At 41.2% G+C, this 461,373-nt stretch carries 435 protein-coding genes, 5 tRNA genes, 1 other RNA gene, 5 pseudogenes, 2 riboswitches and 1 other annotated feature (2 of these 449 only partly in view); of the genes and pseudogenes, 314 read left to right on the top strand and 132 right to left on the bottom strand.

The genetic code is table 11. From position 1 onward, the window contains the following. The 6 genes and pseudogenes from WMO31_RS01065 to WMO31_RS01090 all read left to right on the top strand — a co-directional run. Nucleotides 1-222 carry the 3' portion of a hypothetical protein gene (locus WMO31_RS01065; RefSeq protein ID WP_195231089.1) on the top strand. Its footprint begins 66 nt before the window's first position, so 222 of the gene's 288 nt are visible here — the last part of the coding sequence; its start codon lies off the left edge, out of view; it ends in the stop codon at nucleotides 220-222. A gap of 14 nt (nucleotides 223-236) precedes the next feature. Continuing rightward, entirely contained in the window at nucleotides 237-512 is a 276-nt protein-coding gene (locus tag WMO31_RS01070; RefSeq protein WP_195231087.1) for a DUF5344 family protein, read from the top strand. Nucleotides 513-526: 14 nt separating this feature from the next. Further along, nucleotides 527-2,014 (top strand): hypothetical protein, encoded by a 1,488-nt coding sequence (locus tag WMO31_RS01075; protein WP_367999060.1) that lies wholly within the window; start codon nucleotides 527-529, stop codon nucleotides 2,012-2,014. 37 nt (nucleotides 2,015-2,051) lie between these two features. Beyond that, entirely contained in the window at nucleotides 2,052-2,333 is a 282-nt protein-coding gene (locus WMO31_RS01080) for a DUF4176 domain-containing protein (RefSeq protein ID WP_195231076.1), read from the top strand. Nucleotides 2,334-2,539: 206 nt separating this feature from the next. Next, complete coding sequence (locus WMO31_RS01085) at nucleotides 2,540-3,736, top strand: ISL3 family transposase (RefSeq protein WP_367999061.1); 1,197 nt, start codon at nucleotides 2,540-2,542, stop codon at nucleotides 3,734-3,736. 61 nt (nucleotides 3,737-3,797) lie between these two features. Continuing rightward, nucleotides 3,798-5,022 (top strand): annotated as a pseudogene (locus WMO31_RS01090) (IS256 family transposase). 622 nt (nucleotides 5,023-5,644) lie between these two features. Here WMO31_RS01090 and WMO31_RS01095 read toward each other — a convergent pair. Then, on the bottom strand, nucleotides 5,645-6,199 hold the full coding sequence (locus WMO31_RS01095) for a hypothetical protein (RefSeq protein ID WP_367999062.1): 555 nt from the start codon (nucleotides 6,197-6,199) through the stop codon (nucleotides 5,645-5,647). 688 nt (nucleotides 6,200-6,887) lie between these two features. Here WMO31_RS01095 and WMO31_RS01100 point away from each other — a divergent pair. Genes WMO31_RS01100 through WMO31_RS01200 form a run of 21 tightly spaced genes read left to right on the top strand, consistent with a single transcriptional unit; the run spans nucleotide 6,888 to nucleotide 26,091 of the window. Continuing rightward, nucleotides 6,888-8,078, top strand: a complete 1,191-nt coding sequence (locus WMO31_RS01100; RefSeq protein WP_367999063.1) for a DegT/DnrJ/EryC1/StrS family aminotransferase — start codon at nucleotides 6,888-6,890, stop codon at nucleotides 8,076-8,078. Nucleotides 8,079-8,099: 21 nt separating this feature from the next. Beyond that, nucleotides 8,100-8,768: a sugar transferase gene (locus tag WMO31_RS01105; RefSeq protein WP_367999064.1), complete on the top strand. Its 669-nt coding sequence runs from the start codon at nucleotides 8,100-8,102 to the stop codon at nucleotides 8,766-8,768. After that, the gene (locus WMO31_RS01110) at nucleotides 8,765-9,736 is read left to right on the top strand and encodes an ATP-grasp domain-containing protein (RefSeq protein WP_367999065.1); all 972 of its coding nucleotides are present in this window, start codon (nucleotides 8,765-8,767) and stop codon (nucleotides 9,734-9,736) included. Before WMO31_RS01105 ends, WMO31_RS01110 begins: the two co-directional genes overlap by 4 nt. 5 nt (nucleotides 9,737-9,741) lie before the next feature. Then, nucleotides 9,742-10,833, top strand: a complete 1,092-nt coding sequence (locus WMO31_RS01115) for a glycosyltransferase family 4 protein (protein ID WP_298181578.1) — start codon at nucleotides 9,742-9,744, stop codon at nucleotides 10,831-10,833. 16 nt (nucleotides 10,834-10,849) lie between these two features. Continuing rightward, nucleotides 10,850-11,992, top strand: a complete 1,143-nt coding sequence (locus WMO31_RS01120) for an EpsG family protein (RefSeq protein ID WP_195231040.1) — start codon at nucleotides 10,850-10,852, stop codon at nucleotides 11,990-11,992. A 16-nt stretch (nucleotides 11,993-12,008) separates the two neighbouring features. Beyond that, on the top strand, nucleotides 12,009-13,094 hold the full coding sequence (locus tag WMO31_RS01125; RefSeq protein ID WP_367999066.1) for a glycosyltransferase family 1 protein: 1,086 nt from the start codon (nucleotides 12,009-12,011) through the stop codon (nucleotides 13,092-13,094). A gap of 5 nt (nucleotides 13,095-13,099) precedes the next feature. Beyond that, a complete protein-coding gene (locus tag WMO31_RS01130) occupies nucleotides 13,100-14,002 on the top strand; it encodes a glycosyltransferase family 2 protein (RefSeq protein WP_367999067.1) in 903 nt (300 codons plus the stop codon). A gap of 17 nt (nucleotides 14,003-14,019) precedes the next feature. Then, nucleotides 14,020-14,562 (top strand): serine O-acetyltransferase, encoded by a 543-nt coding sequence (locus tag WMO31_RS01135; protein ID WP_117522642.1) that lies wholly within the window; start codon nucleotides 14,020-14,022, stop codon nucleotides 14,560-14,562. A gap of 16 nt (nucleotides 14,563-14,578) precedes the next feature. Beyond that, nucleotides 14,579-15,691, top strand: coding sequence for a glycosyltransferase (locus WMO31_RS01140; protein WP_367999068.1), 1,113 nt, complete (start codon nucleotides 14,579-14,581; stop codon nucleotides 15,689-15,691). Continuing rightward, nucleotides 15,688-16,686: a glycosyltransferase gene (locus tag WMO31_RS01145; protein WP_367999069.1), complete on the top strand. Its 999-nt coding sequence runs from the start codon at nucleotides 15,688-15,690 to the stop codon at nucleotides 16,684-16,686. The genes WMO31_RS01140 and WMO31_RS01145 overlap by 4 nt, the downstream gene beginning before the upstream one ends. Before the next feature lie 12 nt (nucleotides 16,687-16,698). Then, nucleotides 16,699-17,673 carry a glycosyltransferase family 2 protein gene (locus tag WMO31_RS01150; RefSeq protein WP_367999070.1) on the top strand — a complete coding sequence of 325 codons (975 nt, stop codon included), beginning with the start codon at nucleotides 16,699-16,701 and terminating at the stop codon, nucleotides 17,671-17,673. Nucleotides 17,674-17,683: 10 nt separating this feature from the next. Then, nucleotides 17,684-18,838: a polysaccharide pyruvyl transferase family protein gene (locus WMO31_RS01155; RefSeq protein ID WP_367999071.1), complete on the top strand. Its 1,155-nt coding sequence runs from the start codon at nucleotides 17,684-17,686 to the stop codon at nucleotides 18,836-18,838. A 54-nt stretch (nucleotides 18,839-18,892) separates the two neighbouring features. After that, entirely contained in the window at nucleotides 18,893-20,065 is a 1,173-nt protein-coding gene (locus WMO31_RS01160; protein ID WP_117978993.1) for a Coenzyme F420 hydrogenase/dehydrogenase, beta subunit C-terminal domain, read from the top strand. Further along, a complete protein-coding gene (locus WMO31_RS01165) occupies nucleotides 20,056-21,636 on the top strand; it encodes an oligosaccharide flippase family protein (protein ID WP_367999072.1) in 1,581 nt (526 codons plus the stop codon). The genes WMO31_RS01160 and WMO31_RS01165 overlap by 10 nt, the downstream gene beginning before the upstream one ends. Nucleotide 21,637: 1 nt before the next feature. Next, nucleotides 21,638-21,775 (top strand): hypothetical protein, encoded by a 138-nt coding sequence (locus WMO31_RS01170; RefSeq protein ID WP_367999235.1) that lies wholly within the window; start codon nucleotides 21,638-21,640, stop codon nucleotides 21,773-21,775. Beyond that, nucleotides 21,712-22,140 carry an acyltransferase family protein gene (locus tag WMO31_RS01175; protein WP_367999228.1) on the top strand — a complete coding sequence of 143 codons (429 nt, stop codon included), beginning with the start codon at nucleotides 21,712-21,714 and terminating at the stop codon, nucleotides 22,138-22,140. The genes WMO31_RS01170 and WMO31_RS01175 overlap by 64 nt, the downstream gene beginning before the upstream one ends. Before the next feature lie 2 nt (nucleotides 22,141-22,142). Then, the gene (locus WMO31_RS01180) at nucleotides 22,143-22,718 is read left to right on the top strand and encodes an acyltransferase family protein (protein ID WP_367999073.1); all 576 of its coding nucleotides are present in this window, start codon (nucleotides 22,143-22,145) and stop codon (nucleotides 22,716-22,718) included. Nucleotides 22,719-22,733: 15 nt separating this feature from the next. Further along, nucleotides 22,734-23,678, top strand: coding sequence for a glycosyltransferase family 2 protein (locus tag WMO31_RS01185; protein ID WP_306527348.1), 945 nt, complete (start codon nucleotides 22,734-22,736; stop codon nucleotides 23,676-23,678). A 7-nt stretch (nucleotides 23,679-23,685) separates the two neighbouring features. Further along, entirely contained in the window at nucleotides 23,686-24,279 is a 594-nt protein-coding gene (locus tag WMO31_RS01190) for a DUF1919 domain-containing protein (protein WP_195230998.1), read from the top strand. Nucleotides 24,280-24,281: 2 nt separating this feature from the next. Then, nucleotides 24,282-25,205 (top strand): glycosyltransferase family 2 protein, encoded by a 924-nt coding sequence (locus WMO31_RS01195; protein ID WP_367999229.1) that lies wholly within the window; start codon nucleotides 24,282-24,284, stop codon nucleotides 25,203-25,205. A 25-nt stretch (nucleotides 25,206-25,230) separates the two neighbouring features. Then, the gene (locus tag WMO31_RS01200) at nucleotides 25,231-26,091 is read left to right on the top strand and encodes a LicD family protein (RefSeq protein WP_367999074.1); all 861 of its coding nucleotides are present in this window, start codon (nucleotides 25,231-25,233) and stop codon (nucleotides 26,089-26,091) included. Between the two features lie 186 nt (nucleotides 26,092-26,277). Here WMO31_RS01200 and WMO31_RS01205 read toward each other — a convergent pair whose 3' ends face one another. Next, nucleotides 26,278-26,883, bottom strand: coding sequence for a manganese catalase family protein (locus tag WMO31_RS01205; RefSeq protein ID WP_337367829.1), 606 nt, complete (start codon nucleotides 26,881-26,883; stop codon nucleotides 26,278-26,280). Then, on the bottom strand, nucleotides 26,837-28,039 hold the full coding sequence (locus WMO31_RS01210; RefSeq protein WP_146135586.1) for a recombinase family protein: 1,203 nt from the start codon (nucleotides 28,037-28,039) through the stop codon (nucleotides 26,837-26,839). The genes WMO31_RS01205 and WMO31_RS01210 overlap by 47 nt, the downstream gene beginning before the upstream one ends. Nucleotides 28,040-28,228: 189 nt before the next feature. Between WMO31_RS01210 and WMO31_RS01215 the strand changes: the two genes are divergently transcribed. The 4 genes from WMO31_RS01215 to WMO31_RS01230 all read left to right on the top strand — a co-directional run bounded on the left by WMO31_RS01215 (nucleotide 28,229) and on the right by WMO31_RS01230 (nucleotide 31,205). After that, entirely contained in the window at nucleotides 28,229-29,041 is an 813-nt protein-coding gene (locus tag WMO31_RS01215; RefSeq protein ID WP_015523564.1) for a transporter substrate-binding domain-containing protein, read from the top strand. 142 nt (nucleotides 29,042-29,183) lie between these two features. Next, nucleotides 29,184-29,834, top strand: coding sequence for an amino acid ABC transporter permease (locus tag WMO31_RS01220; protein ID WP_021883421.1), 651 nt, complete (start codon nucleotides 29,184-29,186; stop codon nucleotides 29,832-29,834). A 12-nt stretch (nucleotides 29,835-29,846) separates the two neighbouring features. Further along, entirely contained in the window at nucleotides 29,847-30,644 is a 798-nt protein-coding gene (locus WMO31_RS01225; RefSeq protein ID WP_367999075.1) for an amino acid ABC transporter ATP-binding protein, read from the top strand. 171 nt (nucleotides 30,645-30,815) lie between these two features. After that, nucleotides 30,816-31,205 (top strand): hypothetical protein, encoded by a 390-nt coding sequence (locus tag WMO31_RS01230; RefSeq protein WP_119252284.1) that lies wholly within the window; start codon nucleotides 30,816-30,818, stop codon nucleotides 31,203-31,205. A 112-nt stretch (nucleotides 31,206-31,317) separates the two neighbouring features. Here the strand turns inward: WMO31_RS01230 and WMO31_RS01235 are convergent, their stop codons facing one another. Further along, nucleotides 31,318-32,601: a GTP-binding protein gene (locus tag WMO31_RS01235; RefSeq protein ID WP_117520994.1), complete on the bottom strand. Its 1,284-nt coding sequence runs from the start codon at nucleotides 32,599-32,601 to the stop codon at nucleotides 31,318-31,320. Nucleotides 32,602-32,818: 217 nt separating this feature from the next. Between WMO31_RS01235 and WMO31_RS01240 the strand changes: the two genes are divergently transcribed. Genes WMO31_RS01240 through WMO31_RS01250 form a run of 3 tightly spaced genes read left to right on the top strand, consistent with a single transcriptional unit; the run spans nucleotide 32,819 to nucleotide 34,602 of the window. Then, nucleotides 32,819-33,382 (top strand): Maf family protein, encoded by a 564-nt coding sequence (locus WMO31_RS01240; RefSeq protein ID WP_117886168.1) that lies wholly within the window; start codon nucleotides 32,819-32,821, stop codon nucleotides 33,380-33,382. Beyond that, the gene (epsC, locus tag WMO31_RS01245; RefSeq protein WP_015523570.1) at nucleotides 33,375-34,304 is read left to right on the top strand and encodes a serine O-acetyltransferase EpsC; all 930 of its coding nucleotides are present in this window, start codon (nucleotides 33,375-33,377) and stop codon (nucleotides 34,302-34,304) included. The genes WMO31_RS01240 and epsC overlap by 8 nt, the downstream gene beginning before the upstream one ends. Nucleotides 34,305-34,317: 13 nt before the next feature. Then, the gene (locus WMO31_RS01250) at nucleotides 34,318-34,602 is read left to right on the top strand and encodes a GNAT family N-acetyltransferase (protein ID WP_367999076.1); all 285 of its coding nucleotides are present in this window, start codon (nucleotides 34,318-34,320) and stop codon (nucleotides 34,600-34,602) included. 61 nt (nucleotides 34,603-34,663) lie between these two features. Here WMO31_RS01250 and WMO31_RS01255 read toward each other — a convergent pair whose 3' ends face one another. Further along, on the bottom strand, nucleotides 34,664-35,998 hold the full coding sequence (locus WMO31_RS01255) for a sodium-dependent transporter (RefSeq protein ID WP_195230934.1): 1,335 nt from the start codon (nucleotides 35,996-35,998) through the stop codon (nucleotides 34,664-34,666). Nucleotides 35,999-36,176: 178 nt separating this feature from the next. Here WMO31_RS01255 and WMO31_RS01260 point away from each other — a divergent pair, with 178 nt between their 5' ends. Continuing rightward, nucleotides 36,177-37,064 (top strand): LysR family transcriptional regulator, encoded by an 888-nt coding sequence (locus WMO31_RS01260; RefSeq protein ID WP_303807587.1) that lies wholly within the window; start codon nucleotides 36,177-36,179, stop codon nucleotides 37,062-37,064. A 24-nt stretch (nucleotides 37,065-37,088) separates the two neighbouring features. Here WMO31_RS01260 and WMO31_RS01265 read toward each other — a convergent pair. The 4 genes and pseudogenes from WMO31_RS01265 to thiT all read right to left on the bottom strand — a co-directional run. Beyond that, nucleotides 37,089-37,181 (bottom strand): annotated as a pseudogene (locus WMO31_RS01265) (manganese catalase family protein); the annotation flags it as partial. Next, nucleotides 37,181-37,435 (bottom strand): spore coat protein CotJB, encoded by a 255-nt coding sequence (locus WMO31_RS01270; protein ID WP_046432184.1) that lies wholly within the window; start codon nucleotides 37,433-37,435, stop codon nucleotides 37,181-37,183. The gene WMO31_RS01270 and the pseudogene WMO31_RS01265, both read right to left, overlap by 1 nt. Then, entirely contained in the window at nucleotides 37,428-37,628 is a 201-nt protein-coding gene (locus tag WMO31_RS01275) for a spore coat associated protein CotJA (RefSeq protein ID WP_021883412.1), read from the bottom strand. Before WMO31_RS01275 ends, WMO31_RS01270 begins: the two co-directional genes overlap by 8 nt. 153 nt (nucleotides 37,629-37,781) lie before the next feature. Beyond that, nucleotides 37,782-38,615 (bottom strand): energy-coupled thiamine transporter ThiT, encoded by an 834-nt coding sequence (thiT, locus tag WMO31_RS01280; protein WP_303991584.1) that lies wholly within the window; start codon nucleotides 38,613-38,615, stop codon nucleotides 37,782-37,784. Between the two features lie 86 nt (nucleotides 38,616-38,701). Continuing rightward, nucleotides 38,702-38,802: riboswitch (TPP riboswitch) on the bottom strand. Nucleotides 38,803-39,041: 239 nt separating this feature from the next. Between thiT and WMO31_RS01285 the strand changes: the two genes are divergently transcribed. From WMO31_RS01285 to WMO31_RS01295, 3 genes are all read left to right on the top strand, one after another. Next, on the top strand, nucleotides 39,042-39,884 hold the full coding sequence (locus WMO31_RS01285; protein WP_367999077.1) for a formate/nitrite transporter family protein: 843 nt from the start codon (nucleotides 39,042-39,044) through the stop codon (nucleotides 39,882-39,884). Nucleotides 39,885-40,002: 118 nt separating this feature from the next. Next, nucleotides 40,003-42,150 (top strand): Tex family protein, encoded by a 2,148-nt coding sequence (locus tag WMO31_RS01290; protein ID WP_304017506.1) that lies wholly within the window; start codon nucleotides 40,003-40,005, stop codon nucleotides 42,148-42,150. 95 nt (nucleotides 42,151-42,245) lie between these two features. Continuing rightward, the gene (locus WMO31_RS01295; protein ID WP_117931661.1) at nucleotides 42,246-42,845 is read left to right on the top strand and encodes an alpha/beta hydrolase; all 600 of its coding nucleotides are present in this window, start codon (nucleotides 42,246-42,248) and stop codon (nucleotides 42,843-42,845) included. A 207-nt stretch (nucleotides 42,846-43,052) separates the two neighbouring features. Here WMO31_RS01295 and WMO31_RS01300 read toward each other — a convergent pair whose 3' ends face one another. Further along, nucleotides 43,053-43,424, bottom strand: a complete 372-nt coding sequence (locus WMO31_RS01300; protein WP_015523581.1) for a metal-dependent transcriptional regulator — start codon at nucleotides 43,422-43,424, stop codon at nucleotides 43,053-43,055. A gap of 291 nt (nucleotides 43,425-43,715) precedes the next feature. On the opposite strand from WMO31_RS01300, the gene WMO31_RS01305 reads away from it, so the two are divergent. The 12 genes from WMO31_RS01305 (at nucleotide 43,716) to WMO31_RS01360 (ending at nucleotide 54,780) form a co-directional block, all read left to right on the top strand. Continuing rightward, complete coding sequence (locus WMO31_RS01305) at nucleotides 43,716-43,928, top strand: FeoA family protein (protein WP_015523582.1); 213 nt, start codon at nucleotides 43,716-43,718, stop codon at nucleotides 43,926-43,928. Nucleotides 43,929-44,013: 85 nt separating this feature from the next. Next, on the top strand, nucleotides 44,014-44,235 hold the full coding sequence (locus WMO31_RS01310; protein WP_015523583.1) for a FeoA family protein: 222 nt from the start codon (nucleotides 44,014-44,016) through the stop codon (nucleotides 44,233-44,235). Nucleotides 44,236-44,323: 88 nt separating this feature from the next. Continuing rightward, nucleotides 44,324-46,816 carry a ferrous iron transporter B gene (gene feoB / locus WMO31_RS01315; RefSeq protein WP_367999078.1) on the top strand — a complete coding sequence of 831 codons (2,493 nt, stop codon included), beginning with the start codon at nucleotides 44,324-44,326 and terminating at the stop codon, nucleotides 46,814-46,816. A 34-nt stretch (nucleotides 46,817-46,850) separates the two neighbouring features. Continuing rightward, nucleotides 46,851-47,024, top strand: coding sequence for a FeoB-associated Cys-rich membrane protein (locus WMO31_RS01320; protein ID WP_015523585.1), 174 nt, complete (start codon nucleotides 46,851-46,853; stop codon nucleotides 47,022-47,024). Nucleotides 47,025-47,167: 143 nt separating this feature from the next. Continuing rightward, nucleotides 47,168-47,866, top strand: a complete 699-nt coding sequence (locus WMO31_RS01325; RefSeq protein WP_367999079.1) for an ABC transporter ATP-binding protein — start codon at nucleotides 47,168-47,170, stop codon at nucleotides 47,864-47,866. 10 nt (nucleotides 47,867-47,876) lie between these two features. Next, on the top strand, nucleotides 47,877-50,120 hold the full coding sequence (locus WMO31_RS01330) for an ABC transporter permease (protein WP_367999080.1): 2,244 nt from the start codon (nucleotides 47,877-47,879) through the stop codon (nucleotides 50,118-50,120). 27 nt (nucleotides 50,121-50,147) lie between these two features. Continuing rightward, a complete protein-coding gene (locus tag WMO31_RS01335; RefSeq protein WP_367999081.1) occupies nucleotides 50,148-50,519 on the top strand; it encodes a heavy-metal-associated domain-containing protein in 372 nt (123 codons plus the stop codon). A gap of 15 nt (nucleotides 50,520-50,534) precedes the next feature. Beyond that, a complete protein-coding gene (locus tag WMO31_RS01340) occupies nucleotides 50,535-51,491 on the top strand; it encodes a helix-turn-helix domain-containing protein (RefSeq protein WP_021883403.1) in 957 nt (318 codons plus the stop codon). A 418-nt stretch (nucleotides 51,492-51,909) separates the two neighbouring features. Further along, nucleotides 51,910-52,464 carry a DUF3793 family protein gene (locus WMO31_RS01345; protein WP_015523590.1) on the top strand — a complete coding sequence of 185 codons (555 nt, stop codon included), beginning with the start codon at nucleotides 51,910-51,912 and terminating at the stop codon, nucleotides 52,462-52,464. A gap of 45 nt (nucleotides 52,465-52,509) precedes the next feature. Further along, nucleotides 52,510-52,932, top strand: a complete 423-nt coding sequence (locus tag WMO31_RS01350) for a flavodoxin (protein ID WP_015523591.1) — start codon at nucleotides 52,510-52,512, stop codon at nucleotides 52,930-52,932. Between the two features lie 245 nt (nucleotides 52,933-53,177). Further along, the gene (gene ilvA / locus WMO31_RS01355) at nucleotides 53,178-54,371 is read left to right on the top strand and encodes a threonine ammonia-lyase (RefSeq protein WP_015523592.1); all 1,194 of its coding nucleotides are present in this window, start codon (nucleotides 53,178-53,180) and stop codon (nucleotides 54,369-54,371) included. Between the two features lie 37 nt (nucleotides 54,372-54,408). Beyond that, nucleotides 54,409-54,780: a RidA family protein gene (locus tag WMO31_RS01360; protein WP_015523593.1), complete on the top strand. Its 372-nt coding sequence runs from the start codon at nucleotides 54,409-54,411 to the stop codon at nucleotides 54,778-54,780. 328 nt (nucleotides 54,781-55,108) lie between these two features. On the opposite strand, the gene metK is transcribed toward WMO31_RS01360, so the two are convergent. Beyond that, nucleotides 55,109-56,290 (bottom strand): methionine adenosyltransferase, encoded by a 1,182-nt coding sequence (gene metK, locus WMO31_RS01365; RefSeq protein WP_367999082.1) that lies wholly within the window; start codon nucleotides 56,288-56,290, stop codon nucleotides 55,109-55,111. Nucleotides 56,291-56,344: 54 nt separating this feature from the next. Next, nucleotides 56,345-56,441, bottom strand: a riboswitch (SAM riboswitch). Between the two features lie 156 nt (nucleotides 56,442-56,597). Here metK and WMO31_RS01370 point away from each other — a divergent pair. From WMO31_RS01370 to WMO31_RS01380, 3 genes are all read left to right on the top strand, one after another. Further along, nucleotides 56,598-57,086: a GNAT family N-acetyltransferase gene (locus tag WMO31_RS01370; RefSeq protein ID WP_367999083.1), complete on the top strand. Its 489-nt coding sequence runs from the start codon at nucleotides 56,598-56,600 to the stop codon at nucleotides 57,084-57,086. Nucleotides 57,087-57,116: 30 nt separating this feature from the next. Continuing rightward, nucleotides 57,117-57,449: a cupin domain-containing protein gene (locus tag WMO31_RS01375; RefSeq protein WP_118099981.1), complete on the top strand. Its 333-nt coding sequence runs from the start codon at nucleotides 57,117-57,119 to the stop codon at nucleotides 57,447-57,449. 87 nt (nucleotides 57,450-57,536) lie between these two features. Beyond that, the gene (locus tag WMO31_RS01380; protein WP_117520071.1) at nucleotides 57,537-57,758 is read left to right on the top strand and encodes a hypothetical protein; all 222 of its coding nucleotides are present in this window, start codon (nucleotides 57,537-57,539) and stop codon (nucleotides 57,756-57,758) included. A gap of 49 nt (nucleotides 57,759-57,807) precedes the next feature. Here the strand turns inward: WMO31_RS01380 and WMO31_RS01385 are convergent, their stop codons facing one another. Then, on the bottom strand, nucleotides 57,808-58,251 hold the full coding sequence (locus WMO31_RS01385; protein ID WP_294439367.1) for a hypothetical protein: 444 nt from the start codon (nucleotides 58,249-58,251) through the stop codon (nucleotides 57,808-57,810). A 261-nt stretch (nucleotides 58,252-58,512) separates the two neighbouring features. Here WMO31_RS01385 and WMO31_RS01390 point away from each other — a divergent pair, with 261 nt between their 5' ends. The 6 genes from WMO31_RS01390 (at nucleotide 58,513) to WMO31_RS01415 (ending at nucleotide 61,881) form a co-directional block, all read left to right on the top strand. Further along, nucleotides 58,513-58,752, top strand: a complete 240-nt coding sequence (locus tag WMO31_RS01390) for a type II toxin-antitoxin system Phd/YefM family antitoxin (RefSeq protein ID WP_303676080.1) — start codon at nucleotides 58,513-58,515, stop codon at nucleotides 58,750-58,752. Beyond that, complete coding sequence (locus WMO31_RS01395; protein ID WP_303676082.1) at nucleotides 58,742-59,017, top strand: Txe/YoeB family addiction module toxin; 276 nt, start codon at nucleotides 58,742-58,744, stop codon at nucleotides 59,015-59,017. Before WMO31_RS01390 ends, WMO31_RS01395 begins: the two co-directional genes overlap by 11 nt. 178 nt (nucleotides 59,018-59,195) lie before the next feature. Then, nucleotides 59,196-60,050 carry a pyridoxamine kinase gene (locus WMO31_RS01400; RefSeq protein WP_242996872.1) on the top strand — a complete coding sequence of 285 codons (855 nt, stop codon included), beginning with the start codon at nucleotides 59,196-59,198 and terminating at the stop codon, nucleotides 60,048-60,050. Between the two features lie 10 nt (nucleotides 60,051-60,060). Further along, on the top strand, nucleotides 60,061-60,612 hold the full coding sequence (locus WMO31_RS01405; RefSeq protein ID WP_270260019.1) for an ECF transporter S component: 552 nt from the start codon (nucleotides 60,061-60,063) through the stop codon (nucleotides 60,610-60,612). 30 nt (nucleotides 60,613-60,642) lie between these two features. Further along, a complete protein-coding gene (locus WMO31_RS01410) occupies nucleotides 60,643-61,245 on the top strand; it encodes a TIGR04100 family radical SAM protein (protein ID WP_303676083.1) in 603 nt (200 codons plus the stop codon). A 213-nt stretch (nucleotides 61,246-61,458) separates the two neighbouring features. After that, nucleotides 61,459-61,881 (top strand): potassium channel family protein, encoded by a 423-nt coding sequence (locus tag WMO31_RS01415; protein WP_046432160.1) that lies wholly within the window; start codon nucleotides 61,459-61,461, stop codon nucleotides 61,879-61,881. Between the two features lie 82 nt (nucleotides 61,882-61,963). Here the strand turns inward: WMO31_RS01415 and WMO31_RS01420 are convergent, their stop codons facing one another. Next, nucleotides 61,964-63,319, bottom strand: coding sequence for a sodium-dependent transporter (locus WMO31_RS01420; RefSeq protein WP_294370418.1), 1,356 nt, complete (start codon nucleotides 63,317-63,319; stop codon nucleotides 61,964-61,966). Nucleotides 63,320-63,572: 253 nt separating this feature from the next. On the opposite strand from WMO31_RS01420, the gene WMO31_RS01425 reads away from it, so the two are divergent. Both WMO31_RS01425 and WMO31_RS01430 read left to right on the top strand, forming a co-directional pair. Next, nucleotides 63,573-64,469, top strand: coding sequence for a hypothetical protein (locus WMO31_RS01425; RefSeq protein ID WP_021883383.1), 897 nt, complete (start codon nucleotides 63,573-63,575; stop codon nucleotides 64,467-64,469). A 157-nt stretch (nucleotides 64,470-64,626) separates the two neighbouring features. Beyond that, entirely contained in the window at nucleotides 64,627-65,013 is a 387-nt protein-coding gene (locus tag WMO31_RS01430) for a hypothetical protein (protein ID WP_147337722.1), read from the top strand. A 78-nt stretch (nucleotides 65,014-65,091) separates the two neighbouring features. Here WMO31_RS01430 and WMO31_RS01435 read toward each other — a convergent pair whose 3' ends face one another. Further along, nucleotides 65,092-65,730: a hypothetical protein gene (locus WMO31_RS01435; RefSeq protein WP_303675810.1), complete on the bottom strand. Its 639-nt coding sequence runs from the start codon at nucleotides 65,728-65,730 to the stop codon at nucleotides 65,092-65,094. A gap of 287 nt (nucleotides 65,731-66,017) precedes the next feature. On the opposite strand from WMO31_RS01435, the gene WMO31_RS01440 reads away from it, so the two are divergent. Then, nucleotides 66,018-66,593 (top strand): tetratricopeptide repeat protein, encoded by a 576-nt coding sequence (locus tag WMO31_RS01440; protein WP_367999084.1) that lies wholly within the window; start codon nucleotides 66,018-66,020, stop codon nucleotides 66,591-66,593. Nucleotides 66,594-67,393: 800 nt separating this feature from the next. Here WMO31_RS01440 and WMO31_RS01445 read toward each other — a convergent pair. Then, nucleotides 67,394-67,467: transfer RNA gene (locus WMO31_RS01445), tRNA-Gly, on the bottom strand. Nucleotides 67,468-67,584: 117 nt separating this feature from the next. Beyond that, entirely contained in the window at nucleotides 67,585-68,280 is a 696-nt protein-coding gene (gene sigK / locus WMO31_RS01450; RefSeq protein WP_046432149.1) for an RNA polymerase sporulation sigma factor SigK, read from the bottom strand. 218 nt (nucleotides 68,281-68,498) lie between these two features. Between sigK and WMO31_RS01455 the strand changes: the two genes are divergently transcribed. The 12 genes from WMO31_RS01455 (at nucleotide 68,499) to WMO31_RS01510 (ending at nucleotide 78,822) form a co-directional block, all read left to right on the top strand. Next, complete coding sequence (locus WMO31_RS01455; protein ID WP_101028953.1) at nucleotides 68,499-69,893, top strand: NCS2 family permease; 1,395 nt, start codon at nucleotides 68,499-68,501, stop codon at nucleotides 69,891-69,893. A gap of 157 nt (nucleotides 69,894-70,050) precedes the next feature. Then, the gene (locus tag WMO31_RS01460; RefSeq protein ID WP_021883374.1) at nucleotides 70,051-70,476 is read left to right on the top strand and encodes an RrF2 family transcriptional regulator; all 426 of its coding nucleotides are present in this window, start codon (nucleotides 70,051-70,053) and stop codon (nucleotides 70,474-70,476) included. Nucleotides 70,477-70,929: 453 nt separating this feature from the next. Then, nucleotides 70,930-72,231, top strand: a complete 1,302-nt coding sequence (locus tag WMO31_RS01465) for an O-acetylhomoserine aminocarboxypropyltransferase/cysteine synthase family protein (RefSeq protein ID WP_367999085.1) — start codon at nucleotides 70,930-70,932, stop codon at nucleotides 72,229-72,231. A 36-nt stretch (nucleotides 72,232-72,267) separates the two neighbouring features. Next, entirely contained in the window at nucleotides 72,268-73,200 is a 933-nt protein-coding gene (gene cysK, locus WMO31_RS01470) for a cysteine synthase A (RefSeq protein WP_021883372.1), read from the top strand. Between the two features lie 115 nt (nucleotides 73,201-73,315). Then, a complete protein-coding gene (locus tag WMO31_RS01475) occupies nucleotides 73,316-73,924 on the top strand; it encodes a phosphoribosylanthranilate isomerase (protein ID WP_367999086.1) in 609 nt (202 codons plus the stop codon). A 121-nt stretch (nucleotides 73,925-74,045) separates the two neighbouring features. Next, complete coding sequence (rpsF, locus tag WMO31_RS01480) at nucleotides 74,046-74,342, top strand: 30S ribosomal protein S6 (RefSeq protein WP_015523608.1); 297 nt, start codon at nucleotides 74,046-74,048, stop codon at nucleotides 74,340-74,342. A gap of 40 nt (nucleotides 74,343-74,382) precedes the next feature. Continuing rightward, complete coding sequence (locus WMO31_RS01485) at nucleotides 74,383-74,883, top strand: single-stranded DNA-binding protein (RefSeq protein WP_046432146.1); 501 nt, start codon at nucleotides 74,383-74,385, stop codon at nucleotides 74,881-74,883. A 45-nt stretch (nucleotides 74,884-74,928) separates the two neighbouring features. Then, entirely contained in the window at nucleotides 74,929-75,168 is a 240-nt protein-coding gene (rpsR, locus tag WMO31_RS01490; RefSeq protein WP_015523610.1) for a 30S ribosomal protein S18, read from the top strand. A gap of 131 nt (nucleotides 75,169-75,299) precedes the next feature. Beyond that, complete coding sequence (locus WMO31_RS01495; protein WP_101028948.1) at nucleotides 75,300-75,572, top strand: type II toxin-antitoxin system RelB/DinJ family antitoxin; 273 nt, start codon at nucleotides 75,300-75,302, stop codon at nucleotides 75,570-75,572. Then, nucleotides 75,569-75,844 (top strand): type II toxin-antitoxin system YafQ family toxin, encoded by a 276-nt coding sequence (locus WMO31_RS01500; protein WP_021883368.1) that lies wholly within the window; start codon nucleotides 75,569-75,571, stop codon nucleotides 75,842-75,844. The genes WMO31_RS01495 and WMO31_RS01500 overlap by 4 nt, the downstream gene beginning before the upstream one ends. Nucleotides 75,845-76,012: 168 nt before the next feature. Further along, nucleotides 76,013-76,318 (top strand): metal-sensing transcriptional repressor, encoded by a 306-nt coding sequence (locus WMO31_RS01505; protein WP_015523613.1) that lies wholly within the window; start codon nucleotides 76,013-76,015, stop codon nucleotides 76,316-76,318. A gap of 8 nt (nucleotides 76,319-76,326) precedes the next feature. Continuing rightward, nucleotides 76,327-78,822, top strand: coding sequence for a heavy metal translocating P-type ATPase (locus WMO31_RS01510; protein WP_303675807.1), 2,496 nt, complete (start codon nucleotides 76,327-76,329; stop codon nucleotides 78,820-78,822). Nucleotides 78,823-79,275: 453 nt separating this feature from the next. Here the strand turns inward: WMO31_RS01510 and WMO31_RS01515 are convergent, their stop codons facing one another. The 4 genes from WMO31_RS01515 to pheS all read right to left on the bottom strand — a co-directional run bounded on the left by WMO31_RS01515 (nucleotide 79,276) and on the right by pheS (nucleotide 83,483). Beyond that, nucleotides 79,276-79,581, bottom strand: a complete 306-nt coding sequence (locus WMO31_RS01515) for a hypothetical protein (RefSeq protein WP_021883365.1) — start codon at nucleotides 79,579-79,581, stop codon at nucleotides 79,276-79,278. A gap of 16 nt (nucleotides 79,582-79,597) precedes the next feature. Then, the gene (locus tag WMO31_RS01520) at nucleotides 79,598-79,843 is read right to left on the bottom strand and encodes an IreB family regulatory phosphoprotein (protein ID WP_015523616.1); all 246 of its coding nucleotides are present in this window, start codon (nucleotides 79,841-79,843) and stop codon (nucleotides 79,598-79,600) included. Nucleotides 79,844-80,045: 202 nt separating this feature from the next. Further along, nucleotides 80,046-82,415: a phenylalanine--tRNA ligase subunit beta gene (pheT, locus tag WMO31_RS01525; protein ID WP_117949603.1), complete on the bottom strand. Its 2,370-nt coding sequence runs from the start codon at nucleotides 82,413-82,415 to the stop codon at nucleotides 80,046-80,048. 15 nt (nucleotides 82,416-82,430) lie between these two features. Further along, complete coding sequence (gene pheS / locus WMO31_RS01530; RefSeq protein WP_021883363.1) at nucleotides 82,431-83,483, bottom strand: phenylalanine--tRNA ligase subunit alpha; 1,053 nt, start codon at nucleotides 83,481-83,483, stop codon at nucleotides 82,431-82,433. Nucleotides 83,484-83,528: 45 nt separating this feature from the next. Beyond that, nucleotides 83,529-83,765 (bottom strand) — a binding site (T-box leader). Between the two features lie 114 nt (nucleotides 83,766-83,879). On the opposite strand from pheS, the gene WMO31_RS01535 reads away from it, so the two are divergent. The 9 genes from WMO31_RS01535 (at nucleotide 83,880) to WMO31_RS01575 (ending at nucleotide 90,634) form a co-directional block, all read left to right on the top strand. Beyond that, a complete protein-coding gene (locus tag WMO31_RS01535; protein ID WP_117949601.1) occupies nucleotides 83,880-84,422 on the top strand; it encodes a DUF6106 family protein in 543 nt (180 codons plus the stop codon). Between the two features lie 4 nt (nucleotides 84,423-84,426). After that, complete coding sequence (locus WMO31_RS01540) at nucleotides 84,427-85,299, top strand: NAD(P)H-hydrate dehydratase (protein ID WP_367286128.1); 873 nt, start codon at nucleotides 84,427-84,429, stop codon at nucleotides 85,297-85,299. Between the two features lie 205 nt (nucleotides 85,300-85,504). Then, complete coding sequence (locus WMO31_RS01545) at nucleotides 85,505-86,080, top strand: HD domain-containing protein (protein WP_117949595.1); 576 nt, start codon at nucleotides 85,505-85,507, stop codon at nucleotides 86,078-86,080. 123 nt (nucleotides 86,081-86,203) lie between these two features. Beyond that, on the top strand, nucleotides 86,204-86,608 hold the full coding sequence (locus tag WMO31_RS01550) for a hypothetical protein (protein ID WP_021883360.1): 405 nt from the start codon (nucleotides 86,204-86,206) through the stop codon (nucleotides 86,606-86,608). Between the two features lie 77 nt (nucleotides 86,609-86,685). Continuing rightward, entirely contained in the window at nucleotides 86,686-86,973 is a 288-nt protein-coding gene (locus tag WMO31_RS01555; protein WP_117949593.1) for a hypothetical protein, read from the top strand. A gap of 225 nt (nucleotides 86,974-87,198) precedes the next feature. Next, nucleotides 87,199-88,593: a magnesium transporter gene (gene mgtE / locus WMO31_RS01560; RefSeq protein WP_367999087.1), complete on the top strand. Its 1,395-nt coding sequence runs from the start codon at nucleotides 87,199-87,201 to the stop codon at nucleotides 88,591-88,593. A 91-nt stretch (nucleotides 88,594-88,684) separates the two neighbouring features. Beyond that, on the top strand, nucleotides 88,685-89,548 hold the full coding sequence (locus WMO31_RS01565) for a hypothetical protein (protein WP_367999088.1): 864 nt from the start codon (nucleotides 88,685-88,687) through the stop codon (nucleotides 89,546-89,548). 113 nt (nucleotides 89,549-89,661) lie between these two features. Beyond that, nucleotides 89,662-90,183, top strand: coding sequence for a hypothetical protein (locus tag WMO31_RS01570; RefSeq protein WP_295183360.1), 522 nt, complete (start codon nucleotides 89,662-89,664; stop codon nucleotides 90,181-90,183). Nucleotides 90,184-90,286: 103 nt separating this feature from the next. Further along, nucleotides 90,287-90,634, top strand: coding sequence for a type II toxin-antitoxin system PemK/MazF family toxin (locus WMO31_RS01575; protein ID WP_021883358.1), 348 nt, complete (start codon nucleotides 90,287-90,289; stop codon nucleotides 90,632-90,634). 183 nt (nucleotides 90,635-90,817) lie between these two features. Here WMO31_RS01575 and WMO31_RS01580 read toward each other — a convergent pair whose 3' ends face one another. Continuing rightward, nucleotides 90,818-91,486, bottom strand: coding sequence for a helix-turn-helix domain-containing protein (locus WMO31_RS01580; RefSeq protein WP_295183362.1), 669 nt, complete (start codon nucleotides 91,484-91,486; stop codon nucleotides 90,818-90,820). Between the two features lie 198 nt (nucleotides 91,487-91,684). Here WMO31_RS01580 and WMO31_RS01585 point away from each other — a divergent pair, with 198 nt between their 5' ends. From WMO31_RS01585 to WMO31_RS01595, 3 genes are all read left to right on the top strand, one after another. After that, nucleotides 91,685-92,311 (top strand): histidine phosphatase family protein, encoded by a 627-nt coding sequence (locus tag WMO31_RS01585; RefSeq protein ID WP_021883356.1) that lies wholly within the window; start codon nucleotides 91,685-91,687, stop codon nucleotides 92,309-92,311. Nucleotides 92,312-92,412: 101 nt separating this feature from the next. Then, nucleotides 92,413-93,483 carry a 3-isopropylmalate dehydrogenase gene (gene leuB / locus WMO31_RS01590; RefSeq protein WP_015523627.1) on the top strand — a complete coding sequence of 357 codons (1,071 nt, stop codon included), beginning with the start codon at nucleotides 92,413-92,415 and terminating at the stop codon, nucleotides 93,481-93,483. A gap of 3 nt (nucleotides 93,484-93,486) precedes the next feature. Further along, nucleotides 93,487-94,218, top strand: a complete 732-nt coding sequence (locus WMO31_RS01595; RefSeq protein ID WP_303672270.1) for a tyrosine-protein phosphatase — start codon at nucleotides 93,487-93,489, stop codon at nucleotides 94,216-94,218. A gap of 152 nt (nucleotides 94,219-94,370) precedes the next feature. Here the strand turns inward: WMO31_RS01595 and nifU are convergent, their stop codons facing one another. From nifU to rnhA, 3 genes are all read right to left on the bottom strand, one after another. Continuing rightward, complete coding sequence (gene nifU, locus WMO31_RS01600; protein ID WP_015523628.1) at nucleotides 94,371-94,802, bottom strand: Fe-S cluster assembly scaffold protein NifU; 432 nt, start codon at nucleotides 94,800-94,802, stop codon at nucleotides 94,371-94,373. Nucleotides 94,803-94,871: 69 nt separating this feature from the next. Continuing rightward, entirely contained in the window at nucleotides 94,872-96,059 is a 1,188-nt protein-coding gene (gene nifS, locus WMO31_RS01605) for a cysteine desulfurase NifS (protein WP_367999089.1), read from the bottom strand. A 29-nt stretch (nucleotides 96,060-96,088) separates the two neighbouring features. After that, a complete protein-coding gene (gene rnhA / locus WMO31_RS01610) occupies nucleotides 96,089-96,526 on the bottom strand; it encodes a ribonuclease HI (RefSeq protein WP_021883353.1) in 438 nt (145 codons plus the stop codon). Between the two features lie 556 nt (nucleotides 96,527-97,082). Between rnhA and WMO31_RS01615 the strand changes: the two genes are divergently transcribed. The 11 genes from WMO31_RS01615 (at nucleotide 97,083) to WMO31_RS01665 (ending at nucleotide 111,097) form a co-directional block, all read left to right on the top strand. Next, nucleotides 97,083-98,957 carry a ribonuclease J gene (locus WMO31_RS01615; RefSeq protein WP_101069954.1) on the top strand — a complete coding sequence of 625 codons (1,875 nt, stop codon included), beginning with the start codon at nucleotides 97,083-97,085 and terminating at the stop codon, nucleotides 98,955-98,957. A gap of 52 nt (nucleotides 98,958-99,009) precedes the next feature. Further along, nucleotides 99,010-100,965, top strand: coding sequence for a DHH family phosphoesterase (locus tag WMO31_RS01620; protein ID WP_015523630.1), 1,956 nt, complete (start codon nucleotides 99,010-99,012; stop codon nucleotides 100,963-100,965). A 16-nt stretch (nucleotides 100,966-100,981) separates the two neighbouring features. Beyond that, on the top strand, nucleotides 100,982-101,428 hold the full coding sequence (gene rplI, locus WMO31_RS01625; protein ID WP_015523631.1) for a 50S ribosomal protein L9: 447 nt from the start codon (nucleotides 100,982-100,984) through the stop codon (nucleotides 101,426-101,428). 15 nt (nucleotides 101,429-101,443) lie between these two features. Further along, nucleotides 101,444-102,817, top strand: a complete 1,374-nt coding sequence (gene dnaB / locus WMO31_RS01630) for a replicative DNA helicase (RefSeq protein WP_367999090.1) — start codon at nucleotides 101,444-101,446, stop codon at nucleotides 102,815-102,817. Beyond that, complete coding sequence (gene tilS / locus WMO31_RS01635; RefSeq protein ID WP_367999091.1) at nucleotides 102,810-104,138, top strand: tRNA lysidine(34) synthetase TilS; 1,329 nt, start codon at nucleotides 102,810-102,812, stop codon at nucleotides 104,136-104,138. Before dnaB ends, tilS begins: the two co-directional genes overlap by 8 nt. Before the next feature lie 2 nt (nucleotides 104,139-104,140). Continuing rightward, nucleotides 104,141-104,677, top strand: coding sequence for a hypoxanthine phosphoribosyltransferase (hpt, locus tag WMO31_RS01640; RefSeq protein ID WP_015523634.1), 537 nt, complete (start codon nucleotides 104,141-104,143; stop codon nucleotides 104,675-104,677). A gap of 86 nt (nucleotides 104,678-104,763) precedes the next feature. Then, the gene (ftsH, locus tag WMO31_RS01645) at nucleotides 104,764-106,779 is read left to right on the top strand and encodes an ATP-dependent zinc metalloprotease FtsH (RefSeq protein WP_438871045.1); all 2,016 of its coding nucleotides are present in this window, start codon (nucleotides 104,764-104,766) and stop codon (nucleotides 106,777-106,779) included. Between the two features lie 112 nt (nucleotides 106,780-106,891). Next, the gene (gene uvrA / locus WMO31_RS01650; protein WP_367999092.1) at nucleotides 106,892-109,711 is read left to right on the top strand and encodes an excinuclease ABC subunit UvrA; all 2,820 of its coding nucleotides are present in this window, start codon (nucleotides 106,892-106,894) and stop codon (nucleotides 109,709-109,711) included. Nucleotides 109,712-109,826: 115 nt separating this feature from the next. Next, entirely contained in the window at nucleotides 109,827-110,084 is a 258-nt protein-coding gene (locus tag WMO31_RS01655; protein ID WP_021883346.1) for a hypothetical protein, read from the top strand. Between the two features lie 4 nt (nucleotides 110,085-110,088). Further along, nucleotides 110,089-110,325, top strand: coding sequence for a hypothetical protein (locus WMO31_RS01660; protein WP_015523636.1), 237 nt, complete (start codon nucleotides 110,089-110,091; stop codon nucleotides 110,323-110,325). Further along, the gene (locus WMO31_RS01665) at nucleotides 110,318-111,097 is read left to right on the top strand and encodes an N-acetylmuramoyl-L-alanine amidase (protein ID WP_181980462.1); all 780 of its coding nucleotides are present in this window, start codon (nucleotides 110,318-110,320) and stop codon (nucleotides 111,095-111,097) included. Before WMO31_RS01660 ends, WMO31_RS01665 begins: the two co-directional genes overlap by 8 nt. Nucleotides 111,098-111,532: 435 nt before the next feature. On the opposite strand, the gene WMO31_RS01670 is transcribed toward WMO31_RS01665, so the two are convergent. Continuing rightward, complete coding sequence (locus tag WMO31_RS01670; RefSeq protein ID WP_367999093.1) at nucleotides 111,533-112,930, bottom strand: MATE family efflux transporter; 1,398 nt, start codon at nucleotides 112,928-112,930, stop codon at nucleotides 111,533-111,535. Between the two features lie 363 nt (nucleotides 112,931-113,293). Between WMO31_RS01670 and WMO31_RS01675 the strand changes: the two genes are divergently transcribed. Then, nucleotides 113,294-113,500 carry a hypothetical protein gene (locus WMO31_RS01675; RefSeq protein WP_015523639.1) on the top strand — a complete coding sequence of 69 codons (207 nt, stop codon included), beginning with the start codon at nucleotides 113,294-113,296 and terminating at the stop codon, nucleotides 113,498-113,500. Between the two features lie 4 nt (nucleotides 113,501-113,504). After that, nucleotides 113,505-113,804, top strand: a complete 300-nt coding sequence (locus WMO31_RS01680; protein WP_367999094.1) for a sigma-70 family RNA polymerase sigma factor — start codon at nucleotides 113,505-113,507, stop codon at nucleotides 113,802-113,804. Here WMO31_RS01680 and WMO31_RS01685 read toward each other — a convergent pair. After that, nucleotides 113,801-114,409, bottom strand: a complete 609-nt coding sequence (locus WMO31_RS01685) for a hypothetical protein (protein ID WP_195230839.1) — start codon at nucleotides 114,407-114,409, stop codon at nucleotides 113,801-113,803. The genes WMO31_RS01680 and WMO31_RS01685 overlap by 4 nt on opposite strands. A 241-nt stretch (nucleotides 114,410-114,650) precedes the next feature. Here WMO31_RS01685 and WMO31_RS01690 point away from each other — a divergent pair, with 241 nt between their 5' ends. From WMO31_RS01690 to WMO31_RS01725, 8 genes are all read left to right on the top strand, one after another. Then, nucleotides 114,651-115,964 carry a hypothetical protein gene (locus tag WMO31_RS01690; protein WP_367999095.1) on the top strand — a complete coding sequence of 438 codons (1,314 nt, stop codon included), beginning with the start codon at nucleotides 114,651-114,653 and terminating at the stop codon, nucleotides 115,962-115,964. Nucleotides 115,965-116,289: 325 nt separating this feature from the next. Next, the gene (gene thrS / locus WMO31_RS01695) at nucleotides 116,290-118,236 is read left to right on the top strand and encodes a threonine--tRNA ligase (RefSeq protein WP_367999096.1); all 1,947 of its coding nucleotides are present in this window, start codon (nucleotides 116,290-116,292) and stop codon (nucleotides 118,234-118,236) included. Between the two features lie 27 nt (nucleotides 118,237-118,263). Beyond that, nucleotides 118,264-119,058, top strand: a complete 795-nt coding sequence (locus WMO31_RS01700) for a M15 family metallopeptidase (protein WP_367999097.1) — start codon at nucleotides 118,264-118,266, stop codon at nucleotides 119,056-119,058. Nucleotides 119,059-119,147: 89 nt separating this feature from the next. Next, nucleotides 119,148-119,351: a 50S ribosomal protein L31 gene (gene rpmE, locus WMO31_RS01705; RefSeq protein ID WP_015523645.1), complete on the top strand. Its 204-nt coding sequence runs from the start codon at nucleotides 119,148-119,150 to the stop codon at nucleotides 119,349-119,351. Nucleotides 119,352-119,453: 102 nt separating this feature from the next. After that, nucleotides 119,454-120,083, top strand: a complete 630-nt coding sequence (locus tag WMO31_RS01710; RefSeq protein WP_117837506.1) for a YigZ family protein — start codon at nucleotides 119,454-119,456, stop codon at nucleotides 120,081-120,083. 143 nt (nucleotides 120,084-120,226) lie between these two features. Further along, nucleotides 120,227-121,993 (top strand): DNA primase, encoded by a 1,767-nt coding sequence (gene dnaG / locus WMO31_RS01715; RefSeq protein ID WP_015523647.1) that lies wholly within the window; start codon nucleotides 120,227-120,229, stop codon nucleotides 121,991-121,993. A gap of 21 nt (nucleotides 121,994-122,014) precedes the next feature. Further along, a complete protein-coding gene (gene rpoD, locus WMO31_RS01720) occupies nucleotides 122,015-123,118 on the top strand; it encodes an RNA polymerase sigma factor RpoD (protein ID WP_155129444.1) in 1,104 nt (367 codons plus the stop codon). A 9-nt stretch (nucleotides 123,119-123,127) separates the two neighbouring features. Then, complete coding sequence (locus WMO31_RS01725) at nucleotides 123,128-123,499, top strand: metallopeptidase family protein (RefSeq protein WP_015523649.1); 372 nt, start codon at nucleotides 123,128-123,130, stop codon at nucleotides 123,497-123,499. A gap of 54 nt (nucleotides 123,500-123,553) precedes the next feature. On the opposite strand, the gene WMO31_RS01730 is transcribed toward WMO31_RS01725, so the two are convergent. Next, nucleotides 123,554-123,859 carry a LysM peptidoglycan-binding domain-containing protein gene (locus WMO31_RS01730; RefSeq protein WP_015523650.1) on the bottom strand — a complete coding sequence of 102 codons (306 nt, stop codon included), beginning with the start codon at nucleotides 123,857-123,859 and terminating at the stop codon, nucleotides 123,554-123,556. A 178-nt stretch (nucleotides 123,860-124,037) separates the two neighbouring features. Between WMO31_RS01730 and eno the strand changes: the two genes are divergently transcribed. From eno to pulA (WMO31_RS01745), 3 genes are all read left to right on the top strand, one after another. Beyond that, on the top strand, nucleotides 124,038-125,294 hold the full coding sequence (gene eno / locus WMO31_RS01735) for a phosphopyruvate hydratase (RefSeq protein ID WP_367999098.1): 1,257 nt from the start codon (nucleotides 124,038-124,040) through the stop codon (nucleotides 125,292-125,294). A 393-nt stretch (nucleotides 125,295-125,687) separates the two neighbouring features. Then, on the top strand, nucleotides 125,688-128,510 hold the full coding sequence (gene pulA / locus WMO31_RS01740) for a type I pullulanase (protein ID WP_367999099.1): 2,823 nt from the start codon (nucleotides 125,688-125,690) through the stop codon (nucleotides 128,508-128,510). A 67-nt stretch (nucleotides 128,511-128,577) separates the two neighbouring features. Beyond that, nucleotides 128,578-131,757, top strand: a complete 3,180-nt coding sequence (pulA, locus tag WMO31_RS01745; protein WP_367999100.1) for a type I pullulanase — start codon at nucleotides 128,578-128,580, stop codon at nucleotides 131,755-131,757. A gap of 139 nt (nucleotides 131,758-131,896) precedes the next feature. Here the strand turns inward: pulA (WMO31_RS01745) and WMO31_RS01750 are convergent, their stop codons facing one another. From WMO31_RS01750 to WMO31_RS01760, 3 genes are read right to left on the bottom strand one after another with little or no spacing between them, the layout of a single operon-like run. Next, nucleotides 131,897-132,529: a redox-sensing transcriptional repressor Rex gene (locus WMO31_RS01750; protein WP_015523654.1), complete on the bottom strand. Its 633-nt coding sequence runs from the start codon at nucleotides 132,527-132,529 to the stop codon at nucleotides 131,897-131,899. Between the two features lie 28 nt (nucleotides 132,530-132,557). Beyond that, nucleotides 132,558-133,766, bottom strand: a complete 1,209-nt coding sequence (locus tag WMO31_RS01755) for an NADP-dependent isocitrate dehydrogenase (RefSeq protein WP_021883331.1) — start codon at nucleotides 133,764-133,766, stop codon at nucleotides 132,558-132,560. Between the two features lies 1 nt (nucleotide 133,767). Next, complete coding sequence (locus WMO31_RS01760) at nucleotides 133,768-135,699, bottom strand: aconitate hydratase (RefSeq protein WP_046431794.1); 1,932 nt, start codon at nucleotides 135,697-135,699, stop codon at nucleotides 133,768-133,770. Nucleotides 135,700-136,009: 310 nt separating this feature from the next. Between WMO31_RS01760 and typA the strand changes: the two genes are divergently transcribed. From typA to WMO31_RS01780, 4 genes are all read left to right on the top strand, one after another. Further along, nucleotides 136,010-137,830, top strand: coding sequence for a translational GTPase TypA (typA, locus tag WMO31_RS01765; RefSeq protein WP_015523657.1), 1,821 nt, complete (start codon nucleotides 136,010-136,012; stop codon nucleotides 137,828-137,830). Between the two features lie 8 nt (nucleotides 137,831-137,838). Next, complete coding sequence (locus WMO31_RS01770; RefSeq protein WP_367999101.1) at nucleotides 137,839-138,729, top strand: 3'-5' exonuclease; 891 nt, start codon at nucleotides 137,839-137,841, stop codon at nucleotides 138,727-138,729. A gap of 26 nt (nucleotides 138,730-138,755) precedes the next feature. Further along, on the top strand, nucleotides 138,756-139,232 hold the full coding sequence (locus WMO31_RS01775; protein WP_367999102.1) for a hypothetical protein: 477 nt from the start codon (nucleotides 138,756-138,758) through the stop codon (nucleotides 139,230-139,232). 271 nt (nucleotides 139,233-139,503) lie between these two features. Beyond that, nucleotides 139,504-141,207, top strand: a complete 1,704-nt coding sequence (locus tag WMO31_RS01780; RefSeq protein WP_367999103.1) for a S1C family serine protease — start codon at nucleotides 139,504-139,506, stop codon at nucleotides 141,205-141,207. A gap of 112 nt (nucleotides 141,208-141,319) precedes the next feature. Here the strand turns inward: WMO31_RS01780 and WMO31_RS01785 are convergent, their stop codons facing one another. Both WMO31_RS01785 and WMO31_RS01790 read right to left on the bottom strand, forming a co-directional pair. Continuing rightward, the gene (locus tag WMO31_RS01785; protein ID WP_021883325.1) at nucleotides 141,320-142,036 is read right to left on the bottom strand and encodes a LytR/AlgR family response regulator transcription factor; all 717 of its coding nucleotides are present in this window, start codon (nucleotides 142,034-142,036) and stop codon (nucleotides 141,320-141,322) included. Further along, nucleotides 142,037-143,974 carry a GHKL domain-containing protein gene (locus WMO31_RS01790; protein ID WP_367999104.1) on the bottom strand — a complete coding sequence of 646 codons (1,938 nt, stop codon included), beginning with the start codon at nucleotides 143,972-143,974 and terminating at the stop codon, nucleotides 142,037-142,039. A gap of 210 nt (nucleotides 143,975-144,184) precedes the next feature. Here WMO31_RS01790 and WMO31_RS01795 point away from each other — a divergent pair, with 210 nt between their 5' ends. Then, nucleotides 144,185-145,306 (top strand): hypothetical protein, encoded by a 1,122-nt coding sequence (locus WMO31_RS01795; RefSeq protein ID WP_367999105.1) that lies wholly within the window; start codon nucleotides 144,185-144,187, stop codon nucleotides 145,304-145,306. A 122-nt stretch (nucleotides 145,307-145,428) separates the two neighbouring features. On the opposite strand, the gene murC is transcribed toward WMO31_RS01795, so the two are convergent. After that, nucleotides 145,429-146,829, bottom strand: coding sequence for a UDP-N-acetylmuramate--L-alanine ligase (gene murC, locus WMO31_RS01800; protein WP_438871046.1), 1,401 nt, complete (start codon nucleotides 146,827-146,829; stop codon nucleotides 145,429-145,431). Nucleotides 146,830-147,114: 285 nt separating this feature from the next. Here murC and rlmD point away from each other — a divergent pair, with 285 nt between their 5' ends. From rlmD to WMO31_RS01870, 14 genes are all read left to right on the top strand, one after another. Further along, nucleotides 147,115-148,485 (top strand): 23S rRNA (uracil(1939)-C(5))-methyltransferase RlmD, encoded by a 1,371-nt coding sequence (rlmD, locus tag WMO31_RS01805; protein WP_367999106.1) that lies wholly within the window; start codon nucleotides 147,115-147,117, stop codon nucleotides 148,483-148,485. Between the two features lie 4 nt (nucleotides 148,486-148,489). Then, entirely contained in the window at nucleotides 148,490-148,927 is a 438-nt protein-coding gene (locus WMO31_RS01810) for a GNAT family N-acetyltransferase (protein ID WP_367999107.1), read from the top strand. Between the two features lie 163 nt (nucleotides 148,928-149,090). Beyond that, nucleotides 149,091-150,128, top strand: a complete 1,038-nt coding sequence (locus WMO31_RS01815; protein WP_303807553.1) for a virulence RhuM family protein — start codon at nucleotides 149,091-149,093, stop codon at nucleotides 150,126-150,128. A 92-nt stretch (nucleotides 150,129-150,220) separates the two neighbouring features. Continuing rightward, nucleotides 150,221-150,700, top strand: coding sequence for an MGMT family protein (locus WMO31_RS01820; RefSeq protein ID WP_101069873.1), 480 nt, complete (start codon nucleotides 150,221-150,223; stop codon nucleotides 150,698-150,700). Between the two features lie 176 nt (nucleotides 150,701-150,876). Next, nucleotides 150,877-151,527 carry a hypothetical protein gene (locus WMO31_RS01825; RefSeq protein WP_302455889.1) on the top strand — a complete coding sequence of 217 codons (651 nt, stop codon included), beginning with the start codon at nucleotides 150,877-150,879 and terminating at the stop codon, nucleotides 151,525-151,527. A 50-nt stretch (nucleotides 151,528-151,577) separates the two neighbouring features. Beyond that, complete coding sequence (locus WMO31_RS01830; RefSeq protein ID WP_117881244.1) at nucleotides 151,578-152,222, top strand: class I SAM-dependent methyltransferase; 645 nt, start codon at nucleotides 151,578-151,580, stop codon at nucleotides 152,220-152,222. Next, nucleotides 152,222-152,989 (top strand): SDR family NAD(P)-dependent oxidoreductase, encoded by a 768-nt coding sequence (locus tag WMO31_RS01835; RefSeq protein WP_367999108.1) that lies wholly within the window; start codon nucleotides 152,222-152,224, stop codon nucleotides 152,987-152,989. The genes WMO31_RS01830 and WMO31_RS01835 overlap by 1 nt, the downstream gene beginning before the upstream one ends. A gap of 30 nt (nucleotides 152,990-153,019) precedes the next feature. Beyond that, nucleotides 153,020-153,985 carry a YihY/virulence factor BrkB family protein gene (locus tag WMO31_RS01840; RefSeq protein WP_117881241.1) on the top strand — a complete coding sequence of 322 codons (966 nt, stop codon included), beginning with the start codon at nucleotides 153,020-153,022 and terminating at the stop codon, nucleotides 153,983-153,985. Nucleotides 153,986-154,036: 51 nt separating this feature from the next. Continuing rightward, nucleotides 154,037-154,762, top strand: a complete 726-nt coding sequence (locus tag WMO31_RS01845) for a hypothetical protein (protein ID WP_304017399.1) — start codon at nucleotides 154,037-154,039, stop codon at nucleotides 154,760-154,762. Nucleotides 154,763-154,985: 223 nt separating this feature from the next. Beyond that, nucleotides 154,986-155,468, top strand: coding sequence for a MarR family winged helix-turn-helix transcriptional regulator (locus tag WMO31_RS01850; RefSeq protein ID WP_021883316.1), 483 nt, complete (start codon nucleotides 154,986-154,988; stop codon nucleotides 155,466-155,468). A gap of 17 nt (nucleotides 155,469-155,485) precedes the next feature. Further along, nucleotides 155,486-157,234 carry an ABC transporter ATP-binding protein gene (locus tag WMO31_RS01855; RefSeq protein WP_046431781.1) on the top strand — a complete coding sequence of 583 codons (1,749 nt, stop codon included), beginning with the start codon at nucleotides 155,486-155,488 and terminating at the stop codon, nucleotides 157,232-157,234. A gap of 2 nt (nucleotides 157,235-157,236) precedes the next feature. Next, nucleotides 157,237-159,135 (top strand): ABC transporter ATP-binding protein, encoded by a 1,899-nt coding sequence (locus WMO31_RS01860; protein ID WP_367999109.1) that lies wholly within the window; start codon nucleotides 157,237-157,239, stop codon nucleotides 159,133-159,135. 93 nt (nucleotides 159,136-159,228) lie between these two features. Further along, the gene (locus WMO31_RS01865) at nucleotides 159,229-160,146 is read left to right on the top strand and encodes a ComEC/Rec2 family competence protein (protein WP_181315139.1); all 918 of its coding nucleotides are present in this window, start codon (nucleotides 159,229-159,231) and stop codon (nucleotides 160,144-160,146) included. Nucleotides 160,147-160,148: 2 nt separating this feature from the next. After that, the gene (locus tag WMO31_RS01870; RefSeq protein WP_021883312.1) at nucleotides 160,149-160,367 is read left to right on the top strand and encodes a DUF3006 domain-containing protein; all 219 of its coding nucleotides are present in this window, start codon (nucleotides 160,149-160,151) and stop codon (nucleotides 160,365-160,367) included. Between the two features lie 72 nt (nucleotides 160,368-160,439). Here WMO31_RS01870 and WMO31_RS01875 read toward each other — a convergent pair whose 3' ends face one another. Next, the gene (locus tag WMO31_RS01875; protein ID WP_303689040.1) at nucleotides 160,440-160,922 is read right to left on the bottom strand and encodes a DUF2798 domain-containing protein; all 483 of its coding nucleotides are present in this window, start codon (nucleotides 160,920-160,922) and stop codon (nucleotides 160,440-160,442) included. A gap of 314 nt (nucleotides 160,923-161,236) precedes the next feature. Between WMO31_RS01875 and WMO31_RS01880 the strand changes: the two genes are divergently transcribed. The 9 genes from WMO31_RS01880 to WMO31_RS01920 all read left to right on the top strand — a co-directional run bounded on the left by WMO31_RS01880 (nucleotide 161,237) and on the right by WMO31_RS01920 (nucleotide 169,224). Further along, nucleotides 161,237-161,944, top strand: coding sequence for a response regulator transcription factor (locus WMO31_RS01880; protein WP_367999110.1), 708 nt, complete (start codon nucleotides 161,237-161,239; stop codon nucleotides 161,942-161,944). Further along, a complete protein-coding gene (locus WMO31_RS01885; RefSeq protein WP_367999111.1) occupies nucleotides 161,941-162,801 on the top strand; it encodes a histidine kinase dimerization/phospho-acceptor domain-containing protein in 861 nt (286 codons plus the stop codon). The genes WMO31_RS01880 and WMO31_RS01885 overlap by 4 nt, the downstream gene beginning before the upstream one ends. A 93-nt stretch (nucleotides 162,802-162,894) precedes the next feature. Further along, entirely contained in the window at nucleotides 162,895-163,263 is a 369-nt protein-coding gene (locus WMO31_RS01890; RefSeq protein WP_367999112.1) for a sensor histidine kinase, read from the top strand. A gap of 169 nt (nucleotides 163,264-163,432) precedes the next feature. Next, nucleotides 163,433-164,953, top strand: a complete 1,521-nt coding sequence (locus tag WMO31_RS01895; protein WP_303830193.1) for an amino acid adenylation domain-containing protein — start codon at nucleotides 163,433-163,435, stop codon at nucleotides 164,951-164,953. Next, nucleotides 164,950-166,128 carry a diaminopimelate decarboxylase family protein gene (locus tag WMO31_RS01900; protein WP_303830192.1) on the top strand — a complete coding sequence of 393 codons (1,179 nt, stop codon included), beginning with the start codon at nucleotides 164,950-164,952 and terminating at the stop codon, nucleotides 166,126-166,128. Before WMO31_RS01895 ends, WMO31_RS01900 begins: the two co-directional genes overlap by 4 nt. Nucleotide 166,129: 1 nt before the next feature. Continuing rightward, complete coding sequence (locus WMO31_RS01905; RefSeq protein ID WP_015523676.1) at nucleotides 166,130-166,360, top strand: phosphopantetheine-binding protein; 231 nt, start codon at nucleotides 166,130-166,132, stop codon at nucleotides 166,358-166,360. A gap of 1 nt (nucleotide 166,361) precedes the next feature. Next, a complete protein-coding gene (locus WMO31_RS01910) occupies nucleotides 166,362-167,996 on the top strand; it encodes an MBOAT family O-acyltransferase (RefSeq protein WP_303666808.1) in 1,635 nt (544 codons plus the stop codon). Between the two features lie 12 nt (nucleotides 167,997-168,008). Continuing rightward, nucleotides 168,009-168,989, top strand: a complete 981-nt coding sequence (locus tag WMO31_RS01915) for a hypothetical protein (protein ID WP_195230781.1) — start codon at nucleotides 168,009-168,011, stop codon at nucleotides 168,987-168,989. Nucleotides 168,990-169,139: 150 nt separating this feature from the next. Then, nucleotides 169,140-169,224, top strand: a tRNA-Leu gene (locus WMO31_RS01920). Nucleotides 169,225-169,265: 41 nt separating this feature from the next. On the opposite strand, the gene WMO31_RS01925 is transcribed toward WMO31_RS01920, so the two are convergent. Then, nucleotides 169,266-169,523: a hypothetical protein gene (locus WMO31_RS01925; RefSeq protein WP_195230780.1), complete on the bottom strand. Its 258-nt coding sequence runs from the start codon at nucleotides 169,521-169,523 to the stop codon at nucleotides 169,266-169,268. A 233-nt stretch (nucleotides 169,524-169,756) separates the two neighbouring features. Between WMO31_RS01925 and WMO31_RS01930 the strand changes: the two genes are divergently transcribed. Then, on the top strand, nucleotides 169,757-170,392 hold the full coding sequence (locus WMO31_RS01930) for an HAD family hydrolase (protein WP_195230778.1): 636 nt from the start codon (nucleotides 169,757-169,759) through the stop codon (nucleotides 170,390-170,392). 210 nt (nucleotides 170,393-170,602) lie between these two features. Next, nucleotides 170,603-170,687 (top strand) — tRNA-Leu (locus tag WMO31_RS01935). Between the two features lie 650 nt (nucleotides 170,688-171,337). Here the strand turns inward: WMO31_RS01935 and WMO31_RS01940 are convergent. Beyond that, the gene (locus WMO31_RS01940) at nucleotides 171,338-171,904 is read right to left on the bottom strand and encodes an HAD-IB family phosphatase (protein WP_015523679.1); all 567 of its coding nucleotides are present in this window, start codon (nucleotides 171,902-171,904) and stop codon (nucleotides 171,338-171,340) included. A 226-nt stretch (nucleotides 171,905-172,130) separates the two neighbouring features. On the opposite strand from WMO31_RS01940, the gene WMO31_RS01945 reads away from it, so the two are divergent. The 9 genes from WMO31_RS01945 to WMO31_RS01985 all read left to right on the top strand — a co-directional run bounded on the left by WMO31_RS01945 (nucleotide 172,131) and on the right by WMO31_RS01985 (nucleotide 180,344). Further along, nucleotides 172,131-172,994: a DUF5685 family protein gene (locus WMO31_RS01945; protein ID WP_367999113.1), complete on the top strand. Its 864-nt coding sequence runs from the start codon at nucleotides 172,131-172,133 to the stop codon at nucleotides 172,992-172,994. Continuing rightward, the gene (locus WMO31_RS01950; RefSeq protein WP_117520044.1) at nucleotides 172,987-173,592 is read left to right on the top strand and encodes a J domain-containing protein; all 606 of its coding nucleotides are present in this window, start codon (nucleotides 172,987-172,989) and stop codon (nucleotides 173,590-173,592) included. Before WMO31_RS01945 ends, WMO31_RS01950 begins: the two co-directional genes overlap by 8 nt. A 1-nt stretch (nucleotide 173,593) precedes the next feature. Continuing rightward, nucleotides 173,594-174,151, top strand: a complete 558-nt coding sequence (locus tag WMO31_RS01955; protein WP_117950359.1) for a hypothetical protein — start codon at nucleotides 173,594-173,596, stop codon at nucleotides 174,149-174,151. A gap of 36 nt (nucleotides 174,152-174,187) precedes the next feature. Then, a complete protein-coding gene (locus WMO31_RS01960; RefSeq protein ID WP_367999114.1) occupies nucleotides 174,188-176,641 on the top strand; it encodes an SH3 domain-containing protein in 2,454 nt (817 codons plus the stop codon). A 28-nt stretch (nucleotides 176,642-176,669) separates the two neighbouring features. Beyond that, nucleotides 176,670-177,470: a pyrroline-5-carboxylate reductase gene (gene proC, locus WMO31_RS01965; protein WP_015523683.1), complete on the top strand. Its 801-nt coding sequence runs from the start codon at nucleotides 176,670-176,672 to the stop codon at nucleotides 177,468-177,470. Nucleotides 177,471-177,541: 71 nt separating this feature from the next. Continuing rightward, a complete protein-coding gene (locus tag WMO31_RS01970) occupies nucleotides 177,542-178,210 on the top strand; it encodes a stage II sporulation protein M (protein WP_367999115.1) in 669 nt (222 codons plus the stop codon). 14 nt (nucleotides 178,211-178,224) lie between these two features. Beyond that, on the top strand, nucleotides 178,225-179,175 hold the full coding sequence (locus WMO31_RS01975) for a DUF624 domain-containing protein (RefSeq protein ID WP_303665030.1): 951 nt from the start codon (nucleotides 178,225-178,227) through the stop codon (nucleotides 179,173-179,175). Then, nucleotides 179,172-179,822: a hypothetical protein gene (locus WMO31_RS01980; protein ID WP_303932382.1), complete on the top strand. Its 651-nt coding sequence runs from the start codon at nucleotides 179,172-179,174 to the stop codon at nucleotides 179,820-179,822. The genes WMO31_RS01975 and WMO31_RS01980 overlap by 4 nt, the downstream gene beginning before the upstream one ends. Before the next feature lie 15 nt (nucleotides 179,823-179,837). Continuing rightward, nucleotides 179,838-180,344: a lipocalin family protein gene (locus WMO31_RS01985; protein ID WP_303932381.1), complete on the top strand. Its 507-nt coding sequence runs from the start codon at nucleotides 179,838-179,840 to the stop codon at nucleotides 180,342-180,344. A gap of 59 nt (nucleotides 180,345-180,403) precedes the next feature. Here the strand turns inward: WMO31_RS01985 and WMO31_RS01990 are convergent, their stop codons facing one another. The 3 genes from WMO31_RS01990 to dinB all read right to left on the bottom strand — a co-directional run bounded on the left by WMO31_RS01990 (nucleotide 180,404) and on the right by dinB (nucleotide 182,860). After that, on the bottom strand, nucleotides 180,404-181,276 hold the full coding sequence (locus WMO31_RS01990) for an SPL family radical SAM protein (protein ID WP_367999116.1): 873 nt from the start codon (nucleotides 181,274-181,276) through the stop codon (nucleotides 180,404-180,406). A gap of 12 nt (nucleotides 181,277-181,288) precedes the next feature. Next, complete coding sequence (locus WMO31_RS01995; RefSeq protein ID WP_015523689.1) at nucleotides 181,289-181,522, bottom strand: hypothetical protein; 234 nt, start codon at nucleotides 181,520-181,522, stop codon at nucleotides 181,289-181,291. A gap of 63 nt (nucleotides 181,523-181,585) precedes the next feature. After that, on the bottom strand, nucleotides 181,586-182,860 hold the full coding sequence (gene dinB, locus WMO31_RS02000) for a DNA polymerase IV (protein WP_367999117.1): 1,275 nt from the start codon (nucleotides 182,858-182,860) through the stop codon (nucleotides 181,586-181,588). Between the two features lie 252 nt (nucleotides 182,861-183,112). On the opposite strand from dinB, the gene WMO31_RS02005 reads away from it, so the two are divergent. From WMO31_RS02005 to WMO31_RS02045, 9 genes are all read left to right on the top strand, one after another. Next, nucleotides 183,113-185,368: a lectin like domain-containing protein gene (locus tag WMO31_RS02005; protein WP_117950371.1), complete on the top strand. Its 2,256-nt coding sequence runs from the start codon at nucleotides 183,113-183,115 to the stop codon at nucleotides 185,366-185,368. A 35-nt stretch (nucleotides 185,369-185,403) separates the two neighbouring features. After that, a complete protein-coding gene (locus WMO31_RS02010) occupies nucleotides 185,404-186,237 on the top strand; it encodes a dockerin type I repeat-containing protein (RefSeq protein WP_117950373.1) in 834 nt (277 codons plus the stop codon). Between the two features lie 202 nt (nucleotides 186,238-186,439). Then, on the top strand, nucleotides 186,440-187,117 hold the full coding sequence (pyrE, locus tag WMO31_RS02015) for an orotate phosphoribosyltransferase (protein WP_015523691.1): 678 nt from the start codon (nucleotides 186,440-186,442) through the stop codon (nucleotides 187,115-187,117). An 86-nt stretch (nucleotides 187,118-187,203) separates the two neighbouring features. Further along, nucleotides 187,204-187,911, top strand: coding sequence for a JAB domain-containing protein (locus WMO31_RS02020; RefSeq protein WP_015523692.1), 708 nt, complete (start codon nucleotides 187,204-187,206; stop codon nucleotides 187,909-187,911). Nucleotides 187,912-188,072: 161 nt separating this feature from the next. After that, nucleotides 188,073-190,031, top strand: a complete 1,959-nt coding sequence (gene uvrB, locus WMO31_RS02025) for an excinuclease ABC subunit UvrB (protein WP_117930638.1) — start codon at nucleotides 188,073-188,075, stop codon at nucleotides 190,029-190,031. Nucleotides 190,032-190,046: 15 nt separating this feature from the next. Beyond that, the gene (locus WMO31_RS02030; protein ID WP_117846600.1) at nucleotides 190,047-192,032 is read left to right on the top strand and encodes a DNA gyrase/topoisomerase IV subunit B; all 1,986 of its coding nucleotides are present in this window, start codon (nucleotides 190,047-190,049) and stop codon (nucleotides 192,030-192,032) included. A 16-nt stretch (nucleotides 192,033-192,048) separates the two neighbouring features. Beyond that, a complete protein-coding gene (locus WMO31_RS02035; protein ID WP_367999118.1) occupies nucleotides 192,049-194,292 on the top strand; it encodes a DNA gyrase subunit A in 2,244 nt (747 codons plus the stop codon). Nucleotides 194,293-194,417: 125 nt separating this feature from the next. Next, entirely contained in the window at nucleotides 194,418-194,669 is a 252-nt protein-coding gene (gene secG, locus WMO31_RS02040) for a preprotein translocase subunit SecG (RefSeq protein WP_015523696.1), read from the top strand. 83 nt (nucleotides 194,670-194,752) lie between these two features. Further along, entirely contained in the window at nucleotides 194,753-195,013 is a 261-nt protein-coding gene (locus WMO31_RS02045) for a pro-sigmaK processing inhibitor BofA family protein (protein WP_021883287.1), read from the top strand. 55 nt (nucleotides 195,014-195,068) lie between these two features. On the opposite strand, the gene WMO31_RS02050 is transcribed toward WMO31_RS02045, so the two are convergent. Further along, a complete protein-coding gene (locus WMO31_RS02050; protein WP_117837462.1) occupies nucleotides 195,069-195,665 on the bottom strand; it encodes a DUF4364 family protein in 597 nt (198 codons plus the stop codon). A gap of 131 nt (nucleotides 195,666-195,796) precedes the next feature. Next, nucleotides 195,797-196,204 (bottom strand): RrF2 family transcriptional regulator, encoded by a 408-nt coding sequence (locus WMO31_RS02055; RefSeq protein ID WP_015523698.1) that lies wholly within the window; start codon nucleotides 196,202-196,204, stop codon nucleotides 195,797-195,799. 183 nt (nucleotides 196,205-196,387) lie between these two features. Here WMO31_RS02055 and sufC point away from each other — a divergent pair, with 183 nt between their 5' ends. The 11 genes and pseudogenes from sufC to WMO31_RS02110 all read left to right on the top strand — a co-directional run bounded on the left by sufC (nucleotide 196,388) and on the right by WMO31_RS02110 (nucleotide 205,868). Continuing rightward, entirely contained in the window at nucleotides 196,388-197,149 is a 762-nt protein-coding gene (gene sufC / locus WMO31_RS02060; protein WP_101069842.1) for a Fe-S cluster assembly ATPase SufC, read from the top strand. Then, nucleotides 197,112-198,569: pseudogene (sufB, locus tag WMO31_RS02065) on the top strand (Fe-S cluster assembly protein SufB); the annotation flags it as partial. The gene sufC and the pseudogene sufB, both read left to right, overlap by 38 nt. A gap of 10 nt (nucleotides 198,570-198,579) precedes the next feature. Further along, a complete protein-coding gene (locus tag WMO31_RS02070) occupies nucleotides 198,580-199,665 on the top strand; it encodes a SufB/SufD family protein (RefSeq protein WP_367999119.1) in 1,086 nt (361 codons plus the stop codon). Further along, nucleotides 199,646-200,863, top strand: coding sequence for an aminotransferase class V-fold PLP-dependent enzyme (locus WMO31_RS02075; RefSeq protein ID WP_367999120.1), 1,218 nt, complete (start codon nucleotides 199,646-199,648; stop codon nucleotides 200,861-200,863). The genes WMO31_RS02070 and WMO31_RS02075 overlap by 20 nt, the downstream gene beginning before the upstream one ends. Beyond that, nucleotides 200,853-201,278, top strand: coding sequence for a Fe-S cluster assembly sulfur transfer protein SufU (gene sufU / locus WMO31_RS02080; protein WP_015523703.1), 426 nt, complete (start codon nucleotides 200,853-200,855; stop codon nucleotides 201,276-201,278). The genes WMO31_RS02075 and sufU overlap by 11 nt, the downstream gene beginning before the upstream one ends. 168 nt (nucleotides 201,279-201,446) lie before the next feature. Further along, nucleotides 201,447-202,469, top strand: a complete 1,023-nt coding sequence (locus tag WMO31_RS02085; RefSeq protein ID WP_367999121.1) for a hypothetical protein — start codon at nucleotides 201,447-201,449, stop codon at nucleotides 202,467-202,469. 214 nt (nucleotides 202,470-202,683) lie between these two features. Beyond that, complete coding sequence (locus WMO31_RS02090) at nucleotides 202,684-203,088, top strand: hypothetical protein (protein ID WP_367999122.1); 405 nt, start codon at nucleotides 202,684-202,686, stop codon at nucleotides 203,086-203,088. Nucleotides 203,089-203,099: 11 nt separating this feature from the next. Continuing rightward, on the top strand, nucleotides 203,100-203,966 hold the full coding sequence (locus WMO31_RS02095) for a hypothetical protein (protein ID WP_367999123.1): 867 nt from the start codon (nucleotides 203,100-203,102) through the stop codon (nucleotides 203,964-203,966). A 379-nt stretch (nucleotides 203,967-204,345) separates the two neighbouring features. Next, on the top strand, nucleotides 204,346-204,642 hold the full coding sequence (locus WMO31_RS02100) for a hypothetical protein (protein ID WP_146135591.1): 297 nt from the start codon (nucleotides 204,346-204,348) through the stop codon (nucleotides 204,640-204,642). A gap of 165 nt (nucleotides 204,643-204,807) precedes the next feature. After that, on the top strand, nucleotides 204,808-205,272 hold the full coding sequence (locus WMO31_RS02105) for a hypothetical protein (RefSeq protein WP_117950393.1): 465 nt from the start codon (nucleotides 204,808-204,810) through the stop codon (nucleotides 205,270-205,272). A 170-nt stretch (nucleotides 205,273-205,442) separates the two neighbouring features. After that, on the top strand, nucleotides 205,443-205,868 hold the full coding sequence (locus WMO31_RS02110; protein ID WP_367999124.1) for a hypothetical protein: 426 nt from the start codon (nucleotides 205,443-205,445) through the stop codon (nucleotides 205,866-205,868). 65 nt (nucleotides 205,869-205,933) lie between these two features. On the opposite strand, the gene WMO31_RS02115 is transcribed toward WMO31_RS02110, so the two are convergent. The 44 genes from WMO31_RS02115 to WMO31_RS02340 form a co-directional block, all read right to left on the bottom strand. Then, complete coding sequence (locus tag WMO31_RS02115) at nucleotides 205,934-207,151, bottom strand: site-specific integrase (RefSeq protein ID WP_257352685.1); 1,218 nt, start codon at nucleotides 207,149-207,151, stop codon at nucleotides 205,934-205,936. A 91-nt stretch (nucleotides 207,152-207,242) separates the two neighbouring features. Then, a complete protein-coding gene (locus tag WMO31_RS02120; RefSeq protein ID WP_257352684.1) occupies nucleotides 207,243-207,446 on the bottom strand; it encodes an excisionase in 204 nt (67 codons plus the stop codon). After that, nucleotides 207,446-207,997: a type II toxin-antitoxin system PemK/MazF family toxin gene (locus tag WMO31_RS02125; RefSeq protein WP_367999125.1), complete on the bottom strand. Its 552-nt coding sequence runs from the start codon at nucleotides 207,995-207,997 to the stop codon at nucleotides 207,446-207,448. Before WMO31_RS02125 ends, WMO31_RS02120 begins: the two co-directional genes overlap by 1 nt. Before the next feature lie 615 nt (nucleotides 207,998-208,612). Next, complete coding sequence (locus WMO31_RS02130) at nucleotides 208,613-209,377, bottom strand: RNA polymerase sigma factor (protein WP_257352683.1); 765 nt, start codon at nucleotides 209,375-209,377, stop codon at nucleotides 208,613-208,615. 263 nt (nucleotides 209,378-209,640) lie between these two features. Beyond that, a complete protein-coding gene (locus WMO31_RS02135) occupies nucleotides 209,641-210,048 on the bottom strand; it encodes a winged helix-turn-helix domain-containing protein (RefSeq protein WP_257352682.1) in 408 nt (135 codons plus the stop codon). Nucleotides 210,049-210,053: 5 nt separating this feature from the next. Then, complete coding sequence (locus WMO31_RS02140) at nucleotides 210,054-210,446, bottom strand: metal-dependent transcriptional regulator (RefSeq protein ID WP_257352681.1); 393 nt, start codon at nucleotides 210,444-210,446, stop codon at nucleotides 210,054-210,056. Nucleotides 210,447-210,484: 38 nt separating this feature from the next. Continuing rightward, nucleotides 210,485-211,072 carry an MptD family putative ECF transporter S component gene (locus tag WMO31_RS02145; protein WP_257352680.1) on the bottom strand — a complete coding sequence of 196 codons (588 nt, stop codon included), beginning with the start codon at nucleotides 211,070-211,072 and terminating at the stop codon, nucleotides 210,485-210,487. A gap of 15 nt (nucleotides 211,073-211,087) precedes the next feature. After that, nucleotides 211,088-211,783 carry an energy-coupling factor transporter transmembrane component T family protein gene (locus WMO31_RS02150; RefSeq protein ID WP_367999126.1) on the bottom strand — a complete coding sequence of 232 codons (696 nt, stop codon included), beginning with the start codon at nucleotides 211,781-211,783 and terminating at the stop codon, nucleotides 211,088-211,090. Between the two features lies 1 nt (nucleotide 211,784). Next, nucleotides 211,785-213,284 (bottom strand): ABC transporter ATP-binding protein, encoded by a 1,500-nt coding sequence (locus WMO31_RS02155; protein WP_257352678.1) that lies wholly within the window; start codon nucleotides 213,282-213,284, stop codon nucleotides 211,785-211,787. A gap of 11 nt (nucleotides 213,285-213,295) precedes the next feature. Further along, nucleotides 213,296-215,020, bottom strand: a complete 1,725-nt coding sequence (locus WMO31_RS02160; protein WP_257352677.1) for an ABC transporter ATP-binding protein — start codon at nucleotides 215,018-215,020, stop codon at nucleotides 213,296-213,298. Nucleotide 215,021: 1 nt separating this feature from the next. Next, nucleotides 215,022-216,779, bottom strand: coding sequence for an ABC transporter ATP-binding protein (locus WMO31_RS02165; RefSeq protein ID WP_257353374.1), 1,758 nt, complete (start codon nucleotides 216,777-216,779; stop codon nucleotides 215,022-215,024). 68 nt (nucleotides 216,780-216,847) lie between these two features. Then, nucleotides 216,848-217,438: a TetR/AcrR family transcriptional regulator gene (locus WMO31_RS02170; protein WP_257352675.1), complete on the bottom strand. Its 591-nt coding sequence runs from the start codon at nucleotides 217,436-217,438 to the stop codon at nucleotides 216,848-216,850. Nucleotides 217,439-217,640: 202 nt separating this feature from the next. Continuing rightward, nucleotides 217,641-219,425, bottom strand: a complete 1,785-nt coding sequence (locus WMO31_RS02175; RefSeq protein ID WP_257352674.1) for a CHAP domain-containing protein — start codon at nucleotides 219,423-219,425, stop codon at nucleotides 217,641-217,643. Nucleotides 219,426-219,458: 33 nt separating this feature from the next. Continuing rightward, on the bottom strand, nucleotides 219,459-220,247 hold the full coding sequence (gene srtB / locus WMO31_RS02180; RefSeq protein ID WP_257352673.1) for a class B sortase: 789 nt from the start codon (nucleotides 220,245-220,247) through the stop codon (nucleotides 219,459-219,461). Between the two features lie 14 nt (nucleotides 220,248-220,261). After that, nucleotides 220,262-221,014: a DUF6674 family protein gene (locus WMO31_RS02185; RefSeq protein ID WP_257352672.1), complete on the bottom strand. Its 753-nt coding sequence runs from the start codon at nucleotides 221,012-221,014 to the stop codon at nucleotides 220,262-220,264. A 23-nt stretch (nucleotides 221,015-221,037) separates the two neighbouring features. After that, a complete protein-coding gene (locus tag WMO31_RS02190) occupies nucleotides 221,038-221,448 on the bottom strand; it encodes a DUF6075 family protein (protein WP_257352671.1) in 411 nt (136 codons plus the stop codon). Further along, a complete protein-coding gene (locus WMO31_RS02195) occupies nucleotides 221,445-223,802 on the bottom strand; it encodes a VirB4-like conjugal transfer ATPase, CD1110 family (RefSeq protein ID WP_257353373.1) in 2,358 nt (785 codons plus the stop codon). The genes WMO31_RS02190 and WMO31_RS02195 overlap by 4 nt, the downstream gene beginning before the upstream one ends. Further along, nucleotides 223,795-224,208 carry a PrgI family protein gene (locus WMO31_RS02200; protein WP_257352669.1) on the bottom strand — a complete coding sequence of 138 codons (414 nt, stop codon included), beginning with the start codon at nucleotides 224,206-224,208 and terminating at the stop codon, nucleotides 223,795-223,797. Before WMO31_RS02200 ends, WMO31_RS02195 begins: the two co-directional genes overlap by 8 nt. A gap of 14 nt (nucleotides 224,209-224,222) precedes the next feature. Then, nucleotides 224,223-224,771 carry a hypothetical protein gene (locus WMO31_RS02205; RefSeq protein WP_257352668.1) on the bottom strand — a complete coding sequence of 183 codons (549 nt, stop codon included), beginning with the start codon at nucleotides 224,769-224,771 and terminating at the stop codon, nucleotides 224,223-224,225. A 3-nt stretch (nucleotides 224,772-224,774) separates the two neighbouring features. Further along, complete coding sequence (locus WMO31_RS02210; RefSeq protein WP_257352667.1) at nucleotides 224,775-225,149, bottom strand: hypothetical protein; 375 nt, start codon at nucleotides 225,147-225,149, stop codon at nucleotides 224,775-224,777. A 14-nt stretch (nucleotides 225,150-225,163) separates the two neighbouring features. Further along, on the bottom strand, nucleotides 225,164-226,000 hold the full coding sequence (locus WMO31_RS02215; RefSeq protein ID WP_257352666.1) for a VirB6/TrbL-like conjugal transfer protein, CD1112 family: 837 nt from the start codon (nucleotides 225,998-226,000) through the stop codon (nucleotides 225,164-225,166). 70 nt (nucleotides 226,001-226,070) lie between these two features. Next, a complete protein-coding gene (locus WMO31_RS02220; protein ID WP_257352664.1) occupies nucleotides 226,071-226,421 on the bottom strand; it encodes a glutamyl-tRNA amidotransferase in 351 nt (116 codons plus the stop codon). Beyond that, complete coding sequence (locus tag WMO31_RS02225) at nucleotides 226,408-228,228, bottom strand: VirD4-like conjugal transfer protein, CD1115 family (RefSeq protein WP_257352663.1); 1,821 nt, start codon at nucleotides 228,226-228,228, stop codon at nucleotides 226,408-226,410. Before WMO31_RS02225 ends, WMO31_RS02220 begins: the two co-directional genes overlap by 14 nt. Further along, a complete protein-coding gene (locus tag WMO31_RS02230) occupies nucleotides 228,215-228,412 on the bottom strand; it encodes a hypothetical protein (protein WP_367999127.1) in 198 nt (65 codons plus the stop codon). The genes WMO31_RS02225 and WMO31_RS02230 overlap by 14 nt, the downstream gene beginning before the upstream one ends. A 14-nt stretch (nucleotides 228,413-228,426) precedes the next feature. Beyond that, nucleotides 228,427-229,350 carry a hypothetical protein gene (locus WMO31_RS02235; RefSeq protein ID WP_257352662.1) on the bottom strand — a complete coding sequence of 308 codons (924 nt, stop codon included), beginning with the start codon at nucleotides 229,348-229,350 and terminating at the stop codon, nucleotides 228,427-228,429. Nucleotides 229,351-229,356: 6 nt separating this feature from the next. Further along, nucleotides 229,357-230,169 carry a PcfB family protein gene (locus WMO31_RS02240; RefSeq protein WP_257352661.1) on the bottom strand — a complete coding sequence of 271 codons (813 nt, stop codon included), beginning with the start codon at nucleotides 230,167-230,169 and terminating at the stop codon, nucleotides 229,357-229,359. Nucleotides 230,170-230,175: 6 nt separating this feature from the next. Next, complete coding sequence (locus WMO31_RS02245; protein ID WP_257352660.1) at nucleotides 230,176-231,612, bottom strand: relaxase/mobilization nuclease domain-containing protein; 1,437 nt, start codon at nucleotides 231,610-231,612, stop codon at nucleotides 230,176-230,178. A 4-nt stretch (nucleotides 231,613-231,616) separates the two neighbouring features. Next, entirely contained in the window at nucleotides 231,617-231,946 is a 330-nt protein-coding gene (locus WMO31_RS02250) for a plasmid mobilization protein (RefSeq protein WP_257352658.1), read from the bottom strand. Next, a complete protein-coding gene (locus WMO31_RS02255; protein ID WP_257352657.1) occupies nucleotides 231,943-232,056 on the bottom strand; it encodes a DUF3789 domain-containing protein in 114 nt (37 codons plus the stop codon). Before WMO31_RS02255 ends, WMO31_RS02250 begins: the two co-directional genes overlap by 4 nt. A 141-nt stretch (nucleotides 232,057-232,197) precedes the next feature. Beyond that, nucleotides 232,198-232,389, bottom strand: a complete 192-nt coding sequence (locus tag WMO31_RS02260) for a DpnD/PcfM family protein (RefSeq protein WP_257352656.1) — start codon at nucleotides 232,387-232,389, stop codon at nucleotides 232,198-232,200. After that, nucleotides 232,386-233,357, bottom strand: coding sequence for a toprim domain-containing protein (locus WMO31_RS02265; protein ID WP_257353371.1), 972 nt, complete (start codon nucleotides 233,355-233,357; stop codon nucleotides 232,386-232,388). Before WMO31_RS02265 ends, WMO31_RS02260 begins: the two co-directional genes overlap by 4 nt. A gap of 140 nt (nucleotides 233,358-233,497) precedes the next feature. Further along, the gene (locus WMO31_RS02270; RefSeq protein WP_257352654.1) at nucleotides 233,498-234,121 is read right to left on the bottom strand and encodes a class I SAM-dependent methyltransferase; all 624 of its coding nucleotides are present in this window, start codon (nucleotides 234,119-234,121) and stop codon (nucleotides 233,498-233,500) included. Nucleotides 234,122-234,241: 120 nt separating this feature from the next. Then, the gene (locus WMO31_RS02275) at nucleotides 234,242-243,322 is read right to left on the bottom strand and encodes a helicase-like domain-containing protein (RefSeq protein ID WP_438871047.1); all 9,081 of its coding nucleotides are present in this window, start codon (nucleotides 243,320-243,322) and stop codon (nucleotides 234,242-234,244) included. 21 nt (nucleotides 243,323-243,343) lie between these two features. Next, nucleotides 243,344-243,652, bottom strand: coding sequence for a hypothetical protein (locus WMO31_RS02290; RefSeq protein WP_257352650.1), 309 nt, complete (start codon nucleotides 243,650-243,652; stop codon nucleotides 243,344-243,346). A gap of 9 nt (nucleotides 243,653-243,661) precedes the next feature. Further along, nucleotides 243,662-244,207: a hypothetical protein gene (locus WMO31_RS02295; protein WP_257352649.1), complete on the bottom strand. Its 546-nt coding sequence runs from the start codon at nucleotides 244,205-244,207 to the stop codon at nucleotides 243,662-243,664. Continuing rightward, the gene (locus tag WMO31_RS02300) at nucleotides 244,204-245,160 is read right to left on the bottom strand and encodes a hypothetical protein (protein WP_367999129.1); all 957 of its coding nucleotides are present in this window, start codon (nucleotides 245,158-245,160) and stop codon (nucleotides 244,204-244,206) included. Before WMO31_RS02300 ends, WMO31_RS02295 begins: the two co-directional genes overlap by 4 nt. After that, the gene (locus tag WMO31_RS02305; RefSeq protein ID WP_257352645.1) at nucleotides 245,157-245,813 is read right to left on the bottom strand and encodes a DUF7007 domain-containing protein; all 657 of its coding nucleotides are present in this window, start codon (nucleotides 245,811-245,813) and stop codon (nucleotides 245,157-245,159) included. Before WMO31_RS02305 ends, WMO31_RS02300 begins: the two co-directional genes overlap by 4 nt. Beyond that, nucleotides 245,810-246,124, bottom strand: a complete 315-nt coding sequence (locus WMO31_RS02310) for a hypothetical protein (protein ID WP_257352644.1) — start codon at nucleotides 246,122-246,124, stop codon at nucleotides 245,810-245,812. Before WMO31_RS02310 ends, WMO31_RS02305 begins: the two co-directional genes overlap by 4 nt. Further along, nucleotides 246,105-246,365: a hypothetical protein gene (locus WMO31_RS02315; RefSeq protein WP_257352643.1), complete on the bottom strand. Its 261-nt coding sequence runs from the start codon at nucleotides 246,363-246,365 to the stop codon at nucleotides 246,105-246,107. The genes WMO31_RS02310 and WMO31_RS02315 overlap by 20 nt, the downstream gene beginning before the upstream one ends. After that, nucleotides 246,362-246,601: a hypothetical protein gene (locus WMO31_RS02320; RefSeq protein ID WP_227127847.1), complete on the bottom strand. Its 240-nt coding sequence runs from the start codon at nucleotides 246,599-246,601 to the stop codon at nucleotides 246,362-246,364. Before WMO31_RS02320 ends, WMO31_RS02315 begins: the two co-directional genes overlap by 4 nt. 201 nt (nucleotides 246,602-246,802) lie before the next feature. Next, a complete protein-coding gene (locus tag WMO31_RS02325) occupies nucleotides 246,803-251,032 on the bottom strand; it encodes a SpaA isopeptide-forming pilin-related protein (RefSeq protein ID WP_257352642.1) in 4,230 nt (1,409 codons plus the stop codon). A 297-nt stretch (nucleotides 251,033-251,329) separates the two neighbouring features. Then, on the bottom strand, nucleotides 251,330-252,301 hold the full coding sequence (locus WMO31_RS02330) for a ParB/RepB/Spo0J family partition protein (RefSeq protein WP_257352641.1): 972 nt from the start codon (nucleotides 252,299-252,301) through the stop codon (nucleotides 251,330-251,332). Continuing rightward, nucleotides 252,255-253,103 (bottom strand): ParA family protein, encoded by an 849-nt coding sequence (locus WMO31_RS02335; RefSeq protein WP_257353370.1) that lies wholly within the window; start codon nucleotides 253,101-253,103, stop codon nucleotides 252,255-252,257. The genes WMO31_RS02330 and WMO31_RS02335 overlap by 47 nt, the downstream gene beginning before the upstream one ends. Nucleotides 253,104-253,244: 141 nt before the next feature. After that, nucleotides 253,245-253,409: a hypothetical protein gene (locus WMO31_RS02340; RefSeq protein WP_257352639.1), complete on the bottom strand. Its 165-nt coding sequence runs from the start codon at nucleotides 253,407-253,409 to the stop codon at nucleotides 253,245-253,247. A gap of 353 nt (nucleotides 253,410-253,762) precedes the next feature. Between WMO31_RS02340 and WMO31_RS11220 the strand changes: the two genes are divergently transcribed. From WMO31_RS11220 to WMO31_RS02370, 7 genes are all read left to right on the top strand, one after another. Continuing rightward, a complete protein-coding gene (locus tag WMO31_RS11220; protein ID WP_369077044.1) occupies nucleotides 253,763-254,161 on the top strand; it encodes a CPBP family intramembrane glutamic endopeptidase in 399 nt (132 codons plus the stop codon). Nucleotides 254,162-254,532: 371 nt separating this feature from the next. Then, entirely contained in the window at nucleotides 254,533-255,447 is a 915-nt protein-coding gene (locus WMO31_RS02345; RefSeq protein ID WP_117949023.1) for an alpha/beta hydrolase family protein, read from the top strand. A 38-nt stretch (nucleotides 255,448-255,485) separates the two neighbouring features. After that, a complete protein-coding gene (locus WMO31_RS02350) occupies nucleotides 255,486-255,656 on the top strand; it encodes an NUDIX hydrolase (protein ID WP_367999130.1) in 171 nt (56 codons plus the stop codon). A gap of 355 nt (nucleotides 255,657-256,011) precedes the next feature. Then, complete coding sequence (locus tag WMO31_RS02355; RefSeq protein ID WP_117949021.1) at nucleotides 256,012-256,536, top strand: hypothetical protein; 525 nt, start codon at nucleotides 256,012-256,014, stop codon at nucleotides 256,534-256,536. 9 nt (nucleotides 256,537-256,545) lie between these two features. Further along, a complete protein-coding gene (locus tag WMO31_RS02360) occupies nucleotides 256,546-256,968 on the top strand; it encodes a hypothetical protein (protein ID WP_117949019.1) in 423 nt (140 codons plus the stop codon). A gap of 310 nt (nucleotides 256,969-257,278) precedes the next feature. Then, the gene (locus WMO31_RS02365; RefSeq protein ID WP_151200300.1) at nucleotides 257,279-257,635 is read left to right on the top strand and encodes a hypothetical protein; all 357 of its coding nucleotides are present in this window, start codon (nucleotides 257,279-257,281) and stop codon (nucleotides 257,633-257,635) included. Between the two features lie 28 nt (nucleotides 257,636-257,663). Further along, the gene (locus WMO31_RS02370) at nucleotides 257,664-258,197 is read left to right on the top strand and encodes a hypothetical protein (protein ID WP_117949015.1); all 534 of its coding nucleotides are present in this window, start codon (nucleotides 257,664-257,666) and stop codon (nucleotides 258,195-258,197) included. 689 nt (nucleotides 258,198-258,886) lie between these two features. Here the strand turns inward: WMO31_RS02370 and WMO31_RS02375 are convergent. From WMO31_RS02375 to WMO31_RS02390, 4 genes are all read right to left on the bottom strand, one after another. Continuing rightward, nucleotides 258,887-259,240, bottom strand: a complete 354-nt coding sequence (locus WMO31_RS02375; protein WP_046433785.1) for a PadR family transcriptional regulator — start codon at nucleotides 259,238-259,240, stop codon at nucleotides 258,887-258,889. Nucleotides 259,241-259,794: 554 nt separating this feature from the next. Further along, nucleotides 259,795-260,760, bottom strand: a complete 966-nt coding sequence (locus tag WMO31_RS02380; RefSeq protein WP_367999131.1) for a TlpA family protein disulfide reductase — start codon at nucleotides 260,758-260,760, stop codon at nucleotides 259,795-259,797. 5 nt (nucleotides 260,761-260,765) lie between these two features. Beyond that, nucleotides 260,766-261,752, bottom strand: coding sequence for a 4Fe-4S binding protein (locus tag WMO31_RS02385; protein WP_367999132.1), 987 nt, complete (start codon nucleotides 261,750-261,752; stop codon nucleotides 260,766-260,768). Further along, nucleotides 261,745-261,891, bottom strand: coding sequence for a CD1871A family CXXC motif-containing protein (locus WMO31_RS02390; protein WP_242961752.1), 147 nt, complete (start codon nucleotides 261,889-261,891; stop codon nucleotides 261,745-261,747). Before WMO31_RS02390 ends, WMO31_RS02385 begins: the two co-directional genes overlap by 8 nt. 154 nt (nucleotides 261,892-262,045) lie before the next feature. Between WMO31_RS02390 and WMO31_RS02395 the strand changes: the two genes are divergently transcribed. From WMO31_RS02395 to WMO31_RS02465, 15 genes are all read left to right on the top strand, one after another. Next, nucleotides 262,046-262,723, top strand: coding sequence for a response regulator transcription factor (locus tag WMO31_RS02395; protein WP_015523713.1), 678 nt, complete (start codon nucleotides 262,046-262,048; stop codon nucleotides 262,721-262,723). Then, nucleotides 262,720-263,862 (top strand): sensor histidine kinase, encoded by a 1,143-nt coding sequence (locus WMO31_RS02400; RefSeq protein WP_367999133.1) that lies wholly within the window; start codon nucleotides 262,720-262,722, stop codon nucleotides 263,860-263,862. The genes WMO31_RS02395 and WMO31_RS02400 overlap by 4 nt, the downstream gene beginning before the upstream one ends. A 99-nt stretch (nucleotides 263,863-263,961) precedes the next feature. Continuing rightward, nucleotides 263,962-264,564, top strand: a complete 603-nt coding sequence (locus tag WMO31_RS02405) for a TetR/AcrR family transcriptional regulator (RefSeq protein ID WP_367999134.1) — start codon at nucleotides 263,962-263,964, stop codon at nucleotides 264,562-264,564. Beyond that, entirely contained in the window at nucleotides 264,561-266,408 is a 1,848-nt protein-coding gene (locus tag WMO31_RS02410) for a collagen-like domain-containing protein (RefSeq protein ID WP_367999135.1), read from the top strand. The genes WMO31_RS02405 and WMO31_RS02410 overlap by 4 nt, the downstream gene beginning before the upstream one ends. A gap of 25 nt (nucleotides 266,409-266,433) precedes the next feature. After that, nucleotides 266,434-271,272, top strand: a complete 4,839-nt coding sequence (locus WMO31_RS02415) for an InlB B-repeat-containing protein (RefSeq protein WP_367999136.1) — start codon at nucleotides 266,434-266,436, stop codon at nucleotides 271,270-271,272. Nucleotides 271,273-271,667: 395 nt separating this feature from the next. After that, nucleotides 271,668-272,933 (top strand): EF-P 5-aminopentanol modification-associated protein YfmF, encoded by a 1,266-nt coding sequence (gene yfmF / locus WMO31_RS02420; protein ID WP_303675329.1) that lies wholly within the window; start codon nucleotides 271,668-271,670, stop codon nucleotides 272,931-272,933. A gap of 14 nt (nucleotides 272,934-272,947) precedes the next feature. Beyond that, nucleotides 272,948-274,225: an EF-P 5-aminopentanol modification-associated protein YfmH gene (yfmH, locus tag WMO31_RS02425; RefSeq protein WP_117970302.1), complete on the top strand. Its 1,278-nt coding sequence runs from the start codon at nucleotides 272,948-272,950 to the stop codon at nucleotides 274,223-274,225. Between the two features lie 2 nt (nucleotides 274,226-274,227). Further along, nucleotides 274,228-275,103 carry a prolipoprotein diacylglyceryl transferase gene (lgt, locus tag WMO31_RS02430; RefSeq protein WP_117847366.1) on the top strand — a complete coding sequence of 292 codons (876 nt, stop codon included), beginning with the start codon at nucleotides 274,228-274,230 and terminating at the stop codon, nucleotides 275,101-275,103. Continuing rightward, nucleotides 275,036-275,887, top strand: coding sequence for a bifunctional methylenetetrahydrofolate dehydrogenase/methenyltetrahydrofolate cyclohydrolase FolD (gene folD / locus WMO31_RS02435; RefSeq protein WP_021884036.1), 852 nt, complete (start codon nucleotides 275,036-275,038; stop codon nucleotides 275,885-275,887). The genes lgt and folD overlap by 68 nt, the downstream gene beginning before the upstream one ends. A 135-nt stretch (nucleotides 275,888-276,022) precedes the next feature. Continuing rightward, nucleotides 276,023-276,331, top strand: coding sequence for a 50S ribosomal protein L21 (gene rplU / locus WMO31_RS02440; RefSeq protein WP_021884035.1), 309 nt, complete (start codon nucleotides 276,023-276,025; stop codon nucleotides 276,329-276,331). A 2-nt stretch (nucleotides 276,332-276,333) separates the two neighbouring features. Then, nucleotides 276,334-276,651 (top strand): ribosomal-processing cysteine protease Prp, encoded by a 318-nt coding sequence (locus WMO31_RS02445; RefSeq protein WP_015523723.1) that lies wholly within the window; start codon nucleotides 276,334-276,336, stop codon nucleotides 276,649-276,651. 4 nt (nucleotides 276,652-276,655) lie between these two features. Further along, on the top strand, nucleotides 276,656-276,940 hold the full coding sequence (gene rpmA / locus WMO31_RS02450) for a 50S ribosomal protein L27 (protein ID WP_015523724.1): 285 nt from the start codon (nucleotides 276,656-276,658) through the stop codon (nucleotides 276,938-276,940). 134 nt (nucleotides 276,941-277,074) lie between these two features. Then, nucleotides 277,075-278,346: a GTPase ObgE gene (obgE, locus tag WMO31_RS02455; protein ID WP_021884034.1), complete on the top strand. Its 1,272-nt coding sequence runs from the start codon at nucleotides 277,075-277,077 to the stop codon at nucleotides 278,344-278,346. Nucleotides 278,347-278,368: 22 nt separating this feature from the next. Further along, on the top strand, nucleotides 278,369-278,770 hold the full coding sequence (locus WMO31_RS02460) for a Mini-ribonuclease 3 (protein ID WP_015523726.1): 402 nt from the start codon (nucleotides 278,369-278,371) through the stop codon (nucleotides 278,768-278,770). A 4-nt stretch (nucleotides 278,771-278,774) separates the two neighbouring features. After that, nucleotides 278,775-279,668, top strand: coding sequence for a YitT family protein (locus tag WMO31_RS02465; RefSeq protein ID WP_367999137.1), 894 nt, complete (start codon nucleotides 278,775-278,777; stop codon nucleotides 279,666-279,668). A 51-nt stretch (nucleotides 279,669-279,719) separates the two neighbouring features. On the opposite strand, the gene WMO31_RS02470 is transcribed toward WMO31_RS02465, so the two are convergent. After that, nucleotides 279,720-280,784, bottom strand: coding sequence for a bifunctional glycosyltransferase family 2/GtrA family protein (locus WMO31_RS02470; protein ID WP_101069648.1), 1,065 nt, complete (start codon nucleotides 280,782-280,784; stop codon nucleotides 279,720-279,722). 235 nt (nucleotides 280,785-281,019) lie between these two features. Here WMO31_RS02470 and WMO31_RS02475 point away from each other — a divergent pair, with 235 nt between their 5' ends. The 3 genes from WMO31_RS02475 to WMO31_RS02485 all read left to right on the top strand — a co-directional run bounded on the left by WMO31_RS02475 (nucleotide 281,020) and on the right by WMO31_RS02485 (nucleotide 286,200). Beyond that, nucleotides 281,020-282,726, top strand: coding sequence for an alpha-amylase family glycosyl hydrolase (locus tag WMO31_RS02475; protein ID WP_021884031.1), 1,707 nt, complete (start codon nucleotides 281,020-281,022; stop codon nucleotides 282,724-282,726). 210 nt (nucleotides 282,727-282,936) lie between these two features. Continuing rightward, nucleotides 282,937-283,755 carry an enhanced serine sensitivity protein SseB gene (locus tag WMO31_RS02480; RefSeq protein WP_021884029.1) on the top strand — a complete coding sequence of 273 codons (819 nt, stop codon included), beginning with the start codon at nucleotides 282,937-282,939 and terminating at the stop codon, nucleotides 283,753-283,755. A gap of 240 nt (nucleotides 283,756-283,995) precedes the next feature. Beyond that, entirely contained in the window at nucleotides 283,996-286,200 is a 2,205-nt protein-coding gene (locus WMO31_RS02485; protein ID WP_367999138.1) for a starch-binding protein, read from the top strand. An 83-nt stretch (nucleotides 286,201-286,283) separates the two neighbouring features. On the opposite strand, the gene hisF is transcribed toward WMO31_RS02485, so the two are convergent. Both hisF and hisH read right to left on the bottom strand, forming a co-directional pair. Beyond that, on the bottom strand, nucleotides 286,284-287,039 hold the full coding sequence (gene hisF, locus WMO31_RS02490) for an imidazole glycerol phosphate synthase subunit HisF (RefSeq protein ID WP_367999139.1): 756 nt from the start codon (nucleotides 287,037-287,039) through the stop codon (nucleotides 286,284-286,286). Between the two features lie 2 nt (nucleotides 287,040-287,041). Beyond that, a complete protein-coding gene (gene hisH, locus WMO31_RS02495) occupies nucleotides 287,042-287,665 on the bottom strand; it encodes an imidazole glycerol phosphate synthase subunit HisH (RefSeq protein ID WP_101069644.1) in 624 nt (207 codons plus the stop codon). Between the two features lie 210 nt (nucleotides 287,666-287,875). On the opposite strand from hisH, the gene WMO31_RS02500 reads away from it, so the two are divergent. From WMO31_RS02500 to WMO31_RS02525, 6 genes are all read left to right on the top strand, one after another. Further along, nucleotides 287,876-288,772, top strand: coding sequence for a MurR/RpiR family transcriptional regulator (locus tag WMO31_RS02500; protein ID WP_015523733.1), 897 nt, complete (start codon nucleotides 287,876-287,878; stop codon nucleotides 288,770-288,772). Next, nucleotides 288,759-290,000 carry a BaiN/RdsA family NAD(P)/FAD-dependent oxidoreductase gene (locus WMO31_RS02505; protein ID WP_117966775.1) on the top strand — a complete coding sequence of 414 codons (1,242 nt, stop codon included), beginning with the start codon at nucleotides 288,759-288,761 and terminating at the stop codon, nucleotides 289,998-290,000. The genes WMO31_RS02500 and WMO31_RS02505 overlap by 14 nt, the downstream gene beginning before the upstream one ends. Nucleotides 290,001-290,041: 41 nt before the next feature. Then, nucleotides 290,042-290,710: a (d)CMP kinase gene (gene cmk, locus WMO31_RS02510; RefSeq protein ID WP_367999140.1), complete on the top strand. Its 669-nt coding sequence runs from the start codon at nucleotides 290,042-290,044 to the stop codon at nucleotides 290,708-290,710. Beyond that, nucleotides 290,710-291,345, top strand: a complete 636-nt coding sequence (locus WMO31_RS02515; RefSeq protein ID WP_117519958.1) for a lysophospholipid acyltransferase family protein — start codon at nucleotides 290,710-290,712, stop codon at nucleotides 291,343-291,345. Before cmk ends, WMO31_RS02515 begins: the two co-directional genes overlap by 1 nt. After that, the gene (locus tag WMO31_RS02520) at nucleotides 291,326-293,296 is read left to right on the top strand and encodes a bifunctional 4-hydroxy-3-methylbut-2-enyl diphosphate reductase/30S ribosomal protein S1 (protein ID WP_367999141.1); all 1,971 of its coding nucleotides are present in this window, start codon (nucleotides 291,326-291,328) and stop codon (nucleotides 293,294-293,296) included. Before WMO31_RS02515 ends, WMO31_RS02520 begins: the two co-directional genes overlap by 20 nt. Nucleotides 293,297-293,363: 67 nt before the next feature. After that, nucleotides 293,364-294,692, top strand: a complete 1,329-nt coding sequence (locus WMO31_RS02525; RefSeq protein WP_367999142.1) for a dockerin type I repeat-containing protein — start codon at nucleotides 293,364-293,366, stop codon at nucleotides 294,690-294,692. Between the two features lie 56 nt (nucleotides 294,693-294,748). On the opposite strand, the gene WMO31_RS02530 is transcribed toward WMO31_RS02525, so the two are convergent. Next, a complete protein-coding gene (locus WMO31_RS02530; protein WP_118101631.1) occupies nucleotides 294,749-295,483 on the bottom strand; it encodes a YebC/PmpR family DNA-binding transcriptional regulator in 735 nt (244 codons plus the stop codon). 230 nt (nucleotides 295,484-295,713) lie between these two features. Between WMO31_RS02530 and WMO31_RS02535 the strand changes: the two genes are divergently transcribed. The 22 genes from WMO31_RS02535 to WMO31_RS02640 all read left to right on the top strand — a co-directional run bounded on the left by WMO31_RS02535 (nucleotide 295,714) and on the right by WMO31_RS02640 (nucleotide 316,312). Beyond that, nucleotides 295,714-296,598 (top strand): YicC/YloC family endoribonuclease, encoded by an 885-nt coding sequence (locus tag WMO31_RS02535; RefSeq protein WP_101069639.1) that lies wholly within the window; start codon nucleotides 295,714-295,716, stop codon nucleotides 296,596-296,598. Nucleotides 296,599-296,607: 9 nt separating this feature from the next. Beyond that, nucleotides 296,608-296,865, top strand: coding sequence for a DUF370 domain-containing protein (locus tag WMO31_RS02540; protein WP_021884019.1), 258 nt, complete (start codon nucleotides 296,608-296,610; stop codon nucleotides 296,863-296,865). Then, the gene (gene gmk, locus WMO31_RS02545; RefSeq protein ID WP_304007466.1) at nucleotides 296,855-297,436 is read left to right on the top strand and encodes a guanylate kinase; all 582 of its coding nucleotides are present in this window, start codon (nucleotides 296,855-296,857) and stop codon (nucleotides 297,434-297,436) included. Before WMO31_RS02540 ends, gmk begins: the two co-directional genes overlap by 11 nt. 45 nt (nucleotides 297,437-297,481) lie before the next feature. Continuing rightward, nucleotides 297,482-297,688, top strand: a complete 207-nt coding sequence (rpoZ, locus tag WMO31_RS02550; RefSeq protein WP_015523742.1) for a DNA-directed RNA polymerase subunit omega — start codon at nucleotides 297,482-297,484, stop codon at nucleotides 297,686-297,688. Further along, nucleotides 297,648-300,125, top strand: a complete 2,478-nt coding sequence (gene priA / locus WMO31_RS02555) for a primosomal protein N' (protein ID WP_367999143.1) — start codon at nucleotides 297,648-297,650, stop codon at nucleotides 300,123-300,125. Before rpoZ ends, priA begins: the two co-directional genes overlap by 41 nt. Before the next feature lie 16 nt (nucleotides 300,126-300,141). After that, complete coding sequence (gene def, locus WMO31_RS02560) at nucleotides 300,142-300,618, top strand: peptide deformylase (RefSeq protein WP_015523744.1); 477 nt, start codon at nucleotides 300,142-300,144, stop codon at nucleotides 300,616-300,618. Between the two features lie 15 nt (nucleotides 300,619-300,633). Next, entirely contained in the window at nucleotides 300,634-301,551 is a 918-nt protein-coding gene (fmt, locus tag WMO31_RS02565) for a methionyl-tRNA formyltransferase (RefSeq protein ID WP_015523745.1), read from the top strand. Between the two features lie 42 nt (nucleotides 301,552-301,593). Beyond that, nucleotides 301,594-302,298 carry a zinc metallopeptidase gene (locus tag WMO31_RS02570; RefSeq protein WP_015523746.1) on the top strand — a complete coding sequence of 235 codons (705 nt, stop codon included), beginning with the start codon at nucleotides 301,594-301,596 and terminating at the stop codon, nucleotides 302,296-302,298. Between the two features lie 18 nt (nucleotides 302,299-302,316). Beyond that, nucleotides 302,317-303,657 carry a 16S rRNA (cytosine(967)-C(5))-methyltransferase RsmB gene (gene rsmB / locus WMO31_RS02575; protein WP_367999144.1) on the top strand — a complete coding sequence of 447 codons (1,341 nt, stop codon included), beginning with the start codon at nucleotides 302,317-302,319 and terminating at the stop codon, nucleotides 303,655-303,657. 23 nt (nucleotides 303,658-303,680) lie between these two features. Further along, the gene (gene rlmN, locus WMO31_RS02580; protein ID WP_498371334.1) at nucleotides 303,681-304,697 is read left to right on the top strand and encodes a dual-specificity RNA methyltransferase RlmN; all 1,017 of its coding nucleotides are present in this window, start codon (nucleotides 303,681-303,683) and stop codon (nucleotides 304,695-304,697) included. Nucleotide 304,698: 1 nt separating this feature from the next. After that, complete coding sequence (locus WMO31_RS02585) at nucleotides 304,699-305,424, top strand: Stp1/IreP family PP2C-type Ser/Thr phosphatase (protein ID WP_046431590.1); 726 nt, start codon at nucleotides 304,699-304,701, stop codon at nucleotides 305,422-305,424. An 18-nt stretch (nucleotides 305,425-305,442) separates the two neighbouring features. Then, entirely contained in the window at nucleotides 305,443-307,548 is a 2,106-nt protein-coding gene (gene pknB, locus WMO31_RS02590; RefSeq protein ID WP_367999145.1) for a Stk1 family PASTA domain-containing Ser/Thr kinase, read from the top strand. 10 nt (nucleotides 307,549-307,558) lie between these two features. After that, a complete protein-coding gene (gene rsgA, locus WMO31_RS02595) occupies nucleotides 307,559-308,446 on the top strand; it encodes a ribosome small subunit-dependent GTPase A (RefSeq protein ID WP_303807467.1) in 888 nt (295 codons plus the stop codon). Beyond that, the gene (locus WMO31_RS02600; protein WP_117847350.1) at nucleotides 308,428-309,078 is read left to right on the top strand and encodes a thiamine diphosphokinase; all 651 of its coding nucleotides are present in this window, start codon (nucleotides 308,428-308,430) and stop codon (nucleotides 309,076-309,078) included. The genes rsgA and WMO31_RS02600 overlap by 19 nt, the downstream gene beginning before the upstream one ends. A gap of 65 nt (nucleotides 309,079-309,143) precedes the next feature. Continuing rightward, a tRNA-Ala gene (locus tag WMO31_RS02605) sits at nucleotides 309,144-309,219 on the top strand. Nucleotides 309,220-309,408: 189 nt separating this feature from the next. Beyond that, nucleotides 309,409-311,022 carry a PASTA domain-containing protein gene (locus tag WMO31_RS02610; RefSeq protein WP_303807466.1) on the top strand — a complete coding sequence of 538 codons (1,614 nt, stop codon included), beginning with the start codon at nucleotides 309,409-309,411 and terminating at the stop codon, nucleotides 311,020-311,022. A gap of 266 nt (nucleotides 311,023-311,288) precedes the next feature. Next, the gene (locus tag WMO31_RS02615) at nucleotides 311,289-311,573 is read left to right on the top strand and encodes a co-chaperone GroES (RefSeq protein WP_015523751.1); all 285 of its coding nucleotides are present in this window, start codon (nucleotides 311,289-311,291) and stop codon (nucleotides 311,571-311,573) included. A gap of 28 nt (nucleotides 311,574-311,601) precedes the next feature. Continuing rightward, nucleotides 311,602-313,230 carry a chaperonin GroEL gene (groL, locus tag WMO31_RS02620; protein WP_367999146.1) on the top strand — a complete coding sequence of 543 codons (1,629 nt, stop codon included), beginning with the start codon at nucleotides 311,602-311,604 and terminating at the stop codon, nucleotides 313,228-313,230. Nucleotides 313,231-313,384: 154 nt separating this feature from the next. Continuing rightward, nucleotides 313,385-313,648: a PqqD family protein gene (locus WMO31_RS02625; RefSeq protein WP_021884008.1), complete on the top strand. Its 264-nt coding sequence runs from the start codon at nucleotides 313,385-313,387 to the stop codon at nucleotides 313,646-313,648. Beyond that, the gene (locus tag WMO31_RS02630; protein WP_101106037.1) at nucleotides 313,635-314,123 is read left to right on the top strand and encodes a S24/S26 family peptidase; all 489 of its coding nucleotides are present in this window, start codon (nucleotides 313,635-313,637) and stop codon (nucleotides 314,121-314,123) included. The genes WMO31_RS02625 and WMO31_RS02630 overlap by 14 nt, the downstream gene beginning before the upstream one ends. Beyond that, nucleotides 314,120-315,340 carry a nucleotidyltransferase domain-containing protein gene (locus WMO31_RS02635; RefSeq protein WP_367999147.1) on the top strand — a complete coding sequence of 407 codons (1,221 nt, stop codon included), beginning with the start codon at nucleotides 314,120-314,122 and terminating at the stop codon, nucleotides 315,338-315,340. Before WMO31_RS02630 ends, WMO31_RS02635 begins: the two co-directional genes overlap by 4 nt. 105 nt (nucleotides 315,341-315,445) lie before the next feature. Beyond that, entirely contained in the window at nucleotides 315,446-316,312 is an 867-nt protein-coding gene (locus WMO31_RS02640; RefSeq protein WP_294439531.1) for a DegV family protein, read from the top strand. Between the two features lie 21 nt (nucleotides 316,313-316,333). On the opposite strand, the gene WMO31_RS02645 is transcribed toward WMO31_RS02640, so the two are convergent. The 4 genes from WMO31_RS02645 to WMO31_RS02660 form a co-directional block, all read right to left on the bottom strand. Then, entirely contained in the window at nucleotides 316,334-318,016 is a 1,683-nt protein-coding gene (locus tag WMO31_RS02645) for a glycosyltransferase family 39 protein (RefSeq protein ID WP_367999148.1), read from the bottom strand. A 19-nt stretch (nucleotides 318,017-318,035) separates the two neighbouring features. Beyond that, the gene (locus WMO31_RS02650; protein WP_021884003.1) at nucleotides 318,036-318,998 is read right to left on the bottom strand and encodes an NAD(P)H-dependent glycerol-3-phosphate dehydrogenase; all 963 of its coding nucleotides are present in this window, start codon (nucleotides 318,996-318,998) and stop codon (nucleotides 318,036-318,038) included. A gap of 56 nt (nucleotides 318,999-319,054) precedes the next feature. Beyond that, nucleotides 319,055-319,246: non-coding RNA, 6S RNA (gene ssrS, locus WMO31_RS02655), on the bottom strand. A gap of 54 nt (nucleotides 319,247-319,300) precedes the next feature. Further along, nucleotides 319,301-319,597 carry a DUF1292 domain-containing protein gene (locus tag WMO31_RS02660; RefSeq protein WP_117948965.1) on the bottom strand — a complete coding sequence of 99 codons (297 nt, stop codon included), beginning with the start codon at nucleotides 319,595-319,597 and terminating at the stop codon, nucleotides 319,301-319,303. 478 nt (nucleotides 319,598-320,075) lie between these two features. On the opposite strand from WMO31_RS02660, the gene WMO31_RS02665 reads away from it, so the two are divergent. From WMO31_RS02665 to addA, 10 genes are all read left to right on the top strand, one after another. Next, a complete protein-coding gene (locus tag WMO31_RS02665; protein ID WP_117948963.1) occupies nucleotides 320,076-320,756 on the top strand; it encodes a sugar transferase in 681 nt (226 codons plus the stop codon). 24 nt (nucleotides 320,757-320,780) lie between these two features. Continuing rightward, nucleotides 320,781-322,283, top strand: a complete 1,503-nt coding sequence (locus WMO31_RS02670) for an O-antigen ligase family protein (protein WP_117948961.1) — start codon at nucleotides 320,781-320,783, stop codon at nucleotides 322,281-322,283. 84 nt (nucleotides 322,284-322,367) lie between these two features. Continuing rightward, entirely contained in the window at nucleotides 322,368-324,278 is a 1,911-nt protein-coding gene (locus WMO31_RS02675; protein ID WP_367999149.1) for an NAD(+) synthase, read from the top strand. Nucleotides 324,279-324,303: 25 nt separating this feature from the next. Further along, entirely contained in the window at nucleotides 324,304-324,804 is a 501-nt protein-coding gene (locus tag WMO31_RS02680) for an LURP-one-related/scramblase family protein (protein ID WP_015523762.1), read from the top strand. Between the two features lie 132 nt (nucleotides 324,805-324,936). Then, nucleotides 324,937-325,419: an Lrp/AsnC family transcriptional regulator gene (locus WMO31_RS02685; protein ID WP_015523763.1), complete on the top strand. Its 483-nt coding sequence runs from the start codon at nucleotides 324,937-324,939 to the stop codon at nucleotides 325,417-325,419. Further along, nucleotides 325,419-326,594: a pyridoxal phosphate-dependent aminotransferase gene (locus WMO31_RS02690; RefSeq protein ID WP_438871030.1), complete on the top strand. Its 1,176-nt coding sequence runs from the start codon at nucleotides 325,419-325,421 to the stop codon at nucleotides 326,592-326,594. Before WMO31_RS02685 ends, WMO31_RS02690 begins: the two co-directional genes overlap by 1 nt. Before the next feature lie 3 nt (nucleotides 326,595-326,597). After that, complete coding sequence (gene ispE / locus WMO31_RS02695) at nucleotides 326,598-327,467, top strand: 4-(cytidine 5'-diphospho)-2-C-methyl-D-erythritol kinase (RefSeq protein ID WP_015523764.1); 870 nt, start codon at nucleotides 326,598-326,600, stop codon at nucleotides 327,465-327,467. Nucleotides 327,468-327,540: 73 nt separating this feature from the next. Beyond that, the gene (gene spoIIR, locus WMO31_RS02700) at nucleotides 327,541-328,143 is read left to right on the top strand and encodes a stage II sporulation protein R (protein ID WP_015523765.1); all 603 of its coding nucleotides are present in this window, start codon (nucleotides 327,541-327,543) and stop codon (nucleotides 328,141-328,143) included. A gap of 103 nt (nucleotides 328,144-328,246) precedes the next feature. Further along, on the top strand, nucleotides 328,247-331,585 hold the full coding sequence (locus WMO31_RS02705) for a PD-(D/E)XK nuclease family protein (protein WP_367999150.1): 3,339 nt from the start codon (nucleotides 328,247-328,249) through the stop codon (nucleotides 331,583-331,585). After that, nucleotides 331,585-335,145 (top strand): helicase-exonuclease AddAB subunit AddA, encoded by a 3,561-nt coding sequence (addA, locus tag WMO31_RS02710; RefSeq protein ID WP_367999151.1) that lies wholly within the window; start codon nucleotides 331,585-331,587, stop codon nucleotides 335,143-335,145. The genes WMO31_RS02705 and addA overlap by 1 nt, the downstream gene beginning before the upstream one ends. A 42-nt stretch (nucleotides 335,146-335,187) precedes the next feature. On the opposite strand, the gene WMO31_RS02715 is transcribed toward addA, so the two are convergent. Together WMO31_RS02715 and pyrB are read right to left on the bottom strand one after the other, a co-directional pair. Further along, nucleotides 335,188-335,778, bottom strand: coding sequence for an HdeD family acid-resistance protein (locus WMO31_RS02715; protein WP_015523768.1), 591 nt, complete (start codon nucleotides 335,776-335,778; stop codon nucleotides 335,188-335,190). Between the two features lie 10 nt (nucleotides 335,779-335,788). After that, nucleotides 335,789-336,856, bottom strand: a complete 1,068-nt coding sequence (pyrB, locus tag WMO31_RS02720; protein WP_117847333.1) for an aspartate carbamoyltransferase — start codon at nucleotides 336,854-336,856, stop codon at nucleotides 335,789-335,791. Nucleotides 336,857-337,258: 402 nt separating this feature from the next. On the opposite strand from pyrB, the gene WMO31_RS02725 reads away from it, so the two are divergent. From WMO31_RS02725 to WMO31_RS02735, 3 genes are read left to right on the top strand one after another with little or no spacing between them, the layout of a single operon-like run. Continuing rightward, nucleotides 337,259-337,999, top strand: a complete 741-nt coding sequence (locus tag WMO31_RS02725) for an IspD/TarI family cytidylyltransferase (protein ID WP_015523770.1) — start codon at nucleotides 337,259-337,261, stop codon at nucleotides 337,997-337,999. Beyond that, the gene (locus WMO31_RS02730) at nucleotides 337,989-339,068 is read left to right on the top strand and encodes an NAD-dependent epimerase/dehydratase family protein (protein WP_015523771.1); all 1,080 of its coding nucleotides are present in this window, start codon (nucleotides 337,989-337,991) and stop codon (nucleotides 339,066-339,068) included. The genes WMO31_RS02725 and WMO31_RS02730 overlap by 11 nt, the downstream gene beginning before the upstream one ends. A gap of 23 nt (nucleotides 339,069-339,091) precedes the next feature. Continuing rightward, nucleotides 339,092-340,975 (top strand): LicD family protein, encoded by a 1,884-nt coding sequence (locus tag WMO31_RS02735; RefSeq protein WP_367999152.1) that lies wholly within the window; start codon nucleotides 339,092-339,094, stop codon nucleotides 340,973-340,975. Between the two features lie 154 nt (nucleotides 340,976-341,129). On the opposite strand, the gene WMO31_RS02740 is transcribed toward WMO31_RS02735, so the two are convergent. The 5 genes from WMO31_RS02740 to WMO31_RS02760 form a co-directional block, all read right to left on the bottom strand. Continuing rightward, on the bottom strand, nucleotides 341,130-341,702 hold the full coding sequence (locus WMO31_RS02740) for a GNAT family N-acetyltransferase (RefSeq protein ID WP_337621107.1): 573 nt from the start codon (nucleotides 341,700-341,702) through the stop codon (nucleotides 341,130-341,132). A 1,998-nt stretch (nucleotides 341,703-343,700) separates the two neighbouring features. Continuing rightward, nucleotides 343,701-345,422, bottom strand: coding sequence for a phospho-sugar mutase (locus WMO31_RS02745; protein WP_117971280.1), 1,722 nt, complete (start codon nucleotides 345,420-345,422; stop codon nucleotides 343,701-343,703). 219 nt (nucleotides 345,423-345,641) lie between these two features. After that, complete coding sequence (locus tag WMO31_RS02750; protein WP_367999153.1) at nucleotides 345,642-348,491, bottom strand: acyltransferase; 2,850 nt, start codon at nucleotides 348,489-348,491, stop codon at nucleotides 345,642-345,644. Nucleotides 348,492-348,683: 192 nt separating this feature from the next. Next, nucleotides 348,684-350,270: a glycosyltransferase-like membrane protein gene (locus tag WMO31_RS02755; protein ID WP_367999154.1), complete on the bottom strand. Its 1,587-nt coding sequence runs from the start codon at nucleotides 350,268-350,270 to the stop codon at nucleotides 348,684-348,686. After that, the gene (locus WMO31_RS02760; RefSeq protein ID WP_117847328.1) at nucleotides 350,260-351,213 is read right to left on the bottom strand and encodes a glycosyltransferase family 2 protein; all 954 of its coding nucleotides are present in this window, start codon (nucleotides 351,211-351,213) and stop codon (nucleotides 350,260-350,262) included. The genes WMO31_RS02755 and WMO31_RS02760 overlap by 11 nt, the downstream gene beginning before the upstream one ends. 336 nt (nucleotides 351,214-351,549) lie before the next feature. Between WMO31_RS02760 and pfkA the strand changes: the two genes are divergently transcribed. The 4 genes from pfkA to WMO31_RS02780 all read left to right on the top strand — a co-directional run bounded on the left by pfkA (nucleotide 351,550) and on the right by WMO31_RS02780 (nucleotide 355,470). Next, the gene (gene pfkA / locus WMO31_RS02765) at nucleotides 351,550-352,524 is read left to right on the top strand and encodes a 6-phosphofructokinase (protein ID WP_046431647.1); all 975 of its coding nucleotides are present in this window, start codon (nucleotides 351,550-351,552) and stop codon (nucleotides 352,522-352,524) included. Nucleotides 352,525-352,623: 99 nt separating this feature from the next. Next, nucleotides 352,624-354,258 carry an MORN repeat-containing protein gene (locus tag WMO31_RS02770; RefSeq protein WP_303807444.1) on the top strand — a complete coding sequence of 545 codons (1,635 nt, stop codon included), beginning with the start codon at nucleotides 352,624-352,626 and terminating at the stop codon, nucleotides 354,256-354,258. Between the two features lie 2 nt (nucleotides 354,259-354,260). Further along, the gene (locus WMO31_RS02775; RefSeq protein ID WP_367999155.1) at nucleotides 354,261-355,049 is read left to right on the top strand and encodes a mechanosensitive ion channel family protein; all 789 of its coding nucleotides are present in this window, start codon (nucleotides 354,261-354,263) and stop codon (nucleotides 355,047-355,049) included. 97 nt (nucleotides 355,050-355,146) lie between these two features. Further along, on the top strand, nucleotides 355,147-355,470 hold the full coding sequence (locus WMO31_RS02780) for a hypothetical protein (protein WP_367999156.1): 324 nt from the start codon (nucleotides 355,147-355,149) through the stop codon (nucleotides 355,468-355,470). An 82-nt stretch (nucleotides 355,471-355,552) separates the two neighbouring features. On the opposite strand, the gene sigE is transcribed toward WMO31_RS02780, so the two are convergent. The 3 genes from sigE to WMO31_RS02795 form a co-directional block, all read right to left on the bottom strand. Then, nucleotides 355,553-356,254, bottom strand: a complete 702-nt coding sequence (gene sigE / locus WMO31_RS02785) for an RNA polymerase sporulation sigma factor SigE (protein WP_117837397.1) — start codon at nucleotides 356,252-356,254, stop codon at nucleotides 355,553-355,555. A 10-nt stretch (nucleotides 356,255-356,264) separates the two neighbouring features. Further along, nucleotides 356,265-357,068 carry a sigma-E processing peptidase SpoIIGA gene (locus WMO31_RS02790; RefSeq protein ID WP_015523782.1) on the bottom strand — a complete coding sequence of 268 codons (804 nt, stop codon included), beginning with the start codon at nucleotides 357,066-357,068 and terminating at the stop codon, nucleotides 356,265-356,267. A 266-nt stretch (nucleotides 357,069-357,334) separates the two neighbouring features. Next, nucleotides 357,335-358,207, bottom strand: a complete 873-nt coding sequence (locus tag WMO31_RS02795; RefSeq protein ID WP_015523783.1) for a DegV family protein — start codon at nucleotides 358,205-358,207, stop codon at nucleotides 357,335-357,337. A 129-nt stretch (nucleotides 358,208-358,336) separates the two neighbouring features. On the opposite strand from WMO31_RS02795, the gene WMO31_RS02800 reads away from it, so the two are divergent. The 57 genes from WMO31_RS02800 (at nucleotide 358,337) to WMO31_RS03080 (ending at nucleotide 416,145) form a co-directional block, all read left to right on the top strand. Next, nucleotides 358,337-358,624 carry a YlmC/YmxH family sporulation protein gene (locus WMO31_RS02800; protein WP_015523784.1) on the top strand — a complete coding sequence of 96 codons (288 nt, stop codon included), beginning with the start codon at nucleotides 358,337-358,339 and terminating at the stop codon, nucleotides 358,622-358,624. Nucleotides 358,625-358,953: 329 nt separating this feature from the next. Continuing rightward, complete coding sequence (locus tag WMO31_RS02805) at nucleotides 358,954-359,916, top strand: hypothetical protein (protein ID WP_367999157.1); 963 nt, start codon at nucleotides 358,954-358,956, stop codon at nucleotides 359,914-359,916. 218 nt (nucleotides 359,917-360,134) lie between these two features. After that, on the top strand, nucleotides 360,135-360,857 hold the full coding sequence (gene rpsB / locus WMO31_RS02810; protein ID WP_015523785.1) for a 30S ribosomal protein S2: 723 nt from the start codon (nucleotides 360,135-360,137) through the stop codon (nucleotides 360,855-360,857). A 56-nt stretch (nucleotides 360,858-360,913) separates the two neighbouring features. Beyond that, entirely contained in the window at nucleotides 360,914-361,825 is a 912-nt protein-coding gene (tsf, locus tag WMO31_RS02815) for a translation elongation factor Ts (protein WP_015523786.1), read from the top strand. Between the two features lie 333 nt (nucleotides 361,826-362,158). After that, on the top strand, nucleotides 362,159-362,701 hold the full coding sequence (infC, locus tag WMO31_RS02820; RefSeq protein WP_021883974.1) for a translation initiation factor IF-3: 543 nt from the start codon (nucleotides 362,159-362,161) through the stop codon (nucleotides 362,699-362,701). Nucleotides 362,702-362,724: 23 nt separating this feature from the next. Then, the gene (rpmI, locus tag WMO31_RS02825; protein WP_015523787.1) at nucleotides 362,725-362,922 is read left to right on the top strand and encodes a 50S ribosomal protein L35; all 198 of its coding nucleotides are present in this window, start codon (nucleotides 362,725-362,727) and stop codon (nucleotides 362,920-362,922) included. 42 nt (nucleotides 362,923-362,964) lie between these two features. Then, nucleotides 362,965-363,315, top strand: a complete 351-nt coding sequence (gene rplT, locus WMO31_RS02830; RefSeq protein WP_015523788.1) for a 50S ribosomal protein L20 — start codon at nucleotides 362,965-362,967, stop codon at nucleotides 363,313-363,315. 72 nt (nucleotides 363,316-363,387) lie between these two features. Further along, nucleotides 363,388-364,170 (top strand): TrmH family RNA methyltransferase, encoded by a 783-nt coding sequence (locus WMO31_RS02835; protein ID WP_118101606.1) that lies wholly within the window; start codon nucleotides 363,388-363,390, stop codon nucleotides 364,168-364,170. Continuing rightward, entirely contained in the window at nucleotides 364,167-365,426 is a 1,260-nt protein-coding gene (gene dprA / locus WMO31_RS02840; protein WP_367999158.1) for a DNA-processing protein DprA, read from the top strand. Before WMO31_RS02835 ends, dprA begins: the two co-directional genes overlap by 4 nt. An 81-nt stretch (nucleotides 365,427-365,507) precedes the next feature. Further along, entirely contained in the window at nucleotides 365,508-367,598 is a 2,091-nt protein-coding gene (gene topA, locus WMO31_RS02845; protein ID WP_015523791.1) for a type I DNA topoisomerase, read from the top strand. Then, nucleotides 367,599-368,906 (top strand): methylenetetrahydrofolate--tRNA-(uracil(54)-C(5))-methyltransferase (FADH(2)-oxidizing) TrmFO, encoded by a 1,308-nt coding sequence (gene trmFO / locus WMO31_RS02850; RefSeq protein WP_296061694.1) that lies wholly within the window; start codon nucleotides 367,599-367,601, stop codon nucleotides 368,904-368,906. A gap of 10 nt (nucleotides 368,907-368,916) precedes the next feature. Continuing rightward, the gene (plsX, locus tag WMO31_RS02855) at nucleotides 368,917-369,897 is read left to right on the top strand and encodes a phosphate acyltransferase PlsX (RefSeq protein ID WP_367999159.1); all 981 of its coding nucleotides are present in this window, start codon (nucleotides 368,917-368,919) and stop codon (nucleotides 369,895-369,897) included. Nucleotides 369,898-369,931: 34 nt separating this feature from the next. Continuing rightward, nucleotides 369,932-370,609: a ribonuclease III gene (gene rnc, locus WMO31_RS02860; RefSeq protein ID WP_015523794.1), complete on the top strand. Its 678-nt coding sequence runs from the start codon at nucleotides 369,932-369,934 to the stop codon at nucleotides 370,607-370,609. 22 nt (nucleotides 370,610-370,631) lie between these two features. After that, entirely contained in the window at nucleotides 370,632-371,657 is a 1,026-nt protein-coding gene (locus WMO31_RS02865; RefSeq protein ID WP_367999232.1) for an elongator complex protein 3, read from the top strand. Further along, on the top strand, nucleotides 371,608-375,183 hold the full coding sequence (gene smc / locus WMO31_RS02870; RefSeq protein ID WP_367999160.1) for a chromosome segregation protein SMC: 3,576 nt from the start codon (nucleotides 371,608-371,610) through the stop codon (nucleotides 375,181-375,183). The genes WMO31_RS02865 and smc overlap by 50 nt, the downstream gene beginning before the upstream one ends. Nucleotides 375,184-375,202: 19 nt before the next feature. Next, complete coding sequence (ftsY, locus tag WMO31_RS02875; protein WP_015523796.1) at nucleotides 375,203-376,117, top strand: signal recognition particle-docking protein FtsY; 915 nt, start codon at nucleotides 375,203-375,205, stop codon at nucleotides 376,115-376,117. 5 nt (nucleotides 376,118-376,122) lie between these two features. Continuing rightward, entirely contained in the window at nucleotides 376,123-376,719 is a 597-nt protein-coding gene (rdgB, locus tag WMO31_RS02880; protein WP_117948931.1) for an RdgB/HAM1 family non-canonical purine NTP pyrophosphatase, read from the top strand. Between the two features lie 18 nt (nucleotides 376,720-376,737). Further along, entirely contained in the window at nucleotides 376,738-377,040 is a 303-nt protein-coding gene (gene yhbY, locus WMO31_RS02885; RefSeq protein WP_015523798.1) for a ribosome assembly RNA-binding protein YhbY, read from the top strand. A gap of 2 nt (nucleotides 377,041-377,042) precedes the next feature. Then, the gene (gene nadD / locus WMO31_RS02890; protein ID WP_117948929.1) at nucleotides 377,043-377,645 is read left to right on the top strand and encodes a nicotinate-nucleotide adenylyltransferase; all 603 of its coding nucleotides are present in this window, start codon (nucleotides 377,043-377,045) and stop codon (nucleotides 377,643-377,645) included. A 5-nt stretch (nucleotides 377,646-377,650) separates the two neighbouring features. Next, nucleotides 377,651-378,238 (top strand): bis(5'-nucleosyl)-tetraphosphatase (symmetrical) YqeK, encoded by a 588-nt coding sequence (gene yqeK, locus WMO31_RS02895; protein ID WP_021883964.1) that lies wholly within the window; start codon nucleotides 377,651-377,653, stop codon nucleotides 378,236-378,238. Continuing rightward, nucleotides 378,235-378,588, top strand: coding sequence for a ribosome silencing factor (rsfS, locus tag WMO31_RS02900; protein ID WP_021883963.1), 354 nt, complete (start codon nucleotides 378,235-378,237; stop codon nucleotides 378,586-378,588). Before yqeK ends, rsfS begins: the two co-directional genes overlap by 4 nt. A gap of 17 nt (nucleotides 378,589-378,605) precedes the next feature. Further along, nucleotides 378,606-381,017, top strand: coding sequence for a leucine--tRNA ligase (gene leuS / locus WMO31_RS02905; protein WP_367286029.1), 2,412 nt, complete (start codon nucleotides 378,606-378,608; stop codon nucleotides 381,015-381,017). Nucleotides 381,018-381,147: 130 nt separating this feature from the next. Continuing rightward, complete coding sequence (rpsU, locus tag WMO31_RS02910; RefSeq protein ID WP_015523801.1) at nucleotides 381,148-381,324, top strand: 30S ribosomal protein S21; 177 nt, start codon at nucleotides 381,148-381,150, stop codon at nucleotides 381,322-381,324. A 72-nt stretch (nucleotides 381,325-381,396) separates the two neighbouring features. Further along, a complete protein-coding gene (aroQ, locus tag WMO31_RS02915) occupies nucleotides 381,397-381,828 on the top strand; it encodes a type II 3-dehydroquinate dehydratase (protein ID WP_367999161.1) in 432 nt (143 codons plus the stop codon). After that, a complete protein-coding gene (locus tag WMO31_RS02920) occupies nucleotides 381,828-382,919 on the top strand; it encodes an aminopeptidase P family protein (protein ID WP_367999162.1) in 1,092 nt (363 codons plus the stop codon). Before aroQ ends, WMO31_RS02920 begins: the two co-directional genes overlap by 1 nt. 104 nt (nucleotides 382,920-383,023) lie before the next feature. Beyond that, complete coding sequence (gene efp / locus WMO31_RS02925; RefSeq protein WP_015523803.1) at nucleotides 383,024-383,581, top strand: elongation factor P; 558 nt, start codon at nucleotides 383,024-383,026, stop codon at nucleotides 383,579-383,581. 20 nt (nucleotides 383,582-383,601) lie between these two features. Beyond that, entirely contained in the window at nucleotides 383,602-384,090 is a 489-nt protein-coding gene (locus WMO31_RS02930) for a CD1247 N-terminal domain-containing protein (RefSeq protein ID WP_367999163.1), read from the top strand. A gap of 47 nt (nucleotides 384,091-384,137) precedes the next feature. Further along, nucleotides 384,138-384,791 (top strand): sporulation protein YunB, encoded by a 654-nt coding sequence (gene yunB, locus WMO31_RS02935; protein WP_178085338.1) that lies wholly within the window; start codon nucleotides 384,138-384,140, stop codon nucleotides 384,789-384,791. Between the two features lie 88 nt (nucleotides 384,792-384,879). Continuing rightward, nucleotides 384,880-386,283, top strand: a complete 1,404-nt coding sequence (gene miaB / locus WMO31_RS02940) for a tRNA (N6-isopentenyl adenosine(37)-C2)-methylthiotransferase MiaB (RefSeq protein ID WP_242961757.1) — start codon at nucleotides 384,880-384,882, stop codon at nucleotides 386,281-386,283. A 15-nt stretch (nucleotides 386,284-386,298) separates the two neighbouring features. Next, nucleotides 386,299-386,706 carry a YlbF/YmcA family competence regulator gene (locus WMO31_RS02945; protein WP_015523806.1) on the top strand — a complete coding sequence of 136 codons (408 nt, stop codon included), beginning with the start codon at nucleotides 386,299-386,301 and terminating at the stop codon, nucleotides 386,704-386,706. Nucleotides 386,707-386,742: 36 nt separating this feature from the next. Continuing rightward, on the top strand, nucleotides 386,743-389,340 hold the full coding sequence (mutS, locus tag WMO31_RS02950) for a DNA mismatch repair protein MutS (RefSeq protein ID WP_367999164.1): 2,598 nt from the start codon (nucleotides 386,743-386,745) through the stop codon (nucleotides 389,338-389,340). A gap of 18 nt (nucleotides 389,341-389,358) precedes the next feature. Next, nucleotides 389,359-391,476, top strand: a complete 2,118-nt coding sequence (mutL, locus tag WMO31_RS02955; protein WP_367999165.1) for a DNA mismatch repair endonuclease MutL — start codon at nucleotides 389,359-389,361, stop codon at nucleotides 391,474-391,476. A gap of 4 nt (nucleotides 391,477-391,480) precedes the next feature. Continuing rightward, nucleotides 391,481-392,431 carry a tRNA (adenosine(37)-N6)-dimethylallyltransferase MiaA gene (gene miaA, locus WMO31_RS02960; protein WP_367999166.1) on the top strand — a complete coding sequence of 317 codons (951 nt, stop codon included), beginning with the start codon at nucleotides 391,481-391,483 and terminating at the stop codon, nucleotides 392,429-392,431. Further along, the gene (locus WMO31_RS02965) at nucleotides 392,424-393,707 is read left to right on the top strand and encodes a biotin/lipoyl attachment domain-containing protein (protein WP_367999167.1); all 1,284 of its coding nucleotides are present in this window, start codon (nucleotides 392,424-392,426) and stop codon (nucleotides 393,705-393,707) included. The genes miaA and WMO31_RS02965 overlap by 8 nt, the downstream gene beginning before the upstream one ends. After that, complete coding sequence (locus WMO31_RS02970; RefSeq protein WP_367999168.1) at nucleotides 393,685-394,398, top strand: YggS family pyridoxal phosphate-dependent enzyme; 714 nt, start codon at nucleotides 393,685-393,687, stop codon at nucleotides 394,396-394,398. Before WMO31_RS02965 ends, WMO31_RS02970 begins: the two co-directional genes overlap by 23 nt. Nucleotides 394,399-394,416: 18 nt before the next feature. Further along, nucleotides 394,417-394,884 (top strand): cell division protein SepF, encoded by a 468-nt coding sequence (locus tag WMO31_RS02975; RefSeq protein WP_101029609.1) that lies wholly within the window; start codon nucleotides 394,417-394,419, stop codon nucleotides 394,882-394,884. Next, on the top strand, nucleotides 394,850-395,617 hold the full coding sequence (locus WMO31_RS02980; RefSeq protein ID WP_367999233.1) for a YlmH family RNA-binding protein: 768 nt from the start codon (nucleotides 394,850-394,852) through the stop codon (nucleotides 395,615-395,617). Before WMO31_RS02975 ends, WMO31_RS02980 begins: the two co-directional genes overlap by 35 nt. Nucleotides 395,618-395,630: 13 nt before the next feature. Next, nucleotides 395,631-396,305: a DivIVA domain-containing protein gene (locus WMO31_RS02985; RefSeq protein ID WP_015523813.1), complete on the top strand. Its 675-nt coding sequence runs from the start codon at nucleotides 395,631-395,633 to the stop codon at nucleotides 396,303-396,305. 37 nt (nucleotides 396,306-396,342) lie between these two features. After that, a complete protein-coding gene (gene ileS / locus WMO31_RS02990) occupies nucleotides 396,343-399,108 on the top strand; it encodes an isoleucine--tRNA ligase (protein WP_293641006.1) in 2,766 nt (921 codons plus the stop codon). Nucleotides 399,109-399,170: 62 nt separating this feature from the next. Further along, nucleotides 399,171-399,653 carry a signal peptidase II gene (lspA, locus tag WMO31_RS02995; RefSeq protein WP_270260966.1) on the top strand — a complete coding sequence of 161 codons (483 nt, stop codon included), beginning with the start codon at nucleotides 399,171-399,173 and terminating at the stop codon, nucleotides 399,651-399,653. Further along, nucleotides 399,646-400,566: an RluA family pseudouridine synthase gene (locus tag WMO31_RS03000; protein WP_021883948.1), complete on the top strand. Its 921-nt coding sequence runs from the start codon at nucleotides 399,646-399,648 to the stop codon at nucleotides 400,564-400,566. Before lspA ends, WMO31_RS03000 begins: the two co-directional genes overlap by 8 nt. Before the next feature lie 204 nt (nucleotides 400,567-400,770). Continuing rightward, nucleotides 400,771-401,118 (top strand): 50S ribosomal protein L19, encoded by a 348-nt coding sequence (gene rplS, locus WMO31_RS03005; RefSeq protein WP_015523817.1) that lies wholly within the window; start codon nucleotides 400,771-400,773, stop codon nucleotides 401,116-401,118. 69 nt (nucleotides 401,119-401,187) lie between these two features. Next, nucleotides 401,188-401,865, top strand: coding sequence for a signal peptidase I (lepB, locus tag WMO31_RS03010; RefSeq protein ID WP_242956436.1), 678 nt, complete (start codon nucleotides 401,188-401,190; stop codon nucleotides 401,863-401,865). Between the two features lie 104 nt (nucleotides 401,866-401,969). Then, nucleotides 401,970-402,545: a signal peptidase I gene (lepB, locus tag WMO31_RS03015; RefSeq protein WP_101070088.1), complete on the top strand. Its 576-nt coding sequence runs from the start codon at nucleotides 401,970-401,972 to the stop codon at nucleotides 402,543-402,545. 27 nt (nucleotides 402,546-402,572) lie between these two features. Continuing rightward, nucleotides 402,573-403,445 carry a ribosome biogenesis GTPase YlqF gene (ylqF, locus tag WMO31_RS03020; RefSeq protein WP_021883946.1) on the top strand — a complete coding sequence of 291 codons (873 nt, stop codon included), beginning with the start codon at nucleotides 402,573-402,575 and terminating at the stop codon, nucleotides 403,443-403,445. 2 nt (nucleotides 403,446-403,447) lie between these two features. Beyond that, nucleotides 403,448-404,053 carry a ribonuclease HII gene (gene rnhB / locus WMO31_RS03025; RefSeq protein WP_367999169.1) on the top strand — a complete coding sequence of 202 codons (606 nt, stop codon included), beginning with the start codon at nucleotides 403,448-403,450 and terminating at the stop codon, nucleotides 404,051-404,053. Next, entirely contained in the window at nucleotides 404,050-404,412 is a 363-nt protein-coding gene (locus WMO31_RS03030) for a YraN family protein (RefSeq protein WP_015523821.1), read from the top strand. Before rnhB ends, WMO31_RS03030 begins: the two co-directional genes overlap by 4 nt. A gap of 12 nt (nucleotides 404,413-404,424) precedes the next feature. Next, nucleotides 404,425-405,363 carry a dipeptidase gene (locus WMO31_RS03035; RefSeq protein WP_367999170.1) on the top strand — a complete coding sequence of 313 codons (939 nt, stop codon included), beginning with the start codon at nucleotides 404,425-404,427 and terminating at the stop codon, nucleotides 405,361-405,363. Nucleotides 405,364-405,405: 42 nt separating this feature from the next. Next, nucleotides 405,406-406,914, top strand: coding sequence for a threonine synthase (thrC, locus tag WMO31_RS03040; protein WP_367999171.1), 1,509 nt, complete (start codon nucleotides 405,406-405,408; stop codon nucleotides 406,912-406,914). Continuing rightward, on the top strand, nucleotides 406,914-407,603 hold the full coding sequence (locus tag WMO31_RS03045; RefSeq protein WP_015523824.1) for a metallophosphoesterase: 690 nt from the start codon (nucleotides 406,914-406,916) through the stop codon (nucleotides 407,601-407,603). The genes thrC and WMO31_RS03045 overlap by 1 nt, the downstream gene beginning before the upstream one ends. Nucleotides 407,604-407,693: 90 nt before the next feature. Next, a complete protein-coding gene (gene tig / locus WMO31_RS03050; protein ID WP_015523825.1) occupies nucleotides 407,694-408,974 on the top strand; it encodes a trigger factor in 1,281 nt (426 codons plus the stop codon). 54 nt (nucleotides 408,975-409,028) lie between these two features. Then, on the top strand, nucleotides 409,029-409,610 hold the full coding sequence (clpP, locus tag WMO31_RS03055) for an ATP-dependent Clp endopeptidase proteolytic subunit ClpP (protein WP_015523826.1): 582 nt from the start codon (nucleotides 409,029-409,031) through the stop codon (nucleotides 409,608-409,610). Nucleotides 409,611-409,622: 12 nt separating this feature from the next. Next, nucleotides 409,623-410,966, top strand: a complete 1,344-nt coding sequence (gene clpX, locus WMO31_RS03060; RefSeq protein WP_437127947.1) for an ATP-dependent Clp protease ATP-binding subunit ClpX — start codon at nucleotides 409,623-409,625, stop codon at nucleotides 410,964-410,966. A 64-nt stretch (nucleotides 410,967-411,030) separates the two neighbouring features. Continuing rightward, a complete protein-coding gene (lon, locus tag WMO31_RS03065; RefSeq protein WP_117930730.1) occupies nucleotides 411,031-413,442 on the top strand; it encodes an endopeptidase La in 2,412 nt (803 codons plus the stop codon). A 14-nt stretch (nucleotides 413,443-413,456) separates the two neighbouring features. Further along, nucleotides 413,457-414,059: a ribosome biogenesis GTP-binding protein YihA/YsxC gene (gene yihA, locus WMO31_RS03070; RefSeq protein ID WP_367999172.1), complete on the top strand. Its 603-nt coding sequence runs from the start codon at nucleotides 413,457-413,459 to the stop codon at nucleotides 414,057-414,059. A 5-nt stretch (nucleotides 414,060-414,064) separates the two neighbouring features. Next, the gene (lysA, locus tag WMO31_RS03075) at nucleotides 414,065-415,363 is read left to right on the top strand and encodes a diaminopimelate decarboxylase (protein WP_367999234.1); all 1,299 of its coding nucleotides are present in this window, start codon (nucleotides 414,065-414,067) and stop codon (nucleotides 415,361-415,363) included. A gap of 89 nt (nucleotides 415,364-415,452) precedes the next feature. Next, entirely contained in the window at nucleotides 415,453-416,145 is a 693-nt protein-coding gene (locus WMO31_RS03080) for a YoaK family protein (protein ID WP_367999173.1), read from the top strand. 63 nt (nucleotides 416,146-416,208) lie between these two features. Here the strand turns inward: WMO31_RS03080 and WMO31_RS03085 are convergent, their stop codons facing one another. Next, complete coding sequence (locus tag WMO31_RS03085; RefSeq protein ID WP_021883937.1) at nucleotides 416,209-416,418, bottom strand: helix-turn-helix domain-containing protein; 210 nt, start codon at nucleotides 416,416-416,418, stop codon at nucleotides 416,209-416,211. Between the two features lie 412 nt (nucleotides 416,419-416,830). Between WMO31_RS03085 and gdhA the strand changes: the two genes are divergently transcribed. Together gdhA and WMO31_RS03095 are read left to right on the top strand one after the other, a co-directional pair. After that, the gene (gdhA, locus tag WMO31_RS03090; RefSeq protein ID WP_015523831.1) at nucleotides 416,831-418,162 is read left to right on the top strand and encodes an NADP-specific glutamate dehydrogenase; all 1,332 of its coding nucleotides are present in this window, start codon (nucleotides 416,831-416,833) and stop codon (nucleotides 418,160-418,162) included. Between the two features lie 288 nt (nucleotides 418,163-418,450). Beyond that, on the top strand, nucleotides 418,451-419,434 hold the full coding sequence (locus WMO31_RS03095) for a tyrosine recombinase XerC (RefSeq protein ID WP_117519712.1): 984 nt from the start codon (nucleotides 418,451-418,453) through the stop codon (nucleotides 419,432-419,434). On the opposite strand, the gene WMO31_RS03100 is transcribed toward WMO31_RS03095, so the two are convergent. Genes WMO31_RS03100 through WMO31_RS03110 form a run of 3 tightly spaced genes read right to left on the bottom strand, consistent with a single transcriptional unit; the run spans nucleotide 419,431 to nucleotide 422,219 of the window. Further along, nucleotides 419,431-420,126 carry a DUF6873 family GME fold protein gene (locus WMO31_RS03100; protein WP_367999174.1) on the bottom strand — a complete coding sequence of 232 codons (696 nt, stop codon included), beginning with the start codon at nucleotides 420,124-420,126 and terminating at the stop codon, nucleotides 419,431-419,433. The two genes, WMO31_RS03095 and WMO31_RS03100, sit on opposite strands and share 4 nt — an antisense overlap. After that, entirely contained in the window at nucleotides 420,123-421,490 is a 1,368-nt protein-coding gene (gene radA / locus WMO31_RS03105) for a DNA repair protein RadA (RefSeq protein ID WP_021883933.1), read from the bottom strand. Before radA ends, WMO31_RS03100 begins: the two co-directional genes overlap by 4 nt. Nucleotides 421,491-421,508: 18 nt before the next feature. After that, nucleotides 421,509-422,219 (bottom strand): N-acetylmuramoyl-L-alanine amidase, encoded by a 711-nt coding sequence (locus WMO31_RS03110; RefSeq protein WP_117911129.1) that lies wholly within the window; start codon nucleotides 422,217-422,219, stop codon nucleotides 421,509-421,511. A gap of 191 nt (nucleotides 422,220-422,410) precedes the next feature. Between WMO31_RS03110 and WMO31_RS03115 the strand changes: the two genes are divergently transcribed. Next, nucleotides 422,411-423,283, top strand: a complete 873-nt coding sequence (locus WMO31_RS03115) for a methionyl aminopeptidase (protein WP_101028497.1) — start codon at nucleotides 422,411-422,413, stop codon at nucleotides 423,281-423,283. A 69-nt stretch (nucleotides 423,284-423,352) separates the two neighbouring features. Here WMO31_RS03115 and WMO31_RS03120 read toward each other — a convergent pair whose 3' ends face one another. The 5 genes from WMO31_RS03120 to WMO31_RS03140 form a co-directional block, all read right to left on the bottom strand. Continuing rightward, nucleotides 423,353-424,762 carry an amidophosphoribosyltransferase gene (locus WMO31_RS03120; RefSeq protein WP_021883930.1) on the bottom strand — a complete coding sequence of 470 codons (1,410 nt, stop codon included), beginning with the start codon at nucleotides 424,760-424,762 and terminating at the stop codon, nucleotides 423,353-423,355. 196 nt (nucleotides 424,763-424,958) lie between these two features. Further along, complete coding sequence (locus WMO31_RS03125) at nucleotides 424,959-427,619, bottom strand: ATP-binding cassette domain-containing protein (RefSeq protein WP_367999175.1); 2,661 nt, start codon at nucleotides 427,617-427,619, stop codon at nucleotides 424,959-424,961. Beyond that, the gene (locus tag WMO31_RS03130; protein ID WP_367999176.1) at nucleotides 427,592-428,482 is read right to left on the bottom strand and encodes an energy-coupling factor transporter transmembrane component T; all 891 of its coding nucleotides are present in this window, start codon (nucleotides 428,480-428,482) and stop codon (nucleotides 427,592-427,594) included. The genes WMO31_RS03125 and WMO31_RS03130 overlap by 28 nt, the downstream gene beginning before the upstream one ends. 2 nt (nucleotides 428,483-428,484) lie before the next feature. Further along, nucleotides 428,485-429,414: a DUF4430 domain-containing protein gene (locus tag WMO31_RS03135; protein WP_117948909.1), complete on the bottom strand. Its 930-nt coding sequence runs from the start codon at nucleotides 429,412-429,414 to the stop codon at nucleotides 428,485-428,487. A 26-nt stretch (nucleotides 429,415-429,440) separates the two neighbouring features. Further along, entirely contained in the window at nucleotides 429,441-431,330 is a 1,890-nt protein-coding gene (locus tag WMO31_RS03140; RefSeq protein ID WP_367999177.1) for a dockerin type I domain-containing protein, read from the bottom strand. A gap of 467 nt (nucleotides 431,331-431,797) precedes the next feature. Here WMO31_RS03140 and WMO31_RS03145 point away from each other — a divergent pair, with 467 nt between their 5' ends. Both WMO31_RS03145 and feoB (WMO31_RS03150) read left to right on the top strand, forming a co-directional pair. Further along, a complete protein-coding gene (locus tag WMO31_RS03145; RefSeq protein WP_046432725.1) occupies nucleotides 431,798-432,034 on the top strand; it encodes a FeoA family protein in 237 nt (78 codons plus the stop codon). Between the two features lie 15 nt (nucleotides 432,035-432,049). Continuing rightward, nucleotides 432,050-433,963, top strand: a complete 1,914-nt coding sequence (gene feoB / locus WMO31_RS03150) for a ferrous iron transport protein B (RefSeq protein WP_367999178.1) — start codon at nucleotides 432,050-432,052, stop codon at nucleotides 433,961-433,963. Here feoB (WMO31_RS03150) and WMO31_RS03155 read toward each other — a convergent pair. The 5 genes from WMO31_RS03155 to WMO31_RS03175 form a co-directional block, all read right to left on the bottom strand. Next, nucleotides 433,955-434,764 (bottom strand): MBL fold metallo-hydrolase, encoded by an 810-nt coding sequence (locus WMO31_RS03155; protein ID WP_367999179.1) that lies wholly within the window; start codon nucleotides 434,762-434,764, stop codon nucleotides 433,955-433,957. The two genes, feoB (WMO31_RS03150) and WMO31_RS03155, sit on opposite strands and share 9 nt — an antisense overlap. A gap of 65 nt (nucleotides 434,765-434,829) precedes the next feature. Beyond that, on the bottom strand, nucleotides 434,830-436,203 hold the full coding sequence (gene scfB, locus WMO31_RS03160) for a thioether cross-link-forming SCIFF peptide maturase (RefSeq protein ID WP_367999180.1): 1,374 nt from the start codon (nucleotides 436,201-436,203) through the stop codon (nucleotides 434,830-434,832). Between the two features lie 81 nt (nucleotides 436,204-436,284). Next, nucleotides 436,285-436,437 carry a six-cysteine ranthipeptide SCIFF gene (scfA, locus tag WMO31_RS03165; RefSeq protein ID WP_015523845.1) on the bottom strand — a complete coding sequence of 51 codons (153 nt, stop codon included), beginning with the start codon at nucleotides 436,435-436,437 and terminating at the stop codon, nucleotides 436,285-436,287. A gap of 61 nt (nucleotides 436,438-436,498) precedes the next feature. Continuing rightward, complete coding sequence (locus WMO31_RS03170; protein WP_367999181.1) at nucleotides 436,499-437,902, bottom strand: aminotransferase class I/II-fold pyridoxal phosphate-dependent enzyme; 1,404 nt, start codon at nucleotides 437,900-437,902, stop codon at nucleotides 436,499-436,501. A gap of 23 nt (nucleotides 437,903-437,925) precedes the next feature. Further along, nucleotides 437,926-439,512, bottom strand: coding sequence for a peptide chain release factor 3 (locus WMO31_RS03175; RefSeq protein WP_367999182.1), 1,587 nt, complete (start codon nucleotides 439,510-439,512; stop codon nucleotides 437,926-437,928). A gap of 249 nt (nucleotides 439,513-439,761) precedes the next feature. On the opposite strand from WMO31_RS03175, the gene hemW reads away from it, so the two are divergent. Next, complete coding sequence (hemW, locus tag WMO31_RS03180) at nucleotides 439,762-440,862, top strand: radical SAM family heme chaperone HemW (RefSeq protein ID WP_295240849.1); 1,101 nt, start codon at nucleotides 439,762-439,764, stop codon at nucleotides 440,860-440,862. Nucleotides 440,863-440,921: 59 nt separating this feature from the next. Here the strand turns inward: hemW and WMO31_RS03185 are convergent, their stop codons facing one another. From WMO31_RS03185 to WMO31_RS03195, 3 genes are all read right to left on the bottom strand, one after another. Beyond that, nucleotides 440,922-441,821: a hypothetical protein gene (locus tag WMO31_RS03185; RefSeq protein WP_367999183.1), complete on the bottom strand. Its 900-nt coding sequence runs from the start codon at nucleotides 441,819-441,821 to the stop codon at nucleotides 440,922-440,924. A gap of 251 nt (nucleotides 441,822-442,072) precedes the next feature. Continuing rightward, nucleotides 442,073-442,780 carry a hypothetical protein gene (locus WMO31_RS03190; protein WP_367999184.1) on the bottom strand — a complete coding sequence of 236 codons (708 nt, stop codon included), beginning with the start codon at nucleotides 442,778-442,780 and terminating at the stop codon, nucleotides 442,073-442,075. Between the two features lie 14 nt (nucleotides 442,781-442,794). Beyond that, entirely contained in the window at nucleotides 442,795-443,238 is a 444-nt protein-coding gene (locus tag WMO31_RS03195; RefSeq protein ID WP_046432708.1) for a cell wall hydrolase, read from the bottom strand. 320 nt (nucleotides 443,239-443,558) lie between these two features. On the opposite strand from WMO31_RS03195, the gene WMO31_RS03200 reads away from it, so the two are divergent. The 11 genes and pseudogenes from WMO31_RS03200 (at nucleotide 443,559) to WMO31_RS03250 (ending at nucleotide 452,302) form a co-directional block, all read left to right on the top strand. After that, nucleotides 443,559-443,834, top strand: a complete 276-nt coding sequence (locus tag WMO31_RS03200) for a helix-turn-helix domain-containing protein (RefSeq protein WP_367999185.1) — start codon at nucleotides 443,559-443,561, stop codon at nucleotides 443,832-443,834. Nucleotides 443,835-444,146: 312 nt separating this feature from the next. Next, the gene (locus WMO31_RS03205; RefSeq protein ID WP_367999186.1) at nucleotides 444,147-445,286 is read left to right on the top strand and encodes a ribonuclease III domain-containing protein; all 1,140 of its coding nucleotides are present in this window, start codon (nucleotides 444,147-444,149) and stop codon (nucleotides 445,284-445,286) included. A gap of 2 nt (nucleotides 445,287-445,288) precedes the next feature. Further along, on the top strand, nucleotides 445,289-445,462 hold the full coding sequence (locus tag WMO31_RS03210) for a hypothetical protein (RefSeq protein WP_195230515.1): 174 nt from the start codon (nucleotides 445,289-445,291) through the stop codon (nucleotides 445,460-445,462). Nucleotides 445,463-445,607: 145 nt separating this feature from the next. Further along, a pseudogene (locus WMO31_RS03215) lies at nucleotides 445,608-445,979 on the top strand (TnpV protein). A 148-nt stretch (nucleotides 445,980-446,127) separates the two neighbouring features. Then, nucleotides 446,128-447,987 (top strand): AAA family ATPase, encoded by a 1,860-nt coding sequence (locus tag WMO31_RS03220; RefSeq protein ID WP_367999187.1) that lies wholly within the window; start codon nucleotides 446,128-446,130, stop codon nucleotides 447,985-447,987. A gap of 97 nt (nucleotides 447,988-448,084) precedes the next feature. Beyond that, complete coding sequence (locus tag WMO31_RS03225; RefSeq protein ID WP_367999188.1) at nucleotides 448,085-448,498, top strand: hypothetical protein; 414 nt, start codon at nucleotides 448,085-448,087, stop codon at nucleotides 448,496-448,498. Between the two features lie 125 nt (nucleotides 448,499-448,623). After that, a complete protein-coding gene (locus WMO31_RS03230; protein WP_195230508.1) occupies nucleotides 448,624-449,130 on the top strand; it encodes a helix-turn-helix transcriptional regulator in 507 nt (168 codons plus the stop codon). Continuing rightward, nucleotides 449,123-449,668, top strand: a complete 546-nt coding sequence (locus WMO31_RS03235; protein WP_303830017.1) for a hypothetical protein — start codon at nucleotides 449,123-449,125, stop codon at nucleotides 449,666-449,668. Before WMO31_RS03230 ends, WMO31_RS03235 begins: the two co-directional genes overlap by 8 nt. A 12-nt stretch (nucleotides 449,669-449,680) precedes the next feature. Further along, nucleotides 449,681-450,028 (top strand): hypothetical protein, encoded by a 348-nt coding sequence (locus WMO31_RS03240; RefSeq protein ID WP_367999189.1) that lies wholly within the window; start codon nucleotides 449,681-449,683, stop codon nucleotides 450,026-450,028. Continuing rightward, on the top strand, nucleotides 450,025-451,389 hold the full coding sequence (locus WMO31_RS03245; protein ID WP_304019175.1) for a hypothetical protein: 1,365 nt from the start codon (nucleotides 450,025-450,027) through the stop codon (nucleotides 451,387-451,389). The genes WMO31_RS03240 and WMO31_RS03245 overlap by 4 nt, the downstream gene beginning before the upstream one ends. A 16-nt stretch (nucleotides 451,390-451,405) precedes the next feature. Next, the gene (locus WMO31_RS03250) at nucleotides 451,406-452,302 is read left to right on the top strand and encodes an RES family NAD+ phosphorylase (RefSeq protein ID WP_367999190.1); all 897 of its coding nucleotides are present in this window, start codon (nucleotides 451,406-451,408) and stop codon (nucleotides 452,300-452,302) included. 135 nt (nucleotides 452,303-452,437) lie between these two features. Here the strand turns inward: WMO31_RS03250 and WMO31_RS11250 are convergent, their stop codons facing one another. The 3 genes from WMO31_RS11250 to WMO31_RS03260 all read right to left on the bottom strand — a co-directional run bounded on the left by WMO31_RS11250 (nucleotide 452,438) and on the right by WMO31_RS03260 (nucleotide 454,069). Continuing rightward, nucleotides 452,438-452,725 (bottom strand): hypothetical protein, encoded by a 288-nt coding sequence (locus WMO31_RS11250; protein WP_337367716.1) that lies wholly within the window; start codon nucleotides 452,723-452,725, stop codon nucleotides 452,438-452,440. Between the two features lie 77 nt (nucleotides 452,726-452,802). Beyond that, a complete protein-coding gene (locus WMO31_RS03255; RefSeq protein ID WP_337943758.1) occupies nucleotides 452,803-453,843 on the bottom strand; it encodes a recombinase family protein in 1,041 nt (346 codons plus the stop codon). Next, entirely contained in the window at nucleotides 453,785-454,069 is a 285-nt protein-coding gene (locus tag WMO31_RS03260; protein ID WP_367999191.1) for a hypothetical protein, read from the bottom strand. Before WMO31_RS03260 ends, WMO31_RS03255 begins: the two co-directional genes overlap by 59 nt. Before the next feature lie 865 nt (nucleotides 454,070-454,934). On the opposite strand from WMO31_RS03260, the pseudogene WMO31_RS03265 reads away from it, so the two are divergent. Continuing rightward, a pseudogene (locus tag WMO31_RS03265) lies at nucleotides 454,935-455,219 on the top strand (tyrosine-type recombinase/integrase); the annotation flags it as partial. Between the two features lie 102 nt (nucleotides 455,220-455,321). On the opposite strand, the gene WMO31_RS03270 reads toward WMO31_RS03265, so the two are convergent. The 5 genes from WMO31_RS03270 to WMO31_RS03290 form a co-directional block, all read right to left on the bottom strand. Further along, a tRNA-Ser gene (locus WMO31_RS03270) sits at nucleotides 455,322-455,410 on the bottom strand. Between the two features lie 424 nt (nucleotides 455,411-455,834). Next, the gene (locus tag WMO31_RS03275) at nucleotides 455,835-457,256 is read right to left on the bottom strand and encodes an RNA/DNA-binding domain-containing protein (protein WP_367999192.1); all 1,422 of its coding nucleotides are present in this window, start codon (nucleotides 457,254-457,256) and stop codon (nucleotides 455,835-455,837) included. 110 nt (nucleotides 457,257-457,366) lie between these two features. Further along, nucleotides 457,367-459,100, bottom strand: a complete 1,734-nt coding sequence (locus tag WMO31_RS03280; RefSeq protein ID WP_015523853.1) for an ABC transporter ATP-binding protein — start codon at nucleotides 459,098-459,100, stop codon at nucleotides 457,367-457,369. Next, complete coding sequence (locus WMO31_RS03285; protein ID WP_101105999.1) at nucleotides 459,100-460,881, bottom strand: ABC transporter ATP-binding protein; 1,782 nt, start codon at nucleotides 460,879-460,881, stop codon at nucleotides 459,100-459,102. The genes WMO31_RS03280 and WMO31_RS03285 overlap by 1 nt, the downstream gene beginning before the upstream one ends. Nucleotides 460,882-460,998: 117 nt before the next feature. After that, on the bottom strand, nucleotides 460,999-461,373 hold the 3' portion of the coding sequence (locus WMO31_RS03290) for a TetR/AcrR family transcriptional regulator (protein WP_295183098.1). Its footprint extends 246 nt past the window's final position; only the last 375 of its 621 coding nucleotides appear in the window; its start codon lies off the right edge, out of view; the stop codon is at nucleotides 460,999-461,001.

Genomic DNA, 461,373 nt, shown 5'->3' on the forward strand with positions numbered 1-461,373 from the left:
CAGGGAGAACAATTGGATAAATTGATTTCTGACTATGTTGTTATTCTAAAAGGAATAAATTCCAATGCTATTGTTAGCGGTGAAGTTTCAAAAGCATTAAGTGTCTATATATCTTATGCACAAAAGTTATCTGAACAATTTAGTGATATTTCATCTGTAGCTAAAATACAAATCAATAATTTTCTTACAAGCGTTGATAACGCAGACCAGTATTTATTTTGATTGGTGGTGATATTATGTCAGAGATTAATATCAAAATATCTGAACTTGATGCTGCAATTACTAACTTACAATCACTTAAGTCCGCCTGCGATGGTATAAATACTATTGCACCAACAACGGTTGGTGGTGGGAAAACAGTAAATGAAATTGAGAATATAGCAAGTGTTTATAAATCCTTGAATACACATGTTGGTGATATGATTTCCAATACGATTTCTTTTATGCAGAATATTAGAGCCAGTTTCATTACAAGTGATAGTAATGCGGCCGGAAAGATTGGTGGCAAATAAGGCGGTGAAATGAAATGTACAGGGATTTTTCTAATAATTCAAAAATTCGGATGTTAGGGCTTGTTACAGAAGTTGAGAACGATAAAATTTCAGATTTTACTGATTGGGTAGGAGATAGATGGTATGATTTTGAGTCGTGGATAGGACAGCTTAATATTAAAAATTATCTTAATAATGTTAATATTTATCATAAGAAAGTTATTGATAAGAACAATACAACAAAAGATACTATTGAGAAAATTTTTAGTGATGTAATGTCTGTTGACAGTTCTTATCAAACAAAATTATCTAATGTTACTCAGGTTTTGCAACGCTGGCAGAGGTACATAGATGAAATGAGCCGGGTAGTTTGCCCGGAAAACGGTTGTTTCAGAGCAGAGTATATGAGTTCCACGCTCGATAAAACACTTGAAAATATCGAATCAATCCCCCTTGATAGAAATGAAATTCTAACTGACAATGAAACTATAGGGGCTTTACTAAAAATATATGGAAGCTCAAGTAAATTTATTGCTAAATTATGTGGTAAAAATGATAAAACTGCTTCTAATAATTTTGGTTTAGCAGGGACTGCGTTTTCTTATTTTTCTGGCTTGCACACTTTTTATACAACTAACTACACTGATACATTAGACGCAATATCCGGTTCTCTGGGACTTGTTCAAGTGAGTGGTTCGGCTTGGACTGGATACTATAAATATCTTGAAAAGTCATTAAACTCATATCAATCCGGTCGATTAGGTAAAGTTTGGCAAGGAAAGGTGGGTATTGTTTCTTTGATAGGTAACATATGTGGATTTACAAAGGAAAGTATTGATACATATAAAGTGTTTATGGATGAAAACAGTGAAACATATCAAAAAGTAGTACAGGTTTTAGAAAACACAAATTCAGGATTAGATGTTGGTGAAGCTGCCATAACAGTAAAATGGGGAACGAAAGAGCTTACCAGAACATTTACGGGCTATCAATGGGATTATACTGTCAAAGGAGGAAAAATAATAGATAAAGCCGGTACTATATTAGCAATTGTAGGTGTTTCAATTGATACAGTTATAGGTGGTGTAAACAAATACCATGAAGTAACGCAAGACGGTAGTCTAAGTATGAATGATATCGGCGATGTTGGTATGGCTGCTAGCGTAAAAGGATTAACATCTATAGTTAGCACTGTAACGCTTGGTTTATCTGATGCTTTGTTTGATTTATCGGGTAAAAGCGACCAAATTACAGAAGGAATAAAGGATATTACCGTGGATCCAATGACTAATTATGCGGTGAATCATCCTATTTCTAGTTTTTACATTAAGCATTCTCAAGGATTGAAAGAAATTGCGGATAACAAAGGCAATAGTGTAATAGAACGAGTTGGTGTATCTGCTTTAGCTGGTATAGGCATGATAGGTTCTATCTCAGCTGATGCTGTAGTAGCCCCGGCAATATCAACTGTAAAGTGGTTATCATCTGGTTGGGATTATTTGCAAAATAGTTTTACGAAATAACTTATAATTGAAATTATTAAGAAAGGAATCAAAAATTATGTATAAGGAATTATTACCAATAGGAACTGTTGTGATTTTAAGAGGGGGCTTGAGAAAATTAATGATTACAGGCATAAAAGTTGCTAATGTAGATACACTGGAAAAGGTTTATGATTATATTGGAGTGTTATATCCTGAAGGATTTATGGGGGATAAATCTAATTTTATGTTTAACCATTCTGAAATTAATGATGTTGTATATAGAGGATATACAAATCCTGAAAGAGATGAATTTATTAATTTCCTTGAAGAACAAGAAAAGGCAGAAAAAGAAGAATGAATTTATGAGTGTGTTTGCAACGGTCAAGCAACTATACAATTGATTATATAATAAAAGCACCGATATATGAGGTGACCTCAAAAAGTGACCACAAAAAATACCCTCATCACGGAAAAATGTGGGATAATCAAAAATAAATATTGAAAAAGAGCATAGGAAGCTCCAAAATTGTAGTTGAAGAGACAAACAATGGAGGAGAGAAACCTATGCTCTATTTAGATGATATCAAAGTTGAATTTGAAAGTCAAGGATTTAAAAGAACACATATAGGAATCAGTCCTAATAAAGATAAAAGCGTACTGTTTCTGGAAAGCGTAAAATCAACGCAGACAGTCCGTTGTCCTTATTGTGGGGGGAGTGTATATATTTATGAAAATGGACAAGTCAAACTCAAAGATATTCCAATATGGAGAGGTACTACACACATATGGAACTTCTTTATCCATAGATATCAATGCAACTGTTGCCACGAAACATTTACAGAAGAAATACCTTTCAAATATCCAGGAACACGGATAACATACCGAGCTGCAAACTGGATCAAAGGCTTTTTGCAGCAAAAAATGTCCATCAAAGCAATACAGGAATTGATCGGTATTCACTGGGATACGATTCGCAAAGTACAGCGAGAGATTATGGACGAGGCGATTTGGAAAAGGGAAAAAATGTTAAGAGAGGAAGGCTACAAGCCGAGAATACTTGCTGTTGATGAATTTGCAATCCATAAAGGACATAGTTACGCAACCTGCGTGATGGATCTGGAGCAGGGAGATATCTTATGGGTTGGAAAGGGCAGAGCGATGAAGGATTTTGAAAAGTTCTTTGAAGATGTGCCCTCCGACTCCTTATCAGCAGTCATCGCGGTAGCGATGGACATGAACGCATCTTACAACAAGCTTGTAACAAAGCATTTGCCCAAAGCACGGATTGTATATGATCGGTTTCATATGCAGTCGCAATTTGCCAGAGATGTTCTCGGCTCTGTTCGTCTGGATGAAGCTCGCAGGCATAAAGCCAAAGAAAAAGAAATCCTTGCCGATATCTCGGATGATACCGACAAGGAAACTATGAAATCTCTTAAACAAGAAGCTAAAGCGGAAAAGCAGGAATACAGCCAACTCAAGAAGCTGCGCTGGTCATTGCTCACTAACTCAGATAAACTCTCCGACAGTAAAACCGAGCAATTACAATCTATTCTGCAAGATCATCACGACCTTGCTGTTTGTTATGCCATGAAAGAGGAAATGTGCATACTTTATGAATTGACAGATTACCAACAAGCAGTCGTCGGATGGACAAAATGGTTTCAAGCGGCGAAAGAAAGTGAGATTCCCGCATCGGTACGGTTTGCAGTTCAAAAAGAAAAACGGAGACCGCCGAAAAGTTTGTGTAAAAGTGAATAATGAACTTCCTTTCAAGCAATAATGGAAATAGAAAAATTAAAGCTTGAAAGGAAGTTTTTTAATGGAAAAAGCACCGGCAGAAATGATGAGAGAATTTGTAAGAAGTCAAAAATTCACCTCAACAGATGAAGTTATGACAGCAATGAAAAATGTTCAAGGACATTCTTCAGGAGGTTATGGAATGTGAGCTTGCCGATGAGCTCGGCTACGAGAAAAGTGAAAGAACGTCGAATGATGAATATGGCAAAAAGTCGAAAAATTACAGAAACGGCTACTCGAAAAAGACGGTAAAAACGCAGATGGGAGAGCTTGAAATCAAAGTTCCGAGGGACAGAAACGGCGAATACGAGCCAAAAATAATCAGCAAATACAACCGCAATGCAGACGGTATGGAAGAGAAAATTCTCTCACTCTATGCCTGCGGAATGAGCCAGCGTGATATTTCCGAACAAATCAAAAATCTGTATGATGTAGAAATCTCTCCCGAGTTTGTCAGCAAAATCAGCGAGAAGATTATGCCCGATGTGACTGCATGGCAAAACCGACCTTTTGAAGCTGTATATCCGTTTGTGTTTATGGATGCAATTCATTACAAGGTCAAGGAAAATCATCAGTATATCACGAAGGCTGCGTATGTAGTTCTGGGCATCAATCTTGACGGTCAGAAAGATATTCTCGGCATATGGATTGGCGAAAATGAGAGCAGTAAATTTTGGCTAAATGTGTTGAACGAACTCAAAACCCGTGGAATTAAAGATGTATTTCTGTTCTGCGTTGACGGTCTGACAGGTTTCAGACAAGCTATTGAAGCGGCTTTTCCGAACGCACAAATTCAGCGTTGCATCATTCATCAGATACGCTCAAGCACAAGGTTTGTCAGCTACAAACACATCAAAGAGCTGATGGCTGACCTCAAGAAAGTATATCAAGCAATCAGCGAGGAAGAAGCTATGAACAACCTGATTTTGTTCAAGGACAAGTGGGGCAAAACTTATCCTTCCTGTGTGAAAAGTTGGAAAGAAAATTGGGATATTCTATCTACATTCTTCGCATATCCGCCCGAGGTTCGGAAGATAATATATACAACGAATATTATCGAAGGGTTGAACCGTCAGTTCAGGCAGATTACGAAGAACAAGCCGTCATTCACAAATGATGACAGCCTTCGCAAAATGTTGTATTTAGCGTCGCAAAAGATTGTTGAACGCTGGACACAAAGATGTCGAAACTGGGATGTAGTTTTAAGCCAGCTTTCGATAATATTTGAGGATAGAATATCCGCTTGATTTGCCACTGAGAATATAATTTCCTGGCCGCAAAATGTTATTCACGCAAAGCGTGCATAACATTCCGCAGACAGGAAAGAAAAGTTGACACGGGGCAAATCAGAAAGCCTGATTACACCGCAATCCGCTGTTTTGTTATTGCTTGAAGGATTATTATTTACACAGAATTTTATGGGGTGTCCATTCAAAGCAAATCACACCCAGCAAAAACTGCTGTTATATATAGGTATAGGGAATTGCTTTCTGTTACAACCCTTTTAACGATAACTCGGCAATAATAATGTCCGTTATAACCCTATTAACGATAAGGCATAAAAGTTGATTTTAAAACCGTTGAAAAGTAGTCTTTTGGTAGTCTTGTACTTTTCAACTGACCGTGATTTGCCGAGATTTACAAAGGAATATTGCGGTTTGTAAAGCGTTCGTGAGTCATTCCCATGGCACACAAACATTATTTTAATCAAAGTACAATTCCTCCCGATTTGCCGTAATATACCGCTATAAATTTTGCAATATCTATATTTGAATATGTTATTTTGTGTGTTGCTGTATTTTCACTATTCATCTATATGTTCCCCTCAAAATGATTTTGAATTGTCGCTATAATATGCAATTTTACCTGTTAACCGAAAATTTCTTCGGGAGTGTGTCCGAGCAGAACATGGAGTATGGCACTTGTGTATATGACTTTTTGACACAAATATTCAAGCTTTCGGTGGCTGAATGCGATATCATCACAGTTGTAGATTCCGCTTTCCAGGATTACTTCGTATACAGATTCTTCGGAATTGCCGGGTTGAGTTGCAAAACAAATCATAATATCGTTCGCATAATCGTCTGCGTCATCTTTTGAAAGTCCTGTTTCATTTCTTAAAAACGAACGCATTTCAAGAAAATCGGGAGTCTTTTTAAAATAGCAGTCATCTTCATATCTGAGAAATTGCTCTTTGTCAAGAACGCAAAATTTCTTTCCGATTTGACGATATTTCAGCATTTCGTATTTATCAAGACTATCATCATCAAATTCAAAAAAGTAAAGATATTCTGCAAGAATTTCCTGTTCAAGAGCAGGGGTTTCTGAGCCGTCATCGTAAATATCGTCCTGATTAAACACACAAAAATACTTTCCCTTAAAATTCATATTTTCAACAAATGACAGAAAATCTTCCTCGCTCACAGGCTCGTTCTGGCTGTTGTAAATTTTAAGAAGTTTGCCGATTTCGATAACTCCGTAAAGATTTGCTGCAGCCGCAAAATATCTGTATAAAAGGTCTTGTGTTTCCTTTGAAAGTGTGCATTCTGAAATTTTTATGTGTCTACCTCAAATTATATCGTACTCTGACTTATATTGTCAGTTTATCATAATTAATCCCACATTTCAACAAGTCTGTGAACAATTTCAGATACTTGCCAGATTATTAACTTCTGAAAGACAGTTGCTGGGTGGTTTAGCACTGTGTATGTGCAAGCTTTCAGGTTGCCGTGCAGAGGACTGTTGCACAGTAAATATAGCGGATTATATAGTGCCTTTTCACCTAAAATAAGCCATAGATTTCTCGCTCAGCCTTGCTGCGATTTATTATACATTATGGCAAAATTTGTATAAAACGACCAAAATTGGCTATATTTGATTATTACTTTAGTGAAATAAATCATATCTATGGCGAAAATCTTGCGTAATTATTCCTATATTTTGTTAAAAAATACTTTTTTTCAATTGTTTTTTCCATATTCTCCTCTTTTATTGCTTATTGATGCTTTCTGTGGTATAATTCTATAGATGTATTGCGTATGTGTGCTTAGTAGTAAAATGAAAAGTTCTACTATTGTAGATTAAGATATTTAAGTTTGAGGGTATGGGTACGATGAAATTTAAAGCTTTTGAAAATAAGCTTTGGCTTTCTTCACCTACAATGTATGGTGAGGAAAGAATGTATGTTAAAGAAGCTTTTGATACTAACTGGGTATCAACTGTTGGTGAAAATTTAAATCAACTTGAAAAAGGAATTGCTGAATATGTAGGTTGTAAAAAGTCAGTGGCTCTATCTTCAGGCACTTCCGCACTGCATCTTGCTGTAAAATTGGCAGGTGTGAAGTCGGGAGATAGAGTGTTCTGTTCCGATATGACATTTGACGCAACGGTTAATCCCGTTTCATATGAACATGCGGAACAGATTTTTATTGACAGCGAAACAGACACATGGAACATGGACCCTGTTGCTTTAAAAAAAGCTTTTGAATTATATCCTGATACCAAAGCAGTAATTGTAGCCAATTTGTACGGTACTCCCGCGAAGCTTGATGAAATAAGAAAAATTTGTGATGAAAACGGTGCGATTCTTATTGAGGATGCTGCGGAGTCGCTTGGTGCTACATACAAGGAAAGACAGACCGGCACATTCGGAAAATACAATGCAATATCATTCAATGGTAATAAGATTATCACGACCTCGGGTGGCGGGATGTTATTGACAGATGACGAAGATGGTGCAAAGCTCGCAAGAAAATGGTCAACACAATCAAGAGAACCGGCTCCATGGTATCAGCACGAGGATTTGGGGTACAATTACAGAATGTCAAACATCGTTGCCGGTATCGGCAGAGGTCAGCTTTTACACCTTGATGAGAATATTGACAAAAAAAGAAAAATATATTTGAGATATAAGGAGGGATTTAAAGAACTACCCGTTCAGATGAATCCGTTTCTTGATTGCTCAAAACCTAATTTTTGGCTTAGTTGTCTTACTGTGAACTCTGATGCGATGTGTGAACAAAAAAGAGGAAAGCTTGATTGCGAATATGTTTCCTGTAAAGGCAAATCTTGCCCTGATGAGATAAGGGAAACACTTGCTAAGTATAACATTGAATCTCGCCCTATCTGGAAACCTATGCATATGCAGCCGATTTTTGAGGGATATAAGTTTATTTCCGCAGAAGACACAACAGATGTTGCGGCAGATATTTTTAATAGAGGTCTGTGTCTGCCGAGCGATATAAAGATGACAGAAGAACAGCAGAATATTGTCATTGACATTATTAAGAGTTGTTTTGAATAAATTTTTCTTTTGGGGTGCTTTATGACAGTTGAACATAAGCATGGGATATATGCTAAATACATAAAACGCTGTTTTGGATTTTTGTGTTCTTTACTTTTTTTGATTTTATTTTGTTGGCTATATGCTATTCTTGCAATTCTTGTAAAAACAAAACTTGGCAGTCCTGTCCTTTTTAAACAGGAAAGACCGGGTAAAAATGAGAAAATTTTTAAGCTTTATAAATTCAGAACTATGACTGATGAGCGTGATGAAAACGGCAACCTTCTTCCCGATGAAGTAAGGCTTACAAAATTCGGCAGTTTTCTTCGTTCAACAAGCCTTGATGAACTTCCTGAACTGATAAATATTCTAAAAGGTGATATGGCTTTTGTAGGACCGAGACCACTGCTTGTTTCATACTTGCCATATTATACAGAGGAAGAGCAACTTCGCCATACCGTAAGACCCGGACTGACAGGTTGGGCTCAGGTAAACGGAAGAAACTTTATCGGTTGGGATAATCGATTGAAGAAGGATGTAGAATATTCAAGAAAAGTCAGTTTTTTGTTTGATGTAAAAATTCTCTTTATGACTTTTGTGCAGGTTGTAAAAAGAGATAATATTTCGGTTGACACCCATGTTGTGGAACCAAATTTTGCAGAAGAAAGAAAACAGAAAATGGAGCGACTCAAGAAGGTAGATGTAGTATGAAACCCATAAATATCTTAATTTTAAGTGCAGGAACACGCAATAAGATTATTCAGTATTTTAAGAAAACTCTTGGTGAGAACGGTAAGGTTATCGCTACAGATATGAGTACAATTGCTCCTGCTATATACGAGGCGGATAAGTATTACATTGTTCCGAGAATAACTGAACCCGGATACATCGATATAATTCTTGATATATGTAAAAAGGAAAACATCAGCGGAGTGCTTTCGCTTATTGATCCGGAGCTTTCTCTTTTAGCTGAAAATGAAGAAAAATTTAAAAATATAGGAACAACTGTAATCGGTTCATCGTACGAATTATGCGAAAGAGCTCTTGATAAAATGCAGATGTTTCAATGGCTTAGAAGTCACGGTTACAATTGCGCAAAAAGCTATGTTGATAAGAATGAATTTTTTGCTGATGTAAAGACAGGAAAGGCAAATTATCCTGTTTTTGTTAAGCCTGTAGGGGGCAGTGCCTCAATTGCAATAAGCAAAGTTTTTGACAATGAAACAGTAGATTTGTTGTTTGATCACTCTGACAATCTTATGATCCAAGAGTATCTTGACGGTCAGGAGATAGGTGCAGACTGTTATATTGACCTGTTGAGCGGAGAATTGGTTTCGGTATTTACCAAAAAGAAAATTGTTATGCGTGCCGGAGAGACCGATAAATCTGTATCGTTTAAAGATGAGAAGCTTTTTGAGCTTATTAAAAAGTTTGTAAATGAAAGCGGATGGAGAGGTCAGATTGATATAGATATTTTTGAAATCAACGGTGAGTATCATATTTCCGAAGTAAATCCTCGTTTCGGCGGAGGCTATCCGCATGCCTATGAATGTGGCGCAGACCATATGAAATTGATTGTAAATAATCTTAACGGAATTGTAAATTCCGATGTTATAGGCAATTACAAGGAAAATGTCTATATGATGAAATATAATGAGATTATGATAAAGGAATCCTGAGTATTATGGGTATGAAACCAAAGATGCTTGTTTTGATAAACAGCAGCACCGGATTGTATGATTTCAGAAACGAACTTTTATCTGAATTAAGCAAGTCGTACTGTATCGTTGTGTCCACTCCTGATAGTGGAAAAATTGATTTGATAAAAAAACTTGGATGTGAAGTTATTATAACACCTATAGACAGGAGAGGAATTAATCCGGTAGTTGATTTAAAGCTAATTAATAATTATCGTAAGATAATAAATAAAGAAAAACCGGATTATATTTTAACTTATACGATTAAGCCAAATATTTATGGCGGCTTTTTAGCTCGAGTGAAAAAAATCAATTATGCAGTGAATATCACCGGTTTGGGAACAACTTTTCAAAAAGATGGATTGCTCCAGAGTATTGTCACGAAAATGTATAGAATTGCTTTCAAGAAAGCTAATGTAGTCTTTTTTGAAAATATAGAGAATAAGAATATCATCGTTAATAAAAAGATTGTGCCGGATAGTAAATGTTGTGTTTTAAACGGTGCCGGTGTGAATCTTGATAGATATAGCTATTTAGAGTACCCAGTTGATTGTAAAACAACACGCTTTTTGTTTATCGGTCGTGTAATGCAGGAAAAAGGTTTTGATGAACTCTACACAGTCATGCAAAGATTAGTTGACGAGGGATTTGATTGTAAACTTGATGTTTTAGGTTCTTATGAAGAAGATTACAAAAAAAAGATAGATTCAGCTGTTGAAGCAGGTTGGCTTAGTTATTATGGTTACCGAAATGATGTAAGACCTTTTATAGAAAAATCGCACTGTTTTGTCTTGCCTTCGTGGCATGAGGGTATGGCTAATACAAACTTAGAATGCGCCTCTTCGGGTAGACCGGTGATAACAAGTAATATACACGGCTGTAAAGAAGCTGTGTTGGATGGAACTACCGGATATCTTTGTGAATCACAGAATATCGATAGTCTTTATGAATGTATGAAAAAATTTATTGCATTGTCGTATCAAAAAAGAAAAGATATGGGAAAAGCGGGGAGAAAACATATGGAAAATTTTTTTGATAAGAGAATTATAGTAGATAGCACAATTAAAAATTTAAAATAAAGGAATTTTAAATAAAATGTTTGAATTATTGCCCATTATCATTATTGGACTGGTGTTTGCCGGTATTTCAGAAAAACAATCCAAAAAAATAGTTAATGATTCCGGAATCGTTTACTACGAAAAGAAGGATGTTGTATTTTATTTAATTGCAGTAGTTGTACTGGCTACTTTTGTCGGATTAAGAAAAGTTTACAACGATACAGGAGTATATATTGATCAATATAATAGTATTGAACTTACCGGTGTATTTCCAAACTTTTTATTTAATGACATTGATTGGAATATAAGTTCTAATTTTGGCTTTACTATCATTATGAGATTATTGAAATTTCTTCATTTCTCTGATCAAAGTTTTTTGATGTTTTTTGCATTTTTTATTTTGGGAGTGTATTTTTGGTTTATCCGAAAATATTCAAACAACATATTTTTGTCTGTGTTTTATGTTATTACTATGGGAATATATACTTTTACCATGGGTGCATTAAGACAGTGTATTGCTATTGCAATTTGTTTGATTGCTGTAGATTGTTTTTTAACAAAGAAATATGCACTATTTGTTTTACTTGTTTTATTCGCTACAACATTTCATCAGTATGCTTTTATATTTCTGATAGTTCCGCTTCTTTCTTTTTCACCGTGGACATCAAGAACCTATATTGTGGTATTTCTATTTTTAATAGGTTCATTTGGTATGCAGAGCATCTTGGAAGCTATAGATGATTTTACATTAGCAATGGGTAAGACCTATTCTACGGGAAGTTTTTCCGGAAAAGGAGTTAATGTTTTTAGATTAATTGTGGTATGGATACCTACAGCGCTGTCTTTTATATTGAAAGATAAGTTAATAAATGACGGAAGTAGGGCTGAAAATTTATTTATAAATCTTTCTATGATTAATGCAGAAATAATGTTTCTTGGCTTATTTGGTACGGCAAACTATTTTGCAAGGCTTGCAAACTTTTTTTTGATATTTCAAACGATTTCTCTTCCTGTGATTATACAAAAATACCCGGTTGCTGAAAGAAAATTTTTAACTACGGGATCTATTATTGGATATTCATTGTATTTTATTTATGCTAACACAATTGCGCAGGGCGGATTTGATAATAACTATTTTGGAATTAGTTTTTTTGATTATATAAATAATATCTTTGTGTGATGGAGAACAGTTAAATATGAAGATACTTCAAGTAGTAACGCATATGAATCGTGGCGGTCTTGAAACTATGATTATGAATTATTATAGAAACATAGACCGTACTAAAATTCAATTTGATTTTCTTGTACACCGTCAGGAAAAGGCTGATTATGATGATGAGATATTATCTTTAGGCGGACATATTTATCATATGCCTATGCTGAATCCCTTTTCTAAGGCTTATTTTAATGCGCTTGATGACTTCTTTGATAATCATAAGTACGATATTGTGCATTCACATTTGGATTGCATGAGTGCATATCCTTTGAAAATTGCACAAAAACATGGCGTTAAGGTGAGAATTGCACATTCGCATAATAAAAGCCAAGACAAAAATTTAAAGTATCCCATTAAGCTTCTTTCAAAACATTTAATTCCTAAGTACGCTACGCATCTTTTTTCTTGCGGTAAAGAGGCAGGAGATTGGATGTTTGGCGGAAATGCATATACTGTCTTAAATAATGCAATTGACGCTGAAAAATATCGGTATGACTGTCAAATAAGAAATCAAGTGCGTGACGAACTGAAAATCAGTAAATCTGATTTTGTAATCGGACATGTCGGAAGGTTTAATCCTCAAAAGAATCATTCGTTTTTGATTGATGTTTTTAAGAGTGTACATGATAAAAACAGAAATTCCAAACTGCTTCTTGTAGGAACAGGTAACGGACAGAGTAATATAAGAGAAAAAGTTGATGATCTTGGTTTATCGGATTCCGTGTTTTTTTTAGGAAACAGAGGAGATGTGAATAGAATACTACAGGCAATGGATGTCTTTCTGTTTCCGTCTTTGTATGAAGGATTGCCACTTTCAATAATAGAAGCGCAGGCTGCAGGATTGCCGTGTATCATTTCTGACAGTGTTCCGTATGAATGCAGAGTTACAGACCTTGCAGAGTCGTTAGATTTAAACTTGCCGATTGATGAGTGGGCGGATGTTGTCTTAGAAAAACAAGGTACGATTAGAAAAAACACGATAGATGATATAAAAAAATCAGGCTTTGATGTTAAACAGAATGTTGTAAAGCTTGAAGAATTTTATTTAAATTCGGTTGAGGAATAATAGTTATGAAGACTTTAACAGTATTTACACCTGCTTATAATAGGGCGCATACAATAGGTCGTACATATAAATCTTTGTGTTCCCAAAAATGCAAGGATTTCGTGTGGCTTATAGTTGATGACGGTTCAACTGATAATACGGCTGAATTAGTAAAAGACTGGATATCCAAAGATAACGGCTTTGAAATTCAGTACATATATAAAGAAAACGGCGGTATGCATACCGCACACAATGTTGCGTATAGAAATATACATACCGAACTCAATACTTGTATAGATTCTGATGACGCTTTATCTGAGAATGCTGTTGAAAAAATTATAAACAAATGGAATCAGGTTAAAAGCAGGGGTTATGCAGGTATTATTGCACTCGATGCCAATATGAATACGGGAAAGGTTATAGGAAAAGGCTTTCCGAAAGATATGACAGAAACCACATTGTCGGGTTATTATGCGTCAGGTGGTTCAGGTGATAAGAAGCTTATATATCGTACTGATATTATTAATTCAGTCCCTGAGTATCCGGTATTTGATAATGAAAAATATCTTGCACTTGCATATAAATATAAGTTGATAGATCAGAAGTATAAACTTGCTGTTTTAAATGAAGTAGTGTGCGATGTAGAATACCAGGAAGACGGTAATTCGCACATTATGTATAAGCAGTACATGAAATGCCCAAAGAGCTTTGCCTTCTGGAGAAAGATATGTATGCAATATCCTGATTCTAATAAAAGATTATTGGTAGATTGTGTACATTATGTTGCCGACAGTATAATAGCAAAGAATAAACATTATATCAAAGAGTCACCTTGTAAAGTCTTAACATTTTTTTTAAGTCCAATGGGCTTTTTGTTTTACCTTTATATAAGAAGTAAGTCAGATTCTATTATGAAAGTAGGAGATTAATGAGGTGAAAACAAAAAATGAATGCATTATTTAAAACAGATTTTTACCGTATGACTGGTAATGAGTGGAAGGTAAATTTATCTAATATATGTAAATTTATTTTTCAACATAATATCAGATTTATGTATCATTACAGAAAGTATTCACAAAACCATAGCGTTTACCGCAAATATAAAATTTATAGATATAGCCGAAAATATGGCATAGAATTTGCTCCAGATGTGCAAATTGGGAAAGGTTTATACCTTGGACATCCATACAACATAACAGTTGGTGGAGGAGTTAAAATTGGTAATAATGTTAATCTTTCAAAGGGATGTACATTAGGTATGGAGAATAGAGGAAATCGTAGAGGAGTTCCGGTAATAGGAAATCATGTGGTCATTGGAATCAATGCGACAGTTGTAGGCAGAATTACTATTGGTGATGATGTGTTTATAGCACCTAATAGTTTTGTTAATTTTGATGTACCTGATCATTCTGTGGTTGTTGGTAATCCGGGTGTGATTCATAGAAAAAAAGATGCAACTTTGGCATATATAAATTTCTCTGTAGAATAAGAGGTTTAGAGCGATAATGAAAAAGGTGCTATATTTGATTCCTAATCTTGCACACGGTGGGGCTGAAAAAGTTTTGGTTAATCTCGCCAATAATATGGATAAAACAAAATTTGATGTAACAGTTCAAACTTTGTTTGATGTAGGCGTTAATCGACAGTATCTTAACTCTGATGTAAAATATATCGGCGGTTTCAAGAGAATGCCTCGTGGCAATACATATGTGATGAAACTTTTTTCTCCTGAAAAACTGTATAAACATTTTATCAAAGACAACTATGACATAATCGTTTCTTACCTTGAAGGTCCTACTGCCAGAATAGTAAGTGGCTGCACTAACCCAAATACAAAGCTTGTCAGCTGGATTCACATAGAACAGCATACAAAAGAGCTTGCTTCCAAGAGCTTTAGAAGCTATAAAGAAGCATTAGATTGCTATTCAAAGTTTGACAGGACTGTTTGTGTATCTGATACTGTAAAAGATGATTTTGAATCAATTTTTGATACTAAGAAACCTGTTGAAGTTCTATATAATACAAATGAATCAGAAAAAATAAAAAAACTTTCCGATGAGAAAGTTGATGATGTTAATTTTAGCAAGGACATAATCAATATTATCTCAGTTGCAAAGATTGTACCTTCAAAGGGTTATGACAGGCTAATGAAGATACATAAAAAGCTTATTGAAAAAAATATAAAAAATCATATTTATATTCTCGGAATAGGCGAAGAAAAGGAAAAATATGAAAAGTATTTGGCAGAAAATAATCTTACCGATACTTTTACATTTTTAGGTTACAGAGATAATCCGTATAAATATGTGAAAAAGGCAGATTTGTATGTTTGTTCTTCGAGAAGAGAGGGCTTCAGTACAGCTGTTACAGAAGCATTGATTGTCGGAACTCCTGTTGTTAGCACAAATTGTAGTGGTGCGTACGAATTATTAGGTAAAAACAACGAGTACGGTATCGTAACAGAAAATAATGAAGATGCACTTTATGAGGGCATCAAGAAAATACTGACAACGCCTGATTTGCTTGAAGCTTATGCCGCAAAAGCAAAAGAGCGTGGTAAAGCTTTCAGTACCGAAAAAACAGTAAAAGCTGTTGAAGAAATGTTGAGTGCTTTATGATGAGTGATTTAATAAGTGTAATTGTTCCGGTATATAATTTAGAAAATTATATTGTAAGAACCTTAGATAGTATTTTATCTCAGACTTATAAAAACATTGAAGTTATAGTTGTTGATGACGGCTCAACTGATTCATCTGCTAAAATTATTGATGATTATGCCGATTTGCATAGAGGTGTAATCAAGATTTTACATGTCAAAAACAGCGGTGTGTCGGTTGCAAGAATGAAAGGTGTTTTGGCGGCTAAGGGCGATTGGATAGGTTTTACTGACGGTGATGATGTAATAGAACCTGATATGTATGAGAGATTGTTTGATAATGCCCAAAAATATAATGCTGACATATCACATTGCGGTTATCAGATGGTCTTTTCTGACGGTAGAATAAATTATTTCCATAATACCGATAAAATTAGAATACAGGATAAAGACACGGGTATAAAAGATTTACTTGACGGTTCAATAGTAGAGCCAGGGCTATGTAATAAACTTTATAAATCTTCGCTTTTTAGCGACTTTTTTGATAAAGTAGACTTGAATATAAAAATCAATGAGGATTTATTGTGGAATTATTATTTATTTTTAAAATCCAAAAAATCGGTTTTTGAAGATTTTTGCCCGTATCACTATATTGTTCGTATGACTTCCGCATCAAGACAAAAGTTGAATAAAAATTTAATATTTGATCCAATAAAAGTAAAAAAAATAATTCTTGATAGCATTGATGTTAACTTAAAAGAAAAAGGTGAAGCTGCTTATTTGAGCACATGTATAAATGTTTATTCAACTATTGCGTGTGCTGATAAAGATATAAGAAAAAACTTTTTTAATGAAAAGAAGACAGTTAGGCATATTATTGTCAATAAGAAGAATAGAATCTCTCTTTTGAGCAAGAAAACAAGATTTCTTGGAAATGTAATTACTTATTTGCCTTTTTTATTTGATCCAATGTATAGATTTTATTCAAAGCATTTTCAGAAAAAATTGTATGAATAGGTGAAGTTTATTATGAACCCGCTGATAAGTGTAATAGTTCCGATTTATAATGTTGAAAAATACCTTGCAAGATGTGTTGATAGTATTGTAAATCAGACATATAAAAATCTTGAAATAATCCTTGTTGATGACGGTTCACCTGACCTTTGTCCTCAGATGTGTGATGATTATGCCGAAAAAGACAGCCGAATCAAGGTTGTTCATAAAAATAACGGTGGACTTTCCGATGCCAGAAATGCAGGAATGGCTGTTTCAACAGGTGAGTATATCAGCTTTATTGACAGCGATGACTATGTGTCTGATGACTTTTTTGAATGTCTGTTGGATGTTATGAACAAAGAAAACAGCGATATTGCTGAGTGCAGTGTTGTAAAATTCTATGAGGATAACCACTTTGATGAGTTTAACGATGATTTATTGGAAAAAACATATGATGCTCAGGACGCAATGTCTGCGTTGATTGCGGAAAATCCGTTTCATCAGCATGTCTGGAACAAGCTTTATAAAACAGAACTTGTCAAAGATATTCCGTATGCTGTCGGTAAGCTGAATGAGGATGAATTTTGGACTTATCGGGTATTTGGCAGAGCAAACAAGGTTTCAAAGCTCAATAAAACTATGTATTATTATTTCCAGAGAAACAGCAGTATTATGGGCGTTGGCTATAATATTCGCAGGTTAGATGCACTTGAGGGCAAAGCTAACCGGCAAAAATATATTGAGAACAATTTTCCTGAACTCAGTACGCAAGCAAAGATTGATTTGTATGGTTCATGTATGTTTGCTTATCAGTCTGTGTTGAAATTCATGTCAGGTGCAGATAAGAAAAAGGCTCTCAGCATAATAAAAAAGTATAAAAAGAATTGTAATTTGTCTTTTGATGAAATAAATACAATAAAAGACAGTTCTAAAAAATATTTTATGCTTGCAAAGTTTAATTTTTGTCTTTGCTGTAAGATAAAATCAGTTTTTAAAATTGGATTTTAATGAGGTTTTTATGAAAACAGTATTGTATATGCATGGCGGAAGTGGAAATCACGGATGTGAGGCACTTGTCAGGACTACAACTAAAATTGCAAAAGATGCAACTGGTTCAGATGTAATTCTTTGGTCGCAAAATGTGTCAGAAGATTATAAGTATGGTGTTTCAGGGGTTGTTGACGGAATTGTCGCAACAGATGAAGTGAACAAGAAAAGTCTTTCATTTTTGTGGTCATATTTTAAATTTAAAATCTTAAAAAAAAGCGATGCTTTACATAAATTGTTTATAAAAAAGCTTTTCAAGGATTCTGTTGCAATTTCAATAGGCGGTGACAATTATTGCTATCCGTGGTCTGCTAAACAGGGAGTTGAGCTTGACAAAGAGATAAGACAGTATTGTAGAAAAAATGTGTTCTGGGGTTGTTCAATTGAAGAAGAATTTATGACTCCCGAAGTTGTTGAGGATTTGAAAGGTTTTGACTTAATCACCGTTAGAGAATCGCTTTCTTATGAGGTGCTTAAGAATTACGGTATTTTCGCTGTTCAGGTTGCAGATCCCGCATTTTTGCTTAATAAAAAAGAACTTCCGCTTCCAAAAGGATTTGTTGAAGGAAATACTGTAGGTATTAATATTAGTCCTCTTATTAACGATTACGAGAATGGTGACAGTATTGCATTTAACAACTATGTAAAGTTGATTGAGTACATTTTGTCCGAAACTGATATGAGTATCTGCTTGATTCCCCATGTTGTGTGGGAGTACAATAACGATAGAAAACCTCTTAATTCTTTGTTTGAAAAATTCAAAGACACAAACAGAGTTATTTTGCTTGAAGATCACAATTGTGAAGAACTAAAAGGGTTTATCAGCAGATGTAGATTTTTTGTAGGTGCAAGAACACACGCAACTATTGCGGCATATTCAACTTGTGTTCCGACTCTTGTAGTAGGTTATTCAATCAAGTCAAGAGGTATTGCAACAGATTTATTCGGTACATGCGAAAACTATGTTGTTTCTGTCCAGAATATGAAAAATGATTCTGAGCTTAAAGAAGCTTTTAAATACATTGTCAATAATGAAAGCCAAATAAAAAATACTTTGAACGATATAATTCCTAAATACAAGAAAAAGGCAGGCATTGCAGTCGGTGAACTTAGAAATTTAAAATAACCTTTTATTGTATTTTATATTTGAGGGAATATTTATTTTGAAAGGATAAACACGATGATTTCAATTAACGACAAAGCTAATTGTACCGGATGTGGCGCTTGTTATAGCATCTGTCCTAAAAAAGCAATAACTTTGAAAGAAGACTTTTCAGGTTTTAAGTATCCGACTGTTAATGTTGACAAATGTGTTAATTGTAACCTTTGTGAGAAAGTATGCCCTGAAATAAACACGGTGTTTACAGATAATAGCTATGCCGAACCGATTGTTAAAGCTGCATGGAATTTGGATAATGATATAAGAGTAAAGAGTACATCAGGTGGAGTCTTTTCAGCAATAGCTGAAAAATTTATTTCAAATGGCGGTTATATAGTGGCAGCTGAGTTTGTTGAAAATTTTAGAATTCAGCACACGATAATTTCTGATAAAAAAGATATAAATAAACTCAGACAAACCAAATATGCACAAAGTGAGCTGTCTGATTTATTTGTTAAAATAAAAAAGTTACTTTATGAAGATAATTATGTTATGTTTGTAGGTACACCATGTCAGGTTGCCGGTTTGAAAAAATTTTTACTAAAAGATTATGAGAAACTTTTGACAATTGATTTGGTTTGTAGAGGAGTAATTAGTCAAAAAGTATATATAGACTATCTTAAATCAGTTGAAAGACATACCAAATCAAAAATTACAGAAGTTCAATTTAGAAATAAGGATTTAGGCTGGAATAGTTCAACAACTAAGATTTCTCTTGAAGATGGATCATTTTATCGAAAAGAACGATGGCTTGATGAGTATATGATTGGTTATTTAAAACATAATCTATATTTAAGACCTTGTTGCTATGAGTGCAATTTTAAGAAAATGCCCCGTGTTTCAGATATTTCATTGGGTGATTATTGGGGATTTGACAAGTATTATGATGTTTCTGATGACAATGGTGTTTCGGTAGTGCTATTGAACTCCTCCAAAGGGCAAAGTTTCTTTGAAAAAATCAGTGATAAGTTATTTTCTATGGACACACCTTTAGAACAAATTATTAAGGAGAATCCGTGCTTAGTAACTCCTGTTGCCAAAGGGAAATACAGTGATGCTTTTTATAAAAAATTCGGTAAAACAGATTTTATTGATTTAATTCATAAAATTGATGAAAAAGATTATTATAAAAAACTTAACTTCAAAGAAAAGGTTTATTACATTTTAAGGGAAAAGATAAAGTTATGGCATTAAATCAAAGAAAAGCTGGGGTAATGTTATCTTATATCCAGCTAGGATTATCTACATTGGTAGGAATACTCTATACCCCAATAATGCTCAGAATTCTCGGGCAAAGTGAGTATGGACTTTTTGGTACTGCAAATTCACTTACTTCATGTCTTTCGTTATTGTCATTCGGTGTAACCGGTGCATATATGAAATTTGTTATGGGGTACAGAGCAACGGGCGATAAAGAAGGCGAGAAAAGACTGAACGGAACATTTATATTGTTGTTTTCGTTATTTTCGTTGCTTGTAGTTATTGTCGGTGCTGCTTTATTGTTCTTTTCAGATTCAATTTATGATAAGAGCCTTACCGCATATGAATTAGTTCAGATCAAGTGGATAATGCTGCTTACAATAATTAACACGGTATTCACTTTTCTGTTCATACCGGTTATGATGTTTATTCAATCATATGAAAAATATCTATTCTTACGAATAATAGCTCTCATAACTACCATTCTTAACCCCATAATGAACCTGATTGTTATTTCTTTTATTCCAAAAGCTGTTTCAATTTCAGTTATAGGACTTGTAATTGCGTTGCTCACATATCTGGCTTACTTGATTTATGCATATAAGAAGCTTGAAATGAGATTTTCTTTCAGACACCTCAAACTGAGTGTATTTAAGTCAATATTTATTTTTTCAAGTTTTCTGATGTTAAACCAAATAACAGATTTGATAACTAATAATACCGACAGATTAGTGTTGGGCATCACTTCAGGCACAGTTGCGGTTGCAATCTATACCGTAGGTGCTAACTTGAGTACATATCTTTACAGCAGCAGCACATACATTTCGAGTGTTTTTGCTCCTTCAATTAACAAAATAGTTGCAAATGCCAAAGTTAACAATATATCTCCTGATTATGAACTTAATCAGCTTTTTATTAAGGTTGGCAGAGTTCAGTTTCTTATTCTAACGCTGATAATTGTTGGTTTTTCTACCCTTGGACAACAGTTCATTGCATTGTGGGCAGGAGAAAATTATGAATATGCGTTTTGGATTGCGTTATTGTTGATGCTTGCTCCTTATGTTCCCCTTATGCAAAATATTGGTCTCGAAATTCAAAAGGCAAAGAATCTTCATAAAGCAAGATCAATAGTGTATTTCTTAATTAGCTTGCTCAATGCCGGATTGACAATTCCTGCAGCAATATATTTTTCTCAGCCATGTTTCGATCCGGGATTTGGAGGAGTTGCAGCAGCTGCTGCAACATTTCTTTCTATGGTCTTGGGACAGGTTGTGTTTATGAATATTTATTATCAGAAAAAAGTAGGTGTTAATGTACTTGTTTTCTGGAAAAATATTTTGAAAATGTTGCCCGGTGTACTGATTCCTTTTGCATTGGGTGTGATATTTAATATATTTGTAAAGTCGTATAATTGGTATATTTTTTTGAGTGAAGTTATTGCAGTTGCTGTGGTATACTGCATTTCGGTGTACTTTTTGAGCATGAATCAATATGAGAAAAATTTATTTACTTCACCGTTCAGAAAAGTTATTTCAAAGTTAATGAAAAATAAGAAAGGTGTATGATATGGGTAACAGCAAAAGCATAACAACTTCAAACAGATTGATTCATTATGATCTTATGCGTGTACTTGTATGCTTTTGTGTAATCGTTATCCATATGGTATTTGCGATGACAACCCAACCAACGGTGCGTTTAGTATAGATAGTTCATTTTCCTCGTTGTATTCTATTGTAGCAAGATGGGCAGTTCCATGTTTCCTAATGGTAAGCGGTGTGATGCTTCTTGATAAAAACAAGGATATTCCGATAAAAAAGCTATATGCTAAGTATATTTTTAGACTTGCAGTGTCTTATGCGTTTTGGTCATGCATTTATGCATTATACAACTCTTTCTATGATGCAGGCGATTCTTTTATTGAAAAATTCAAGTATTTTGCGAGCTACTGCCTGTCAGGGGAATTACATACATGGTATATTTTCGTTACAATAGGGATTTATATGACATTGCCGATTGTCAAGCATCTTATAAATACGCTTGATGAGAAAAACTCAGGTACTGGATTTTGATGATGTTTATATTTTTCTCAATTGTTCCGTTTGTTTCTAGCTTTTCTATACCGATGTTCCCGGGATATGTGGCATACATAAACAAGTATATGGAATTGTATTTTTTTGCAGGTTATATGTTTTATTTTGTAATAGGGTATTACCTTTTTTTACACGATATTTCTGCAAAAATCAAAAAGTGTATCTATTCATTGTCTGTAGTAGGCTTTGTTTATTCAGTTATTGTTTTGTGCCTTTTGGATCCACTGCTTGGATTCAAAATCGGTGTTCTGGGGTATTCAAACCCTAATATTGTATTTATGAGTATGGGTGTATTCCTATTTTTTACAGATGTTGTTTCAAAGCATAAATTCAGTAACAAATTCAAAAGAGTAATCACTTCATTGTCGGGGCTTACATACGGAATATATTTAATCCATGTGCTGATTTTAAAAGTGTTACACAATATGGGAGTTTCACTTTCATTTTGTGCTAAATCCGTTTCAATACTGATTGTTTCGTTGATTACATTTATTTTCGCAGCAATTATAGTTTATATTATGAAAAAGGTTCCGCTTGTTGGTAAATATCTATGTTAATGAGAGTGAATTGTAATGAAAGAAAAACCGCTTATTTCGGTAATTGTACCGGTATATAATGTTGAAAAATATATCAGAGAATGTCTTGATTCAATTGTAAATCAAACCTACAAGAACTTACAGATTATTCTTGTCGATGACGGCTCATCTGACAATTCGGGCAAAATTTGTGATGAATTCGCAAAGAAAGACAGTCGTATTACAGTTGTTCATCAAGAGAATCAGGGTGCAGGTGCCGCTAAAAACACAGGTCTTGAATTGATTGAAGGTGAATACTTTTCAATAATTGACAGTGATGATTATATAGATTTATCGATGTACGAAAAAATGGTTTCTTTGATGAAACAATATGATTCTGATATTGTGCAATGTTTATTTAAGCAGGTGTATGTAAATAAAATTATCATGAGGCAGTATTCCACTCTCAAAAAATCGTGCACAGTGTTAACCCGGCAAAAATATTTGCAACACTTTTTATCTGATTGGAAGTTTGCTATTTTTGCAACGAAAATTTTTAAAACATCCTTGCTTGGTGGTGTCAGATTTCCAGTAGGCAGAAAAATTGATGATGAGTTTTTTACATATAAGCTTGTATGTAATGCAAAAAGGATTGTAAATACTACAGAGCCCTTTTATTTTTACAGAATGAGAAAATCAAGCGTTATGAATAATAATGCGAAAAATAGATTGATTTACGATCGAATAGATTGTTTTGTTGAGAGATATGAATATGTAAGCAGTAGATTTCCGAAACTTCGAAAGACATATTACAATAAATTGTCCGATTCACTGCTTTTGTATAAGTCAAAGTTAGGTACAGATGATGATAAATTAAAGGGTTTGTTTTTTAAATATCCATATAAACGACCTAGTGTAATCACTAAAATATTTAATAGATTTAGCAGACAAAAAAATTATGAACCACCTATAGATACTAAAAACTGTCTTTTATTTGATTGAGTTAGCTATGAAATTATCCGAATATTACAATATAATCAGAAATAAAGTTATGATTAAAAAGGTGCAGGGCAAAGTGTACTTGTCTGATATTTCGCTTATATCTATGAATTGTATCGGCGGAACTTTTTATCATGATATGAATTGCAAATTCTTAACCCCTACGGTAAATCTCTTTTTTACAGCAAGCGATTTTATTAAATTTGTAAATGATCTTGATTATTATTTATCTTTTACACCTGTAGTTGAAATGGGTGAGAAGTATCCGATTGGAACACTTGATGACATAAAGATATTTTTTATGCACTATGATTCGTGTGAAGATGCTTTACAAAAATGGGAAGATAGGAAGAAAAGGGTTAATCCCAAAAAAATATTTGTAATTATGGTTGAACAGAATGGGTTCTCAAAAGAGGACTTCGAAAATTTCAAAAAGATTAAATATCCGAAGATTCTCTTTGTAAATAATAAAGTGTATGAATGTGAAGACTCGGTTTACTTTTCTCAATACGAGAATTGTGAGTATCTGCCGGATATAATACAGGGCAGGCGTTATTACAAAGACGGAATTCTAATCAAAGCAATCAGGAAAGCGTTTGAGTGATCATGGATAAAATAAGTATAGTTGTAGCAGTTTATAATGCTGAGAAAACGCTGAAAAAATGCGTGGATTCTCTCATTGGACAAACTTTAAAAAATACGGAAATAATTCTGGTAAACGATTGTTCAAAAGACAATAGCAGCAGTATATGTAAACAGTATGAGTCAGAATATTCTAATGTAATTGCTATAGATAATCCTTATAATGTAGGCGTTTCTGCAACACGAAATAACGGGATTGAAAAAGCAAAGGGAGATTACATTTGTTTTGTAGACAGTGATGACTATGTTGAACCCGATTACCTTGAACAATTGTTGAATAATTTTAAAAAGTATAATACAGTGCCAATTTGTGGATTTATATATCACGATGAGGTTAATCGTTGCAAACCTGTTAAATATTCTTGGAGCGGCGGAGAAGAAAAGGTAAGTCTGGGCGACGCTTTTAAGCTTAATGCAGAGCTTTACCTTACCGCATTGTGGAATAAACTGTTTGATATGCAGATTATTGAAAAGTTCAATGTCCGGTTTGACGAGAATTTGTCGATGGGTGAGGATTTGAGATTTTCAGTAGAATATTTTGAAAAATCTGATACAGAGTTTGTTTATGCTTTTTCTGCGCATCTGTATCATTATACAAAATTATCAGAAAATACGCTTATGTCAGATTTTGCAAGAGGTAATGCTGAAGATGGAATCAAAAGTTTAAAAATGATTTACGATTTAGCTGTAAAATACAATTCGGATGCTGAACTTGAATATAATAAAGCTGTTAAAAATTTAAAAGATAATTATATCTATTTCCTTGTTAGAGATAAAAAATACAGTTGGAAACAACAGCTTAAAAAAATAAGAGGATTTTCTGAAAAATATACATTGTTGACTTTTTTGGTTGATAAATTAAAAGCTGTAAGAGAAAAATTTGTTTAATTTATTCTTGGAGGAATTGACTGCAATGCCTACACTAAGAGAAATACAGTTATTTGAATTGCAGATGTTAAAAGATGTAGTAAAAGTATGCGATGACAATAATATTACATACATAATTTCATCAGGTACTTTGCTTGGAGCTGTAAGACACGGTGGATTCATTCCGTGGGATGACGATATTGATATATATATGCCACTTTCGGATTATAAAAAGTTTTTGAAAATAGCACAGCGTGAGTTGGGCGAAAAGTATTTTGTCCAAAACTACAAAACAGATAAGAATTATTCTGAAATGTGGACTCAGATAAGAGCAAACGGAACTACATCTATGCCTGTTAAGGCTTACAAATTTGATATTCATTATGGCATGTGTATGGATATTTTTCCGGCAGTGGGAGTAAGTGATGCTCCAAAAAAGAAATTAAAACAAAAAAAGGCTTTGAGTTTGAACAGATTGTTACTTCATGATGCTTATGCCAAAGCTGTTAATGAACCGATGAATTATAAGCTCAAGTTAATTTATGCCATTCCAAGGTGTGTAAGAAGAATGATTTGTAAAATCAACGAACATAGAATTATGCTCGATCCGATGAAATATAATCAATGGGCTGCTGTATGGTATTCAATGGAGGTTTCGGTAATACAGCCAAAAAAAATTCTTGAAAAATTCACAAAGATAAAATTTGAAGATGAATATTTTAATACATTTGATGATTATGATTTGTATTTAAAAAATGTGTATGGCGATTATATGACGCCACCTCCTGAGAATAAAAGAGGTGGACATACCGATGAATTAGGAAATATTATTTTTGATTTGCATAAGGATTACAGCGAATACAAAAAAGAATTGGCAGAAAAGTATGACCAAAATGAAAAAATATAAGGTCGGTTTTACAATGGGTGAGTATATCTAAATATAAAAAGGGAGAAATGCAAGTTTATTTATTAGACAAAAATTCATGGACCTGTAAAAATGCAGCAGATAATGATTTTGATTTTGTAAAATGGTTGAATTCGTAAGCTTATTGAAATGCACAAGCCCATAAATACTTGGACTTGTGCATATTTTTTACTTTTTCTTCTTTTTCAATTCATTTTTAAAGCATTTTTTATCGAATGAGGGGTTGAAGGCGTAGAAGTTCTTTTCGTTGAGTTTATCGGTTAAGAGGCGGAGATTTTCGCCGAAGCGTTGGTAGTGGACAACCTCACGGGCACGCAGAAAGCGAATCGGATCTTTTACATCGTAGTCATCGCAGAATCTGAGGATGTTATCGTAGGTTGTTCGGGCTTTTTGCTCAGCCGCCATACTTTCGTGCAGGTCGGTTATCGGATCGCCTTTAACCTGCATTGATGCAGCTGTATAGGGAAAACCTGCTGCCGCCTGTGGGAAAATTCCGGTTGTGTGGTCAACAAAATAGTCACCGAATCCCTGTTCCTTGATTTCATCCTCGGTGAGGTCTTTCGTCAGCTGATATACTATTGCACCGATCATTTCAAGATGATTAAGTTCTTCTGTGCCTATGTCGGTGAGAGTGCCCTTGAGTTCGGGCAATGGCATTGCAAATCGTTGGCTCAGATATCGTAATGACGCACCCAACTCACCGTCCGGACCGCCGTATGGCAGAATGTTACTTACTTTGACTGAGAAATATGTTGAGGTGGGAGGCTTTGCGATCAAAAATTATTCTTTTTATAATTATGGATAGTAAGTCGTTTTGCGTTTTTAAGGGATAATTTTCTTTAATCAAGAAAGCATCATTAATTAAATTGTTCTTTATGAGAATATTGATTGTTTTAATTACAATTTTTTCAATCTTTTCAATTCTTACGCTGTGCGATGAATGGCAGTTGCCGTGAATGTAGGCGGAGCATTGGAGAAAATTATTTTTAATCGGAACGAGGGTTGAATTGCAGTTTGAACACTTGACAAGATTTTGAATAAGGTGTCTAATTTCGGTTTGTTTATGGGAATGTTCTTTGCTTATTATTCCTTGCAAGAATAATATTTGCTTTGCCTGCTCAAAAGTATTCTCATCAATAATAGGTTCGTGAGTGCCGTTTGAAATTATCAAATTTTCGTTATAGAAATCTCTGCCTGTTTTGCAGATTGGATTCCACCTGATTTTGCCGATATAAACGGGATTTTGCAAAATGTATTCAACGGCACGGCAATCCCAGAGGTTGCCATTGGCGGTTTTGATTTTTGACGAATTCAAGTTGTCACAAATCATATTTATATCTTTATTATTCAAAAAATCGGCAAAAATTTTACTGACAATCCGGGCTTTTTCGGCGTCAACCACAAGTCTTCCGTCTGTCACTTTATAGCCAAAGGGCGCAATGCTGACGATGCCGCCACGCTCGGCTTTTTCGGTCATTCCTCGCCTTACCTCACCCGAAAGCCGAATCGAATAGTATTCGTCCGACCATTCGATAATGCGTTCAATCAGCTTGCCGAAAGGACCGTCATCAATGGGTTCGGACACGCTGATGACTTCAATTCCGTTTTTTCTCAACAGCGATTTATAGAAAATGCTTTCCTCCTGATTGCGGGCGAATCGTGAAAATTTCCAGACAAGTACGGCTGAAAACAGGGGAGGCTTTTGCTTTGCAAGGCTTATCATTCGGTTGAATTCAGGTCGCTTGTCGGCATATCTTCCCGAAATTCCGTTGTCACGAAAAATGAAATCCTCATCAATCAGATAGCCTTTTTCATCTGCAAATTTTCTGATGATTTTCAGCTGGCTTGACGGTGAAAGCTCAGTTTGATTTTCGGTTGACACCCTTATGTATGCCGCCGCATAGTGATTTTTATTGTGATTTCCCGACAAATTAATCACCTCTTTAAAGAATAATTCTTTTATGCAATAATATGCCTGCGATTGGAAGAAAATTCCTCGGCAAATTTCTCGAAAACACTTTACTTTGCTAACGCACTAATGTATAATATACAGAGATTGTTTTGCAAGGTGATTTGCAGAACATAGGTAGAGAGTATATCAGATTACGGAGGAATAATTATGAAAAAGAAAAAGTTACTTTCTGTACTTCTTGCAGGTGCAATGTCAGCGTCAATTTTTGTAGGTTGCGGTTCTTCTGCAACGGACTGGGATTATATCTCAAACAAGGGAGAGCTTGTTATCGGTGTTACATATTTTGAGCCGATGAACTACCTTGATGCAGACGGCAAGCTTACAGGTTTTGAAACTGAGTTTGCAGAGGCAGTTTGCGAGAAAATGGGCGTTACTCCAAAGTTCCAGAAAATTGACTGGGATTCAAAAGAGGTTGAGCTTAACTCAAAGACAATCGACTGCATCTGGAACGGTCTTACAATTGATGACGACAGAAAGTCAACAATGGATATTTCAACTCCTTATATGGAAAACAAGCAGGTTATGGTTGCAAAATCTGATGTTGCAGACAAAATCAAGTCAGCAGATGACCTCAAGGATAAGACAGTAGTTGCAGAGAAGAAGTCAGCAGGTGAAACTGTTGCTCAGACAGACGAGTTCTTCTCAAGTGCAAAGTATGTTTCTGTTGACGCACAGGCTAAGGCTCTTCTCGAGGTTAAGTCAGGCACAGCAGATGTTGCGGTTATCGACTATGTAATGTCAATCGGTACACTCAAGAGCGGTTCTGACTACGCTGACCTCAAGGTTGTTGACGGCAAGGACTTTTCACCTGAGCAGTACGGTATTGCACTTCGCAAGGACAGCCCCGAAACACTCAAAAAGCTTAACGATGCTATTCAGGCAGTTGCCGATGACGGCACACTTGATAAGATTGCTGAGAAGTACAGCCTTCAGGATCTTCTTCTTGTAAAAAAGAAATAATTTAATTAAAATAAGCTTGTACATACAGGGCGGACTATGTTCGCCCGTTGTGCTTTTTATTGATTATAAATTTACAGGTTCAAATTTGTAAGCCTTTTGATATATTCAAAACTGAAAATACTTGGATAGAGTGGTATATAAAATGGATCAATTTTTTAATGTAAGCGGTCAGTTGCTTGAGGGATTCGGCGAAAACTGTATAATTTTCATTGTAACCCTGCTTGCGGCAATTCCGCTCGGACTTATTATCTCAATGGGTTCAATGTCAAAATTCAAGCCGTTAAAATGGCTGACAAAAACATTTGTGTGGATAATCAGAGGTACTCCGCTGATGCTCCAGCTTTTCGTAGTGTTCTATGTTCCACCGCTTGTGTCAAACGGCAGTGTGACATTTGCACGAATGAACGCCGCACTTATCGCATTTATAATCAATTATGCCGCATATTTTTCAGAAATCTTCCGTGGCGGTATCGAGTCTGTTCCAAAGGGACAGTACGAGGCAGGTCAGGTGCTCGGCATGACAAAGGGTCAGATTTTCTTTAAGGTTGTTCTTTTGCAGGTTGTAAAGAAAATTACTGCACCCATGGGCAACGAAATTATTACTCTTGTAAAGGATACTTCACTTTCAAGCGTTATCGCAATTCCGGAAATTCTTATGAGAGCAAAGGACTTCTCAATGCAGGGACTCATCTGGCCGCTTTTCTATTCGGCAGTATTCTTCCTCGCATTCTGCGGAATTCTCACATTGCTTTTCTCATTCATCGAGAAAAAGCTTGATTACTACAAGGGTTAAGGGGGAAAGGTTATGTCTTTGTTAAATGTTGAAAACATCCGTAAAAGCTACGGCAAAACAGAGGTTTTGAAAGATATCAGCTTTTCTCTTAAAAAGGGCGAGGTGCTTGCGATTATCGGCTCATCGGGTTCAGGCAAGACTACGCTGTTAAGGTGTCTTAATTTTCTTGAAACTCCGGGCAACGGCAAGATTTCCGTCAATGACAAGGTGCTTTTTGACAGCAATGACAGCTCTGCAAAGAGCGACAGCGAAATCAGAAAAAGACGACTTCATTTCGGACTTGTGTTCCAGTCATTTAACCTGTTTCCGCAATATACGGTTATTGAGAATATTATGCTTGCTCCAAAGCTTGCCGCAAAAGAGCAGATAAAGCAGACAGGCGAATATATGGGCGCAAAAAGCTATAAAGAGGCTCTTGAAATTATCAAGAGCAATGCAAAGTCTTTGCTTGAAAGGGTAGGACTTTCCGAAAAGAGCGAGTCATATCCCTGTAACCTCAGCGGCGGTCAGCAACAGCGTGTTGCAATTGCAAGAGCGCTTGCACTCAATCCGGATGTTCTCTGCTTTGACGAGCCTACCTCCGCACTTGATCCCGAACTCACGGGCGAGGTGCTTAATGTTATCCGCAGTCTTAAAACCTCCGACAGCACAATGATTGTTGTAACTCACGAGATTGAGTTTGCAAGAGATGTTGCCGACAAGATCATTTTTATGGCTGACGGTGTAATTGCCGAAGAAGGCACTCCCGAACAGGTAATCAACAATCCGCAAAATCCAAGAACCCAGGCATTTTTGGCAAGGTTCAACTGATAACTGAATATTAGGTGAGAAAAGCACTCGAAAGGGTGCTTTTTTACATATTTTTACAAATAACCTTGAAAAGTTTATGCCATTGTGCTATAATAATCGTGTCGTTCACTGACAAAGGCACAAAGCCTGAAAAAATGAGAAATCCCGATAGGGAAAACGGAGGAAAAACAAATGAAAAGAATTTTCACAATCAGCGTTGCGGCTGTTATGGCACTTCTTATGGTGCTTTCACTTACAGCTTGCGGTAATTCAACACTCGGCTATTACAAGCTTACAAGTGCAGAAGCAAGCGGTATGAGCTTTGACAGCAGTACTCTTGCCGCTGTCGGTATGGACAAAGGCTACATTCTTCTTAAAGAAGACGGCAAGGCTAAGCTTTCTGCAGCCGGTCAGGAGCAGGAGCTCACATACGATGACAAGAACTTTACAGCAGGAAGCGAGAGCATTCCATACACACTCAAAGACGGTGTTATTACAATGGAAAAAGATGGTACAAAGCTCGTTTTCACATTTGACGCTAACTTCAAGCCCGAATCTTCTAATTCAGAGTCATCAAAGTAATAAAACTTAACGGTGCAAAAATTTCGGCAGTCCAAATCGGACTGCCGTTTTTGTATAAACCAAAAAACAAGGGCAGCGGAATTCCGCTGCCCATAATTTTTATAAGATTTTATCAGTCTGAAAGACATTCGTCAAGCGCATCAACAATTGCGTGCCTGTCCATATGCTGCCCGATGAATACAAGCTTGATTTCTCTGTCGCCGTATTTTTCGTCCCACTTTTCAGCCATATCGGGATACTCTGCAAGATAGAGCTTCTGCTGTTTCTTTGGGAATGCGGCAAGCCACTTGCCCTGTTCCGTAGCAGTAATCTGAACGCCTGCCTGCTCGAATACATAAACATCTTCTCTCTTGTCATCAAACCAGAGAACACCCTTTGCACGGACTACGCTCTTTGGCCAGTTCTCAACAAACTGCTGGAGCTTGTCCTGATTGAAAGGACGAATGCGGTGGTAAACAAATGAACCGATACCGTATTCTTCTTCGCCGTCCTCATGATCGTGGTCGTGGTGACAGCAATGGCCGTGTTCGTGGTCGCAATGAGAGTGGTCAAGACCGTCCTCATCATGGTCATGATCGTGATGCTCATGTTCGTCATGGTCTTCATCGTGGTGGTGATGGTGGTGATGATGACCGTGACGGTCTGTATCCTCGTCATCTTCATCCTTATCATAAATCTGAGCCCAACCTGCGGATGCGGCTGTTTCTTCAAAATTAAAGCACTTTGTATCGAGAATATCCTTAACTTCAACCTTGCCGAACTGCGATTCAATAATTCGTGCCTTTGGCTGAAGCGTCTTAATCATAGCCTTAACTCTCTTGAGCTGTTCCTCTGTTACCTTGTCAACCTTGTTGAGGATGATTGTTGAACAGAACTCAATCTGCTGGATAAGAAGGCTTTCAACATCCTCTTCGTCAACATCTTCCTTGAGAAGATCATCGCCACAGCCGAATTCCGTTGCCATACGGAGTGCGTCAACAACTGTAACAATGTTGTCAAGACGGACAAGCTCGGGAATATTGTTTTCCTTATCACCCTCAAGAACTGAGATTGACTGTGCAATCGGAAGGGGTTCGCAAATACCGCTTGCCTCAATGAGAATGTAGTCAAACTTGCCTGACTTTACAAGGTCTGTAATCTGGTTGATAAGGTCAACGCTCAAAGTACAGCAGATACAGCCGTTTGTAAGCGGAACAAGGTTTGTATCTTTCTGAGTAACAACGCCTGCCTTTTGAATAAGCTCTGCGTCAATGTTTACTTCACCGATATCGTTTACGATAACGGCACACTTGTAGCCCTCCTGATTGCCGAGGACATGGTTGATAAGAGTAGTTTTGCCTGCACCGAGATAACCTGTAAGAAGCGTTACGGGAACAGGAAGCTTAATGTTAGCCATATATTTCATTTCCTTTCGTTGAATTGTGCTTATTAATGCGGATCACCGCCGTCCTTAAATATAACACTTTGCAAAATTATTGTCAATACAAAGTACGGAGTGCGGTCAATCCGAATAGCTGATTATTGCTGTACATTTTGTGTTTTTTGTATAATCACCTTTTATTTATTTCGGTTTTATGTTACAATAGTCAAAAGTAATTTTACGGAGATAGATTATGATTGTACTTGCATCTGCTTCACCACGAAGAAAAGAGCTTTTAAGTTTTATAACAACCGATTTTAAAATTGTTCCCGCAGACATTGACGAAACGGTTGAGAACAATGTTCCGCTTGAAAAGCGTCCCGAATATCTTGCCGTCAAAAAGGCATTGCATATTTCAAAAAACGGCTATGAAAATGACATTGTAATCGGTTGTGACACGGGAGTTTTTGTTGACGGCAAAATGCTCGGCAAACCTAAGAACAGGGAAGATGCCGAGAATATGTTAAAACTGCTTTCGGGCAGACAGCACAAGGTTATCACGGGTTGTTGTACCGTCAAAAACGGTGTTGCAAAATCATTTTCCAATGTAACGCTTGTTGAATTTTTTGAACTTTCCGATTCGGAAATAGAGGAGTACATTGCAACGGGCGAGCCTTTTGACAAGGCAGGTGCATACGGAATACAGGGCAAAGGTTCTCTGCTTGTAAAGAAGATTGACGGCGACTATTTTAATGTTGTCGGACTTCCCGTAAGTGAATTAAACAGGATTTTGAAAAAGGAGTATTCATATGAATGATAATATAAATAAAACAGTCAATGAAATTCTCGAAAGCTATTCAAAGCATGAACAGACTTGCAGACTTTCGGAGGACAACATTATCAACAAATCTGTGCTTATTCAGGTGCTTGAAGAAATCCGCAAGCTGTTGTTTCCGGGCTACTTTGACAAGAACAGAGTAAGAGAAGAATACATCGGCTATATTGTAGGCGACAGAATAGAATTTATTCAGTACAACCTTAAAAAGCAGATTGCAAAGGCTTTAAAGGGTTGCGAAAAGTGTAACGACCTTTCATATGACGAGGTTATGGAAAAGTCAGAAAAGCTGGTTTATGAGTTTCTTTCAAAGATTCCGTCAATCCGTGATTATCTTGCAACAGATGTTGTTGCAGCCTTTAACGGCGATCCTGCCGCATACAGTACGGATGAAATCATTCTCTGCTATCCCGGATTTTTTGCAATCACTGTTTACAGAGTGGCACATGAATTGTGGAAGCTTAAAATCCCGATGATTCCGAGAGTGCTTTCGGAGTACGCACACGGACTTACGGGAATTGATATTCACCCCGGTGCGACAATCGGCAAGTATTTCTTTATCGACCACGGCACAGGCATTGTAATCGGTGAAACTACCGAGATAGGCGAGAATGTAAAAATCTATCAGGGTGTAACCCTCGGTGCGTTGTCAACAAGAAAAGGTCAGCAGCTTAAAGGTGTCAAAAGACATCCTACTATCCGTGATAATGTTACAATCTATTCGGGTACAACTATTCTCGGCGGTGAAACCGTAATCGGCAAGGGTGCAACAATCGGCGGTAACGCCTTTATCGTGAACTCAATTACTGAGGGTATGAAAGTAAGCATTAAAAACCCCGAACTCCAGTTCAGTCCCGACCTTTCGGAAAACAATCAGGACAAGTATTGGTATTGGATGATTTAAGCTGACGCTTTAATTGAAAATTGAATGCGGATTTGCAACTGTTGAATACATAGTCAAGGAAAAATCTCCGTACGGTTTGCAGAGAAAATTCTACCGGATTGCAGAATTCAGAGTTGATGAAAACTTCCGCAGAATGGGTGTTGCAACAAAGCTGATAAGCTTCTGCAAACAAGAGGCTAAGAACAGAGGCTTTGACAGGCTGGAACTTGATGTGTGGGAATTTAACGAGGGTGCAATGAGGTTTTACGATTCCGTAGGATTCAAAACCTACAGAGAATACAAGGAAATGGATATTTAAACCGAAAAAATCCGTATGAAGATTGCTCCATACGGATTTTGTTTTGTGTATCAAATTTTATTTATCGCCATTTAAAGGTGACGAGTCCGTAAACATAGATAAATGCGATAGCTGTAGGAACTACATATTTGAAAATCGGTTTCATCCACGAACGCACTTTCATACCGATGCCCATGTTGGCTTCTTTAATGAAGTTATCCCAACCCCAGCCGAACTTGTTGCAACAGAACAGAGCAAGCACAAGAGAACCGAGAGGAAGAACATTTGTGGAAACAATGAAGTCCCAAAAATCAAGCCATGTTGTACCCTCTGCAAACGGCTGAAAATGAAGAACGCTGAATCCGAGAGCCGTTGTGAGTGCAAGCACAAACACTACAATTCCGCAAATAAGACTGCCTTTTCTTCTTGACCAGCCTGTCAAATCACGAATCATTGCAAGAATATTTTCGCAAACACCCAAAACGGTTGACATTGCCGCAAACACCATAAACAGGAAGAAGAGCGAACCCCATATTCTTCCGCCGGGCATATTGTTGAACACGGTTGCCATTGTGTCAAACAAAAGGTTCGGACCTGAATTAACTTCAAGGTTGTAAGTAAAGCAGGCAGGGAAGATGATTATGCCTGCAAGCAGAGCTACGAGTGTGTCAAGAGAGATAACATTGATTGCCTCGCCCATAAGTGAATGGTCTTTGCCGATATAACTTCCGAAAATAGCCATACCGCCCATACCTGTTGACAGCGAGAAAAATGCCTGATTCATCGCACCCACAACAACATCACCGTTGATTTTTGAAAAGTCGGGTTTGAGGTAAAATGTCATACCCTCACCCGAACCGCTCAAAAACAGACTGTGGATTGCAAGCACAATCATAAGTGCAAGCAAAGCAATCATCATATATTTTGTTATCCTCTCAAGTCCGCCCTGAATGTTGAACGAGAGTATAACAAAGGCGATAACAACCGTTATCATCATAAAAATAACATTGACTGACGGATTTGCAATCATTGTGGTAAATCCGAGGTCACGGTTGTTACCCGTCAGAAAATTTATGAAGTAGTAAATTATCCAACCGCAAACAACTGTGTAAAAAGCCATAATTGCAAGGTTGCCCACAAGGCATGCCCAACCGAAACCGCCCCATTTTTGCTTTGGCTTTTCAAGTTTGCGGTACATTTTAATCGGACTTGTCTGTGCCGCTCTGCCCACCGAAAATTCCATTATCAAACACGGAATTCCCAAAACAATAAGACAGATGATGTACACAAGCATAAAACTTCCGCCACCGTATTGTCCGCACATCCACGGAAACTTCCACACATTTCCGCAACCGATTGCACAGCCTGCCGAAAGCATTATAAAGCCGAGTCGGCTTCCTAATTTTTCACGATTCACAACACAAGTCCTCCTGCCGAATTTATTTTATCTACACAATATTTTTTCGTCATAAATACTGCTCCTTTGTTTATTTTGCAATACAAAGAGTAGTATAGCAAATAAAATACCATTTGTAAAATTGATAAAACTGTGCTATAATAACGAAGATATCGTTCGTATAAAAGAGGATTTAGTTATGGATACCAATGTGCTTAAAACCTTTGTAGCTGTGTGCGAATATTCGGGATTTTCTGCTGCAGCGGAAAAGCTCGGCTATACCCAGTCAACCGTTTCATCACAGATAAAACAGTTGGAAAGCGAGCTTAACACGGTGCTTTTTGACCGCTTTTACCACAGAATCAGCCTGACTTCCGACGGCATAACGGTTCTGCAACACGCAAGAGAAATTCTTGAATCTCACGAAAAGATGCTTGAAGATTTGCGTACCCCCGAAACAATTGAGGGCAACATTCGCCTTGCAATGTCAAGTTCTGTCTGCAACCGATTTTTTAAAGATGATTTTCTTGAGTTCAGAAAGCATTTTCCTAATATTCACCTTGTCGTTGTCGAAAGCGGTACAGAGCAGATGTTTGATATGTTACGCAAAAATGAGGTTGATTTGATTTTTACGCTTGACAGCCACATTTATGATTCGGAATTTATAATTTGTGCAGAGCATGAGGAAAAAGTTCACTTCTTTGCATCAGTTGACAATCCACTTTTGAATAAAGAAAATATTTCGCTAAAAGAATTATGTACCGAGGATTTTGTACTGACCGAAAGTAATATGAGCTACAGAAAATTGCTCAACAATGAACTTGCCGCACAATCGCTTGAAATTCACCCTGTTTTGGAAATAGGAAACCCTCTACAAATTTGTTCTCTAATCAAAAACAGCAAAATGATTTCGTTCTTGCCTGATTTCATCACGGAGGATTACTACAATTCGGGAGAGATAAAACATCTTCCCGTCAACGATTGTGATGTTTCGGTGTGGACGCAGTTGCTTGTCCACAAAAACAAGTGGAAATCTCCTGCGCTTAATGCGTTTATTGATTTTTATCGGGATGTTATACGAAAATAAAAAGTATCACATTTTGCCCTACGCACCGCCGTATTGCGTTATGATAATCTTGGCAAGCTTTGCGTTCGGCTTTTTGATATTGACGGGGTACTGTAACTTTTTTTCATAGACAAACATCAGCAATCCTCCTCGTTTTCCCACGGCCACGGTCCCTTTATCCAGCTCCACATATTGGTGCTTGTCATACTCTTTTTCAAAGGACCGAATTTTTCTTCATATTCTTCAACAAGCGGTTTCAATTTTTCTTTGAAACCGTTCATTTTTTGTATCATTGCCGTATCGTGCGGATGAGTGTCAAGATAAATCTGAAGGTCAAGTGCGGCAAATTCGTAGGTTGAAATTTTCTTTAAAAGAATTTCTCTTTCAGTCAAGTCCCTCACCACATTTCTTTCCGTAGAATGGCTTGTTGAGAACGGGGAACATTGTACCCGACTCAAGTCCCTGCAACGGGCTGTAGGTTGGGGAGTCGAACTGCTGAAAGGGAACATATGCCATAGCCTCGCTCGTTCTCTTTGGCAGACACGGTATTCCGTACTGCTGAGAAATAATTTCTTTAATATCCAATTTAATTCTCCTTTTTGTTCAAACTTATGAACATTGCTGTTCATTCTCATAATATGCCCGTTTCATACTTGTGTTTACATAATAAAAAACAGAGCCGACAGCAATGCCGTCAGCCCTGATACAGAGGTTTTACCGTGAATATCCGATTAAATGTTAATTAACCTTTTTGGCAGAATTTGAAGTAACCTTTGCAATGATTGCAAAAACTACGCAAAGCACAATTCCGATTGCCGAAACGATGCCTACAAGAGTGAAGTTTGTGTTTGAAATGAGTGAAAAATCAAGCACACCGCTGTCGGGATTCTGAAGTGACGCAAAAACTGCAACAGCGTCAATAATTACGGCAACCATAAGTGAAAGAATTGAAATTGATGCCGTAACAGTTTCTGTAAGGTTCTTTTCAATTTTCTTTGCAACGCTGATTTTTTCACTTCTGAAGTTAAGACAGCCGAAAAGCCAGAATACAGCCGCCGCATTGATTATTGTTTCGGGAATCATATATGTAGCGTTGTAGCTGAGTGAATAGAGAAGTCCGTCGGTTGAGGGTATTGAAACACCTGCCCATACGGTACAGCCTGAAATTACATGACAGATATATCTCAAAGCACAAACTCCTACTGTGCCTGTTACGGCAGCGGCAGACGGATTGCTAACCTTGTTTCTGAGAAAGCCTGCAAGGCCGATAACCGTGAATGCAATTACATAGTCGAAGAGAATGATTGTTACGGCTGCCCAAAATGAAGTTGCGTATGAAAGGTTTGAAGCTCCCTGAATAAGCTGAATAATGCTGAATACAAATCCCGAAAGCAATCCCCATTTTACACCGTGGCGATATGAGATAATTACAATCGGAACAATGCTGAATGCGGTAACACTGCCGCCGTAGGGAAGTTCAAGGATTTTTACAAAGCTTAAAACTGCCGCAAGTGCAATCATAATTGCACATTCGCACATAACAAGTGCATTTTTCTTATTGTTCGTTTTCATTAAAACTACTCCTTAAATAAAATTCTTTCGGAGAAAAAACACAACAAAAAAGGAGTATGCCAAAAAGACATACTCCAAGTGCGTACACTTCAAGCTTAATATGTCCCTTCGTTGGCATTATCCAAATCAGGTTTACGGTCGAAATCGAATTTCCTCTCAGCCGGTAACAGCTCCCGTTTTGTATGTGATTATTCTCACTCTGATTACGAATATTACACATCTTTAGGTTGTGTAATATCTACACTATGATTATAAACTGTATTTGACAATTTGTAAAGTCTTTTGTGTGCAATGTTACAGATAATCGCATATTAATTGACAAACACTTTGCTTTTGTGATAATATGTATCCTGTGATTTTGCGGTTTATTGCCGAATGGCAGTAAATTTTGCAACAATTGATAAACTAATTGAAGAAGGTTTTTTAATGGACAGCAGATTTAATTCACCGGCTGAAATTGCGTCGCTGGTGTCAAAATCAGGTGTAACAAAATCAATGCTTCCTCTGCCGAAAATGATTTTGCTCGGACTTATGGCAGGCGCATTTATCGCATTCGGCGGTGCGGCAAGCGATGTTGCAATGCACGGAGTTGCCGATGTGGGGCTTGCAAGAGTGGTTGCAGGCGTAATCTTCCCTGTAGGACTTATGCTTGTTGTGTTTACGGGAAGTGAACTCTTTACAGATAACTGCCTTATGATTATTCCGATGCTTGAAAAGAAAATCAAGGCTGTTTCAATGATAAAGAATCTTGTTACGGTTTATATTTCAAATTTTGTCGGTGCAATGATTATTGATTTGCTGATATTTTTTTCGGGGCAGCTCAATTATTCAAACGGCGGACTCGGTGCTTTTACAATCAAGGTTGCACTTGCCAAAACAACAATCAATCCTGCAACGGCAATTATCAGCGGCATACTTTGTAACATTCTCGTGTGCCTTGCAATCGTTATGGCAACAGGCGCAACAGATGCAATAGGTAAAATTTTCGGCGTATTTTTTCCGATTTGTGCATTCGTAGTCTGCGGATTTGAACACTGCGTTGCAAATATGTTCTATATTCCGACAGGTGTTATGGCGGCAATGAATCCCGAATATGTTGCAAAAGCTCAGGAGCTCTACGGTATTACGGCACAGCAATGTCAGAATCTTGCAAATCTTTCGGGTTGTGAATCTCTGCTGTTCGTTACAATCGGCAACATAATCGGCGGTATGGTCTTTGTAGGACTTCCGCTCTATTTTGCCTATATTCGCAAAAAGAAAAGTGCTTAAAATACATAAACATAAATAATTCATGAGAGCAGTCGTTTTGATTGCTCGTTTTCTTTTTAGTGCAAATTATTTAAAAGTATGTTATAATAAGCCTTACAAAACAAAAACGGAGGATATAATGGATTATTCACAGATTCTTTCACAGCAGTTTAATATTAAAGAGGAGTATGCAAGGAACATCATCACATTGCTTGATGACGGCAACACTATTCCTTTTATTGCACGATACAGAAAGGAAATGCACGGTTCAATGGATGACCAGTTGATTCGTGAATTTGCCGAAAAGCTTGAATATTTAAGAGGACTTGACAAGCGCAGAGATGAAATCCGTTCACTCATTGACGCACAGGAAAAGCTCACGGATGAAATCAACCTTGCACTTGACAAGGCTGCCACACTAAGCGAACTTGAGGATATTTACCGTCCGTACCGTCCAAAGAGAAAGACAAGGGCGTCAATTGCAAAGGAAAAGGGACTTGAACCGCTTGCTAACGATATTTTAAAGCAGGAAAAAGGTTTTGATCCGTCAAAGTCGGCAGTTGATTATATTGATGAAGAAAAGGGAGTTACCTCCGTTGAAGATGCAATTCAGGGTGCAATGGATATCATTGCAGAACTTGTGTCGGATAATGCGGAAATCCGTAAGAGAATAAGAAATCTTACAAACGCAAACGGTGTGCTTGTGTCTGTTGCAACAGATGAAGAAAAGGACAGCGTTTACAAAAATTATTATGACTACAAAGAGCCTGTTAAAAAGATTGCAGGTCACAGAGTACTTGCCGTGAATCGTGGCGAAAAAGAGGGATTTCTCAAAGTCAGCGTTGAAACCGACAGCGAAAAACCGCTTAATTCAATTTTCAGAGCAATGATTACAGACAAAAATCAGCTTTGTTCAGACATTATCCGTGAGGCTTGCACAGACGCTTATCAGCGACTTATTTATCCATCAATTGAGCGTGAGGTCAGGAACGACCTTACAGATACCGCCGCTGAAAATGCTATGAAGGTTTTTGCCGTAAACCTCAAGCAGCTGCTTATGCAGCCGCCTGTAAAGGGCAAAACCGTGCTTGCACTTGATCCGGGATATCGCACAGGCTGTAAGACTGCCGTTGTTGACAGCACAGGCAAGGTGCTTGATACAACCGTAATTTATCCTACACATTCAGACAAAAAAATTCAGGAATCAAAGCAGACTTTGCTCCGCCTCATCAAAAAGCATCATGTTGATATTATTTCAATCGGCAACGGTACTGCAAGCAAAGAAACCGAGATGTTCACAGCCGAAACAATCAAAGAGGCTGACCACCCCGTTTATTATATGGTAGTCAGCGAGGCAGGTGCGTCGGTTTATTCGGCATCAAAGCTTGCTGCAACAGAACTTCCCGACCTTGATCTCACACTCAGAAGTGCCGTGTCAATTGCAAGACGACTTCAGGATCCTCTTGCAGAGCTTGTTAAGATTGAGCCTAAGGCAATCGGTGTCGGTCAGTATCAGCACGATATGCCGCAGAAAAAACTCGGTGAAACACTTGACGGTGTTGTAGAGGACTGCGTAAACTCGGTTGGTGCAGACCTTAATACGGCATCGCCTGCACTTTTGTCGAGAGTGTCGGGACTTAACGCAACCGTGTGCAAGAATATTGTTGCTTACCGTGAAGAAAACGGTGCGTTCTCATCAAGAGCAGAACTCAAGAAAGTTCCTAAACTCGGACCTAAAGCGTTTGAGCAGTGTGCAGGATTTTTGCGTGTTCCCGAAAGCAGAAATCCGCTTGATAACACAGGCGTTCACCCCGAAAGCTACAAGAGTGCAAAAGAACTTTTAGGACTTCTTGAATATTCCGACAAAGAAATAAAATCAGGCAACTTCTCCGATATTCAGCAGAGAGTAAAGGCAAAGGGAACAAAGTCACTTGCCGATGTTCTCGGAATCGGACTTCCGACTCTTGACGATATTGTAAAGGAACTTTCCAAACCGGGCAGAGATCCCCGTGATGAATTGCCAGCACCAATGCTCAGAAGTGATATTCTCGATATCAAGGATTTGAAAGAGGGAATGGAGCTTAAAGGCACGGTCAGAAATGTAATTGACTTCGGCGCATTTGTTGATATCGGCGTTCATCAGGACGGACTTGTTCACATTTCGCAGATTTGCGATAAGTACATCAAGCACCCGAGCGAAGTTCTCAAAGTCGGTGATGTTGTAAATGTAAAGGTTCTTTCAGTTGATCCCGAAAAGAACAGAATTTCTCTCACAATGAAATTTTAATGCGAATAAAGCAAAAAGACAGTTCTATTGTTCCGCAAATCACCTTTGCATTATTCCGCAACTGTTGATATTGTTCCGCAAAAGGAGAATTTTAAATGCGTAAACTGGCTGTATATGTACACGGAAAGGGTGGTAATGCTACAGAATCGGAGCATTACAAACCTTTGCTACCTGAATATGATGTTATAGGCTTTGACTATAAATCAGAAACACCGTGGGATGCAAAACAGGAATTTACAAATCTGTTCGATAATTATTGCAAAAATTATGATTATATAGTTCTGATTGCGAATAGCATAGGTGCATTTTATTCTATGAATGCCTTTTCAGATAAACAGATTGACAAAGCTATGTTTATTTCGCCTGTTGTAGATATGGAAAACCTCATTACCAATATGATGAAATGGGCGAATGTAACAGAGAATGAACTTCGTGATAAGAAAACAATCTCTACTGAATTTGGTGAAACTTTATCTTGGGAATATCTTTGCTATGTTCGTGAACACCAAATTTCTTGGAATGTTCTCACCTCAATTTTGTACGGTGAAAATGATAACCTTACATCGTTTGAAACAATCAATAAATTTGCAAAGAAGATAAATGCTGACCTTACTGTTATGAATGGCGGTGAACATTGGTTTCATACAGCTGAACAGGTGAAATTCTTGGATAATTGGCTAACAAAGTTCATTTGATGATATTTTATAATAACGAGGTGTGCTTATGAAAAAGGCGGTTGCAATAATTTGTGCTATTATTATTTTTGCGTTTTATTTAAGCGTGTCGAATTGTTGAATCAATCGAAAAAGTGTATCGCCTTATTGAAAGCAGTTGAGTAAAAACAAAGGCTGACGAGAAATCGTCAGCCTTTTGTGTGTAATATTCGGTAATTATTCAGCCTTTTACTGCATATGATTTTCAAGGTGATTTTTCAATGCGGCAAAGGTTTCGTCGCTGATAATGTGTTCCATTTTGCAGGCATCTGCGGCGGCAGTTTCGGGATTAACTCCGAGCATAACAAAGAGCTTTGAAAGAACGGTGTGTCTTTCATATGTTTTTTCTGCAATTTCCCTGCCGAGGTCGGTGAGAATAAGCGAGCCGTCATCGCCGACTTTAAGATAACCGCCCTCTTTGAGAAGACCAACGGCACGGCTGACGCTCGGCTTTGAATATCCCATTTCTTCACATACATCAATTGATCTTATATAATTGCTCTTTTTTGAAAGAACATATATTGTTTCAAGGTACATTTCACCTGATTCTTTTAATTGCATAGTTTGCACTCCTTTACATTGTCTAATCATATCATGATATGAACAAAAAATCAATAAAATTAATTGTGCTTTCAATAATTATGAAAAAATGATTTACCGAAATCAACAAAAATAATATCCGAATTACAGATGTGAAATATTCAATTTGCCAAAATTCAAAATAAAATAAATTTTTTTCGCAAGCCTATTGACATATTTCGAGTTTTATAGTACCATATAATCGGTTAGCGAGAGCTAACCTTTGATTAACAAATATTGTTAGTATCTGCTAACTTAAAGGAGATTGATTTTATGATGCCTTTGATGTTTGCTAACACAGGTGAAACCAATATTATAAAGAAAGTCGGAGGTTCTCCCGAGGTTAAAAAGCACCTTGAAAATCTCGGTTTTGTTGCCGGCGGAGAGGTTACCGTTATTTCGTCACTCGGCGGAAATGTTATTGTTAATGTAAAGGAAACACGAGTTGCAATCAGCGAAGAAATGGCTCGTAAAATTATGATTTGATTCTATGTAACAAACACACGGCGGAATTGTTCCGAGAGGTGTTTTTATACGGCTTTATGCTGAAATTAAGACGGAGGAAACTGTTATGAAAACTTTAAAACAGGTAAAAGTAGGTGAAACCGTAAAGGTTGTTAAGCTTCACGGTGAGGGCGCTGTCAAACGCAGAATTATGGATATGGGCATCACAAAGGGTGTTGAAATTTACATCAGAAAAGTTGCTCCGCTCGGAGATCCGATTGAAATTACTGTCAGAAATTATGAACTTTCACTCAGAAAAGCCGATGCTGAAATGATTGAAGTTGAGTAATTTATACTTATAAATCCTACGGGAGAAATCCCGTATTTTTATAACATTACGGTTAGCTTTTGCTAATCTAAGAGAGGATAACTGATATATGGAAATTAAAATTGCTCTTGCAGGTAACCCTAACTGCGGTAAGACAACTTTGTTTAACGCACTCACGGGTTCCAATCAGTTTGTCGGTAACTGGCCCGGCGTAACTGTTGAGAAAAAAGAGGGTAAGATCAAAAAGCACAAGGATGTTACAATCATGGACTTGCCCGGTATCTATTCACTTTCACCTTATACTCTTGAAGAGGTTGTTGCCCGTAACTATCTTGTCGGTGAACGCCCCGATGCGATTCTCAACATCATTGACGGTACTAACCTTGAAAGAAACCTTTACCTCACAACACAGCTTACAGAACTCGGTATCCCTGTTGTTGTGGCAATCAATATGATTGACCTCGTTAAGAAGAACGGCGACTCAATCAACATTGATGAGCTTTCAAGACAGCTTGGTTGTAAGGTTGTTGAGATTTCGGCTCTTAAGGGCACAGGCATTATGGAAGCTGCCGAGGCCGCAATCAAAGCCGCAGGCTCAACAAAGACAATCCCCATGCACAGCTTTAACGGTGTTGTTGAACACGCAATCGCTCACATTGAAGAGGCAGCTGTTCACAATATGCCAGAGGAACAGCAGCGTTGGTACGCTATTAAGATTTTTGAGCGTGACGACAAGGTTCTTGCAAAGCTTGACATTCCGCAGAATGTTATTGACCACATTGAAAAAGATATTCAGGCGGCTGAAAAAGAGCTTGATGATGACGCAGAAAGTATCATCACTAATGAGAGATACATCTACATTGCCTCAATCATCAAGAGCTGTTATAAGAAGAAAAACAAGGGTAAGCTTACAACATCGGACAAGATTGATAAGGTTGTAACCAACCGTTGGCTCGGCCTTCCGATTTTTGCGGTTATTATGTTCCTTGTTTACTACATCTCAATGCAGACAGTAGGTACTGCCGCAACTGACTGGGCAAATGACGGTCTTTTCGGTGACGGCTGGCACCTTTTCGGTATCGGTTCATCACAGGCTGCCGAGGCTGAAGAAACCTACGGCGATTCAGACGCAATTATCGAGGCATTCAATGCTCAGTACGGAAATGACGACATTGCCGAAGCTGTTGACCTTGAATCTGAAAATTATTCCGAAGATGCCGCTAAGGCAGCTCTTGCAGAACTCGTAAATCTCACACCTTCAGACGCAAGCGTTACATATTCTGTTCAGGATGAAGAAACTCTTGAAATTACAGAAACTCCCGATACTAAGAAATCTGATCTTGAAAAGGCTGTTTCAAACTACCTCAATACAGATTATAAAGAGGGTTACGGTGCTCCCGATGCCGCAACATACGGAATCTGGGTTCCCGGTATTCCTGTTCTTATCGGCAACGGCCTTGATGCAATCAACTGTGCAGACTGGCTCAACGGTCTTATCCTTGACGGTATCGTAGCCGGCGTAGGTGCGGTTCTCGGCTTTGTTCCGCAGATGCTTGTACTCTTCATTCTCCTTGCTTTCCTCGAAAGCTGCGGTTATATGGCTCGTATCGCATTCGTACTCGACCGTATCTTCCGTAAGTTCGGTCTTTCGGGTAAGTCGTTTATCCCAATGCTTGTCGGCACAGGCTGCGGTGTTCCGGGTATCATGGCGTCCCGTACAATCGAGAATGAGCGTGACCGCCGTATGACTATTATGACAACAACATTCATTCCCTGTGGTGCTAAACAGCCGTTTATCGCTATGATTGCAGGTGCTATCTTCGGTGGTTCACCGTGGATTGCAACATCGGCTTACTTCATCGGTATGGCTGCAATCGTAGTTTCAGGCATTATGCTTAAAAAGACAAAGATGTTCTCAGGCGATCCCGCTCCGTTTGTAATGGAGCTTCCGGCTTATCATCTTCCGACAGTAGGCAACCTTCTCCGTTCAATGTGGGAGCGTGGCTGGTCATTTATCAAGAAAGCCGGCACAATCATTCTCCTTTCAACAATCCTTGTTTGGTTCACAACATACTTCGGATTTGTTGACGGTACATTCCGTATGCTCGGTGAGGACGAAATCGGAAACTCAATTCTTGCCGCAATCGGTAACGGTCTTGCATGGATTTTTGCACCGCTCGGCTGGGGCAACTGGCAGGCAACCGTTGCATCCATCACAGGTCTTGTTGCTAAGGAAAACATCGTTGGTACAATGGGTATCCTTTATCCGGGCGGATGGACAGAAATCGGTGCCGCATTCACAGGACTCAGCGGTTTCTCGTTCCTTCTCTTCAACCTTCTCTGTGCTCCCTGCTTTGCCGCTATGGGTGCTATCAAGAGAGAGATGAACAACATCAAGTGGTTCTGGTTCGCAGTCGGTTACCAGTGTGTATTTGCTTACGTAATTGCATTTATGGTATTCCAGTTCGGTTCAATCTTTGCAGGCGGTCTTAATGTAATCGGTCTTATTTTTGCCGTTGCAGTATTTGCATTTATGATTTATATGCTCGTAAGACCTTATAAAGAGGCTACAACTCTTAAAGTTAAGCCGGCTAAGAAGTAATAAATTTATTGATTAACAAATGGGAGGAATAAATATGTTGGAATGGTTAGCAGCTAATATCGGCACAATCATTGTTGCATTAATTGTTATTGCCGTGATTGCTTTTGTGGTTGCCCGTATGGTAAAAGACAAAAAAGAGGGCAAATCCTCCTGCGGTGCAAACTGTGCGCACTGTGCGTGTCACGGTGACTGCCATAATCATAAGTAAATGTTTTGTAGGGGGTACAGCTAAAAAGCTGTACCCCTTCTTGTTTGTTATTGAAATTATGAATTTGGTGTTGAAGAAATTATATGAGTAATGTGTATTCGGTACGATTCTGAATTGTAAAAAATAATGAGAGGTGATACGAAATGTATCTTGAAATCAAAAATATTCACAAATTCTTCGGCACAGGTGAGAACAGGACAGAGGTTCTCAAAGGCATAAACTGCAATATTGAAAAGGGCAGTATCTGTGTTTTGCTCGGTCCGTCAGGTTCGGGCAAATCAACACTTCTTAACATTATCGGCGGTATTGAAACTGCCGAGGAGGGCAGTATCTCAATCAACGGCGATACAATTGAAAAAATGAACGAAAAACAGCTTTCACTCTACAGAAGAAAGCACCTCGGTTATGTTTTTCAGTCCTACAACCTCATTCCAAACCTTACTGTAAGGGAAAACATTGAAGTCGGTGCATATCTCAGCGACAATCCCCTGAATGTTGACGATTTGATGAAAACGCTCGGACTTTATGAACACAGAAACAAAATTCCGAATCAGCTTTCTGGCGGTCAACAGCAGAGAACATCAATCGGCAGAGCAATAGTGAAAAATCCCGACTTACTCTTGTGTGATGAACCCACCGGTGCTCTTGACTACAAAACTTCAAAAGAAATTCTCAAGCTGATAGAAGATGTAAATAAAAAGTACGGTAACACCGTTATACTTGTAACTCACAATGACGCTATTAAAAATATGGCAGACAGAGTTATAAAACTCCGTGACGGTCAGATAAGACACGATATTGTCAATACGGAAAAAACTCCGGCACAAGAGCTTGACTGGTAGGAGGTGCGTTATGAGAAATCCTCTTACAAAACGAATACCCAGAGAAATAAAAAACGATTTGGGAAAATATATTGCACTTTTCCTCTTTCTAATTTTAAGCATAGGTTTTATTTCAGGCTTTCTTGTCGCAGGCGACAGCATGAAATCCGCCTTTGATAATTCTTTTGAAAAGTACAATGTTGAGGACGGTCACTTTTGCCTTGCCGCAGAAATTGACGACAAAACAAAAGAAAATGTTGAAAACCTCGGAGTTAAGCTTTACAAGAATTTTTATAAGAACGAAGAAATCAAGAACGGACATACCTTGAGATTGTACAGGAATCGTGACGATTTCAATAAGATTTCTGTTTTTGAGGGTAATCTTCCCGAAAATAACGGTGAAATTGCAATTGACAGACTTTATGCAGAAAACAATGAAATTAAAGTCGGCGATAAAATCAAATTTGCCGACAAGGATATGACAGTTTCCGCAACGGTTGCATTTTCGGATTATACATCGCTTTTCAAGAACAACACGGATATGATGTTTGATGCAAACAAGTTTTCCGTTGCGGTTGTCACAGATGCCGATTTTGACGAAATTGCCGATGACAGCTACACTTATTGCTACTCGTGGATTGACAATGACAAAAATCTTTCAGACAGCAGGAAAAATGACCTGGGCGATGATGTGAAGGAAGAGCTTGTTAAAACAGGAATGCTCACAGATTTTGTAAAGCGTGCCGACAATCAGGCTATTATGTTCAGCGGTGACGATATCGGCAGTGACAAAACTATGATGCTTACATTGCTTTATGTTCTTATCATTGTATTCGGCTTTATATTTGCAATCACAAGCCGTGACACTGTCGAACAGGAAGCCTCGGTAATCGGTACACTCAGAGCGTCGGGCTACACAAGGGGAGAGCTTACAAGGCATTACCTTGTTGTTCCCACACTTGTAACTTTTACGGCGGCTGTAATAGGCAATATTCTCGGTTATACGGCTATGAAAAATGTTGTGATGAATATGTATTATCACAGCTACAGTCTGCCGCCTTATCAGACCTTGTGGAACGGTGATGCGTTCATACTCACAACGGTGATTCCGTGTATCATAATTACACTTATCAATCTGTTTGTAATTGCAAAGGCATTGAGATTGCCTCCGCTCCAATTTCTCAGACATGACTTTCATATGAAGAAAAAGAAAAAGGCGGCAAAACTTCCAAATTTCAGATTTCTTACCCGTTTCCGTCTGAGAATTATTCTCCAGAACATTCCGTCATACATAATTATGGTGTTCGGAATTATGTTTGCAGGTCTGCTGTTATTCTTTGGACTTGCACTCAATCCGTTGCTTTCAAACTACAAAACAGAAGTTGTAAACAATATGATTTGCGATTATCAGTATGTTCTGAAAGCCCCTGTTGAAACAAGCAATGATGCTGCCGAAAAATTCTGTATGACAACGCTTTACGAGTCAAATGACGAAGAAATTTCAGCTTACGGAATTGAGAATGGTTCGGAGTATCTTTCAAAGGTTAATGTTCCTAAAAAGAAAAATGAAGTTGTCGCATCACAGGGATATCTCGAAAAATACAGCCTTAAAGTAGGCGACAGGGTTATTTTAAAGGATAAGTACGGCGAGAATAAATACACATTCAAAATTGTTGGCAGTTACTACTATCCTGCGTCACTTTGTGTGTTTATGACAAACGATAACTTTAACGATGTTTTTGATAAGGATGACGGATATTTTACAGGCTATTTCAGCAACGAAAAACTTAAAGATATTGACGACAAGTACATTGCAACAACAATCACTCAGAAAGACCTTACAACCGTAACGGATCAGCTTGACGATTCAATGGGTATGTCGTTCACACTTCTTGTAGGCTTCTCGGTTCTGATTTACATTATCCTTATGTATCTGCTTTCAAAGCTTGTTATCGAAAAGAACGAGCAGAATATTTCAATGCTGAAAATTCTCGGCTATTCAAACAGAGAGGCGAGCATGCTGTATAACCGTGCAACAACGGTTGTGACAATAGGTGCAATCCTTGTAAGTGTTCCGTTTATATACTATGTTTTTGCAGGTTTGTACCATTACTTTATGTTTGAAATGAAGGGTTGGTTACCATATGTTGTACCGTGGTATGTATTTGTTGAAATGGCAGTAATCGGCATTATCTGCTATGCAATTATATACTTTATTCTTCAAAAGAAGATTAATAAAATCAAACTCTCACAGGCTTTAAAGAGTGACGATTAAAATTAAAAAATAAAAGGAGAGATAAATATGGAGTATGTTTTTTACGGGTTGCTTGCCGTGGCATTCATTGCGTTTGTGGTTCTCGTAATCAGAAGTTACAAGAAAAAGCTTGCAAGCGGATGTTGCGGAGCAAGTGACGAAACCGTTAAGAAAAACAAGGTTGCCGATAAGGATAAGTCACATTATCCTTATGAAAAAACTCTTGTTGTTGACGGAATGGTCTGCAAAAACTGTTCCGCAAGAGTAGAAAACGCACTCAATTCAATTGACGGTGTGTGGGCGGAAGCCGATGTTTCTTCCGGCAGGGTTACGGTCAGAATGAAAAGAGAAATTGAGGATAAAGTCCTCAAAAAGACAGTTAACGATATAGGCGCATACACCGTTATGAAGGCGGAATAAGGTTTTTAGGAGTTTATGGCAGTATTGCAGAAAATTGACAATCCATACGGTATGATACAGACTGTTGAACACTGCGAATCGTTCAGCATATACCGTTCACAGGACAGCACGGGCGATTGCGAGGTCACCGTGTATCCTGTGTTTTCAGGCATTGAGCTTGTGTATTACGATGTACATATGCAAAGTTGTGACATTAATCTTGCAAAGGGAAGAGAAATGCTCATCATCACGCATTGTCAGGAGGGCAGAATTGAGTTTGAATACAAAAACGGCGAATATCTTTACCTTGCATCGGGTGATTTGTCGATACAGAAGAATACGGAGAATATCCGACACAGATATTGTCCGCTGAGCCACTACCACGGTGTGTCGGTTGCAATTGATATGAACCGTGTGCCAAGGTGTTTTTCGTGTATTCTTGACGATGTTTTTGTCAGCCCCGAAGAGCTTGAAATGAAATTCTGTTCCGAAAAGCCGTACTCAATTATGCGTGAAAATATCAGCATTGAGCATATTTTTTCGGAACTCTATTCCGTTCCCGAAAATATCCGAAAGGGTTATCACAAGGTTAAGGTGCTTGAACTTCTTTTGTTTTTGAGCGGTCTTGAATACAAGGGTGAGAGTGAGGAAAGACGATATTTTTCACGCTCACAGGTTACCGCCGCAAAAGAGGCAAAAAAATATCTGCTTGCTCATCTTGACGAGCATATAACAATTACGGAGCTTGCCGATATGCTCGGCATCTCTTCAACTTCTCTCAAGATCTGTTTTAAGGGTGTCTACGGCGACACGATTAACGGCTACATAACGAACTGTAAAATGCAAAAGGCCGCCTCGCTTTTGAAAAACACCGACAAAAGTGTGCTTGAAATTGCAGGAATTGTCGGCTACAACAACGGCAGTAAGTTTGCGGGTGCTTTCAGAAGAGTGATGAATAAATCGCCGAATGAGTACAGAAAATCGCTCGTCTGAACAGAGCCTTATATGTCCGTAAAGAGCAGTAAAAAGACTTTGTAAGGTGCTATAATAACATTGTCGAAAAGATACGCCTATATTCTTTTCTGACAAACTGCGGAAATATCCGCAGAGTATTTGATGATTACTTTGCCGGGTAATTATTCATAATATCTCTTCTCCTTTCAGGGACAGCGTTTGCTGTCCCTAAATCTTTGCTGAAATTGTCTGTCCGTTTGGAGCGTAGAAAACCTTTTAAGAGCTGATAACAACATTGATTGATGGTATATTTTAACTGTAAGATAAAGACAACAAACAAGTCTTGCTTATGGAATTAAGTTAGCAAAAGCTAACTGTAAAACAATTATCGGATAATCACTGTGGTGTATTTATTCAATTCTATTCAAATCATTCATTCAATTATTTAGAGGAAAAGATGTCAGAAGATTTAATTATCAAGCATTGTTCCCCAACGCTTGCAGGAATAAAAACGGCTAACCTTTTTAACTGTCCGTACTCATCACGGCTTGAGTGCGAATGTGATGTGAGAAAGCTGAATAAAATGTTCTGCAAAAAGGGAATAAAAGTTCTGCCACTGAAGTTCAGCAACGGAAAGGCTTTAATCTATATTTTTCGCCCGTCCAAGCTTGCTGTTGATTTGTCCGATGAATATGCGTGCAAGCTGCTTGAGTCGCAGGGGTATCATTCACACGATGCCGCACGCTGTATAAGGGAGCTTCGCCACCGACTTAAAGACTCAACCGAGTTCCCGCACGAAATCGGACTGTTCCTCGGTTATCCTCCCGAAGATGTCCGTGGCTTTATTCTTCATAAAGGAAATTGCTGTAAATATTCAGGTTGCTGGAAGGTTTACGGTAATGAAGAAAAAGCAGCCAAAGAGTTCGCCAAATTCAAAAAATGTTCTGACATCTATTACTCTAAGTGGTTACAGGGCACACCTATTCAGAAACTGACGGTTGCGTGTAACTGACTTAAAGTGTAATCAAGTACAAAAACTGAAAGGTGAGTATATAATATGAGTAAAGTAGCAGTAGTATTCTGGAGCGGTACAGGTAACACAGAGCAGATGGCGGAAGCCGTTGCCGAGGGTGCAAAGTCCGCAGGCGCAGAAGTTACTCTTGCAAATGTAAACGATTTTGATTCTTCATCGGTTGCAGATTTTGACGGCATTGCATTCGGTTGTCCTGCAATGGGTGCGGAGGTTCTTGAGGACAGCGAGTTTGAGCCTGTTTTCAATGAATGTGAAAGTGCATTAAACGGCAAAAGCATTGCCCTCTTCGGTTCATACGGCTGGGGTGACGGCGAATGGATGAGAAACTGGGAGGACACCTGTAAGGGTGATGGTGCAAACCTTGTTTGCGAAAGCGTTATCTGTAACGATGCTCCCGATGACGACGCCCTTGAGGCTTGCAAAAAGCTTGGCGCATCACTCGCTTAACTTAGGCTGTAAGTATTCAATTAGTTAATACCAATTTCATAATTTCATAGAAACGCCTGTTTACGCTTGTAAGCAGGTGTTTTTATTTGTTCGTTATTATTATTTTATATTCTGTTTGCGAATTATGAATAAGACTTTAAAAAATCCTGCAAAAATTCCCTTTGTTTATTCCAAAAAAACTTGATTTTAAAGCCTTGTTGTATTAAAATAAGCAATGGATACATATAGAAAAGGAAGTAATTGGTATGCTTACATTAGACAAAATCTATCACGCATCATATGTTTTGAAGGATGTTATCAGACAGACTAATATCGTTCAGGCAAGGGGTATTTGTGATGATTGTGATGTTTATCTCAAACCCGAAAATCTTCAGATTACAGGTTCATTTAAGGTAAGAGGTTCAGGCTACAAGATTTCTCAGCTTACCGAAGAAGAAAAGGCAAGAGGTGTTATTGCCTGTTCTGCAGGCAACCATGCTCAGGGTGTTGCACTTGCTGCTACAAAGTACGGTATCAAGTCGCTTATCTGTCTGCCTGACGGTGCACCTATTTCAAAGGTTGAGGCTACTAAAAACTACGGAGCCGAGGTTTGTATGGTTCCCGGTGTTTATGATGACGCTTATAACGAGGCTTTAAGACTTCGTGATGAAAAGAACTATACATTTATCCACCCGTTTGACGATGAAAATGTAATTGCAGGTCAGGGTACAATCGGTATCGAAATTATGAATGAAATGCCCGATGTTGACGCTGTTGTATGTGCAATCGGCGGCGGCGGACTTATTTCGGGTGTTGCCTGTGCAATCAAGAGCCTTAATCCTAACATTAAGGTTTACGGTGTTCAGGCAGAGGGCGCTCCTTCAATGGTTGAGTCAATCAAGAACGGCGAGCCTGTTCATCTTGACAGCGTTTCTACAATTGCCGACGGTATTCAGGTTAAAGAACCGGGTGAGCATACATTTGAATATGTTAAGAAGTATGTTGACGATATCGTAACAGTAAGCGATGACGAAATTTCATCTGCAATTCTCAAGCTTATTGAGTCACAGAAGATGATTGCCGAGGGCGCAGGCGCAGCTCCTTTGGCTGCTGTAATGTTCAACAAGCTCCCTGTTAAGGGCAAGAAGGTTGTTTGCGTTGTATCAGGCGGTAACATTGATGTTACAATCCTTTCAAGAGTTATCAAGCGTGGACTTCTCATGACAGGCAGACAGCAGACTTTCTGTGTTGAACTTCAGGATAAGCCCGGTCAGCTCGTTGCCGTTTCAAATATCATTGCCGAAAAGGGCGCAAATGTAATTTCTATCCACCACGAAAGAGGCGGAGAGGGTACGGATGTAAACGGTTGTTACCTCCGTGTTGTTCTTGAAACAAGAGATTTTGCTCAGATTAAAGAAATTCGTGATGCACTTGTTGACGCAGGCTTTAAGCTTGTTTAATCAGTAATTTTTAATATATTGACAGGAGGTCATTATAATGGAAAAGGTTTATACTAAAAATGCTCCCGACGCTATCGGTCCGTATTCACAGGCTGTAAAGGTAAACGGTCTTGTTTTTACATCCGGTCAGATTGCAATTAACCCTGCAACAGGCAATGTTGAGGCTGCAACAATTGAGGCTCAGACAGAACAGGTTTGCACAAACCTTAAAAATGTTCTTGAGGCATCAGGCAGTTCACTTGAAAAAGCTGTTAAGACAGTTTGTTTCTTAAAAAATATGGAAGATTTCGGTGCTTTCAATGAGGTTTACGGCAAGTATTTCACATCAAAGCCCGCAAGAAGCTGTGTTGCAGTAAAACAGCTTCCAAAGGATGTCCTTGTTGAGGTTGAGGTTATTGCAGAAGTTTAATTCTGGTTAAGAATTAAAAATAATATCCGTATAAAAATTACAATCCCGATTAACCGTAAAAAGTTAATCGGGATTTTTGCGTTTATATTTGAAATATATGTTGTTATGAGAATGTATGGGGCGGATATTATCTGCCCGCACGGCGAGCCGCCGTCCCCAATTCGTGCAGATAGTTTGTAATGCCCACAAAACATATCAAGCCCGAGCGTAGCATTGTAATTGTTTGTACAATTTATCAACAATATTTTTTAAAATAAAAAAATCGGGAACAAGAATTTGCGTTTGTGCACAAACCTTACTCCCGAAATTATCGAACAATTTAATTCTATTAGCCGACAGCCTTTAAAAGCTCGTCAACCTTATTTGCCTTTTCCCATTCAACACCGAGTTCTTCTCTGCCCATATGACCGTAAGCGGCAAGTGGGAGATACTTTGTTTCCGTGAGTTTGAGCTGTCTGATAATAGACTGCGGACGGCAGTCAAATACCTTTTCAACAGCGTTTGCCAGTTCTTCGTTTGAATATTTTGATGTGCCGAATGTGTCAACCATTATTGAAACAGGCTTTGCAACACCGATTGCATATGCAAGCTGAATTTCGCACTTCTTGGCAAGCTTAGCAGCAACAATGTTCTTTGCAATATATCTTGAGTAGTAAGCGGCACTGCGGTCAACCTTTGTCGGATCTTTACCACTGAATGCACCGCCGCCGTGACGAGAAAATCCGCCGTAGGTATCAACAATAATCTTTCTGCCTGTAAGACCTGAGTCGCCGACCGGGCCGCCGATTACAAATCTGCCTGTCGGGTTTACGAAAATCTTTGTGTTCTCGTTCATAAGCTCAGCAGGGATAATCGGTTTGATAACATACTCGATGAGGTCTTTTCTAATCTGTTCAAGTGTAACATCTTCATCATGCTGTGTTGAAATTACAACCGTGTCAATGCCGACAATCTTGTCATCGTCATATTCAACAGTAACCTGAGTCTTACCGTCGGGACGGAGATATGAAAGAGTGCCGTCTTTTCTTACCTTTGTAAGCTGTTTTGCAAGCTTGTGGGCAAGAGAAATAGGCATTGGCATAAGTTCGGGTGTTTCATCACACGCATAACCGAACATCATGCCCTGATCACCAGCACCAATCTGATTGTCGGTATCGCTTTCGCCGTCTTTAAGCTCAAGGCTTTCGTTTACGCCCATTGCAATGTCGGGTGACTGTGCGTCAATTGATGTGAGAACCGCACAGGTGTTGCCGTCAAAACCGCACTTCGGATCGTTGTAGCCAATGTTGTTTACAACCTTTCTTGCAACATCTGCGATGTCAACATAGCAATCGGTTGAAATTTCACCCATAACATGAATCATGCCTGTTGTAGCCGTAACCTCACAGGCAACATGGGCGTTTTTATCCTGAGAGAGGATTTCGTCAAGAACTGCGTCGGAAATCTGGTCACACACTTTGTCGGGATGACCTTCCGTTACAGACTCGGATGTAAATAAATGTTTAGCCATTTAGAAAACTCCTTCCAAAAAAATAAGCACCGTTCATCCGAAAGGTGCTGTGTTTACTCATCTTTCGGTAAATACCGCAGGATTTGGCACCTTGCATACGCAGGTTGCCGGACTTCACAGGGCCTGTCCCCTCAGTCACTCTTGATAAGATCATTCTTATTCAATTCTATAAATAGATTATACAGTATCTTTCGACAAATTTCAAGATTAATTTGCAATTTAAAAAAGGTAAAAATAGTAAATATTTCAGCCGTTTGGATTGAAAATTTTAACTTATAGTGCTAAAATTAACCCGAGGTGACTGAAAATGAGTATTACCGTGAGAGAATACGGGGAAAATGATATTAATGGTATGATTTCCGTATGGAATGAAGTTGTAAGGGACGGAGTTGCCTTTCCGCAGACTGAAGAACTTGATTTTGAAAGCGGAAAAAAGTTTTTTGCAGAGCAAACTTGTTGTCCCGTTGCAACCGATGAAAACGGCGAGATTCTCGGAATGTATATTCTTCATCCGAATAATGTTGGCAGATGCGGTCATATTTGTAATGCAAGCTATGCGGTTTACTCATCGTCAAGGGGAAAAGGTGTCGGCAGAAAGCTTGTGTCGGATTGCCTTGAGCGTGCTAAAAAATACGGCTTCAAAATTTTGCAGTTCAATGCTGTTGTGAGAACCAACAAACCTGCAAGAAAACTTTATGAAAGCCTTGGCTTTGTAAAACTCGGAGTTATTCCAAAAGGCTTTTTGATGAAAGACGGTCACTATGAGGACATCTGTCCTTATTATAAAGAACTTTAAAATTTCAATTTAATCAGGAGGACAAGAAATATGATTATTGATTTTAAACATATGGAAGAACAGATTTTGCCGAATTTTAAAGGTGGGGAAAAGGCATACGCCGTAAAGAAATTCACGGATGACAGAAATATTATTATGCACGGTCGCCTTGAAAGCGGTGCGTCAATCGGACTTCACACTCACGAGGGCAACTGCGAAATGTTCTACATCATTGAGGGAACAGGCAAGGTGCTTATGGACGGTGAGTATGAAAGGGTTGAGGCAGGCGTGTGCCACTATTGCCCGAAAGGTCATACACACAGCCTTATTAATGACAGCGACTCCGACCTTGTATTCTTTGCTGTTGTTGCAGAGCAGAAGTAATTTTATTTTATTTTCGGTTTATATTTTCCGATTATTCTCTGTTGTATCTTAAATCCCTAGGCAAAAACTAAAACAGGGGTGATTACGGTGAACAGAACTGCAGAAATACTCGGAGAAAAATGGGATTTGCCGCTTGGCTTTACAATGGCACTCGGTGAAAATCCCGACGCAATGTTTGTCTTTTCAAGTATGCCGAAAAAGTACCGTGAAAGCTGCATTGACAGGGCGAGAAACGCAAATTCCCGTTCTGAAATGCAGAGAATAGTATCGGATATAGCACAAAAATCTTTTAATGATTTTATAGGTTAACAAAAAAAGCAACGGAGCAAAAACTTCGTTGCTTTTAAATTGCTGTCTGTTATTCGTTTGCACTTTTATAAAAATCTCTTTTACCGATAAGCTCGCTTGCATTTCTCCAACGAACTTTCTTTGAGCAGATGACCGTGCCTTTATAATTGTGTATGTCATCTTCCTTTACATCACCGTTGTCGCACCAATAAATAAGACCGTCTTTTATGAAAAATGATGCGTCCAATATTTCACAGGTGTAGTCCGGATTTACAGGGTACATTCTTATATACTCAAGTTCCGAAAACTCAAGTTCAAGTGCGGAAATATCCTCAAATTGTCGCTGAATAAGAACTGTTAATGTACGCTTTGTGTTTACTGGTGACATTGACAGATTCTTTTCGACATAAGCACCGCTTGAATATTTTATTTCTTTTATGCAACTGTCGTGAAATCCGATAATTTCTTTCATGAAATTGTCAATTTCATGCTGTGTACGAAGTTCTTTCCACATACATATCAACCCCACAATAAATAGAATATGTAAATAATTATACAATATTCCGACCTTTAATTATATCGGTAAACTGTACAATCATTTTATGTTTGCTTTGTTGATAAAGCCAAAAATGCACACCGACAAACCAAAACTGCCACGACAATGCACGAGGCGGGGCATATGATTAAGAAAACCTGCGGAATTTTGTTGTAAAAATATTGACTTTCTACTATATGTACGCTATAATGTACATATAGTAATATAGGAGGTGCGTTTATGATTAATACTAATGTAACTAATTTCAGAAAACAAATTTTTGAATTGATTGATCAGACTGTAAAGTATAATGAACCTATAAACATCAGCACCAAAAGCGGAAATGCTGTTCTTATAAGTGAAGAAGATTATAATAATCTTGTTGAAACAATGTATCTTAATTCAATTCCCGGTATGAGTGAAAAATTAAAGGACGGAATTGAAACTCCGCTTGAGGAGTGTGAAAAATTTGAGTGGTAATTATAAGCTGATGATTACAAAATCAGCCCAAAATGATAAGGAGAAAATCAAGCAGTATCCTGCATTAAAGCGTAATGTGCAGAATTTGCTTGAACTTATCAGCGAAAATCCTTTTCAAAATCCACCGCCTTATGAACGGCTTATCGGAAATTTGAAACAATGCTATTTACGCAGAATAAATTCTCAGCACAGACTTGTCTATATGGTTTATGATGAAGAGAAAATCGTAAAAATAATCTCTATGTGGTCACATTATGAGTTTTAACAGAAAATCAGTTTATAAATATGAAAAGGCACCTTCAATGTGAGGTGTCTTTTTTGTATCTTGCAAACTGTACCTATAAAAATTCTGAAAATTGTACATACAAATAATGACAGTGGTGTTGTATAATGACAACATCACAAGATAAATGTTGAACTGTTCAGAAATTTTAAGGCGTGGTATGATGACAAAAAAAGCTGTATTAATCAATGATCTCTCAGGGCTTGGCAAGTGTTCGCTGACGGCGGCAATCCCTGTTTTGTCCGTAATGGGCATTCAGGCGTGTCCTATGCCGACAGCCGTTTTGACAAGTCAGACGGGATTTGAAAGCTTTTACTGCAACGATTGCACGGATAAGCTTGATTATTACACAAGTGAATGGAAAAAACTCGGCTTTCAGCCTGACGGAATCTATACGGGTTTCCTCTCAAGCGAAAAGCAGGTGGACAAAATTCTTTCATTTATAGACAGCTTTGAAACCGACAACACGCTTGTACTTGTGGATCCGGTTCTCGGTGACGGCGGAAGAACCTACAGTCTTTATACCGAAACTCTCGGCAAAAAGATGAAAAAACTTGTTTCTGTTGCCGATGTAATCACCCCGAACCTTACCGAATGTTGTATTCTGTGCGATACCGACTATTCAGAACTGATTAAAAATGCCGATTCTCCCGATTTTCTCGATACGGTTGCAGAGCTTGCCAAAAAGCTTTTGAAACTCTACAAGGTGAAAACCGTGATTGTTACAGGCATTGAGCATAAAATTTCCGATGAGGTTACAAAGATTAACAATCTTATTGCAGCCGATGATGAGGTGTTTTGTGTCAGCTGTGAAAAGACGGGCGGAAGTTATTCGGGTACAGGTGACTTGTTTGCCTCGGTTGTCTTTTCGGGACTGCTCCGTGGTGACAGCCTGAAAGATACCGTAAATCTGGCGGTAAAATTCATACAGACCTCGCTTTGCGAAACCGTTAAACTCGGTATTCACCGCAACGAGGGTATTGAATTTGAGAAACATTTAAAAATGCTTTTGTGAGGAAATTACTATGACTGCTAAAACTGTTTCAAAAACCGATTCAAAATTTAATGTAAAGCTGATTGCAATTACGGCAATGTGTGCGGCTCTTATTACCGTTACAACTGCTTTTATCAAGATTCCGTCACCGCTTGGATACTCTCATGCAGGCGACTCTATGATTTATCTCGCCGCAAGTATTCTTCCCGGACCTTTCGGAATTATCGCATCATCAATCGGCGGCGCTCTTGCCGACCTCATTTCGGGTTATCCGCATTGGGCAATCCCAACAGCTATTATCAAGGCTGTCAACGCAGTTCCGTTTGTGCTTTGCAGAATGGCGATGAAGAAGCGTGGCAAAGATGAAAAAATCATCAGTCCGTCATCACTTCTTATGCTCATTCCAACAACAATCGTTACAATCGGCGGTTACTTTATTGCAAACGGTCTTATGTATGACTTTGGTGCCGCAATTGCGGAACTTCCCACTTGCTGGTTGCAGCCCGGTGTAGGAGCATTAATCTACATTGTTGTAGGCATCGGTCTTGATAAAATCAATTTCAAGAAAAAACTCTCGCTTTAATGTGAGTTTCAATAAGGAGAAGAAAACATAATGGCAGATATTCTTTATGTGTACAAAACATCTATCTATGCTAATCTGACGAACAAATGCCCTTGCAGATGCACATTCTGTATCCGCAACAATACCGATTCGGTCGGCAGTGCAGATACACTCTGGCACAAGCATGATCCGAGTATGGAGGATATTAAAAAGGCTGTTGATGATTTTGATTTCACAGGTTACAAGGAGCTTGTATTCTGTGGCTACGGCGAACCGACTTCAGCTCTTGACAATATGCTTGAAACCGCAAAATATGTAAGGGAAAAGCACCCCGACATCAAACTCAGACTCAACACAAACGGTCTTTCTGACAGAATCAACAACAAGCCCACAGCTGAGTTGATTTCAAAGTATATTGATTCTGTTTCAATCAGCCTCAATACCTGTTCATCGGAAAAGTATGACGAAGTTTGCCGTCCTGTTTTTGACCATGCGTATGAGTCAATGCTCAAATTTGCAGAGGATGCAAAGAAATATTTTGAACATACGCAGTTTTCAATCGTAGATACAATCCCCGAAGAAGACATCAGGGCTTGTCAGAAAATTGCCGATGACAGGGGAATTTATCTCAAAATCAGAAAATATTCCGATTAATCGTTAATTTTAATTTTTCATTTCATTTTATATTTCAGAAGTAAAGCCGACTTGTTGTTATGACAGGTCGGTTTTATTTTTATTCGGTATGTCATCCGCAACTGTCCGATAGGACAATTTCACTTTCAAATGATTCTATTCTTAAAGCTGTATATCCACCGCCTTGACGGAGGTAATTTTAATTGCTATAATTTATACAAGTGGGGTGGTGCTTTGAAAAAGACAAGACTGTTGAAAATTGTCCTCAAACGGACGGGCGCAATTAAGCTTTTGTGCAGTTATGTTATCGTATTTTTTGCGGTGAGTGTTGCAATATGGATTTTTGAGCCGAACATAACTCGGCTTTTTGACAGCATATGGTATTGCTTCAGCGTTGCCACAACAATCGGACTTGGCGATGTGCTTGCAACAACGCTTGTCGGCAGAGTGCTTTCAATCTTTCTTTCGATATGTTCAATTCTCATCATTGCAGTAGTTCCGGGCGTAATCACAAGCTACTATGTCGAAAGCACAAAACTTCGTGCTGACGAAAGCAGTGCAAAGTTTCTTGATGACCTTGAACATCTTCCCGAACTTTCAAAAGAAGAGCTCGTCGAGCTTTCCGAAAAGGTGAAAAAGTTTAACCGTAAAAAGTAAATTTAATAAATGCGGACATAAAAAATCCCGACAGTATCAAAAACATACTGTCGGGATTTTGCTTTTAAAGAAATATATTAACTTATTTTATGAATCCCTGAACAATCAAAATCAGTACAAGAACAGGGAGTACATACTTGAAATACGGCTTTAAAGCCTTTGAAAATTTAATGCCTTTACCGGTGTTACACTCATCAAGGTAGTTGTCAAATCCCCAACCGAATTTTGTAACGCAGAAGAGGAGATACACAAGCGAACCTACAGGAAGAAGAATGTTGCTTACGAGGAAATCTTCCATACCGAGAACATTCTGACCGAAAATTTGGAAACCGCTCCAAATGTTGAAACCGAACACACACGGCAAACTTGCGATAAGAATGATGATTGTGTTGATAAGAACAGACTTCTTTCTGCTGATGCCGAACATATCAATCCAGAACGAAATGATGTTTTCAAACACGGCAATGATTGTTGAGAAGCACGCAAAAGTCATAAACAGGAAGAACAGAGTACCCCAAATTCTTCCGCCGGCCATATTTACGAACACATTAGGAAGTGTTACGAAAATCAGAGCAGGGCCTTGGTCGGGCTGAACACCGTATGAAAAACAAGCGGGGAAGATGATAAGACCCGCCATAATTGCAACAAATGTGTCAAGTGCGCAAATTTTGATTGACTCACTCGGCAAAGTGTGGTCTTTTGACATATAACTGCCGAAAATTTCCATTGCCGCAATGCCAAGACTGAGTGTGAAAAATGCCTGATTCATAGCGGCTGAAATAACATTGCCAAGTCCGATTTCATTCACCTTGTCCAAATCGGGAATAAGGTAGAAGCTGAGTCCCTCACCTGCACCCGAAAGGAATAAGCTGTTGCCTGCGAGTACAAGAATGAGTATGAGCAACGCAATCATCATAACTTTGCTGACTTTTTCAATGCCCTTTTGAATACCTCTGCTGCAAACAAGGAATCCGAGGACGGTGATAATCGCCATCCAAATTACCATTTCAAGCGGATTTGACTGCAATTCGTTGAATACTCCGCCAACTTGCTCCGAGGTCATTCCGCTTTCAAATGAACCCGTCGCAAATTTGTAGAAGTAGCTCGTCATCCAACCCGAAACCGTGGTGTAGTACATCATCAAAAGGTAGCATCCGAGCATACAGAACCAGCCGTGAATGTGCCACTTGCTCTTTGGCTTTTCAAGTTTTTTGTAGCCGAGAACAGCACTTTTTCTGCTCGCTCTTCCGACTGCAAGTTCCATTGTCAAAACAGGAACTCCCATAAGAACGAGGAAGATTAGGTACAAAAGTACAAATAGTCCGCCGCCGTTCTGTCCTGCAACATACGGAAATCGCCACACATTGCCGATTCCGATAGCGCAACCCGCACTTACAAGGATAAACCCAAGTCGGGATTTAAAATTTTCTCTTTCCATAAACGAATTCTCTCCTATAAAAACAGACTTTTAAATTGTACAAAAAATTCACACATTTGTCAAGATGTTCTGTTTTTAATAAATGAAGAATTTTCGCAAAAAAACCGCATAAATAAGCCGTTTTTTAGAGCAGAGGGTAGATAATGGGACAGTGGTTTATGGTATAATATTATTAAAGAAAAGGAAAGGAAAAACCTAATTAAAAGGGCAATAACAATAATTGTTACTAAGTTAATGAAAGGCGGAAATTATTATGTTAATGAATTGTAAAAGAAAGATCCACGAAAAGCTTGTGTTTGAAAACGCACCGCAAAATCCCGAAGCAATCAAGGGTATCCGTGCATACCTTTTGGCGCTGCTTTCCTATGCAACGATGTCGAAGAGATGTGAAAATGCTGACTTTGATTTGCATATTGATATTGAGGGCGATGAAACGCTTTTTGAAACCGAAGACGAAAGTGCGGGCGAGATAATCCAGAAGCTCGGTAATCACGGCGGATTCACAATTGACATCACCTGCAGCGGAAAATTTGTGAATATCGGCAACTGTTCCGATGAGGAATTTATCACGGTGGCGTGTTTTCCTGATAGAGTTCCAAGCATTTTTGATTGCCTTGAAAATTCTGGCGAAAAGGACTTCAAGTACGGAAAAATAGCTTATTTTGACGGCATTGATTTGTGGTTATCCCAGTACATTGACGATAAAACCTGTATGGACAATGTTTTTGATTTTGGCGACATTGTTGAGAAAAAGGACTTCGCAATTTCAAATTTGTGGAATAGTGAAATGTTTCTTGTTATCGCATTTGATTTTGAAAAGTATCACGATGAAGCTGAGGAAATCAAGAATATAATCGAAAGATATATTTATGTTGATGATGAAAAAGCATTTAAAAAGTGCCGCAAAAAGTGGGATGAGGAAATGATAATCGGAATTGACGGTGTGCAGTGGATTCCCGAAAATGTGGGAGAAATCGTTGCATTTACCGATGAAATCAACGAAGTGCTTGCTCGCCTTGACAGGGATGAAGATGTAGGAATTGAATCGTATGGACTTTTCTGCAATATGGACGAGTTCTTCTCGGCGCAGATTTATGCAGACAATGAGGAACATTGCTTTAAAGTTGTTGCGGTTCAGTCCGTAGTATGAAAAAAGGGAAGGATTTCTCCTTCCCGATAAAAAGTTTGATTATTCTATTATGATGTTTTCAACGCCGTGACTGAGGATTACATTGATAAGCTCGTTTCTTGAATAATTTGTTTCTGCGGCAGAGCCAAGTGACAGTGTTAATAGTTCAACTGAACCTGTGACAAACACAACAGACAGTAATGTTCAAAATGTGACTGTAAATAATTCTGCTAATTCAGATAGTAGTACAAATGTTGAATATTCTCAGAATTTTGTTCAGGTTAATCCGAAAAAGAAACCTGCTCCAATAAAAATAGTGATACCTGTAGTGATATTATGTGTTTTGGCGGCTGTTTTGATTGCACCATTGATTGACGCAAATCCTGTTGTTTCTAACAGGTTGGTTGGAAAATGTAAGAACAGCAACGAAACAACATATGTATTTAATGAAAATGGTATTCAGTACTACTACAATTTACATACCTTGGTAATAAATGCATTTTCAGACGATTTTAAAGACGCTACTTTTGATAGAATTCATCTTTCAGAAAGTGATTTGCAGTAAACAAAAACGAGGAAGGCATAAAACCTTCCTCGTAATTTTTTTGCTATTTTGTTAAGTCGAAAAGTGAAAATTCAAAAATTAAAACTCAATTGCGTCTGTGAAATCGTCAGCCTCATCATCAGATTCGTCAAAATAATCGGCATCGTCAGAATCACTTTCGTCTTCGGGAATGTCAATCATATCGAACTCGTCATATGTAACAGCCTTGTTGAGCTTGAAAAAGTTTGTCTGGCAGAAGTAGCGGCAGACACGGATGTAGTTGAGAAATTCGGGAGTTTCATTCTCATAGTCCTCGGCAGAAACACCCTCTTTGATGATAAGCAGCATCTCGACAATCTGCGAGTTACTGATAAAGAAGTTGTTATGCTCCTCAAAAATTATAAAAATATCGTCATCATCGAGGTCATATTTTTCGCAGGCATAAAGTGCTTCGCTCTTTGAATTCCTCACAACTCTGTAAATCTCAAAATCAATCATATCAGGCTCATCACAATCAATATTGCCCATAACGCAGAGTTCAAGAAAAGTCTTGCTCATAACAGCCTTGTCGGTCAGTTCAAGGTCAAAGTGCTTTCCAAGAGAAATGATAAGCTCGTCCTGTGACTTTACACCCGGTGTGATGAGTGGCTTGTATCGTTTGATGAGTTTGTTTTTATAAAATTCCGAATTTTCATACTTTAATGAAAGATTAGCGGCAATGTTGTCAAATATATTCATCGTTATCTCCTTAAAAAACAAGTGGCTTTTATGTTTACAAGTAAATTATAATCGAATTTAAGGATAAAAGCAATATGCTTTTTGAATATAATGCCCAAACAGATTTATAAATTCGCAGTTTTCATTTATAATCTTAATGTAGAATGACAAACTTGTAGGGGCGGATATCATCCGCAAGCCTTGATGCTATCATATGTTTTTCTGAATGTTTTGATATGATAAAAATTGTGTATTCGTAATATTAAAGTGAAATATATGATAAGCAGAAAACGGTAAGGAGGAGAGTCATGAACTTGTTTGATAAAATGAAAAAATATCAGTCCCCTGAAAAACCGAATGACGGCGAATTTAAGAGCGATGTAAGCACGATTCTGCACGGTACAAGCGTTCAGAACAGAAAAGAAATGTGCGAGCTTGAATACATGAAGGCAAGACGGCTTTTGAAAAATCCGACCGTTGAAACCGTTGCCCGTGCTAAAAATATAATGAATACCCTTGCAACCGATTTCGATTATCTTCCTGCCGTATTGTGGATGGCTGAATTTTCCGTGAACGGTGTCAAAAATCCCGAACAGGCGGCTATGTGGTACAAAAAAGCCGCAGACCTCGGCAGTGCGAATGGAGCGTCCAAAATTGCAGATATTCTTATGGATGGCAGAGGTGTTACCCGCAATCCGAAACTTGCAATGGAGTACTATAAAATCGCCGCCGATAACGGCATAGCGTCAGCATCATTCGCATTGGGTGAATATTATGCAAAAACAGGCAATAGGGAAGAAGCAGTAAAAGCCTACGAAAAAGCCGTCAAAGGCGGATATAAAGATGCCGAAAAAAAGCTTGCCAAATTGAAGAAAAAGTTTTGATTGGTAAGATTTTAATTTAGTCAAATAATATATAAATGAAACAAAGTAGTTGTCATTTTGTAGGGAAGAACCGTGTTCTCCCATTGCAATTAGATTGTAAACTTTATAAAAATGTTCTGATTTGATTGATGTTGTGTTTAAATTTGAACGCAGTAAAATGTGCAAAAAGAAAAGGTACTCATTTTCGAGTACCTTTTAATGGAGCGGATGATTACTTTGTGGTACGGAAGTTGCCGATCTCGTCTTTGTCTAAAGCGTTTAGTCTTAACTTGGATCAACGCTACGCCCTAAAAACAGTTCGCTGAACTGTTTTCTAAACGGGCTTTCGATTCCCATCCGATTGTTTTATTTTTTAATTTTGGCAAAAAGAAAAGGTACTCATTTTTGAGTACCTTTTAATGGAGCGGATGATTACTTTGTGATACAGAAGTTGCCAATCTCGTCTTTGTCTAAAGCGTTTAGGCTTAACTTGGATCAACGCTACGCCCTAAAAACAGTTCGCTGAACTGTTTTCTAAACGGGCTTTCGATTCCCATCTGATTGTTTTATTTTTTAATTTTGGCAAAAAGAAAAGGTACTCAGTATTGAGTACCTTTTAATGGAGCGGATGATTACTTTGTGATACAGAAGTTGCCAATCTCGTCTTTGTCTAAAGCGTTTAGGCTTAACTTGGATCAACGCTACGCCCTACAAACAGTTCACTGAACTGTTTTCTAAACGGGCTTTCGATTCCCATCTGATTGTTTTATTTTTTAATTTTGCAAAAAGAAAAGGTACTCAGTATTGAGTACCTTTTCTTGTGGAGCGGATGATGGGAATCGAACCCACACGATCAGCTTGGAAGGCTGAAGTTCTACCACTAAACTACATCCGCTTATCTGCAACATTGTTATTATATCACGCAGTTTGGTATATGTCAAGAATTTTTTTGTTGTGAAATATACAGGGGCATTCGATGAACACCCCTGATGAATTTAATTAACATATTATCTCACAAATTCGAACTTGTTTCAAATCGTTTTCGCAATTGTTTTAACGCTTTGGTTTCGATGCGGCTGACATAGGAACGGGATATGCCTAACATTTTGGCAACACTTTTTTGAGTCATGGCTTCCTTGCCGTCAAGACCGTATCTCAGTACAATAATCTTTTGCTCACGCTCGTTAAGTTCCTCTTTTATGAACTGACCGAGCTTTTTTGAATTAAGCTTCAAATCAAGATTGTCAATTATGTTATCGTCAACCGACATAATATCAAGAAGGGTGAGAGGGTTGCCGTCCTTGTCGGTATCAATTGTTTCGTTTAAAGAAATATCCTGTGCACTTTTCTTTGCATTTCTGAAATGCATAAGAATTTCGTTTTCAATGCATCTGCTCGCATAAGAACTTAATTTTATGTTTTTGTTCATGTCAAATGTGTTGATTGCCTTTATCAGACCGATTGTGCCGATGGATACAAGGTCATCCTGTTCGCTTTGTGTTCCGTAATATTTCTTTATTATGTGTGCGACAAGCCTCAGATTGTGTTCAACAAGCATATTTCTTGCCGCAATATCGCCGTTTGCACTTTTTTCAAGACATTCACGCTCTTGCTTTTCTGTTAAAGGTTTTGGAAACGAACCGCCTCCGCAAACATGAAGAATGAAAAAACATATATATTGTCCTAAAAATCCGAGTAACTCAATCATAACAGCACCCCTTAAACTAAAATTTATCGTTATATAATTTTATTCGTGAAATGTTCAATAATTGCCTGTACCGGATTTTCCTCAAAAAACTTCACAAAACAATCAAAAACTTGATTTTTGCAATGAATTTGTATAATATACCACTTGAAATTTTGGCAAGAATAAACTACAATTTAACTATGTCGTGTTTCGACAAAATATTTTAGGGGGGCTTTCTTTTGGAAAAGATTTTCAAACTGAAAGAAAACGGCACTAATGTCAAAACCGAGATTATTGCCGGCATTACAACATTCCTTGCAATGGCTTACATACTCGCTGTAAACCCGAGTATTCTTTCTGCCGCAGGAATGGATCCGAATGCAATCTTTGCAGCAACAGCTGTATCGGCTGCTTTCGCAACACTCATCATGGCATTTTATGCCAACTATCCTGTAGTTCTTGCTTCCGGTATGGGACTGAATGCATACTTTGCATACACAGTTGTTCCGCAGCTTGCAGAGCAGGGTATCACAAATCCATGGCAGGTAGCTTTGACAGCTATCCTTGTTGAGGGTATTATTTTCATTATCCTCTCAATCTTCAAATTCCGTGAAACACTTGTAAACAAGGTTCCTCAGAACCTCAAGTACGGTATTTCGGCAGGTATCGGTCTTTTTATCACAATTGTAGGTCTTAAGGGCGCAGGCGTTATCACAACAGACGCTTACTATGACGGCAAGGCTGTTCAGTCATCAACTCTCGTTAAGCTCGGTGATGTTGGTTCTGCTCCGGTGGTTCTTGCACTTGTCGGTATCCTCATTGTTGCTACACTCTGGCACTACAGAGTTAAAGGTTCAATCCTTATCGGTATCCTTGCAACATGGGTTCTCGGCATCATTGCTCAGCTTTGCGGTTGGTATCAGGGTGCATCACTCATTCCTGATTTTGCAAACTACTCTGTATTCGGACCTGTCCAGAACATGGCAACAGAAACTTTCTTCAAGTTTGATTTCGGTTATGTGGCACAGCATGCGCTTAACTTTGCCGTTATCGTATTTGCATTCCTCTTTGTTGACCTCTTCGATACAGTAGGTACACTTATCGGTGTTGCTCAGGAGGGTAATCTCCTCAATGAAAAGGGCGAACTTCCCCGTGTAGGTCGTGCTCTTATGTCTGATGCACTCGGTACATGCCTTGGTGCTTGCCTCGGTACATCAACAGTAACATCTTATGTTGAGTCAACAACAGGTGTTGCAGAGGGCGGCAGAACAGGTCTTACAGCTCTTACTTCTGCAATTCTCTTTATCCTTGCTATTCCGCTTTATCCGATTTTCCTTGCTATTCCTTCATTTGCAACAGCTCCTGCACTCGTATTTGTAGGTCTTCTTATGATTAAGAATGTTACAAAGATGGATTTTGACTCAGACATTGCCGATACAGTCGGCGGTTTCGTTGCAATCATCTTTATGCCGTTTGCATATTCAATAGCAACAGGTATCATGTTCGGTATCCTTACTTGGGTTATTCTCAAGATTGTTACAGGCAAAATCAAAGAAATTCATCCGATTATGTGGGTTGCGTTTGCTTTGTTTGCAGTAAGAATTGTAACACTGATTTGCGGTGTATCGTCGTAACTTCATATATAAACTCTGCGGGGGCGTTTTTCGCTCCCGCTTTTTGTGTTTTCTTACAAGTTAAATAGGTTATTGTTGTGCAACAGGCTCATTGACATATACAGCCGTTTATGATATGCTTTAATCATATTATTAATATATGAATAGGGTGGTTAATTTGAAAATTTCAACAAAGGGCAGGTATGCGCTCCGACTTATGGTTGACCTTGCTCAGTGTAAACAAGGGGAAAATGTAGCCCTAAAGGAGGTTGCCGCCCGTCAGGGAATATCGCTTAAATACCTTGAACAGATTATTACCGTACTTACAAAGGCAGGTTATGTGCTCAGCGCAAGAGGTTCAAACGGAGGATATCGTCTTGCTCATGAACCCGAATATTATACTGTCGGTATGATTTTAAGACTTACCGAGGGCAGTCTTGCACCCGTGGCTTGCCTTGAGGGTAATGAAAATACCTGTGATCGTCGTGAACAATGTTCAACGCTTTTTGTGTGGGAGAAACTCCAGAAGGCTATTGACGATGTTGTTGACAACATTACTCTTGCCGACATTATCGCAAATTCGGCAGATAACTATGTAATTTAATATAATCCGAAAGCATCCTTTACGGGTGCTTTTGCTGTTTACACAGCAATTTAGTAGGTAATGCGGTGTTTTGCCGTTTGCAAATGATGCTTTTGAATATTAGTTTTAAAAAATCAGAAAAAATTTCAAATTGACTGCTTAACGGTTGAAATTTAAAAAACGGCTTGAATATCGGCTTTTTCGACCTTTTCAATAATCAAAACCCAGCAAACCTACTAAACCAATAGGAAAGATAAGAAAAAATTTCAAAAAACCTATTGACAAATAAAAAATCTGTGGTATGATATAGACAATCCAATTAAAACCCACCAATCAAATAGGAAATATGGGAAAGGTGATCCAAATGAAAAATCTCAGATTCAAACGATGTTGCAGTAATGCACGAATGTGATACGGGACACATCAAATCCGCAACATAACTTCTGAAATTAAAAATGAAATGAGGACATTAAAATGAGTAAATTAAGCGAAAGAAATCTTAAATTTGAAACAAAACAGCTTCACATCGGTCAGGAAACAGCAGACCCTGTAACAGACGCAAGAGCAGTTCCGATTTACGCAACTACTTCTTATGTATTCCACAACAGTCAGCACGCTGCAGACCGCTTTGCACTCAAAGATGCAGGTAACATCTACGGCAGACTTACAAACCCGACAGAGGATGTTTTTGAAAAGAGAATTGCAGCTCTTGAGGGCGGCACAGCAGCTCTTGCAGTTGCATCAGGTGCAGCGGCAGTTTCATATGCACTTCAGGCTCTTGCAAAAGCAGGCGACAACATCGTAGCCGCAAAGACAATCTACGGCGGCACATACAACTGGCTTGAGCATACATTCTCAGAGTACGGTGTAACAACAAAGTTCGTTGATCCTGACGAAGAAAACGCATTTGAAAATGCAATTGACGAAAACACAAAGGCTGTTTTTATTGAATCACTCGGTAACCCCAATTCAAATATTATTGATATTGAAGAAGTGGCAAACATTGCTCATGCACACAAGATTCCGCTTGTAATCGACAGCACATTCGCTACACCTTATCTTCTCAGACCGTTTGAGTACGGCGCAGATATCGTTGTTCATTCGGCAACAAAGTTTATCGGCGGTCACGGTACGGCTCTCGGCGGTGTAATCGTTGAAAGCGGCAAGTTTGACTGGGCTGCATCAGGCAAGTTCCCACAGTTTTCAGAGCCTAACGCATCATACCACGGTGCAGTATTTACAGAGGCTGCTCCGGGTGCTGCTCTTGTAACTTATGTTCGTGCCATTCTCCTCAGAGATACAGGCGCTACACTTTCACCGTTCCACGCATTTATGTTCCTCCAGGGCCTTGAAACACTTTCACTTCGTGTTGAACGCCATGTTGAAAATGCACTCAAGGTTGTTGACTTCCTCTCTAAGAACCCGAAGGTAGAAAATGTTAATCATCCTTCACTTCCTGACAGCAAGTACAACGCACTTTACAAGAAATACTTTCCGAAGGGTGCAGGCTCAATCTTCACATTTGAAATCAAGGGTGACGCTGAAACTGCAAAGAAATTCATCGACCACCTCGAAGTATTCTCACTTCTTGCAAATGTTGCAGATGTTAAATCTCTTGCAATTCACCCTGCATCAACAACTCATTCACAGCTCAGCGAGGCAGAGCTTGCAGAACAGGGCATTAAGCCAAACACTATCAGACTTTCAATCGGCACAGAAAATATTGACGATATTATCTATGACCTTCAGGAAGCATTTGATTCACTTGATGACTGATTTTAATTTGTTGAATTTTGAAAGGACTTGATTTTTGTGAGCAAAGTATATACAAGTGTAACAGAACTTATCGGTAGAACACCGCTTATCGAACTCGTTAATATAGAAAAGAAATATGACCTCAAGGCAAAGGTTGTTGCAAAGCTTGAACTCTTTAACCCTGCCGGCAGTGTTAAGGACAGAGTGGCAAGAGCTATGGTTGAGGATGCTGAAAAGAGCGGTAAGCTCAAAAAGGGTTCAACAATCATTGAACCGACATCAGGTAACACAGGCATCGGTCTTGCATCTGTAGCTACTGCAAAGGGCTACAAGACAATCCTCACAATGCCCGAAACAATGAGCGTTGAGAGAAGAAACCTCCTCAAGGCATACGGTGCTGAAATCGTTCTTACTGACGGTACAAAGGGTATGAGCGGTGCAATTGCAAAGGCTAAAGAGCTTGAAAAGGAAATTGACGGCGGCATTATCCTCGGTCAGTTTGAGAATCCTGCTAACCCTAAGGCTCATTTTGATACAACGGGTCCGGAAATCTGGGAGGATACGGACGGCAATGTTGATTTCTTCGTTGCAGGTGTCGGCACAGGCGGTACACTCAGCGGTGTGGGTAACTTCCTCAAGTCAAAGAAGGCTGATGTAAAGGTTGTTGCAGTTGAGCCGCAGACTTCTCCCGTACTTTCGGAAGGTCACGGCGGCCCTCATAAGATTCAGGGTATCGGCGCAGGCTTTGTTCCCGATACTCTCGATACAAAGGTATATGACGAAATTCTTCCGATTGCTAACGAAGCCGCTTTCTCAAATGCAAATGATATTGCAAAGACAGAAGGTATACTCGTAGGTATCTCTTCAGGCGCCGCTCTTGCAGCCGCAATTGAGCTTGCCAAGCGTGAAGAAAACGCAGGTAAGACAATCGTTGCATTGTTCCCCGACACAGGTGAGCGTTACCTTTCAACAGGCGTATTTAACAGCTAATAAGTAATTGGATTACTTCCCGATATTGATAAAGGACAGCCACACAGACTGTCCTTTGTCTTTTTTTATTGCAACCGTTAATTCGATATGGTACAATTGTTTTGTAGGTGAGTTTATGAAAGTTAAAATTTGCGGAATTACATCCGCCGAAGACATTAAGATAGTAAATGCCTGCAAACCCGATTTTGCGGGCTTTGTAATGTTCTTTCCAAAGAGTAAGCGGAATATTTCTCCCGAAACCGCCAAGAGTCTGATTGAAACGCTTGATAAAAATGTTTTGTCGGTTGCGGTAACTGTTTCTCCGACTCTTGAACAGGTGAAAACTGCATACGACTGCGGTTTTGATTACATTCAGATTCACGGTGAGGTTGGAGGAGACGTGCTTTCAAATCCATATCTCAAGGTAATTCGTGCTTTTAATGTGAGCGACCTTGAAAAGTTTGAAGAATACAGAATGAACCCGAACATTGTAGGCTATGTTTTTGACGCACACGAACCCGGCAGCGGAAAAACCTTTGACTGGACAATGCTTGAAAATCTGCCTCGTGATGATAAATTGTTTATGCTTGCAGGCGGTCTGAATCCCGAAACCGTTGCAAAAGCCGTAAAAGTCGTTAAGCCTGACGGAGTTGATGTAAGTTCGGGTGTTGAAAATTCAAACGGCAACGGTAAAGATTTTGAAAAAGTGAAGAAATTTATTGCATCGGCTCGAAGTGAAAATTAATAAAACAGTAAAAAAATGTTGACAAACCGTGATTTTATGTTATAATGAATCTGTTATGTTGTGTACATAACAATCCTTGCGGTGAAAACCGCCATAATGTCCAGAAGGAGGTGCAATATTAATGGCAGTAACAGCTAATTACGAAACAGTAATGATCATTTCAATGAAGAAGGGCGAAGAAGGTATCCAGGCTATCGTTGAAAAGTTCAAGGCTCTCATTGAGAAGCATGCCACTTTGAAGAATGTTGACGAATGGGGCAAGAGAAAGCTTGCTTACCTTATCAACAAAGAGAGCGAAGGCTATTATGTTCTTTTCGATTTTGAAAGTGAAGCTGAGTTCCCTGCAGAGCTCGACCGTATCTACAAGATCACAGAAGGCGTAATGCGTTCAATGATAATCAAGAAGGAAGTCGAATAATCAATTTGTAGGGTTTTAACCCGAACACGAAAGGAAAAGTATGTTAAACAGAGTAATCTTAATGGGCAGAATTACAGCTGACCCTGAATTAAAAACAACAAACACAGGCGTAAGCGTTACAAGCTTCAGCATTGCAGTTGATCGCAACTATGTAAAGCAGGGCGAGGAGCGTAAAGCCGACTTCTTTAACATTGTATGTTGGAGAAGTACAGCGGAATTTGTATGCCGTTACTTTGGAAAGGGTTCTCTCATTGCTGTTGAAGGACAGCTCCAGAGCCGCCAGTTCCAGGCTAAGGACGGTTCAAACCGTTACGTTGTTGAGGTTGTAGCAGACAATGTTTCGTTCACAGGCGAACGCCGTGACAACAATGCAGGCGGCTACAATCAGTCCTATGGCGGCAATCAGTCATACGGTGCTCCGTCTTACGGCGGAAACCAGGCTTATCATCAGGAACCTGCTCAGCAGGCACCTGCATCTTATCAGAGCGGTTCAAACTCTGATTTTCAGGATATGCCGTTGGACGATGATTTACCATTTTAACTTCAACTTAATTTAAATAATTCTCATTGAAAGGAGAACTTCATCATGGCAGACAGACCAATGAACCGTGGCAGAAAAGCTCGCAAGAAGGTTTGCGGCTTCTGTGTTGACAAGGTTGAGAATATCGATTACAAGGATATTGCTCGTCTTCGTCGTTATATGTCAGAAAGAGGAAAGATTCTTCCTCGCCGTGTAACAGGTACTTGCGCAAGACATCAGCGTGAGCTTACAGTTGCTATCAAGCGTGCTCGTCACCTTGCTTTGCTTCCTTACACAGCTGACTAATTTAATAACAGCTTTTAACACCGTACATTTTGTACGGTGTTTTTTTATGTTATTGAAGCACATTTTCTAATGACAGCATGTTGACAATAACCGAAAATAAGCATATACTATGCTTGAAAGGAGATGTTTTTATGGCAACAACCAATCTTAATATTAGAACAGATAAAGAAGTAAAAGATAAGGCAGAAGAAATTTTCAGCGAACTCGGTCTTAACATGACAACTGCAGTAAACATTTTTTTAAGAACTGCCATTCGCGAACACGGCATTCCTTTTGAGTTGAAACTTGATATACCAAATGATATCACAGCTGCCGCTATAGAAGAAGGCAGAAAAATTATGTCTGATCCAAACACTCCGAGATATTCAAGCATGGATGCACTTAGAGAGGCTTTGGAAGTATGAAATACGATGTTCAGTTTACCTCTCAATTCAAGAAAGATTTAAAACTTGCGAAAAAACAACATAAAAATCTCGATAAACTTTTTAGCGTAATCAATACATTGGCAAACGGTGAAACTCTAAATGCCAAATATAAAGACCATGACCTTATGGGAAATTATAAAGGGACTCGTGAGTGTCATATTGAGCCTGATTGGTTGCTTGTTTATGAGATTAAAGATGATGTGCTTGTTTTAATGCTCTACAGACTCGGAACTCATTCGGAATTATTTTAATATTATCCTATAAAAGCAGGGTGCGTAATGCATTCTGCTTTTTTCTGTGATTTACCTATTGACAAATACCCCAACGGGGTATACAATCATAACTGTAAGATACCTATAGGGGGTATTTTTAAGGGTTTTGAATAATATATCCTATTTTGAAATTATGAGGTTGATATTATGGAGAATAATAAGTGTGAACATTGTGCAAAGCACAAGCACCGCACCGAAAAAGAATACAAGTCGCTTGTAAACCGACTTAATCGTATTGAAGGTCAGATACGGGGGATAAAGGGTATGCTTGAAAAAGATGCCTACTGTCCCGATATTCTGGTACAGGTTGCCGCCGCCAATGCGGCACTCAACGCTTTTAACAAGGAGTTGCTTGCTAATCATATCCGCACCTGTGTTGCAGATGACATAAGGGCAGGTAACGATGAAACAATTGACGAGCTTGTCGGTGTTTTGCAAAAGCTTATGAAGTAGGAGAAACTATGACTCAATACAATGTAACGGGTATGAGCTGTGCCGCCTGTGTTGCCCGTGTTGAAAAGGCAGTATCAAAGATTGACGGAGTAAATTCCTGTTCCGTCAGTCTGCTTACAAATTCAATGAATGTTGACGGTTCAGCTGATTCGTCTGCAATTATAAATGCCGTGCAGAATGCCGGCTACGGTGCGTCTTTGAAAGGCAAAGAGAAAAAATCGCCCGATGCAGAGGATTCTCTCAAAGATACCGAAACACCCAAAATCAGAAAAAGACTTATCGCATCTCTCATTGTCCTTGCAGTGTTGATGTATTTTTCAATGGGACATATGATGTGGGGATGGCCTTTGCCGTCATTTTTTGACAACAACCATATTGCAATGGGACTTGTTCAGCTGATTTTGTCAGGCATAGTGATGGTGATTAATCAGAAATTTTTTGTCAGCGGCTTCAAGGGGATTATCCGCCTTGCTCCCAATATGGACACGCTTGTTGCACTTGGTTCGGGCACAGCCTTTGTTTACAGCACAATTGCGTTGTTTATGATGACCGATGCACAGGTGAGAGGTGACTCGGCGGCGGTTATGTCGTATATGCACGAGTTTTATTTTGAATCAGCCGCAATGATTTTGGCACTCATCACAGTCGGAAAAATGCTTGAGGCTCACTCAAAGGGCAAAACTACCGATGCTCTCAAAGGTTTGATGAAACTTGCACCAAAGACTGCTACGATTGTAGTTGACGGTGTTGAAAATACTGTTCCGATAGAGCAGGTGAAAAAAGGCGATATATTCGCAGTTCGTCCGGGTGAGAGTATTCCTGTTGACGGAGTCGTTATTGACGGTGAAAGTGCGGTCAATGAATCCGCTCTGACGGGTGAAAGCGTTCCTGTTGACAAGCTTGTCGGCGATACGGTTTCAGCCGCAACAATCAATCAGTCGGGATATATCCGCTGTGAGGCTACGAGAATCGGTGAGGACACAACGCTGTCGCAGATTATTAAAATGGTCAGTGATGCGTCTGCCACCAAAGCGCCTATCGCAAAAATTGCCGACAGGGTATCGGGCGTGTTTGTTCCTGCAGTTATCACAATTGCCGTGATTACTGCAATCGTGTGGCTGTTGCTCGGTCAAAGTGTAGGCTTTTCGCTTGCAAGAGCCATTTCCGTTCTTGTAATCAGTTGTCCGTGTGCATTGGGACTTGCAACCCCTGTTGCGATTATGGTCGGCAACGGTGTAGGCGCAAAGAACGGAATCCTCTTTAAAACCGCAGTTTCGCTTGAAACGGCAGGCAGAATTGACACGGTTGTTCTTGACAAAACAGGCACGGTTACTAAGGGTGAACCCGCCGTTACAGATATTGTTACAGTCGAAAATATCTCGGAAACCGAGCTTTTGAAAACAGCCGTTGCTCTTGAAAAATCAAGTGAACATCCACTTGCAAAGGCAGTTGTAGTTTATGCAAACGACAGGCATATTATCGGCGATGCAGTGACTGAGTTCAATGCCGTAACGGGTAACGGACTTACCGCAAAAATCGGCTCAGAAAGCGTTTACGGCGGTAATTACAGATATATTTCACAGTTTGCTGAAATTTCATCAGACGAAAAAGCAAAGGCTGAACAGCTTGCGGAAGAGGGCAAAACTCCGCTGTATTTCAGTAAAGGAAATAAATTTCTCGGTATTATTGCTGTTGCGGACATAATAAAAGAGGACGGAAAACAGGCTGTTAATGAACTCAAAAATATGGGTGTGCGTGTTGTAATGCTTACGGGCGATAACGAAAAAACCGCAAAAGCCGTTGCAAAAAATGCAGACATTGATGAAGTTGTTGCAGGAGTTCTTCCTGACGGCAAGGAAAAGAATGTAAAAGAGCTGAAAAAATACGGCAAGGTTGCAATGGTCGGTGACGGCATTAACGATGCGCCTGCCCTCACAAGCGCAGACTTGGGTATTGCAATCGGAGCGGGAACGGATGTTGCAATTGATGCGGCAGATGTTGTACTCGTAAAGAGCCGTCTTGCAGATGTTCCTGCAACAATCAGACTCGGCAGAGCAACACTCCGTAACATTCACGAAAATCTTTTCTGGGCATTTATTTATAATGTAATCGGTATTCCGCTTGCCATGGGTGCATTTATCAATCTTTTCGGCTGGCAGTTAAATCCGATGTTCGGTGCGGCGGCAATGAGCCTTTCAAGCTTTTGCGTTGTAACAAACGCATTAAGGCTTAATTTTGTTAAGGTTCACAGCTCAAAGCATGACAGAAAAATAAAACATAAAAATAAAAAGGAGAATAAAACCATGAAAAAAACAATGAAAATCGAAGGTATGATGTGTCCGCATTGCGAGGCAACAGTAAAGAAAATTCTTGAGGCAATTGACGGTGTTGAATCGGCAGAAGTAAGCCACGAGAAAGGCTCAGCCGTTCTTACAATGTCAAAAAATGTTGAAGATTCCGTTCTTAAAAAAGCAGTAGAGGACGCAGGATACACAGTAAAATAAACGGTGTGCCACCGTCCCCGGTTCGTGAAGACAGTTTCGTATAGGCAAAGGCAAATATTCCCGAGCGTAACTTATAAATTGAATTTTACAAAGCGTAAGCGGTGTGCCACCGTCCCCGGTTCGTGAAGCCAGTTTCGTATAGGCAAAAGTAAATATTCCCGAGCGTAACTTATAAATTAAATTTTACAAAGCATAAGCGGTGTGCCACCGTCCTCGGTTCATAAAGACAATTTCGTATAGGCGAAAGTAAATATTTCCGAGCGTAACTTATAAATCAAATACAAAAATCAGCAGGACAACATAATTTTGTTGCCCTGCTTTTGGCTTGAATACAGATATTGAAAATAATGACAATGTAATTACAATCTTCACGAGAGGGGCGGCAATACGCCGTAGCCGTATAAGAAAAAACGGAGTAACCAAAACCGATTACTCCGTAAATTCAATGTTAAATTACATTTTGTTTGCAAGGGCTCTTTCAAGCCAGATGTCTGCAATATCCATAGCAAGGAACAATCCCTTTTTCTCGCTTGACTTAACAAGCTGTTTTCTCGGTGAAAGATAAGGGTCTGTAGCCATTAGCTGAACTGTTACCTTATCGGCAATCTCAGTTCCGTTGACATCCTTTTTACTTTTGATTTGCATTCTTATAACATACGGTTCTTCCATACTGCCGTAGTAAATCTCGTCATTGCAACGAACGAGCGGTCTGCCCTTGTAAGTCGAAAATTTCTTTTCGGTCTTTTTGGTATCTGCCACAAGGCATCATCCTTTCTTAAACATTAAGATACGATTTTACCAGTGCTTCAAGTAGGTCGTCACGGTCGATCTTGCTGATGATGTTGCGAGCGTTATTATATGTTGTAATATAGGTCGGATCCTCGCTTAAAATATATCCCACAATCTGATTAATAGGGTTATATCCTTTTTGACGGAGGGCATCATAAACGATTGTAAGCCCTGCTTTTATCTGGTCATCTTTTTCCTCACCAAGAGAAAAAATCATTGTTTTATCCAACATACTGAAACACCTCCTATTCTGCTACTATACCATATTTCAAAGTAAATTTCAAGCACTTTTTAATAAATATGCCTAATTTATGTTATTTCAATGTCAAAAACATTGCTTTGTGTGATAAAACAGCAGTAATATTTTTTAATTTTATCTTATGCTTGTCAGATTATGTCACAAAAAGGGGACGGAAAAACCGCCCCCATAATTTTTAGCCTCTGAGCTTTACTCCGTTTTCAGAAAGATTTGAAATTATCTTGTCCATAATCTTCTGAACCTCGGCTGATGAAAGTGTTCTTTCATTTGACGAGAACTCAAAGCGGATTGTTACGCTGTGAACTGTATCTGTGTCATATGTGTCAACAATCTTTGTGCTTTTGAGAATCTCTCCGCCTTCGTTTTTCCAACACTCTGCAAGGTGTGAGAAGAACATTCCCTGAGGAACTTCAACGCTGATGTCGTAGTCCATCGGCGGGAACTTTGACGGTTCGTCATAAACAATCGGAGCGGCCTTTGTGTTTGCATAAGCGTTCACATCAATTTCTGCAAATACAATTGCGGCTTTTTTGTCAATCTTCTTGTTTACTGTCGGATGAACAATGCCGATTGTACCGATATTTCTGCCGTCAAGGCATACCGAATAGAGGTTTACGGGGTGTTCGTAGCTGTGAGTCGGTTCAGCCTTTTCAAATGTGAGAGCCTTGTGCTTGATTTCATCCGTTACAACTGCGAGAATGTCACGGAGTTCAAAATAGATGTCCTTAACATTTCTTGTCTTGCTGTAAAGTGTGATTGCAAGCTTTTTGTTCTCAATGCAAAGACCGTTTTCATCAAGACCGTTTACAACTCTGCCGATTTCAAAAATACCGAAATCGTTTGAGAATGAAAGGTTTGATTTAATCTGACAAAGCTGTGTGGGAACAATTGAATTTCTTAATGTTTCAATATTCGGGTTAGTTGCGTTTGCAAGCTTAACATTATCCTCAACAGGAATGTCAATTGCCTTGAGTTCATCGTTGTATGCCCATACATATGAGTGAAGCTCGTGGAGATTGTACCTCTTAACGAGCATATCCTTGATTTTGTTTTCCGTAGTTTTAACAACGCTTGCTCTTACGGGGTAGAGGGGAGAGCGTGTTGTGTGAATTTCAAAGTTGTCATAGCCGTAAATACGGGTGATTTCTTCAATGATGTCAGCCTTGATTGTAACATCCTTTGTTGCTCTCCAGCTTGGAACCGTTACGCTGAAGTTATCGTTGTTGAGCTCAACCTTAAAGCCGAGGCTTTCGAGTGTTGCAACAATTCTGTCGTTGCTGATTTCAATGCCTGTGTAGCGGTCAACAAAGTTTTTGTCAAAGTCAAGAACAACTGTGTCATACCTGAATGCGTACTCGTCTGTGAGCGAAGAAACAACCTTGATGTCGCTGTCATACTTTTTGAGAAGATATACAAATCTTGCAATTGCAGTAACAGTCATTTCAGGATCAAGACATTTTTCATATCTCATTGATGCGTCTGTTCTGTGAGCAAGTCTTACTGTTGACTTTCTTACGGAAACTGCGTTGAATGTTGCGGATTCGAGTGTGAGAGTAGTTGTATCGTCAACAATTTCCGAATCAAGACCGCCCATGATGCCTGCAATTGCTACAGGAGTGTCGCCGTTGCAAATCATAAGTGTGTTTTCGTCAATGTTTCTTTCAACACCGTCAAGTGTTTTGAAAGTGAAGGGCTTGTCAAAACGCTTGATTCTGATTTTTTCAACCTTTCTTGAATCGAAAGCGTGCATCGGCTGTCCCATTTCAAGCATAAGGTAGTTTGTAAGGTCGGCAAGATAGTTTATTGCTCTCATACCGCAGTAGAAAAGACGGATTCTCATATTTACGGGGCTTACATTGCGGTTGATATTCTCAATCTGTAAGCAGCTGTATCTCTGACAGAGAGTGTCCTCAATCTTCATATCAATCTTTTTAAGACCGTCATATGCCTTTAAATCGTCAAGGTCAAAAGGTTTAAGCTCTCTGCCTGCAAGTGCGGCAAATTCTCTTGCAATTCCATAGTGTCCCCAAAGGTCGGGACGGTTTGTAAGCGACTTGTTATCAACCTCAAAAACGATATCGTCAATTTCATAAATGTCTTTAAGGTCTGTGCCGTTCTTTACATCGTCTGTAATTTCCATAATGCCAGAGTTGTCATCGCTGATACCGATTTCAGCCTCACTGCAGCACATACCGTTTGATGTAAAGCCAGCAAGAGCTCTTGGTGTAATCGTGATTTCGCCGATTTTAGCGCCAACCTTTGCAAAAGCGGTTTTAAGACCGACTCTTACATTCGGAGCACCGCAGACAACATCAATAAGTTCATTTTCGCCTGCATCAATTTTGAGGAGATGAAGTTTCTTTGAATCGGGATGATTTTCAACCGACTTAATTTCACCTACAACAATACCGCTGATTTCACTGCCCTTGCGGAGAATATCGTTTTCAACCTCGGCTGTGGAAAGAGAAAATTTGCGGATAAGTTCAATTTTATCAAGACCGCTCAAATCAACAAAGTCCTGAATCCAGTTCATAGATAAAAACATTTTGTATCTCCTCTCTTATTCGTCATCAGTAAACTGTGAAAGTGCTTTAAGACTGCCGCTGTTAAGGTCACGGATATCCTTGATTCCGTACTTCATCATTGCAAGTCTTGTAAGACCGAGACCAAACGCAAAGCCTGTGTATTTTTCGGGATCAATTCCGCCCTCACGCAGAACATTGGGATGAATCATACCGCAGGGGCATAACTCAAGCCAACCGCTGTGCTTACATGACGGACAACCCTCGCCGCCGCAGATAAGACAGCTGATGTCGAGTTCAAAACCCGGTTCAACGAATGGGAAAAAGCCGGGGCGAAGTCTAACCTTGATATCCTTTTTGAATACCTCGGAAAGCATTGTTTTCATAAAGTAGATAAGGTTTGAAATTGAAATGTCCTTGTCAACCATAACGCCTTCCATCTGGAAAAATGTGTTTTCGTGACAAGCGTCCGTAGCCTCGTTTCTGAAGCATCTGCCGGGGAAGATGGCTTTTATAGGTGTGCCGTTTTCAATAAGTCCCTTGCCGTACTTTTTAAGAATTGCGTTCTGTGCGGCTGATGTGTGTGACTTTAAAAGCTGACCGTTGTCAAGGTAGTAAGTGTCCTGCATATCTCTTGCGGGGTGGTGCTTCGGAATGTTAAGAGCCTCAAAGCATTCGTAGTCGGTTACGATTTCGGAGTAGTCCTCAATGTTAAATCCCATTGATGAGAAAATCTTTTCGCATTCTCTCTGAACAAGGGTGATTGGGTGATAAGAACCCCTTGCAAGCGCAACAGGCGATGTAATGTCAAACTGCGGCATCAAGGCGATTTCACGCTGAATTTCCTTTTCTTTAAGTTCCGCAAGTCTTTCTTCAATAAGCTGTGCGGCCTGTGCTTTGAGCTTGTTTACCTCAGCACCGAAAGTTTTTCTTTCCTCGTTGGGAAGGTCTTTCATACCCTTTAAAAGAGCCGTGATGCTGCCCTTTTTGCCAAGATAAGAAACTCTGATTTTATCAAGGTCGGTCAAATCTTGTGTTTCGCCGAGTCTTGACTTGATTTCGTCTTTTAAACTTAATAATTTCTCGTTCATAAATTACCTCCGTAAAAATAATAAAGCCCTGCGTAAAATCAATTACGCAGGGACGAAATAATCCGTGGTACCACCCTGATTTTTGCATCAAAGCAAACACTCCCGAAAGCAGACACTTTCACAACCTGTAACGGAGTCAGCCGTTGAGATCTACTGAAAATTTCAACCTCACCACTCGGAAGGGAACTTCACACCTGCAACACCGTTGTATGCTTTCAGCCTTGGCACACATTCTCTTTGACGGTATCACGCAAACGCTACTTTCTTCGTCATCATGTTATCTTTTTCTATGATAACACCAAAACATTTTTTTTGCAAGAGTTTTTGTATCTTTTGTTGAAAAAAACAACAGCCTGTGATATCATATGAAATATCAATCATAAAGGAGAAAATACATTGAATAATTTTAACGAACAGGTTGTAAGACGGGTTAACAAACCTAAAAATCTGATTATAAAAATTGTTTCGGTGCTTTTGCTTATTTTAGTGCCGACAACATTGTTTTTACTTGCTTTTGCAACAATTGCATATCTTATCTATGTGGCTTTTTTCGTGTTTGTAGGCGGAATTTATGCTGTTTGGTATGTGTTCAGTATTCAGAAGGTCGATTTTGAATATTCGGTTTCGGGTAATGAGCTTGAAATTGCAAAGGTTGTTGCATTGCGCAAAAGAAAAACCATGTGCAAGGTTCAGATTAACGAGATTGAAAGACTTGAAAAAGACGATACCGAAATCAAGAAGATGAGATTTCTCAAAACTTTTATCGCCGCAAGAGATATTGACTCCAAGGACGAAAACTATTTCGCTGTTTTCAACAGTCCTGCATACGGCAGATGTCTTCTTGTTTTTACTCCGAACGAGGATATTCTCAACGGTATGAAACCGCACCTCAACAAGAATATTGTGGTTCAGTTATTCTATAAAAGAAAAATGAGTTGATTGTATGACAGTAACAGATGTAAATGTTCTAAAAAGTGCAATTTTTGAACGCCCCGATGATGCAAACAAGGGAACTCTGGGTTCATTGCTCTGCGTTTGCGGAAGCTACGGAATGGCAGGAGCGGCGGTTATGTCGGCAAAGGGTGCGTTAAGAACGGGCATAGGTCTTGCAAAATGTGCCTTGCCGAGAAGCATTTACCCGATTGTTGCCCAAACGATTCTTGAGAGCGTTTACTATCCTCTCAGCGAAAATGCAGACGGCAGAATCTCAAAGGTAAATGTTCCGTTTTTAGTCAGCGAATCGTGCAAATCCTCTGCAACTCTTGTCGGTTGCGGACTCGGTGTGTGCGACGATACATTAAAAATTGTATTTTCTTTAATAGAAAATTCCACAACACCGCTTGTGCTTGACGCAGATGCACTCAATTGTGTTGCAAAACAGCCTGAAATTCTTTTAAGGAAAAAAGCCCCGATTATAATTACTCCTCACCCGGGCGAAATGTCAAGACTTACAGGTCTTGCAACTCCGCTTGTAAATGCGGAAAGGGAGAGAGTTGCCCTCGATTTTGCACAAAAGTACGGTGTTGTAACCGTTCTCAAAGGAGCAGGAACGGTAATTGCCTCGCCAAACGGCAAGGTGCTTGTGAACCCGACAGGCAATTCGGGAATGGCAACAGGCGGCAGCGGTGATGTGCTTGCAGGAATGACCGCATCAATCCTTGCACAGGGCGCAAGTGCGTTCTCATCAGCCGCAGCGGCAGTATATCTCCACGGTCTTGCAGGCGACATTGCCGCCGAAAAATACGGCAAAATCTCAATGCTCCCCACAGACCTGATAAATTGTATTCCCCTTGCCTATAAGCGTTGCGGATTTTGATTTAAAATACAAGTAGAAACGTGAATCTTTTTGCGAAAAAAGTTGTGAAAATGAAGACGATTTTGTAGGGGCAGATATTATCCACCCACAAGTAACAGCACATAATTTATATTAAGTCAGATTATATAAATGTCACAAAATTACTTTTATGCAGTAGTGTGAGGTAATGTTTTACATATAACTCTGTTTATGGAGGCGAATAAAAATGATGCCAACAAGAGCGGAAGCTGAAAAAATATTAGAAGAAGCTGAACAATGTAATTCGGGTCCTTGGGTAAATCACAGTCGCATTACAGCAAAATGTGCTGAAAAGATTGCGGAATTATGTGAAAATTTGGATTCGGAAAAGGCATACATATTAGGGTTACTCCATGATATTGGCAGAAAGTTTGGTGTTAGGCATTTAGGTCATGTTTCTGACGGATATACATATATGATGTCATTGGGATATGATGAGGTCGCAAAAATTTGCCTTACACATTCGTTTAATAATTCAACCGTAAAGGAATACATTGGTAAATTCGATGTTTCTGATGAAGAACTTGAATTGATAGAAACTGCTCTTGCTAAAGTAAATATGGATGATTATGACAAATTAATTCAGTTATGCGATGCGTTGGCAGGCAGTGACAGTGTGTTGAATATTGAAGATCGTATGAGAGATGTAAAACAAAGATATGGTTATTACCCACAAGAAAAATGGAATTCAAACATAAGATTAAAAAATTATTTTGAGAAAAAAACAGGAAATAATATATACAAAACAGTTAATCAATCGTAAGTTGAATTGTTCTTTATAAGAATAAAAAGCGTTGCGGATTTTGATTTAAAATACAAGTAAGAAACGGGAATCTTTTTGCGAAAAAAAGTTGTCAAAATGATGACGATTTTGAAAGAAGTAATTATGAAGAAAATTTTATGTTTAGTTATGTGTGTATTTCTTGTTATCGGTTTGAGTGCCTGCGGAGGAGATATAAGCAAAGTGAAGACTCACGATGTGGATTCTGAAATCTATTCCGCAGATGATATTAACTCTGCTGTTGATACTATTGAAAAAGAGTTCGACGCCAATTGGAACGGCTGTACCCTCACGGAAATTTATTATGCAGGAGATGATTACTGCACCGATTTTCAGGAATTTGCCGACAGGAATAATGCAGATGAAGTTATTGTGCTGTTATCTTCATTTGATGTTGATTCATCAGGCGGCGACGGATCATTAAATCCGAATTCCACATATAATAACTGGAACTGGATTTTAGTCAGAACAAAAGGCGGAAAATGGCAGCATATTGATCACGGATATTAAGATAAAATGCATTAATCACTTATTTGTACAATGTATTAAAAAATTCACAGGACATATAATGTATCGGGAGGTGTCTTATGACACGGAAAATCTTGATTGCATTATGTGTCCTTTTTGTTATGCCTGTTTTTGTCATTACGGGGTGTGATGAAGTGCAGGAAAATCTCACTCCGAAATCTTCGTTTATTGCCGATTTCAGCTGTGAATACAGAAAAATGAACATCACGGGAAAGCTGTCGGTAAGTGGCAAAAAGCTCATCAACATTTCGCTTGATTCTCCGAACACGGTCAGTTACAAATTTTTTACACAACAAAACTTGATTTTAATTCAAAACGGTGTTATAATCACCGTGAAAAGAATTTAAGGAGGCGAACAGTATGGACAGTTGTGATAGTCGAAGTCGAAGTACACATAACGATGGATACAGACTTGGAAGCTATTTCAGGTGTCTGTAGGTGCGCCGTTTTTTAGCAGTAAATAATCATAAAGCCTTTACCCATCGTTACAAACTATTCACAGCTTATTTTTGTGGCAGTTAATGTTACGATGGGCTTTTTACGCCCTTTTTTAGTGAAAAGGAGGCTAAATGATGAAAAATAAAGTATTAAAAGAACCGATTTATGCAGAAAGAATTGTAAATGCAGTCAAACTGTCTTGCTCAATGGAAGAGATGCGCAACAAGCTGAAGGATTACCATGACAATGACATTGCGCAAAGTTTTGAATTTTTAAACAGAGCCGAAAGAAATCTTTTGTACAGCGCACTTGATGCAAAATGGCTTGCCGAAATTATTTCTTACATTGATAACCCGTCACAGTATATCGAAGAAATTGAAATTGATAAATTGGCTGAAATTGTAAACGAAATGGATGCCGATGATGCTGTTGATCTTTGGCGTAATATTGATGAAAGTGTAAAAATAAAGCTTCGTCCGATGATTGATGATGAAACCAAAACGGACATCAGGCTAATCTATTCTTATGACGATGACGAAATCGGAAGTTTGATTACAACAAACTATATATGTATCAGGGAAAATCTTACAATCCGTGAAGCAATGCACGAGCTTGTAAGACAGGCGGGTGAAAATGATAATATTTCAACAATATATGTGGTTAATGATAAGGGTTGTTTTTGCGGTGCAATTGATTTGAAGGATTTGATTGTCGCAAGAGAAAATGTTGAATTGAAAACCCTCATAAGCTACGCATATCCCTACTTGTACGATAACGAGAAAATTTCCGACAGCGTTGTGAAGATAAAAGATTACGCTGAGGATTCGCTTCCGGTTCTTAACAGGAAAAAGAAAATGGTCGGCATTATCACCGCACAGGATGTCATTGAAACGGTTGATGACGAGATGGGCGACGATTACGCAAAGCTTGCCGGCTTGTCCTCGGAAGAAGACCTTAACGAAACTACAAAGGAAAGTATGAAAAAGCGTCTTCCGTGGCTGATTATTCTTCTGTTTCTCGGAATGGGCGTTTCGGCAGTAGTAGGAGCCTTTGAAGGCGTTGTGGCTGTTTTGCCTGTTGTAATTTGCTTTCAGTCTTTAATTCTCGATATGGCAGGAAATGTCGGCACACAGTCGCTTGCGGTTACAATCAGAGTGTTAATGGACGAAAAATTAAACGGTAAAGACAAGCTTAAATTGACGCTTAAAGAGATGAAAATAGGCTTCTGCAACGGCGGATTGCTCGGTGTGTTCGCACTTGTCTGTCTGGGAGTTTATATAGTTTTGTTTAAAGGCTATGCAATCGGAACGGCATTTTTAATTTCGGGATGTGTCGGTGTTGCATTGCTTGTTTCAATCATTATTTCAAGCCTTGTCGGAACTTTAGTTCCTATATTCTTCAAGAAAATCAAAGTTGACCCTGCCGTTGCTTCGGGTCCACTCATCACTACGGTGAATGATTTGGTTGCAGTTGTAACCTATTACGGACTTGCATGGCTGTTTTTAATTCAGATTATGCACGTGGCTTAAAAATACATAAAATAATTGTATAATTATTTAAAAAATCTGTTGACAAAATTATTTTAGGTGTTTATAATTAAGACGGGAGGGGGAAGTTATAATGTTTAGAATAACTAAATTGCTAATGCCAGTAGCATTTGTTGCCATTCTATTAATCTCAATGTTTTGTATTTCTACGAGTGCTTTAGATGATAGTTTAAAAATCCATATTTCAACTAGCGGAGACGATGTTGTTACTGCTCAAGTAGGAGATATAATAAAATATTCTATTTATATGTCTGATACTACTGAAGATGTTGTTGGAGTTAAGATGAGCGGCTTTTATGATAAAGAATATTTGTCTATTGTTGAAAATTCATTCATAACTGATTCTTTTTCTAATTCTGATATAAATGATAGTGCTGAAAATTGTTATACTTTTTTTTGGACTGATGTTAAAAATCCTACTGAAATTCATTCTGATACTTCACTTTTTTCAATTGAATTCAAGGTGGAAAAGGTTGGGGAAACAGATCTTTCTTATTTCATTACTGATATTTACGGCGATGATATGACCTATCTTAAGTCATATACTATCACTTGTAGTGTGTCTGTTAATGGAACAGAAGAGATAGAAAATGTTACACCAATTGTTAATGCTGATTGTGTAAATGATTCTAAATTTCAAGGAGGATTTATTAATTATATTGACGGAATGGGAGAAGAAAATACTCCGAATAAGTCTAGTCATGAAGTGGTGAAAACAAAAAATTCTGGTGAATCTGAAACAACTTCTTCAGTTAGTTACGGTAATGATAATTCCTCGAATACAAAACAATTTAAACATGTTACAGTATTAAAAGATGGTATGTTGGGGTCAGGTGGTGACTATACATATGTAAATGTACTCGTGGCGGGCATTATAATTCTTATAGTTTTAACTATAATAATATTGGTGTTTAAAATTAGATCTCATAGAAAATAATTAGATAATGAAAATGAGTTAATATACTAAGTTATAGTTTAAATTCAATCGTCACTTATTTGTACAATGTATTAAAAATTTCACGGGACATATAATGTATCGGGAGGTGTCTTATGGCACGGAAAATCTTGATTGCATTATGTGTCCTTTTTGTTATGCCCGTTTTTATCATTACGGGGTGTGATGAAGTGCAGGAAAATCTTACTCCGAAATCCTCGTTTACTGCCGATTTCAGCTGTGAATACAGAAAAATGAACATCACGGGAAAGCTGTCGGCAAGCGGTAAAAAACTCATCAACATTTCGCTTGATTCTCCGAACACGGTCAGCGGTTTGTCGGTTACATACAAGGGTTCGGATATTGAAATTTCAAGGGAGAATATGATTTGCTCCGCCGATGAAGCGTACATTCCCGAAAGCAGTTTCCCGAATATTACAAAAGAAATTTTATACGGAATTGCAGACGGCAGGGCGGTTTTTGAGGGGAAGTGCGAAGATGTGTGTACATACAGACTTGATTCAGCGTTCGGCAAAGCCGTTGTCAGCACAAATTCAAAGGGCTGCATAAGCAAAATCAGCGTTGACGGCGAAGATTACGAAATGGTGCTTTCCAATGTGAAAGATGCAAACGGCTGAACCGATTCACAAATTTTACGCTCAAAAATATTATGTAATAGCTGTATAAAAGCTTTTGGAAAGGCAAAAATACAAGTAAACAATTATTTGGAGCGTGAAAGCCTTGAATATACGAAGAGGAGATATTTATTATGCCGACCTGAGTCCCGTTGTAGGCTCTGAGCAGGGCGGAATCAGACCTGTGCTTATTGTTCAGAATAATGTCGGCAACCGATTCAGTCCGACTGTAATCGCCGCCGCAATTACAAGTCAGCAGTCAAAGGCGAATTTGCCTACCCACATTCCATTGCACGCCGACAGCTCAGGACTCGCCAAAGACAGCGTTGTTTTGCTTGAACAGGTACGAACAATCGACAAAAAACGGCTCAAAGAAAAAATGGGTACTGTTGATGAAAATTCTATGAACGAAATAAATAACGCAATATCAATCTCGTTCGGTCTTAACGCATAATTCCGCATTACATACGGATAATGCTATAAAAGAAAATAAACAGACAACAAAACGGTCGGTTCAGCTTGAGAAAAACTCCAAGCCAACCGACCGTTGTTTGTTGTGTTACTTTACTTCTATGCTACATTATAAGCGTATATGTAGCACGAAAGTAAACTTATTATTCTGAAAAGCAGTTAAAAATCATCTTTTTCCTGCATAGACATTTTTTATGTTTCTTTCGGAATATTGAATTAGGTTGAATAGTGACGGGGCGTTTTTTTCAAAACATACCGAAATGACATCGGGAGAGAGGGTGAGGGTAAGCTTCTCATTTTCAATAAGTTCGTTGATGATTTCAAGGTCAAGAATCATTGATGCGTCCGTGAGATTTCTGTAGCGGTTCTTATCAAGCGAAAACATAGTTTGCGAGTTATTTTTTTCGGAATTATAAATCGTGCGGAAAATTACATATTCGGCGCTCATAAGGTAGTTGCTGACTGAGTTTGTAAGGTGCTTGTTGCCGATTTTTGCAAGCAAATCGTAGATTACCGAGGTGGTGTTCATCAAAAGACTGCGGTTTATTTTGTTGATCATACTGCCTTTTTCGGTATTGATGACAACCTCTTCTTCGGCAGCCTCAAAAGGATCGGCTGTGAAATTTCTCTGTACGGTTCTGCCGAGAAGATAATCGGTTGAAACACCGTAGTATTCGGCTGTTTTTACGAGAAAATCGAGACCGCATTCACGGATTCCCTTTTCATAATGTGACAAAAGTGCCTGCGAAATTCCCATATCGCCTGCAACCTGTTTTTGACTCAAACCTCTTTCTTTACGAAGAAATGTTATAATTCTCGGAAAATCTTTGTTCAAGACTTGACACCTCATTTTTAAAGATAGTATAATTAACTTGATTGTCAGAAAAAGCAAAGCAGAAATTGCTCTGATAATATATAGTGCATTGAAAGCATTTACAGCAATATACTTTCTATACAGACAGTATAATACAAAATTTACTTTTTGTAAATAATTAAGTGCCGATTTGCTGAAAGTCGGTTTATGGGAGAAGTTATGAAATCATACATAATTCATTTTATAAGACACGGTTCGATTGATGATACACTTGCGGGGAAATATATCGGAACAACAGACGCTCCGCTTTCCGACAGGGGCAGAATGGATTTGAGAAAACTCGATTATGAGTACAAATATCCGGGTACGCAGGTTGTGTTCACAAGTCCGTTAAAGCGTTGTACCGAAACCGCAAAAATTCTTTATCCCGAACAAAATCCGCTTGTTATCGACAACCTTTCCGAATGTAATTTCGGTGAATGGGAGGGCAAAACTGCCGATGAGCTGAAAAACGATCCCGATTTTAAAAAGTGGCTCGCAGGCGATTCTTCCGTAAAACCTCCGAGGGGGGAGAGCAATGCTGATTTTACACGCAGAGTATGCAAAATGTTTGAAAGCATTGTTGAGGGACTTATGAAAACAGGCACAACCGAAAGTGTAATTGTCACTCACGGCGGTGTTATTATGACCTTGCTTGCAGTCTACGGACTTCCGCAGGCAAAACCGTTTGAATGGACAATGGACAATGGTTTCGGCTATTCACTCAGAGTTACTCCCGTACTTTGGCAGAGGGATAAAGTCTGTGAAGTTTTTCAGACGATTCCGCTTCCGTCGGAGAATGACTGATTTTTTGAAACTTTGGCAGAATTGTAGCACAGTTTACAATCTTTTGCCGTATATTGTGGGATAATATCCATTGATAAACAATTGATTAAGGAGATATAAAAATGGCAGATTATAAAATTACTCTTTTAAAGGGCGACGGTATCGGTCCTGAAATCGTAAATCAGGCTGTAAAGGTTCTTGATTGTGCCGCTGAAAAATTTGGCTTTGGCGTTACATATGACGAGGCACTTCTCGGCGGTTGTGCTATTGACGCAACAGGTGTTCCGCTTCCCGATGAAACAGTTGCAAAGTGTAAGGCGTCGGACAGCGTGCTTCTCGGTGCGGTAGGCGGTCCTAAGTGGGATTCACAGCCGGGTAACAACCGTCCCGAGGCAGGACTTCTCGGTATCAGAGGCGCACTCGGACTTTTCGCAAATCTTCGTCCGTCGGTTATTTTCGGACCGCTCAAAAGTGCATCACCTATCAAGGATGAAATTATCGGCGGCAACCTCGATGTTATGATTGTTCGTGAGCTTACAGGCGGTATCTACTTTGGCGAAAGAGGCAGAAAAGAAGTTAACGGTCAGCCTGCGGCTTGGGATACGGAAATGTACACAATCGGTGAGGTTGAGAGAATTGCAAGAGTTGCTTTTGACCTTGCTATGAAGAGAAATAAAAAGCTCACAAGCGTAGATAAGGCAAATGTTCTTGAGTCTTCAAGACTTTGGAGAGAAACAGTTAAGAGAGTTGCCGAGGATTATCCCGAGGTTGAGCTTAACCATATGTATGTTGACAACTGCGCTATGCAGCTTGTAAGAAATCCACGTCAGTTTGATGTTATTCTCACATCAAATATCTTCGGTGATATTCTTTCTGACGAGGCATCAATGATTGCCGGCTCAATCGGTATGCTCGCATCTGCAAGCCTTTCGGGCAGCAAGCTCGGTCTTTATGAGCCTATCCACGGTTCTGCTCCTGACATTGCGGGTCAGAATATCGCAAATCCGCTTGCTACAATTCTTTCTGTTGCAATGATGCTCCGTTATTCACTTGATCAGAGCGAGGCGGCAGACGCAATTGAGGCAGCTGTTGCAAAGGTTCTTGAAACCTACCGTACGCCCGATATCTATGAAGAGGGCTTCACAAAGGTTGGCTGTGACGAAATGGGCGACCGTGTTTGTGAGGCACTTTAATTGGTGAACGGTATGCAGCTTTTCGATATGCACTCTCATATTCTTCCGGGTATAGATGACGGTGCAAAAACGGTTGAGGACAGTCTGGAGTTGCTCTCCTGTCTTAAAAATCAGGGAGTAACGAATGTTTGTCTTACACCTCATTTTTATACAAATGAAATCAGCCTTGAAGATTTTATTGCCGAGAGGGCGGAAAAGTTTGAAAAATTCAAGCCGCACATTCCGAACGGTATGAATATCGTTCTCGGAACAGAGGTTTATGTTACAAAGTATCTTTTCAACAATGAAAATATCAAAGGTATAAACTACGGAAATTCAAACTATATTCTCACTGAGTTTCCGTATAATGCAACATTTTCGGACAATTCGTATGAAATGCTCGACAGGCTTATGAGCGAACAGGGACTTATTCCCGTAATTCCTCATGTTGAGCGTTACAGCTTTCTTGTTGACAATCCTGATGTGATTGAAGATTTAAAACGGCTCGGTGTTGTTATTCAGACAAATATTTCAAATTACACAAAGAAAGCTCCGATGATGAAACGCCGCAGAATGTTAAAGCTTGTAAGTGCGGGACTTATCGACATTATCGGTACGGACGCACATTCATTCAATCATAATACACCTGAGCTTTATTCCGATGCAATCGAATGTATTGCCAAAAAATGCGGTCAGCAGGCGGTTGACAGATTGATGAAAAACAGCGAAAAAATCTTTAATGCCGCAATCGGCTGATATATTGCAAAATAATAATCACACAAATAAAAAACGATTGATTTCCTTTCGGATTTCAATCGTTTTTTTGTGCAACTGATTCTACGGTATAATCGGGAGCAAAAAAATGCCCGACTTTTACGCAGTCGGGCAGATGTATGATTTTAAGTTAATTAGCCTTCACAGCCACAGCTGTCACATTCGGGAACATTGCCCACGATTGGCTCGGGATCAACGCCTCTTCTTTTGTAGTAGTCCGAAACGGCTGCCTTGATTGCCTGTTCTGCAAGAACAGAGCAGTGAACCTTGACAGGCGGAAGTCCGTCAAGAGCCTCCATAACCGCCTTGTTTGTGAGCTTGAGAGCGTCATTGATTGACTTGCCCTTGATAAGCTCTGTTGCCATACTGCTTGTTGCAATAGCCGCACCGCAGCCGAATGTTTTAAATTTTACATCTGTGATGATATCGTTATCAACCTTAATGTACATTTTCATAATATCGCCGCATTTTGAGTTACCGACCTCGCCAATGCCGTCTGCGTTTTCAATTTCGCCTACATTTCTCGGATTAGCGAAATGATCCATTACTTTTTCCGAATAAGCCATTTTAATCCTCCTGAATATATTGTTGCCGAATATCTATTCAATTCTATACGAATTTTAACGGGTTGTCAATCAACCCTGAGCTTCCTGCTTTTTAATCTTTTCCCAAAGAGGTGACATACTTCTGAGGTACGAAACAATTTCGGGAACGATTTCAAGAATATAATCAATATCTTCCTTTGTATTGTCGTCAGAGAATGAAAGACGCATACTGCCGTGAGCAATTTCGTGGGGAAGACCGATTGCAAGAAGTACATGACTCGGATCAAGACTGCCCGATGTACATGCAGAACCCGATGATGCCGAGACACCCTTGAGGTCAAGTCTTAAAAGAAGGCTTTCACCCTCAATACCCTCAAAGCACATATTGACATTGCCGGGGAGTCTGTGAACTCTGTCACCGTTGATTCTTGAACGCTCAATCTTTAAAAGACCGTCGATAAGTCTGTCACGCATCTTTTCAAGCTTTGCGTTTCTTTCGTCCATACCGTCAACTGCAAGCTGAAGCGCGGCATCAAGACCGACAATACCTGCAACATTTTCGGTACCGGCACGCTTGTTCCTCTCCTGAGCACCGCCGCAGATGAGGTTTTCAATTCTTACGCCTTTTCTGATGTAGAGAAGACCGCAGCCCTTCGGTCCGTGGAGCTTGTGTGCTGTCATTGAAAGAAGGTCAATGTTTTCTTTCTGAACATCAATCTTCACATAACCTGCCGCCTGAACTGCGTCTGTATGGAAAAGAACACCGTGCTTTCTGCAAATTGCACCGATTTCGGAAATCGGCTGAATTGTACCGATTTCGTTGTTTGCATACATAATCGATACTATAGCCGTATCCTCACGAATTGCATTTTCAACATCCTCGGGATGAACAATACCGTTTTCGTAAACATCAAGATAAGTAACCTCAAAGCCTTCCTTTTCAAGAGCATCACATGTGTGAAGAATAGCGTGATGTTCAAACTTTGAAGTAATGATGTGCTTTTTGCCCTTTGCCTTTAGAGCGTGACAAACACCCTTGAGTGCCCAGTTGTCGGATTCACTTCCGCCTGAGGTAAAGTAAATTTCATTCGGGTTAGCCGCACCGAGATTCTTTGCAATGTTTTCTCTTGCAGTTTCTACGGCAGCCTTTGCCTTTGCACCGATTGTATAAATGCTTGACGGGTTTCCGTAAACCTCGGTGAGGTATGGCATCATTTTTTCAAGCACCTTCGGCGAAAGTGCTGTAGTAGCCGAGTTGTCGGCATAAACATATCTCATTTTATATCCACCTTTATATAAGTTTATTGTTATGCAAATTGTTTTGCGGCTGCAACGGCAAGTCGGTCGCAACGCTCGTTTTCGGGATGACCTGCGTGTCCTTTTACCCACACAATTTCAACCTCGTGAGTATCATACAGGGTAAGAAGCCTGTCCCAAAGTTCGGGGTTCAAAGCCTTTTCTTTTTTATTACGCATCCAGTTGTTTGCTTTCCACTTTTTAGCCCAACCGAGCTTTAGTGCGTTGCAAACATACTGCGAGTCGCTGTAAAGCGTTACCTTGCACGGTTCTTTGAGCAGAGCAAGTGCATTGATAACAGCCGAAAGCTCCATACGGTTGTTGGTTGTGTTTGCCTCACCGCCTGAAATTTCCTTTTCGTGACCGTTATATCTTAAAACAGCACCCCAACCGCCGGGACCGGGATTTCCGCTGCAAGCACCGTCTGTAAAAATTTCAACTTGTTTCAAAAATAATTCTCCTTTAATTCAGAGTGTACTAATTATTCAAAATATTAAAATCCGCACTATAGATTATAATACGCTGAAACGACAATTGCAACCCATTATTTGATATAATTCTGATAACTTTGGTAGGTGTTTGAACAAATTTTGAAATTTATACACAATATTGCAATTAAAAAATCGCTTACGGGTTTTATTTTACGGAAATTTCAAATTTTTATGCATAAAATTGCCTTTGTTATGCGGATTGCAAGCCTTGGGTTTTGTGTTTGTTATGAAAATTTCTTGACATTACAGTAGGATATGCGGTAAAATAAAATGAAAAACTATGATAGGGTAGCTATGTGTTGTCATAATTACGGGAATAAAATTCGTATATTTTACGGATATTATTATAAATACAGATGTTCACCGTTATCAGAACGGAGAATTTATTTTATAAATAAATTAAGACCTCACGGGCGCTCAGAGGTCTTTGATATATTTATTTTTCTTTTATTCAGTACATATTTCAGAAAATGGAGGTAGATTTGTGAGTACAGAAAAGAGGAACGAAAACTATATGCTTAAACAGTCAAGGTACTCAAAAGGCAAAAAGAATGTGAAGCAATACTCTAAAAATAATGCTTCAAAAAAGAGCGGTTCGGGTAAAAATTCCTACAACGCTTACTATAAGAAAAATGATGACGGATTTCAGCCGAAATCGAACGGAAAGTCAAATTACGGCAAAAAGAAATATCCGTCAAAGTCAAAGGGTTATCCAAAAAAGAATGCTCAGAAGCCGTCAATTAAGATTGCATTTCTCGGCGGTCTTAACGAAATAGGCAAGAACATCACCCTTGTTGAATGTGAAAACGATATAATCATCATCGACTGCGGTATGGCATTTCCTGACGGGGATATGCTCGGCGTTGACCTTGTAATTCCGGATTTCACATATATTGAACAGAATGCCGACAGAGTTAAGGGTATTATCCTTACACACGGACATGAGGATCACATCGGCGGTTTGCCTTTTCTTCTTTCAAAGGTGAATGTTCCGATTTACGGTACACCGCTTACGCTCGGTCTTGTAGGCAACAAGCTCAAGGAGCATAGTCTTTACAATCAATCTCAGCTTAATGTAATAAATGCAGGTCAGTCAATAAAGCTCGGTTGTATGAAGATTGACTTCATTCATGTAAACCATTCGATTCCCGATGCTGTTGCTTTTGCAATTCACACTCCGGGCGGTACTATTGTTCACACGGGCGACTTCAAGATTGACTGCACACCTATCACGGGTGATATGATTGACCTTTCAAGCTTTGCAAGAGTGGGCGACGAAGGTGTTCTTGCACTTCTTTCGGAGAGTACAAATGCCGAAAGACCCGGATACACCCCTACGGAAAGAACTGTATCCGACAGCCTTGATAATCTTTTCAAGAGTGCGGAAAATTACAGAATTATAATTGCAACTTTTGCATCAAATGTAAACCGTGTTCAGCAGATTATTGACTGTGCAGAAAAGTACGGAAGAAAGGTTGCTTTTTCGGGCAGAAGTATGGTCAACTATATGGATGTTGCACAAAAGCTCGGATATCTTCATCTTCCCGAAAATATTCTTATCGATATTGATATGCTCGACAAGTATATGCCGCAGCAGGTTGTTCTTGTTACAACAGGCAGTCAGGGCGAGCCGATGAGCGCACTTTCAAGAATGGCATATTCAGACCACCGCAAGGTAATGGTCGGTGAGGGTGATTTCATCATAATTTCAGCCAATCCGATTCCCGGTAATGAGAAAACAGTCGGCAATGTTGTTGACGAACTTCTTAAAAAGGGTTGTAAGGTAATTTATGAGTCAATGTATGAAGTTCATGTTTCAGGTCATGCCTGTCAGGAGGAACTCAAAATCATGCAGAAGCTTGTAAAGCCAAAGTATTTTATCCCTGTTCACGGCGAACAGAAACACCTCAGAAAACATGCCGACCTTGCAATGTTTCTCGGTATGGAACGCAAGAACATTTATATCGGTGATGTCGGAAGTGTTCTTGAAATCAACGAGGATTATATGAAAGAGCTTCCGCCTGTTCAGGCAGGCAAGGTGTTCGTTGACGGTCTTGGCGTTGGTGATGTCGGAAGTATCGTTCTTCGAGACAGAAAGCACCTCGGACAGGACGGACTTATCATTATTGTTGCTTCTCTTGATGTTTATGACGGTCATGTTATCAGCGGTCCCGATATTGTTTCAAGAGGATTTGTATATGTTCGTGAGAGCGAAAGACTTCTTGAAGAGGTCAAGCAGACCGCTCTTGCAATTCTTGAGGATTGTGCAGAGAATAATGTTCACGAATGGGGCATTATTAAGAACAGAATCAAGGATGATGTTTCAAAACTTATCGGTCAGCGTACAAGGAGAGCTCCGATGATTCTTCCTATTCTTCAGGAGGTTTAAGTTTTATTCGCTGATTTATTTTTTGCTATTTTGTTATTAACAGAGGTTTGACATGAGAAAAAGAAATTGGACGCTTACACCGTGGTTCATAATTTTTTCGGTGATAATGTTTGCCATGGCTGTTGTCAGCTATGACTATTCGCCTGTTGTGTTCTATATCGAACTCGGTGTGTCTGTTCTTTCCTTAGCCGTTGTGCTTATAACTTCATTGCGATTTACAAGCTATGTAAAAAGTACGGTAAAAAATATAGTCGGAAGTATAAAGGGTATTAACGAAGAGTACCTTGAAAAATTCAGTTGCCCTGTTGCCGTTATAGGCAGACAGGGTGACATTGTATGGTGCAATTCACGATTCCGCAAGGCTATGTGCGGCGGAAAGGGTGCAGAGGGCGATAATATCAAAGCCTACCTTTCGGGAAAAGAAATTGACTGTCTGAAAAAGGGTGAGGGCTGTGATGTTGCCATTGACGGCAGAGAATACACGGTTTATTGCCGTTCTACAGGCGAGGGCGCTGTCTGTGAATTTATCGAAAACACCTATTACAAGCAGATTACAAGGGAATATCTTGCTTCCAAGCCGTGCGTTGCGATTGCCGTTTTTGATAATGCAGAGGACTTTTCCGATAACTCGGACGAGTCGTTTTCCGAGGCAATGCTCGATATTGAAGTTTGCCTGCAAAAGTGGGCGGAGCAGTATTCGGCTCTTTACAAAAAAATCGGCAACAACCGTTATATGATAATTTTCAGAGATGCCGATGTTGAAAAAATGGCAGCCGATAAGTTTCCGATTCTTAAAACTATTCGAGGAATTACGATAAACAACCACAGTGCGTCAATCTCGGTAGGTCTTTGCCGAGGTTATAATAACATCAAAGAGAGCGAGCTCAACGCAAGAAAAGCCCTTGAAATGGCACTGGGCAGAGGTGGCGATCAGGTTGCTGTCATTAAAAAAGACAATACATACGAGTTCTTCGGCGGAAAGGTTGCCGCAGCGGAAAAGGCAAGCAAGGTGCGTATGAGAGTTATTGCAAACGCAATCAGCCGTGTTGTTGCCGACTGCGACAAGATCTTTATTATGGGACACAAGTTTTCCGACCTTGACTGTGTAGGTGCGGCAATCGGACTTCAATGCATAATGGAGAAAACTTTCAAGCGTTATTCAAAGGTTGTCATTAACCGAGAAACCTCAATGGCAAAACAGCTCATTGAATATACTGATGAAAAACTCGACACCGATATATTCATTTCTCCGGAAGCCGCTCTTTCGGGACTTACCCAGAAGTCGCTTCTTATCATAGTTGATACGCACCTGAAGCGTTCTCTTGAAAGTACGGAACTCTACGAAAAATGTAAAAAGGTTATCATTATCGACCACCACAGAAAGGCGGTTGATTACATAAACAACGCTCTTGTGTTCTGTCACGAACCCTCGGCGTCTTCAACCTGTGAAATGTGCAGTGAAATAATCAGCTGTCTTGATGATTCTCCGCTCACATATGTTCAGGCAGACGCAATGCTTGCAGGCATTACACTTGACACAAAGAATTTTGCCGTTAAAACAGGTGTGCGCACATTTGAGGCGGCGGCTTATCTGAGAAAAAGAGGTGCAAACACGCTCACCGTAAAGGGTATGTTCTCCGATAACATCGAAACCTACCGTGAAAAGGTTGACATTGTGTGCAAGGCTCATGTTTACCGTGGCTGTGCAATTTCGATTGCGCCGAGCGGTGACGGCGATATAAGGCTTGCGTCGGCTCAGGCGGCTGATGAAATGCTCAACCTCAAAGGTGTTGACGCATCCTTCGTTCTTTTTGAAGACAACAGTCAAATTAACATTTCAGCAAGAAGCTACGGTAATGTTAATGTTCAGATTATAATGGAAAAGCTTGGCGGCGGCGGTCATCAGACCATGGCGGCGACACAGCTTAAAAACACTACAAAAGAGCTTGCTTATCAACAGTTGCTGTCTGAAATTGACAACACACTTGATGATGAGGAAAACTCGTAAGAAAGGTTGATTGGTTATGAAAGTAATTTTAATGCAGGATGTAAAATCACTCGGCAAAAAAGGCGAGCTTGTTGAGGCATCTGACGGCTATGCAAGAAACTTTCTCCTTCCGAGAAAGCTTGCAAAAGAGGCAAACGCTCAGGCTATGAATGAATATAAGAATGCCGAGAATTCCAAAAATTATAAAATTGCAACCCAAAAGGCTCAGGCAGAACATGACAAAAAGACTCTTGAGGGCAAAACCTTCAAGATGACTGCAAAAGCAGGACAGGGCGGCAGACTTTTTGGCAGCGTAACTTCAAAGCAGGTTGCCGAAGAAATCAAAAAGCAGTACAACATTGATGTTGACAAGCGCAAGGTTGTTCTTGACTGCGACATTAAAGAATTCGGTACATATCACGCAGAGGTAAAGCTCTTTACAGGCGTTTCTGCAAAGATTGATGTTCAGGTATCCGAGGCATAATAAACAGGAGTAAAAATGGCTGATTTAAATTTTGCGGGCAGTTATGACGGACTTCATCTGCCGTACAGCCCCGAAGCGGAACAAGCAGTTTTAGGTGCAATCATTCTTGAAAGCGACACCTTTGACAAGGTTGTTGATACCCTGAAAAGCCCCGATTATTTCTATGTTTCTTTGCATAAGCTGATTTTTGCACAGATGCAGGAGATGATCGGACTCGGTCTGAACATCGACTTTGTTACACTGCTTGAAAGGTTAAAACAGAATAAGGCTTTTGACGAGACAACGGGAAAAACCTACCTTATGGATCTTGTCAACAATTGTCCGTCAATTTCCAATGCCGAGGAGTATGCGAAGATTATTGCGGAAAAGTACAATGTTCGCAGACTTATTACGGCGTCCCGAGAAATTATTGATGACGCAACTGCAGGCAACGATGATCCCTCGGTTCTGATTGATTCGGCAGAACAGAAGATTTTTGACATCAGACAGGGCAATGAAAAGCACGGTCTTGAGCGTATCAACTCGGTAATTTTACAGACTTTTGACCGACTTGACGCACTCAACAGCGAAACCGACAACAGTATGAAACCTATCCCAACGGGCATAGGCGACCTTGACCGAATGATTACGGGACTTAACCGTTCCGACCTTATCATTCTTGCCGCCCGACCGGGTATGGGTAAAACGAGTTTCGCACTCAATATTGCACGAAATGTTGCGTGTAAGTCTAAAAAGACCGTTGCGTTTTTCTCGCTTGAAATGTCAAAGGAACAGCTTGCAAGCCGTCTGCTTTCAAGTGAGGCACTTATCGGCGGTACAAAACTGAGAACAGGTCAGCTTACCGAGGAGGAGTGGTCAAGACTTATCCCCGCAAGCGATATTCTCAGCAAAACCGACCTCTATCTTGACGATACTCCGGGTATTACAATTCCTGAGATGAAGTCAAGACTTCGCCGACTTCACAACCTTGACCTCGTTGTAATCGACTATCTTCAGCTTATGTCGAGCGGCAGGAAGATTGACAGCCGTGTAAATGAAATTTCGGAAATCACACGAAATCTGAAAATTCTTGCAAAGGAAATGAATGTTCCCGTAATCACCCTGTCACAGCTTTCCCGTGCTGCAGAAAAGCGTGATGACCACAGACCGCAGATTGCCGACCTGAGAGATTCGGGTTCTATCGAGCAGGATGCCGATATCGTACTGTTCCTTTATCGTGAGGGCTACTATGACAAAGAGGGCGGAGAGGATTCTGCCGCACCGACAGCCGATATGAATTCGGGCGAGTGTATCGTAGCAAAGAACCGTCACGGTGAAACTAATATTGTAAAACTGCATTGGCAGGGCGAGTTCATGCGCTTTACGGGAACGGACAACCGAGATGCTTAACCGTGTTACAGCAACCGTTGAAAAATACGGCTTGCTTGAAAAAGGTGACAGCGTAATCGTTGCACTTTCGGGCGGAGCTGATTCTACGGCTTTGTTAAGTATTTTTATTTCTCTGAAAGAAAAATACAATCTTTCGATTTATGCCGCTCATATCAACCACAATATTCGTGGTGATGAGGCAAAGCGTGATGAAAATTTCTGCAAAATTCTTTGTAAGAAATTTAACACGGAACTTTTCATAAAAAGCGTTGATGTTCCCACACTTGCCAAACAGCAGAAAATCAGCGAAGAGCTTTGCGGAAGAAATGTCCGCTACGCTTTCTTTGAAGAGCTTTCGCAAAAACTTTGTGCAAAGATTGCAACCGCTCACACGGCATCCGACAATGCCGAAACGCTGATATTCAATATTGCAAGGGGTGCGTCTTTGGCAGGCTTGTCGGCAATTCCTCCAAAACGGGGGAACATAATCAGACCGCTGATTGAACTTTCGAGAGGTGACATTGAAAGCTATTGTGAGGAAAACAACCTTGAATATGTTACCGACAGTACGAATCTTGCTGATGATTACACACGAAATTACATTAGGCATAACATTATTCCGTGTCTTAAAAAGCTGAATCCTTCTTTTGAACGGACGGCTTTAGGCTTGAGTGAAAATGCCGGAGAATCGGTTGCTTTCATTAAGAAATGTGCCGAAAAAGCCGTGCATGACTGCAAAGGTGATTTTGGCTACGACTGCAAAAAGCTGTTGAGCCTTGATTCTGCCGTTCTGAAGGAAATGTTGTTTATTTTGTTAAAGAATAATCGCAACATTTCTCCCGAAAGAAAAACAATTTTACTATTGTGTGAAATAATCAGAAACGGAGGAAGCGTTGAACTGTCAAAACAATGCACAGCCGTTTCAAAACAGGGAATACTCCGCTTTGTATGTCCTAAAAACTCCCCTGATTTTAATGAAATTCCGTTAAAGAATAATATGACCTTTTCTTATGACGGAAAAATATACACGGTAAATGAAATTACCGAAAAAGTAACAAATCAAAATAACCTCGTTTCCAAAAAGCGGCTTGGCGAAAATCCTGTTTTTCGCACACGCAGAGCAGGCGACAGGTTTACATATCCGGACCGCATGGTCACAAAACCGCTCCGCAAGGTTTTTAACGAACAGAAAATCCCGTCCGAAATGAGGGACAGGCTGTTACTGCTTGCGGTATCCAACACCGTTTTGTGGTGTGAAAAGCTTGGTGTTTCATTGCAGGGAAAGGCAGATGACACCGAAAAAACCGAAAAATTACTCATAAATATAGACAAAGAGGGTTAATTATGCATAAGGATATTGAAAAAATTCTGTATTCAGAAAAAGATATTGAAAATATTGTGAACACTATTGCAAAACAGATTGAAAAAGATTATAATGACAAAGATTTTATAATGGTCGGTCTGCTCAAGGGCAGCGTTGCCTTTATGGTTGACCTTATGAGAAAGGTTAATCTTGATTTTTCAATCGACTTTATCGTTGCTTCAAGCTATGGCAGCGGTACTGTAAGCTCAGGCAGAGTTAATATTCAGAAGGATATTTCCCAGTCTGTTGAGGGCAAGGATATTCTCATTGTTGAGGATATTATCGACTCAGGCAATACTCTTGACTTTATCACAAAATATCTCAAAGCCAAGAAGGCAAAATCAGTAAAGCTCTGTACACTTTTTAACAAGCCGGACAGACGGGTTGCCGATATCCATATTGACTACGCAGGTGCGGTAATTCCGGATGAATTTATCGTTGGCTACGGTCTTGACTATGACGAAAAGTACAGAAATCTTCCTTATGTAGGCGTATTAAAGCCGTCAGTTTATTCGTGATTTTAATGCGAAAATAAGCCACAAATTTTCGTGGCATTACATATTTCCACCTCGGAAAAATAATACTATACAGAGGAGTGACAGCATTGGACAATAAAAAGAAAGTGCGCAATCTGCTGCTTTATCTCGGAATTCCCATTCTGATAATCATTATAACAGCGGCTGTGCTGAGCACAAATAAGTCAACTTCACCGAAAACCTCGGAGCTTGAGCAGTATTTTGTTCAGGATATGGTTGACAGCTTTAACATTGACTACGGTTCAGGTCAGATTGAAATTACCCTTAAAGAGGGCATGAGTCCCATCAAATCAACCGATTCCGACTCTCAATCCGCAACAACTGCTGCTCAGACTGCAACTGAACAGCAGGAAACCCGTTCGAACAGCAAAAAATCAAAGATTGTTGTAAAAGGACAGCTTGCCGATATTCAGCGTTTCCTTGATGACATCAAGCCGTACTACAATCCGGCGTCAACTGATGAAATTCCGCATAACCTTACCCGTGCAACGGATAATTCCATACTTATGGAAATGATTCCGACACTAATCATTATGATTATTCTCATCGTTGCCTGGGTGCTCATTATGAAGAAAATGGGCGGCGGAGGTCTTGGCGGCAAGGAAATGAGCTTTGGCAAAGCCAAGATTAAGAATACAAACGATGAAAAGCGCAAGACAACATTTGATGATGTTGCAGGTGCCGATGAAGAAAAGGAAGAGCTTGCAGAGGTTGTTGAATTCCTCAAGGCTCCTGAAAAGTATAACAAACTCGGCGCAAGAATACCAAAGGGCGTTCTCCTTGTAGGCCCTCCCGGTACAGGTAAAACATTGCTTGCAAGAGCTGTTGCAGGTGAGGCAGGTGTGCCGTTCTTCTCAATTTCAGGTTCAGACTTTGTTGAGATGTTTGTCGGTGTCGGTGCGTCCCGTGTTCGTGACCTCTTTGATCAGGCAAAGAAAAACTCACCTTGCATCATTTTCATTGATGAAATTGATGCCGTAGGTCGTCAGAGAGGCGCAGGTCTTGGCGGCGGCAACGATGAGCGTGAGCAGACTCTTAACCAGTTGCTTGTTGAAATGGACGGTTTCGGTGCAAATGAAGGTGTAATCCTTATTGCCGCAACTAACAGACCCGATGTTCTCGATCCGGCTCTTATGCGTCCGGGCAGATTTGACCGTCAGGTTGTTGTAAGCTATCCCGATGTAAACGGCCGTGAGGCTATCCTCAGGGTTCATGCAAGAAAGAAACCTCTTGCACCCGATGTAAATCTCAAGACTATTGCTAAAACAACAGCCGGATTTACAGGTGCAGACCTTGAAAATCTTCTTAATGAGGCCGCACTTCTTGCCGCAAGAAAAGATAAAAAAGCCATTACTATGGACGAAATCAAGGAGGCAACAGTCAAGGTTGTTGTCGGTGCAGAGAAAAAGAGCAAAGTAATGAGTGAGAAAGAGAAAAAGCTCACAGCCTATCATGAGGCTGGTCACGCAATTCTCTTTGATAAGCTCGAAACTCAGGATCCTGTTCACGAGATTTCAATTATTCCGACAGGTATGGCAGGCGGTTACACAATGCCGCTCCCGAGTGAGGACAAGTCATATAACTCACGCAGAGGTATGTATGAGGATATCGTTGTAAGTCTTGGCGGTCGAGTTGCCGAAGAACTTATTATGGATGACATCTCAACAGGTGCGTCAAACGATATTGAAAAGGCTACAAAAACAGCCCGTGCAATGGTTACAAAGTACGGTATGACTAAGGAACTCGGTTGTGTATGCTACGGCACAGACAACAACTCCGTATTCCTCGGCAGAGATATGGGCAGCAGAACTCAGGATTATTCCGAGGCTACCGCAGCTAAAATCGATCAGCTTGTTCTTGATATGGTCAACAAGGCATATGGCGACGCTACTAAGATTCTCAGCGATAATATGGATAAGCTCCACGACATTGCAAAATATCTTATCAAGCATGAGAAGATGGGCAGCGAGGACTTTACTGCCGTAATGAACGGCACATATAAAGAACCCGAAGAAGTTGAGCAGGAAACTGCCGACAAAGAACCCTCAGCCGAAACAAAGGTTGACGAGTCCACAGAAGGTTAATATCAAATAAACATAGCCTCTCGCAATGAGAGGCTATGCGTGTATATGAATCAAAATTTAAACGAATGTATGAAGTTGTGTCAGATGTTTGACACAGTAAAGGGTAGATTAAATGGCACAGGATAAAATTATTGTGAGAGGTGCAAAAGAGCATAACCTCAAAAATGTAAATGTTGAAATTCCCCGTAACAAACTTGTCGTAATTACAGGACTTTCGGGTTCGGGCAAAAGCTCGCTTGCGTTTGACACAATCTATGCCGAGGGACAGAGAAGATATGTTGAAAGCCTTTCTTCCTATGCAAGAATGTTTCTCGGTCAGATGGATAAGCCTAATGTTGAAAGCATAGAGGGACTTTCGCCTGCAATATCAATCGATCAGAAAACTACTTCAAAGAATCCCCGTTCAACGGTCGGTACGGTTACGGAAATTTACGATTATCTCCGCCTTTTGTACGCAAGAATAGGTGTTCCGCATTGTACGGTTTGCGGAAGGGAAATCCGTCAGCAGACAGTTGACCAGATTGTCGATAAGATTATGACCTATGAAACGGGTACGAAAATTCAGATTATGGCTCCCGTTGTAAGGGGCAGAAAGGGCGAACACGCAAAGGTTCTTGACAGTGCCGGAAAATCGGGTTATGTCCGTGCAAGAGTTGACGGGATCATCTATGATTTGTCGGAAAATATTCCGATTGAGAAAAATAAAAAGCATAATATAGAAATCATTGTTGACCGTCTTGTAATCAAGCCTGAAATAGCATCAAGACTTTCAGACAGCATCGAAACAGCGTCAAAGCTTGGCGGCGGTCTTGTTACGGTGAACTTCAACGGCGATGAGGATGTGACTTTTTCACAAAAATATGCCTGCCCCGAACACGGTGTGAGCATTGACGAGCTTTCACCGAGAATGTTTTCATTCAACAATCCGTTCGGTGCGTGCCCAAAGTGTACGGGACTCGGCGTATTCCTCAAAATTGATGAGAACAAAATTATTCCCGATATGTCGAAGAGTATCCGTGACGGCGGTATCAAGGGCAGCGGATGGGCAATGGAAGGCAGTACAATTGCCGCAATGTATATGGAGGCTTTAGCGAAAAAGTACAATTTTTCGCTTGATGAACCGCTTGAAAATCTCCCGAAGGAAACTATCGACAAAATCCTCTACGGCACAGGTGATGATGAGCTGACAATCAATAAAAAATCGGTTTACGGCGGAGGTACTTATCAGCATAAATTTGAGGGTATAATCAACAACCTTGAACGCCGTTATCATGACACAAGCAGTAACTGGATTAAGGATGAAATCCGTTCGTATATGGCAGAAATTCCGTGCGATCTTTGTCACGGTGACAGACTTTCAGCCGAAAGCCTTGCAGTAACAGTCGGCGGACTTAACATTGCCGATTTCTGCAAAATGTCGGTTATTGACGCACTCGAATTTGTAGGTCAGCTCAAGCTTACAGAAAAAGAGCAGATTATCGGTGCTGAAATTATAAAAGAAATTAACGAAAGACTTAACTTCCTCAAGAGCGTAGGACTTGGTTACCTTACTCTTTCAAGAAGCTCGGGAACACTCAGTGGCGGTGAAAGTCAGCGAATCCGCCTTGCAACGCAAATCGGCAGTTCGCTTATGGGTGTGCTGTATATTCTTGACGAGCCGAGTATCGGACTTCATCAGCGTGACAATGAAAAACTTCTTGCAACCTTAAAGCGACTTCGTGACCTCGGAAATACTGTTATCGTTGTTGAACACGATGAGGACACTATGTATGCCGCAGATTGCATTGTGGATGTAGGTCCCGGGGCAGGTATTCACGGCGGTGAAATTGTCTGTGTCGGTGATGTTGAAAAGATTAAGCAATGTCCGAATTCAATCACAGGCAAGTATCTTTCGGGCGAACGCAAAGTTCCCGTTCCCGAAAAGCGCAGAAAAGGCAACGGACTTTTCCTTGAAGTCAGAGGAGCGGCTGAAAATAACCTTAAAAATATCAATGTTAAAATTCCGCTCGGTGAATTTGTCTGCGTAACAGGCGTTTCGGGTTCGGGCAAAAGCTCACTTGTAAACGAAATTCTCTACAAAGCCCTTGCCCGTGACCTTAATCGAGCAAAGACGATTCCCGGCAAGCACAAGGAAATCAAGGGTATGGAAAATCTTGACAAGGTAATTGCCATTGACCAAAGTCCTATCGGCAGAACTCCCCGTTCAAATCCTGCAACATACACAGGTGTGTTTACGGATATCAGAATGCTTTATGCCGCTACAACCGATGCGAAAATGCGTGGTTTTACACCAAGCAGATTTTCATTCAATGTAAAGGGCGGCAGATGTGAGGCTTGTCAGGGTGACGGTATTATCAAGATTGAAATGCACTTTTTGTCAGATGTTTATGTTCCGTGTGAGGTCTGCAAGGGCAAGAGATATAACCGTGAAACCCTCGAAGTAAAGTACAAGGGCAAGTCAATCAATGATGTTCTTGAAATGTCCGTTGAGGAGGGAATGGAGTTCTTCTCAAATATCCCGAAGATTTACAGAAAGTTGAAAACCCTGTATGAAGTGGGTCTTGGTTATATAAAGCTCGGTCAGCCTGCAACAACGCTTTCGGGCGGTGAGGCTCAGCGTGTAAAGCTTGCAACAGAGCTTTCAAAACGCAGTACGGGTAAGACAATTTATATTCTTGACGAGCCGACAACGGGCTTGCACATTGCTGATGTACACAGACTTGTTGATGTCCTTCAGCTTCTTGTTGACGGCGGAAACACGGTTGTTGTAATTGAACACAACCTTGACCTTATCAAGACAGCCGATTATCTTATCGACCTCGGTCCCGAGGGCGGTGACGGCGGCGGTACAATCGTTGCCAAAGGCACTCCCGAACAGGTTGCAAAGGTTGAAAAATCATTTACGGGACAGTATCTTAAACCGTTGTTATAATTCTTATAGAGAAAAAATAATCGTTTTAAAAAATAATATAAAGAAATTTCGGAGAAATTGCATTGTTTAGTGCAATTTCTCCTTTTTTTGAGCCTGTAAGTGGGAGGTGATTTTTTTGACAGACCAAATTCTTATAGCGTTGATTTCATTTGCAGGAACTCTTGCAGGCTCACTTGCAGGCATTTTTACAGCGTCAAGATTATCAAATTATCGCATTGAACAGCTCGAAAAAAAGGTTGACAAGCATAATAATCTTGTTGAGCGTGTATATCTTATTGAGCAGCACGAGGCAGTTAATGACAACAAAATCAAAACAGCGGAACACAGAATAGCGGATTTGGAAAACGAACAAAACAAGGAAAGGAAAATATAATATAATGAGTAAAATAAAAATATGCTTAAAAAAGCCGTGTTTAAAAAGAGCGTTCAGAACATTTATTCAGACTGCTCTCGGTTATGTTATCACCAATGTAACGCTCGCTTTGGGCGGTCTTGATTTTAACGACGGTGATGTTGTAAAGAACGCTCTCATCGGTCTTGCTGTTGCGGCTGTTGCGGCAGGTGCATCGGCAGTAATGAATTTAAAAGAGGGAGAAGATAAAGACAATGAGTAAAAAAATATATCTCAGTCCGTCAAACCAAAACGGCAACACCTATGCAACGGGCGGTACGAATGAAATGGCTCAGTGCGACAAAATTGCCGCCGCCGCAGCCAAAGCACTTAAGCGTTGCGGATTCGATGTTATGGTCGCAAAGTCGGGCACGCTTATGCAGACACGCTGTCCCGAATCGGATAAGTTTGGAGCAGACATTCATATGCCGATCCACACTAATGCGTTTAACGGCAAATATACGGGCGGTACAAGAGTGTTTTGCCTGAACTCAAACGGCAGAAAGGCTGCCGAGGCGGTAAAGTCTGCCCTCGGAGCAATCTCGCCCGGCAAGGACGATTCAGTCAGCTACAAAACCGATCTCTACGAAATCAATGTGCCGAAGGCATTAACCGTGTATGTTGAGTGCGAGTTTCACGACACCGTGACAGGCTCGGATTGGATACGCAAGAATACAGTTGCAATCGGAGAGGCAATCTGCAAGGGTATGTGCAATTATTTTGATGTGAAATACAAAACTGACTCTGCAGGCTCAGACAGTTCAAAAGCGGGTTCGGATAAAGCTTTCAGGCGTTATATCGTGAGAATAACCTCGTCAAACGGCGTGAATATCCGTAAAGGTCCGGGTACAAATTACGATGTGAACGGTGCTGTTCCAAAGGGCGGAGCGTACACGATAGTCGATGAAAAGTCGGGTGCAGGTGCAGCCAAGTGGGGCAAACTCAAAAGCGGTGCCGGCTGGATAGCACTTGATTATACTGAAAAAATAAGATAAAGCAAAAAAGGAGTCGTGATTTTTCACGGCTCCGATTTTTATGCAGAAATTATGTAATTATGAATTTTTTCCAAACGCAAAAAAGACCGTCAAATGACGATCCTTTTCGCGATTGTGTGTTTTATGAAAATGAATGTTTCAATAAAGAAGCAAACATTTTTGCCTAATATTTAACGAACAGGTAAGATTAAAGTTTTGAACTTTATCTTTGTTCATTGTCTTATATTATACCGATTTTTAGGGGTAAATTCAAGGTGAGAGGGTGCAATTCTAATATTCATACAGTCGAAAAGACAAACTATACAAAAAATCAAGAAGATGTTTGTGCAGTATTTTTTTAGAATCTTAAATTACCCGACAAAAACGATGATTTTAATAATTGGCTCTATACAAAATAAACAAAAAGTAAATCGATAAGAAATATTGTTTTTACTGTTAAACACCATTTTTAATTGGATTAATCTTTTTCCTGCGGATATTTGCCATAAAAATAAGTGCAACGATAAATGCTACAGCTTCGCCGATCGGGAATGCAATCCAGATTATTGAAGATGCAAAATCAAAGCATGAAAAAATGTATGCAATGGGCAGAGGAACAACAATAAGTCGTACAAGCGAAAGTATCAGCGAATGCACACCGTTGCCGAGTGCCTGAAAAATTCCCTGATACGCAATGTTAGCACCGACAAATATAAATCCGGGTGTGATTATTCTAATTGCAAGCATTGCAAGGTCGGTTGTCGATTCTGTAAGCGAGAATATTCCGAGTATCTGTTTTGCAAAAATTTGAAGAATTATAATTCCTGCACAAAGAATTGATACCGTGTAAATAAGTCCGTATTTAATACTGTCGTTTACTCGCTTTTTATCCTGTTTGCCGTAATTGAACGCTATAATCGGAATCATCGCATTGTTCATGCCGAATGCGGCAAAAAATACAAACTGCTGAATTTTGTAGTAAATACCGTAAGCCGTAACCGCATCCGTTGAAACTCTTACAAAAATAACATTAATGCTGTATGTTAAAATCGACATAAGCGCCTGCATAATAATAGCGGGGATACCAACCTGATAAATTTGCCTGATAATCCTGCCTTCGGGTTTCATATACTTTAATGATGTGTTGAAATGCTTTGAATTGCATCTGAAATAGAAATATGCGTCAATAAAGAATGAAATGAACTGACCTATAACCGTTGCGATAGCCGCACCGTCAATACCAAGCTTCGGGCAACCGCACCAACCGAAAATCATAATCGGATCAAGTATCATGTTCACAACCGCACCGACAATCTGCGCAACTGTTGTCTGCATTGTATATCCCGTTGCCTGTAACAGCTTTTCAAAAATCATGTACATACTAACGCCCAGTGAACTGTAGGTGCAGATTTTCAGATACGAAACAGCCATTGATGTGATAATCGGATCGCTTGTTTGTGAGGCTATGTATGCGTCAACTCCGAAAATTCCGAAAAGCACAAATACAACACAGGTGCAAAGTGCAAGAAAAATTGAGTTGCCCGAAATTTTACTGCACTTTTCTTTATTGCCCTCACCAAGACTTCTTGACAAAATCGAGTTGATGCCGACTCCCGTACCGACTCCGACCGCAACCATAAGCATCTGAACAGGAAATGCCAGCGTGAGTGCATTTACCGCATAATCACCGAGTGCGGGTATATTCGGATCTTTCATACAGCTTACAAAGTAGCTGTCAACGATATTGTACACAGCCTGTACAACCATTGAAATTATCATCGGAACACCCATAGTAAGCAAAAGCCTGCTTATTTTTTCAGTTCCCATTTTATTCATTTTTTGCGTTTTTTCCATTATATAACCTCCGATGTTTTTGACACAAAAAATGTGCAGCATTGAAAATCCGGACTTATGCCATTCAATGCTGCACGATTACTCTTATTATACACTTTTTATTATGCTTTTGTAATTGATTTACACACCAAAATTTTGGTTAAAACGCAAAATCTTTTTGTTGATTATCCGAATTATATGTCATAAACAAAGAAATTTTGAAAAAACAGAGCATAGTCCGTACAAAGGGACAGTGAATGTATGTCACTTATAATATCGAACAAATGTTCTTGAATTTGTTCGATATGTTCTGTATAATGGAATTAGAAGGTTGAAAGCCCCGCCGACCTTCTAAATGAATAAAATCAAGGAAAGGATATCGGTATGGTTAATTATTTTGAATGGTCAATGGAATATAAAAATACTGCCGACAGCATTCAGGATGTTATCGACAGACTCAAAGCAGAAAAAAGAGGCAAATCGGAAATCAACAAAAAAGAACTTGATTTGAAAATTGCAAAATACAAGATTTATTATAATGAATGCATTCACATTTCAAATCATCTTATGGATAGATATTACGGAGCATGATAAAATGAAAAGAAAATTTATACATATTACAGACAACAACAAACACAGATTAATGTCGGATTCGGGATTTTGGCACGGCAGTACAAATGAAAACTCCCGTGATAAGATGAAGAAAATTCTTTCAATGGCTGTTCTGAACGAGCTTACCGAAAGACAGAGAATCTGTATTGTAGATTACTATCTCAACGGCAAAAAGGAAAAGGAGATTGCAAAAGAGCTGGGAGTCAACTCGTCAACGGTTTCCCGTCACATTATGAAGGCAAGGGATAAACTCAGACATATTGCGTCTTATTATGTAAATTAATCGTCAGCAATTTCAAAATCGGGAAGATACCACAGCAATGCTTCTTCGGCACTGCAGCCGTTTTTGCAAAGGTAATCAATTCCCGAAAGACTCACTCCGACACATTCGGCATTTGCGTCAAAATCGGTTTGGTAACAATCCCACGGAGATGCAACGCTGTGAATATACCTGTAATTTTCGTTTTTGTATGTAGTACCGTTTGAAGTTTCGGAATAGGGAACAAACAACGCTTCGCTGTTTTTGCGGAGCGTTTTGTTTTTTGCACTCTCAGCGGCTTTTTTTATTTCACCGTAAACATCCTTTATACTTCCCGATGCGTTTTCTTCATACAGAAAATCGTTTGCCTTGAAAGAATCGGGATTAGCTCTGTAATTTGTGTTCATAAGAATTGCAATCGCCTTTAGTGTTTCGGCAGAGTAGCTGTCTTTATACAATCCTGCCGTCAACGCACAGAGAATTTCACCCGAATCTTTTGGCTTTTCGGGGGTGTCGGATGTTGAAACTGTCGGTTTTGCAAAAGGCCGTTCAGAACATTTTGAAACTGCAATGGGGAGGATTGCCGTGAGAATCAGCAGAAGGACAACTGCAATTAATTTTTCCTTCATTACTATGCTCCTTTATTTCGCACAAAAAAATAAATAATACTATTGTATTTTGTGACTTATTTTTTCTTGACATAACGGTTATGTTGGCTTAAAATAATATATGATTGATTCGAAATAATAATTACTTACAATTCATTTTGTATTTGTTTTTGCTGTTTGATTTTTCGGCGGCATATCAATAATCGTGTAACAAAGTCGTTTTTTAAAATTGTCTTGTTACGGTACAGAAACGGAGATTTTTATGAAAACCAAATATTCAGTTATACCATTTATTCCGGCTGTAATAGCTGCTATAGGTCTTAAAATTATGAGTATGTTCGCAGTTGACGGCAACGGATTGTTGTTCGGCATGAACAAGTCGGGCATTAACTATTTCATAATTGAAATCATACTCGGGCTTTTTGCGGTTTGTGTTTTAATTAACCTTTTTGACAGAAAGACGGCTCCCGTATATCCCGTTAAAAAGAATTTTGTTTCGGGTGTGTTTGCAGTAATTTCGGGTATTGCGATTGTCGGTTCGTCATTTTTGGCTTTGATTAACGCAACTCCGGGTAACACGGATAATTATCTTTTGAGCATCATTGCGGCTCTGTTCTCAATTCCTGCGGCTATTGCTATGATTATGATCGGCAAGGTGCATTTTTCAGGCAAATCAATCGTATCAAATGTGTCGATGTTCTTTGTTTTCCCGGCACTCTGGGGATGCAGTGAACTCGTTTCGGAATTTCTCGCCGCAACAAAGGTTTCAATCTCAGCAAGCGATATGACACCGCTCTTCTGCTACATTTTCATCACACTTTACCTTTTCTCAAGTTCAATGGTTGTTTCAAGGGTAAAGGGCAGAAACCCTGTTAAGGCCTGCTTTATTTACGGTATGCCCGCTGCCGCTGTTTCACTTTCATACGGTGTCGGTGCTGTTTTGACATCATCCGTTGAAAACACAGGCATCAGTGCTCTTGTGAACGGAGTTATGTTTATTGTTCTCGGCATTTATATTGTTTCGTTTTCTGTTGAAATGTTCGCAGGCTGCCTTACAAAGGCGGAGGTTGAGATTATCGAAAGCCTTCCCGAAGATGAGGATACATACGAAAACAGCTATATCAGCTCAGGCGGTTACGATGAGCTTGTTGTTTCCGATAAAAAGGAAGATGATGTTCCTGCAAGCGATGACAGCTACGAGGCAGTTGCACAGGGACTTTCCGATTTTGTGATGGGCTACGATGAGGAAAAATATGACGATGCAACAATCAAAAACGAAAATATAAATGACGGTCTTGTTCTCGGCTACGGCGATGAAAATCAGACTCAGCTTGCAGAAAAAATTGCCACAGAGCCTTTAAAAGAGGAAACTGCAAAGCCTGTTGCAGAAGCTCCTGCAGAGCCTGAAATTCCCGAAGAACCCGTGTACGCAAAGCGTCTTGATGTTTCAGAGGAAAAAACCGAGCCTGTAAAGGCAGAAGCTCCTGTTAAAGCCCCTGTTGAAGGCACAGAGGTTTCAGACGACAGAATGAGCGAAATCGACAGACTTCTCAAGGAACTTGAAGATAAAAAATAATTAAGAACATCGAATTAGGTGTTGACATTCAGGTTTTAAAGTGGTACCATACAAATGAAAAGAAAATTGATTTTTGATGAGGACATGATTTGCAGTCCTGCTTTTTCCAGAGAGCGAAATTATTTGCTGTGATATTTCGCAAAAAGCATTGCAAGTTACCACCTTTAAGACTGTGCAGGAAATGGCACGGCGTTTGGTTGCGTTAAAACCGTCAAGAGGGCTTTAAGCCGAACTTGGGTGGAACCACGATTTATTCGTCCCAATATTCCGTTTTTGGAATATTGGGATTTTTTGTTTTCATCACATATTAAAAAGGAGAATGGTTATGATTAATGTTGAATTAAAAGGCGGAGCAGTCAAGGAATTTGAAAACGGTACAACTCCTGCCGAAATTGCAAAATCAATCGGTGCAGGTTTGTACAAGTCTGTTTGCTGTGCAAAGGTTGACGGCGACCTTTGTGACCTCAGAACACCGCTTGAAAAAGATTGTAAGGTTGAACTTCTCACATTTGATAATGTTGACGGTCAGAAAACTTTCTGGCACACAGCCTCTCATGTCCTTGCTCAGGCAGTAAAAAGACTTTATCCGAATGCAAAGTGTGCAATCGGTCCTGCCGTTGACAACGGTTTTTACTATGATTTTGATGTTGAAAAGCCTTTCTCACCCGAAGACCTTGAAAAAATCAAGGCTGAGATGAAGAAAATCGTAAAATCAGGTCTTGAGCTTGAAAGAGTTGAGCTTTCTCCCGAGGAGGCTAAAAAGAAACTTGAAGAGATGAACGAGCCTTACAAGGTTGAACTTGTTAAGGAACATTCCGACAAGGGCGAGCATATCACATTCTACAAACAGGGTGAGTTTATCGACCTCTGCGCAGGTCCTCACCTCATGAGTGTTGCACCGATCAAGGCTATTGAACTGACTGCCTGCACAGGCGCTTACTGGAGAGGCGACGCAAACAACGCACAGCTTTGCCGTGTTTACGGTGTAGCGTTCCCTAAGGCGTCAATGCTTGAAGAACACCTCAAAAAGCTTGAAGAAGCAAAGCTTCGTGACCACAACAAGCTCGGTCGTGAACTTGAATACTTTACAACTGTTGACTATGTAGGTCAGGGACTTCCTATTCTTCTTCCAAAGGGTGCAAGAGTTGTTCAGCTTTTACAGAGATGGGTTGAAGATGTTGAGCAGTCAAAGGGCTGTCTTCTTACAAAAACTCCTCTTCTTGCCAAGAGAGATCTTTATAAGATTTCAGGTCACTGGGATCATTATCTTGACGGTATGTTTGTACTCGGCGATCCGCATGATGAAGAAAAGGAATGCTTCGCACTTCGTCCTATGACTTGCCCGTTCCAGTATCAGGTTTATCTTAACAAACAGCGTTCATATCGTGACCTTCCGATGCGTCTTACGGAAACATCAACACTTTTCCGTAACGAGGCAAGCGGTGAGATGCACGGTCTTATCCGTGTTCGTCAGTTCACAATTTCAGAGGGACACTACATTCTTCGTCCCGATCAGCTTGAACAGGAATTCAAGGGTTGTCTTGAGCTTGCTAAATATTTCCTTGACACGGTAGGACTTCTTGAAAACTGTACTTTCAGATTCTCACAGTGGGATCCTGAAAACAAGAATAATAAGTATGAGGGTACAAAGGAACAGTGGGAAGAGTCACAGGCTGTTATGAAAACTATTCTCGATGACCTTGATGTTGACTATGAGATTGGTATTGACGAGGCCGCATTCTACGGTCCGAAGCTTGATATTCAGTACAAGAATGTATTCGGTAAGGAAGACACAATTGTTACAATCCAGATTGATATGCTCCTTGCCGAAAGATTCGGTATGTACTACATCGACAAGGACGGTCAGAAGAAGCTTCCGTATATTATTCACAGAACTTCACTCGGTTGCTTTGAAAGAACTCTTGCATATATGATTGAGAGATTTGCCGGTGTAATGCCGCTTTGGCTTGCTCCCGAGCAGATCAGACTTCTTCCGATAAAAGAGGGTAATGTTGAGTATGCACAGGGTATTGCAGACAGACTTACTTCACTCGGCATGAGAGTTACTGTTGACAGCAGAGATGAAAATATCGGTCCAAAGATTAAGGCTGCAAGACTTGAAAGAATTCCGTATATCCTTGTAATCGGCGACAACGAGATGAATTCATCAACAGTTACGGTTCGTTCAAGAAAAAGAGGAGAAATCCCGAATATGCCTGTTGACGAATTTGTTGCTCTTGTTAAGAACGAAGTAGATACAAAAGAAAAATAATTCTGAAAATTTTTCGGAGGGATGCTGATGTCCGGAGGATTCACTCCGTTTGATAGAAACAGCTACAGAGAATCAAAACGCAGACGAAAACAGGCGCTTATTGAGGAGAGAACGGGAAGAATTCTTCCTGTATCAAATCCTCGGCGAAGGTACATTGTGTTAGCTTGTGTCGGTGTGATTCTTGTCGTAGCTATTGCGTTCGGAATTTTTTCAATACTTAAAAGTAATCAGAAAAGTAATCCCGAAACTCCCGAACAGATTCAGGCAGAAAGCGAAATGCTGCTGACGGTTGTTGACAGCGCAAATCCGCTTGATAAGGATTATGTGCCCGATCTTGAAACCGTGAACGGATTCAGAGTGAACAGGGACGCACTGAAACCGCTTGAGAATCTTTTGAAAGCGTCAAAAGAAAACGGCACCGAGCTTAAAATCAAGACTGCATATGTGAGTTATGATGAACAGGAAGAAAGGTTTCAATCCGAACTTCAAAAGATGTTGCAATCATCAAAATATACAACTGTCAGAGCAGAGGCGGAGGTCTTAAAAACCACGCCTCACGGCGGACAGTCGGAGTCACAGACGGGGTTGCTTGTTGAATTTGATTTTTCAAATTCGGGTTCAAAGGCATTTCTTGAGCGAAACTGCGTTGAATACGGATTTGTTCAGAGATATACCGAAAGCAAAACCTCAGTAACACGAATGAATCCGTCAGACTCGCTGTACAGATATGTGGGGATTGAAAACGCAAAGCGTATGCGTTCCTACGGAATGTGCCTTGAAGAGTACAAAAGCTACCTTCAAAAACAGGCAATCCCAAAATAAAATAAATATTTTTTAAAAATGCTTGCATTTTGCAATATTATGTTGTATAATTAATCCGTTAATTGTGTAATGTCAGGTAGGTGAAAACAATGAAAGAGAATATCCATCCTAAGTATGAGAAAACAACAATTACTTGTGCTTGCGGTAATGTTATTGAAACAGGTTCAACAAAGAAGGACATCCGTGTTGAAATTTGTTCAAAATGCCACCCATTCTTTACAGGAAAGCAGAAATTAGTTGATACCGGCGGACGCGTTGACAGATTCAAGAAGCGTTTCGGTATGGATAAATAATTTATTATGTAATTGTTTAGGCGGCACATTGTGCCGCCTTGTTTACTTTACGGAAACTTTGCATAATCGTGTGCAGAGTGTCTGTATAATTGAGGTATTATTATGGCAAAGGATTACAAAACCGTTTTAAGTAACGCAAAAGACGAATTTGTTGAAAAGCGTTCACGCTTTATCGGCTATTGCAAGCCTGTAACCTGTGAGCAGGAGGCTGTTGATTTTATCAACGAAAAACGCAGTGAACATTGGAACGCAACTCACAATGTCTATGCCTATTCTCTGCGTGAGGGCAACATAAAGCGTTACAGCGATGACGGTGAACCCTCGGGTACTGCCGGTATGCCTTGCCTTGATGTAATTGTAAAAAATGAAATTTATGATGTATGTGTTGTCGTTACCCGTTACTTCGGCGGTGTTTTGCTTGGCACTGGCGGACTTGTGAGAGCATATTCTCACGGTGCAAAAATTGCTCTTGACGCCGCAAAAATCGTTATGATGCAGAACTGTCTTGTCTGTTCTGCTCGTTGTACATACAACCAGTACGGCAAGGTTTCGGCACTTGTAAATGATAACGGCGGTGCTGTTGACGATACTGTCTATGAAGGCGATGTGCTGATTAAATTCCATATTAAACCCGATTTACTGCCACAGCTTAACAAAAAGCTTGCAGATGCAACTGCGGGTGAGGTTCAGGCGGTTTTTGATGAGGAAAAATATTATGCCGTTGAGTTATAAAGTTTTCTTTATGACAAAACTTTTTATGCTTTCGACCTCAAAAGCTAAAAAATGAAATATTTTTCAAAATAATTTCAAATATTTAAAGGAATATTCAAAAAAATTTCGTAAAAAGCTAATAGGTAAGCGAGAGGAGGAGTTTTATGGCTTTCCCTGAAAGTTTCTTGCAGGATTTAAAAATGCGAAACGATATCACAGATGTTGTTTCGGGTTATGTCAATCTCAAAAGACGGGGAAGAAATATGGTCGGTCTTTGTCCGTTCCACGGCGAAAAAACTCCCTCTTTTAATGTATATACCGAAAACGGTTCGTTCTATTGTTTTGGTTGCGGAGTAGGCGGAGATGTCATCTCTTTTATTATGAAAATTGAAAATCTTGACTATGTCGATGCCGTGAAGTATCTTGCACAGCGGGCAGGACTTGAAATGCCCGAAAACAGCTATGATGACAGCATGAGCCGTCTTAGAAACAGAGTGTTTGAAGCTAACCGTGAGGCGGCAAGGTTTTATTATGCCGCTTTGTGTTCTCCGCAAGGCAGAAAAGGTCTTGATTATTTTCATTCAAGAGCCTTATCCGACAGAACAATCCGTCATTTCGGACTCGGTTATGCCGATGATAACTGGTCGTCACTATGCAATCATCTCAAATCAAAAGGCTTTAATGACAGCGAACTTGTTGCCGCAAATCTTGCGGTTCGGCACAGAAACGGCAACGGAATCTATGACAGATTCACAGACCGTGTTATGTTTCCGATTATTGATCTGAGAGGAAATGTTATTGCATTCGGCGGAAGAATTATGTCCGATGCAAAGCCTAAATATCTCAACACCTCCGATACCCCCGTATTTAAAAAGAGTGCAAACCTGTTTTCACTCAACAACGCAAAAAATTCGGGCAAGAGAACTCTGATTCTTTGCGAGGGCTATATGGATGTCATCGCTGTGAATCAGGCAGGTTTTACAAATGCCGTTGCAACCCTGGGAACGGCTCTTACAGGTGAACAGGCTGTTTTGATGAAACGGTATGCCGATGAGGTGATTATCTGTTACGATGCCGATGAGGCAGGTCAAAAGGCTACCGCAAGGGCAATTCCTATACTCAGAAATTCGGGACTTAATGTTAAGGTTCTGACAATTCCAAGCGGTAAGGATCCCGATGAATTTATCAAATCAAAGGGTAATGACGGTCCTGCCGCATTCAAAGCGTTGCTTGACAAATGCGGTAACGATGTTGAATACCGACTGCAAAAGCTAAAAAATGCACACAATATTCAGCTGACGGAGGGCAAGGTTGCTTTTCTTGAGGAGGCGGCAAAGCTGATTGCAACAATCAGCAGTCCGATTGAACGGGATGTCTATTCTTCAAAGGTTGCATCCGAACTCGGAGTTGACAAAAATGCATTCAAACAGCAGGTGTCAAGGGTGTCACGCAGAGGTGAAAGGGCTGAAGAAAAGAAACAGGCTCGTCAAATTCAGCTTGAACTCAGCCGAAGAAATGACAAAATCAATCCCGAACATTTCCAAAAGCCACGCAGTTCAAGTGCCGAAGAAGCTCTTTTGGTTTATCTTTTAAACAATCCCGATGCATATGAGGAGATTTCTGCAAGGGTAAAGCCCGAACAATTTCAGAATACTCTGATGCGGAGGTTTTTTGAATATTTCAGCGCTCGCATTGAGAGGGGAGAAGATCCTCTTACGAATACGGCGGCAGATTTTACACAGGATGAAAATTCAAAGCTTTATCAGCTGATGTCACAGGCAATTCCGGGGGCGTCAACCGCTGAGGCAATGAATGAATACATAAATGTTATCAACGAGGAAAGCTCAAAGCTCAATTCCGGCGATTTAGCCGATGTTTCAAATGAGGAGCTTATGGCATATCTTGATAAAATAAGGAAAAAGAAACAGTAAACGCAGGAAAGGAAAATGAGTATGGCAGCTACACCCGATAAGAAAACAGTCGTAAGAGAACTTATGGAACTCGGTAAGCAGAAAGGTCAGCTTACAAACCAGGACATTCTTGATGCAATCGGTGAAATTGACTTTGACCCCGAACAGCTTGAAAAGCTTTATGATTCACTTGCACAGCTTGGCATTGAAATCGTAGAGGATTCGGGCGATATTAAAATTGACGATATCGACCTCGGCTTTGATGAAAGCAAAGACGGCGACTCACACGCTCAGGTTGCAGAAACAGGCAGCGTTTCGGTTGACGATCCCGTAAAGGTATATCTTAAAGAAATCGGACGGGTTCCACTACTTTCTTCCGATGAAGAAATCAACCTCGCAATCAGAATCGCTGACGGTGATGTTGCCGCAAAACAGCGTCTTTCCGAGGCAAACCTTCGTCTTGTTGTTTCAATTGCAAAGCGTTATCTCGGCAGGGGAATGCAGTTTCTTGACCTTATTCAGGAAGGCAATCTCGGTCTTATCAAGGCTGTAGAAAAGTTTGACTATACAAAGGGCTTTAAGTTTTCAACATATGCAACATGGTGGATCAGACAGGCCATTACCCGTGCAATTGCCGATCAGGCTCGTACAATCCGTATTCCTGTTCATATGGTTGAAACTATCAACAAGGTAAAAAAGGTTCAGAGTCAGCTCCTTCACCAGAACGGTCATGAGCCGTCTGCCGATGAAATTGCCGCAGAAATTGATATGCCTGTTGACAAGGTTCGTGAAATTATGCGTGTTGCTCAGGAGCCTGTTTCACTTGAAACTCCTATAGGCGAGGAGGAAGACAGCCATCTCGGTGACTTTATCCCCGATAACGATGCTCCCGCACCTGCCGATGCCGCATCACACACAATGCTCCGTGAACAGCTTTCGGATGTTCTTTCAACCCTCACTCCCCGTGAAGCCAAGGTTCTCAAACTCCGTTTCGGTCTTGAGGACGGCAGAAGCAGAACTCTTGAAGAAGTCGGCAAGGAGTTTAATGTAACCCGTGAGCGTATCCGTCAGATTGAGGCAAAGGCTCTCCGCAAGCTCCGTCATCCTTCAAGAAGCAGAAAGCTCAAGGACTATCTTGACTATTAATCAGACTTTATGATTACTTTTGATGAATGCGGCGCAATGCTTGACGAAATTGCAGATTCCATGCCCTATGAATTATACAGAGATTTAAACGGAGGGATTTCACTTCTTCCGCAGTTAAAGGTTCATCCAAAAGCACTTAACAATGATTTGTTCATTTTGGGTGAGTACATACGCAATTCTCTCGGCAATGCAATTGTGTTTTACTACGGTTCAATCAACAGGGTTTACGGCTCACTTGATAATGAGGAATACCGAAAAAAGCTCGTTGAAATACTTCATCACGAGGTTCGCCATCATAACGAGTATCTTGCAGGTTGCGATGACCTCGGAATTTTTGACAGAAATCAGATTGACGATTACCTTAGAAAACACAGGAAATAATCAAATGAAATTTTAAGAGGACAGCTTTTCTAAACAGAAAGCTGTCCTCCTTTGTTATCTTACCTTTATAATCTGCCCCGGATAAATTACATTCGGATTTGAAAGTCCGTTAAGCCGTGAGAGATTCTCAACGGTTGTTCCGTGCATTTGTGCAATTATCCACAGCGAATCGCCCGGACGGGCAACATGATACTGCGTTTCCGCACTACCTGCGGGAACCGTAAGAACCTGACCTACAAAAATAGCGTCAGGAGTTTGAATGTTGTTGTATTTTAATATGTCATTCACCGTTGTCTGAAAGAACTGCGCAATGCCAAAAAGCGTATTGCCCGGACGAACGGTGTACTGAACCATTTCCATATCTGTCCTCCTTGCTTTTCATAGTAACAATATATGCCTGTGACAAAAATGCGTTACTCCTGCATAAAATAAACCGTGTACGGAAAAATAACAATGCAGACAAAACACAGCGTTGCTAAGATTAAAAATATCTGAAAACGGTTTATGTTTTAAAATTTCAATACGAGAGGGCATATAAATGGAAATAAAAATAGATACGATAATCGGCAGAGAAATAATTGATTCAAGAGGAAATCCTACGGTTGAGGCGGAGGTCGGACTTTCCGACGGAACCTTTGCAAAAGCGTCTGTCCCTTCGGGTGCGTCAACGGGAGAATTTGAGGCGGTTGAACTTCGTGACGGTGAAAAACGCTATCTCGGCAAAGGTGTGCAGAGAGCCGTTGAAAATATCAACAGCATAATTTCACCTAATCTTTGTTGCGACTCACCTTTTGACCAGTGTGCAATCGACAGCAAAATGATTGAACTTGACGGCACGGAAAATAAGGAATTGCTCGGTGCAAATGCTATTCTTGCCGTATCGCTTGCCTGTGCAAAGGCAGCGGCAAAGAATCTCAGACTGCCGTTATTCCGTTATATCGGCGGAACATATGCGGTCAGAATGCCTGTTCCAATGATGAATATTCTCAACGGCGGCGCTCATGCGTCAAACAATATCGACATTCAGGAATTTATGATTATGCCTGTCGGCGCAAGGTGTTTTTCCGAGGGAATGATGCAGTGCTGTGAAATCTACCATACACTCGGCAAAATTCTAAAAGAGAATAATATGTCAACAGGTGTAGGCGATGAGGGCGGTTATGCACCGAGCCTGAAAAGTGATGAGGATGCAATTGAGTATATAATTAAAGCGATTGAAAAAACAGGTTATACTACCGATGAAATTAAAATTGCGCTCGATTCCGCATCTTCCGAATGGTATTCCGACGGAAAATATATTCTTCCAAAGAGAGGCGATTCGCTTTCAAGCGACGAACTTATTAATTATTTTGACAAGCTCTGTTCTGATTATCCGATTATCTCGCTTGAAGATCCACTTTCCGAACACGATTGGGACGGTTGGCAGAATATTACTTCAAAAATCGGCAACAAAGTTCAGCTTGTCGGCGATGATTTGTTTGTTACAAACACAAAAAGACTTAAAAAAGGCATAGAGCTCGGAGCAGGCAACGCAATTTTGATTAAAATTAATCAGATAGGAACGCTGACGGAAACGCTTGATGCAATTGACACGGCTCACAAGGCAGGTTATCGCACGATTATTTCACACAGAAGCGGCGAAACGGAGGACACAACCATTGCGGATATTGCCGTTGCGGTTAATTCGGGACAGATCAAAACAGGTGCTCCGTGCAGAACCGACAGAGTTGCAAAATATAACAGACTTCTTCGGATTGAGAGTGCAATTGTCAACACTTCAACCTACGGAATATAACAGATTTCACCCCGACTGAGGTTGGGGTGTTTGTCTTTTAAGAACAAAATTTTATTATTATGTAAATTTAATTGCCAAATTGTATTTTTTTGACAGATTTTTCTTTGCTTAATATAAATTTAAAAATAAACTTTTAGAAATTCAGCATATTACACATATTTGTCAAAGAAAATTCTACAACAATAAAGCCTTTATCAATTGCTATATTCTTAATCGGAATTAAAATATATTGCCTTATATGATAAAATTAACTAATGAAATGCTAACATTGGAATTCGTATGGACTATTGTAAAACAGTGCTGATTGTAACCTTTGTTTTGCTCATATCCGAATAAGTCAGGAGGCATTTTTGATTGTTTCTAAAAAGATTATTGGCAGGAGTAATGACAGCTATGATGATTACAGGAATGTGTGCGGCTGATGTTTCGGCAGCGGAAAAGAAAACTGTAACAGATTATCAGGCATATGCTGCAAATCTGGATAAGTCGGCATATTCAGGTAATGATTTGGGGGCTTCTTACTCAAAAAAGGCAACTACCTTCAAGGTATGGTCGCCTAATGCGGCGTCTGTTCGTGTGAATATTTTTGAACACGGCAGTGATAATGAGGGAGATGCAGGTTCTATAATGTCAAGAGCCATGTCGCTTGACAAAACAACGGGCGTGTGGTCTGTTACAATTAACGGTGACCTGCTTAACAAATATTATACCTACTCGGTAACACACGGAAAAACTACCAAGGAAACAGCCGATGTCTATGCAAAGGCGTGCGGTGTGAACGGTCAACGCTCAATGGTTGTCGATTTAAGCACAACCAATCCCGATGGTTGGGAAAATGATAAGCATGTGCTTGTAAAGAATCAGACTGATGCGTCGGTCTGGGAAATCTCTGTAGCAGACTTTTCATCATCCGAATCAAGCGGCGTGAGTGAGGCTAACCGTGGCAAGTACCTTGCTTTTACCGAAGAAGGTACAACAGTCAACGGTGTTCAGGGGGCATCTTCAACCTGCGTTGACTATCTGAAAAAGCTCGGCGTTAAGTATGTGCAGATTATGCCGTTCTATGATTTCGGTTCTGTTGACGAGAGCAAGAACATTATGGACCAGTACAACTGGGGCTACGATCCCGTCAACTACAACTGCCCCGAGGGTTCTTATTCAACAAATCCTAAAAAGGGTGAAGTGAGAATCAAGGAATGCAAGCAGATGATTCAGGCACTTCATAATGCCGGAATCGGTGTAATTATGGATGTTGTCTATAACCACACCTACACCTCTGATTCTTGGCTTCAGAGAACAGTTCCGAATTATTACTACAGAATGAACAATGACGGAACTTTCTCAAACGGTTCGGGCTGTTCAAACGATACAGCAAGCGAACATCTTATGTTCAGAAAGTATATGATTGATTCCGTTACATATTGGGCAAGCGAATATCACATTGACGGTTTCCGCTTTGACCTTATGGGCCTTCATGATGTAACAACTATGAATTCAATTCGTACCGCACTTGACAATCTTTATGCAGACGGCAGCGGCAGTCAGATTCTTATGTACGGTGAGGCGTGGGATATGGCAACCAATTGTGACGAAGGCACAGTATTGGCAAGTCAGAAAAATCTCAAGCAATTGAGCGACCGCATCGGTGCGTTTGATGATACAATCCGTGATGCAATCAAGGGCAGTACAGGCGGTACGGACGGTGCTTTTGTTCAGGAAGGTTCACGCAGAGCCAACCTGAAAACGGGCATAGCAGGTCAGAGTGACACAACAACAGGTTGGGCAAATGTTCCGTCACAATGCGTAACATATGCATCATGTCACGATAACCTTTGTCTTTACGATAAGCTTGTCGGCTCTGTTTACGGTGCCGACGGTAAATATCGCAAAAGATATGAAGATCTTGTTGCAATGAACAAGCTTTCTGCGGCAATTGTTATTACTTCACAGGGTATTCCGTTCTCACTCGGCGGTGAGGAGTTTTGTCGCAGTAAAGACGGTGATGAAAACAGTTATGCGTCAAGCAGAAAAGAAAATATGCTTGACTGGGAAAATGTCGATCTCTATTCAGATGTAATTGAATATTACAGAGGTCTTTATAAAATCCGTGACGCCTTTGCGGCATTCTCGGATTCTACTGCTGCAACGGCCAACAGCCTTGCATATCTTTCCGATGTTCCAAAGGGTGTTATGGGCTACACAATAAATAACACCGAGAGCGGAAAATGGAGTCAGATGTGCGTAATCTTCAACGGCTCCGATTCTGCACAGAATGTTACCGCAAAAGGCGACTGGGTTGTTCTTGCAGATAACAAGACAGCAGGACTTCGCAACATAAAGAATGTTACAAACAGCGTAAAGGTTGAGGCTCATTCAGCCGTTATTATGGTTGACACAAAGAGCTATGATTCTGCGGGAATTATGGATGATGAGGGCGCTGTTGTCATTGATTATTATGACAACAAAACCGAAAAACTCATCAAGTCACAGACGCTCACAGGCGAGCTCGGCACAAGCTATGATTTGACAAATCTTGCGTCAACTCTTAATTATGATGTTAAGAAAACCGACGGTGAAATTAAAGGTGTGTTCACGGATCAGGTAGGTCATGCAAAGGTTTATGTTGAAGAATATGACGGTGAGATATCAACAGTTACCGTAAAGTTTGTTGACGAAACAAATAATACGGAAATTGAAGATTCTTTTCTTGTAAAAAACAGAAAGGGCGAGCAGTATTATACTCCCGACCTTCCGTCAATTAAAAATTATAAGCTTGTTCTTGACGACCTCCCGACAAACGGTGCAGGCAAGCTTGATTCCGCAAGCAAGACCGTTACATACAAATATACCCGTGTAACTGATGATGAGGATAAGACTGTTTGCAGAGTCAATGCCATTTATATGGACGATTCGGGAAAAATTCTTGATACAAAGACAATCACAGGTGTTGAAGGACAGGCTTATTCACTTTCTCAAAATACATATGAGGAAAAAGATCTTGTAAGCGTTCCCGAAAAGGCAAACGGAACATTTAAATCGGGCGAAATCAATGTAGTGTTCAGCTACTCGTCAAACCCCGATCCGCTCAAGCAGATGCTTCCGTTTGTGTATGTCGGCACCGGTCTTATAATTGCTCTGTGTGCGGCATCGGTTATTTATTCTTCAAACAAGCGTAAAAAGCGCATTATGGCAGAGCTTGACATTGAAGAAGATTAATTAAAGGTAGTTATTTCCGTATGCTAACGGAATAGATTATAAGAATTAATAAGGAGGAATATTATCTATGAGAACTACGAAGAAAATTGTTTCTGCAGTTCTTGCAGCGTGCATGCTTGCCTCAACAGCGGTTGTATCAAGCTTTGCCGCAACAGCCGATGACAGTTCGGCAGTTTCAAGCGACTACGCAAGAGACAATTCTTACACAAAGGCTGCTGAAGATATTGACGCTCAGTATGCTTATTCCGGCAATGATCTTGGTGTTACTTACACAAAAGATGCTACAACATTCAAGGTTTGGTCACCGACAGCAACCGGTGTTAAGCTCAATATCTTTACAAAAGGTTCGGATGACGAGCAGGGTGCATCTAAAGTTGCCAGCTACACACTTGAAAAAATGCTCGTTGACGGTGAGTGGAACGGTGTTTGGACGATTACACTCGTCGGCGAATGGAAGGATTATTATTACACATACTCAGTTACAACAACAGACACAACACACATCGGTTCAGATGCAACAAAGACTTATGAAACACAGGATGTATACTCAACGGCAACAGGCGTAAACGGCAAGCGCTCAATGATTGTTGATCTTGACGAGACAGATCCTGAGGGCTGGTCAAACGATAACCATGTTCTTCTTGACAAATCAACAAAGTCATCAGTATGGGAACTCCATATCAAAGACTTTTCTTATGACAAGGCTTCGGGCGTAAGCGACGCTAACAGAGGTAAGTACCTTGCTTTCACAGAATCAGGTACAACTCTTAACGGCGAGGGCAAGGTTTCAACCTGTATTGATTACCTCAAGGAACTCGGAGTAACAACAGTACAGCTTAACCCGTTCTATGACTTCCAGTCAGTAAATGAGGCAGGCGATGATTCTCAGTTTAACTGGGGTTATGACCCACAGAACTACAATGTTCCGGAGGGCTCGTATTCTTCAAATCCATATGACGGTAAAGTAAGAATCAAAGAGTGCAAGGAAATGATCAAGGCTCTCCATGATGCCGGCATTTCTGTTGTAATGGATGTTGTTTACAACCATACTTATTCAACTGATTCATGCTTCCAGCACACAGTTCCTAACTACTACTACAGAATGAAAACAACAGGCGCATTCTCAGACGGTTCTGGTTGCGGCAACGAAGGTGCAACAGAGCGTGCAATGTACAGACAGTATGTTATTGATTCACTCAAGTATTGGGTAAACGAATATCATGTTGACGGCTTCCGTTTTGACCTTATGGGTCTTATGGATGTTGAAACAATGAATATGGCAAGAGAAGCGCTTGACCAAATTGACCCACGAATCACAATGTGGGGTGAAGGCTGGGCAGGCGGTGACTCCTACCACCCGACTAACACTTGCTCAGGCACAAAATTCTATCCTGCAACACAGGCTAATGCGTCAAGACTCAGCGACAGAATCGCTATTTTCAATGACGGCATCCGTGACGGTATAAAGGGCAGTGCAATGGAAATCAACGATGTTGGTTTTATACAGGGCTCAAAGTCATCCGCAAAGGGTGTAAGCTACGGTGTTCGTGCCAACAGCTCAGGTACATACAAGTGGAAGGCTCAGGCTCCTTCACAGTGCGTAACCTATGATGCGTGTCACGATAACGCAACACTTTACGATCAGATTATTGCGTCAACAGGTCTGGCAGACTACGGAGAGAGAAATTCCGAGGCTGTTAAGATGAACAGGCTTGCAAGTGCAATTATCTACACATCACAGGGTATTTCATTCACACTTGCCGGTGAAGAAATGGCTCGTTCAAAAGACGGTGACACAAACAGCTACAAGTCGGCAGCTGACCTTAATATGATTAAATGGCAGAATGTTGTTGACTATGCCGATGTAGTTTCTTACTACAAGGGTATGATGCAGATTAAGTCAGCATTCTCGCCTCTCACAGCTATGGATAATTCATATGCTGACAAATACACATTCACAAAAAAGGTTTCTGCTTCAACAAATCAGATTTCATTCACAATTCAGAACGATGTTGAGGGTGAATGGAACAAGATGGCTGTTATTTATAACAATGCAACCACAGCTGCAGATGTAACCCTTTCGGATACATCCGTAACAGATTGGGTTGTTATCGCTAACGGTGAAACAGCAGGTCTTGACTCACTCGGCGAGGTGACAGGCTCAACATTCACAGTACCTGCTCGTTCGGCTATCGTAGCTGTTGACAAGGCAGGCTATGAGTCGGCAGGCATCCATTCTTCAAAAGGTAAGGTAAAAGTAAACTATGTTTACGAAGCAACAGGCGAAAAGCTTGAAGATTCTGTAATCCTTCAGGGTTCTGTAGGCTCAGGTTATGTAACAGTTCCGAGTGCAGTTATTCCCGATACATACATCGTAAGTCGTATTGGCGGAAATGCAGAAGGCAAATATACTTCCGATATGCAGGAGGTTACATACTACTACACAGACTACATTCCTGAATCACTCAAGAACGCTGACTTCAACGGTGACGGTGAAATTAATGTAATTGACGCTACACTTCTTCAGAAGTATATTGCAAAGCTTGAAACTCCTACAGTTGATGAATCAGTTCTTGACCTAAACTATGACGGTACTTTCAACATTGAAGACTCAACAATGATAATGAAGTATGTTGCTGGAATTCCTGTATCTTCCGGTAAAGTAACAGTAAACTACTACTACACAGACGCTGACGGAAAACAGCAGAAGCTCACTGATTCAATCGTATTCGCAGGCAGAGCAGGAAGCACATATAAGTCAACTGCATTCAAGGTTGTTGGCTACGCTGTTGATCCGGACAGAATGCCGGAAAATCAGTCTGGCTTAATTCCTTACGGTGAGGCTGAGGTAAACTACTACTACATCGCTTCAAGCCTTGACATCAAACTTCATGTAAAGCACAACGGTTCACTTACATGGACGCCATATCTCTGGATATGGGGTTCAGACCTCAAGGGCAAAGACTCAGGCAACTTTATGTCAGAGTGGCCGGGTGATCCTATGACTGAAGGTGAAAACGGTTGGTTTGATTACAGCTTCACATATAAGGGAGCAGGTACATACAATGTAATTGTATCCGATAACGCTACTAACCAAACAATTGACTACAAGGGCTTTGTAGATAACGAAATGTGGATTGTAATTGATGACTCTGCTGTTATGGGCAGTACATACCTTACATTCTACACAGATAACCCTGACACTAACCCCAACGCTCCAATCGCTGAGCAGGTTACACTCGGTTAATCTGAAATCACATACACAAATTGCAAAAGAGGGCTGACCTTAAACGGTCAGCCCTTTTAATCGCTAAAAAAGGTTATTATTGCTCTGTAACGGAAAACTCCCCGACAGCTTATAAAACTGTCGGGGAGTCATTGGTTTATCAGTTGTTGTTCATTCTGTAGCAGAGAGTCATAAGGCTGTCGCTGAGATGAACATTCTCTACCATAGTATCATTATAACGAGCATTTATATCATAGTGGCTGAAATTCCAGTAATTCTTGATTCCGTGTGAATATAGCTTATCGAGAACATTTTCAACACAAACACGGGGAATGCACAAAAACGCTGTGTCAATATGATTTTTATTACAAAAATCGTCGAGTTCACTTTCGTTTTTAACTGTAATTCCGTTGAGCTTTGAACCGACTTTTTGTTCGTTGCTGTCAAAACAAGCGATAAGCTCAAAACCGAGTTTTTCAAAATTCATATGCATTGCAACGGCCTTACCAAGATTACCCGCACCGATAAGAATGGCCTTGTAATCGTTGTTAAGTCCCAGAATGTTCTTGATTTCCTCTTTTAGCTGACTTACGCTGTAACCGTAACCCTGCTGACCGAATCCGCCGAAGCAGTTAAGATCCTGTCTTACCTGTGAGGCGGTCACATTCATAATTTGTGCAAGCTTAGTTGAAGAAATTTTGTCAATGTTCTGGTCATTCAGTTCTGATAAAAAGCGGTAATATCTTGGCAAACGCCTGATAACCGACATTGAAATACTGTCATTCTTAGACATTACTCACTATGCTCCTTTAACTTTAAAATCAGAGAGATGCTGCAAGGCGCTCGTCAATAGCCTTGAGAAATTCTTCTGTGTTTACTTTCTTTTTGTTCTCAAGTGTCGAGATAGCGTAGAGATCGCCTGTCATAACGCCGTCCTCAATTGTCTTGATTGTTGCTGCCTCAAGCTTGTCTGCAAACTTCATAAGATCGTCAAGACCGTCAAGCTCGCCTCTTTTGCGGAGAGCGCCTGTCCATGCAAACAATGTTGCAACAGAGTTTGTGGAAGTTTCTTCGCCCTTGAGATACTTGTAGTAGTGGCGCTGAACTGTGCCGTGAGCAGCCTCGTATTCATAGATGCCGTCGGGAGAAACAAGCACGCTTGTCATCATTGCGAGCGAACCGAATGCAGTTGCAATCATATCACTCATAACATCACCGTCATAGTTCTTACAAGCCCACATATAACCGCCTTCACTTCTGATAACTCTTGCAACAGCGTCATCAATAAGTGTGTAGAAATATGTAATACCTGCGTTCTCAAACTTCTCCTTGTACTCATTCTCAAAGATTTCGTTGAAGATGTCCTTGAATCTGTGGTCATAAATCTTGCTGATTGTATCCTTTGTAGCAAACCAAACATCAAGCTTCTGATCAAGTGCATAGTTAAAGCATGAACGGGCAAATGATGAGATACTCTTGTCAATGTTGTGCATACCCTGAATAATACCGTCAGTCTTGAAGTCAAAGATTGTGCTTCTTTCCTCGGTACCGTCAGGCTTTGTAACACAAAGCTCTGCCTTGCTTCCTGCCTCAACCTTCATCTCTGTGTTCTTATAAACATCACCGTATGCGTGACGGGCAATGCAGATTGGCTTTTTCCATGTAGGAATGTAGGGAACAATGCCCTTAACAAGAATCGGGCTTCTGAATACCGTACCGTCAAGGATAGCACGAATCGTACCGTTAGGTGATTTCCACATACTCTTGAGGTTGTACTCTGTCATTCTTGCGGCATTAGGTGTGATTGTGGCACACTTAACGGCAACACCGTATTTCTTTGTTGCGTTGGCGCTGTCAACTGTAACCTGATCGTCTGTCTCGTTTCTGTGCTCAAGACCGAGGTCATAATATTCTGTTTTGAGGTCAACATAAGGTGTGATGAGAATGTCTTTAATCTGTTTCCAGATGACTCTTGTCATCTCGTCGCCGTCCATCTCTACGAGAGGAGTGACCATTTTAATTTTTTCCATATCAGCTGTTCTCCTTTGTGTAGTCAAGCAGACCGCCTGCAATGATAATGTTTCTTGTTCTGTCTGAAAGCTCACAGTCAGCAACAATTGTGTCGCCTGTTGTCTTGTTTACAACAGTAACCTGCTTGCCGTTTGCAATTTCGTCCTTAACATTCGGGAGTTCAAGCATATCGCCAAGCTTGATTTTATCATAATCTTCTGTGTTTACAAATGTAAGCGGAAGAATTCCTGCATTGATAAGGTTGCTCTTGTGAATTCTTGCAAAGCTCTTTACGAGTACAGCCTTAACACCGAGGAAAAGGGGAGCGAGAGCTGCATGCTCACGGGATGAACCCTGACCGTAGTTTTCACCGCCGACAATAATGCTCTTGCCGAGTGTCTTTGCACGGGTTGGGAATTCCTTGTCGCATACTGTAAAGCAATGCTCTGAAATTTTCGGAATATTTGAACGGAGCGGAAGAATCTTTGCACCTGCAGGCATAATATGGTCGGTTGTAATGTTGTCGCCGACCTTGAGTGAACATGACGCCTCGATAGAATCTGTGAGCGGATGAGTTTCGGGATAACTCTTGATGTTAGGACCACGGAGGATTTCTACGCTGTCCATTTCTTCAACAGGAGCGGGATCAATAACCATATTGTCATTGATGAGGAATTTTTCGGGCATTTCAATCTCAGCAGCCGCACCAAGACATCTCGGGTCTGTAAATACGCCGTTGATTGCAGAAACAGCCGCAGTTTCCGGAGATACAAGATAAATCTGACCGTCTGCCGTTCCGCTTCTGCCTTCAAAGTTACGGTTGAATGTTCTGAGTGAAATACCGCCGCTGTTAGGTGACTGACCCATACCGATACACGGACCGCAGGCACTTTCAAGGATTCTTGCACCTGCCGCAATCATGTCGCCGAGTGCGCCGTTGAGAGCGAGCATATTAAATACCTGCTTTGAACCCGGAGCAATTGCAAGCGATACATTATCTGCAACCTTTTTGCCCTTGAGAATGTGGGCAACTCTCATAAGGTCAAGGTAGCTTGAGTTTGTACATGAACCGATACAAACCTGATCAATCTTCTTGCCCTCAAGCTCTTTGATTGGCTTAACATTGTCGGGTGAATGCGGACAGGCTGCAAGCGGTTCAAGCTCTGAAAGGTTGATTTCGATAACCTCATCATAAACTGCATCGTCATCAGCTTTGAGTTCTGTATAATCTTCCTCACGACCCTGAGCCTTGAGGAACTTTCTTGTTGTTTCGTCTGACGGGAATACAGAAGTTGTAGCACCAAGCTCTGCACCCATATTTGTGATTGTTGCTCTTTCGGGAACTGTAAGTGTTGCAACACCTTCTCCGCCGTATTCAACAATCTTGCCGACGCCGCCCTTAACGCTCATAACACGAAGAACTGCGAGGATAATATCTTTTGCAGAAACCCACGGACTGAGTTTGCCCGTAAGATTAACTCTTACCATTTTCGGCATAGTAATATAGTATGCGCCGCCGCCCATGGCAACAGCAACATCAAGACCGCCTGCACCGATTGCGAGCATACCGATACCGCCGCCCGTCGGAGTGTGGCTGTCAGAACCGATTAAAGTCTTTCCCGGTTTACCGAATCTTTCAAGGTGAACCTGGTGACAAATGCCGTTGCCGGGTCTTGAAAAATAGATACCATGTTTTTTACAAACAGACTGAATGAATCTGTGGTCATCGGCGTTTTCAAAACCTGTCTGAAGTGTGTTGTGGTCAATGTAAGCAACGCTTTTTTCTGTTTTTACTCTCGGAATGCCCATAGCCTCATATTCGATATAAGCCATAGTGCCTGTTGCATCCTGAGTAAGAGTCTGGTCGATTTTAAGACCGATATCACTGCCAACGGTCATTTCTCCGCAGACAAGATGATTCTTGATGATTTTCTGCGCAATCGTGTAGCCCATAATATTACCTCCTAAAAATTAATGCCTATCATATCATAATTCAGGTCCTGCAAAAAATGCAAAACACTATGTTAATTATATAACAATCTTGAGATATTGTAAAGAAAAAATCACACGAAATGAGCAAAAATCGTTATTTTTTCACTAAAAAATATTTTTTGCGGTTTTCTATCGGAAAAATGTTCAAAAAGTGTCGGATATTAGGATAAAAGGTGATGAAAAATATAAATTGAATTTTAGCTTTTATAGTGTTATAATGCTTGATGTATGCAATAAGATTTAAGTGATTTTAGCAAAACGAGGTATTTTTATGGATGTAAGAGAGAATTTAAGAAATATTGCAATTATCGCCCATGTTGACCATGGCAAAACTACTCTGGTTGACCAGCTTTTGAAGCAGAGCGGTGTTTTCAGAGCAAATGAAAATGTAGAAGAAAGAGTAATGGACTCTAATGACCTTGAGCGTGAAAGAGGTATCACAATCCTTTCAAAGCCGACAGCCGTAATGTACAACGGCATCAAAATTAACATTGTTGACACCCCCGGCCATGCCGATTTCGGCGGTGAGGTTGAGCGTATTCTCCAGATGGTTGACGGTGTTGTATTGCTTGTTGACGCATTTGAGGGTTGTATGCCGCAGACAAGATTTGTTCTTAAAAAGGCACTCGGCCTCGGCAAAAAGCCGCTTGTTGTTCTTAACAAAATCGACCGTCCCGGTGCAAGACCCGAGGAGGTTGTTGACGAGGTTCTCGACCTCTTTATCGAACTCGGCGCCGACGAAGATCAGCTTGAATTCCCTGTAATTTATGCGTCTGCCCGTGACGGCTATGCATCAGAGGATTATCATGAACCCGGTACGGATATGAAACCTCTCTTTGACGCAATCGTAAAAGAAATCCCTGCTCCTCAGGGTGATATGAACGGAGGACTCCAGCTCCTTATTTCAAACATTGACTCCGATAAGTTTGTCGGCAGAATCGGTGTAGGCCGTGTTGAAAGAGGTACTGCAAAGAACGGAGAGGCTGCCGTTCTCTGTCACACAGACGGTACGACTCAGAATGTAAGAATTGCAAAGCTGTATCAGTTTGAAGGACTTAAAAGAGTTGAATGTGACACTGCAACAGTCGGCGACATTGTTTGCGTAAGCGGTGTTCAGGATATCAACATCGGTGAAACAATCTGTTCAAATGATTGTGTTGAGCCGCTTCCGTTCGTAAAGATTGACGAGCCTACGGTTTCAATGAACTTTATCGTAAACAACTCACCGTTTGCAGGCAGAGAGGGTAAGTATGTGACCTCCCGTAACCTCCGTGACAGACTTTTCAAGGAAATTGAAACAAATGTTGCACTCCGTGTTGAAGAAACAGACAGCGCCGATACATTCAAGGTATCGGGCAGAGGTGAACTCCACCTTTCAATCCTTATCGAAACAATGCGCCGTCAAAATTATGAATTTCAGGTTTCCCGTCCGCAGGTTATTACAAAGATGATTGACGGCAAGCTTCATGAGCCTATGGAGTTTCTTATCATCGAAGTTCCCGACACATATGTCGGTCCTGTAATGGAAAAGCTCGGTTCAAGAAAAGGTGAGCTTATCAATATGGGTACTCGTGAAGGCGGTGTTACTCACATCGAATTCAGAATCCCGTCAAGAGGTCTTATGGGTTATCGCCCCGAATTCCTTACAGATACAAACGGTAACGGTATTATGAACCATGTATTTGACGGTTATGAGCCATACAAGGGTGAAATCGTAACCCGCCATCAGGGTTCACTTATCGCTTTTGAAACAGGCGAAACTGTAACCTACGGTCTTTATGCCGCTCAGGAAAGAGGCAGACTCTTTATCGGACCCGGTGTTCCTGTTTACGAGGGTATGATTGTAGGCGCAAGTCCTAAGTCTGAGGATATCACAGTTAATGTCTGCAAGAAAAAGCACATCACAAACACCCGTGCATCGGGTTCTGATGATGCCCTCAAGCTTACACCTCCGACAATTATGTCACTTGAACAGTGCCTTGAATTCATTGCTGATGATGAGCTTGTTGAGGTTACTCCCGAAAATATCCGTATGCGTAAGCGTATTCTTTCAAAAGAACAGCGTATGAAACAGGCATTCCGTAAGAAATAATTAAAATAATGAGTTATGTAATTCTTGACCTTGAATGGAACGGTTCATACAGCAAGGTTCTGCACAAATTTGTCAATGAAATAATTGAAATCGGTGCGGTTAAGCTTGATGATGAACTGAATGTATGCGATACCTTTACAATGCTTGTTGCTCCGAAAATCGGCAAAAAGCTATGCAGTAAGGTAAAACAGCTTACTAAAATAACAAATGAAGAGTTGAAGGACGAGGGCGTCAGCTTTATCAGAGCAATCAGCCTGTTCTCGGATTTTCTGGGTGACGGTGTGCTTATGACATGGAGCGACTCCGACCTTCATGCTCTTATCGAAAACTACAGCTACTACACGGGCAGAACCAGACTTCCGTTTCTCTCACGCTATTGCAATCTGCAAAGCTATTGTGAAGATTGTCTTGATTTGCATGATTCATCCTGTCAGCTGGGACTCGGTGCCTGTGCCGAAATGGCAGGTGTTGATTTTTCGGAAGATAATCAGCACAGGGCGCTTGCTGATGTGTACCTAACATTGGAATGTATGAAGGCTTTTTACGGTAAGTATCCGTTAAAGCCGTACATTAAGGATGCTGTTTGTGACGAATTCTATGACAGATTGCTGTTCAAAAATCATTTTGTTACAGATATCAACAGCCCCGATGTTGACAAAAGCGTTATGTTTTTCGATTGTGAAGATTGCGGAAAACCGCTTGTTCAGCTTTCAAAGTGGCGACTTCACAACAAAAGCTTTACCGCCGAATTTTCATGCAAATATTGCAGAAAGAAGTTCAACGGCAGAGTATCCTTCAAAAAGAAGTTTGACGAAGTTTCGGTAAAGAAAAAGCTTAACGAAAAGGTTGAAAAGAAGCCCGAAACAAAAGAACAGGTCAACACCGTTTCGGCAAACTGAGTACATTTTCATATGGAGTTATTTCTATGATTATAAAATTCTTTGATAAACTTCATTATAAACTTTCTTTATCAGAATCACAGATAAATGATATAATCAGAAGTCGTTCTAAGTGTGGTCCTAGTATCAAAGGAAATGAATTTTCCTATGATGTAAACTTTACTGATAAGGGCTTTAAAATGAAGTTTGTACAGTCTGTAAATTTTGGTGGAATTTATAGCCTGAGTCCGATTTTTTTAGGTAAGATAGAGGAAGATTGTGGATATTCTGATTTAACAATCAGAATGTTTCCAAATCCAATAATGGCTGTTGGTTTAGCAATCTTTTTGTACTTCTTCTTGATCGGTATTCATTTTATTTCGGTTGCAGGAATTTTGGGATTTCCAACTATAATTGTAGCTATTCTGACTTTATTCCTTTGTGTAATCATAAAAATCACAAATACTCAATTTAAAAATATGAAAAGTATTCTTGATGAATTATTTCGTTATTATCAAATTTAGGATAACTGATATTTAAAATTGTTATTATCTTAAACACTATATAGGGCAGAGCGTTTTGTTCTGCCCTTTTTTCGTGAATACAGATGATTGTGTCGTACTCCTCACAACGCACACCGAATTTTCACATACTATTTTCTTGCTTTCAACATTAATTCAGCCGTATTTCATATACTTTTCACTTTGGGGCTTTATTATATCTACAACATCAAAAAACAACACCGACATTCGATGAAGTCTTTTGAAAATATAACTTTTAATCGGAGGTACAGTTATGAACGATAACTTTGAAAACAATAAAAACGGTTATGACGGTTATTCGTCAGATAATAATACTGCTGACAACAACTATCAGGATATTCATTCATCATCAGATTCACAGTCTGCATCAACTGCAGAAAACACAGAAAGCTCTTATGAATGGAACACAAATTCAACATCAAGTGTAAATTCGGGTGAGTACCGCCATTCGTATATAAACGGTAACAACGAGAATGCGTCACACAACCCTAACCGTTATGAAAATGCTTATTCTTCAAACACAGCATCGGGTACATCTTCACAGAACTACTCATCGGATCCATACGGTTCACAGTATTCTTCAAACCCATATTCTTCACAGCAGACTAACAACTATTCATACGGCAATCCGTCACAGAATCCATACGGCTCACAGTCGGGTTCACCGTATGCAAATCAACAGTATTCCGCACCAAAGGCTAAGAAAGTAAAAGTTAAAAAGCCTAAAAAGCCGAAGAAACCCGCATCAAAGGGTTTTGTAGCCGCAATGCTTGTAGCTGCAATCATTCTCGGCGGCGGTGCAGGATTCGGCGGCAGTATGCTTGTATCATCACTTAACAACAACTCATCTTCAAGTGTAAACATCAAACAGGCATCCGCAAACAGCACATCAACCACAAGCAATGCCGCTCTCAGCGGAACAACTTCCGAAATTGTTAAGAAAACAGCCGACAGCGTAGTTGAAATTGCTACCGAAAGCGTTGTAACAGGCGGATTTGCTCAGCAGTATGTTCAGCAAGGTGCAGGTTCAGGTGTTATCATTTCCGAGGACGGTTACATCATCACAAACCACCATGTAATCGAAGGTGCGGAGAATATCACGGTAACACTCCGTGACGGTGCAACTTCATACAAGGCTAAGTTAATCGGCAGTGATGAGGACAACGATATCGCACTTCTTAAAATAGATGCAACAGGTCTTTCAGCCGCAACAATGGGCAACAGCTCAGATCTTGCAGTAGGCGACTATGTTGTTGCAATCGGTAATCCGCTCGGACAGCTCGGCGGTACAGTAACAGACGGTATTATCAGCGCACTTGCCCGTCAGGTAACGGTTGAGGGTAAGAGTATGACGCTTCTCCAGCACAACGCTCAGATCAGCCCCGGTAACTCAGGCGGCGGACTCTTTAACTCAAACGGTGAGCTTATCGGTATTGTAAACGCAAAGGACAGTGCAACAGAGGTTGAAGGTATTGCATTTGCTATTCCGATTAACAATGTTCTTGATATAATTGACGATCTCAAAACATACGGTTATGTAAAGGGCAAGGTTGACCTCGGTATGGAGCTTACAGATATCACATCCGACGATTCCGCATTCTACTACGGACTCAGCAACACAGGCTGTTATGTTCTTTCGGTAACAAGTGGTTCTAATGCAGAAAAAGCAGGATTTATGAGAGGCGATATGATTACCGCAGTAAACGGTACAAGTGTTTCTTCAAAATCAGACATTGAAACAGCCCTCAAGGATTCAAAGGTGGGAGACACAGTGACTTTTACCGTTACAAGAAGAGGTAAGACTGCAAATCTCAAGCTCACTCTTGCAGAATATTCACCGAGCGGCAGTTCTTCAACAGGCAATTCAAACACACAGAATAAGTCGTCACAATCACAGGGCAAAAGTTCCGATAACAGTGACAGCGACTCAATCTGGAACTATATGTTCGGTCAATAACAGCCAACAAGCTTTTTAGCTTTTTATATAAATATTCATACAGCCAAAGCTGTAGACAAAAACTCTCTCTTAACGAACAAAGCTCCGTAACCGCACGGAGCTTTGTTCATTTTTATATATTTTTTTCCGCAGCGCTTTCAATTAAAGCTTTTTGCACATCAGTATATCTTAATTTGCTTACAGGAATTTTCATTCCTCCGCTTAAAAGAATTTGATATCTTGTGATTGATTCAATTTCATTAAGTGCAACCAAAAAGCTTCTGTGACATTGAATAAAATCATCCTTTGGCAGGAGCTTTATAATCTCTGAAAGCGTTTTTGTAAACTCTAAAATTTTGTTATCTTTCAAATGGAAGGTGAGAGTTTTACCGTAAATTTCGACATACAAAATACTTTTTAAATTGATAGAATGGCTTTTACCGTTTTCCTTAATTATAAGGCTTTGTGATTTGTAATTTTGAAATGCCCTCAAAAAAGCTCTTTTCAACTTGGCTTCATTCAGAGGCTTAATAAGGAATCCCGAGGGTTCCGCTTCATAACCGTCAATTGCATATTCGGAATATGAGGTCATAAATATAAATTTAATGTCCGTGAAATTCTGCTTGATTTTGCATGCAATGTTAATTCCGTTTTTGTTTCCGATGATTATATCAAACAAAACAAGGTCAAAATATTTATTTCCGTTTTCAAGGTCGTTTAATAATATGTCGGCATTCAAATACGATTCAACTGAAATATCAATTCCGTTTTTCAGTGCAATGTTTTCGAGCAAGACTTGAGCTGATTCGTTAATAATTTTTTCATCATCGCAAATTGCAATTCTGTACATTTATTCACCCTCCGAGCTTATTATACTCATATTTGTTTTTACCGTAAAGACATTATCAGTACAATCAATTATCAAAATGCTGTTATATTTTTCTGAAATTGAATTCATCGCAATAATTCCGTACCCGTGATTGTTTTTGTCGCTTTTGTCTGAAATGGGAAAATGGTTTTTGTCAAATACAAGATTTTCAAAACAGCAGTTTGAACAGGAGATAAACAGAAAATTTTTATTTGCTTTAATATCTGTTTTTATAAATCTGTGTTCTGTATCGGTTTTTAAACAAGCCTCAATTGCATTGTCAAACATGTTTTCAAGAAACACACACAAATCTTCATCGGCAATGCTGATTTGTTCCGGAACATTTGCACTACATTCAAATTTAATGCAGTTATCGTTAGCCATTTCTGCATATATACCTGTAATTGAGTTTATCAGAATATTGTCGCAGTATTTAATTTTCGGAAGTTTGCTAAGCTTGTCAGTGACTTTTTCTATGTACTCTTTGGCTCTCTGAGTGTCATTATTATCAAGCATAGCCGAAATTGCAACCATATGATGATTCATTTCGTGGCGAGCGGCTTTGGTTTCTTTTTCGCCGTTTTTTAACATCTGATAGCTCTGCAAAGCATATCTTGCACGCTCATTTACTATATAAATTCTTTTCTTATACTCCGTATAATCGTCAATAAATTCTTTGATAATTATCAATACAGAAATAATTGCCGTAACTGTGCAGAGCATAGTATTGAGGGGTGAGAATTCGCCAAATTCAAAAATGCTGCCCAAAATATTATTTCCGTAACTTAGAAAGGCAGAGTCGCTTGTACATGCCGCCAAAGTGTAACCGCAAAAAATGCAGATTATAAACAGCAGAATATATTTTGAGCTTTTGTATTTTTTATACTTCTGCCCATCAAAAATATAATCTAAAACAAGCATTATAGCGGTTATCAAAAAGTACAGCGAGAGTGAAACTTCAGTAAAATTGATAAACTCAATGGATTCACTGAAAAATCCGTAGCAGATGCAGTATGTCCCGAGCAGTATAAAAGATGATACAAGAAGAATGTATTTTCTCCAGTTAGTGAACATAAACGCTACGAAGAATACAATCGGTATAACATATATTCGTGATAGTATCGAAAAGTCGAATGATGAAAGAACCTTTGAACTCATATGCAACTGTGAAGATGAGTAACACACACATCTTAAAGCAAACAGTATTAAAAACAATATCATGAGTAGGATTTTGTAATTTTTATGTCCGTTTTTTGTTCTTACAAAGAAGATTAGACATAATGCAATTGCCGCAATAAAACTTAGAGTTGATAAAATAACGGCACCGACAGATCCCACAACAGCATCTGTGGATTTTTGAAACATATCTGCAAGCGACGGATATGTAGTAAAATAATAAGGATTTTCGTCCGTGTAATATGTGTATATTCTCATTTCATTCCCCGAAAAATCAGGCGATATCGGAATACTTGCGGTGGTATAATATGACGGTCCCGTGAACAGATAATTATCGGGAATTTTAAGAAATCCGTCTTTATTTCTTTTTATGTCATCACCGGTCAAATCAATATTTGAATAGGCAAGATAGTTTTCTATGAACACCTCGGTTGCTACTCCGGATGGAGAGAAATTCAAAAATTTGTCATCGGTTATTTCGGGGAGGGTTATTTTCATACACAAAGCCGAAAAATCAGTATCGTTTACGGTTGCAGTTAATTTATCTTCGAATACAGGATAAACGGAGCTTACTTTTCCGTCCTTTAGAATTTCGTAACTCCAAATGTTTTCTGTTGGTGTGTCGGCAAGAGTATCTGGCTTGTTGGGTGAAAAAAGGAGTGCCGTGACAACAAATCCGATTATTGCCAGAGTGATTGCTAATGCCGCAATGGCAGGAAGATACTTTAATTTTTTTGTTTTCATATTCTTTTCTCCGTAAATCATAATTTTATTGCTGTATATACATATATTAAGTGTTTTAACAGCAAAATGCAAGCCGTATTGTGTAATTTTATTTCTGTTCGTGTCGCAATAGTTCCCGTTCGTGAAAACAGCTTGTAATTGTGAAATTTTGCTATTATAATCACGTTGAATTGCAAAATGTGCAATAATAAAAATAACGGAGGAATAATTATGAAAAGAATTACAAAGAAAATCGTTTGTCTGCTTACTGTGGCAACTATGCTTTTGGTGGCAACAGTAACAGTCGTAGGTGCAGTTTCAACTCCTGATACTGTTGTTGACGGTCAAGAATACCCTTTCAAAAGCTATTGCATTAACAAAACAACAGGTGACTTGAAAAATACCGAAATGGTATATTCAAATGAGCATTATGATACTGTAACCGCAGTTTATAACAACCTTACTGCAGGGACTTATGAATTCGGAGCAACAGGCAGTCCCTATTTTAACGAGCCTGCAACAACGGAAGTTAAACTTACAAAGGACGGCTCTGTTAGAATTTACTACTATTATGTGACGAATGATATTGAAGCAGTAGTTTATGATGAACCGCTTGCCCCCAATGAAAAATATGAGGCTTTAATCACAACCGATGGCGGAGATTTAGTTCAAGGTATTCTTCTTTCAACATCATCAGAACGTTATGATTGCATAACAGGTGTTGCTGATAACCTTAAAGCAGGTACTTATAATGTTAATGTTCGTAACGGCAATGATTTTTTAGTTGATAAAGATTTCACCCTTTCTAAAGACGGTTCAATCAGAATCAACTACTATACTGTAACAAATAAAGTGGATGTTATTGTGTATGAGTCCGAAAAAGCTCCTTATGAAGTACCCTCGGGTTATCTTATGAAAAATGACACCATTGTAGATATGTTATATTTCCGGCCTGCATCTCACGACGGTGTATATACGCATACTTCCGAAAATCTCCCTGTCGGTACTTATACTGCCGTTATTTCAACAGGTAAAGGTACTGTAATTGAAAAAATTTTCACTACAACAATTAAAAGTGATGTACTTTTAACATATGTTCAGGACAGTGATGAATTTACATTTGTCGAACTTGGCACAATTACACCGGAAAGTAATGATAACACAAATCCGACAACTTCAACTGATGTATCATCTTCAACATCTGATGTTGTGTTAAAGGACAGCAAAAACAGTAACAACGATAACGGAGTTGTTAAAACAGGTGACTCGCCTGTAGTTTCAATTGCTCTTCTTTCAGCTCTTACACTTGCAGTTGCAGGAATGTTCTTTGCAAAGAGAAGGTTTGACTTCTAATTAAAATTAGTCATATCAATTAAGGAGCCGAGATATTCCGTGACTCCTTTTTTAAAATAATATAATAAAAGAAAAAAAGAACCGTGCCATAAAAGCACGGTTCTTCTGTTTGTTTAAAAATCTTATTTATTTTCTTCCATATATTTAAGCTGTTTGTAAATCATATTGGCACACATATACACATTACCGCCGCCCATTGTGAGAATGAGGTCGCCCTCTTTTGCATTCTTGCAAACATAGTCGGTAATTTCTTCAAATGTGTCAAGACATACAGAACCCGGAACTTTTGCACCGAGGTCAGTAGAATAGATGTTATATGTGTTTGTTTCACGAACAGGGAGAATAGCCGAAATAATTGCCTGATCCGGAATTTTAAGAGCCTCCGCAAAATCGTCAAGGAGCATGGCTGTTCTTGAAAATGTATGCGGCTGGAATATTGCCCAAACCTTGTTAAAGCCCATTTTCATTGCGGCATTGAGTGTTGCGGTAAGTTCTGTGGGATGATGAGCAAAGTCATCGGCAACAGTAATTCCGTCAGGTGTGCCGAGAATTTCAAATCTTCTGTGAACACCGCCGAACTTGTGAAGATTCTCGGAAATTTCCTTCGGAGTAGCGCCAAGATAATGTGCAGTAGCCGCAGCGGCAAGTGCATTATAAATGTTGTGCTTTCCCGGAACGATAAGCTTAATCTGTGTGAGCTTCTCACCCTTATAGTAGAGGTCAAACTGCTCGTGAACACCCTTGTCTGCGCTGATGTTTTCAGCTCTGTAATCGCAGTTTTCGCCAAAACCATAGGTGATTTTCTCAATCTCAACATCCTTTACGGCATCAAGAGTGTTTTTGTCGTCACCGTTGATAACAAGCAAGCCTGTTGTCTGATGAGCAAATTTGTTGAATGACTTCTTAATGTTGTCAAGATTCTTGAAGTAGTCAAGATGATCTGCGTCAATATTAAGAATAATCGAAATAAAAGGATTGAGCTGTAAGAATGTGTCAACATACTCACAGGCCTCACAAACGATTATATCGCTGTGACCGACATAGCTGTTTCCGCCGATAAACGGAAGTTTTCCTCCGATAATAGCTGACGGATCAAAACCGCTGCCGATAAGCACCTGTGAAAGCATAGCGGTTGTAGTTGTTTTGCCGTGTGTGCCCGAAACCGCAATACTTCTTCTGTATCTTCTTGTAACAATACCGAGCATTACGCTTCTTTCAATACACGGAATACCGAGTTCCTTTGCTGCCTGTCTTTCGGGGTTAGTTTCCTTAATAGCCGCTGAGTAAACAACAAGCTCTGCACCCTTGATATTTTCTGCGGCGTGTCCCATAAATACGGGAATTCCGTAACCCTTAATTCTGCCAAGAGTTTCACCCTCGTTCATATCCGAACCCGAAAGTTCGTAACCCTCGTGGTGAAGAATCTCAGCCAGCGGACACATTCCGCTGCCGCCTATACCGATAAAATGTATTCTTTTTATGTTATCCATAAGACTGTCGTAATTCACAATAGTCCACTCCATTCCTGATAAGTATATTTGTCTGTCAGAAAAATCATTCCGTTTTGCCTGTATTTAAGTCGGAACACAGGTTGATTTGCATTCAAAGAGCAATGCTGTGACAGAACTGCAATACTCATATTATAAGACGAATGGACAAAAAAATAAATACCTAATTTGATATTTGTGCAATTTTTGTGTATTGTACGGATACTGTGTTTTAATTGTTGCCAAATTGTAGAGTAAATGCTAAAATAAAGGGGAATAGGATTATAAATAAAAATACACATAAAATGGCAGAGTGATAAAATGACTTTAAAAAAGAACGATATTGTAAATCTTACAATAACTTCGGCAACTGCCGAGGGCAGCGGAGTCGGAAGAACAGATGACGGCATTGCCGTTTTTGTACAGGGTTCTGCAATCGGTGACGAACTCAAGGTGCGTATATTAAAGGTTAAGAAAACCTACGCTTTCGGCAAAATCGAAGAAATTCTCGTTCCGTCCAAGGCGAGAATTACTCCCGACTGCGAAAACTTTATGAAGTGCGGCGGTTGCACATGGCGACATATTTCTTATGAAGAAGAATGCAAAATAAAACAGCAAAGAGTTGAGGATGCCGTAACACGCATCGGCGGTCTTGATAATGTTGTTTTCAAGCCGATAATTTCGTCGGATAATATCACAAGATACCGCAACAAGGCGCAGTATCCTGTCGGTCTTGACCGTGACGGAAATGTTGTGACGGGTTTTTATTCATTCCACAGCCACCGCATAATCAATTGCACCGACTGTATTTTACAGCCCGAAATTTTTGCAAGGGTAATTGAAATCACAAAAGATTTTATCGCAAAAACTAACACGGAAATTTATGATGAAACAACAGGCAAGGGCAGACTTCGCCACATTTATATCAGAATCGGCGAGGTTTCGGGCGAGCTTATGGTGTGCTATGTTGTCAACGCAAACGGTCTTAAACAGGAAGATTTACTCGTGAAAATGCTCAAATCCGAACTTCCGCAGTTAAAAAGTGTTATTATTAATTCTAACAGAGAAAAAACCAATGTTGTTCTCGGCAGAAAAAACAGAACAATCTACGGAAGTGACCATATTACCGACACACTGTGCGGATTGCAGTTTAAGATTTCACCGTTTTCGTTCTGGCAGATCAACAGAAAACAGGCTGAAAAGCTTTACGGCAAAGCCAAAGAATATGCAAATCTTAAATCTGACGAAATTCTGCTTGATTTATACTGCGGAACGGGTACAATAGGTCTTACAATGGCTGATTCCTGTAAACAGCTTATCGGTGCGGAGATTGTTGAAGATGCCGTGAAAGATGCAAATGAAAATGCAAAAGCAAACGGCATTGAAAATGCACGATTCGTCTGCGGAGATGCCTCAGATGCCGCATTTCAGCTTGAAAAAGAGGGTTTAAAACCCGATTGCGTAATCCTTGATCCACCGAGAAAAGGTTGCGGCGAAGAGCTTGTAAAGACAATTTCAAGAATGTCGCCGAGCCGTGTAGTCTATGTATCCTGTGACCCCGCAACCCTCGCAAGAGATTTAAAATTCTTCACAGAAAACGGCTACACCCCCAAAGAAATCACCCCCTGCGATATGTTCTCCGGAACCTCCCATGTTGAGAGCGTGGCTCTGTTGACTAAAGTACAGGAGTAAAAGTGTGAAAATTATTAAATTTGAAGAAATCTATCGTGATGATATGATTTTTACGGTTTTACAGGCAAAAGATGCTTTGGGTAGAAAACCTACTATAAATCCTGACCTTCTTGATATTAAGGCAAACTATCTTGATTCCAATGATATGTTTTGGCTTGCAATAGATGAAAATGACAGGGTAGTCGGATGTATTGGATGTTCAAGAATTACTGATACAGATCAGGCATTTTTGCATAGGCTTTATATAAAACCGTCATTAAAACGAAAGGGAATCGGCTCAAAGTTACTTAATACGGCAGAGTTATGGATGCGTGAAAACGGTATTGCTGTTTCAAAAGTACATTTGGGGACACCAAAAGAGCAGTGGTTTGAATCTTATGTTTTTTATCCGAAACACGGATATATAGAATATGAACCAAGGTATATGATGAAGGTTCTGTAATTAATGAAAGTCAAAAGTAACATATTTATTATGATTTATGATTATTGAATAGTGAAACAAATAAAATGAAATATGATTGGGGTTTGGGGTACGATATTGAATTGACTTATTTAAAAAGAAAAAGTGACACCGATGGTGATGCTTTTTGATGGAGGTGCACAAAATGGCAAAGAAGAAAAATGAAATAAGTATTCGCTCAAGTGCTGCGGAATATCTCACATATGTTGCTTCTGTGGGGAATCAGGCAGATAGCTTTGAAATGCGTTATGAGGACGAAAATATATGGCTCACACAGAAAATGATGGCAACGCTGTATGATGTTTCTGTGCCTGCGATCAATCAACATCTAAAAAAAATCTTTGAAGACGGCGAATTAGTCGAGAATTCAGTTATTAAGAAATACTTAACAACTGCCGACGACGGGAAGAATTATCAAACAAAACATTATAATCTTCAGGCAATTATTGCAGTTGGATTTAAAGTTAATAATGAACGAGCAGTTCGATTCCGTAAATGGGCAGGTCAAATTGTAAAAGATTATACCATTCAGGGCTGGACAATGGATGTAGACCGTCTGAAGAAGGGCACGATGTTCACAGATGAATATTTTGACCGTCAGTTAGAATACATTCGTGAAATTCGCCTGTCTGAGCGAAAATTCTACCAAAAGGTTACAGACCTTTATGCAACAGCTTTCGACTATGATAAAGATGCAAAAACCACAAGACTCTTTTTCAAAACTGTGCAGAACAAAATGCACTATGCTACGCACAGACATACTGCTGCGGAACTGATTGTTGAACGAGCGGATGCGGAAAAGGAACATATGGGACTAACCTCTTGGGAAAATGCTCCTGATGGTAAAATAGTGAAAAGCGATGTATCTGTAGCAAAAAACTATCTTACTGAAAAAGAATTGTCTTTTTTGGAACGTATTGTATCGCTGTATCTCGATTATGCAGAGTTACAAGCCGAACGTCATATTCCTATGAGCATGGAGGATTGGGCGAAAAGACTTGACGGTTTCCTCGAATTTAACGGTACTGAAATTCTCACAGGAGCAGGAAAGATAAGTGCAGAGCAGGCAAAACTTCACGCAGAAACGGAATTTGAGAAATATCGCATCATTCAGGACAGATTGTTTATGTCTGACTATGACAGATATTTACTTGAACTGGAAGAAAAGATGAAAGAAGAGTAAATGGAAATTTTAATGTTTTGCGAGAAATTATAAAAGCGTCTCATTGCATGAGTCTGTTTATTGAGATATGATTGGCTTGGAGGTGATACATTATGGCAAATGAAGATAAAAAGGATTTTAATGCTATGCTTATGGATAGCAAGGATATGCCTAAATTTCAAATAATCACAGATGAAAAGAGTATTAAAAAATATGGTGGAGATAAAATGTATTTTGCACCGCCAATCGACTATGACAAAGTAATGAAAAAAATTCCGTATGGTAAAGTGATTACTGTCGGAAAAATACGAGAATACTTTGCAGAGTTAAGCAGTGCCGATTTTACAGAGCCTATCACAGCCGGAATTTTTGTTTCAATAGTTGCATGGGCGAGTTATCAGCGCACAGAGGATAAAACCCCTTATTGGAGAACATTAAAAGCGAATGGAGAATTAAATGCAAAGTATCCCGGAGGAATTGAGGCACAAAAGAAAATGCTTGAAACTGAGGGACATACTGTAGTGCAAAAAGGAAAAACTAATATCAAGTATTATGTTAAGGATTATGAAAAAGCATTATTTACATTGAAATAGATAATGCGAAAACTTCAGTTTCACGGACATATCCCCACAAACAGCAGAACCACGAAAAAGGCTGTGGATGTATTCCCTTGAACCCAAAATCAGCCGAGAAATTCATCATACTCAGACGAGCTTTGCGGAAAGCGTGACATTGATTGAAAAAAACTAACAATAGAAAAGGATTAAAAATGCAAAATACTCTTAAAATTAAACGAACAAAAACAGCTTTGGCATTTAATCTTGCGATTATCGCTTGTGAGATTGCCGCAATAATTATCGTGTTTTTCAAAATAGGCTGCTATCCGCTTGTATATTACACTGAGGACAGCAACCTGTTTGCACTTGTTGCCTGTGCGGTTATGGCAGGCTTTCAGGTGCGATATCTCAAAAGCGGAAAAGAAATTCCGCACTCGGTTCAAATGTTCAAATATATGGCGGCGGCTGTGCTTTCGGTAACATTTATCGTAGTTCTTGCCGTGCTTTCCCCGATGCGTGGAGATGGCATAAACGGTTGGCTCTATATGCTTTTTAACAAAGACTTCACCTTTTTACATACTTTGTGTCCGATTCTTACAATTTTATCGTTTGTGCTTTTTGAAAAAGAACCTCACCTTAACACAAAATCAGCTTTCACGGCTACAATCCCTACATTAATATATGCGATTCTGCTTATTATACTTAATATAGTCGGTGTAGTTGACGGTCCATACCCGTTTTTGCGTGTGATGAATCAACCGTTGTATATGTCATTTGTTTGGTTCATCGTTATAGTAGGCGGTGCATTTTTCCTTGCACTTTTGCTTCAAAAACTTAATTCAACAGGAAGAAAAAGAAAATAATAGACAATAAGACAGTAAACAGATGAAAATTTCAGATTGGAGTGATTTTTATGAAATACCGCAAGTTGGTGGAGAATGCTAAAAAGCCAAACGGCTTTTGGGGCAAAATGATGATTAAGGCTATGAATAAAGGGCATTCAAGCCTTACCTCATGGGGACTTGAACATATGAATATTGAACGCACCGCAACTGTACTTGACATAGGCTGCGGCGGCGGTAAAACCGTTGACCGACTTTGCTCAATTGTTGCCAACGGCAAGGTTTACGGAATTGACTATTCCGAACTCTCGGTAAAATCCTCCGAAAAACTCAATTCAAAAAATATACTCTGCAACAAAGCGAAAATTCTTCAGGCATCAGTATCCGATATGCCTTTTGATGACAATACATTCGACAATATCACGGCAGTTGAAACCTACTACTTCTGGCCTGATAAGGAAAATGATGTAAAAGAAGTTTTCCGTGTTCTCAAACAGGGCGGAACGGTTATGCTGCTTTTTGAAATGCTCAGAACAGACGATGATCCGTTCAAGTGGGAAAAGGTTGAAAATATGCTGAATATCAAGTCGGTAACTCCGCAGGAAATCAGAGCCGTACTTGAATCGGCAGGCTTTGAAAACATAAACACATACACTAAAGAAGGTACAACATGGCTTTGTGCTACAGCACAAAAACCGAAGGATGATGAAAACTAATGAAGGCTTTGATTACAGGTGCAAGTTCGGGCATAGGAAAAGAAATCGCCCGATATCTTGCAGAACTCGGTTATGACCTTATTCTTGTATCACGCTCAACAGATAAGCTTAACAAGCTGAAAGAGGAACTTTCAAATGTGAATGTCAGGGTAATTACGCTTGATTTTTCACGAGAAAGTGACAGCATGGATTTGTATGAGCATATTAAGAATGAAAATGAACAGATTGATTTTCTTGTCAACAACGCAGGCTTTGGAGCATACGGAAAATTTTTGGATGTTCCGCTTGAAAGAGAGCTTGAACTCATTCACACAAATGTTTCAACGGTTCACATTCTCACAAAGCTTTTTCTTAAAGATATGGCGGAGAGAAACAGCGGATATATTCTCAATGTAGGTTCTGCCGCAGGATTCCTTGCAGGCCCGACATTTGCAAGCTACTATGCGTCAAAGAATTATGTTGTCCGTCTTACTCAGGCAATTCATGAGGAAATGCGTAGGGATAATAAAAATGTCAAGGTTTCCGTACTTTGCCCGGGTCCCGTAAAAACCAACTTCAATAATGTTGCGGATGTAAAATTCTGCATAAGAGGACTTGACCCGAAGTTTGTTGCAAGGTATGCCATTGACATGACCATGAAGGGCAAAATGATTATCACACCCGGCTTTGAAATGAAAGCGGTGTCGTTTTTCAGACATTTTGCACCCGAAAAACTTCTCACAAGAATTTCTTATAATGTGCAGATGAAGAAAAACGGTATAAAATAATTATCATATAGAAATAGGGGAGGTGACACATTGAGGATAAAATTCGTTGACAAGGCGATAAAACTTTACAAAAGAATAACAGGCAGATTTGAACCGATAACAAGCAAATGCGTTCACGATAATATTTTTGCAATTGCCGGACAGTCGGCATTCTTTATTATATTATCGGCTGTGCCGCTCTCAATGTTCTTTGTGTCACTTTTGCAAAACCTACACATTCCGATTGATTTTGTTTATCACGGACTCAGTAGTGTGTTTTCGTCAAAAATTGCCGATGACTTAACATACTTTCTGACCTCTGCCTATGAAAGTGCTGTGGGAATTTCTCTTGTAACGCTTGTAGTCACTCTGTGGTCGGCGGCACAGGGAATCCACGCAATCACAAACGGACTCAACAGAATTTATGACGCTTACGAAAACAGAAACTGGTTCTTTTTAAGAATAAGGGCGATGTTCTACACAATTGCGTTGTTTGTAATTTTGCTTGCGTCACTTGTACTTATTGTCCTTGGTTCAACAATTAACGATTTTCTTTCACCGCATCTAAAATCGTTGCCGGACATAATCGGAATAATCTATCATCTCAGATATATACTTATCTTTATGTTTCTCACGGTATTGTTTGCTCTGATTTACAGGAACTTTCCGAACATCTCACGCAGCGAGCATAAGGAATACGGCTTTAAGTCACAGTTGCCCGGTGCGTTTCTCTGCACGGTTTCGTGGTATGTGCTTTCGTTCGGTATTTCGGTTTATGTGTCGGATTTCAACGGATTTTCCGTGTACGGAGGTCTTACAAGAATTGCCGTTATTATGATTTGGTTTTACTTTCTTATGGTTTGTCTTATGGTTTGTGCGGAAATCAATTATGTCTATCATGACAGGATAAAAGCGTTTACCGTTGCAAAATTTAAAAGAAAGGTAAAAACCAAAGGTTCAGAGCTTAATCAAATAAGAAAAGAAAGAAAAAATAATAAGTCAAATAAAAGTAAATAAATCAAAATAAAACACTTCCGTTCGGTGATACTACCAATGGAGGTGTTTTTTGTGAAAAGAAAATTTTCTAAAAAGGTGATTTCAATATTGCTCGTATTTACAATGCTCATCGGCGGAGCGTGCTTTTCATGCACAAGTGCAGCGGCATTTGATCTTGGCTATATCAGCGAGGACGGAATGAAGCTCGGTTACAGTATAATCAAGGGCTATTCCAAAATGTCGATGAAAAAAGGTCAGTACAAGGACGGGAAAATTGCCGTTTACTGCGGACTTGATGTGAATAATCTATATGTTATGGGTTCGCTCGGTTGGTTCTATATGACAAACGGTGTTGATCTCGACCGTGCAATGACGGATAACGATTACGCAATGGAGATGATTGCAAAGCTTGACTCACACCTTCAAGGTGCAGGAATAACAAATGACAGGGCAAAAGAAAAGAAAGCCGAGATTTTAAAGGATGCAAAGTATGTTTATCAATGCTTTGACACATTGGGACTTTACATTGTTGATGTTGACAAAAACAGAGCCGATGAACTCATGAACGACAGCGGTATTGATTTTGTACTTGACGGCGGTTGCGTTCCCAAAAATATGAAAGACCTCAACATTGACGGAAAAACAGATGAAAAGGACGCTGAGCTTATTCAGAAGTATCTTATCAAAGACCTCACCTTTGACGATTATGACGAAAATCAGTATGCTCTTTTTGTTTGCGATATCAACGGTGATAAAACCCCCGATATCCGTGATGCGACAGAAATCCTAAAAAAGTGACAATTGTCATAATTTGTGCAAAGTGAATATGATTTTAACTGCGACAGCTGTAATTTTAGCTGTCGCTTTTGATTTGTGACAGCAATGTGAAACTTTGAATAATTATTTGTAATTTCTCTTGACATTCAAAATGAAGGTGCTATAATTACTGATACAAATTGTTTTGTATCGAACTATTCTATATAGAACAATATCTCATAAGTGTGATTTCGGAGGTGAAATAATGTGTGATGACAAAAGCGTAAAAAGCTGTAAGTGCAACAAACGCTTTAATGATTCAATCGGTCACGAAATCAAGGTGCTTAATCAGGTTTTGCAGAGAAAGTTAATCTATTCCGCCAAGGATAAGGGTGTGGATAAGCTGACTCTTATGCACGGCTGGATTATTGCATATCTCTATGATCATCGTGATGAAGATGTTTATCAAAAAGATATTGAAAACGCATTTTCAATTGCCCGTTCAACCGTTACAAGTATTCTTAAACTTATGGAAAAGAAAAATTACATAACGAGGGAGAGCGTTGAAAGTGATGCAAGGCTCAAAAAACTTGTCTTGACCGAAACAGGTATTGAACTTCATTACAAAATCGAAAATATGATAACCAAAAACGAAACTTTGCTTGACAGTCTGCTGACAAAAGAAGAAAAGAAACAATTTCTTTTTCTTATAAATAAAATTCTCAGCGGACTTGAAAATGCAAATTAAAACGGAAGGAGATAAGTATGATAAAAACTTTGGCAAAAAATATCAAAGGTTTCGTCAAAGAATCCGTTCTGACTCCGTTCTTTATGATACTCGAAGTAATTGTTGAAACAATTATTCCGTTTCTTATGTCATCAATGATTGACGACGGTATCAACAAGGGCGATATGCAGCACATATTCATAACGGGCGGTTATATGGGTGCACTTGCACTCACGGGCTTGTTTGCAGGTATGATGGGCGGTATCTACGGTGCAAAAGCTTCGGCAGGCTTTGCAAGAAACCTCAGACGCTCAATGTTTGCAAATATCCAGTCATTCTCGTTTGCCAACATTGACCGTTACTCAACCGCAGGACTTGTTACACGTATGACAACGGATGTAACAAATCTTCAGAATGCATATCAGATGCTTTTAAGAATGTGTTTCAGAGCGCCTGTATCGCTCATCTGTGCAATGGCAATGACATTCATCATCAATGCAAGGCTTGCCTGTATTTATCTCATTGCAACAATTTTACTTTCTGTTGTTCTTGCCTTTATTATGAAGGCAACATACAAGTATTTCAGTCAGGTTTTTGAAAAGTACGATGAACTCAACGCAAGCGTTCAGGAAAATGTAACTTCAATCAGAGTTGTAAAGGCTTTCGTTCGTGAAAAACACGAAGTTGGCAAGTTCCGCAAGGCAGCCGACAATGTTTACAGACTTTTTGTTAAGGCTGAAAATGCCATGGTAACAGTATCACCGATTATGATGGTTACTTCATACGCATCAATCATCCTTGTAAGCTGGTTTGGCGCAAATATGATCGTAAGCAGTGAGCTTACAACAGGTGAACTTACAAGTATGCTCACATATTGTATGAACATTCTTATGAATCTTCTTATGGTGGCAATGGTGTTTGTAATGCTCACAATGAGCCTTGCAAGCGGCAAGCGTGTTGCAGGTGTGCTTAATGAAAAATCAACGCTTGCAAATCCCGAAAATCCTGTTTACGAGGTTAAGGACGGAAGCATTGAGTTTGACAATGTTTCATTCTCATACAACACAAAAGCCGAAAAACCGATTCTCAACGATATCAACCTAAAAATCAAATCAGGCGAAACAATCGGTATTATCGGCGGTACGGGTTCTTCAAAAACAAGCCTTGTAAACCTTATTGCAAGACTTTATGATGTAACCGAAGGTTCTGTTAAGGTCGGCGGAAAAGATGTTCGTGACTATGATATCGAAACTCTGCGTGACAAGGTTTCGGTTGTGCTCCAGTCGAATGTTCTTTTCAGCGGTACAATCCTTGACAACCTCAGATGGGGCAACGAAAATGCTACAGAGGAAGAATGCGTCAATGCCTGCAAGCTGGCGTGTGCAGATGCGTTTATCGAAAGCTTCCCCGATAAGTACAACACAAAAATCGAACAGGGCGGTACTAATGTTTCGGGCGGTCAGAAACAGCGTCTTTGCATTGCAAGAGCTTTGCTGAAAAATCCGAAAATTCTTATTCTTGATGATTCGACAAGTGCAGTTGATACCGCAACAGACGCAAGTATCCGCAAGGCATTCAGCGAGAATATCCCCGATACTACAAAGCTGATTATTTCACAGCGTGTATCAAGCGTTTCACACGCAGACAAGATTATTGTAATGGATGACGGCGAGATAAGCGCAGTGGGTACTCACGAAGAACTTATCAAAAACAGTCCGATTTACAATGAAATTTATGTTGCCCAGACAAGCGGCAACGGTGATTTTGATGCGAAAGGAGAGCTGTAATTATGCCGGGACCAATGGGAAGAAGAAACCGAGGACCTGCACAAAAGGTTGAAAATTCAGGTCAGGTTCTTAAAAGACTAATCGGTATTATCTTCAAAAAATATAAATTTCAGATGATTATTGTTTTCGTCTGCATCCTCATCAGCGTACTCGCAAATGTTCAGGGTTCATTGTTTATTCAGAATCTTATTGACGATTACATCACTCCGATGATTCAGAGCGGAAGCCGTGACTTCGGACCGATGCTCGGAGCAATTTTAAGAGTTGCAATTTTCTATGCAATCGGTGCGGCGTCGGCGTTTATCTACGCCAAAATTATGGTTTATGTAACACAGGGTACAATGCGTGATTTGCGTTGTCAGATATTTGAACATATGGAAAGCCTTCCGATAAAATACTTTGACACACACCCTCACGGCGATATCATGAGCGTTTACACAAACGATATTGACACCCTCCGTCAGATGATCAGCCAGAGTATTCCTCAGCTTTTCAACAGCGGAATTACAATCATAGCCGTTCTTGTCAGTATGTTTACACTCAGTATTCCTCTTACAATTCTTACACTTGTAATGGTTGGTGTAATGCTTTTTGTAACAAAACAGCTTGCGTCACGAAGCGGAAGGTTTTTTGCAAGACAGCAGGCAGACCTCGGTGCGACTAACGGTTACATTGAGGAAATGATGAACGGTCAGAAGGTTGTAAAAGTATTTAACCATGAGAAAAAGAGCATTGAAGAATTCAATGAGCTTAATGACAGGCTTTTCAACAGTTCATACAACGCAAACAAGTTTGCAAATATCCTTATGCCGATTAACGCACAGATTGGTAACATCAGCTATGTGCTTTGTGCAATCGTAGGTTGTATCTTTGCTCTCAACAACTTCCTCGGATTTACAATCGGTAAACTCGTAAGCTTCCTCACATTTAACAAGAGCTTTACCCAGCCTATCAATCAGGTCAGCCAGCAGTTTAACTCAATTGTTATGGCACTTGCAGGTGCAGACCGTATCTTTAAACTTCTTGACGAAGAGCCTGAGGTTGATGACGGATATGTAACACTTGTTAATGTACGCAAAGAGGGCGACAGGCTTGTTGAAACTGAGGAAAAAACAGGTATGTGGGCTTGGAAGTATACTCACAGCATAACAGGCAAAACAGAGTACCGTGAACTCGAGGGCGCGCTTGTTATGGACGATGTTGACTTTGGCTACACGGATGATAAAATCGTTCTTCACAATATTGATTTGTACGCAGAACCCGGTCAGAAGATTGCGTTTGTCGGTTCAACAGGTGCAGGCAAAACAACAATCACAAACCTTATTAACCGATTCTATGATATTCAGGACGGTAAAATCCGTTATGACGGAATCAATATCAACAAAATCAAAAAAGGCGACCTTCGCCGTTCACTCGGTATAGTTTTACAGGATACACACCTGTTCACGGATACCGTAATGGAAAATATCCGTTACGGCAGACTTGACGCAACAGACGAAGAGGTTATCGCAGCGGCAAAGCTTGCCAACGCAGACAGCTTTATCAGAAAACTTCCTGACGGCTACAATACTCTGCTCAAAGGTGACGGTGGCAATCTCAGTCAGGGACAGCGCCAGATGCTTGCGATTGCAAGAGCCGCTGTTGCAGATCCGCCCGCACTTATCCTTGATGAGGCTACAAGTTCAATTGATACCCGTACCGAAAAGATGGTTCAGGACAGCATGGATAAGCTTATGCACGGCAGAACAACCTTTGTTATTGCCCACAGACTTTCTACAATCAAGAATTCAGACTGTATTATGGTTCTTGAAAAGGGCAGAATTATCGAGCGTGGTTCACACGAACGGCTTCTTGAACAAAAGGGCAGATACTATCAGCTTTATACAGGCAAAACCGCATAATGATAATCGAAAGGGGAGAGTCGCAAAGGCTCTCCTTTTTCTGTTCTTGAAATATTGACTTGTTTATTGTACAATAAGACTCAGAATTGTGAGGTGTTAAAAATTAAAATTAATTCAAAATTGATTTTAAAGCTTACTGCATTGTTTGCGGTAATCTGTCTTGCACTTTGTTCGTGTTCAATCAATATCAATGTGAACGGTTCCGATTCGGAAAGCAAAACAACTGTTTCAGAAATCGGAACATTATCGGTTCATTACCTTGATGTCGGACAGGGTGACAGCATATTTATTGAACTGCCGAATCAAAAGTGTATGCTGATTGATGCAGGCGAAAATATGTACGGCAAAAGTATTACCGAATATATCAATAATCTCGGATACACAAATATTGATTATCTCGTTGCAACTCACCCTCATGCCGACCATATCGGTTCAATGGCTTATGTTGTAAAGCATAATAATATCGGCGAAATCTATATGCCTAAGGTTACAACCACAACCAAGACCTATGAGAATCTGCTCACGGCAATTGCAGACAAGGGACTTAAAGTCAAGTCAGCCAAAGCGGGTATGAATATTATTGATGACAACGATTTCAGCATAAATATTCTTGCTCCCGTAACAATTGACGAGGATAATCTGAACAATTGCTCTGTAATTCTAAAAATAACTTATAAAAACGACAGCTTTCTGTTCCTCGGAGATGCCGAAAAGAAAGAGCTTGAAACTGTTACGGCAGATATGAGTGCAGAAGTTCTTAAAGTAGGTCATCACGGAAGCAGAACATCAACAACAAAAGCGTTGCTTGAAAAGGTGAATCCAAAATATGCGGTTATTTCACTCGGCAAGGATAACAGCTACGGACATCCGCACAAAAGCACATTAAAGCTGCTTGATGAATTCGGAGTTGAAACATACAGAACCGATGAAAACGGAACAGTTGTCATTTCAACCGAGGGTTCAGGTGTGACAATCAAAACGGGACAAACTTCAATGAAAAGGGATGAATAAGCTTGAAAAAATTTATTGTTGACAGAATAGAAGGCGACAAGGCTGTTCTTGAGTGTGAAAACGGCGATATGGTGAATCTTGAACTTAAAGCCCTGCCGAAAAATATCAAAGAAGGCGATGTAATCAACTTTCAGGAAAACAGCTATTTTCTGAACAGCGATGAAACAAAAGCCAGAAAAGAAAAAATTAAAAATCTGATGAATTCGCTTTTTGAAGATTAAAAATCATGCAAAAACAAAAATGCTCTGTACCAAAACAAACGATACAGAGCATTTTTATTTGTAATTGTGTAATCAATGTGTGTTGTCTGCTGTAAGTGACCTTCTGAAAATATGTCTGAAAATGAATCGGACAACTGGGCCTGCAAAAAACAACTGCCAGCAAAGTGCCATAGGGAAGTTGAGTGCGGTAGTTTCAAGCCATACCGAAATAATCTCAACACCCGCATTTTTAAAAATAAGAGTGGCAGCAAGGCTCATAAGAGGACACATAAAGATAACCGAAATTGCAGAAATTGCGAGTACAAGGAAGAAAGGATTATCCTTTGCAGGGTTTACAATCTTAAAAGCAAGCTTTTTGGCAATGTGAGCGATAATGAAAAAGTCAAGAATAAATGCAATCGGCCCCATAAAAGAAAGTTCTTTGAAGGCGGAAAGAAAAACTTCGTTTTTCATTTCGCCGATATTAAGAGCTGTGTTGTAGCAAATCATGGCATAAACCATAAAGAACACCATGATAATCGTAAAAATAACTTCCTGAAATTTAGTTTTTGGCATAAAAAATCTCCTTTATAAAAATGATAACTTAGTAAACATATAAGTGTTGTTCGTTATCATTTCCTTAAGGAGAAATGTGCGTTTCCAATTAAACCATTATATATTTCGGAAATTATACTATAATTTTTTTATTTTGTCAACTTCAAAAAATTTTTCATTGCAATTACTCTGTTTAATACATTTTGTGACACTTTTATTACAATTCAGATTCATTTCTCGGTGGATTTTTACTTTGAAATTTGGTATAATACATATGATTGTGATGAAAATTATACTTAAAACTTGCGGTTCTGTTCAGAAAGGGCATTTTTACTATGGGCGCATCAATTTATATTGCGGATGATGAAAAGAACATTCGTGACCTTATTACAAAGTTTCTTGAGAGTGACGGTTACAGCGTTACCGCCTTTGAAACCGGTGACGAGCTTATGGAGGAATTCCTTAAAAAACCGTGTGAACTTGTAATTTTTGATATAATGATGCCCGGAACAGACGGCCTGACAATATGTCGTCAGCTCAGAACGATAACGGATGTTCCTATAATTATGCTGACCGCAAAAGATTCCGAATATGACTATGTAAGGGGAATAACCCTCGGGGGCGATGATTACCTGACAAAGCCGTTCAGACTTACAACCCTTTTAATGAGAGTAAAATCCCTTTTAAGAAGAATGGATATGAACACCAAAAAGGTGACAGGTCAGGAGCTTTCGGATATTAAAATCGGAAATCTTAGATTTTCGGCGCAGGAAAACTGCCTTTATTGCAAAGGCAAGCCTGTTTCTTTGAGCAAAACAGAACTTAAAATGCTTACATATATGTTAAAAGAACCGAAAAAGGCATTTTCAAGAGAAGAAATTCTTGAAGGTGTGTGGGGATTCGATACCGAAGTTGAAACCCGTGTAACAGATGAAACCTTGCGAAGAATACGCAGAAAGTTAAGCCTTGCAGGCAGTAATGTCAGCATAGGCACGATATGGGGCTTTGGTTACAGAATAAGCATTGCGGAGGATAAAAAGTGAAACACATAAAATTCCGTATTTTGATTATTGTATGGTCGTCAATGATTTTACTTTTTTTCGCATTTGCAGGAATTTTAAATATAGTTTTGCCGTCCCACTTCGTAAGTGAGGCAGAAGACGCTCTTGAATACGAAATTGATTATCAGCATTATATTTCTAACAGCAACGGCGAGAGCGAAGATGATTCTTCGGATTATTATGAAGAAGATTCTAATGAAGAATCAACTCTTCAAAAAAAGTTTGAAAGCGGTTATCAGGATTCGTATTTCACCTCGGATATTGACTATATTGATGTAACAGACGCCCTTAATGATAAAAATACCTCCGAGGGCAACAGCCTTGTCGGCTCAAATTCAACTTCATTAAAAAGTACATACGAACTCACCGAATGGGTTAAGAATCACAATATATCCGAAGAACAAATATATACACTTCAAACAGATAACGGCTATTATGTATTTACCGTTTATGAAGAACCGCAGAATTATGATTATTGGGACGATGCAGAATCCGATGCAAACGATTCGCCTGTGTATTTAATGTACATAAATATCGACCATATCGTAAAATATACCCGTTCGCTTAACTGGCTTATTTCAGCAATTTTTCTTTGCGCAATTGTTGTGATGAGCATAATCGGTTACAGACTCGGCGTTAAAATCGAGGAGTCACAGAAAACTCAGCGCAGATTCTTTCAGAATTCTTCTCACGAACTCAAAACCCCTCTTATGGCAATTCAAGGCTATGCCGAGGGCATTGAAATGGATGTTGTAGATCCGCAAAATGCCGCAGGCATAATTATGCAGGAAACCGAGAGAATGACAAGTCTTGTTGAGGAAATTCTTTCAATTTCATAAATCGATTCACGACATTTTAAGCTTGACCTTGTAAAGCTTGACATAAAAGAGGTTCTTTACGATTGTTTTCGGTCACTTGATGCTGTTCAGCAGATGAACGGCATAAGCATTGTGCCTGAATTTCCCGATGAAGAAATCTATGTAAAATGTGATGAAGATCAAATGGCAAGGGCATTCCGAAATATCATAATAAACGGTCTGAAATATTCAAAAAAGAAAATTACTGTTGCCTGCGAAACCAATCAGAAATATGTTTATATCCGATTCAAGGATGACGGTAACGGTATAAACCGTGATGATATTGAACATATCTTCGACAGATTCTACAAAGGCAGTGACGGCGGAACTGGCATCGGTTTGTCGCTTGCAAATGAGATTATACATCTTCACAAGGGCAGTGTAACAGCGTATAACTACCTTGACGGTGCCGTATTTGAAGTGAAACTGCCGATTATTGACTGATTATTTGTGCAAATTGCTGAAAATACAAATAATCGCTTACTTGTGACATTTTTGTGATGCTTTTTGACGAATTTTGTGGTATTATGGTAATGCGTTTGCAATATATAATATTTGGTTAACGAATTTATAATTTGATAATTAATATACAGATATATAATGAGGTGCAGCTATGAACAGCAGTGTGCTGGCTTATCTTGAAAACTCAGCCGAATACTTTCCCGAAAAATGTGCGGTAACTGACGAAAAGGTTTCCTATTCATATTCCGAGCTTGTAAAACTCAGCTCATCTGTCGGAACCGCCCTTTCTGAACTTATCACATCGGGAGATGCAGTAGGCATATATATGGAAAAATGTGCCGATGCGGTAGCGGCATTTTTTGCAACCGTGTACGCAGGCGGATTTTATTCTGTTCTCAACACGGAGCTTCCGCAGAACAGACTTCAGACCACAGTTTCCGTACTCAATCCAAAGGTGATTGTAACTTCTGAAAACTTGCTTGAAACAGCGAAAGAATATTTCTCTGAAAGAAAAATTGTGACCTTTGAAGATTTGGCAAAATCGGAGCCTGATTATGCAAAGCTTGGCGAAATCCGCAGCCATAAAATTGACACAGATCCGCTCTACATCAACTTCACTTCCGGTTCAACAGGCACTCCAAAGGGAATTGTTGTGTGTCACAGAAGTGTAATTGACTTTATTGACCATTTTACCGAAATATTCGGCATTGATAATAACGATGTAATAGCAAATCAAGCACCGTTTGATTTTGATGTGTCCGTCAAGGATATCTATTCGGCTGTTAAAACAGGCGCAACTCTTGTTGTTGTGCCGAGGAGAATGTTCTCCGCTCCTGCCGAACTCATTGATTTCATATGTGACCGCAGGATTACTGTTATGATATGGGCTGTTTCGGCTCTCTGCCTTATCAGCACATTCCATGCGCTTGACTACAGAACTCCCGAAACCGTTAATAAGATTCTTTTCAGCGGTGAGGTTATGCCGCTCAAGGCGCTTAAAAATTTCCGTTCACATCTTCCAAATGCAAAGTATGTCAACCTTTATGGACCGACTGAAATCACCTGTAACTGCACATACCATATTCTCGACAACGACTGCGACTATGCAGACGGTATTCCGATAGGCAAACCGTTCCCTAATGAAGATGTTATTCTTCTTGATGAGAATAATAACAGAATTTCAGAGGTTGGCAAAGTCGGTGAAATCTGCGTGAGAGGTACTGCTCTTGCACTCGGTTACTACTCAAATCCCGAACAGAATGCAAAGGCTTTTGTTCAGAATCCGCTTAATCCGTACTATCCTGAATTAATTTACAGAACAGGTGACCTTGCAAGATACAACGAAAACGGTGAACTTGTTTTCAGCGGAAGAAAGGATTTTCAGATTAAATATATGGGACATCGCATAGAGCTTGAGGAAATCGAGCGTGAGATGTCGGCTGTTGACGGTGTTGAGCAATGCTGTTGTATTTTTGATGAGAAAAAATCAAGGCTCAAGGGTTTTTTCGTAGGCTCAATTGAAAAGGACGAGCTTGCCGCATCAATGTCAAGAGATTTGCCTGCGTTTATGGTTCCGGGCGTTATCCGCAGGGTTGATGAAATGCCGCTAACAAAGAACGGCAAAATTGACCGTAAAAAGCTTGCTGAAATTGCAGGGGGCAGAAGAAAATGAACGAAATATTAAAGCAGAACAAAACTGCATTCTATGTTTTTGATGTAAAAACTCTCAAAGACAGAGTAGCATATCTCAGAAAAATGCTTCCCGAAGATGTTGCAATCTGCTATGCAATCAAGGCGAACACATTTATTACGGCAGAACTTGAAAATGATGTTGACCGCTTTGAAATCTGCTCACCGGGTGAGGCTGAAATCTGCGATTTGCTTGATATTCCCGACAAAATGATGGTGATTTCGGGTGTGTACAAAACTCCAGAAGTTATGGAAAATATGGTTGCAAACGGAAAATGCGACAGAATATTCACCGTAGAGTCACTTACACAGTTTAATCTTTTCAAAGAATTGTCCGAAAAATATAAAAAGAAAATTTCTTTGCTTTTAAGACTTACAAACGGAAGTCAGTTCGGAATTAATTCCGATGAAATCGAAGAAATTATTTCAAAAAGAAACGAATTTGAATATCTCGACATACTCGGTATTCAGTTCTTTTCAGGAACACAGAAAACCTCTCTTAAAAAACTCAAGAGAGAAGTTGACAAACTTGACAATCTTCTTATTCTTCTCAAAGAGAAATATGATTATACCGCAGAAGAGCTTGAATACGGCACAGGATTCCCTGCAGCCTATTTCAAGGAAGATACCATAAATGAGGACGAGCTTATCGGCGGATTTGCACAGCTTTTGAATGAGATGACTTCAAAGCCGAAAATCACGCTTGAGCTCGGACGAAGCATTGCCGCAATCTGCGGTAAATACTACACGCATATCGTTGATAAAAAGTGCAACAAAGGGGAGAACTACCTTCTTGTTGACGGCGGAATGAACCATATTGTGTACTACGGTCAGCATATGGCAATGAAACAGCCGTACCTTTCGGTTTGCGGAAAAGAAACTGAGCCGTGTACCGAATCATGGAATATCTGCGGTTCACTTTGTTCAATGAATGATATAATCGCAAAACAGATTTCTTTGCCTGATATTGAAATCGGTGATGTAATTTGTTTTGAAAACACAGGCGCTTATTGTATGACAGAGGGAATTTCTTTGTTTTTAAGTCGTGACATTCCCTCGGTTTATATAAAGAAGGAGGACGGAACATATCTTTGCGTCCGTGATTCCTTTGAAACATTTAATTTAAACAAACCCAATTACAGAAAGGAAACGAATTAAAATGGATGAACTTATTGAGATTTTAGAGGACATTAAACCGGATGTAGATTACGAAGGCTGCGAAAACCTTATTGACGGTCACTATCTTGACTCTCTTTCAATCATTTCTCTTATTGCTGAGATTGAGGATGCTTTTGATGTGACAGTTCCTGCAGTGGAAGTTGTTCCTGCAAACTTTAATTCAGTAAAGGCAATGTGGAGTATGATTGAAAGACTCCAAGAGGAGGAATAAGATGGATCTTCCATCATTACTGATGGCGGGCAGTCTTGACACGCTGACCTCATATTTTTCGGTAGCGTTTCTTGTCATTTTTCTGCCTGTTTCAGTTGTTGTGTATGCCGTCATTCCGCAAAAAGCAAGAAAGTATTTTCTGCTTATTGCAAGTTTTGCTTTCTTTTGGCTGATAAGCGGTCAGTTGATTGCCTATTTATGCCTGATAATAATGGGCGTCCATTATTTCGGCCTGTGGCTTGACCGTATTCAAACGCAAAAAAGTGCGGCACTAAAGGCTGTGCCTAAGGAGGAGAAAAAGGCTCTTAAAAAGGTTTATCTCCACCGCAGTCGCAGAGTTCTGTTGTTTGCCGCCGTACTTATGATAGGCGGTCTGCTTGTAATCAAATACTCACCGTTTTTTACAACAAATGTAAATTCGCTGTTATTGCTTTTGAATATTCCGATTCAGTTTGATATTCCGAGTTATATAATGCCGATTGGTATTTCATTCTTTACTTTGCAGGCTGTATCGTACCTCTTTGATGTTTACAGAGGACTTATTAAAGCAGATGACAACATATTAAGACTTGCGTTGTTTATGTCTTTCTTTCCGCAGATTGTAGAAGGTCCTATCTGCCGTTACGGTCAGACAGCCAATCAGCTGTGGAATGTAAAGCAAATTGAGTTTGAAAACTTAAAACTCGGTGCAGTCCGTATTCTTTTCGGTCTTATGAAAAAACTCGTAATCGCTGACAGACTTAATCCTATGATTAAGCAGATTTTCAGCCATTACGACGACTATCAGGGCGGAATAATCGCTCTCGGAGCAATTGCCTATACAATTCAGCTCTATTGCGATTTCTCCGGCACAATGGATGCCGTAATGGGTGTTGCTCAGATTTTCGGCGTTACAATGCCCGAAAACTTTGAAAGACCTTTCTTTTCAAAATCAATTTCAGAATTTTGGAAAAGGTGGCATATTACACTCGGCACATGGTTCAAGGATTATATCTTCTATCCCGTCACCATGTCAAAGCCGATGAAAAATCTTACATCTTCCGCACGCAAAAAGCTCGGCAACCACTTTGGTCCGTTGCTTGCGGGAAGCATAGCGTTGTTCTGTGTATGGTTCTGCAATGGACTGTGGCACGGTTCTGCGTGGGGTTACATATTCTTCGGTATGTACCACTTTGTGCTTATTCTGTCGGGCAACATCATTGCCCCTGCGGTTACCGCATTCAATAAAAAGCTTCACATCAATTCCGAATGCTTTGCGTACAAAGTGTTTCAGATAGTTCGTACATGCATACTTGTTGTTATCGGCGAAATGTTTTTCAGAGCAGAAAGACTTACAACAGGTCTTTCAATGTTCGGGAAAATGGTGACCGATTTCAGCTTTTCAAGCCTTAACTATGAGCTTATGAAAAAGCTTAAAATTGATATGCATGATGTTATGATCGTGCTTATTGCGCTTGCATTTATTTTTGTAATCAGCGTTCTCAATGAAAAAGGAATATGTGTGCGTGGTGCAATTGCAAAGAGAAATGTTGTTATAAGATGGGCGGCTGTTTACGCTCTTATTATGTTCATCATAATCTTCGGTGCTTACGGCAAGGGCTATGTTCCTGTTGATCCGATTTATGCGAACTTCTAAGGAGGTCTGATTATGAAGAAAATAATTAAGAGAATTGTCAGCTGTGTCCTGTTTGTTGCAATACTTCTCGGATTACTTCAGGTGTCCTCACTCATATTTCAGCCAAAGTCAAATGACAAGGCGGCGGGCATTCATTATCCGAGAGCAAACGGTATTTTCAGTGAACCTAAAGACAGTATTGACACTGTATTTATCGGTGACAGTGAGGTGTATCATTCGTTCATTCCGCTCTATATCTGGAGGGATTACGGAATTACCTCGTATGATGTTTCTTCTCCTGCTCAAAAGCTTGTGTACTCAATGGAATTTTTGAAAAAAACTTTTGAAAAACAAAGTCCGAAGATTGTGTTCCTTGAAACCAATGCGATTTTCAGAAAATCTTATTTTGAGGATGAAATCACATATAAGGCAGAGCAGATTTTCCCTGTGTTCAGATATCATGACCGTTGGAAGAATCTTCAGCTCAAGGATTTTTCGGCTACAGTTGAATATACTGCGAACGAGAATAACAAAGGTTATTACTTTACTAAAAAGTCTAAGCCTGCGACAGATAAGGCTATCAAGAAATATATGAAGTATTCCGATGTTTCTGCACCGATACTTTCTACCAACAAAAAGTATCTCAAAGAAATTGCGAAATTCTGTAAAAAGCACGGTACAAAACTTGTGCTGATAAGTACCCCAAGCACAAAGAACTGGAACTATCAGCGACATAATGCTATGGAAGCGGTTTCAAAGGATCTCGGTGTTGATTATATCGACACCAATTTGCTCCGTGATGATATCCCGATTGATTGGAAAAAGGATTCAAAGGATAAAGGCGATCACCTTAACTACAAAGGTGCTGTGAAGCTGACAAATTATATCGGAAAGTATCTTGACGATACAAAGCTCTTCAAAGATAAGCGTAACGATCCGTCATACGATAACTGGAATACCTGTCTTGATAAGTTTGAAAAGCAGGTCAAAAAGGGTACAAGTTCGGAAAACTGATTTATTTAGAATCTAAAATCTTTCCCCTGTGTTGCAATCCGATGCAGGGGAAAGGGAAAAGAAATATTAAAAAACTTTTAAAAAAGTATTGACAAAAATTCAGTTTTACCGTATAATCAATACTGCTCACGAAAAAAGTGAGAGATAAATGCGAGTGTGCTGGAATAGGCAGACAGGCACGTTTGAGGGGCGTGTGTTTCACGACGTACGGGTTCAAGTCCCGTCACTCGCACCATAGAAAAGACTTGATACTTTGCGTATCAAGTCTTTTCTATTTTATGCAAGCAAGCGATGACGGGACTTGAGGTAGCCTTGCGACCGCCGCCTGTGGCGGAAAAAGGGAGCAAAGCGCTGTCTGAAATAAGGAGCATAAGGAAGTGCATCCATGCACAACGCAATGCGACTATATTTCAGACGGGGAGAGAGTAACCGTAAAAACAAAAGTGGATAGAAGAAAACAACTGTTTTTAGGGAGAGCGTTGATGAAAGTATGATGATGAACAAGCCACATTGGCGAGGTTGTAAGTTTGACATATAGCAATCACCGTCACTCGCAGTTATCATTACAACAAATTGTAATAGGGAATATGACGGGACTTGTTTTTTTACCACATAATTTTTTTGTAGTCAGTAAGGGCGTTTATCGAACGCCCACAGGTAAAGTAACATATCTACAGCACCATACCTTGACAAGCAAAATCCGTTGTGATAATATCGTTTTGGCAACGGGAGTCCGTTAAACATATTTAATTTGGAGATATGAATTTATGGAAAAAGCAGTTTTATTTGACCTTGACGGCACATTGTGGCACACTTGTGATGTGATTTTGCCTGTGTGGAACGATATACTTAAAAAACATAAAGAAACAACAAAGCAAATTACACTTGAAGAAATGAACAGTTATATGGGAAAGACGGTTGAACAGATTGCGTCAATAATGTTGCCTGAGCTTCCGCTTGAAAATTCGGTCGCAATTGTAAAGGAGTGTTGTGCGGAACAGATTCCGTCACTTCGTAAAACGGGCGGTCATTTGTATTATAATCTTGAAAGTACACTTGAAATTCTTTCAAAGAATTATTTTCTCGGCATAATCAGCAATTGTCAATGCGGATATATAGAGGCATTTTTGTTTGCTCATAAGCTTGAAAAATATTTCTCCGATTTTGAAATGTCAGGCAGAACAAATCTGACAAAGGGAGAGAATATAAAGCTTGTTATGGAGCGTAACGGCATTGATAAGGCTGTGTATCTCGGCGATACAATCGGTGATCAGCTTGCCGCCAAAGATGCAGAAATACCGTTCGTGTTTGCATCATACGGATTCGGCACAACGGAAAATCCCGAATATACAATCAGTTCGTTCGATGAATTGCCAAAAGTTGCAGATAAAATTCTCGGCTGATTGCCAAACAATAGGATGATGTCGGGATACAGCCTATCCCGATGTCATTCTTGTAAAAGCATAAAGTTTCAGTTTTTATGCGTTTTTTGCAGATAGAGAAAAAATTATGTAAGAAAATTGAAAAAACTTTCAAATATGTGTTGACAAGTTAAATACCTTATGATATAATCTTGATTGTTGAGTTAAGAAACCGACAAAAATCTAATAAATGCGAGTGTGCTGGAATAGGCAGACAGGCACGTTTGAGGGGCGTGTGTTTCACGACGTACGGGTTCAAGTCCCGTCACTCGCACCATTAAAAGAGGATTGATGCTTTAGTATCAATCCTCTTTTAATTTGTACCAGCAAGCGATGACGGGACTTGAAGGCGACCGTTAAGAAAACAGTCCGGTGGACTGTTTTTAGGGAGAGCGTTGATGACACTTTGACGATGAACAAGCCGCATTGGCGAGGACGGAAGTTTGATATATAGCAATCACCGTCACTCGCAAGTTACCGTTATCAATTTGTATTAGTGAATATGACGGGGAGAGAGTAACCGTAAAAATAAAAGTGGATAGAAGAAATCAACTGTTTTTAGGGAGAGCGTTGATGAAAGTATGACGATGAACAAGCCGCATTGGCGAGGACGGAAGTTTGACATATAGCAATCACCGTCACTCGCAAGTTACCGTTATATCAATTTGTATTAGTGAATATGACGGGGAGAGAGTAACCGTAAAAATAAAAGTGGATAGAAGAAAACAACTGCTTTTAGGGAGAGCGTTGATGAAAGTATGACGATGAACAAGCCGCATTGGCGAGGACGGAAGTATGACATATAGCAATTTTTCTATTTCAACAGGTAAAACCGCTGAAACACTTGTCGGACACAAACAAACACGGCTCAATGTTTTGGCAACCCGAAAAAATAAAAATACGGAACAGAAATCTGCTCCGTAAAAATTATTTAAAGAATATCCAACCTTCAACCTTGTCGCCGTCAACCATAAAAGCTTTTTCTGCAATTTCCGCAAGTGGCGAATCACTGTAACTGTCCGAATAAAAATTGTCAATTTTTCCGTCAGGAAAAGCCTCATAAAATCGCTTTACCTTTTCCTTGCCGTGACAGTTTACACCCGAATATTTTCCGCTGTGCATATCTACCTTTGATGCCATAAGGTTTTTTATTTTGAGCCTTTTGCAAACGGGTTTCAGCAAAAATTCGGGTGACGCCGAAATAATTACATCATCATCTTTCTTTTGTTCAAGGTAAAACGGTTTTATATTTCCTATGTATTCCTTCCAGAAATCATTTACATCCTTTTCAGTATCGCAATAGGTAAGAAATCTGTACATTTTTTCTTTAAAATCAGTTTTTGTACCTTTTTTGAATACATAGAATTTTAAAAATGCTCCCAAAAGCGATGGGGCAAGAGTGAGTATTTTTTTATGTCTTTTAAGGCAGAATAAATAGAAGTCGGCTGTTGAGTCCCCGTAGTAAATCGTTTTGTCAAAATCGTAAACATTCATAATATGCAAATTCCTTTTTAGTTTTGCAAATAATTTTTGATATTCAATTCTTAATAGAAGAGAACATCTGCACTATGATTATAATATGAGAAGAAAATTTTTGCAACATTTCCCGTTAACAAGCTCATTTTGGCTGATTATCCAAAGAATATACTGTTATTCTGTTGCTTTTAACTCTGTTTTGTTGTACAATATACTATGTATTATTGTATAAAGGAGAAAATCCGTGTTTGGTTATTTGCAGATTCAAAAGAGCGAACTGCTTGTTCGTGAATCCGAGGCTTATAAGGCTGTGTATTGCGGTCTTTGCAGGCAAATGGGTAAGGATTACTCCGTGTTTACAAGATTTACGCTAAGCTATGACTGCACATTTTATGCAATGCTTTTAATGTCGCTTAACCGTTCATGCAAAGGCTTTAAAAACGGCAGATGCACCTGTAATCCTCTTAAAAAATGCAAGTTTGCAACAGATTCGGGTGACGCATACAGAAAGGCTGCCGCATTTTCAATGATATCGGTTTATTATAAAATCATTGATGATATTCAGGACAGCGGATTTTTTAAAAAGCTGTTGTGCAGAATCATAAAGCCTTTCTTTTCTCATCAGAGGAAAAAGGCGGCAGATAAGTATCCCGATATGGACAAAGCAGTTTCTGATATGATGAAGATGCAGTATGACGCTGAACATTCGGAAAAGCCGTCTGTAGATATGTCGGCTCATCCAACGGCATTAATGCTCGCTGCTGTATTGTCGGCTGAGGCTCATGATGAAATTCAAAAAAGAGTTCTCTATGAATTCGGCTATCATATCGGCAGGTGGATTTATCTTGTCGATGCCGCAGATGATATAGAAAAAGATATCAAATCAAACGGATTTAATCCGTTTGTAAACAAGAAAACAGGTGAGGTAAAATCATCGGATTTTATAAAAGCGGTGCTGAATCAGTCACTTGCAAGGGCATATGATGCCTACAATCTTTTGAACTTTACCGATTTTAAGGGAATTTTAGATAATATGATGCTTTTGGGATTCCCTGCATCACAAAACAGAGTAACAAGCAAACTTGATACGGAGGTCAATAATGAATAATCCTTATGAGGTTCTCGGTGTGTCTGAAACAGCTACCGATGAAGAAGTAAAAGCAGCGTACAGAAACCTTGCTAAAAAATATCATCCCGATAACTACACCGACAGTCCTCTTGCGGATGTTGCAGAGCAGAAAATGAAGGAGATTAATGAGGCATACGATATGATTAATCAGATGCGTCAGAAGGGCAAGGGTACAGGCTCAACAGGCAGTTCGTCCTATAACGCAAATTCTTCAAGCTCACAGTTCTACAATGTAAGAATTTACATTCAGAGAGGACTTCTTGATCAGGCTGATCAGATTCTTGAAAACACAGCACAGTCGATGAGAACCGCCGAATGGCATTATCTCAAGGGCATGATTGCATACCGCAGAGGTTGGTCTGAACAGGCTTTTTCATATTTCACAACTGCGTGCAATATGGACCCCAACAACACGGAATACAGAGCCGCTCTTAACAATATGCAGAACCAGAGAGCATACAACTACGGCGGTTATACTCAAACAAATCCTAACGCAACAGGTTCATCCTTCTGCGATATTTGTGCAGGAATGATGTGTGCAAACTGCTTGTGTGATTGTTGCAGAATGGGATGTTAATATGAGGAAAAACGGTATTAAAAAGGGGACAATGCGTATTGCGGTTTGCGGAATTATTGCGGCGCTCTCACTCGTTTTTATGATGATGACATCTCTCGTTCCAATCGGAACATACGCTTTGCCCTGTCTTGCAGGAATTCTCATTTCCTGCATAGTTGTTGAATACGGTTATGGATGGGCAATCGGTGTGTTTTGTGTAACTGCCGTGCTTTCAACGCTCCTTGCCGGCGATAAAGAGGCTGTTATATATTTCATTGCACTTTTCGGCTATTATCCGATTTTAAAGGGTGCTTTTGAATTTAAAATCAAAAACAGGGCAGTTCAATACATACTCAAGTTTGCGGTATTTAATGTTGCCGCCATCGGTTCGTTCTTTGTCGCAACATGGTTGTTGTCAATTCCGACAGATGAATTTACCGTTTTCGGTTTTTATGTTCCGTGGGCATTTTTGATTGCCGGAAATATTTTCTTTTTGCTCTATGATTATGCAATTACCGTCTTTGTTATGCAGTATGTTCGCAGATTAAGAGGAAAAATATTCGGTAATTTTCACAAGTAATTATAATTCAAAGAAGTTTTGAGAAGGTGGACCTAAATGAAAAAGCAAAAATTGTTTGTCCGCATAGTCTGCATAGTCCTTGTGGTTCTTATGGCAGTATCGGTAGGTGCTGTTGCAATAACTGCATTTTCGGCTAATGCGGCTCAATCAACCGAGGAGGTTTCCGCAAGCGTATCAGCAGGCGCATCAGGCTATATAAATGCGTCGTATGTAAATCTGAGAAGCGGTGCAGGCACGAATTATTCGGTTATAACCTGTATGGCAAAGAACACAAAATTTACTTTTGTTGACGGAAAGCTCTATAACTCAAAGTGGTACAAAATCAAGCTTAAATCAAATTCAAAGACAGGCTATGTTACAAAGGAATATGTTGCCGTAAGTTCTTCGGCAACGGCATCAAGCGTAACAGGCTATGTTTCTGATGATTATGTAAATCTCAGAAGCGGAGCAGGCACAAATTATTCTGTTGTTGGTTGCCTGAGAAAGAACACTAAGCTTACTTTTGTAAGCACTTCACTCTACAACTCCGCCTGGTATAAGGTTAAGGTTACTTCAACTGCTAAAACAGGTTACATAAAAAAAGACTATGTAAAAATTAACAGTTCAACCCAACCTGCAACAAAGGCAACACAACCTACAACAAAGGCAACCAAACCTGTAACTCAGCCGACTGCGTCAGCGTCAACCGTAAGCGGTTATATAACAGACGATTATGTAAATCTCAGAAGCGGTGCCGGTACAAGATATTCTGTCGTTGAGTGTATGCGATTGAATACAAAGGTTACTTTTGTAAGCACAAAGCTTTATAACAATGATTGGTATAATATTAAGCTTACATCAAATTCAAAAACAGGCTATGTAAAGAAAGACTATGTTAAGATGAACGGTCAGACACAGCCTACAACGACTCGGCCTACAACCACAAAACCGTCAACAGGTTCATCTGTTAAACTTTCCGTATCAAGCAAATCAATTTTCACAGGCAACAGATTTGCAATTACTGCAACAGCGTCCGGAAGTGTTTCATGGTCAAGCTCAAATACAGGCGTTGCAACCGTTGACTCTCGTGGTATTGTAACAGCCAAGAAAGCAGGCTCTGCAACAATTACTGCGAAAAGCGGTTCGCATTCTGCAACCTGCAAAATTACCGTAAAATCCGGCTCATCTGTAAATATATCCAACAGCAATGTAAATCTTCCGTGGCAGAAGTCAATGCTTTTGAAATCAAGAACAAGCGGTGTCACATGGTCAAGTTCAAATACAAAGATCGCAACAGTTAAGAACGGTGTAGTTGACACGGTAGGCAAGGGCTATGTAACAATCACAGCCTCAACATCATACGGTGCGGCAACCTGTCTCATTCATGTTATGCCGAGGGAAAGCGTGCGTTTCTGCTATGCGTCACCAAACTCCGCTCCGCTTAATTCAAATGTAAGCTTTAAGGCTATTACCGACACAGGCAGGGTAGGCGTGTATTTTGTAGTTACAAACGGCTCAACCTCTTATAAGGTAACCGCAACAAGCAAGGTTAAAGACGGTAACTCCTATATCTGGACAGGTACACAAAAGCTTTCAAAATCAGGCAAATGGTCTGTTAAGGCATATTCTAAATTTAAAACCGAATCAAAGTATTACACCACGGCAGGCGGCGGTGAGGGCGAGGTGTTTGTAACCTCAACAACCAATAAAACCACCACAGCTTGTGCCGAGCGCAGAGCGAGTGACGAGGTAATCAAGCTTATTGCAAACTATGAGGGATTTCTCTCAAAAGTCACAGCAGACAGCATTACAACCGATCCTACACTCGGTTACGGCAAGGTTGTAATTTCAGGCGAACAGTTCTACAACAACATAACTTCAAATCAGGCATATGCTTATCTTTGCCAGACCGTGAACAAGGGCGGATATACCACTACAACAAATGCCTACCTTGTAAATAACGGTATAAAGTTCAATCAGCAACAGTTTGACGCACTTGTGTGCTTTGCATACAATGTAGGCAGCGGTGTGTTCTACAATGATTCCGAACTTCAGTCTGTTCTCTTGAACACAGGTTCAAGCGGTACTATCAAAGCAGGCGCTTCGGGTACGGTTACAGGTTCAGATGTAAACCTCAGAAGAGGTGCAGGAACTAACTACTCCGTTGTTACCCGTATGAACTACGGAACAAAACTTAAATTTGTTGACGGCAAGCGTTATAACACAAACTGGTATAAAGTTAAGCTTTCAAACGGCACAACAGGATATATCCACAAGGACTATGTTTCTGCTTCGGGCGGTTCAAGAGATTTGAATAATGTCAATAAGCAGAACCTCATTGATGCACTTTTGCAGTACCACCATGCGGCAGGTTCTTGCTATTGGGGACTTTTGTACAGAAGAGTTGACGAGGCGGAAACATTCCTCTACGGCGATTATGACCGTGACGGTCAGCACAATTATCACAAATTCCATTTCTCATGTTACTCAAACCCGAGTTTCGGTATCTGATATTAATTTTTGCAAAGAAGGTCTTAAAATGAAAAAGATAGGTTTCATAGGCGCAGGCAATATGGCAACAGCCATTATAAAAGGTCTTATGGCACAAAACGACGGCAAGGCTGATTTTATCAATGTTTTTGATGTAAGCGAAGAAAAGTGTGCCGCTATGAAAAATATGGGTGCAAATGTAATGACATCTGCCGATGAAATTGCAAAGAACAGCTCAATTGTTGTTCTTGCAGTCAAGCCACAGAATTATCCCGAAGTTCTTGAGTCCCTCAAAAACAGCATTACAACAGCCAAAACCGTAGTATCAATTGCCGCAGGCATATCTATTGCATATGTAAGAAAAGGTCTTGAGTGTGACTGCCCTGTTGTAAGGGTTATGCCTAATACGCCTCTCTTGCTCAAAAAGGGTGCAACAGCCCTTTGTCCGTCTGAGAATATCAGCGATGATGACAAAACTATCGTTTACAATATGTTTGCAGGCAGCGGTGTTTGCGAATATATTGACGAAAGCCATATGAATGAAATAATTGCGGTAAACGGCAGCAGCCCTGCTTATATTTATCTTTTTGCAAAGGCTATGGCTGATTACGCAAAGAATTGCGGAATCGACTATGACAAGGCCATGAACCTTGTCTGTGCAACTCTTGAGGGTTCGGCAGCAATGCTCCGTGACAGCGGTGAGCCTGTTGAAACACTCATAGACAGGGTTTGCTCAAAGGGAGGCACAACAATTGCCGCTATGGATAAGCTTAAAGAACATGGCTTCTATGAGGCTGTTCTTGACGGCATGGACGCTTGTACAAAGAGGGCAGAGGAGCTTGGCAAATAATTTTGCCTTAACATAAAATGAATACATTCCTCATATATTTTAACGGACAACCAATGAGAGGAATGTATTTTATGAAAAGCATTGTATTTTCTTTTAAAAAGCGTTATCTTTTTCGCAGATCAAAGGGAATTTCACCGTCTGATGTCAGATTTTTTATAAGGCGATATTCCGTGGTGCTTATCTTTGTTTCGGCTTTTCTTACCGGACTTGTTTTCGGTTCAATTTATGCATCCAAAGCCGATAAGCAAATGCTTGATTCCCTTGATTTTCTGTTTACTACAAATCTTGATGCAAGGCTCGGTCAGAATGCCGTCAGCACATTTTGCGCCTGCTTTGCATCTGATTTTATATTTCTCACAGTTGTATTCCTCTTGGGACTTGCACCGTGGGGAATACCGTTTTTGCAGTTTGTTTCAGCATTTAAAGGCTTTGGAACAGGACTTACTGCGGCATATCTTATTATTACATATTCACTTAAAGGAGCAGGTTTTTATCTGCTTGTTGTGTTGCCGGGAACATTTTTGTTCTGTTTGGCACTCGTAAAGCTGTCGGCATATGCTTTTGAAATTTCAAAACAGATGTTTTTCAGCTTAATCGGTCATTCTCATCAAACAAATTCTTTGAAAAATGAGGTGATTGATTTTTGTTCCCAATCTGTTTCGGCACTCATAATGACCTTTTGTTCAACTTTGCTGGATACGGCTTTGTGGTGCTTGTTTTCGGGAGCGTTCAATTTTTAATTTTGGAGGGCGCTATGGCATCGGAAAAGAACGCTGTAGCATTGACAGGATTTTTCTCGTCATTGTTTCACAATTTACCACGACTTTTGCTAACGAATGTGCTTTTTGCATTGCCGTTTGCCGTAATATTCGGAATTTTCTTTTTGATTAATACACTTACGGGTATTAATTCAATGTTTATATATTTTCTTACGATAATTCCGCTTTTTCCGTTTTATGCCGGCGTAACTCAGGTTACTTCCCATATGGTAAGGGGAGAGGAAAATGTTGATGTTTTCTCAAATTTCATCGGCGGAATAAAGGAAAATCTGCTCAGATTTCTCATACACGGCGTTGTGATGTATGCCGCTGTTTTTATCAGCTACTACTCAATTGTTCTTTATCTCGGACTCGGTTCAAAGAACGGAATGTTTTATGTTCCGCTTGTTATTTGTATTTTAATTGCAATTTTCTTTCTGTTTATGTTCTTCTATGTTCCGCCTATGACGGTTACTTTTGATATCAAGATGAAGGATATTTACAAAAACAGCGCACTTATGACAATCGGTGAGCTTAAACACAATCTGTTTGCAGTTTTCGGAATTTTTATTTTATTCCTTGTTTGCGCAACGGTGCTTATGTGCAGTTTTACTCCGGTACTGCTCATCATTTTCACAATTGTTCTTGCATTGTTCATTGTTCCGTCAATTTTATCTTTTATAATCAATTCTGCAGTTTATAAGAATATGTATTCAATGATTGTTGACAAGGATTCAAAGAGCAAAACAATTGATAAGAAAATGGAGAACAGACGCAAAGGTCAGTTCCGTGATGATGAAGAGCCTGTCGTAGAAGATTATTCGGATCTTGAAATTGATGAATCGGCTGACGGTGATGAATTTATTTTCTATAACGGAAAAATGATGAAAAGAAGTTATCTTTTAAAGCTTAAAAAAGAGGCTGAAGAAAGGAAGAACGCAAAATGAGCGGTAAACACGCAGTTAAAAGTTCAAAAAAATCATTGATAATAATTATTTGTGTTGTTGTACTTGTTGCAGTAATTGCAGGTGCGGTTATCCTGTTTATGAATCTTTCGGGTAAAAATAATAATTCGGCAACAACAGTACCGACTGTGGCTGCTTCAACAACCATCGGTAATACAAACTTAACACAGAATGTTTCCGACTCTGTATCCGAAACCACACAGCCTGCAACCAAATCGGGTGAAGCTTCACAAGAGCCGACAGAACAGGGATACACAGCCGAAACATCTTCAAATGACAGTGAAATTGTTGTTCCGACAATCAGCGGAGAGAAGCAAAAGCCAAAATTCAGTGCAACTCTTATTCCGTACTATGCAAAAGATGAAAATTCTTCTGAAGAATATTCTTTGAGAGATCTTTTCGGCTCTGCTTATTCAGGCGGCGGATTTACTTTTAATGAGGACGGAACATTCATTGACGGAATCACAAGTGCCTCGGCAAATTCAGGTGCGTACATAGTTGAGGGCGACTCCGTTGTAATAACATATTCCAACGATAAAAATGTTATTGCTGCCGTAACCAAATGGAACGGTGATGTTCCTGCTGAAATTACCGTAAACTACGGCGGAATTATTGTATCCTTTAAGTAAAATATCGGTGATTAAATGAGTAAGAAATCTGTTAAAAAGCCTGACTATGCAAAATTTGAGGCTAACAGGGCTGTAAAAAAGAAGAATAAGAAAAAGAAAACAACAGCAATTGTTTCATCGGTTATTGCCGCCTGCGTATTTATCATTGCGGCAATCGTTGCCGTTAATGTGCTTTCACCGTCAGTAACCGCCGAGCTTACCTCATCTGCATGGGTTCCCGAAGGTGCTAAGAATGCGAGTGGTGATGAGGTTGAAATGAGTGAGGTTTACAACACAAATTACAGCGCTTATCAGGGTTCTATGTCATTTTCCGATGATGGCACTTTTACTTTATGGCTTTCGCCGGGAAGTCCGGATGACGGAACTCACAGCGGAAAATATACCGTGTCAGCTTCGGACAAGGTCAATTTGTCATTTGATGACGGAACAAATACTTCCGCCATACTCACACAAAAGAACGGTAAAATTTCGGCTGTTGTGCTTAAATATAACGACTATGAAATAACATTTGTAAAACAGTGAATACTTAAAAAACAAAAGATATACGGTAAAATTTTCTGCCGTATATCTTTTTCATTTTTCTATATTCCGTCAAACAGACTTAGCTGTTCGGTTTTGCTTTCAAACTTATGCAAATACGAAAACACATTTTCGACTCCGAACATAATTCCGTGATTTCTGCAAACTTCTGAAATCCTGTTCATCAGAACATTATTGTTACTGCTTGTAAGCTGATATGAATTTCCGTATGTATAAATGTATCGTTCCTTCATATTCGGAAAGTGTTTGTCAAGCCGGCTGTAAAAATATTCTCTGTCACCGTCACGCAGAGTAAGACCTATGCCAAAGCATATTATTCCACTAACCTTTGCGTCAATGCAATACTTTAAAAGTCCGTCGATATTTTCTTTTGTATCATTTATAAACGGTAAAAACGGAGAAAACCACACAACACTCGGAATACCGTTTTCGTGAAATGCCTTGAGCGTTTCAAATCTTTCTTTAGTAACGGAAACATTCGGTTCAATTATTCTGCAAAGGCTTTCGTCTGCCGTTGTAAGCGTCATCTGTAATACAGCCTTGCTTTTATCGTTTATTTTCGTAAACAGGTCAATATCCCTCATAACAGATGCCGACTTTGTATGTACGGTTACACCGAATCCGTAGCGGTTGATTATTTCAAGACATCTTCGTGTCAGTTTCAGTTCTTTTTCAAGAGGAATGTACGGATCGCTCATCGCACCCGTACCAATCATACATTTTCTGCGTTTCCTTTTTAAAGCGTTTTCAAGCAATTCCGGGGCATTTTCTTTCACCTCAATATCTTCAAATCGGTGATTCATCTGATAGCATTTACTGCGTGCGTCACAATAAATGCATCCGTGTTGACATCCTCTGTAAATGTTCATGCCGTTTGCGGCAGATAAAATTCCCTTTGCTTTGACCTTATGCATATAATCCTCCGCTTATTGTTTGGCATCGACAAACCACCTGTTTTCCTCCAAAAACAGGTATCGTTCTTTGCCGAGAATATGGCAGGTGTAGCGTATTCCCGCACCGCCTGCTTTGAGAGATGCCGCATACCGCACATCGGAAATTTTGTCAATGCGGTATCTCCTTCCGTCATCCCACACAATATATTCGGGGATAAGATCTCCGTCACAATCAAATGTGGCAGTAACTTTAACATACTTTTTCATAGCTTGTTACCTCCATTAAAATCAGAGAAACATCTTTAATTTTTCGCCTAAGATGCATCGTTATCATAAATATCCGACAGGATGAATTGTATGATCCTCCTTTGGGTTAAAATCCGAAAGCTCCTTGTCATCAAGCAAAACGGCAGGGCGAACAGCATAATTGCCGAATCGCTTTTTTAATCTGTCAAGTGTTTTGTCAAGCTGTTCGTTCTGAATAAGTCGCTTTTCATCACGCAAAAGGCTCATCTGGTGCGGCTGATCATCGTGAATAAAATCCGTAACGCTTACCCCGATACTTCTCAGCGGTTTTTCCATTTTATAGCTTTTTTTGAAAAGCTCAATAGCCGCATTTGTTATATCCTTTGTAAGATTTGTGTGGATTTCTGTTGTGTGCTGTCGGTTGAATGACATCAGCTCGTTGTCACGAATCGTAATGCAAACAGTTTTTGCCATAAATCCCTGTTCACGCATTCTTCTGCAAACGCTGTCACACAAAACGAATATAACCTGTTTTACATCGTTAAAGGTTACCATATCTTTCGGCGTTGTGGTTGAGTTACCGATTGACTTTACCTCGCTGTTTTCGTTCATATGGGCAACAGGGGAAGAGTCGTATCCGTTTGCAAAGCCGTAAATTAGGTCGCCCCATTTTCCAAGATATGACCGCAACAGTGTAACATCTGCGGTTGCGATATCTCCAATCGTATAAATGCCGATAGATTCAAGCTTTCTGCCCGTTGCTCTGCCAACATACAAAAGGTCTTTTGCAGGACAGTTCCACACAATATCTCTGTAATTTTCCCGTGTGATTTCGGTTATAGCGTCAGGCTTTTTATAGTCACTTCCGAATTTGGCAAAAATTTTATTAAAGCTGACTCCGATGCTTACGGTTATTCCGAGCTCCTGCTTTATACGGCGATTAATTTCGAGTGCAATCTCTTTGCCGCTCATATTCTTATTGTCGGTAACATCAAGCCATGCCTCGTCAAGTCCGAACGGCTCGATTTTGTCGGTGTATTCACTGTAAATTCTCCTCGCCATTTTTGAAAATCGCTTGTACAAATCAAAGTGGGGAGGAACGGTTATGAGGTCGGGACATTTCTGCTTTGCCTGCCAGATTGCCTCGCCTGTTTTTATATTATACTTCTTTGCAATCTCATTTTTAGCAAGAATAATTCCGTGCCGATTTTCCGCATCACCGCTCACGGCAACAGGTTTGTTCCTGATTTCGGGATGATGCAAACACTCAACGCTCGCATAAAATCCGTTACAGTCGCTGTGAAGAATAACCCTGTCTTTTCTATATTTGCTTTTGTCAATGGCACAATTAATATTCACAACGCATCGCCTCGAACATTTGTTTTTATTTAATTATAGAACAAGTGTTCTATAAAGTCAAGCGTAATTTTGTCGTGTATATTAAAAGTAATGATACCAATGATATTAAAAATATTTCTAAAATACGATTTTTCTTTTAAAAAAACATTGACATATACTTATATAGGTGATAAACTGGTACTAAGGTAGAATGGTTGTATTTAAAAATAGTTAATCAGGGACACAAATATAAATATTATAAAGGAGAAGAGTATGAAGAAAAAAATTAGAATAATTTCGTTGGTTTCATTATTGTTGTTGTCGATTTTTTCCACTCAAAGTGTATTGGCATCAGAGTCTGTAGATGATGAAAACGATAATGGTGGCTATGTTGCAGATGATACGGAACGTTTGGAAGTACCATTTGAACATGACGGGTATTCGTTGACTACGAAATATGACCCGAGAGAAAGTAATCATTTAACAGATATAAGAAATCAAAGCAATGTCGGCATTTGTTGGATGTATGCCGCTGCTTCCACAGAAGAACAATTTATTGCAACACGGTACGGTAGAAAATTTGATGTTTCTGAATTGCATGGTGCAGTTGCTTTATCTGACTGTATTAAAAAAGTAAATAAAAGTCAAATTGAACCGGGTTATTATGAAACTGGCCCTAATAGAAGTTCTACAACTGCAGTAGCTGCACAGTACATAACAAATTGGAATACTCCGATTTTCTATAACGATGTCCATAAGTGGTGCTCAAATATCAGCGAGGCAGAATATCCTTTATCTATTATGCAAACCTTTTATAATAAACACCATAACTGGATTGAAATAAAGGATGACGGAGATGCATTTACAGATTCAAAATCATTATTTAATCTCACGGGGTTTAGATATATTTCCAAAGATATGGATAATATTAAGTATGCTATTCAGAATTATGGTGCTGTTGGTGCGGGTATATTTTATAAGCCCAATATGGTGAAAAATGTAAATGGAAATGAACAAACTCTTAATAATTTGTCTGATGCTTATTTGAATCATGCTATAAGTATTGTTGGGTGGGATGATGATTTTTCAAAAGATAATTTTAGAAATGGTTATAAACCTAAAAGTAACGGTGCATGGTTGGTGAAGAATAGTTGGGGATATCAAGACATAAGAAGTGGATATATGTGGATTTCCTATGAGGATGCTACATTGAACGCAAAAAACAATCCGTTTGCAGTGACAACAGGAGTCCAACCTGCAGACGAAAGCGAATATATGCTCTCTTATGATTATTTACCAATAACAAACATGGTTAAACCAGAATATATTTTCAAAGATAGAGTGTTTTTGGCAAATGTATATGATGTGTCATCTTTTACTGATACTTATGATTGCATAAACAAAGTGATGCTATATTTAAAAGCTATTGATTGCACATACAACATAAGAATAATTCCGCTACAAGATAATTCTGTTCCGACTAATGTGAACGATTACCAAGTATTATCATCAGGCACTTACAGCGGTGAGGGTTATTTTACTGTAACATTAAGTAAACCTTTTGAATTTTCTTCTGGAGATAAATGTGCTGTAATTGTTGAAATAATACCTAATGGTAGTAATTCTAAAATTTATATTCCTTATGAGGGTAGTTATAATGCCGCAAGAGGTATTTCAAGTGGAGAAAGCTACTATTGCTTTGATAGCGGAAGTAATTTGAAGTGGCAGGATGCAGCAGCAAATGATGTTTACGGAAATTTTTGTATTAGACCTGTGTTGAAAGATACAGATAGCAAAGATTATTCTGTGTCTATTTTTCCTAATGCCGTAACTAATACAGATGAAGATGTTGCAGTTTCGTATGTATCTGATTATGAATTGTTCAATATATCTAACTCTGATAATAGAGTGTTGTATCAAGATACTGATTATGAAATTAACGATTGTACTGTCACGTTAAAAAAAGAATATTTAACTTCGCTTAACGGTAGATATCAGGAATTATATTTTAGATTTAATAATAATATAGTAAAAACCGTTGTGATAAATCCAAAATCCAAAATCAGCAAGGTTAGTATTGATGGAGTACCAATAGTTGGAAAAACTTTAAATGCAACTTGTATTGGCAATCCTATAAAAGATTCATATAATGTGAGTTATCAGTGGCAATCGTCAGTCAATGGTAATAATTGGTATGATATAAGCGGTGCTGTAAAATCAAGCTATGAAGTGACCGATAATGATTTTGGACGATATATCAGGGTGAAGATAACAGCCAAAAAATATGGAAATGTTGTTTATCCAACTACGGTATATTCAGAACCAACATCAATAAAAGCTGTCATATTAGGAGATGTTGATTTAAATGGCAGTATAACTATTACGGATGCTACCATGATACAAAAGTACATAGTCAATCTGATAACATTTAGCGAAGAACAAAAAGTAGCCGCTGATGTCGATATGGACGGTAACATTAATACAAATGATGCTACTGAGTTGCAGAAAAGGATATTTAATGTTTCTTAAAAAGTTACAAATAATACTTCAATAGGAGAATTGTTATGAATATTAAAAAAATAAGTGCTTTATTACTTGCTGTATTATTAATTGCAAGCACCGCCGTTTTTTCTGTTTCAGCGGTGTCACGCAGTTATTCGTATATTTATAATTATGCGTTAAAAGTAAAGATGGATATTTCATCTACCGGTGGAAAAAAGCCGTACGCATATTACTATTATGACCATAGTTATAAGTTGGCAGAAGAAATTTTATCTTTATCGGAAGAAACGGAGAGTATAGAATTACAAAATAAATATGATGAATTAAAGGATTTTTATGAGAATCCGTGGATAAGCCCAAGTGGTGCCGGCTATACTTGCTATTATGCTGTTAATGAGAAAAACGATAATAACTGGTACTCTGACGAAATTTGGAATACATTTGTTGAAAAAAGAGAAAAGCTTTTTAATGCCCTTAGTGTTAACAATCCGAATTTTGAACTTAAAGAGTATGGCGAGGGAATTTTAGATAAAGATTATACTATTAAACAACAGAAATACATAAGTGAATGTTTCTATGAATTATTGGAAGTTTTTAATACAATGACCTGTCAGAATATTGTTCTCGGTGACGTTAACGGTGACGGAGTTGTTAGTGTAGTAGATGCTACGCTTGTTCAAAAATATATAGTAGGTGAGGTTGATTTTAACTGTGCACAGAAGTTGAGAGCAAGAGTGAATTGGAATGCCTTTCCCATAACTGTCAAAGAGAGCACTACCATACAAAAATATATTGTCGGTTGTACAGATGTATATTTCTATACCGGTGGAATTGTTGAAAATGAAAGCGATTTTGCAACATCTTTGGATAACTGGGAGATTTGTTCTCAGTGGTAATTAAAGTTATATCAAAAAAGACTTCGTACTCTGTTGCGAAGTCTTTTTCTGTTTTAACATAACATTACGATTGATTACAGCTGTGTAACTGTCATTTACAAAAACGAGATATTGTGGTAGAATTTAAAATGTTGAATTATGTAAAACTGTCGGATATTACAGATGTTTGTCCGAAAGCTATTTTGTATCGGAGGTTTTATTGATGGAAGCTTACAAAAAGGAATTCATTGAATTTATGGTTGATTGTCAGGTTCTCAAATTTGGTGATTTTGTTACAAAGAGCGGAAGAAAAACTCCTTTCTTCGTAAACACAGGTTTCTACAGAACAGGCGCTCAGCTCCGCCGTCTCGGTCAGTATTATGCAGAGGCTGTCAACAGCAAGTTCGGTCTTGATTTTGATGTTCTTTTCGGACCTGCATACAAGGGCATTCCGCTTTCTGTTGCCGCAACTATCGCAATCAGCGAAAAATACGGTCAGGATATCCGTTATTGCTCAAACAGAAAAGAAGTTAAGGATCACGGCGACAAGGGCATTCTTCTCGGCAGTCCTATCAATGACGGTGACAGGGTTGTTATCATCGAAGATGTTACAACAGCAGGCACTTCAATTGAAGAAACTCTCCCGATTATCAAGGCTCAGGGCGATGTAAACCCAATCGGTCTTGTTGTTTCCGTTGACCGTATGGAGCGTGGCAAGGGTACAAAGAGCGCACTTTCCGAGATTGAAGAAAAGTACGGCCTTAAAACAACTGCAATCGTAACAATGGCAGAGGTTGTTGAACACCTTTACAACAAGGAATACAAGGGCAAGGTTATTATTGACGACAAGCTCAAAGCCGCTATTGACGCTTACTATGAGCAGTACGGCGTAAAGGAATAACAGCTTTTAATTATTAATATTAATCAGTCGGGGCGGTTTTATCCGCCCCCAAAGTTTGAAAAAACTTATTTTGCGGTGGGGATAATATGGCACGGACAACCGATAACGAACACAGCGGTCATCGTGAAAGAATGCGTAAAAAGTTCATAGAAAACGGCTTTGATGTGTTTGAAACGCACGAGGCTCTTGAAATGTTCCTTTACTATGCTATTCCGAGAAAGGACACAAATCCTCTTGCACATCGTCTGCTTGACCGTTATATCACTGTCGGCGGAGTGTGTGACGCTCCGATTGACGAGCTTATGAAGGAATTCGGTCTGTCTGAAAATGCCGCCGCATTGCTCAAAATGTTGCCCGAAATGGCAAGGCTTTATACCGAATCAAAGATGTCACATGATAATATCATCGACTATGAAAATCTCGGTAAAATATTTAAAGCAAAATTTATCGGTCGAACAAACGAATGTGTCGCTCTCATGCTCGGTGATGCAAAGGGCAAGATGATTTATTTTGATATAATTTCAAAAGGTTCACTCAATTCATCCGATATGCCCGTCAGAAAAATTGTTGATTTGTCACTTCGTCACAATGCCAAAACTGCGTTTATAGCACATAATCATCCCAGCGGAACAGCTCTGCCTTCGGGAAGTGACCTTGACACAACAATAGTTTTGAAGAGTACGCTTGCAACTGTCGGAGTTGAGCTTATCGACCATTTCATAATAACCGATGATGATTATGTTTCTCTCCGTGAAAGCAGGCTTGCGGGGAACATCTTCTATTATGAAAAGTAATAATGTTCTTTAAAAGAAACATTTGACAATTTAAAACATCTGTTCTATAATTAAAATCGAAATTTTGTTCGGATATGTTTTCTGTTACAGGACTTTTGTAATAAAGAGCCTTGTAACAGGAAACATAATAAAAAATCCGTATTTGGAATGTGATGTGTATTATGGAATTTAAACTTCATTCAAAATATCAGCCGACAGGCGACCAGCCGCAGACAATCGAAAAGCTTGTAAACAGTATAAATGCAGGCAACCGTGAACAGACGCTCCTCGGTGTAACGGGTTCGGGTAAAACTTTTACAATGGCAAATGTTATTCAGAGGGTTCAAAGACCGACACTTGTGCTTGCACACAACAAAACTCTTGCGGCTCAGCTTTGCAGTGAGTTCAAAGAGTTCTTTCCGGAAAATGCGGTTGAATATTTTGTGTCATACTACGATTACTATCAGCCTGAGGCATATGTTGCACAGACGGATACTTATATTGAAAAAGACAGTTCAATCAATGACGAGATTGATAAACTCCGCCACAGCGCAACGCTTGCACTTTCCGAAAGACGAGATGTAATTATTGTTGCCTCGGTTTCTTGCATATACAGCCTGGGCGATCCTATTGACTACCGTAATATGGTAATCTCACTTCGTCCCGGAATGGAAAAGTCCCGTGACGAGCTTGTAAAAAAGCTTGTTGAACTGCAGTATGAACGCAATGATGTAAGCTTTACCCGTAATAAATTCAGGGTTCGTGGTGATGTGGTTGAAATTTTCCCTGCCGCATCAAACGATTCTATAATCCGTGTCGAATTTTTCGGAGATGAAATCGACAGAATTTCCGAAATCAATCCGCTTACGGGCGAACTCAAAGCTGTTCTGAAACATGCCGCAATCTATCCTGCGTCACACTACATTGTGTCGGGAGATAAGATGAAAAAGGCTCTTGCGGAAATTGACAGGGAGCTTGAGGAAAGACTTGCATATTTTCGTGAAAACGGAAAGCTCCTTGAGGCACAACGACTTGAACAGCGTACAAGGTACGATATGGAAATGTTGCAGGAAATCGGATTTTGTACGGGTATCGAGAACTATTCAAGAATAATGTCGGGCAGAGCGCCGGGCTCATCGCCGTACACGCTTTTAAGCTATTTCCCCGATGATTTTCTGCTCTTTGTCGATGAGTCCCATGTAACGCTTCCACAGGTACGGGGAATGTTTGCGGGTGACTATGCAAGAAAAAAGAGCCTTATTGACTACGGTTTCAGACTTCCGTCTGCACTTGATAACCGTCCGCTCAACTTTGACGAATTCTATTCAAAAATAAATCAGGCTGTTTATGTAAGCGCAACACCGGGCGATTTTGAGCTTGAAAAATCGGCTGTTGTTGCAGAGCAGATTATCAGACCTACAGGACTTCTTGATCCTGAAATTTCGGTAAGACCAACCGAAGGTCAGCTCGATGACCTTGTGTCCGAAATCAATATCCGTACAGCCAAAAATCAAAGAACACTTGTCACAACCCTTACCAAGAAAATGGCGGAAGACCTTACCGCATATCTTGAAAAGCTGGGTATCAGGGTTCGTTATATGCACCATGACATTGACACCGTTGAAAGAATGGAGATTGTCCGTGATTTAAGACTCGGAGAATTTGATGTTCTTGTCGGAATCAACCTTCTGCGTGAAGGACTTGATATTCCCGAGGTTTCTCTTGTTGCCGTACTTGATGCCGACAAAGAGGGATTTCTCCGTTCAACCCGTTCGCTTATTCAGATTGCCGGCAGAGCCGCACGAAACAGCGAGGGTACGGTTATTATGTATGCCGACAGCGTAACACCGTCAATGAAGGTTGCAATAACCGAAACACAGCGCCGCCGTGAAATTCAGAATAAATATAATGTTGAGCACGGCATCGTTCCAAAGACTATTGTCAAAAAGGTCAGCGATATACTTGAAATTTCTACTCACGATGACAGTGAATTTAAAAATACAAAAAAGCTTTCAAAGGCACAGAAACAACAGTTGATAGAAAAACTGACAAAGGAAATGAAAGCTGCCGCAAAGTTGCTTGAATTTGAACACGCCGCATATCTGCGTGACAAAATCAAAAAACTGCGTGGTGAAAAATGATAAAGGAAGAGTAAAATGCCAAGAAAGAAAACCACCGATTATGATAATACCAGTATCACAACGCTAAAGGGTGCCGACCGTGTCCGTAAGCGTCCTGCCGTAATTTTCGGCTCGGACGGTATTGACGGCTGTCAGCACTCCGTGTTTGAGATTCTTTCGAACTCAATAGATGAGGCGAGAGAGGGTTACGGTAAAAAAATCACAGTTACACGCTATTCCGACGGCTCAATTGAGGTTGAAGATCACGGCAGAGGAATTCCCGTTGACTACAACGAAAACGAAAAGCGCTACAACTGGGAACTGGTTTTCTGCGAACTCTATGCCGGCGGCAAGTATAATAACAGCGAGGGTGAAAGCTACGAATTTTCCCTTGGTATGAACGGCCTCGGTCTTTGTTCAACCCAGTACAGCTCCGAGTATATGGATGTTGATATCCGCCGTGACGGCTACCGATACACTCTCCGTTTTGAAAAAGGCGAGATTGTCGGCAAGCTTAAAAAAGAGCCGTACAGCAAAAAGGATACGGGTACAAAAATTCATTGGAAACCCGACCTCGAAGTCTTTACGGATATCGACATTCAGCCCGAATATTTTCTTGACATAATGAAAAGACAGGCTATTGTCAACGCAGGAATTGAATTTGTTTTCCGCAATCAAAACGGCAAAAGCTTTGATACGACAAGCTATAACTATGTAAACGGTATTGTTGACCATGTTGCCGAGGTAGTCGGTGAAAACGGACTCAGCTCAATTCAGCATTGGGAAACCGAGGTTAAAACCCGTGACCGTGACGATAAGCCCGAATATAAGTGCAAAATGGATATCTCGGTTGCATTTTCAAATAAAGTGCATCTCACCGAATACTACCACAACTCAAGCTGGCTTGAACACGGCGGCGCTCCCGATAAGGCGGTGCGGAATGCCTTTGTTTACCAGATTGATAGCTACTTAAAACAAAATAATAAATATAACAAAACCGAAAGCAAAATCAAGTATGACGATGTTGAGGACAGCCTTGTGTGCGTTATTTCGTCTTTTTCAAGTGTTTCATCATATGAAAACCAGACCAAAAAGGCGGTTACAAACAAGGGTATTCAGGACGCTATGACTGCATTTCTCCGTCAAAGTCTTGAAGTCTATTTTATTGAAAATCCGCTTGAGGCAGAAAAAATCTGCGAACAGGTGCTTATCAATAAGCGCAGCCGTGAAAATGCTGAGAAAACACGACTTAACATAAAGAAAAAGCTTTCGGGCAATCTCGACATAACAAACCGTGTTGCAAAATTTGTCGATTGCAGAAGTAAAGACACGGAACAGCGTGAACTGTTCATAGTAGAGGGTGATTCTGCTCTCGGTGCCTGTAAACAGGCAAGAAACCCCGATTTTCAGGCGATTATGCCAATCAGAGGTAAAATACTTAACTGCCTTAAAGCCGACTACGATAAGATTTTTAAGAGCGAAATCATTACCGATTTGCTCAAGGTTCTCGGTTGCGGTGTTGAGGTTAAGTCAAAAGCAAACAAGAATCTTTCAAGCTTTGATATGAACGCACTTCGTTGGAGCAAAATTATTCTCTGCACCGATGCCGATGTTGACGGCTTCCAGATCAGAACTCTTTTACTTACCATGCTTTACAGACTTACACCTACACTCATTGAAGAAGGCAAGGTGTTTATTGCCGAATCGCCTCTTTATGAAATTACATCCAAAAACGATGTTTATTTTGCATACGATGAAGTTGAAAAGGATAAGTTCATTGAACAGCTCGGCAAGGAGAAATTCACAATTCAGCGTTCAAAAGGTCTTGGTGAGAACGAACCCGATATGATGAACCTTACCACAATGAACCCCGAGTCACGCAGACTTATCAAGGTTCTTCCTGCCGATGCAGAACAGACAGCGGAAATTTTTGATGTTCTTCTCGGTGACAATCTTCAGGGAAGAAAAGATTATATAGTAGAACACGGCAACGAATATATTGACCAGCTTGATGTAAGCTGATTGGAGGTGGAAATAAATGGCGAAAAAATCTTCAAAGACTCCCCGCAGAACTTCACCGTCAAAAACTCACGGTGTAATCAACGGTGCGGGTGAAGTAGTGGAACAGCCAATCGTTTCCACTATCAGAGAGAACTATATGCCGTATGCAATGAGCGTAATTCTCTCCCGTGCAATTCCCGAAATCGACGGGTTCAAGCCATCGCACAGAAAGCTCCTGTATATGATGTACAAAATGGGACTTCTGAACGGCGGAAGAACAAAATCGGCAAACATTGTCGGTGCAACAATGAAGCTCAATCCTCACGGCGACTCTGCAATTTACGACACAATGGTTCGTCTTTCAAGGGGCTATGAGGCACTTTTGCATCCGTATGTAGATTCAAAGGGTAATTTCGGTAAATTCTACAGCCGTGACATGGCGTGGGCGGCATCCCGTTATACTGAGGCAAAGCTTGACGCAATCTGCAACGAGCTGTTTCGTGATATAGACAAAGATACCGTAGATTTTGTAGATAACTACGATAATACAATGAAAGAACCGTCACTTTTGCCGGTTGCATTTCCGTCTGTACTTGTAAACGCAAACACAGGTATTGCCGTTGGTATGGCGTCAAATATCTGTTCATTCAATCTGCGTGAAATCTGCGAAACAACAGCGGCACTAATCCGTGATCCCGACCATGATATAAAGTCAACTCTGCCGGCTCCTGATTTTACAGGCGGTTGTCAGATTATCTATGACGAAAATGTCATCAATCAAGTCTATGAAACCGGCAGAGGAAGTATCAAACTCCGTGCAAAGTATGTCTATGACAAGTCTGCAAACTGTATAGATATACTTTCAATTCCTGCCACAACAACTTGTGAGGTTATCATTGAAAAGGTAATCGACCTTGTAAAGCAGGGTAAAGTCAAGGAAATTTCCGATATTCGTGACGAAACAGGTATTGACGGACTTAAAATTACAATTGACCTCAAGCGTGGCATTGATGCCGACAAGCTTATGACAAAGCTTTACCGCTTTACAACACTCGAAGATTCCTATGCCTGCAACTTCAATGTGCTTATTGCAGGTGTTCCGAGAGTTCTCGGTGTAAAGGCGTTGCTTGAAGAATGGATTGCTTTCAGAATTGAGTGTGTCAGAAGAAGAACATATTTTGACCGCAACAAAAAAGCTGACAAGCTTCATCTTTTAAGAGGTCTTGAAAAAATTCTTCTCGATATTGACAAGGCAGTAAAGATTGTTCGTGAAACCGATGAAGAATCCGATGTTGTGCCAAACCTTATGATTGGATTCGGAATTGACGAAATACAGGCTGAATATGTTGCCGAAATAAAACTTCGTCACCTTAACCGTGAATACATTTTAAAGCGTACAAAAGACCTTGAAGACCTTGAAAAAGAGATTGCCGAGCTTGACGAAATTTTAAAGAGCAAGGCAAGAATCAAGACAATCATTGTCAAAGAACTCAAATCAATTGCCGAGAAATACGGTCAGCCGAGAAAGAGTATCATAATCTATGACGATGTTGCAAGATATGAGGAAGAGACAGTCGAGATTCCCGATTATCCTGTTAATCTTTTCTTTACAAAAGAGGGATATTTCAAGAAGATTACTCCGCAGTCGCTCAGAATGAGCGGTGAACAAAAGCTCAAAGACGGTGACGAAATCATTCAGGAGCTTGAGTTCACAAACAACTGCGACCTTTTGTTCTTTACAGACAAGTGTCAGGTGTATAAGGCAAAGGCTGATGATTTTGCACAGACAAAGGCAAGCGTACTCGGTGACTATGTTGCCGCAAAGCTTGGCTTTGATGAAGGCGAAAATGCTGTGAAAATGGTTGTTACAAAAGATTACAAGGGTATGCTGCTCTTTGCTTTTGAAAACGGCAAGGCTGCAAAAGTTCCGCTTGAATCCTACGCAACAAAGACTAACCGTAAAAAGCTCACGGGCGCATATTCCGACAAATCTCCGCTTGTCGGACTTCTCTATATACCTGAGGACGAAGAGGTACTCTTCAAGGCGTCATCGGGAAATATGCTCCTTGTTCACACGGGTGCACTCGCTCTCAAAACAACCCGTTCAACACAGGGTGTTGCCGTTCTCAAGCCCCAAAAAGGTCACAGACTTTTTAGCATAGAACGCTATAAAGACGGTACTTTTACAAATCCAAAGCGTTACAGAACAGGTTCACTTCCTGCAAGAGGTGCGTTGCCCGTGAACGATGATTCAAAAGACGAACAGCTTTCGCTGATTTGATTTTGAAAAAATTAATAAAAATCTTGTAATATCTCTTGAAAAAGCTGTGTTTATGTGGTATTATAAAACAGTTATTAAAGCAGAATTTGTTTTATTCGTATTTATTAAATGAAAGGAAGATAAAAATGAGCATTTGGGGCATTGTTTTAGGCGTATTGCTCGCAATCGTATCTGTTGCCATTATCGTTGTAATTATCCTTCAGGAGGGTAATCAGCAGGGTATCGGTGCTGTAACAGGTGTTGCCGATTCTTATTTCTCAAAGAATAAGGCTCGTTCGATTGATGCGTTCCTCTCACGCTGGACAAAAGTTTTTGCTGCAATATTCGTAATTTTTGTAATTGCACTTAATGTGCTTTCAAAGTTCGGTATACTGTAAGCATATTAACTTAATAATCAGCATAAAATTAACCGTCAGGGCAATCCTCTGGCGGTTTTACTTTTTATATGGAGTTGTTAAAAATGCCTTGGTGGGGAATATGTCTGATTATTTTTGTAACATTTATAACTTTCGCAATCTTGCACTTTCTCGGCAAAAACAAGCATCCGTTCAAACGCTCTCTGCTTTCAATGACTTTGGGAGCGGCAACATTGTTTGCGGTCAATTTGACGGGAGCTTTTACGGGCGTAACTTTGCCCATAAGCCTTTTATCACTTTTGGTATCAATAATAGGAGGAATACCCGGAGTAACGCTTATGCTCGGTCTTAATCTTTTTTTCTGAATAATCACAGAAGGGGCGGTCACATCGACAGCCCCTTAATTGTTTGTATGAAATTTTATACAATGCCGTAAAGTTCCTCAAGAGCCTCACCAACGGTTTCTTTGTCTTTGGTCAGGAGTGCAAGCATAATTTTGTACGCTTTTTTCGGGTTGTCAAGAAAATTTTTTTTGAGAATAAGAGCCTGTTCCATTTCGGGAGCATAAACATCAAGCTTCATCAAATCCATATCACCGCCGGACACCGAACATTTAACAGTAAATCCGTTTGAACTTTTTACAATATCAACCTTGTTTTCAATCTCATTTTTCTTTACGGCAAGGAGCTTAACCGCACAAGCGTATGCCTTTTCTTTGATAGAGTACGCAAGAATGCTGTCAAGCTGTTTTGCAATTTCAACACCGTTTTCCGTGAGCGCATATGTTTTGTGTTCATCATCGGCAGGCACAAGGTTACCGTTTGTAACAAGGTCGTCAAAGGCGGAACTTGTTTCAAAATAATTGGCAAGTCCCTGCTTTAGAATTGCCTGTATGACAATTCCTTTGTCTATATTTTCTTTTACGGAATTATACAAATAACATATCAAGGTTTTAATTTCGTTTTTGCTTCTCATTCCACCGGGATTAATACCCTCGTCAAATGTATCGAAAGCCATAAAATCACCTGCTTTTGCTGATAGATTCGTAGTGACAGCTTAATTTGTGCAAAAATAACTTAAATTATATCTGTCTATTGTTATTATAGCACATTATCTTCACAAAAGCAAAGAGGTTGTGCGTATTTATTTTATTCATTATTAAGTAAATTTGCAAGAGTTACACTGTCAAGGTAATTATTGATTAAATTGTCAAGCTGTTGCCAGATAGGATGTGAGGGACACGATTCCATATGATTGCAATGTTCGTGAGTTTTTGAAGTACATGGGACAGATGCAAGGTCGCCTTCCGTAAGCCTGAGAATTTCACCGAGTGAATAATCTTTTGGTTCTTTGGTCAGCTTATATCCGCCGCCCTTTCCTTTTACGCCCTCAAGCAGATTGCGGTCAACAAGGGTTTTGAGTATGCCTTCCATATATTTTTTGGAAATATTCTGTCTTTCTGCAATTTCTTTGAGCGGAATATATCTGTTCTGCCCGTTTTTTGCCAGATCGACAAGCACATACAGCGTGTAACGACCTTTACTTGAAATCAGCATAAAATTATCCCCTTTTGGCAAGGCTTGCATATTTTGTAAGCCTGTTTTGCTTATATACCTTGATTATATACAAAAAACGATAAAAATGCAATACCAACCCATTGACAAAATGGGTTGAAAAGGTTATATTTTAATTATCCACTCCTTTGGTGGGTTGATAATATAACAAGGTGGGATTATGAAATGGCAGACAAATTACTTGATGTAAACGGTTTGACTGTAAGTGTAGAGGAAAAGGAAATTCTGCACGATATAAATCTTAGTATAAACAAAGGTGAAACGCATGTGCTTATGGGACCTAACGGTGCAGGCAAGTCAACGCTTGGATTTGCACTTATGGGCAGTCCTAAATATACGCTTAATTCAGGCGAAATACTTTTTAACGGAAAAAACATTAACGATGAAACACCCGATAAAAGGTCAAAGGACGGAATTTTTCTTTCATTCCAAAGTCCCCTTGAAGTTCCTGGGCTTTCACTTTCATCATTTATTCGTAATGCTCTTGAAAAGAACCGTGGCAAAAGAATCCGCCTTTGGGACTTTAAAAAAGAGCTCAGGGAGGCTATGGAGCTTTTGCAGATGGATCCGTCATATTCCGAGCGTGATCTAAATGTAGGTTTTTCGGGCGGTGAAAAGAAAAAAGCAGAAATTTTGCAGATGCTTTTACTCAATCCAAAGCTTGCAATTCTTGACGAAACAGACTCGGGTCTTGATGTTGATGCGGTTCGCACAGTTTCAAAGGGCGTTGAACACTATCAGAAAAACCGTGACGGTGCATTGCTCATCATCACACACAGCACAGGTATTCTCGAATCTCTCAAAGTTGATTATACCCATATTATGGTAAACGGCCATATAGTTAAAACAGGCGACGCATCGTTGATTGATGAAATCAATGAACACGGTTTTGAGAAGTATCTTGAACTTTATGCAGAAAAGTTCTGACGGAGGTATTAAGATGAAAGAAAGAACATATGTCGATGATGTTGACAGAAGTGTCTACGATATCAAAGACGAAGAAAATGATGCCTACCGTATCAAATCAGGTCTTGATGCCTCAATCGTAGAAAAAATTTCAAAGGAAAAGAACGATCCCGTGTGGATGCAGAATTTCCGTTTGCAGTCACTTCAAATTTATAATGAACTCAAAGTTCCAAACTGGGGACCGCCCATTGACGGACTTAATATGGACAATATTGCAACCTATGTCCGTCCGAACACAAGGATGACCGCAAAATGGTCGGAAGTCCCCGAAGATATCAAGAATACATTTGAAAGACTCGGTATTCCTCAGGCAGAGAGAAAGTCCCTTGCAGGTGTCGGAGCACAGTATGATTCCGAGCTTGTGTACCACAATGTTCGTGAAGAGGTTGCCGCACAGGGCGTAGTATATACCGATATGGAGAGTGCGTTAAAGGGCGAGTATGCCGACATGGTAAAAAAATATTTTATGAAACTTGTCCGTCCGAATGACCACAAATTTGCCGCACTTCACGGTGCAGTATGGTCAGGAGGTTCGTTTGTGTATGTTCCGCCGGGAGTATCTGTAGAAATTCCGTTGCAGTCATATTTCAGACTTAATGCACCCGGTGCAGGTCAGTTTGAACACACGCTCATTATCGTTGACGAGGGTGCAGACCTGCATTTTATAGAGGGTTGTTCTGCTCCGAAATATAACATAGCAAATCTTCACGCAGGATGCGTTGAGCTTTTTGTAAAGAAAAATGCAAGACTCAGATATTCAACAATTGAAAACTGGTCAAAAAATATGTACAACCTTAACACCAAAAGAGCGCTTGTTGAAGATGGCGGTACTATGGAATGGGTATCGGGTTCATTCGGTTCTCATGTGTCGTATCTTTATCCGATGACAATTTTAAAAGGCGACCGTTCAAGAATGGAGTTTACGGGCATTACATTTGCAGGCAAGGGACAGAATCTTGATACAGGCGCAAAAGTAGTTCATATCGGCAAAGAAACATCTTCGTTTATGAACACAAGGTCAATTTCAAAAGACGGCGGTATCAGCACATTCAGAAGCTCCGTTGTTGTAAACAAATCTGCCGAAAATGCAAAATCTGCCGTTTCGTGTCAGTCGCTTATGCTTGATTCAAAGTCACGCTCAGATACTATTCCTGTAATGGATATCAGAACTCCGCACGCAGATATCGGTCATGAGGCGAAAATAGGCAGAATCAGCGATGAGGCTGTATTCTACCTTATGTCAAGAGGTCTTAGTGAAGAGGATGCAAGGGCGATGATAGTCAGCGGTTTTGCAGACAATGTGTCAAAGGAACTTCCGCTTGAATATGCGGTTGAAATGAACAATCTCATTCAGCTTGAGATGAAGGGCAGTATCGGATAAGGAGGACATTATGGTTGATAATAAAGACTTAACAGTGAACTTTCTTCCGTCACCCACTTGGAACCGATTGGGAGTGAATCGGGCAAAAATCCGAAATATTCCCGTTGACGGTTGGAACAGTATTCCTGTTCAAAAAGAAATAATCGAAAAATATACAAATATTTCAGATTCAAAAATCTGGGATTCATTTGCAAATATTCAGACAGGTATGGGCGAGGAGATTGACGAAATCTCAAAAATATCACAGCCTGAAAAAATCAGAATATCGGCTGATAAAACAAAAAGCGAAAAGCTGTTTTTTAATTGCAAAAACGGTGAAAACGCTTTTGCAGATGTAGAACTTTACGCTCCCGAAAACACAGAACTTACCGTGTTTATGGCAATGCAGTCAGCGTGGAATGCAAACGGTATTTGTGCCGTAAGAACGAAATTTAAAGCTGAAAAAGGCGCAAAAATCAGACTCGTACAGCTTAATCTCCTTTCGCAAAATTTCCGCTTTATAAACGATGTCGGTGCAGAATGTGAAGATAATGCAACCGCAGAGATATTACAGCTTTTTATCGGCGGAAATGAAACCTATACAGGCACAAAGACAACGCTTTTGGGCAGGCAGAGCAATCTTGACCTCAATGTCGGCTACTATTGCAAGGACGAGCAGTTGCTTGATATGAACTATGTTGCCGAGCATATCGGCAAAAAGACCGTCAGCTCAATGAATGCCGGAGGTGTCTTGAGAGATAAAGCACATAAATTATTCCGTGGTACAATTGATTTCCCACTCGGCTCATCAGGTGCAAAAGGTGACGAGAACGAAGATGTTCTAATTTTAGGTGAAGATGTAATCAATCAGACCGTACCGCTCATTCTTTGTGCGGAAGAGGATGTTGAGGGCAACCACGGTGCGTCAATCGGCAGACCGTCCGATGATGTGCTTTTCTATCTTGCAAGCAGAGGTCTTGACGAAGAAGAGGCTTGTAACCTTATGGCTCGTGCAAAGCTTGACGCTTTATGCTCGAAAATCGGTGATGAAGAGCTTGAAACGCTTGCAAAATCCTGTCTGGAGGAGGTTACAGGCTATGCAAATGAAAAACTTTAAGGAAGATTTTCCGCTTTTGCGAGAAAATCCTGTAGTCTATCTCGACAGTGCCGCAACTGCTCAAAGACCTGAATCAGTTATAAATTCGGAAATGGAGTTCTACAAAAAATGCAATGCAAATCCTCTGCGTGGACTTTATGATTTGGGTTTCAAAGCAACCGAGTGTTATGAGCAATCCCGTGAAACAGTCAGAAAGTTCATTAATGCAAGGTCGGAGCGTGAAATAATATTTACACGCAATGCAACCGAGAGCCTCAATCTTGTTGCCTACAGCTACGGAATGAATTTCCTAAAAAAAAGTGACGAAATTCTTGTCACTGTAATGGAACACCACAGCAACCAGTTGCCATGGAGAGTTGTTGCAGAAAAAACGGGCGCAGCGGTAAAGTACATTGAATGCAACTCTGACGGCACAATTACCGAAGAACAGCTGAAACAGGCTTTTTCGGAGCGTACAAGGCTTGTGGCAGTAACTCACATATCAAATGTACTCGGTTGCAAAACTCCCATAAAGCGTATCACAGAGCTTGCAAAGGAATGCGGTGCAGTTGTTGTGCTTGACGCATCACAGAGCGTTCCGCACATTCCCGTTGATGTTCAGTCGCTTGATGTAGATTTTCTTGCATTTTCCGGTCACAAACTTATGGCACCCTTCGGAATCGGTGTATTGTACGGCAAAGAAAGCCTTCTTGAAAAAATGCCGCCGTTTTTAACGGGCGGTGAGATGATTGATTCCGTTACAAGGGACAAGGTTATCTATTCCGATTTACCGCATAAATTCGAGGCAGGAACGGTAAATGCGGCTGGCGCATGGGGGTTGAAAACCGCAATTGAATATATTCAAAATATTGGTTTTGATACAATTGGCGGTATTGAAGAAGAACTTACCAAAAGAGCCTTTGACGGACTTATGAAAATTCCTCACATCCATATTCAAGGAAGTAACAACCCGAAAGAGCATTGCGGAATTATCAGCTTTACAATTGACGGAGTTCATCCGCATGATGTCAGCAGTATTCTTGACGCTGACGGTATTGCAGTCCGTGCAGGACACCATTGCGCACAGCCTTTGATGGAATTTTTAGGCGTTCCGTCAACAACAAGGGCAAGCATTTATTTCTACAATACGAAAGATGACATTGATGCATTTTTGAACAGCGTGTCATCTGTCAGAAGGAGAATGGGATATGGAGAATAACAGAAGCTTTTACAATGAAATCCTGACCGATCACAATCTTCATCCAATGCACAAACATCCGCTTGATACGGCAACGGCAAGCCTTGAGGGTGTGAATCCAAGCTGCGGTGATGACATTGTGCTTAATCTTAATATCAAAGACGGTGTGATTACAGACGGTTCGTTTACAGGTGACGGCTGTGCAATTTCTCAGGCGTCAGCCGATATTATGCTTGATTTGATTATCGGCAAAACAGTTGATGAAGCCGAACATCTGAAAGATATTTTCCTTAAAATGATTCAAGGCAAAGCAACTGACGAAGAAATTGAAGAGCTTGAGGAGGGCGGAGCATTGTCTGACATTTCTCATATGCCTGCCCGTGTAAAATGTGCAGTTCTCGGTTGGCACACATTTGAAAACATTGTAAAAGAATAATTTACTGAATTTAATATTTTATAAAACACATTCGGGGAACAGATAAAATAATTTCTGTTCCCCGATTTTTATTTAAAAAATCGGGATTAATGTATTAAAATAACTAATACAAATCTTGACAAATATTGCTTTAAAATAGTATAATAAAAGTGCAAAGAGGTGATACTTATGAAAAAGAAATGTACTCTCGTTTTAATATCCGTATTGACAGTTGTCTGCATTGTATCTGCATATTTGCTTTTCTTTTATAATCCTTCATTTAATATGGTTTACGATTCCGACACAGATTCATATTTTAACAACAGTTACCTGTCCTATAATGACGGAACGCTTGCAGCGGCAGATTACAGAAAAACTAAGGTTACAGCTTATGATTCAAAAAACAATTCAACCGTAAATTTGCCTTCAAACGGTTGTCTGATTAACGATAATTTATTCTATATTAACGGCAATAAGCTCTGCTGTCTTGATACAACAACAAACACACGAAAAATCATAGACACCGATTGCCGAAGTTTTGTTTGTAACAATGAAGTTATTGCTTATACAAAGAATGATTCTGTAATATTGAAAAACTCTGATACCATTGAAAATATAGGGAATATTAAGTTTGATAATCAGATTTATTATATAAATATTTCAGATGGCAATCTCTATATTGCGGAGCGTATTTTTGAGGATGAAACAGATGAATACGGTTACAGCCTCAAAGTAGGAAAGCAGTATATTTTCAAAAAATATGACCTGAAATCCTGCAAATTGCTCAAAAGTAAAAATGCAAATTATGTAAACGGACTTCGCTATGTAACGGTATGCCAAGACACTTTCTGGTTCTTTTGCGATGAAACCCAAACCGTAAACAATGTATGTCTTGATAAAGATGTAAATTATCCGACAATTCAGCATCCCGATGTTAAATTTATTACATCCAATAACGATTGTGTTTACTACATATCCGAGAAAACAGAATCGGCGATAATACGCAAAACGGTTGAAAGCCCCTATAACGGTATATGGAAACTCGAAGTCGGCTCTAATAAACCTGCTAAAATTGCTGACAAATGCGACTGTGACGAACTGCTTGCAACAAAGAATTTCTTGTATTGTTACACAATTAACTACATTTTGCCTCGAGGAGTGGCTAATTCATGGGTGAAAGGTTACTTAATTGATCAGCTTGCAATAAGCTGAAATTCATGAAAATACAGTAAGAAAGCATGATGATTTTTAACAGTCATTACTGCTGAAATTATTCACTCTTCCTTGTTATATATTCCAAATTTGCCGACAAAGCCGCATAATTTGTTGCATATTGTATTTTTTATAGTTATAATTAAATTGTAAAAATTATATGTATTGTTTTTGAAGGTATTTAGCAAGAATTATCAATATACGAGGTGATATTATGCCGGATTTCAAAGAATTAAAAAATAAAATCAAACACGGAGATTTTCAGTTTGTATATGACGAACTTAAAAAATCCGACTTTGAATATACACTTGAGAACATTGAAAAAGAATTTTCATCGGTTGATAACCGAGATATGTTTTGTTATCTTCTTTACTTAATTTCAAATGAGAATACACCCAAGCATACAATTCTGTTGTGTGATTATCTAATGTATTCAGGTACATTTTTCTACAATCGTGAAACAGTAATTAGATATTTGCTCGACAATTGTCTTGTTAAAAGCGGCAATGATATCACGCTGATTGAGTGGATTTTGTCAATGTATGAATACAACCCCGATTCACCGTATAATGAGAAAGAAATTGCAAATTTCAATTGCATTTACGATTCTTTAAAATGATGGTGTTAACTATGAAAAATTTCAATTACAAAAATATTAAGTCGGTAGAAAAAATTCATTTATTTTTGTTGTTATTCATTGTAATGTCTACGATAATTAATTTTATTGTAAACTTGATGAGTTGTACCGAAAACATCTTTTTGACAAGTCTGTGTTTGCCGATTCAGTTTGTGTCAAGGTTTGTTGTAAGTCATAACCCTTTTGAAATTTCAGTTTCAATTGTTTTAATAGCTGTAACTTTAATTATGTTGTTATGGCTGTTTAAAATGTATTCATCGGATAACATGAAAAAGTGGCTTGCAAGCGGTATAACGACAATTTGGTGCTTGCTAATCGGGTCAATTATACCTATTTTGCTTGATTCCGATTTAATCGGTCAATCTGTAAATAATCTCACATATGAAGAAAAAGCAAACGAACTTCTTTTGTGCGTATGGTTCGGAATTGCTTGCTCCATTTTCTGCGGAATTCTCTTTTTTATTCAAATTTCAAAGTATGCAAAATTTATGGATAGGAAATATGACAACCCTATGAAGGCTGTTGCATATGCAGAAAAGAAAAATAAAAAGGAATATTACCATACCTTGAAAAAGCCTTTGATTTTGCCGACTGTTTATGCAATTATTCCGCCGATTACCTGTAGTTTTCTAATATATTTTGGTGTCAAGTCTGCATTCCTCATTTGTTTTATTTATGTGTGTTTAGGTATAGGTATAGTGTATCATACGGCATACAATATTTCTGATTTTATAAAATCGGAAAATCAAAATATAAAAGTAACATCAATCCAAAATTATAAATGCAAACTAATTGTAATGCATATACTGCTGATGTTGTTGTATTGCATTTCATTGGTGATAATATTACTTTGTATTTAAAATATCGAAATCAGATAGGAAGTATACTATGGGGGATTGCCTTAAAAATTTATTTGTGCAAGATCAGCTTGCAATAAGCTGATTTGTTATCATAAACCGAATTGGTATATAGTGAACTGAAAATAATCATTAAAAAGGTGATATTATGAAAAAAGATGTTAAATTATACAATATGATTTTGCCGCCGTTTATGCTGTTCTTCTTTGTTCCCATTCTTTGGATTGTATCAGCCTTAGGGAATTTCATAATAGATTCAATAGTTCTCTTAATAATTTCAATTTTTATTTACAAGAAATTCACTTGGCAATTGTATAAGAAATCAATAATTCCCGTATTTCTGTATGGATTTCTTTCTGATTTTTTAGGTGTGCTGTATCTAATGGCAATATCTATTGGGTCAGGTGCGAAATATTACGAGGGCAACGATATCGGAAAACAAATTCTTTCGGGAATATATCTTGCAACTAACCACTCCTGTTATGACAGCATCTACGGAGTTTTGTTTATTGTCAGCGGTATTCTGTTTAGCAGTATTTTTATTTTTGCTTTTAATTATCGTGTGTCATTTAACAATAAAGGACTTTCTAAAAAGCAGAAAATAATTGCATCTCTTACAATGGCAATAATAACCGCACCTTACACATTTTTGTTGCCTAAAGAGCTTTTTTATCCGTAATAAAAATATATCTCGGTTTGGTACGGCGATTGCAGTATTACAAAATACATAAAATCAGCAAATCCAAACAAACAGGCTGATGAATTCTTAAAATATTATGAAGAAAATTTTTAGTGTATGTCAAAAAGATACTGAAATATATTGAAAATGATAATGAGTGTTTTTATGTTTAAAAAAGTTGTTTGTACAATAGTGAGTACTTTGTGTATCCTTTGTTTATTATCCGCCTGTGATCCTTCGATTGATGATTATGAATCTTATAAAAATCTTAAAGTAGGAGAACATTTTTCGGTTAATCGTGATGGATATGCAGTCAAAATAAACAATACGCTTCTTGTTTGGCACAACCTTGCTGATGGCGAAAAGGATTGTGTTAAAGTCATTGATAAAAATATGGTTGACTCAAGCGGAATGATAGAAGGTGAGGATGTTCTGAACGGTTCAAAAGAACTTCTTGCTGATAAAATTAAGGATTGTTATTCTTCAAATGATTATGTTATAATGGAGTTGTTAAACAATGATACCATTATTCTGGTCGATTGCAATAACAATTTCAAATATTCTAAATTTGATAATTTGAAAAGCACAGGAATTGATTACAGTAAATTTAATTACATATCAATCGACTGATTATTTATCTTTTCGGAAAGAAATTTCTTATGAACAAATACTATTACATCATAAATCTGTTCGACTCAATAGACAGATTGTTTTTAAATACCTATAGTACCCCTGCATACTTTCTGTCAAAAATCAGTTTTGTTATCATATAAAATTAGTTTTTAATAGGAGGAATAGTTTTGAATAAGTTTAAAGCTATATGTGAATCGGTGAGTTATTTTTTTATTTTTTCATTTACACCAATAATATGTGCATTAATAATTTCATTTATATATGTATGCTTTAGTAAAATAAATTTAAATCTCCCTCAAATGTCAACCTATGTTATGGAGATAATTGCTTGTTCATTAATTATGATTATTTTTTATTTTATTCTAAAAGTAAAGAGATATGATTTTGTTGATAGTATAAAACTAAATAAAATAACTCTGCGTTCGGCATTGCCTTTTATTCTTTTAGGATTATCAGTATATTTTATTTTTATAATTCTATTAAACTTCAAACAATTTTTTGACCTAACCCTATGTAACTCTGCAAATGGCGGTAAAGCTTGTGTTTATAGGCTTTCTCGCCATTTGCTTTATGGGAAAACAACTCGCATATAGTAGCACATCTCGGTATGAAATTGCGTCCAAAAGTAGTAGAGGGGTAGTAAAACCGGCCTTTACTACTACGCAGCCATTGGGGCTGGCGCTGCTTTTGCGGCCTCAATCCGTTCCATCTCCGCCTTTGCAGATTCAAAGGACGCATGAGCATAATAGCCTAACGTCATAGTGATGGACGCATGGCCCATGAGGTATTGCAAGGCTTTGGGGTTCATGCCGGCATTGGCCATCCTTGTGCAGAAATCATGCCGGAACGTGTGGGCTGTGATGTTGGGTAGCTGCTCCTTGTGGAGCTTGTTATACTTCTTCACAAGCCCTTTCATCATGGCATTATAGTTGGCCGAAGTCTTGGGCAAGCCATTCCGATTGAGGAACAGGAAGTCCGTGTAGCCATCCACCGTGATTGTTTCCACTTTGCCGCGCCGTTTGAGTATGCGCCGGAACGCTTCATAGGCTTTCTCGCTCATGTGAAGCTGCCGGACGCCTTTTTTGGTCTTGGGCGTTTCAATATAGAAGCCTATTTCAGCGTCCCGCAAAAGCTGGTGGTCTACCAGGATTGCACGGTTTTTGAAATCCAGGTGGGTGGTGAAACCGCAAAGCTCTGAAATCCGCACTCCTGTTTCCGAGAGGATGATAAGCTCATCCGCATATTTGGAATAAACCGGGTCGCTCTGTGCAAAGGCAATGAGGCGTTCTTCCTGTTCCGGGGTAAGGATGATTTTTTCCTCACGGTCATCATCCAGCACCGTGTTCAGCGCAAACCGGAAAGGATTTTTACGGATGTAATTATCCTCCACCGCTGTGTAGAAAACCGCCAGTAAAGAACGCTGGTAGTTTTTAATAGTCTGGTAGCCGTAGCCTTTCTCGCTCATTCGGATGGCCCAGGCTTTTGCGTCGGATGGCTTTACATCCTCAATGCTTTGCGAGCCGAGAGGATCATCACCCAGCAGCTTCAGAAAGTTTTTACGGCCCTTTTCCGTACCGCGCTTGACGTTCTTTTTCAAAGAGGTGTGCTTGACATAGAGCTGACACACCGTTATTTTTTTGCCGATGGTGTCGATCCCATCGTCTATATCCCTGCGGATTTCCTTTTCTTTTTCCCGCAGAGATTTATCATCTCTCTTGCCCGCAGGGGTCTTATCGGTGGGCACCAGCTTCCAAGCATAAACAAATTGGGGCTTCCCGTATGCGTCTGTGTACTTATATGCGTATCTCCCGTCTTTTCTTTGGCTCTCTCCGGTTCTTAAAATGCGGCCTTTACTGTCGCGCCGTTTCTCTGACATAGTATGCAGCTCCTTTCCGCCCCGGAATGAGCCTTGATACGAGATACAACCTTATTATACCGCAATCATGGCCCGGTGCAAATGTGCGATTTCAGATAACGTCGAGGGAATCTATGACCTTTTCAAACTGGCGTCGTTTGATTTGGGCGCGGTTGCCGTTCATAATCAGCCAGCCCGCGTCCGGGTTTTCCTCCACCAGCTTTCGGAGTTTCTTTTCGCCAATCCGAAAATAGCGTGCGGCTTCTTCAATCGTAAGGGTATATTTTTCCCAGATAGGAACGTCTGGATAATTCATTACCGCAGCCCTCCTTTCCCGTCGCTGTGTTCTTTTCTGTGAACCACTTCATAGTCAAAGCCGGGGCGCTGGCTGCAATAGGTGCAGATGTCCCGTTTCTGCTGCGCGGGGTTTACCCTCCTCAAATAATAAGAGCCTGTACCATAAAAGTTATTGGCACAGGCCGGGCAAAGGCACATGATTAAGTTTTCGGGAACCTCCTCGATCAGCCCCACACTGACAGCCAGGGCATGGTCGATCCTGCGGATGTGCTTTTCCTCCAGCCTGCCGATGTATGTCTCCAGCCGCTTTTTATCAATGGTGCGAAGCTGCTCTAAAAGGACAAGCGAGGGCAGTTCCAGGCCGCTTTCTGCTTTTAACAGGTAGTGGGTGGGGAGCTTGGCCTTTGCGTCCACCTTGCTGGAGATGGCCGCTACAATGACGGTGGGGCTGTATTTGTTCCCTGTGTTGTTTTGGATGATGACAACGGGGCGATACCCTTCCTGTTCAGAACCGATACCCCGGCCCAGATCGGCATAGTACATATCGCCGCGCAAGTATGTTTTGTTCATAGTGTTTGACCTCCCTTTTGAAAAATTAGGCGGCAGAACCCGCCTATGTAGAGGCCGTGCAGCAAAACAGAATGAAGGCCGGGGAGAGATAAAACAATCCTCCTGTTTTCCATTGGCCTGTCCTGCTGCACGGCCCATATTTCAAAGCAAACCTATTTGTCCTCGACGCCCCGGTTCGCTGCGGGAAGTCATCAAACGGCTGGCGGCTTGCCAGCTCCACGGGGAATCGCACCCCTCGCGTGGTTCTCACGCAACCGCCCCCATTGCCTGCGACGGATCACGGCAAGAGCCGCTTCAACGCTCGGACGTTAGGCTGGACGGGAGTATCATTGTCCCCGCTGCTGGTCGTGGCCGTACCGGTAGCCATCCGGTACTGGCAGCCTGCTGTTTCTCGCTCCTTGCCGGGAAGAACAAACCAAAGACCGACTTTTCTTTTTCGGTGGAGTCTCGTTGTTTTCTTCCGGCAGATCGCCGCGCAGCCGCCGCCTGGGCTTTGGCTTTCGCCAAAGCAGCGGGAATGTGCTTGATGATTGGGTATTCGGTTTTCAAGGTTCCGGGAGAGGCCAAAAAGAACCTCTCACTCTATTTGCCGTTGAGTGAGAGGTCTGCACAACACTATTCCAAAAGTTTTTTAAGTTTTTTTAGAACCTTGATTTTCCGCACATGGACAGCGTTGCGATAAAGGCCGAGCTGTCCGGCGTATTCCCGTTCTGTCTTTTCCTCGTAGAACAGGGCATAGATTAAATCCCGTTCTTCTTTGGTGAGCTGTAAAAGCGCAGTATGTAGCTTGTCCACCGCAAGTTTTCGGAACACCACATCTTCCACGCTTTCCGCATTGGCTGCAAACTGACGGGCATTTTCTTCCATAAGCCTGTCCAGGGAATCCTCCCGGCTGGGAATAACCCGCTTAATTTCACCGTTGCTGCCATAAACCGGACGTTCACATTTCAAGTCATTCTCAAAATAGCGCATTTTCCGGTCGCCCTGCATATAGGCGGCATACACTTCATCCGTGACCTCGATAAATTGGCCGCGAACCCATATTCTTTTTTTGCCAGCGTCCACGCTGTGTACCTCCGTTTCGTCTGAATTTCGAGAAGAAATCCAGACGGACGGCGGCCCCCTGCAACATGGAAGGCTTGTCCTTCCGGGGAATGCCAGAAATCCGCATTTCCCGACAAAGAAAAAGCGCACACACCAAAAGGCGCGTGCGCTCGGCTGTTGGCTTTTGCCGGATGATGGGTAAGGCCCGGAGAAAAGAAAAAAGTCTGTCGAACAAAAAAATACCGCAATCCCCGTAAGGGCTGCGGTATGTACGAAATACGGTTTTTGTTCGGTTTTGGGCGGACAGCCGCCCGGCTTTTTTCTTTCAGGCTCCATACTATCCCCTTATGGGGATAAGCTGACAGACATCACCACCTTTCCCCATACTGAATTGTTGATAGGGGTAGTATAATGTATAAAAAAGAGGAAACAGCGAGGTTTCAAAGAGGACTTGTATAGTTTCATCGCAAGTTCAGACACGCCTTGTGTGTGATTTGTCAAACACAAACGACAAGGTGTGAGATTTGAAAAATCCTCCCGAATGTCCTCACCTTGAGAAAAGGAAAAGCGCAGCCATTCAGACTGCGCTCTGTGAATATTTAGGAAGTTGTTTGAAAGCGATACCCAACCTCACGGACACTTTCTATAATAAAAGGGTGGTGCGGATCAGCGGAATAGAGCTTTTTGCGTAGGTTTCGTACATGGTATCCTATGGTGCCTCGTTCATTTACTGTTAGAGCTTCACCCCATACCTTTTCATAGATTTGGGAATAGGTCAACACTCGTCCATTATTAACTGTCAGCAGGCATAGGAGACTATATTCCTTTGCTGTTAGGCCCACTTCTTTTTGATTACAGCGCACCAGCCTTTGGCTGGGGTCAATCTCAAGATCGGGGAGAGATAGCACCGATTCCGAGGAAAGCTCCCATTTCTTCAGCTCTGGGTGGAGCTGTAAAAATGAAAGGAAATCTTCAAAAATCTTTTTTTCTTCCTCGTTCAGTTTCATAATGATTATTTCTCCGATGGTATCACCTCCCGGTCATTTATCCAAACGGCTTCTTTCAATTTCTTAAAACTTATCTCACTAATAACATGCTCCAGCTTGCAAGCGTCTTGTGCCGCAATATCCTGGGGAACACCAGCCTCTATGAGTTGTCTGGTAAAGAATTGGTGCTTTTCATAGATTTGCTGGGCGATCTGCTGGCCCTGCTCTGTGAGGGAGAGTGTGCCATCGTCCTTTTTTATCAGGCATTTCTTTTTAGACAGTTCTTTGACAGCCCGGCTCACAGAAGGCTTTTTTACATCCAAAAACTCTGCCACGTCTACGCAGCGAGCATAACCCTTTTGCTGCTGAAGCACCAGCACAGCCTCTAAATAGTCCTCCATAGATGATGTTAAGGACATAATGGCACACCTCCTTCTGACACATATAATTACTTCATTTACACCATACCTGCTTTTTTGAAATGCTTCTTGAGCAGTTTCTTAGCGATGAGCGCGCCAACAAAGGCGCAAATTGCAACAACGACAAGCATTATGATAGCTGTTACAGGTGATACTAACGTTTGCAAAATTCCCAAATAACTTTCGCCAAACATTCCCGCATACTGCTCAAGTGTTTGATTTGAGAAAAACAAGAAGGGAATATATGTACCACTGAATGCTGCTAAAACCATATAAATGATATAACTGATCGTAAGTGTTTTTCCATTAGTGCAACCTGTTTTCCACGCGATCAACGCAGAAATAATGCCAGCAATAATGCAGCAAATTATCATGGGCGGATAAAACCCATAAATGCCTGTTACCGCACAAAAAATGAACAGTGCCCACGGTTTCTTAGTCTTAGCTGCTACAAGGAAATATGTAATAGCTGCCAATAGTGACCACAATGGGCTTACCACTAACATCGTGTAGGGAGAAAAAGATAGGAACGCACAAAGGATATAGATAACAAGTGCGCACAAAGATAAAAGAGCTGTGACGATCAAATCCTTTACTTGAAAGCCTTTTTTGTTCTCGGTTTGCATGAAATAAATTCCTCCTTAAAATGATATTGGTTGGAACGATGTCCATATGACAACCGCAAAAAGAGCAAGCATACCTATCAACAAAATACTATCTCTTAAGCGGAAATCAACTAATATATAGTGAGTTTTTTCACAAGGATAGCTGATGCCTCGCGTTTCCGCTGATGCGGATAATTCTGTCGCCGTCATCAGAAGGCGCATAAGTATAGGGATTAAAAAGCCTTCGTATGTCTGCGCCGGATGACTTACTATTCTCCAAAAAGACAATCCCACGCCTCTCGTTTTCATCCCTTGTTTTATATAAAGCACATCTTGTTTCAAAGATGGAAGAAATCTCAATATGATAGCTACTGGTATCACAATTGCTTGAGGGATATGACTTGCCTGAAGCGCTGCTATCAATTCCGATATTTCCGTAGTCTGAAATAGAATATTCAAAGCAAGTGCAATAGTCAAAATTCTTAGTAAAAAGAATGTTATCACGGAAGATAAATGAATTGGAAGGACTTGCGCTAACATAAGCAGAACGATATAAACTATTGCAAATTTGATACTTGTTTTCCAAAGTCCACTTAGCAAAGCAAACAGGCAAACGACGCCAAAGAGTAACAAGCCTGTTAAGCCTCCACCCAAAGCAAACGCCAAAGCTGATGTCAATAGAATCAACAGAAGTTTTATGCGAGAATCGTAATATACTCCATGCTTTCTCAATTTATTCACCACCTTCCTCCACCATAAAATTCTTTACGATTTTGAAATTGTTTTGTTCCGTCATTTGTAAATCATCTTTAATAATCCCTTCCTTCAAAAGCAAAGCGCGCGAGGCGGTCAGGCTGATAAACTCCAGATCATGCGTAATAATAAAGACCAGCTTTCCAGCCTCACGCATATAATTAACAGCATTGGCAACAGCGCACATATTATCCCAGTCTAACCCGCTTGTTGGTTCATCCAAAACGATGATTGGTTTTTCCGAAAGCATTGCCGCTCCTATTGTTAGTCTCTGTTTTTGACCGCCTGATAAAGCATACGGATGGCAGTCTTTGAAGTTTTCCAAATGGAGCATTTTCAAAATTTGAGACACTTTTTCATCTATGCTTGGAATCCTTTTGTTTCCTAACCTCAATTCTTCCGTCACACTGTCTGTATAAAGCTGGTGATCTGCCTCCTGCATAACAAAGTACACATAGTCGGATAATTTTTGTTGCTTCACATTCTTTCCATCAATGTAAAACGCACCTTGGCGGCAGCGAATCAAGCCAGACAGGATTTTCCCCAATGTTGTTTTCCCGCAACCATTTTCTCCAATCAAGGCAATCGTTTCGCCTTTGTAGGCTTCTAATGAAATGTTGTGAAGAAGTTCTGGCATGGCTTTATGCGAAAAGCTCAAATTTCTAATTTGGAGAAATACTTCCGAGCGGCAAATAGATTCTTTCCTTTCTATTTGTATTAAATCCAAATTTAACGGGCGAAGCCTTCTGTTGTGCATTTGGACAGCAGATAATTCTGCCATTTCCTCACCCGTTAATTCTTCGCAGATTTGACCATCCTCCATAATTAAAAAGCGATCTGCGAGTCCGTATAAGTAAAACAATCTGTGTTCTGAAACAATAATCGTGTGTCCAGCGGCTTTCAAAGCAGAAAGAATCTCTCTTACCTGTAAGATTGTATGAATGTCTAAATTAGCCGAAGGCTCATCCAGCACATAAATTTGTGGATTAAGAGTAGTCGCTGCGAGAAAAGCAACTTTTTGCCTTTCTCCACTGGACAGGGCAAAAATATCTCTGTCTTTTAGGTTCTCCATATTCAGTGACTGAAAGGCGCTGTTAACACGTTTAACGATTTCTTTATGTGGAATTCCATAGTTTTCGCAGGCAAACGCAACTTCGCTGGAACTGTTTGTAGTAAAAAATTGACTGCGGGGATCTTGAAAAATTGAAGCAATCTCTTTGCCAGCCTCACCGGCGTCCGATTCTTTTATGGAACGTCCCGATACAACGACTTCGCCGGATAATCTGCCTTCAAAAAAGCGGGGAATCAAATTATTGATACACCTGGTTAATGTGGTCTTTCCACATCCGCTCTGCCCAGTAATAACAAGAAATTCTCCCGATTTTATGATAAGCTTTACATCCTTTAGACTTTCCTGAGACTGTCCTTCATACTGAAAAGAGGCATGTTCAAAAGATATAATTGGAAATTGTTTTTTCATGGCAACACACCTCATAGCTTCCAACTGATGGATTTCTCCCTGCACTTCAAAAAAGTACGATAAATCCCTTCTTTTTCTGCTAATTCCTTATGGGTTCCCTTTTGAACAATATGGCCTTGATCAATGACAATAATTTGATCTGCCGTCCGAACAGTAGACAGCCTGTGAGCGATAGAAATTAGTGTTTTATTTTTCGTCAATTCAAAAATTGCGTCCAAAAGAGCTTTTTCATTTTCCGGGTCTACGCTGGATGTCGCTTCGTCCAAAATAACGATGGGCGCGTCTTTCAATATCGCCCTTGCTATTGAAATTCTCTGTTTTTCTCCTCCAGACAAAGTGGAACCTGCTTCTCCTATCATTGTTTCGTAGCCTTGCGGGAGCGCCTCTATAAAATCATGGCAGCGGGCCCTTTTAGCGGCCTCTACCACCTCCGCATGGGTCGCGTTAGGTTTTCCGAATTTGATGTTATTTTCAATCGTATCATTAAACAGATACACCTTTTGGAATACCATACTTACATATGATAAAAGGCTATCACAAGTAAATTCTTTTACATCGTGTCCTCCAATTTTAACACTTCCGGAATTTACGTCCCAAAATCTTGCAATCATATTACACAAAGTTGTTTTCCCTGAACCTGACGGCCCAACGATAGCACAAGTAGAGTTCTGTGGGATTTTCAAGGTGATTCCATCTAAAACCGGACGGCTGTCATAAGCGAAAGTAACATCTTTCAGTTCAATCTCATATGATTTCAGGACAATATCCTTTCCGTCTCCATCTAAAACCGGTATATCTGAGATGAAATCCAGCCGATCCAACTGCGTAGCAAGCATTTTACTCAAAAAGGCCCCGTCATTCATCAATTCCAATTCCATGAACATTAAAAATGCACAGATGATAAATAAAAGGCAATAGGGCAATGTGATAACTCCCCACAAATAGAGCAAAGCTGACAATAAAAATAACAGGCAACTTGTAATCTTAAATACGGCTTCATACAGCTTCATAATTCCGGCAGTAGAAATTGTAACCGCTATATCGCTGCGACACTTATTTTCAAAGGCTTGATCCACTTTTCCTTTTCCTTCTTTGCCTTTTCCGAATATGCGCAGAACAGAAATGCCTTTTATGTATTCTAATGCACTTCCCACCAACAATTCCTGAGCATTTTGCATATCTTCCGTATGCGCGCCGGCCCGCTTTTTTATCTGGCCCAGTACAAGAATTCCCGCTAAAATTCCTGTTAAAGCCAAAACCCCAATCTGCCAGCAAAATATACCCAACATTAGCGTCATGGCAAGCGCCTGTACAAAACCTCCTACCAAAAATGTTAGCGCAAGCATACAATTCCCTTCCAGATCGGAAATTGTTGTTGTCAATACTGTTTGTACGGTGCCGAGATTATTTTCTGTAAAATAGCCCATCGGTGCCCTTTTGAGCTGATTTCCAATCTCAAGACGCTTTTCCCGGAAAATCTCATATCCAGACGCACTCATTAGCACATCGCTTAGGTACTGAAACAAAAAGCGGCCCAAAACACTAAGTGCAACAATTCCAAATGCCTGTAAAATGACAGTCTCTGTTAAGTGTTCGATATTCAACATTACCAATAGCACAGCAAAAAATACAAAGGCGGCGCAGCAGGATTTCAGAGCATTGAAGATCAGTCCGGCAATTACACGGGGACGATATTTCCCAGATAACCGTAAAATCCTTTTTATAATTGAAAACATATTAAAATGTCCCTCCTTCCACTTGATCGGCTGAACTCACATAATCACTCCATAATCTTTGATAAAGTGGGCATTCTGATAAAAGCTCTTCCTGTCTGCCGCAGCCAACAATCTTTCCATTTTCCACCACAAGGATTTGATCAGCCTTCTGAATGGTCGCAAGACGATGAGCTACTACGATGAGGGTTTTTCCTTTTACAAGTTTACTGATAGCGTTTTGAATGAGATACTCATTTTCTGGATCAGCATAGGCCGTGGCCTCATCAAGAATAATTACTCTTGCATTTTTTAGAATTGCCCTTGCGATAGTAATTCGCTGACGTTCTCCGCCAGAAAGTTTTCCTCCTGCGTCTCCGGCATTTGTATCATATCCGTTTTCCAACTTTACAATAAACTCATGACAGCAGGCAGCTTTTGCAGCAGCTACCACCTCATCGTCTGTCGCATCCGGTTTTCCGAGCCGGATGTTTTCACGGATACTTTCATCGAACAGAAAATTGTCCTGTGCAACATAACTGACTTCACCCATCAACTGTGCGAAAGGAATCTCTTTAATATTCTTTCCGCCAAAAACAACTTTTCCTTTTGTGGCGTCCCAAAAACCAGCCATGAGTTTTGCGATCGTTGATTTTCCGGAACCGGAAGGGCCGACAATTGCTGAAACAGTACCTGGTTTGATTTCAAAGGATACATTCTTCAGAACTTCCGTCTCGTTATAAGCGAAAGAAACATTTTCAAAGCAATAGGCTGTTTCATCCAGTGCAACATTTTTTTCTGGACGTTTCAGTTCCGGTTTCTCAATAAAATCCCGTATTTGATCGAGACAGGCTTTCACCATATTAAATTGTTCAGAATATTTTCCTACTCGCATAAGCGGGGCAATAAATCCAATAGGAAGGATAATGCAAGTGATAAAATCTGACAATGGTAATGTTCCAGTCATATAAAGCCATGCGCCAATCGGAAGCGTTCCCAACAATGTTGTCGGCATTACAGCCTGAATGACTGCTGACCAAAGCCAACTCTGCTTCCACCATGCCAGAGTACTGTCATGGAAGAAGTTAATTGCACCTGTAAATTTGCTATAAGAAGCACTTCCTTGATTAAATGCCTTAATAACCTCTATCCCGTTTACATATTCAACCAGCGTACTGTTCATCGCATTCTGCGATTTCATATAAGTGGTACTTTTATTCACATAATCTTTCATCATTCCAATGTAACCCAAAAGTCCGAGGGGAATTGTAATCAATGCAGCTAATCCCATGCGCCAGTCAAGAATAAATACCAGTAGTATACAGCATAGGGGAGCCACTACATTAGAGGTTATTTCAGGCATAAAATGAGCCATCGAATCCTCTAATTTTGAAACTGTATCTGCCATCAAATTTTTGAAATTTCCGGTCGGCGTATCCAACATAATGCCCATTGGAACCCGAAGCATTTTATCTGCGATTTTGCTACGGATATTTTTCAATATTTTATATGTAGCCTTATGCGACATAAAAGAGGATTGATATGTAAGCCACAGCTTTAATATCTGCCCGCCCAAAGCGACTGCAAACAAGATACATACATTTTGAATAGTAGCTGTTTTGTTAAATAGTTCCGCGACTAATAATGACACTGTAATAAAGGGAGCCATCCCGAATAGTTCTCCCAGCGTTGCAAGAAAGGTTGAAAGATAAAGTTGCTTTTTATTATTTCCTGCATAACTCAACAATTGCTGAATGGCTCCAGTTTTCGTTTTTTTCTTCATGGAAGAATCCTCCTTAAACAGGTTAGCAAAAACTAACTATTTGGCAAAAAATAAATGGCAAAAGCCACTTATTTTAGCGGAAGCCCTAATACACCATACCAGCCATAGTGCTGGAATTTTATGATGTTTTTTACATAATCCTCCGCCTTTTCATAAGGAACATCGTGCAAAATACACTCACATAGTGCAGTAATATATCCATGCGTCAAAATGTGTATTTCTATATCGCTTGGCAGACATTTCGCATATCCCGCTTCATATGCCGCCTTTACAAATAGGGCATTCTGTTTCGTATATTGATTTGTAATTTCTTCTATAAAGTTTTCGACGCGAGAACCTTTGCTGCATTTCAGCAAGAGTTGAAATTCCTCCAAATGCTCGTACATATAGTTGACATATGTCATTGCCTGAACATATGACGCTTCAACAGAATCCCTCTCAATAGCTTCTCTAATTCCAACTTTATCGTAAGGTTCTGCATTATCCAGAAAATCTAATGTATAATGGTAAACATCTTCAATTAAGGCAAAAAACAACGCTTCTTTATCCTTAAAATGTCGATATATTGCACCTGTTGTAACCTTTGCAGCGGTAACAATATCTTTAAGCTGCGTTGCCTGAAAGCCTTTTTTTAGGAATTCCACTTTCGCACATTCCATAATTCGCTCTCTTGTCAAGTCGGAACAGTAACTCAAAATATTTCCTCCCTTCTCGGATAATCACTTTATTTAAGATAATTTAATTATCAAACAAAAGTTAGAATAGCATATTTTTGTCTTGCTGTCAAGGGGACGATGCTTTTGTTATTATCATTATGTACCCAGCCGCCTGTGCGGCTGGGCTTCTTCTTTTTTGGGGCTGTTAATAGGCAGGTGTGCCATACCCGTAAATCTCATAATATCCCACGGGGTAGCTGTTCTGGCGCACAGAATCGCCAGAGTTGCCCTCCACGGTGTAGACGCGGCCATTTTCCACCTTCTCCACAATCCCCACATGGTCGGAAGAACCATCCTGGCCTCCATCATCCCAATCGAAAAAGATGATGTCACCGGGGCGCGGCTCGTAGCTGTTGTCCTGCCACAGCCCGCGTTCCTTAAACCAGGGTACGCCCTGGGACGCGCAGGCCGCAAACTTCGGAATAACACCAGCGTCAATATAGCCGCACTCATTGGCGCACCAGCTCACAAAGCAGGCGCACCATTCCACACGGCTGTCAAAGCCGTACCAGCTCCAATAGGGCGCACCGCCCGTGTTCCCCACCTGGGAGAGCGCCACGGTGACGATCTCGCCGTCGCCTCCGGTAATGCCATAAAGCACCTGGCTCCAGAGGGAACTGTTCTCATCGGCCAGAAGCTCTGCCATCTGTTCCCGTTGATCTTCGTTAAAGCTGAACTGATTGGCCATTTCCTCCGCCGTCTTGTGGCTGACCGTGATATACAGATAGGTGCGGGTGACGGTGACTTCCGTTTCTACGATATTCCCGTTCCCATCGTCTGAGGTTTCAATGATGGTTTCCGTCTGGGTAGAGGTGCTGGATGAGATTTCATTCATCTGCCAGAAAATATCCTTTAAGAGCTGCTTTTTGGAATCGTCCATGGTGGCCACTTCCTGGGCAGCGTCCGGGTCGGTGGTGGTCTTGACGGCATACACCGCAAGCACCTCTTTCCAAACCGCCCGGCTGCCGGACATCTCCAGCACATCGTAGGTGTGGGAAGTTTTGATTTCCTCCAGCTTTTCCTCGTACTCGGCGTTGATCTCCTGCACCGCAGTCTGCATGGTCTGCCCGGTGCCGGAATCCTCCCCGGAAAAGAAAATCCCAAAGCAGGAGCCGACAATCATACCAATGAGGCAGATCACAATAATCACCAGCACCGCAACCCAGCCGCCCGCAGCGATGGCCGCAATCAGCGCCTTCGTTGCCGCTATGATGGCTTTCACCGCCGCGATGGTGGCCTTGACCGCCACCTTTGCCGCAGTCACAGCCGCTTTCGCCGCAACGCGGGCAGCATGGGCGGCAGCTCTGGCGGCCCTGGCTGTGGCCTGGGCTGTTTTTTGAGCCGTTTTTGCTGCTTGCTGGGCAGTCTTGATACTGGCTTTGGCTGTCTTTTCCGCCGTCTTGATGGATTTGCTGGCGGTTTTCACCGTCCCTTTGGCGGTAGAGGACGCCTGCTTGATGGTCTTGCGGCTCCTGTCCACTGTTTTAATGCTTTTCTTGCCCCGATCCAGGGTCTTGACAGCCCCGCGCTCCTGCCGGATGGTTTTCACCGGCTCCGAAAGACGGTCTGCGGCCTGTCTGGTCTGCCTTGCCGCCTGCTTCTCCGCTTGTTTTTTAGGCTGTTCGGCTGCGGCCTTGCGCTTCTGGATTTTTTCTTTGACCTTGGAAATGTTCTCTTTGGTGGTCTTAACCCCTTTGCGGCCCTGCTTGTCAAATTGGTGGACAGCTTCACGGGCCGTATTTTCAACCCCGGAAGAAATGCGGTCGGACGCATACTCGCCGGGGGAGCCTTCCTCTGCATACAGGCCATGCTCGCCCTTGTCTTTGGTGCGGATATATGCTTCCTTCATCCGCTCCGAAGCAACCGCAGATTTATCAATCGCCTTGATCGTCTTTTCTGCAACACTCTTTGTCTTAATGCCCTTGCCCATAGGCTTCACCTCCTTCCCAGGGTGGGCGCGCCCTTATGCGTCAAGCAGCTTTGCCACCACAACCATCCTGCCGTTTGTCCGGGAATATTCGCAGGTGGAAAGGGTGATGAGCTTGTCGCCGTATTCCGCACTCACGCCCGTATCATAAAGGGCCAGCGCCTTGCACTCGGCAATATACGCCTCAAAAGCCTCGGCGTTTTCCGCCTGGACAAAGTGGTAATACTTGAACCCCTCCCCGGAATAGGCCACCGTCTTAAAGGCGGCGATCACCTCATACTCGCCAAAGCTGTCCAGCGTGTCAAAATGGATGGTCTTGTGTTCCCGGTAGAAATCCTCGCTTTCATACCTGCACAGGTCGGAGAACATCGAGCCGTTGCTCATGTGGTGGCCGTACAGCACCAGGTTGTCGGAAATGCCAACATCGCAGTTTTCGGCCAGATAAGGCACCCCATAGCTGCTGTACGATTTGTCAAAGGCGTGCTTGAGGTAAAAATCCGGGCTGTCCTTGGTCTGCATGACAGGGTAATCAATCCGGGTGCCGGGGATGGAAACCCAGCCCACCAGGTCGCTGTTCTGGGCGTACACGTCCGCGTATTTTTCAAAGGCTGTGAGTGCCTCCGGCTCCTGGGCCGGGCTGCCTTCCACCGTCAAAGTGGGCAGCTCCACATCTTCCTTGACCAGCTCCGCCACCTCGTCAAAGGCTTCGGCGCTCTGCTTTTGGTCGAGATATTCACGGGCCAGCATGGCCCCGGAGAAAAGGAAAAGGGCGGCGCAAAAGGCCGCCCCTGCAATCATCCATCTGGTTTTCACTTTATCACTCATTTTCTTCACCCTCCTTACCGCGCCTGCTCTTTGCTGGCCGCCTGCCGGTGCGGTGCGTCCGGGGCCGCTTTCAGTTCCCGCAGCTCCGATTTTACGGATGATTTCTCACCGCTTGCTTTTTCAGCCAGACGGGCCGCGCCGCGCTCCATCCCGGAAAAGGTCTTGCCGCAGGACAGAAACAGGCCCCGCAGCCTGGCAAGCACGCCCTTGTCGGCCTCCAGCTCCTGGGCCTGCTGTACTTCTTTGCCTGCAAGGGCGCGCCCGGCGCTTTTCATGTGGCTTCCCGCCTGGTGCAGCTCCTCCCGGAACACATCCAGCTTTCCAGCGCACTGCTCCATCGCCTTGCCGGCATGAGAAAATCCGTGTTCCATGCGTGAGAGAACGGCGGGGATACGCAAAGCCTGCACCGCATGGCGCAGGGCAGCGCGCCCCTTTTCCTGAAAGGTCTGCACCATGCGCCCGGCAGAGGAAATGAGGTTTGCCTTGGCGGTGGAAACCATCGCTTTTACCTGCTGGATTTTCCCCTCCGCCGCCGTTGCAAGCTGGACGCATTTGGCCCGGATTCCCTTGTCATGGAGCTTGCCAACCTCCAAACGGATTTCTTTCATTTCCTCCATCATCTGCGACAGCTTATCCTCCATGCCGTCGATATACCCCACCAGGGCCTGCACTTCTTCCTTTTGCTTTTGAAGGTTGTTTTTCTCCAGCACGGAGAGAAGCTCGATGATCTGGGGATGTTCCCCCAGCGTATAGGTCAATTCAGCCATATTTCATTCCTCCCATCTAAGAATCATCGCGCCGGTTCCGCCTGTTTTTTGGCAGGGGGCAGCTCCCGGCAGTATTCCGGGTAACGGATTTTCATACCCTCCATGAAATAGGGGGCAAATTCACAGCAGAACAGATCCTCCGGGGAATAGGCGTTGCTGTGTTCCGGTTCGGTGTAGCCGTTCCAGAGGTTGAAGGCCAAACGGCACACCCGGACGGTGCCGCTGGTCTGCCAGCCTCCGTGCATACCCTCCGGTTTGATACAGTCCTGCTTGAAATCAAACATCTGGCGGATGTTGGCCCGTGTTTCCGGGGCAATCCCCATGACATAAAAGAAAGACTGGTGATAGCAGTCGTTTTTCCGTGCCTCATCCATCATCCGAAAAAAGAAATCGCGGTGTTCTGCGGACGCAAAGCGGATATTGAGCCTGCTCATACCAAAACCTCCTCGCCGCCGAACACGCCCTCACCGGGCTTGGTGGTCATCAGGGCATACAGCTTTGTGTCGCGCGGGAAGCGGTTGACAAAAGGCACCAGGGCGCTGCCGTAGCGGATGAGGCCGCAGCCTGCGTCCGCGTTGGTAACATAGCTCATCTGCTCTCTGGAGATATTGAGGAGCTTCGCCAGCTTTTCCCGGTCGGACGCGGCTTGGCTCAACATCACAAGAAACTCGGAGTTGGAAAGCATGGTGCTGGCCTGCACGGAATCCAGCAGATACTCCACATTCTGAGTGATAGCCGTGGGGTAGGCCCCGCGCTTTCTGAACTGCCGCCATGCGCTGTTGAAAAAAATACCGCTCTGCTCATTTTCAAACATCACATGGAACTCGTCGATAAAGACGTGGGTGCGCTTACCCCTTTTCCAGTTGAGAGTCACGCGGTTCAAAATCGTGTCGGTAATAACCAGGGAACCGGCGGGCTTGAGCTGCTCGCCCAGGCCATGGATGTCGAACACCACATAGGGCTTGCTTAAATCCACCGTACTGTCGCGGCCAAAGATGTCCAGGGAGCCGGTGGTGTAAAGCTCCAAAGAAAGGGCGATCTCCTTCGCCTTTTCCTCCGGCTGCTCCAGCAGCTTTTGGCGCAGGTCGCAGAGGGTGGCGGCCCGGCCCTCTTTTTCCGCCTCCGGGTAAACGAGGGCGGTGCAGCGGTCGATGATGGATTTGTGCTGCGGCCCCACGCCGCGCTTGTCGATCTGCTCGATGAGGGACATGACAAACTGCGACTTCTCTACAATGGGGTTCTGTTCGCCGTAGCCTTCCACCATATACATGGAATTGAGCTTGTCTTTGCCGCCTGCCACCAGGTGGGCCACCGTAGCCTTTTCACGGCCCAGGGCTTTCACCAGCGCGCCGAACTCGCCCTCCGGGTCACAAATAAGGATTTCATCATCGGCGTAATTGGGATGGAGCATAAGAAAGGCGATCAGCTCTTTCACCGCAAAGGATTTTCCCGCGCCAGGAACGCCCAGGTAAAAAGCCGACTGGTTTAACAGGTTCGCCTTGTTGCACATGATGAGGTTGTGGGAAATAGCGTTCTCCCCAAAATAAATGCCGCCCTTGTCCTGGATTTCCTGCACCTTAAAGGGGATGAACACCGCCAAACTCTCGGTGGTGAGGGTGCGGAAGGCGTTGATTTTGCGCACCCCGATGGGCAGGGCCGTGTTGAGGCCGTCAATCTGCTGGAACTTGAGAACCGCAAGCTGGCACATGTGCTTTCTTGCCACGGAAAGCACCGCCTCGGTGTCGCTGTCAAGCTGTTCCTTCGTGTCGGCGGTGATGGCCAGGGTAATCACCGCAAACATCATGCGCTGGTCGCGGGTGGTGAGATCATCCAGAAACTCCTTGCTCTCTTTGCGCTGAAGCTCCATGTCATAAGGCACCACGGCAGAAAAGTTGTTATTGGCGTTCTGGCGGCGCTGCCAGTTGGTGATGTTCGTCTCCACGCCCAGGAGCCTGTTTTCCACCTCCCGCACGGCCTCGTCGGTCGGCACCGGCACAATGTCGATGGAGAACATCAAATTGCGGTTGAAATCCGTCAGCTCCGTCACCATGTTGTCCTTGATATAGCTGGCATAGTCTTTGAGGAACAGCACCCGGCAGAACTTATCGCCCAGCTTCACATAGTCGCTGTTCTTCTCTATGCTGTCCGGGCAGATATAGTCCTTGAAGTCGTGGCCGCGTTTTGCCATAGCCGCCAAATCAAAGAAGAACTCTGCCTCCTCGCCCTGGCGGTAGAAGTCGTGCAGAATACGCAGCCTTTCAGAAGCGTCCAGCTCCACGCACTTGGAACCCAGGGCCGCAAAGTGGGAAATGAGGTCGGCCCCCACGCGGGAAAAGTAGGCGCGGGCCTCTTCCACGTCTTTCTTCACCACGGAGATGGTGATATATTTCTCCTGAGTGATTCCATTGGCCCCGGTGGCCTTATCCAGCAGCATTTGATTGTATTCCCTGCGGTACTCGTCCCGAAAGTCCTCCTGCATAGGCATGAGGATGGAGTTTTCAAAGTTTGCCTTATTCGTTCTCCGGTTATTGATGGTGATTTTCGTCACCGCCCCGGAATCCAGAGAGTTGAGAAGCTCCGAATAGATGAGAAACATACTCTCTTTGTCCTCGCGGCTTGCCACCAGATAATTGATGTCGCTGAACCGATAGCTTTTGGAAAACTTGTTTCCAGTCGAAAAAATGCCGTCCTGCCAGATACGGCGGACGGGGATCACATCCTGCACTTTCCGGGGCACGGTATATCGCTCCTTGTCCTGCTTGGACATGATTTTTAAGGTCTTAATCATGGTTGGCCTCCTTCCGCTTGTGAAAGTGTTTCGGCTCTTTGGGCTGCTTTCTGACGGGCCGCCCGGTCTGCCGCCCCTCGATCACGTCTTTCAAAGCAGCATAGTAATAGTTGCCGTCCTCAAACTTTATCTCCTTTGGCTCCAGCATTTCCGAGCGCAGCCACGCCCAGATGAACTGTTCCGCCGTCATGCCATGGTAGGTGATGAACCCCAGCATGGCAAAGGGGGCCGCGCCCAAAATGCAAACCCAGGAAAGGGTTTCCACGCCAAAGTAAGGGCGCAGGAGAAAGTAAAGGCCCACGGCCACGCCGCAGGCTAAGATGGAAAAAATGAACTGCCGCATACTCAAGCCGAAAAACATGGATTCGGTGTAGTTGCGGATTTCGCGGTTGATCTTGACTTCCAAAATGCCACCTCCCGTTATCGTTCCAACTCTTTTTTCTGCCTGCCCTGCGCCCCTCTGGCAGCCTGCCGGTCATAGAGCTTCATCACGTCCATGCCGTCATAGTCCGCCAGACGGGCCAGTTGCTCCCTGGTAACGCCGTGCTGCTTGCAGTAGTGCAGATAGCCCTGCATACCTGACTGGTGTTCGATCTCGCCCTGTAAATCTTCGATTTCATACCAGGCGCAGGCATGGGCCTCCGGCGACATACAAGCCAGGGAATACCCTTGCTCCAAAGGCTCAAACAGGTCGGAATCGTAGGTGAAGCACTCGCCGTAATGCGCAAAAGGCCGGTCGTTTTCCAGCAGCGGATGGAACCGCACCAGATCGTCCTCAAAGGACGCATAGGCTATCACGTCCTCTGGGGAAGCCTTGCTTCCCTTGACCAGCAGATAGTCGATTTTGTAGTTTTCCTCATCCGGCACGTCCAGCCCCCGGTTCCATTGATAGGGTTCAGTGCGCTTTAGGGCGCGCTCGGCAAGCCTCATCAGCTTTTCCTTGCTCATGTTCAAAACATATTCCTCCATTTCTTAACGCTCCCGGCCTTTTTGCCGGGAAGATTTCTGAAACAGCCGAGAGGCAGCTTCTTTCCGTTCCTCCAGCCGCGTCATTTTCCATTCTTCTCGCAGCGTCTTAGTTCTTTCGGGCTGTTCACCGGGGAGAAGATAGGTTTTCCCGTTCCGCTCGGCGGTGTGGGTGGGATAGCCCATGACCTTCAGCGCCTTCTGCACCTCCAGGGCGTGTTCCGGCCTGGGCTGGCAAACGCCCAGACTGCGGTAGATCTGAAACTCGCCGTACCACGGCTCATTTTGAAAGTTGTCGGCGCGGAAGAACACATCCTCCCGGATGTCCGCAAGAGGCGTTTCCAGCACCTTGCGGCAAACCTCGTTTCTTGTATCATCCATTGACTTTTCCTCCTTTACAGGCCCATCATCTCGCGCACCACGCGGTCGGCCATTTTCACCGCGCCCACAAGCACCAGCATGTTGAACAGCAGCTCGCCCACATAGCTCCAAACCTGGGTGACTGCCGCCGCATTGGGGTCAACCGCAGGGGGCGAAGCCGCAAACAGCGAGAAGATAATGCAGGCCAGCACGATGATCGCCCCCTCCAGGCACACGGCGGCATAGCTTTTGATGAAGCTCTTGCCCACGTTCTGGCTGGGTTCCCCGCCAAAGGTGGAGAGGGGCACCGGCGCGATGGCCGTGTATAAATAGAGCTTAAAAAACCGCCCGTAGACGGTCATAATCATAATGAAGCTGAGAACCGTGATGAACAGCCCGCCGATGAGCGTCACCGCCCACAAAGGGATACTCTCAAAAAATCCGCAGCTTTCCACCGCCGTGACGATCTCCTGGGGGAGAACCGTCTGCTGTGCGGTTCCAAAGCCCGCCGCGTTCATAATGGTGGAGACAAGGCCCTGGACAATGTTGAAAAGGGCCATCATCAGCTCCAGCCCATAGGTCACGACACCCTTGGCAATGGCAAACCGGATGAACAGCTTTAAGGCGTGTTCCGGCTTCTTCACTTCTGCGAAGCTGCCGCAGGTTTTCACAATCCCGATGACAAAGAACAACACCAGAAGCGCCAGGCCGATGGCCCGCACCGCGTCGTGGATGTTGACGATCACGCTCCAGATCGTGCCGCCCTTAAACTGTTCCGGGCTTTGGGTGATGAGCTGCCAGATTTCAGACAGGTACTTGTTCCAGGTGTCGAGGGCGTTTTGCAGGTTTTGCACAACCCAGTTATCGGACATTCAAAGACCTCCTTTCCGGCAGAAACAGGGGCAGGCCACCATTGACCTGCCCCCATGCCGCCGTTTTTCATCAGCCGGTAATCAGGGTCAAAATCTCCTTGGCAAAGGTAATCACAACGCCGCCTGCCAAAGTGAGGAAGCCGTTGGCCCTCTGGCTGGGGTCGTGGGATTTGAGGGACAGGCCGATCTGCACCACGCCGAAGCCCAGCAGAATCATACCGATGGCCCGGATGAGGCCGAAAATGAAGTCGCTGAGGTTGTTGATAACCGTCAAAGGGTCGCTGGCGGCAAAGGCCGTGGTGGTGCAGCAGCACAGCATAAGCACCAGGGCCGAGTAGGCCGTGAGGGCGCTTTTGCTCTTTTTGCCCATGGGCAGGCTGCGGGTTTCCTTGTTCTTGTTCTCCTTGTTAAACAGTCTCATTTTGCTTTTCCTCCTTGAATTGAAAGATTTTCTCCATGTCCTCGTCGGACAGAAGCTCACAGGTCACATCCGGCTCCTTGAGATTGGCAAGGTCGCCGGGGGTAAGGCGGCTGATGGTCAAGCCCGCCACCGCGTTTTCCGTGCCGCCGTGGGTATAGGCCGGTGCGCCGCCATCGGTGGTGTATTTCACGTTGGGGTGCTTTAGCAATTCGTACTTTTCATCCATCAGCGGCGGTTCCCCACGGATAAAGAGCAGGGCCAGCCGGTTGTCCAGCATACGCACCTCGTCCGGGGTCAAAAGCTCCCGGCCCGTGATCTGGTTGTTGGTGGAGTAGCTGCCGGAATGGCCGGTGCTTTTCCCGTAGGTGTCCAGCCAGAGGGTGCTTTTGCCCAGATAGCTTTCCGAGATGAGCTTGTGGGTGGACGATTCGTTGCCGCCCAGGTACAGAAATTCATCGCAGTTGCCCATGATGGATTCCCATTGCTTTTCATACAGCGCCTTGAGCTGGGCGATGTTCTGGATGATGATGGAAACCGAGATGTTTCGTGAGCGCATGGTGGCCAGCAGCTTGTCAAAATCATCGGGTAATGAAACGTTGGCGAACTCGTCCATCAAAAAATGCACCGGCACGGGCAGGCTCCCGCCATGCACCCGGTCGGCGGAATAAAACAATTCCTGGAAGGTGCTGGCATACAAAAGGCTCACTAAAAAATTGAAGCTGGCGTCGTTGTCCGGGATAAGGGCAAACAGCGCCACCTTCTTTTCCCCCAGGCTGGCAAGCTCCAGCTCGTCGGTAGCCGTAAGGGCCGCCACGGATGAAAGGTTGAACTTCTCCAGCCGCGAGGCAAGCGTGATCTGGATGGATTTTAAGGTCTTGGCGCTGCCGGAGCGGTAGTCCTTGTAATACTTCACCGCGATGTGGTCGGGGGAGCGCATTTCCAGCCGTTCAAACAGCTCGTCCAGCGGGGATTGATAGCTGTCGTCGTCCTCCCGCACCTCACCGGCACGCAGCATTTCCATGACCATCGGGAAATTTCGCTCGTCCTCCGGGGCCTCGTAGTGGAGATAAAACACCAGCGCCATGAGAAGCATGGAAGCCGCCGTATCCCAGAAGGGGTCGTTTGACTGGCTCCCTTTGGGGGTGGTGGCTTTGAACAGGTTCGTCACCATCTTCTGCACATCGTTGTCGTTTTTCAGATAGGCAAAGGGGTTGTAGCAGTGGCTTTTGTTCATGTTCAAAAGGTCAACCACCCTGATCTCATAGCCCTGCCGTTCCAGCAGGCCGCCGCAGTCCCGCAGCAGCTCTCCTTTGCAGTCCAGGATGAAAAAAGAGGTGTTGGCCTGGCAGATATTGACCTTTGCGTAAAAGCGGCTTTTTCCCGCGCCGCTGCCGCCGCAGACCAGGGTGTTTAACGTCCTGCGGTGCTTTTTCCCGTCCAGCCCCATGCGGACGTGCTGGGTAAAAATGCGGTTTTGAAACGGGTTTTTATCCCGGTATTTCCGGTTCACGGCCCGCGGATCGCCCCATTTGGCGGAGCCGTGTTCCTCGCCCCTGCGGTAGCTGCGCCTGGATGAGAGGTAAATGCCAATGCCCAGCCCATAGGCGGCAATAAAAATGAGGACAGCTTTTGCACTGTCCTCACACCATACGATTTGAAATGGGTCGTTCATCGCCGCAGGCAGGGCCTCCAGGATTTCGGAAAGCCCCCCGGAAAGAGAGGGGGCAACGAGCAGGGCAAGCCAGACCGCCGGGATCAGCCCCAGGGCATAGAGCCAGGGGCCTCCCGTTTTGTTATCGGGCTTCATCCCGCCGCTTCGCTTTCCTGTCTTTTTGGGATGGGGCGTCAATGGTTTTGAGAAGCACGTCCTCCACCGGGCCGGGGTCGCGCTGTTCCTCCAGCAGATCGTTCCGCAGTTTGTTGAGGGCGCGGATCATAATGCCATGCTCGTATCTGTCCAGCGTGAGGACAACCTTTTCCTGTCGTTCCATTCATTCAGCCTCCTTTACCGTTCCTGTTCTTTCTGCCTGCCCGCGCGTGAGAGGCCCATGGCCCTTGCCATGCGCCCGTTGATCTCCTTAAACGTGTCGCGCATATCGGTGAGGGCTGCCGGGATTTCCTCCTTGGGGTCTTGCCCCTGAAGCACGCCGTCCAGCCGGGAGATGTTGTAGCCTCCCGCTTCCACGCCGTACCTCTGGCAGAGCATATAGCTGACGGCATAGGCTTTGTAGCCCTCGGTTTCGCGGGAATACTCTGGGTTGCTGCGGGCAAGCTGGGCATTGGCAAGCTCCAGAGAGACGCAGCGGAAGATGTCCGGCGCGTCCATGCCCTTTTTCACCAGGATGGCGTTCTGTTCCGGGTCGAACATGGCCCCGCGCCCCTGGGCGGGCAGCTCCTCCACCGCGCGGATGGGCACGGGGGAATTGCTGATGAGGGCCTTTAAGAGCAGGCGGTCGTCGCAGCTCACCTGGGGCTGGGCCTCGTCCCGCGCCGTGGTCTGGGAAATGTCAAAGACCTCCTTGGCATAGAAGTTTTGGCCCACGCTGCCGTCCTCGCGGCGGTACGCCTTGCCCGGCTCTAAAATGATGATGGGCAGGCGCTTTTCCTCCTCCAGAATCTCAACGCCTTGGGAAGCCCACTCCTTGTAGCCGCCCACACGTTTAGCGTTGGGGCATTGCTCCCCGATGAGGATGGCGTTGCGGGCGGAGTGGAAGGGGAAGCGGCTCTGGGTGTCCAGATATGCCTTCATGTCGCCGTGCCCTTCGGAAAACGCGCCGAACACCCTGTCCAGGGTGGCGTAGGCTTCCTTGCGCTGCTTTTCCTCGCGGATCTGCCACCACTGTTTTTTCGGCTTCTCCTTTTGCGGCTCCGGCTTCTCGGTGGCCTCCGGCTGGGGCTGCTGTTCAAACAGATCGTCAAAGTTATTCATAACCGATTACCTCTCTTTCGATTTTGGTTTCTTTTTGGGCTTGGGCGGCTGGTGCCGCGTGGTTTTCTGGGCCGCCTTCTTTTGGGGTGCAGCCGGTTCCTCCCTCTTTGCAGCCTCCGCCTCTTTCTTCCGCTGGGCCTGGATGTCACGAAGCTCCTGACGGACAGACGGCTTCTGCGGCTCATCAGAAGTACCCCTTGCGGACTTGCTGCTGTTCTCTGAGATAGGCGCGGACGGATGGGATTTTTCCTCCGCTGGGGTAAAAGGGACGCTGTTCTCCGCAGAGGGGTTCTCCGGCTGGCTTTTCTCTTTTTGGGCAGGTTTTTCCATCAGTTCGTCTAAGAGCCTGTCGTCCTCGCTCTTTTCCGGGGCGGCTTTTTCCGGGGCCTGCGGCTCGCCGCCGCGCTCCTCGCGGGATTTTTCGATGTCCTCCTTGATGGACGCCGTATCCACCACCGTGAGGTTGAACTTATCCACGATCCGGTTGGCTCTCGCCGCGTCGTCCTCGAACACCAGGATGTCGATGGTATCGTCCCCCTTCCTCACCGGGATGGGGGCGTACAAAATGCCGTAGCCCTTGGCCTGCCTGGCAAACTCCGGGCAATCCTCTTTTTTGAGGGTGTAAACCTTTAAGGGCCGCTTTTCCCGCAGCATAGCCTCAATGCGGGCCTTGCCTTTTGTTTTCTTCTGGTCTTTCAAAATGGTATAAAGGGCTGCGGCCAGATTTTTAGCGGCAACGCCGGTGATCTTAAGGGCAACCTCCGCGCCCTCAAGGCTCATGCGCACCACCTGCTCCGCCGCGTCGCCTGCGTGATTCATAACCGATCATCTCCTTTCCAGCCGTTTCCTCCGGCCTTGTTCCTGGCGGGTTTTCTCTGTTTTTCCAGCCTGTTGTTCCTCGCGGGCAGCCCGTATCTTCTCTTTGAGGGAGAGGGAGCGCGCCGCAATGTCCTCACACAGCTTCACCTCCCGGCGCAGGTCTTTAAGCTGGCCGGAGAGTGCAGCGATCTCCGCCCGGATTTGTTCCTGCCGGGCAGGGTCGGCAAGCGCCGCCTTGGTGCGCAGCTTCCGGTACAGCCTTTTCCGCTGTTCGGTTAGGCTGGCAAGCTGGGATTTTACCTCGGATTGATAGGCGTTGAGCTGCTCCAGGGTGTCAATGCGGTGGCGGGAAAGCAGCCTCGCCTCGTCCGTCAATTCCTGCGCCCGGATCAAGTCCTCCCGCAGCGCGTGGGGCACATGGCCCCGCTGCCGGTTCTGCTTTTTAGGGAATACCCCCAGCAGGTAGCAGTAGTGGAAGTAGAGGGCGCGAAAGCCCGTGACCTTCCTGGCCTGCTTTAAGTCCCCCAAAAGCCTGCACCGCCTCGGCTCCGGCGTTTCCACCCTCTGGGGGCGGCGCTGGGCCAGAATCCGTTTGCGGATGTTCTCCAGAGCGTAGTCCTCGCCTAAATTGCGCGCCAGCTTCCTGCCATGGGGCCGGTCGTAAGGGCGCACTGTGATGTCTTTTCCCACCTTGACTTCGTAGCCCATCTGCCGCAGGCGGTAAAAAAACTGCCTCTCCGTCATCGACTGGCGGATGGCAGCGTCTACATCGGCTTTGATGAGGGAGAGATAGGTGGGGCGGCCCTCCTGCTCGGCCCGCCATTCCCCGTAGTGTTTGGATTTTCCCCGCTGAGGGTTTTCAATGACAGAAAGCCCATACTCCCGGCACAATCGGTCGGATTCCCTCTGCATGTCGAAGTAATCCTTTTCCGTGCGGTGGTATTTGATCCCATCGAGAAACGAAACTGTGTTCACCACAAAATGGTTGTGCAGGTGGTGGGCTTTGTCTAAATGGGTGGCAACCAGTACCTGGTATTTCTCGCCCCACAATGCCTTTGCCAGCTTCAGCCCGATCTCGTGGGCCATTTCCGGGGTGGCCTCGCCGGGGGCAAAGCTCTGGTAGCCGTGGTAGGCTACGGTGCCTTCCTCCTTGCCGAACCGCTTTTTGACGGCAATCATCTCATCGCGGGCGGTGGTGGGGCTGCAATTCACCCCGGACACAAACCGCTGCATGACGGGCACATCCTCATCGTCCACCGCAATCTTTCCCGTTTTCTTCTGCTGGATGGCATATTCGATTACATCGGAGAGGCCCTGGGCCTCCTTGCCGTCCATGCCCTGTTTCTCGTAGGCGGCGGGGTTTTCGGTCTTATCCGGGTTTTCGATATAGATGAGAACCTTGCCCAACCAGCCGTTCACCCGCCAGATGGATGTGGTAGCCATTGCTTTACTCCATGGGCTTTGGCAAAATCACCGCCCTGGTGATGTCCCGGATGAGCTGGTCAAACTTCCGTGTTTCTTCCTCATAGCGGCGCTCGTCTATGACGCCCAGCACATGGGCTTTCTGGGCGATCTGGTTTAAGTTGTTTCCAATGCCGTGCAGCTCCCGCATAAAATCAAAGTATGCCGGGGGCGGCGCGTCCTGGGGAACCAGGCCGTTTATCAGGTGGCGCAGGTACACCTCGCGGGAAAGCCCGCTGCGCTTCACCTTTTTGTTCAAGGCTTCCGCCTCTTTTTTGTCCAGCCAAAACTGGACGTGTACGTTGCGTTTTCTCATTCCTCCGAATCCTCCTTCCTGCCTAAGCGGTTGATTTGAAGCAGGCACATGACCAGCACGCCGAACACGCCGCCCAGCAGAAAACCAATGGCAAAAAACAATCCTTCCATAGAAAACCTCCGTTCTGATAAAGGGGTATTAGGGGGCGTTCCCCCTAACAAGCTGCCTTTGTGGTATCACAAAGGCGATGCTTGCTGGTACATACACGTTCCATTCCCCGCAGGGGAATCCCAAACGTCCGAAAAAACAATTCATCGCTCGCCCCGGTCGCGGCTGCGGCCTCTGGGGTAAAATTCCACGTCCTTGAAGCTGTCCGCGTCCAGGATATATTCGCCGTTTTTCCATCGCTCTTCCACCATCCGGCGGGCCTCCTCGCGGTTCTCGGCCTCCACTGTGACCGTCATTTCCAGCGTCTCTCGAATTGCAATGTCATACTCGTTCATCGTTCTCGCTCCTTTTCTTTCGCACCCCGGATGGGAAGCCCCAGCCGGTGGCACAGGTAGTCGTTCACATCCTTTCCCCTGGGCGGCGGGCAGTCCCTGACCTCGTATTCCCTGGGCAGCACCGTCTGGATGGCTTCAGCGGCCATCCTGCCGGGGCCGTCGTTATCCAGATGGAGATAGACGGTTTTTACATGGGGGTGATCCTCTAAAAAACGGGTGAGGGCCACGGGCAGCTTGCTCTCTGCAATCCTTTTCTTCGGCTGGTAGATTCCAGCCAGGGACAGCAGGTTGTGCTGTTTCCAGTCGATTCCATTCAGCCTGCAAAGGCTGGCGTAGGACATGACATCAATGGCGCACTCGCACAGATGGACAGCCGGGTTCTCCCCGCAGGCGGGCAGGGCAAAGGAATAGTGCTTGTCGCTGCCGCTTAAATCCCCGTGGAACCGGCCCTCGCCAATCCCGCGCAGGCAGCCGAACCGCGCCTTGCCGGTTTTGTCAAAGCCTACAAAGACCACATTTCCATGGCCCCTGTTCCGGCTCTCGTAAATCCGCCCGGTCTGGACGCAGAAGTCCAGCACCTCCATGGAAATCCCACGGCCTGCAAGATACTGGAGCATGGCCCGGTTGTCTGGGGCAGGCGGCGGCAAAAGCAGGTGCTTCGGCGTTTCTTCCCTTGGAATGGGCGCAAGGGACGGCGGCGGGATGGCGGCCCTGCCCACGATGGATTCCATCGCCTCCATAAAGGAGCAGCCCTTGACTTTGATGAGGTAGTCCAGCGCGCTGAAACCGCCGATCCCACGGGAGAACCAGCACCATTTGCCATTGGAAATGCGCAGGCTGTCGTGTTCTCTGGTGCAGTAGACGTTTCCGGAAACATGGACAAGCTCCTGGGGTTCGCAGGCTTGCAGATAGGTGAACAAGTCCACCTCCCGCGCTTTTTCGATCTCCTCCTGGTTGTAAAAAGGCATAAAAAATACAGCCCCCTTCCCATAGCCATAAATTAGCTGCCCGCGTGGGGCAACCGGCTATGTAAAGGGGGCTGTATTCTTCGGATATGGAAAAGGCCGACTGGATTGCTCCAATCGGCCCCGTAAAATCATAAATTTTTTTATTTCACCGCCATGATACAAAGCCGGTGCTTTGTCTCGTCATGGTCAATGGTAACTTTTGAAAATCCGGCGTCTTTCAAAAAAGTGGATAGCTGTGTTTTATCAAAAATCCGTAAGCCGTCGATAATGTCCATCCATTTTTCATCGTTTTTATTCGTACCATCGGATTCGTTTACAATCAAAAACAGGCTGCCAGGCTTTAAGACCCGCCAGACTTCCCGAAAACTTTCCGTAGGCCCCGGCCAAAAATAGACGGTTTCAAATGCGGCGGCCAGATCAAAGCTGTTTTCTGCAAAAGGCAGGGCAGCGACATCCCCCTGCAACACGTGGCACCTCTTATTTTGGATTTCCTTTCGGTTAATCTGTTTTGTTTTTTCTATGGCTACCTCGGAATAATCCAATGCAGCCAATGTTGCCTCTGGAAAACTGCTGAGAAGCCGGGCTGCATTGCGTCCGCCGCCGCAGCCCAATTCTATGATCGTCTTGGGGTGCATGGAAAATATATGCTCCATTCCCCAGTCGGACACTTCCGCATGGGCTTTATTCATGCCGCTTACCATCATCTTCCCAAACATCCCGTCCGGCTTCCGGGTATTACTGAAATATTTTTTAATCAGCCCCATTTCCCTCACCTCCGAAACAAATTAGTTATAGCTAACCTTTTTTATTATACATCATTTTGTAGAAAAGTCCATCTTGATATGTAAAAAGCCGACTGGATTGCTCCAATCGGCACAGGGGAATTAACGCTCCAATCCCATCACCTTCCTCTGCGGGGCTTCCTCGCCCTCGTCGGGAACGCTGTCGATGAGCGTCTTGTCTTTCTCATCCACTTTCAGCAGGATGTTCAGTTCTTTCAATCGGGCGGTTTTCTCCGCCAGCTCCTCCTCGCGGGCAAAGGGCGTGTCCAGCTCGGCGCGGGCGTTTTCAAGCTGGCCTTTGGTTTCCTCCAGACTGTTTTTCTCTGCCTGCAAGCTCCCCGGAAGGTTTTCCAGGGTATTGTCCAGACGGGTGATATTGCCGAACACATCCGCACCCAGCGCCACCGTATGGGAGAGGGTGCCTTTCAGGGTAATGCGGTACTCGTTGCTGATACCATCATAGGCCAGCACCATGGAAAAGCCCCGGTATTCCCCCAGCAGAACCGCGTCGGAACCGGTCATTTTGCTGCAAACGTCCAGGATAGCCCTGCCGGCGTCCTCTTTTTCAGCATACGGCTTGCCCTCGATCACCATGCCGCAGAAGCCCTCTTGGCTTTTCGGATGGGCGGTTGCCAGCGCCACGTCTTTCTCATAGCCCGCAATCCGTTCCGTAATCCGGGCGATGTCTGCCGGATACTCGCGCAGCACTAACTCCTCCAGGGAATACCGCTGATTGAGATAGCTGGCCTTGAGCATATTGAGCTTTGCCACCTCCATATCCAAATTGCATTTCTCAATAATAAGGGGATTGCCGGTTGCCAGCGCCTTAATCTCGGAATAGCTGAGAGCCGTTTCGTCCACATCGTCCGCCACCCGGACAGGGGTTTTGCTGGTCATGATCTGGGCAATGAATTTCTGCTTGTTCTCCACGAGCTGGTAAAGGTAAGCGTCAAAGGTGCCCTCGGTTACATACCGGTAAATCTCCACCTCCTCGTTATCGTTGCCCTGGCGCACAATACGGCCCAGCCGCTGCTGAAGGTCGGAAGGCCGCCAGGGACAGTCCAGGTCATGCAGGGCGATGAGTTTTTTCTGTACGTTGGTTCCGGCCCCCATCTTCTGGGTGCTTCCGATCAGCACCCGCACCTGGCCCTCGTTCACCCGGCCAAACAGCAGCTTCTTCTTCGCCTCGGAATCCGCGTCATGGATAAAGGCAATTTCATCCTCCGGGATACCCTGATCCATGAGCTTCTTTTTCAGATCGTCATATACGTTGAAAGAGCCGTCTTTGGTGGGCGTGGACAGGTCGCAGAACACAAGCTGGGTGGAACGCTGTTCTTTGGTCTTTTCCCAGATTTTGTAGACGTTCCGGGAGCAGACGGCCACCTTGCCGTTTGGGTCGTCGGCAGCCAGCGGATTGATAAGACGCATATCCAGGGCCAGCTTGCGCCCATCGTTGGTAATGCGCAGCATATTGTCCACATGGGGGTCAACACCTCCGCCCCTGATTTTTTCCGCCCGTTCCGCCAGCCCTTTCACCATCTCCTGCTGAAGCTCGGAAGGCTTGATGACCTCGGTGTGGAAGTTGGCCTTTGGCACGGGAAGATGGAGCATATCCGCCGTCTGGATGTCGGCCACCTGTTTGAAAGCGGCCATCAGCTCCGGCAGATTGAAAAATTTGGCAAACCGGGTCTTGGCCCGATAGCCGGTGCCCTCCGGGGACAACTCGATGGCGGTGATGGTTTCTCCAAAGTCGCTGGCCCAATCGTCAAAATGGATGAGGCCCATTTCCTGTAACAGCCCATACTGCAAATACCGCTGGATGGTGTAAAGCTCCACCATACTGTTTGAGATGGGGGTGCCGGTAGCAAAAATGACGCCGCGCCCTCCGGTGATTTCATCCAGGTAGCGGCATTTCATAAAGAGGTCGGAGCTTTTCTGCGCTTCGGTCTGGGCGATCCCGCCCACGTTGCGCATTTTCGTCATTAAAAAGAGGTTCTTAAAATAATGGCTCTCATCCACAAACAGGCGGTCAACCCCCAACTGCTCAAACGTCACCACATCGTCCTTGCGGCTCTGGTCGTTGAGTTTTTCCAGCTTTGCCTCTAAGGATTTCCGGGTGCGCTCCATCTGCTTGACGGTGTAGCGTTCCGCTTTCTGAGACTTGGCCTGTTCAATCCCTTCCAGGATTTCTTCAATCTGACGCTCCAAAATGGCCCGCTGGCGCTCGGCGCTCATAGGGATTTTCTCAAACTGGCTGTGGCCGATGATAACAGCGTCATAGTCGCCGGTGGCAATACGGCTGCAAAACTTCTTGCGGTTTTGGGTTTCAAAGTCTTTTTTCGTGGCAACCAGAATATTGGCGCTGGGATAGAGCTGGAGCCATTCCGCCGCCCATTGTTCCGTGAGGTGGTTTGGCACCACCACAAGTGACTTGGTACAAAGCCCCAGCCGTTTCATCTCCATGGCGGCGGCCACCATTTCAAAGGTTTTGCCCGCGCCCACCTCGTGGGCCAGCAGGGTATTCCCGCCGTACATAACATGGGCAATGGCATTGATCTGATGGGGCCGCAGGGTAATTTCCGGGTTCATGCCCTCGAAACGGATATGCTGGCCATCGTATTCACGGGGACGGCTGGAATTGAATGTTTCGTTGTAGATGGCGCACAGCCGTTCCCTGCGGTCGATGTCTTTCCAAACCCATTCGGAAAACTTCTGCTTGATCAGCTCCTGCCTGTCCTGGGCGATGGCGGTTTCCTTCTTGTTGAGGACAGCCTTTTTATTTCCGTTTTCATCCTCCACATAATCAAAAACCCGCACATCCTTCTGGTTCAGGGTCTGCTCCAGGATGAGGTAGGCGCTCATCCGCTTTGTGCCGTAGGTGGTGTTGGCCTTGACATTGGCCCGGTCAAAGTTTTTTTCGGTAATCGTCCATTGGCCGGTGGCTTCGGAACGCAGGATTTTAATACGGCTTCTGGCCTGCCCATAAGGGGTGAGTAACTCCCACATGAACTGCTGGTACACGTCGATAGGCACCCAGTTCGCGCCAATGCGCACGCCGATCTCCCCAGCGCCCAGATCCTGGGGCTGGACGGCCTCCAAAGCCTCCACCTGTTTGCGGGCGGCTGGTTTTTGGCTGTCCGGGGCCGCCTCCAGAAAGGCTTTTGCCATCCGCAGCTTGCGGCGTACATTCCCCGAAAGGTATTCGTCCGCCGTCACGGGGGAAAAGGCTTGCAGGCTGAGGGAAGCTCCCCGCAGCCCGTCCGGGTTTTCCGGGCCTTCGATGTTGCGGAAGATCACGCCGGAAAGCTCGGCCTCCAGCTCCTCTGGGGATTTGCCGGAAAGCTGGGCCATATAGCCCAAATCTACACGGGCTTTTTCTGCAATCGAAACAGCCAGGGCCTCGCTGGCGGTGTCCACGCTGGTCACAGCCACATGGGGCCGGATGGTGCGTTTGGTGAACATATCCGCTTTTCTTTTTAGGTTGCCTTCTTCGTCCAGCACCTCCAGGGAACACAAAAGGCAATAGCTGGAGTCCTCCGAAAAGGCCAGCTTATTGCCCCGGCTGCTGATGAGGCCGTATTTTTTTGTGAAGCTATCATACAGGGCATTGAGCTTTTCCTGCTCGGCCTTAATGTCTGCGTCCGGGTAGCCCTCGGTCTGGTAGTCGATGAGCCGGCGCACACATTCCCGCAGCCCGATCATGCCCCGGATTCGGTTTTCTGCTGTGACAGACACCTCCACTGGGTGCATACGGCTGTTTTCCCGGTAGTACACCTGTCCATCTGCAATGGTATAACTAAAGTTCTTTACATTCGGATCGGCGGGGATGGAGCGGTCTTCCTCCTCGTCCAGTTCCTCCAGCTCGTAGGGCTTGATCTCCGCCTGTAAAAACTGGACGGCGCTGGCAAGCTGCTCGGATAAATCCTCACCCTCGCGGGCTTTGCAGGCGCTGTCCGGGCCAAACCGGCCGGATTCCATCACCATGTCGCCTAAAATCATCTCCGGGTGCTGCACAAAATAGCGGTTCATGCGGATTCCGTTTTCATCCGTATCCAAATGCACCCAGTCCGGCTCCAGATCGGTGATATGGCCACGCTTTTGCAGAAAGAGGATGTCGCTGGTGACTTCCGTTCCTGCGTTTTGCTTAAAGGTGTTGTCCGGCAGGCGGATGGCCCCGATGAGGTCGGCGCGCTGGGCCAGATATTTGCGGACGGCAGGGTTTTCCTTGTCCATGGTGCCCTTGCTGGTAATAAAAGCAATCACCCCTCCGGGCCGCACCTTGTCCAGCGCCTTCCCAAAGAAATAGTCGTGGATGAGCCAGTGGTGCTTATCGTACCGCTTATCTACCACCTTGAAATCCCCAAAGGGGACGTTGCCCACCGCCGCGTCAAAGAAGCTGTCCGGCATTTGCACCTTTTCAAAGCCGTTCACGGAAATGCTGGCATTCTGGTAAAGCTGCTGGGCGATTCTGCCGCTGATACTGTCCAGCTCCACGCCGTAGGCTTTGCAGCCCGCCATATCTGCCGGGAGTAGCCCCAAAAAGTTGCCGGTGCCGCAGGACGGTTCCAGGATGTTGCCCTGCTGGAAGCCCATCTGGGAGAGGGCTTTATAGATTCCCCGGATGACAACGGGCGGGGTATAAAAGGCGGTGAGGGAGCTGGCCCTTGCCGCCGCATAATCGTCCTCGTCTAAAAGGCTTTTCAGCTCCTGGTAGTGGGGGCTGGTTTCTTCAAAGCAGTCGGCAAGGCCGCCCCAGCCTACATAGCGGGATAGGATTTCCTGTTCTTCCGGGGTGGCCAGCCGTTCCTCGGCTTCGATCTGCTTTAGGGTACGGATGGCGGCTGCGTTAGCCGCATACTTCTCACCGGGTGTGCCATGCCCCAGGGCGTCGTCGGTGATGTGAAAATCATGGCGCTGTTCCCTGGGGATTTCCGGGTGTAAAGGGGTAAAGGTTATGCGCTCACGGTGGGGGCGCTTGGGCAACTGCGGAAGAAATCTTTCTTTTAGGGGTTGTAATTCTGCCTGTTCCTCTGAGGAGAGAGCCTGTGCAGCTTGCTCGATTGCATATTGATTGGGGAAGTTCCTGAAAACGCACAGCCATCTGTTTTCATGAATATCATAGACGGCAGCGCCCTCGTAGGCAAAGTCACTTTCCCCCTCCATAACGCCGTCCACATACTTCTGTGCAGCCTGTTCCGCTTCTGCAAGCGTTTGATACCTCTGCTTGTCTACAAACCCTTTCTCCTCGTTATGATACACGACTACTTGATAAGGCGGGGACATCAAACGGTCATAGCGTCCTATATCCTCCGGGGCAAGCCATTCCGGTTTTTCAGGGAGAGAAGCATATAATTTCCGCATTTTATCGAGATGCGTTCTTACATATCCAGACCAAAGGTGCTTCTCCGCCCGTTTGCCAGCGCCCAGAAAGTAATCGCAGTCGGCTTTCAGACGGCTGAGTAAGCGGTATTTATCTTCATGGCCGGATGGTATGGTTTCCGCAGCCGGTTCTTCTGCCAAAAGCTCGCGTTCAATAAAACCTGCAATTTCCCGGCTGCTTCCTTCGCCTCCGTGGGCTTGGTATTCGGCAATGCCGTCTGCGATCAATTCTTCGGAAGCCACAAACCCGGCTTCTTCCAGATACCCCGCAATTTCTTCCCGTTGGGCCTGTTCCGGGGTGAGCGCCGGGGGAAGCCCCTCGATTTCCTCCATACAAAGGGTGATGGCCGCCGCGATTTCTTCCTCCGGGTCGGCATGGTCGAGGAAGGATTGCAAAAGCCTTCGGATTTCCCCGCGCCGGGCCGGGTCATGGAGCTGTCCTGCAATGGTTTCTACTGCCTGCGCGTCGGTATCCCCATAGCCCAGCCGGGAGCCGTCAAACTCGCCAATAAAATGCAGCACCTGGGCTGCCAGCTTGGAATAGGGGTCTGCGGCTTCTTCTTTTTTAGGTGGTTCCTGCACTTTGGGCGGCACAGCGAACACCGGCGCGTCCTGGGTGGCGGAGATGGTCATTTCCGAGGTGTCGGCAATCCGCTGAATCTGATCCCGCACCGTTTGAGGCATTTCCTCGTCATAAAACTGCACGGTGCGGTCGGGGGCGATATGGGCCACGGTTTTGTAGTCCCCATGTTCTTCCTCCAGACGGTTCCAGACGGTGAGGCCGTTCCCCAGGTAGCCATAGCCCAGGTCATAGGCTTTGGACGGGGGCATGGCGGGGGCCGCAGGTTCCTTGTGTTCTGCAAAGAGGGTAAACGTGCCCTGCCGGAAGGCGGTGAGGTTTTCAAAGCCTGTTTTCCGCCATTCATACATCCGGTCGTCCTGCGGGGTGGCTTCCCACACCGGCACCATCATCTGGTAGATTTCCTCCACGCGGGCCGGGTCGTCAAACTGCGGCTCGATGAGCTTCACCGCGTCCCAATAGTCAAAGCCAAACGGATAGGGGTGAGGCTGCTCCTGGGGTACGTTCTCAAAGAAAGTGCGGATGTTCCGGGCAAGCTGGTGTTTCTCATACTGCGGCATGGCGGCCCGGTCTTCCTCGGATAAGAACCGGCCCTGGCCGATCATGGCGCTGACGCGCTTTTCCACCGCGTTCCATTTCAGCTCCACCTTGGCGTAAGGCTCTGTGATACTGCCGTGGCTGAAATGGACGCCCTTGCCGGATTGGTAGGTCACGTTGTCATTTCCGCCATGATACCCGCTGTATTCCCCATGATAGTGCTTTAAGAAATCCTCGCGCTCCCTGCGGTCTGTGTGGTTGCGGTAAAAGGAATACACGGCCAGCCGGTAGTCGGTGCTGCGTTTTCCTCCGCGCAGAAGGCTGTCGATCTCATCCATGGAGATATACAAACGCCGCTGAGGGTCATAGCTTTCAGCGGCGGTAAAGTGCAGCGGTTCCCGCTGTAAATCTGTAAGCTGCTCCAGCAGCTTTTGAGGGCGGTGGAACTGGAAACGCAAAAGCTCCCTGTCGAGTTCATATACCTTTACAAAGCTCTTTAACTCATCCCGCAGGGTCTGCAACGCTTCCGGCTGTCTTAACAGTTCCTGGATGGCGGCGCTTTCATCAGGAAAGCCCTTGTGCGTGTTGTAAATACTGTTCACAGTAGGAAGAAAACCAACGTCTGCGGTAACTTGTTCAAAATCCTGCCGCAGATACCAAAGCTGTGCGGCCAGTTCCCGGCGCTCATAATCGTCTACCAGGTCAAGCTCGCTCTGGGGCATATACCGCCCCAGCTCCAGCAATTCCCGGATACGGGCTGCCGCCTGTTCCCAGGGGATGAGCGTGGCGCTGGAACCCTGGGCGCTCTCGCCCTCGGCTATGCGGATTCCTTCGGCATTGTACCAGACGGCATACTTGCGCCCATCCAGATAGAAGCCCGCGCCGTTTTCCCCATAGTGTTCTGCGAGGAAACGGGCATTGTCCGGCTTATCCTTTTTGAAATAGGCGCAGACGATTAGGCGGCTGTTTTCATGGTTGGAGCCGATACAAAGCGCCTCGTCGATCACCTGCTGGGGCAGCGCATGAGAAAAGAGGGAAATCTGGTTTCCGCCCTCCGGCTGCGGCTGGTTGAAAGCTCCAAAATCAAAAAGGGACATCTGCTGGCCCTCCTGGGTGGGGAGCCTTGGGATGTCCGTCTGGATGAAATATTCTTTTTTATTGATGAGCTGGGCCGTCCATTCCGCCACCAACCCCCAGGAAAACACGGCTTCTTTGGTGCGGGATGGATAAGAGCCTTCCCACATGAGCAGCCCGTCCTCCTGCGGCTTATATCCCAGACGCTGGCCGTCCGCCATGATTTCGGTGTACCTGTCCTGGTAGGCTGTTTTCAGATAATCGGCCCGTTCCTGCGTATCCGGGTGGACAGAGAAGAAAAGCTCGATCTGCTGTTTCTTATACTTGAGGCCGTCGTCCTTATTGGCGATAACGGCCATGATCTGCCTTTCATCCAAAAAAGCGGGCAGCTCTGGGCTGTCCGCTTCGGAAATTAGCTGTAAATCAGCTCTTTCAGTATGATCTCCTCCGCTGCGTTCTGAAGGTTGTTCATCAGCCCCACCCACTTCATCGGGTCGCGCTCTTTCAGTTCCTCCGTCACGCCCTCGGCTTTGGCCATCTGTGTCACCATCTGCTCCAGCCTGGAGAGGGCCGTCTGCTCGATCTCCGACAGGTGGCTGGAGAGTTGCCCGCTGGTCAGCAGGTTGGTGTAGGCGATCCTGCGGTGTTCTTTCAGAAACTTCTTCCGAAGCAATGCGTATTTCCCATGGGGAACCGGCCCCTCCTGCGGGGGCAGAAGGTTGGGCAGGTTGTAGTCGCCCTGCCTCGTGTATGTGATCCCGTTCATTCTCAAAACTCCTTTCTGACGGCTGGTTTCTCTGTTCAGTTACAGCATACTGGATTTGCGGCTGGCCTGCAAATGTGCGATTTTCTTTTTGGGGCTGTCTTTGCAGGGCAAGGACGGTGCGGGAAATCTCGGAAAGGCACATCTGGGAGATGTCGCCGGTGGCCACGCCCAGGGCGTTGAGGGTTTCCGGCGTGTTAAAATTCAGCACATCCCGGAAATCCTCATCCTCAAAGGCTCCGGCAGGGTCAAGGCCGCAGCGAACCATGAGCATATATCCAATGCTGTTTTCCAGGGCCTTGCGGTATAGAACCTCCAGGTTCAGATCGTCCAGTTCTTCCAGAAAACTGCCTTCCGTAATGGTTTTCAGCTCGGAGAGGTAGTCCTGAATGTTGTCCTCCACCGCGTTTTTTGCCGCAGAGAGCAGGGCCGCGCCTAAATCCTCTTTATGCTCCAGCTCCCCAAAGCTGTTCTCCAGCGTTTCGATGATTTCCGGTTCATATTCCGGCCTCACAGCCCAAAGAGGGACGGGCTGGGGGAAGTTGCCCTCATGGGTGTCGGAAATGTCAAAGTAGTATTTCAGCCGGGGCCTGTCTGTATGCCTGCTGTCAAACACAGCAATGCCATTCGCACCCCGGTTTACCCAGCGCCCAAACCGTTTATTCCATCGCTCGATCTCCAGGACGGCGGTGGCGTCCGGGCGCTGGGCGTGAACCAGAAGCTGCTCGTCAAAAGGCAGGCGGTAGTTGCGGCAGGCTGAGACAAGAAACCTCTGCCATGCCCCTGGAGCTGTCACGCTGCGCTGGGCTTCCTGGTATAGCTCCGTCAATGCTTTGTATCGTATCGCCATCGGTTGCACCTCCTTTTTTTGTTATTCTTTTTCTGTGTTTTTCAGCTCCGCGCTGTAATCTCGATCCGGGTCATACTGCCTGCAAAGGGTAAGCAGAAGCAGCCAGATAGTTTCTCCGGCTTCGCTGGGGTACAGCCGCAGATCTACGCAGGACGCTCCATCTCCATCTGTAAAAGGCGTTCCGTAGGCCATACATTTGGAGAACAGCCGCTGTGCCATCCGGCGGTATTCCTCATACGGGTTGCTTTCCGCGTGTTCATGCAGAAGCGTGAGCAGAAGATTGAACCAGGTGGCGTGTGTTTCCAGTTTTACGGGCGGCAGCTTTGCCATGTTTTCCACCTACCTTTCCAATGACGCAGCTTTGCGCTGCCGGGGAATAGAAAACCCGTAGACTTTGGCGATGTCGTCGCCCAGCCTGCGGGTTACTCTCGTTATATCAGCGCGGGTCGCGGTTCCCCGGCATAGTTTTTCTTTTAGAAGGTCAATCTGTGATTCCGACACCCCATCCTTATATACCCGGTAGAGATAATGGTTTGTGCCGTCGTGGTGGATGGCCTCACAGCGCAGGTCGCCCAGCCGGTCTACATACCAGGTGGAATAATCGGTATCTCCATAAAGGCAGTCGCGGATGTTGCCGCTTTTGATTTCTTTATACCCTGTGCGCTGCCCATCCCACAGTTCTAAATCTCCAACCATCAAAATGGGCTGGGAGAGCTGCACATTGAGGTTCATCCGTTCATCATTCAGATACTCGCTGTTGATCTCATACATCAGGAACAGCCGTTCATTTTCGGACAGACTTGGATATTCCGCCTCTAAATCTTCCCGCCAGTCCTCATAGTCCAGGCCGTAGTTGCTCCAGATGATGTGCTTTGCTTCCTTCATCTGGCCTCACCCTGGTCTTTGTTTTTTCGTTTGATTGGCTGTCCCTGTTCGTCATAGTTTCTGGGATCGGCGGCTGGGGTCTGCCAGCCGAACATGGAGCCGGCAAGCATGGCGGCCTCCTGCGCTTTTGTTATGCCGCCTTTCTGGTTCAATTCTTCCACAAACTGTTTGCCATCCTCCCCATAGACAGGGGTAAGGTCGCTGCGGTAATACCCACTTTCACCTTTTTTTACAATGCCGATTTCCCTCGTTGTGGGAAGATAAATATAGCAGTGTTCCGGCAAAGAGGAGCGCAGGGGAATCACGCTCCCGTGAGACTGTTCCAAACGCTCTGCAAATTCGCAGATATGATAAAGGGCGCTGGAATACCCTCCGCTGGTTTCAAAATGGGTTTCGTCGATAAACCGGCAGGTACGGTCGCGGGTTCCTCCGCCGCCAGTGAAAATGCGGATGTGGTCGCCATCGGAAATACGGAACAGTTCTTTGTAGCCGGGCGTGATAAACCGGATGCCCTGTTTGGCTTTCTCCATGTGGTGTTCCAGAAACCGGGCAACGTAGGCGTAGAGGTAGAAGTCGTAATCTCCATAGTTGGGATTACACCGCAGCATATAGGTGTGCTGGGGCGTTTGCACACGAAACCCATATTCGGTGCAGTAGTTCCCCTCAAATTCAGCCTCTGGATGTTGATAACAAAACCTGCTCATGCTGTCCCGGCTGCAAAGCAGCCCATCCTTTTCCCGCAGGGTGTTGACTACCTCATCAAACTCTGCCTTGAACTCTTCGTCCTTATATTCCTTTTGATGGTCGAACCAGGAAGTATAAAACTCTTTTCCAGCGCCAAAATCCCCGCGCAGATAGCCGATACAGCCCGTCTGCCTCTCGATCTTGCTGCTCTGGCTGTATGCGTACAGCCGTTCCTCCGGGGTCATGCTGGTAATTGGAAGTTTCATCATCGCTCACGCTCCTTGTGTTTTGCAGTTTTTGAGTGGGGAGTCCGCGCCTTTTCCGCCCTCAACGTTTCCCGCGTCTGCCAGTATTCCGGGTGGAAGGTTTGCAGGCTGTCGTTAATCACAGCCTCGTATTCCCCAGGGGCAAAATACTCGTTGACAGGCGCTTGGTACAGCCCTCTGTCCATCAGCTCCCGCAATGCCACCGGCGCGGCGCAGTCCTCCTCAAAGCAAAGGTAGCCGCGCTCCATAAAGCCGCAATCTTTGGCTTCCTTGCAAAGCACCTTGTCTGCAAGCTCCCGGCTGACCATGACGCCGCCATGGCCTGCGGTGCTGACGGAATAAGCGCCGGGGCAAAGGGTGTGGCAGGTCTGGATTTCTCCCCAGGGGGAATCGGCGGGTTCCAGCTCCATCTTGTTGGAGTCAATGCTGCGCTGCTCCAGATATTGAACCTCCTCCTGCGCCCGCAAAACGAAATCTTTCTGCGCTTCAAACAGGCTGCTGAAATAGTGGCCCCAGTAATAATCCGTCCGGTCTTTGCATTTCCAGGTGACAAACTGCTGGGGCGCTGTCAAATGAACCCCCAGCACAAACTCGCTTTCGCCCACATGGCAGGAATCCGTTATGACATATCCGGCATTTTCTCTGTAATCCATCATCGCTCACGCTCCTTATCTTTTCTTTTTTGGGGCTGTTCCATATATTCCTGCAAGTCGTTTCCGCAGGGAAGGTATAGCTTCCCGTTCTCCAAACAGCGGAACAGGTCGCACTCCTTATCCGGTGAGGCGGCATAAAACCCTTTATGGGAATAGGGGTATTTGCTTTCATAAGCATAACCGGGCCTGCAAAGGCCGAGTTCTTTATCTGTACGCTGTCTGCGGGAGATGGCAAAGAAATCGCGTTCTCTGCCAGTAAACTGCCGTTCAGGAATAAAATGATAACCACCGTATTCAAAAACCTGCTTTTCCATTGTTCTGAACCTCCATTTCTTTCAAAATAAAGTCCTTGATTTCCTTTACACTGGTAAACTCCCGTTCATCCCCCGTGAGGTAACGAACCGCGTCCTGCCATTGATAGAGCGGATAGGCGTTTTCCTCCATCCGGCGTAGGTCGGACAGCGCCATCCGGCGCAGGAACGGGGCAAGATTGAGGTCGGAAATGTAGCAGCCGCGCCGGGCTGCCAGAACATCCAACAGGTGCAGCCCGCTCATGGCCGCACCTCCAGTCCTCCTGCCTCTTTCAGAAGCTCCTCCACCAGCCTGCCGCTGCGGATTTTGTTGCGGTCGGCCAGCACCTTGTTCTGGACGCACAGCACCGCCCGGATATTGGGTACGGTAATGCCGGGGATCTCCACCATCTCCTCCGGGGTGACGGTGAGAAGCTGCACCGGGGAATAGCCCGCCTGGGCGAAAATGCGGAACAGCCGCTGTTCAAAGGGTTCTTTCATCTGCCATCAAGCTCCTTTCCAGTTCTTTTTTTTGTATGTAAGAGAGGCGGCCCCGCATGGCCGCCCCTGTGGCTTCTGTTATTTCTTCCGGCTTCTGATTTTAAGGAAGACCAGCCCGCCAATGATGAAAAGAACAAGCCCGATGGCAATGATTGCTTTTAATTCCATGATGATTTCCTCCTGACACAAATTCAAACCGCCTTATTTCGCGGATTTGTTACCCTTTTTCCTCTTGTTTACATACCCCAGGACGCCCAGCGTGGCAGCGCCCGCAGCGGACACGCCCATGAGGGCCATCCAAAGCCACGGCTTGCTCTCATCGCCGGTTTTCGGGGTGTCGCGCAGCTCGTTGTGCATTTGCGCCACGGTGGTCTTGTCCGCAAGGATTGTCACTGTCTTATCCGCAGGCAGCACATAGCTGGCGCTGGCCCCGTCCGACACCTCGGACACGGTATAATCGCCCACGCGCAGGCCCTCGATGTGGATTTCACCGTTTTTATCGGTTTTGAAGGTCTGGTCGTAGCCATTCGCGCCTGTCACGCGGAAGGAGAAGCCCTCCACTTTGCCGTCGCTGGATGTCTTTTCAATCCGCAGGGAGCCGGTCTGGGCCGCGTTGACAAAGCCTTTCCCGGCTTCGTTTTCCACCTCGTAGATTTTGCCGTGTTCGGTGATCTCCACATAGTAGGCGTTTTCATCCAGCAGGAAGCCCTCCGGCGCTTTGGTTTCCTTTACGAACACGCCGCCGTAGAGGATGTGGGCCAGCTCATAAATGCCGGTGCTGGTTTCCTCCAGCTTGCCCAGCAGCTCGTCACCTTCGTCCAGCTCCTTGTTTCCATTGGTATCGCGGTACACCTCGAACTCGGCCCCGGTGAGCTTGTTGTCCCGGTAATCCTTATCCACTTTGGTAAGGCGCAGGCTGCCGTAAATGCGCTCGTTGGCAAGGGAGATTTCCACTACCTGCCCATCTTCCTCAATGGTAACGGGGATGACCTCATCAGAGAGGATAAAGCCTTCCGGGCTTTCCAGCTCTTTTAATACCCAATCCCCAAAAGGCACATCCGAAAAGGAGAAGCTGCCGTCCTCCGCAGAGGTGGCGGTGGCAAGGGCGTTTTCTGCGGTAAACTCGGTTTCATCGCTCTGAAAGAGGCCGATCACAGCACCGGAAAGGCCCGTGCCGTTCTCATCGGTTTTAAGGCCCCGGATTTCCCCGCGAATCAGCTCATTGGTGATCGCTTCACCGTCATTGGCGGCAATCTCCACCACGGCCAGGGAAGGCCCGCCGTATTCAAAGGTGAACGGGAAGGTTTCACCATTCAGCAGGTAATGGCTGTCGGTGGACAGCTCCTTCAGGTAAAAGCTGCCAAACGGCAGGTCGGTCTTGCACATGGCCTGGCCGTTCTCGTCCACCGAAACGATTTCCAGAAGCCCGTCTGCCGGGATGATGGAGCCGTCCGCTGCGGGGATGTCCTCTTTCGCGTAAAGGCCAAAGGTGACGGCTGTGATCTCGCCGTTCATACCAATGCCAAAGGTTTCCTCCTGCTCCAGCACCTTGTCAAGCGTCACAAGGGCTTTCTGGCGCTGGTTGTAAAAGCTGGTAGAGGTTTCGGTGATTTCGACTTCCTGGCCCGCATACACAAGCTCCACCTCGGTGATGTTCTCGCCGGTGTCCACCATGCCGTGGGGGAACCCGGTTTCCTTCACCTGGAACTTGCCCAGGTAGAGGGGCTGGCTCTGGGCCGTCCCGTCCTCGCCGGTGGTGATGGTGTCCACCACTTCACCAGCGGAATAGCGCAGGGTGCCGTCCAGCGTGTAGATGTCCTCCAAAGCTGTGATCTCAAACACCGCGCCCGGCAGGCCGGTCACTTCGTACACCGGCTGATAAACGCCATCGGATTCCGTCACAGAGGAAAATACTTCGCCGGTCTTGCTGACCTTGATTACGCCTTTCTGGGCCATGTTGGGCTTGGTGACTTCAATGACCGTCACGCCGCCCTCCTCCGAAGAAGCGTCCTGTGTTACATCAAAATACACTGGCGTGCTGTCCAGCACATAGCCGTAGGGGGCCTGCACCTCCACCAGTGAATAGCCGGAACCATACTCCAGCTTTTCGGGGGTGACAAGATAGCCCTCGGCGTTGGTGTAAAAGGTATCAATCGTGGTGGGTGTCGGGTAGGTGAAGGTCATTTCCACCTTGCTGCCGTCCGGGCGGTAAATCTGGAAGCCAGCTCCCGCATAGGGGATGGTGACGCCGGTTTCCGCGTCCACCTTGACTACTTTGATATAGCTTTCAAAAGCTGCATTGTTGATGAGATAGCGGTAGGTTTGCCCGTCCTGGGCGATATACACCTCGAAATCGTCCATCAGCTCCCGGCCCTCCCAGCCTTTGGTCTGGTGGACGATATACGTTCCGTAGGGCAGCTTTTTCGACTGCGCAAAACCGTTCTCATCGCAGACGAGAACATCGCGCTCGGAATCCTTTGCCGCGTCATAGTTGCCCGCAGCTTTCAGGTAGATTTGGAACTCTGCGCCTTCCTCCGGGGTTTCTATTCCTGTTTCCCCATCGTCGCTGTGTTTGATGATGGCGATGTCGCCTTTGATGACCTGTTCCGTCACATCGTTGGCGGTGTCATTCAGCTCAATGGTATAAAGCTCCGGCTCCGCGCCCACATGGTGGATGGTGGAATCCACAAGATAGCCCTCGCTGGGATTGATTTCACGGATCGTCCAGTCGGAATCGCAGATATAATAGCCGGTGGTGAACTGGCCATTTTCATCCGTGGTAAAGCTGTCGATGAGGGTATCGCCCTTATACAGCCCATAGGTGGCGCCGGCAAGAGAGCCGTCGCCCTGGGGTGTTCCGGTTTCCACATCGCTCTTGGTGACGGTGACGCGGAACTTTTTGAGGATATTGTTCACGGTTTTATCCGTGACCTCATTCCATTCGATGACAGCCGTCTGGGAATCCGGCACCACATAGCGGATGGGGGTATCCGCCTCCTCCAGCACATAGCCCGTGCCGATCAGCACGTTTTCAAACCTTGCCACCCCGGTGGAATCCGTCACCGCGTACTCATCCACCGGCAGGCCGGAGAGGGATGTGCCGGACAAGTGGAAGGTCATGCCCTCCGCCAAACCGTCCTCGCTGGTCTTGGTAACTTCCAGACTGCCGCGCTTGAGAACATTGTTAAAGGTCACAGTGGCTGTCTGGCCGCTGACGATGGTGACGCGCTGGGTGGCCTGGGGTTCGTATTTGTCAATGGACTGCTCGGTTACGGTGTAAACGCCGGGATTGAGGTCGGTAATGTCGATTTCCCCTGCGGAATTGGTGGTTTTGGTGGCGTTATATCCCTCGCCGGTGATAGTAAAGGAAATCCCCTCCACCTTGCCATCCTCGGAAGTTTTGACCAGCTTCATATTTCCGGTTTTCACTTCCAGATTGAGGTAGCCCACCATCTGGTCGGAAACCGTCGTGCCGTAGGTGGCAAAGTCCTGGGTGCCACCCCCGGTCACGCCGTCCGTCCAGACCACCACGCCGCTGCGCTGGGCGCTGATCTTTTCCGCTTTCACGGTTACAGAGCCTTTGAGGGCCTGGCTGGACGTGATGGTGAGCTGGCTGCCGTCTACGGAAAAATTCAGCCCTGCGGTGCTGCTGGTAAAGGTGTAGTCCCCCAGCACTCCGTTGGTATCTGTGAGGGTGGCAGAATACTTTTCCCCATCCCATTTCAGCTCATAGGCCCCCGCGTCGGCGGTGCTGCTGAAAAAGCTGGGCAGCATGGTGTGGCGCTTCACCGCGCTTTCAATCGCGGAATACTGGCTGAAAATCTGGCTGCGTAAGGGATGTTCCGCGCTGATATATTCCGTTACATTGTTTTTTCCCTGGGCGTTGGCGTCCACATAGTTAAACTGGCTGTCACGCTCGCCCACAATGGTTTCCCAGACTAAAAGCTGGGTGGCGATATATCCGGCCATCTGGTTCGCGTGTTCAGGGTTGCCGCTCATCCATGAGGTGCTGGCGTTGCCCTGCCATCCATAGGTCATAATGCGTCCGATATATTCCTTGATGGTGTTGGGCGGGATAGTGGGGTTGAGGCTTGAGGGGTAGTTATCCCAGAAATCCTCCCCGCGCCCCGTGTACTGGTCGCCGGAATGGACGCCGATTCCCGGTTCGATACAGTAGATGGCGCGCCCGTTGTATGCGTCCTGAGTGTGGACGGAAAAGTGGGTGCCTGCGCTGGTTGACCATCCGCCCAGGAAGCTGAGGGCCGGGTGGCCCCAGCCTGCTTTATTGGGGTCGTTTGCACGGGGAATATCCACCATATACGTCGTCATGGTTTCTCCTGCGGCAAACGCCGGAACGCCTGTCCCCGCAAACACGCCCAGGCACATGAGGAGCGCCATGAGCAGGGAGAGAGGCTTTTTCAGTGTTTTCATCTTGTTACCTCCTAAAATTGGCCGCAAAAAAAGCACATCGCTTCTGGATGTGCTGCTTCCGGCTGGATTCGTTTACGTTCTAAAAAAGAGAGGCGCGCCCGGCTTTTCTCACTCTTTCAAATAATCTGCTGTCTGTTTATGAAAAACAGTCAGGGCTTTTTATGCTCTAAGCCGCCTTACTATATCTTCTTTTTTAGGCTGTTTAGGTTGTCAGGAAGGGGTGAGGTGTGGAGAGGGGGAACCGGCAAAAGCCGCCGTTTCCCTGCAAATGGGCGCACTTCTCCCTTGTGAGTAGGGTTATCGTTCTAAACTGCGCTGACGCTTGCGGTACAGCTCCAGCGCCTTGATGATGGTGTCCTCGATCTTCTGCGCGGGCGTCCCCGGCGCAAAATACCGGCTGAGTTTTTCCTTTGGGATTTTGAATTGTTCTTTCTGATTGGGCTTTTCCTCCTTCATAATGGAAACAAGGGCGTCTTTGGCCAGCCGTTCCCCGCCGTCTTTGGCTTCGGACATCTGGCGCATTTTGATGGCCTGGGCGTGGGACGGGGTACAGTCCATCTCGTCCATGAGCGCAAACAGGTCGGATTGTTCCTCTTTTCGCAGGTAGGACAGCTCCACCGCAGGCCGCAGCGCAATTTGCAGCGTTTCCGGGTCTTTCAGCACCGAATTGTCCACCAACTCCAGGATTTCCGGGATGAGGTTGGTTAGGCGGATATATCTTCGCACCTGCGTTTGACTATCACCGCCTTCTTTGCCGACAATACTTGCAGATTCTTTTCCGCTTAACTTCCAACCCACTGGGTCGGAAGTTAAATCCGTCCTCTGGCCTTGCCTTTTCATCGCGTCCAGCTTCATCTTGTAGGCAAACGCCTTTTCCGATGGTAGGATTTGTTCCCTTTGCAGGTTGGAATCCACCATGATGATCGTGGCTTCATCGTCGGTGAGCTGCCGAACGATACAGGGGATTTCTGCGAGGTTTGCCAGCTCCGCCGCCTTTTTCCTGCGGTGTCCGGCCACCATCTCATAGCCGCCTGACTGCTTGGGCCGCACCAGGGCAGGCACCAAAACGCCATACTGCTTCACGCTCTCCGCCATTTCCTGCATGGCTGAATCCATCCGCACCTTAAAAGGGTGATCCGGGAAGTCGCTGATTTCCGAGGGGTTAAGGCTGACGACTTTCTCCAGACGCGCCTCTGTCCGTTCTTCCTCTGTGGAAAACAGGTTATCGGCTGAGGGAAGATTGAAGTTTAGCGCGTTGTTTTTCGCCATCCGCCAGCACCTCCTTTGAAAAGTCCGCGTAAGCCTGGGCCACCTTGCTCCCCTTGTCATAGGCGTAAATGCTCTTGCCTGCGGCGCTGATTTCTGCGGCTTTAATTGCCACAGGGATTTCGGAACGGTAGATTTTCAGAACGCTCCCGTAGCTCTGACGCAGGAAGTCCGCTGTCTGGCGGGCCAGATTGGTGCGCCCGTCCACCAAAGTGAGCAGCACCCCGTCCACCTTCAGGGCCGGGTTAATCCGCCTTTTTACCCTCGTGATGTTCTTGATAAGCTGGGTCATGCCCTTTGCGGGGAGATAGTGGGCCTGGACGGGGATAATCACGCTGTCCGCCGCTGCCAGGGCGTTAATGGTAATCATGCCCAGGGACGGCATACAGTCGATCAGCACCACGTCGTAGTTTTTCTTTGCCTCGTTGACATAGGTGCGCAAAGTGACTTCCCGGCTCATGGCGTTGACAAGCGTGACCTCTAAATCTGACAATTCAATGTTGGCAGGCATGAGGTCTACGCCCTCGTGGTGGTGCAAAATGCCCTCATCTGCGCTGAAAGGCTCATCGCGGATGATTTTCCCCATGACGGTGGCAAGGGTGGTCTGCAAGCTGTCCTGGTCTTGCCAGCCCAGGCAGGTGGTAAGGTCGCCCTGGGGGTCTGCGTCGATGAGCAGCACCTTTTTCCCCAGCCGTGCAAGGCCAATACCCAGATTGACCGTCGTGGTCGTTTTGCCTGTGCCGCCTTTTTGATTGGCTAATGCGATCACACGGCCATTCTTCGGGCGGCTTCTTTGTTCCGGCATTTTCATGTCCTCCTTTTCCATAGATTTAGCTGCCCGTTGGCAGGACGGACAGCTATGTATGCGGTAAAATAGGTATGAAAAAAAGCCGTCTACTCTATGAAAGAATAAACGGCTTGATTCAGTCGGCACAATATGTAATTTTCAGATTCTCTTGACAGGGGCGCACATGACTTTAAGCAAAAGATCATCCACGCAGCCGGTGTCACGGTTTTCTTTCAGCATGGCGTTGCGCAGGTTGTTAAGGCTCTGGATCACAATGCTGTTCTCCGTGGGGGTAAGATATATTTTAAGTTTCCGCTTTCTCATTTGACACGCCTCCTTTGTGCCTTCTATTATATATGGAAGAAACCAGCGCCGCAAATGTGCGATTTCGAGGTTCAGAAAAGCCGCCTGCTGGGGGAGCCGACGGCTTCGCGTTCTGATCGTAACTTTGCATTTCCCGATTTTTCTTCGTATCAAAGCTCATTCCTGGGTAGTAAAATCGTAGTAATCAGGGTGTTTTTTCTGTGGGAAATGCGGGGTTTTGCGCTGTTTTACAGGGTTAATTCAGCTTTTGTTTGATTTTTCTATTAAATTGTATACCATTCTTTCAGGGAGAAGATACTGTTTCAAATACAAATGATTTGCACAAATCAGTCAATGGAATAAATGTAGTTTTTTTGTTTGTAGCCAAGAGTATATTAGCTCCAATTGTAGAGGAGGTTACATTTCGTGGCTTAATCTATTCAAAACTAAAATTGGCTTTTCCAATATGGGTATCATCACTTTTAGTTTCGTTGACTTTTGGTGTTATTCATTTTTCATCATCTATATTCACAGTATTGTCAGCAATTTTATTGAGTTTGATTTTTAATTACCTTGTTGATAAATATAATTCAATAGTACCTGGTATACTAATACATTCAGCTTATAATTTTACAGTTACATTTATACGATATAATATTAGGTATTTTGATTTTGCGACATATGAAATTCCGATTATGGTCGTTTCAATTCTAACTTTTATCTTTTCTATAATATGTATTATTTTTAACACTAAGAAATTAAGTAGTAATTAGGGGTGAGAAGCAAGTGAAATTAAAAATACTTGGTTCTGTGTCAAGATTTAGCACAAAATAAAATGAGAAGTTTTGCCAACTAAGCTGCTGGCAGAGAAGATACCCTCTCAAACAATTACCCAGGTTCTTTGCACATTCAACCTGTGTAAGATCAGGGTGCTCTTTGCGATAGTTGATAGCATCCAACTTGAATTGCTTGGTGTGATGAGTTTTTTGTTGTGATATAATGAATTCCTCCTCTTTTTTATTATACAACACTTAAAGGGGATATCTCATTTTGTTTTGTACTATTTAGATGCTAACACTATACCGATGAATCATATCTCTTTTTTATAGACATATAGAGAATTTTATAAAGTTAGGTGATTGTAATGAAAAAATTCTTATGTATAAATATTAGCGTTATTTTGTTGTTTTTGTTTGCCTTGAGTGGTTGTAGTGAAAACATAGAGATTGCTGAGGATAATATATATAACTTCATAAACTATCAAAATGAAGAAGTATACGACATAGAGCAAATAGAGTTAAGTAATAGTTTGAGTAAAAGTTGTATCTCGTATAAATTTACATATATTTCTGATGGTTATCAAGTAAAAGCTTATATATCTATTCCTCTGAGTCTTGTTGAAAATCAATCGCTAGGAAAGTGTATATTGTATAACAGAGGAGGAAATAGCAAAATCGGTTTGCTTGGTGATGAAGATACCGCAAAACTTTGTGTATTGACAAATAGGATTATTGTTGCATCGCAATATAGAGGAGCAGGTGGCGGAAGTGGTAAAGATGAGTTTGGTGGTAAAGATCTTAATGATGTTATAAAACTAATTGATTTGTGTGAAACACATTTTGACTTTATTAACATGAAAGATTTTTGTGTTGCGGGTGTTTCTCGTGGTGGTATGATGACTTATATGACTGCCAAGCAGGATAATAGAGTTAAAGGAATTATAGCCATATCTGCTGTTAGTGATTTGTTTCAATCTTACGAAGCTCGTGAAGATATGCAAAAATTACTTTATAACTATATTGGGACAACTCCTGAGCAAAACCCAGAAGAATATGAAAAAAGATCAGCTATTTATTGGACAGAAGAAATTACTGTACCTGTTTTGATTATTCATAGCAAATATGATGAACAAGTTTCTTTTTCACAAGCAGAAGATTTGTATAAAAAATTAAAACAAAATAATAAACATATATATTTTAGTGTGCGTGATGATAATATACATGGCTTAAGTGATGGTGATCTCGAAGTAATACTAGATTGGCTTGATACAAATATTTAAGTATATAGGGCTAAGTTAACGAAAAGGATGTTAAATAAGTGCTTTTTGATGTTGATAAAAATAAATATGTAATGCAAATTGACTCGACAGATAGATTAATCAATAAGATACCTAAAATTGAGGCTCATCTAAAAGGAATTCGTCACAAAGCATTTTCTGTATTAATATTTAATAATGATGGTAAAATGTTAATACAAAAAAAGAGCTAAAATAAAGTATCATTCTGGTCCTGTGTCAAGATTTAGCACAAAATAAAATGAGAAGTTCTGCCAACTAAGCTGCTGGCAGAGAAGATACCCTCTCAAACAATTACCCAGGTTCTTTGCACATTCAACCTGTGTAAGATCAGGGTGCTCTTTGCGATAGTTGATAGCATCCAACTTGAATTGCTTGGTGTGATGAGTTTTTTGTTGTGATATAATGAATTCCTCCTTTTTTTATTATACAACACTTAAAGGGGATATCTCATTTTGTTTTGTATTATTTAGATGCTAACACTAAGATAAAATGAAAGACAATATAAAGATAAATCAAACAAAGCTAAAAAATACATGAGGTGATACGATGTATTCGGAATTATTAAAAGCTTTTCAAAGCAATAAAAATTGCAGTTTTTATACAGATGATGAATGTGACAAGTTTATTTACGGCAAGATTATTGCACTTAACGAAAATGAGGTTGCAATTCAAATGTACAATACAGACGGAACTTGTGACGGTGTAATTGTAAAAACAGTATCAGATTTCTTCAGAATCGAGTATGATTCAAAATATAATCAAAAAATGGAGAAACTTATTGAAACGGATACTTTTGAAGACAGCGTTGAAATTGACGGTAACGCTGTATTTGATTCTGCAATAAAATCCGCAATCATTAAAAACTTCGTAGTAAGTATAGAATTACTGCACAGCGGTAATGAGAATATCACGGGATTACCGTTGTCGCTGGAAAACGGAATCTGCACTGTCAGACAGATAGACGATTACGGTTGCGATGACGGAGTAACTTCGTTTGTATTCAATACCGCAACGCAAATTACAATCAATGCAAAGTATGAAAAATTACTTTCAAGCTTAATGAACAAGTGATATGGAAAAATGAATAATTTGTTGTTTGAAAAAATATGGGAAGATGCTGATTTTTATCAAATTATTGTAAAGGCATTAGCCAAAAATATTAGTGCTGAAACAAAAGTATATGTCACAAAAGAAAACATAATTGCTTTGTCGGACTTAATCAAAAATTTGATTGATAAGCACCATAGTGAATTTTACTGGGAAATAGGCGATACTGATTTGTCTGCGGAGTCATTTTTCTCAATAGGGCTTGCTGAATACGATAATCTCGGACACTATAAGTTCGTGCTGAAATTCGGTTTTCAAAATGACGATAACAAGAACTACGGTTGTTCATTTCCAATAACGACCGAAACAGGTTTGTTATTACATTTTGCCGAAAATGTGTTGTTGCTCAATAAAGATAATTCTTTTGAAAGTTGTATGCTGAATGGTAGGTTGTGATTATATGGAAGTTATTGCTTTTAGCGTAAGTGTTAATCATGTTAATGGTTCTCTTTTAGATTTTACATTTCTTATCCCGTATGGATTGTATTTACTTTTGTGTTTCTTGTTAAAAGAGTTTATTAATTCACTTTATTATAAATCTATTAAATCGGAAGTATCAATTTCTAAAAAGAGATTTACTACTATTAAACATTTTGTCTATGATACCTTAATAGATTTACCAAACAGCAAATTTGTTTTAATGATTGATGAGGAAACGAAAATAATCACACCGGCAGTTTATACAAAGCGAAACGGTAGGGTTTCTATGATTAACAGGAATGCTGATTTTGATGTGTATGAACAAATTGAAATTAACAACGGTTCATTTTCAAAAGATTACACATTTATCAGAAGTTACAAAATCAGAGATAAAAAGACAGGCGAACAGGTTCTTTTTGTGGCAGTACCAAATCATGAAACGGATATTCTCGCATATTCCGATTCTGCACATAAAGCCGACAAAACCGTAACTTTCGGCAAATTCAGAATATTCTGTTTTGTCGAAACTGACAATAACCTCTACACGGATTTGATTGTTGATTCCGAAAAGATTCATCTTGAAAAATCTAAAAGAAAAGGTATGTACTTTATCGGTCTGGATGAAGTTACAAAAGAAAAGTAATGCGTTATAAGTGATTTGAGGTGATTGTATGGAAATGCTGTATTTGATGCTTTTTTTCATTGCATTGTTGGCAGTAAGCTTTATTCGCCTGCTTATTACAAACTCTGCCATATATGCAGTCAAAGTGCGAAAATTCACTGATGAAAAACGATTTATATTAAAATCAAGCGTGTTTTCCGAGCTTGGCATATTGATTTCATTTTTTCTGTTTTCACTCATATGGACGGTGATGTGCTTATGCGTATCTAATTTTGATAATATTTTCAAGAAAATTGCGGACAGTATTTTGTTTGGCTTTCTCGGAAATCTGACGATAACTGGTTCAGGACATTACAGCGGAATAATCGTTGCATTTTTTGAAATTCTCACAGCCTACGCATTTATATATCTGTTTAATCAGACCGTTGTGTATAAAAATCTGAATGTTCCCGAAAAACAGAAAAGCAAATTACTTCACATTGTTTCATTGTGCAATGTACCGTATTTGTTGTTTATTCCGATTCTTGAAATTAGTTTTGTAAGCAACATTATTAACGATATTATCATCGGTATGATTTATTGACCGTACATAATATAATGAAATTTAAGCATAGAAAAAGCCATCGTTTTCGGTTCATCACGATTTTTTGTGGGATGGTGAACGGACAGAAGGAATAGAAAGATAGCAAATCAAGGTAAAAAAGAAGTCATCATCACGGTAACCGTAGCCGATTCGTTTAGCGACCTTGATCTTGTATCTATTCTAATTAATAATTAGTTGCTTATTTAGATGACTTAAACAAAATGTACACAACATCGAAATATGATACGGCTATAAAATTTTTGAAATTTTGGTCAGTATTTATATTGTTTGCTATGTTTGCATATGGTTATTCAAGCATTGGCAGATATGAATATATGACTTTTAGATAAAGGAAATATTAATAAGTATTGCTTTTTGCAATGCCTATTGATACAATACAATCAGAATATGTATTTTCATTGCGTAAGAAGCGTATATACAAAAAAAGACCGACTTCAAAATCAAATTTGAAATCGGTCTGTAAATTTTAAAAATATCCGAATGGAATTTATACTATTCGATTACATCTTCGGCTATAACAGCTTCCTGTCTTTTTGTAATCTGATGGTCTTCATGCAAAACAATGCAGTATGTAACAGTTGATATGAGTGCAAGAATAAGTACAACCGCAATAAGTCTTTTGATGTATTTGCCTGTCCTTATTTTCTTGACAACGTAGGGAATCCCCGTTATTGTTTATTGCCCTTGTCCTCTTTTAAAATATTTAAAATGCTCTCTACACCGCTGTATGCATTATGAAAGCTCTCCAAAAGGTTTTCATAATATGCCCGACCTTCGTCCTCAATATGATAATAAATTCGTGTGCGCTTTTTGCCGACAAGCTTTGAATATTCGCTGATTTTTCCTTCGTTAACAAGCTTGTAGGTGACTGCGTAAACGGTGTTCTGAGATATGGACAGGCATCCGTTTGATTTTTCTTTTATGAATTTTACAATTTCATACACATAACTGTCATGCTCACACAAAATGGCAAGAATCAGTATGTCCGTAATTCCGCTGAAAAAATAATTTTGTTTTCCCATAGATACCTCCCGATATACATTATACACACTTAATCACTAAAAATCAATCTAATACATTCAATAAGAATTTAATATGAGCAGTTATTACAGAAAAGCCTTTTGTTGTCGACATTGTGATTTTTTCGTCAATAGTATTCGGAAAAACCGAATTGCAAAAGTTGAAAAATACATAAAAATTCAACCGATTACCTTTGCACTTTTTCTCGCATCGGCAGTTTTGATATTTGCATTTTGACAGTAACAAAAATAGGGTAGACCATTTGCGGTAATGAGGCTCGAAAGAGCCTCTTTTTTAATACTTGAACAGAATACAAATTTATTGTGATGACAAACCGCTTTACAGCTATGTAAAATTTTTATACAGATATAACGATGAAATAAAAAATATCGAAATAAGAATAAACCTCCTGCACAGAGTAAAATCTGTTGCAGGAGGTTTTGCTGTACGAAAAATTATATGGGCTTAATTATTGGCATATTTGTTGGAATCTATATGTAAAATTTACAGAACCTGAAAATATGCATTATTAATACTTTGTCGGGACAGGCACACATCAGTTCTTGCTGTTTGCAATTGCCTGATCAATCAACTTTTGCAGCTTTTCAGACTGCTTTTCGGAGGTTATTGCACCGACAATCGGCTCTCCCACAATATTACCGTTTTTATCGACAACATAAGTTGTGGGGTAGGAGTACAATCCGGATGTAAATTCTCCGGCTTTACTTTTTGAATCAAACCAAATGTTTTTGTAGGTCACACCCTTTTTTGCCAGAATATTCTTTGCGTCAGAGATAGCCGTTTTGTCACCGTCAAGTGTAAACGAATTGATTCCGACTACTGCTCCGCCTTTTTTTGCAAGCTGTTTATTCAGAGCTTCCAGGTCGGCAAGTTCTTCCACGCAGGGATTGCAGGTGGTAAACCAGAAGTTTACTACGGTAACGGTATTTTTTGCAAAAAGCGTACTGCTCTTAACTTCGTTTCCGTCAAGATCCTTGCCGTCAAATGTCGGGAATTTCTTCAGATTATCCTTTTCGATGGGCTTACCGTTTTCCGCCGGAACGCTCATATCTCCATCAGAGGGTTTTTCTCCGCATCCGGGAAATTTTTGTTCCAAAACTGTCAGCTTTCCTTCAATTTCCTTAATCTCTTCGGCGCCTTTATTAAGCAGTTTCAACTCATCAGCACTGAACTGATCCTTGATACCGTCAATCGTTTTCAGAAGAAAATCGCCGTAGTTTTTGCCGTCCTCAATCTTCGCCATACCCTTATCGGCTGAAAGAAATACCTTTTCCCAAAGTTTGCTGTTTTCGGAAAGAATAGCATTTTCCTGTGCCATCAGTTTTTGATGCAAGTCGGCGGCCTCGTCTTTTGTTTTTGGATTCACAGCTGTCAGCATAGCCGTTTCGCTTTTCTTATTTGCGGTAGTATTCGTCGTATTGCCTTTGTCTGTGCCACAGGCGGCAAAGCTTAACAACATCATCAGGGCAGTCAGTAAGCTTAAAATTTTAGTCGTTTTCATAGTGTTTACTCCTTTTCTGTTTCAATTCCTGTTTTAATTTTTGTTTCAATTTCTGTTTCAATTTTTTGTTTTGCTGTTTCCGCTTTTTCAGCGGGACAATCATTTTCTTTTCCTTTGCCAAAGCCGTAGCAAAAGCTGACCGCCTCGACAGGACAGGCACGGATACACTTACCGCAGCGTATGCATTCGGTGTGGTTGGGAGTTTTGGTTACATCTACATCCATCTTGCATGCTTTGGCACATTTTCCGCAGGAAATGCACTTGTGTTTGTCTACTTTCATTCCGAAAAGTGACACCTTGTTAAGCAATGCATAAAATGCACCGAGAGGACACAGCCACTTACAGAACGGTCTGTAGAAAAGCACACTCAGTACGATTACCGTAATCAATATGCCCAGCTTCCACGAAAAGAGCGTACCCAGTGCGGCGCGGATTCCCGAATCGACGGCGGAAAGAGGGATTGCCCCCTCAAGTACCCCTTGAGGACAAAGATACTTACAGAAAAAAGGATCTCCCATACCCACATCGTTTGTAATGAGCATTGGCAGCAAACTTACAGCAAAAAGCAAAACTGCATATTTTATGTATGTCAGCGGCTTCAGCTTTTTAGTGGAAAGCTTTTTTGTCGGTATCTTATGTAACAGTTCCTGAAGCCATCCGAACGGACACAAAAAACCGCAGATAAAACGCCCGAGCAGAACTCCTATCAATATGAGGAATCCTGTGATATAATATGAAAAACTGAATTTTGACGAACCCACCACAGCCTGAAACGAGCCGATTGGGCATGCACCCGATGCCGCAGGGCAGGAATAGCAATTCAGTCCCGGAACGCAAACAGCCTTTCCTTTGCCTTGATAAATTCTGCCCTTCAATAAATTCGGCAGATGAATATTACTCAGCAAAGTTGCTCCTGCTTGAATAAGCCATCGAAAGCGTGAGAGGAACTGTGATACACCGCCTCTTTTTTTCTTCGGTTCTTTGTTATCCAATTCCCACACACTCCAAACACAGCCGGATTGCCTTGCTTAACACGGTTTCTGCCTCTCCACGCAGAGCTCCGTAACACAGCATCGTAATTCCGCAGATAATCAGTACGATCTGAAATACGGCTTTTTTCTTTCGAGTCAATTCGGTCACTCCTTTCTTTTGTGCTCTCATTGTAGCACAGAGGATGTAAAATCCCTGTTAAGAACGAAAACTTAACAAAAACTTTATGTATGAGCGATATAATGATATAATTAAATTATCAAAGAAATATGAAAACACAACAAGGAGAGTTTCTATGCGTATTTTAGTAATTGAAGATGAGCGTGCGCTGTGCGAGACAATTGTTCGCAGCCTTAAAAGATTGGCATACAGCGTTGATTTTTGCTATGACGGAAACAAAGCAAATGAGTTGCTCGGAATAGAAAAGTACGATCTTGTTTTACTTGATCTGAATTTACCCGGTGCAGACGGGATGACGGTACTGCGAACTCTGCGACAAACCGACAGAGATACCGGAGTGTTAATTCTTTCGGCACGCTGTGAGGTTGCCGACAAGGTGGAGGGGCTGGATGCCGGAGCAAACGATTATCTGACAAAGCCTTTTCATTTGGAGGAGCTTGAGGCACGAATACGCAGTCTGACTCGCCGTCGGTTTACACAAAACAATGTTGTTTTGAACTGTGGAAAAGTTGCTTTTGACACCAAAGCCCGTGTTGCCGTTGCTGACGGTCAGGAGCTGTCACTTACCCGAAAAGAAATCGGAATACTTGAATATTTACTTCTTAATCAAGGTCGCCCCGTCAGTCAGGAAGAACTGCTCGACCATGTTTGGGATAACAGTGTTGACAATTTCAGCAATTCAATAAGAGTACATATTTCTGCATTACGAAAGAAACTGCGTGCGGCACTCGGCTATGACCCGATTCGCAATCGCATTGGTGAAGGATATGTTATGGAGGAAGAAAAAGTATGAAAAAGCTATCCTTGCAATGGCGCATAACTCTGATGACTGCACTTCTTATCGGAGCCACCTGCATTTTTATGAATGTTCTTATCGGCTATTCCGGCAGCCATTATATGGATTCCATAGGCTCTTATGTTACAGGTTACGGTGATACGGACAAAGGAGAACCTGACTTTTTCGATCCCGAACACGAAAAGCTTGATCGTGAATTGACTATTGTAATTAACGGAGCACAGGAATCCTTTATCGCTACCAATTGGTATATTACGGCGGCGGCAACATTGTTAGGCGGCGTGCTTGCGTATTTTTTAAGCGGGCATGCGCTGAAGCCTCTGCGTACTTTTACCGCTCGGGTTGAAAAGGTTCAACCTAACAATTTGACGGATATGAAGATAACCGAAGAAGTTCCGCCTGAACTGAGACAGTTTGTCAAGTCGTTCAATCGGATGCTTGACCGTCTTGATGAGGGATTTACCGCTCAACGACAGTTCACGGGAAACGCCGCACATGAGTTGCGCACGCCGCTTTCACTTATGCAGGCACAGCTTGAACTTTTTTCGGCAGAGCATCCCGAGGTATCGCCTGAAACGGCGGAGTTTCTCCGATTGTTGCGTGAGCAGACCGAACGAATGACACAAATGACAAAAACCCTGTTGGAAATGAGCGAGCTTCGCACAGTATCGTGTGCCGACCGCATAGAGATAGGCCCTATGGTAGAAGAGATTTTCACTGACCTTGCACCACTTGCAGAGAAGAACAATGTTACACTTGAAAGCACGGGCGATGCTGTTATGACAGGCAGTGACACGCTGATTTATCGTTTGTTATATAATCTGACCGAAAACGCTATACGCTACAACCGTTTTGACGGTACAGTGAATATTACCGTAACGCACAAAGACAATCAGCTTGTTATTACGGTTGCGGATACCGGCTACGGCATCCCCGAACAATACAGAGAAAGTATTTTTCAGCCCTTCTTTCGTGTGGATAAATCCCGAAGCAGAGAATACGGCGGAGTTGGATTGGGACTTTCTTTGGTGTGGGAAATCGTTGCACTGCACAATGGTAAAATTCGTGTGGAAGAGAGTTCGGAAAAGGGTACTGTTATAGCAGTAAAGTTTCCGACAGATGTGATAAAAATTTAATATTTTGCGATTTTTTCGTAGTTAATTGTTGAAATTTCCGTAGCTCTGTGCTATACTATAATTAATTAATCGATTAGTTATCAAAAGGAAGCGAATATTATGAGAACAACAGAGGAACAGCACAACGAGCGTAAGAGGGAAATAATGGAAAAATGCTTTGAATGCTATGCTGAAAACGGATTGACCGGTACGGGCATCAAGGCTTTGGCGGCAGCGTGTGGCTGTACAACGGGAAATCTGTATTCCTATTTCAACAGTGTTGATGAACTGATTATTGAATCAACTGCATACTGTATGGAAAAGGTCGAGGATGATTTTATGGAAGAAGCTCCCACCGACCCGAAGGATGTTGTTCGATTTGTGAAAGAGGTTCCGTATTGGACCGCAAAGAAGCACGGCAAGAAATATCGACTGATGTATCAGGTCTATACCCATCCGAAATATATTGAGCACGGCAAGAAATTTTTTGAGGGGGTAAATGAGCGCTATACCGAGTATGCCAAGCGACTTGAGCCGAAAATCGGCATTCCGTACACGGTGATTACACCGCTCATTTTTATATTTGTCCGTGCCTGTGTACACTATGCTATGTTTGAGGATGAATATTATTTAAAAACCCAAATGGAGGTCTTAAAACAGGGTGTTGCCCTGTTTGCTGATAAATACCGTTCGCAATATTTGAGAGGAGGCAATGATAAATGAAAAAACGAATATACTGTATTACTACCGCACTCTGTCTTGTGCTTTGCATCGTACTTTGCATTGCATTTGCTGCCGTATGCAGCAAAGCGGAAAATAGCAAAACCCTGTTGCCTGAGGTGCGAAACAATGGCACAGCAATCCAATGGAGAGATACCGCCGAAGAGGAATGGCACGATCTTGTAGCTCTTGACACGCTCAGAGGTGCTGTCGGAGAAAACGGCACTGACGGAAAGAACGGTCTTGACGGTAAAAACGGCATTGACGGAAAAAATGGTACTGACGGAAAAGACGGCACTGACGGAAAGAACGGTACTGACGGCAAAGACGGTACTGACGGAAAAAACGGCATTGACGGCAAAGACGGTACTAATGGAAAGAACGGTCTTGACGGTAAAAACGGCATTGACGGAAAGAACGGTCTTGACGGTAAAAACGGCATTGACGGCAAAGACGGTACTAATGGAAAAGACGGTACTGACGGTAAAGACGGCATTGACGGAAAGAATGGTCTTGACGGAAAAGATGGTGCTGACGGTAAAGACGGTACTGACGGCAAAAACATAGAGGTACAAAGAACAACAGAATATATACAGTGGCGCTATGAGGGAGAAGACTGGCAAAACCTTGTTGCAATTTCCGATATAAAAGGACCTACAGGGCAGAACGGTAAGGACGGAGCAAACGGAAAAACACCTGAGTTTCGTGTGGATGAAAACAATCTTCAATGGCGTTATGTCAACGATGAAATATGGTTAAACCTTTACGATCTTTCAAATTTGAAAGGTCTTGACGGAAAAGACGGAATCGACGGAAAGAACGGTGTCGATGGTATTGACGGCAAAAACGGTGATACGCCGTTCATCGGTGAAAACGGCAACTGGTGGTTCGGAGTGACCGACATTGGCGTAAAAGCCGCAGGTGTTGACGGTGAAAAAGGTGACAAGGGAGATAAAGGAGATGCCGGACAGAACGGTAAGGACGGAGCAAACGGAAAAACACCTGAGTTCCGTGTAAATGAAAATGACCTACAGTGGCGTTATGTCGGCGATGAAATATGGCTTAACCTTTACGATCTTTCAATTTTGAAAGGTCTTGACGGCGCAGACGGTAAGGACGGTATAAACGGCAAAGACGGTGTTGACGGTAAAGATGGTGTTGACGGCAAAGACGGTGCCGATGGTAAGGACGGAACAAACGGACAAAACGGCTCTGACGGCAAAGACGGCAACACCCCATTCATCGGTGAAAACGGCAACTGGTGGATTGGAACGACCGATACGGGAGTGAAAGCCACAGGAGTTGACGGTGAAAAAGGAGACAAAGGAGACACCGGTGAAAAAGGCGAAAAGGGTGACAAAGGAGATAAAGGCGACAAAGGTGACGCAGGTCAGAACGGCAGCTGTTCGGGGTATTTTTACGGAGAGGCAAACGCTCCGAGGACAGTACTGAATAACAGTCGTGTCTATATTTCTGTCTACGAAAAAATAAACAAGGGCGGCTTGATTTCATCCTACAGGAATAATATTACACTCAAAAAAGGACATATTTACAATGTCTGCTTAAGCGGTTCTCTCGAAGTTGGTTCAAACGAATTTAACAACAGCGGCAATTACTCTATTCAGATGACAGACGGTTATGATGACGATCTGTGCAGGGAGCTTACACGAATAAAAAGGGACGGGGCAAAAATACCGTATACCAATGATCAACATTCCTTTAATTTCAACAGAATGTATGATGCGTCAAATAAAGACATTACATTGCAGTTGAGTTTTGAAAATTCGGCATACAATACTTATCTCGGTGGCTTCAGAGGTACTATTACAATAACTGCTCTTGATTAAATTTATATAACGGAGGTGGCGAAAAATGAAAAAACGAATACTTAGTATCCTGCTGACTTTATGCATGACGCTCTGCTTTACGCCGATAAGCGTATTCGCCGAGGAGGTTGGGGCAGGGGGCTCTGCTGCGATAAAGCTTGGTGCAGATGCACTAAGTGTGTTAAGTAAAAATGTAAACACAGCGACCGCACCGACTGTGTATTTCGGGCAAAACCATGAAAATAATCCCGCTGCATGGCGAGTTATCGGCTATGACGGAAGCGGTGTTACAAGCTCACAGGGGGATATTACCCTGCTTGCGGCAGGCGCTATGGGAGTTATACCATTTGTCGATACCATATTAAACAACGAATACGCACCGAGTAATTTGAAAACCGCGATAGATGCGCTTGCGGAAAAGCTGACGACAGAAGAAAATGCTGCCGTAAAGAAACGGGCGCTTACAAGCGGAAGTTACGACGGAGAGAATACCGACTGTGTAGCGGGAGGGCAGGTGGATAACGCTGTATTCTGGCCGCTTTCCACAGCGGAAGCGTTTGCGGTAAACAACGATCTGCGTGCCTTGGAGCCTGCACATCCGAATTGGGTGACAACCGCTTGGTGGCTGCGCTCCCCCGGCTCCAATAAATATCATCTCGCCGTCGTGACTAGTGATGGTTCTGTCCAATACTCTGGGCACACTATCCTCATTTTCAATAATCATCGGACTGTTCGTCCCGCTTTTAAATTAAATATGAACTCTGTCCTTTTTGCATCTGCCGCTGTGGGCGGAAAGCCTGACGGAGGGCTGACCCCGATTCCCGAATACAGCGGAAACGAGTGGAAGCTGACGCTTTTAGATAGTAGACGCAATTTTGCCGTGACGGAAAAAACTGTCAGCGCCGCCCCCGACGATACCGTTACGCTGAATTACAAAGGGGCGACCACAGGGAAAAATGAATATATCTCTGTCATCCTGGCGGATAACAACGGCGCACAGTATTACGGCAGAGTAGCACAACCTACTGCCAAAAGCGGAAGGGTTGAAATCAAAATCCCGTCTGACATTGCACCGGGCGACTATACCATGAAGGTATTCAGCGAGCAGTATAACGGTGACTGCAAGACCGACCTTGCAAGTGCTTTTGCGGATGTCACGCTGACGGTGGAAAGTCAGCCTGACGAACAGTTTACCCTCGCCCCTGGCGGCAGATACTATTTTGACCTTTCGGCAATGGATATTCCCGGCACGGTGAACAGCAATCTACCGGACAGCACCCTGCATTATGTGCCTTTTACCTATGTGGGTACGGTCAACGCTTATAGGCTCACATCGGAAACGGCAACCACCGAGGAGTATGCTCAGAAGAATAAATACGCTCACAGCCTGTTTGTGGCGGACTATGCCGTAACGCATACGGTAAGCTGGGATAACCTGAATACCGCAGGTCTGATTTTCGGCAAGGACTATGCCGCAGGCGGCGTGGACTATACGCTGCGTGCGCCGTCTGTGGGAAGTAGTTATACAGGCTCAGGTGATTCAGAACGCGGCACGCCCAAAAGCAACGAATGGGATAAGATACTGGATAAGGACGACGGATATATCAAAAACTGGAGGGAGATGCTTTCGTGTGGACAAGATACTACTATAAGAATTTCGGCGTCGTTCCGTGCGGTTCGCGGGTGGAAACGTTCGGCCCGTTTCTGGACCAGCTACAATACTTCTTACTCGACCTTCGGCTTCCGCCCCGTCCTTGAAGTCCTGAACCCTGATACACTGGGCTCTGACGGACTGAAGGTCGTTACCCTTGACCTTGGCGGCGGAACGCTGGGTAATAGCTCCGAGGATATTCAAATCATCGTGAAAAACGGCAGTACATTTACCGCTCCCGCATCCGATGGTCTGACCCGCCCGGACGGAGATACCGATAATTATTTTATGTGGCTTGACGGCAATGGCAATTCCTACGAACCCGGCGGCAGTGTTCCTGCTGATGTGACGGAACTGACGGTGCAGTGGACAGCACCGACCTACGCCGTAACCTTGAATACGAACGGCGGCACGATCAACAACGGCAATGTCACCGGATACACCTACGGCGTGGGTGCAACACTCCCGGCGGCGGACGATATGACCTATACAGGCCACACGTTCAAGGGCTGGTATGACAACGAAAATCTGACCGGCTCTCCTGTTACGGCAATCGGCGGTGCAGAAACAGGTAATAAAGAGTATTGGGCGAAGTGGGAAATCAATCAATATACCGTCACAGTCAAGCCCGAAAACGGCAAAGCGGATATTACCATAACGCAGGATTACGGCACACCGATTACCGCTCCGACCCTGACAAGAGAGGGTTATACCTTTAAGGGCTGGGATAAGGAAATCCCCAAAACCATGCCGGCGGAGAATATAACGGTTAAAGCACAATGGGAAATCAATCAGTACACAATAACCTTTGATACCAACGGCGGAAGTGAGATTGCACCCATTACTCAGGATTACGGTACGGAAATTACCGCCCCTGACAACCCGACAAGAAAAGGTTATACCTTTAAGGGTTGGGATAAGGAAATCCCCAAAACCATGCCTGCGGAGAATATGACGGTTAAAGCACAATGGGAAATTAATCAGTACACAATAACCTTTGATACCAACGGCGGAAGTGAGATTGCACCCATTACACAGGATTACGGTACGGAAATTACCGCCCCTGACAACCCGACAAGAAAAGGTTATACCTTTAAGGGTTGGGATAAGGAAATCCCCGAAACCATGCCGGCGGAGAATATAACTGTTAAAGCACAATGGGAAATCAATCAGTATACAATAGCCTTTGATACCAACGGCGGAAGTGAGATTGCACCAATTACACAGGATTACGGTACAGAAATTACCGCCCCTGACAACCCGACAAGAAAAGGTTATACCTTTAAGGGCTGGGATAAGGAAATCCCCAAAACCATGCCGGCGGAGAATATAACGGTTAAAGCACAATGGGAAATCAATCAGTACACAATAACCTTTGATACCAACGGCGGAAGTGATATTGCACCAATTACACAGGACTACGGTGCGGAAATTACCGCCCCTGACAATCCTACAAGAAAAGGTTATACCTTTAAGGGTTGGGATAAGGAAATCCCCGAAACCATGCCTGCGGAGAATATAACGGTTAAAGCACAATGGGAAATCAATCAGTATACAATAACCTTTGATACCAACGGCGGAAGTGAGATTGCACCAATTACACAGGACTACGGTACGGAAATTACCGCCCCTGATAAACCAACAAGAAAAGGTTATACCTTTAAGGGGTGGGATAAGGAAATCCCCGAAACCATGCCTGCGGAGAATATAACGGTTAAAGCACAATGGGAAATCAATCAGTACACAATAACCTTTGATACCAACGGCGGAAGTGAGATTGCACCCATTACACAGGACTACGGTACGGAAATTACCGCCCCTGATAATCCGACAAGAAAAGGTTATACCTTTAAGGGGTGGGATAAGGAAATCCCCAAAACCATGCCGGCGGAGAATATAACGGTTAAAGCACAATGGGAAATCAATCAGTACACAATAGCCTTTGATACCAACGGCGGAAGTGAGATTGCACCCATCACGCAGGACTATGGCACGCAGATTACCGCCCCTGACAAACCTACAAGAAAAGGTTATAGTTTTAAGGGCTGGGATAAGGAAATCCCCGAAACCATGCCTGCCGAAAACATTACAATCACGGCACGGTGGAAAGATACCGAAAAACCGACGGGCGAAATTATCATAGGCACGAATAAATGGAATGAATTCTTAAACGAGCTTACCTTTGGCATATTCTTTAAGGATACACAGGAGGTAACTATAAATGCCGTAGATAACAGCGGAGTTGTGTTTGTATCCTATTTGGTAACAGATAAGGAGCTCTCCGAGGCTGAACTGAACTCTCTTGTATTCCGTGCGTATGAAGAACCGTTTTGCATAGACCCCAACGGAGAATATATTATTTATGTAATGCTTGTTGATGAAAATATTAACATAACATACCTTCGCTCCGACCGTATAACGCTTGATAATATTCAGCCTGTAATCAGCGGTATTGAGAACGGCAAGACCTATTGTGAGGTACAAACCGTTACTGTCGATGAGAAGTATGTTGATACCGTTACCGTAAACGGTACGGCGGTTACACTTGATGCAGACGGAGGTTTTGTTCTCCCACCGACAAACGGTGAGCAAAAGATAGTTGTCACCGACAAAGCGGGCAATAATGCAGAGATGACCGTAACAGTCAACAACGGTCATACCTTTGGCGAATGGGTGTCTGACAATGACGGTAAGCATACCCGAAAATGTATCGTGGACGGATGCGATGCGTTTGAAACCGAAAATTGCTCAGGCGGCAATGCCACCTGTACCGAAAAGGCGGTATGTGATGTCTGCGGTAAACCCTACGGAGAATTTGACGGAACAAACCACGAGGGCGGTGTACAGGAGTGGACGACAAGAACCGCTTTTGTTCACGAACAAAAATGGAACTGCTGTGGTGCTGTGATTGTGGCAAGTGAAGCACATAAGTGGAAAGACGGTGTGTGCCGAGAATGTGGGTATGTATGTCTGCATAATGACGCAGATAAAGACCATATCTGTGATTACTGCGAAAAGGCAATCTCTGCTCATGAAGATGTGCCAACCGAAGAAATCAAAAAGGCTGACACCGTAACGGCTAAATTGCCTGATGATTCAAAGTCCCCTCAGACAGGCGACAACAGCAACCTTATTTTGTGGATTGCGTTGCTGATTATCAGCGGCGGCGTTATGAAAGGAGTAACGGCATTCGGTAAGAGTAAAAAACATTCTGCCAAAATTAAAGATAAGTAATATTTTACGCTCTGTTATGGAAATATAGTGAATACGGCACAGTAGGTATAGAAACCGCTGTGCCGTATTTCTTTCAGAATGACTGCTTTTGAAAAACAGGCACTTTCTCGGTCATCATACGATAAGCAAAGACAAAGAATAAATGCAAAATCCGGAATTTAATGTCAATAAGTTCGTATAGTTGCATTTGTTTTTATTTATGATACAATTAAAAGCAATAAACTTAACAGATTCTTATGCAGGTAAAATTCGGAAAATATGTCGATAGCCTTGCACGAAAAAGTAAAATTGTTTCAAATTGCTATTGCACTTTTGTGATTTTTTCTTATATCTCTTTTATAATAAATCAAAATGTGATACAATATGACTGATAATCTGAAAACGGAGTTGATTAAATGAATTTCATCAACAGAAATGAAATTGCAAACGGTGTTTACTTTACAAACATTAAGGACAGCCGTTTTAAAACTATGAAAATCAGCGTGAATATTGTTGTTCCGCTTTCTGTCGAAACAGCGTCGGAGAATGCGCTTGTGGGCGGATTGCTTGTTCGTTCATGCAAAAAATATCCCGATTTTACTGTTCTCAGCAAAAAACTCAGCTCACTTTACGGTGCAGACCTCACTTCATCGCTTTCAAAACACGGTGAAAGCCAGGTAATTAAAATTTCCGTATCAGGTCTTGATGACAGATATTCTCTTGATGATGTCAGCATTGCCAAAGAACTTTCGGAGCTTTTGTGCAGCGTAATTTTTGAGCCTAATGTCAAGAACAACGCTTTTATTGAAAGTGAACTTGAACAGGAACGCAGACAACTTCTTGATGTGATTGATTCGGAATTCAACGAAAAGCGAATCTATGCAATGGGACAGCTTATAAAGCATATGTGCAAGGATGAGGTTTTCGGAATTAAGCGTTACGGCACAGCCGAAAAAATCAAGGGCGCAACTGCCGAATCACTCTGCAAGGCATGGCAGAATCTTCTCAAAACCGCAAAATTTGAGATTCTCTATATAGGCGACAGCCCTGCCGATAAGGCGAAGGAGGTTTTTGCGAAAGCCTTTGCAAATATCGAAAGAAATGTTGTGACTTCGTCTACTGATGTTGTTAAGAATGTTTTAAAAGAAAAACATATTACAGAGGAAATGGAGCTCTCACAGTCAAAACTTGTCATGGGATTCAGAACACAGATTTCCGCAGGTGATGAAGAGGCGGTTGCCGAAAGACTTATGTGTGCTGTTCTCGGCGGTACTGCAAGCTCAAAACTCTTTAACAATGTTCGTGAAAAGCAGAGCCTTTGCTATTACTGCTCGTCCTCCTATGATTCAATCAAGGGTATAATGTATATCAACAGCGGTGTTGAGGGCGAAAATCTTGAAAAAGCCGAAAAAGCTATTCTCAAAGAAATTGAGGACATGAAGAACGGTGAAATTACAGATTTTGAAATTGAGGCAACAAAGCTTGCTGTTGTTAATTCATTCAAGTCAAGCAGCGACAGCGTAAGCGGTATTGAAAACTGGTACACAGGGAGAATTTTTAACGGTGACCTTGAAACTGTTGAAGAAGTTTCCGCTGAGGTTAATGCCGTTACAAAAGAGCAGATTGTAAATGCCGCAAACAAGCTCTTGCTCGATACGGTTTATGTTCTCAAAAATAAGTAAGGGAGGCGGACAGAATGAATATTACAGAAATCAAATCGGAAATTGCAGGCGACAGCTATTATAAAGTTGAACATCCATCGGGACTTACAATTTTTGTTTATCCAAAAGAGGGTTACACTTCTTCATATGCAATTTTCGGCACACGCTACGGCAGTATCAACACAAAGTTTTCCGTTAACGGCGGTGATATAATTACAGTTCCCGACGGTATCGCCCATTACCTTGAACACAAGCTTTTTGAAAGTGAAGAAGGCGATGCGTTTGTAAGATACGCAAAAACAGGTGCAAATGCAAACGCATATACAAGCTTTGAAAAAACCTGCTATCTTTTCTCATGTACGGACAAGTTTGATGAAAGTCTTGAAATTCTTCTCGATTTTGTTCAGGATCCCTACTTTACGGCTCAGACAGTTGCAAAGGAACAGGGCATTATCGGTCAGGAAATCAAAATGTACGACGACTCTCCCGATTGGCGGGTAATGTTCAATATGCTTGAGGGTATGTACCGCAATCACCCTGTAAAAATTGATATTGCAGGTACAGTTGAAACAATTGCAGAAATTACAGCCGAAAAGCTTTATGAAGTTTACAATGTGTTCTACAACCTCAATAATATGATTCTCTGCGTTGCGGGTAATGTAACGGTTGACGGTGTGCTTAAAGTTGCCGACAAAATGCTCAAGCCTTGTGAGAAAAAGGAAATCAAAAACTATTTTGAAACAGAGCCTTATGAAATCAAAGAACCTTATGTTGAGCAGACTTTCCCTGTTTCAATGCCTTTGTTCAATCTCGGCTTCAAAGAGAAAGCAGACAAGCCTCTTAACGAAAAGCAGCTTGCATGCACAGATATTCTTCTTTCGGCACTTGCATCAAACACGAGCATGCTCTACAGAAATCTTATGGATTCAAACCTCATCAATTCAAGCTTTTCTTATGAACTCTTTGAAGGTCCGGGTTATTGCTCGGTAATCTTCGGCGGTGAATCAAGAGCGCCGAAACAGGCTGCTGAGATGATTAAGCAGTATATCTCGGATATTAAGAAAAACGGTATTGACAAAGAGGACTTTGAAATTGCAAGAAAATCTGTTTACGGTGATTCGGTTTCATCGCTCAACTCAGTAAGCGCAATTTCAAATTCAATCATCGACTACGCAATGCAGGGTAACGAAATTTTTGCCTACATTGATGCTGTTGCAAATGCAAAGCTTGAGGATATCAACGCAAGGCTTGCCGAGATGCTCGATGTTGACAACTGTACTTTGTCTGTTGTAAAACAGCCTGATGAGGTGTAATTATGCCGTATCATGTGCAGTTTCCCGGATTTGGCTGGGAATTTGATATTAACCCGATTGCATTTTCAATCGGTGATTACAAGGTCTATTGGTACGGAATAATCATCGCCTGCGGACTTTTGCTTGCCGTACTTTATGCGTGGAAAAGCGCTCCCCGTTACAAGGTTGACGGTTCAAAGCTTGTCAACTGTGTTTTTGCAGGAATGATAACGGGAATTATCGGTGCAAGACTGTACTTCTGTTTCTTCAAATGGGATTATTACGGACAGAACCCGATTGAAATTCTCTATATCAACAACGGCGGACTTGCTATTTACGGCGGAATTATCGGTGCGTTGCTCGGCGGTCTGACTGTTGCCAAAATACAGAAAATGGAAATCATGCCTGTTCTTGACATCGCAATGGTCGGTTTCCTTATCGGACAGGGAATAGGCAGATGGGGCAATTTTATGAATCAGGAGGCATACGGCTCTCCTACGGATTTGCCCTGGAGAATGATGAGCGAGGGGACAGACAACATAGGAGTTCATCCGTGTTTTTTCTATGAATCAATGTGGTGTCTGCTCGGATTTGTACTTCTCCATTTCTACGGAAAATATAAGCAGAAATATTCGGGACAGATTTTCTTTATGTACCTTGTGTGGTACGGATTTGAAAGAACAGTTGTTGAAGGACTGAGAACAGACAGCCTTTATCTTCCGTTCCAAATTTTCGGAGCAGACATAAGGGTGTCACAGGTTCTTTCGGCAGTAATTTTTATAACAGGTATTGTATTCTTAATTATAAACAGAAAAAAGGAGGATTCTTTCTATGCAGATTATCGACGGAAAAAAGGTATCGGCACAGGTAAAGGAAGAGGTAAAGAGGCAGACGCTTGAGTTAAAGGAAACTCACAAAATAACCCCCGGTCTTGCGGTAGTAATCGTAGGTGACGATCCGGCATCAAGAGTATATGTAAACAACAAGAAAAAGGCTTGTGAATTTGTAGGCTTTAAGTCTGAGGAGTATGCACTTCCTGCCGAAACAACACAGGAAGAACTTTTAAACCTTGTTGAAACTCTCAACAATAAGAAGGATATCAACGGTATTCTTGTTCAGCTTCCGTTGCCGAAACACCTTGATGACAAGGCTGTTATTGAGGCAATCAGCCCGCTTAAAGATGTTGACGCATTCCATGCCGTAAATGTCGGCAAAATTATGCTCGGCGAGTATGATTTTCTTCCATGCACGCCTGCAGGCGTAATGGAGATGCTCCATTCCTACAACATTGAAGTAAGCGGTAAAAACTGCGTTGTAATCGGCAGAAGTAATATCGTAGGCAAGCCTATGGCAATGCTTTTGCTCCACGAAAACGGCACGGTAACAATCTGTCACAGCAGAACAAAGAATCTTGCTGAAATCTGTTCACAGGCAGATATACTCGTAGCCGCAGTCGGCAGACCGAAGTTTGTTACTGCCGATATGGTAAAAGAGGGTGCGGTTGTGATTGATGTCGGTATGGACAGGGATGAAAACGGCAAACTCTGCGGTGATGTTGATTTTGAAAATGTCAAGGATAAATGCTCGTTTATCACACCCGTACCGGGCGGTGTAGGTCCTATGACAATTTCAACTCTTATGAAAAATACTCTCAAGGCTTGCAAAATACAGAATAACATTTGATATACTCAAAAAATATCGGGAAAATTGTTGACAGAAAGTTTTCTTTGTGGTATAGTATATAAGCCGCATATTGTGGGTTTTAAGTGATTCGTTCCACCTGCACATAGCGAGCCCAATGTAAAGGATGGTACTAAAATGTACGCAGTTATTCAGACAGGCGGCAAGCAGTACAAGGTAACTAACGATGAGGTTATTTTCATCGAGAAGCTTGACGCAGAAGCAAACGACACAGTAACATTTGATGTTGTGGCAGTCGGCACAGACGACGGCATCAAGGTTGGCACACCGCTCGTTGAGGGTGCTAAGGTTACAGGTGAAGTTGTAAAGAACGGTAAAGGCAAAAAAATCAGAGTTTGCACTTACAAGCCTAAGAAGGGCGAAAAGAGAGCAAAAGGTCACAGACAGCCTTACACACAGGTTAAGATTACTTCAATCGAAGCCTAAAAATGACTACGGTAACATTTTTTAAATCAGATGATATAATTTGCGGTTTTGAAATATCGGGGCACTCCGACTTTGCCGAAGAGGGCAGCGATATTGTATGTGCGGCAATCAGTTCTGCCGCATATATGACTGCAAACACTGTCACCGAGATTTTGCATATTAATGCACAGGTTACCGAGGATGACGGTCTTATGAAAGTAAGAATGTCACCGAATGACGCTTTAAAGGCTTGTGATATACTCTCAGGCTTAAAGCTTCACTTAACTGCTCTTTCGGAGCAATACAAAAATTTTATTAAAGTTAAATTTTCGGAGGTGTAAGGTAATGCTTAAAATAAACATTCAGTTATTCGCTCATAAAAAAGGTATGGGTTCTACAAAGAACGGCCGTGACAGTGAATCAAAGCGTCTTGGCGTTAAGCGTGCAGACGGTCAGAAGGTTCTCGCAGGCAACATCCTTGTAAAGCAGAGAGGCACACATATTCACCCTGGTGAAAATGTAGGCAAAGGCTCTGACGATACACTGTTCGCAAAGATTGACGGTGTTGTAAGATTTGAGCGTGTCGGCAAAGACAGAAAGCGTGCAAGCGTTTATCCTGTTGAGCAGTAATCTCAAAATTTATGAGGGTGGATTTTATATCCACCCTTATTTTTTACATTTCTGTTTATACTAATAACAAACAGGTCTGAGATTCTTTACATTTGTACTGATAATTAAACAGCAAAACTGTTACGGAGAAAAATATGTTTGTAGATACAGCGAAAATTAAAATAAAAGCAGGAGACGGCGGTGACGGTGCCGTTTCGTTTCACCGTGAAAAATATGTAGCGGCAGGCGGTCCCGACGGCGGTGACGGCGGCAGAGGCGGTAACATTGTTTTTGTTGCCGATTCCAACCTTTCAACACTTGCCGATTTCCGTTATAAAAGAAAATATGCCGCAAAAAAGGGCGAAAACGGCAGAGGCGGCAGATGCCGTGGTAAAAATGCCGAAGACCTTGTTATCCGTGTTCCTGTCGGAACTGTTGTAAAAGAGGAGAACAGCGGAAGAATCCTTGCCGATGTTTCGGGTGATGAACCTTATATCGTTGCAAAAGGCGGTAAAGGCGGTTGGGGCAATCCACATTTTGCAACTCCTGTCCGTCAGGTTCCCCGTTTTGCAAAACCGGGACTTCCGGGGGAAGAGTTTGATGTTGTTCTTGAACTCAAGCTTCTTGCCGATGTAGGTCTTGTAGGTTTCCCAAATGTCGGAAAAAGTACCCTTGTTTCCGTAGTTTCACAGGCAAAGCCTGAGATTGCGAACTACCACTTCACAACAATCACTCCCGTTCTCGGAGTTGTGTCAATGGGCGAGGGCTCGTCATTTGTTATGGCTGATATTCCCGGACTTATCGAGGGTGCATGGCAGGGTACAGGTCTTGGACATCAGTTCCTCCGCCATGTTGAGCGTTGCCGTATGCTCGTTCACATTGTCGATGTTTCGGGCAGTGAGGGCAGAGATCCGAAAGAGGATTTCATAACAATCAACAATGAGCTTGCAAAGTTCAATCCCGAGCTTGCAGAGCGTCCGATGGTTGTTGCAGGCAACAAGTGCGATATGGCAACCGATGAGCAAATTGCAGACTTCAAGAAGTTTGTCGAAGATCAAGGTTATGATTTCTTCCCGATTATGGCGGCAATCCGCTATGATGTTGATCCGCTCCTCAAAAAGATTCAGGAAATGCTTTCAAAACTACCTCCAATCACTCACTATGAGGCAGAGCCTGCTCCGATTGTGACCGTTGATGATTTTGATGACCATTCTGTTATAATCAAGAATGTGAACGGAATCTATACCGTTGAGGCTGACTGGCTGTTGCAGGTTATGAAGGGTATCAATTTTGACGATTACGAAAGCCTTAACTATTTCCAGAAAGTTCTCATAAACGGCGGTGTAATTGACGCACTCCGAAAAAAAGGCTGTTCGGACGGCGACACGGTTTCAATTTATGAGCTTGAATTTGACTTTATGGATTAATATTGCGTGATACGGAGTTAATATGGAAAATACATCTGTTCATTCATTAGCCGATGAAATTTCTCCGCTTACACTTGCCTTTGTGGGTGACGGCGTCTATGACCTGCTTGTGCGTGAATACCTTGTTCGCAAGGCTAACCGCAGTGTCGGAGAACTCAATAAAATAAAGGTTTCGCTTGTAAACTGCAAAAGTCAGGCTGAATTTGCAAAAATTCTTATGCCGACTCTAACCGAAAAGGAGCTTGCCGTTTATAAGCGAGGCAGAAATGCCGCACCGAAATGTACTCCAAAAAACGGTTCTGTTGCCGATTATCACAGTGCAACGGGACTTGAAGCACTTTTCGGATACTTGCAGATTAATAAAGAATTTGACAGAATAAATCAGCTTTTTGAAATAATTATACATACTCGTTTCGGGGAGTGATTTTATGCAAATGAATTTAAAACCGAATTCCCGTCTTGCAAAGGCAGGAACACTATTTTTTGATTATCTTGTAATTTTCGCCGGAGCAGTTCTTTACGGCATATCGGTAGCAATGTTTACATCACCTAACAATGTTGCCCCGGGCGGACTTACGGGTGTTGCCACAATGCTCAACTATATGTTCTCGTTGCCGATAGGTATTATGATTTTTTTGATGAACATTCCGCTTTTCATCTGGGGATTTATCGAGAACGGAAAGGGCTTTCTTACAAGAACCCTTGTTGCAACGGCACTTGTTTCGGTTATGATTGATGTTCTTACACCGATTTTGCCTGCATATACGGGCGATACAATTCTTGCCGCAGGATTCGGCGGAGTGCTTAACGGTCTCGGACTCGGTCTTATCTTTTACCGAGGCGGTTCAACAGGCGGTACAGACATCATCGCACTGAATCTTCACAAGCATTTTCCGTTCATTTCAACGGGTACGATAATCCTTGTGTCCGATATTCTTGTGCTATTAATGGTGTTCTTTGTTTATCACAGCATTGAAAATGTACTCTATGCTTTACTTGTAATTTTTATCAGCATAAAGGTAATTGATGCTGTAAGCTACGGTACTTCAAGAGGTAACGGCAAGCTTATGTTTGTAATTTCGGACAATTATGAAGAAGTGAGTGCCAATATTATGAAAAACCTAAAGAGAGGTGTAACATACCTCAACGGTGAGGGTGCATACAGCGGTAATGATAAAAAAGTTATTATGTGCGCAGTCCGTCCTCAAGAGGTTTACAAAATTACATCGGGAATCAAAAATGTTGATCCCAATGCCTTTATTATCGTAACGACTGCAGGCGCAATAAAGGGCAGAGGTTTTGTAAATATTGACAGCAACTAAAAATTATACAAAAATAACGGTGACATTTTCGTGTCACCGTTTTCGTTTGTTTTATTTTCTTTTGCTTTTGGGAGTTCTTTTAAGTCTGTTGCTGTCCTTGAAAACCCATATTCTCTGCATTTTGTAATTGACCGTCCACAACAAAAGATCGACAATCGCCTTTGTGAGTGTAACGGGAATCGGCAGGAACCAAAGTGCCGATACAATAAGTGAGCTTGCACACATTATGCAGAAAAACAGAATGAAAAACCTGAGTGCCTGTTTTGCTCCGTTATCCGTATTGCCGAAGATGACTTTTCTGTTGATGAGAAAATTAATTCCTCCCGAAACAACTCGTGCCATAAGCGTTGCCAGCATAATGTTAAAGAACATATGTGACGGCAGAATATACGCAAAAATCGTGAACAAAACAAGGTCGATTATCGTACAGCCGATTGATGCCGTCGCAAATCTCAACGGAGTTCTGTAGATAAGGTAGGTGTCCTTAATAAGCCGAAAATTGCTGCTGCAGTTTGAGCAATCGGCTATAATGTTCACAAAGTAAAACGGGACTCTCATGTCGGCACATTTTGTTAGAAAATTCATTTCAAAATCAAAACGACTGCCCTTTGTTTTCATCACCGTGTCATACAGAAATGCAGGAATACCTCGCAGTCCTGTTTGAGTGTCCTTGCAGCTTTTGCCCGTAATAACCTTGAAATATGCCGAGGACAGTCTGTTTCCGATTCGTATATTAATCGGCATTTTAGACTTTTTGTAATCTCTTTTGCCAAGAATCAGACTGCCGTTTCTAAGGTCAAGCATACGGCTGATTTTCATAACATCATTTGCAGTATGTTGTCCGTCAGCGTCACAGGTAATGTAGCCCGTGATATTATAAAGGTTATCGTGAGCGTATTTGATGCCTGCTTTAAGGCTTGCACCTTTGCCGTTGTTATTTTTCAGGTGAACAAGATGACAGCCAATACTTGTCAATTCGTTAAAATATTCCGATTTGGGATTAAGACCGTCATTGACAACAACAATATGCTCAGCTCCAAAATTCTGTAATTCATTGCAGAGGTTGATTGTATTTCTGTTTTCACAATAAATAGGAATAATTATCGCGTGACTCATGCAGCTGTTCCTTTCATTTTTATATTTTTAGTATACAACAATTTTTCTTTTGTGACAATATTCAATTTTTTTCTATTGTAAACATTGTAACGATTTTTTGCTCAAAAACATAGTTTGTGTCATTATTGGCGTTTTAATAAAAAAATATGGCAAAAATGCCAAAAACTATTTAAAAATCATATCATTTATGTTATACTGTATCTCAAGTAAGTTAAAAACAGAAAGACGGTGAAATATGTTTAAAAAAATATCAGCAGGAATTCTTTCGGCTCTTATGATTACTGCCGTTGCAGTGTCGGGTACGGGCTGCTCACAAACTCAGCCGGCGTCAATTGACTACAAAACAGCCGACAAGGTGGCTGACGGTGCGATTCTTCAAGCATTTTGTTGGGATTTCAACACAATAAAGGAGTCAATGGGGGATATTGCCGCAGCAGGTTTTTCGGCTGTGCAGACATCTCCGATTAACGAGTGCCTTGAGGGCGAAGACGGCGGTATGGATCTTTACGGCAACGGAAAGTGGTACTATCACTATCAGCCGACTGATTTCAAAATCGGTAATTATCAGCTCGGTACTCGTGATGAATTTAAGGCAATGTGCGATGAGGCTCATAAGTATGGTATAAAGGTTATTGTCGATGTAATTGCAAACCACACTACTCCGGCAACCGATGAGGTAAGCGAAGATCTTATTGAGGCCGGCGGCGGAAGTCTTGAAACCCTTTATCACAAGGAGGGCAGAACGCCCCTTAATGATTTCGGTGACAGACTTGCCTGCACCACGCATGAGATGGGAGGACTTCCCGACATCAACACGGAAAGACCTTCGTTTCAAAAGTATTTCTTTAATTACATTAACGATTGTATTGCTTGCGGTGCCGACGGTTTCAGATATGACACGGCAAAGCATATCGGACTTTCCGATGATCCAAAAGAAGATGACGGCTTTAAAAATAACTTCTGGGAAAAAGCAACAAAAGAAGTTGATAACGCAGAAAATCTTTTTATCTACGGCGAAGTGCTTCAGGGCGACAATGACAGACTTGCCGACTATATAAAAGAAATCGGCAGAACCACATCAAGCACCTACGGTAGTAAAATTCGTTCGGGAATTGCAAGCGGCAATATCGACACGGCAGTTGTGTCTGATTATTGGATTGGCAATGCAGACCCGAATATCGTAACATGGGTTGAATCCCACGATAACTACATCAACGACTGCACATACAACAATATCGACAGCGAACAGGTTGTCCTCGGTTGGGCAATAATCACGGCAAGAAAAGACGGAACACCGCTCTTCTTTGACCGTCCGTATAACAGTTCAATCGACAATTCATGGGGCATGAACCGAATCGGCACACAGGGTGACGATATGTACAAGGACAACCGTGTTTCCGCAGTGAATTTCTTCAGAACAGCAATGAAAGGTGAAGACGAAAATCTCGTTAATCCTAACCTTGACTCAACTGCTCTTATGATTGAAAGAGGTACAAAGGGAGCTGTAATTGTCAATACAAATGATGCTCTCAAGGTTGATTTTGAAACAAATCTTGCTGACGGAACATATGTTGACCGCGTTGACCGCAAAACCGAATATACTGTTAAAAACGGTAAGATTACCTGTGATACGGATATCCCTGAAAATTCAGTTGTAGTTCTTTATAATGAGGGATACACTGAATATGCAAGACCTGCAAGTGTTGGTGTTGACTCAAAAACAGAGTTTACATACAGCGATGATACATACGAGGTAACTCTCACCTGTTCAAACACAGATAATGCCACATATTCCCTTGACGGCGGAAAGGCTGTTTCGTACAAAGACGGTGACAAAGTAACAATCAAGCACGGTGACAGCGATGTTTCAAAGCTTGAGCTTCGTGCGGAAAATGCCGAGGGCGTCAAAACTTACGAAAGACTTGAATTCACTTATATGTAAAAGATGAATTTTATGCTATGCTTGCACCGATGTCTGTAATGCAAAACCACACACCGGTGCAGAAACAAAAAGAAAAGACGGAACTTACGACTGCGTAATCAAAAGAAATTTAAATTCACCGAATATTATTTTATTTGACGGTGAAGTATCCGACGATTTGCAGTATTTCCCGACAAAAATCATACAGCAGAATAACGGAGGTAACAAAGCATGAGCGAACTTAAAGGCGCAAAAATGGAAGGAAGCAAAGTGCCGGCAGAGGAAATCAAGAATCCAGACCTCGTAGCCGCTATTGAAAAAATGCAGGATGACAACACAACCGAAAACATCAACAAGATGATCGATGAGGTTATGAAGGCGAAATTCATTCTCCCTGCAAAGGTAACACCAAAGACAGAGGCTAAGACAACCAACGGTCAGACTGTTATGCAGCAGTCAACTCAGGTTCAGTTCAGACTTCTTGAAAACGGCAACAAAGAAAAGTTTTTCGGTGTGTTTACGGACACAGACGAACTTTTCAAGTGGAAAGACACTCAAAATGCACAGAAGGTTGTTACAGACTTTGACAGTATTGCCCAGATGGTAATGGATCCCCAGGCTGATGTAAAGGGCTTTGTAATCAATCCTTTCGGAAAGAGCGTAACATTCCCGAAACAGATGGTTCATTCTTTCAAACAGCAGAAGGACTATATGAAACTCAAAAATCAGACAATCGAACCGGGTTCACCAATCAGTCTCGGTGAGCCTAAAGAATATCCGATTGATCTTATGGCTGCTCTTATTAATCATTTCAGCACAGAGCCGACAGTAAATGCCGCATATCTTCGCTTGATTGAGCAGAACGGTCAAAAGAGCTACTTCATCGTGGTTGATTTCTTCGGTGATATGGAAAGCACATTCGATGCAATCAGTAAGGTTGCAAATCCGTTCCTTGACGATGAAATCCAGCTTTCAATGATGCCATATTCAATGGATTTTGCAAAAAATGCAGTAAAGGGTGTTGAACCTTTCTACAGAAAAGAAAACTGATTATTTAAATATTGTTTTTGCAAAACATTAAATCCGCTGACAGTTTATGTCAGCGGATTTTTTATGGTTAAAATATGTTGCGATATAGTCAAAAATAAGCTTTATTTAATTAAGTCTACAAAACTCTGCACAATAACTTGTACAAAGAAACAAAAATGTGATAATGAATTGAAAAAACAAGTGCAAAATGCTATAATAAAAGCAATCGCATTACCACGATTATGAAATGGAGGAATCAAAATGAAAAGAACAAGAAAAATCACGAGCATTGTTCTTGCCGCACTCATGGTGCTTTCAGCACTTGTCGTGTCGGCAGGTGGTGTTTCGGCAGCAACATCGTCAGGTTCAGAGGTGTACTTTGACAACTCAAAGTACGGATGGAAGGATGTTTATGTTTACGCATACGGCACAAAGGAAAATGCCGAATGGCCGGGAGAGCTTATGACAAAAGAGGACAGCGGTCTTTATAAGGCAAGCTTTGCGTCTTCTTTTAAATCGGAAAAAATCATCTTCAACAACGGTCTTGAAAAAGGCAATGGCAAGGAGCAGTATCCTGAGGCAGCAGGTCTTTCACTCAAAACCGGCGAATGTAAAATGCTCACAGCCGAAAAGCAGTGGATTGATTACGGCAAGCCTGATGATCACGCTTACGGTTACACACTTACAGCAAACAATACGTCTTTTTCAACAGAATCACTTGATGTAAAGCTTGCGTTAAAGAATGCCGACAAGGGCTATTACTCAGTTGACGGTTCAGCTAAGAAAGAGTTTGCAAACGGTGATTCGGTAAAAGTCGGTGAGGGTAAAATCGGCAATTCAAAAGTTACGCTTACACTTTATGCAACAGGTGCAGACGGGGTTGAAACGGAGCAGACATATACCTTCAAAAAGACTTTTACAGCGTCAAAGACAACTTTCTCCGCTAAATCAGACGGCCACACAACAGCGCCTGAGAGCGGCTATTACGGCACAAACCCTGAAATGCAGCTCGGCAAGCATAAGACAATCTCTGTTGATGGTGATTTAAGCGACTGGGACAGCTCAATGATTATTGCTCAGGGTGTTGCAAACGATGATCCCCGAGTTTATATGCCTTCTTCAATGCATGAACAGCCGTGGGATGCTTATGCTCTCTACAGTGCATGGGACGACGATAATCTTTATTTCCTGCTTGAACTGGCTAACACAACATACATAACTTCTCCCGAGGACAACTTTGCCGCATCAAATGAGGCTCGTCCTTGGAGAAACAGTATTCCTATGTATCTTGCTCTGTCAATTGACCCTGCAAAGCAGGCAACAGGCAAGGCAGTAGGTACAAACAAGGACGGTTCTGTGTATACCAATCCGTTCGTATGGGGTTGCACAAACGGCACTGCAAAAGACGGAGGCACAGGCTTTACAACTCATATAGACACACTTGTTGCCTTTGACTCCAACAACTCAAACGGCGGCGCTTCAATCTTCAAGGCGGATACTCAGGACACAGACGGAACATATATGTTCAACTATGACACAAGAATTCCAATCGGTGTAACAAGCTTTCAGGCTCAGGACAATAAAAACGGATTTAAAATCAAATACGCTAACGGAACAAAGAGTACATCACTCTTCGGTATCAACGCTCCAAAGGGTTCAAGAGTATCAGGAGATAACCTCGATATGAACTCAAACTGGGTTGACTTCTTCGATGAAGGTTACAAGAACTCATACGGCTATGTTTACGAAATTGCAGTTCCGCTCAATACTTTAGGTATTGACCGCAGCTACATTGAAACACAGGGTATCGGTGCAATGCAGATTCTCACATACGGCACATCGGGTATGGATACACTTCCGCATGATCCCTCAATGCTTGATCAGGCAAATCTTGAGTACAGCTACGATCCTTCAACCTCACACGAGAAAGAAGATATTGACAATATCACAGTTCCGCTTGCAAGAATTGGTGCGCTTCTTCCCGACACAGAAGTAAACGAAGCTCCGTTTGAGGTTAACTTCGGTGCAAACCTCAATTCGGGACAGAGTGCAGGCACACCTGTCACACTTTTGGCAGAAAGCTATCACGCTACAGGTGATGTAACTTATTCATTCACAGTTAACGGTGAAACAGTTCAGAACTCAAACACAGATTCATGTGTATGGACTCCGTCGGCTGACGGCACATATTCAATCGGTGTGGTTGCAGTTGATGCAAACGGAAACAAGGCAGAGTCAACAAAGACATTCGTTGTAGGTTCGTCTTCATCGGATGAAACTCTCAAGGGCGATGTTAACCGTGACGGCAGTGTAACTGTTGTTGATGCAACACTTGTTCAGAAATACATCGTAAAGCTTGAAGATTTTGACGCAGAAACAATGAAGATTGCCGATGTAAACGGTAACGGCATTATTGAGGTTACAGATGCAACATTGATTCAGAAAATCATAGCTAACCTTGCTTAAACGATAAAATTTAATATTAAAAACTTTTAAGGCGGTTGTGCATATTCTGCATAACCGCCTTTTGTATAAACCTTGTATGTAAATTAAAGCCTTACGGGAATTCCTTTTTTGTTGAGATATTTTTTAAGTTCGGGAATCGGAATTTCACCAAAGTGAAAAAGTGATGCCGCAAGAACTGCGTCAGCCTTGCCTTCTGTAAAAGCATCATAAAAATGCTCAAGTGCGCCCGCACCGCCGCTTGCAATTACGGGAATGTTCACCTTTTCGGAAACTGCCCTTGTAAGTGCAATGTCATAGCCTTTTTTCTGACCGTCCTCGTCCATGCTTGTAAGGAGAATTTCTCCCGCACCGAGTTTTTCGCATTTTACAGCCCATTCAATTGCATCCATACCGACAGGAGTTCTTCCGCCGTTCACATAAACTTCCCAGCTGTCGCCGTTTCTTTTGGCATCTATAGCGGCGACAACGCACTGACTGCCAAATTTATATGCCGCCTCGCTGATGAGTTTGGGACGATGAACAGCGGCTGAATTTACGGACACCTTGTCTGCGCCGGCTCTGAGCAGAACATTGAAATCTTCAACGCTTCTGATACCGCCGCCGACCGTGAACGGAATGAAAATTGAATTTGCAACCTTTTCAACCATGTCAATGGTGATGTTTCTTGAATCGCTTGATGCGGTAATGTCGAGAAATACAAGCTCGTCAGCACCCTGTTTGTCATACTGCATTGCAGATTCAACGGGATCGCCTGCGTCAACAAGATTTACAAAACTCATACCTTTTACAACTCTGCCGTTTTTTACATCAAGACATGGAATTATTCTTTTTGCGTACATATTTATTCCTCCCTGCCTTTTACAATGTCAGCAAAATTTCTGAGAATTTTAAGTCCCGTTTTGCCGCTTTTTTCGGGGTGAAACTGAGTTGCAAAAACATTGCCTTTTTCGACAGCGGCGTCAATCGTAACACCGTATTCCGTCTGAGCCGAAACAATACTCCTGTCGCTTGCGTTCAAAAAATATGAGTGAACAAAATAAACGTATGCATTCTGTTCGATGCCTTTGAAAAGTCTGCTCTTTTCATTGATTTTAAGGCTGTTCCAACCGATGTGCGGAATCTTTAAGCCTTCGCCTGACGGAATCTTTGTGATTGTACCGTCAAAAACCGAAAGACCTTTTACATTCGGACTTTCTTCACTTTCGGGAAAGAGGAGCTGAAGTCCAAGACAAATGCCTAAAAACGGTTTTTCACTGTTTATGTACTCAATAACCGTGTCTTTAATGCCGTATGAATTCATTGTGTCCATTGTATCGCCAAACGAACCGACACCCGGCAAAACAGCACCGTCTGCATTCATAATTTCGTCTTTATCTCTTGTAATCACACATTCACAGCCGATATGCTTTAACGCTTTGTAAACACTGCGGATATTGCCTGCGCCGTAATCAATAACTGCTATCATTTTTATCAACTCCGTCATTTGCTTTCTGTTAAACAATTTTACCATACAACATTTATTATTGCAACATAAACCGACGCATATTTCATAATTTCGTAAAATTTACAATAATTTAATTTATATCTTATTGTAAATTGCAAGTTCTTGTGTTAAAATGAATTGGTTAAGACAGTGTGTCTGTTTTTACTATTTATAACGGGAGATATTAAAAAAATGATTACTCATTTGCTCACAAGAATAGATTTAATGATGAATTCCCTCTCAAAGGGACAAAAAAGAATTGCTCTTTTTATTGAAGAGCATTACGATAAGGCGGCATTTATGACCGCATCAAAGCTTGGTGAAACTGTCGGAGTCAGCGAGAGTACGGTTGTTCGTTTTGCAACCGAGCTCGGCTATGACGGCTATCCTAAGCTTCAAAAAGCAATGCAGGAGATGATTCGCAACAAGCTCACATCTGTTCAGCGAATTGAAGTTACCTCTAACCGTATCGGTAATGACAATGTGCTTGACAGCGTTCTTAATCAGGATATCGATAAAATCCGCAGAACAATTGAAGAAACATCTCATGAGGATTTTGCCCGTGCAGTTGATGAAATTTGCAAGGCAGAGCGTATTTACATATTCGGTGTGCGTTCAACAGCCGCAATCGCAAACTTCCTTGCGTACTATTTTGAAATGATTTTTGACAATGTGCGTGTTATCACAAGCGGCAGTCAAACCGAAACCTTTGAACAGATTTTCAGAATCACCGACAAAGATGTTATGATCGGTATTTCATTTCCCCGTTACAGTTCAATGTCGGTTGAGGCAATGGACTTTGCCCGTTCAAGAGGCGCTCACGCAATTGCAATCACGGACAGTATGGTTTCTCCTCTTGTTCAGAGCGCCGATTCCGTGCTTATTGCAAGAAGTGATATGGCGTCAATTGTAGACTCACTCGTTGCACCGTTAAGTCTTATCAATGCTCTTATTGTTGCAACCGTGCTTAAAAAGAAAGATGAAGTTTCCGACACATTCCGCAGACTTGAGCTTGTGTGGAATCGTGACGGAGTTTACACCAACCGTGACAGAGAAATAATGGGTAATATTGAAGATGATGATAAGTAAAAAAGTTGTGGTAATCGGAGCAGGTGCGGCAGGTCTTATGGCGGGTGCAACTGCGGCGCTCTATGGTGCATCAGTTACGATAATCGAAAAGAACAAGCGTGTCGGCAGGAAAATTATGATAACGGGCAAAGGAAGGTGTAACCTTGCCAATAACTGCGATGTGCAGACTTTTATCAATAATGTTCCCGTAAACGGAAGATTTCTCTATTCTGCAATCAATGCATTTACTCCCGAGGATACAATCGAATTTTTTGAATCCAAAGGACTTAAAACAAAGACCGAAAGGGGAAATCGTGTGTTTCCCGCATCCGACAAATCGGTTGATGTTGTTGATACAATGCATGATTATGCCGTTGAATCGGGTTGTAAAATCGTGTGTGATACGGCAAACGCTCTTATTCTTGAGGACGGTGCCGTTATAGGCGTTAAATGCGAAGAAAACACCTACTATGCCGACAGCGTAATTATCTGTTGCGGCGGTAAAAGCTATCCGCTTACGGGCTCAACAGGTGACGGCTATACACTTGCAAAACAGGCAGGACACACAATCGTTCCGCTCAAACCGTCGCTTGTGCCGTTTACCTCCGGTGATAAACAATGCAAGGATATGCAGGGACTTGCCCTAAAAAATGTTGCGCTCAGAATAGTTGATAAGAACAGTAAAAAGGCTGTTTACAGCGACTTCGGCGAAATGCTTTTTACACATTTCGGAATGAGCGGCCCGATGATTTTATCGGCAAGCTCGCACATCCGTGATATTCAGCCCGACCGTTATATTGCGGAAATTGACCTCAAGCCGGCACTTGATTTTGAACACCTCGACAGGCGTATTCAGAACGATTTCAAAGAGAATTCAAACCGTGATGTTTCAAACGCATTTTCAAAGCTTTTGCCGAGAAAAATCATAGTTCCCGTTCTCAAACGCTGGGGAGTTCCCTTTGACAAAAAATGTAATTCAATTACAAAAGAGGAGCGACACGCTCTTTGTGAAATTCTCAAATGCTTTACGGTTGAAATCAGCGGTTTCAGACCGATTGAGGAGGCAATCATAACCTCAGGCGGTGTAAAAACTTCCGAAATCAACCCGAAAACCATGGAAAGCAAGCTTGTAAGCGGTCTGTATTTTGCAGGTGAAGTAATCGACTGCGACGCCTACACAGGCGGTTTTAATCTCCAGATTGCATGGAGTACCGGACGGCTTGCCGGAGAAAACAGTGCATATATCTGATTTGATTATACATAATATATTTGATTGAAAGGATGTAATTTATGTCAATAGCAATCGCTTTGGACGGTCCTGCAGGAGCAGGCAAATCCTCAATTGCAAAAAGAGTTGCAAAGGCACTTGACTGTATTTATGTTGATACAGGAGCGCTTTATCGCACAATCGGTCTGTCGGCAACAAGAAATTCCGTAGCTCCCGAAGACGAAAATGCGGTAAAGAATTTGCTTTCAAAAATCACAGTTGACCTAACATTCAATGACAAGGGCGAGCAGATTGTTCTGCTTGACAACGAAGATGTGTCCGGACTCATCAGAACTCCGGAGGCATCAATGATGGCGTCAAAAATTTCTGCCGTACCGATTGTAAGAGCATATCTTCTTGATTTGCAGAGAAATATGGCAAAGACGCATGATGTAATTATGGACGGCAGAGATATCGGCACAGTTGTGCTGCCCGATGCACAGGTTAAAATTTTTCTTACAGCGTCACCCGAGGCAAGAGCCGAAAGAAGATATAAGGAGCTTGTTGAAAAGGGTATGGATGTAAAATACGACGACATTTTAAACGATGTAATAACCCGTGACTACAACGATACTCACCGCAAAACAGCTCCGCTCAAGCCTGCCGAGGGTTGCGTTACCGTTGACACAACAGAGCTTGATTTTGAGCAGTCGGTTGAAAAAATAATTTCCGTTATAAAGGAGAATATCTGATGGGTCAGTCAAAGGCACTTTATGCAGTCGGCAAAGCTGTCTGCAAGCCTGTTTTCAAACTTTTGTACAGATATAAAACTATAATTGAAGAGCCGCTTCCGCTTGTTGGAGGCATGATTATTGCAAGTAACCATATATCAAATTCAGATCCGGTTCTTCTCGGTTTGTCGCAGAAAAAGCGCAGACTGTTCTTTATGGCAAAAATTGAACTTTTTAAAAATAAATTCTTCGGTGCGTTAATCCGTGCGCTCGGTGCATTCCCCGTTGAAAGGGGTGCAGGTGACGGCAAGGCTATCAAGACAGGCGAAGACCTTATCCGTGACGGCGAGATTATGACAATCTTTATTGAGGGCGGTCGTTCCAAAACAGGCGAGCTTATGCGTCCCCGCAGCGGATGTGCTCTTGTTGCACAGCAGATGCAGGTCCCTGTTGTGCCTGCCTGCATCACAATTGTAGGCAACAAAAAGCATACATTTGCAAAGAGAGTTATCCACTTCGGCAAACCTCTCACACCCGAAAAGCTCGGACTTACTCCGGACAGCGGAAGACGGGAACTTAAAGGTGCAACAACCATGATCATGGACGAAATCAAAAGAATGAGGGAGCAGGATTTAATTGAGTATAAAAAAGGCTGATTCTGCAGGATTCTGCTTTGGCGTCAACCGTGCAATCAATATCGTAAATGAACTGCTTGAAAAAGGAATAAAGGTTGCAACCCTCGGACCTATTATCCACAATATGGAAATGGTTCACGAGCTTGAAGAAAGAGGATGCACTCCCGTTAAAGCGGTTGACGAGCTTACTGACGACACAACGCTTGTAATCCGTTCACACGGAGTTGAAAAAAGCGTTATTGATTCTCTTGTAAAAAGAGGAATTAACTTTGAGGACGCAACGTGTCCTTTTGTTAAAAAAATCCACAAGATTGTATCAAACACAAACCCTGAAAATGATGTTGTTTTGATTGCAGGAAATAAAAATCATCCCGAGGTTTGCGGTATAATAGGTCATTGTGCAAGTGATTGTTACACATTTAATAACGAGGCAGAACTTGATGATTTATTGCCAAATATTCTAAAAGAGAATAATAAACAGGTGCAAATTGTCGCACAGACAACATTTGACACACAAGAATGGAAAAAATGTGTAAAAAAGATAAAAAAGCTATGTACAAATGCAAAAATATTTGATACAATATGTAATGCTACGCAAGTTAGGCAAACCGAAGCTTCTCAGATTGCCGCCAAATCCGACTTTATGGTTGTAATCGGCGACAGGCACAGCTCTAATACGGGAAAGCTTTTTGATATATGCAAAAGACAGTGTGAGAACACGGTTCTCATTGAAACCGCTGCCGAGCTTGATTTAAACAAGGTTTCGGTTGCCGAATCAATCGGCGTAACTGCGGGTGCTTCAACGCCTGCAAGGATAATAAAGGAGGTACTGGATACAATGAGTGAAGTAAAATCCGGTGAAACAAATTTGGAACCATCTTTTGAGGAGATGCTTGAGGAGTCCCTCAAAAACTTTAATACAAACGAGAGGGTAATGGGCACAGTTCTGAGCATAGCTCCCAACGAAGTTCAGGTAGATGTCGGCAGAAAGCAGACAGGCTTTATTCCTGCTTCAGAGCTTTCAAACGATCCTAATGCAAGACCCGAAGATGTAGTTAAAGTCGGCGATGTTATTGAGCTTCTTATTATGAAGACCAATGATCAGGAAGGCACTATCATGCTTTCAAAGCGCAGAGTAGATGCACAGAAGGGTTGGGAAGAGCTCAAAGAAAAGGCAGAGTCACAGGAGGTTCTCTCCGGCAAGGTTACTGAGGCAGTTAAGGGCGGCGTAATCGTTCTTTACAACGGCTCAAGAATCTTTATCCCTGCATCACAGGCAACAGCAACTCGTGAAGAGAGCCTTGAAGACCTCGTAGGTCAGGAGGTTGATTTCAGACTTATCGAAGTTTCACAGAACGGCAGACGCAGAAGAGCTATCGGTTCAATCCGCAGCGTACTCAAGGAGCAGAGAGCTGCTCAGCGTGAAGAATTCTGGAAAACCTGCGAAGTTGGCAAGCGTTACAAGGGCGTTGTTAAGTCGCTTACAAGCTACGGCGCATTTGTTGACCTCGGCGGCGTGTTCGGCATGATTCACATTTCAGAGCTTTCATGGACACACATTAAGCATCCGAGCGAGGTTGTTAATGTAGGCGATACAGTTGATGTTTACATAAAGGATATCAATGAGGAAACAAAGAAGATTTCTCTCGGCTTCAAGAATGCCGAAGACAATCCGTGGGAAATTCTCAAGAACAACTATCCCGAGGGAACAGTTGTTAAGGCTACAATCGTTGGTCTTACAACATTCGGTGCATTCGCAAACATCATCCCCGGCATTGACGGTCTTATCCATATTTCTCAGATTGCAAACAAGAGAATTGAAAAGCCCGCTGATGTACTTAAGGTTGGCGATGTTGTTGAAGCTAAGATTACTGCAATCGACTTCGACAAGAAGCGTGTAAGCCTTTCAATGCGTGCACTTCTTCCTGAAGACGAGCAGGCACCTGCTAAGTCTGAAGAAGCTGCTGAATAATCAGAACTTTTGTGGGCATCCGAAAGGATGCCCTTTTGTTTTAAATTAATTTAATCGGGTACAGGCTATGAAACGACTGATTTCCCTTGCTGTGGCTGTTATGCTTATCACACTTCTCGGTGTGTGCAGAAGCCGTGCGTATGATGAATACAATTTGACTGACCTTGCCGCTTGTTCGTCTGTAAAAAGTGACAGCAACGGCAAGGGCGGATTTGTGTGCGCATTTTCGGGAAATACAGTGTTTTCAGCAAGGCTTGTGCCCGATTTTTCTGCATACAGTTTTTCTGTCGGCGGTCGGATAAGGAGTGTGTCACAGAGCGAAAACTACACTTATGCACTTGTTTTTGACGATGCTTTCACTAACAAATATTCAGTGTATTCTCTTAATCTTGATAACGGAAATGTTTCACAGAACACTTTTGTTGACGAAAATTTTATTACCAATTCCTTTTCGGTAACCGATAATCGCATTTACTATATCAAGACCGACAGCCTGAAATCTTATGTTGCGTGCAGGGATTTTTCATCTGATAAAAAGTCGAAAATAACTTTTTCAGACAATGTAAACGAGGTTTTTAATAATAACGGAAAGTCATACGCAAGACTTTGTGACGGTTCAATTTACAAGCTCTCGCAATCGTCATCAACCTATGTTGCCGATACAGGTGAACTTAAAAATATTTATAACGCAGGAATAAACAGAGTTATAAACGATGACGGATTTATTGTTTCGCTGTCAGATAATTCAAGGGATTATGTTTCAAATGCCACAGCCGAAAATGTTTCGGTATCTGACGGAAAAATATATTCTGCCGTGAATTATCGACTTAATCTGAAAACATCCGAAAAAACAAAAAGCGTGTCAATTCCCGACAGAGCAACTGCTGTTGTATCTTACAAAAATCAATGTGCTGTTTTGCTTGATAACGGAACGGTTCAGGTATTTGGTTCGGTTGATTTTGAAGAAAAGAAAACAAGTGGCAATGACGGCAGTAATGACGATCACAATTCTTCTAAATCAGATATTCAACCGAATAATTCCGAATACCTGTTTTCTGACGGGATAGTTTACGGGATTTACAGCGGAGAAACCGTTGCCGATTTCAAAAACAAAACTTCTGCCGAAAATGTATATAAGGCGGACGGTACGATTGCAAAGAACGGAAAGCTGAAAACGGGATTTACTGCCGTTATAGATTCAAAGACTTATGTCATTGCAGTTTGCGGAGATGTGACGGGCGAGGGCAATGTAAATTCAAAAGATGTCACGCTTTTGCAAAAATACCTCTGTGATAATGCAGAATTAGACGGTGCATATCTCAAAGCCGCCGATTTTAACCTTGACGGCGAAGCAGATAACCGTGACCTTGTCTTAATTTCAAGACAAAAAAATTGACAAAACAAAAACCGCCCCAATCGGAGCGGTTTAATTTTTTTCAGAAATAAACTTTATCAGTCCATTTCCCAGTTGTGCCATACATTCTGGATATCATCGTTATCCTCGAACATATCAAGCATCTTCTGCATCTTTGTTGCAGTTTCTTCGTCCTCAAGCTTTGTATATGTGCTTGGAACCATTTCAATTTCAGCAGAAACGAATGTGTAGCCGAGCTTTTCAAGCTCATCTCTTACAGCGCCGAAATCATCTGTTTCTGTGTAAATTGTAAATACATCATCGTCAGCCTCAAAGTCTGATGCACCGCACTCAAGAGCATCGCTCATTACGGTATCCTCATCCTTTTCAAGGTCCTCACGCTCAATAACGAGAACGCCCTTCTTTGAGAACATAAAGCTTACACAGCCCTGTGTACCCATATTGCCGCCGAATTTATCAAAGTAATGTCTTACTTCGCCTGCTGTTCTGTTTCTGTTGTCTGTAAGTGCCTCAACAATTACGGCAACGCCGCTTGGACCGTAGCCCTCATATGTAACAGCCTCGTAGTTTGTTGAATCTGCATCGCTTGACGCTTTCTTGATGATTCTTTCAATGTTGTCGTTAGGTACATTTGCAGCCTTTGCTTTTGCAATACAATCCTTGAGTCTTGAGTTAACGGAAGGATCGGCACTTCCGCCTTCCTTGATTGCAACAATAAGTTCTCTGCCGATTTTTGTAAATACTTTAGCTCTTGCGGCATCGTTCTTACCTTTTTTCTGCTTGATTGTACTCCATTTGTTATGTCCTGACATTAATATCATTCCTTTGTCAATAAAGTATAATTATCTTATTAAGTATATCACACACACCTTTGTGATGTAAATAAAAAAAGTTATTACAGTTTTGTAATAACTTCATTGTCAAATATCGCCTGTGGTGCTATAATCTATGTTGTAGAAAACAAATGCCGATAAATTTGATGTAAATATAAAAAATAAAGCTTAAATGACGAAAATATAATTTTACGAAGGGAGTTTTTGAAATGATCAGATCTATGACGGGTTTTGGAAGATGTGAAACCGTTATCAACGGTCGGGAGATTACCGTTGAAATCAAAAGCGTGAATCACCGCTATTTTGAATTTTCCTGCAGAACCCCAAGAAGTTACGGATTTCTCGATGACAAACTTAAAAACTATGTAAATTCAAGGGTTTCACGAGGCAAGATTGATATGTTTGTATCAATCGGTGCGTCCGATGAAGAACCCTGTGATGTAACTGTTAATCATCAGCTTGTTTCGGGATATATCAACGCTTTTAAGGAAATCAGCGAAAAGTACGATATTCCGAATGATGTTTCAACAGTTTCACTTTCACGCTTTCCCGATGTTTTCACGGTTCACAAAGCGCCTGAGGACGAGGATCAAATTACTGCCGATGTTCTTTCAGCCGCAAAGATTGCAGTTGACGCTTTTGTTGCAATGCGTGAAACTGAGGGCGAGAAGATGAAAGAGGACATTCTTTCAAGAGCCAACACAATTCTTTCTGTTGTAGGTGAAATTGAGGAGCGTTCTCCGCAGACTGTTGCCGAGTATGAACAAAGACTTATGGAACGCATCAAGCAGACGCTTGCTGAAAATGATGTCAAGGTTGACGAGCAGAGGGTTCTCACAGAGGTTGCCGTGTTTGCGGATAAGGTAGCCGTTGCGGAGGAAACCGTAAGACTTCGCAGTCACTTTGACCAGCTTTCAAAGTTCCTTGAATATGACGAGCCTGTCGGCAGAAAAATTGACTTTATCATTCAGGAAATGAACCGTGAATCAAATACAATCGGTTCAAAGGTTCAGGATGCAATTCTTGCACATAAGGTTGTTGACATCAAGAGTGAGATTGAAAAAATCCGTGAACAGGTTCAGAATATCGAATAAGGTGAACAGATGAAGCTTATTAATATCGGTTTTGGTAATCTTGTCAGCTCCGACAAGATTGTTGCAGTAGTTGCTCCGGACTCTGCTCCCGTAAAGCGAATTGTTCAGGATGCAAAACAGAACAATCTGCTTATTGACGCAACCTGCGGACGAAAATGCAAATCGGTGATTGTTGCCGAGAATAATCATGTTATTCTCTCGGCAATTTCATGTGAGGCAATTCAGAACAGAACGGACGAAAGTGAGGAAAACAAGGATGAGCATTAACAGAAAAGGAAATCTTATTTTGTTTACCGGTTCATCGGGTGTAGGCAAGGGTACAATAATCAAGGAACTTCTTGACCGTGACAAAAATATCCGTCTTTCGGTTTCAAACACAACAAGAGAACCGAGAGAGGGAGAGATTGACGGAGTTCATTATAACTTTTTGACAAGAGAACAGTTCAACGATGTTCTGAAAAAAGACGGCTATCTTGAACACGCAGAGTTTTGCGGTAATCTCTACGGCACACCTAAAAAGCAGGTTGAAGATATGCTCAATCAGGGTTATGATGTTCTGCTTGAGATTGAGGTCAAGGGCGGACTTCAGGTTCTTGACAAATATCCCGACATTCTCAGTATATTCATTCTTCCGCCTTCAATGGAGTCGCTTGAAAGACGGCTTCGCAGAAGAGGTACAGAGGATGAAGAAACTATTCGGAAAAGGCTTGCACAGGCTGCCGAGGAAATCAGCTACAAGGACAGATATAAGTACAATGTGGTAAACGGCGACCTTGAAACAGCAATAAATGAGGTTCTCAATATTCTTCATAAAGAGGATGAAAACCTCATTAAATAATATACAAAGAAAATTAACATAAAATATTTTAAGAGGAGAATTATTATGCATAAAGTTGATGTGGATTCATTATTACAGGGTAAGCAGAGTAAGTACGCACTTGTTGTAGGCGTTGCAAAAAGAGCAAGAGAAATTACTCAGACTTTTGAAGAGGAACAGATTGTAACAGAGGATAAGCCTGTTCTTATCGCAATCAAGGAAATCGAAGGTCATGAAATCAACATTCTTGAGCCTGACGAAGATGAGCTCTGATTTAACAGTCAAAGTTGCCGTTGAAAACACAACATATGTTTTCGACAAATTATTTGACTACCTTGTACCGTCTGCTTTTACCGATTTGGTTCAGGTCGGCAAAAGGGTTCTTGTTCCGTTCGGCAGAGGCAACAAAAAGAAACAGGGTATAATTTTTGAGCTTTCTCCCGTGAGTGATGACATTCCGGTTGAAAAGCTCAAAAGCATTTGTTCCGTTCTTGATGACGAACCTGTCCTGTCAAAAGAACTTTTGAAGCTTGCCGAGTTTATGAAAGAGCATTATTTCTGCACCTATTATGATGCGGTAAAAACAATGCTTCCTGCGGGTATAAATTACAAAATCACAACGCTTTACGGTGTTCGTGAGGGTGTAAATGAAGAAGAGCTTTCCGAGGAACAGCAAAGAATTTTTGCTTACCTTCATTCAAAAAGAAAAGCCGTAAAGTCCGATAAAATTCTTGACGATTTCGGATTAGATAACACGGTTATTCTTGAAGATATGGTAAAGTCGGGCTATCTTTACAAATCAGATGAGGCTTTCAGAAAGGTTTCGGATGCGGTTATGAAAATGGCTGCTCCGACCGAACTTGCCGACAGCGACAATATCAAGCTTACCGAAAAGCAGAAAGCCGTTCTCGACCTTATCAAAATGACAGGCGGAACTTCCGTTAAAGAGGTTTGTTACTTTACGGGTGTCACAACAGGCGTTACGGACGCACTTTATAAAAAAGGTCTTATCTACTACTATGACGAAGAAGTGTTCCGTATTGAGGACAGGACGAAGGACGAAAGTCTTGCCCCTGTTGCGTTGTCAGAACAACAGCAGACAGCCTGCGATAACCTATATGCCGAATATGCCGATTCAAAACCGCATACAAGCCTTTTGTTCGGTGTTACAGGTTCGGGAAAAACAAGCGTTTTTATGAAACTGATTGAGCGTGTAATAAACGATAACAAGGGAATCATCGTTATGGTGCCTGAAATTTCGCTTACACCGCAGTTTGTTTCAACCTTTTCAAAGCGTTTCGGCGAGCAGATTGCCGTATTTCACAGCGCACTTTCACTCGGTGAAAGGCTTGATGAATACAAGCGTGTAAAAAAAGGTCTTGCAAAAATTGTTATAGGAACACGAAGTGCCGTGTTTGCTCCGTTTGAAAAAGTCGGTCTTATCATAATGGACGAGGAACAGGAGTACAGCTATAAGTCTGAAAGCTCCCCCAGATATCATGCAAGAGAAATCGCAAAATTCAGATGCAGCTACGATAATGCCTTGCTTGTTTTAAGTTCGGCAACTCCGTCGGTTGAATCCTACTACTACGCAAAAAACGGAAGATATTCGCTTAACACGCTCACCGAGAGATACGGCGATGCGGTTTTGCCGAAGGTTGTTGTCGCAGACATGAATGTTGAACAGCAAAACGGCAATGTAACGGGATTTTCCGAAACCTTGCTTGAAAATCTGCGCTATAATCTTGAAAATAACAAGCAGTCAATTCTGCTTTTAAACAGACGGGGATACAACACCTTTGTAACCTGCCGAATGTGCGGTGAACCTGTTGTGTGTCCCAACTGTTCAATATCGCTCACATATCACAGCGCCAACCGCAGAATGATGTGTCACTACTGCGGATATTCCGTGCCTTACACGGAAGAATGTCCGTCCTGTCACAGCAAATCTTTAAGATTTGGCGGAACCGGCACTCAAAAGGCTGAAAGTGAAATTTCAGAGCTTTTTCCCGATGCAAGAATATTGCGTATGGATACCGACGCAACATCTTCAAAATCATCCTATGAAAAGATGATAACGGCATTTGCAGACGGTAAGTACGATATTCTTGTGGGAACACAAATGGTTGCAAAGGGACTCAATTTTCCCAATGTGACGCTTGTGGGGGTTCTCAACACTGACTATATGCTGTATGCCGATGATTACAGAAGCTACGAAAGAACATTTTCACTTTTAACTCAGGTAGTCGGCAGAAGCGGCAGAGGTGCATCAAAGGGTATGGCTGTTATTCAGTCCTACACTCCCGACAACCTCATAATCTCTATGGCGGCAAGGCAGGATTATCTTGCCTTTTACAGCACCGAAATTCAGGTCAGAAAAGCAATGCTTTATCCGCCTTTTGCGGATATCTGTCTTATCGGCTTTTCGGGTGAAAAACAGCAGCTTACAATGAAAGCTGCTAACAGCTTTTTGCAGTGCTTTGTCAGTCACGCAAGAAGCGAATACCCTGCCATGCCTTTGAGAATACTCGGTCCGTCACCCGCAAATGTTGTGAAAGTGAGCAACAAATTCAGATATAAACTTATAATAAAATGTAAAAATAACCGTGATTTCAGAGCATTGCTCTCAGCGGTTATGACAGAATTCGGAAAGAATAAGGAATTTGGAAAGGTCAGTACATATGCGGATATGAACGCTCTGACCTGTTAGCGAAAGGATATAATTTATGGCTTTAAGACAAATTGTAAAAGAGGGCGACAGCGTTCTCACAAAAAAATGCAGACCTGTCGTAAAGTTTGATGACCGCCTTGCAGATCTTATTGACGATATGATTGAAACTTTGCACAAGGCTGAGGGAGTGGGACTTGCCGCTCCTCAGGTCGGAATTTTAAGAAGAGTTGTGGTTATTGATGTCGGCGAAGGTCCGATTGAGCTTGTAAACCCGAAAATCATCGCTTACAGCGGCAAGCAGGAAACTCTTGAGGGTTGTCTTTCAATCCCCGGCAAGTGGGGTTACACAGTAAGACCCGATTATGTAAAGGTTAAGGCTCAGGACAGACACGGTGACGAATTTGTTATTGACGGCAAGGATTTGCTTGCAAAGGCTTTTTGTCACGAACTCGACCATCTTGAGGGAATTCTCTTTACTCAGGTTGCAACAAGAATGTTGACTCCTGCCGAAATTGAAGAAATGAATAGCTGATAAACAGGTGAAAATATGAAAATAATTTATATGGGTACTCCGGATTTTGCCGTACCTGCACTCAAGGCTCTTGCTAATTCGGAACATGAGGTTTGTGCCGTTTTTACACAACCCGACAAGCCGAGGGGAAGAAAGATGATAATGACTCCTCCCGATGTCAAGGTGTGCGCAGAAAAGCTGAACATTCCCGTGTATCAGCCCGAAACCTTTAAGGACGGCAAACCTCTTGAGATTATCAATAAATATAATCCCGATGTCATTGTTGTTGCGGCTTACGGAAAAATTCTTCCCAAGTCGGTTCTTGACTCCGCAAAGTACGGCTGCATCAATCTTCACGGCTCGCTTTTGCCTAAATACAGAGGTGCATCTCCTATTCAGCAGAGCGTATTAAACGGTGACAGGGAAACCGGTGTAACGGCTATGCAAATGGATGTCGGACTGGACACAGGTGACATTCTGAAAGTTGTCAAAACGGAAATCGGTGTGAATGAAACCTCGGGAGAGCTTTTTGACCGTCTTTCTCTTATGGGCGGAGAGCTTATTCTTGACACACTTTCTGCCCTTGAAAAGGGCGAAATCACTCCGATTAAGCAGGACGAAAGCCTTGCAACTCACACTTCAAAAATTGACAAATCACTTTGTCCGATTGATTTTACAAAACCGGCCTTTGAGGTGCATAATAAAATCAGAGGACTTAATCCGTGGCCGATTGCCACAACCGAAATTAACGGTAAAAAGATAAAGGTTCATTCTTCTTTGCTCTGTGAAAAGAGCGGAAAAGCGGGAACTGTAATCAGCACAAAACCGTTGATTGTTGCCTGCGGTGAAAAGTCGGTTGAGCTTTGTGAAATTCAGCCTGAGGGCAAAAAGAAAATGACCGCCGAGGCATTCCTTGCCGGCCACAGGCTTTCTGTCGGCGATGTAATCGGTTAAAAATTCCCGTCTGCAATATGCAGACAGAAAGGTGTTTGATTTATGGGCTTCTTTTACGGATTTGATATGACCTATCTTGTGTTTATTGTTCCTTGTATCATAATAACATTGATTTGTCAGGTCAAAGTTAAAACAACTTTTTCAAAATATTCACAGATAAGAAATTCAAGAAATATGACAGGCGCTCAGGCGGCTGAATATGTTCTTCGTCAGCACGGTGTAACAGGCGTCAGAATTGAACATGTTGCAGGCAGTATGACAGACCATTTTGACCCGAGAACAAATGTAATCAGACTTTCCGACACGGTTTTTAACAGCACCTCTGTTGCGGCTGTAGGCGTTGCCTGTCATGAGGCAGGTCATGCAGTTCAGCACGCAGAAAATTATCTGCCTAACAGAATCCGTTCGTTTATTCTTCCTGTTGCAAGACTCGGTTCAAGCCTCAGTTGGATTTTTATTATAGTCGGTTTTTGTTTTACACAGAGAGTAGGTTTTGTATTTCTTTATATAGGTATAATCCTGTTTGCGCTTTCCGTACTCTTTACAATCGCAACACTTCCCGTAGAGTTTAATGCATCAAAAAGAGCGCTTGAAACAATCAGAAACGGCGATCTTCTTTACGGTGAAGAATACACAGGAGCAAAGAGAGTGCTTCAGGCAGCTGCAATGACATATGTTGCAGCGGCTCTTACTGCAATTATGCAGCTTTTAAGATTAATTATAATTGCGAACAATCGCAGAAGATAATTTATTTTGGAGATTAAAATGGCAAACACACGCAATATTGCACTGAATGTGCTGCTTAAAATTGAAAATGAGGGAGCATATTCAAATATTGCTTTGAATAATGCCATAAAGGAAAACCGTCTTTCGGGTGTTGACAGCTCTTTTGTGTCAGCACTCGTTTACGGCGTTCTGGAAAGAAGAATCACGCTTGATTATATTATCAGGTCTTATTCTAAAATTCCGTTAAGGAAAATTGAAACAAAAACGAAAAATATTCTTCGCCTTGGAATACTCCAGCTTTTGTTTATGGACAAAGTTCCCGACAGTGCGGCAGTCAACGAAAGCGTTAATCTTGCCAAAAAGCACAAACTTCAGAAATCATCGGGTTTCATAAACGGAATTCTTCGTAATATCACAAGGGCAGAGGATAAATATACATTACCCGATGAAAAGGACAGGACTCGATATCTTTCGGTAAAATATTCTGTTCCCGAAAACATTGTAAAATTGTGGGTTAATTCTTACGGAGAAAATAATACCGAACAGCTTTTGGCATCTCTTAACGGCAGAGCCAAAATCTGTTGTCGTGTTAATACCCTCAGAACAGATGCAGACACATTAATTAAGAAATTATCCGATGAGGGCGTTGTTGCGGAAAAAATCCCCTTTATTGACAACGCACTCTATCTTGAAAATACAGGCTCGGTTGAAAGACTCAGAGCGTACAAGTCCGGACTTTTTCATATTCAGGATGCGTCAAGCCAGCTTTGTGTGAATTTTCTTGACGCAAATCCTCGCAATATTATACTTGATGTATGTTCCGCACCGGGCGGAAAGTCGTTTTCGGCGGCTCAATACATGAACAACCGTGGCAGAATTTTTTCCTGTGATATGTTTGACCATAAGCTGAAACTGATTTCTGCGGGTGCTAAAAGGCTTGGCATCACTTGTATTTCAACGCTTCTGCGTGATGCGTCAACCAATGACACGGCACTTCCTGTGGCGGACAGAATCCTCTGCGATGTTCCGTGCAGCGGTCTTGGAATCATGTCAAGAAAGCCCGAAATCAGATACAAGGATGACCTTATTTCCAACGATTTGCCGGATTTGCAGTACAGGATTCTATGCGCAAGTGCTGATAATCTGGCAGTAGGCGGTAAGCTTGTCTATTCTACCTGTACATTGAATCCTGATGAAAACAATAAAAACACAAAGCGTTTTCTTGAGGAACATCCCGATTTTTACGGAATACCGTTAAAACTTCCAAACGGAATTACCCGTGCATTTGATGAAGAACCATACGAAATAACACTTATGCCGCACACCTGCGGAACAGACGGATTTTACATCAGCTTATTCGGAAAGAAGGCGTCAAATTGAATAATTTAACGGATATCAAGTCAATGACGCTTGATGAGCTGACTGAATTTGTCACAGAAAACGGTTTTCCAAAGTTCAGGGCAAAGCAGATTTATGATTGGTTGTACAAAAATGTGACCGATTTTGACAATATGCGTAACATTCCTGCCGATTTAAAGGCTTTTTTGAAATCAAGTAGTTACATTTCTGTTGCAAATATTGAAAAAAAACTCGTTTCAAGGTATGATAAAACAGTCAAGTACCTTTTTTCGTTTAATGACGGCGAATGTGTAGAGTCTGTTGTAATGAGTTACAAGCACGGATATTCAATCTGTATCTCAACACAGGTTGGCTGTAAAATGGGTTGTACATTTTGTGCAACAGGCAAAAGCGGTTTTTCACGGAGTCTTGCACCGTCGGAAATGCTCGGACAGATTGAGGCCGCACAGCGTGACCTTAACATAAGAATTTCTAACATTGTTCTTATGGGAATGGGTGAACCGCTTGATAATTTTGATAATGTCGTAAAATTTCTCCGACTTGTTTCGTCCGACAACGGTCTTAACATTGGAATGCGACATATTACTCTCTCAACCTGCGGTATAGTTCCGAAAATTTATGAGCTTGCAAAACTTCATTTCGGAATAACGCTTTCCGTTTCATTACACGCACCGAACGATGAGATAAGGCAGCGAACAATGCCCATTGCAAGAAAGTATTCTATTGAAGAATTATTAAAGGCTTGTTCAGATTATTTCAGAACAACAGGTCGCAGAGTTACATTTGAATACTCTATGATAAGCGGAGTTAATGACAGCGATGAAAACGCAAGAGAGCTTGCAAAACGACTTGAGGGTACACAAAGCCATGTTAATCTGATCCCCGTCAATACTGTTGAGGGAACAGGCTACTTAAAAAGCAATATTAAAAGACAGCAGGCATTCATAAATATTCTTGCTGCTAAAAATATCGGAGCAACCGTGCGCAGAACACTCGGAAGTGACATAAACGCATCGTGCGGTCAGCTCAAAAGAAAGCATATTGAAGAAGGAGGTAAATAACTTGGAAGTATTCAGCAAAAGTGATATCGGACTTGTTCGTAATCAGAATCAGGATGACTGTCGCTTCGGAGTTATTTCTCCCAGCTGTGTCTGGGCAGTTGTGTGTGACGGAATGGGCGGTGCAAACGGCGGTAATATTGCCAGCGCAACGGCAGTTGATTATATCAGCACCAAAATTACCGATTTGTACAAAGATGATATGACCAAGGAGCAGATTGGCGAGCTTATGGCAGAAATTGTTGTCAATGCCAATATGAAAGTCTTTGAAATGTCCATGAAAGATCCCGAGCTCACGGGTATGGGAACTACATGTGAATTTGTCTTTGTAAAAGATACAACCGTTCATGTTGTTCATGTCGGTGACAGTCGCACATACGCTATCAGAGGCGGTAAAATCAAGCAGCTTACAGAGGATCATTCAGTTGTTCAGGAAATGGTTAGAAGAGGCGAGCTTACATATGAGCAGGCGCAAAATCATCCGAACAAGAACTTTATAACAAGGGCGCTCGGCATAAAACCGTCCGTTCGCCTTGACTATATTGAAGCCAACTTTATTTACGGTGATGTTCTTCTCATCTGTACCGACGGACTTTCAAATTGCGTCACAACAGGAGATATGGTCAAAATCTGCCATGAAAACCGTGGCGAAGGTCTTATCACAAAGCTTGTTGACAAGGCGAAAGACGGCGGAGGTTCTGATAATATCACAGCTACCGTAATTTACTAAGGATAGGAGTTGACCGTTTTGGATAAATATTTGGGCAAAAGACTTGACGGAAGATATGAAATCCACGAGCTTATCGGTGTCGGCGGTATGGCAAATGTTTACCGTTGTACCGACACAGTCGATGATCGTGAAGTTGCCGTAAAAATTCTTAAAGACGAGTATCTCAACAACGAGGAGTTTATCCGCCGTTTCAAAAATGAATCAAAAGCCATCGCAATGCTTTCACATCCGAATATCGTAAAGGTGTATGATGTAAGCTTTGGCGATATGATTCAGTATATTGTAATGGAATATATTGACGGCATTACCCTCAAAGAATATATTGATCAGCAGGGCATTATTGAGTGGAAAGACGCAATCCACCTGACTGCACAGATTCTAAAGGCTTTACAGCACGCTCACGAGTGCGGAATTGTACATCGTGATATAAAGCCGCAAAATATTATGCTGTTGCAGGACGGTACAATCAAAGTTACCGATTTCGGTATTGCAAGATTTTCCGATAAATCAACACGCACAATGACAGAACAGGCGATCGGCTCTGTTCACTACATTGCCCCTGAACAGGCAAGAGGTGACGCAACTGACGGAAAAACGGACATTTATTCTGTCGGTGTAATGCTCTATGAAATGCTTACGGGAAAGCTTCCGTTTGACGGTGACAGCGCCGTTACAATTGCGCTTATGCAGTTGCAGTCAACACCGAAGCATCCTCGTGAAATCAATCCGGGAATCCCGATAGGTCTTGAGCAGATTACTATGAAGGCAATGGAAAAGCTTCCGTCCGACAGATACACTTCTGCCGCAGAAATGCTTTCTGATATCGAAAGATTCAGACTTAATCCGTCAATCGTTTTTGATTACGGCAACAAGTCTTTTGTTGATAATCAGCCCACAAAGTTTGTTCACTCTCTGCGTGGCAGCGGGGTAAGAAATAAAATTGACAACGAGGCAACCAAAGTAGTTGATATGCCGCAGGACGATGTTGTTGTTAAAGAAGAACAGTTTGCCGATGAGGATTTTGTAAAGGAACATAAGCCGTCATACTATGCAGTAAAGGGTATTGTAATTGCAGCTGTTGCAGTATGTGCAATTTTCTTTGCGCTTGCAATGTTCAGAGGCTGCTCAACCTCACAGGCTAAGGATGTTGAAGTTCCCGATTATGTCGGCAAATCCTTTGTTTCAATAAAAGAAAATAACCCGAATGATTTCAAGTTTGAGGTTAAGAGTGAATATGATGAGTCAAAGGAAATGGGCGTAATTCTTGATCAAGAGCCTAAGGGCGGTTCAATGAAGGTTAAGTCAGGCTCAACAATCACAGTAACCGTAAACGGAACGGACACAGAGGTTTCTGTTCCTTATGTAACCAATTACAGCGAAAAAGAGGCTTCTCAGGCTCTCAAGGAAAAGAATCTTATTCCTGAAATTGTCTATGTAGAAAACACTAAAACACCAAAGGGCTACACAATTGAGTGCTTCCCGAAAGCAGGTGTAAAAACTACAATCGGTTCAACGGTATATGTATATATTGCAAGCGGTGAGAGAACCAAACAGGTTACACTCCCGTCGGTTGACGGACTTACGCTTTCCGAAGCAAAGCAGACTCTTGTTGATCTCGGACTTACCGTTGAAACAGTTCAGGATGATGAAAGCAAAGAACCAAAGGATACAGTCCTCGGTATGTCGCCTCTCCAGTACGGCAAGGTTGACGCAGGCTCTGTTGTAACCCTGACTGTAAGCTCGGGACTCGGTGACGAAAACACGGTTAATATCTTCGTTGACCTTCCGTCGGATGTTGAAGATTCAGTCGATATGACTGTAATTGTTGACGGTGCAGTTGATTCCCGTAATTCAAAGACGCTTGTTCCGAAATATAACAAGACCTATACTCTTGAACTCAAGGGCTCAGGCACTTCAACTGTAGTAATTCAGCTTGACGGTCAGGCGTACAGAGAGTATTCGGTTGACTTTGCATCGGCAGCGGTAACCACTACGGCGTCACATGATTATGTCCGTGCGACAACCGCTCCTCCCGAAACCGAACCGTCGACACAGTATTACACAGATCCGTATGTAGCGCCTGACACGACCGTTCAGCCGGTTACAGATGATCCTGAACTTTAATCGGTGAAGTATGGATACTAAAAGCGGAATTTTAATGAAATCAATCGGCGGATTTTACTATGTCCGTGCCGATGGCAAGGATTACGAATGTAAGGCAAGGGGGAGCTTTCGCAAAAGCGGAAACTCTCCCGTAGCGGGGGACAGGGTAAATATATCTGTTCCGAATGACGGTTTTTGTGCGATAGAAGAAATTCTTCCACGCAAAAACAAGCTCCGCAGACCTGCTCTTGCAAATCTTGATATTCTTCTTCTCGTGTGTTCAACTGTTGAACCGTTGCCGAATTTTACGATTATTGACAAAATGACTGCGGCGGCGGTAAACAATAATATGGAACCCGTAATTGTCGTTACAAAAAATGATCTGGAAAACGGAGATAAGATTGCCGATATCTACAGACACGCAGGTTTTGAGGTTTTTCTCTGTTCGGAAGATGATTCTTCACAAACCGAAGAACTCAAAAGCTATCTGTCCGGCAAGGTTTCAGCCTTTATCGGTAACAGCGGTGTCGGCAAGTCCACATTGCTCAATAAGCTTTTTCCTTCGCTTTCTCTTGAAACAGGGCAGACAAGCAAAAAACTCGGCAGAGGAAGACATACAACAAGAGTTGTTGAACTGTTTGAACTTGACGGTTGTTTTGTGGCTGACACACCCGGATTTTCAACCGTTGATCTTCAGCGTTACGAAATGATTGACAAAAGCCGGCTGCAATATTGCTTTCCTGAATTTGAAAAATATTTAGGGGACTGTATGTTTACTTCATGTTCGCATACCTGTGAAAAAGGCTGCAGGATTCTTGAGGCGCTCTCTGACGGTGAAATTGAAGAAACCCGTCACCGCAGTTATGTTCAGATGTATAACGAGGTCAAGGACATTAAATCATGGCAGATAAAGGAGTAATTATGCGTTGTGTGATTATTGCAGGCTCGCCTGACACAAATTCGGATTTTTTGTCCGAGGTTATAAAACCTGATGACTATGTGATATGTGCCGACAGAGGCTGCAATTTTGCAAAACAGGCAGGCATTACTCCGAACCTTGTTGTAGGAGATTTTGATTCCGAGCCTGATGTACTGTTTCCAAACTGCGAAACTGTCCGCCTTATTCCCGAAAAGGATGATACCGACACAATGCACTCTGTTGACCTTGCACTTGAAAAAAGGTTTGACGAAATAGCAATTCTCGGTGCATTGGGCGGTCGCTTTGACCACAGCTTTGCAAATGTGGCGGTTCTCTCTTATATCCACGAACACGGAAGTAAGGGCGTTCTCCTTTCTGAAAAAGAGAAAATAGAATTTCTCCCCGTAGGCCATTATGAATATAAAAACTTTAAAGGCAAAACATTTTCGCTTTTCCCTTTCGGATGTCCGAGTGTCTGCGTAAGCTATTCGGGAACAAAGTATCCTCTTGAAAAATACTGTGTTTCGAGCAGCGTTACTCTGGGTGTTTCAAATGTATTCACTTCCGATATGACAACAATTGACATATATGACGGAAATGCAATACTTATAATTAATTTGATAGACTGTTAAAATTACAGCTTGACATTGTTTGCAAATGTATCTTGTATATGCCAAAAGCAGTGTCAACATTATATGGGGGTATAGCTCAGCTGGGAGAGTGTCTGACTGGCAGTCAGAAGGTCACGGGTTCGAGCCCCGTTATCTCCACCACATTTTTTATACAACAATATTTGCAAAGAATTTGCTTTCTAAGGCTTTGCAATAACAAAATTGTAACTATATTAACACCTTTAAGTCTTGAAAAGAAATATGTTTTTATGGTATAATTCTTTTCAGACAAAATTTGAAATTGATACTTATTTGGAGTTGAGTAATAATATGTCATTGTGTATGGGATGCATGCAGGAAATAGGTGACAACAAGATTTGTCCGTCCTGCGGATTTGATACAACTGAAAAACAGCAAGCTCCTTTTTTACCGTACGGAACAATTCTTCAGAACCGCTATATCGTAGGCGCGGGAATTGATACCAACGGCGAAAGCACACGCTATATAAGCCACGACAAGCAGACAGGTGACATTGTAATCATCTGCGAATTTCTTCCTATCGGACTTTTTTCTCGTGAAGAAGGAACTGCCGAGGTCAGAATAAATTATGAAAACCGCCTTGTATATAATAAACTCAAGGACGATTTTCTTAACTATTACAGGATTCTTTCAGAACTCCGTGAGCTTTCCGCTCTTATGAATGTTCACAACATTTTTGAAGAAAATAACACAGTTTATGTTGTTGAGGAAAACGAGGATCTTATTCCTTTTGAGGAGTATGTTGAACGCAGTAACGGTCATCTTGAATGGGATATTGCCCGTCCGCTTTTTATGCCTGTAATTTCTGCGCTTGAGGCTCTTCACAAGAGAGGTGTCGGTCACTATGCTATCGCACCTAAGAATATGTATATCACAGCATCGGGTAAAATTAAGATTTCAGGCTTTGCATCGGAAAATGAGCGTAAAAGAGGCACGCCTCTCAAATCTCAGCTTTTTTCAGGCGCTGCGGCTCCCGAACAGTATGACGACAATTTTCCTCTTGACGATATTACGGATATCTACGGATTTTGTGCAACCCTTTTCTATGCCCTCACAGGTCATATGCCAAAGAGTGCGGTAGAACGCCGTAAGGACAGCCGACTTCTTATGAGTACAACAACTGTAAAGAGACTTCCTCCGCATGTTGTTTCGGCTCTTGCTAACGGTTTGCAGGTTGAGCGTGAAAACCGTATTACAGATTTTGACGAGCTTCGTTCACAGCTTTCCGTTGCTCATACAGCAAAGGCAATTCAGGACGAAATTTCAAGAACAGCAAGCATGAACCTCACAAAGTCAGAGCGTACACGCAAGACTTCAAACGGTATGTCACACGCTTCAATTATTATTATTGCGGCTGCTATCACGGTTCTTGTTCTCGGTATTGCCGGTGTGTTCTGGCTTATGCAGAATCCGCTTGCCGGAATGTTCTCAAATAATACTGATGCGAGTGTAAGCTCAACTCAAAGCACAGAGTGGACAGGTGCTACTGTTCCTAACTATATCGGAATGACATATGAAGAGGCTGTTAAGAGTGTTGACAGCAACAGCAGTATCACAATCTACAGAACTTTTAACGATGAGTACAGCGATGATTATGCAGAAGGTAAGATTATGTCACAGACTCCTGCTGCAGGTTCCAAAATTACTCAGGAAGATTCTGTAGTAGTGAGTGTTTGCGTAAGCAAGGGGTCACAGATGAGGACTCTGCCGAAGGTTGAGGGTGAAAAACTTGATACCGTTGCATCCGACATTGCCGCTCAGGGACTTCTTGCAACAGCAGAATATGAGTACAGTGACAAGGTTGCTGAGGGAAGGGTAATCCGCTACAAAGAACATGTTGAGGGGGATACTCTCGAATACGGTTCAACGGTAGTTCTTGTTGTCAGCAAGGGCAAGAAACAGACAAGTTCTCAATCATCAAACTGATAAAATTAATAACAATGTTTAAGACGGACTTTTTGCAGTCCGTCTTTTTTATTGATATAAAACAGTTATAGTTACTGATTATCTTAAATTACTCGATAAAATTGAGATTGGAAAAAATTTCAGAAAACTGTCACAAAATAAAGGTCAAAAATAGTCAAATTTCTCTTGACTTTTCTTGAAAATGGTATAAAATATAATTAGCACTCAGGGAACAAGAGTGCTAATTAATTAAAAGCAATTTAAAATTTTTACAGGAGGCTGTATTTATGACAATCAAACCATTACTCGACAGAGTCGTTTTAAAAGTTGAAGAGGCTGAAGAGAAAACAAAGAGCGGTATCATTCTTTCATCTGCTGCTCAGGAAAAGCCACAGTTCGCATCAGTTGTTGCTGTTGGCCCCGGCGGTGTTGTTGACGGCAAGGAAGTAAAGATGTATGTCAGCGTAGGCGATAAGGTAATCGCAAGTAAATATGCAGGCACACAGGTAAAGATTGACGGCGAAGAATACACAATCGTAAACCAGTCGGATATACTCGCAACTCTTGAATAATTAACTAAATATACGGAGGTAATTTACAATGGCTAAACAAATCGCATACGGCGAAGATGCAAGAAAAGCTTTAATGAAAGGTATCGACCAGCTCGCTGATACCGTTAAAATCACACTCGGACCTAAAGGCAGAAATGTTGTTCTTGATAAGAAGTTCGGTGCTCCGCTCATCACAAATGACGGTGTAACAATTGCAAAGGAAATTGAACTTGAAGATCCTTTTGAAAATATGGGCGCTCAGCTTGTAAAGGAAGTTTCTATCAAGACTAACGATATCGCAGGCGACGGTACAACAACTGCCACACTTCTTGCTCAGGCTCTCATCAGAGAGGGTATGAAGAATGTAACTGCAGGCGCTAACCCAATGGTACTTAAAAAGGGTATTGCAGACGCTGTAAATGTTGCAGTTGAGGCTGTAAAGAAGAACAGCAAGCAGGTATCCGGTACAGACGATATCGCAAGAGTTGCAACAGTTTCATCACAGGATGAATTCATCGGCAAGCTTATTGCCGAGGCTATGGAAAAGGTTACAACAGACGGTGTTATCACAGTTGAGGAATCAAAGACAGCCGAAACATACAGCGAGGTTGTTGAGGGTATGATGTTTGACAGAGGTTACATCGCTCCTTATATGGTAACAGATACAGATAAGATGGTTGCAGAGCTTGACAATCCGCTTATTCTTATCACAGATAAGAAGATTTCTACTACACAGGAAATTCTCCCACTTCTTGAGCAGATTGTTCAGATGGGTAAGAAGCTCCTTATCATTGCCGAAGATGTTGAAGGCGAGGCTCTTACAACTCTCGTACTTAACAAACTCAGAGGTACATTCACTTGTGTTGCCGTAAAGGCTCCGGGCTTTGGTGACAGAAGAAAAGAAATGCTTCAGGATATCGCAACACTCACAGGCGGTACAGTAATCACATCTGACCTTGGTTTTGAACTCAAGGATACAACAGTTGATCAGCTCGGTACTGCCCGTCAGGTTAAGATTGAAAAGGAAAACACAATAATCGTTGACGGCTCAGGTGACAAGGAAGCTATCAAGGGCAGAGTTGCTCAGATCAGACAGCAGATTGAAACAACAACATCTGACTTTGACCGTGAAAAACTTCAGGAGCGTCTTGCAAAGCTCGCAGGCGGCGTAGCAGTTATCAAGGTTGGTGCCGCAACAGAAGTTGAAATGAAAGAAAAGAAGCTCCGTATTGAGGATGCTCTTGCCGCTACAAAGGCTGCTGTTGAAGAGGGTATCGTAGCAGGCGGCGGTATCGCTTGCATGAACGCTATTCCGGCTGTTGCAGAGTTCGTTGACACTCTCGAGGGTGACGCTAAGACAGGTGCTAAGATTGTTCTTAAAGCACTTGAAGAACCGCTCCGTCAGATTGTTGCTAACGCAGGTCTTGAGGGCAGCGTAATCTGCGATAATGTTAAGAAGGCTAACAAGGTTGGCTATGGCTTCAACGCTCTTACAGAGGAATACACAGATATGGTTTCGGCAGGTATCGTTGACCCAACAAAGGTTACTCGTTCAGCTCTCCAGAACGCAAGCTCTGTTGCAGCAATGGTTCTTACAACAGAATCACTTGTTACAGACATCAAAGAGCCTGCTGCTCCGGCAGCTCCAGCAGCACCTGATATGGGCGGAATGTACTAATCCCGTAAGCTGTAATATTATAGATAATTTTTACCGCAGACTCAAAAGGTCTGCGGTAATTTTATGCTCAAATCCTTTTTCTTGCTTTTTGTCGAAAGGTATATTATAATTTAAGTATGTACGAAAAAATTTCACACGGAAAACAGGTGATTTTATGAAGATAAAAGAAGATTTTGTTCTGCGAAAGGTTGCAGATTCGTATGTTGTAGTTCCCGTAAATAAGCTGACGCTTGATTTTAACGGAATTATCAACCTCAATGAAACGGGTGCATTCCTTTTTGAAAAGCTCCAAAACGATTGCGAAAAGGCTGATTTGCTCAAAGCAATGCTTGATGAGTATGAAGTGAGCGAAGAAAAGGCGAGTGCCGATATTGATACATTTATTCAAAAGCTAAGAGAGGCTGATGTTCTTGAATAAAGAAGTAGGTCTTGATGATGTAATGCAGATTATAGCCGAAAAGCTTGAGGCCGGAGGATCGGTTACTTTCAATCCGAAGGGAACAAGTATGCTCCCAATGCTCCGAGACGGTGACGATACGGTTGTTTTATCAAAACCGAAGGGCAGACTTCATCTTTTTGACTTGCCTTTATACAGACGAAAAGACGGCTCGTATGTATTGCACCGTGTCGTCAATTTCGGAAGTGACGGCAGTTATACTATGTGCGGTGACAATCAGTTTGCCGTTGAAAAAGGTATTACCGATGATGATGTAATCGGAGTGGTAACAGCCTTTTACAGAAAGGGCAAGCCCTACACGGTTGACTCAATGAAGTACAGAGCATACCTTGAATTTATGTTCTATTCAAAACCGCTAAGAAAGGTTATTGCTTCAACTGTGTCAAGAAGTAAAAATGCATTCTCAAAGCTTAAAACGAAAAAAGGGAAAAAATGAGGAAACATCTTAACGATAACGAAAAAATTGAATTTAAGTATCTGCTTGAGCTTGTTTCATCGTCTGTAAACGGAACAGTACCTCCGATTCCTTACGAGGGAATAAAATGGCAGTCGATAAAAATGCTTGCAAACTATTGCAGTGTTGAATCGCTTGTTGCCAATGCGGTTTTGTCGCTCGACAAAAAGTATGTTTCGCCCGAAGTATATGAAAAATTCAAACAGAATTTGTCGGTTGAAATGCTGATTGACGGAAATCTCTCATATGAAACCGAGAAAATTCTCAAGGCTTTTGATGAAAACAAAATCAAGAATATTCCCTTAAAGGGCTATTTTATGAAAAAGGAATATCCTCGTTCCGACTTTCGTTCCGTGTCCGATGTAGATATCCTTTTTGACAGAAAACAGGCTGATTCGGTCAAAAAAGTATTTTCCGAACTCGGATACACTTTTCTGAATGAAGATGACAACCAGTATCATTTTGAAAAAAAACCGATGATGAACATTGAAATGCATGCAACTCTTGTCCATGAAAACGAGGAATCTTATCCGTTGCTTGTTAATCAGCTTGACCGTTCAACAAAGCGTGACGGCTACAGCTATTCATATGAAATGAACCATGAGGACTTTTATATCTATATGCTTGTTCATAACTCGAATCATTTCAGAATCGGCGGAATGGGAGCAAGAATGGTGCTTGACAGCTATGTTTTCTTGAAAAATCATCAATCTGAGCTTGATTATGACTATCTTAATGTGATGCTTGAAAAAATCGGTATTGCAAAGTATGAAAAGCGTGTTCGTGAGATTGCGTTCAACTGGTTTGCAAAGCCACAGGCTGAACTTAAATTTGATGATATCGAAGAATATATTCTGCTCAGCGGTACACTCGGCAGGGTAGATGTCGGCACGATGATAAATTCTCACAAGACAATTACCGAGAATAACAAATCAAAGTTCTCATATCTTGTGTCCTCTATATTTCCACCAAAATCCGAAATGCAGTATAAGTATCCATATGTAAAAAGAACACCGTTCCTTTTACCGATTTCATGGTGTCATATGTGGGGAAAAAGGCTTTTTGTAGACAGAAATATCAATTTTAAATCGGGTATCAAAAACCGTATGTCATACACGGATGAAGATGTAAATTTGTACAAGTCCCTTTTGGATGAAATGGGTTTTGACGGTATTGGAATAAATAATTTCGGAAATTGAATATGCAAATCAACCTCCCGACAGTTTTTGCTGTCGGGATTTTTGTATAATAAAGGTAAATTTGAAAATAATATTTTAAGATATTATTTTTGAGGTGATACCTAAATGGTCAGAATTATTACCGATTCAGCCGCCGATTTTGAACATTCAGAAAGTGAAAAATTCGGAATTTCTACAGTTCCGTTAGCTGTGTATATTGACGGAAAAGAATATAAGGATGATTTTTTACATTCAAAGGAACGCTTTTACAGGCTTGCAAAGCTGTCGAAAACTTTGCCGAAAACCTCTCAACCCTCGCCGTATGTCTACGAATGTGCTTTGAAAAAGGCGAGAGATAACGGCGAATCGGTTGTGGTGATAACTGTTTCTTCGGCATTGAGCGGTTCATATCAGAGTGCAGTTCTTGCAAGAGATTTGCTCGGATATGAGGGGTGTTATGTGATAGACAGCAAATCTGCTTCGGCAGGTCAGAAGCTTCTTGTAAACGAGGCACTTCGCCTGCGTGACAACGGGTTTACAGCAAAAGAAATTGCCGAACATCTTCTGAGGTTCAGAAGCAGAATTATGGTATATGCCTGTATTGACGATATGAAGTACCTTTATGGGGGTGGCAGACATACAAATGCCGCCGCATTACTCGGCTCAACAGGAAGAATAAAACCCGTAATCAGCATTACGGGTTCGGGCAGTGTAGCCTTTGAGGCGAAAACAATCGGAATGCGCCACGGTATGAATCATATGCTGATGTCGCTGAAAAAGCTTGGCATAGATCAAAATTATCCGCTGTATATAATGCACACAAACGCAAAAAATCAGGCATTGTATTTATCAAAGCTCATAATATCAAAAGGAATTCCTTTTGTTGAGGGCAGTATTGTCAGCGTGGGTTCTGTTGTCGGCAGTCATATAGGAGAGGGCAGTACGGGTATTGCATTTGTCAAAAAAGAGCAAAGGAAAAGCGGACATGATTAACTGTCCGCTTCAATCATTTTATCAGGCTTTTTCGCTTTCTTTACTGTCGGGAATTTCTTTCAGTTTTCCGACAAATTCTTTGATTTTTGTATATTTGCCGTTAAGAATACACTCGAATGCAAAAGACGCAGTAGGAATCATAAGAATTATGTAAGTCAGCACATACTGCGACTTGCCTTCAAATAAGAGGTGATATCCGAACGCTCCCAGAATAACAAGAGGGAGAAGTACGGTTTCAATATTTGTCTTTCTGTTAATGAACAAGAAGTAAATTCCTGCCGCGAACGCAATGAAAAGAATCTGCATATAGAAGTTGAAGTACAGTTCAAAGAACTGTCCGATACTGCCGTCATACATTCCGTTGCCGATCCAATTAAGCTCGTTTGTATGAGACTTGACCTTGCTAACCCATATGCTTTCGTATGTCGGCTCATTCCATTGGCTGATAATTTTCTTCGAGAAGAAGTCAATCATATAGTTTGTGTTTTTACCGAAGTAATTCATTCTTGATTTTATATTGGTCCAAGCCTGTGCATTTGCGGCTTTTGCGTCAAGACCTGCGTTTTTATAATCGTTGAGGGCAATTCCGTTGTACCAACCGGGAGCCATATATGAATCGTTAATGCCCATATCAAGGTACATAGCCTGTGAAACACCGCTTGAAAGCTTCACTCCCGAACGGTTCTCATAGCTCATGATAACAAGGTTGCTTGTTCCGACAACAGCAATGCAAATTGCAAGTGCAAACGCAATGCTCTGCCACTTCTTAGCCTTAATTGTGTGAATAATCAGCATAACAACAAACGCAACAAGATAAATCAGGTTGTTGTATTTTGCAAGTGTTGAAATAACGAGAAGTACGGCACACGGAATGAGGAGCAGGTACTTGTTTGTTTGAAAATACTTGATGAGGAAGTATGATGCCCAGATTGCAAAGCACATTCCGATGATGTTGCCGTAAACGAATGTGCAGAAAAGTACGGGCTGAAAACAGCCGGCAAGCAGTAGAATTGTAATAAATTCAACCGAACGCTTTTTGAAAAGAAGTCTTGTGATATTTACAATACCTATATAAGCGGCGGCTGTACACATTACATTGAATACCTGAATCGGCATTGTACTGTCCGTACCGAAAATTCTGTAAAAAATTTCGCTGATGAAAACAAAGCCAAGCTGGAACGGATAGAAGTTGTAGTAAGAATATCCGCTGTAAAAATCGCTGTTGTAAAAACCGCTGTTATTGTTGAATGACGAATAGTTGCCCTTAGCCGCCTGTGACGCTGTTTCATAGATGTTGTAGCTGTCAGCTGCGGGAACAGAGGTTACCGAGAATATCCAGACAAGTCCCACAATCATAACGAATGCCGCAAGACCTATATGCATATATTTCAGATTGACCTTTGCAAAAAAGTCACAATGCTTTTTCATTTTGAATATAAAAACGGTAAACAGGGAAGTGAACAGGATGTTCAGCGCAATGTTATCCGTCTGATACAAAATTATTTCACTGCCGTAATTTGCCGAATCAAACACGCTTGTCTGCACAAAGCTCATAATTGCTATGTATGCAAATGCTATGAATACAAACAGACAAAGAATGTTTACAATAACATACTCGACTGTATTCTGCTTTTTAACTGAAGTAACCGTTTTTCCAGTCTGTTTAGGTTTATTTGAATTGTTCTTAGCTTTAGTATTACCCATATTATATGTACCTGCCCGATTAAAATTCTTTCTTGACAGAACGCATAAACAGAGTTCCGAGTGCCTCTTTGATATCTGTTCCGTCGAATAAAACCTTGTATACAGACTCAACAATCGGAAGGTCAACACCATATTCCTGACCGAGCTTGTATAACGCTTTTGATGTCATAACACCCTCGGCAAGCTTTGTAAATCTGTCTCCCTTTGCAAAGCTTTCACCGTACATTCTGTTGTGACTCCATTTTGAAAACAAGGTAGCCTCATAGTCGCCGAGATGACAAAGACCGTAAGCGCTCATCTCATTGCCTCCGAGTGCCTTAATGAGTCTTGCAATCTCTCGTGTGCCTCTTGCCATTAACGCACCTTTTAGTGAGGTGTAGTTAAGTCCGTCAAGCATACCTGCGGCGATGCCGATAACATTCTTTGCGGCAGCACCGATTTCACTGCCGATAAGATCCGTTCCAAGGTAAAATCTGATAAGGTCGCTTGTGAATTCATTTACAAGCTTTTCCTTAATATCGTGATTATTGCTGTCAATAACCATACAGTTCGGAATACCTCTTACATAATCCTGGGGATGTCCCGGACCTACCCAAACTGCAACGGGTGTCTTGCTTTCGTCAACAAATTCACCGACGACCTCACTGAGCCTTTTGCCTGTAGTTGCCTCAACACCCTTCATGCAGAGGACAATTGTCTTGCCGTCAAGATTGTACTTTGAAATATCTGCAAAATACGAACGCAGATACTGCGATGAAATCGAAATTATAATAACCTCGGCTCTTTCAATCGCATATTCAAGATCCGAAGAAACCTCAATTGACTTTGGAAAGGTGAGATAGTCGTTTTTGTGTGTTTCTTTAAGCTGTATAAATTCGGGTGCGTCGGCAAGTCCGCAGCTTAAAACATTGTGACCGATTTTGTCGAGATACCAGGCAATGCAGCTGCCCCAGCGTCCGCAACCTAAAACGGAAATATTCATATTATTACTACTCCTGTTTATATATTATTTATATTTTTTATAGCTTTAATAACAATAAAAAACCCGCCCGACCGTATGATTTTTGCAATAACCTGCCTACTTGAGTGACAGGTGGGTGCCCGCCCTTGAACTTCAGGCTCCCTTCTTCCGAGAAAACGGGAGGTCTGCACACCGTTCAATGGAGCTAAGCTCCCGATTTAAATGTTGTAGGGTTATTTTAAAATCATTCGCGTATCGGGCAGGAATTCAAACTTATTAATCTTTAGTCCTGCAATACTATTTATATGCAGAAAAATGAACTGTTAGTCATCTTCATCATAAAATTCTTCATTGTAACGCTCTTCAAAAACAGCGGCAATTTTGTCGAGCTTGTCATCATCCTCAATTTCGGCAAGCTCTTCTTCGCCGTCAATTTCGGTAACTTCAAAAATATAATATTCTCCCGAATCATTTACAGCATCCTCGGGATTTTCAAAGAACGGGTAGAGTACATAAAACTTGCCCTCATCGTTTTCAATGATATCAAGAATTTCAAATTCTATTTCTTTACCGTCATCACCGATAAGGGTAATGAGGTCGGGTGTATATTCGTTAGCCATTCCAGAACCTCCGGTTTTTAAGAAATTTGGGTTTGCTTTTTTCACCGTAATTATTTTACAATTTTTTGAGCGTTTAGTCAAGATGTTTAACACTTTTGGTTGAAATAATTAAAAAGTATTAAAAAATTTGAAAAAGTGATAAAAAAGTGTTGACAATGATTAAAAGGTATGGTATAGTATAAACACGATAAATCATATATCAATATTAATTAACTAACAACTTCCTTTCTATGTGCTTGATTACTCCATAAAATTACCTAAAAACCGACGGCTGCATACCGTCGGTTTTTACGTTGTGTTAAATTTTCTTTTATTGTAAACTTTTTGTAAGACAAATAGCCTTGAAAAATGATTTTAAAAGATATATAATGCTTTTGATAATGGATTAGTGTGGGAAAATAAGGAAAAATCAACTTTTATCGCATAAATCCGTTCCACCGTATGTTCAATATACACACAGAATGGAGTTTTTTATTTAATGAAATCATTTCAAAAGCTTCCGCCGCAGTTTCAGTGTGCCGAAGTAAAAGAATACTATGACATTCTCTGCAAAAAACAGGGAAGTTTTGTTTTTAAGCGAATTCTTGATATTTTTGCTTCTGTTATTCTTCTTGTGTTTCTCATCATTCCGATTGCTATTATTGCGATTTTAGTTAAAACCGACTCAAAAGGTCCTGTGTTTTACAGACAGGAAAGGGTTACAACCTACGGAAAGAAGTTCAGGATTCTTAAATTTCGTACAATGGTAACGGGAGCCGACAGGCTCGGAACACTTGTCACAACCGACAGCGACTCCCGAGTTACAAAAACAGGAAGAATTTTGCGAAAATATCGTCTTGACGAGCTGCCACAGATTTTCAATGTTCTTTCGGGCAGTATGTCAATAGTCGGAACCCGTCCGGAGGTTCAGCATTATGTAGATATGTACGAACCCGAATATCTTGCAACACTCCTTATGCCTGCCGGAATAACCTCGTTGGCGTCAATTATGTATAAGGATGAAGAAAAGCTGTTGAAAGGCGAGATAGATGTTGACAGGGTTTATGTTGAAAAAATTCTTCCCGAAAAAATGAAATTCAATCTTTCATATGTCAAAAATTTCAGCTTTGGTTCCGATATAAAGCTGATGTTCAAAACCGTAAAAGAAGTTTTCAGCTGATTTCGTTTTGATTGGAGTATTCAGATGACCGATTTTAAACAAAAGCTCAGAGGATTTTTTTCCGATTCATCGCTTTTTAGAAGAATCTACATTATAGATTTGTTTTTTACAAACATTGCGTTTCTCCAGATTCCTGCGTATGTACTTCTTGTTTTTCTCTTTATATGGGGTGTATGCCTTTCGGTATATAATCAAAGACATAATAATACTTTTTTTAAACTGCGCTTCGGAATATGGATCGGAGCATTTCTTGCCGTAACGGTATTGTCGATGCTCATCAATTTTTCACAGACATTTCTTTTCAGCCTTCTTATGCTTCTGCACGTTGTAATGTGTTTTTTTCTTTTTTACGGAATGCATACAGAGCCTGAATTTGATTACAGAATAGAGCTTTATCACATTGCAAAATTCATAATATACGCAACCACGGTAATGAACATAATCGGCATAACCTGCCTTATGTTCGGCTTTAAATTTGAATGGTACTGGATTAAATTTACAGTTTACGAAAACAGGTTCACCGGTTGTTATGTCAACCCGAATCTGCTCGGCTTCATAGCTGTGGTGTCGATTTTCTGTTGCCATATACTTTCAAAAGGGCATTTTATGCGCAGAATTGCCGAAAAAATTCCTGAACCCGGCATCAGTAAGATATGGATTGTAGCCTGTCTTTCCACAAATGCGTTTTCGCTCATTCTGTGCGATTCAAACGCCTCACTTGTGCTTGCTCTCGGATATGCAATTGTTTATATAGTTTATATGTTCTTTGCCGACAAGGCGGGACTTTCACCTTCAAAAATTATTTTGAAAATTACAGCGCTGTTTCTTGTGGGAGTTTTCCTTACAGGCTCTGCCTTGATGTTCAGAACGATTTGTCAGGAAGGCTTTTCCGTTGTTGTATCAAAGACAACCTCTGTTGTTGATTTGCTTTTAGGCAAAACCGAAAGCGAACTTGCGCAGGAAGAACTGACTCCCGAACAGAGAGAACAGCTTGAAAAGGATAAAATCACCTTTTCACACGAAAACAAAAACATTGACAGCGGAAGAAAGAAGCTTTGGCTTGAATCAATCAATCTTTTCAAACTGTCGCCGATTATCGGAATTTCCAACGGAAATATTGTTCTTTACAGTGCCGAATATTCAAACGGTGCTTTGGAATATTCGTATCACAAAAGTGATTTGCATAACGGCTTTCTTACAATTCTTGTTTCAACGGGTATAATCGGTTTTGTTCTTTTCGGAATTTTCGGTTTTCGATTTGCAAAACACTCCGCACAGCACCTGTTTTTGCAGAAAAAAACATATCGTGATGATGTTTATCCCTGTCTGTTTGCTTTTCTTTTCGCATATTTGATTTTTGCCTGTTTTGAAAAGGCATTGCTTTATGACATATCGTTTATGGTGGTGTGGTTCTGGCTGATTATGGGATATATGAGTTGCTACATCACAAAGTTTGAACCGACGCTTGAAAGTCAGTATCTTTTTCACGGAAAAAGACTTAGACGGGTAACAAGAACAATGCTCTGATGCTTGTATAATCGGAAAATTTGATGTATAATAACCGTAGAAGCGTTTTGTTTCTGCGGTTATTATTTTGTGAGGTATAATTTTATGAAATACGGTTTCATCAAGGTTGCATCCGCAACACCGAAAATCAGGGTTGCAGACTGTAAAACCAACACAATAAATATTATTGAACAGATTAAAGAGGCGCACAAAAACGGTGCGTCACTGGTTGTGTTTCCCGAGCTTTGCGTAACGGGCTACACCTGTTCCGATTTATTTTATCAGCGTGTTTTGCTTAATGCGGCTGAAAAATCAGTTGAGAAAATTCTTAAAGAAACAGCAGACCTTGACATAATCTCAATTGCAGGAGTTCCCGTCGCAATTGAATCGGCACTCTATAATTGTGCCGCAGTAATTTATAAGGGCGATATCCTCGGCATTGTTCCGAAGGTCAACATCCCTAACTACAGCGAATTTTACGAGGTTCGTCACTACACAAGCGGTAAGAACCTTTATGATGAAATTTCATATGCAGGCGTCGAAACCATAATTTCAGACAATCTTGTGTTCTGTTGTGACAAAATGCGTGATTTCAGTTTTGGTGTTGAAGTTTGCGAGGATTTGTGGGTTGCCGCATCTCCGTCTGTTGAACACGCAAAACACGGCGCAACTATAATCTGCAACCCGTCAACATCGGATGATGTAATAGGCAAGGCACAGTATCGCCGTGACCTCGTAAAAATGCAGAGCGGTAAGCTTTGTTGTGCATATATTTACAGCGATTCGGGCTTTGGCGAAAGCACAACGGATATGGTATTTTCGGGACAGAACATAATCTCCGAAAACGCATCTCTGCTTGCAGAAAGCAAGCGCTTTACAACAGGCATTATCTATGCAGACATTGATGTTAGCAAACTTTCGGCAGAACGCAGAAAGACAAATACTTTTACAAAAAGTGATGACAATAACTTTACCTCGGTATATTTTGATATGCCGTTAAAACATACCGAACTTACAAGAGAGTTCTCTCAGACTCCGTTCATTCCGTCAAACAAGTCAGACCTTGATGCCCGTTGTGAGGAGATTATAACAATGCAGGCAACAGGTCTTGCAACAAGACTTGCTCACACGGGAATTCAAAATGCGGTTTTAGGACTTTCAGGAGGTCTTGACAGTACGCTTGCTCTCATCGTCTGCGTTCATGCTTTTGATATGCTCGGTATTGACAGAAAGAATATTCATACTGTAACAATGCCGTGTTTCGGCACAACAAAGCGTACAAAATCAAACGCACAGCTTCTGGCTGAGGCTTACGGAGTGTCTTTTGAAGATATCAACATTACAAAAGCTGTTCGTCAGCATTTTGCAGATATCAACCACGATGAAAGCGTTACAAATATAACCTACGAAAACTCACAGGCGAGAGAAAGAACACAGATTCTCATGGATCTTTCAAACAAATATAACGGTCTTGTTATTGGCACAGGCGACCTTTCTGAGCTTGCCCTCGGTTGGGCAACCTACAACGGTGACCATATGAGTATGTATGCCGTAAATGTGTCAATTCCGAAAACCCTTGTTCGCTATCTCACTGCCTATGAGGCACAGCACAGCGAAGGAATTCTCAAAACTGTTCTTCTTGATGTTCTCGACACACCTGTAAGTCCTGAGCTTCTTCCGCCCGATAAAAACGGCGAAATTGCACAGAAAACCGAAGATGTGGTTGGTCCTTATGAACTCCACGACTTTTTCTTATATTATTTGGTAAGATTTGGCTTTGAGCCGAATAAAATATACTACCTTGCAAAGAAATCATTTGCAGGAAAATACGACAATGCCACAATCAAAAAGTGGCTCACAACCTTTGTCAGAAGATTCTTTACTCAGCAGTTCAAGCGTTCATGTCTGCCAGACGGACCGAAGGTTGGTTCTGTAACACTTTCGCCTCGTTCAGATTGGAGAATGCCGAGTGATGCGTGTGTAAATCTTTGGCTTGAAAATCTTGAAGAAGATTAAGAAATAAAATTTTGACGGTGATTTTATGAAATTGTTTATTACACGAGATGTATCTCCGTCCGATGTTTGTTTTTTGATTCGTGATGAATTGGGCAGGGATAAATATACTGCTGTTATGAAACGCAGAAAGAGAAGTATGCGTGGTGTTGTCAACAACATTGTAAGGCTTAATATTCTTGATGAGAATAAAAACCTTGTTGCAAGACTTCGACAGTTGCCTGTTGCAGGGGTAAATTCATTTACCTTAAAAACAGACAAAACAGCGGCAACCCTCGTGGTGCTTATGACCAACAATATGGTTCAATGCAGATTCTACGGCAATAATTGGAGAATTCTCGGTGATGTAATTTCAAAAAATTTCAGCATTGTTGATGTTGACAACGCACAGATATGTAATCACATCAAGCACCCTTTAGGGTGCGAACTTGAAATTGCCGATGCGCAAAACGAATTGATATGTTTGATGACCGCCTTATGCGTCAATATGATAAATACAGTTGACAAGCGAGAGGTACAGGTTGTATAATCTATGTGCAGACAGCGCAGATAAATATTAAAAATTGAAATTGTCAAAGCGACATCCTTTGATGTCGCTTTTTGCAAATTCAGCTTGCAACGCAAAATTTTGCGTTTAATATATTCTCAGGGAGGAATAAATATGGACAAATTATTAAAGCTTTTAAGTGAAAATTCCGGTTTTACAACAGCGGAAATAGCGGCAATGCTCGGCGAGCCTGAGGATTACATTAAGGCGCAGATTAAGGAATACGAAAATTCGGGGGTAATCAAGGGCTATCAGGCAGTCGTAAACTGGGATATGGTTGACGACAGCTATGTTGAGGCTTTAATCGAACTTCAGGTAACTCCAAAAAAGGAAACAGGCTTTGACGAAATGGCAGAACTCTGCATGGGCTTTGAAGAGGTTGAATCTCTCTATCTTATGGCAGGTACATACGACTTTGCTCTCATTGTAAGAGGTGAGTCGATGCAGGATATCGCAATGTTTGTTGCCAAAAAGCTTTCTACAATTGACGGTGTGCTTTCAACGGGTACACACTTTATTATGCGTCGCTACAAGGACAGAGGAGCGTGCCTCTTCAGCGATGAAGAGAAGCGTGACGGGAGGCATTTAATTCTGTGATAGATTACAATAATTTTATTAATAAAAAGATTTCAACGGTAAAACCTTCGGGTATCCGTAAGTTTTTTGATATAGCTAACGAAATGGACGATGTCATTTCTCTGAGTATCGGCGAACCCGATTTCCAGACGCCGTGGCACATCCGTGAAGAAGGTATTAACAGTCTGAAAAAAGGTAAGACATGGTATTCTCCGAACAGAGGCTTTGCCGAACTTCGTGAAGAAATTGCAGCTTACTACAAAAGAAGATTCGGTATTGAGTATGATGCCAAAAAGCAGACGCTTGTAACTGTCGGCGGCAGCGAAGCAATTGACCTTGTTTTCAGGACATTGCTTGATCCTGGTGATGAGGTTATCATTCCCGAACCTTCATTTGTTTGTTACGAACCGCTTACGGTGATGGCAGACGGCGTGCCTGTTATTATCAACACAAAAAACGAAGATAATTTCAGACTTAAAGCGTCAGACCTTCGTGCCGCAATTACTCCAAAGACAAAACTTCTTGTACTTCCGTTCCCGAACAACCCAACTGGTGCAATTATGGAAAGGGAAGATCTTGAAGAAATTGCAGAGGTAATTAAGGAACACAACATTTTTATCCTTTCGGACGAAATTTATTGTGAGCTTACATACGGCAATAAGAACCATGTTTCAATTGCTGAAATCGACGGTATGTATGAGCGCACCATTGTTGTAAACGGCTTTTCAAAATCATATGCCATGACAGGCTGGCGGCTTGGTTATGCACTCGGTCCTGTTCCTGTTATTGCTCAGATGACAAAGCTTCACCAGTACGGAATTATGTCTGCTCCTACAACCGCACAGTATGCTGCTATTGAGGCTTTGCGAAACGGTGACAGGGATGTAGAGATGATGCGTGGCGAGTATGATATGAGGAGAAGGCTTGTTGTGGACAGCTTTAACGCAATGGGACTCACCTGCTTTGAACCTTTGGGTGCATTCTATGTGTTCCCGTGTATCAAAAGCACAGGTCTTACAAGTGAGGAATTCTGTACAAGACTTATTGTGGACAAGCATGTTGCCGTTGTTCCGGGTACTGCGTTCGGTGAATCGGGCGAAGGCTTTGTCCGTGTGTCATATTCATATTCTATCAAGCATCTTAAAATTGCGCTTGAAAGAATCAAAGAGTTTCTTGATGAACTGAAAAAGGGTTAAAATATGGAAGTAAAAGTTCTTGCTCCTGCAAAAATAAATCTTTCTCTCGATGTTCTTTCAAAGAGAGCAGACGGCTATCACAATATTTCAACTGTTATGCAAGCCGTTGATTTGTATGATACAATCACAATCACAGACAATGAAAGCGGTACGGTGACAATTTCATGTAACTGTGAGGGCGTGCCGTGTGACGATTCAAACATTTGTGCAAAGGCGGCTTACAAGTTCTTTGATTATTGCAAAACGGATGTTAAGGGCATTCATATCGACATTGACAAGAAAATTCCCACACAGGCAGGTCTTGCCGGCGGAAGCAGTGACGGTGCGGCTGTTATTTTAGGCTTGAACAATATGTTCGGAACAATGCTCAAGCCGGCAGAAATGAGAGAAATCGGTGAAAAAGTAGGTGCGGATGTGCCTTTCTGCCTTGAGGGCGGAACAAAGCTTTGCACGGGAATAGGCACTGCAATCAAAAAAGTTGCCTCTTTTCGTTGTGACAGCATTGTAATCTGCAAACCAGACACAGTCAGCGTGTCTACTGCCGATGCATACAAAAAGGTTGACGCACTCAATCCTCACGCCTGCTATACCGATGAAATGGTTAAGGCACTGTTCAGCAGAGATATGTTTATGATTTCAACAACAATCTTCAATGACTTTGAACTTGCTCTGCAAATTCCGGAAGTTAATGAAATCAAGGGTATTATGCTCAAGTCAAAGGCAAGGGGAGCAGGTATGAGCGGTTCGGGTTCAGCCGTGTTCGGTGTGTTCACTTCATCACGCAGAGCCAAGAAGTGCTATGACAAGCTTTGTGAAAGCTACAAAGAAGTTTTTCTCTGCAAGCCCGTTTCAGACGGTTGCAAGGTGCTTTGATAAAATTTAATAATTCTGATTAAAATTACAATAACCTGTCCATACTTATTTCAAGAGAGGACAGGTTATTTTTATGAAAACAAATAAATCAATACTTTTAATCAAATCAGCAATAATTGCATTCGTACTTACAACACTCTATTCGGTAATTCCGTTTCAGGCGGTGTGTGCTGAAATCCCTAACAATGTTTTTCGTTTTCACATACTTGCAAATTCAGACACGGAAGAAGATCAGACTCTGAAGCTCAAGGTGCGTGACAAGGTTCTTGAAAGGACAAAAATTCTTTTTGATACGGCAAATTCAAAGTCGGATGCCGAAGAATTTGTAAAAGCAAACCTTGAAACTATAGAAGAAATTGCACAAAATGAGGTGTACAAAAACGGCTATAACTATCCTGTAAAAGCTGAAATTGTCAATATGCACTTTGATACCCGCCATTACGAAAGCTATACTCTGCCTGCCGGAATGTACGACGCACTTCGCATAACAATCGGCAATGCAAAAGGTCATAATTGGTGGTGCGTAATGTACCCGTCAATCTGCATTTCAACGGCAGACGAGGGAAAAGACAGGGCAAAAGATGTTCTTTCCGATGATGAATACAGCTTAGTAACTGATGATAAGGTGGAATATAAATTTTTCATAGTAGAACTTTTTCAGAAGATTTTTGTTTAATAACAGCAAAGTTCTTTAAATAACCCACGGAATATGTTATTATTTGTACAGATATTTAAAATAAAATTACTTTGTTGTAAATTAAATTTATGGAAGTGATGAAATGTTGAGATTTATTCTCGGAAAAAGCGGCAGCGGCAAAAGTACCGAGACTTTGAAGATTGCAGGCGAACTTGCCGACAGCAATCTTCCCGTAATGCTGATTGTGCCTGACCAGAGCACATTTGAATGTGAAAAAACCTTGCTTGATGTGTTCGGTGCAAAAAAAGCCGAGAAAGTTTTTGTATTCGGTTTTTCAAGACTTTGCAAATATGTTTTTGAGTTGACGGGAAATTCAGCCGATAATGTTATTGACGAGGGTACAAGAGCCGTTGTAATGAGCCTTGCGCTTGAAGAACTTACCGAAAAACTCCGTCTGCTTTCATCAAAGGGCAACAAAAGCCTTGTTGATGTTATGCTGCAGACTGTTTCCGATTTGAAGAAAAGTTCGGTTACAAACGATGAACTCAGAAGTGCGTCAATGCTTGTTGACGATGAAACCTTAAAGACAAAACTCAACGAAACCGCCCTCATAAGCGATACATTCGACGCTCTTGTCAGCCAAAGCTATATTGATCCTATGGATGACTTGACAAGGCTTAATGATATTCTTTTAAAGAATAATGTTCTCAGGGATTATACGATAATCTTTGACGGATTTTCAGGCTTTACAATGCAACAGCTCAAGGTGGTACGAAGCCTTATTCGTGACTGTACCGCTACATATTTTACCCTTACTCTTGATCCCATTACAGACGGTTCTGAGGAGGTTTTTGCAACCTCACAACAGACATATAAAATTCTCAAGGAATATGCAAAGCGTGACGGAGTTGATATTAAAGCTCCGATAAAGCTTACCGATTTACACCGCTTTAAAAATGTTAACCTTGCTTTGCTTGAACAGAATATTTTCAGACCGCACATTGAACCGCTTGAAATTGTTCCCAAAAACATCTGCGTTTACAATGCCGTTGATATGTATGACGAGTGCGAATATGTTGCCGGTAAAATCAAGCACCTTGTTATAGAAAAAGGTTATCTCTACTCCGACATTTCCGTAATTTGTCACGATACAGAACCGTACAGAGGTGTTTTGTCCGAAATTCTTGAAAAATACGAAATTCCGTATTTCAGCGATGAACACGCAGATATTGATGTAAAACCCGTAATAAGGCTTGTAAACTCAATTTTCAGATGCCTTATTTACGATTTTGACAGAGAAGATGTGCTTGCACTTTTGAAATCGGGTTTAACTGAATTTTCTGTTGAAGAAATAAGCCTTTTTGAAAACTACCTCTTTGTATGGAATGTTTCAGGCTCGGCTTTTAAAAATAAATTTGTTCAGAATCCTAAAGGCTATTCTGACAGGTTTTCGGTTTATGACAGAGAGGTTCTTGCAAAGGTTGAAAATCTGCGTGAATCAGTTATTGAACCGTTACTTCTTTTCAAAGAAAATGCAAAGGATAAAAACGGACTTGAAATTTCAAAGCTGTTCTATGCCCTTCTTGAAGAACTTAAAGTTCCCGATGCGTTACGCAGAATGTATGCGGAATTTGAACGCTCGTACGATAAATCGGTGGGTGCGGAGCAGATAAGAGTTTGGAATATGTTTATGGCTGTTCTTGACAAAACAGCCGCTGTAATCGGTACAAAAGCAATGACTGTAAAGCGTTATTACGAGCTTTTAAGCTTACAGATTAACGCAATGCAATTGTCCGATATTCCGAGAACAATAGATTGCGTAACGATAACAACCGCTCAAAGGGTGCGAATTTCTAAGCAGAAAGCGTCATTTCTCATTGGCTGTGTTGACGGAATTTTCCCGGCAATACCGCATACATCAGGCATATTCTCACCGTTTGAGTTAAAGATGCTTGCAATGAACGAAATTGAACTTGGTGACGATTTTGCCGCACACAATAACCTTGAAACATTTATGGCATATTCCTGTATGACCTCTGCAAGTGAGTTTCTTTCCGTATCTTTTTATTCATCGGATATAACGGGAACAACCTATCAGCCGTCCGAAATTGTCCTGCAATGTAAAAAGGTATTTAAAAATATCATTGCATATGACAAATTTGATTTTGACGGTAAAAAAGAAAGTATGTACGCACTCCGCCCTGCTTTTGATACAGTTGCCGATATGATCGGAAAAGGCAAAAAAGTGCCCGAATCATTGCTTGAAATTTTTGCACAAAATCCTGAATATTCTGCAAAGCTTGATTCGCTCATAAATGCAAAGGACAAAGTTCCCTTTAAGATATTTGATAAGAAAAATGCCGAAAAGCTTTTTGGTAAAAATCTCAATATTTCAGCGTCACAGCTTGAAAAATTCAATCTCTGCAGATTTTCCTATTTTTGTAATTACGGCTTGAATGTTCGGGAAAGACAAAGAGCCGAAATCAACCCCATGCAGTACGGAACGATTGTTCATTACATACTTGAACGCTTTTTCGGCGAATATACTAAGGAAGAGTATTTATCGCTTGAAGAAGATAAATTCCAAAAAATTGTCTGCGCATATCTTGCGGAATATGCAGTTAAATATTTCGGTGAAGAACAGCTTGAGTCAAATTCATTCACATACCGCCTAAAGACAATTCTTGATAATGTGATGTATCTGATGAAACATATTATGGAGGAACTTTCCCAGAGTGAATTTTTTGTTGCCGATTGTGAACTAAAAATTGGCGAGGATATTCCGTCATATACAATCGTACTGCCCGACGGTCACAAAATTGCAGTCTGCGGAAGTGTTGACAGAGTAGATATTATGCAGAGAGCCGATATAACATATTTGCGTATTATTGATTATAAAACAGGCACAAAACAGTTTAAGCTTTCCGATATTCTCTACGGAATCAATCTTCAGATGCTTTTGTATCTCCATTCAATCGAGGCTTCGGGCGGCGACAAATACGGAGAAATTGTACCTGCCGGGATTTTGTATATGCCTGCAACCGTTCCGTATATTTCGTCAGACAGTCTGAAATCAATTGACAAGCTGCCCGATGAACTTAATAAAAAGCTCAAGATGAACGGACTTTTGCTCAAAGATACAGAAATAATTCACGGAATGGATAAGACAGACGTCGCAACATACATTCCTGTAAAAATTAAAGCGGGCGAACCTGTTTCTTCAACAAGCCTTGCAACACTTGCAGAATTCGGTAAAATCTTTAAAAAGGTTGATATGCTCATCGCTGAAATGGGCAAAAATATCTATAACGGTAACATTGAGGCGAAACCGCTCAAAGGCGGTCACGATTCATGCGAATACTGCCCTTACGACAGCGTATGTGCTTACAGACAGAGTAACCCGATAACTTGTTTTTCTGTCGATAACAAGACCGTTATCGAAGAAATTACAAACGAAATTAACGGAAAGGAGGAAGAGTAATGTCAAGAAATTGGACTCCGCAACAGAAGAATGCAATTTATGCAACAGACGGTTCGGTGCTTGTATCGGCTGCCGCCGGTTCGGGCAAAACTGCCGTGCTTGTAGAGCGTGTAATAAAGCTTATTACACGTGAGAAAAATCCCCTTGATGTTGACCGCCTTCTTATCGTAACATTCACAAGAGCGGCGGCTGCCGAAATGCGTGAAAGAATACAGGCGGCAGTCAACAAACTTCTTGAAAATGATCCGTATAACGCTCATTTGCTTGCACAGCGACAGCTTTTGTACAGTGCAAATATCTCTACAATAGACAGCTTTTGCGGAGATATTGTCCGTGAATATTTTCATACGCTCGATGTTGCAAGAGATTTTCGTATTGCCGATGAGGGTGAGCTTGAAATTCTCAGACAAGAGGCACTCGACAATACATTTGAAAGCTTTTATGACAGCGAAGATGACTGCTTTTATTCTTTGCTTGATCTTTTTAAAGGAAAACAGGGCGACCAAAAACTGCGTGAAACAGTCCTTAAAATATCCGAGTTTCTTACAACTCAGCCGTTCCCCGATAAATGGCTTGATGATATGCTCGAAAACTATTCTGAAACCGATATTGAAAAAACTGTGTGGGGCAAAATTATAATCGACTATGCTCTGAGTGCCGTGCTTCACGGAATCAATCTGACTGAAAATTCTATTCTTCGATTAAAAGATGACGAAAAACTTCAGGATGCAGTCGAACCCCTGCTTGTCGGTGATTTAGCATATTTTACCCTTGTTCAATCGAAATTTGTTTCTTCATCATGGGATGAAATCAGACAGGCAATATTTTCTTTTGAAACAGGAAGAATGAAAAGTCCGAAAGGATACAAGGATAATCCGATTAAAATTTCTGTTTCATCCAACAGAGATGAGGTCAAAGAAACGGTGAAGAAACTCCAATCATTGTTTTTTTGGAGTGAGGAAGATGCAAGGCTTGAATTGTCGCAGCTTCATAGGTTCATATCTACCTTGTTTACACTTGTTCGTGCATATGACAAAAATCTTTCCGAACTCAAAGCGAAGAAAAATATTCTCTCGTTTGCCGATATTGAATCGCTTACTGTAAAACTTCTTGCAAAGCCCGATGATGAAAACGGCTATACCAAAACCGTTCAGGCTCAGGAGATTTCAAACAGATTCGATGCTGTTATGGTTGATGAATTTCAAGATGTAAATGATGTTCAAGACCTTATCTTCAAGTCGGTAAGCAATGATGAAAGCAATCTTTTTGTGGTTGGCGATGTAAAGCAGAGTATCTACGGATTTCGTCAGGCAAAGCCCGAAATTTTTATTGAACGCAAAAACGAATATAAACGATTCAATGAAGAAAATCCCGAATATCCTGCAACTATAATTCTTGACAGAAATTTCCGCAGTCGTTTTGAGGTGTGTGATGCGGTCAATTTTATTTTTGAAAGAATAATGACCAAGGAATCCGCAAAAATGGAATATAATTCCGATGAAAGGCTGGTAAACGGTGCTGAGTTTCCAAAGTCTGATGATTGTAATTTTGAAATTTCATTGATTGAATCCGAAAACTCAGACCTTGAAAAAGAAGAAATTGAGGTAAAGTACATAGCGGATAAAATTCACGATATGATTAATTCGGGCTTTAGAGTTAAGGACGGAGATATAATGCGTGAAGCCCGTTACGGTGACTTTGCAATAATTCTTCGCAGTCCAAGCGGAAAGGCCTCAACTTATGTCAACACTCTGAACAACAGCGGTATTCCTGCCTACAGCGAGAATAAGTCAAGTTTTTTTGATGCAGTTGAAATCAAAATTATGCTCAACCTTCTGCGTGTAATTGACAACCCCGGGATTGATATTCCGCTTTTGTCGGTTTTGTGCAGTCCTATGTATGCGTTCACTCCCGATGAGCTTGCCGAAATGCGTTGTGAAAGCAGAAAATCTTCGCTTTACTCTTCTGTCTGTGAATATGCGAGAACGAACGATAAGGCAAGAAAATTTGTTGATGAACTTAAAATTCTGCGTGATTGTGCCTGTACAAATTCCGTTGACGCTCTCATTTCAAAAGCGTGTGAAATGACAGGGTTTATGTCTATTTCGCTTGCAGTCAGCGGTAATGATTCGACACTTAAAAACCTGGAGCTGTTGCGTGAATATGCAAGAAGTTTTGAGAGCAACGGCTACAAAACGCTTTCTGATTTTATTTCATATACCGACAAGCTTATTGCCAATAAGACAAACCTTGACGCATCATCACAAAATGAGGGCGACTCTGCAAATGCCGTGAGAGTTCTCAGTATTCATGCGTCAAAAGGACTTGAATTTCCGGTTTGCTTTATTGCCGACATAACCCACCAATTCAATAAAACCGACCTTAGAAACGATATTCTTCTCGACAGCAAGGCAGGACTCGGCATCAAGACTCAGAGCAATGGTGTTGTTTATAACACCTTCCCACGCCTTGCAACAGGGCTTAAAATTGAAGAAAACCTTATTGCCGAGGAAATGCGTGTGCTTTATGTTGCACTCACAAGAGCAAAGGAAAAGCTTATCTGTGTCGGTGCAGTAAAGAAGTGCAGTGATTATCTTGAAAGGCTGTATTCAAAGCTTGTGTCCGAAAGTGTAATTGAACCCTATACTGTCACAAGCTGTCAAAGCTATTGCGACTGGCTCTGTCTTTGTGCATTAGTTCACCCGTCACTCAATAATCTGCGTAACGACATTATGCCGGGTTCAAAGGTAATTCCGCACAACGGAGAATCAGATTGGAAATTGCAGATTATCGTTGATGAAAAAATGATTGATAAGGATAATGTCTTTGAGGACGATATTACTTCAACAAATCTGTTACAGGTTGCCGATGTATCCGATGATACTTTTGATTATGCAAAACTTTTGAAAAAGAATCTTGATTTCAAATACAGAAACAGGGATATACTTTCACTCCCCCAAAAGGTCAGTGCGTCCGATATTGCACACAGTCAGAACGGTGATTATTTTGAAAAGATTCTTTCAAAGCCGTTATTCATAGCTGAACAAAATTCCGCTCCTGTTGCAAGAGGTACTGCTCACCACAAGTTTTTGCAATACTGCAATTTTGAACAGGCAAGAGCAAGTCTTGATACTGAAATTGACCGTCTTTTAAATGACGGAAAACTTACACAGGAACAGGCTGATATGATTGACAGAAAAACACTTAATGAATTTCTGTCAACCAAACTAATTGACCGTATAATTGCATCACAGCTTGTAATGCGTGAAAAACGATTTACCGCAAGGCTTAAACCGGCGGAAGTATTTGATGAATATAAAGATGTAAAAACCGATGCAACAGTAATAATTCAGGGTGCGGTTGACCTTGCGTTTGTTGAGGACGGAAAGCTTGTTATTGTCGATTACAAAACCGACAGGATAAAAGATATAACAAAACTTGCAGGACTTTACAAGAAGCAACTTTATTTGTACAAATCGGCAATGGAGCAGTCCGAAGAACTTACCGTTAAAGAATGTATTCTTTGCAGTATCCACCTCGGCGCATACATTACCGTATAAAAAGAAAACCGTCCGTAAAATCTGCGGACGGTTTAATCATATTCAGTTTATATCGGTTGCTTCTGCATCAATCATTCTTTGATTGCGGTCGTATTCTTTGTGATAACGGCTGAGCAGAATAATAAGTGAAAATCCCGAAACACCTTCATAAATAAGCGCAATTCCGAGTGCAATCATAAGCAATGCACCAAAAATGTTTGTAAAGAAAATTGTTGTAAGACTGAACATAATCATTACAATTGCTATAATAAACGGAATCCACCATTTTCTCATACCGAGCGATCTCAGCGTGAGCGAATGTTTCATATCCATAATGCTGTCAACAATAATGATAATGCCAATCGGAATATTGATTATTGCCGCAATTGAAGTGGGTGAAAACAAAGCAAAAATACCGAAGCCGGTTGAAATAACGCCTATTACAAGTTCAAAGTACATACCGCCTTCTCTGTCAACAAAGAAAGAAATTATGTTGAACAGTCCGTAAACAGTCATTGCACCGCCGAGTGCATAGCACAAAACATCAAGCACCTTTTGCGGAAAGACAACCGTCACAATGCCGAGTACGATATAGGCGAGAGAGGTCATCATCATAGTAGCCGCCGGATTTTTCTTTTTCTTATGTTCACTCATTTAATACACCTCAGTCTATTCTCTTGTCGCAGTAACCGCACATTACCATACCAAGCTTTTCGTAGCTGAGGTTCGGAAGATATGGCTCCTGCTGTGTGATACATTTCGGATTGTTGCAGTGATGATTCGATACAACAAACGGTCTGTTTTCAACAAAGAACTCATCATCCTGCAAAAGCAGAAGAATAAGTGCCATTCTGCCGTACATACCGTACTGAGCCTGTTTGAAATACAACGCTCTCGGGTCATCATCAATATCAACTGTAATTTCGTTTACTCTCGGCAATGGGTGAAGAATTATCATATCTTCTTTTGCCTTGTCAAGTTTTTCTTTGTCGAGAACGAAAACATTTTTCTGTGCCTGATAATCTTCTTCGCTTGCAAATCTCTCACGCTGAATTCTTGTCATATACAGAACATCAAGGTCTGTGATTGCATCTGCAAGGCTATGAGAAATTTCATACTTACAGCCGTTCTTTTCAAGAATGTCAATAACATAAAGCGGAACGCTGAGTTCCTTTGTTGAGATAAGTACAAAGCTGTTGTTCGGATATTTTGCAAGTGTCTTGATAAGCGAATGAACTGTTCTGCCGTTGAGAAGGTCACCGCATACACCTACTCTGAGGTTATCAAGTCTGCCTTTTTCACAGCTGAGAGTGATAATGTCGGCAAGCGTCTGAGTTGGATGAAGGTGACCGCCGTCACCGCAGTTGATAACGGGAACACCTGCATAGAGAGATGCCGCAGCGGCAGTACCCTCAACAGGATGACGTATTGCGATAATATCGGCATATTCGCCGACAATTGTAATTGTATCTTTAAGGCTTTCGCCCTTTGAAACGGATGAATTCATCGGATTGTCAAAACCGATTGTTCTTCCGCCGAGTTTAAGCATAGCCGTCTGGAATGACATCTGTGTTCTTGTACTCGGTTCATAAAATAATGTAGCAAGAATTTTGCCGTCACAGGCGTGCCGATAGTCGGCGGGACTCTGCATAATCTTTTTAGCTTTTCTGATAATTTTGTCAATCTGCTCGGTAGACATAACCGATAAATCAATCAAATTTTTGTCAAACATAAATAACACAGCTTTCTGCAATTTTTTCTATTTTATCAAAATTTTCTGTATTTATATATACTTAAAAGAAAAATGGGAATAAAGAATAAAAGAATTTTACTCATTCCCGCATTAATTTTATAAGGTATGAAAAATATTAAATTGTGCGTCAAAATGGTGTGCCTAAATAAAAAGCATTTTGAAAATACGGTATAAGAAATTCACCGTGAACCGGCAAAGTCGATTAAAACATTCGTACAAAGTATTTTTGTTGACAAAAAATGCATTAATGTGGTATCATATTAATAGTTATATCAAAGTGCAGACGCGTTTTTTACTGCGTAATTCTGCTGTTAAAAAAATAAATTTGACTGCATTTTGTAAAGTGAAGTCTGATTTGTGTTTTGAAAGGATTGTCTTACTATGGTTACAGCTATGTTATTTGCAGGCGGTATCGGTGCAAGAATGAAGTATTCCGATATGCCTAAACAGTTTCTTGAGGTTGGCGGAAAGCCGATTATTATTCACACAATGGAGCATTTTGCCCGTCATCCTAAGGTTGATGCGATTGTTGTTGCCTGTAAGGCTGACTGGATCGGCTACCTTAATGAGCTTATTGAGGCATTCAATGTTCCAAAGGTAAAGGCTGTTGTTCCGGGCGGTGCTAACGGTTTTGATTCTATTCACAACGGCGTAATGGCTACTGCCGAATTTTCAAAAGATCCTGAGGATATCATCCTTATCTGTGACGGTGTTCGTCCTATGCTCAGCGAAGAACTCATCACTAACTGTATTAAGGATACCAAAAAGTACAAAACAGCCGTTCCTGTTACTCCGAGTATTGATTCACTTCTTTACAGTGAGGACGGAGAAACCTGTGGCAAGAGTTACCAGAGAAGTACCATGTACATTACACAGGCTCCGCAGGGATATACAATGGAAAGAATTCTTTGGGCTCACGAAGAAGCTTATAAGAGAGGTATTACAAACCCTGTTTCCTCAAGTGAACTTTTTATTGAGCTCGGCGAAAAGGTTCATCTTTTCCTTGGCGAGAGATTCAACATTAAGGTAACAACACCTGAGGATCTCACAACATTGCGATCACAGTTCTATTATGAAAACTACAAGCAGTTTGCAAAGGAAGAACTTAAATATGGATTATAATGTTCAAAGTAATATAAAAAAGACGGTTTTTTCCGATATTAAAGAAATTACAAATACAAATGTTGATTGGAACAGATTTAACGGTAAAACTGTTCTTATAACCGGTGCAGGAGGATTTATCGGTTATTATCTTGTTCTCACATTTCTCGCAAGAAATGACTTTTATAACAATAACATCAAGCTTCTTGCGTTCGTAAGAAACAGAGAGAGAGCCGAGAAAAAGTTTGGCGTTCTTCTTGAAAGAGATGACATTGAGCTTGTTGTTGCCGATGTTACAAATAAGATTGAATGTGAGAGAGCGGATTTTATTATTCATGCCGCAAGTCAGGCAAGTAATATTCAATTTGAAACCGATCCTGTAGGCACTATTAACGCAAATCTCAGCGGTACATCAAACATTCTTGATTTTGCTCTTGAAAGCAAAAGTGAGTCTGTACTTGTTGTTTCGAGCCTTAAAGTGTACGGTGCTTTGCACAACGGTAAAAACAGTATTTCCGAAGATGATATCGGTTATATTGATTTTACTTCCTATAAAAATTGTTATGCAGTGGGTAAGAGAGCGTCTGAAACTCTTGCCGCAAGCTATTGCAAACAGTTTGGACTCAATGTAAAGATTGCAAGACCGAGCTATATTTACGGTGCCAGCAGTCTTACGGATGATCGCGTCTGGGCGCAGTTTATTGCAAATGTTGTTCGTCACGAAAATATTCTTCTCAAAAGCAACGGTGCGGCTAACCGTTCATTCTGCTATGTTACCGACACGGTTTCTGCTCTCATATACATTATGCTTAACGGTGAAAATGTTACACCGTATAACATTTCTTATGAAAAATCAGATACAACAATAAGAAATTTTGCAAAGACAGCTTGTGAGGTTTTCCCTGAGAGAAATATGACTTTGGCTTTTGCCAATCCCGAAGATGAAAAGGAGCCTGAGGTTGATACCTCCGCTCTTGCAAAAACTCCCGAAATTCTTGACAGTTCAAGACTCTGCAGCCTTGGATGGAAGCCTCTTGTTGACCTTAAAGAAGGAATAAGAAGAGCAGTCGGAATTCTTGAAGAAAATTAATAACAGAAATTAGGAATACAGTTATGTCTGAGTTGTTACTTAACCAATTTGAACAGGACAGAGCACTTGTAGCTTTGCGTTATAAGAATTTGAACATCCGTAAATTATTCGGAAAATCTGTTTTTATAGCAGGAGGCGGAGAACTCGCCTTTTCTCTTGTATCATCACTTCGCATGGTTAACTTAAAAAAACAAGCAGGCATAGCTGTATTTTTGCTTGTAGAGGATAACGAAAGCTATGACAGGAGATTCGATTATATCGATTCATCAGATTTTTCCATCGTAAAGTATTCTTCACTTAATGCGGTTAATAAATGCGGAGATATACTTATTGAAACGGGATTTTTGCTTTCTGATAGAGTTGAAGGCGTTGATGTATTTAAAAATCATATCAACAGGGCAAATAATATTATCTCGGCTGTCAATGCGTTAAAGATAAAAGAAACTGTTCTTGTGTCAGACGCCTCAATTTACGGAACACTCGGAAAAGATTTTGTTATTTCCGAAAAAGAAAAAACACATTCCGCTTTTAATTCGGATTCATTAAAAGCAATGCTGATTCAGTCTGTTGAGAATCTTTATTTTTCTGCGTCTCATATGTATGATTTTTCAATCAAAGCAGTTAGAAGCGGCAAGATTATATCTGCAAATTCAAGTTCCGATTTTGTAAGGAATATGCTGGAATCGGCTGTTCACGGAAAATCTTTGAATGTTAAGAACAAATCACCCAAAGTGTCTTATATAAGTATTAATGACTTGATTTCTGCTGTTCTGTTTGTTCTTTGTAACGGTGAGAACAATCAGGTGTATAACGCTTGCTCAGATAGTTCAACCGTAAATTCGGCGGAATTTTCACTTACGCTTTCGGATGCTTTTGATGAGTGCGAGGTTAACATAACTTCTGCAGGTGATTCTACGGACGACTGTGCCATTGACTGCACAAGACTGAAAAAGCTTGGTTGGTTATCAATGGTCAACTACAAGGACGCACTCCTTATTTCGGGACACGAGATAATGGATGATGACAGTATATTTATGTTTTCCGATTCATATGACGGCAAGCTTAATGATATTCAACAGATACTTCTGGGCTTTTTACTTGAGGTTGACAGAATTTGCAAAAAGCATAACATAAAGTATTTCTTGGGCGGAGGAAGTCTTTTGGGTGCAGTAAGACATAAAGGCTTTATTCCGTGGGACGATGATGCAGATGTTATGATGCTTAGAAAAGATTACGACAGGTTTCTTTCGGTATTGCCGAGTGAACTCCCGAATTATCTTTTTGCACAGACTCAAAAAAATGAAAAAGACAGCCATTTTCCTTTTACAAAACTGCGAATAAACGATACTCTGCTTTCTACTGAGTTTACATCAAGATTTCCCAATATTCATAACGGAATTTTTCTTGATGTGCTTGCACAGGATTATACTTCAAACAATGCTTTCTTACGAAAAATTCATATGAAAGCAACTGCAAGCTCAAGATGGCTGGTGCTTGATAAGTGGAGAGGCACTTCGGTGAATGCAAACAGCAGATTTTCTTCTTTGTGTGCGAATATTCTGAGAAAGATTTTTCCGCTTGGATTTTTGCAAAAGGTTCAAAATAAACTTATTTCACTTCATAAGAATATGAAAAATCCGAAATATCTGTTTGACAGTATGGGAAGAAATGTTTCAAGAGGAGCTTTCCCTGCCGAATGGCTTGATGAGGCGATATGGGTTGATTTTGAAAATGCAAAACTGCCTATTCCTAAAGAATATGATAAGTACCTGAAGTATCTTTACGGGGACTATATGGAAATGATTCCTGTAAGCGAAAGACATGTAAGTCACGATATCAAGCAAATTGATCTCGGAGAATATGCAGGATATGTCTGCAATGACAGCTTTGCAAAGCTTGAAAAATAATTCTAAATTGCATTATTAAGTGGGATATTATTAAAAATTTCAGCTTATAGTAATTGTAAGCAATATTAAGACAGTACCCATTTTTATTGACAAATTCAATCCCCGAAAAGTTTTTTATCGAACTTTTCGGGGATACTTATATCTTATGGCGCTGTTAACAATTCAGCATAGGGTAGGGGATAATATCATTCGGGTTAGCATTGTGTTCGGCAATAAATTTTTCCATCCATATCATATCGTACCACTTATCAAATTTGTATGCACATTTATGAAAAATACCGACAGTTTTATAACCGAGTTTTTTGTGAAAGCAAACACTGTCGTTATGCAGATGTTTATCCTCATGTTCAGTGTACGCAATACAAGCATTTACATTTGTCACACCCTGTTTTGTGAGAATTTCTTCGAGCTTTTCGTAGAGTTTTCTTCCGATTCCGTTTCCGTGATTCTCAAGGCGGATATAAATACTTGTTTCAACTGACCAATCATACGCTTTTCTGCCTTTGAAAACTCCGGCATACGCATAGCCGACAATTTTTCCGTTGAGTTCGGCTACAATATAAGGATACCTTTTGAGCGTAGTTTTTATGCGATTTGCAAATTCTTCAATGCTTGGCACATCGTATTCAAATGTGATTGCCGTGTTTTCAATATATGGTTTGTATATGGCGAGCAATTCTTCGGCATCGCTTATTTGTGCCGTTCTGATATGCAATTTATTGTTCACAATTATGACCTCTTTAATACTTTATGACATCATAATAATACACTAAAGTTTAGTTATAATCAATATTTTAGGCATTTTAAAGTATATAAAAAAGAAAAAAGTCGGCACTCAAAAAAGTTGCCGACTGATAAACACCCCAACATTTTTATTATAACACAATGTGAATTTTACTTCAATAGATTTTCTAAAAATAAAATTATAAATATTTTTAATAAAAGTGTTGACAATGTGGACAACTAACTGTATAATATAGACAAAGAAAAGAACTTAAGGAGGTTTTAAAAATGAAAGCAAGAAAACCTTACTTCAAACAAATCAGAGATTATATGCGGAGCTTACCACCTAACTCTACAGCCCGTGTATTCTAAGAGATGATCTTCTAATTCTTACTTGTTTTGTCGGAACAGCTGATTATTTTGATGTTATAAAAACATATTTATTAATTTTTAATCGCAAGAGCATTCCGAATTCGTCTTTAGCAATCTACATCTTATGATTGAAATTCGTCCAATTAAGCATTAAAGGTTATCGAATTTAATACTCGGGAGAACGGAATTTTAATTATAACTTAATATATATTGAAATCTAAAAATTGGTGGTTAGTCCAATGAAAGCTTAATCGTTATTTAAGCAAAATAAGTCCGAAACGGAGATAAGTCCAATGGAAATTAATACTAAAACCAATGGATGAACAGCTTATACAACGGCACACAGAGTAGTCTGAATTTAAAGAATGTAAGAGGCTGAATTTAATAAGCAGTTCAAACGGAATATAAATTTGGAAACTTATAATACAGAGTGAAACCGTAAATTTCAATCTGATTTCTAAAATTCAAGGTAAACTAAAGTGTCAGGAGATAATTCCGATGAGATAAGAACTTAAATTAAATCTCGCTTATGCGACAAGATTGGAGATATTCCGATGTATGCTTGAGATTTTAAACCGATACAAAGTCAAAAATAAAATCCATTAACTGGAATTGGCGGTATACGGTTACTGATATTGATTTGACAAAAAGTTAATATAAGTCGTAAATAAAGCATTGATTAGCAGTAAAGAAAATGTCGGGATGACATAGAAATCTGCAAACAACAGGAGATTATTCCAATGAGAATTTAGGTCTTATAGTTTGATTGTAGTGTACATACTCAGATGTATAAACACAGTTAGTCGAAGTTAAAGTAAAAGGAGTTAATTCCGATGAGATAAGAACTTAAATTAAATCTCGCTTATGCGACAAGATTGGAGATATTCCGATGTATGCTTGAGATTTTAAACCGATGCAAGGTCAAAAATAAAATCCATTAACGGGAATTGACGGTATACGGTTACTGATATTGATTTGACGAAAAGTTAATATAAGTCGTAAATAAAGCATTGATTAGCAGTAAAGAAAATGTCGGGATGACATAGAAATCTGCAAACAACAGGAGATTATTCCAATGAGAATTTAGGTCTTATAGTTTGATTGTAGTATACATACTCAGATGTATAAACACAGTTAGTCGAAGCTAAAGTAAAAGGAGTTAATTCCGATGACTATATAGGCTGACAGTCCAAAATTCCAAAGACTTAGTTTAAGGACAGGTACAATTGATTCAGAGGAAAAGTTGATAAGCTTTTAAGCAATCTTTGTACTGATTGATATTATGAATTTTAACGGTCAAAAGACTTTTATATTCAAATTTAAGAACGGAGATAAGTCCAATGTAATACAAAGTTATTATTGTTGAGGGCATAATATCCGATATTGGAGATGAGTCCAAAGGGCATATTATTTAATTTAAAATAACAACATACCCCTTTAAAAATTGCTATTTATAAATCAACCGATTACGGAGGTGACTGCAACAGCAGTCACCTCTGCTTTGCGTATTATACAATGTATTATCACGAGAAATAGGGGAGTTGCGTTTTTGATAAAATACACATAAAAACAGGGGACAGAAAAATCTGTCCCCTTAACTTTAGGTGCAACTATTATATGTCGATTCCAATTACTCAACGCCGAGAATCTCTTTGCTTGCAACAACAAGCTTTTCACAGATTTCTGCAGCATTATCTTTATCCTTACCGACTGAAGTAATATAGAGCTTAATCTTTGGCTCAGTTCCGCTTGGACGGATAATAACAGCGTTGTCATCCGCAAGGTGAAGAGCAATAACATTTGACTTAGGAAGGTCAATGTCGGTAACGCTGCCTGTTGCAACATCTGTTTCTTTCCTGAGAAAATAGTCGGAAACCTTAACAACATCGTAGCCTGCAATGCTCTTTGGTGTGTTATCTCTTACAGCTGTCATAATATCAGACATCTTTTGCATACCGGCGGCACCGTCAAACTCGAATGAGTATGTCTGATTGAGGTAGTAACCAAATTCTTCGTAAAGACCGTCTATAACCTCAGCAAGTGACTTGCCCTGTTTCTTATAGTAAGCTGCCATTTCACAAACGAGCATTGACGCAACAACAGCATCCTTATCTCTTACATATGTGCCTGAAAGATAGCCGTAGCTTTCCTCAAAACCAAAGAGATATCTGTTTTCTTCATGCTTTTTCTCAAGGTTGAGAATAACTTCACCGATATACTTAAAGCCTGTAAGAACATTCTTGAGTTCACAGCCGTATTTTTCGCAAAGCTTGTTGATGAGTTTTGTAGTAACTATAGTTTTTACTACAACAGGCTTTTCAGGAAGCTTACCGCTTGCCTTTTTACAAGAGAGAATGTAATTGGTGAGCATTACACCGTCCTCATTACCTGAAATGAGTCTGTAACTGCCGTCATAATCCTTAACGGCAATACCTACACGGTCAGCGTCAGGATCGGTTGCAAGGAGAAGGTCAGGCTGTTCTTTTTCACAAAGCTCAAGACCTTTTGCAAGTGCCTCTTTGATCTCAGGGTTCGGATAAGGACATGTTGTAAAGTTGCCGTCAGGAAGTTCCTGCTCGGGGACAACAACTACATCATTAACACCAATCTTGCCAAGAACCTTTCTTACAAGCTTATTACCTGTACCGTTAAGCGGTGTATAAACAACTTTAAGGTCTGCACCCTTGCAAACGCCGGGGTTAACCTGCTGTTCCATAACTTTTTCAAGATATGTGTCATAAACACTCTCGTCAACATATTCAATCATACCGCTCTTAACTGCCTCGTCAAAATCGGCAATTTTAACATCCTTGAACATATCAAGCTTTGAAATCTCGTCATATACAGTGTTTGCGGCAACATCAGTCATCTGGCAACCGTCCTCACCGTATGCCTTATAGCCGTTGTAAGCTGCAGGGTTGTGGCTGGCTGTAACCATAATACCTGCCTGACATTTAAAGTAACGAACAAGGTAAGAGAGAACAGGAGTAGGCTGAAGTTCAGATGTGATGTAAACCTTAATGCCGTTTGCCGCAAGAACTCTTGCCGCCTCATTCATAAATAAATCTGCTTTAATTCTGCTGTCGTGAGAGATTGCAACAGAACCATTGCCGTACTTTTTAAGCACATAGTTAGCAAGTCCCTGTGTAGCCTGACGAACAACATAAATATTCATTCTGTTAGTACCTGCACCGATAATGCCTCTGAGGCCTGCGGTACCGAATTTTAAAGCTGTGTAGAAACGATCATAAATTTCATCTTCGTTGTTTTTTATACTTTCAAGCTCTGCCTTAAGGTCTTTGTCCTCAACTGCGTTTTCAAGCCATTCGTTATAAGTCTGCTTAATATCCATGATTATGCCCCCAACTTAAAATTTTCACAAAAATGCGACCAAATTCTGTGACAAGCCCTTCTTGCCTATCATAATTCACTATACCATAATTCACAAAAAAAAACAAGTTTTTTATTTGTACATTTTCAAGAATATGTGCTGAAAAACAAAAAAATATCACGCAGAAATCATAATTTTTTCCCTGCGTGATATTTATGTCTGAAATCTGTAAAATATTATTTATTTTACAAGTTTATACGAAACTTCGTTTTCGCTCAAAGAGTAACCGTTCTGCTGTGCCTTATGAAGAATCTGCTGAAGATTATCCCACTCTGAGACCTTCGGAATGTAGATATATTTCGGAATTTTTTTGCTGTTTACCGAATAATATGAGCGAAGTCTTGCAAGACTGTTCTGATTTTCCCCCGTAACATATGCCGAAAGCGTTCCGTAAGGAAAATCCTCCGCCGCAAGATAAGTCCATGTTTTTTGCGTAAGGAACAGTATGTTTCCTTTTTCAAGATTCTGATACTGACTGATATCGGCATAAATCTGCTCATAGGTTTGTGCGTTATTCGGTGTTGTTTTTATACCCTTTGCAGGGCCGTTCTGAATTGTCTGTGTCAGCTGTTTCGGTTCACTGTCCCAGAAGCAATGCTCTGCCTTGACGGTAATCTGAAAACAAGCCTGCAGAATAATCAGAAACGCAGTCATCACGAATGCTAAATATTTACACGGAACAGCGTAGTCAAGATTATCGGGATTTGCTTTCATTTCCTTAATCAGGTTGCCGATGAATACAAAGCTTGCGATATTTGATGCGGTGCAAGCCATTGCAGTTACATAAAAATACTGATTTGAAGAGAAACACAATGCAACAGAATAAAAAATTCCGAGAACAAAGAGTGAAGCAAACAGTTCTCTTTGCTTATTTTCAGAAAGAACATACGCTGTGATGCCCATGAAAATCATCGGGAACATAATCGCATTGTAGTAAACGCTTGTCATTGTCGGCATAAACATTACAAGCGCCAAAATAACGATTGCACTTGTAAGAATAAGATAAATCGAACGGTGTTGTTTTCTCTTTCTGTCAAGCAACATAACAATTGCGGTAGCACCGTATGCCATAAGTACATATTTAAAATGAGTGTGACATTCTACGATTGTTTTAAAGTAGTAATTCATCTTTGCCATAAAGCCCATTTGCGGATGGTCGGGATCGGCAAGAAGATAGGGGAGATTTGAGAAAATCTCATTAATACTTACTCTTGAAAGTACAAATACAAGGAAAATAGCCGCAAGTATTCCTGCTCCCAAGGTAAACCACAGAAAAGTCTTAATCGAGAAAAGTTCAGAATTGAACACATTTTTATTAAGGGCAGTTTTCTTAATTACATAGTGAACTCCTATTGCAATAATATACATTACATAAACTGCCGCAAGGTACGGACAGCAGAGAACTGCGCCTGCAAATGCAAGTCCGCTGATTATGAGCGGTAATTTTTTTGAATAATCGGCTGTTGCCATTAAAACACCCGTGAGCGCAATTAGGTCAAGTCCTATTGTGTTATAACTCAATGCCATAATGTCAAACGGTGTAAAGAGGAAATAAAGCACACAACCGAATACTGTGAAATAGCCGTACTTTTTAAGTCTTGAATAGATAACGCACACAATAACAGCGTGACAGATTACATAGAAAACTCTTGCCGCAAAGATTATTCCGACAGTAGATTGCGTAATCATTGTGTAGAGCCATACGAACGGCAAAAGTAAAAATCCTGAAAGTTGTGTGAGGTGCCATTCGTCACCGAGTAACGAATCACCGAGAGTTAATCGGTGCGGAATTGTAAGATAAAACGATTCGTCGTTACCGCCAAAACCGTAATAGCATTTCCAAAGTGAAAATCCAATAGCAAAAGCCATAAGCACAGCAAAAATTATGTGCTGCCACTTTCCTTTATCAGGCTTTGAACGCAAATCCTTTATTATGTTCGCAAGTGATTTAAAACCGTCAATAAGCAGTTTTGCAACAAGATTCATAATAAATGATGCGGCGGCGGAAAGCACAAAAACTATCGGAACCGTAACAAAGTAATACGGAAGTCTGTCAGGCATTAATATTACTTTTTCGCAGAGTACGGGGTAAACAATGCTATCAAAAATAAAGGAAATAAGATAAATTCCAAGTGCAAGGTCAGAAACTTTCCAAAGTGCAATTTTAGCGGCTTTCGGGAAGTTATCGGTCTTGATTCTCTTAATCAAGAGAAAAAGCAGTACAGATAAAACAAACGGTTCAAATCCATACCAATAAATGTATGTACCCGATTTGAATGTTGTGCCGTAGCTTCTGAAATAATTGAATGTGCTGAATACGAAAAGTGAAAAAACAAAGAGTACAAGCATTGTTCTTGTTTTCATTTTCAATCCATATTCTCTTATGTAACAACCCACAAAGTAGTATGCAACGGGGTAGAATCCCTGCCACCAGCTTGGGACAAGTTTCTGAAACTCATCAGATGAAGTCGGATTAGTCCACCAATCAAGTGAACCAAAATTGAAAATATTAAATAACGAGGGGATGATTGTCAGAAAAACAGCTGTTACAAGGAGTACCTGCTTTTGCTTTTTGCTTTTAAGTTTTCCGTAAGCAAGATTAAGGAACGGTGTAAGCAGAAACAACCCTATGTACATTTCAATGTACCAGGAGTAGTTGGAACCGGTAAAATCAAGCGTTCCGAGTATGAAAGATTTCAGGTCAAAAACATCACCTTGTGCAATGTTTTTGTAAATCATACATGCAAGTGTTGAGATTACAAAAACAACAAGTGTTTTCGTAATTCCCGAATAGTATTTTTTACTCAGTTCTTTTTTACTCATCAAATAACCTGTCAGCAACATGAACAAGGGAACGCAAACGGAAAACAGGGTTCTCATTACAACAGCAACATACATCGGTGTCCCTTCGATTGTCTGGCTGTAAAATCCGTTGTGTAGGAAAAAATGAACCGATAAAACGGTAAAGACTGCGATTATTCGCAAAATGTCCAGCGAGGAATCCCTCTTTTTCAGCTTTTCATAATCCATAATTTTTACCTTTCAAGCTTGAAATTTGCAAATCATTGCACATATAGTAATAATAGCATAATTTAGGCATCATTACAATAAATTGCAAACGAAAATATTGATTTTTAATGAAAAAGTTTGTAATGTTGTAACATTGATTTTATAACAAAAAACAAGTGACAGTTTCGGCTGTCACTTGAAAACTTTATTAAATTATGCCTGTTTTTCTGTTTGTTGTTTAGGTTTTCTGAATGAATCAAGAAAAGCTTTTGCGGTATCCATACCGTCAACCGTAAGCAGAATAAACAGAGGCGTCATATCAAACAGGTATCTTGACCTTGTTTCCCATAACAGGAAGAAAAGGAATGCCGCAAATACAACTCCTTTGATTAACAGCATCTCATCAACTTTAGGTTTGATAAGAGTTTTTAATGCCGAAATACAAATCATCAATAAAATGAACAGTTGTAAAGCCGAACTGTAATTTTGGAAGGCCTTGTTGTACTTTCCGTCAATATGCAGAAAATCCATAAGAATATTATCATTCTTTGGCTTTCTGTTATGGTACGAAATGTAATATGTACCGTCCTGCCATGTCCAAACAGCTTTTTCAATCATATGTTCATACAAACCACTAAATTTGTAATCTTTTATTCTTTCTTTAATAACCTTAATGTTAGCATCCTGTTTTTCTTTTTTCGAGGGAAATGAACGAGTGTAATAGTCATCATGCTCATCGTATTTTCCAAGACCTTTAAGCCCCATCATAAGCCAGTGAGTAACAGGATATTCATATTTTTCATACTGCTGTTTCGTGATCGGATTGACAGCGTCAACGGCTGTATTGTATGCGAATCCAATCACACCAAACCCTGCCGTAAACACCAGAATAAGGCAGATTGCTTTTTTTAATCTGAATTTCAAGAACAACAATAAAAGTCCGACTGCGAACAGTATGATAAGACTGCCCTTAACCTTATATCCGAGGAAAATCAATGCACCTGCAGCACAAAGCTTTGCGTACATACTCTTTCTGTTGTCAACCTGTAATGCGGAAACAATGAGATAAACAGCTCCGATAAGAAACGGCATCGACATTGAATCGCTGTAATAGTACGGCAGATAGGTGAGATAAGGTAAAAACAATGCACAAAAAGCAAGTACAAAAAGAGCCTTTTTGTTGCCGAAAAGTCTTTTTGCTGTAAATGCCGTCAGCATTATTGAAATATTAATCGCCAAAATATTAACAACAACAGGTGCAAAATCAACATAATGACCGAATATAAGGTAATTTAATCTTCCGACAAGCGACACAATCAAAAGCAATGCCATATTATTCGGATATCTTACAAGATACTGATAATCGTTTGCGTAATCCTGTTCAATGAGGTTGAAATTGCCGTGAGTTGAAAAATACATTGCATATCTTTTGATGTTATGCAAATCGGCAACAGGTTCAAAATCGGTAAGCAACGCAAAAATAATTTCAACAATCAGAAGAATACCGCATCCGATAAAAATAACATTTTTGGTATTTTTATCATTAAATTCAAATCTCGACTTCGCTTTAATCTTCTTGCAGCTTTTATCTGAGGTGTAATGAAAATACAATGCACATATTCCGACGGTCAAAACGGCAAAAATCAAAAGAATGAACATCTTTGAAAATGAATCGAATCTTCTGTCAACATTTCCGTCAAAGCCAATTATGATAATATTTACAAACAGAAAAACAAAACAAACCGTAAATACTCCGCCGAAAATTCTGGTCAGGACTTTGGTGATTCTATTACTGTTCATCGTCATCAAGAACTTTGTCAACAATAAATCTTGGTCTGCGCTTTGTTTCCATATAAATCTTTCCGATGTATTCGCCTATAACACCGATTGCAAGGAGCTGAAGTCCTCCGATTGCCCAAATTGAACATAAAAGGCTTGACCAACCGCTTACAGTCCAACCGCAGAAAAAGCTGATGAGTGAGTAGATAATCATAATAAGGCTGATGCCGAACACGATTGCACCGAGCCATGTAATCATTCTGATTGGCTGAATGCTGAGAGATGTAATACCCTCCCACGCAAGTGCAAGCATTTTCTTTAACGGATATTTACTTTCACCTGCAAGTCTTTCGGAACGCTCATATGTAACAATATCAGACTTAAAGCCAATCATCGGAACCATACCGCGAAGGAAGATGTTTGTTTCCTTATATAATGAAAAAGCGTTGAGCGCTCTCTTGCTCATAAGTCTGAAATCAGCGTGGTTAAAAATAACCTTAGCGCCCATATGATTAAGAATTTTGTAGAATCCTTCTGCTGTAAATCTCTTGAAGAATGTGTCTGTTTCTCTTTTAGAACGAACACCGTATACAACATCGCAACCGTCCTCGTACTTTGCCACCATTTCATCAAAGGTGTTGATATCGTCCTGAAGGTCTGCGTCAATTGAAATCACAGCGTCAGCCTTATCTTTGAGAGTCATAAGACCGCAGAGAAGTGCATTCTGGTGACCTCTGTTTCTTGAAAGCTTGATGCCCTGGAAAATAGGATTTTCTGTATGGAGTTCTGAAATAATCTCCCATGTTCTGTCCTTTGAGCCGTCATCAATAAACACAATACGGCTGTCGGCAGAAATTTTGCCCTCTGCCATCATCGTGCTGTATTTGTTTAGCAGTTTTTCCGCCGAATCCCTCAGAACTTCTTCTTCGTTATAACAGGGAATAGCCAGATATAACTTAGTCATATAAATTATCCTCCCGAAAAATTGTCACTCAGGTGACTTGTCGCAAGACAGGCACAAAATCTGTCTCTTATCCAAGGGTAATTATAAAACAATATTATATAAAAGTCAACAAACTTACAGCCTTTGTTACAAAATATTGTTATTTTATCGAAACAGAGAGGTGAAAACAGTGTATTTATGAACAAATTCACATATTTTTGTAACAAAACGGTAAAAAGGATTAAATGCTTTTGTAATAAAATCTTTTATTTTTTTAAAATTGCGAAAATCCACTTGTAAACAAAAAACAATTGTATTATAATGGTAGAAGTTAATAACCTATGGAGGTAGATTATAATGTCACAGACACAGAAATCAATTGCAGTATTAACAAGCGGCGGCGATGCTCCCGGTATGAATGCGGCTGTCAGAGCTGTAGTTCGTGCCGGTATAAATAAAGGAATGAAGGTTTACGGTGTTTACCGTGGATATAATGGTTTGCTCAACGGTGATGTTGAGGAAATGAACCTCAGAAGTGTATCTGATATCATCGGTAACGGCGGTACAATGCTTTACACAGCAAGAAGCGAAGAGTACGCTACTCCTGCCGGTATTCAGAGAGCTGCCGATTTTTGCAGAAGCATCGGTGTAAGCGGTGTTGTTGTAATCGGCGGTGACGGTTCATTCAGAGGCGCTCGTTGCCTTACAAACGCAGGTATTAACTGTATCGGTGTTCCCGGCACAATTGATAACGATATTGCCTGCTCCGAATACACGGTTGGTTTTGATACAGCTATGAACACAGCTATTCAGATGGTTGACCGTATCCGTGATACAGCACAGTCACACGACCGTTGTTCTGTAGTTGAGGTTATGGGCAGACGCTGCGGTGATATTGCTCTCCAGACAGGTATCGCAACAGGTGCTACAGCTATCCTTGTTCCTGAGGTTCAGTACAATATCGAAAGAGATGTAATCGCAAGAATCATCAACACTCAGAAAACAGGCAAAAAACACTTTATCGTTGTTGTTGCCGAGGGTGTCGGCGGTGTAAGAGATCTTGCAAAGTATGTAGAACAGCGTCTTGGTATCGAGGCAAGAGCTACAGTCCTCGGTCATGTACAGCGTGGCGGTTCTCCGACACTTCGTGACAGAGTTGTTGCAAGCCAGATGGGCTTTAAGGCTGTTGAACTTCTTGAACAGAATATCGGTAACAGAGTTGTTGCAATGCAGGGCGGCAAGATTGTTGATCTTGATATCAACGAAGCGCTTGATATGCCTCGTGTGTTTGATGAAGAGCTTTACAAGATTGCTATGACAATTTCTATCTGATTTAAATATAACTCGATTATTTCAGGGCGGACATTGTTCGCCCTTTATTTTCTTTTAGGGTTACGCTACACAGAATTTTCTTGAAAGGAATAATTCATAATGCTTGAACAATCTCAAAAGCTGACTGACGGCTTAATTATATATTCCGTTCTTGTTTCAGACTATGAAAAACTTGATTTTAAGAATGATGCACTTGCGGGTGTCCGTGCAAACTATTTTAATTCAGGCTGCAAAGAGCAAAAAGAAATTACCGAAATCGAACTTCACGGTATGGATTACAAGATGTCTTGTCTGCTGACGAAGAATGAACCGCTTTCGTGGAAGGTAACAAGGGATAATCTTCCTTATCAGTCCGTAAAAAGGGCAACAGGCGGAGTTTATTCTGTTATAACTTACAATGACAGGGGAATTGTATTCAAAAGACAATTTTTTGACCGTAATCATACATGGTTACGCACGGAATATTTTAACAGAAGCATTGCCGATAAGCTTATCACGAGAATATATCCACGCAAAGTCAGCGGGATTATAACTCTTGTCACCGAAGATATTGACGATAACGGGATTGTTTCCGTAAAAACTCTTTTCCCGTCTGATAAGCAGTCAAACGAAAATTCAAGGGTTTTGATATATTCAAATGTGGGTATGCTCTGGTATGATGCAAGTTTTTTACCGTCAGATATGCCGTTTACGGAGAAAAAATCTTACGGCAACAGCGGATTTGTGTTTAACGGTGATTTGTTCAAAAATGATTTTGTTCCAGAAAATGCTTATAATCTCGAAGATTGCGCTTATCTTACGGATGAAGATATTCCAAATGTTTCCGACACGGCTGAACCCGTGAGTAAGAAAGATCATTCGGCATACGATATTATTGAGAAAATTCTTGTTGAGGCTCACAAAACAAATAAGGATTTGTTCGGTGAAATTATAAATCATACTGCCGAAGAAGATTTTGAACCAGCGGAAGTTAAAATTGTAACAGGCGAGAAAGACGAACAGCTTTCGGATGATGAGGTTGAAGAAAATTCTCATATTTCAGAACATGAAATTGCAGATGATACAGACGCTGTCGCAGAAACATCAGATGAACAGACAGAAGATTCCGAAAATGTTGTAACTGTTGACAGTACCGACGAAGCTTCCGAAGATGAAGAAACTGATTTTGAAAAAGTTGAAGCAAATATCGACATACATTGCCAAATAGATGATGTGCCGACAGAAGAATCCGATGAAGAAAATCCTGAAATTATAAACGAAGAAGAACCCCATTGTGACGTGGTGATTCTTACTAAATCGGGAAGATATACCTATTTCGGTAATCTTGATGAAAATAATTGCAGAACAGGCAGAGGCAGAACGGTTTCTCCTGACGGTATGACCTCATATGATGGTGAATACCTTGATGACAGGCGCAACGGATTTGGTGTTTGCTATTATAACAACGGCAGTATAAATTATGTTGGAAACTGGACCGATAATTCACGCAACGGCGGCGGTGTCGGTTACAGACTGAGTGACGGTACAATGCATGCGGGTAAGTGGGATAATAATACTCCTGACGGCTATGGTGCAAGATTTGACAGAAACGGAAATCTTATTGATGTGAGCAATTACGAAAACGGTGTTCGCACAGGTAAGAGCGTTTCTTTTGATGAAAACGGCAATATAGTGGTTTCTGTTTATGAGAACGGAGAGAAGATTTCCGAATTTCTTGTTGATGCAGAGGTGTAGGTATGAATATCACTGAAGAAAAGTTGCTTGAATATCTTTCAAAGGCTCTTGTGTGTGTAGCTGTAATTGTTATCGGATATATAATTACCAGGTTGATTATAGGGATTCTCCGAAAAATCCTTAATAAATCACGAATGGACGGTACAGCCGAAGGCTTTGTATTGTCCGTTCTCAAGGTGATTTTCTATTTCATTGTTGCAGTAACTGCACTCGGAACAATCGGTGTGAATGTTGCGTCGCTTATTACGGCACTCGGTGCGGCAGCCCTTACAGCAGGTCTTGCATTACAGGATTTGCTGAAAAATGTTGTCAGCGGACTTGTAATTTTGATAAACAAACCGTTTGTGTCGGGTAATATTCTTGATTTTGAGGGAGTAAAAGGAACGGTTGAGGAAATCAATATTTTCTCAACAACCGTGCATACACTTGATAATAAGCTTGTGACAATTCCTAATTCAAGACTCACATCAAACAATGTTGTAAACTGCACAATGGTTGAGCAGAGAAGGGTTGACTGTACTTTCTCGGTAAGCTATGATGATGATATCGACGAGGTGCGTGAGATTATTCTCAACCTTATGGCAACAAATGAGATGATTTTAAAAGATCCCGAACCTACTGTAAGAGTCGGTGAACATCTTGACAGCGGAGTGCAGATTAAGGTTTTTGCATGGGCAACTCCTGATGATTACTACGAGGTTTATTTCTTCCTGCAAGAAAATGTCAAGAAAGAGTTTGATAAAAACGGTATCACAATTCCGTACCCTCATCTTGTTATTGCCAAAGATTAAAATTATTAAATTCCAAATTAAATATTACGAAAAATTCCGTAAATAATAATGGTGCTGTTGATTCAGTACCATTTTATTTTTATAAGGATTGATTAGTTTGAAAAAATTTTTAGGTCTTTTTGCCGTAGCTTTAATTTCAGTATGTCTTATCACTGGTTGCGGCAATGATAAAAACGACAGTATGACTGACACAACAAGTCAGACTTCACAAACATCAAATACGCAGGAAACTTCAAAAAGTATGACTGAAAACGGAGAAGTTTCAGATTCGGACGGTTTCATCGGTAACGAAGAAAATGAAACAGGAAATTCGGGTTCGGATATGATGGATGATATTGAAGACGGAATTGACGATATTATGGGTGACGGAGGTAATAATGATTCTGATACTGTCACCAATCCCTCAGATACTGTTTTATAAAAAACGAGAGCAGCAGGACAAAATTGCCTGTTGCTCTCGTTTTTAATACGAAATATGTTATTGGTTCGAGTTCAGACAAAAATCATACTGCTTTGTCAAGGTCAATTTTTAATTGGCGAATAATTTTCTTTTCAAGCCTTGATATGTAGGACTGCGAAATTCCAAGCTTGTCGGCAACCTGCTTTTGCGTGTGTTCCTTTCGTCCGTTAAGCCCGAAGCGTAACTCCATAATAAGACATTCTCGGTCACGAAGCTTTGAAACTGCCTGCAAAACAAGACTTTTTTCAAGCTCGCATTCAATATTTCTGTTTACCGTGTCAGGATCGCTTCCGAGAACATCGCATAAGAGCAGTTCATTGCCGTCCCAGTCCGTGTTCAGCGGTTCGTCAATCGATACCTCGTTTTTCAGTTGCGATGATTTTCGTAAAAACATCAGAATTTCGTTTTCAATACATCTTGATGCGTAGGTAGCAAGCTTAATATTCTTTTCGGGAGAAAAGGTGTTCACCGCCTTGATAAGCCCGATTGTGCCTATTGAAATCAAATCCTCCGCACTTGCATTCGGAGTTTCAAACTTTTTTGCAATATATACCACAAGTCTTAAATTGTGGACAATAAGCGGTTCTCTTGCCTTACTGTCTCCTTTTGCAATATTCTCCATAATATGCTGTTCTTCTTCTCGTGTAAGCGGTGGGGGAAGAGTTTCACTGCCGTTAATGTAGAATATTTCATTTTCAATAACGAGTGCAAATCGGATTTTCTGAATAACCTTCATTAAAAACATAACATTGCTCCTATTCTGATATTTTTACAAGTTCGTACGGTATGATTGCCTTAACATCTCCTTTCAATACATCATTACATATGCCTATATAAATGCTTTTGCAGATTTCCTTGCCGTCAATTTTAACCTTATCGGGAGGAAATCCTTTTACAATTCCGTTTCCGCCAAGGCTTTCAAACGGAATAATCCTTGTTTTGGTTTCATCGGGAACATAGTCATCAAAAATATTTTGTTCAGCAATAATGACATAATTTCCCGAAAACGGTTCAACAAGGTTGCAACCCGTATCAATCTTTGCAGGGAAAAAATAGCTTTGTTCGTTAACCTTGATTTCAACTTTGCAAACTCCCGAACCGTTGCCCCCCTTCGTCAATATTTTCGTCAATTTGAGAATATAATAACAGACAAGAGTTAAAATAATCAGGAGGACGGGCGAAATGTTAAAATACACTGTGTCGTTGTATACTTCCATACCTTTCGGTTTGAAAGCGTTGTACAGAAACATCATAATTCCGCAGAATGAAAATGAGAGAGAAAGAAACACGGATATTCGTTTGATAAAACACTTAAACGGACACTTGCCGAATGCACATAACACAATTCCGGCGGCACATAAAACATCGATAGGTATATTCAAAAAGAAAGGCAGGGGAGGGAAAAGTGCAATAAGACTTTGCACTCCCCCCAGAAGCGACGCAAGTAACATTTTTTTAAACGAGGTGTTGATGCAAAGCGCCTTTTTTGTGCATAAAATAAGTATAAAGTCAATGAAAACATTTACGGTAATCAGTACATCTATGTAAACAGATTTCATTTTATTCCCCCTGCGGAATGCTGTTCTAATAACATTTCTATTAAATTTATTACCTTTGCTTATTATCTCACAAGCGTAAAATAATAATTGTCAAAATATGGTCAGGAGGTAAATTATTGATTGCAGGATTAATTATCGGATTGTTTATAGGCGGATTTGTCGGCGTAAGTGTAATGTGCCTTTTATATTACACAAGGGACTGACAAAAGAAAAGCGTGCAGTTTAATTCAGACTGCACGCTTATTACATATTTTGCCGTATTTTGATTATGATTTAAGGTTTCTTGTGCCGAGGAAAAGGACTGCCAGCATTCCCGAACCTACATGAGTACCGATTACAGGACCGATATCCGTCATGACAACTTCCTTGCACTTACCCTTGATTGCCTTTTTAAGTTCTTCGGCGCCTTCCGGATTATCCGCATGGGCAACCATGACAACGCTGTCTTTGAGATTTTCGGCGTCTCTTTCAAGGTGTTTTACGAGAGCCGGAACAACATTGCTCTTACCTCTGATTTTTGCAACATTGATAAGATGACCTTCATCGTCAACACTGAGGAGCGGTTTGATTTGCAAAGCTTTGCCGAATGTTGCGGAAACAGCGGAAATTCTACCGCCTCTCTTGAGTTGATCAAGGTCTTCAACAACAAACCAATGACATACTTTTATACGAGTGTCTTCAATGTATTCTTTTAGTTCGTCAATTGTAGCGCCTTCGCTGTATTTTTTGCCTGCAAGGTAGATGAGAAGCCCAAGTCCTGCCGAATCGCAAAGAGAATCAATTGCAATAATCTTTCTGTCCGGATAAACTTCCTTTAAATCCTTAACAGCCATCATACAGGTGTTGTATGTTCCGCTCAAACCTGTTGAAATGCCTGTGTAAATGATATCTTTGCCGGCTTTAAGATAGTTTTCAAAGCTCTTGTAAAAGCTGTCATAGTTAATCTGTGTTGTCTTTGAATCAATACCCTCTTTAAGTTTACTGTAGAATTCCGAGAGGCTCATCATTCTGCAATCCGGATAATGAAGATAGGACTTGTCCTCCATATGAAATTCCATCGGAAGAACTTCAACGCCGATTTCGTTAACAAGCTCCTGTGTAAGGTCGCAGGAGGCATCTGTCATAAATACATAATTCATAATTATCGTTCCTTTTTTGCGAAAATATTGTGATTCAATTCTAACAAATTATGATATAAATGTCAATGAATATAATGACCGTTCCTTTTCATATATATGTATATCAAAAACAGATTTCGGAGTGGTTATATGAATTGCAGATTTACCGATTTAAGACATAAGGAAGTCATAAGCGCCTGTGACGGAACAAGGATAGGATTTATCGACGATGTTATTGTGGATACCAAATGCGCGACTGTTGTGTCAATTGTTATTTTCGGCAGACCCGGATTTTTTAGTCTGGTGGGAAAATGTCAGGACTACATAATTCCGTGGGAGAAAATTGACCTCATAGGAGAGGATACGGTAATCATCAGTTGCCAGACTCCAAAGCCAGTAAAAAAGCCGAAAAAACCCCGTTTTGGGGCTAAATTTTGAATTTTTTCAAATTTTCGCATTAAGGCAAAATAACCTAAGAAATATTTGCTAAATTATGCATAATGCACAAATCATTATTTTTTTAAGAAATTAAAACCACATAAGTAACATTTCGGTTACAATTGTTACAATTTATCTTCCCCCGTCAAACTTGCAATTTTCAAAAGTTTGTGCTTTAATACAATTGCAATTGTGTGTTTGATAAAATTTTACGACTAAAGGACTTGGCACATTTTTAAACAGATAACTACATCTTGTATATACGCTTGCTTTTGACGGCAGTTATAGTAGTTACCTTAATGTGCAAAAATCACAGGGAGGATAAATTTTTGAGAGCGACAAACTATAAACACTACGGATGTGACAACAATTCGGAGAGTTCAAAGAGAACTCACAAACCCGAAAAGAAGTCAAAACGCAAAGGCTTTAAGGCATTGTCCTATGCTATTGCGGTATCTCTGGCGGCAGCTGCTCTTGTTGTTCCGACAACAACTCTTGCACCGGATGTAGATGCTTTTGAAGACAGCCGTGCTGCTTCGCTTGCAGTCGGTAACATCAATGATTTTTCACTCGTTATTACAGATAACTGCGTTGAAGAAACTACTGCCCCCGTAACCCAAGAGATAACAACATCCGCAGCGACTACACAGAAAACAACTGAAAAGGAAACTAAATCTGCAAAAACTGCGAAGAAGAAAGCTGAAAGTTCACAGGCTTCCAAAAAGGCTGAAAGTTTAAAGTCAGAGCCCTCGGAGTCAGAAACTTCAAGCCAAACTTCACAGAGCTATACAAGCTATGTTGACAGTTCATCGGACAACAGCAGTTCCGCATCTAATTCATCGGATTACGGCTATACAGACAGTACATCAAGCTCGTCAAACTATCAGAGTGGCTACCTTGTAAGTATCGCCAATCCGGATCCGTCCTACAGTCCTTCTCCTGTTTCTCTTTCAAGCTATGACAGAGAGAAACTCGAAAGACTTGTAATGGGCGAAGGTGGTTCAATGGGTTACACAGGCTGTGCCCTTATCGCACAGTCAATTCGTGACGCAATGAACCGTTCAAACACAACATCAATTGACAGAATTATTTCGGAATATCAGTATTACGGTTCGACTGCTTATGCACCGAATCAGGATGTAAAAAATGCTGTTTCCTTTATCTTTGATCAGAACGGCTCGGCAGTTCAGCACAGAGTTCTTTGTTTCTATGTCGGTTCAAGCAGCTGGCATGAATCACAGAATTACATCACAAGCATCGGTAATGTAAGATTCTTTGATTTGTGGTATTGATCGGAGTTTCCGAAAACAATTTAATATTTAAGAAAATATCAGGTGTTTTTGAAAAAACTTTTTCGAAAACACTTGATTTTTTTTACTTTTATGGTATAATATACAGGCAATTCGCACGCTGATGCTTGTCAACAGGGTGGCAGATTCAGAGAATTTGCTTATTGCGTTGATAAAAACAAAGGCACAGCGGAGGTTTTAACCTAAGGAGGATTTTTATTATGGCAGTAGTTTCAATGAAACAGCTTCTTGAAGCAGGTGTTCACTTTGGTCACCAGACAAGAAGATGGAACCCTAAGATGGCTGAGTACATTTTTACTGAGCGTAACGGTATCTACATTATCGACCTTCAGAAGAGTGTAAAGAAGCTTGAAGAAGCTTACAACTTTGTTCGTGAGCTTTCAGCAGAAGGCAAGAGCGTTCTCTTTGTAGGTACAAAGAAGCAGGCTCAGGATTCTGTTAAGGAAGAGGCAGAGCGTGCAGGCGCTTACTATGTAAACGCAAGATGGCTCGGCGGTATGCTCACAAACTTTGCAACAATCAGAAGAAGAATTGCTCGTTTAAAGCAGCTCCGTGCTATGCAGGAAGACGGCACATTTGATCTTCTTCCTAAGAAGGAAGTTATTAAGCTCAACCTCGAAATTGAGAAGCTTGAGAAGTTCATGGGCGGTATCAAGGATATGACAGAGATGCCCGGCGCACTTTTCATTGTTGATCCAAGAAAAGAAAGAATTGCCGTTTCAGAGGCAAAGAAGCTCAATATCCCGATCGTTGCTATCGTAGATACAAACTGTGATCCTGATGAGATTGACTATGTAATCCCGGGTAACGATGATGCTATTCGTGCAGTAAAGCTTATTGCAGGCGCAATGGCTAACGCTGTTATCGAAGGCAGAGAGGGTCGCATGGGCGCTGCAGCTGTTGAGGAAGAGACAGCTGAATAATCATTTGTGATTATAACCCCGTTTTATATAAATTTATTTGAAAGGATGTTTTCAAAATGGCAGCATTTACAGCTCAGGATGTAAAGACATTAAGAGAAAAAACAGGCTGCGGCATGATGGATTGCAAAAAGGCACTCACAAATGCCGACGGTGATATGGATAAAGCAGTTGACTTTTTAAGAGAACAGGGACTTGCTAAGCAGGCTAAGAAGGCAGGCAGAATAGCAGCAGAAGGCGTTGCATACGCTTGCACAAACGATGACCTCTCAGTAGGTGTTGTTGTAGAAGTTAACGCTGAAACAGACTTTGTTGCTAAGAACGATTCATTTATGGATTTTGTTAAGGCTTGTGCTAACACAATTATCGAGCAGAACCCTGCTGATGTTGAGGCTCTCCTCACACTCAAGGCAACAGGTTCAGAGCAGACAATCGCTGAAATGCTTCAGGAAAAGGTTCTCACAATTGGCGAGAATATCCAGATTCGTCGTTTTGAGCGTATGGAAGGTGCTTGTGTTGCTTATGTACACGCAGGCGGTAAGATTGGCGTTCTTGTTAACTTTGATACAGACCTCGCTGCAAAGCCTGAGTTTGTTGCATACGGCAAGGATGTTGCAATGCAGATTGCAGCTCTTAACACTCCTTACCTCAATGAGAGTGAAGTTCCTGCAGAAATCATCGAGCATGAGAAAGAAGTTATGCGTCAGCAGGTAATCAACGAAGGTAAGCCGGAGCAGATTGCTGACAAGATTGTTATGGGTAAGATTGGTAAGTTCTACAAGGAGAACTGCCTTCTTGACCAGGAGTTCGTTAAGGACAATAAGATCAACATCAAGCAGTACACACAGAATACTGCTAAGGAGCTTGGCGGTTCTATCGAAATCAAGAAATTCGTTCGCTTTGAAAAGGGCGAGGGCATTGAAAAGCGTCAGGATGACTTTGCCGCAGAAGTTGCAAGCATGGTTAAATAATTATTTTGGCGTACAAAGCATAATAATCGGAGCAGAGAATGACTTCTCTGCTCTCGGTTTGCAGAAAACTCGAAATTCAGTTTGACCGAATTTCGAGTTTTAATTTTTGGAAAATTTTAAATATCGCAAATTGCAATAGCAGCAAGTTGAAATAAATTTTATTTTATCGAAATTAACGCTTGACAAACAAATGTATATGTAATATAATAATCAGGTAAAATAAAGCAAAGCAGAGATGCTTTCACCTGTGGGGTGCCGTCTGCACGGGTCAATACCGAAGTTTTTTAGTATTGTTATGCGGACGGAGTGTTTCTGTCCGCATTTATTGTTTTTATGAGACTTTGGAGGTGTTTACCCATCAGCAAGAAAGAAATTCAGATTAACGAAGAAATCCGTGACAAAGAGTTGAGAATCATCGGCTCTGATGGTCAGCAGCTTGGCATTATGTCAGCTAAAGAAGCACTTGATTTGGCAGAACAGAAGAACCTTGACTTGGTTAAAATTGCTCCGCAGAGCAATCCTCCTGTATGCAAAATTATGGATTACGGAAAATACCGTTTTGAACAGGCTAAAAGGGAAAAGGAAGCAAGAAAAAATCAGAGAGTTGTTGATATCAAGGAAGTAAGGCTTTCTCTTAATATCGATACACACGATTTTAATACAAAGCTTAATAATGCTCTGAAGTTTATCAAACACGGCGATAAGGTTAAGGTTTCAATTCGTTTCAGAGGTCGTGAAATGGGACACCCTGAAATCGGTCTTGAAACAATGAAACGATTTGCTGATGCTTGCAGTGAAACAGCTGTTGTCGAAAAGCCTGCAAAGCTTGAAGGCAGAAATATGCTTATGTTTCTTGCACCAAAGACTAATAAGTAATTAAAGCTAAGGAGGATACTAATATGCCTAAAATTAAAACTCACAGCGGTGCCAAAAAGAGATTCAAACTTTCTAAGAATGGTAAGGTTATCCGTGCTCACGCTAACAAAAGTCACATCTTGAACAAGAAGACAACAAAGCGTAAAAGAGGTCTTCGTCAGACTGTTGCTGCAGATAAGACAAACACAGCTCAGATCAAGCGTCTTATTCCTTACAAATAATCATTGAGGACTACTAACTAACATAAACGGAGGTAATATATAATGGCACGAGTAAAAGGTGCGATGATGACTCGCAAAAGAAGAAAAAAGACATTAAAGCTTGCTAAGGGTTACTGGGGTGCAAAATCAAGACACTTTAAAATGGCTAAACAGGCTGTTATGAAGTCCGGCAATTATGCATATATCGGTCGTAAGCAGAGAAAGAGAGATTTCCGTCGTCTTTGGATTACTCGTATTTCGGCTGCCTGCAAGGCTAACGGCACAAATTATTCAACTTTCATGAACGGCTTGAAGAAGGCTGGCATTGCTCTTAACCGTAAGATGCTCTCTGAAATTGCAATTTCAGACCCTGCTGCTTTTACTTCACTTGTTGAACAGGCTAAGAACGCTTAATTTAACTTACTTTGTAATTGCGTTTGGGTTATCCCAAACGCAATTGTTTTTTACAGAAATTTGGATGGTTTTATGACTATACTTTCAAGCAAAGATAATTCTAATATAAAAAATGCCGTAAAGCTCAGAAAAAGTGCAAAATATAGGCGTGAATCTGGACTTTTCATTGCAGAAGGTGTTCGCATTTGTATGGATGCAATGCTCAGTAAGGCATGTATTGACACCTTTTTCGCAAGTGAAAAGGCCAGTGAGAAATATGCGGATGACTTTTCAAATCTGCAAAAATATTCCGACAAAACATTCATTGTATCTGATAAGATATTTAATCAGATGTGTGATACAGAGTCGCCTCAAGGATTTCTGTGTGTAATAAAAGCACTTGACAAAACTGCTTGTTTTGATAAAATAAAGACTGGTGACAAATTTTTGGCACTCGATAATCTGCAGGATCCCGGCAATTTAGGTACAATTCTTAGAACGGCTGAGGCTCTGAATGTTACCGGTATCGTTCTTTCTGCCGATTGTTGCGATATTTACAGTCCTAAAGTTGTAAGAGGCAGTATGGGGGCAGTGTTCAGACTTCCTTTTGTTGTGTCGGATACAATTTCAGGTTATCTGAATGCACACAGTGAACTTGAATCTTATGCGGCGGTCGTATCGGCGTCGGCTGATAAGATTACAACGACTCCCTTTGTTTCGCCTTGCATCGTTGCAGTAGGTAATGAAGGAAACGGTCTTAAAGAAGAAACAATAAGTGCCTGTAAACATAAAATTACTATTCCTATGGATGGAAGAGCCGAGTCGCTTAATGCCGCCGTTGCGGCGTCAATAATAATGTGGGAAATGATGAAATGATTTCGCGTAATGCCTGTTACTGGATTTGGATTACACTTTCGATAGGCTATAATAATCCAAAGGTAAAGAGAATATCCGAAATGTATTCCGATGTGTCTGCCTTTTATTACGGCGGTATTTCGGAGTGGCGTCTTTGCGGAATTTTTTCACAAAAAGACCTTGAACGATTTTCTTCAACCGGTCTTGATGACGCTAAGAAAATCGTAGACAGATGTATTGAATGCAATTATTCGATATTATGCATTGACGATGAATTGTTTCCGAAATGTCTTTACAATATTGAATGTCCTCCTGCTCTCATATATGTAAACGGTGTTATGCCTGATATTGACAATACTTTTTCAATCGGTATTGTCGGTACTCGCAGAGCAACTAAGTATGGAATAGAAAATTCCTACCGTTTTGCATATGCACTGTCAAAATACGGAACAATTATAGTCAGCGGAGGCGCATTGGGTGTTGACGGTGCGTCGCACAGAGGCGCACTTGCTACGGACGGAATTACAATTTGTGTCAGAGGTTGCGGACTTAATTGTTCATATCTCAGGGAAAATTCAGACATTAGAAGTACAATTCCAAAAAGAGGTGCTGTCATTACAGAGTATCCGCCTGATGAAACACCGAGGAATTACTATTTCCCTGCCCGAAACAGAATTATAGCCGCTTTATCGGACGGATTGCTTGTTATGGAAGCGGGAAAGAAGAGCGGTTCGCTTATTACCGCAAATCTTGCCGCAGAACAAGGCAAAACAATTTTTGCTCTGCTCGGAAATAACAGCCCTCAGAATGAAGGTTCAAACGCTCTCATTAAAGAAGGTCTTGCAATACCCGTTACCGATTTTATGGACATACTCTGCGAGTTTGACAGCCTGTATGCAACCACTGATGATGAATTCGATATTGACAATATTTCTCTTGCTGATACGGGCAATTTTCCTGTTAAAGGTATAAGAAAACAAGCTCATTCAAGAATTTATGTTAATAAACAAAATGTTCAACAGCCGGCTAAAACCGCAGTGCCGTATGTATCAGAAAAATCAGAAACGGTTGTGCAAAAACCTGTTCATAAAGAAAACTTAAATTTGCCAAAAACAGCTCAGGATGTATATGAATACATCGGTAATGAGCCTGTTCATATAGATAAAATCTCAGCTGATTTGAAAATCCCTGTGTTTAAGGTGCTTACCTCACTTACGATGCTTGAAATGAAAGATCTTGTTTCGGCATTACAGGGAAGAAATTATATTTTAAAATAATATTTACCGAATATTCTTATTCGTTATCCGATATTCCGTTGCCCTTTTACACATAACAGGGCAGAAAGGCAGTGAAAACATATGTCAGATTTAGTAATTGTTGAGTCACCTGCTAAGGCAAAAACAATTAAAAAATACCTTGGTAGCGGTTACGAAGTTGTTGCCTCAATGGGTCATGTCCGTGATTTGCCTAAATCAAGATTAAGTGTTGATATAAAAAAGAACTTTGCTCCAAAGTATGAAATTATAAAAGGAAAAGAAAAACTTGTTGATGATTTAAAATCAGCCGCTGAAAAAAGCGAGCATATTTATTTAGCAACCGACCCTGACCGTGAGGGAGAGGCAATTTCTTGGCATCTTGCCTATATTCTCGGTTTACCCACAGATGAAACTAACCGTGTGGAATTCAATGAAATTACAAAATCCGGTGTTACAAACGGTATGAGCAATCCGAGATCAATTAATATTGATCTTGTAAATGCTCAGCAGGCAAGAAGAATTCTTGACAGACTTGTCGGTTATAAACTCAGTCCGTTTATTTCTCAGAAAATCAGAAGAGGTCTTTCTGCAGGACGAGTTCAGTCTGTTGCTGTAAGGATTATTGTTGACAGGGAAGAGGAAATCAGAAAATTTAAGCCTGAGGAATACTGGTCGATTGATGCAAAGTTCATCCCAAAGGGCAGCAGAAAATCTTTTTCTGCATCTTTATATTCCGATGAAAACGGTAAGATTAAGATTACCAACGGTGAACAGGCTGATAAAATTGAGGCTGATCTTCAAAATGCCGAGTATGTAATTACAAAGGTTAAGAACGGTACAAGAAAGAAATCTCCTGCACCTCCGTTTATAACATCAACTCTTCAGCAGGAAGCATCGAGAAAACTCGGTTTCCAGTCGAGAAGAACAATGAAGGTTGCTCAGGAACTCTACGAAGGCGTTGATATCGAAGGTATGGGTGCAACCGGTCTTATCACTTATATGAGAACAGACTCACTCAGAATTTCAAATGTTGCAATTGAAGAGGTAACCGAATACATAAAAAATTCTTACGGTGAAAAGTTTCTTCCGCCAAAGCCAAGATTTTTTAAATCAAGAAGTAATGCACAGGACGGTCATGAAGCTATAAGACCGTCAATGCCCTCTCTTACTCCCGACAGCGTAAAGGCAAGCCTTACGTCGGATCAGTATAAGCTATATAAGCTCATTTGGAACAGATTTACTGCATCACAAATGGCTGATTGTATCCAGAAAACAACACAGGCTGATATTGTTGCCAACGGTTATACATTTAAGGCGTCAGGATACAGAGTTGATTTTGAAGGCTTTACAACACTCTACGTGGAAAGCAAGGATGTTGAAGAAGAAAAGACTACACAGCTCCCCCCACTTGAAAAAGATATGATTGTGAGATGTAAAGAGTTGAAGAAAAATCAGCACTTTACACAGCCGCCTGCAAGATATACGGAGGCGTCACTCATCAAAGCACTTGAAGAATACGGCATTGGCAGACCGTCAACTTATGCCGCAACTATTACAACAATTACAAGTCATGAATATGTTAAGCGTGAGGGCAAAAGCCTTGTTCCTACGGAACTCGGTGAGGTTACAACCAATCTTATGAAAGAGCGTTTTCCAAAGATCGTTAATGTAAAGTTTACAAATCAGATGGAGGAAGACCTTGATAAGGTTGAAAAAGGAACAGAAGAGTGGCATGCTTTGCTTGACAATTTCTACGGAGATTTTGATAAAACTCTCAAAAAAGCAAAAGCAGATATGGAAGGCGTAAAGCTTCACTTAAAAGAAGACGAAACTGATATTATCTGTGACAAGTGCGGTCGTCAGATGGTTGTTAAAGTCGGCAGATACGGTAAATTTATTGCCTGCCCCGGATACCCTGAATGTAAAAACATCATTAAGTATGTAGAAAAAACGGGTGTTAAGTGTCCGAAGTGCGGCGGCGATGTCATTATCAAGCGTACAAAGACAAAAAGAATTTTTTACGGCTGCTCCAACTATCCCGAGTGTGATTTTGTAAGTTGGAATGAACCAACAAACGAGAAGTGTCCGCAGTGCGGAGGAATTCTCTTCAAGAAAAAAGGCAAAAAGCCGACATTGTTCTGTGCAACAGAGGGGTGCGGTTATACTAAAACAGCAGATACGGATGATAAATAAATGCATATTAATGTAATCGGTGCAGGACTTGCAGGTTGTGAGGCGGCAATGCAGATTGCCTCTCACGGAATAAAAGTGCATCTTTATGAAATGAAACCGAATAAAAAAACGCCTGCTCATCATACTGAGAAATACGCTGAACTTGTTTGTTCAAATTCTCTTAAAGCCATGCGTGTTGAAAGCGCCGCAGGGCTTTTGAAAGAAGAAATGCGCAGACTCGATTCTTTCCTTATGAAGTGTGCAGATGCCTGCAAAGTCCCTGCAGGCGGAGCGCTTGCCGTTGACAGAGATATTTTTTCTTCTCTTGCAACGGAAGGCATAAAGAGCTGTGAGCTTATTGAGGTTTACGAAGAAGAAGTTTGTGAAATTCCGAAAGATGAAATCACGGTTGTGGCAAGCGGACCGCTTACTTCTGAACCGCTTGCCGAATATATAAGGGGAATGTTCGGTTCCTCACTTTCGTTTTTTGATGCCGCCGCTCCTATTGTTACCGCTGAAAGTATTGACATGGAGTACGCTTTTTGTGCATCAAGATACGATAAGGGCGACGGTGACGATTATATCAACTGTCCGATGAACAAGGAGGAATATGAAACCTTCTACAATGCACTCATATCGGCAGAAAGAGCACCCTTGCATGATTGCGATGTCAGCAATCCGAAAGTGTATGAGGGCTGTATGCCTGTTGAGGTAATGGCACAAAGAGGCGAGGGAACACTTCGCTTTGGACCTATGAAACCTGTCGGTCTTGTGAATCCAAAGACAGGTCACAGACCTTGGGCGGTTCTTCAGCTCAGAAAAGAAAACAAAGCCGGCAATATGTACAATCTTGTAGGATTTCAGACTAATCTTAAATTCCCCGAACAAAAGAGAGTGTTTTCGCTTATTCCTGCACTTCATAATGCGGACTTTGTTCGTTATGGTGTTATGCACAGAAATACTTTTCTTGATTCGCCGAGAATACTTAACAGCGATTTTTCTGTTAAGGACAATCATAGTCTTTTTTTTGCCGGTCAGATTACAGGCGTTGAAGGATACATGGAATCTGCAGCTTCGGGAATTATGGCAGGTATAAATGCTTGTCGAGTTGCTGAGGGAAAAAGCACAATTACATTACCAAATGATACAATGATTGGCGCACTTTCGGCATACATCTCTGATTCGTCGGTTAAAAAGTTTCAGCCAATGGGTGCAAACTTCGGAGTTTTGCCGGAGCTTGAAAACCGACCGAGGGATAAAAAAGAGCGTGGTGCAGCTTATTCTGCAAGAGCGTTGAAAAGTTTGGATAATTATTTAAAGGATATTTAAGGTGAATGGAATGAACATAATTGTTGACGCATTCGGCGGTGATAACGCTCCATTGGAAATTATCAAAGGCTGTGTTGAGGCAGTTGCCGAATATAACATAAATGTAACTTTGACCGGTGATGAAACCAAAATTAAAAATGTATTTTCGGAAAACTCACTTTCAATGAATAATATTGATATTTGTCATTGTACACAGAAAATCACAATGGAAGATTCTGCTGAGTCCGTTCTTAAAGAAAAAAAGGACAGCTCTATGGCTGTAGGTCTTCGTTTGCTTAACGATGGCAAGGGCGATGCATTTGTCAGTGCAGGGAACAGCGGTGCATTGTGTGTCGGTGCAACTCTTGCAATAAAAAGAATCAAAGGGATTAAACGCCCCGCATTTGCTCCTGTTATGCCGTCTGAAAGCGGATTCTTTATGCTTATGGACGGCGGTGCAAATGTTGAGTGTCGTTCCGAAATGCTGTATCAGTTTGCTGTTATGGGTTCAATATATATGGAAAAGGTTATGGGTATCAAAAACCCCCGTGTCGGACTTGCCAATGTCGGTGCAGAAGAACACAAGGGAACAGAACTTTACAGAAATACGCATGAACTTCTTCAGAACAGCAAATTGAATTTCATCGGAAATGTAGAAGGCAGGGATATTCCGAACGGAGTGTGTGATGTCGTAGTTTGTGACGGCTTTACAGGTAATTTGATTCTCAAAACATATGAGGGCGTTGCTCTTGTAATGATGAATCAGATTAAAAATATGTTTATGGGCAGCGTCAAGGGTAAACTTGCAGCAGGTCTTGTTATGAAGGACCTTAAAAATATGAAAACGCATTTTGATTACAACAGATACGGCGGTGCGCCTATTCTCGGTGCATCAAAGCCGGTGTTTAAAGCACACGGAAGTGCCAAGGCTGTTACAGTTAAGAATGCTATCAGACTTTCTGTTGAATATGTAAAAGCAAACGCTATTGAAGCGATCTCTTCATCACTTTAATTTTTGCAAATAATGTTGCTTTAGGAGTTTTATAATGGAAGATTTACAAAAGAGAATCGGCTATACATTCAAAAATACAGATTTGCTTACAGAGGCACTTACTCATTCTTCTTATGCAAATGAACATAAGGCTAAACACATAAAATATAATGAAAGACTTGAATTTCTCGGTGATGCGGTACTTTCAATTGTTGTTTCCGATTATATTTTCAAGCATTGTCCCGAACTTCCCGAAGGCGAATTGACAAAGCTCAGAGCGTCACTTGTCTGCGAGAAAACTCTTTTTGAATTTGCTAAGCAGATTGAACTCGGGAAGTACCTTGTGTTAAGTAAAGGCGAAAGAAACAACGGCGGTGCAGAACGCCCGTCAATTCTTTCGGATGCCTTTGAGGCTTTGATTGCAGCAATTTATATTGACGGTGGTATTGATCCTGCGTCGAAACATATTCTTAATTTTGTAATTCCTGCAATCAAGAACTCAAAGAAGAAGAAGCTTAACGATTATAAAACCGCCTTGCAGGAGATTATCCAGAAAAATCCCGGTGAACAGCTTGAATATGTTCTCGTGGGTGAAAGCGGTCCTGACCACAACAAACACTTTGTTGTTGAAGTTCATCTCAACAGTAATGTAATCGGCAAAGGCGGCGGAAGAAGTAAGAAAGAAGCGGAACAACAGGCCGCCAGAGAAGCTTTGGAGCTGATGGGTTATTAAACACAGTAATGTATCAATTTTTATTCCGCACAACGGTTGTCCGCATATGTGCAGTTTTTGCAATCAAAATAAGATAACAGGTCAGGCATATCAGCCGACTCCCCTTGATGTTGAACAGACACTTGGTAAAGCGGCTTCTGATTTGGACGAACGCACCAAAAATGCTGAGATTGCATTTTTCGGCGGAAGTTTTACAGCTATTGACAGAACCTATATGTTATCTCTCCTTGATGCAACTAAAAAGTTCAGAGATAAATTTTGCGGAATAAGAATTTCTACCCGTCCCGACTATATTGATAAAGAAATTCTTGATATTTTGAAAAGCTATGGTGTGACATCAATTGAACTTGGTGCGCAATCTATGTCCGACGATGTACTGCTTGCAAATGACAGAGGACATAGCGCTGAAAGTGTTTTCAAATCCTCAGAGCTTATTAAAAGTTATGGCTTTTCACTTGGCTTGCAGATGATGACGGGACTGTATAAATCAGATATTCAAAAGGATTTATACACAGCCGAAACATTTGTGAAAATTAATCCCGATACCGTAAGAATCTATCCTACGGTTATCATGAAAGATACAAAGCTTGCCGAACTTTACCTTAACGGAGAATACACACCGTATAGTCTTGAAAAGTCCGTCAACCTTTGTTCAAAGCTGATTGGACTTTTTGAAAAGAACAATATAAAAATTATCAGGCTCGGACTTCATTATTCCGACAGCCTTGTAAATAACAGCTACGGTGACAACTATCACCCGGCTTTTAAGGAATTGTGCGAAAATAAGCTTTTTTACGATAAGTTTATCGAAAAAGCAAAAGATTTTCCCGATTTGAATGAAATTAAAACGGTTGTTATCAATTCTAAATCTCTGTCAAAATTTCTCGGACAAAAGAGAAGTAATGTAAACAAATTGAATGAACTCGGATATAATTTTGCGGTTTGTTTTGACGATACTTTGCAGAAATATGAATTATATTTAAAACAGGAGCTTGCTGATGCGATTAAAGTCTTTGGAAATTCAAGGTTTCAAGACCTTTCCCGATAAAACTAAATTATCTTTTGAACAGGGAATTACCTCGGTTGTCGGTCCTAACGGTTCAGGCAAAAGTAACATCAGTGACGCTATCCGCTGGGTTCTCGGTGAACAGTCACCGAAGAGCCTTCGTTGTGCCAAAATGGAAGATGTTGTCTTTAACGGAACAGATAAGCGTAAAAGACAGGGCTATGCCGAAGTTACTCTGAATATTGACAACAAAGACCGTGCCCTTGATTTTAATGGTGATGACATAGCCGTTACAAGAAGATACTACAGAAGCGGCGAAAGCGAATATCTTATCAATAAAGCGGCTGTTCGTCTTAAAGACATCAACGAACTCTTTATGGACACAGGCCTCGGTCGTGACGGTTATTCAATGATCGGTCAGGGTAAGATTGACAGCATTGTTTCTTCAAAGGGTGAGGACAGACGAGAAATTTTTGAAGAAGCTGCGGGTATTTCTCGCTACAGATACAGAAAAATTGACGCTGAGAGAAAGTTGAAAAGTACGGAGGACAACCTTTTAAGACTTCGTGATATTGTAACCGAACTTGAAGAAAGAGTCGGCCCTCTTGAAAAGCAATCTGAAAAAGCTCAAAAATTTCTTGAATATTCCGAAGAAAAAAGAGGTCTTGAAATTGCACTCTGGCTTTTAACTCTTGACCGTTCACAAAATGAATTAAAGGTTCAGGATGAGAAAATTTCAATTGCAAAATCTCAATATGATGACGCAGAAACCGCACTTGAACAAATTCAGACCGAAAGTGAAGAAATTTACATAAGAAACGGTGAGTATTCTTCTAAAATAGAAAATATCAGAACCGAAATCACGGATATTGAATCGCAGATTTCAGAGAAGCGTTCTCTTGTGTCTGTTGCGGAGAATGATATTCTGCATAACAATGAAAATATTGACAGAATAAAAAATGATATTGCACAGTTTGATGTCAATGCGGATGAACTTGTAAAAAGAATTGCCGATAAGGAAAAAGAAATTTCGGAACTTGACACTGATATAATCGCTAAAAAGAAAAAGTACAGTGAGCTTTCGGAACAGCTTAACGAAATTAATACGACTTCAGGTAAAAGCAGTGATGTTTTGCAGGAAATTACTGCCGAACTTTCTGTTCTTACTTCAAAGTCGGCTGATGCAAGAGTTACCGAGATGACTGCCGAAAGCACGGTTTCGGAACTTAATTCAAGAATAGAATCTTTAATTTCATCTAATGACGAAAAGAAAACGCAGTCTGAAGAACTTGCTGATATTTCAAAAGATTATGATAATAAAATCGGTGTTGCAAAAGAAAAAATTGAATCGCTGAAAAATACAATAGACGGTTTACAACTTAAATTGTCTTCAAAAGAAAAGAAAAAAGACGAACTCCGTGAAGAAAGCAACAAACTTATGCTTGATGTCAAGGAGCATATGAGAAAAATTTCATTCCTTGAAAATCTTGAGCGTAATCTTGAGGGCTTTTCAAAGAGCGTAAAAACAGTTGTCAATGCTCAAAGTCATGGCAAGGTTCACGGAATATGCGGTCCTGTTTCACGAGTAATTTCAGTTCCGAAAGAATACGGAGTTGCAATTGAAACGGCCCTCGGTTCGGCTATGCAGAACATTGTAACCGAAACCGATGAGGATGCAAAGCGGGCAATTAGATATCTTAAATCCGTTGACGGCGGTCGAGCAACATTTCTTCCGCTTAACACAATCAAGCCGAGAGAACTCCGTGAAAACGGTCTTGAAGATTGCTACGGATTTGTAGGGGTTGCCGCAAATCTTTGTTCATGTGATAATAAATACAACGGAATCCTCTATTCCTTACTCGGCAAAATTGTGATTGCAGAGGATTTGAACTGCGCAACAACAATTGCTAAGAAATATTCTTACAGATTTAAAATTGTAACTCTTGACGGTCAGGTTGTTAATGCCGGCGGTTCACTCACAGGCGGTTCGCTTAACAGAAACACAGGACTTCTCAGCAGAGCAAATGAGATTGAAACACTTAAAAAGCAGACTGCAGTCCTTGAACAGAAATCAAAAGATGCCGAAAACAGAAGTATTGAAATTTCTCGTGAATATTCGGCGCTTGAGGCTCAGCTTCTCGGTTCAAGAGCAGATCTTTCAAATCTTCGACAAGACCTTGTAAGACTCGAGGCTGAAAAGAGAGCTTGTGACAATGAACTTGCCAATGCAGGTGCTTCTGTTGAAAATTCAATGAATGAAATTACAAATTGTCGTCTGAGAATTGAAACTCTTGAAAAAGATAAAAATTCCGCAAAGCAGCTCCTTGTTGAACTCAATAAGAAAATCCTTGCTGCCGAAGAAAAGGTAAATGAACTTACGGGCAGCAGAGCAGAGCTTACAAAAAAGCGTGAAGAAATTTCTTTGCAGTTACAGAATCTGCGACTTGAAATTGTTTCTTCGCAAAAGGATATCGACGCTCTTAATTCGGATATTGTTTTTGCAAAATCAACAGGCAATGAAAATCTTGAAAGAAAAGCAGAATTAAATCAAGAGATTGAGAGAATCAAAAGTGTTATTCTTGAAAAGACAGAGCTTATAAATTCTACAAATGCAGAAATTGAAAAGTTGATTGCCAATCAGAACGAACGCTCAAAAGCTATTGAAAAAATCAATGCTGACAGAGAACAGCTTGAAAAACGCAGTGCCGAAATCAGAACGATTGAGCGTGATAAAACATCAGAGCGTGAAACCTCGGGCAGAGAGCTTGCCAGACTTGAAGAGAGAAAAATCAACATTCAGAAGCAGTATGATGATATTATCTCAAAGCTTTGGGAAGAATACGAACTGACAAGACGAGAGGCAGAAGATTGTGCCGTTGAAATTGATGACTCAAAACAGGCGCAGAGGCGACTTAACGAGCTTAAACAAAAAATCAGGTCTTTGGGAAATGTAAATGTATCCGCTATTGAAGAGTACAAAGAAGTTTCCGAAAGATATGAATTTATGAGCGCACAGGTAAATGATGTTGAAAAGTCAAAGAAAGAGATTGAAAAGCTTATTACTGACCTCACAAAGCAGATGAAAGAAGTGTTTGTCGAGAGCTTTGATCAGATTAATAAGAACTTTACCTACACCTTCAAAGAACTTTTCGGCGGCGGTACAGCGTCACTTTCGCTTGCGGATCCGGAAAATATTCTGACAAGCGGAATTGATATTCTTGTTCATCCGCCGGGTAAGATTGTTATAAATCTTGAGGCGTTGTCAGGCGGTGAAAAAGCGCTTGTTGCAATTGCACTTTATTTTGCTATAATGAAAGTAAGACCTGCTCCGTTCTGCGTAATGGACGAGATAGAGGCGGCTCTTGATGATGTAAATGTTTATCGTTTTGCCGCATATCTTCGCAGAATGACAGATAATACACAGTTTATTCTCATTACGCATCGCCGTGGTACAATGGAAGAAGCCGATGTGCTTTACGGTGTTACAATGCAGGATGAGGGCATTTCAAAATTACTCGAACTTCGTTCAACCGAAGTTGCGGAAAAACTCGGTATAGATTCAAAGTAATTATAAGGACAGTGATAATATGGGATTTTTCAAAAAGATTAAAGAGGGACTGAAAAAAACTCGTGATGCGGTTGTAGGTCAGATTGACTCAATGCTCAAATCTTTTACAAAAATTGACGATGAGCTTTTTGAAGAACTTGAAGAATTGCTCGTTATGGGCGATGTAGGTGTTCCGACAGCCGAAAAGATTTGTAAAGAACTCAGAGAAAGAGTAAAAAAGGAAGGTATAAAAGATCCGTCTGAAATTACTTCGCTTCTCAAAGAAATTATTGCCGATATGCTCAGAGGCGGTGAAGAACTTGATCTTGCAACATCTCCGTCAATTATTCTTGTAATCGGAGTAAACGGTGTAGGAAAAACAACTACAATCGGTAAACTTGCAAATGCACTTTCAAAAGAGGGCAAAAAAGTTATTCTTGCCGCAGCCGATACATTCAGAGCTGCCGCAATTGAACAGCTTGAAATTTGGGCAGACAGAAGCAAGTGCGAAATTATTAAGCAGAAAGAAGGCAGTGATCCTGCTGCTGTAATTTATGATGCAATTTCAGCCGCAAAGGCAAGACATGCAGATGTAATAATCTGTGATACTGCGGGCAGACTTCATAACAAAAAGCACCTTATGGATGAGCTTGCAAAAATCAACCGTGTAATTGACCGTGAGCTTCCGGATGCGTCAAAAGAAAAGCTTCTTGTTCTTGATGCGACAACAGGTCAGAATGCGGTTAATCAGGCTGAGCAGTTCAGACAGGCAACCGGAATTACGGGTATTGTTCTTACAAAGCTTGACGGCACTGCAAAAGGCGGTGTAGTTCTTGCAATTAAGGACGGTCTTGGCATCCCTGTTAAATATATCGGTGTAGGCGAGCAAATTGACGATTTACAGCCGTTTAATCCCGATGCTTTTGCAGACGCACTTTTCAGCATTAAGGAATGATGAATATGAAGTTTATAATTGCAAGCAATAACAAAAAGAAACTTGTCGAACTTGAAAGAATACTTAATCCGCTCGGAATCAATGCGGTTACTCCGAAAGAAGAGGGAATAACTCTTGATGATGTAGATGAGAACGGAACTACTTTTGCCGAAAACGCTTTTCTCAAAGCTAATGCGGCTTATTTAAAAACGGGACTTCCGGCTGTTGCCGATGATTCGGGTTTGTGTGTTGACGCTCTTGACGGCAGACCCGGCGTTTACACGGCTCGCTATGGCGGTGAAGGCTTGACAGATGAAGAAAGATACATTAAACTTCTTGATGAGATGAAAAATGTCGATGATGACAAGCGTTCTGCTCACTTCACTTCTTCAATCTGTTGTATTCTTCCCGACGGTTCAAAGATAACAGCCGAGGGTATTTGTGAAGGTAAAATTGGTTATGAGCCAATCGGCAAAGACGGATTTGGTTATGATCCGATTTTTATGTTTGGCGACAAGAGTTTTGCAGAGCTTTCAGCCGAAGAAAAGGATGCCGTAAGTCATCGAGGAAAGGCTTTGACAGAACTTAAAGCTAAACTTGAAAACTATTTCAAAAACAACTGATTTGAAAGGAATTAATATATGTTGAACAGCAAACAGAGAGCATTTCTCAGAGGACTTGCAAATCGTATTGATACAATTCTTATTGTTGGTAAGGGTGAAATTACGGATAATATCATCAAACAGGCAGACGATGCTCTTACGGCAAGAGAAATTATAAAAGGTAAGGTTCTTGAAAACAGTGCATATTCATCAAGAGAAGCTGCCGAAGCTATCGCAGAAAAATGTTCTGCGGATGTTGTTCAGGTAATCGGTTCAAAATTTGTACTTTACAGAAGAAACGATGATGAGCCTGTTATCGAGCTTCCAAAGGCAAAGAAGTAATTATGAAAACAGGTGTTTTCGGCGGAACTTTTAATCCTGTTCACAAAGGACACATAATGCTTGCCGAGTATTGTATGGACAGCGTTGGACTTGATCGTATTATTATGATACCTACGGCTGTTCCGCCGCACAAAATAAGCAAGAATCTTGCAAGCGAAAACGATCGTCTTAATATGTGTGTACTTGCGTGCAAGGGAAAGAAAAACTTTTCTGTGTCCGATATCGAAATTAAAAGACAGGGAAAAAGCTACACCTACGAAACTGTTACACAGCTAAAAGAAATTTATCCTGATGATCACTTATATACAATAATGGGTGCAGATATGTTTCTGACTCTGGATAGGTGGAAAAATCCCAAAATTATATTTGAAAAATCGTCAATAATAACAATTCCCCGTGATGATGAAAATAAGTCTGAACTTGAAAAATTCTACAAGAATGTTCTGAAACCTATGGGAGCAGATGCGGTTATTCTGCCAAATCCCGTAATAAGCGTATCGTCAACATTCATAAGGGATAACCTTGATGAATTTGATTTGATAAGCGGTATGCTTGATAAAAGTGTTTACGATTATATTATAAAAAATAATTTATATCGGAAGTGAGTGCTTTGAATATCTCTGATTACAAAAAAATAATCCGTGAAAGAATGGGCGATTACAGATTTAGTCATAGTGTAAATGTTGCGAAAGAGGCGAAAAAGCTCGCAAAACATTATGGTGCTGATGAAAATAAGGCTGAGATTGCCGGTATTTTGCATGATATAACCAAAGAAATGCCAAAGGAACAGCAGTTGCAAATTATTATCGACAGTGGTATAATTTTAGACAATGTTCAACTTCATGCACCAAAGCTTTGGCACGGAATGAGCGGAAGCATTGTTGTCCGTGATGAGCTTGGCATTGACGATGAAGATATACTCAACGCAATAAGGTATCACACAACAGGACGAGCGGGAATGAGTCTTTTGGAAAAAGTTATTTTTACCGCTGATTTTACTTCCGAGGAGCGTACATACAGCGGTGTGGCAACAATGAGAAAGAAATCTAAAAAGAGCCTTGAGGAGGCTATGCTTTACGGCTATCAGTTTACATTCAAGGATCTTTCTAAAAGACAGCTTGCGATTCATCCCGATGAAGTTGCCTGCTATAATGAAATTGTTCTGCAAATATCCCAAACGAAAGGAAAAAACAAATGAGTTCTTACGATGAAGCAATACTTGCAGCAAAAGCCCTGAGTTCAAAAAAGGGACTTGATATTCAGATTATAAAAATTGCCGATGTTTCTGTTCTTGCCGACTATATGGTAATTGCAACAGGTACAAGCTCAACCCATGTCAAGGCGCTTGCCGATGAGGTTGAATACAAGCTTGATCAGGCAGGAATTTCGGTAAGTCATATAGAAGGTTACAGATCAAATTCATGGATTCTTCTTGACTACATTGATGTTATTGTCAATGTGTTTGATGATGAGGCCCGTGATTTTTATGACCTTGAAAGACTTTGGCAGGACGGCGAAAGCGTTGACCTGACAGGTATCGTTGATTAATTGCAGGAGGGGTTACTTTGAAATACAATCATAAAGCAGTAGAAGAGAAATGGCAAAAAATCTGGGAAGATAAAGGTGTGTTCCATGCAAGTGATGACACAGAAAAAGAAAAGTTTTATGCTCTTATCGAGTTCCCGTATCCGTCGGGACAGGGCCTTCATGTAGGTCATCCCCGTCCGTACACAGCACTTGATACAGTTGCAAGAAAACGCAGACTTGAGGGTTACAATGTTCTTTATCCTATCGGTTGGGACGCTTTCGGCCTTCCTACCGAAAACTATGCGATCAAGAATCACATTCACCCTGAAATCGTAACAAAGAAGAATATTGCCCGCTTTAAAAAGCAGATTCAGTCACTCGGTATTTCTTTTGACTGGAGCAGAGAAATCAATACAACAGATCCCGAATACTACAAGTGGACTCAGTGGATTTTTATTCAGCTCTATAAGCACGGTCTTGCTTATAAGAAAGAGATGAATGTAAACTGGTGTACTTCGTGCAAATGCGTTCTTGCAAACGAAGAAGTTGTAAACGGCGTTTGCGAGCGTTGCGGAAGTGAAGTCGTTCACAAGGTTAAGTCACAGTGGATGCTTAAAATTACAGAATATGCAGACAGACTTATCAATGACCTTGACCTTGTAAATTATCCTGACAGAGTAAAAGCACAGCAGAAGAACTGGATTGGCAGAAGTAAGGGTGCGGAGGTTGATTTTACAACTACAACAGGCGACACACTTACAATTTATACAACTCGTGCCGATACACTTTACGGTGCTACATACATGGTAATTTCTCCTGAACACCCAATGATTGAAAAGTGGGCTGACAAGATTTCTAATATGGACGAAATCAAGAAGTATCAGGAGGCTGCCGCTCGTAAGTCTGACTTTGAAAGAACAGAGGTAGCTAAAGAAAAGACAGGCGTCAGAATTGACGGTGTTAATGCTATAAACCCTGTAAACAATAAGGAAATCCCGATTTTTATTTCTGACTATGTTCTTGTATCATACGGTACAGGTGCTATTATGGCTGTTCCTGCTCACGATACCCGTGACTGGGAATTTGCAAAAAAATTCGACCTTCCTATTATTGAAGTTGTTAAAGGTGGCAATGTTCAGGAAGAGGCTTACACAGATTGTGCCAAGGGTATTATGGTTAACTCGGGCATGCTTGACGGCCTTACTGTTGATGAAGCAAAGAAGAAAATTATTGACTGGCTCACAAGTGAGGGTAAGGGCCATTCAAAGGTTAACTACAAACTCCGTGACTGGGTATTCTCCCGTCAGCGTTATTGGGGCGAGCCTATTCCGATGGTATATTGTGAGAAGTGCGGCTATGTTCCGATTGATGAAAAAGACCTTCCGCTCAGACTGCCTATGGTTGAGTCATATGAACCGACTGATAACGGAGAATCACCGCTTGCCAAGATGACAGACTGGATTAACACAACCTGTCCTTGCTGCGGCGGTAAGGCTAAGAGAGAAACCGATACAATGCCTCAGTGGGCAGGTTCATCATGGTACTATCTCAGATATATGGATCCGCACAATAAGAATGCCATTGCATCAAAAGAGGCTCTTAACTACTGGTCACCTGTTGATTGGTACAACGGCGGTATGGAGCATACAACTCTCCACCTTCTTTACAGCCGTTTCTGGCATAAGTTCCTCTATGATATCGGTGTTGTTCCTACTCCGGAACCATACGCTAAGCGTACTTCACACGGCATGATTCTCGGTGAAAACGGCGAGAAAATGAGTAAATCAAGAGGCAATGTCGTAAATCCCGATGAAATCGTTGACGAATACGGTGCAGATACAATGCGTTTATATGAAATGTTCATTGGTGACTTTGAAAAGGCTGCTCCGTGGAGTAAGGCAAGCATCAGAGGCTGTCGCAGATTCGTTGAGCGTTACTGGAATCTTCAGAGTGTTCTCGTTGACGGTGATAAAATCCGACCTGAGCTTGAAGGTGTATTTAACAAGGCAATCAAAAAGGTTGGCGAGGATATTGAAAATATAAAGTTCAATACTGCTATCGCAACTCTTATGGCTTTAATCAACGATATTTCAAATGTAAAGTCAATTAATAAAGAAGAACTCAGAATTTTCTCAATTCTCCTTAATCCGTTTGCTCCTCATGTTACGGAAGAAGTTTACGAGGCTTGTAAGCTTGGCAACGGTATTCTTGCCGAAGCCGAGTGGCCTGAATATGATGAGTCAAAATGCGTTGACGAAAGTGTAGAAATTGTTGTTCAGGTAAACGGCAAAATTAAAGCTAAGCTTAACATTCCTGTTGATGCAGACAAGGATGCTGTTCTTGATCTTGCAAAAAATGATGAGAATGTCAAAAAGGCTATTGACGGAATGAAAATTATTAAAGAAATTGTTGTTCCGAAGAAACTTGTAAACCTTGTTGTTAAGCCATAATTCAACTTTTAAAATTAATTTGACCTAAATTTCTACAATGCTATTGACATTATTCGAGTTATAATGTATAATAACATTTGCAATTATATGCAAATTACCCATGCCCGGTGGCAGATGGGAGGGAAGATAGATGGCAGAGATTAGACTTAAAGAGAATGAATCCCTTGAAAGTGCTTTAAGAAGATTCAAAAAGCAGTGTGCCAGAGCTGGCGTTATTGCTGAGGTTCGCAAAAGAGAAGCTTATGAAAAGCCCTCTGTAAAGCGTAAGAAAAAATCCGAAGCAGCTCGCAAACGCAAATACAGGTAATCAAACAGGCGGACAGAGCATTCTGTCCGCTTTTTGTTTTATCTTCATATTTCTTTTAAAAAAGGTGACACTATGAAAAAGATTCTTGTTATACTCGGACCTAACCTCAATATGGTAGGCGTCCGTGAAAAGGGAATATACGGAGAAGAAACTGCCTCCGATATTGAAAAGCAGATTATTTCATATGCAGAAAGCAACGGCTTTTCTGCCGAAGTTTTTCAGTCAAATCACGAGGGAGATCTTATCGATAAAATTCATTCGGCAAAGGGTAACTTTGACGGTGTTGTAATTAACGCAGGCGCTCTCACACATTACAGTTATGCTTTAAGAGATGCCATTGCTTGTGTAAAGATTCCTTTTGTAGAGGTTCATATGTCTAATATTCACGCAAGAGAAGAGTTCAGACATACATCTGTAATCGCACCTGTTTGTACCGGTCAGATTGCAGGTTTTGGCAAAAACAGTTACTTTCTCGCAATCAATGCATTAAAGGACTTGATGTAATGCAAAACTCTTTATTTGAGCAAAGACTTGAAAATTTAAAGACATTTCTTGACAGTAACAGTCAGGCTGTTTTGTTGACTAATGAGAAGAATATCGGCTATTTTTGCGGATTCTTTCACAGCGAAGGCTATTTGCTTGTGACTGAAAATGAAACTGTTCTTTTTGTTGATTTCAGATATTATGAGGCTGCTTTAAAAAAATCAAGCGGATGCAGGGTTGTTTGTTTTACTAAGTTGTTTAAAGACCTTATAAGCGAATTGAAGAACAATTCTGTTGTGAATGTATTTTTTGAGGCATCCGATATTACGGTTGAAAAATATAATCGTTTTAAAAAGGCTTTTTTAGAAAATAATATTGAGTGCGTTTGTGACGGCAGTCTTGATCATAAGATTGAAGAAATCAGATGTATCAAGGATGAATCAGAAATTAAAAAAATAGCTAAAGCACAGGAGATAACCGAAAAGTCATATCTTGAAGTGTTGAATTACCTAAAACCCGGTGTCAGCGAACGCAGGGTTGCACTTGAGCTTGAACACCTCATAAAGCTTAACGGCGGTGAAGGTGTTTCATTTGATCTCATTACGATTACAGGCAAAAAGACTTCATTGCCTCACGGAGTTCCGTCAGATGATATTGTCAGTAAGGGAGATTTCTTTACTTTTGATATCGGCTCAATTTTTGACGGCTATCACAGCGATACTACGCGTACGGTAGCAATCAAGTCGGCTGACGAAGAAATGAAAAAGGTTTATGACATCGTATTAAAAGCTCAGCTTGCTGTACTTGACAGCGTAAAACCAGGAGCAAAATGTTCTGATGTCGATAAAATTGCAAGAGATATAATCTCGGAAAACGGTTACGGAAAATATTTCGGTCATGCAACCGGTCACGGTGTAGGACTTGATATCCACGAATCTCCCGTTGTATCTCCGAGAAGTGAAACAATGCTGAAAAAAGGTATGATAATAACCGATGAACCGGGAATATATCTGCCTGGTAAATTCGGTGTTCGCATTGAAGATATGCTTTGTGTGACTGATGCAGGGTACAAAAACTTTGTTTCACTCCCCAAAGAACTCATTATTGTGTAATAAAAGTCTTGCATTTTTTGTCATTGTTATGTATAATGTAAATTGTTATATTACGGCATACATTACCGTATTTCCGTATGAAAGATAATTAGGAGGTATTACTAATGATATCAGCAGGTGATTTCAGAAACGGCGTTACATTTGAAATGGACGGTCAGGTTGTATCAATCATTGAATTCCAGCATGTAAAGCCCGGTAAGGGTGCTGCATTTGTAAGAACTAAAATCAGAAATGTTATTACAGGCGCAGTAGTTGAAAAAACTTTCAACCCGAACGATAAGTATCCCACAGCTTTCATTGACAGAAAGGATATGGAATACAGCTATTCAGACGGCGATCTTTACTACTTCATGGATACAGAAACATGGGAGCAGATTCCGATTAACAAGAGCGTTCTCGGTGACAACTTTAAGTTTGTTAAGGAAAATATGGTGTGCAAGGTTCTTTCTTACAAGGGCAATGTATTCGGCATTGAGCCCCCAAACTTTGTTGAACTTAAGGTTACAAAGACAGATCCCGGCTTTAAGGGTGACACAGCAACCAACGCTACAAAGCCTGCAACTCTTGAAACAGGTGCTGAAATTAAAGTTCCTCTCTTTATTGATGAGGGCGAGGTTATTCAGATCGACACAAGAACAGGCGAATATATGGGCAGAGCATAATTTCTGCGGGAGAATCAGTTATGAATCTTACTGAAAAAATTTCTTACATTCGCGGTCTTTGCGACGGTTTGGAGCTTGATGAGTCAAAACCTGAAGTAAAGGTTCTTAATGCAATCGTTGATCTTCTTGATGATATGGCTTTTGAAGTATCTGACATGGAAGAACTTTACGATGAGTTAAGCGTTCAGGTTGACGAAATTGATCAGGATCTTGCTGATGTTGAGTCTGATGTTTACGATGACGAGGACTATGACATTGAAGATTATGACGATGAAGATGACGATTACGATTTTGATGATGAAGAGAATCCTTTTTATGAGGTGACTTGTGATTCATGCGGTCAGAAGCTTAATGTTTCCGAAGATGTCCTTCTTGAAGGCGAAATCGAGTGTCCTAACTGCGGTGAGAACCTTGAGTTTGATTTTTCAGAGCTTTTCAGCAATGAGGAAGATGACGAGTGTGATGCCGATTGTGCATCATGCGACGGTTGTTCAGACACAGAAGAATAATTAACAAAACTAACACCCTTCGTATAGTATATACGAGGGGTGTTTTTATGTTGTACAGAAAAAGGTGTAAAAGAAAATTTGTTCTTTTAAAGAAAATACTTCTTTCTGTGGTTTTACTGATTATCGGTGTTACTGTTTTCTGCGAGGTGCATTTGTCAGATTTCAGACCGGAGTACATAAGAATTCAGGCTGAAATATTGTCTGTAAATTCTGTCTGCGATGCAGTGAATAACACACTTGACAAGCTTAATTATTCTTACAGTGATATTGCAAAGATTAATTGTGATAAAAACGGAAATGTGCAGTCCATCGAAACGGATTCATTCAAAATCAACAGAATTAAAGCCGACATCACGAAAGCCGTACAAAAGGAAATAGCTAAGGTATATGACAATGAAATTGAAATACCTCTCGGTGCATTTACGAATATTACAATACTCTCAAATGTCGGACCTTGCATTCCCGTAAGTTTCAATCTTACAGGAAGCTTTTCCTCGGAAGTTATAAGTACATTTGAACAAGCGGGAATAAATCAGACAATCCACCATATAAAGCTTTTGCTCACCTCAAAAATAATGACAACCTCGCTTGATTATTCAGGCAAAATAACATTTACTACCGATTTTGAAATTGCACAATCCGTAATAGTGGGTAATATACCGTCCGGATACGGTTCTCTGTTTCAGACTTATAAGAAGTAAATTTTGAAAAACCTGTGAAAAACATTGAAAAACCGTATATCTTGTGTTATAATCTAACAGTTAATACAATGGGTTAGGAGGCATTTCTTTGCCTGACAGTCAGAAAATTTCCGAAAAACAATCGGAGTATATGAATTTAATAGCTGAAATTATGGATATCCGCAAAAGAGGAGAGAAGCCTGTTGCGTATATCAGAACATACGGCTGCCAGCAGAATGTGGCTGATAGTGAAAAAATTAAGGGTATGCTTGAACAGTCGGGATTTGAGTTTGCAGATGAACCGGACAATGCGGATTTCATACTTTTCAATACCTGTGCCGTAAGAGAACATGCTGAGGACAGAGTGTTCGGCAATGTAGGTGCATTAAAAAATCTAAAGCGTAAGCATCCGCAGATTCTTATTGCTTTGTGCGGTTGTATGATGGAGCAGGAGCATGTTGCCAATAAAATTTACAAGAGCTTTCCTTTTGTAGGACTTGTGTTTGGTACTCATTCATTGCACCATTTTCCTGAGCTTATGTATAACGCTCTTCTTGACGGCAAAAGAGTGTTTGAAAGAGGTAATGACGATAATCAACTTTATGAGGGATTTCCTGTTAAGCGTGACGGCACTTTCAAGGGTTGGTTACCGATTATGTACGGTTGCAACAACTTCTGTACATATTGCGTTGTGCCTTATGTAAGAGGCAGAGAACGCAGCCGTGAAAAGAATATTATTGTTTCTGAGGCTAAAAATATGATTGAGTCGGGTTATAAAGACATTACCCTTCTCGGTCAGAATGTAAATTCCTACGGAAAAGGGCTTTCCGAGAAAGTAAACTTTTCACAGCTTTTGCGTGAGGTCGATTCAATTGACGGAGATTATTGGCTTCGCTTTATGACATCTCACCCGAAGGATTGTTCAAAGGAACTTATTGACACAATTGCATCGGGTACTCATATAAGCAAGCATCTTCACCTTCCGTTCCAATGCGGTTCGGACAGAGTGCTTAAAGCGATGAATCGTCACTATGACCGCAGAAAGTATCTTGAAATAATCAATTATGCTAAAGAGAAAATTGACGGTCTTTCACTTACAAGTGATATCATTGTAGGTTTTCCGGGTGAAACATATGAAGATTTCAAAGAAACTTTATCGCTTATCCGTGAGGTTGAGTTTACATCGCTCTTTACCTTCATTTTCTCACCGAGAGTAGGTACTCCTGCGGCTAAAATGGACGATCCGATTTCCGCTGAAGAAAAATCAAAATGGTTCCGTGAACTTCTTGATGTTCAGGAAGAAATTGCGGCAAAGCGTTGTTCTTCAATGGTTGGCAAAACCGAAAAGGTACTTATTGAAGGTGAAAACGATAAGAACGGTGAATTGTGCGGTCGTACAAGCGGTAACATAATAGTTGAGCTTGAAGGATCAAAGGACTGTATCGGAACATTCAGAAATGTAAAAATAACAAAGGCTCGCAACTGGATATTAAAGGGTGAGCTTGTAAAATAATCGGAGGTTAAAACTATGGATATCATTGAGAAAGCAAGAGAACTTGGAAGACTCATTCAGGAAGAAGACTCATATAAAAAATTGCAGGACGCTCAGAAGAATGCAGATGCAGATATGGAGCTTCAGCGTCTTATCGGTGAATTCAATCTTAAAAGAATGTCAATAAACAATGAAGCATCAAAAAAAGAGAGAGATCAGGAAAAGCTTTCTAAGCTTAATACCGAGATGAGAGAGGCATATTCTCAGATTATGTCAAACGAAAATATGATTGCCTACAATGATGCAAAGGCTGCTTTTGATGTTGTTGCAAACAGAGTTCTCGCAATTGTTCAGCAGTCTGCTGAGGGCGCAGATCCCGAAACTGCTGATTACAGCCAGTCATCATGCTCAGGCAGTTGTGCTACATGCGGCGGTTGCGGCTGATAAACGGTTCTAAATTTTGTTAAGGAAGTGAAACAAATGGCGGAGTTATCTCCAATGATGCAACAGTATTTCAAAATTAAAGAAGAAAACAAAGACAGCATTTTGTTCTTCCGACTTGGAGATTTCTACGAAATGTTTTACGATGATGCAAAGCTTGCATCAAAGGAGCTTGAACTTACTCTTACAGGAAGGGACTGCGGACAGGCCGAGCGTGCTCCCATGTGCGGAGTTCCGTTTCACAGCTGTGAGGGTTACATTGCAAGACTTGTTGCAAAGGGCTATAAGGTTGCAATTTGCGAACAGACGGAAGATCCTGCAAAGGCAAAAGGTCTTGTAAAGCGTGATATTATTCGAGTAATTACTCCCGGTACCGTAATGGAATCGAGTATGCTTGATGAGAGCAAAAACAACTACATTTGCTGTATGTATTCTAAAAATAAAACTATAGGACTTTGTTTTTGCGATATTTCCACAGGTGAATTATACGCTACGGAAATCAGGGGTAATGACAGCTATAATGTTCTTACCAATCAGCTTACAAGCTATAATCCCCGTGAAATTCTCATCGGCGGTGATATTGTAAAGCTGAAAGAACTGCCTAAGTTCATTAAAGCGAAGCTTTCGGCAGGAGTTGAAATGCTTGAGGATGAAAAATTTGACGAGTCGGTATGTACTGATGTTGTAAAATCACAGTTTGCGGATGAATACAGTACCGTATCTGACAAATCTGTTGTTGTGTGCGTTCTCGGTGCATTGCTTTCATATCTTCGTGATACTCAGAAAACGGGACTTGAAAGAATAAATCACATTGAGTTCTACAAAGAAAATCAATATATGAGTCTTGATTACAACACACAGCGTAATCTTGAGCTCACACAAACAATGCTGACAAAGGATAAAAAAGGTTCACTTTTGTGGGTGCTTGACAAGACAAAAACCGCAATGGGCAAACGCCTTATGCGTTCATGGCTTGAACATCCTTTGCTTAATATAACTTCAATTAACAACCGTCAGAGTGCAATTGAAGAGCTTGTAAACGATAATATGCTCCGTATGGATGTTACAGACACACTCTCGGGTATATTTGACATTGAAAGACTTATGACAAGAATCGTTTACGGTTCTGCAAATGCAAGAGATTTGCGTTCACTCTGCGGAGCAATTCAGAATCTTCCGCAGATTTCGGATTTGCTCGTTGATTGTAAATCGGTTTATCTTAAATATATTTATAAAAGCATTGATAAGCTTGAGGACATTTATTCTCTTATTGATTCTGCAATCGTTGAAGAACCTCCGTTTACAGTCCGTGAGGGCGGTATGATTAAGAGAGGCTATAACGAAGAGCTGGATTCCGTGACAGGCGATATGAATGACTCAAAGGGAATTCTTGCCCGTATTGAGGCTGAACAGCGTGATATAACGGGAATTCCTAAGCTTAAAGTCGGTTATAACAGGGTATTCGGATATTATATTGAAGTATCAAATTCATATAAATCCATGGTACCCGAAACATACATAAGAAAGCAGACACTCACCAATTGTGAAAGATATATTACTCAGGATTTGAAAGATGTAGAGGGCAGAATCCTCGGTGCAAAAGACAGATCGGTTGCACTTGAATACAACCTCTTTGACGATGTCAGAAAGACGGTTTCGGATAATCTTGAAAGAATTCAGAAAACCGCAAAAGCCATTGCTAATCTTGATGTTATTACTTCACTTGCAAATGTTGCGGCTGACAACAGATACATAAGACCTGATGTAAACCTTTCAACTGCTATAAGAATTAAAGATTCGAGACATCCGGTTGTTGAGGCTCTATTAAAGGATGCACCGTTTGTTCCGAATGATGTCAGCCTTGATTCTGCCAATGACAGAGTAGCAATTATTACAGGTCCCAATATGGCGGGTAAGTCAACCTATATGCGACAGATTGCCCTTATTGTTCTTATGGCGCAGATAGGCAGTTTTGTTCCGGCGTCTTCTGCCGAAATCGGAATTGTAGACAGCATCTTTACTCGTGTAGGTGCGTCTGATGATCTTGCTTCGGGACAGTCAACCTTTATGGTTGAGATGAGCGAGGTTGCCAATATCATTAAAAATGCAACTTCAAAAAGCTTACTTATTCTTGACGAAATCGGCAGAGGTACTTCGACCTTTGACGGTATGAGCATCGCAAGGGCTGTACTTGAATTTTGTGCCGACAGAAAAAAACTCGGTGCAAAAACACTTTTTGCAACTCATTATCACGAACTCACGGTTATGGAACAACTCCTTGACGGTGTAAAAAACTATAACATAGCAGTTAAAAAGCGTGGCGATGACATTACTTTTCTGCGAAGAATTGTTCCCGGCGGAGCAGATGACAGCTACGGTATTGAGGTTGCAAAGCTTGCAGGCATTCCGCAGTCTGTAATTTCAAGAGCAAAGGAAATTTTAAAAGACCTTGAACACGGCAAATATAAAAACGAGAGTGCCAATATTCAAAAGCAGGATAATTCAGACGATATGCAGCTTTCACTTATCGGTTCGACTGAAAGTCCCGTGATTGAAAAGCTGAAAGATACAGATTTAAATACTCTTACTCCGATTGAAGCAATGAACTTGCTTTACGAACTCAAGGGTATGATTTAATATTAGGAGGTGACACAAATGGGTGTAATCAATGTACTTGATAAGCATGTTGCAGAACTTATCGCCGCCGGCGAGGTTGTTGAAAGACCGGCATCGGTTATAAAGGAACTTGTAGAAAATTCAATTGACGCAGGCGCAAAAAATATCACCGTTGAGATAAAAAACGGAGGTACAACATTCATGCGTGTTGCCGATGACGGTTGCGGTATTTACCGTGACGATATCAAAGTTGCGTTTTTAAGACACGCAACCAGTAAAGTTAAGGTCGAATCTGACCTGGACAGTATTTCTACACTCGGATTCAGAGGAGAGGCTCTTGCGTCAATTTGTGCAGTGTCACGACTTCAACTTATTACGAGGAATGTAAACGAGGAAATCGGAACTTCATATGAAATTGACGGCGGTGAAGAACAGAGCTTTGATGATGCAGGTTGTCCTGTCGGCACAACCTTTGTTATCAGAGATTTGTTCTACAACATTCCTGCTCGTGCAAAATTTTTGAAAAAGGATGTTTCGGAGGGTAACGCAGTTTCAAATATAATCGACAAAACTGCTTTGTCACATCCCGAAATTGCATTTACATACATTAAAGACGGAAAGCAGGTTCTTCGTACATTCGGCGACGGAAAACTTATTTCTGCAATATATTCGGTTTTTGGAAAAGATTTTGCGAAAGGACTTATTCCGGTTGATTATCAGCTTGATGCAATAAAGGTCTACGGCTATATTTCAAAACCCGAACACTCAAGACCAAATCGTAATATGCAGAATTTTTTTATCAACGGAAGGTACATCAAAACCAGAACGGCTATGGTTGCACTTGAGGAGGCTTTTAAGGGCTCAATTATGGTCGGAAAATTTCCGTCATGTGTTCTTAATATCGAATTGCCGTGTGAAATTATTGATGTAAATGTTCATCCTTCAAAGCTTGAGGTCAGATTTATAAATGAAAGACCTGTTTTTGATGCGATTTATCATGCGGTAAAATCTTCACTTATGAAGTATGACAGCCGTAAAAAAGCATCATTTAAAAAGGAAACGGCTTTTAATGAGGTGCAAAATAAATTTAATCCGTTTAACAATGCGCCTGCCATTCTGAACAAGCCTGTTGTGCAAAGTTCTAAAAATGATTTTGTACAAAAACAGTATGCTAAACCGATACCTGACATACAAAAAACAGAGGTTACAAAACCTGTTGCTACATCCGAAAAATCCGATGATTTTAATCCGTTTTCCGATGTCGCATTTAATGATAATAAGAAGATTGGCGAGGCAGCTATTCGTTCTGTTACAAAGTCCATTGATGATATAAAAGTTGCGGATATATCCAATCCGTTTGATATTTTCAGCAAACAGGCGATAAATAAGGCGAAAGAGGAAGAAAAGTTAAAATCAACTTTCAAGCCTGAAATTGCTCAGCCAACTTCGCTTGTTGAAGATGAAAAAACTGATACAGAAAGTATTACCGATAAAAGTCCGATTGTAAGCCCTAAAGAGGTTAATGTAATTGTTTCGGAAGAATCTATTGAGAAATCAAAAGAGCCTGTTCTTGTAAACGATAATCAGACGAGCATCAAATATATCGGAGAGGCTTTCGATACATATATCATTGCAGAAAAAAACAATAAAGATATTCTTTTGATAGACAAACATGCCGCCCATGAGAGAATTATTTATGAAAAACTAAAAGCCGAAAAGGCTGCTGACTACAGGCAGATTTTACTTGCTCCTGTTACAGTCACTCTCGGAAAAACCGAGTATGATGCGGCAATTAATAATCTTGATATGTTTTCCGATTGCGGCTTTGAAGTTGAAGATTTCGGTAACAGTACGGTTATTGTAAGAAGTTCTCCGCAGTATATTCCGGCTGTTGAAATTGAAGATTGCATTACCGAGATGTCGGGCTACATTTCTCAGGGTAAAACCGATATCTTTACCGAAAAAATGGATTGGTTTTACAGCAATGTAGCTTGCCGTTCAGCTATAAAGGCAGGCAATAAAAGTACGCCTGATGAGCTTATAGGGATTGTAAAACACCTTGAAGAACATCCTGAAATCAAGTATTGTCCTCATGGCAGACCGATTTGCATTGTTCTTACAAAGGGTGAAATTGAAAAACAATTTGGCAGGGTGTGATTTTTTGGAAAAATCTATTAATACGGTTTCAATTGTCGGTCCTACCGCATCAGGCAAAACAAAACTTTCGGTTGAACTTGCAAAGCATTTTAACGGTGAAATCGTATCTGCCGATTCCATGCAGATATACAGGGGAATGCAGATTGCAACAGCCAAACCTACCAAAGAAGAGATGGACGGAATTCCTCATCATATGATGGACTTTCTTCCGCCTGATAAAACCTATTCGGTTGCGTCATATGTAACTGATGCTTCAAAATGTATAGCAGATATTCATTCAAGAGGCAAATTACCGTTTATCGTCGGCGGAACAGGTCTTTATGTTGATTCACTTCTGAACAATGTTTCTTTCAGTGATGATAAACGGGATGAAGATTATTGCTTAGAACTTCGCAAGATTGCCGAAGAACATGGAACAGACAGGTTGCTTGAAATGCTTGCAAAATTCGATCCTGAATCGGCTGAAAGACTTCGTGAAAGCAGAAATCTTAAAAGAATAATCCGTGCCATTGAATTTTACAAAACAACAGGAAAAACTATCACACAACAAATTGAAGAATCACATAAAATTCCGTCTCCGTATATAACTGTAAAAATCGGTCTTAATTGCCGTGACAGACAGGTGCTTTATGACAGAATAAACAAGCGTGTAGATATTATGCTTGAAGAAGGTTTGCTTGAGGAGGCTGAACGGGTTATTAATTCCGACCTGAGCTATACATCAATAAAGGCGATAGGATATAAGGAATTGATTCCTTATTTTAAAGAAAATAAAAACCTGAATGATTGTGTTGAAAAATTGAAAATGGATACCCGCAGATATGCAAAAAGACAAATTACTTGGTTTAAGCGGGATTCGGAGATTAATTGGATTTATATTGATGAATATAATTCATTTGAAGAAATATACAGTTATGCAAAGGCTGTAATCGAAAGAGGCTTACTTTATGGATAAATTGCTTTTCAGACGAATTTTGATGATTGCGTTATCAGTTCTTGCAGTTGTTTATGCCGCCTATCTTCTGATAAGTACAAATTTTAAAATGTATCCGACTGAAAATGCTGTTCAAACAACAGTCACGGATAAAATTTATTCAAACGGATTTATTATCCGTGATGAAAATATGATTCAGAATAATACTTCGGGTGTGCTTTCATATACAGTGCATGACGGTGACGAGGTAAAAGCCGGCGGTGAAATTGCAAAATCATATGCAAATGATGATGACGCAGCTTCACAGTCAAAAATCAGCGCATTACATGAACAGCTTTCCGATTTGCAGACACTTCAAAAAACAAGCACGGCCGGCAACATAGGTATTGATACTATCAACAACAATATAAATAATAATATCATTTCACAAATTCGCAGTATCAATGACGGCGATTTGGCAAATATTGATAATGCCACAAATAATCTGCTTTATTCAATAAACCAAAGACAGATTTACACAGGCAAAGCCACTAACTTTAATGACAGGATTTCAGAACTTCAGGCTGAAATAGCCACTCTTGAAGGCAAAGCAGGAAAATCAACAGGTAATATTACAACTGAAAAATCAGGTTGTTTTCTCTCGCATTGTGACGGATATGAAAATGCGCTTGATTACAATAATCTTGATCGTCTGACTCTTTCTGACCTTGATAATGTAAAGCAGACAAAAGTGTCCGGCAATATTGCAGGCAAGGTTGTAACGGGATTGAAATGGTATGTTGCCTGTAAGGTTACGGCTGATGAGGCAACAAGACTTTCTTTGTGGGACGGTTCCGCTACGGTACTGTTCTCTGACGCATCGTCTGAAAGCATTCCTGCCACTATCAAGAGGATTTATCAGGAATCAAAAGACAGCGATGCCCTTCTTATTCTTGAGTGTGACTATATGAATTCCGACCTTGCTCAGGCACGACAGGAACCGATTGAAATAGGTCTTGGTTCATACACTGGCTTGAGAATCAGCAAAAAGGCTATTCATGATGACTATGTAACAAAGACAACCTATGATGACAATGACAATAAACATACCGAACAGGTTAAGGTTCAGGGTGTATATGTGCTTCACGGAAGTGAAGTGAGATTCAAACAGATATCTATTCTGTATGCCGACGATGATTATGTTATTTGCGATCCGGAGCCGGACAGCAAAGACCTTGTTGACGGCACAACAGTTGAGTTATATGATCAGGTAATTCTTGAAGGAGATGATTTGTATGACGGAAAAGTTGTTAACTGACGTTGAATACAATTACAAATTTATTGATGAGCGAATAGCCGAGGCTGCCGAAAAGTCCGGAAGAAAGCGTGAGGATATTACATTTCTTGCCGCAACAAAAATGGTTGAACCTGAGGTTATTAACCACGCAATTTCACTCGGACTTGACCACATAGGTGAAAACAAGGTTCAGGAGCTTTTGTCAAAGTATGATAAGTATAACCTTGACAACTGTTCTCTTCAGTTTATCGGTCACTTGCAGACAAACAAGGTAAGACAGATTATCGATAAGGTTGATCTTATCCAGTCTGTCGATTCAATAAAGCTTGCGTCGGAAATTTCTAAACAGGCTTTAAAAATCAATAAAAACTGTGATGTTTTTGTTGAGGTAAATATCGGCAGAGAAGAAAACAAGTCAGGTGTTATGCCCGAACAGCTTGAAGAATTACTTTGTCAGATTGCCGAATTGGACGGTATTTTAGTTAAAGGTCTTATGGCAATACCTCCGATTTGTGAATCTTCACAGAAAATTTCTGAATTTTTCAATAAAATGCATAATATATTTATTGACATCTCGCAAAAAAAATTAGATAATATAGATATGAATATTCTTTCAATGGGTATGTCTGCCGATTATTACGAAGCTGTACTTGCAGGTGCAAATATGGTCAGAGTTGGTTCGGCATTATTCGGTGCAAGGAATTATACATAATTTTAGGAGGATTATATAATGGCTGGTTTTGTAGATAAGTTTAAACGCATGTGGGACGCCCCCGATGATGAGTATGAGTACGATGAATATGGTTATGCTGACGAAGGTGCAGAAGAAGACTATAAAGAAGAACCTGTAAGAAACGCTAAAAAAGAAAGAGATCTCGGCGGCGGAAACAAGGTCGTAAACATTAATGCTACCACCAATCTTCAGGTTGGTTTATTCAAGCCTGAGCGTTTCGGCGAAGAGACCCGCACAATTGCTGATGAGCTTATGAAGGCTCACACAGTAGTTCTTAATCTTGAAGATACAAATAAAGATATGGCAAGAAGAATCCTTGATTTTCTCAGCGGTGTTGCGTATGCAAACCGTGGTAAAATCAAGCGTGTCGCTACAAATACATATATCATTATTCCGAGCAATGTTGACCTGACAGGCGACGATTTACTTGATGAGCTTGAGAACAACGGTGTTTACTTCGGATGATGACAAACAGCTGATTGCTCGGCTTAATAACGGTATTGACCTTTGTCTGACAAGACAGAAACCGTATTTTATGCCTTTTATGAGTGAAAGGAAACAAGCTCTTCTTGTTTCCGAACTTAAAAAAGCATATTTCGACAACTACTTTTTCTTTGGCGGGTATGATGATTCCGAGAGAAAAATGCTTGGCTTGTTTTTTGACGAACCGAGTACGAGTATGTTCCCGATATGCGGCATTGAATTTTCATTCAGAAAATGCGACCGACTCACTCATCGTGATTTTCTCGGTTCTTTGATGTCGCTCGGAATAGAGCGTGAAACTGTCGGGGATATTCTTGTTGAGGACGGACGGGCTGTTGTATTTGTAAAAGCGGAATTGTCCGATTATGTCAAGTCGCAGATTTCAAAAGTCGGCAGAGTCGGCGTCAAGGTTGATGAAGCTGATTTGTCAAAGCTTCCGCAGGGAAGAGGAGTGGAAGAAAAAACATTTATAGTTTCTTCTTTACGACTTGATAATATTGTTGCCGCTGTATGTAAACTGTCACGAGAAAAAACAAAAACTGTCATTATGTCAGACAGCGTATGTGTTAATTTTGAAGAAACTAAAAATGTCAGTTTTAACCTAAAGGAAAATGATGTTTTTACAATTCGCGGAAAAGGCAAATTCGTTTTAAAAGGTATACTTGGAACTACAGGAAAAGGTCGAATGAGAATTTCGGTTATACATTATAAATAAGGAGTGCAGATAAATGCTTACAATTGATGAAATTAAAAATATAAGCTTCAGAAAAGCCACTCTTAACGGTGGTTACAGAGCTGAAGATGTTGACTCGTTTATTGATGAAGTCATTGTTTCTTTTGAACAATTGAAGAAAGAAAAAACTAACCTTGTTCATAAGATTGATGTTCTTGCAACAAGAGTTGAACAGTACAGAGCAGATGAAGAAACAGTAAGAAACGCTTTGCTTGCTTCACAGAAGGTTGCTGATGCCTGCATAAGAGAAGCAAAGGAAAAGGCTGCAAAGATTGTTCGTGATGCTGAAACAAAGGCTCAGACTCTCCTTGTTGACGCAAACAATATGACTGCTGCCGAGAAAGAGCATTATTTACAGCTTCAGTCAGATGCGGCTAATCTCAGAAATGAACTTATTTCACTTTACAGTAAGCATATTAAGTCAATTGATGATCTTCCTTCAACCTCCGATGTTGAGGCTTCAAAAGCTGAACTTGACGAAAAGTATCCTACAGAGGATGTGACAGCTCCTGCACAGCCTCAGGTTGAAGATGATGTTAAGATTGCAGTACCTTCGGAAATGAAAGCTGAGCCGATTGCTGAAACTGAAGAAGTATCTGCTCATCCTAAAAGACAGAGCAAGTTCAGTCATCTCAAGTTCGGTGATAACTATGATGTAACTGCCGACTGATTTTTATTTAGATTTTAGATATTGGAGAGAATATAAAATGTCCCAGGATTATAATTCAACACTTAATCTTCCAAAGACAGACTTCCCTATGAGAGCAGGTCTACCGAAAAGCGAGCCTGTTACACTTCAAAATTGGGAAGATGAAAAGGTTTACGAAAATCTTATGAAAGTAAATGAGGGAAAGCCTCTGTTCATTCTTCATGACGGCCCTCCTTATGCTAACGGTGACATTCACCTTGGCCATGCACTTAATAAGATCCTTAAGGATTTTATCGTAAGATATAAGAATATGGCAGGCTTTAAAGCTCCGTATGTTCCGGGTTGGGATACACACGGACTTCCTACGGAACTTAAAGCAAGAAAGAAAGCCGGTATCGGTAATTCTGCTGAAATTTCTGTTGTTGAACTTCGTAAAATGTGCGAAGAGTTCGTAAAAGGCTACATTAACGATCAACGTACGCAGTTTAAAAGACTTGGCGTAATCGGTGAATGGGATAAGCCGTACATCACTCTTAACCATGAGTTTGAGGCTGAACAGATCAGAGTGTTTGCAGAAATGGCTACAAAGGGCTATATCTACAAGGGTTTAAAGCCTGTTTATTGGTGTCCGGAGTGTAAGACTGCTCTTGCCGAGGCTGAGATTGAGTATGCTGAAGATCCTTGCCATTCAATCTATGTAAAGTTTAATGTAACCGACGATAAGGGCGTTTTCTCAAATATGGGAATCGATCCTTCAAAGGTTAAGTTTGTAATCTGGACAACTACAACTTGGACACTCCCTGCAAATGTCGCAATTTGCGTAGGTCCGAGATTTGAATATTCTGTAATCAAAACAGGTGATGAATACCTTGTTATGGCGTCAGAGCTTTATAAGTCTGCTCTTGATGAGGCAGGTATAACAGACTTTGAAGTTGTAGCAACGGTAAAGGGCAGTGAGCTTGAGTATATAAAAACAGCACATCCGTTCCTTGACAGAGAGTCTCTTGTTATCGTTGGTGAGCATGTAACTCTCGAAAGCGGTACAGGTTGTGTACACACAGCTCCCGGACACGGTGTTGACGACTACAATGTATGTCAGAATTACCCTGAGATTCCGATTATCTGTCCTGTTGATTCTAACGGTGTTCTTACAGAAGAAGCAGGTCAGTTTGCAGGTCTTACAACTGATGAGGCTAATAAGAAGATTGCCGCATGTCTTGAAGAAAACGGCTCACTTTTTGCATTAAAGAAAATTGTCCATCAGTATCCGCATTGCTGGAGATGTAAAACTCCTATTCTTTTCAGAGCAACAGACCAGTGGTTCTGTTCGGTTGACGATTTCAAGGATGAGGCTGTTGACGCTATCAATACGGTTAAGTGGATTCCTGCATGGGGCAAGGACAGAATTACATCAATGGTAAGAGAAAGAAAAGATTGGTGTATTTCCCGTCAGAGAAAATGGGGTGTTCCGATTCCGATTTTCTTCTGTAAGGATTGCGGTGAGGCTCTTATTGATAAGGATGCTATGCTTGCTGTTGCAGACTTATTCGGTAAAGAAGGCTCAAACGCTTGGTACAATCATACAGCCGCAGAGATTCTTCCTGCCGGTACAAAGTGTAAGAAGTGCGGTTGTACTGAATTTGATAAAGAAAAAGATATTATGGATGTTTGGTTCGATAGCGGTTCATCGCATGCCGCTGTTCTTGAACAGCGTGATAACCTTGAATCACCTGCTGACCTTTACCTTGAGGGTAACGACCAGTACAGAGGTTGGTTCCAGTCATCACTCCTTACATCCGTTGCTACAAGAGGCAGAGCACCTTACAAGGCTGTTCTTACTCACGGTATGATTCTTGACGATGAATCAAGAAAGATGAGTAAGTCACTTGGTAACGGCATCAGCCCACAGGATGTTATTAAGCAGTACGGTGCTGATGTACTCAGACTTTGGGTTGCATCAACCGACTATCAGACTGATGTTCATATTTCCAAGGACATTCTCAAGCAGATTTCCGAATCATACAGAAAAATCAGAAATACCGCAAGATACATTCTCGGTAACATTTCTGACTTTAATCCCGATACAGATATGGTTGACTTTGACAAGGTGTTGCCGATTGATAAATGGGCGCTTGCAAAGCTTAATGACCTTATCACAAAGGTTAGAACTTCATACGATAATTATGAGTTTCATATTGTATATCACAGCATTCACAACTTCTGTGTTGTTGATATGTCTAACTTCTATCTTGATGTTCTCAAGGACAGACTTTATACAGAAAAGGCTGACAGCCTCTCAAGAAGAGCCGCTCAGACCGTAATCTATGTTATCCTTGACGCAATGACAAGAATGATTGCTCCGCTCCTTGCGTATACATCAGATGAAATTTGGAAATACATGCCTCATTCCTCAAATGAGAATGCAGAACATGTTATCTTTAATGAGATTCCCGAAAACATCGCTATTGATGTTGACGATAAATTTATGGCTTTCTGGGACAGAATCCACGAACTTCGTGATAATGTTAAAAAGTCACTCGAATCCCTTATAAAGGATAAGACAATTAAGGGTTCGCTTGAAGCAAAGGTAACACTTTGTGCAGGCGGCGAAACACTTGAATTTCTTAAAAAGGCTGAGCCTGAGCTTTGTGCAGCATTCATAGTTTCCGAAGTTGAAATTGTTGATAACGGCGGTGAGCTTGAAATCAAACCTGAAAAAGCTGAGGGTGAAAAGTGCGAGCGTTGCTGGGCTATCAGCAAGACGGTGGGTCAGTGTGCAGAGCATCCTACAATCTGTTTCCGCTGTGTTCAGAATCTTAAATAATAACTGCTATTACAATAAATCGGTGTGATAAAACACACCGATTTATGTTTATGGAGGATAAAATGCCTGTTATTGCTCTTATAATCGGTGTGCTTTTAGCTGCCACTGATCAGATAATAAAATATTTTGTACTTACCTATCTTCAGCCTGTCGGTTCGGTAACTGCCATTGACGGATTACTTGATTTTACTTATGTTGAGAATAGAGGCGTTGCTTTCGGAATGTTTTCGGATATGCGTTGGTTTTTCGTAGCGGTTACTGCTGTTCTTATTGCAATAATAATATATATTATGTTCAAGAAGAAACCGTCGGGAAAGATGTTCTATATTTCTGCGGCACTTATAATCGGCGGCGGAATAGGTAATTTGATTGACAGGATTTTTTACGGTTTTGTAGTCGATTACATCAGCATTTCATTCTTTCCCCCTGTTTGTAACTTTGCCGACTACTGCATTACAGTCGGAACACTACTTCTTATCGTTTATGTTCTGTTTTTCTCTAATGTTATGAAATCCGAAAAAAAGGTCAACAAAAGCAATGAATGAATTTAAACTTAATTGTGAAACAAGCGGTGTAAGACTTGATAAATTTATTTCGGATGCCAATATTGATTTATCACGCTCCGCCGCTGTTAATCTTATTGAGAACGGAGCTGTGCTTGTAAACGACTCTGTTGTTTCAAAAAAGTACAAGCTTTCGCAAGGTGATATTGTTGTTGTAAATGTTCCCGATCCGACGCCTTATGAGGCTAAAGCGGAAAATATCCCTCTTGATATAGTTTATGAAGATGAATGCTTGCTTGTTGTGAATAAGCCAAAGGGAATGGTGGTGCATCCTGCTGCAGGAAATTATGACGGTACTCTTGTAAATGCTTTGCTTTATCATTGCGGTGACAGCCTTTCGGGAATTAACGGCGTACTTCGTCCCGGCATTGTTCACCGCATCGACAAGGATACAAGCGGTCTTTTGATTGTCGCAAAAAATGATTTTGCTCACCGTTCTCTTGCAGAACAAATTAAGGAGCATTCTTTTACAAGGGAGTATGAGTCAATTGTATTTGGTAATCTGAAAGATGATGAGGGAACAGTTGACGCTCCAATCGGAAGAAATCCTAAAGACAGAAAGAAAATGTGTGTTATCGAAAAGAACAGCAAAAATGCGGTTACTCATTATTCGGTAATAACAAGGTATAAAGGTTACACACATATAAAATGCAAGCTTGAAACAGGTCGTACTCATCAAATCAGAGTGCATATGGCTTATATAGGTCATCCCGTGTCGGGCGATAAGGTGTATGGCGTAAAGAATGAAAAAGTTGATTTTGAAGGACAATGCCTTCATGCAAGAAAAATCGGTTTTATTCATCCAAAAACCAATGAATATATTGAATTTACTTCCGAATTGCCTGATTATTTCAAAAAATATCTTAAAAAGCTTGAGAATATATCATCACATTAATCGGAGCTTGATGGGATATATTCCGATTTTTTAAACTAAATTGAAAAAACACTTGCATTATTATTCCGTATGTGGTATTATATTAAAGCATTTGAAACCGTCGTAACTCTCGACGAGGTTCAAATAACGGTTTAACCGTCATTTTGATGTGACAGTCCGCTGCTCGTTTGAGTAAGAATGTCGGAAAAATAAGGAGGATAAAAAATGGACGCATTAAAGACTATTGCTGCAGCAAGCGTGAAGGAAACAACACCTGAGTTCAGCGTAGGTGATACTGTAAAGGTATCAGTAAACATTCGTGAAGGCGAAAGAGAAAGAATCCAGATGTTTGAGGGTACTGTTATTGCTAAAAGAGGCAGTGGCGTAGCTGAAACATTTACTGTAAGAAGAGTAGCTTACGGCGTTGGTGTTGAAAGAGTATTCCCTCTCCATTCACCCAATGTTAAAGATGTACAGGTTGTTCGTTACGGTAAGGTTCGCAGAAGCAAGCTCTACTATCTCCGTGACAGAGTTGGTAAGGCTGCTAAGGTTAAAGAGCAGATTCGTAAGTAATTCACGAAATCAAAAGGGACTTTTAAAAGTCCCTTTTTTTACTATTTTTCTTTATAGCAGGTGACAAAGTTGAAGAAAAGCAAAAATAATGTCAATGAGGCTAATATGGCTGTGCTTCAGCCTGAGGGTGTGAACGATTCTTCAGATATCAATCCTGAAATGTATGTGGATAAGAAACCGTCAATTTCCGAAAAACAATTTCTTGTTGCAAAAGAGGAAGGCGCAATGTCCGGTTTTTATGACTGGGTAAGATGTATCCTGTTTGCAATTTCGGTTGTTGTGGTTTGCCTTATCTTTTTGTTCCGCCTTGTTGATGTTGAAGGCAGATCAATGAATAACACACTTGCCACTAACGACAAGGTTATCGTAACAAATCTATTCTACACTCCCCAAAATAACGATATCGTTGTTATTTCTCATGGTGCAGAGTATAACAGTCCGATTATTAAGCGTGTTATCGCTGTTGCGGGACAGACTGTTAAGGTTGATTATGACAACGACCAAATCATAGTTGACGGTGTTGTTCTTGATGAACCGTACATAGAGGGTTCAACCTACGGCAACAATATAGGCGACAATGAAATTCCGGAAGTTATTCCTGAGGGCAAAATTTTTGTTATGGGTGATAACAGAAAGGATTCAATGGACAGCCGCAGTACAAAAATCGGTCTTATAGATGTTGATGATGTAATCGGTAAGGCACAGTTTGTAGTTTATCCGTTTGACCACTTCGGCTATCTGTACTGATGCTAAAGATTGTAAAAATTTAATGTTAATTTAAATTTTGATATTGTGAAAAGCTTATTTCTGTTTTATAATAGAAATAAGCTTTATTTTTTACGGAGGGTTATATGCCTCAAAAACATAAAAATAATAAAATCAGAATTAAAATTAACGATAAAAAAATCACGAATTATATGTTTGATTTTACACGGACAATAATTTTTGTGTTTGCAATTATATCCGTAGCGTTTACTTTTATCATCAGAGATGCCAATGTTGTGGGAAATTCGATGCTTGACACGCTCCACAGCGATGATAAAATTTTCATTACAAATTTTATGTATGAGCCAAAATGCGGCGATATTGTAGCTATCAACGCTGAAAATCAGATTGAAAAGAGAATTATAAAACGGGTTATAGCCGTTGAAGGACAGACGCTTGTCGTGGATTACAGTAAAAATGCAGTTTATGTTGACGGTATAAAAATTGATGAACCGTATGTTTCTTCTTTAACACGAGAGCCGTCAAATCCATTGCAAATTCCGTATGTTATCCCTGAAGGTTATATCTTTGTAATGGGTGATAACAGAATTATTTCTCTTGACAGCCGTGATAAGAGTATAGGCCTTGTGTCTGTCGATGATGTAATCGGAAAAGCACAATTTATATTTTTCCCGCTTGACAGATTCAAGTATTTATATTAACAGAAAATTTTTAAAGGATGTACATATATGAGCGAAATGCAGACTATTCAATGGTTCCCCGGTCATATGACCAAAACAAAAAGACAGATTCAGTCAAGTCTTAAACTTGTTGATGCTGTCGCAGAAATTATTGATGCAAGAATTCCTGTCAGCAGTCGTAACCCCGACCTTGCAAAACTTGTTCAGAACAAGCCGAGAGTTATTCTTCTCAATAAATGCGATATGGCTAATCAAACTGCTACGAAAATGTGGATTGACTATTTTAAAAAGCAGAATCTTGTTGCTATCCCGGTTGACTGTAAAAGTGGCAGAGGTCTTGACAAATTTGCACCTGCCGTAAATACGGTTATGAGCCATAAGATTGCAAGATTAAAAGAAAAAGGAATGGTAAATCCCACAATCAGAATTATGATTGTCGGTATTCCGAATGTAGGCAAATCTTCTTTTATCAATAAAATGGTAAAGAAGAACCGTGCAAAGGTTGAGGACAGACCGGGCGTTACAAGAGGTAATCAATGGTATACAATTGCAAAGAACCTTGAAATGCTTGACACTCCGGGTGTGCTTTGGCCAAAGTTTGACGATAAGACAGTCGGAGAGCATCTTGCGTTCACAGGTGCGGTTAAAGACCAAATTCTTGATATCGAACTTTTGGCGGTAAGACTTCTTGATTTCATCAAGGAACTCAAGCCTGCTGATTTTATAACAAGATTCAAATTAGAAAACGAAGATATCGAAAATATTGATTCATACGAGCTTTTGAAAATGATTGGCAAAAAGAGAGGTATGCTTGTTTCAGGTGGTGAGATTGATACCGAGAGAGCCGCAATTATGTTGCTTGATGAATTCAGAAGTGCAAAGCTTGGTAGAATTACAGTTGAAATGCCGCAGGGGAGATAACAATGGATTGGCTTGAATATGAAAATAAAAATATTGCAAGAGGTTTTCTGAATATCTGTGGTGTTGATGAAGCCGGCAGAGGACCGCTTGCAGGACCTGTGTGTGCCGCCGCAGTTATACTTCCCGAAAATACCGTTATTGAAGGAGTCAATGATTCAAAAAAGCTTTCTGAAAAAAAGAGAGAGGCTTTGTTTGATGTAATAAAGGAACAGGCCTTGGCATACAGCATTGCATTTGCAAGCGTTGAAGAAATTGAGGAAATGAATATTCTTAATGCTACTATGCTTGCAATGAAGCGGGCAGTTGAAGGACTTGAACCGAGGGCTGATTATGCTATGATTGACGGCAACAGAATGCCTCCGTTGTCAATTGAAGGCGAATGTATTGTAAAAGGCGATGCAAAGTCAATGTCAATTGCCTGTGCGTCAATTCTTGCCAAGGTATCAAGGGACAGACTTCTTTATGAATACGACAAAGAATTTCCTCAGTACCTATTTGCAAAGCATAAAGGTTACGGCACAAAGGCTCATATTGAGGCGATTCTTAAATACGGACCGTGTAAGTATCACAGACCGAGCTTCTTGAAGAAAATATATAATAATAAATGATTTTTACTACTAAACAAACAGGTGATAAGGGAGAGGCTTATGCCGCAAAATATCTGAAAAAGCATAAGTATAAAATTATTGCCAGAAATTATAAAAAGCCTTACGGCGAAATAGATATCATAGCCGAGAATAAGGAAGTAATTGCCTTTGTTGAGGTTAAAACAAGAAAAGAGAATTCTCTTACACAACCGGTTGATGCGGTTAACCGTAAAAAGCAGATGAAAATTTTAAAAACTGCCGATATGTATATGTATGAAAACAATATAGATAAAGAATGTCGATTTGATGTATGCGAAGTTTTTGTCAACAGTGATAATCTGAAACTTGTCGGCATTAACTATATTGAAGATGCATTCTGACGGGAGGTTGCCATGAATTTTTTTGACTTGCATTGTGACACGCTCTATAAGGCAGTAACCGAAAAGTCCGAACTGGATAATCCCTCATATGAAGTGAAATTAAACAACAATTCCAAATCCCACAGGTTACAGTGTTATGCTATATGGTTACCCGACACGCTTGACGGTAATGCGGCGGAAAAATTGTTTTTTAAATCGGCTGATTATCTGAAATCAGAATGTAACCGACTTGGAATTGAACTGTTGGGTATCGGTGAATTCACGGATAATGCTTTTTCAAAGTATCGAAACTCAGCGTTTTTTACAGTAGAAAACGGAAAAGCATTGAACGGCAAAATCGAGAATGTAAAGCGATTTGCAGAACTCGGCGTCAGAATAATGACTCTCACATGGAATGAGATGAACGAGATTGGTTCAGGTGTTTTATCGGAAGATAAATGCGGTTTAACGGACTTCGGAAAACTTGCAGTAGCCGAAATGGAAAAGTACGGTATTGTAATTGATATATCCCATGCAAGCGATGAACTGTTTTATGATGTTGTCAATCAGACGAATAAGCCGTTTATCGCAACTCATTCAGATTCACGGACAATTACTCAAAATCCGAGAAATCTTACAGATGAGCAGATTAAAATTATAATACAGAGAGGCGGACTTATAGGCCTAAATTTGCACAATGCTTTTCTTAATAATAATCCGGATAAAGCGTGTATGAACGATATTTTAAAGCATTGCGAATATATGCTGTCACTCGGATGTGAAAATTCTCTTTGCTTCGGTACGGATTTTGACGGTTGCGATTTGCCGAGGGATATTGTCGGAAGCGATTCAATCGGCGAAATATATGAACTTTTTCTTAGAAATAACTACAATGAAAGCGTTTTGAAAAAGATTTTTTACGAAAATGCGTATAATTTCTTTGAAAACTTTGACAATCAGCGAATAATGTAGTAAAATACTTGATGTTTAAAGCAATTTGAAAGGAAGATTTCAATGTTATACAACAGCACACAAAATGCCAAAGAAGTAGTTTCTGCGGCACAGGCCATTGCACAGGGTATTTCAAAGGACGGCGGTCTTTTTGTACCGCAGGAATTTCCTAAGTATGATGAAAATACCTTCAAGGCACTTTTGAAAACAGATTACAAAGGAAGAGCAAAGAAAGTATTTTCTGATTTTCTTTCTGATTTCACAGAAGAGGAAATCAGTGACTGCGTAGAAAAGGCTTATACAGCTCAGAAATTCGGCGGTGAAAATCCTGCCCCTATTTCATACTGTAATCTTGACGGAACAACCCTGAATATTCTTGAACTCTGGCATGGTCCTACATGTGCGTTTAAGGATATGGCACTCCAGATTCTCCCGCATCTTCTCACAAAGTCACTCAAGAAAAAATATGACGGCAAGACAGCTGTTATTCTAGTTGCTACATCAGGCGATACAGGCAAGGCTGCTCTTGAAGGCTTTAAAGATGTTGAACACACAAAGATTGTTGTTTTCTATCCTGTTGACGGTGTAAGTCCGATGCAGAAGCATCAGATGAATACTCAGGAAGGTGAAAATGTTCGTGTTTGTGCGATCAAGGGTAACTTTGATGACGCTCAGACAGGTGTTAAGAAGATATTTACTACACCTTCAGTTGCAGAAAAGCTTGCTGAGAATAATATGCTTTTCTCATCAGCAAACTCAATCAACTGGGGCAGACTTCTTCCGCAGATTGTTTACTATATTTCGGCTTACTGTGATCTTGTAAATGACGGTAAAATCGAGCTTGGTGACAAGATTAATGTTGTTGTTCCGACAGGTAACTTCGGTAACATTCTTGCTTCATATTATGCAAGTCTTATGGGACTTCCAATCAACAAGTTCATTTGTGCGTCAAACTCTAATAATGTTCTTACAGATTTTATCAAAACAGGCGTTTATGATAAGAACAGAAACTTCTATACAACAATTTCACCTTCAATGGATATCCTCGTTTCAAGTAACCTTGAAAGACTTCTCTACAAGCTTTCAGGTGATAATGACGAAGTTACAAGAGGCTGGATGAATGCACTCAAATCAGAAGGCAAGTATGAAGTAAGTGATGATGTAAAGGCTGTTATCAACGAAAAGTTCTACGGCGGATTCTGTGATGATAAGAACACAGAGGCTACAATTCACGAGATGTTTGAGCAGGATAAGTACCTTTGTGATACTCACACAGCTGTTGCAATCAATGTGTACAAGCAGTATGTTGAGGAAACAGGCGACAAGACACCTTCTGTAATTGCGTCAACTGCAAGTCCGTATAAATTCTCTAAGGCTGTTCTTGAGGCTGTTGAGCCAAACGCAACACTTCCTGAAACAGAATTTGATATGGTTGATGAACTTCATAAGGTTTCCGGTGCCGAAGTGCCTGCACCTCTTGCAAATCTTAAAAATAAAACTGCTCGATTCTCTGATGTTACAGAAGTTAGTGATATGGAGAATTATGTTCTCGGAGCACTCGGTATAGATTAATGGCATTATTTGCTATAGCGGATTTACATCTTTCACTTGGTGAAGATAAGCCTATGGATGTTTTCGCAGGCTGGAACGATTATACTTCAAGACTTGAAAATAATTGGAGAAAGCTTGTTACCGATAATGACACAGTTGTTGTGTCGGGCGATATTTCCTGGGCAATGAAACTTGAAGAAACTCTTACGGATTTTACTTTCATAGAAAATCTTCCCGGTAAGAAAATTTTCAATAAAGGCAATCACGATTATTGGTGGAGCACCAAGACAAAAATGGATGTGTTTCTGAAAAATAATTCACTTGATTCGATATCTATCCTTTTCAATAATTCATATGTTGTTGACGATTACGCAATTTGCGGTACAAGAGGATGGTTTCTTGAGAATGAATCTCAAAATGATATAAAAGTCCTGAACAGGGAAGTCGGCAGACTTGAAATGTCAATACAATCAGCTATAAAAACAGGAAAGGAACCAATAGTGTTTTTACACTATCCTCCTGTTTACGGAACAACAAAATGTGACGAAATATTTAATGTTCTTTTGAAATATGACATCAAAAAATGTTATTACGGACACCTTCACGGAAAAAAGAATATGAGGTTTGCGATTGAAGGTGAATACGAAGGTATTGATTTTAAGCTGATTTCTTGTGACAGGTTGTCATTTATGCCAATTTTAGTCAGATAAATTCTGTATTTTCTATTGGCAAAATTATTTTGTTGTGATATAATAAGATGATTTCTTGATTTTGAATTTAAACTTTGGAGGAATATTAAAATGGCATTAAAGGAATGTACAAAAAAAGAACAGGCTAATTCATATGAATTAGAGGTTAATGTTGACGGTGAAACTTTTGGTAACGCTGTTAACAGAGTTTATAAAAAGCAGGTTAAAAGCATCAATATCCCCGGTTTCAGAAAGGGCAAAGCTCCCCGTCATGTAATTGAGAAAATGTACGGCTCGGAAGTATTCTATGAAGATGCTATGCAGGATTGTTATCCGGATGCTCTTTATGAGGCTGCTAAAGAAGCAGGTATCAAGATAGTTTCGGTTGAAACTCTTGAGGCTATTGAGGCAAGCAAGGAAGGTTTCTCATTCAAGGCTAATGTTGTTGTTGAGCCTGAAATGGAAATTAATAACTACCTCGGCATTGAAGTTACAAAGAAGTCAACAGAGGTTACAGACGAGCTCGTTGACGAAGAAATTGAGAAGGTTCGTGACCGCAACTCAAGAATGGTAACTGTTGACGACAGAGCTGCTCAGAATGATGATGTAGCTGTTATTGACTTTGAGGGTTTTGTTGACGGTGAAGCATTTGAAGGCGGTAAGGCTGAAAACTATAACCTTAAGCTTGGATCAGGCAACTTCATCCCCGGCTTTGAGGAGCAGATTGTAGGTCACAAGACAGGTGAAGAGTTTACAATCACAGTTAAGTTCCCGGATGATTATCAGGCTGAAGAGCTTAAAGGTAAGGAAGCTGAATTCAAGATCAACCTTCACGAAATTAAGGCTAAGGAACTTCCGGAAGTCGATGATGAGTTTGTAAAGGATGTTTCCGATAAGGAAACACTTGACGAGTACAAGGCTGAGCTTAAAGAAACTGTTGCTAAACGTCTTCAGGATGAGGCTGACAAGGATGTTGATAATCAGATTTCCGAAAAGCTTATGGAACTCCTTGAGGGTGAAATTCCTGAGGCAATGTATGATAATCAGGCTAACGAGATGGTAAGAGAATTTGATATGCGTCTCCGTTCACAGGGCCTTGATATGAAGACATATATGCAGTACATGGGTATGGATGCAAACGCACTCAAGGGTATGTATAAAGAAGAGGCTGAAAAGAGAGTTAAGTTAAGACTTGCTCTTGAAGCAGTTGCAAGAAAAGAAAATATTGAAGTTACAGAGGCTGACCTTGATGCTGAATACGGCAAGATGGCAGAGGCTTACAAGATGGATGTTGATAAGGTTAAGGAGGCTGTTCCTGCTGAATCACTCACAGAAGATGTTAAGGTTGAAAAGGCTCTTAATCTCGTAAAGGACAAAGCTGTTATTAAGTAATTTGAATATTTTTCTTATATCTGTTAATCACTATTTAAGAAAGGTTATGATTAAATGGCATTAGTACCATATGTTATCGAACAGTCAAGCAGGGGCGAACGCTCTTTTGATATCTATTCCCGTCTTCTTGAAGACAGAATTGTTATGCTTAACGAAGAGGTAAACAGTGCAAGTGCAAGCGTTGTAGTTGCTCAGTTGCTTTACCTTGAAAGTAAAGATCCGACAAAGGATATCAGTCTTTACATCAACAGCCCCGGCGGCAGCGTAACAGACGGCTTTGCTATTTTTGATACAATGAATTACATCAAGTGTGATGTTTCCACAATCTGTATGGGTATGGCTGCAAGTATGGGTGCATTCCTTCTTGCCGCAGGCGCTAAGGGTAAGCGTCTTGCACTTCCTAACAGTGACATTATGATTCACCAGCCTTCAGGCGGTGCTCAGGGTCAGGCTACTGACATGGAAATTCACACAAGACACATTCTTGATATGAAAAAACGACTCAATCAGATTCTTGCTGACAACACAGGTCAGCCGATTGATGTTATTGCAAAGGATACCAATCGTGATAACTTCATGACTGCACAGCAGGCACTTGAGTATGGTTTGATTGATAAGGTTATCGAAAAAAGATAAAGGTGAGGTAAACTGATGGCTAACAAAAATAACGAAGATATTTATTGCTCTTTCTGCGGAAAACCTCAGGAGATGGCAGGCAGACTTATTGCCGGCAACGGTGTCTATATTTGTGACCGGTGTGTTGAGCTCTGCATGAATATTCTTCGCGAATCAGGCGAGCTTGAACGTGAAAATGAAAATAAACTTTCAAAATCGGGAGAACCTCAGACCCCCGAACTGTCCGTTGATGAACTTTTAAAGCCAAAGGAAATCAAGACAATTCTTGATGAATATGTTATCGGACAGGATCATGCAAAAGTTACCCTGAGCGTTGCTGTTTACAATCACTATAAGCGTGCTTTTTCAAATGATGAGAGCGTAGATTTCGCTAAGAGTAATGTGTTGCTTCTCGGCCCGACAGGTGTCGGTAAGACATTACTTGCTCAGACGCTTGCAAAGGCTCTTGATGTTCCTTTTGCAATTGCCGACGCAACTACGCTGACCGAAGCAGGTTATGTCGGCGAGGATGTAGAGAACATTCTCTTAAAACTCATTCAGGCAGCCGATTTTGATATTGAAAAGGCAGAGCACGGCATAATTTACATTGATGAAATTGATAAAATTGCGAGAAAATCCGAAAACCCCTCTATTACACGAGATGTAAGCGGTGAGGGAGTTCAGCAGGCTTTGCTTAAAATTGTTGAGGGAACTGTATCCAATGTTCCGCCACAGGGTGGCAGAAAACATCCGCAACAGGAATATTTACAGATTGATACTAAGAATATTCTTTTTATCTGCGGCGGTGCATTTGACGGTCTTGAAAAGATAGTTGAAAAGCGCAAGGGCTCTTCTGTTATAGGTTTTGAGTCACTTGTTCAGTCAAAGCAGGAACTTGATTCGACCGATTGGATGAAAGAGGTCACAGCACATGATCTTGTAAAGTACGGAATTATTCCTGAACTCATCGGTCGTTTGCCTGTTATTACTGCTTTGAGCGGTCTTGACACGGATGCACTTGTCAAGATTCTTACTGTTCCTAAAAACTCTATTGTTCAGCAGTATAAGAAACTTTTTGAACTTGACGGTGTTGAACTTCTTTTTGAAGAAGAGGCACTCAGGGCTATTGCACAACAGGCACAGGATCAGCATACAGGTGCAAGAGGACTTCGAGGAATTATGGAAGATATTCTTACAGACCTTATGTTTGAGGCTCCGTCTGATCCTACTATTGATAAGATTATTATTACAGAGGGCGTTATCAAAAACGGTGCTGCTCCGCAAATTACTCGCAAAAAGGAATTGTTACAGACAAATTCCGTAAAATTGACTCAAAAAGATGCAAAGAAGCGTCAGAAGCGCAGCACAGCGTCTTGATATTGTGAATTAAAGCTGTATTGCAATTACAATACAGCTTTTTGCTTTTATGAAAGGAATTTAAATGGATTTTGATATGCAAAAAAATCTGACTCTCCCTGTTCTTCCGTTGCGAGGGTTGGTGGTTTTTCCAAAATCACTTATTCATTTTGATGTAGGACGGAAAAAGAGTATTACGGCTATAAATAAAGCTATGAAAGCCGATCAACTTGTTTTTCTTACTTCTCAGAAGGATGCCGCAATAAACGAACCGGATATATTTGATGTTTATGACACGGGCGTAATTGCCAAGGTCGTTCAGGTTTTGAAACAGCCTGAAAATACTACACGAATTGTAATTGAAGGTCAATGCAGGGCTACAATTATAAATCCTGTTTTTGACGAAAAGTGTCTTGTTGCAGAAGTTAAACCGTATGAGGAAGAAAGCGAGTATCTTACAGCAAGAGATTCCGCTCTTATGCGAACTGTAAAAAATGAATTTGACAAGTATCTTGAGATTTCTCCGAAGATGCCGTCGGATATTATTTTTAAGGTTGCCCTTTGCAAAAGACCGGGTGAACTTGCCGACTTTATCACAGCTAATCTCATTCTTGACTACAGAGTTAAACAGTCGATTCTTGAAACTTTCCCAGAATCCGAAAGACTAGAATCTGTTCTTGATGTACTTGTAAATGAAAATTTTGTTCTTAAACTTGAGGACGAAATATCTCAAAAAGCTAAAATGAGAATTGATGAAAATCAGCGTGATTATTTTCTTCGTGAACAGAAAAGAGCAATCGAGGAAGAGCTCGGTGAAGATGATTCACCGATTGACGATGCTGAAAACTATGTCGATAAAATTGAAAAGCTCAATCTTGACGAAAAGTCTGCCGACATTCTTTATAAAGAATGTAAGAAACTCAGCAAAATGCCTTATGGCAGTCAGGAAGCGGCTGTGATTCGTACATATCTTGATACGGTTCTTGATTTGCCGTGGAATAAGTCATCTAAAGATAAAATCGTTATATCTAAAGTTCAGAAGGCTCTTGATAAGACTCACTATGGACTTGACAAAGTTAAAAAGAGAATCATTGAACAGCTTGCCGTTCGTGTGTTAAGTGAAAAGCAAAAGGGACAGATCATCTGTCTTGCAGGACCTCCGGGTGTCGGTAAAACCTCAATTGCTCAGTCGATTGCAAAGGCAATAGGCAGAAAAAGTGAAAGAATCGCTCTTGGCGGCGTTCGTGACGAGGCTGAAATCAGAGGTCACAGAAAGACTTATATCGGTTCGATGCCGGGTAGAATTATTAATGCATTGCAACATGCCGGCACTAATAATCCTGTACTTATTCTTGACGAAATAGACAAGCTTGCCGCTGATTATAAGGGCGATCCAACATCGGCATTGCTTGAGGTTCTTGATATCGAACAGAATAATAAGTTTGTTGATCACTACATTGAACTTCCGTTTGACTTGTCAAATGTGATGTTTATTACAACTGCAAATGACATTTCAGCTATTCCGGCACCGCTCCGTGACAGAATGGAAATTATAGAAATCAGCAGTTATACAAGAGAAGAGAAATTCCATATTGCAAAGAAGCACCTCATTCCTAAACAGCTTGATGAGTGCGGTTTTACTTCAAAGGAACTCAAATTCACTCAGAAAGCCATATACGCTCTCATAGACTTCTATACGAGGGAAGCCGGCGTAAGAACTCTTGAAAGGCTTATTGCCTCAGTTATGAGAAAATGTGCCGTTGAAAAGCTTACAGAGGGTACAGAAGTATTCAAGATTGACGAAAAAGAGGTAGAAAGATTTTTAGGCCATAAAAAGTTTATTCCTGATTCACTTGCCAAAATGGATGAAATCGGAATAGTAAACGGACTTGCATGGACCTCTGTAGGCGGAGAAATCTTACCTATTGAAGTCGCCGTTATGGAGGGTACAGGAAAGATTGAACTTACAGGTTCTCTCGGTGATGTTATGCAGGAGTCTGCTAAAACAGCAATCACCTGTATTAGAAGTCATGCGGCGGTTCTTGGAATTGATTCCGATTTTTACAAAAACAAGGATATTCATATTCATGCGCCCGAGGGTGCTGTTCCAAAGGACGGACCGTCTGCAGGTATTACAATGGCAACCGCAATTTATTCAGCGCTGACTTTAAAGCCTGCAAGACACGATATAGCCATGACAGGTGAAATTACCCTCAGAGGTAATGTTCTTCCTATAGGCGGTCTTAAAGAGAAAAGCATGGCTGCTTTTAAAAACGGAATTACAACAGTAATTATTCCAAAGGATAACGAACCTGATCTTGAAGATGTCGATAAGGCGGTTCTTGAAAAGGTTAAGTTTATTCCTGTTAGGAATTTTTCGGAGGTAGTTGCACTTGCGGTGAATAATACCGTGAGAATTACCGATAACCAATGGAACGGAATTGATATGACAGCAGTTCGTTCTGCAACGAAAACTGTAAACGCAGTAAAACAGTGAAAGAGAGGGATTTTATGAACTTTAATGAAGTCGCTTTTGAATTTGCGGCAGGTCGTGTTGATCAGTTGCCGGAATCGGATATGCCTGAAATTGTATTTTCAGGTCATTCAAATGTGGGAAAATCCTCTCTTATCAATAAACTTGTTCAGAGAAAAGCTCTTGCAAGAGTAAGCGCTCAGCCTGGCAAAACGGCTACCATTAATTTTTATAAACTCAAAGAGTTTCGTATGGTTGATTTGCCGGGCTACGGTTATGCAAAGGTTTCAAAAGCAGAAAAAGACAGATGGGCAAAGCTTGTGGAAGGCTATTTTGCACAGGACAGACAGCGTCCGCTCGTTATTCAGATTCTTGACTTGCGTCATCCTCCGACTGATGATGACTTGCATATGATAGATTTTCTTTACAGAGGCGGATTTAACTTTGCCGCAGTTCTTACAAAGAGTGATAAACTCAAAAAGACTGCATTTGAAAAGCAGATTGAGTATTATAAGGACATCTTCAGTACAATTGAACATGTTCCGCTGATACCGTTTTCTACACAAACAGGCTTCGGAAATGATGAAATAAGGAAACTTATTGAAACTTCAATAGCAAATTTTAAAAATACGGAGGTATGAGTAAAATGTTCGTTAGCGAATGTCTTAATGTGAACAATGAGGGACATCTTACAATCGGCGGTTGCGATACACTCGAACTTGCCAAAGAATTTGGTACACCCTTATATGTTCTTGACGAAACAACAATCAGAAATGTGTGCAAGGCTTATGTAAAGTCCTTTGAAAAGTATTACCACGGTAACGGTATGCCGTTGTATGCAAGCAAGGCTCTTTCTTGTAAGGAACTTTGCAGAATTGCAAAGGAAGAGGGACTCGGTCTTGATGTAGTATCAGGCGGTGAGATTTATACAGCCGTACAGGCAGGTTTTCCGATGGAAAAAGTTCACTTCCACGGAAACAATAAAACTGCTGATGAAATCAGATTTGCACTTGAATCTAATGTAGGAAAGTTCGTTGTTGATAATCTTTACGAACTTGAACTTCTCAATGAAATTTGCGGTGAAGTGGGTAAGAAAGCTAATATTTCTTTTAGAATTAAGCCCGGTGTAGACGCACATACTCATAACTTCATCAGAACAGGTCAGATTGATTCAAAATTTGGTTTTGCTCTTGAAACAGGCGAAGCTTTTGAGGCAGTTAAAAAGGCACAGATGTACGATAATGTAAATCTTACGGAACTTCATTGCCACATCGGTTCACAGATTTTTGATATTGATCCGTTTGTCACTGCAGCTGAAATTATGCTTGACTTTATGGGCAAGATTCACGATGAGCTTGGAATCGTTATTTCAGAGCTTAATCTCGGCGGCGGCTTTGGTATTATGTACACTAAGGATGATGAACCTGTTCCTTACGAAAACTATATGGAAAAGGTTTCAGAGGCTGTTAAGGTAAAGGCTAAAGAACACGGACTTCCTGTTCCGTATATCTTTATTGAGCCGGGTCGTTCAATTGCCGGCGAAGCAGGTATTACACTTTATAAAGTTGGCGGCAAAAAGGAAATTCCTAATGTAAGAACATATGTATCCGTTGACGGTGGTATGACTGATAACATCAGATATGCACTTTATCAGTCTGCTTATACCGTAGTAAATGCAGGTAAGGCTGACAAAGAACCTGATGAAATCGTAACGGTAGCAGGTAAGTGTTGCGAGAGCGGCGACCTCGTTCAGGAGCATACAAAGGTTGCTAAGGTTGAAGTAGGCGATACACTTGCTGTTCTTTCAACAGGTGCTTATAACTATTCTATGGCGTCAAATTACAACAGAATCCCTCGTCCTGCAATCGTAATGGTTAAAGACGGCAAGGCAAGAGTTGTTGTTAAGCGTGAAAGCTACGAGGATATAGTAAAGAACGATATCTGATAATCGAATTATAATTATTGTGCAACACCGAACCGTTTAATTGTGTTCGGTGTTGTGTAGATTAGCGCATAGATTCGGAGTTGAGTATTGTGTTTAGGATAAGAAGTTTTTTTAAGGAACTTGAGCCGACACGACAGATGTCTGAGGCATTTAGAAATTGTATATTTCTTGCGTTATCAGGCGGATTTCAGGATGCATATACATATTTTACCCGTGACGGAGTATTTGCAAATGCACAGACGGGTAACGTTGTACTTATGAGTACAAATTTTATGACAGGAAAGTGGGAAGAGGGGCTTAAATATCTTTTTCCTATTCTTGCATTTGCGTTAGGTGTCCTTGTAGCTGATTTGATACAGAAAAAATTCAAGTATTTCAAAAAGATACATTGGAGACAGGGAATACTCTTGTTTGAAATTATCATATTATTTGCGGTTGGATTCATGCCGAAGAGTATGGATACCATTGCGGCGGTAATTGTATCGTTTTCCTGTGCAATGCAGGTTCAGACTTTCAGAAAAGTCAGAGGATATTCCTATGCCAGTACAATGTGTATAGGTAATTTGAGAAGCGGTACGGCTGCTCTGTCAGGTTTTATTCACGAAAGAAAGCCTGAACAGCTCAGACAGGCAATGTATTATTTTGGTGTTATATTTTTCTTTGCAGTCGGAGCAGGTCTGGGAGGAAATCTTTCATTATCGTTTGGAATGCATATAATATGGGTTTCATGCGGATTGCTCCTTGTAAGTTTTCTGATGATGTTTAAAGAAAAAATTCAATAATCCGGCAATTTCATATAACAATAAAGCCGTTGTCAATACTCGAATTTGGTATTGACGACGGCTTTATTTTACAAATTTTTCTATTCCGAGAATATAATCACTTGAAGTTTTATAAAGACAACAAAGTGTTATCAAATGTCTGATAGGCAGTTCTCGTTTTCCATTTTCGTATTTGCTGTATTGTTCCTGTCTTGTGTGAAGTATAAATGCAATTTGCCCTTGTGTGTATCCGTTTTTGACTCTTAATTCTTTTAATCTTTTGCAGTAGTCCATATAAATCACCTTTAAAAATATTACAAATAGTATTACTAATTGAATTTTACCATAAAATATGTCCGTTTGCAACTAAAATTTAATTGGTAAATCAAATATGAATTATACAAAATATTGTAATGCAAATGAAATTCTTGGATTCATGAATACATTTTCATAAAATTCAGCTCGTAAAATGTACGAAAATGCAACTAAACTTGGGAGATTTGTAAAATTAATTGCAGAAAAGGAATGAAATCGGCTGTTTTTTCAATAATTTTAAAAAAATTTGCAAGAAACTCACAAAAGATATTGCAAAATCGTTGAAAGTATAGTATTATTAATATGTTGATTGTAGTGCTTTACTGTGCTACAGCATAATCGGAATTTTTTCCGTATAATTTATGCGAATTTTATTAAGGAGGACTTACTTATGTCATATGTAAGTGAACAGCTTGAAAAGCTGAAAGCAAAAAACGCAAATGAGCCTGAGTTTATTCAGGCTGCTACCGAAGTTCTTACTTCACTTGAGCCCGTTTTCGAGCAGAATCCAAAGTATGAAGAGAATGGTATTCTCGAAAGAATTACAGAGCCTGAAAGAGTTATTATGTTTAGAGTACCTTGGGTTGATGACAACGGCAAGGTTCAGGTTAACCGTGGCTTCCGTGTTCAGTTCAACAGTGCTATCGGACCTTACAAGGGTGGTTTAAGACTTCATCCGTCAGTAAACCTCGGCGTTATTAAGTTTCTCGGTTTCGAGCAGATTTTCAAGAACTCACTTACAGGTCTTCCTATCGGCGGCGGTAAGGGTGGCTCTGACTTTGATCCTAAGGGCAAGAGCGACAGAGAAGTTATGGCATTCTGCCAGAGCTTTATGACAGAGCTTTGTAAGCACATCGGTGCTGACACAGATGTTCCTGCCGGTGATATCGGTACAGGTGCTCGTGAGATCGGTTATATGTTCGGTCAGTATAAGAGAATCAGAAATGTATATGAAGGCGTTCTTACAGGTAAGGGTCTCAACTGGGGCGGTTCACTCGCAAGAACAGAGGCTACAGGTTATGGACTTCTTTATCTTACAGAGGCTATGCTTAAGGATAACGGCAAGGACATCAAGGGCGCTACTGTTTGCGTATCAGGTGCAGGTAATGTTGCTATCTACGCAACAGAAAAGGCTACAGAACTTGGTGCTAAGGTAGTTACAATGGCTGATTCAACAGGTTGGATTTATGATGCTGAAGGTATCGACCTTGACGCTATTAAGGAAATCAAGGAAGTTAAAAGACAGCGTCTTACAGAGTATAAGAACTATCGTCCTAACTCAGAGTATCACGAAGGCAAATTCGATTGGTCAGTTAAGTGTGATGTTGCACTTCCATGTGCTACACAGAATGAGCTTAACGAAGAAGACGCTAAAAGACTTATCGCTAACGGTTGCTATGCTGTTGCCGAAGGCGCTAACATGCCTACAACTCTTGAGGCTACAAAGCTTCTCCAGAAATCCGGCATTCTCTTTGCACCGGGTAAGGCTGCTAATGCAGGCGGTGTTGCTACATCAGCTCTTGAGATGAGCCAGAACTCACAGCGTCTTTCATGGACATTTGAAGAAGTTGACGCTAAGCTCAAGAACATTATGGTTAACATCTATAAGAACATTTCTGCTGCAGCTAAGAAGTATGGTCATGAAGGTGACTATGTAGTAGGTGCTAATATTGCAGGCTTTGAGAAGGTTGCTGATTCAATGATTCAGCAGGGCGTTTGCTAATTTTAAAAGTTAAATTCCTTTAAAATTTACAGCCGTACAGACTCGTTTGAGTCTGTGCGGCTGTTGTAATTTAAATGCTGTAAATTAGCATTAGTAATATGTTTTTGATTTATCTTGTTTTACCTGTTCCCCGAATTATATAAAATATTCATTTTGTATAATTTTCGTAATTGGAATATACACCGCCCTTTTTTGTGTTATAATAGCATCATAATTCTTTTAATACAGATTTTAGTTCAACTTCTTTGAGTTATTCTTTATAAGAAATAAATTTACGGTGGTGTGTTTATGGCAGTTGATTTTCGTGATGAAGCTCCTGCAATTTTGAAGGACTATTTAATTTACAAGCAGACAATCAAAAATATGTCGAAGAAAACCGTTGACGAATATTTTATTGATCTCAGAACTTTTTTTAGATTTTTAAAAGTAATGCGTGGTCTTGTGCCTGACGGTACTGATTTTGATGAAATTAAAATTGACGATGTTGACCTTGATTTAATTAAAACCGTTAATCTTGAACTTGCATATGATTATATGAATTTTCTTTATCGTGACCGCAACAATAAGAGTGCGTCCCGTGCAAGAAAATGTTCCAGTCTGAAAGGCTTTTTTAAGTACATAACAAATAATAAACATTTGCTTGATACAAATCCCGTGGAACAGCTTGAATCGCCAAAAAATAAAAAAGCTTTGCCAAAGTATCTTACTCTTGAACAAAGCATTGAGCTTCTTAATGCAGTTGACGGAAATAACAAACAGCGTGATTATTGTATTTTGACTCTCTTTCTCAATTGCGGACTGCGTGTGTCTGAAATGGCAGGTCTTAACTATAATGATATTCATAGTGACGGTACAATGCGTGTTGTCGGTAAAGGCAATAAAGAACGCATTGTTTATCTAAACTCTGCTTGCATTGACGCTTATAATGAGTATATGAAGGTGCGTCCGATTGATGAAGTTAAGGATAAAAAAGCGTTGTTTATTAGCCGTAATCACCGCAGAATGTCTGTGAAAACAATTCAGGCTATGGTATATAAATATCTTGAGAAAATCGGACTTGATTCTCAAGGATATTCCTGTCATAAGCTTAGGCATACCGCCGCTACGCTTATGTATCAGCAAGGCGGAGTTGATGTCAGAGTGCTTAAAGAGGTTCTCGGACACGAAAACCTCGGTACAACTGAGATTTATACACACCTGAGTTCGGAACAAATGAAAAATGCCGCTGACTCAAATCCGCTTGCAAAAATAAAACCTAAGAAAAAAGTTTAAAGAATTCTTACTATGCCGCCCACATCTGTGAGTGGCATATTTTTGCATAATATTTTAATTTCAATTTTATTTTTTAAACATAATTCTCTTATGGAAGAATAGAAGGGATACATCTCAGCATTTCCGAAAAACACTACGGTATTATCAGAGATTTTTCCGCTTGCACCGCCTATAAATCCATAATCATATCCTTCAAGTTTTATATCACCCGAGGATATTAATAACACCTCTGCCCCATCTTTTTCAAGGGCATTTTTTATGGAAATATCAGCTGTTATGGCAGTGCGATTATTGAGTATTAGAGTTGAGCATCTTGCGTATCCTTGGTTTATGTTTACGATTTCAATATCGTTTTTTACGCAATATTTGTAAAGAGTCGGATCTATTGCAGATACTTTACCGTAAAGCTTATTATTAAAGAAAAGAAAATTCAGCAATATATTTTCGGGATACTTCTTCCCTGCTTTGCTTTTACATATAATCAAATTTTCTTTATATGGTAAAGTTTTTAGCTTTTCGCACTCTTGAAGTACAAAAACAGTATTATTTATCGTCAAAATCTGCATATCGGCATGAGCTTGTTCAGGTTGCGGAAATGCTTTGACAGTGTCCGAAAATATAACATTATGCCCCATTTTTGAAAGCTCATCGGCAAAACATGGGTATTTGTTTGATATTACAAAACTGCTCATTGTCCTACCGCTTCAAATGCCTGACGAATGTTTTTTACTCCGATCAATTCAGCATCATCACATGAAACACCTTTTAGATTATGATACGGCAGAATGATTTTTGTAAAGCCGAGTCTTACCGCTTCGTTAATTCTCATCTGAGCGTTTGATACAGCACGAATTTCGCCTGCAAGACCGATTTCACCGAATACAACAGCGTTTTCGTCAATCGGAGTATCTTTCAGACTGCTTATAAGAGCCATGGCAATTGAAAGGTCAATCGCAGGTTCGTCAACTCGCAATCCGCCTACGATATTTATGTAGGTGTCGCAGTTTGAAAAATAGTATCCTGCTCTTTTTTCAAGAACGGCAAGTACCATTGACAGTCTGTTATAATCATATCCTGTAACCATTCTGCGAGCGTTGCCGTATCCGCTTTGTGTGGCAAGTCCTTGTGTTTCGGCAAGAATTGGTCTTGATCCTTCAATTGTACAGGTGACGCAAGTTCCCGAAACATTTTTCGGACGCCCTGAAAGCAACATAACAGACGGATTTGCAACTTCGTTAAGCCCTTTATCAGTCATTTCAAAAACGCCGATCTCATTTGTTGAGCCGTACCTGTTTTTTACGGCACGAAGAATACGGCAACTCATCTGTTTGTCACCTTCAAAATGCAGTACGGTGTCAACAATATGTTCAAGTACCTTTGGACCTGCAATTGAACCCTCTTTATTGACATGACCTACGATAAACATAGGAATATCAAGTCCTTTTGCAGTTCTCATCAGCATATTGGCAGATTCTCGTACCTGTGTAATGCTGCCGGGGGACGAGTTTAATTCTGAAAGATTCATCGTCTGAATCGAGTCAATCATAACAAGGTCGGGCTTGAGATTTTTTATCTGTTCGCAAATAACCTCAACATCGGTTTCAGTCATTACATACAGATTCGGTGAAGTTACACCCAGCCTTATTGCTCGGAGCTTGAGCTGTCTTTTTGATTCCTCTCCAGATATGTAGAGAATTTTCAGAGTATCACCGAGGTACTGACAAATCTGCATAAGAACGGTCGATTTGCCTATGCCAGGATCACCGCCCAGAAGTATAAGACTGCCCTTTACAATTCCTCCGCCGAGTACACGGTTGAGTTCTCCGCAGCCTGTGTCATATCTGTGTTCATCCTCGGTTGAAATATCCGATATTGCGTATGGTTTTGAGTAGGTTGCAAAAGAGCGTGTTTTTGCAGTTGCTGACTGTTTTGATGTATCTTTAATTTCTTCGTTCATTGTGTTCCATTCGCCGCATGATGGGCATTTTCCGTACCATTTAGGCGATTCGTATCCACATTCCGAACATATGTAAACACTTTTGATTTTTGAAGCCATTTATTTCACTTCCTGTATTTATTGATGAGTATAATCTAAAAATCCTGTTATGATTGCTGTTGCCATTTCTTTTTGATATTCGTCACTTTGCAGCTTAGCAAGTTCATCCGGATTTGAAATAAATCCGCATTCCACAATAACGGACGGGTTTTCAGCCTTTTTTAAAAGATAGATTGAGCCGTCTGCCTTTTTGCATTGCCGTTCGTTATCAGGCTGTAAGCTTTTTTTTACGGAATTTCTAATGCATTCCGCAAGATTTTGACTTTGACTGTTATTCGGGGAATAAAAAATTTGAGTTCCGTAATATTTGCTTTGAGAAAATTTGTTTTGATGAATACTGATTACAATATTGTTTTTGTCTGAATTGAAAATTTCGAGCCGTTTTTTTAAATCGGCAACTTTCCTTGAATGAACCGAATCTTCTCCGTTATCAAGAGATACATCATCTGTTCTTGTTTGAACAACCTTATATCCGAAAATTTTTAATAAATCAGCTGAATTATTTGATATAGAAAGATTGATGTCCTTTTCAAGCACACCGCTTTCGCTTACTGCTCCCCCGTCTTCGCCGCCGTGACCTGCGTCAATTACAATTATCGGCTCTGTTTTATTTTCGGTTATAACAGATTTTGTCGGATTAAGTCTGAAAAAAACAGATACCATAATAATGCAGAATATTGCAAACAGTATAAAGCAGAGAGCATAAAATGTCGGGATTTTTTTATTCATACAAACACCTCTGCATAAAAATATGCCGAGTGTGAGATTATATATTACTTATTCAGTATATACTACAAAACTTTTTCTGACAAGATTTTTCTTTTGGATTTTTGCATACGACAAAGATGTTGTAATAAAATTTGTTTGGTGGTATAATTATCAAGGATTATGAATTGGAAAAATGAAAGGAAGTTAGTAAAATGGAAAAACCTGGCAGAAATGATCCTTGCTGGTGTGGCAGCGGAAAAAAGTATAAAAAATGTCATATAGATTTTGATGAAAAAATTGAGGAATTTGAGGTTGCGGGTCACATTGTTCCCTCCCATGAAATCTTGAAAAATGCTGAGCAGATTGAAAAAATCAAGGAGAGTGCGAAGATTAATATTGCAGTTCTTGATTATGTTGCAGAGCATATTAAGGCAGGTATCAGCACGGCTGAAATTGATAAGTGGGTGTATGATATCACAACCAAAATGGGCGGTGTTCCGGCTCCCCTTAATTTTGAGGGATTTCCCAAGAGCGTATGTACTTCAATAAACAACGAAGTTTGTCACGGTATTCCGTCGGAAGATGTAATAATCAAAGACGGCGATATAATCAATGTTGATGTTTCAACTAATTTGAACGGATATTTCTCCGATTCTTCAAGAATGTTTTGTATCGGTAATGTAAGCGAAGAAAACAGAAAGCTTGTTGAAGAAACAAAAAATGCAGTTTATGAGGGACTCAAACAGGTTAAGCCTTGGGGCTTTCTCGGAGATATGGGTCAGGCTGTCAATGATTATGTAAAGAGTAAAGGTTACTCTGTTGTTCGTGAAGTAGGAGGTCATGGAATCGGTCTTGAATTCCACGAAGATCCATGGGTAAGTTACATTTCTAAAAAGGGCACGGAAATGCTTATGGTACCCGGTATGATTTTCACCATTGAACCTATGGTAAACGCAGGAAAACCTGATATTTTCGTTGATGAGGATAACGGCTGGACTATCTATACAGAAGATAACTCAATGTCTGCTCAGTGGGAAATTCAGGTTCTTGTAACTGAGGACGGCTACGAAATTATTGCATACTAAGTAAAAACAAAAGGCATTTGCTTTGAGATTTCTCATTGCAAATGCCTTATTTTTATAAATAAAATTTAATTATTCCTTACCGTCCCAACAATAAGTACAGAGTTTGCATTTGTCAATTCCGCAGGAATCAAGCATATCGTCAAGCCTGTTAAAACGCAAGGATGTGAACTTGAGTTCTTTACAGATTTCATCAACCATCTGCTCGTATTTTTCAGAATCGGGATTTGTGTATTCCTGAAGAATTTCGTCTGTAACATTGCCGTTCTCAAGTCTTTCAATAACTCGTCTTGTGATGAGATCCATTTCAGAAGATGATCTTGAGAAGTTAAGATACTTACAGCCGTATACAAGCGGAGGACACGCAGGTCTGATGTGAACCTCTTTTGCACCGCTTTCAAAAAGATATTCCGTTGTTTCACGAAGCTGTGTGCCTCTTACAATTGAGTCATCAATAAGAAGAAGGCTCTTTCCTCTGATTAAATCCTCAACTGCGAGAAGCTTCATTTTTGCAATAAGATTACGCTGACTCTGAATTGTCGGCATAAATGATCTCGGCCAAGTAGGTGTATATTTAATAAACGGTCTTGAGAACGGAATTCCCGATGCATTTGCATAGCCTACTGCGTGGGCAATGCCTGAATCGGGCACACCTGCAACGATATCGGGCTTTACGGAATCTCTTTCAGCCATTTTTGCACCGCAGTTGTAACGCATTTGCTCAACACTTGTACCCTCATATGAGCTTGCAGGATAGCCGTAGTAAACCCACAGAAAAGTACAGATTTTCATTTTATCACCGGGCTTTTTGAGTGTAATGCAATTTTGGTCTGTAATTACCGTAATCTCACCCGGTCCGAGTTCTTTATAATCATTGTAGCCGAGGTTTTTGTATGAGAAACATTCAAACGCCACACAAAATGCGTCCTCTTTTTTGCCGATAACAACAGGAGTTCTGCCGTACTTATCTCTCGCACAATAGATGCCGTTTTTATTCATCAACAGGAGCGAAACAGAGCCGTCAACTTTTTCAAGAGCATAGCTTATGCCGTCAACAAGGTTTTCTTTTTGATTGATTAGAGTTGCAATAAGCTCGGTTGCGTTGATTTCACCGCCGCTCATTTCAAGAAAATGCGAACCGCCTTTTTCAAAGATCTCCGCAACAAGTTCATCTGTATTATTGATTTTGCTTACGGTGGTAATTGCATATGTACCGTGATGTGAACGAACTATAAGAGGCTGCGGTTCGTAGTCGGAAATACAGCCGATACCGAATTTGCCTTTCATACTCTGCATATCTTTATCAAATTTAGTTCTGAAAGGTGCATTTTCAATATTGTGGATTGATCTGTCAAATCCTTTTTCTTTGTCATAAACAACCATACCGCCTCTTCTTGTACCAAGGTGTGAATGATAGTCAATTCCAAAGTATAAGTCGAATACGCAGTCCTGTTTTGCTGCAACACCCATAAATCCGCCCATGTTTTTTCTCCTTTAACCTTTTTAATTCTGAATTAAAAGTATTTACAGTTTGCCGTTTTAGATTGTAAATACTGTTTGATTAAAATCATACACACCAAAATTATAATATTATTTTCGGATTATGTCTATACTTTTGTCGAAAATTTTTGAATTACAGCACAAAAAAAACAGCAGAAATTTTATCTGCTGTTTAGGTTTATTCGATAAGTCCGTACTTAACTTTAATTCTGTCAAGCTTTTCAAGCATAGGTTCTGCTCCGAAAAACAGAAATATAACAGTCGAAACTGCGTGAACAATATCCATCGGAAAGCCCTGAACATAAAAAGTTATGAGCATATTTAGATTAAATGCTGAGTGTGATGTGAGTGCCGAATAAAGGTTCATAAGTCCGCCGTAAATGACCATTGTGGCAATGAAACCGTATATACAGAGCGAAGTCCTTGTTCTGCCTAAAAGACCTTTCTTAAAGAGAATACCGCCAATGAAGCCTATTATCCCTGCCGCAAACATTTGCCACGGCGTCCAAGGTCCTTGACCGAACATAAGATTTGAAACAAGCATACTTACAGCACCGACAAGAAATCCCGATTCACCGCCGAATGCTACTCCTGAAATTATCACAATTGCCACAACGGGCTTGAACTGAGGCAACATTGTAAATGCAAGTCGTCCTGCAACTGCTATTGCACATAGAACAGAGATTATGACAAGCTCTCTCGCTTTTGGGTGCCTGCCTTCAAAAACGAGAAAAAACGGAATCATACACTCAATCATAACCAGGAGTGAAATAAAAAGATATTTCTGATCCTGAAGATATGTCATTCCAACAAAAATTGTAACAGGAATTGCAAGCAAAACCATAATTGCCATACTGACGGTTCTTTTACTCAGTTTTGAACTTTTTCTCGGCAGGTCAATCGGTCGTTTTGATTTTGTTCCGAAAGCAATCATAAGCAACGCAACAGATACTCCGATAATTCCCCAGTTGAACCAGGTAGGCAAAGTTTTGGCTGAAAAATTCGGAATATATTCCAGATTTACAATCAGACCGAGTATGAACAGTACTGCGCCAAAAAATCCGAAGATTTTTTTAAAAACAGAAAGCTTTTTGTTTTCAGCTTTGTTTTTTTGGAGGGGAATATTTTCGGTGTCGTTTTTAAAAAGGTCAATATCAGGTGTGTTTCTGTTAATTTGAATATCTCTGTTTTGACCTGTGCAGGCATATATGACATCATTTGATGATACTGCGTTATCTATTATGCCTTTTGACATTCGGCTTGCAGAGGTGGAATAAAAGCTGTTTGATGAAAAGAAAGTTCTCGGTGTACCTTCCGACACAACTTCACCGTTAAAAAACATCAGACAGCGGCTTGGATATACAGCACAGAACTCTACATCGTGACTTACCATGAGAACGGTTATGCTGGCTTTATTGAGGTCATATATAATCTGAGCAAACTCAATCTTGAATTCGGCATCAAGTCCTTTTGTAGGTTCATCAAGAAGAAGGATTTGAGGTCTTATGAGAAGAATTTTTGCAAGAGCCGCTCTCTGCTGTTCACCGCCGGATAAATCATAAGGATGGCGATTGCAGAGACTTTCAAGTCTGCACAGCTTTACCGCTGCGGTAACCCGTCTTTCTTTTTCCTCCTTGCTGATTTTTCTGCCGTCAAATACTTCGTACAAATCTTCAAGTACAGTTTTTTTCAAAAACAGTGTCTGCGGATTTTGGGGTAATACTGCTACGAGCGTGTCAAAAGAATTTTTGTTAAGCGGAGAGATTTCAACTTTGCCTCTGTATGGCTTGTTAAGTGAACAGATAATTGACAAAGCGGTTGATTTTCCCATTCCGTTACCGCCGAGTATAGCCGCAAATTCCCCCTGATATATTTTTAGTGAAAGACCTTTTAGTACATCTGTACCCGACTTTTCGTACCTGAACCAAATATCATTAAGACTTACTGCTTCTTTATCAGAGTGTTTCTGAATGCTTTCGGGTTTGAGCTCATACATTTTATGATTTTGGGCATATTCCGAAAGCCACTTTTTGCCGCTTGGAACAGTTACGGGACAGTCGGTATTGTCATTTTCTGTAACAGCCTGCCATATTTGCATCGGAGCAGGCATAGAAAGAAATGTTTTACTGTCTTTTTCTTTAAGAATTTTTCCGACCTTTTGAGGAGAGTCAAAAGCTGAAATTCCGTTGTTTTCAATGACAAGCACCCTGTCTGAAAGCGGAAGCACCTCATCAAGTCTGTGTTCCGTTATTATCACCGTTGTCCCCAGTTCGTGATTTATGCGTGAAACGCAGTGCAAAAATTCGCTTGCCGCAATCGGATCGAGTTGGCTTGTCGGTTCATCCAAAATGAGAACGGACGGTTGCATTGCCATAATTGAAGCAAGGTTTAAAATTTGCTTTTGTCCGCCCGAAAGCTCAAGAACACTTTTTTCAAAATAATTTTGGATTCCGAAAAATGAAGCTGTTTCGGCAACTCTTTTTCGGATTGTATTGTTGTCATAACCAAGACTTTCAAGTCCGAAAGCAAGTTCGTGCCATACCTTATCGGTAACAATCTGATTTTCAGGTGATTGCATAACAAAGCCGATTTTACTGCTTTGCTCCCTGTGAGAAAGGTCTGATATAGGTTTTTCTTCAAAGAATATTTCTCCCGAAAGAACACCGTGCGGTGAAAGATCGGGTTTCAGATGTCTGAGAAGTGTGCTTTTTCCGCAGCCTGACGGACCGCAGACTGTGATAAACTCGCCCTCGTTTACGCTGAAAGTAATATCTTTAAGTACATCAATACCGGTTTCGGGGTATCGAAAACTCAGATTCTTGATTGCATATGTTTCCATTTTATCCCCTCTCCTATATTTACCGATAGCGGAATCAACATTAAAAATGTGTAGAATATATAAAAAATAATACTTTGCACCGTAAACAAATCGCCCTTGATTGACGGATAGTATCTGAATTTTATTGCGTTTGTAAAAAGCAAAATCATAAGTACCAATCCGGTAAAAAGGATTGTGCAAAGCATAAATGCGTCTCTTTTGTCAAATTTATAAAGTGAATAGGATGTTCTGCCTTTAAGACCGTGACCTCTGCTTTTCATTGAATCGGCTGTTTCAATTGCGTTTTCAAGTGACCATGTTATCATAATCGAAAGGATTTTTACAGCATTTCTTATTCTTTGAAACAATGTTCCCTCGTTTATATCTCTGCCTATTGTGTGTTGTGCATTACGCACAAGTTTCATTTGTGCCGAAAACCTTGGAACAAAACGCAATGCCATTGAAATCACCAGACTCAATGACGGCATTATTCTGCCAAACAGGAAAACTACCTTGTCGGAAGTGATTACTGCATTGAATGAAGAAAACCATAAAACTGTTGACGAAAGCAAAAATGCACTTGCAATACCGTAAACGATTGATTCGAGGGTTAGTGGGTTATCCCACGGAAAATATGTGAGTATAGTCATTCCTTCATGATTAAAAACAGGATTTATGAGAACTATCAAGAGTATCATAGGCAAAAGAAAAACAAGTGACAATCTCACAGCTTTTTTGCCGTTAAGGTATAAAGCGGTTACAAGCGCACATAAAAAACTTACAGCAAGACAAACAGGGTTCATGATAAACATCGTGAACCCTATTGTAAGTGCAAAAAATATAAAATTGATAAAGGGGTGCATATTTGAAAAAGTATCCTTCATCATTATTCTCCTGTTGCGTATCCTCCGCCGACATCATAGCCTAAGTTACAAGTGTAGCACCAGACTACATCGTCGCCGTTCTTGAGTACATATCGTGAACAGCCGTAGTTTGGAAACCATTCATTGACTTTGTACATCCAGCCCGAAAGAGAACCGCAGTCAAATTCGTAGAGGTTGTTAATTCCTTCAATATAAGCGGAATTATACATAGGAGTCCAGCTCGATTCCATATGAATATTGTTGTCCTTACAAACTTTTACAAGGACATCATATACAGATTCACCCTCTTTGAATTGAACCTTCTGTTTTTTGAGGATTATACCGTCCTTTGGAACGAGTTCAATTTTTTCGGGATCAAGGTCATCCATATTGTCAAGAATTGTTGAACAGGTGATTGTAAAGGTACAATAAAGATTTGTATCTTTTGTTTCCTGTTCTTCCGGTTCAACCGGCTTTGGTTTTCCCGACGGTACGGGATCGGTTTTGTACTTGTCCTGCGTTGTCGGCTGAACATCATTCTTTTTGTTCGGTTTTGAAGAACTGTTTGATGAAGAAGACGGTTTATTCTTATCCGAAGAACTGTTGTTTGAACTCTGCTCGGATTTTTCACTTTTTTCAACGGCTGAACCGTTACTGTTCTGCGAATTATCCTTACTGTTCTTTTTATCTTCGGAATTTTTTCTGTCCTTTTTATCTTTGTTTGATTTAGCGGAATCGGTAGGATTTTGAGTGTTTTTCTCTGTTGCAGACACAGAAGTTGTTTCTGTGTCTGCATTTGTTGTCGATAGCGAGGAGGCAGTTGATGCAGTTTGAACTTTATTTTCCGATCGGTTGCCGCCTGCAAAAAATGCTATTGTAAGTGCGGCAATACAAACGCATACCGCAATTAAAAGTATTTGATTTTTTTTAACAAACTTTTTTATCTTTTCCATAACCAATCTTTATTTGTGAACTTTAATCAAACGAGCTTAACGATGATTTTCTGAATTTCTGTTGCATCAACAACATCGATAACACCGTCATGATTTACATCAGCTTTGATAAGTGAAACCTTTGAAAGCTGTTCAAGGTTTACAATCTGCTTTTGAACAAGTGTTGCGTCAATTACAGAAACTGTGTTGTCAAGATTAACATCACCTACGGCATAATTTTCTGCAAGTCGGTCAGTCATATTGTAGAGTGAAGTTTTGCCGTTTACAAGACGATCAAATGAAACAAAAGCATAGAAGCCCTGTTCAGTTGCCATCTGATTGTATGTTGTGTCTGTATGACCGAATCCGTTTTCAGCGGAGAAACTCATCATAGCATCGATGAGTGTGTTGCCGTTTTTGATGAATCTTTCATCATTTGTAGGATCAATTCCAAGGCTTGTAAGTGCAACGAGTACCTGTGCACAGCTTTCGCTGTTTACAGAACCCCATGATGCAAATCCGCCGTTTTCATTCTGTGCGTTTGACATTGCTGTGAGTGCTTTATCAATTGCCTCTTTAACATCGCTGTTTGTTGAGTAGTAAGGAGCAAGTGCCTGAATTGCCATACCTGTCATATCAGGATCTGCAGTTGAGCCGAAGAATGTCCAGCCACCGTTTGCTACCTGTGCATCAAGAATTGTCTGTACGAGTTTTTCTCTTGTTGTGGGATTTGCGGCGTCAGTCTGTGGAATTTCATAATCGCCCGTATCAAGTGCAATGAGTGCAAAGACAGGACCGTTGATACCCTGCTTCTTAACATAATCCATATCTGCAAGCGGTTCAAGAAGGTTATATGATGCAACATCCGTAACATCCTTACCGATTGCCGTAAGTGCAAGGATTACTCTTGAATTGTCTGTTGATTTAGTATTGTGAAGCTTTGCAGAACCCTTTTCTTCAACATACTTAACTGCATTCTGATAGTAACTGTCTGCAATTTCGTCTGTGATTTTACCTGCTCTTGCAAGACCGAGGACTGTCCACTCGCCGCCTACTGAAGAAACTGTGGGGGCATCCTGTGATGCGAGATATTTTGCAACCTCGTCAATTTTGTTAGAAACTGTGTCAGCTGCGGAAGGAGCATATTTTACTGTGAATGTATATACAGTACCGCCTTCACTTGTGTTCATTGACGGCCATGCAATATCACCGCAGCCGATGAAAATTTTGTCACCGTCAGAAACACTAACAGTCTGACTTCTCTTGTAAAACGCACTGTCGTCAGAAGGAAGATATTCATTCTTATATTTTCTTGTCTGAAAGTTTTTGTTAGTTGCAGTAGGAACTACATTTACATCAGCTGACGGAGTGTCGATTGTGAGTGTGTAGTCTGTAACTGACGGATCAAATTCGCCCGAAAGCTCGGCACCTGTGATCTCAACCGATTTAACAGTTGTATCGTTATTTGCCCATGTACCGCCGATATCCTCGCCGTAACCGTTTGAAGTATACATAATAGCGATTTCATCACCACTCTCAAGTGTGCCGTCTGCTACTGTATAGGATGCATAACCTGAATTTGTGAACCAGTCATTGAGAGTTCCCATCCAACCGCTCATTGTACCGCCGTCAAATGCAGCAAGACCGTTAATTGACGAGATGTAATTGCTCTCAGCACCTTCCTGTGTGTAGCCGTGATTGTTGAGTGCATCAACAACGGCTGACATCATAGTAGTGTCATTATTAATGCTTACCCACTCATCAACGAGAACGCCGTCCCACGGAGCGCCGTTTTCTACTGAGTATGTATCATTTCTGACAATTACTCTTACTTTTCCGTCTTCAACTGCGCTTACTGAAAGTGAAACCGTCATAAGTGACGCAATCATCATTACAGAAAGTACAATTGAGAGGATTTTTTTAAAAGATTTGTTCATAGTGTTTTCCTCCATATTGTATTGTGTATATCGAAAGGCAAAATAAAAAAGCCCTCCGTTTTTGGAAGGCACAACTAACAAAACCATACAGACCAAAAGTCTGTACAGATATGGTCGGCTGCACCTCTTCCCTGTCCAAGATTTGCAAAATCCGAGGCATACGGACAGCGACCTGACTTATGGCAATGCCAAATACAGTAATGACTGTTGCTTCGGATTCTCACCGAATTCTCTGTTATCTACTCTGCAAGATGCATTTTGAACCGTAAACCCATATTAAGTTATATACATTTGAAATCTTCATTTAATTATAACACCTGTTTATAGTCGTGTCAATTCCTTAAAATTTTTCTGATATCAGAGTTTATTCGGGTACGTTATAAGTTTAGTTTATGGCCGGCTTTTTGTGTAACTCAGTTGTATGAATTGAATATTCTGTTAATAAAAAGTTGAAATCGGTGAATCAGATGAAAGAAAAATGTTCGCTTGACAAGTTACCGCTTGGAGTTACGGGGATTGTCTATCGTGTGAACTGTAATGAAAATATCAAAAACAGAATATTTGATTTTGGTATTATGGAGAACAGTCCTGTTATCCCCTTGTTTACAAGTCCGTTCGGTGATCCGTCTGCGTATCTTGTTAAAAATGCCGTTGTGGCACTGAGAAATAACGATTGCAAAGATATCATTGTTACTCCTGAATAAAAGGAGGCTTTTTTATTGTTTTCTACGGATAAATCATCTTTTAATAAAAAGGATGTCTCGGATTGCGATTACAAAATTTCTCTTGCCGGTAATCCTAATGTCGGCAAGAGTACAATTTTTAACGAACTGACGGGATTAAGACAGCACACGGGAAACTGGACGGGTAAAACAGTTGAGTTTGCCAGAGGTTGTTGCAAAATCAAAGACGCAAGGTTTTGTATTACGGACTTACCTGGATGCTATTCCCTGCTTTCATTTTCGGGCGAAGAGGCGGTAACAAGGGAGTGCCTTATACAAAATCAAAATGACTGCGTTGTAATAGTTGTTGACTGCGGAGTTATTGAAAGAAATCTTTCATTTGCATTGCAGGTGTTATCTGTCACAAAGAATGCTGTTCTTTGTCTTAATCTTTGTGATGAGGCTGAAAAAAACGGTATAAAAATCGACTGCGACGAGTTATCGCTAAACCTCGGAATACCTGTTGTGAAAACCTGTGCAACAGACAAAAAAGGTTTGGATGAGTTAAAAAAAGCGATCTATAATGTATGCAGCGGAAAGACAAAATGTTTTAGGGTAGAAAGAAATTTTGAAGGCGTTGATATACTATCCGAAAAAAACTACAAACAGAATATTGAAAAGCTTTCGCAAATTGGCAACAAAATTTCAAGTGACTGCGTAAAATATGAAAAATCAGAGTTAAATGCTTGTACAAGAAAGCTTGATAAAATACTTACAAGCAAAACCACGGGAATACCAATTATGCTTGCAATGCTTGGTATATTGTTTTGGATAACAGTTGTCGGTGCAAATTATCCGAGCGAATGGTTAAGCAATTTGTTTGGTTTTATAAAAGAGAAACTGTATATTCTTTTTGATTTTTTACACACTCCTGATGTTGTAACGGGACTTTTGATTGACGGAGTTTATACAACTCTGTCATGGGTGGTATCTGTAATGCTGCCGCCTATGGCTATATTCTTTCCGTTGTTTTCGCTTGTTGAGGATTCGGGATATCTGCCGAGAATTGCATTTAATCTTGATAGGTATTTTTCAAAGTGCGGTGCTCACGGAAAGCAAAGTCTTGCTATGGCAATGGGTCTTGGCTGTAATGCCTGCGGAGTTACAGGTTGTAGAATCATCGAGTCGCCCAAGGAACGGCTGATTGCAATTCTTACAAATAATTTTATGCCGTGTAACGGACGGTTTCCCACAATAATTGCATTACTGCTCATGTTCTTTGCAGGTACGACATTTACGCTGAGCAGTTCGCTTGAGGTAGCGGCATTGTTGATTGGAATAATAGTTTTCTGCGTTTTTATAACACTTGTTATATCTAAGGTACTTTCAGTCACAATATTGAAAGGCGAACAGTCCGGATTTGTGCTTGAACTTCCGCCGTACAGAAAGCCGCAGATTTTAAAAACTATTGTCCGTTCGCTGTTGGACAGAACTTTATTTGTTTTAGGAAGGGCTGTTGCGGTTGCCGCTCCGGCAGGTGCGATAATCTGGATTCTTGCAAATGTGCATATAAGCGATGTTTCACTTTTAAAATATTGTACTGATTTTTTAGATCCGTTCGGCAGATTTATCGGGGTTGACGGCGTTATAATAATGGCATTTATACTTGGATTTCCTGCGAATGAAACCGTTATTCCTATTATAATTATGTCATATATGGCAAGCGGTACTCTTGTTGATTATTCAAGCTACGATCAGCTGTTTCAACTTCTCAGTATGAACGGCTGGACGATTACAACGGCTGTATGCACGATTATTCTTTGCATTCTTCATTATCCGTGTTCAACAACCTGTTTGACAATAAAAAAAGAAACAGGCAGCCTTAAATGGACGCTTGTTTCTATGGCATTGCCTACTGCAATGGGAATTGTGCTTTGTATGATTACAGCAGGTGTTATGAGATTATTTTAAGTCAATAACTTCAAAATCATCGGGAACAAATATATTTCCGTTAAAAACTGTTCTTGCCTCTGAAGTATATGTACTTTTGCGTGTTTGAAGTGTTTCGTCCTCGGTGTGATACAGGATAAGATTTTTTGCAAAAAGACTCTCTGCAAGTTTTCCTGCATCAAGTGCTGTGCTGTGGAATTTTTCGTAAGGCTTAAAAATATCTTTTTGACTGTAAAGACAAAAAGCTTCACACATAAGATAATCACAGTTTTGAACAAAATTTCTGCATTTTTCATTGAACGGTTCATCACCGAGACAGGTGAGAACTTTTCCTGACGGAAAAACAGCCTTGAATCCGAATTGCTTTGTTTTGTCTGAAAATATATCAAAGAAAGTGAGTCGGATACTGCCGGCATTTTGCTTTTCACCGTCTTTTACTTCATTGATGAAAATTTTTGTATTGATATTTTTGAGAAATTTCGGTGCAAGTGTGTGGTTGCAAATTGCCGTGATTGAATCAACACATTCATCGTGGCAGTAAATATTAAAATTACCGTCATATTTGCCTGAATTCATAAGAGCGCTTATTTGCCTTATTACCCACACGGCACCCAATATATGGTCGGTGTGAGAATGAGTAATAAACATTGTCTTTATGCTGTTCCAAGCTACTCCGGATTTCTTAATTGCGGATAAAATCCCGTTTCCGCCGCCTGCGTCAACAAGAAGACAGTCGTTTTCGGATTTCAGAAGAAAACAGGTATTATAACAGTTGGTAACCATCGCACTTCCTGTGCCGAGCATAATAATTTTTTCGTTCATACAGCACCTCGAAAATACAGGCAGATACAAGAAAAATGTATCTGCCTGTAAATTTTATTGTAATTTTATTCTTCTGCTTCTGCAACCTTCATCATAATGGCACATTCCATTCTTTTTCTGAAAAGCTCACAGCCGTATTCGTAAATACCTGTGATTGAGCCTGTTGCATGATAAGCGTTTGCGGCACAACCGCCGCTGCAATAAAGTCTTGCCCAGCAGTCTTTGCAGTCGGGACGGGCGTATGCGTTACAAAGCTTAAATTCGTCCTGAATTTTCGTGTTTGAAACACCGTTAAAGATATCGCCGAGCTTGTACTTTTCATCGCCTACAAACTGATGACAGGGATAGAGGTCGCCCCAAGGTGTTACAGCCATATATTCTGTACCCGAACCGCAACCCGAAATTCTCTTATAAATGCACGGACCGCCTGTAAGGTCAATCATATAATGATAGAAGGTGAGCGGTCTGCCCTCTTTTTCACGCTTGAGCATTTCCTTTGCAAGAATTTCGTACTGTTCAAAAAGGATAGGCAAATCGTCATATGTAAGTGCATATGGGTCATCGGGAGCACATACAACCGGCTCCATTGAAAGCTCTGTAAATCCCAAATCCGCCATATGGAAAATATCGTTTGTGAAGTCTGTGTTATTATGTGTATAAGTGCCTCTTACATAGTAACCCTTGTTGCCTCTTTTTTTGACAAATTCCTGAAATTTCGGAACGATAATGTCATAACTGCCCTTGCCGTTTACAGTTTTGCGAAGATGGTCATGCACTTCTTTTCTGCCGTCAAGGCTGAGAACTACATTGTGACATTCTTTGTTTGCAAATTCAATTACATCGTCATCAACAAGCATACCGTTTGTTGTAAGTGTAAAACGGAAGTTTTTGTTGTGTTCCTTTTCAATGCTTCTTGCATAGGCAACAACCTGCTTTACAACATCAAAGTTCATAAGAGGTTCTCCGCCAAAGAAGTCAACCTCAAGGTTAACTCTGCTGCCTGAATTTTCAATGAGAAAGTCAATTGCTCTCTTGCCCACTTCAAAGCTCATCAGCGCTCTCTCGCCGTGGTATTTGCCCTGACTTGCAAAGCAGTATTCGCAGTTAAGGTTACAGGTGTGAGCAATGTGAAGACAAAGCGCTTTGATTACTGTGTTTCTCTTTTTAAAGTCAAATGCAAGGTTTTCGTACTTGTCGTCTGTAAAGAGCTTTCCTTGTTCCTCAAGCTCTTTTACATCATCAATGCAGTCGGAGATTTCTTCTTTTGTAATCTCAGGATTGTCTGCATATTTTGAAAGCATTTCGTCGATTATCTGTTCTTTTGTTGCGTTTTTGTACATTGCAATAACATCATAAGCAAGGTCATCGACTGCGTGTACACTGCCGCTGTAAACATCAAGAACTATGTTGTATCCGTTAAGTTTATACTGATGAATCATAATATCTCCGTTAGACAAAAGGAAAGCCGTTAACCCTTTGGGAAAACGGCGATAATCCTTAATAATCAAATTAAAATAGAATTATTTCTCGCTCATGCACTTTTCGCACTGCTGGTTAGCAACGCCGCAAGATGTCTTACACGCTGACTGACATGAAGTCTGGCACTCGCCGCAACCGCCTGTCTTAACGCTCTTCTTGAGGTCACGAGTTTCGATAGTTTTAATTCTCTTCATAATAAATCAAACTCCTTGTTAGATTTTGTTAGTTTAATATTATCACACAGCTATTGATTTGTCAATCTTTTTTAACTACGCTTATGTTGTCCGTCATACCGCCTTTTGTTGACATAATCTCAACCTTGCAGGCTGAAAGATATTCAATGTAATTTATAAGTTCCTTGCTTATAATTTCACCGGGTACGATGAGGGGAATTCCGGGTGGATATGCCCAGATATACTCGGCAGAAGTTCTGAATTCCGAATTTTGGAACGGAATAGTTTCTTTGTTGAATTTGTACAACTCGCAGGCGTTGAAATTTTTGCCTGTGTAGAGATTTTTTAACGGAACACGCTCGGTGTCGGCTCCTTTTGAAAGTTCGCTGTCAATTGAAATCAGAGCGTCTGAAAGCATATCAAAAGCTTTTTCAGTGTCACAAACAGATGTCATGGCAATTACATAGTCCGAATATGCCATTTCGGTTTCAATCTGATAATTATTTCGCAGTATTTCGGCAAGCTTTGTTCCCGAAATATTTGCGTTCGCTGTTGAAATTACAATTTTGCCGATATCATAATCAAAATCAGTATCGCTTTTATCATAAATTTTCAGATATTTTAGATTTTCAAGTTTTTCTCTGACCGTTTTAAGATTGCAACAATATTCCTTGAATTTATCATTGCTGTTTTCGCAGAAATCAAGGCATTTTTCGATTGAACTCATTAAAATATATGACGGACTGCTTGTTTCAAATACAGCTAAATTTTCGGCAAGAATTTCAGAAAGCTCGCTGTCATTTGTTATGAGCAATGCAGTTTGAGTTAATGACGGCAAAGTTTTGTGCAGACTCAATACTGCGGCGTCTGCACCGCAGTTAAGTGCTTCATCGGGAAAACTGTCCGAAAACGGAAAATGCGCTCCGTGAGCTTCGTCAACAAGTAATTTTGCTCCGTGTTTGTGACAGATTTCGGAGATTGACTTTATATCCGAAACAACTCCTTCATATGTAGGCGAAGTTATGATTACAAGTCTGATTTCATCATTGTGTTTTGTAAGTTTATCTTCTATATCGCAAGGTGAAACCGATGTAAGAATATTGTATCTGCTGTCTGTATCGGGAAAAATGTAATCGACATTGAGATTAAACAGTTCTGCTGAATTATATACAGATTTGTGACAGTTACGAGCCATTAAGATTTTGTCGCCTTGATTTGTCATTGAGCGAATTGTTGAAAGTATTCCGCCTGTTGAACCGTTAATCAGAATGAAAGCATTTTTTGCATTGTAAAGTTTTGCAGCTTTTTTCTGAATTTCATCAATAACTCCGTTTGGTGAATGGAGATTGTCAAAATCATGAATTTCGGTTATGTCGATATTATACGGTATTATACCCTCTTCTGTAATGTCCGTTCTTTTGTGTCCGGGCATATGAAAAGGATATATGCCGCTTTTTGAATAATTTTTAAGCTTGTCGTACAGCATATATCCTCCGATATTTTAAATATTTAGTTTGTACCGAACTCAGCGAGTTCAAGTCCCTTGTTGTGTTCAAGCGCCCAGTTTATGCTCCAGTAGCTTGTAAAGAGCAAAAGATGGTTGCCTTTAAGATCCTGAATTTTCTTAGTATCCGACGCAAGGTCGAGAGTTTTCGGATCAAGGTCATCGTTTACAATCCAACGGATAAATTCATATGGGAGTGTTTCCATAATGATATCACAGTTGTACTCGTTTTGAAGCCTGTATTTAAGAACATCAAACTGAAGTACGCCTACAACGCCAACGATAACTTCCTCCATACCTGCGTCAAGCTCCTGGAAAATCTGAATAGCACCTTCCTGTGCAATCTGACTTGTACCCTTGATGAACTGTTTGCGCTTCATTGTGTCTTTCTGACGGACAAGTGCAAAGTGTTCGGGAGCAAATGTAGGAATTCCCCTGAACTGTACCTTGTGTCCCGGTGAACAGATTGTGTCACCGATTGAGAAAATGCCCGGATCAAACACACCGATGATGTCGCCCGCATATGCCTCGTCAACAATTTCTCTTTCCTGAGCCATAATCTGCTGCGGCTGTGAAAGACGCATTTTTTTGTTGCCCTGAACATGGAACACTTCCATATTCTTTTCAAACTTGCCGCTGCAGATACGCATAAATGCAACTCTGTCACGGTGAGCCTTATTCATGTTTGCCTGAATTTTGAAAACAAATGCAGAGAAAAAGTCTGACATAGGCTCAACCTTTTCATTAACTGTTTCTCTTGGCAGAGGTGGAGTTGTGAGCTGTAAGAACTGTTCAAGGAATGGTTCAACACCAAAGTTTGTAAGAGCCGAACCGAAGAATACAGGAGTAAGCTGACCGTTGCGGACTGCTTCAAGGTCAAATTCATCGCCTGCACCGTCAAGAAGTTCTATTTCATCAAACAAATCCTGCTTATGATAGTAGCCTATTGTACCTTCAAGGGCAGGATCGTCAAGCGTAAGTTCTTTCTTTTCAACTTCTTTTTGACCGTTATTAGCGGTGAAAGCAAGAATTTTCTTAGAATTTCTGTCATACACACCCTTGAATTCCTTACCTGAACCGATTGGCCAGTTTACGGGATAGGTGTGAATTCCGAGAACATTTTCAATGTCTTCAAGAAGGTCAAAAGAATTTTTTGCATCTCTGTCCATCTTGTTGATGAATGTAATGATAGGAATATTACGCATTACACAGACCTTAAAAAGTTTGATAGTCTGTTTCTCAACACCCTTTGAACCGTCAATTACCATTACAGCAGAGTCTGCCGCCATAAGTGTACGGTAGGTATCTTCCGAGAAATCCTCATGTCCCGGTGTATCAAGAATATTTATGCAATAACCGTTATATTTAAACTGCAAAACCGATGATGTAACAGAAATACCACGCTGTTTTTCAATTTCCATCCAGTCGGACACAGCATGCTTTGCGGTTCTTTTGCCTTTTACCGAACCTGCAAGGTTAATTGCTCCGCCGTAGAGCAAGAGCTTTTCCGTAAGTGTTGTTTTACCCGCATCAGGATGCGAAATAATCGCAAAGGTTCTGCGCTTGCTGATTTCTTCTTTAAATGAACTCATATCTTTCTTCCCTTCGGAGGTTAAGTATATCCACAATTCTATATTTTACTATTTTTGGATGGTATATGTCAATAAAGAATGAAGAAAATGTGAGAAAAATAATTGCTACAAAAACTTGACAAATTTGTAAATATATTGTAATATATTGGTACAGAAGGACTTAATGTGATTTTTCCTATTTTTTCATATACCTTCCAAATCGAGGCAGAAACTTGTGTTTCTGCCTCAAAATCATTTATGAGGTTTTTTATGAGTAATTCTATCGGTCTTTACATTCACATACCGTTTTGTAAGCACAAATGTCCGTATTGCGATTTTTTCAGCGGGAATGCAGATGAAAACGCTTTCGATAATTATGTGATTGAATTAAAAGATAAAATAAAATACTGGTCTGAAAAAGCCAAAAGAGATGTTGCAACCGTATATTTCGGCGGCGGTACGCCGAGTGTTTTGGGTGCAGACAGACTTTGTGATATTCTTGATTTTATCAAGTTTAATTTTAATATTCAAAATAATGCCGAGATTACGGTTGAGGTCAATCCCGACTCCGCCAAAACTATTGATTTTAAAAAAATGTATGCCTGCGGATTTAATCGCATTTCAATGGGTATGCAGACTGCTGTTGAAGATGAATTAAGGCTGCTTGGGAGAATTCACAGCATTGATGATGCAAAGACTTCTGTTGAAAGGGCTAAAAGTGCGGGATTTAATAATATTTCACTTGATTTGATGATGGGAATTCCTAATCAGACAATTGAAAGCCTTGAAAAATCAATCAGTTTCTGTGCCGATTGCAAAGTTACTCATATTTCATCATACATTTTGAAAATCGAGGAGAATACTCCGTTTTATAAGGTGCAAAATAAACTTAAGCTTGCCGATGATGATATGCAGGCTGAAATGTATCTGAAAGCTGTTGAAATGCTTGATTCTCTCGGATACAAGCAATATGAAATTTCTAATTTTGCAAAACAGGGTTATGAAAGCCGACATAATACCAATTACTGGAGATGCGGTGAATATATCGGCATAGGTCCGTCTGCACACTCATTTTTTGAGGGCAAAAGGTTCTTTTATTCGAGAAGCATGGACGATTTTAATAACAATAAGCTGTCTTTTGAAGGTACGGGCGGAGATGAGGAAGAATTTATTATGCTCTCTCTCAGGCTGAAAAGCGGTCTTAATTATTCTGAATTTGAGGAAAAATTCGGATACACCCTCCCCTCTTACATTATCAAAAAAGCTAAAGAGTATGAAAAATACGGCTATACAAATGTTACGGACAAGTCGATCAGCTTTACACCGAAAGGTTTTCTTGTTTCAAATTCAATAATCAGTGAACTGATATAAAAAACGCTCCGAGAATAAATTCGGAGCGTTAATTTTATGTTATGAATTTGTATGTCAGATTAATACAATGAAGAGTATGAACCGCCGCCGATAAGCGATGTAAGAACACTTGTTGCAAATGTACTTGTGTTAAATGACCACATAGTAAGTTTTGCGCCGATGAAGAATACAATCATAAATGCAACGGCAACGATGAGTGTGAGAATTAAAGTGAATAATGCAGAGTTCTTTGCTTCGGGAACATTAGCTTTTACCTGATTTACAAGTGAAATAACAAGGTAAAGCATAACGATTACGAAGAAGAACAGGAACATATATACGCTGATTAATGCGCAAAGACCTGCCAAAATCCAACCGATTGATGCCGGAATAGATTCAATTGAAAATGTGATGAATGAATCAATAAATGCTTTGGCTGTGTTTTCTTCGGTTTTGTATTTCTTTACATATGCAAAGAGAATAACAGAATAGAAGCCGCCGATAAGGACAGTAGTAACAAGACTTACAAGAAGTGTTTTCGGAAAATCAAGTGCGCTCATAGAAAGCATAAGAAACATATTGCCAAGAATGAGTGCAATAAAGAAAATTGCCGAGAAAAGAGCGCCGAGAATGATGTCTTTTTCAGCCTTTGCTGTTTTGATAACAGTTTTGGAATCCTTAAAGAATGAAGTGAACACAACAAGAATGTTCTTTAAAGCCTTAACAAAAGCATTTTCCCCAATGGGTGCTGTGTTATTTACGGCATAAGGCGACTGCTGTGACTGAGGGTTTTGCGGCTGTGCATACTGTTGCTGAACAGGGTTCTGATACTGTGGCTGTTGTGGCTGAACAGGCTGCTGATACTGAGGCTGCGCCTGTGCATTTGCCTGCTGAGCCTGTGCCTGAGCGGCTCTTGACTTTTCGCAGTTGCAAACAGCATTGTCTTCAAGCTGTGCTCCGCAATATTTACAGAATTTCATGGTGATTCCTCCAAGATAAAATAATATGTAACAGGTCTTATAGCTACCTGTTGTTTGTTTATTGAGAAGTGATAACATCAACGCTCACATTATATCACAAATTACAGCAATAATTCAATATTTCTTACAATTTTTTAATTTCTTACACTACAGAAAATTATATGTTAAAATAATGAAATGATGTACACATAGCAAATAATTACAATAAAACAGCGGCAAAAACTATAAACTTAAGTTTTTGCCGCTGTGGTTTAGTAATAATACCTTATAAATTTTATATTGTAGTAATCACAGGTTGTGATGTCGTTGGTGTCAATCTCATTTATAAGGATATAATCCTGAGCAACACCTAAAAGATAGCCTGTTTTCTGAACAATTGTGTTTGCTCCCATGAGAAAATCAACGGTGATTCGTCTTCCGATTTGTGTTCGCATAAAACCGTTGTGATATCTCAGACTTTCGGCTGTTACAGGAAACGGATATTGATAATCACTCATCGACATTCCAATATTCTGCCTTATCGGCGTTGCAACGGTGGCTCCGGAGCTCGCCGTTGTAGCAGGGGTTGCAGGCAAAACAGGTATAGATGTATCTATTTTTTTTAAGTTCTTAATGAACGGTATATTTTGAAGACTTCCGCTGTATTTATTTATATTTTCAGGTTGTTCTTCTGATGTACTTCCGCCCTCTTCATATGCTATTTCTGCCTGTTCAAGCGAGGGATTGTCATTTGATTTTTGAACTTTTTCTGTCATATTGGGGTGTGCAACAGACGGTGCGCCCTGATTGTGTCGCATAATTTCGTCAATCGCAGGAATATAACATCCGATATCCGCTTTGTTTGACGGACAAGAATTATTGAGGCAGGCTTTGTTTTTGTCAAGTCCGTAAAGATGTTCGGGATTAATCTGATTTGCCATAGGAGTTGTATTAACTGCCATATTTGAAGAATTATCCATTAAGCTATGCTCCTTTATGTTTTGGAATAAGCCTCGGTAGGCGAATAAAAGCAATGATCCCCTACCCTGTTGTAAATTACTCCGTTGTTTGACGGAAAAAATGTTGGGCAGGTATCTGAAAATGGATTAAAATAGAAAATTGAATTTCCGACAGATGAATCGGTATTGCCCGCCAATGCCCAATCGGCAATGTTATAGTGAATTTCGTCAGGACGTATATTGTAAACATTCTGAGGATTATATTGTCCTCCGACAGTTGTTTTAAGACAGGTAAATTGATTTGGTTGTTCCATTATGGCACGGAAATCTCCGCCCTTGCTGACTCTTGCAAATTCCCCGTTTGGAACACGGGTTCGGTTTACAATTACCGACGCAACGGCACGCATTCCGTTTTCACCTTCCCCACCTGCCTCACATTTTAAAAGCCTTGCAAGCAATTCTCTTGTACTCAATGCCACCTTTTTCACCAACCGTTATTTTATTCAATGATATTTTATGCATAAATTAACTTGTTGTTACAAAGAAAAAGCTTGCGATAAATGTGTTATTCACGCAGACAGAAAATTCTGTTTTATAGAAGCAACTCAGACGGTGTTCGATAATCTTTTGAGATGCCAACTACAACATTTATTCAGATTAGCTGTTGCTGTCTACTTCTTTACTTGCTTTTGCAGGGCTATTTTGCCAATCACCGAACCATCTGATAAATTGTTTGCTTTGCGTGATTTTGTTAATCTTTTTGTCGACATTATTGTCAATACTGCGTATAATGGTGCTAATGCACGGCTACTATGAAAAGTTGCTGCGCAAATACCCGGATGCGGTCACGGTAAAGGATGTGGTAACCCTGACCGGCTACACCCTGACCACCGTCCACAGCTGGTGCAGCCGCGGGTCGCTGAAAGCCTTTCAAAAGGGACTGAAGTTCTGTATCCCGAAAATCTTTCTTGTGGATTTCTTCTGCTCCCTGATCTTCCGCTCCATCACCCGCAAAAGCCTGTGGCATATCCAAACGCTGAACGATTTTCAAAGGAAGATGAAGCATAGAAAATAAAACTTAATATATTTCTGCATCTCCTTTGTGTGATAACTACAAAGGAGATGATTTTTAATATAATACTTGCATTCTTTTCGTGAATGAGATACAATGATTTTGCTTGAAGGCATAATACATTAAATTTGAAACATTGTATCTTAGTGTTTATTCCTGTTTATGAAAGTGAACCCGAGTAAACAAACGGAAACAAAGAATTATATTTAATGATGTATGTCTGGCATTGTATTTCCTATTCTCACGGGGAAAGTGTTTTTGTCAGGCTATTATTATGCCTTTTGGTAAAATACATTACCGAAAGGATTTTTTATTATGGAAAAAGAATTAGTATGGAAAATGGTGCAAGGACAAATCGGATATGATTTTAAAAATCTTGATTTGTTGCAGCAAGCTTTCACTCGTCGCTCATATACCGCAGAGAACGGCGGTGAAAACAATGAGGTGCTCGAGTTCATTGGAGACAAAGCACTTGATTTTGTGATTGTTAAACTGCTTATTCAGAAGTACGGGCATTTAGCAAATGGGGATTCGGTTAACGGAACAAAGCTTTCTGTTTGGGAACAAGAATTCAAACGTAATCAAGTGGGTTACGAAGCGCCGGTAGTAAATAGCTTCGGCTGTGACTATGACGAAGATAACTTATCTAAAATCAAAAGTCGAATGGTGAATAAAAAAGCATTGGCTCGCCGAATGGATGAACTTGGTTTTTCCGAATATCTTATTATGGGTAAGGGCGATATACAGAATAATATCAACCAAGAAGATTCTGTAAAAGAAGATTTGTTTGAAGCTATTATCGGAGCTGTTGCAATCGATTCAGGATGGAATCTGAAGAACTTGCAAAAAGTGGTTGAAGCAATGCTTGTTCCCGAAGACTTTCTAATTAATGATACCGACACCAATTATGTGCGACTTATTCAGGAATGGGAAATAAACGAGAATGGGTGCATTCCTTGGTATAAATACAAAGAAGCTTCTTACTCATCGACTTGGTATTTAAAAGAGGATAACACTATATATCAAAGCTTTCCGTTAGATTACAACTATTCTAAGCTTAAATATCATTGTTACCTCAAACTACTTGATTCTTTACCGGTGTTTTGCGGTTTTGGTGTGTCTATCCGTGAGGCAAGGATGGCTGCTTGCAAATTAGCGTATGAGTATCTAGAGAGAAATGATATGCTTCCATCTATCCGTGACGAAATTGAAAATCCTAACCGTGATGATGCAATTAACCAACTTGAAACATTGGCTCGAAGAGGTTATTTTTCCATTCCTACTTATGAGTTCAAGGAAACATATGATGACAATGGTAACCCCATTTGGAATTGTGAATGTCACATAGCGGAAGAAGATTATTACTTTGATGGGACATCCATATCAAAAAAAGAGGCAAAGAAAGATTCTGCTTTTAGAATGCTTTTTTATGTACTCGGAATGGAGGATGAATAAGAATGGCCAAGTGGTGTTTTAATTATGAGTCCGGCGAATATGAATACATCGAAAAGGATGGCTTCAGTATTGACCGAGGTGAATATGTTTACAATTGGGATGATAGCGAATATCGTCACGATGACGAAGAGGAAGAATGCCGCAATTCTTTATTTGATGATGAAGATGACGACTGACCCCAGTTGCTAAAACAATACAAATGTGCGATTTAAAAATTCGCATACTCGCACCTGTTTTTCGATTTTGCTAAACTGTAATCGAAAGGCAGGTGCATTTTGCATTGCAGACCTGCCGGGGAAATTTTGAATGGGAGGATCACATATGAAATCGCTATTTGAGCAGCTGGGCGGCACTTACACAAGGCAGGGCGACTATTGCCTACCCGATGTTTGATTACCGCCCGAAGAAGAACGCCCCATCGGCATTTACGGCCAGCGGCGGCGAGTTTATCTGAAGAAGCATCATCGGGTATTGTATTATAACCTGCTGACCGCCGGGGTGCTGGACGGGCACCTCGCAGACATTGAGGAGCAGGCGCAGGAACTCTTTCTTCGGCTGGTAGAACAATACGCAGACACCGAGGGCGTGACGGAGGCCTTGAAAGCCGATGACCCGATGGCGTGGGTGCGGAAGATGAACGGCATCCTACATCGGACAAACGAGGTCGTGATGCAGGAAATTGTATATGGGTAACGAGCAAGCGGGGGTCGATGACCTCCGCTTGTTTTGTGTGCAGAAAAGAACAATGCTGTTTTAAAACTACATTGTTCCGAACTTTGTTGACATTGTTCTTTTATTCGGGTATAATGTACTTGTGATTTTATGCGTGGAGGTATCCCTTATGGCTGAAATGATCTCGGTAAGAGAGGCGGCAGTGCGCTGGAATATAACGGAGCGGAGAGTTGCGACGCTCTGCAAGAATGGGCGAATCGCCGGTGCGAAAAAGCAGGGCAATCGTTGGCTGATCCCCGCTGATACGCAGAAACCGGCGGATCAGCGGCTCAAGACGGGCGCTTTTCGCAAGACGGAGCGCGCGCCGAAGCTGCCCCTGCCCATCGGCGTGTCCAACTACTGCCTTGCCTCGTCGGAATACTATTATATCGACAAGACGATGATGATCAAGGATTTCATCGACGAGCGTCCGATGGTGACGCTGTTCACCCGCCCCCGGCGTTTCGGTAAGACGCTGAATATGGATATGCTGCGCACTTATTTTGAAAAGAACGACAAGGATACCTCCGTCTACTTCCAGGATAAGAAGATCTGGGCCTGTGGCCAGAAGTACCGGGATTATCAGGGCAAGTATCCTGTGATCTTCCTGACCTTCAAGGATGTGAAGTTTGATACTTGGGAGGAGACCTTTGCAGCCATCCGGGATATTTTCGCAAAGGAGACCCGGCGGCACAAGGAGTTGCTGGCCAGCGATAAGTGCGACGAGTACAGCAAAAAGACCTATGCAAAGCTGGCAGACGGCAAAGTCAGCGAGGTTGAGCTGGCTTCGGCACTGCTGGACCTGTCCTCTATGCTGCACAAGCACTATGCCGTTGCGCCCATTATCATCATCGACGAGTATGACACCCCCATCCAGCAGGGCTATCAGAAGGACTATTACGACAAGGTCATCCAGTTTATGCGAAACCTGTTTTCCGGCGGGTTCAAGGATAATCAGCACCTGTCCTTCGGCTTCCTCACCGGCATTCTGCGGGTGGCCAAGGAGAGCATCTTCAGCGGGATGAACAACCTGTCCATCAACTCCGTGCTGGACAACAAATACAGCGCCTACTTCGGCTTCACCGCCGACGAGGTGATGGAGATGGCGGAATACTACGGCGCTGCCGATAAGTACGATGAAATTTGCCAGTGGTACGACGGCTACCGCTTTGGCAAGACGGAGATTTTCAACCCGTGGTCGGTGGTCAACTACTTCAGCAACGAGTGTGAGCCGAGACCCTTCTGGGTCTCCACCGGCAGCAACGATATTATCGGGGAAGTGCTTGCCCAGGCAGATGAGGAGATTTATAACCGTCTGACCTCCCTGGTCAACGGCGAGACCTTCACTACCTTCATCGACACCGGCGTGATTTATCCGCAGATCAAAAGTAATCCCTCCACCATTTACAGCTTCCTGTTGGTGACCGGCTATCTGAAGGCACTGAAAACCACGCCCTCCTTCAGCGGCGATTTTATGTGCGAGGTCTCCCTGCCCAACCGGGAGATTTCTCTGGTGTATAACAAGGAGATTTTGCAGAGGTTAGAGAATCTGATCCCGCCGTCCACGGCGATTTCCGTTCAGGAGGCCATCTTCTCCGGCGATAACGCACGGCTGAAAGCGCAGATTCAGACGCTGCTGACCCAGTCGGTCAGCTCCTTCGATACTGCCGGGGAGAACTTCTACCACGGCTTTATGCTGGGACTGTGCGCCCTGCTGGGCGGCGCTTTCGTGACCTCCAACCGGGAATCCGGCGAAGGGCGCTATGACATTCAGCTGAAGCCCACGCAAAAGGGTCTTCCGGGCATCCTGATTGAGCTGAAAGCGGAGAAAAATTGCAGCGACGAAAGGCTGAAAAAGCTGTCCGAGACGGCCTTGCAGCAGATCAACGATAAGAAATACGAAACCGAGCTGACGACCGCCGGGGTCAGGACGATTTATAAATACGGCGTGGCTTTCAGCGGTAAAAAGGTCGAAGTGACAGTCGGATGAGGAGTGAGAATTCCAAAGTGTCAGCACGGTGGTTCCAAAGTATCAAATTGATACTTTGGGCAGAGATTATGAACAAAACCATATTGGAGGATGCAAAATGGGCACCAATATTTCGAAAAAGAAGCGGGACGACCTGCTGGACAAAATCAAGCAGATTCGTGCCTTTATCGCCGCAGCACCGCAGGATGAGAATACGGGCAACCTGCTCTCCTACCTGTCCGAACTCGAAAAAGATGTGAACGGGAAAAAGTACGGTCTCGTGTTCGAGGAGCATCGGGAGGAAATCGATGAGGTGTTGGATACCCATACGCCGGTGCTGACCGAGAATGCAGATCTGTTTATTGACTACGGCGGGCAGATGAATTTCCTGCTTGAAGGGGATAACCTTGCCGCACTGAAATTGTTGGAAAAGACTCATCGTGGTAAGATTGACCTCATCTATATTGAAATAATCATACCGAGTTTGATACAAGGAATTGGCATAATTAAAAGGTGTGCCTTTGCGGTGTAAAAACAGTCGTTGCGGTGTAAAATCCGAAACGGCTGTTTTTTGTGGCTTTTCTGCAAAGGCTATTTTCAATCCATTGACAAATTTATTGTCAAGAGATACTATATGTACAGGCGGGAGGCGCGAATATGGAAGAAATAATTCGTATGCAAAACAATCTACTTTTGATCCGACGCACCGTTGGTTGGACAGCCGAGGAGTTTGGCGAGAAAATCGGTGTCACTCGCCAGACCATCAACAATATTGAAAGCGGTCGCAACAAGCTGACCAAGACACAGTATATCGCCATGAGAAGCGTTCTTGACGCGGAAATGGCACAGGCACCGGAAGACACCGAAATGCTCAAGGTTTTGCTGGATGTTCTTGTAGATCATCCAAAGAACTATAGTTTCGAAAACAGAGATGAACTTTTGTCGAAGGCAAACATGATGGCCCCTTCTATTCTTGCAGGAACTACCACACGTGCTGATGTCTCCAAAGAGTGGATTAAAGCCGCTGGGGTGATCGTCGGTGGAACAGCCCTTTTGGGTCCGCTAGGCCTTGGAACGGGAATTGCGGCCATAAACGCTTGGCTTGTTAAAGCATTCGCATCAAGTAAAAAGAAGCCAACATTGAAGGAGAAAAAAGATGGGTGATTATATAAAAAAGAAAAAGGAAATGGTATTCCAAAGCGTTGACTCCCTTCAGCAAGTAGTAAATGTTGTAAACGAAGCAGCCGCAGCCCTTAATGACTCCAAACGGACCATCAAGGAAAGTGCTATTCCAGAGGTTCTTGCCGGAGCCCTTGGAGCAGGCATTGGTGGTGTGGGGTCTTTTGCCGCCCTTTATGGTTTGGGTGTCGTAGGTCTCTCTGCTGCCGGTATTACTTCCGGATTAGCAACTGCCGGTGCTATCGTGGGCGGTGGTATGGTGGCAGGCGTTTTCGTGCTGGCGGCGCCTATTGCCGTGTTAGCAGCTGGTGGTGTTGGTGTTGCCTCTCACCTTAAAAACAAACAACTGCGCCAGGAAAAAGAACGTCTATACAAAGAAGTCCTTGCTCGTCACGAAGCTATTATCCAAGCTTTGAAAGATGAGGCTGATGCAGACAAGGAGCGTCTTGAATACCTGCAAAGTCTGAACATCTTACTCCAACAGGCAGTTAAGGATTTGAGCCACGATCTGGGTATTGCGTAAAGGAGGTTTTCTATGGGAAACCGAATAAAATTACCAAATATAGACTTTGCCAAGGCCAGAGATGACATAGGTAGGTTAGCCAAAGATGTAGCGAAATTCGTCGGAAACCACAGGGAAAAGTTCCTCGGTGGTGGTTTGCTCCTGGTAGCCGCTGATGGCATCAGGGTGCGTCTTGGTCGTAAAAAAGATCAGAAAGCCTTTGAGGAAAGCTCCGTTAAACAGCAGAAGGTCGCATGTAAGCACGAAGCTGAAATCAACGCCCTGCGGGTAGAGGCAGAACAAGCCCACGAGGCCAACAGGCGTGTCGACCAACTTGAGCGAATCGTAAAGAATATCACTGAAGGAGGTGGTAGCGAGTGAGCAAGTTTAAGTACACAGAATTTGAGAAACAGATGAATTCTGTTCTGAAGCATCAAGACGAGACACTTGCAGACATCCACTTCCCATCCTCAAATGAGACAGATGCTACGATTGCGAGGACAGAGACTTTGCTTCGGAGGCTTGGATACCAACCAGAAGCACTTAAAGAGTTGGTACCTATTCAGCAATCGAAAAAAGTCATGGTTGTTCCTACTTGGGAAGAACTGTGTGCTGAGGCAGAGAGACATGTTGGTACGGGCTGTGAATTGGAGTCAATTTTCACAGAGGAAGAACTGCGGAGCAATGAACTTGCTATCCGCCAACTCAACGAAGAGTTCAATGTTATCCATCGCCTGGATGCCTTTGATATCAGTATAGCCGCCCTTGCCGGACTGGTCGGTGCTGCTGTAGATATTTTGCTCGTTGGAGTACCTACCAAAACTCCCGAGGGTTTGAAGGGTGGGCCACTTGCAAACTATGTACGGGACTATTTTGACAAAAAGTTCCCCGAAGAAGAAATGCAGAAACTCGCAAACTCGAAGGTCAGCAAGGTTCCGTATGATGCCCAGGATAACCGGCACACCACCATCCAAGTAGAGGGACTCTCTGCCTACTATCATAGACTTCTCCAGTTGGGGCATGACCCTCTTTTGGGGTTCATATTCGGTGTTGCAGATATTCTGACTGGCAGAATGACGACGATCGACAAAGCTGGAAACATAGTATCCCAGGTGATGGAAAGCTATGCCGACCGCAAAGAATCCGATATCTTTGCAGCCTTGGCAAAACAGGTCATTCACTTCAAGTCGGATGTTACTACATCGATGGGACTGCCTGCACCTTTGATGAGCCTGTTTAATCTCCTTCAGTTCGGTAGCATCGGAGAAGACGAACAGACCATTGCCGAAATCGTCCAAGGTATGTACTATGAGGGATACGATTTCATACACTTCTGCTCCATGTCAATCCCTGCAATGCTTGTGGAAGTCATTGTTCGTTTAGGGTATGCCATCAAGCGGATCAAGGAAGGCCATGCGGTGAAGGATTCTATCCCACTGTCTCTGAACAGAGAGAAGCATCCTAAGTTGGCAACAATGCTGTTTATTGCTCATGCCGGTGCGATTGCTGCAAATGCAGGTAAAGTCTACTTTACACAAAACCCTGCTGCAATTAACTATCCGCAGTGGATTGCTTTTGCAAAGTACTCGTACAGCCAACTCAAGTGGGTTTTGCTTGAGAAACCGGCGCTGCGTGAGGCGTATGCGAGAGGAAAAATCAACGAGGAACTGGATGCCGTTCTTACGGAAGCAAATGCAACATTTGATAGGTTTGCCGAGAGATACATCATAGTATTCAACTAAATTGGGAGGCTTATTTATGAGCAAATTGTTTGATTTTTCAGGTAGAGAAAGCAATGAGCACGCCCTACAGAATACGTGGGCAGAGTTCAGGCAACAGCTTGCAGATGGAAAATTTAAGTACAACGAGGTTGAAAAGGCCATGCATTCAACCTTTCTTCGAGTCTTTGATGATTTGTTTCAGCACGGACATCGTTTTCTTGAAAAGACTGTAGCAGAGACTTTATCTACTGACATCAGTATCGTTCGTGCCGCACGAATAAAGCCGGGGGATCCTGAGCCAAACTATGATCGATTTATTCCAAATGCTAAGTTCATTACAAGTGATAATAGGTTTAGCCCACCCGGAGTGGAATGGCTTTATTTGGCTTTCGCAAAAGAATCCTCATCGCCAGAGTATAAAATAGAAGAACAGTGTGCATTGAAAGAATGCCGCGCAACTACTGGTGACAGGTTTGCACTTTGCAACTTTCAAGTAGGCGCTGAACACAAAGACGGGATACTAATCGACCTGACAATAGCTAAAAAAAGCAATTATGAAGATATAAATGCACTTCTTGAACAATGTGGTAAACAGATTGTTGATAGGGAAATAACTAAGGGGTATGTTTGTGGCTTGACAAAGGGTGTTATACCAAAACCACGAACAGAAGACATTGTTCCGGCAATTGAAAAATGGGCGGTATTTACATATGCAAAATTGCTCGCGGAACAGATATTTGTGCCTATAACAACAGAAGACAAAAACCTGATGTATGCGCCATTTCAATGTATTGCGCAGTACTTTCTCTCCAAAGGATATGGCGGTATTGTATATTCAAGCACTGTATTTCCAGAGGGCAAGAATGTTGTTCTGTTTGATAAAATAGCAGCACATCCATACGGAGCAATCAGACAAATTGTAATCGACTTCTAATATAAAAACACCTCGCCGCAGGAGAACGATATTCCCGTTGCGAGGTGTTTTGCGTATGTTCTTATGCCTTAATTTCCATTCCGTTGCGGAAGGTAATCCGAACATCGTCTGTGGAGTGGACTGTCACAAAATCTATCAATCCGCACCAAAGGGCGGTGTCAAAGGTGTCCACCAAGTTGGCTTCTGCAAGAGTGGCAAGGCAGGCTTCGATGGTTGCCCTGCGAGACTGCTTGCTACGAATGGTCTCGTCCAGGGCTTCATGCACTTTTCGATGAGGGCGGAAACCACTGCCATTTCGCTTTCCACTTCAGCCTGTTCAGCTTTGAGACCAGCAAGGTCAAAGGCTGTGTCCAGCGATACCGTGAGAGCCGCAATAATCGCATCCTTTTGGGTTATCAGCTGATTGACCGCCGATACGAACATCGTTTTGATGTCATCCTCCGTCAGATGCGGTGTTGTGCATTTTTCGTCACCATCGAATTTATGATTACACTGTCAAATTACCCTGCAGTATTTGCTGTTGGAATGCCATACCTTTGAACCATACCACTCGCCGCATTGCCCGCATTTGATTTTGCTGGAGAAAAGGTGAACACCGCTGTGTGTCTGCCATTGCTGGATTTGCGGCGTTCCAGTTCCCGCTGTACCTGCTCAAATACCTCAGGGCTGATGATGGCTTCGTGGTTGCCCTCCACATAATACTGCGGAATTTCACCTTCATTGATCTTTTTCTTCTTGGTGAGGAAGTCCACGGTGTAGGATTTCTGAAGGAGTGCATCGCCCTTGTATTTTTCGTTGGTAAGGATGCTGTGGACTGCTCCGGCATTCCATTTCTCTTTACCGCCCGGTGATTTGATTCCGTCAGCAGTCAGTTTGGTGGCAATGCCGTAGGGAGACATTCCCTGCAGGAACATACTGTAAATACGGCGAATGGTGACTGCCTCTTCGGGATTGACCACTAAATTGCCATCGGGGCCACGGTCATAGCCCAAAAATCGGTTGAATGGAACTGTAACCTTGCCGTCTGCAAAACGCTTTCTCTGACCCCAAGTGCAGTTATCGGAGATGCTCCGGCTTTCTTCCTGGGCAAGGCTGGATATAATGGTGATGAGCAATTCGCCCTTGGAGTCCAGTGTCCAGATGTTTTCCTTCTCGAAATAAATCTCTACGCCTTTTTTCTTCAGCTGTCGGACGGTGGTAAGGCTGTCGACCGTGTTACGGGCAAATCGGCTGACCGACTTGGTAACGATGAGGTCAATCTTGCCCACCAGGGCATCGGCCACCATACGCTTAAACCCCTCACGGTGCTTGGTATTGGTGCCGGTGATGCCCTCGTCAGTATAGACCCCAACAAACTCCCAATCGTCTCGGCCACGGATGTAATTGGTGTAGTAGTCCACCTGGGCGGTGTAGCTGGTCAGCTGTTCCTCGCTGTCCGTAGAAACACGGGCATAGGCAGCGGTGCGGCGCTTTTTCTTTTCGTTAATCGGCGCTGCTGTAAACCGGCTGATCGTTGCCGGAATGGTTGTCACTCTCGCCATGTCGTTCCCTCCATTTCTGTTTCATGACTTCCCGCATATGCTGTTTTCTCTCATCAGAATGCTTGGGCATTTTCCGCTTATTTTCCCATTCGGCTTCAATGGTGTGACCATCAAGAAAATGTATGGAAAGCTGAAACGGTACGGTGATATGGATGCAGGCAACCTGCTCACGGAATGCCGTCTCATTAAATTCATTGAACCCTATAGCTTCTGCACACAATTTCATCAGCGTTTCTTCCTTTATGCTGGGACTGGAGCATTTTCCAGAGGATGCGCACCGCCATACTGCGTCATAGTTGCCATCTAACTTTTTGGAGAAACAGATAGCCACGGCTTCACGCAACGCACATCATTATCAGCAATAAGATAGAATGGACATTGCGAACAGAAATAGCGAATCAGTATAACTGCTGAAAACCGAATAGTATATTTAGAGGCGTAGCCTTCGAAGAAATCCGGAGGCTGCGCCTCTTTTTGCGTTCAGATAAAAAATATTTGAGAAATTTCTCGAAAACACCCTGCCAAAAGGCACCCCTTATTCAGAGTAAGTAGAAGGGCCTTTTGAAAATCTGAGAGAATTTTTCAAATTACTTTGCCAAAATCTCAAAAAATTTCCCAATTGATTAGTAGGAGGGGTACTTAAAATTTTTCTTCAAAAAGCCATTTTATTTTTGTCTGAAAAATTCCCAATTAAGTAGTAGAAGGGGACGCAGAAAAAATCTCAAAAGTTTTTTCGTACAAATCGAAAAAAGTTTCCCAGTTGATTAGTGAGGGGGGTTAAAAAACGAGCCTTCTCGCTGCCTACCTATTGAGGGGACTCTCTCCCTGTGCACCTTGAAAATTGAATCGCCACCTCCAGCCGTGAAGATCGGCACGACGCTGAAAATTCCGAAAATCAGCGTCATCAACTATGTGATGGAGAAGGAGGTGAAGAAAGTTGGATGAGATCAAGCGCCTGACGCCCGCCCAAAGGGCACGCTGTAACCGGCTGATCCGGAGGCTGTGTGCCAACTATGATGGCGGCGCAGCGTCGAACATTAAGCGCCGAGAAAGCCTTGATTTCCGGGGCTTTTTTGAGGGCGAAGCGGGTGCGGGCCAATTATTTGACCTCGGCATTCCCAAAATTCTTGGAGAGCCACGGCCTGCGCCGGATGCGCTTTCACGATTTGCGACACAGCTGTGCCAGCTTGCTGCTGGCCAACGGCGTGCCTCTCAAGCACATTTAGGAGTGGCTGGGACACAGCGACTTTACCACCACGGTGAACATCTACGCCCACTTGGATTACAAGTCTAAAATCACCTCGGCGCAGGCGATGGAGACAGGGCTTGCTCTACCGGAGGGTGGCGACTTCGGAAGTCGTTGGAGGGAGGGCTAAGCCGAAAATCCGGAGACAAAAACAAAAGTCTGCTTTGATCACTTGCTCTTAGAAAAAGGTATAAGAAAAGCCCATAATCGGCTTGATTACAGGCTTTTTCAGTGGCGGAGACGGAGGGATTCGAACCCTCGTCCCTCAAGGGGTATCATGATTTCGAGTCATGTCCGTTATGACCACTTCGATACGTCTCCGAATATTGGTGATTTACCTTGTTTATTGTACTTGTTTTTCGTGTGATTGTCAAGCAAAATTACACAAATTTGTAAATTTTAAATTTAATCCGTAAAAGCATAAATAAGTGTCTGCGATTATTATATGAACACTTATGCTTGATTTTGCGGACAGCTTTTCTTGAAAATTATGTACGAAAAGATTATTGAAACTACCATGCTCAAATTATTAATCGGCACAACTGCACCTGCGAGATCGTCTTGCAAGACTTTGAACAGCAGAGTTATGAACAGCCTCTTGCGGCACATGGAAGGCAGATATAGGCAAATTTATCTTTTGGATTTTATTTACATCAGACGGTTTTCCTTTTGCAAAAATAAGCAACCTAGCAATTATAAGCAACGCTTGTGCGGATTGCTGTTCCGAAATTTGATTAAGTTCCTTCTATGCTTTTAGGGTGTATTTTCCGTTTTTGATTATAACAAAATCCTTTGCCATAAGTTTGTGAAGAAGTTGCTTCGACTTTTTATGACTTATTCCGAGAAGTTCGGAAATTTCTTTTGAAGTTACCGCGATGTTGTCAGTAATGTATGAAATTACGGCATCTTGTCTGTCTGTTTCAATATCGGGACGGTTTTGTAAAATTTGAGTATTAGTTGAATTACTTTCGAGAACAAATGAAAGCTTTAAGGTGATGCTTTCGGGTTTGAAACTTTCTTCAATGACCGGCAGAACAAGTTTGTGGCTTTTCCAAACGGAGAAGATATTAGAAATACCGAAGCCGTCGTTACTGCCGATTCCTATCAGATTAAACATACGCATAATTGCCGTGTTTCTGGGGTCGGATATACCACCCGCTCTTGCGGCGTCGAGTTCAACTCTAAATCCGCCGGGATTGGACATTGTAATGCTTTCATCATCTTTCATAATAACAACACCGTTTGAGCCATAATAGTCGGCATTTATAAGGCAGTTTGCAAGAGCTTCCTGTAAGGCAGTTGTAATCGGTGTAATGTCTGATTTTATGTTTGCTGTCAGTTTTATATCGTATGAAATTTTTTCAAAGACCTTTATAAAGAAATCATAAAGGTTTTCACAGTCAGAATTTAAATCTGATGAAATAATTGTGTGTTTATCATCTTGTGTTGTTTCCTTATATTCAAGACAATAGGACGGGTATTCTTTTTTGATGAATTCTGACCTACCGAACATAAGAAGTCCTGCGGCTGTAGGGTGAAACAAAAGGTCTTCCCCTACTCCGATTGCTCCTATTGCCTGCAAGAAATCTTTATCCGACAAATTTTGAAGCCGATTATTTGGCTTAACATTTGACATTTTTATTCGGTAGCTATGGAGTGAATCGGTATTAAATACGGAAGCAGTCATGCATTCGATGATATTCATATCCTGTGTTTTAATCTCGGAATCACGCACCATAGCGTTAATTTGGTCGAGTGTGCAACGGTAGTCACCCTCGCCGTTTCTTCTGTATGAATTATGAATGCTGCCGTCAAGATACACGGGACGGTCAAATCTTTTGGCTTTTGGCACTGTAATAACGATAATATGCTTTTCTTCAATTTTTTGCACATAAACATCATCATATGAAAGAATGTTTGTGCTAACTTTTTGAATATCGTTTGCTATCTCCCAAAATTCCTCAATAAGTTCATCCGGATCGGGAAGATTTACGGGATGAAGTGATTTGTCCCTGTATTCTTCTACACCTAAAAGTATAATTCCTCCGAGTGTATTTGCAAAGGATGAATATGTTTCCCACAAGCTTTTAGGTAATCCGCCTGTTGCCTTTTTGGCCTCTATTCGATTGTTTTCTCTGTATTTTTCAATGTTGTTGAGGTCAATCACATTCATCCCTCCGTTATCCTATAAAATAATATTACAGTATTGTTTTTAATATGTCAACGCAGAAAAGGAACAAACGTTATAGTTGTTCCTTTTGCGTTTAGTGGTTATATTTAATTGAGTTTCCAATTACTGCTTTCGGACTGTAAGTTCATCATATGAACAAATATTCCGTTCAATTTTTTAAGGCTTTCTGCTGTACCTTCTTCTGCAACAACACCGTCTGACAAAACTACAATTTTGTCTGCACCTGCAACTGTTCTCATTCTGTGTGCAATTACAATTACGGTCTTATTTTTGATAAGTTTTGAAAGAGCTGTTTGAATAAGAGTTTCGTTTTCTACATCAAGTGATGCTGTAGCTTCATCAAGGAGGATAATCGGAGCGTCTTTAAGAAATGCTCGTGCAATTGAAACACGCTGTCTTTCACCGCCTGAGAGCTGACAGCCGTTTTCACCAATGTCGGTATTATAACCGTTGGGAAGTTTAGAAACAAATTCATCGCAGTTTGCAAGTTTTGCGGCAAGGAGAACTTCCTCATCTGTAGCGTCCTTTTTGCCGAGTCTGATGTTTTCCATAATCGTATTGTTGAAGAGAGTTACATCTTGGAAAACGATTGAATAAAGTGATAACAAAGTTTCGGGTTCAATCTTGGAAATATCCATACCGCCCACGGTGATTTTGCCCTTGTTAATATCCCAGAATCTTGCGGCAAGTCTTGATACGGTAGTTTTACCGCCGCCTGATGGGCCGATAAGTGCGGTAACTTCGCCTTGCTTAGCTGTGAACGAAACATCCTTGAGAACATTATCTTTGTTGTTGTATGAGAATTCTACATTCTTAAATTTAACATCATAGCCTTTATTTGTAAGCCTTGTGTTGCCTGTCTGAACATCATGATCAAGAATTTCGTTCATTCTCGCAACATTCGTGTTTGTGCTGATGATTGCGGCAAGGTTCTGTAAAGCAGACTGCATTGGATCATAGAGTCTTGATACAACAAGCAAAAACATAAAGAATGTAAGTACATCAAGCTGTCCGTTTACGAGCAAAATTGAGCCGACAAGTGCTGTTGTGGCAATGCCGAGTTTGAGGACAAGTCCTGCAGATACAACAAATGTTGATGTGCCGAATTCGTTGATTATTGAGCGTTTTTCTACATTGTCTATCTTTGTGTCAAGGCCTGCCATATATGACTGTTCGGCGTTATTTGCCTTTAAGTCCTGAATTGTTTCGATACATTCCTGAATTCCGTCTGCACAAACCATTTTAGCATCCATTGACTTGCGGTTTAAACTCTTCTGAACTTTTGATGACAAGCCGATTATCGCAAATGCAACCGGAAGAACCCAAAGAGAAGCAATTGCCATTCTCCAATCAAAAAAGAAAAGGCTGATTGCGATTACTACGGTTGAAATCATAGCTCCGATAAACGGCGGGATGAAATGAGAAAATGCTGTTTCAAGGTATGTACAGTCTGCCATAATTGTGCTTGTGAGGTCGGCAAGGTCTTTTTTGCCAAAGAATGACAGAGGGATTTTCCTTAACTTTTCAGCAAGCGTAATTCTTCTTGTGCCTGTTTCTACATATGTTGCAAGAAAGGTTGAATTGTACTGCCAATATGTTACTGCAAAAATCAGAGCAAGTGCTATGATACATCCCACAATGTAGAACCATATTTTTTCGGGTTTTATGCCGCCGTTTAGCAAATCATTTACGAAAAAGTAAAGTAAACCTACAGGAAACATAAATGAAATGTTCTGTACAGCACAGGCGATTATACCTTGAATAAGGTCTTTTGCGCCTCTTTCCGAAAGAGCAAATTTATGCTGAAGTTTTTTAATCATCATTTACCCTCCTTTGAAATTTTCCAGTTTACTGATAAAACATAGTTTTTCATCATTTTTGCATATATGCCGCCTTTTGCAACGAGTTCGTCATTTGTACCTGATTCGGCAATCTTGCCGTTTTCAAGAAGATAGATTTTATCGGCATTTGCAATGGTGGAAAGTCTGTGTGCAATCATAATAACTGTTTTATCCTTTGCAAGTTCATTGATTGCCTGCTGAACTTTAGCTTCGTTATCGGGGTCTGCAAAAGCGGTAGCTTCATCAAGAATAAGAATAGGAGCATTTTTGAGAATAGCTCTTGCAATGCTGATTCTCTGTTGTTCACCGCCTGAAAGGTATGTGCCGTGTGTTCCGATTACTGTGTTGATACCTTCGGGGAATTTCTTAATTATGTCATCACATTGTGCTTTGTGAATAGCTTGAAGTACTTCTTCATTTGTAGCGTCAGGTCTTGCCATTTTGACATTATCAAGAATTGTGCCTTTTATTAATCGGCTGTTCTGGAAAACAAATGATACTGTATTCATCAAAACGGTTTTGTCAATGTTCTGGACATTTACACCGCCGATAAACACCTCTCCCTCATCTGCATCAAAAAATCTGCTTATGAGGTTTGCAAGCGTGGTTTTACCGCCGCCGGACTGTCCGACAAATGCAACTGTTTCATTTGGCTTAATTGAAAGCGATATATTGTCAATTGCTTTTTTTGTTTTATTTCCCTTATCGTAGCTGTAAGAAACCGATTTTAGAACAACGGAATTATCTTTAGGTGTTTTTACATCTGTGCTTTCAAGCGGTTCAAGATTAAGGATTGAGTCAATTCTCTTGAGTGCGTCTGTAACAAGCATTGTGTTCTCACTCTGGAACATTATTTTTGTCATTGTAACGGTTAATACAGGAGTTATGATAATATAGAACAAGATGCTGAGAATTAAATCGGTTGTTACTCCGCCTGAAGTAAACCACATACCTGCAACAAGGATAAATGCAAAAATTCCGTTAATAAGCATTGTAAGAATACACATTGGCTTTCTCATACTCTCGGTATAAGAAATTGCCCATGTGCTGTAGTTGTCAATAGACTTTTTGAAACGGTGAAATGAAAAAACAGACTGACCGAAAGTTTTTACTACAGGAATACCTCTTACATACTCAACAGCTTCATTTGACATATCTTCAAGAGCATTCTGATATTCTTCCATTTTAGTTTTAAGTGTAGGCCCTGTCATCTGTGTGAACATAATAACAAAACTCAGCAAAATAGGAATTAAGCAGAAAAGACCGAATCTCCAATCAAAGAAAAACAGCATAAACAGAAGTCCGATAGGTGTTATGTATGCGGTTACCATATCGGGCAGCTGATGAGCAAGGTATGTTTCAGTTGATTCTGAACATTCGTTGACCGTTTTTCGTACTTTACCGCTTCCAAGAGCTTCAAGAGTTCCGAGGGGTAACTTAATGATGTGGTGCATCATATCTTTTCGCAGATTTGTCTGAACCCGAAAAGCTGCTTTGTGCGAACATAAAAGTCCTGCAACATAGATTAAAAATGCGGCAGCGGCAAATATTACTGCCATCCATCCGTTGTGTACAAGACTTGTTGCCTTTGAAAAGTCAGGTATTACTTCAAGTACTTCTTTGATAATCTTCCAAAGATAATAGAAAGGAGCAAGTGCAAACACAGCACTGCTTCCCGAGAGAATCCAGGAAGCATAAGTAAAGTATTTGTGATTTCCTGCGTAGGACATAAGTCTTGATAAATTTGATTGCTTTTTCAAGAATAGACCTCCTCCAAGTGGATAATTTATATCTGATACGAAAACGCTGCAGTCATTTTCTGTTATCATTCAAATTCAGGTTAGCTATCGCTAACTGCTGTTCAAAAATAATAGGGCTTAATCCTGCCCCATTATTTTCATCCAACCTGCCGTGTAGAATTCACGCATTTCATCAAGGTAAAGTTTTGCGTCCTCAATCGGCATTTCGTGGATTATAAGTTCAAAATAGGTATTGAACATACCCGTAATAATCATATGCTCAAGTTTAGTATCAATTTTTGGTGACGGTTTTCCGAGCCTTTTAAGCACATTCAAATATTTATGAGTAGCCTCAGCCTCGATTTCAACCATTTCATCTATCATATGAGAAAACTTTGTGCCCTCTGATTTTAATAAAATCAGCTTAAAAACATCAAGATTATCATAACAATACAAAAGTCCGTCATACATACAATTACCTGATATGCTCGCCATATTGTCAGGTTGTGATTC

Origin of the sequence: Ruminococcoides intestinale, assembly GCF_040095935.1 — a bacterium.
Classification (GTDB): Bacteria; Bacillota; Clostridia; order Oscillospirales; family Acutalibacteraceae; genus Ruminococcoides; species Ruminococcoides intestinale.

Bases quoted from the DNA above. Each gene is read 5' to 3' on its own strand.
- WMO31_RS01070 (WP_195231087.1), top strand. From the start codon at position 237: ATGTCAGAGATTAATATCAAAATATCTGAACTTGATGCTGCAATTACT.
- WMO31_RS01075 (WP_367999060.1), top strand. From the start codon at position 527: ATGTACAGGGATTTTTCTAATAATTCAAAAATTCGGATGTTAGGGCTT.
- WMO31_RS01080 (WP_195231076.1), top strand. From the start codon at position 2,052: ATGTATAAGGAATTATTACCAATAGGAACTGTTGTGATTTTAAGAGGG.
- WMO31_RS01085 (WP_367999061.1), top strand. From the start codon at position 2,540: ATGCTCTATTTAGATGATATCAAAGTTGAATTTGAAAGTCAAGGATTT.
- WMO31_RS01100 (WP_367999063.1), top strand. From the start codon at position 6,888: ATGAAATTTAAAGCTTTTGAAAATAAGCTTTGGCTTTCTTCACCTACA.
- WMO31_RS01105 (WP_367999064.1), top strand. From the start codon at position 8,100: ATGACAGTTGAACATAAGCATGGGATATATGCTAAATACATAAAACGC.
- WMO31_RS01110 (WP_367999065.1), top strand. From the start codon at position 8,765: ATGAAACCCATAAATATCTTAATTTTAAGTGCAGGAACACGCAATAAG.
- WMO31_RS01115 (WP_298181578.1), top strand. From the start codon at position 9,742: ATGGGTATGAAACCAAAGATGCTTGTTTTGATAAACAGCAGCACCGGA.
- WMO31_RS01120 (WP_195231040.1), top strand. From the start codon at position 10,850: ATGTTTGAATTATTGCCCATTATCATTATTGGACTGGTGTTTGCCGGT.
- WMO31_RS01125 (WP_367999066.1), top strand. From the start codon at position 12,009: ATGAAGATACTTCAAGTAGTAACGCATATGAATCGTGGCGGTCTTGAA.
- WMO31_RS01130 (WP_367999067.1), top strand. From the start codon at position 13,100: ATGAAGACTTTAACAGTATTTACACCTGCTTATAATAGGGCGCATACA.
- WMO31_RS01135 (WP_117522642.1), top strand. From the start codon at position 14,020: ATGAATGCATTATTTAAAACAGATTTTTACCGTATGACTGGTAATGAG.
- WMO31_RS01140 (WP_367999068.1), top strand. From the start codon at position 14,579: ATGAAAAAGGTGCTATATTTGATTCCTAATCTTGCACACGGTGGGGCT.
- WMO31_RS01145 (WP_367999069.1), top strand. From the start codon at position 15,688: ATGATGAGTGATTTAATAAGTGTAATTGTTCCGGTATATAATTTAGAA.
- WMO31_RS01150 (WP_367999070.1), top strand. From the start codon at position 16,699: ATGAACCCGCTGATAAGTGTAATAGTTCCGATTTATAATGTTGAAAAA.
- WMO31_RS01155 (WP_367999071.1), top strand. From the start codon at position 17,684: ATGAAAACAGTATTGTATATGCATGGCGGAAGTGGAAATCACGGATGT.
- WMO31_RS01160 (WP_117978993.1), top strand. From the start codon at position 18,893: ATGATTTCAATTAACGACAAAGCTAATTGTACCGGATGTGGCGCTTGT.
- WMO31_RS01165 (WP_367999072.1), top strand. From the start codon at position 20,056: ATGGCATTAAATCAAAGAAAAGCTGGGGTAATGTTATCTTATATCCAG.
- WMO31_RS01170 (WP_367999235.1), top strand. From the start codon at position 21,638: ATGGGTAACAGCAAAAGCATAACAACTTCAAACAGATTGATTCATTAT.
- WMO31_RS01180 (WP_367999073.1), top strand. From the start codon at position 22,143: ATGTTTATATTTTTCTCAATTGTTCCGTTTGTTTCTAGCTTTTCTATA.
- WMO31_RS01185 (WP_306527348.1), top strand. From the start codon at position 22,734: ATGAAAGAAAAACCGCTTATTTCGGTAATTGTACCGGTATATAATGTT.
- WMO31_RS01190 (WP_195230998.1), top strand. From the start codon at position 23,686: ATGAAATTATCCGAATATTACAATATAATCAGAAATAAAGTTATGATT.
- WMO31_RS01195 (WP_367999229.1), top strand. From the start codon at position 24,282: ATGGATAAAATAAGTATAGTTGTAGCAGTTTATAATGCTGAGAAAACG.
- WMO31_RS01200 (WP_367999074.1), top strand. From the start codon at position 25,231: ATGCCTACACTAAGAGAAATACAGTTATTTGAATTGCAGATGTTAAAA.
- WMO31_RS01215 (WP_015523564.1), top strand. From the start codon at position 28,229: ATGAAAAAGAAAAAGTTACTTTCTGTACTTCTTGCAGGTGCAATGTCA.
- WMO31_RS01220 (WP_021883421.1), top strand. From the start codon at position 29,184: ATGGATCAATTTTTTAATGTAAGCGGTCAGTTGCTTGAGGGATTCGGC.
- WMO31_RS01225 (WP_367999075.1), top strand. From the start codon at position 29,847: ATGTCTTTGTTAAATGTTGAAAACATCCGTAAAAGCTACGGCAAAACA.
- WMO31_RS01230 (WP_119252284.1), top strand. From the start codon at position 30,816: ATGAAAAGAATTTTCACAATCAGCGTTGCGGCTGTTATGGCACTTCTT.
- WMO31_RS01235 (WP_117520994.1), bottom strand. From the start codon at position 32,601: ATGGCTAACATTAAGCTTCCTGTTCCCGTAACGCTTCTTACAGGTTAT.
- WMO31_RS01240 (WP_117886168.1), top strand. From the start codon at position 32,819: ATGATTGTACTTGCATCTGCTTCACCACGAAGAAAAGAGCTTTTAAGT.
- epsC (WP_015523570.1), top strand. From the start codon at position 33,375: ATGAATGATAATATAAATAAAACAGTCAATGAAATTCTCGAAAGCTAT.
- WMO31_RS01260 (WP_303807587.1), top strand. From the start codon at position 36,177: ATGGATACCAATGTGCTTAAAACCTTTGTAGCTGTGTGCGAATATTCG.
- thiT (WP_303991584.1), bottom strand. From the start codon at position 38,615: ATGAAAACGAACAATAAGAAAAATGCACTTGTTATGTGCGAATGTGCA.
- WMO31_RS01285 (WP_367999077.1), top strand. From the start codon at position 39,042: ATGGACAGCAGATTTAATTCACCGGCTGAAATTGCGTCGCTGGTGTCA.
- WMO31_RS01290 (WP_304017506.1), top strand. From the start codon at position 40,003: ATGGATTATTCACAGATTCTTTCACAGCAGTTTAATATTAAAGAGGAG.
- WMO31_RS01295 (WP_117931661.1), top strand. From the start codon at position 42,246: ATGCGTAAACTGGCTGTATATGTACACGGAAAGGGTGGTAATGCTACA.
- WMO31_RS01300 (WP_015523581.1), bottom strand. From the start codon at position 43,424: ATGCAATTAAAAGAATCAGGTGAAATGTACCTTGAAACAATATATGTT.
- WMO31_RS01305 (WP_015523582.1), top strand. From the start codon at position 43,716: ATGATGCCTTTGATGTTTGCTAACACAGGTGAAACCAATATTATAAAG.
- WMO31_RS01310 (WP_015523583.1), top strand. From the start codon at position 44,014: ATGAAAACTTTAAAACAGGTAAAAGTAGGTGAAACCGTAAAGGTTGTT.
- feoB (WP_367999078.1), top strand. From the start codon at position 44,324: ATGGAAATTAAAATTGCTCTTGCAGGTAACCCTAACTGCGGTAAGACA.
- WMO31_RS01320 (WP_015523585.1), top strand. From the start codon at position 46,851: ATGTTGGAATGGTTAGCAGCTAATATCGGCACAATCATTGTTGCATTA.
- WMO31_RS01325 (WP_367999079.1), top strand. From the start codon at position 47,168: ATGTATCTTGAAATCAAAAATATTCACAAATTCTTCGGCACAGGTGAG.
- WMO31_RS01330 (WP_367999080.1), top strand. From the start codon at position 47,877: ATGAGAAATCCTCTTACAAAACGAATACCCAGAGAAATAAAAAACGAT.
- WMO31_RS01335 (WP_367999081.1), top strand. From the start codon at position 50,148: ATGGAGTATGTTTTTTACGGGTTGCTTGCCGTGGCATTCATTGCGTTT.
- WMO31_RS01340 (WP_021883403.1), top strand. From the start codon at position 50,535: ATGGCAGTATTGCAGAAAATTGACAATCCATACGGTATGATACAGACT.
- WMO31_RS01345 (WP_015523590.1), top strand. From the start codon at position 51,910: ATGTCAGAAGATTTAATTATCAAGCATTGTTCCCCAACGCTTGCAGGA.
- WMO31_RS01350 (WP_015523591.1), top strand. From the start codon at position 52,510: ATGAGTAAAGTAGCAGTAGTATTCTGGAGCGGTACAGGTAACACAGAG.
- ilvA (WP_015523592.1), top strand. From the start codon at position 53,178: ATGCTTACATTAGACAAAATCTATCACGCATCATATGTTTTGAAGGAT.
- WMO31_RS01360 (WP_015523593.1), top strand. From the start codon at position 54,409: ATGGAAAAGGTTTATACTAAAAATGCTCCCGACGCTATCGGTCCGTAT.
- metK (WP_367999082.1), bottom strand. From the start codon at position 56,290: ATGGCTAAACATTTATTTACATCCGAGTCTGTAACGGAAGGTCATCCC.
- WMO31_RS01370 (WP_367999083.1), top strand. From the start codon at position 56,598: ATGAGTATTACCGTGAGAGAATACGGGGAAAATGATATTAATGGTATG.
- WMO31_RS01375 (WP_118099981.1), top strand. From the start codon at position 57,117: ATGATTATTGATTTTAAACATATGGAAGAACAGATTTTGCCGAATTTT.
- WMO31_RS01385 (WP_294439367.1), bottom strand. From the start codon at position 58,251: ATGTGGAAAGAACTTCGTACACAGCATGAAATTGACAATTTCATGAAA.
- WMO31_RS01390 (WP_303676080.1), top strand. From the start codon at position 58,513: ATGATTAATACTAATGTAACTAATTTCAGAAAACAAATTTTTGAATTG.
- WMO31_RS01400 (WP_242996872.1), top strand. From the start codon at position 59,196: ATGATGACAAAAAAAGCTGTATTAATCAATGATCTCTCAGGGCTTGGC.
- WMO31_RS01405 (WP_270260019.1), top strand. From the start codon at position 60,061: ATGACTGCTAAAACTGTTTCAAAAACCGATTCAAAATTTAATGTAAAG.
- WMO31_RS01410 (WP_303676083.1), top strand. From the start codon at position 60,643: ATGGCAGATATTCTTTATGTGTACAAAACATCTATCTATGCTAATCTG.
- WMO31_RS01420 (WP_294370418.1), bottom strand. From the start codon at position 63,319: ATGGAAAGAGAAAATTTTAAATCCCGACTTGGGTTTATCCTTGTAAGT.
- WMO31_RS01425 (WP_021883383.1), top strand. From the start codon at position 63,573: ATGTTAATGAATTGTAAAAGAAAGATCCACGAAAAGCTTGTGTTTGAA.
- WMO31_RS01435 (WP_303675810.1), bottom strand. From the start codon at position 65,730: ATGAATATATTTGACAACATTGCCGCTAATCTTTCATTAAAGTATGAA.
- WMO31_RS01440 (WP_367999084.1), top strand. From the start codon at position 66,018: ATGAACTTGTTTGATAAAATGAAAAAATATCAGTCCCCTGAAAAACCG.
- sigK (WP_046432149.1), bottom strand. From the start codon at position 68,280: ATGATTGAGTTACTCGGATTTTTAGGACAATATATATGTTTTTTCATT.
- WMO31_RS01465 (WP_367999085.1), top strand. From the start codon at position 70,930: ATGAGTAAATTAAGCGAAAGAAATCTTAAATTTGAAACAAAACAGCTT.
- WMO31_RS01475 (WP_367999086.1), top strand. From the start codon at position 73,316: ATGAAAGTTAAAATTTGCGGAATTACATCCGCCGAAGACATTAAGATA.
- rpsF (WP_015523608.1), top strand. From the start codon at position 74,046: ATGGCAGTAACAGCTAATTACGAAACAGTAATGATCATTTCAATGAAG.
- WMO31_RS01485 (WP_046432146.1), top strand. From the start codon at position 74,383: ATGTTAAACAGAGTAATCTTAATGGGCAGAATTACAGCTGACCCTGAA.
- rpsR (WP_015523610.1), top strand. From the start codon at position 74,929: ATGGCAGACAGACCAATGAACCGTGGCAGAAAAGCTCGCAAGAAGGTT.
- WMO31_RS01495 (WP_101028948.1), top strand. From the start codon at position 75,300: ATGGCAACAACCAATCTTAATATTAGAACAGATAAAGAAGTAAAAGAT.
- WMO31_RS01500 (WP_021883368.1), top strand. From the start codon at position 75,569: ATGAAATACGATGTTCAGTTTACCTCTCAATTCAAGAAAGATTTAAAA.
- WMO31_RS01505 (WP_015523613.1), top strand. From the start codon at position 76,013: ATGGAGAATAATAAGTGTGAACATTGTGCAAAGCACAAGCACCGCACC.
- WMO31_RS01510 (WP_303675807.1), top strand. From the start codon at position 76,327: ATGACTCAATACAATGTAACGGGTATGAGCTGTGCCGCCTGTGTTGCC.
- WMO31_RS01520 (WP_015523616.1), bottom strand. From the start codon at position 79,843: ATGTTGGATAAAACAATGATTTTTTCTCTTGGTGAGGAAAAAGATGAC.
- pheT (WP_117949603.1), bottom strand. From the start codon at position 82,415: ATGTTTTTATCTATGAACTGGATTCAGGACTTTGTTGATTTGAGCGGT.
- pheS (WP_021883363.1), bottom strand. From the start codon at position 83,483: ATGAACGAGAAATTATTAAGTTTAAAAGACGAAATCAAGTCAAGACTC.
- WMO31_RS01540 (WP_367286128.1), top strand. From the start codon at position 84,427: ATGACAGTAACAGATGTAAATGTTCTAAAAAGTGCAATTTTTGAACGC.
- WMO31_RS01545 (WP_117949595.1), top strand. From the start codon at position 85,505: ATGATGCCAACAAGAGCGGAAGCTGAAAAAATATTAGAAGAAGCTGAA.
- WMO31_RS01550 (WP_021883360.1), top strand. From the start codon at position 86,204: ATGAAGAAAATTTTATGTTTAGTTATGTGTGTATTTCTTGTTATCGGT.
- WMO31_RS01555 (WP_117949593.1), top strand. From the start codon at position 86,686: ATGACACGGAAAATCTTGATTGCATTATGTGTCCTTTTTGTTATGCCT.
- mgtE (WP_367999087.1), top strand. From the start codon at position 87,199: ATGAAAAATAAAGTATTAAAAGAACCGATTTATGCAGAAAGAATTGTA.
- WMO31_RS01565 (WP_367999088.1), top strand. From the start codon at position 88,685: ATGTTTAGAATAACTAAATTGCTAATGCCAGTAGCATTTGTTGCCATT.
- WMO31_RS01570 (WP_295183360.1), top strand. From the start codon at position 89,662: ATGGCACGGAAAATCTTGATTGCATTATGTGTCCTTTTTGTTATGCCC.
- WMO31_RS01585 (WP_021883356.1), top strand. From the start codon at position 91,685: ATGAAATCATACATAATTCATTTTATAAGACACGGTTCGATTGATGAT.
- leuB (WP_015523627.1), top strand. From the start codon at position 92,413: ATGGCAGATTATAAAATTACTCTTTTAAAGGGCGACGGTATCGGTCCT.
- nifU (WP_015523628.1), bottom strand. From the start codon at position 94,802: ATGGCTTATTCGGAAAAAGTAATGGATCATTTCGCTAATCCGAGAAAT.
- nifS (WP_367999089.1), bottom strand. From the start codon at position 96,059: ATGAGATATGTTTATGCCGACAACTCGGCTACTACAGCACTTTCGCCG.
- WMO31_RS01615 (WP_101069954.1), top strand. From the start codon at position 97,083: ATGCTTAAACAGTCAAGGTACTCAAAAGGCAAAAAGAATGTGAAGCAA.
- WMO31_RS01620 (WP_015523630.1), top strand. From the start codon at position 99,010: ATGAGAAAAAGAAATTGGACGCTTACACCGTGGTTCATAATTTTTTCG.
- rplI (WP_015523631.1), top strand. From the start codon at position 100,982: ATGAAAGTAATTTTAATGCAGGATGTAAAATCACTCGGCAAAAAAGGC.
- dnaB (WP_367999090.1), top strand. From the start codon at position 101,444: ATGGCTGATTTAAATTTTGCGGGCAGTTATGACGGACTTCATCTGCCG.
- tilS (WP_367999091.1), top strand. From the start codon at position 102,810: ATGCTTAACCGTGTTACAGCAACCGTTGAAAAATACGGCTTGCTTGAA.
- hpt (WP_015523634.1), top strand. From the start codon at position 104,141: ATGCATAAGGATATTGAAAAAATTCTGTATTCAGAAAAAGATATTGAA.
- uvrA (WP_367999092.1), top strand. From the start codon at position 106,892: ATGGCACAGGATAAAATTATTGTGAGAGGTGCAAAAGAGCATAACCTC.
- WMO31_RS01660 (WP_015523636.1), top strand. From the start codon at position 110,089: ATGAGTAAAATAAAAATATGCTTAAAAAAGCCGTGTTTAAAAAGAGCG.
- WMO31_RS01665 (WP_181980462.1), top strand. From the start codon at position 110,318: ATGAGTAAAAAAATATATCTCAGTCCGTCAAACCAAAACGGCAACACC.
- WMO31_RS01670 (WP_367999093.1), bottom strand. From the start codon at position 112,930: ATGGAAAAAACGCAAAAAATGAATAAAATGGGAACTGAAAAAATAAGC.
- WMO31_RS01675 (WP_015523639.1), top strand. From the start codon at position 113,294: ATGGTTAATTATTTTGAATGGTCAATGGAATATAAAAATACTGCCGAC.
- WMO31_RS01680 (WP_367999094.1), top strand. From the start codon at position 113,505: ATGAAAAGAAAATTTATACATATTACAGACAACAACAAACACAGATTA.
- WMO31_RS01685 (WP_195230839.1), bottom strand. From the start codon at position 114,409: ATGAAGGAAAAATTAATTGCAGTTGTCCTTCTGCTGATTCTCACGGCA.
- WMO31_RS01690 (WP_367999095.1), top strand. From the start codon at position 114,651: ATGAAAACCAAATATTCAGTTATACCATTTATTCCGGCTGTAATAGCT.
- thrS (WP_367999096.1), top strand. From the start codon at position 116,290: ATGATTAATGTTGAATTAAAAGGCGGAGCAGTCAAGGAATTTGAAAAC.
- WMO31_RS01700 (WP_367999097.1), top strand. From the start codon at position 118,264: ATGTCCGGAGGATTCACTCCGTTTGATAGAAACAGCTACAGAGAATCA.
- rpmE (WP_015523645.1), top strand. From the start codon at position 119,148: ATGAAAGAGAATATCCATCCTAAGTATGAGAAAACAACAATTACTTGT.
- WMO31_RS01710 (WP_117837506.1), top strand. From the start codon at position 119,454: ATGGCAAAGGATTACAAAACCGTTTTAAGTAACGCAAAAGACGAATTT.
- dnaG (WP_015523647.1), top strand. From the start codon at position 120,227: ATGGCTTTCCCTGAAAGTTTCTTGCAGGATTTAAAAATGCGAAACGAT.
- rpoD (WP_155129444.1), top strand. From the start codon at position 122,015: ATGGCAGCTACACCCGATAAGAAAACAGTCGTAAGAGAACTTATGGAA.
- WMO31_RS01725 (WP_015523649.1), top strand. From the start codon at position 123,128: ATGATTACTTTTGATGAATGCGGCGCAATGCTTGACGAAATTGCAGAT.
- WMO31_RS01730 (WP_015523650.1), bottom strand. From the start codon at position 123,859: ATGGAAATGGTTCAGTACACCGTTCGTCCGGGCAATACGCTTTTTGGC.
- eno (WP_367999098.1), top strand. From the start codon at position 124,038: ATGGAAATAAAAATAGATACGATAATCGGCAGAGAAATAATTGATTCA.
- pulA (WP_367999099.1), top strand. From the start codon at position 125,688: ATGATGATTACAGGAATGTGTGCGGCTGATGTTTCGGCAGCGGAAAAG.
- pulA (WP_367999100.1), top strand. From the start codon at position 128,578: ATGAGAACTACGAAGAAAATTGTTTCTGCAGTTCTTGCAGCGTGCATG.
- WMO31_RS01750 (WP_015523654.1), bottom strand. From the start codon at position 132,529: ATGTCTAAGAATGACAGTATTTCAATGTCGGTTATCAGGCGTTTGCCA.
- WMO31_RS01755 (WP_021883331.1), bottom strand. From the start codon at position 133,766: ATGGAAAAAATTAAAATGGTCACTCCTCTCGTAGAGATGGACGGCGAC.
- WMO31_RS01760 (WP_046431794.1), bottom strand. From the start codon at position 135,699: ATGGGCTACACGATTGCGCAGAAAATCATCAAGAATCATCTTGTCTGC.
- typA (WP_015523657.1), top strand. From the start codon at position 136,010: ATGGATGTAAGAGAGAATTTAAGAAATATTGCAATTATCGCCCATGTT.
- WMO31_RS01770 (WP_367999101.1), top strand. From the start codon at position 137,839: ATGAGTTATGTAATTCTTGACCTTGAATGGAACGGTTCATACAGCAAG.
- WMO31_RS01775 (WP_367999102.1), top strand. From the start codon at position 138,756: ATGATTATAAAATTCTTTGATAAACTTCATTATAAACTTTCTTTATCA.
- WMO31_RS01780 (WP_367999103.1), top strand. From the start codon at position 139,504: ATGAACGATAACTTTGAAAACAATAAAAACGGTTATGACGGTTATTCG.
- WMO31_RS01785 (WP_021883325.1), bottom strand. From the start codon at position 142,036: ATGTACAGAATTGCAATTTGCGATGATGAAAAAATTATTAACGAATCA.
- WMO31_RS01790 (WP_367999104.1), bottom strand. From the start codon at position 143,974: ATGAAAACAAAAAAATTAAAGTATCTTCCTGCCATTGCGGCATTAGCA.
- WMO31_RS01795 (WP_367999105.1), top strand. From the start codon at position 144,185: ATGAAAAGAATTACAAAGAAAATCGTTTGTCTGCTTACTGTGGCAACT.
- murC (WP_438871046.1), bottom strand. From the start codon at position 146,829: ATGGAGTGGACTATTGTGAATTACGACAGTCTTATGGATAACATAAAA.
- rlmD (WP_367999106.1), top strand. From the start codon at position 147,115: ATGACTTTAAAAAAGAACGATATTGTAAATCTTACAATAACTTCGGCA.
- WMO31_RS01815 (WP_303807553.1), top strand. From the start codon at position 149,091: ATGGCAAAGAAGAAAAATGAAATAAGTATTCGCTCAAGTGCTGCGGAA.
- WMO31_RS01820 (WP_101069873.1), top strand. From the start codon at position 150,221: ATGGCAAATGAAGATAAAAAGGATTTTAATGCTATGCTTATGGATAGC.
- WMO31_RS01825 (WP_302455889.1), top strand. From the start codon at position 150,877: ATGCAAAATACTCTTAAAATTAAACGAACAAAAACAGCTTTGGCATTT.
- WMO31_RS01830 (WP_117881244.1), top strand. From the start codon at position 151,578: ATGAAATACCGCAAGTTGGTGGAGAATGCTAAAAAGCCAAACGGCTTT.
- WMO31_RS01835 (WP_367999108.1), top strand. From the start codon at position 152,222: ATGAAGGCTTTGATTACAGGTGCAAGTTCGGGCATAGGAAAAGAAATC.
- WMO31_RS01850 (WP_021883316.1), top strand. From the start codon at position 154,986: ATGTGTGATGACAAAAGCGTAAAAAGCTGTAAGTGCAACAAACGCTTT.
- WMO31_RS01855 (WP_046431781.1), top strand. From the start codon at position 155,486: ATGATAAAAACTTTGGCAAAAAATATCAAAGGTTTCGTCAAAGAATCC.
- WMO31_RS01860 (WP_367999109.1), top strand. From the start codon at position 157,237: ATGCCGGGACCAATGGGAAGAAGAAACCGAGGACCTGCACAAAAGGTT.
- WMO31_RS01875 (WP_303689040.1), bottom strand. From the start codon at position 160,922: ATGCCAAAAACTAAATTTCAGGAAGTTATTTTTACGATTATCATGGTG.
- WMO31_RS01880 (WP_367999110.1), top strand. From the start codon at position 161,237: ATGGGCGCATCAATTTATATTGCGGATGATGAAAAGAACATTCGTGAC.
- WMO31_RS01890 (WP_367999112.1), top strand. From the start codon at position 162,895: ATGAACGGCATAAGCATTGTGCCTGAATTTCCCGATGAAGAAATCTAT.
- WMO31_RS01895 (WP_303830193.1), top strand. From the start codon at position 163,433: ATGAACAGCAGTGTGCTGGCTTATCTTGAAAACTCAGCCGAATACTTT.
- WMO31_RS01900 (WP_303830192.1), top strand. From the start codon at position 164,950: ATGAACGAAATATTAAAGCAGAACAAAACTGCATTCTATGTTTTTGAT.
- WMO31_RS01905 (WP_015523676.1), top strand. From the start codon at position 166,130: ATGGATGAACTTATTGAGATTTTAGAGGACATTAAACCGGATGTAGAT.
- WMO31_RS01910 (WP_303666808.1), top strand. From the start codon at position 166,362: ATGGATCTTCCATCATTACTGATGGCGGGCAGTCTTGACACGCTGACC.
- WMO31_RS01915 (WP_195230781.1), top strand. From the start codon at position 168,009: ATGAAGAAAATAATTAAGAGAATTGTCAGCTGTGTCCTGTTTGTTGCA.
- WMO31_RS01925 (WP_195230780.1), bottom strand. From the start codon at position 169,523: ATGTCAAACTTACAACCTCGCCAATGTGGCTTGTTCATCATCATACTT.
- WMO31_RS01930 (WP_195230778.1), top strand. From the start codon at position 169,757: ATGGAAAAAGCAGTTTTATTTGACCTTGACGGCACATTGTGGCACACT.
- WMO31_RS01940 (WP_015523679.1), bottom strand. From the start codon at position 171,904: ATGAATGTTTACGATTTTGACAAAACGATTTACTACGGGGACTCAACA.
- WMO31_RS01950 (WP_117520044.1), top strand. From the start codon at position 172,987: ATGAATAATCCTTATGAGGTTCTCGGTGTGTCTGAAACAGCTACCGAT.
- WMO31_RS01955 (WP_117950359.1), top strand. From the start codon at position 173,594: ATGAGGAAAAACGGTATTAAAAAGGGGACAATGCGTATTGCGGTTTGC.
- WMO31_RS01960 (WP_367999114.1), top strand. From the start codon at position 174,188: ATGAAAAAGCAAAAATTGTTTGTCCGCATAGTCTGCATAGTCCTTGTG.
- proC (WP_015523683.1), top strand. From the start codon at position 176,670: ATGAAAAAGATAGGTTTCATAGGCGCAGGCAATATGGCAACAGCCATT.
- WMO31_RS01970 (WP_367999115.1), top strand. From the start codon at position 177,542: ATGAAAAGCATTGTATTTTCTTTTAAAAAGCGTTATCTTTTTCGCAGA.
- WMO31_RS01975 (WP_303665030.1), top strand. From the start codon at position 178,225: ATGGCATCGGAAAAGAACGCTGTAGCATTGACAGGATTTTTCTCGTCA.
- WMO31_RS01980 (WP_303932382.1), top strand. From the start codon at position 179,172: ATGAGCGGTAAACACGCAGTTAAAAGTTCAAAAAAATCATTGATAATA.
- WMO31_RS01985 (WP_303932381.1), top strand. From the start codon at position 179,838: ATGAGTAAGAAATCTGTTAAAAAGCCTGACTATGCAAAATTTGAGGCT.
- WMO31_RS01990 (WP_367999116.1), bottom strand. From the start codon at position 181,276: ATGCATAAGGTCAAAGCAAAGGGAATTTTATCTGCCGCAAACGGCATG.
- WMO31_RS01995 (WP_015523689.1), bottom strand. From the start codon at position 181,522: ATGAAAAAGTATGTTAAAGTTACTGCCACATTTGATTGTGACGGAGAT.
- WMO31_RS02005 (WP_117950371.1), top strand. From the start codon at position 183,113: ATGAAGAAAAAAATTAGAATAATTTCGTTGGTTTCATTATTGTTGTTG.
- WMO31_RS02010 (WP_117950373.1), top strand. From the start codon at position 185,404: ATGAATATTAAAAAAATAAGTGCTTTATTACTTGCTGTATTATTAATT.
- pyrE (WP_015523691.1), top strand. From the start codon at position 186,440: ATGGAAGCTTACAAAAAGGAATTCATTGAATTTATGGTTGATTGTCAG.
- WMO31_RS02020 (WP_015523692.1), top strand. From the start codon at position 187,204: ATGGCACGGACAACCGATAACGAACACAGCGGTCATCGTGAAAGAATG.
- uvrB (WP_117930638.1), top strand. From the start codon at position 188,073: ATGGAATTTAAACTTCATTCAAAATATCAGCCGACAGGCGACCAGCCG.
- WMO31_RS02030 (WP_117846600.1), top strand. From the start codon at position 190,047: ATGCCAAGAAAGAAAACCACCGATTATGATAATACCAGTATCACAACG.
- WMO31_RS02035 (WP_367999118.1), top strand. From the start codon at position 192,049: ATGGCGAAAAAATCTTCAAAGACTCCCCGCAGAACTTCACCGTCAAAA.
- secG (WP_015523696.1), top strand. From the start codon at position 194,418: ATGAGCATTTGGGGCATTGTTTTAGGCGTATTGCTCGCAATCGTATCT.
- WMO31_RS02045 (WP_021883287.1), top strand. From the start codon at position 194,753: ATGCCTTGGTGGGGAATATGTCTGATTATTTTTGTAACATTTATAACT.
- WMO31_RS02050 (WP_117837462.1), bottom strand. From the start codon at position 195,665: ATGGCTTTCGATACATTTGACGAGGGTATTAATCCCGGTGGAATGAGA.
- WMO31_RS02055 (WP_015523698.1), bottom strand. From the start codon at position 196,204: ATGCTGATTTCAAGTAAAGGTCGTTACACGCTGTATGTGCTTGTCGAT.
- sufC (WP_101069842.1), top strand. From the start codon at position 196,388: ATGGCAGACAAATTACTTGATGTAAACGGTTTGACTGTAAGTGTAGAG.
- WMO31_RS02070 (WP_367999119.1), top strand. From the start codon at position 198,580: ATGGTTGATAATAAAGACTTAACAGTGAACTTTCTTCCGTCACCCACT.
- WMO31_RS02075 (WP_367999120.1), top strand. From the start codon at position 199,646: ATGCAAATGAAAAACTTTAAGGAAGATTTTCCGCTTTTGCGAGAAAAT.
- sufU (WP_015523703.1), top strand. From the start codon at position 200,853: ATGGAGAATAACAGAAGCTTTTACAATGAAATCCTGACCGATCACAAT.
- WMO31_RS02085 (WP_367999121.1), top strand. From the start codon at position 201,447: ATGAAAAAGAAATGTACTCTCGTTTTAATATCCGTATTGACAGTTGTC.
- WMO31_RS02090 (WP_367999122.1), top strand. From the start codon at position 202,684: ATGCCGGATTTCAAAGAATTAAAAAATAAAATCAAACACGGAGATTTT.
- WMO31_RS02095 (WP_367999123.1), top strand. From the start codon at position 203,100: ATGAAAAATTTCAATTACAAAAATATTAAGTCGGTAGAAAAAATTCAT.
- WMO31_RS02100 (WP_146135591.1), top strand. From the start codon at position 204,346: ATGGCAATATCTATTGGGTCAGGTGCGAAATATTACGAGGGCAACGAT.
- WMO31_RS02105 (WP_117950393.1), top strand. From the start codon at position 204,808: ATGTTTAAAAAAGTTGTTTGTACAATAGTGAGTACTTTGTGTATCCTT.
- WMO31_RS02115 (WP_257352685.1), bottom strand. From the start codon at position 207,151: ATGTCAGAGAAACGGCGCGACAGTAAAGGCCGCATTTTAAGAACCGGA.
- WMO31_RS02120 (WP_257352684.1), bottom strand. From the start codon at position 207,446: ATGAATTATCCAGACGTTCCTATCTGGGAAAAATATACCCTTACGATT.
- WMO31_RS02125 (WP_367999125.1), bottom strand. From the start codon at position 207,997: ATGAACAAAACATACTTGCGCGGCGATATGTACTATGCCGATCTGGGC.
- WMO31_RS02130 (WP_257352683.1), bottom strand. From the start codon at position 209,377: ATGGAGCCTGAAAGAAAAAAGCCGGGCGGCTGTCCGCCCAAAACCGAA.
- WMO31_RS02135 (WP_257352682.1), bottom strand. From the start codon at position 210,048: ATGAAACTGAACGAGGAAGAAAAAAAGATTTTTGAAGATTTCCTTTCA.
- WMO31_RS02140 (WP_257352681.1), bottom strand. From the start codon at position 210,446: ATGTCCTTAACATCATCTATGGAGGACTATTTAGAGGCTGTGCTGGTG.
- WMO31_RS02145 (WP_257352680.1), bottom strand. From the start codon at position 211,072: ATGCAAACCGAGAACAAAAAAGGCTTTCAAGTAAAGGATTTGATCGTC.
- WMO31_RS02155 (WP_257352678.1), bottom strand. From the start codon at position 213,284: ATGAAAAAACAATTTCCAATTATATCTTTTGAACATGCCTCTTTTCAG.
- WMO31_RS02160 (WP_257352677.1), bottom strand. From the start codon at position 215,020: ATGTTTTCAATTATAAAAAGGATTTTACGGTTATCTGGGAAATATCGT.
- WMO31_RS02165 (WP_257353374.1), bottom strand. From the start codon at position 216,779: ATGAAGAAAAAAACGAAAACTGGAGCCATTCAGCAATTGTTGAGTTAT.
- WMO31_RS02170 (WP_257352675.1), bottom strand. From the start codon at position 217,438: ATGGAATGTGCGAAAGTGGAATTCCTAAAAAAAGGCTTTCAGGCAACG.
- WMO31_RS02175 (WP_257352674.1), bottom strand. From the start codon at position 219,425: ATGGGCAAGGGCATTAAGACAAAGAGTGTTGCAGAAAAGACGATCAAG.
- srtB (WP_257352673.1), bottom strand. From the start codon at position 220,247: ATGAGTGATAAAGTGAAAACCAGATGGATGATTGCAGGGGCGGCCTTT.
- WMO31_RS02185 (WP_257352672.1), bottom strand. From the start codon at position 221,014: ATGGCTGAATTGACCTATACGCTGGGGGAACATCCCCAGATCATCGAG.
- WMO31_RS02190 (WP_257352671.1), bottom strand. From the start codon at position 221,448: ATGAGCAGGCTCAATATCCGCTTTGCGTCCGCAGAACACCGCGATTTC.
- WMO31_RS02195 (WP_257353373.1), bottom strand. From the start codon at position 223,802: ATGATTAAGACCTTAAAAATCATGTCCAAGCAGGACAAGGAGCGATAT.
- WMO31_RS02205 (WP_257352668.1), bottom strand. From the start codon at position 224,771: ATGGAGGAATATGTTTTGAACATGAGCAAGGAAAAGCTGATGAGGCTT.
- WMO31_RS02210 (WP_257352667.1), bottom strand. From the start codon at position 225,149: ATGGATGATACAAGAAACGAGGTTTGCCGCAAGGTGCTGGAAACGCCT.
- WMO31_RS02215 (WP_257352666.1), bottom strand. From the start codon at position 226,000: ATGTCCGATAACTGGGTTGTGCAAAACCTGCAAAACGCCCTCGACACC.
- WMO31_RS02220 (WP_257352664.1), bottom strand. From the start codon at position 226,421: ATGAGACTGTTTAACAAGGAGAACAAGAACAAGGAAACCCGCAGCCTG.
- WMO31_RS02225 (WP_257352663.1), bottom strand. From the start codon at position 228,228: ATGAAGCCCGATAACAAAACGGGAGGCCCCTGGCTCTATGCCCTGGGG.
- WMO31_RS02230 (WP_367999127.1), bottom strand. From the start codon at position 228,412: ATGGAACGACAGGAAAAGGTTGTCCTCACGCTGGACAGATACGAGCAT.
- WMO31_RS02235 (WP_257352662.1), bottom strand. From the start codon at position 229,350: ATGAATAACTTTGACGATCTGTTTGAACAGCAGCCCCAGCCGGAGGCC.
- WMO31_RS02240 (WP_257352661.1), bottom strand. From the start codon at position 230,169: ATGAATCACGCAGGCGACGCGGCGGAGCAGGTGGTGCGCATGAGCCTT.
- WMO31_RS02245 (WP_257352660.1), bottom strand. From the start codon at position 231,612: ATGGCTACCACATCCATCTGGCGGGTGAACGGCTGGTTGGGCAAGGTT.
- WMO31_RS02250 (WP_257352658.1), bottom strand. From the start codon at position 231,946: ATGAGAAAACGCAACGTACACGTCCAGTTTTGGCTGGACAAAAAAGAG.
- WMO31_RS02255 (WP_257352657.1), bottom strand. From the start codon at position 232,056: ATGGAAGGATTGTTTTTTGCCATTGGTTTTCTGCTGGGCGGCGTGTTC.
- WMO31_RS02260 (WP_257352656.1), bottom strand. From the start codon at position 232,389: ATGAACGAGTATGACATTGCAATTCGAGAGACGCTGGAAATGACGGTC.
- WMO31_RS02265 (WP_257353371.1), bottom strand. From the start codon at position 233,357: ATGCCTTTTTACAACCAGGAGGAGATCGAAAAAGCGCGGGAGGTGGAC.
- WMO31_RS02270 (WP_257352654.1), bottom strand. From the start codon at position 234,121: ATGGGGCTGATTAAAAAATATTTCAGTAATACCCGGAAGCCGGACGGG.
- WMO31_RS02275 (WP_438871047.1), bottom strand. From the start codon at position 243,322: ATGGCGATACGATACAAAGCATTGACGGAGCTATACCAGGAAGCCCAG.
- WMO31_RS02290 (WP_257352650.1), bottom strand. From the start codon at position 243,652: ATGGCAAAGCTGCCGCCCGTAAAACTGGAAACACACGCCACCTGGTTC.
- WMO31_RS02295 (WP_257352649.1), bottom strand. From the start codon at position 244,207: ATGAAGGAAGCAAAGCACATCATCTGGAGCAACTACGGCCTGGACTAT.
- WMO31_RS02300 (WP_367999129.1), bottom strand. From the start codon at position 245,160: ATGATGAAACTTCCAATTACCAGCATGACCCCGGAGGAACGGCTGTAC.
- WMO31_RS02305 (WP_257352645.1), bottom strand. From the start codon at position 245,813: ATGATGGATTACAGAGAAAATGCCGGATATGTCATAACGGATTCCTGC.
- WMO31_RS02310 (WP_257352644.1), bottom strand. From the start codon at position 246,124: ATGGAAAAGCAGGTTTTTGAATACGGTGGTTATCATTTTATTCCTGAA.
- WMO31_RS02315 (WP_257352643.1), bottom strand. From the start codon at position 246,365: ATGAGCGGGCTGCACCTGTTGGATGTTCTGGCAGCCCGGCGCGGCTGC.
- WMO31_RS02320 (WP_227127847.1), bottom strand. From the start codon at position 246,601: ATGAAAGAACCCTTTGAACAGCGGCTGTTCCGCATTTTCGCCCAGGCG.
- WMO31_RS02325 (WP_257352642.1), bottom strand. From the start codon at position 251,032: ATGAAAACACTGAAAAAGCCTCTCTCCCTGCTCATGGCGCTCCTCATG.
- WMO31_RS02330 (WP_257352641.1), bottom strand. From the start codon at position 252,301: ATGGCGAAAAACAACGCGCTAAACTTCAATCTTCCCTCAGCCGATAAC.
- WMO31_RS02335 (WP_257353370.1), bottom strand. From the start codon at position 253,103: ATGCCGGAACAAAGAAGCCGCCCGAAGAATGGCCGTGTGATCGCATTA.
- WMO31_RS02340 (WP_257352639.1), bottom strand. From the start codon at position 253,409: ATGAGAAAGCGGAAACTTAAAATATATCTTACCCCCACGGAGAACAGC.
- WMO31_RS02345 (WP_117949023.1), top strand. From the start codon at position 254,533: ATGAAAAAATTCTTATGTATAAATATTAGCGTTATTTTGTTGTTTTTG.
- WMO31_RS02355 (WP_117949021.1), top strand. From the start codon at position 256,012: ATGTATTCGGAATTATTAAAAGCTTTTCAAAGCAATAAAAATTGCAGT.
- WMO31_RS02360 (WP_117949019.1), top strand. From the start codon at position 256,546: ATGAATAATTTGTTGTTTGAAAAAATATGGGAAGATGCTGATTTTTAT.
- WMO31_RS02365 (WP_151200300.1), top strand. From the start codon at position 257,279: ATGATTAACAGGAATGCTGATTTTGATGTGTATGAACAAATTGAAATT.
- WMO31_RS02370 (WP_117949015.1), top strand. From the start codon at position 257,664: ATGGAAATGCTGTATTTGATGCTTTTTTTCATTGCATTGTTGGCAGTA.
- WMO31_RS02375 (WP_046433785.1), bottom strand. From the start codon at position 259,240: ATGGGAAAACAAAATTATTTTTTCAGCGGAATTACGGACATACTGATT.
- WMO31_RS02380 (WP_367999131.1), bottom strand. From the start codon at position 260,760: ATGAAAACGACTAAAATTTTAAGCTTACTGACTGCCCTGATGATGTTG.
- WMO31_RS02395 (WP_015523713.1), top strand. From the start codon at position 262,046: ATGCGTATTTTAGTAATTGAAGATGAGCGTGCGCTGTGCGAGACAATT.
- WMO31_RS02400 (WP_367999133.1), top strand. From the start codon at position 262,720: ATGAAAAAGCTATCCTTGCAATGGCGCATAACTCTGATGACTGCACTT.
- WMO31_RS02405 (WP_367999134.1), top strand. From the start codon at position 263,962: ATGAGAACAACAGAGGAACAGCACAACGAGCGTAAGAGGGAAATAATG.
- WMO31_RS02410 (WP_367999135.1), top strand. From the start codon at position 264,561: ATGAAAAAACGAATATACTGTATTACTACCGCACTCTGTCTTGTGCTT.
- WMO31_RS02415 (WP_367999136.1), top strand. From the start codon at position 266,434: ATGAAAAAACGAATACTTAGTATCCTGCTGACTTTATGCATGACGCTC.
- yfmF (WP_303675329.1), top strand. From the start codon at position 271,668: ATGAATTTCATCAACAGAAATGAAATTGCAAACGGTGTTTACTTTACA.
- yfmH (WP_117970302.1), top strand. From the start codon at position 272,948: ATGAATATTACAGAAATCAAATCGGAAATTGCAGGCGACAGCTATTAT.
- lgt (WP_117847366.1), top strand. From the start codon at position 274,228: ATGCCGTATCATGTGCAGTTTCCCGGATTTGGCTGGGAATTTGATATT.
- folD (WP_021884036.1), top strand. From the start codon at position 275,036: ATGCAGATTATCGACGGAAAAAAGGTATCGGCACAGGTAAAGGAAGAG.
- rplU (WP_021884035.1), top strand. From the start codon at position 276,023: ATGTACGCAGTTATTCAGACAGGCGGCAAGCAGTACAAGGTAACTAAC.
- WMO31_RS02445 (WP_015523723.1), top strand. From the start codon at position 276,334: ATGACTACGGTAACATTTTTTAAATCAGATGATATAATTTGCGGTTTT.
- rpmA (WP_015523724.1), top strand. From the start codon at position 276,656: ATGCTTAAAATAAACATTCAGTTATTCGCTCATAAAAAAGGTATGGGT.
- obgE (WP_021884034.1), top strand. From the start codon at position 277,075: ATGTTTGTAGATACAGCGAAAATTAAAATAAAAGCAGGAGACGGCGGT.
- WMO31_RS02460 (WP_015523726.1), top strand. From the start codon at position 278,369: ATGGAAAATACATCTGTTCATTCATTAGCCGATGAAATTTCTCCGCTT.
- WMO31_RS02465 (WP_367999137.1), top strand. From the start codon at position 278,775: ATGCAAATGAATTTAAAACCGAATTCCCGTCTTGCAAAGGCAGGAACA.
- WMO31_RS02470 (WP_101069648.1), bottom strand. From the start codon at position 280,784: ATGAGTCACGCGATAATTATTCCTATTTATTGTGAAAACAGAAATACA.
- WMO31_RS02475 (WP_021884031.1), top strand. From the start codon at position 281,020: ATGTTTAAAAAAATATCAGCAGGAATTCTTTCGGCTCTTATGATTACT.
- WMO31_RS02480 (WP_021884029.1), top strand. From the start codon at position 282,937: ATGAGCGAACTTAAAGGCGCAAAAATGGAAGGAAGCAAAGTGCCGGCA.
- WMO31_RS02485 (WP_367999138.1), top strand. From the start codon at position 283,996: ATGAAAAGAACAAGAAAAATCACGAGCATTGTTCTTGCCGCACTCATG.
- hisF (WP_367999139.1), bottom strand. From the start codon at position 287,039: ATGTACGCAAAAAGAATAATTCCATGTCTTGATGTAAAAAACGGCAGA.
- hisH (WP_101069644.1), bottom strand. From the start codon at position 287,665: ATGATAGCAGTTATTGATTACGGCGCAGGCAATATCCGCAGTGTTTAC.
- WMO31_RS02500 (WP_015523733.1), top strand. From the start codon at position 287,876: ATGATTACTCATTTGCTCACAAGAATAGATTTAATGATGAATTCCCTC.
- WMO31_RS02505 (WP_117966775.1), top strand. From the start codon at position 288,759: ATGATGATAAGTAAAAAAGTTGTGGTAATCGGAGCAGGTGCGGCAGGT.
- cmk (WP_367999140.1), top strand. From the start codon at position 290,042: ATGTCAATAGCAATCGCTTTGGACGGTCCTGCAGGAGCAGGCAAATCC.
- WMO31_RS02515 (WP_117519958.1), top strand. From the start codon at position 290,710: ATGGGTCAGTCAAAGGCACTTTATGCAGTCGGCAAAGCTGTCTGCAAG.
- WMO31_RS02525 (WP_367999142.1), top strand. From the start codon at position 293,364: ATGAAACGACTGATTTCCCTTGCTGTGGCTGTTATGCTTATCACACTT.
- WMO31_RS02530 (WP_118101631.1), bottom strand. From the start codon at position 295,483: ATGTCAGGACATAACAAATGGAGTACAATCAAGCAGAAAAAAGGTAAG.
- WMO31_RS02535 (WP_101069639.1), top strand. From the start codon at position 295,714: ATGATCAGATCTATGACGGGTTTTGGAAGATGTGAAACCGTTATCAAC.
- WMO31_RS02540 (WP_021884019.1), top strand. From the start codon at position 296,608: ATGAAGCTTATTAATATCGGTTTTGGTAATCTTGTCAGCTCCGACAAG.
- gmk (WP_304007466.1), top strand. From the start codon at position 296,855: ATGAGCATTAACAGAAAAGGAAATCTTATTTTGTTTACCGGTTCATCG.
- rpoZ (WP_015523742.1), top strand. From the start codon at position 297,482: ATGCATAAAGTTGATGTGGATTCATTATTACAGGGTAAGCAGAGTAAG.
- priA (WP_367999143.1), top strand. From the start codon at position 297,648: ATGAAATCAACATTCTTGAGCCTGACGAAGATGAGCTCTGATTTAACA.
- def (WP_015523744.1), top strand. From the start codon at position 300,142: ATGGCTTTAAGACAAATTGTAAAAGAGGGCGACAGCGTTCTCACAAAA.
- fmt (WP_015523745.1), top strand. From the start codon at position 300,634: ATGAAAATAATTTATATGGGTACTCCGGATTTTGCCGTACCTGCACTC.
- WMO31_RS02570 (WP_015523746.1), top strand. From the start codon at position 301,594: ATGGGCTTCTTTTACGGATTTGATATGACCTATCTTGTGTTTATTGTT.
- rsmB (WP_367999144.1), top strand. From the start codon at position 302,317: ATGGCAAACACACGCAATATTGCACTGAATGTGCTGCTTAAAATTGAA.
- rlmN (WP_498371334.1), top strand. From the start codon at position 303,681: ATGACGCTTGATGAGCTGACTGAATTTGTCACAGAAAACGGTTTTCCA.
- rsgA (WP_303807467.1), top strand. From the start codon at position 307,559: ATGGATACTAAAAGCGGAATTTTAATGAAATCAATCGGCGGATTTTAC.
- WMO31_RS02600 (WP_117847350.1), top strand. From the start codon at position 308,428: ATGGCAGATAAAGGAGTAATTATGCGTTGTGTGATTATTGCAGGCTCG.
- WMO31_RS02610 (WP_303807466.1), top strand. From the start codon at position 309,409: ATGCAGGAAATAGGTGACAACAAGATTTGTCCGTCCTGCGGATTTGAT.
- WMO31_RS02615 (WP_015523751.1), top strand. From the start codon at position 311,289: ATGACAATCAAACCATTACTCGACAGAGTCGTTTTAAAAGTTGAAGAG.
- groL (WP_367999146.1), top strand. From the start codon at position 311,602: ATGGCTAAACAAATCGCATACGGCGAAGATGCAAGAAAAGCTTTAATG.
- WMO31_RS02625 (WP_021884008.1), top strand. From the start codon at position 313,385: ATGAAGATAAAAGAAGATTTTGTTCTGCGAAAGGTTGCAGATTCGTAT.
- WMO31_RS02630 (WP_101106037.1), top strand. From the start codon at position 313,635: ATGTTCTTGAATAAAGAAGTAGGTCTTGATGATGTAATGCAGATTATA.
- WMO31_RS02635 (WP_367999147.1), top strand. From the start codon at position 314,120: ATGAGGAAACATCTTAACGATAACGAAAAAATTGAATTTAAGTATCTG.
- WMO31_RS02640 (WP_294439531.1), top strand. From the start codon at position 315,446: ATGGTCAGAATTATTACCGATTCAGCCGCCGATTTTGAACATTCAGAA.
- WMO31_RS02645 (WP_367999148.1), bottom strand. From the start codon at position 318,016: ATGGGTAATACTAAAGCTAAGAACAATTCAAATAAACCTAAACAGACT.
- WMO31_RS02650 (WP_021884003.1), bottom strand. From the start codon at position 318,998: ATGAATATTTCCGTTTTAGGTTGCGGACGCTGGGGCAGCTGCATTGCC.
- WMO31_RS02660 (WP_117948965.1), bottom strand. From the start codon at position 319,597: ATGGCTAACGAATATACACCCGACCTCATTACCCTTATCGGTGATGAC.
- WMO31_RS02665 (WP_117948963.1), top strand. From the start codon at position 320,076: ATGAAATCATTTCAAAAGCTTCCGCCGCAGTTTCAGTGTGCCGAAGTA.
- WMO31_RS02670 (WP_117948961.1), top strand. From the start codon at position 320,781: ATGACCGATTTTAAACAAAAGCTCAGAGGATTTTTTTCCGATTCATCG.
- WMO31_RS02675 (WP_367999149.1), top strand. From the start codon at position 322,368: ATGAAATACGGTTTCATCAAGGTTGCATCCGCAACACCGAAAATCAGG.
- WMO31_RS02680 (WP_015523762.1), top strand. From the start codon at position 324,304: ATGAAATTGTTTATTACACGAGATGTATCTCCGTCCGATGTTTGTTTT.
- WMO31_RS02685 (WP_015523763.1), top strand. From the start codon at position 324,937: ATGGACAAATTATTAAAGCTTTTAAGTGAAAATTCCGGTTTTACAACA.
- ispE (WP_015523764.1), top strand. From the start codon at position 326,598: ATGGAAGTAAAAGTTCTTGCTCCTGCAAAAATAAATCTTTCTCTCGAT.
- spoIIR (WP_015523765.1), top strand. From the start codon at position 327,541: ATGAAAACAAATAAATCAATACTTTTAATCAAATCAGCAATAATTGCA.
- WMO31_RS02705 (WP_367999150.1), top strand. From the start codon at position 328,247: ATGTTGAGATTTATTCTCGGAAAAAGCGGCAGCGGCAAAAGTACCGAG.
- addA (WP_367999151.1), top strand. From the start codon at position 331,585: ATGTCAAGAAATTGGACTCCGCAACAGAAGAATGCAATTTATGCAACA.
- WMO31_RS02715 (WP_015523768.1), bottom strand. From the start codon at position 335,778: ATGAGTGAACATAAGAAAAAGAAAAATCCGGCGGCTACTATGATGATG.
- pyrB (WP_117847333.1), bottom strand. From the start codon at position 336,856: ATGTTTGACAAAAATTTGATTGATTTATCGGTTATGTCTACCGAGCAG.
- WMO31_RS02725 (WP_015523770.1), top strand. From the start codon at position 337,259: ATGGTTACAGCTATGTTATTTGCAGGCGGTATCGGTGCAAGAATGAAG.
- WMO31_RS02730 (WP_015523771.1), top strand. From the start codon at position 337,989: ATGGATTATAATGTTCAAAGTAATATAAAAAAGACGGTTTTTTCCGAT.
- WMO31_RS02735 (WP_367999152.1), top strand. From the start codon at position 339,092: ATGTCTGAGTTGTTACTTAACCAATTTGAACAGGACAGAGCACTTGTA.
- WMO31_RS02745 (WP_117971280.1), bottom strand. From the start codon at position 345,422: ATGGATATTAAGCAGACTTATAACGAATGGCTTGAAAACGCAGTTGAG.
- WMO31_RS02750 (WP_367999153.1), bottom strand. From the start codon at position 348,491: ATGGATTATGAAAAGCTGAAAAAGAGGGATTCCTCGCTGGACATTTTG.
- WMO31_RS02755 (WP_367999154.1), bottom strand. From the start codon at position 350,270: ATGAACAGTAATAGAATCACCAAAGTCCTGACCAGAATTTTCGGCGGA.
- WMO31_RS02760 (WP_117847328.1), bottom strand. From the start codon at position 351,213: ATGACTAAGTTATATCTGGCTATTCCCTGTTATAACGAAGAAGAAGTT.
- pfkA (WP_046431647.1), top strand. From the start codon at position 351,550: ATGTCACAGACACAGAAATCAATTGCAGTATTAACAAGCGGCGGCGAT.
- WMO31_RS02770 (WP_303807444.1), top strand. From the start codon at position 352,624: ATGCTTGAACAATCTCAAAAGCTGACTGACGGCTTAATTATATATTCC.
- WMO31_RS02775 (WP_367999155.1), top strand. From the start codon at position 354,261: ATGAATATCACTGAAGAAAAGTTGCTTGAATATCTTTCAAAGGCTCTT.
- sigE (WP_117837397.1), bottom strand. From the start codon at position 356,254: ATGTTTTTAATGAAGGTTATTCAGAAAATCCGATTTGCACTCGTTATT.
- WMO31_RS02790 (WP_015523782.1), bottom strand. From the start codon at position 357,068: ATGAAATCTGTTTACATAGATGTACTGATTACCGTAAATGTTTTCATT.
- WMO31_RS02795 (WP_015523783.1), bottom strand. From the start codon at position 358,207: ATGAATTATGTATTTATGACAGATGCCTCCTGCGACCTTACACAGGAG.
- WMO31_RS02800 (WP_015523784.1), top strand. From the start codon at position 358,337: ATGAATTGCAGATTTACCGATTTAAGACATAAGGAAGTCATAAGCGCC.
- rpsB (WP_015523785.1), top strand. From the start codon at position 360,135: ATGGCAGTAGTTTCAATGAAACAGCTTCTTGAAGCAGGTGTTCACTTT.
- tsf (WP_015523786.1), top strand. From the start codon at position 360,914: ATGGCAGCATTTACAGCTCAGGATGTAAAGACATTAAGAGAAAAAACA.
- infC (WP_021883974.1), top strand. From the start codon at position 362,159: ATGAGACTTTGGAGGTGTTTACCCATCAGCAAGAAAGAAATTCAGATT.
- rpmI (WP_015523787.1), top strand. From the start codon at position 362,725: ATGCCTAAAATTAAAACTCACAGCGGTGCCAAAAAGAGATTCAAACTT.
- rplT (WP_015523788.1), top strand. From the start codon at position 362,965: ATGGCACGAGTAAAAGGTGCGATGATGACTCGCAAAAGAAGAAAAAAG.
- WMO31_RS02835 (WP_118101606.1), top strand. From the start codon at position 363,388: ATGACTATACTTTCAAGCAAAGATAATTCTAATATAAAAAATGCCGTA.
- dprA (WP_367999158.1), top strand. From the start codon at position 364,167: ATGATTTCGCGTAATGCCTGTTACTGGATTTGGATTACACTTTCGATA.
- topA (WP_015523791.1), top strand. From the start codon at position 365,508: ATGTCAGATTTAGTAATTGTTGAGTCACCTGCTAAGGCAAAAACAATT.
- trmFO (WP_296061694.1), top strand. From the start codon at position 367,599: ATGCATATTAATGTAATCGGTGCAGGACTTGCAGGTTGTGAGGCGGCA.
- plsX (WP_367999159.1), top strand. From the start codon at position 368,917: ATGAACATAATTGTTGACGCATTCGGCGGTGATAACGCTCCATTGGAA.
- rnc (WP_015523794.1), top strand. From the start codon at position 369,932: ATGGAAGATTTACAAAAGAGAATCGGCTATACATTCAAAAATACAGAT.
- smc (WP_367999160.1), top strand. From the start codon at position 371,608: ATGCGATTAAAGTCTTTGGAAATTCAAGGTTTCAAGACCTTTCCCGAT.
- ftsY (WP_015523796.1), top strand. From the start codon at position 375,203: ATGGGATTTTTCAAAAAGATTAAAGAGGGACTGAAAAAAACTCGTGAT.
- rdgB (WP_117948931.1), top strand. From the start codon at position 376,123: ATGAAGTTTATAATTGCAAGCAATAACAAAAAGAAACTTGTCGAACTT.
- yhbY (WP_015523798.1), top strand. From the start codon at position 376,738: ATGTTGAACAGCAAACAGAGAGCATTTCTCAGAGGACTTGCAAATCGT.
- nadD (WP_117948929.1), top strand. From the start codon at position 377,043: ATGAAAACAGGTGTTTTCGGCGGAACTTTTAATCCTGTTCACAAAGGA.
- rsfS (WP_021883963.1), top strand. From the start codon at position 378,235: ATGAGTTCTTACGATGAAGCAATACTTGCAGCAAAAGCCCTGAGTTCA.
- rpsU (WP_015523801.1), top strand. From the start codon at position 381,148: ATGGCAGAGATTAGACTTAAAGAGAATGAATCCCTTGAAAGTGCTTTA.
- aroQ (WP_367999161.1), top strand. From the start codon at position 381,397: ATGAAAAAGATTCTTGTTATACTCGGACCTAACCTCAATATGGTAGGC.
- WMO31_RS02920 (WP_367999162.1), top strand. From the start codon at position 381,828: ATGCAAAACTCTTTATTTGAGCAAAGACTTGAAAATTTAAAGACATTT.
- efp (WP_015523803.1), top strand. From the start codon at position 383,024: ATGATATCAGCAGGTGATTTCAGAAACGGCGTTACATTTGAAATGGAC.
- WMO31_RS02930 (WP_367999163.1), top strand. From the start codon at position 383,602: ATGAATCTTACTGAAAAAATTTCTTACATTCGCGGTCTTTGCGACGGT.
- yunB (WP_178085338.1), top strand. From the start codon at position 384,138: ATGTTGTACAGAAAAAGGTGTAAAAGAAAATTTGTTCTTTTAAAGAAA.
- WMO31_RS02945 (WP_015523806.1), top strand. From the start codon at position 386,299: ATGGATATCATTGAGAAAGCAAGAGAACTTGGAAGACTCATTCAGGAA.
- mutS (WP_367999164.1), top strand. From the start codon at position 386,743: ATGGCGGAGTTATCTCCAATGATGCAACAGTATTTCAAAATTAAAGAA.
- mutL (WP_367999165.1), top strand. From the start codon at position 389,359: ATGGGTGTAATCAATGTACTTGATAAGCATGTTGCAGAACTTATCGCC.
- WMO31_RS02965 (WP_367999167.1), top strand. From the start codon at position 392,424: ATGGATAAATTGCTTTTCAGACGAATTTTGATGATTGCGTTATCAGTT.
- WMO31_RS02970 (WP_367999168.1), top strand. From the start codon at position 393,685: ATGACGGAAAAGTTGTTAACTGACGTTGAATACAATTACAAATTTATT.
- WMO31_RS02975 (WP_101029609.1), top strand. From the start codon at position 394,417: ATGGCTGGTTTTGTAGATAAGTTTAAACGCATGTGGGACGCCCCCGAT.
- WMO31_RS02980 (WP_367999233.1), top strand. From the start codon at position 394,850: ATGAGCTTGAGAACAACGGTGTTTACTTCGGATGATGACAAACAGCTG.
- WMO31_RS02985 (WP_015523813.1), top strand. From the start codon at position 395,631: ATGCTTACAATTGATGAAATTAAAAATATAAGCTTCAGAAAAGCCACT.
- ileS (WP_293641006.1), top strand. From the start codon at position 396,343: ATGTCCCAGGATTATAATTCAACACTTAATCTTCCAAAGACAGACTTC.
- lspA (WP_270260966.1), top strand. From the start codon at position 399,171: ATGCCTGTTATTGCTCTTATAATCGGTGTGCTTTTAGCTGCCACTGAT.
- WMO31_RS03000 (WP_021883948.1), top strand. From the start codon at position 399,646: ATGAATGAATTTAAACTTAATTGTGAAACAAGCGGTGTAAGACTTGAT.
- rplS (WP_015523817.1), top strand. From the start codon at position 400,771: ATGGACGCATTAAAGACTATTGCTGCAGCAAGCGTGAAGGAAACAACA.
- lepB (WP_101070088.1), top strand. From the start codon at position 401,970: ATGCCTCAAAAACATAAAAATAATAAAATCAGAATTAAAATTAACGAT.
- ylqF (WP_021883946.1), top strand. From the start codon at position 402,573: ATGAGCGAAATGCAGACTATTCAATGGTTCCCCGGTCATATGACCAAA.
- rnhB (WP_367999169.1), top strand. From the start codon at position 403,448: ATGGATTGGCTTGAATATGAAAATAAAAATATTGCAAGAGGTTTTCTG.
- WMO31_RS03030 (WP_015523821.1), top strand. From the start codon at position 404,050: ATGATTTTTACTACTAAACAAACAGGTGATAAGGGAGAGGCTTATGCC.
- WMO31_RS03035 (WP_367999170.1), top strand. From the start codon at position 404,425: ATGAATTTTTTTGACTTGCATTGTGACACGCTCTATAAGGCAGTAACC.
- thrC (WP_367999171.1), top strand. From the start codon at position 405,406: ATGTTATACAACAGCACACAAAATGCCAAAGAAGTAGTTTCTGCGGCA.
- WMO31_RS03045 (WP_015523824.1), top strand. From the start codon at position 406,914: ATGGCATTATTTGCTATAGCGGATTTACATCTTTCACTTGGTGAAGAT.
- tig (WP_015523825.1), top strand. From the start codon at position 407,694: ATGGCATTAAAGGAATGTACAAAAAAAGAACAGGCTAATTCATATGAA.
- clpP (WP_015523826.1), top strand. From the start codon at position 409,029: ATGGCATTAGTACCATATGTTATCGAACAGTCAAGCAGGGGCGAACGC.
- lon (WP_117930730.1), top strand. From the start codon at position 411,031: ATGGATTTTGATATGCAAAAAAATCTGACTCTCCCTGTTCTTCCGTTG.
- yihA (WP_367999172.1), top strand. From the start codon at position 413,457: ATGAACTTTAATGAAGTCGCTTTTGAATTTGCGGCAGGTCGTGTTGAT.
- lysA (WP_367999234.1), top strand. From the start codon at position 414,065: ATGTTCGTTAGCGAATGTCTTAATGTGAACAATGAGGGACATCTTACA.
- WMO31_RS03085 (WP_021883937.1), bottom strand. From the start codon at position 416,418: ATGGACTACTGCAAAAGATTAAAAGAATTAAGAGTCAAAAACGGATAC.
- gdhA (WP_015523831.1), top strand. From the start codon at position 416,831: ATGTCATATGTAAGTGAACAGCTTGAAAAGCTGAAAGCAAAAAACGCA.
- WMO31_RS03095 (WP_117519712.1), top strand. From the start codon at position 418,451: ATGGCAGTTGATTTTCGTGATGAAGCTCCTGCAATTTTGAAGGACTAT.
- WMO31_RS03100 (WP_367999174.1), bottom strand. From the start codon at position 420,126: ATGAGCAGTTTTGTAATATCAAACAAATACCCATGTTTTGCCGATGAG.
- radA (WP_021883933.1), bottom strand. From the start codon at position 421,490: ATGGCTTCAAAAATCAAAAGTGTTTACATATGTTCGGAATGTGGATAC.
- WMO31_RS03110 (WP_117911129.1), bottom strand. From the start codon at position 422,219: ATGAATAAAAAAATCCCGACATTTTATGCTCTCTGCTTTATACTGTTT.
- WMO31_RS03115 (WP_101028497.1), top strand. From the start codon at position 422,411: ATGGAAAAACCTGGCAGAAATGATCCTTGCTGGTGTGGCAGCGGAAAA.
- WMO31_RS03120 (WP_021883930.1), bottom strand. From the start codon at position 424,762: ATGGGCGGATTTATGGGTGTTGCAGCAAAACAGGACTGCGTATTCGAC.
- WMO31_RS03125 (WP_367999175.1), bottom strand. From the start codon at position 427,619: ATGGAAACATATGCAATCAAGAATCTGAGTTTTCGATACCCCGAAACC.
- WMO31_RS03130 (WP_367999176.1), bottom strand. From the start codon at position 428,482: ATGAAGGATACTTTTTCAAATATGCACCCCTTTATCAATTTTATATTT.
- WMO31_RS03135 (WP_117948909.1), bottom strand. From the start codon at position 429,414: ATGGAAAAGATAAAAAAGTTTGTTAAAAAAAATCAAATACTTTTAATT.
- WMO31_RS03140 (WP_367999177.1), bottom strand. From the start codon at position 431,330: ATGAACAAATCTTTTAAAAAAATCCTCTCAATTGTACTTTCTGTAATG.
- WMO31_RS03145 (WP_046432725.1), top strand. From the start codon at position 431,798: ATGAAAGAAAAATGTTCGCTTGACAAGTTACCGCTTGGAGTTACGGGG.
- WMO31_RS03155 (WP_367999179.1), bottom strand. From the start codon at position 434,764: ATGAACGAAAAAATTATTATGCTCGGCACAGGAAGTGCGATGGTTACC.
- scfB (WP_367999180.1), bottom strand. From the start codon at position 436,203: ATGATTCATCAGTATAAACTTAACGGATACAACATAGTTCTTGATGTT.
- scfA (WP_015523845.1), bottom strand. From the start codon at position 436,437: ATGAAGAGAATTAAAACTATCGAAACTCGTGACCTCAAGAAGAGCGTT.
- WMO31_RS03170 (WP_367999181.1), bottom strand. From the start codon at position 437,902: ATGCTGTACGACAAGCTTAAAAATTATTCAAAAAGCGGCATATATCCT.
- WMO31_RS03175 (WP_367999182.1), bottom strand. From the start codon at position 439,512: ATGAGTTCATTTAAAGAAGAAATCAGCAAGCGCAGAACCTTTGCGATT.
- hemW (WP_295240849.1), top strand. From the start codon at position 439,762: ATGAGTAATTCTATCGGTCTTTACATTCACATACCGTTTTGTAAGCAC.
- WMO31_RS03185 (WP_367999183.1), bottom strand. From the start codon at position 441,821: ATGAAATTCTGTAAATATTGCGGAGCACAGCTTGAAGACAATGCTGTT.
- WMO31_RS03190 (WP_367999184.1), bottom strand. From the start codon at position 442,780: ATGGATAATTCTTCAAATATGGCAGTTAATACAACTCCTATGGCAAAT.
- WMO31_RS03200 (WP_367999185.1), top strand. From the start codon at position 443,559: ATGCACGGCTACTATGAAAAGTTGCTGCGCAAATACCCGGATGCGGTC.
- WMO31_RS03205 (WP_367999186.1), top strand. From the start codon at position 444,147: ATGGAAAAAGAATTAGTATGGAAAATGGTGCAAGGACAAATCGGATAT.
- WMO31_RS03210 (WP_195230515.1), top strand. From the start codon at position 445,289: ATGGCCAAGTGGTGTTTTAATTATGAGTCCGGCGAATATGAATACATC.
- WMO31_RS03220 (WP_367999187.1), top strand. From the start codon at position 446,128: ATGGCTGAAATGATCTCGGTAAGAGAGGCGGCAGTGCGCTGGAATATA.
- WMO31_RS03225 (WP_367999188.1), top strand. From the start codon at position 448,085: ATGGGCACCAATATTTCGAAAAAGAAGCGGGACGACCTGCTGGACAAA.
- WMO31_RS03230 (WP_195230508.1), top strand. From the start codon at position 448,624: ATGGAAGAAATAATTCGTATGCAAAACAATCTACTTTTGATCCGACGC.
- WMO31_RS03235 (WP_303830017.1), top strand. From the start codon at position 449,123: ATGGGTGATTATATAAAAAAGAAAAAGGAAATGGTATTCCAAAGCGTT.
- WMO31_RS03240 (WP_367999189.1), top strand. From the start codon at position 449,681: ATGGGAAACCGAATAAAATTACCAAATATAGACTTTGCCAAGGCCAGA.
- WMO31_RS03250 (WP_367999190.1), top strand. From the start codon at position 451,406: ATGAGCAAATTGTTTGATTTTTCAGGTAGAGAAAGCAATGAGCACGCC.
- WMO31_RS11250 (WP_337367716.1), bottom strand. From the start codon at position 452,725: ATGTTCGTATCGGCGGTCAATCAGCTGATAACCCAAAAGGATGCGATT.
- WMO31_RS03255 (WP_337943758.1), bottom strand. From the start codon at position 453,843: ATGGCGAGAGTGACAACCATTCCGGCAACGATCAGCCGGTTTACAGCA.
- WMO31_RS03260 (WP_367999191.1), bottom strand. From the start codon at position 454,069: ATGAAATTGTGTGCAGAAGCTATAGGGTTCAATGAATTTAATGAGACG.
- WMO31_RS03280 (WP_015523853.1), bottom strand. From the start codon at position 459,100: ATGATTAAAAAACTTCAGCATAAATTTGCTCTTTCGGAAAGAGGCGCA.